Annotated in this window: 449 protein-coding genes, 2 tRNA genes, 1 other RNA gene, 1 pseudogene and 1 riboswitch (2 of these 454 running past the window's edge); of the genes and pseudogenes, 214 read left to right on the top strand and 239 right to left on the bottom strand. The window is 59.9% G+C overall.

Features of this window, described 5'->3' with window-relative positions:
* Positions 1-948: the 3' portion of a nitronate monooxygenase gene (locus AC13QY_RS12725; RefSeq protein ID WP_113330395.1), read on the top strand. 93 nt of this gene lie to the left of the window's left edge; 948 of the gene's 1,041 nt are visible here — the last part of the coding sequence; its start codon lies beyond the left edge, outside the window; it ends in the stop codon at positions 946-948.
* Between the two features lie 65 nt (positions 949-1,013).
* Here the strand turns inward: AC13QY_RS12725 and AC13QY_RS12720 are convergent, their stop codons facing one another.
* The 3 genes from AC13QY_RS12720 to AC13QY_RS12710 all read right to left on the bottom strand — a co-directional run bounded on the left by AC13QY_RS12720 (position 1,014) and on the right by AC13QY_RS12710 (position 2,565).
* Complete coding sequence (locus AC13QY_RS12720; protein ID WP_069613239.1) at positions 1,014-1,265, bottom strand: DUF2312 domain-containing protein; 252 nt, start codon at positions 1,263-1,265, stop codon at positions 1,014-1,016.
* Positions 1,266-1,437: 172 nt separating this feature from the next.
* Positions 1,438-1,743, bottom strand: coding sequence for a DUF1244 domain-containing protein (locus AC13QY_RS12715; protein WP_069613238.1), 306 nt, complete (start codon positions 1,741-1,743; stop codon positions 1,438-1,440).
* A 27-nt stretch (positions 1,744-1,770) separates the two neighbouring features.
* A complete protein-coding gene (locus AC13QY_RS12710; RefSeq protein WP_269245039.1) occupies positions 1,771-2,565 on the bottom strand; it encodes an N-formylglutamate amidohydrolase in 795 nt (264 codons plus the stop codon).
* A 204-nt stretch (positions 2,566-2,769) separates the two neighbouring features.
* Here AC13QY_RS12710 and AC13QY_RS12705 point away from each other — a divergent pair, with 204 nt between their 5' ends.
* From AC13QY_RS12705 to AC13QY_RS12690, 4 genes are all read left to right on the top strand, one after another.
* A complete protein-coding gene (locus AC13QY_RS12705) occupies positions 2,770-3,258 on the top strand; it encodes a DUF1036 domain-containing protein (RefSeq protein ID WP_069613236.1) in 489 nt (162 codons plus the stop codon).
* Positions 3,258-4,697: a pyruvate kinase gene (gene pyk, locus AC13QY_RS12700; protein ID WP_015341054.1), complete on the top strand. Its 1,440-nt coding sequence runs from the start codon at positions 3,258-3,260 to the stop codon at positions 4,695-4,697. The genes AC13QY_RS12705 and pyk overlap by 1 nt, the downstream gene beginning before the upstream one ends.
* Before the next feature lie 126 nt (positions 4,698-4,823).
* The gene (locus AC13QY_RS12695) at positions 4,824-5,705 is read left to right on the top strand and encodes an NAD(P)-dependent oxidoreductase (protein WP_269245040.1); all 882 of its coding nucleotides are present in this window, start codon (positions 4,824-4,826) and stop codon (positions 5,703-5,705) included.
* A gap of 336 nt (positions 5,706-6,041) precedes the next feature.
* Positions 6,042-6,677: a LysE family translocator gene (locus AC13QY_RS12690; protein ID WP_113389170.1), complete on the top strand. Its 636-nt coding sequence runs from the start codon at positions 6,042-6,044 to the stop codon at positions 6,675-6,677.
* Between the two features lie 4 nt (positions 6,678-6,681).
* On the opposite strand, the gene AC13QY_RS12685 is transcribed toward AC13QY_RS12690, so the two are convergent.
* The 4 genes from AC13QY_RS12685 to AC13QY_RS12670 form a co-directional block, all read right to left on the bottom strand.
* Entirely contained in the window at positions 6,682-7,653 is a 972-nt protein-coding gene (locus AC13QY_RS12685; RefSeq protein ID WP_145631954.1) for a threonine ammonia-lyase, read from the bottom strand.
* An 89-nt stretch (positions 7,654-7,742) separates the two neighbouring features.
* Positions 7,743-8,315, bottom strand: a complete 573-nt coding sequence (locus AC13QY_RS12680; RefSeq protein WP_145631956.1) for a DUF4865 family protein — start codon at positions 8,313-8,315, stop codon at positions 7,743-7,745.
* A 3-nt stretch (positions 8,316-8,318) separates the two neighbouring features.
* Positions 8,319-8,714: a cupin domain-containing protein gene (locus tag AC13QY_RS12675; RefSeq protein ID WP_113355218.1), complete on the bottom strand. Its 396-nt coding sequence runs from the start codon at positions 8,712-8,714 to the stop codon at positions 8,319-8,321.
* 5 nt (positions 8,715-8,719) lie between these two features.
* Positions 8,720-9,112, bottom strand: a complete 393-nt coding sequence (locus AC13QY_RS12670; protein ID WP_113355216.1) for a tautomerase family protein — start codon at positions 9,110-9,112, stop codon at positions 8,720-8,722.
* 112 nt (positions 9,113-9,224) lie between these two features.
* Between AC13QY_RS12670 and AC13QY_RS12665 the strand changes: the two genes are divergently transcribed.
* The gene (locus AC13QY_RS12665) at positions 9,225-10,166 is read left to right on the top strand and encodes a LysR substrate-binding domain-containing protein (RefSeq protein WP_113355214.1); all 942 of its coding nucleotides are present in this window, start codon (positions 9,225-9,227) and stop codon (positions 10,164-10,166) included.
* Here the strand turns inward: AC13QY_RS12665 and AC13QY_RS12660 are convergent.
* The 6 genes from AC13QY_RS12660 to AC13QY_RS12635 form a co-directional block, all read right to left on the bottom strand.
* Positions 10,145-11,194, bottom strand: a complete 1,050-nt coding sequence (locus AC13QY_RS12660) for an alpha/beta fold hydrolase (RefSeq protein WP_113330448.1) — start codon at positions 11,192-11,194, stop codon at positions 10,145-10,147. The two genes, AC13QY_RS12665 and AC13QY_RS12660, sit on opposite strands and share 22 nt — an antisense overlap.
* A gap of 99 nt (positions 11,195-11,293) precedes the next feature.
* On the bottom strand, positions 11,294-11,923 hold the full coding sequence (locus AC13QY_RS12655) for a tetratricopeptide repeat protein (protein ID WP_113389167.1): 630 nt from the start codon (positions 11,921-11,923) through the stop codon (positions 11,294-11,296).
* Between the two features lie 90 nt (positions 11,924-12,013).
* A complete protein-coding gene (gene ykgO, locus AC13QY_RS12650) occupies positions 12,014-12,139 on the bottom strand; it encodes a type B 50S ribosomal protein L36 (protein WP_003582204.1) in 126 nt (41 codons plus the stop codon).
* Positions 12,140-12,291: 152 nt separating this feature from the next.
* Positions 12,292-13,350 (bottom strand): 5-(carboxyamino)imidazole ribonucleotide synthase, encoded by a 1,059-nt coding sequence (locus AC13QY_RS12645; protein ID WP_113355212.1) that lies wholly within the window; start codon positions 13,348-13,350, stop codon positions 12,292-12,294.
* On the bottom strand, positions 13,347-13,844 hold the full coding sequence (gene purE / locus AC13QY_RS12640; RefSeq protein WP_173002428.1) for a 5-(carboxyamino)imidazole ribonucleotide mutase: 498 nt from the start codon (positions 13,842-13,844) through the stop codon (positions 13,347-13,349). The genes AC13QY_RS12645 and purE overlap by 4 nt, the downstream gene beginning before the upstream one ends.
* A gap of 16 nt (positions 13,845-13,860) precedes the next feature.
* Positions 13,861-14,064, bottom strand: coding sequence for a YdcH family protein (locus AC13QY_RS12635; protein ID WP_015341042.1), 204 nt, complete (start codon positions 14,062-14,064; stop codon positions 13,861-13,863).
* A 230-nt stretch (positions 14,065-14,294) separates the two neighbouring features.
* Between AC13QY_RS12635 and AC13QY_RS12630 the strand changes: the two genes are divergently transcribed.
* Positions 14,295-14,468 carry a YdcH family protein gene (locus tag AC13QY_RS12630; RefSeq protein WP_069613224.1) on the top strand — a complete coding sequence of 58 codons (174 nt, stop codon included), beginning with the start codon at positions 14,295-14,297 and terminating at the stop codon, positions 14,466-14,468.
* 905 nt (positions 14,469-15,373) lie between these two features.
* Here AC13QY_RS12630 and AC13QY_RS12625 read toward each other — a convergent pair.
* Positions 15,374-15,634, bottom strand: a complete 261-nt coding sequence (locus AC13QY_RS12625; RefSeq protein WP_015341040.1) for an ArsR/SmtB family transcription factor — start codon at positions 15,632-15,634, stop codon at positions 15,374-15,376.
* Between the two features lie 223 nt (positions 15,635-15,857).
* On the opposite strand from AC13QY_RS12625, the gene AC13QY_RS12620 reads away from it, so the two are divergent.
* From AC13QY_RS12620 to AC13QY_RS12600, 5 genes are all read left to right on the top strand, one after another.
* The gene (locus tag AC13QY_RS12620) at positions 15,858-16,511 is read left to right on the top strand and encodes a thiamine phosphate synthase (protein ID WP_113355247.1); all 654 of its coding nucleotides are present in this window, start codon (positions 15,858-15,860) and stop codon (positions 16,509-16,511) included.
* Between the two features lie 9 nt (positions 16,512-16,520).
* Positions 16,521-17,741, top strand: a complete 1,221-nt coding sequence (locus AC13QY_RS12615; protein ID WP_152092554.1) for a tetratricopeptide repeat protein — start codon at positions 16,521-16,523, stop codon at positions 17,739-17,741.
* A 190-nt stretch (positions 17,742-17,931) separates the two neighbouring features.
* Positions 17,932-18,732, top strand: a complete 801-nt coding sequence (locus tag AC13QY_RS12610; RefSeq protein WP_112503102.1) for an inositol monophosphatase family protein — start codon at positions 17,932-17,934, stop codon at positions 18,730-18,732.
* Between the two features lie 135 nt (positions 18,733-18,867).
* Complete coding sequence (locus AC13QY_RS12605) at positions 18,868-19,911, top strand: MotA/TolQ/ExbB proton channel family protein (protein WP_113355205.1); 1,044 nt, start codon at positions 18,868-18,870, stop codon at positions 19,909-19,911.
* A gap of 3 nt (positions 19,912-19,914) precedes the next feature.
* A complete protein-coding gene (locus AC13QY_RS12600) occupies positions 19,915-20,946 on the top strand; it encodes a peptidoglycan -binding protein (RefSeq protein ID WP_113389163.1) in 1,032 nt (343 codons plus the stop codon).
* 4 nt (positions 20,947-20,950) lie between these two features.
* On the opposite strand, the gene AC13QY_RS12595 is transcribed toward AC13QY_RS12600, so the two are convergent.
* The 4 genes from AC13QY_RS12595 to AC13QY_RS12580 form a co-directional block, all read right to left on the bottom strand.
* Entirely contained in the window at positions 20,951-22,198 is a 1,248-nt protein-coding gene (locus AC13QY_RS12595; protein WP_488493549.1) for an RNA polymerase sigma factor, read from the bottom strand.
* A gap of 7 nt (positions 22,199-22,205) precedes the next feature.
* Positions 22,206-22,544, bottom strand: coding sequence for a YciI family protein (locus tag AC13QY_RS12590; protein ID WP_113355243.1), 339 nt, complete (start codon positions 22,542-22,544; stop codon positions 22,206-22,208).
* Between the two features lie 248 nt (positions 22,545-22,792).
* Positions 22,793-22,981, bottom strand: coding sequence for a YegP family protein (locus AC13QY_RS12585; protein WP_015341032.1), 189 nt, complete (start codon positions 22,979-22,981; stop codon positions 22,793-22,795).
* A gap of 108 nt (positions 22,982-23,089) precedes the next feature.
* The gene (locus AC13QY_RS12580) at positions 23,090-24,910 is read right to left on the bottom strand and encodes an ABC transporter transmembrane domain-containing protein (protein ID WP_488493583.1); all 1,821 of its coding nucleotides are present in this window, start codon (positions 24,908-24,910) and stop codon (positions 23,090-23,092) included.
* Positions 24,911-25,085: 175 nt separating this feature from the next.
* On the opposite strand from AC13QY_RS12580, the gene rpmE reads away from it, so the two are divergent.
* Positions 25,086-25,307: a 50S ribosomal protein L31 gene (gene rpmE, locus AC13QY_RS12575; RefSeq protein WP_034503571.1), complete on the top strand. Its 222-nt coding sequence runs from the start codon at positions 25,086-25,088 to the stop codon at positions 25,305-25,307.
* A 75-nt stretch (positions 25,308-25,382) separates the two neighbouring features.
* Here rpmE and AC13QY_RS12570 read toward each other — a convergent pair whose 3' ends face one another.
* The 4 genes from AC13QY_RS12570 to AC13QY_RS12555 all read right to left on the bottom strand — a co-directional run bounded on the left by AC13QY_RS12570 (position 25,383) and on the right by AC13QY_RS12555 (position 29,991).
* Positions 25,383-27,320, bottom strand: a complete 1,938-nt coding sequence (locus AC13QY_RS12570) for an elongation factor G (RefSeq protein WP_113395244.1) — start codon at positions 27,318-27,320, stop codon at positions 25,383-25,385.
* A 275-nt stretch (positions 27,321-27,595) separates the two neighbouring features.
* The gene (rcdA, locus tag AC13QY_RS12565; protein WP_113330375.1) at positions 27,596-28,111 is read right to left on the bottom strand and encodes a protease adaptor protein RcdA; all 516 of its coding nucleotides are present in this window, start codon (positions 28,109-28,111) and stop codon (positions 27,596-27,598) included.
* A gap of 384 nt (positions 28,112-28,495) precedes the next feature.
* Positions 28,496-28,687, bottom strand: coding sequence for a DUF1192 domain-containing protein (locus AC13QY_RS12560; RefSeq protein WP_069611864.1), 192 nt, complete (start codon positions 28,685-28,687; stop codon positions 28,496-28,498).
* A 29-nt stretch (positions 28,688-28,716) separates the two neighbouring features.
* Positions 28,717-29,991 carry an MFS transporter gene (locus AC13QY_RS12555; RefSeq protein WP_113330374.1) on the bottom strand — a complete coding sequence of 425 codons (1,275 nt, stop codon included), beginning with the start codon at positions 29,989-29,991 and terminating at the stop codon, positions 28,717-28,719.
* A 225-nt stretch (positions 29,992-30,216) separates the two neighbouring features.
* Between AC13QY_RS12555 and AC13QY_RS12550 the strand changes: the two genes are divergently transcribed.
* Positions 30,217-30,378, top strand: coding sequence for a hypothetical protein (locus AC13QY_RS12550; protein WP_269245044.1), 162 nt, complete (start codon positions 30,217-30,219; stop codon positions 30,376-30,378).
* Positions 30,379-30,426: 48 nt separating this feature from the next.
* On the opposite strand, the gene AC13QY_RS12545 is transcribed toward AC13QY_RS12550, so the two are convergent.
* From AC13QY_RS12545 to tkt, 8 genes are all read right to left on the bottom strand, one after another.
* Positions 30,427-31,344, bottom strand: a complete 918-nt coding sequence (locus tag AC13QY_RS12545; RefSeq protein WP_113389159.1) for a PhzF family phenazine biosynthesis protein — start codon at positions 31,342-31,344, stop codon at positions 30,427-30,429.
* Positions 31,345-31,523: 179 nt separating this feature from the next.
* Positions 31,524-32,708, bottom strand: coding sequence for a serine hydrolase domain-containing protein (locus tag AC13QY_RS12540; protein ID WP_269245045.1), 1,185 nt, complete (start codon positions 32,706-32,708; stop codon positions 31,524-31,526).
* A gap of 410 nt (positions 32,709-33,118) precedes the next feature.
* Entirely contained in the window at positions 33,119-34,144 is a 1,026-nt protein-coding gene (locus tag AC13QY_RS12535; RefSeq protein ID WP_113355191.1) for a class I fructose-bisphosphate aldolase, read from the bottom strand.
* A gap of 213 nt (positions 34,145-34,357) precedes the next feature.
* On the bottom strand, positions 34,358-35,560 hold the full coding sequence (locus AC13QY_RS12530) for a phosphoglycerate kinase (protein WP_269245046.1): 1,203 nt from the start codon (positions 35,558-35,560) through the stop codon (positions 34,358-34,360).
* Between the two features lie 71 nt (positions 35,561-35,631).
* Positions 35,632-37,482, bottom strand: coding sequence for a potassium/proton antiporter (locus AC13QY_RS12525; protein ID WP_269245047.1), 1,851 nt, complete (start codon positions 37,480-37,482; stop codon positions 35,632-35,634).
* Between the two features lie 515 nt (positions 37,483-37,997).
* Positions 37,998-38,582, bottom strand: coding sequence for a putative glycolipid-binding domain-containing protein (locus AC13QY_RS12520; protein WP_113408242.1), 585 nt, complete (start codon positions 38,580-38,582; stop codon positions 37,998-38,000).
* A 2-nt stretch (positions 38,583-38,584) separates the two neighbouring features.
* Positions 38,585-39,595 (bottom strand): type I glyceraldehyde-3-phosphate dehydrogenase, encoded by a 1,011-nt coding sequence (gene gap / locus AC13QY_RS12515; RefSeq protein ID WP_113355183.1) that lies wholly within the window; start codon positions 39,593-39,595, stop codon positions 38,585-38,587.
* Between the two features lie 64 nt (positions 39,596-39,659).
* Positions 39,660-41,642: a transketolase gene (gene tkt, locus AC13QY_RS12510; RefSeq protein WP_113408241.1), complete on the bottom strand. Its 1,983-nt coding sequence runs from the start codon at positions 41,640-41,642 to the stop codon at positions 39,660-39,662.
* A 404-nt stretch (positions 41,643-42,046) separates the two neighbouring features.
* On the opposite strand from tkt, the gene AC13QY_RS12505 reads away from it, so the two are divergent.
* The 3 genes from AC13QY_RS12505 (at position 42,047) to ssrS (ending at position 42,971) form a co-directional block, all read left to right on the top strand.
* Complete coding sequence (locus AC13QY_RS12505; protein WP_015341018.1) at positions 42,047-42,322, top strand: DUF4164 domain-containing protein; 276 nt, start codon at positions 42,047-42,049, stop codon at positions 42,320-42,322.
* Between the two features lie 47 nt (positions 42,323-42,369).
* Positions 42,370-42,747, top strand: coding sequence for a cell division protein ZapA (locus AC13QY_RS12500; RefSeq protein WP_269245048.1), 378 nt, complete (start codon positions 42,370-42,372; stop codon positions 42,745-42,747).
* Positions 42,748-42,812: 65 nt separating this feature from the next.
* Positions 42,813-42,971, top strand: a non-coding RNA gene (gene ssrS, locus AC13QY_RS12495) — 6S RNA.
* Positions 42,972-43,065: 94 nt separating this feature from the next.
* Here the strand turns inward: ssrS and AC13QY_RS12490 are convergent.
* Entirely contained in the window at positions 43,066-44,865 is a 1,800-nt protein-coding gene (locus AC13QY_RS12490; RefSeq protein ID WP_269245049.1) for a chloride channel protein, read from the bottom strand.
* A 327-nt stretch (positions 44,866-45,192) separates the two neighbouring features.
* Here AC13QY_RS12490 and AC13QY_RS12485 point away from each other — a divergent pair, with 327 nt between their 5' ends.
* Positions 45,193-45,630: a MarR family winged helix-turn-helix transcriptional regulator gene (locus AC13QY_RS12485; RefSeq protein WP_488486943.1), complete on the top strand. Its 438-nt coding sequence runs from the start codon at positions 45,193-45,195 to the stop codon at positions 45,628-45,630.
* A gap of 41 nt (positions 45,631-45,671) precedes the next feature.
* On the opposite strand, the gene AC13QY_RS12480 is transcribed toward AC13QY_RS12485, so the two are convergent.
* Both AC13QY_RS12480 and AC13QY_RS12475 read right to left on the bottom strand, forming a co-directional pair.
* Positions 45,672-46,385 carry an SDR family oxidoreductase gene (locus AC13QY_RS12480; protein WP_488486944.1) on the bottom strand — a complete coding sequence of 238 codons (714 nt, stop codon included), beginning with the start codon at positions 46,383-46,385 and terminating at the stop codon, positions 45,672-45,674.
* 43 nt (positions 46,386-46,428) lie between these two features.
* Positions 46,429-47,247: an SDR family NAD(P)-dependent oxidoreductase gene (locus tag AC13QY_RS12475; protein ID WP_488486945.1), complete on the bottom strand. Its 819-nt coding sequence runs from the start codon at positions 47,245-47,247 to the stop codon at positions 46,429-46,431.
* A 101-nt stretch (positions 47,248-47,348) separates the two neighbouring features.
* Here AC13QY_RS12475 and AC13QY_RS12470 point away from each other — a divergent pair, with 101 nt between their 5' ends.
* Positions 47,349-48,212, top strand: a complete 864-nt coding sequence (locus AC13QY_RS12470) for a helix-turn-helix transcriptional regulator (protein ID WP_488486946.1) — start codon at positions 47,349-47,351, stop codon at positions 48,210-48,212.
* Positions 48,213-48,243: 31 nt separating this feature from the next.
* Here AC13QY_RS12470 and AC13QY_RS12465 read toward each other — a convergent pair whose 3' ends face one another.
* Positions 48,244-48,567, bottom strand: a complete 324-nt coding sequence (locus tag AC13QY_RS12465; RefSeq protein WP_113330363.1) for an ArsR/SmtB family transcription factor — start codon at positions 48,565-48,567, stop codon at positions 48,244-48,246.
* A 73-nt stretch (positions 48,568-48,640) separates the two neighbouring features.
* On the opposite strand from AC13QY_RS12465, the gene AC13QY_RS12460 reads away from it, so the two are divergent.
* The 8 genes from AC13QY_RS12460 (at position 48,641) to AC13QY_RS12425 (ending at position 57,949) form a co-directional block, all read left to right on the top strand.
* Positions 48,641-49,123, top strand: coding sequence for an SRPBCC domain-containing protein (locus AC13QY_RS12460; protein ID WP_069611848.1), 483 nt, complete (start codon positions 48,641-48,643; stop codon positions 49,121-49,123).
* 470 nt (positions 49,124-49,593) lie between these two features.
* Positions 49,594-52,203: a bifunctional lysylphosphatidylglycerol flippase/synthetase MprF gene (gene mprF / locus AC13QY_RS12455; RefSeq protein ID WP_113330362.1), complete on the top strand. Its 2,610-nt coding sequence runs from the start codon at positions 49,594-49,596 to the stop codon at positions 52,201-52,203.
* Positions 52,200-53,597 (top strand): virulence factor, encoded by a 1,398-nt coding sequence (locus AC13QY_RS12450; protein ID WP_113330361.1) that lies wholly within the window; start codon positions 52,200-52,202, stop codon positions 53,595-53,597. Before mprF ends, AC13QY_RS12450 begins: the two co-directional genes overlap by 4 nt.
* Before the next feature lie 141 nt (positions 53,598-53,738).
* On the top strand, positions 53,739-54,467 hold the full coding sequence (locus AC13QY_RS12445; protein WP_233788673.1) for an HAD family hydrolase: 729 nt from the start codon (positions 53,739-53,741) through the stop codon (positions 54,465-54,467).
* A 105-nt stretch (positions 54,468-54,572) separates the two neighbouring features.
* Entirely contained in the window at positions 54,573-55,160 is a 588-nt protein-coding gene (locus AC13QY_RS12440; protein WP_113355153.1) for a 5-formyltetrahydrofolate cyclo-ligase, read from the top strand.
* A 3-nt stretch (positions 55,161-55,163) separates the two neighbouring features.
* The gene (locus AC13QY_RS12435) at positions 55,164-55,988 is read left to right on the top strand and encodes a TIGR00282 family metallophosphoesterase (protein WP_069611843.1); all 825 of its coding nucleotides are present in this window, start codon (positions 55,164-55,166) and stop codon (positions 55,986-55,988) included.
* Positions 55,989-56,225: 237 nt separating this feature from the next.
* Positions 56,226-57,068 (top strand): MBL fold metallo-hydrolase, encoded by an 843-nt coding sequence (locus tag AC13QY_RS12430; RefSeq protein ID WP_488493548.1) that lies wholly within the window; start codon positions 56,226-56,228, stop codon positions 57,066-57,068.
* A gap of 134 nt (positions 57,069-57,202) precedes the next feature.
* Positions 57,203-57,949, top strand: coding sequence for a YebC/PmpR family DNA-binding transcriptional regulator (locus tag AC13QY_RS12425; protein WP_069611841.1), 747 nt, complete (start codon positions 57,203-57,205; stop codon positions 57,947-57,949).
* A gap of 54 nt (positions 57,950-58,003) precedes the next feature.
* On the opposite strand, the gene AC13QY_RS12420 is transcribed toward AC13QY_RS12425, so the two are convergent.
* Positions 58,004-58,807 (bottom strand): anti-sigma factor family protein, encoded by an 804-nt coding sequence (locus AC13QY_RS12420; RefSeq protein WP_113355148.1) that lies wholly within the window; start codon positions 58,805-58,807, stop codon positions 58,004-58,006.
* Positions 58,804-59,577 (bottom strand): sigma-70 family RNA polymerase sigma factor, encoded by a 774-nt coding sequence (locus tag AC13QY_RS12415; protein ID WP_488493547.1) that lies wholly within the window; start codon positions 59,575-59,577, stop codon positions 58,804-58,806. Before AC13QY_RS12415 ends, AC13QY_RS12420 begins: the two co-directional genes overlap by 4 nt.
* 326 nt (positions 59,578-59,903) lie before the next feature.
* Here AC13QY_RS12415 and AC13QY_RS12410 point away from each other — a divergent pair, with 326 nt between their 5' ends.
* The 3 genes from AC13QY_RS12410 to AC13QY_RS12400 all read left to right on the top strand — a co-directional run bounded on the left by AC13QY_RS12410 (position 59,904) and on the right by AC13QY_RS12400 (position 61,910).
* Complete coding sequence (locus AC13QY_RS12410) at positions 59,904-60,878, top strand: MBL fold metallo-hydrolase (RefSeq protein ID WP_113389147.1); 975 nt, start codon at positions 59,904-59,906, stop codon at positions 60,876-60,878.
* 25 nt (positions 60,879-60,903) lie between these two features.
* The gene (locus tag AC13QY_RS12405) at positions 60,904-61,365 is read left to right on the top strand and encodes a tetratricopeptide repeat protein (RefSeq protein WP_488493546.1); all 462 of its coding nucleotides are present in this window, start codon (positions 60,904-60,906) and stop codon (positions 61,363-61,365) included.
* 107 nt (positions 61,366-61,472) lie between these two features.
* Positions 61,473-61,910 carry a DoxX family protein gene (locus AC13QY_RS12400; protein ID WP_113421503.1) on the top strand — a complete coding sequence of 146 codons (438 nt, stop codon included), beginning with the start codon at positions 61,473-61,475 and terminating at the stop codon, positions 61,908-61,910.
* 69 nt (positions 61,911-61,979) lie between these two features.
* Here the strand turns inward: AC13QY_RS12400 and AC13QY_RS12395 are convergent, their stop codons facing one another.
* Positions 61,980-62,978, bottom strand: a complete 999-nt coding sequence (locus AC13QY_RS12395; protein ID WP_113330354.1) for an LLM class flavin-dependent oxidoreductase — start codon at positions 62,976-62,978, stop codon at positions 61,980-61,982.
* Positions 62,979-63,168: 190 nt separating this feature from the next.
* Here AC13QY_RS12395 and ruvC point away from each other — a divergent pair, with 190 nt between their 5' ends.
* The 8 genes from ruvC to AC13QY_RS12355 all read left to right on the top strand — a co-directional run bounded on the left by ruvC (position 63,169) and on the right by AC13QY_RS12355 (position 68,224).
* Positions 63,169-63,681, top strand: coding sequence for a crossover junction endodeoxyribonuclease RuvC (gene ruvC, locus AC13QY_RS12390; protein ID WP_015340996.1), 513 nt, complete (start codon positions 63,169-63,171; stop codon positions 63,679-63,681).
* A 60-nt stretch (positions 63,682-63,741) separates the two neighbouring features.
* Positions 63,742-63,993: an AbrB/MazE/SpoVT family DNA-binding domain-containing protein gene (locus AC13QY_RS12385; protein ID WP_069611835.1), complete on the top strand. Its 252-nt coding sequence runs from the start codon at positions 63,742-63,744 to the stop codon at positions 63,991-63,993.
* A gap of 2 nt (positions 63,994-63,995) precedes the next feature.
* A complete protein-coding gene (locus tag AC13QY_RS12380; protein WP_113330351.1) occupies positions 63,996-64,409 on the top strand; it encodes a type II toxin-antitoxin system VapC family toxin in 414 nt (137 codons plus the stop codon).
* Positions 64,410-64,421: 12 nt separating this feature from the next.
* The gene (gene ruvA, locus AC13QY_RS12375) at positions 64,422-65,036 is read left to right on the top strand and encodes a Holliday junction branch migration protein RuvA (RefSeq protein ID WP_488493545.1); all 615 of its coding nucleotides are present in this window, start codon (positions 64,422-64,424) and stop codon (positions 65,034-65,036) included.
* 153 nt (positions 65,037-65,189) lie between these two features.
* A complete protein-coding gene (gene ruvB, locus AC13QY_RS12370; protein WP_113250509.1) occupies positions 65,190-66,230 on the top strand; it encodes a Holliday junction branch migration DNA helicase RuvB in 1,041 nt (346 codons plus the stop codon).
* Positions 66,231-67,133 carry a metallophosphoesterase gene (locus AC13QY_RS12365; protein ID WP_488493544.1) on the top strand — a complete coding sequence of 301 codons (903 nt, stop codon included), beginning with the start codon at positions 66,231-66,233 and terminating at the stop codon, positions 67,131-67,133.
* Positions 67,134-67,138: 5 nt separating this feature from the next.
* Positions 67,139-67,648 carry an NUDIX hydrolase gene (locus AC13QY_RS12360; RefSeq protein ID WP_183813112.1) on the top strand — a complete coding sequence of 170 codons (510 nt, stop codon included), beginning with the start codon at positions 67,139-67,141 and terminating at the stop codon, positions 67,646-67,648.
* Between the two features lie 12 nt (positions 67,649-67,660).
* Positions 67,661-68,224, top strand: a complete 564-nt coding sequence (locus tag AC13QY_RS12355; RefSeq protein ID WP_488493543.1) for a DinB family protein — start codon at positions 67,661-67,663, stop codon at positions 68,222-68,224.
* Here AC13QY_RS12355 and AC13QY_RS12350 read toward each other — a convergent pair.
* Genes AC13QY_RS12350 through AC13QY_RS12340 form a run of 3 tightly spaced genes read right to left on the bottom strand, consistent with a single transcriptional unit; the run spans position 68,169 to position 71,202 of the window.
* Entirely contained in the window at positions 68,169-69,122 is a 954-nt protein-coding gene (locus tag AC13QY_RS12350) for an NAD-dependent epimerase/dehydratase family protein (RefSeq protein WP_488493542.1), read from the bottom strand. The two genes, AC13QY_RS12355 and AC13QY_RS12350, sit on opposite strands and share 56 nt — an antisense overlap.
* Positions 69,119-69,982, bottom strand: coding sequence for a glycosyltransferase (locus tag AC13QY_RS12345; RefSeq protein WP_233788681.1), 864 nt, complete (start codon positions 69,980-69,982; stop codon positions 69,119-69,121). Before AC13QY_RS12345 ends, AC13QY_RS12350 begins: the two co-directional genes overlap by 4 nt.
* On the bottom strand, positions 69,982-71,202 hold the full coding sequence (locus AC13QY_RS12340; protein ID WP_145632017.1) for an NAD-dependent epimerase/dehydratase family protein: 1,221 nt from the start codon (positions 71,200-71,202) through the stop codon (positions 69,982-69,984). The genes AC13QY_RS12345 and AC13QY_RS12340 overlap by 1 nt, the downstream gene beginning before the upstream one ends.
* Before the next feature lie 135 nt (positions 71,203-71,337).
* Between AC13QY_RS12340 and ybgC the strand changes: the two genes are divergently transcribed.
* The 11 genes from ybgC to glmM all read left to right on the top strand — a co-directional run bounded on the left by ybgC (position 71,338) and on the right by glmM (position 83,374).
* On the top strand, positions 71,338-71,793 hold the full coding sequence (gene ybgC, locus AC13QY_RS12335; RefSeq protein ID WP_069611881.1) for a tol-pal system-associated acyl-CoA thioesterase: 456 nt from the start codon (positions 71,338-71,340) through the stop codon (positions 71,791-71,793).
* A gap of 416 nt (positions 71,794-72,209) precedes the next feature.
* Positions 72,210-72,932 carry a protein TolQ gene (gene tolQ / locus AC13QY_RS12330; RefSeq protein ID WP_047629119.1) on the top strand — a complete coding sequence of 241 codons (723 nt, stop codon included), beginning with the start codon at positions 72,210-72,212 and terminating at the stop codon, positions 72,930-72,932.
* A gap of 27 nt (positions 72,933-72,959) precedes the next feature.
* Positions 72,960-73,418, top strand: coding sequence for a protein TolR (gene tolR, locus AC13QY_RS12325; protein ID WP_113395228.1), 459 nt, complete (start codon positions 72,960-72,962; stop codon positions 73,416-73,418).
* Between the two features lie 9 nt (positions 73,419-73,427).
* Positions 73,428-74,651, top strand: a complete 1,224-nt coding sequence (locus AC13QY_RS12320; RefSeq protein WP_488493541.1) for a hypothetical protein — start codon at positions 73,428-73,430, stop codon at positions 74,649-74,651.
* A gap of 44 nt (positions 74,652-74,695) precedes the next feature.
* On the top strand, positions 74,696-75,076 hold the full coding sequence (locus tag AC13QY_RS12315) for a hypothetical protein (protein ID WP_488493540.1): 381 nt from the start codon (positions 74,696-74,698) through the stop codon (positions 75,074-75,076).
* A 20-nt stretch (positions 75,077-75,096) separates the two neighbouring features.
* Positions 75,097-76,401 carry a Tol-Pal system beta propeller repeat protein TolB gene (gene tolB / locus AC13QY_RS12310; RefSeq protein ID WP_069611824.1) on the top strand — a complete coding sequence of 435 codons (1,305 nt, stop codon included), beginning with the start codon at positions 75,097-75,099 and terminating at the stop codon, positions 76,399-76,401.
* Positions 76,402-76,554: 153 nt separating this feature from the next.
* On the top strand, positions 76,555-77,088 hold the full coding sequence (pal, locus tag AC13QY_RS12305) for a peptidoglycan-associated lipoprotein Pal (RefSeq protein WP_069611823.1): 534 nt from the start codon (positions 76,555-76,557) through the stop codon (positions 77,086-77,088).
* A 161-nt stretch (positions 77,089-77,249) separates the two neighbouring features.
* On the top strand, positions 77,250-78,257 hold the full coding sequence (gene ybgF / locus AC13QY_RS12300; protein ID WP_069611822.1) for a tol-pal system protein YbgF: 1,008 nt from the start codon (positions 77,250-77,252) through the stop codon (positions 78,255-78,257).
* A 5-nt stretch (positions 78,258-78,262) separates the two neighbouring features.
* Positions 78,263-79,588, top strand: coding sequence for a tRNA lysidine(34) synthetase TilS (gene tilS / locus AC13QY_RS12295; RefSeq protein ID WP_269245059.1), 1,326 nt, complete (start codon positions 78,263-78,265; stop codon positions 79,586-79,588).
* Positions 79,589-79,704: 116 nt separating this feature from the next.
* Positions 79,705-81,648, top strand: a complete 1,944-nt coding sequence (ftsH, locus tag AC13QY_RS12290) for an ATP-dependent zinc metalloprotease FtsH (RefSeq protein ID WP_113330342.1) — start codon at positions 79,705-79,707, stop codon at positions 81,646-81,648.
* Between the two features lie 373 nt (positions 81,649-82,021).
* The gene (glmM, locus tag AC13QY_RS12285; RefSeq protein WP_113330341.1) at positions 82,022-83,374 is read left to right on the top strand and encodes a phosphoglucosamine mutase; all 1,353 of its coding nucleotides are present in this window, start codon (positions 82,022-82,024) and stop codon (positions 83,372-83,374) included.
* Positions 83,375-83,461: 87 nt separating this feature from the next.
* On the opposite strand, the gene AC13QY_RS12280 is transcribed toward glmM, so the two are convergent.
* Positions 83,462-83,944 (bottom strand): SH3 domain-containing protein, encoded by a 483-nt coding sequence (locus AC13QY_RS12280; RefSeq protein WP_488493539.1) that lies wholly within the window; start codon positions 83,942-83,944, stop codon positions 83,462-83,464.
* 398 nt (positions 83,945-84,342) lie between these two features.
* On the opposite strand from AC13QY_RS12280, the gene AC13QY_RS12275 reads away from it, so the two are divergent.
* Complete coding sequence (locus tag AC13QY_RS12275; protein ID WP_069611818.1) at positions 84,343-85,194, top strand: outer membrane protein; 852 nt, start codon at positions 84,343-84,345, stop codon at positions 85,192-85,194.
* A 244-nt stretch (positions 85,195-85,438) separates the two neighbouring features.
* Complete coding sequence (locus tag AC13QY_RS12270) at positions 85,439-86,254, top strand: outer membrane protein (protein ID WP_488493538.1); 816 nt, start codon at positions 85,439-85,441, stop codon at positions 86,252-86,254.
* Positions 86,255-86,264: 10 nt separating this feature from the next.
* On the opposite strand, the gene AC13QY_RS12265 is transcribed toward AC13QY_RS12270, so the two are convergent.
* Positions 86,265-87,050, bottom strand: coding sequence for a glycosyltransferase family 25 protein (locus AC13QY_RS12265; RefSeq protein ID WP_488493537.1), 786 nt, complete (start codon positions 87,048-87,050; stop codon positions 86,265-86,267).
* Between the two features lie 267 nt (positions 87,051-87,317).
* Here AC13QY_RS12265 and AC13QY_RS12260 point away from each other — a divergent pair, with 267 nt between their 5' ends.
* The 8 genes from AC13QY_RS12260 (at position 87,318) to AC13QY_RS12225 (ending at position 94,801) form a co-directional block, all read left to right on the top strand.
* Positions 87,318-88,496: a phosphoserine transaminase gene (locus AC13QY_RS12260; RefSeq protein WP_015340971.1), complete on the top strand. Its 1,179-nt coding sequence runs from the start codon at positions 87,318-87,320 to the stop codon at positions 88,494-88,496.
* A 139-nt stretch (positions 88,497-88,635) separates the two neighbouring features.
* On the top strand, positions 88,636-90,231 hold the full coding sequence (serA, locus tag AC13QY_RS12255; RefSeq protein WP_113395222.1) for a phosphoglycerate dehydrogenase: 1,596 nt from the start codon (positions 88,636-88,638) through the stop codon (positions 90,229-90,231).
* A 208-nt stretch (positions 90,232-90,439) separates the two neighbouring features.
* The gene (locus AC13QY_RS12250; RefSeq protein ID WP_488493536.1) at positions 90,440-91,087 is read left to right on the top strand and encodes a lysophospholipid acyltransferase family protein; all 648 of its coding nucleotides are present in this window, start codon (positions 90,440-90,442) and stop codon (positions 91,085-91,087) included.
* A 2-nt stretch (positions 91,088-91,089) separates the two neighbouring features.
* Positions 91,090-92,040 (top strand): phosphatidate cytidylyltransferase, encoded by a 951-nt coding sequence (locus AC13QY_RS12245; RefSeq protein ID WP_488493535.1) that lies wholly within the window; start codon positions 91,090-91,092, stop codon positions 92,038-92,040.
* Positions 92,037-92,429, top strand: a complete 393-nt coding sequence (locus tag AC13QY_RS12240; protein ID WP_488493534.1) for a hypothetical protein — start codon at positions 92,037-92,039, stop codon at positions 92,427-92,429. Before AC13QY_RS12245 ends, AC13QY_RS12240 begins: the two co-directional genes overlap by 4 nt.
* 13 nt (positions 92,430-92,442) lie before the next feature.
* On the top strand, positions 92,443-93,096 hold the full coding sequence (locus AC13QY_RS12235; protein WP_488493533.1) for a CDP-alcohol phosphatidyltransferase family protein: 654 nt from the start codon (positions 92,443-92,445) through the stop codon (positions 93,094-93,096).
* 266 nt (positions 93,097-93,362) lie between these two features.
* Positions 93,363-94,562 carry a tRNA 2-thiouridine(34) synthase MnmA gene (mnmA, locus tag AC13QY_RS12230; RefSeq protein ID WP_488493582.1) on the top strand — a complete coding sequence of 400 codons (1,200 nt, stop codon included), beginning with the start codon at positions 93,363-93,365 and terminating at the stop codon, positions 94,560-94,562.
* A gap of 162 nt (positions 94,563-94,724) precedes the next feature.
* Positions 94,725-94,801, top strand: a tRNA-Met gene (locus AC13QY_RS12225).
* A 214-nt stretch (positions 94,802-95,015) separates the two neighbouring features.
* Here AC13QY_RS12225 and AC13QY_RS12220 read toward each other — a convergent pair.
* Positions 95,016-96,257, bottom strand: a complete 1,242-nt coding sequence (locus AC13QY_RS12220; protein ID WP_488493532.1) for a hypothetical protein — start codon at positions 96,255-96,257, stop codon at positions 95,016-95,018.
* Positions 96,258-96,448: 191 nt separating this feature from the next.
* Between AC13QY_RS12220 and AC13QY_RS12215 the strand changes: the two genes are divergently transcribed.
* On the top strand, positions 96,449-96,664 hold the full coding sequence (locus tag AC13QY_RS12215) for a hypothetical protein (RefSeq protein WP_488493531.1): 216 nt from the start codon (positions 96,449-96,451) through the stop codon (positions 96,662-96,664).
* 5 nt (positions 96,665-96,669) lie between these two features.
* Here AC13QY_RS12215 and AC13QY_RS12210 read toward each other — a convergent pair whose 3' ends face one another.
* From AC13QY_RS12210 to AC13QY_RS11985, 46 genes are all read right to left on the bottom strand, one after another.
* Positions 96,670-97,386, bottom strand: a complete 717-nt coding sequence (locus AC13QY_RS12210; RefSeq protein WP_488493530.1) for a hypothetical protein — start codon at positions 97,384-97,386, stop codon at positions 96,670-96,672.
* Positions 97,387-97,393: 7 nt separating this feature from the next.
* On the bottom strand, positions 97,394-99,043 hold the full coding sequence (locus AC13QY_RS12205; RefSeq protein ID WP_488493529.1) for an SGNH/GDSL hydrolase family protein: 1,650 nt from the start codon (positions 99,041-99,043) through the stop codon (positions 97,394-97,396).
* Positions 99,044-99,051: 8 nt separating this feature from the next.
* Positions 99,052-102,387: a TipJ family phage tail tip protein gene (gene gpJ / locus AC13QY_RS12200; protein WP_488493528.1), complete on the bottom strand. Its 3,336-nt coding sequence runs from the start codon at positions 102,385-102,387 to the stop codon at positions 99,052-99,054.
* On the bottom strand, positions 102,384-102,806 hold the full coding sequence (locus AC13QY_RS12195; protein ID WP_488493527.1) for a C40 family peptidase: 423 nt from the start codon (positions 102,804-102,806) through the stop codon (positions 102,384-102,386). Before AC13QY_RS12195 ends, gpJ begins: the two co-directional genes overlap by 4 nt.
* Entirely contained in the window at positions 102,803-103,327 is a 525-nt protein-coding gene (locus AC13QY_RS12190) for a hypothetical protein (RefSeq protein ID WP_488493526.1), read from the bottom strand. Before AC13QY_RS12190 ends, AC13QY_RS12195 begins: the two co-directional genes overlap by 4 nt.
* Positions 103,324-103,746: a hypothetical protein gene (locus tag AC13QY_RS12185; RefSeq protein ID WP_488493525.1), complete on the bottom strand. Its 423-nt coding sequence runs from the start codon at positions 103,744-103,746 to the stop codon at positions 103,324-103,326. Before AC13QY_RS12185 ends, AC13QY_RS12190 begins: the two co-directional genes overlap by 4 nt.
* Before the next feature lie 233 nt (positions 103,747-103,979).
* Positions 103,980-107,750, bottom strand: coding sequence for a phage tail length tape measure family protein (locus tag AC13QY_RS12180; RefSeq protein WP_488493524.1), 3,771 nt, complete (start codon positions 107,748-107,750; stop codon positions 103,980-103,982).
* Positions 107,750-108,052: a DUF1799 domain-containing protein gene (locus AC13QY_RS12175; RefSeq protein WP_488493523.1), complete on the bottom strand. Its 303-nt coding sequence runs from the start codon at positions 108,050-108,052 to the stop codon at positions 107,750-107,752. The genes AC13QY_RS12180 and AC13QY_RS12175 overlap by 1 nt, the downstream gene beginning before the upstream one ends.
* 56 nt (positions 108,053-108,108) lie before the next feature.
* Positions 108,109-108,555 (bottom strand): hypothetical protein, encoded by a 447-nt coding sequence (locus AC13QY_RS12170; RefSeq protein ID WP_488493522.1) that lies wholly within the window; start codon positions 108,553-108,555, stop codon positions 108,109-108,111.
* 20 nt (positions 108,556-108,575) lie between these two features.
* Positions 108,576-109,502 (bottom strand): phage tail tube protein, encoded by a 927-nt coding sequence (locus AC13QY_RS12165; RefSeq protein ID WP_488493521.1) that lies wholly within the window; start codon positions 109,500-109,502, stop codon positions 108,576-108,578.
* A 3-nt stretch (positions 109,503-109,505) separates the two neighbouring features.
* Positions 109,506-109,700, bottom strand: a complete 195-nt coding sequence (locus tag AC13QY_RS12160; RefSeq protein WP_488493520.1) for a hypothetical protein — start codon at positions 109,698-109,700, stop codon at positions 109,506-109,508.
* Entirely contained in the window at positions 109,697-110,113 is a 417-nt protein-coding gene (locus AC13QY_RS12155; protein WP_488493519.1) for a phage tail terminator protein, read from the bottom strand. Before AC13QY_RS12155 ends, AC13QY_RS12160 begins: the two co-directional genes overlap by 4 nt.
* Positions 110,110-110,685 (bottom strand): phage virion morphogenesis protein, encoded by a 576-nt coding sequence (locus tag AC13QY_RS12150; RefSeq protein WP_488493518.1) that lies wholly within the window; start codon positions 110,683-110,685, stop codon positions 110,110-110,112. The genes AC13QY_RS12155 and AC13QY_RS12150 overlap by 4 nt, the downstream gene beginning before the upstream one ends.
* 1 nt (position 110,686) lies before the next feature.
* Positions 110,687-111,124, bottom strand: a complete 438-nt coding sequence (locus tag AC13QY_RS12145; protein WP_488493517.1) for a gp436 family protein — start codon at positions 111,122-111,124, stop codon at positions 110,687-110,689.
* 115 nt (positions 111,125-111,239) lie between these two features.
* A complete protein-coding gene (locus AC13QY_RS12140; protein WP_488493516.1) occupies positions 111,240-111,581 on the bottom strand; it encodes an HI1506-related protein in 342 nt (113 codons plus the stop codon).
* A 101-nt stretch (positions 111,582-111,682) separates the two neighbouring features.
* A complete protein-coding gene (locus AC13QY_RS12135; RefSeq protein ID WP_488493515.1) occupies positions 111,683-112,579 on the bottom strand; it encodes a Mu-like prophage major head subunit gpT family protein in 897 nt (298 codons plus the stop codon).
* A gap of 12 nt (positions 112,580-112,591) precedes the next feature.
* Positions 112,592-112,999 (bottom strand): hypothetical protein, encoded by a 408-nt coding sequence (locus tag AC13QY_RS12130; protein ID WP_488493514.1) that lies wholly within the window; start codon positions 112,997-112,999, stop codon positions 112,592-112,594.
* Positions 112,996-114,063, bottom strand: a complete 1,068-nt coding sequence (locus tag AC13QY_RS12125; RefSeq protein WP_488493513.1) for a phage protease — start codon at positions 114,061-114,063, stop codon at positions 112,996-112,998. The genes AC13QY_RS12130 and AC13QY_RS12125 overlap by 4 nt, the downstream gene beginning before the upstream one ends.
* Before the next feature lie 228 nt (positions 114,064-114,291).
* Complete coding sequence (locus AC13QY_RS12120) at positions 114,292-115,566, bottom strand: phage head morphogenesis protein (RefSeq protein WP_488493512.1); 1,275 nt, start codon at positions 115,564-115,566, stop codon at positions 114,292-114,294.
* The gene (locus tag AC13QY_RS12115; protein ID WP_488493511.1) at positions 115,563-117,104 is read right to left on the bottom strand and encodes a DUF935 domain-containing protein; all 1,542 of its coding nucleotides are present in this window, start codon (positions 117,102-117,104) and stop codon (positions 115,563-115,565) included. The genes AC13QY_RS12120 and AC13QY_RS12115 overlap by 4 nt, the downstream gene beginning before the upstream one ends.
* On the bottom strand, positions 117,104-118,540 hold the full coding sequence (locus AC13QY_RS12110) for a phage terminase large subunit family protein (protein WP_488493510.1): 1,437 nt from the start codon (positions 118,538-118,540) through the stop codon (positions 117,104-117,106). The genes AC13QY_RS12115 and AC13QY_RS12110 overlap by 1 nt, the downstream gene beginning before the upstream one ends.
* Positions 118,540-119,094, bottom strand: a complete 555-nt coding sequence (locus AC13QY_RS12105) for a phage protein Gp27 family protein (protein ID WP_488493509.1) — start codon at positions 119,092-119,094, stop codon at positions 118,540-118,542. Before AC13QY_RS12105 ends, AC13QY_RS12110 begins: the two co-directional genes overlap by 1 nt.
* Positions 119,095-119,099: 5 nt before the next feature.
* Positions 119,100-119,423 (bottom strand): VpaChn25_0724 family phage protein, encoded by a 324-nt coding sequence (locus AC13QY_RS12100; protein WP_488493508.1) that lies wholly within the window; start codon positions 119,421-119,423, stop codon positions 119,100-119,102.
* The gene (locus tag AC13QY_RS12095; RefSeq protein WP_488493507.1) at positions 119,420-119,803 is read right to left on the bottom strand and encodes a DUF2730 family protein; all 384 of its coding nucleotides are present in this window, start codon (positions 119,801-119,803) and stop codon (positions 119,420-119,422) included. The genes AC13QY_RS12100 and AC13QY_RS12095 overlap by 4 nt, the downstream gene beginning before the upstream one ends.
* Positions 119,800-120,015, bottom strand: coding sequence for a TraR/DksA C4-type zinc finger protein (locus tag AC13QY_RS12090; RefSeq protein ID WP_488493506.1), 216 nt, complete (start codon positions 120,013-120,015; stop codon positions 119,800-119,802). The genes AC13QY_RS12095 and AC13QY_RS12090 overlap by 4 nt, the downstream gene beginning before the upstream one ends.
* Before the next feature lie 2 nt (positions 120,016-120,017).
* A complete protein-coding gene (locus tag AC13QY_RS12085; RefSeq protein WP_488493505.1) occupies positions 120,018-120,563 on the bottom strand; it encodes a hypothetical protein in 546 nt (181 codons plus the stop codon).
* Positions 120,564-120,585: 22 nt separating this feature from the next.
* Entirely contained in the window at positions 120,586-120,930 is a 345-nt protein-coding gene (locus tag AC13QY_RS12080; protein ID WP_488493504.1) for a hypothetical protein, read from the bottom strand.
* A gap of 9 nt (positions 120,931-120,939) precedes the next feature.
* A complete protein-coding gene (locus tag AC13QY_RS12075) occupies positions 120,940-121,659 on the bottom strand; it encodes an NlpC/P60 family protein (RefSeq protein ID WP_488493503.1) in 720 nt (239 codons plus the stop codon).
* A gap of 102 nt (positions 121,660-121,761) precedes the next feature.
* Positions 121,762-122,121 carry a hypothetical protein gene (locus AC13QY_RS12070; protein WP_488493502.1) on the bottom strand — a complete coding sequence of 120 codons (360 nt, stop codon included), beginning with the start codon at positions 122,119-122,121 and terminating at the stop codon, positions 121,762-121,764.
* Complete coding sequence (locus AC13QY_RS12065) at positions 122,114-122,305, bottom strand: hypothetical protein (RefSeq protein WP_488493501.1); 192 nt, start codon at positions 122,303-122,305, stop codon at positions 122,114-122,116. Before AC13QY_RS12065 ends, AC13QY_RS12070 begins: the two co-directional genes overlap by 8 nt.
* A 2-nt stretch (positions 122,306-122,307) precedes the next feature.
* Complete coding sequence (locus tag AC13QY_RS12060; protein WP_488493500.1) at positions 122,308-122,748, bottom strand: ASCH domain-containing protein; 441 nt, start codon at positions 122,746-122,748, stop codon at positions 122,308-122,310.
* Positions 122,745-123,395, bottom strand: a complete 651-nt coding sequence (locus AC13QY_RS12055; protein ID WP_488493499.1) for a regulatory protein GemA — start codon at positions 123,393-123,395, stop codon at positions 122,745-122,747. Before AC13QY_RS12055 ends, AC13QY_RS12060 begins: the two co-directional genes overlap by 4 nt.
* Positions 123,392-123,664: a hypothetical protein gene (locus AC13QY_RS12050; protein ID WP_488493498.1), complete on the bottom strand. Its 273-nt coding sequence runs from the start codon at positions 123,662-123,664 to the stop codon at positions 123,392-123,394. The genes AC13QY_RS12055 and AC13QY_RS12050 overlap by 4 nt, the downstream gene beginning before the upstream one ends.
* Positions 123,661-124,347, bottom strand: a complete 687-nt coding sequence (locus AC13QY_RS12045) for a DUF7168 domain-containing protein (protein WP_488493497.1) — start codon at positions 124,345-124,347, stop codon at positions 123,661-123,663. Before AC13QY_RS12045 ends, AC13QY_RS12050 begins: the two co-directional genes overlap by 4 nt.
* Before the next feature lie 8 nt (positions 124,348-124,355).
* Positions 124,356-125,015: a DUF3164 family protein gene (locus AC13QY_RS12040; protein ID WP_488493496.1), complete on the bottom strand. Its 660-nt coding sequence runs from the start codon at positions 125,013-125,015 to the stop codon at positions 124,356-124,358.
* Positions 125,016-125,019: 4 nt separating this feature from the next.
* Positions 125,020-125,310, bottom strand: coding sequence for a hypothetical protein (locus tag AC13QY_RS12035; protein WP_488493495.1), 291 nt, complete (start codon positions 125,308-125,310; stop codon positions 125,020-125,022).
* Positions 125,307-125,561 carry a hypothetical protein gene (locus AC13QY_RS12030; protein ID WP_488493494.1) on the bottom strand — a complete coding sequence of 85 codons (255 nt, stop codon included), beginning with the start codon at positions 125,559-125,561 and terminating at the stop codon, positions 125,307-125,309. The genes AC13QY_RS12035 and AC13QY_RS12030 overlap by 4 nt, the downstream gene beginning before the upstream one ends.
* The gene (locus tag AC13QY_RS12025) at positions 125,561-125,845 is read right to left on the bottom strand and encodes a hypothetical protein (RefSeq protein ID WP_488493493.1); all 285 of its coding nucleotides are present in this window, start codon (positions 125,843-125,845) and stop codon (positions 125,561-125,563) included. Before AC13QY_RS12025 ends, AC13QY_RS12030 begins: the two co-directional genes overlap by 1 nt.
* Complete coding sequence (locus AC13QY_RS12020; protein WP_488493492.1) at positions 125,842-126,867, bottom strand: AAA family ATPase; 1,026 nt, start codon at positions 126,865-126,867, stop codon at positions 125,842-125,844. The genes AC13QY_RS12025 and AC13QY_RS12020 overlap by 4 nt, the downstream gene beginning before the upstream one ends.
* 24 nt (positions 126,868-126,891) lie before the next feature.
* Positions 126,892-128,976, bottom strand: coding sequence for a transposase domain-containing protein (locus AC13QY_RS12015; RefSeq protein ID WP_488493491.1), 2,085 nt, complete (start codon positions 128,974-128,976; stop codon positions 126,892-126,894).
* Positions 128,973-129,200 (bottom strand): hypothetical protein, encoded by a 228-nt coding sequence (locus tag AC13QY_RS12010; protein WP_488493490.1) that lies wholly within the window; start codon positions 129,198-129,200, stop codon positions 128,973-128,975. Before AC13QY_RS12010 ends, AC13QY_RS12015 begins: the two co-directional genes overlap by 4 nt.
* Positions 129,200-129,658: a hypothetical protein gene (locus AC13QY_RS12005; protein ID WP_488493489.1), complete on the bottom strand. Its 459-nt coding sequence runs from the start codon at positions 129,656-129,658 to the stop codon at positions 129,200-129,202. Before AC13QY_RS12005 ends, AC13QY_RS12010 begins: the two co-directional genes overlap by 1 nt.
* The gene (locus tag AC13QY_RS12000) at positions 129,655-130,512 is read right to left on the bottom strand and encodes a ParB N-terminal domain-containing protein (protein WP_488493488.1); all 858 of its coding nucleotides are present in this window, start codon (positions 130,510-130,512) and stop codon (positions 129,655-129,657) included. The genes AC13QY_RS12005 and AC13QY_RS12000 overlap by 4 nt, the downstream gene beginning before the upstream one ends.
* Entirely contained in the window at positions 130,512-130,868 is a 357-nt protein-coding gene (locus tag AC13QY_RS11995; protein WP_488493487.1) for a hypothetical protein, read from the bottom strand. Before AC13QY_RS11995 ends, AC13QY_RS12000 begins: the two co-directional genes overlap by 1 nt.
* On the bottom strand, positions 130,865-131,026 hold the full coding sequence (locus tag AC13QY_RS11990) for a hypothetical protein (RefSeq protein WP_488493486.1): 162 nt from the start codon (positions 131,024-131,026) through the stop codon (positions 130,865-130,867). Before AC13QY_RS11990 ends, AC13QY_RS11995 begins: the two co-directional genes overlap by 4 nt.
* 152 nt (positions 131,027-131,178) lie before the next feature.
* On the bottom strand, positions 131,179-131,457 hold the full coding sequence (locus AC13QY_RS11985) for a helix-turn-helix domain-containing protein (RefSeq protein ID WP_488493485.1): 279 nt from the start codon (positions 131,455-131,457) through the stop codon (positions 131,179-131,181).
* Between the two features lie 90 nt (positions 131,458-131,547).
* On the opposite strand from AC13QY_RS11985, the gene AC13QY_RS11980 reads away from it, so the two are divergent.
* A complete protein-coding gene (locus AC13QY_RS11980; RefSeq protein ID WP_488493484.1) occupies positions 131,548-132,231 on the top strand; it encodes a helix-turn-helix domain-containing protein in 684 nt (227 codons plus the stop codon).
* A 263-nt stretch (positions 132,232-132,494) separates the two neighbouring features.
* Here the strand turns inward: AC13QY_RS11980 and AC13QY_RS11975 are convergent, their stop codons facing one another.
* The 12 genes from AC13QY_RS11975 to AC13QY_RS11920 all read right to left on the bottom strand — a co-directional run bounded on the left by AC13QY_RS11975 (position 132,495) and on the right by AC13QY_RS11920 (position 138,001).
* Complete coding sequence (locus AC13QY_RS11975) at positions 132,495-132,716, bottom strand: ribbon-helix-helix domain-containing protein (RefSeq protein WP_488493483.1); 222 nt, start codon at positions 132,714-132,716, stop codon at positions 132,495-132,497.
* A 112-nt stretch (positions 132,717-132,828) separates the two neighbouring features.
* Positions 132,829-133,113 (bottom strand): hypothetical protein, encoded by a 285-nt coding sequence (locus tag AC13QY_RS11970; RefSeq protein WP_488493482.1) that lies wholly within the window; start codon positions 133,111-133,113, stop codon positions 132,829-132,831.
* Between the two features lie 2 nt (positions 133,114-133,115).
* A complete protein-coding gene (locus AC13QY_RS11965) occupies positions 133,116-133,487 on the bottom strand; it encodes a hypothetical protein (RefSeq protein ID WP_488493481.1) in 372 nt (123 codons plus the stop codon).
* A gap of 20 nt (positions 133,488-133,507) precedes the next feature.
* Positions 133,508-133,906: a hypothetical protein gene (locus AC13QY_RS11960; RefSeq protein WP_488493480.1), complete on the bottom strand. Its 399-nt coding sequence runs from the start codon at positions 133,904-133,906 to the stop codon at positions 133,508-133,510.
* A 180-nt stretch (positions 133,907-134,086) separates the two neighbouring features.
* On the bottom strand, positions 134,087-134,341 hold the full coding sequence (locus tag AC13QY_RS11955) for a DUF982 domain-containing protein (protein ID WP_488493479.1): 255 nt from the start codon (positions 134,339-134,341) through the stop codon (positions 134,087-134,089).
* A 513-nt stretch (positions 134,342-134,854) separates the two neighbouring features.
* Positions 134,855-135,064, bottom strand: a complete 210-nt coding sequence (locus tag AC13QY_RS11950) for a hypothetical protein (protein WP_069611809.1) — start codon at positions 135,062-135,064, stop codon at positions 134,855-134,857.
* Positions 135,065-135,289: 225 nt separating this feature from the next.
* On the bottom strand, positions 135,290-135,544 hold the full coding sequence (locus AC13QY_RS11945; RefSeq protein WP_113355115.1) for a PilZ domain-containing protein: 255 nt from the start codon (positions 135,542-135,544) through the stop codon (positions 135,290-135,292).
* Between the two features lie 286 nt (positions 135,545-135,830).
* On the bottom strand, positions 135,831-136,250 hold the full coding sequence (locus AC13QY_RS11940) for a hypothetical protein (RefSeq protein WP_156090738.1): 420 nt from the start codon (positions 136,248-136,250) through the stop codon (positions 135,831-135,833).
* A 100-nt stretch (positions 136,251-136,350) separates the two neighbouring features.
* Entirely contained in the window at positions 136,351-136,602 is a 252-nt protein-coding gene (locus AC13QY_RS11935) for a DUF6074 family protein (protein WP_069611806.1), read from the bottom strand.
* A gap of 121 nt (positions 136,603-136,723) precedes the next feature.
* Complete coding sequence (locus tag AC13QY_RS11930; RefSeq protein WP_173002450.1) at positions 136,724-136,933, bottom strand: DUF982 domain-containing protein; 210 nt, start codon at positions 136,931-136,933, stop codon at positions 136,724-136,726.
* Between the two features lie 359 nt (positions 136,934-137,292).
* Positions 137,293-137,550, bottom strand: a complete 258-nt coding sequence (locus AC13QY_RS11925) for a DUF982 domain-containing protein (RefSeq protein WP_113355111.1) — start codon at positions 137,548-137,550, stop codon at positions 137,293-137,295.
* Between the two features lie 190 nt (positions 137,551-137,740).
* Positions 137,741-138,001: a DUF982 domain-containing protein gene (locus AC13QY_RS11920; protein ID WP_092712227.1), complete on the bottom strand. Its 261-nt coding sequence runs from the start codon at positions 137,999-138,001 to the stop codon at positions 137,741-137,743.
* Between the two features lie 259 nt (positions 138,002-138,260).
* On the opposite strand from AC13QY_RS11920, the gene AC13QY_RS11915 reads away from it, so the two are divergent.
* Positions 138,261-138,956 carry a DNA-3-methyladenine glycosylase I gene (locus AC13QY_RS11915; protein WP_113395217.1) on the top strand — a complete coding sequence of 232 codons (696 nt, stop codon included), beginning with the start codon at positions 138,261-138,263 and terminating at the stop codon, positions 138,954-138,956.
* Positions 138,957-139,010: 54 nt separating this feature from the next.
* Positions 139,011-140,042, top strand: coding sequence for a hydroxyacid dehydrogenase (locus AC13QY_RS11910; protein WP_488493478.1), 1,032 nt, complete (start codon positions 139,011-139,013; stop codon positions 140,040-140,042).
* Between the two features lie 63 nt (positions 140,043-140,105).
* Here AC13QY_RS11910 and AC13QY_RS11905 read toward each other — a convergent pair whose 3' ends face one another.
* From AC13QY_RS11905 to AC13QY_RS11890, 4 genes are all read right to left on the bottom strand, one after another.
* Entirely contained in the window at positions 140,106-140,762 is a 657-nt protein-coding gene (locus AC13QY_RS11905) for a methionine ABC transporter permease (protein ID WP_488493477.1), read from the bottom strand.
* A complete protein-coding gene (locus tag AC13QY_RS11900; protein ID WP_488493476.1) occupies positions 140,752-141,837 on the bottom strand; it encodes a methionine ABC transporter ATP-binding protein in 1,086 nt (361 codons plus the stop codon). The genes AC13QY_RS11905 and AC13QY_RS11900 overlap by 11 nt, the downstream gene beginning before the upstream one ends.
* A gap of 366 nt (positions 141,838-142,203) precedes the next feature.
* Positions 142,204-143,052: a MetQ/NlpA family lipoprotein gene (locus AC13QY_RS11895; protein WP_488493475.1), complete on the bottom strand. Its 849-nt coding sequence runs from the start codon at positions 143,050-143,052 to the stop codon at positions 142,204-142,206.
* A gap of 209 nt (positions 143,053-143,261) precedes the next feature.
* Positions 143,262-143,765 (bottom strand): cupin domain-containing protein, encoded by a 504-nt coding sequence (locus AC13QY_RS11890; RefSeq protein ID WP_092712216.1) that lies wholly within the window; start codon positions 143,763-143,765, stop codon positions 143,262-143,264.
* Positions 143,766-144,106: 341 nt separating this feature from the next.
* Between AC13QY_RS11890 and AC13QY_RS11885 the strand changes: the two genes are divergently transcribed.
* Positions 144,107-144,496: a BRA0787 family protein gene (locus tag AC13QY_RS11885; protein WP_488493474.1), complete on the top strand. Its 390-nt coding sequence runs from the start codon at positions 144,107-144,109 to the stop codon at positions 144,494-144,496.
* 56 nt (positions 144,497-144,552) lie between these two features.
* Here the strand turns inward: AC13QY_RS11885 and AC13QY_RS11880 are convergent, their stop codons facing one another.
* Complete coding sequence (locus AC13QY_RS11880) at positions 144,553-144,966, bottom strand: carboxymuconolactone decarboxylase family protein (protein ID WP_113330323.1); 414 nt, start codon at positions 144,964-144,966, stop codon at positions 144,553-144,555.
* Positions 144,967-145,202: 236 nt separating this feature from the next.
* Between AC13QY_RS11880 and AC13QY_RS11875 the strand changes: the two genes are divergently transcribed.
* Positions 145,203-146,363: a CaiB/BaiF CoA transferase family protein gene (locus AC13QY_RS11875; protein WP_488486949.1), complete on the top strand. Its 1,161-nt coding sequence runs from the start codon at positions 145,203-145,205 to the stop codon at positions 146,361-146,363.
* 41 nt (positions 146,364-146,404) lie between these two features.
* Entirely contained in the window at positions 146,405-147,682 is a 1,278-nt protein-coding gene (locus AC13QY_RS11870) for an L-fuconate dehydratase (protein WP_152092570.1), read from the top strand.
* A gap of 72 nt (positions 147,683-147,754) precedes the next feature.
* On the opposite strand, the gene AC13QY_RS11865 is transcribed toward AC13QY_RS11870, so the two are convergent.
* The 3 genes from AC13QY_RS11865 to ggt form a co-directional block, all read right to left on the bottom strand.
* Positions 147,755-149,308: a VOC family protein gene (locus tag AC13QY_RS11865; RefSeq protein ID WP_488493473.1), complete on the bottom strand. Its 1,554-nt coding sequence runs from the start codon at positions 149,306-149,308 to the stop codon at positions 147,755-147,757.
* Between the two features lie 127 nt (positions 149,309-149,435).
* Positions 149,436-150,890, bottom strand: a complete 1,455-nt coding sequence (locus tag AC13QY_RS11860; RefSeq protein WP_113330319.1) for an MFS transporter — start codon at positions 150,888-150,890, stop codon at positions 149,436-149,438.
* A gap of 355 nt (positions 150,891-151,245) precedes the next feature.
* On the bottom strand, positions 151,246-152,988 hold the full coding sequence (gene ggt, locus AC13QY_RS11855; RefSeq protein ID WP_113330435.1) for a gamma-glutamyltransferase: 1,743 nt from the start codon (positions 152,986-152,988) through the stop codon (positions 151,246-151,248).
* A gap of 276 nt (positions 152,989-153,264) precedes the next feature.
* Between ggt and AC13QY_RS11850 the strand changes: the two genes are divergently transcribed.
* A complete protein-coding gene (locus AC13QY_RS11850) occupies positions 153,265-153,447 on the top strand; it encodes a hypothetical protein (RefSeq protein ID WP_113330318.1) in 183 nt (60 codons plus the stop codon).
* A 17-nt stretch (positions 153,448-153,464) separates the two neighbouring features.
* On the opposite strand, the gene AC13QY_RS11845 is transcribed toward AC13QY_RS11850, so the two are convergent.
* Positions 153,465-154,730, bottom strand: coding sequence for a glycerate kinase type-2 family protein (locus tag AC13QY_RS11845; RefSeq protein ID WP_488493472.1), 1,266 nt, complete (start codon positions 154,728-154,730; stop codon positions 153,465-153,467).
* A gap of 150 nt (positions 154,731-154,880) precedes the next feature.
* Here AC13QY_RS11845 and AC13QY_RS11840 point away from each other — a divergent pair, with 150 nt between their 5' ends.
* Positions 154,881-155,309, top strand: a complete 429-nt coding sequence (locus AC13QY_RS11840; RefSeq protein WP_488493471.1) for an OsmC family protein — start codon at positions 154,881-154,883, stop codon at positions 155,307-155,309.
* Between the two features lie 280 nt (positions 155,310-155,589).
* On the opposite strand, the gene AC13QY_RS11835 is transcribed toward AC13QY_RS11840, so the two are convergent.
* The 3 genes from AC13QY_RS11835 to AC13QY_RS11825 all read right to left on the bottom strand — a co-directional run bounded on the left by AC13QY_RS11835 (position 155,590) and on the right by AC13QY_RS11825 (position 158,553).
* Positions 155,590-156,132, bottom strand: a complete 543-nt coding sequence (locus AC13QY_RS11835) for a carboxymuconolactone decarboxylase family protein (protein ID WP_488493470.1) — start codon at positions 156,130-156,132, stop codon at positions 155,590-155,592.
* Positions 156,133-156,157: 25 nt separating this feature from the next.
* Positions 156,158-157,504 carry an LLM class flavin-dependent oxidoreductase gene (locus AC13QY_RS11830; RefSeq protein WP_488493469.1) on the bottom strand — a complete coding sequence of 449 codons (1,347 nt, stop codon included), beginning with the start codon at positions 157,502-157,504 and terminating at the stop codon, positions 156,158-156,160.
* 137 nt (positions 157,505-157,641) lie between these two features.
* A complete protein-coding gene (locus AC13QY_RS11825) occupies positions 157,642-158,553 on the bottom strand; it encodes a LysR family transcriptional regulator (protein WP_488493468.1) in 912 nt (303 codons plus the stop codon).
* Positions 158,554-158,675: 122 nt separating this feature from the next.
* On the opposite strand from AC13QY_RS11825, the gene AC13QY_RS11820 reads away from it, so the two are divergent.
* The 3 genes from AC13QY_RS11820 (at position 158,676) to AC13QY_RS11810 (ending at position 161,774) form a co-directional block, all read left to right on the top strand.
* On the top strand, positions 158,676-159,416 hold the full coding sequence (locus AC13QY_RS11820) for an SDR family oxidoreductase (protein WP_269245071.1): 741 nt from the start codon (positions 158,676-158,678) through the stop codon (positions 159,414-159,416).
* 88 nt (positions 159,417-159,504) lie between these two features.
* The gene (locus AC13QY_RS11815; RefSeq protein WP_269245072.1) at positions 159,505-160,407 is read left to right on the top strand and encodes an SDR family oxidoreductase; all 903 of its coding nucleotides are present in this window, start codon (positions 159,505-159,507) and stop codon (positions 160,405-160,407) included.
* A 155-nt stretch (positions 160,408-160,562) separates the two neighbouring features.
* The gene (locus tag AC13QY_RS11810; RefSeq protein ID WP_113330311.1) at positions 160,563-161,774 is read left to right on the top strand and encodes an adenylate/guanylate cyclase domain-containing protein; all 1,212 of its coding nucleotides are present in this window, start codon (positions 160,563-160,565) and stop codon (positions 161,772-161,774) included.
* Positions 161,775-161,794: 20 nt separating this feature from the next.
* On the opposite strand, the gene AC13QY_RS11805 is transcribed toward AC13QY_RS11810, so the two are convergent.
* Genes AC13QY_RS11805 through AC13QY_RS11770 form a run of 8 tightly spaced genes read right to left on the bottom strand, consistent with a single transcriptional unit; the run spans position 161,795 to position 170,935 of the window.
* The gene (locus tag AC13QY_RS11805) at positions 161,795-163,762 is read right to left on the bottom strand and encodes a 3-hydroxyacyl-CoA dehydrogenase NAD-binding domain-containing protein (RefSeq protein ID WP_269245073.1); all 1,968 of its coding nucleotides are present in this window, start codon (positions 163,760-163,762) and stop codon (positions 161,795-161,797) included.
* A gap of 17 nt (positions 163,763-163,779) precedes the next feature.
* Positions 163,780-164,175: a RidA family protein gene (locus AC13QY_RS11800; RefSeq protein WP_069611780.1), complete on the bottom strand. Its 396-nt coding sequence runs from the start codon at positions 164,173-164,175 to the stop codon at positions 163,780-163,782.
* The gene (locus tag AC13QY_RS11795) at positions 164,153-164,584 is read right to left on the bottom strand and encodes an acyl-CoA thioesterase (protein ID WP_269245074.1); all 432 of its coding nucleotides are present in this window, start codon (positions 164,582-164,584) and stop codon (positions 164,153-164,155) included. Before AC13QY_RS11795 ends, AC13QY_RS11800 begins: the two co-directional genes overlap by 23 nt.
* A gap of 8 nt (positions 164,585-164,592) precedes the next feature.
* Positions 164,593-165,774, bottom strand: a complete 1,182-nt coding sequence (locus AC13QY_RS11790; protein ID WP_113395554.1) for an acyl-CoA dehydrogenase — start codon at positions 165,772-165,774, stop codon at positions 164,593-164,595.
* A 14-nt stretch (positions 165,775-165,788) separates the two neighbouring features.
* Positions 165,789-166,970, bottom strand: a complete 1,182-nt coding sequence (locus tag AC13QY_RS11785) for an acyl-CoA dehydrogenase family protein (RefSeq protein WP_488493467.1) — start codon at positions 166,968-166,970, stop codon at positions 165,789-165,791.
* Between the two features lie 4 nt (positions 166,971-166,974).
* Positions 166,975-167,826: an enoyl-CoA hydratase family protein gene (locus AC13QY_RS11780; RefSeq protein WP_488493466.1), complete on the bottom strand. Its 852-nt coding sequence runs from the start codon at positions 167,824-167,826 to the stop codon at positions 166,975-166,977.
* Between the two features lie 3 nt (positions 167,827-167,829).
* Positions 167,830-168,609 carry an SDR family NAD(P)-dependent oxidoreductase gene (locus tag AC13QY_RS11775; protein ID WP_488493465.1) on the bottom strand — a complete coding sequence of 260 codons (780 nt, stop codon included), beginning with the start codon at positions 168,607-168,609 and terminating at the stop codon, positions 167,830-167,832.
* Positions 168,610-168,616: 7 nt separating this feature from the next.
* Positions 168,617-170,935: a bifunctional salicylyl-CoA 5-hydroxylase/oxidoreductase gene (locus AC13QY_RS11770; protein WP_488493464.1), complete on the bottom strand. Its 2,319-nt coding sequence runs from the start codon at positions 170,933-170,935 to the stop codon at positions 168,617-168,619.
* Between the two features lie 296 nt (positions 170,936-171,231).
* Here AC13QY_RS11770 and AC13QY_RS11765 point away from each other — a divergent pair, with 296 nt between their 5' ends.
* Positions 171,232-172,845 carry an AMP-binding protein gene (locus AC13QY_RS11765; RefSeq protein ID WP_113330304.1) on the top strand — a complete coding sequence of 538 codons (1,614 nt, stop codon included), beginning with the start codon at positions 171,232-171,234 and terminating at the stop codon, positions 172,843-172,845.
* Positions 172,846-172,860: 15 nt separating this feature from the next.
* Here the strand turns inward: AC13QY_RS11765 and AC13QY_RS11760 are convergent, their stop codons facing one another.
* The 5 genes from AC13QY_RS11760 to AC13QY_RS11740 form a co-directional block, all read right to left on the bottom strand.
* Positions 172,861-173,709, bottom strand: a complete 849-nt coding sequence (locus AC13QY_RS11760) for an ATP-binding cassette domain-containing protein (protein WP_488493463.1) — start codon at positions 173,707-173,709, stop codon at positions 172,861-172,863.
* On the bottom strand, positions 173,706-174,578 hold the full coding sequence (locus AC13QY_RS11755) for an ABC transporter ATP-binding protein (protein ID WP_488493462.1): 873 nt from the start codon (positions 174,576-174,578) through the stop codon (positions 173,706-173,708). The genes AC13QY_RS11760 and AC13QY_RS11755 overlap by 4 nt, the downstream gene beginning before the upstream one ends.
* Complete coding sequence (locus AC13QY_RS11750; protein ID WP_488493461.1) at positions 174,575-175,468, bottom strand: ABC transporter permease; 894 nt, start codon at positions 175,466-175,468, stop codon at positions 174,575-174,577. The genes AC13QY_RS11755 and AC13QY_RS11750 overlap by 4 nt, the downstream gene beginning before the upstream one ends.
* On the bottom strand, positions 175,461-176,468 hold the full coding sequence (locus tag AC13QY_RS11745) for an ABC transporter permease (RefSeq protein WP_113330300.1): 1,008 nt from the start codon (positions 176,466-176,468) through the stop codon (positions 175,461-175,463). Before AC13QY_RS11745 ends, AC13QY_RS11750 begins: the two co-directional genes overlap by 8 nt.
* Before the next feature lie 258 nt (positions 176,469-176,726).
* Positions 176,727-178,262 (bottom strand): ABC transporter substrate-binding protein, encoded by a 1,536-nt coding sequence (locus AC13QY_RS11740; protein WP_113330299.1) that lies wholly within the window; start codon positions 178,260-178,262, stop codon positions 176,727-176,729.
* Between the two features lie 378 nt (positions 178,263-178,640).
* On the opposite strand from AC13QY_RS11740, the gene AC13QY_RS11735 reads away from it, so the two are divergent.
* The 3 genes from AC13QY_RS11735 to AC13QY_RS11725 all read left to right on the top strand — a co-directional run bounded on the left by AC13QY_RS11735 (position 178,641) and on the right by AC13QY_RS11725 (position 183,737).
* Complete coding sequence (locus AC13QY_RS11735) at positions 178,641-180,794, top strand: ferredoxin family protein (RefSeq protein ID WP_113395509.1); 2,154 nt, start codon at positions 178,641-178,643, stop codon at positions 180,792-180,794.
* 9 nt (positions 180,795-180,803) lie between these two features.
* Positions 180,804-182,363, top strand: coding sequence for an indolepyruvate oxidoreductase subunit beta family protein (locus tag AC13QY_RS11730; protein WP_113395508.1), 1,560 nt, complete (start codon positions 180,804-180,806; stop codon positions 182,361-182,363).
* 63 nt (positions 182,364-182,426) lie between these two features.
* Positions 182,427-183,737: an MFS transporter gene (locus AC13QY_RS11725; protein WP_113395507.1), complete on the top strand. Its 1,311-nt coding sequence runs from the start codon at positions 182,427-182,429 to the stop codon at positions 183,735-183,737.
* Between the two features lie 30 nt (positions 183,738-183,767).
* Here AC13QY_RS11725 and AC13QY_RS11720 read toward each other — a convergent pair whose 3' ends face one another.
* From AC13QY_RS11720 to AC13QY_RS11710, 3 genes are all read right to left on the bottom strand, one after another.
* The gene (locus AC13QY_RS11720) at positions 183,768-184,274 is read right to left on the bottom strand and encodes a MarR family transcriptional regulator (RefSeq protein ID WP_113395506.1); all 507 of its coding nucleotides are present in this window, start codon (positions 184,272-184,274) and stop codon (positions 183,768-183,770) included.
* A gap of 27 nt (positions 184,275-184,301) precedes the next feature.
* Positions 184,302-185,891 carry a phytoene desaturase family protein gene (locus AC13QY_RS11715; RefSeq protein WP_488486953.1) on the bottom strand — a complete coding sequence of 530 codons (1,590 nt, stop codon included), beginning with the start codon at positions 185,889-185,891 and terminating at the stop codon, positions 184,302-184,304.
* 71 nt (positions 185,892-185,962) lie between these two features.
* On the bottom strand, positions 185,963-186,745 hold the full coding sequence (locus AC13QY_RS11710) for a cyclase family protein (RefSeq protein WP_113330294.1): 783 nt from the start codon (positions 186,743-186,745) through the stop codon (positions 185,963-185,965).
* 393 nt (positions 186,746-187,138) lie between these two features.
* On the opposite strand from AC13QY_RS11710, the gene AC13QY_RS11705 reads away from it, so the two are divergent.
* Together AC13QY_RS11705 and AC13QY_RS11700 are read left to right on the top strand one after the other, a co-directional pair.
* A complete protein-coding gene (locus tag AC13QY_RS11705; protein WP_488486954.1) occupies positions 187,139-188,710 on the top strand; it encodes a phytoene desaturase family protein in 1,572 nt (523 codons plus the stop codon).
* Between the two features lie 97 nt (positions 188,711-188,807).
* Positions 188,808-189,323, top strand: coding sequence for a MarR family winged helix-turn-helix transcriptional regulator (locus tag AC13QY_RS11700; protein ID WP_113330432.1), 516 nt, complete (start codon positions 188,808-188,810; stop codon positions 189,321-189,323).
* Between the two features lie 9 nt (positions 189,324-189,332).
* Here the strand turns inward: AC13QY_RS11700 and AC13QY_RS11695 are convergent, their stop codons facing one another.
* From AC13QY_RS11695 to AC13QY_RS11665, 7 genes are all read right to left on the bottom strand, one after another.
* Positions 189,333-190,007 carry an amino acid ABC transporter permease gene (locus tag AC13QY_RS11695; protein WP_488486955.1) on the bottom strand — a complete coding sequence of 225 codons (675 nt, stop codon included), beginning with the start codon at positions 190,005-190,007 and terminating at the stop codon, positions 189,333-189,335.
* Positions 190,008-190,100: 93 nt separating this feature from the next.
* Positions 190,101-190,898, bottom strand: coding sequence for an ABC transporter substrate-binding protein (locus AC13QY_RS11690; RefSeq protein ID WP_113330291.1), 798 nt, complete (start codon positions 190,896-190,898; stop codon positions 190,101-190,103).
* A gap of 80 nt (positions 190,899-190,978) precedes the next feature.
* Complete coding sequence (locus AC13QY_RS11685; RefSeq protein WP_269245085.1) at positions 190,979-192,184, bottom strand: pyridoxal phosphate-dependent aminotransferase; 1,206 nt, start codon at positions 192,182-192,184, stop codon at positions 190,979-190,981.
* A 188-nt stretch (positions 192,185-192,372) separates the two neighbouring features.
* Entirely contained in the window at positions 192,373-193,155 is a 783-nt protein-coding gene (locus AC13QY_RS11680) for an HpcH/HpaI aldolase family protein (RefSeq protein ID WP_269245133.1), read from the bottom strand.
* Between the two features lie 168 nt (positions 193,156-193,323).
* Positions 193,324-194,604, bottom strand: a complete 1,281-nt coding sequence (locus AC13QY_RS11675) for a cysteine desulfurase-like protein (protein ID WP_269245086.1) — start codon at positions 194,602-194,604, stop codon at positions 193,324-193,326.
* Between the two features lie 101 nt (positions 194,605-194,705).
* Positions 194,706-195,422 carry a GntR family transcriptional regulator gene (locus tag AC13QY_RS11670; protein ID WP_145632100.1) on the bottom strand — a complete coding sequence of 239 codons (717 nt, stop codon included), beginning with the start codon at positions 195,420-195,422 and terminating at the stop codon, positions 194,706-194,708.
* An 81-nt stretch (positions 195,423-195,503) separates the two neighbouring features.
* Positions 195,504-196,451, bottom strand: a complete 948-nt coding sequence (locus AC13QY_RS11665) for a DMT family transporter (protein WP_145632102.1) — start codon at positions 196,449-196,451, stop codon at positions 195,504-195,506.
* A 137-nt stretch (positions 196,452-196,588) separates the two neighbouring features.
* Between AC13QY_RS11665 and AC13QY_RS11660 the strand changes: the two genes are divergently transcribed.
* Positions 196,589-197,350 (top strand): AraC family transcriptional regulator, encoded by a 762-nt coding sequence (locus AC13QY_RS11660; RefSeq protein ID WP_145632104.1) that lies wholly within the window; start codon positions 196,589-196,591, stop codon positions 197,348-197,350.
* Between the two features lie 2 nt (positions 197,351-197,352).
* Here AC13QY_RS11660 and AC13QY_RS11655 read toward each other — a convergent pair whose 3' ends face one another.
* On the bottom strand, positions 197,353-198,237 hold the full coding sequence (locus AC13QY_RS11655) for a sigma-70 family RNA polymerase sigma factor (RefSeq protein ID WP_269245087.1): 885 nt from the start codon (positions 198,235-198,237) through the stop codon (positions 197,353-197,355).
* A gap of 134 nt (positions 198,238-198,371) precedes the next feature.
* Between AC13QY_RS11655 and AC13QY_RS11650 the strand changes: the two genes are divergently transcribed.
* Positions 198,372-198,830 carry a carboxymuconolactone decarboxylase family protein gene (locus AC13QY_RS11650; RefSeq protein WP_113330284.1) on the top strand — a complete coding sequence of 153 codons (459 nt, stop codon included), beginning with the start codon at positions 198,372-198,374 and terminating at the stop codon, positions 198,828-198,830.
* A gap of 55 nt (positions 198,831-198,885) precedes the next feature.
* Here the strand turns inward: AC13QY_RS11650 and AC13QY_RS11645 are convergent, their stop codons facing one another.
* A complete protein-coding gene (locus AC13QY_RS11645; RefSeq protein ID WP_095435644.1) occupies positions 198,886-199,797 on the bottom strand; it encodes a LysR family transcriptional regulator in 912 nt (303 codons plus the stop codon).
* 234 nt (positions 199,798-200,031) lie between these two features.
* On the opposite strand from AC13QY_RS11645, the gene AC13QY_RS11640 reads away from it, so the two are divergent.
* From AC13QY_RS11640 to AC13QY_RS11615, 6 genes are all read left to right on the top strand, one after another.
* Positions 200,032-200,844: an alpha/beta hydrolase fold domain-containing protein gene (locus AC13QY_RS11640; RefSeq protein ID WP_069611753.1), complete on the top strand. Its 813-nt coding sequence runs from the start codon at positions 200,032-200,034 to the stop codon at positions 200,842-200,844.
* A 171-nt stretch (positions 200,845-201,015) separates the two neighbouring features.
* Positions 201,016-202,206 carry an efflux RND transporter periplasmic adaptor subunit gene (locus AC13QY_RS11635; RefSeq protein ID WP_069611752.1) on the top strand — a complete coding sequence of 397 codons (1,191 nt, stop codon included), beginning with the start codon at positions 201,016-201,018 and terminating at the stop codon, positions 202,204-202,206.
* Between the two features lie 120 nt (positions 202,207-202,326).
* Positions 202,327-205,524, top strand: a complete 3,198-nt coding sequence (locus AC13QY_RS11630; RefSeq protein WP_145316251.1) for an efflux RND transporter permease subunit — start codon at positions 202,327-202,329, stop codon at positions 205,522-205,524.
* Between the two features lie 275 nt (positions 205,525-205,799).
* Entirely contained in the window at positions 205,800-206,684 is an 885-nt protein-coding gene (locus AC13QY_RS11625; protein ID WP_183813199.1) for an NAD(P)-dependent oxidoreductase, read from the top strand.
* 7 nt (positions 206,685-206,691) lie between these two features.
* On the top strand, positions 206,692-208,476 hold the full coding sequence (locus AC13QY_RS11620; protein ID WP_269245134.1) for an IlvD/Edd family dehydratase: 1,785 nt from the start codon (positions 206,692-206,694) through the stop codon (positions 208,474-208,476).
* Positions 208,477-208,621: 145 nt separating this feature from the next.
* Positions 208,622-210,454 (top strand): bifunctional diguanylate cyclase/phosphodiesterase, encoded by a 1,833-nt coding sequence (locus AC13QY_RS11615; protein WP_269245088.1) that lies wholly within the window; start codon positions 208,622-208,624, stop codon positions 210,452-210,454.
* Here the strand turns inward: AC13QY_RS11615 and AC13QY_RS11610 are convergent.
* Positions 210,417-211,439 carry a YeiH family protein gene (locus tag AC13QY_RS11610; RefSeq protein WP_269245089.1) on the bottom strand — a complete coding sequence of 341 codons (1,023 nt, stop codon included), beginning with the start codon at positions 211,437-211,439 and terminating at the stop codon, positions 210,417-210,419. The two genes, AC13QY_RS11615 and AC13QY_RS11610, sit on opposite strands and share 38 nt — an antisense overlap.
* Positions 211,440-211,554: 115 nt before the next feature.
* On the opposite strand from AC13QY_RS11610, the gene AC13QY_RS11605 reads away from it, so the two are divergent.
* Positions 211,555-212,436, top strand: coding sequence for a LysR family transcriptional regulator (locus tag AC13QY_RS11605; protein WP_269245090.1), 882 nt, complete (start codon positions 211,555-211,557; stop codon positions 212,434-212,436).
* 119 nt (positions 212,437-212,555) lie between these two features.
* On the top strand, positions 212,556-214,187 hold the full coding sequence (locus tag AC13QY_RS11600) for a Hint domain-containing protein (RefSeq protein ID WP_269245091.1): 1,632 nt from the start codon (positions 212,556-212,558) through the stop codon (positions 214,185-214,187).
* A gap of 103 nt (positions 214,188-214,290) precedes the next feature.
* Here AC13QY_RS11600 and AC13QY_RS11595 read toward each other — a convergent pair whose 3' ends face one another.
* Positions 214,291-215,100 carry a DeoR/GlpR family DNA-binding transcription regulator gene (locus AC13QY_RS11595; protein WP_145316257.1) on the bottom strand — a complete coding sequence of 270 codons (810 nt, stop codon included), beginning with the start codon at positions 215,098-215,100 and terminating at the stop codon, positions 214,291-214,293.
* A gap of 311 nt (positions 215,101-215,411) precedes the next feature.
* On the opposite strand from AC13QY_RS11595, the gene AC13QY_RS11590 reads away from it, so the two are divergent.
* Together AC13QY_RS11590 and AC13QY_RS11585 are read left to right on the top strand one after the other, a co-directional pair.
* Positions 215,412-216,290: a choline/ethanolamine kinase family protein gene (locus AC13QY_RS11590; RefSeq protein ID WP_113330277.1), complete on the top strand. Its 879-nt coding sequence runs from the start codon at positions 215,412-215,414 to the stop codon at positions 216,288-216,290.
* 6 nt (positions 216,291-216,296) lie between these two features.
* On the top strand, positions 216,297-218,747 hold the full coding sequence (locus AC13QY_RS11585) for a GcvT family protein (protein WP_488493460.1): 2,451 nt from the start codon (positions 216,297-216,299) through the stop codon (positions 218,745-218,747).
* 12 nt (positions 218,748-218,759) lie between these two features.
* Here AC13QY_RS11585 and AC13QY_RS11580 read toward each other — a convergent pair whose 3' ends face one another.
* Positions 218,760-219,299 carry a P-loop NTPase family protein gene (locus AC13QY_RS11580; protein WP_269245093.1) on the bottom strand — a complete coding sequence of 180 codons (540 nt, stop codon included), beginning with the start codon at positions 219,297-219,299 and terminating at the stop codon, positions 218,760-218,762.
* 228 nt (positions 219,300-219,527) lie between these two features.
* Here AC13QY_RS11580 and ung point away from each other — a divergent pair, with 228 nt between their 5' ends.
* The 3 genes from ung to AC13QY_RS11565 all read left to right on the top strand — a co-directional run bounded on the left by ung (position 219,528) and on the right by AC13QY_RS11565 (position 221,951).
* Positions 219,528-220,229 (top strand): uracil-DNA glycosylase, encoded by a 702-nt coding sequence (ung, locus tag AC13QY_RS11575; protein ID WP_269245094.1) that lies wholly within the window; start codon positions 219,528-219,530, stop codon positions 220,227-220,229.
* 162 nt (positions 220,230-220,391) lie between these two features.
* On the top strand, positions 220,392-221,324 hold the full coding sequence (locus AC13QY_RS11570) for a VOC family protein (RefSeq protein WP_269245095.1): 933 nt from the start codon (positions 220,392-220,394) through the stop codon (positions 221,322-221,324).
* A gap of 15 nt (positions 221,325-221,339) precedes the next feature.
* A complete protein-coding gene (locus AC13QY_RS11565) occupies positions 221,340-221,951 on the top strand; it encodes an alpha/beta hydrolase (protein ID WP_145632126.1) in 612 nt (203 codons plus the stop codon).
* A 50-nt stretch (positions 221,952-222,001) separates the two neighbouring features.
* Here AC13QY_RS11565 and AC13QY_RS11560 read toward each other — a convergent pair whose 3' ends face one another.
* Complete coding sequence (locus AC13QY_RS11560) at positions 222,002-222,565, bottom strand: hypothetical protein (RefSeq protein ID WP_233788678.1); 564 nt, start codon at positions 222,563-222,565, stop codon at positions 222,002-222,004.
* Between the two features lie 106 nt (positions 222,566-222,671).
* On the opposite strand from AC13QY_RS11560, the gene AC13QY_RS11555 reads away from it, so the two are divergent.
* The 5 genes from AC13QY_RS11555 (at position 222,672) to rutF (ending at position 226,095) form a co-directional block, all read left to right on the top strand.
* The gene (locus tag AC13QY_RS11555; RefSeq protein ID WP_113330429.1) at positions 222,672-223,568 is read left to right on the top strand and encodes a DMT family transporter; all 897 of its coding nucleotides are present in this window, start codon (positions 222,672-222,674) and stop codon (positions 223,566-223,568) included.
* A 61-nt stretch (positions 223,569-223,629) separates the two neighbouring features.
* Complete coding sequence (locus AC13QY_RS11550) at positions 223,630-224,019, top strand: RidA family protein (protein WP_113330270.1); 390 nt, start codon at positions 223,630-223,632, stop codon at positions 224,017-224,019.
* Positions 224,019-224,525, top strand: coding sequence for a VOC family protein (locus tag AC13QY_RS11545; RefSeq protein ID WP_113330269.1), 507 nt, complete (start codon positions 224,019-224,021; stop codon positions 224,523-224,525). The genes AC13QY_RS11550 and AC13QY_RS11545 overlap by 1 nt, the downstream gene beginning before the upstream one ends.
* A 120-nt stretch (positions 224,526-224,645) precedes the next feature.
* Positions 224,646-225,374 carry a class I SAM-dependent methyltransferase gene (locus AC13QY_RS11540; RefSeq protein WP_113351619.1) on the top strand — a complete coding sequence of 243 codons (729 nt, stop codon included), beginning with the start codon at positions 224,646-224,648 and terminating at the stop codon, positions 225,372-225,374.
* A gap of 181 nt (positions 225,375-225,555) precedes the next feature.
* Positions 225,556-226,095, top strand: a complete 540-nt coding sequence (rutF, locus tag AC13QY_RS11535) for an NADH-dependent FMN reductase RutF (protein WP_113330267.1) — start codon at positions 225,556-225,558, stop codon at positions 226,093-226,095.
* Between the two features lie 74 nt (positions 226,096-226,169).
* On the opposite strand, the gene AC13QY_RS11530 is transcribed toward rutF, so the two are convergent.
* Genes AC13QY_RS11530 through AC13QY_RS11520 form a run of 3 tightly spaced genes read right to left on the bottom strand, consistent with a single transcriptional unit; the run spans position 226,170 to position 229,289 of the window.
* Positions 226,170-226,943: an alpha/beta fold hydrolase gene (locus AC13QY_RS11530; RefSeq protein WP_269245096.1), complete on the bottom strand. Its 774-nt coding sequence runs from the start codon at positions 226,941-226,943 to the stop codon at positions 226,170-226,172.
* Positions 226,944-226,947: 4 nt separating this feature from the next.
* Positions 226,948-227,952 carry an NAD-dependent epimerase gene (locus tag AC13QY_RS11525; protein ID WP_269245097.1) on the bottom strand — a complete coding sequence of 335 codons (1,005 nt, stop codon included), beginning with the start codon at positions 227,950-227,952 and terminating at the stop codon, positions 226,948-226,950.
* Between the two features lie 14 nt (positions 227,953-227,966).
* On the bottom strand, positions 227,967-229,289 hold the full coding sequence (locus AC13QY_RS11520; RefSeq protein WP_113395477.1) for a UDP-glucose dehydrogenase family protein: 1,323 nt from the start codon (positions 229,287-229,289) through the stop codon (positions 227,967-227,969).
* Positions 229,290-229,616: 327 nt separating this feature from the next.
* Between AC13QY_RS11520 and AC13QY_RS11515 the strand changes: the two genes are divergently transcribed.
* The 4 genes from AC13QY_RS11515 (at position 229,617) to AC13QY_RS11500 (ending at position 235,399) form a co-directional block, all read left to right on the top strand.
* Complete coding sequence (locus AC13QY_RS11515) at positions 229,617-230,474, top strand: GNAT family N-acetyltransferase (RefSeq protein WP_113351616.1); 858 nt, start codon at positions 229,617-229,619, stop codon at positions 230,472-230,474.
* Positions 230,475-230,664: 190 nt separating this feature from the next.
* Positions 230,665-231,462, top strand: a complete 798-nt coding sequence (locus tag AC13QY_RS11510; protein ID WP_269245098.1) for a class I SAM-dependent DNA methyltransferase — start codon at positions 230,665-230,667, stop codon at positions 231,460-231,462.
* A gap of 204 nt (positions 231,463-231,666) precedes the next feature.
* The gene (locus tag AC13QY_RS11505) at positions 231,667-232,962 is read left to right on the top strand and encodes an adenylosuccinate synthase (RefSeq protein WP_269245099.1); all 1,296 of its coding nucleotides are present in this window, start codon (positions 231,667-231,669) and stop codon (positions 232,960-232,962) included.
* Positions 232,963-233,023: 61 nt separating this feature from the next.
* The gene (locus AC13QY_RS11500; protein ID WP_488493459.1) at positions 233,024-235,399 is read left to right on the top strand and encodes a hypothetical protein; all 2,376 of its coding nucleotides are present in this window, start codon (positions 233,024-233,026) and stop codon (positions 235,397-235,399) included.
* A gap of 81 nt (positions 235,400-235,480) precedes the next feature.
* On the opposite strand, the gene rpoH is transcribed toward AC13QY_RS11500, so the two are convergent.
* Positions 235,481-236,389, bottom strand: coding sequence for an RNA polymerase sigma factor RpoH (gene rpoH / locus AC13QY_RS11495; RefSeq protein ID WP_069611726.1), 909 nt, complete (start codon positions 236,387-236,389; stop codon positions 235,481-235,483).
* Positions 236,390-236,752: 363 nt separating this feature from the next.
* Positions 236,753-237,778 (bottom strand): RluA family pseudouridine synthase, encoded by a 1,026-nt coding sequence (locus AC13QY_RS11490; protein ID WP_113351614.1) that lies wholly within the window; start codon positions 237,776-237,778, stop codon positions 236,753-236,755.
* Positions 237,779-237,827: 49 nt separating this feature from the next.
* Between AC13QY_RS11490 and AC13QY_RS11485 the strand changes: the two genes are divergently transcribed.
* A complete protein-coding gene (locus AC13QY_RS11485) occupies positions 237,828-238,205 on the top strand; it encodes a hypothetical protein (protein ID WP_092712079.1) in 378 nt (125 codons plus the stop codon).
* Between the two features lie 10 nt (positions 238,206-238,215).
* Positions 238,216-239,046, top strand: coding sequence for a TrmH family RNA methyltransferase (locus AC13QY_RS11480; RefSeq protein WP_113351655.1), 831 nt, complete (start codon positions 238,216-238,218; stop codon positions 239,044-239,046).
* A gap of 19 nt (positions 239,047-239,065) precedes the next feature.
* On the opposite strand, the gene AC13QY_RS11475 is transcribed toward AC13QY_RS11480, so the two are convergent.
* Both AC13QY_RS11475 and AC13QY_RS11470 read right to left on the bottom strand, forming a co-directional pair.
* Entirely contained in the window at positions 239,066-240,277 is a 1,212-nt protein-coding gene (locus AC13QY_RS11475; RefSeq protein ID WP_113351613.1) for a coiled-coil domain-containing protein, read from the bottom strand.
* A 187-nt stretch (positions 240,278-240,464) separates the two neighbouring features.
* Entirely contained in the window at positions 240,465-241,076 is a 612-nt protein-coding gene (locus AC13QY_RS11470; protein WP_113330258.1) for a DUF1134 domain-containing protein, read from the bottom strand.
* Between the two features lie 303 nt (positions 241,077-241,379).
* Here AC13QY_RS11470 and chpT point away from each other — a divergent pair, with 303 nt between their 5' ends.
* Positions 241,380-242,036 carry a histidine phosphotransferase ChpT gene (gene chpT / locus AC13QY_RS11465; RefSeq protein ID WP_113351612.1) on the top strand — a complete coding sequence of 219 codons (657 nt, stop codon included), beginning with the start codon at positions 241,380-241,382 and terminating at the stop codon, positions 242,034-242,036.
* Between the two features lie 201 nt (positions 242,037-242,237).
* A complete protein-coding gene (locus AC13QY_RS11460) occupies positions 242,238-242,600 on the top strand; it encodes a response regulator (RefSeq protein WP_112334930.1) in 363 nt (120 codons plus the stop codon).
* Positions 242,601-242,737: 137 nt separating this feature from the next.
* Here AC13QY_RS11460 and ctrA read toward each other — a convergent pair whose 3' ends face one another.
* On the bottom strand, positions 242,738-243,439 hold the full coding sequence (gene ctrA, locus AC13QY_RS11455; RefSeq protein ID WP_069611718.1) for a response regulator transcription factor CtrA: 702 nt from the start codon (positions 243,437-243,439) through the stop codon (positions 242,738-242,740).
* Positions 243,440-243,880: 441 nt separating this feature from the next.
* Here ctrA and AC13QY_RS11450 point away from each other — a divergent pair, with 441 nt between their 5' ends.
* A complete protein-coding gene (locus AC13QY_RS11450; RefSeq protein ID WP_075851407.1) occupies positions 243,881-244,237 on the top strand; it encodes a flagellar export protein FliJ in 357 nt (118 codons plus the stop codon).
* 233 nt (positions 244,238-244,470) lie between these two features.
* Here the strand turns inward: AC13QY_RS11450 and AC13QY_RS11445 are convergent, their stop codons facing one another.
* From AC13QY_RS11445 to cysQ, 3 genes are all read right to left on the bottom strand, one after another.
* The gene (locus AC13QY_RS11445) at positions 244,471-244,752 is read right to left on the bottom strand and encodes a GNAT family N-acetyltransferase (protein ID WP_113330256.1); all 282 of its coding nucleotides are present in this window, start codon (positions 244,750-244,752) and stop codon (positions 244,471-244,473) included.
* 243 nt (positions 244,753-244,995) lie between these two features.
* A complete protein-coding gene (gene sciP, locus AC13QY_RS11440) occupies positions 244,996-245,271 on the bottom strand; it encodes a CtrA inhibitor SciP (protein ID WP_004107124.1) in 276 nt (91 codons plus the stop codon).
* A gap of 301 nt (positions 245,272-245,572) precedes the next feature.
* Positions 245,573-246,367, bottom strand: coding sequence for a 3'(2'),5'-bisphosphate nucleotidase CysQ (gene cysQ, locus AC13QY_RS11435; protein WP_113330255.1), 795 nt, complete (start codon positions 246,365-246,367; stop codon positions 245,573-245,575).
* 328 nt (positions 246,368-246,695) lie between these two features.
* Between cysQ and AC13QY_RS11430 the strand changes: the two genes are divergently transcribed.
* The 24 genes from AC13QY_RS11430 to ureG all read left to right on the top strand — a co-directional run bounded on the left by AC13QY_RS11430 (position 246,696) and on the right by ureG (position 270,168).
* On the top strand, positions 246,696-247,949 hold the full coding sequence (locus tag AC13QY_RS11430) for a sarcosine oxidase subunit beta family protein (protein WP_113351654.1): 1,254 nt from the start codon (positions 246,696-246,698) through the stop codon (positions 247,947-247,949).
* A gap of 13 nt (positions 247,950-247,962) precedes the next feature.
* Positions 247,963-248,241, top strand: coding sequence for a sarcosine oxidase subunit delta (locus AC13QY_RS11425; protein WP_069611715.1), 279 nt, complete (start codon positions 247,963-247,965; stop codon positions 248,239-248,241).
* On the top strand, positions 248,238-251,195 hold the full coding sequence (locus AC13QY_RS11420; RefSeq protein ID WP_113351610.1) for a sarcosine oxidase subunit alpha family protein: 2,958 nt from the start codon (positions 248,238-248,240) through the stop codon (positions 251,193-251,195). The genes AC13QY_RS11425 and AC13QY_RS11420 overlap by 4 nt, the downstream gene beginning before the upstream one ends.
* A 7-nt stretch (positions 251,196-251,202) precedes the next feature.
* Positions 251,203-251,757 (top strand): sarcosine oxidase subunit gamma family protein, encoded by a 555-nt coding sequence (locus AC13QY_RS11415; RefSeq protein ID WP_113351609.1) that lies wholly within the window; start codon positions 251,203-251,205, stop codon positions 251,755-251,757.
* A gap of 218 nt (positions 251,758-251,975) precedes the next feature.
* Positions 251,976-254,402, top strand: coding sequence for an FAD-dependent oxidoreductase (locus AC13QY_RS11410; RefSeq protein WP_113351608.1), 2,427 nt, complete (start codon positions 251,976-251,978; stop codon positions 254,400-254,402).
* Positions 254,403-254,709: 307 nt separating this feature from the next.
* The gene (locus AC13QY_RS11405) at positions 254,710-255,612 is read left to right on the top strand and encodes a branched-chain amino acid ABC transporter permease (protein WP_069611711.1); all 903 of its coding nucleotides are present in this window, start codon (positions 254,710-254,712) and stop codon (positions 255,610-255,612) included.
* 4 nt (positions 255,613-255,616) lie between these two features.
* Positions 255,617-257,041: a high-affinity branched-chain amino acid ABC transporter permease LivM gene (gene livM, locus AC13QY_RS11400; protein WP_113330250.1), complete on the top strand. Its 1,425-nt coding sequence runs from the start codon at positions 255,617-255,619 to the stop codon at positions 257,039-257,041.
* Complete coding sequence (locus AC13QY_RS11395; RefSeq protein WP_069611709.1) at positions 257,041-257,913, top strand: ABC transporter ATP-binding protein; 873 nt, start codon at positions 257,041-257,043, stop codon at positions 257,911-257,913. Before livM ends, AC13QY_RS11395 begins: the two co-directional genes overlap by 1 nt.
* Positions 257,913-258,641 (top strand): ABC transporter ATP-binding protein, encoded by a 729-nt coding sequence (locus AC13QY_RS11390; protein ID WP_069611708.1) that lies wholly within the window; start codon positions 257,913-257,915, stop codon positions 258,639-258,641. The genes AC13QY_RS11395 and AC13QY_RS11390 overlap by 1 nt, the downstream gene beginning before the upstream one ends.
* Before the next feature lie 24 nt (positions 258,642-258,665).
* Positions 258,666-259,019: a DUF6867 family protein gene (locus tag AC13QY_RS11385; protein ID WP_095435603.1), complete on the top strand. Its 354-nt coding sequence runs from the start codon at positions 258,666-258,668 to the stop codon at positions 259,017-259,019.
* Positions 259,020-259,205: 186 nt separating this feature from the next.
* Complete coding sequence (locus AC13QY_RS11380) at positions 259,206-260,327, top strand: branched-chain amino acid ABC transporter substrate-binding protein (protein WP_095435602.1); 1,122 nt, start codon at positions 259,206-259,208, stop codon at positions 260,325-260,327.
* Between the two features lie 146 nt (positions 260,328-260,473).
* On the top strand, positions 260,474-261,442 hold the full coding sequence (locus AC13QY_RS11375) for a 2-hydroxyacid dehydrogenase (RefSeq protein ID WP_269245105.1): 969 nt from the start codon (positions 260,474-260,476) through the stop codon (positions 261,440-261,442).
* 121 nt (positions 261,443-261,563) lie between these two features.
* The gene (locus AC13QY_RS11370) at positions 261,564-262,259 is read left to right on the top strand and encodes a class I SAM-dependent methyltransferase (RefSeq protein WP_269245106.1); all 696 of its coding nucleotides are present in this window, start codon (positions 261,564-261,566) and stop codon (positions 262,257-262,259) included.
* Between the two features lie 225 nt (positions 262,260-262,484).
* Positions 262,485-263,306, top strand: a complete 822-nt coding sequence (locus AC13QY_RS11365; protein WP_269245107.1) for an urease accessory protein UreD — start codon at positions 262,485-262,487, stop codon at positions 263,304-263,306.
* A gap of 31 nt (positions 263,307-263,337) precedes the next feature.
* A complete protein-coding gene (locus AC13QY_RS11360; RefSeq protein ID WP_015340839.1) occupies positions 263,338-263,640 on the top strand; it encodes an urease subunit gamma in 303 nt (100 codons plus the stop codon).
* A gap of 7 nt (positions 263,641-263,647) precedes the next feature.
* Positions 263,648-263,902 carry a DUF1272 domain-containing protein gene (locus tag AC13QY_RS11355; protein ID WP_269245108.1) on the top strand — a complete coding sequence of 85 codons (255 nt, stop codon included), beginning with the start codon at positions 263,648-263,650 and terminating at the stop codon, positions 263,900-263,902.
* Between the two features lie 10 nt (positions 263,903-263,912).
* The gene (locus AC13QY_RS11350; RefSeq protein ID WP_269245109.1) at positions 263,913-264,218 is read left to right on the top strand and encodes an urease subunit beta; all 306 of its coding nucleotides are present in this window, start codon (positions 263,913-263,915) and stop codon (positions 264,216-264,218) included.
* Positions 264,219-264,236: 18 nt separating this feature from the next.
* The gene (locus tag AC13QY_RS11345; protein WP_183813741.1) at positions 264,237-264,674 is read left to right on the top strand and encodes a lysozyme inhibitor LprI family protein; all 438 of its coding nucleotides are present in this window, start codon (positions 264,237-264,239) and stop codon (positions 264,672-264,674) included.
* Between the two features lie 17 nt (positions 264,675-264,691).
* The gene (locus tag AC13QY_RS11340; RefSeq protein ID WP_269245135.1) at positions 264,692-265,315 is read left to right on the top strand and encodes a Urease operon accessory protein; all 624 of its coding nucleotides are present in this window, start codon (positions 264,692-264,694) and stop codon (positions 265,313-265,315) included.
* Positions 265,316-265,318: 3 nt separating this feature from the next.
* Positions 265,319-267,031 (top strand): urease subunit alpha, encoded by a 1,713-nt coding sequence (gene ureC / locus AC13QY_RS11335; protein ID WP_113330244.1) that lies wholly within the window; start codon positions 265,319-265,321, stop codon positions 267,029-267,031.
* 272 nt (positions 267,032-267,303) lie between these two features.
* A complete protein-coding gene (locus AC13QY_RS11330; RefSeq protein WP_113395461.1) occupies positions 267,304-268,164 on the top strand; it encodes a GGDEF domain-containing protein in 861 nt (286 codons plus the stop codon).
* Positions 268,165-268,242: 78 nt separating this feature from the next.
* A complete protein-coding gene (gene ureE, locus AC13QY_RS11325) occupies positions 268,243-268,758 on the top strand; it encodes an urease accessory protein UreE (protein WP_145316308.1) in 516 nt (171 codons plus the stop codon).
* A 6-nt stretch (positions 268,759-268,764) separates the two neighbouring features.
* A complete protein-coding gene (locus AC13QY_RS11320) occupies positions 268,765-269,451 on the top strand; it encodes an urease accessory protein UreF (RefSeq protein ID WP_269245110.1) in 687 nt (228 codons plus the stop codon).
* A gap of 105 nt (positions 269,452-269,556) precedes the next feature.
* Entirely contained in the window at positions 269,557-270,168 is a 612-nt protein-coding gene (gene ureG, locus AC13QY_RS11315; protein ID WP_113351601.1) for an urease accessory protein UreG, read from the top strand.
* A 37-nt stretch (positions 270,169-270,205) separates the two neighbouring features.
* On the opposite strand, the gene AC13QY_RS11310 is transcribed toward ureG, so the two are convergent.
* From AC13QY_RS11310 to AC13QY_RS11280, 7 genes are all read right to left on the bottom strand, one after another.
* Entirely contained in the window at positions 270,206-273,550 is a 3,345-nt protein-coding gene (locus AC13QY_RS11310) for an efflux RND transporter permease subunit (RefSeq protein WP_113351600.1), read from the bottom strand.
* 14 nt (positions 273,551-273,564) lie between these two features.
* Positions 273,565-274,755 carry an efflux RND transporter periplasmic adaptor subunit gene (locus AC13QY_RS11305; RefSeq protein ID WP_488493458.1) on the bottom strand — a complete coding sequence of 397 codons (1,191 nt, stop codon included), beginning with the start codon at positions 274,753-274,755 and terminating at the stop codon, positions 273,565-273,567.
* Between the two features lie 392 nt (positions 274,756-275,147).
* Positions 275,148-276,116, bottom strand: coding sequence for an ABC transporter substrate-binding protein (locus AC13QY_RS11300; RefSeq protein WP_113330237.1), 969 nt, complete (start codon positions 276,114-276,116; stop codon positions 275,148-275,150).
* Positions 276,117-276,171: 55 nt separating this feature from the next.
* The gene (locus tag AC13QY_RS11295; RefSeq protein ID WP_113389051.1) at positions 276,172-277,305 is read right to left on the bottom strand and encodes an ABC transporter permease; all 1,134 of its coding nucleotides are present in this window, start codon (positions 277,303-277,305) and stop codon (positions 276,172-276,174) included.
* The gene (locus AC13QY_RS11290; RefSeq protein WP_488493581.1) at positions 277,302-278,189 is read right to left on the bottom strand and encodes an ABC transporter permease; all 888 of its coding nucleotides are present in this window, start codon (positions 278,187-278,189) and stop codon (positions 277,302-277,304) included. Before AC13QY_RS11290 ends, AC13QY_RS11295 begins: the two co-directional genes overlap by 4 nt.
* A gap of 2 nt (positions 278,190-278,191) precedes the next feature.
* A complete protein-coding gene (locus tag AC13QY_RS11285; protein ID WP_113351598.1) occupies positions 278,192-278,527 on the bottom strand; it encodes a hypothetical protein in 336 nt (111 codons plus the stop codon).
* Between the two features lie 306 nt (positions 278,528-278,833).
* Positions 278,834-279,625 carry an ABC transporter ATP-binding protein gene (locus tag AC13QY_RS11280; RefSeq protein ID WP_488493457.1) on the bottom strand — a complete coding sequence of 264 codons (792 nt, stop codon included), beginning with the start codon at positions 279,623-279,625 and terminating at the stop codon, positions 278,834-278,836.
* Between the two features lie 124 nt (positions 279,626-279,749).
* Between AC13QY_RS11280 and AC13QY_RS11275 the strand changes: the two genes are divergently transcribed.
* Positions 279,750-280,163: a cupin domain-containing protein gene (locus tag AC13QY_RS11275; protein ID WP_488493456.1), complete on the top strand. Its 414-nt coding sequence runs from the start codon at positions 279,750-279,752 to the stop codon at positions 280,161-280,163.
* A 135-nt stretch (positions 280,164-280,298) separates the two neighbouring features.
* Here AC13QY_RS11275 and hydA read toward each other — a convergent pair whose 3' ends face one another.
* Both hydA and AC13QY_RS11265 read right to left on the bottom strand, forming a co-directional pair.
* Positions 280,299-281,753: a dihydropyrimidinase gene (gene hydA / locus AC13QY_RS11270; protein WP_488493455.1), complete on the bottom strand. Its 1,455-nt coding sequence runs from the start codon at positions 281,751-281,753 to the stop codon at positions 280,299-280,301.
* A gap of 48 nt (positions 281,754-281,801) precedes the next feature.
* Positions 281,802-283,055, bottom strand: a complete 1,254-nt coding sequence (locus tag AC13QY_RS11265) for a Zn-dependent hydrolase (protein ID WP_113330230.1) — start codon at positions 283,053-283,055, stop codon at positions 281,802-281,804.
* A 307-nt stretch (positions 283,056-283,362) separates the two neighbouring features.
* On the opposite strand from AC13QY_RS11265, the gene AC13QY_RS11260 reads away from it, so the two are divergent.
* Positions 283,363-284,007: a TetR family transcriptional regulator C-terminal domain-containing protein gene (locus tag AC13QY_RS11260; protein WP_113330229.1), complete on the top strand. Its 645-nt coding sequence runs from the start codon at positions 283,363-283,365 to the stop codon at positions 284,005-284,007.
* 92 nt (positions 284,008-284,099) lie between these two features.
* On the opposite strand, the gene preA is transcribed toward AC13QY_RS11260, so the two are convergent.
* From preA to AC13QY_RS11240, 4 genes are all read right to left on the bottom strand, one after another.
* Positions 284,100-285,413, bottom strand: coding sequence for an NAD-dependent dihydropyrimidine dehydrogenase subunit PreA (gene preA / locus AC13QY_RS11255; protein ID WP_488493454.1), 1,314 nt, complete (start codon positions 285,411-285,413; stop codon positions 284,100-284,102).
* Positions 285,414-285,426: 13 nt separating this feature from the next.
* Complete coding sequence (locus AC13QY_RS11250) at positions 285,427-286,785, bottom strand: NAD(P)-dependent oxidoreductase (RefSeq protein ID WP_113351715.1); 1,359 nt, start codon at positions 286,783-286,785, stop codon at positions 285,427-285,429.
* Between the two features lie 478 nt (positions 286,786-287,263).
* Entirely contained in the window at positions 287,264-288,295 is a 1,032-nt protein-coding gene (locus tag AC13QY_RS11245; RefSeq protein ID WP_113330226.1) for a sensor histidine kinase, read from the bottom strand.
* 147 nt (positions 288,296-288,442) lie between these two features.
* The gene (locus AC13QY_RS11240; RefSeq protein ID WP_069611680.1) at positions 288,443-289,237 is read right to left on the bottom strand and encodes a response regulator; all 795 of its coding nucleotides are present in this window, start codon (positions 289,235-289,237) and stop codon (positions 288,443-288,445) included.
* 261 nt (positions 289,238-289,498) lie between these two features.
* Between AC13QY_RS11240 and AC13QY_RS11235 the strand changes: the two genes are divergently transcribed.
* Positions 289,499-289,705 (top strand): NepR family anti-sigma factor, encoded by a 207-nt coding sequence (locus AC13QY_RS11235; protein WP_069611679.1) that lies wholly within the window; start codon positions 289,499-289,501, stop codon positions 289,703-289,705.
* Positions 289,706-289,716: 11 nt separating this feature from the next.
* Positions 289,717-290,268, top strand: coding sequence for an RNA polymerase sigma factor (locus tag AC13QY_RS11230; protein WP_004107036.1), 552 nt, complete (start codon positions 289,717-289,719; stop codon positions 290,266-290,268).
* Between the two features lie 146 nt (positions 290,269-290,414).
* Here the strand turns inward: AC13QY_RS11230 and AC13QY_RS11225 are convergent, their stop codons facing one another.
* From AC13QY_RS11225 to hemP, 7 genes are all read right to left on the bottom strand, one after another.
* Positions 290,415-290,819 (bottom strand): hypothetical protein, encoded by a 405-nt coding sequence (locus AC13QY_RS11225; protein ID WP_113330224.1) that lies wholly within the window; start codon positions 290,817-290,819, stop codon positions 290,415-290,417.
* A 9-nt stretch (positions 290,820-290,828) separates the two neighbouring features.
* The gene (locus AC13QY_RS11220; RefSeq protein WP_113330223.1) at positions 290,829-291,179 is read right to left on the bottom strand and encodes a glycine zipper domain-containing protein; all 351 of its coding nucleotides are present in this window, start codon (positions 291,177-291,179) and stop codon (positions 290,829-290,831) included.
* A gap of 156 nt (positions 291,180-291,335) precedes the next feature.
* Complete coding sequence (locus AC13QY_RS11215; protein WP_145316321.1) at positions 291,336-292,127, bottom strand: heme ABC transporter ATP-binding protein; 792 nt, start codon at positions 292,125-292,127, stop codon at positions 291,336-291,338.
* Between the two features lie 7 nt (positions 292,128-292,134).
* Entirely contained in the window at positions 292,135-293,208 is a 1,074-nt protein-coding gene (locus tag AC13QY_RS11210) for a FecCD family ABC transporter permease (protein ID WP_269245136.1), read from the bottom strand.
* A 37-nt stretch (positions 293,209-293,245) separates the two neighbouring features.
* Positions 293,246-294,181: an ABC transporter substrate-binding protein gene (locus tag AC13QY_RS11205; RefSeq protein ID WP_113352020.1), complete on the bottom strand. Its 936-nt coding sequence runs from the start codon at positions 294,179-294,181 to the stop codon at positions 293,246-293,248.
* A gap of 8 nt (positions 294,182-294,189) precedes the next feature.
* Positions 294,190-295,245 (bottom strand): hemin-degrading factor, encoded by a 1,056-nt coding sequence (locus AC13QY_RS11200; protein WP_488493453.1) that lies wholly within the window; start codon positions 295,243-295,245, stop codon positions 294,190-294,192.
* Between the two features lie 9 nt (positions 295,246-295,254).
* Positions 295,255-295,428, bottom strand: coding sequence for a hemin uptake protein HemP (gene hemP, locus AC13QY_RS11195; RefSeq protein ID WP_047629363.1), 174 nt, complete (start codon positions 295,426-295,428; stop codon positions 295,255-295,257).
* A 191-nt stretch (positions 295,429-295,619) separates the two neighbouring features.
* On the opposite strand from hemP, the gene AC13QY_RS11190 reads away from it, so the two are divergent.
* The 5 genes from AC13QY_RS11190 to hmuQ all read left to right on the top strand — a co-directional run bounded on the left by AC13QY_RS11190 (position 295,620) and on the right by hmuQ (position 298,538).
* Positions 295,620-296,078: a hypothetical protein gene (locus AC13QY_RS11190; RefSeq protein WP_488493452.1), complete on the top strand. Its 459-nt coding sequence runs from the start codon at positions 295,620-295,622 to the stop codon at positions 296,076-296,078.
* Between the two features lie 55 nt (positions 296,079-296,133).
* Positions 296,134-297,333 (top strand): cell envelope integrity TolA family protein, encoded by a 1,200-nt coding sequence (locus AC13QY_RS11185; RefSeq protein WP_488493451.1) that lies wholly within the window; start codon positions 296,134-296,136, stop codon positions 297,331-297,333.
* A 198-nt stretch (positions 297,334-297,531) separates the two neighbouring features.
* A complete protein-coding gene (locus AC13QY_RS11180; RefSeq protein WP_113330217.1) occupies positions 297,532-297,930 on the top strand; it encodes a DUF2325 domain-containing protein in 399 nt (132 codons plus the stop codon).
* Positions 297,927-298,205 carry a hypothetical protein gene (locus AC13QY_RS11175; protein WP_113330216.1) on the top strand — a complete coding sequence of 93 codons (279 nt, stop codon included), beginning with the start codon at positions 297,927-297,929 and terminating at the stop codon, positions 298,203-298,205. Before AC13QY_RS11180 ends, AC13QY_RS11175 begins: the two co-directional genes overlap by 4 nt.
* An 18-nt stretch (positions 298,206-298,223) precedes the next feature.
* Complete coding sequence (gene hmuQ / locus AC13QY_RS11170; protein ID WP_488493450.1) at positions 298,224-298,538, top strand: heme-degrading protein HmuQ; 315 nt, start codon at positions 298,224-298,226, stop codon at positions 298,536-298,538.
* Between the two features lie 34 nt (positions 298,539-298,572).
* On the opposite strand, the gene AC13QY_RS11165 is transcribed toward hmuQ, so the two are convergent.
* From AC13QY_RS11165 to AC13QY_RS11155, 3 genes are all read right to left on the bottom strand, one after another.
* Positions 298,573-298,950, bottom strand: coding sequence for a DUF423 domain-containing protein (locus tag AC13QY_RS11165; protein WP_488493449.1), 378 nt, complete (start codon positions 298,948-298,950; stop codon positions 298,573-298,575).
* Between the two features lie 7 nt (positions 298,951-298,957).
* Positions 298,958-299,347, bottom strand: coding sequence for a group II truncated hemoglobin (locus tag AC13QY_RS11160; protein ID WP_488493448.1), 390 nt, complete (start codon positions 299,345-299,347; stop codon positions 298,958-298,960).
* A gap of 89 nt (positions 299,348-299,436) precedes the next feature.
* Positions 299,437-300,480, bottom strand: a complete 1,044-nt coding sequence (locus AC13QY_RS11155) for a substrate-binding domain-containing protein (protein ID WP_113351722.1) — start codon at positions 300,478-300,480, stop codon at positions 299,437-299,439.
* Between the two features lie 135 nt (positions 300,481-300,615).
* On the opposite strand from AC13QY_RS11155, the gene AC13QY_RS11150 reads away from it, so the two are divergent.
* From AC13QY_RS11150 to olsC, 13 genes are all read left to right on the top strand, one after another.
* Entirely contained in the window at positions 300,616-301,659 is a 1,044-nt protein-coding gene (locus tag AC13QY_RS11150; RefSeq protein WP_488493447.1) for a Gfo/Idh/MocA family protein, read from the top strand.
* A 4-nt stretch (positions 301,660-301,663) separates the two neighbouring features.
* Positions 301,664-302,557 (top strand): sugar phosphate isomerase/epimerase family protein, encoded by an 894-nt coding sequence (locus tag AC13QY_RS11145; RefSeq protein ID WP_113351723.1) that lies wholly within the window; start codon positions 301,664-301,666, stop codon positions 302,555-302,557.
* A gap of 236 nt (positions 302,558-302,793) precedes the next feature.
* A complete protein-coding gene (locus AC13QY_RS11140; RefSeq protein WP_113330210.1) occupies positions 302,794-304,062 on the top strand; it encodes an extracellular solute-binding protein in 1,269 nt (422 codons plus the stop codon).
* A 71-nt stretch (positions 304,063-304,133) separates the two neighbouring features.
* Positions 304,134-305,039 carry a carbohydrate ABC transporter permease gene (locus AC13QY_RS11135; protein ID WP_113330209.1) on the top strand — a complete coding sequence of 302 codons (906 nt, stop codon included), beginning with the start codon at positions 304,134-304,136 and terminating at the stop codon, positions 305,037-305,039.
* A gap of 1 nt (position 305,040) precedes the next feature.
* Complete coding sequence (locus AC13QY_RS11130) at positions 305,041-305,916, top strand: carbohydrate ABC transporter permease (protein WP_113351724.1); 876 nt, start codon at positions 305,041-305,043, stop codon at positions 305,914-305,916.
* 90 nt (positions 305,917-306,006) lie between these two features.
* Positions 306,007-307,095, top strand: coding sequence for a sn-glycerol-3-phosphate ABC transporter ATP-binding protein UgpC (locus AC13QY_RS11125; protein WP_113351725.1), 1,089 nt, complete (start codon positions 306,007-306,009; stop codon positions 307,093-307,095).
* 95 nt (positions 307,096-307,190) lie between these two features.
* On the top strand, positions 307,191-307,754 hold the full coding sequence (locus AC13QY_RS11120; RefSeq protein WP_113351726.1) for a TetR/AcrR family transcriptional regulator: 564 nt from the start codon (positions 307,191-307,193) through the stop codon (positions 307,752-307,754).
* 19 nt (positions 307,755-307,773) lie between these two features.
* Complete coding sequence (locus tag AC13QY_RS11115; RefSeq protein WP_113330205.1) at positions 307,774-308,115, top strand: DMT family transporter; 342 nt, start codon at positions 307,774-307,776, stop codon at positions 308,113-308,115.
* Between the two features lie 164 nt (positions 308,116-308,279).
* A complete protein-coding gene (locus AC13QY_RS11110; RefSeq protein ID WP_113351727.1) occupies positions 308,280-309,065 on the top strand; it encodes a ThuA domain-containing protein in 786 nt (261 codons plus the stop codon).
* 8 nt (positions 309,066-309,073) lie between these two features.
* Positions 309,074-310,117, top strand: a complete 1,044-nt coding sequence (locus AC13QY_RS11105; protein ID WP_113351728.1) for a Gfo/Idh/MocA family protein — start codon at positions 309,074-309,076, stop codon at positions 310,115-310,117.
* A 41-nt stretch (positions 310,118-310,158) separates the two neighbouring features.
* Positions 310,159-310,986: a class I SAM-dependent methyltransferase gene (locus tag AC13QY_RS11100; protein ID WP_113351729.1), complete on the top strand. Its 828-nt coding sequence runs from the start codon at positions 310,159-310,161 to the stop codon at positions 310,984-310,986.
* A 58-nt stretch (positions 310,987-311,044) separates the two neighbouring features.
* Positions 311,045-311,133, top strand: a riboswitch (Fluoride riboswitch).
* A 217-nt stretch (positions 311,134-311,350) separates the two neighbouring features.
* Complete coding sequence (gene crcB, locus AC13QY_RS11095) at positions 311,351-311,740, top strand: fluoride efflux transporter CrcB (RefSeq protein ID WP_113351730.1); 390 nt, start codon at positions 311,351-311,353, stop codon at positions 311,738-311,740.
* Between the two features lie 307 nt (positions 311,741-312,047).
* Positions 312,048-312,893: an ornithine lipid ester-linked acyl 2-hydroxylase OlsC gene (olsC, locus tag AC13QY_RS11090; protein ID WP_113351731.1), complete on the top strand. Its 846-nt coding sequence runs from the start codon at positions 312,048-312,050 to the stop codon at positions 312,891-312,893.
* A 186-nt stretch (positions 312,894-313,079) separates the two neighbouring features.
* On the opposite strand, the gene AC13QY_RS11085 is transcribed toward olsC, so the two are convergent.
* Together AC13QY_RS11085 and olsE are read right to left on the bottom strand one after the other, a co-directional pair.
* Positions 313,080-316,403 carry a thiamine pyrophosphate-dependent enzyme gene (locus AC13QY_RS11085; protein WP_113351732.1) on the bottom strand — a complete coding sequence of 1,108 codons (3,324 nt, stop codon included), beginning with the start codon at positions 316,401-316,403 and terminating at the stop codon, positions 313,080-313,082.
* 221 nt (positions 316,404-316,624) lie between these two features.
* Complete coding sequence (olsE, locus tag AC13QY_RS11080) at positions 316,625-317,620, bottom strand: ornithine lipid hydroxylase OlsE (RefSeq protein WP_113351733.1); 996 nt, start codon at positions 317,618-317,620, stop codon at positions 316,625-316,627.
* Between the two features lie 133 nt (positions 317,621-317,753).
* On the opposite strand from olsE, the gene aac(6') reads away from it, so the two are divergent.
* On the top strand, positions 317,754-318,194 hold the full coding sequence (aac(6'), locus tag AC13QY_RS11075; protein WP_113351734.1) for an aminoglycoside 6'-N-acetyltransferase: 441 nt from the start codon (positions 317,754-317,756) through the stop codon (positions 318,192-318,194).
* 21 nt (positions 318,195-318,215) lie between these two features.
* On the opposite strand, the gene AC13QY_RS11070 is transcribed toward aac(6'), so the two are convergent.
* A complete protein-coding gene (locus tag AC13QY_RS11070) occupies positions 318,216-318,878 on the bottom strand; it encodes a GNAT family N-acetyltransferase (RefSeq protein ID WP_113351735.1) in 663 nt (220 codons plus the stop codon).
* Between the two features lie 29 nt (positions 318,879-318,907).
* The gene (locus AC13QY_RS11065) at positions 318,908-319,591 is read right to left on the bottom strand and encodes a pyridoxamine 5'-phosphate oxidase family protein (protein WP_113351736.1); all 684 of its coding nucleotides are present in this window, start codon (positions 319,589-319,591) and stop codon (positions 318,908-318,910) included.
* A gap of 94 nt (positions 319,592-319,685) precedes the next feature.
* Here AC13QY_RS11065 and pdxR point away from each other — a divergent pair, with 94 nt between their 5' ends.
* A complete protein-coding gene (pdxR, locus tag AC13QY_RS11060; RefSeq protein ID WP_488493446.1) occupies positions 319,686-321,110 on the top strand; it encodes a MocR-like pyridoxine biosynthesis transcription factor PdxR in 1,425 nt (474 codons plus the stop codon).
* Here pdxR and AC13QY_RS11055 read toward each other — a convergent pair.
* The gene (locus AC13QY_RS11055; protein ID WP_488493445.1) at positions 321,100-321,963 is read right to left on the bottom strand and encodes a helix-turn-helix domain-containing protein; all 864 of its coding nucleotides are present in this window, start codon (positions 321,961-321,963) and stop codon (positions 321,100-321,102) included. The two genes, pdxR and AC13QY_RS11055, sit on opposite strands and share 11 nt — an antisense overlap.
* Positions 321,964-322,097: 134 nt before the next feature.
* On the opposite strand from AC13QY_RS11055, the gene AC13QY_RS11050 reads away from it, so the two are divergent.
* Positions 322,098-323,033, top strand: a complete 936-nt coding sequence (locus AC13QY_RS11050) for a phytanoyl-CoA dioxygenase family protein (RefSeq protein WP_488493444.1) — start codon at positions 322,098-322,100, stop codon at positions 323,031-323,033.
* 87 nt (positions 323,034-323,120) lie between these two features.
* Here AC13QY_RS11050 and AC13QY_RS11045 read toward each other — a convergent pair whose 3' ends face one another.
* From AC13QY_RS11045 to AC13QY_RS11025, 5 genes are all read right to left on the bottom strand, one after another.
* Positions 323,121-323,702 carry a histidine phosphatase family protein gene (locus AC13QY_RS11045; RefSeq protein ID WP_488493443.1) on the bottom strand — a complete coding sequence of 194 codons (582 nt, stop codon included), beginning with the start codon at positions 323,700-323,702 and terminating at the stop codon, positions 323,121-323,123.
* Positions 323,703-323,833: 131 nt separating this feature from the next.
* Complete coding sequence (locus AC13QY_RS11040; protein WP_113395429.1) at positions 323,834-324,040, bottom strand: hypothetical protein; 207 nt, start codon at positions 324,038-324,040, stop codon at positions 323,834-323,836.
* Positions 324,037-324,783 carry a COG4280 domain-containing protein gene (locus tag AC13QY_RS11035; protein WP_113389021.1) on the bottom strand — a complete coding sequence of 249 codons (747 nt, stop codon included), beginning with the start codon at positions 324,781-324,783 and terminating at the stop codon, positions 324,037-324,039. Before AC13QY_RS11035 ends, AC13QY_RS11040 begins: the two co-directional genes overlap by 4 nt.
* Before the next feature lie 121 nt (positions 324,784-324,904).
* On the bottom strand, positions 324,905-325,804 hold the full coding sequence (locus AC13QY_RS11030; RefSeq protein ID WP_113389020.1) for a MurR/RpiR family transcriptional regulator: 900 nt from the start codon (positions 325,802-325,804) through the stop codon (positions 324,905-324,907).
* A 149-nt stretch (positions 325,805-325,953) separates the two neighbouring features.
* Positions 325,954-326,991, bottom strand: a complete 1,038-nt coding sequence (locus AC13QY_RS11025) for an LLM class flavin-dependent oxidoreductase (RefSeq protein ID WP_488493442.1) — start codon at positions 326,989-326,991, stop codon at positions 325,954-325,956.
* Between the two features lie 214 nt (positions 326,992-327,205).
* Between AC13QY_RS11025 and AC13QY_RS11020 the strand changes: the two genes are divergently transcribed.
* Complete coding sequence (locus AC13QY_RS11020; protein ID WP_113330184.1) at positions 327,206-327,583, top strand: cupin domain-containing protein; 378 nt, start codon at positions 327,206-327,208, stop codon at positions 327,581-327,583.
* A 57-nt stretch (positions 327,584-327,640) separates the two neighbouring features.
* Here AC13QY_RS11020 and AC13QY_RS11015 read toward each other — a convergent pair whose 3' ends face one another.
* Positions 327,641-329,194 carry a phosphoethanolamine transferase gene (locus AC13QY_RS11015; RefSeq protein WP_488493441.1) on the bottom strand — a complete coding sequence of 518 codons (1,554 nt, stop codon included), beginning with the start codon at positions 329,192-329,194 and terminating at the stop codon, positions 327,641-327,643.
* 357 nt (positions 329,195-329,551) lie between these two features.
* Here AC13QY_RS11015 and AC13QY_RS11010 point away from each other — a divergent pair, with 357 nt between their 5' ends.
* Positions 329,552-329,938, top strand: a complete 387-nt coding sequence (locus AC13QY_RS11010) for a response regulator (RefSeq protein ID WP_113330421.1) — start codon at positions 329,552-329,554, stop codon at positions 329,936-329,938.
* Positions 329,939-329,949: 11 nt separating this feature from the next.
* Here the strand turns inward: AC13QY_RS11010 and AC13QY_RS11005 are convergent, their stop codons facing one another.
* A complete protein-coding gene (locus AC13QY_RS11005; RefSeq protein ID WP_488493440.1) occupies positions 329,950-330,657 on the bottom strand; it encodes a phosphatase PAP2 family protein in 708 nt (235 codons plus the stop codon).
* Positions 330,658-330,926: 269 nt separating this feature from the next.
* Positions 330,927-331,304: a VOC family protein gene (locus tag AC13QY_RS11000; protein ID WP_113330181.1), complete on the bottom strand. Its 378-nt coding sequence runs from the start codon at positions 331,302-331,304 to the stop codon at positions 330,927-330,929.
* Between the two features lie 359 nt (positions 331,305-331,663).
* On the opposite strand from AC13QY_RS11000, the gene AC13QY_RS10995 reads away from it, so the two are divergent.
* Together AC13QY_RS10995 and AC13QY_RS10990 are read left to right on the top strand one after the other, a co-directional pair.
* Positions 331,664-332,056: a YciI family protein gene (locus AC13QY_RS10995; protein ID WP_113330420.1), complete on the top strand. Its 393-nt coding sequence runs from the start codon at positions 331,664-331,666 to the stop codon at positions 332,054-332,056.
* Positions 332,057-332,087: 31 nt separating this feature from the next.
* Entirely contained in the window at positions 332,088-333,368 is a 1,281-nt protein-coding gene (locus tag AC13QY_RS10990) for an RNA polymerase sigma factor (protein WP_113420527.1), read from the top strand.
* Positions 333,369-333,400: 32 nt separating this feature from the next.
* On the opposite strand, the gene AC13QY_RS10985 is transcribed toward AC13QY_RS10990, so the two are convergent.
* Positions 333,401-334,801: an MFS transporter gene (locus AC13QY_RS10985; protein ID WP_113330179.1), complete on the bottom strand. Its 1,401-nt coding sequence runs from the start codon at positions 334,799-334,801 to the stop codon at positions 333,401-333,403.
* A gap of 121 nt (positions 334,802-334,922) precedes the next feature.
* On the opposite strand from AC13QY_RS10985, the gene AC13QY_RS10980 reads away from it, so the two are divergent.
* Positions 334,923-335,918, top strand: coding sequence for a LysR family transcriptional regulator (locus AC13QY_RS10980; protein WP_113351745.1), 996 nt, complete (start codon positions 334,923-334,925; stop codon positions 335,916-335,918).
* Between the two features lie 19 nt (positions 335,919-335,937).
* Positions 335,938-336,449: pseudogene (locus AC13QY_RS10975) on the top strand (GNAT family N-acetyltransferase).
* Here AC13QY_RS10975 and AC13QY_RS10970 read toward each other — a convergent pair.
* Positions 336,446-336,907 carry a cupin domain-containing protein gene (locus AC13QY_RS10970; RefSeq protein WP_113351746.1) on the bottom strand — a complete coding sequence of 154 codons (462 nt, stop codon included), beginning with the start codon at positions 336,905-336,907 and terminating at the stop codon, positions 336,446-336,448. The pseudogene AC13QY_RS10975 and the gene AC13QY_RS10970 overlap by 4 nt on opposite strands.
* Before the next feature lie 375 nt (positions 336,908-337,282).
* Here AC13QY_RS10970 and AC13QY_RS10965 point away from each other — a divergent pair, with 375 nt between their 5' ends.
* The 3 genes from AC13QY_RS10965 to AC13QY_RS10955 all read left to right on the top strand — a co-directional run bounded on the left by AC13QY_RS10965 (position 337,283) and on the right by AC13QY_RS10955 (position 340,291).
* On the top strand, positions 337,283-338,383 hold the full coding sequence (locus tag AC13QY_RS10965) for a porin (protein WP_075851272.1): 1,101 nt from the start codon (positions 337,283-337,285) through the stop codon (positions 338,381-338,383).
* A gap of 299 nt (positions 338,384-338,682) precedes the next feature.
* The gene (locus tag AC13QY_RS10960; protein ID WP_113330174.1) at positions 338,683-338,994 is read left to right on the top strand and encodes a hypothetical protein; all 312 of its coding nucleotides are present in this window, start codon (positions 338,683-338,685) and stop codon (positions 338,992-338,994) included.
* A gap of 394 nt (positions 338,995-339,388) precedes the next feature.
* A complete protein-coding gene (locus AC13QY_RS10955; protein WP_113351747.1) occupies positions 339,389-340,291 on the top strand; it encodes a GNAT family N-acetyltransferase in 903 nt (300 codons plus the stop codon).
* A gap of 157 nt (positions 340,292-340,448) precedes the next feature.
* Here AC13QY_RS10955 and AC13QY_RS10950 read toward each other — a convergent pair whose 3' ends face one another.
* The 5 genes from AC13QY_RS10950 to xylF form a co-directional block, all read right to left on the bottom strand.
* Positions 340,449-341,399 (bottom strand): class I SAM-dependent methyltransferase, encoded by a 951-nt coding sequence (locus tag AC13QY_RS10950; RefSeq protein WP_162748784.1) that lies wholly within the window; start codon positions 341,397-341,399, stop codon positions 340,449-340,451.
* Positions 341,400-341,742: 343 nt separating this feature from the next.
* Positions 341,743-341,819, bottom strand: a tRNA-Arg gene (locus tag AC13QY_RS10945).
* Between the two features lie 162 nt (positions 341,820-341,981).
* Positions 341,982-342,764, bottom strand: a complete 783-nt coding sequence (locus tag AC13QY_RS10940; RefSeq protein ID WP_069612788.1) for an ATP-binding cassette domain-containing protein — start codon at positions 342,762-342,764, stop codon at positions 341,982-341,984.
* 15 nt (positions 342,765-342,779) lie between these two features.
* Positions 342,780-344,093, bottom strand: coding sequence for a sugar ABC transporter permease (locus tag AC13QY_RS10935; protein ID WP_113332139.1), 1,314 nt, complete (start codon positions 344,091-344,093; stop codon positions 342,780-342,782).
* Between the two features lie 290 nt (positions 344,094-344,383).
* Positions 344,384-345,424, bottom strand: a complete 1,041-nt coding sequence (gene xylF / locus AC13QY_RS10930) for a D-xylose ABC transporter substrate-binding protein (RefSeq protein WP_113332140.1) — start codon at positions 345,422-345,424, stop codon at positions 344,384-344,386.
* A 223-nt stretch (positions 345,425-345,647) separates the two neighbouring features.
* Here xylF and AC13QY_RS10925 point away from each other — a divergent pair, with 223 nt between their 5' ends.
* A complete protein-coding gene (locus tag AC13QY_RS10925; RefSeq protein WP_113351774.1) occupies positions 345,648-346,889 on the top strand; it encodes an ROK family transcriptional regulator in 1,242 nt (413 codons plus the stop codon).
* Between the two features lie 57 nt (positions 346,890-346,946).
* Here AC13QY_RS10925 and AC13QY_RS10920 read toward each other — a convergent pair whose 3' ends face one another.
* The 4 genes from AC13QY_RS10920 to iolG all read right to left on the bottom strand — a co-directional run bounded on the left by AC13QY_RS10920 (position 346,947) and on the right by iolG (position 349,429).
* Positions 346,947-347,570: an ATP-dependent Clp protease proteolytic subunit gene (locus AC13QY_RS10920; RefSeq protein ID WP_113351775.1), complete on the bottom strand. Its 624-nt coding sequence runs from the start codon at positions 347,568-347,570 to the stop codon at positions 346,947-346,949.
* Positions 347,571-347,614: 44 nt separating this feature from the next.
* Entirely contained in the window at positions 347,615-347,974 is a 360-nt protein-coding gene (locus AC13QY_RS10915) for an SRPBCC family protein (protein ID WP_113351776.1), read from the bottom strand.
* Positions 347,971-348,285 (bottom strand): ArsR/SmtB family transcription factor, encoded by a 315-nt coding sequence (locus AC13QY_RS10910; protein ID WP_113332144.1) that lies wholly within the window; start codon positions 348,283-348,285, stop codon positions 347,971-347,973. Before AC13QY_RS10910 ends, AC13QY_RS10915 begins: the two co-directional genes overlap by 4 nt.
* A 151-nt stretch (positions 348,286-348,436) precedes the next feature.
* A complete protein-coding gene (gene iolG / locus AC13QY_RS10905; protein ID WP_113352025.1) occupies positions 348,437-349,429 on the bottom strand; it encodes an inositol 2-dehydrogenase in 993 nt (330 codons plus the stop codon).
* 231 nt (positions 349,430-349,660) lie between these two features.
* Between iolG and AC13QY_RS10900 the strand changes: the two genes are divergently transcribed.
* On the top strand, positions 349,661-349,921 hold the full coding sequence (locus AC13QY_RS10900; protein WP_113332145.1) for a hypothetical protein: 261 nt from the start codon (positions 349,661-349,663) through the stop codon (positions 349,919-349,921).
* Here AC13QY_RS10900 and AC13QY_RS10895 read toward each other — a convergent pair whose 3' ends face one another.
* Together AC13QY_RS10895 and AC13QY_RS10890 are read right to left on the bottom strand one after the other, a co-directional pair.
* A complete protein-coding gene (locus AC13QY_RS10895; RefSeq protein ID WP_113351777.1) occupies positions 349,922-350,395 on the bottom strand; it encodes a hypothetical protein in 474 nt (157 codons plus the stop codon). It lies immediately after the preceding gene.
* A 61-nt stretch (positions 350,396-350,456) separates the two neighbouring features.
* Positions 350,457-351,464, bottom strand: coding sequence for a LysR family transcriptional regulator (locus AC13QY_RS10890; protein WP_113332147.1), 1,008 nt, complete (start codon positions 351,462-351,464; stop codon positions 350,457-350,459).
* Positions 351,465-351,738: 274 nt separating this feature from the next.
* Here AC13QY_RS10890 and chvE point away from each other — a divergent pair, with 274 nt between their 5' ends.
* From chvE to AC13QY_RS10850, 8 genes are all read left to right on the top strand, one after another.
* The gene (gene chvE / locus AC13QY_RS10885; RefSeq protein WP_069612777.1) at positions 351,739-352,803 is read left to right on the top strand and encodes a multiple monosaccharide ABC transporter substrate-binding protein; all 1,065 of its coding nucleotides are present in this window, start codon (positions 351,739-351,741) and stop codon (positions 352,801-352,803) included.
* 105 nt (positions 352,804-352,908) lie between these two features.
* Positions 352,909-354,447 (top strand): multiple monosaccharide ABC transporter ATP-binding protein, encoded by a 1,539-nt coding sequence (gene mmsA / locus AC13QY_RS10880; RefSeq protein ID WP_113332148.1) that lies wholly within the window; start codon positions 352,909-352,911, stop codon positions 354,445-354,447.
* Positions 354,444-355,652 carry a multiple monosaccharide ABC transporter permease gene (gene mmsB / locus AC13QY_RS10875; protein WP_113332149.1) on the top strand — a complete coding sequence of 403 codons (1,209 nt, stop codon included), beginning with the start codon at positions 354,444-354,446 and terminating at the stop codon, positions 355,650-355,652. The genes mmsA and mmsB overlap by 4 nt, the downstream gene beginning before the upstream one ends.
* A 118-nt stretch (positions 355,653-355,770) precedes the next feature.
* A complete protein-coding gene (gene araD1, locus AC13QY_RS10870) occupies positions 355,771-356,769 on the top strand; it encodes an AraD1 family protein (RefSeq protein ID WP_488493439.1) in 999 nt (332 codons plus the stop codon).
* 66 nt (positions 356,770-356,835) lie between these two features.
* On the top strand, positions 356,836-358,269 hold the full coding sequence (locus AC13QY_RS10865; protein ID WP_113395410.1) for an aldehyde dehydrogenase family protein: 1,434 nt from the start codon (positions 356,836-356,838) through the stop codon (positions 358,267-358,269).
* A 62-nt stretch (positions 358,270-358,331) separates the two neighbouring features.
* Entirely contained in the window at positions 358,332-360,077 is a 1,746-nt protein-coding gene (gene araD, locus AC13QY_RS10860) for an L-arabinonate dehydratase (RefSeq protein WP_112340591.1), read from the top strand.
* 137 nt (positions 360,078-360,214) lie between these two features.
* The gene (locus AC13QY_RS10855) at positions 360,215-360,460 is read left to right on the top strand and encodes a type II toxin-antitoxin system Phd/YefM family antitoxin (RefSeq protein ID WP_488493438.1); all 246 of its coding nucleotides are present in this window, start codon (positions 360,215-360,217) and stop codon (positions 360,458-360,460) included.
* Positions 360,457-360,867, top strand: a complete 411-nt coding sequence (locus AC13QY_RS10850; protein ID WP_145632264.1) for a type II toxin-antitoxin system VapC family toxin — start codon at positions 360,457-360,459, stop codon at positions 360,865-360,867. The genes AC13QY_RS10855 and AC13QY_RS10850 overlap by 4 nt, the downstream gene beginning before the upstream one ends.
* 9 nt (positions 360,868-360,876) lie before the next feature.
* Here AC13QY_RS10850 and AC13QY_RS10845 read toward each other — a convergent pair whose 3' ends face one another.
* Genes AC13QY_RS10845 through AC13QY_RS10835 form a run of 3 tightly spaced genes read right to left on the bottom strand, consistent with a single transcriptional unit; the run spans position 360,877 to position 364,071 of the window.
* Positions 360,877-361,701, bottom strand: a complete 825-nt coding sequence (locus AC13QY_RS10845; RefSeq protein ID WP_269244979.1) for a transglutaminase family protein — start codon at positions 361,699-361,701, stop codon at positions 360,877-360,879.
* Positions 361,702-361,713: 12 nt separating this feature from the next.
* Positions 361,714-362,655, bottom strand: coding sequence for an alpha-E domain-containing protein (locus tag AC13QY_RS10840; protein ID WP_113389007.1), 942 nt, complete (start codon positions 362,653-362,655; stop codon positions 361,714-361,716).
* Positions 362,656-362,661: 6 nt separating this feature from the next.
* Positions 362,662-364,071 (bottom strand): circularly permuted type 2 ATP-grasp protein, encoded by a 1,410-nt coding sequence (locus AC13QY_RS10835; RefSeq protein ID WP_113351783.1) that lies wholly within the window; start codon positions 364,069-364,071, stop codon positions 362,662-362,664.
* 397 nt (positions 364,072-364,468) lie between these two features.
* Here AC13QY_RS10835 and AC13QY_RS10830 point away from each other — a divergent pair, with 397 nt between their 5' ends.
* Entirely contained in the window at positions 364,469-365,362 is an 894-nt protein-coding gene (locus AC13QY_RS10830; RefSeq protein WP_113351784.1) for a DMT family transporter, read from the top strand.
* Between the two features lie 3 nt (positions 365,363-365,365).
* Here AC13QY_RS10830 and AC13QY_RS10825 read toward each other — a convergent pair whose 3' ends face one another.
* Positions 365,366-366,274 carry a DMT family transporter gene (locus tag AC13QY_RS10825; protein ID WP_113351785.1) on the bottom strand — a complete coding sequence of 303 codons (909 nt, stop codon included), beginning with the start codon at positions 366,272-366,274 and terminating at the stop codon, positions 365,366-365,368.
* Between the two features lie 209 nt (positions 366,275-366,483).
* On the opposite strand from AC13QY_RS10825, the gene AC13QY_RS10820 reads away from it, so the two are divergent.
* The gene (locus AC13QY_RS10820) at positions 366,484-367,026 is read left to right on the top strand and encodes a GNAT family N-acetyltransferase (protein ID WP_113351786.1); all 543 of its coding nucleotides are present in this window, start codon (positions 366,484-366,486) and stop codon (positions 367,024-367,026) included.
* A 37-nt stretch (positions 367,027-367,063) separates the two neighbouring features.
* Here AC13QY_RS10820 and AC13QY_RS10815 read toward each other — a convergent pair whose 3' ends face one another.
* The 3 genes from AC13QY_RS10815 to AC13QY_RS10805 all read right to left on the bottom strand — a co-directional run bounded on the left by AC13QY_RS10815 (position 367,064) and on the right by AC13QY_RS10805 (position 371,150).
* On the bottom strand, positions 367,064-368,728 hold the full coding sequence (locus AC13QY_RS10815) for a DEAD/DEAH box helicase (RefSeq protein WP_113351787.1): 1,665 nt from the start codon (positions 368,726-368,728) through the stop codon (positions 367,064-367,066).
* Between the two features lie 375 nt (positions 368,729-369,103).
* Positions 369,104-369,418 carry a hypothetical protein gene (locus tag AC13QY_RS10810; protein ID WP_113351788.1) on the bottom strand — a complete coding sequence of 105 codons (315 nt, stop codon included), beginning with the start codon at positions 369,416-369,418 and terminating at the stop codon, positions 369,104-369,106.
* Between the two features lie 145 nt (positions 369,419-369,563).
* Positions 369,564-371,150 (bottom strand): trimethylamine methyltransferase family protein, encoded by a 1,587-nt coding sequence (locus tag AC13QY_RS10805; protein ID WP_113351789.1) that lies wholly within the window; start codon positions 371,148-371,150, stop codon positions 369,564-369,566.
* A 216-nt stretch (positions 371,151-371,366) separates the two neighbouring features.
* Between AC13QY_RS10805 and AC13QY_RS10800 the strand changes: the two genes are divergently transcribed.
* The gene (locus tag AC13QY_RS10800) at positions 371,367-374,180 is read left to right on the top strand and encodes a response regulator (RefSeq protein ID WP_113351790.1); all 2,814 of its coding nucleotides are present in this window, start codon (positions 371,367-371,369) and stop codon (positions 374,178-374,180) included.
* 66 nt (positions 374,181-374,246) lie between these two features.
* Here AC13QY_RS10800 and AC13QY_RS10795 read toward each other — a convergent pair whose 3' ends face one another.
* Positions 374,247-375,074: an oxidoreductase gene (locus tag AC13QY_RS10795; RefSeq protein ID WP_113351791.1), complete on the bottom strand. Its 828-nt coding sequence runs from the start codon at positions 375,072-375,074 to the stop codon at positions 374,247-374,249.
* Between the two features lie 83 nt (positions 375,075-375,157).
* Here AC13QY_RS10795 and AC13QY_RS10790 point away from each other — a divergent pair, with 83 nt between their 5' ends.
* Positions 375,158-376,087, top strand: a complete 930-nt coding sequence (locus AC13QY_RS10790) for an AraC family transcriptional regulator (protein ID WP_113352028.1) — start codon at positions 375,158-375,160, stop codon at positions 376,085-376,087.
* 43 nt (positions 376,088-376,130) lie between these two features.
* On the opposite strand, the gene mnmC2 is transcribed toward AC13QY_RS10790, so the two are convergent.
* A complete protein-coding gene (gene mnmC2 / locus AC13QY_RS10785) occupies positions 376,131-376,865 on the bottom strand; it encodes a tRNA (5-methylaminomethyl-2-thiouridine)(34)-methyltransferase MnmC2 (protein ID WP_113351792.1) in 735 nt (244 codons plus the stop codon).
* Here mnmC2 and AC13QY_RS10780 point away from each other — a divergent pair.
* From AC13QY_RS10780 to AC13QY_RS10745, 8 genes are all read left to right on the top strand, one after another.
* On the top strand, positions 376,864-378,048 hold the full coding sequence (locus tag AC13QY_RS10780; protein WP_113351793.1) for an NAD(P)/FAD-dependent oxidoreductase: 1,185 nt from the start codon (positions 376,864-376,866) through the stop codon (positions 378,046-378,048). The genes mnmC2 and AC13QY_RS10780 overlap by 2 nt on opposite strands.
* A 103-nt stretch (positions 378,049-378,151) precedes the next feature.
* Positions 378,152-378,859, top strand: coding sequence for a DUF1045 domain-containing protein (locus AC13QY_RS10775; RefSeq protein WP_113351794.1), 708 nt, complete (start codon positions 378,152-378,154; stop codon positions 378,857-378,859).
* Between the two features lie 115 nt (positions 378,860-378,974).
* Positions 378,975-379,898 (top strand): allantoinase PuuE, encoded by a 924-nt coding sequence (gene puuE / locus AC13QY_RS10770; protein ID WP_113351795.1) that lies wholly within the window; start codon positions 378,975-378,977, stop codon positions 379,896-379,898.
* A 1-nt stretch (position 379,899) separates the two neighbouring features.
* The gene (gene uraD / locus AC13QY_RS10765; RefSeq protein WP_113351796.1) at positions 379,900-380,397 is read left to right on the top strand and encodes a 2-oxo-4-hydroxy-4-carboxy-5-ureidoimidazoline decarboxylase; all 498 of its coding nucleotides are present in this window, start codon (positions 379,900-379,902) and stop codon (positions 380,395-380,397) included.
* Between the two features lie 228 nt (positions 380,398-380,625).
* Positions 380,626-380,988, top strand: a complete 363-nt coding sequence (locus AC13QY_RS10760; RefSeq protein WP_113351797.1) for a HepT-like ribonuclease domain-containing protein — start codon at positions 380,626-380,628, stop codon at positions 380,986-380,988.
* Positions 380,989-380,995: 7 nt separating this feature from the next.
* Positions 380,996-381,496: an ureidoglycolate lyase gene (locus tag AC13QY_RS10755; RefSeq protein WP_113332168.1), complete on the top strand. Its 501-nt coding sequence runs from the start codon at positions 380,996-380,998 to the stop codon at positions 381,494-381,496.
* Positions 381,493-381,849 carry a hydroxyisourate hydrolase gene (gene uraH, locus AC13QY_RS10750; RefSeq protein WP_113351798.1) on the top strand — a complete coding sequence of 119 codons (357 nt, stop codon included), beginning with the start codon at positions 381,493-381,495 and terminating at the stop codon, positions 381,847-381,849. The genes AC13QY_RS10755 and uraH overlap by 4 nt, the downstream gene beginning before the upstream one ends.
* Before the next feature lie 2 nt (positions 381,850-381,851).
* Positions 381,852-382,592: a metallophosphoesterase family protein gene (locus AC13QY_RS10745; RefSeq protein ID WP_113351799.1), complete on the top strand. Its 741-nt coding sequence runs from the start codon at positions 381,852-381,854 to the stop codon at positions 382,590-382,592.
* Positions 382,593-382,642: 50 nt separating this feature from the next.
* Here the strand turns inward: AC13QY_RS10745 and AC13QY_RS10740 are convergent, their stop codons facing one another.
* Genes AC13QY_RS10740 through AC13QY_RS10730 form a run of 3 tightly spaced genes read right to left on the bottom strand, consistent with a single transcriptional unit; the run spans position 382,643 to position 386,372 of the window.
* Positions 382,643-383,782 (bottom strand): alpha-hydroxy acid oxidase, encoded by a 1,140-nt coding sequence (locus AC13QY_RS10740; RefSeq protein WP_152092600.1) that lies wholly within the window; start codon positions 383,780-383,782, stop codon positions 382,643-382,645.
* A gap of 47 nt (positions 383,783-383,829) precedes the next feature.
* On the bottom strand, positions 383,830-385,137 hold the full coding sequence (guaD, locus tag AC13QY_RS10735; protein ID WP_113351801.1) for a guanine deaminase: 1,308 nt from the start codon (positions 385,135-385,137) through the stop codon (positions 383,830-383,832).
* A complete protein-coding gene (locus AC13QY_RS10730; protein ID WP_113332173.1) occupies positions 385,134-386,372 on the bottom strand; it encodes a urate hydroxylase PuuD in 1,239 nt (412 codons plus the stop codon). Before AC13QY_RS10730 ends, guaD begins: the two co-directional genes overlap by 4 nt.
* A gap of 216 nt (positions 386,373-386,588) precedes the next feature.
* Between AC13QY_RS10730 and AC13QY_RS10725 the strand changes: the two genes are divergently transcribed.
* Positions 386,589-386,924 (top strand): hypothetical protein, encoded by a 336-nt coding sequence (locus AC13QY_RS10725; RefSeq protein ID WP_113352029.1) that lies wholly within the window; start codon positions 386,589-386,591, stop codon positions 386,922-386,924.
* A gap of 3 nt (positions 386,925-386,927) precedes the next feature.
* Here the strand turns inward: AC13QY_RS10725 and AC13QY_RS10720 are convergent, their stop codons facing one another.
* Positions 386,928-387,824, bottom strand: a complete 897-nt coding sequence (locus AC13QY_RS10720) for a LysR substrate-binding domain-containing protein (protein WP_113332174.1) — start codon at positions 387,822-387,824, stop codon at positions 386,928-386,930.
* 102 nt (positions 387,825-387,926) lie between these two features.
* Between AC13QY_RS10720 and AC13QY_RS10715 the strand changes: the two genes are divergently transcribed.
* Positions 387,927-388,130, top strand: a complete 204-nt coding sequence (locus AC13QY_RS10715; RefSeq protein WP_069612746.1) for a hypothetical protein — start codon at positions 387,927-387,929, stop codon at positions 388,128-388,130.
* A 286-nt stretch (positions 388,131-388,416) separates the two neighbouring features.
* Here the strand turns inward: AC13QY_RS10715 and xdhB are convergent, their stop codons facing one another.
* The 3 genes from xdhB to AC13QY_RS10700 all read right to left on the bottom strand — a co-directional run bounded on the left by xdhB (position 388,417) and on the right by AC13QY_RS10700 (position 393,075).
* Positions 388,417-390,756, bottom strand: a complete 2,340-nt coding sequence (xdhB, locus tag AC13QY_RS10710) for a xanthine dehydrogenase molybdopterin binding subunit (RefSeq protein ID WP_152092601.1) — start codon at positions 390,754-390,756, stop codon at positions 388,417-388,419.
* Between the two features lie 3 nt (positions 390,757-390,759).
* Positions 390,760-392,229 carry a xanthine dehydrogenase small subunit gene (gene xdhA, locus AC13QY_RS10705; protein WP_113351803.1) on the bottom strand — a complete coding sequence of 490 codons (1,470 nt, stop codon included), beginning with the start codon at positions 392,227-392,229 and terminating at the stop codon, positions 390,760-390,762.
* Between the two features lie 69 nt (positions 392,230-392,298).
* Positions 392,299-393,075: a 3-hydroxybutyrate dehydrogenase gene (locus AC13QY_RS10700; RefSeq protein WP_113351804.1), complete on the bottom strand. Its 777-nt coding sequence runs from the start codon at positions 393,073-393,075 to the stop codon at positions 392,299-392,301.
* A gap of 222 nt (positions 393,076-393,297) precedes the next feature.
* Between AC13QY_RS10700 and glpK the strand changes: the two genes are divergently transcribed.
* The 10 genes from glpK to map all read left to right on the top strand — a co-directional run bounded on the left by glpK (position 393,298) and on the right by map (position 400,987).
* Positions 393,298-394,800: a glycerol kinase GlpK gene (glpK, locus tag AC13QY_RS10695; protein WP_113395406.1), complete on the top strand. Its 1,503-nt coding sequence runs from the start codon at positions 393,298-393,300 to the stop codon at positions 394,798-394,800.
* Positions 394,801-394,978: 178 nt separating this feature from the next.
* Positions 394,979-395,782 (top strand): membrane-anchored protein, encoded by an 804-nt coding sequence (locus AC13QY_RS10690; RefSeq protein WP_113395405.1) that lies wholly within the window; start codon positions 394,979-394,981, stop codon positions 395,780-395,782.
* Positions 395,783-395,848: 66 nt separating this feature from the next.
* A complete protein-coding gene (locus AC13QY_RS10685) occupies positions 395,849-396,796 on the top strand; it encodes a S66 peptidase family protein (protein ID WP_233789747.1) in 948 nt (315 codons plus the stop codon).
* A gap of 79 nt (positions 396,797-396,875) precedes the next feature.
* A complete protein-coding gene (locus AC13QY_RS10680) occupies positions 396,876-397,250 on the top strand; it encodes a YciI family protein (protein ID WP_015340707.1) in 375 nt (124 codons plus the stop codon).
* Entirely contained in the window at positions 397,247-398,503 is a 1,257-nt protein-coding gene (locus AC13QY_RS10675; protein WP_113395404.1) for an RNA polymerase sigma factor, read from the top strand. Before AC13QY_RS10680 ends, AC13QY_RS10675 begins: the two co-directional genes overlap by 4 nt.
* 99 nt (positions 398,504-398,602) lie before the next feature.
* Complete coding sequence (locus tag AC13QY_RS10670; RefSeq protein WP_113352031.1) at positions 398,603-399,073, top strand: SRPBCC family protein; 471 nt, start codon at positions 398,603-398,605, stop codon at positions 399,071-399,073.
* A 30-nt stretch (positions 399,074-399,103) separates the two neighbouring features.
* Positions 399,104-399,532, top strand: a complete 429-nt coding sequence (locus tag AC13QY_RS10665; protein WP_488493437.1) for a DoxX family protein — start codon at positions 399,104-399,106, stop codon at positions 399,530-399,532.
* 51 nt (positions 399,533-399,583) lie between these two features.
* Entirely contained in the window at positions 399,584-399,880 is a 297-nt protein-coding gene (locus AC13QY_RS10660; RefSeq protein ID WP_233789748.1) for a hypothetical protein, read from the top strand.
* The gene (locus AC13QY_RS10655; protein ID WP_233789749.1) at positions 399,877-400,095 is read left to right on the top strand and encodes a GNAT family N-acetyltransferase; all 219 of its coding nucleotides are present in this window, start codon (positions 399,877-399,879) and stop codon (positions 400,093-400,095) included. Before AC13QY_RS10660 ends, AC13QY_RS10655 begins: the two co-directional genes overlap by 4 nt.
* 139 nt (positions 400,096-400,234) lie before the next feature.
* Positions 400,235-400,987, top strand: coding sequence for a type I methionyl aminopeptidase (gene map / locus AC13QY_RS10650; RefSeq protein ID WP_112720880.1), 753 nt, complete (start codon positions 400,235-400,237; stop codon positions 400,985-400,987).
* Between the two features lie 52 nt (positions 400,988-401,039).
* Here map and AC13QY_RS10645 read toward each other — a convergent pair whose 3' ends face one another.
* Positions 401,040-401,624: a PadR family transcriptional regulator gene (locus AC13QY_RS10645; protein WP_113388982.1), complete on the bottom strand. Its 585-nt coding sequence runs from the start codon at positions 401,622-401,624 to the stop codon at positions 401,040-401,042.
* A 432-nt stretch (positions 401,625-402,056) separates the two neighbouring features.
* Here AC13QY_RS10645 and sbmA point away from each other — a divergent pair, with 432 nt between their 5' ends.
* Positions 402,057-403,322: a peptide antibiotic transporter SbmA gene (gene sbmA, locus AC13QY_RS10640; protein WP_488493436.1), complete on the top strand. Its 1,266-nt coding sequence runs from the start codon at positions 402,057-402,059 to the stop codon at positions 403,320-403,322.
* A 190-nt stretch (positions 403,323-403,512) separates the two neighbouring features.
* On the opposite strand, the gene AC13QY_RS10635 is transcribed toward sbmA, so the two are convergent.
* Entirely contained in the window at positions 403,513-404,493 is a 981-nt protein-coding gene (locus tag AC13QY_RS10635; protein ID WP_488493435.1) for a polysaccharide deacetylase family protein, read from the bottom strand.
* Positions 404,494-404,672: 179 nt separating this feature from the next.
* Between AC13QY_RS10635 and AC13QY_RS10630 the strand changes: the two genes are divergently transcribed.
* The 3 genes from AC13QY_RS10630 to der all read left to right on the top strand — a co-directional run bounded on the left by AC13QY_RS10630 (position 404,673) and on the right by der (position 407,474).
* Complete coding sequence (locus AC13QY_RS10630; protein ID WP_152092603.1) at positions 404,673-405,254, top strand: NnrU family protein; 582 nt, start codon at positions 404,673-404,675, stop codon at positions 405,252-405,254.
* A 97-nt stretch (positions 405,255-405,351) separates the two neighbouring features.
* Positions 405,352-406,035: a tetratricopeptide repeat protein gene (locus AC13QY_RS10625; RefSeq protein WP_095435471.1), complete on the top strand. Its 684-nt coding sequence runs from the start codon at positions 405,352-405,354 to the stop codon at positions 406,033-406,035.
* An 11-nt stretch (positions 406,036-406,046) separates the two neighbouring features.
* A complete protein-coding gene (gene der / locus AC13QY_RS10620; protein WP_113332185.1) occupies positions 406,047-407,474 on the top strand; it encodes a ribosome biogenesis GTPase Der in 1,428 nt (475 codons plus the stop codon).
* Positions 407,475-407,513: 39 nt separating this feature from the next.
* Here der and AC13QY_RS10615 read toward each other — a convergent pair whose 3' ends face one another.
* The 8 genes from AC13QY_RS10615 to AC13QY_RS10580 all read right to left on the bottom strand — a co-directional run bounded on the left by AC13QY_RS10615 (position 407,514) and on the right by AC13QY_RS10580 (position 416,013).
* Complete coding sequence (locus AC13QY_RS10615; protein ID WP_152092604.1) at positions 407,514-407,954, bottom strand: MarR family winged helix-turn-helix transcriptional regulator; 441 nt, start codon at positions 407,952-407,954, stop codon at positions 407,514-407,516.
* Between the two features lie 363 nt (positions 407,955-408,317).
* Positions 408,318-409,427, bottom strand: coding sequence for a glycosyltransferase family 4 protein (locus AC13QY_RS10610; RefSeq protein ID WP_152092605.1), 1,110 nt, complete (start codon positions 409,425-409,427; stop codon positions 408,318-408,320).
* Between the two features lie 123 nt (positions 409,428-409,550).
* Positions 409,551-410,468, bottom strand: coding sequence for a sugar kinase (locus AC13QY_RS10605; protein WP_152092606.1), 918 nt, complete (start codon positions 410,466-410,468; stop codon positions 409,551-409,553).
* Positions 410,469-410,567: 99 nt separating this feature from the next.
* A complete protein-coding gene (locus tag AC13QY_RS10600) occupies positions 410,568-411,554 on the bottom strand; it encodes an ABC transporter ATP-binding protein (protein ID WP_113332187.1) in 987 nt (328 codons plus the stop codon).
* Entirely contained in the window at positions 411,547-412,542 is a 996-nt protein-coding gene (locus AC13QY_RS10595; protein ID WP_113351813.1) for an ABC transporter ATP-binding protein, read from the bottom strand. The genes AC13QY_RS10600 and AC13QY_RS10595 overlap by 8 nt, the downstream gene beginning before the upstream one ends.
* Before the next feature lies 1 nt (position 412,543).
* The gene (locus tag AC13QY_RS10590) at positions 412,544-413,461 is read right to left on the bottom strand and encodes an ABC transporter permease subunit (RefSeq protein ID WP_069612725.1); all 918 of its coding nucleotides are present in this window, start codon (positions 413,459-413,461) and stop codon (positions 412,544-412,546) included.
* Positions 413,458-414,381: an ABC transporter permease subunit gene (locus tag AC13QY_RS10585; protein WP_113332189.1), complete on the bottom strand. Its 924-nt coding sequence runs from the start codon at positions 414,379-414,381 to the stop codon at positions 413,458-413,460. Before AC13QY_RS10585 ends, AC13QY_RS10590 begins: the two co-directional genes overlap by 4 nt.
* Positions 414,382-414,432: 51 nt before the next feature.
* A complete protein-coding gene (locus AC13QY_RS10580; protein ID WP_152096196.1) occupies positions 414,433-416,013 on the bottom strand; it encodes a peptide ABC transporter substrate-binding protein in 1,581 nt (526 codons plus the stop codon).
* Between the two features lie 291 nt (positions 416,014-416,304).
* On the opposite strand from AC13QY_RS10580, the gene bglA reads away from it, so the two are divergent.
* Entirely contained in the window at positions 416,305-417,951 is a 1,647-nt protein-coding gene (bglA, locus tag AC13QY_RS10575) for a beta-galactosidase BglA (RefSeq protein ID WP_152096197.1), read from the top strand.
* Here the strand turns inward: bglA and ade are convergent, their stop codons facing one another.
* The 7 genes from ade to AC13QY_RS10540 all read right to left on the bottom strand — a co-directional run bounded on the left by ade (position 417,952) and on the right by AC13QY_RS10540 (position 425,667).
* Complete coding sequence (gene ade, locus AC13QY_RS10570; protein WP_488493434.1) at positions 417,952-419,649, bottom strand: adenine deaminase; 1,698 nt, start codon at positions 419,647-419,649, stop codon at positions 417,952-417,954.
* Positions 419,650-419,740: 91 nt separating this feature from the next.
* Positions 419,741-421,069 carry an omega-aminotransferase AptA gene (gene aptA, locus AC13QY_RS10565; protein WP_488493433.1) on the bottom strand — a complete coding sequence of 443 codons (1,329 nt, stop codon included), beginning with the start codon at positions 421,067-421,069 and terminating at the stop codon, positions 419,741-419,743.
* A gap of 354 nt (positions 421,070-421,423) precedes the next feature.
* Positions 421,424-421,741 carry an ArsR/SmtB family transcription factor gene (locus AC13QY_RS10560; protein WP_015340680.1) on the bottom strand — a complete coding sequence of 106 codons (318 nt, stop codon included), beginning with the start codon at positions 421,739-421,741 and terminating at the stop codon, positions 421,424-421,426.
* Positions 421,742-422,108: 367 nt separating this feature from the next.
* Positions 422,109-422,600: a HugZ family pyridoxamine 5'-phosphate oxidase gene (locus AC13QY_RS10555; protein ID WP_145316470.1), complete on the bottom strand. Its 492-nt coding sequence runs from the start codon at positions 422,598-422,600 to the stop codon at positions 422,109-422,111.
* 36 nt (positions 422,601-422,636) lie between these two features.
* Positions 422,637-423,686, bottom strand: a complete 1,050-nt coding sequence (choV, locus tag AC13QY_RS10550) for a choline ABC transporter ATP-binding protein (RefSeq protein WP_488493432.1) — start codon at positions 423,684-423,686, stop codon at positions 422,637-422,639.
* A complete protein-coding gene (gene choW / locus AC13QY_RS10545) occupies positions 423,683-424,540 on the bottom strand; it encodes a choline ABC transporter permease subunit (protein ID WP_069612714.1) in 858 nt (285 codons plus the stop codon). The genes choV and choW overlap by 4 nt, the downstream gene beginning before the upstream one ends.
* A 170-nt stretch (positions 424,541-424,710) precedes the next feature.
* The gene (locus AC13QY_RS10540) at positions 424,711-425,667 is read right to left on the bottom strand and encodes a choline ABC transporter substrate-binding protein (RefSeq protein ID WP_145316474.1); all 957 of its coding nucleotides are present in this window, start codon (positions 425,665-425,667) and stop codon (positions 424,711-424,713) included.
* Positions 425,668-425,901: 234 nt separating this feature from the next.
* On the opposite strand from AC13QY_RS10540, the gene AC13QY_RS10535 reads away from it, so the two are divergent.
* The 4 genes from AC13QY_RS10535 to AC13QY_RS10520 all read left to right on the top strand — a co-directional run bounded on the left by AC13QY_RS10535 (position 425,902) and on the right by AC13QY_RS10520 (position 429,385).
* The gene (locus tag AC13QY_RS10535; RefSeq protein ID WP_075851140.1) at positions 425,902-426,483 is read left to right on the top strand and encodes a thymidine kinase; all 582 of its coding nucleotides are present in this window, start codon (positions 425,902-425,904) and stop codon (positions 426,481-426,483) included.
* A gap of 85 nt (positions 426,484-426,568) precedes the next feature.
* Positions 426,569-426,955: a c-type cytochrome gene (locus AC13QY_RS10530; RefSeq protein ID WP_113332196.1), complete on the top strand. Its 387-nt coding sequence runs from the start codon at positions 426,569-426,571 to the stop codon at positions 426,953-426,955.
* 69 nt (positions 426,956-427,024) lie between these two features.
* Positions 427,025-428,047 (top strand): hypothetical protein, encoded by a 1,023-nt coding sequence (locus tag AC13QY_RS10525; RefSeq protein WP_113351819.1) that lies wholly within the window; start codon positions 427,025-427,027, stop codon positions 428,045-428,047.
* A gap of 198 nt (positions 428,048-428,245) precedes the next feature.
* Positions 428,246-429,385 carry a DUF2333 family protein gene (locus AC13QY_RS10520; protein WP_113332198.1) on the top strand — a complete coding sequence of 380 codons (1,140 nt, stop codon included), beginning with the start codon at positions 428,246-428,248 and terminating at the stop codon, positions 429,383-429,385.
* A 97-nt stretch (positions 429,386-429,482) separates the two neighbouring features.
* Here AC13QY_RS10520 and AC13QY_RS10515 read toward each other — a convergent pair whose 3' ends face one another.
* On the bottom strand, positions 429,483-430,214 hold the full coding sequence (locus AC13QY_RS10515) for a helix-turn-helix transcriptional regulator (RefSeq protein WP_113332199.1): 732 nt from the start codon (positions 430,212-430,214) through the stop codon (positions 429,483-429,485).
* A gap of 566 nt (positions 430,215-430,780) precedes the next feature.
* Between AC13QY_RS10515 and AC13QY_RS10510 the strand changes: the two genes are divergently transcribed.
* Positions 430,781-431,746 carry a COG3904 family protein gene (locus tag AC13QY_RS10510; protein ID WP_152092610.1) on the top strand — a complete coding sequence of 322 codons (966 nt, stop codon included), beginning with the start codon at positions 430,781-430,783 and terminating at the stop codon, positions 431,744-431,746.
* A gap of 12 nt (positions 431,747-431,758) precedes the next feature.
* On the opposite strand, the gene AC13QY_RS10505 is transcribed toward AC13QY_RS10510, so the two are convergent.
* Positions 431,759-432,268, bottom strand: a complete 510-nt coding sequence (locus AC13QY_RS10505; protein WP_113332201.1) for a TIGR00645 family protein — start codon at positions 432,266-432,268, stop codon at positions 431,759-431,761.
* Positions 432,269-432,434: 166 nt separating this feature from the next.
* Between AC13QY_RS10505 and AC13QY_RS10500 the strand changes: the two genes are divergently transcribed.
* On the top strand, positions 432,435-434,117 hold the full coding sequence (locus AC13QY_RS10500; RefSeq protein WP_488493431.1) for a formate--tetrahydrofolate ligase: 1,683 nt from the start codon (positions 432,435-432,437) through the stop codon (positions 434,115-434,117).
* A 177-nt stretch (positions 434,118-434,294) separates the two neighbouring features.
* Positions 434,295-435,140, top strand: coding sequence for a protein-L-isoaspartate O-methyltransferase family protein (locus AC13QY_RS10495; protein ID WP_113395540.1), 846 nt, complete (start codon positions 434,295-434,297; stop codon positions 435,138-435,140).
* 43 nt (positions 435,141-435,183) lie between these two features.
* On the opposite strand, the gene AC13QY_RS10490 is transcribed toward AC13QY_RS10495, so the two are convergent.
* Positions 435,184-435,984, bottom strand: coding sequence for an extensin-like domain-containing protein (locus AC13QY_RS10490; protein ID WP_152092611.1), 801 nt, complete (start codon positions 435,982-435,984; stop codon positions 435,184-435,186).
* A gap of 319 nt (positions 435,985-436,303) precedes the next feature.
* On the opposite strand from AC13QY_RS10490, the gene AC13QY_RS10485 reads away from it, so the two are divergent.
* Together AC13QY_RS10485 and AC13QY_RS10480 are read left to right on the top strand one after the other, a co-directional pair.
* Positions 436,304-438,535: a TonB-dependent hemoglobin/transferrin/lactoferrin family receptor gene (locus AC13QY_RS10485; RefSeq protein ID WP_152092612.1), complete on the top strand. Its 2,232-nt coding sequence runs from the start codon at positions 436,304-436,306 to the stop codon at positions 438,533-438,535.
* A gap of 421 nt (positions 438,536-438,956) precedes the next feature.
* Positions 438,957-440,480 (top strand): ABC-F family ATP-binding cassette domain-containing protein, encoded by a 1,524-nt coding sequence (locus tag AC13QY_RS10480; RefSeq protein WP_152092613.1) that lies wholly within the window; start codon positions 438,957-438,959, stop codon positions 440,478-440,480.
* Positions 440,481-440,494: 14 nt separating this feature from the next.
* On the opposite strand, the gene AC13QY_RS10475 is transcribed toward AC13QY_RS10480, so the two are convergent.
* Positions 440,495-441,394 (bottom strand): LysR family transcriptional regulator, encoded by a 900-nt coding sequence (locus AC13QY_RS10475; RefSeq protein WP_152092614.1) that lies wholly within the window; start codon positions 441,392-441,394, stop codon positions 440,495-440,497.
* A 125-nt stretch (positions 441,395-441,519) separates the two neighbouring features.
* Between AC13QY_RS10475 and AC13QY_RS10470 the strand changes: the two genes are divergently transcribed.
* Positions 441,520-441,885, top strand: coding sequence for an antibiotic biosynthesis monooxygenase (locus AC13QY_RS10470; RefSeq protein ID WP_113351826.1), 366 nt, complete (start codon positions 441,520-441,522; stop codon positions 441,883-441,885).
* A gap of 267 nt (positions 441,886-442,152) precedes the next feature.
* Positions 442,153-444,326 carry the 5' portion of an anthranilate synthase gene (locus AC13QY_RS10465; RefSeq protein WP_152092615.1) on the top strand. 16 nt of this gene lie beyond the right edge of the window, so the window shows 2,174 of its 2,190 coding nt (coding positions 1-2,174); its start codon is at positions 442,153-442,155; its stop codon lies off the right edge, out of view.

Below are 444,326 nucleotides of genomic sequence, written 5' to 3'. Positions count from 1 at the left end.
GCGGCTTCCGCTGCCGGTGCCCTCGGCGCCATGGGTGGCGCCTATTTAAATGCCGCGACGATCGAAACCTTTGCAGCTCAGGTTCGCCAGCGAACCGACAAGCCGTTTTCGATCAATCTCTTCATTCCGCATTCGATCCCGGAGGTTGGCACCGATCGGCTTGAGCGCGCCGTGGCTGCAACCACAGGATATCGCCAGGAGTTGGAACTGCCGTCGCCGCAGCTTTCTCCTCCCTACGAAGAGGATTTCGATGCGCAGTTCGAAGCTGTCTTGCGCATCAAGCCAGCCTGCTTAAGCTTCGTCTTCGGACTGTTACCGACCGACCATGTACGAGAAGCGAAAAAGGCTGGTATCCCGCTGATCGGCACGGCAACGACACTCGACGAGGCGAAGGCGCTGGAAGAGAGCGGCGTGGATGCGATCGTGCTGCAAGGCTTCGAAGCGGGCGGTCATCGCGGCATTTTCGATGCGAGGGCAGAAGATCCGGAAATCGGCATGCGAGATCTCCTGGCGCAATGCGTCGGCACCATTCGCGTGCCGCTGATCGCAGCCGGCGGCATCATGACTTCAAGCGATATCCGGGCGGCACTGCAGGCGGGTGCACAGGCCGCGCAGATGGGCACGGCTTTCCTTGCCTGCGCTGAAGCTGGGACATCGGCACCCTATCGCAAAAAACTGCTCGAAACACCGGAGCGAAAGACGCGGACGACGCGCGCTTTCTCAGGTCGCTTTGCGCGCGGGATCGAGAACCGCTTCATGGACGAGATGGATGGGAAGCCGGAGGCCGTCCTTCCCTTTCCGGCGCAGAACAAGTTCACGCGGGACATACGCGCTGCGTCGACAGCGAAGGGATCTCCGGATCTCCTGTCTCTCTGGTCGGGAACCGGCAAGGGCGAGCTGTGGCAGGGGAGTGCCGCCGAATTGATCGGTCGTCTTTTTGCAGAGTGACGCTCAAAAAGAAAGGAGCCGGCAAGCCGGCTCCCGATCATCTTTCAAGACTGATAAAGTCTCGATCATTCCATGCCGAGTGCGGCCATGTAGGTCTGCAGGATGGATTCTTCTTCCAGGCGCTCGTTTGCGTCCTTCTTGCGAAGGCGAATGATGGTGCGGATCGCCTTGGTGTCGTAGCCGCGGCCTTTGGCTTCGCCCATGACATCCTTGATGTCGGACTGGATGGCGGCCTTTTCTTCCTCGAGGCGCTCGATGCGCTCGATGAATTGACGCAGTTCCGCCGCGGCCACGTTCTCGACGCTGTTCTCTTCCATGCACTTCTCCTAAAGGGTCTCAAAGGGGTCGCTTGCAGCCCGTCGCAGATGAGATCGGTCGGTCACCGATACGGCACATCGCTTCATGGCTTGCGCGGGATTTCGAATTCGATCGGGCAGTTGACGTGCCGCGAATGGCGCGCAAGGTCAAGCCGAATTGGTGAAGGGAGCGTTAATCTTTCGGCTTGTTCTGCTCGAAAGCGGCTTTTTGCACAGGCGAGGCTTCCTTCTGGTGCAGGTTCTTCCAATCTTCGTAGGGCATGCCGTAGATCACCTCGCGCGACTCATCCTTGCTGACCGGCAGCCCGGCCTCTTCGGCCGCTTCGCGATACCAGTTGGAAAGGCAGTTGCGGCAGAAGCCGGCAAGATTCATCAGGTCAATATTCTGAACGTCACTACGTTCGCGCAAATGCGCAACGAGACGGCGGAAGGCGGCAGCCTCGAGCTCGATCTCTTGTTCCTTGGTGAGCGTCGTCATCTCTTTCTCCTCAATTCGCTTGTCGCTTCACGCCTCATAAGGGCCAGTGCGCGAAGGATAGCGCTTATATTCATGGAGCGCGGGATCGGCATTGATCTCGGCGAAGATCGGTGCCAGGCGATCGGCCCATTCGGCAATGCCGGCCTCGTCGCCGATCAGATCCTGCCGGACCTCCAGCAGCGCATGCGCAATGCCTTTCATCATGCAATGGCGGAACATGGTGTCATTGCGCAGGGCACCGTCATAAGGCTCGTTGTCTCCTATCACGAGATCGGTATTGGCGCCGAGCTTTGCAAGGAGCGGCACGACGGCACGGTCGTCGCTATCCCAGAGCACGCTGGCATGCCAGGGGCGCGGCACGCCTTTCCAAGCCGGTGTAAAGGAATGCATCGAGAAAACCAGGGGCGCTTTGCCCGTCGCCTCGGCTACGGCGGAAATCGTCTCGTCGACCGCTTTATGATAGGGCCGGTGGAAGGCTTCTATGCGGTAATTCCATTCCTCATCCGTGATCGGATGATTGCCCGGGATGATGGCTCCGTCCGAGATCTTCATGATGAGCGTCGGGTCATCCTCGCCACGGTTCGGATCGATCAGCAGACGGGAAAAGCCGCCCAGCACGCCGGGCGCGCCCAGCCGCGCGCAGAGATGGCGGCACAGGCCTTCGATGCCGATGTCATAGGCGATGTGGCGGGAAAAGGCGGTCTCCGGCAGGCCAAGGCTGCCGTAACGCTCGGGCAGGCGCCGCATGGCGTGATCGCCAAGAATGACCATGCCTTTGTCACGATTGCCGGGTATGAATTCAAACGGTCTGAAATCGGTCATGCGGATTGTCGATTATTGAAATTTTCAACTCTTTGTTTGATTGCATGTGCCGATGGAAGGTGCAAGGTTTGCAGCTTCGATCGGATGGAGAGCGGCGCATGGTGCCGTCACCATCCCGTGAAGAAAATATAATCGATTAGAGTTGCGTTGACATTCATGGGATGGCGGCGCAAGAAGACGCAACAACGAATAACCGGGAGCCAATTGGAAGCCGTGTCCAGCCAAGTCGCGCCACGTTTCGTTAAGCGGTCAGGCCCGCTCGCCCGAATCGCCTTCCTCATCCTTGCTGCGGCCGCGCCGTTCTTCTTCATGCCGAATGCCGCCCATGCCGATTTCCGAACGTGCAATGGTACGCAGAACCTTGTCGGCGTTGCGATCGGCTATCGCGCGAAGGATGGCTGGGTGACGGAGGGCTGGTGGCAGATTCCGGCCAATACCTGCGCGACTTTGATCGAGGGGCCGCTTCAATCCCGCTATTATTACCTCTACGCAGAAGACGCGGCCCGCGGCGGCCGCTGGACGGGCGACGTCGAAATGTGCGTGGCGGAAAACGAATTCAAAATCCCAGGCGTCAAGGATTGCTACGCGCGTGGCTACCAGAAGATGGGATTCAAGGAATACGACACCGGGCGCCAGGCGAGCTGGATGGTTCAGCTTTCCGAGCCCTCGGGCAGCCAAGAAAGCCAGAATTGATGAGACGAAACCGAAAAGTCAAAATCCTCGCAACGCTCGGTCCGGCCTCCTCTTCGGAGGAAATGATCCAGAAGCTTCACGAGGCCGGGGCGGATCTGTTCCGCATCAACATGAGCCATGCCAGCCATGATGTGATGCGCACGCTGATCCAGCGCATCCGCGCCGTCGAAGCTCGTTGCGGTCGTCCGATCGGCATTCTCGCTGACTTGCAGGGTCCCAAGCTGCGCGTCGGCAAGTTTGCTGACACCAAGGTCGACCTCAAGCCCGGCCAGACCTTTACGCTCGACAATCAGGATATCCCCGGCGACAACACGCGTGTCTACCTGCCGCATCCGGAAATCCTGGAATCGGTTCAGCCCGGCCACCGCCTGCTGATCGATGACGGCAAGCTGGCGTTGCGTGCCGAAAAGTGCGACGGCAAGAGCATCGTGACAACGGTCATTTCGGGCACCAAGATTTCCGACCGCAAGGGCGTCAGCCTGCCCGATACGCTGCTCGGCGTCGGCGCGCTGACCGACAAGGATCGCGCCGACCTCGACGCCGTTCTCGCGACCAATGAAGTCGACTGGGTTGCGCTCTCCTTCATCCAGCGCCCGGAAGATCTGACGGAAGTTCGCAAGATCTCGCATGGCCGTGTCGGCCTGATGTCGAAGATCGAGAAGCCGCAGGCTGTCGAGCGCATCGAGGAAATCATTGAGCTTTCCGACGCACTGATGGTGGCCCGCGGTGACCTTGGCGTGGAAATGCCGCTGGAAGCCGTTCCCGGCATTCAGAAGCAGCTGATCCGCGCCTGCCGCCGCTCCGGCAAGCCGGTAGTCGTTGCTACGCAGATGCTGGAATCGATGATCTCCGCGCCGGTCCCGACCCGCGCTGAAGTCTCAGACGTCGCGACTGCCGTCTTCGAAGGCGCCGATGCCGTTATGCTTTCTGCAGAATCTGCATCCGGCGACTATCCGGTCGAAGCCGTTTCCATGATGGCCTCGATTGCCGGCACCATCGAGCGCGAGCCGCATTATCCGGGCATCATCTATGCCCAGCGCGCGCTGCCTGAGGCAACCGGCGCCGATGCGATCTCGCTCGCCGCCCGCCAGATCGCCGAGACGCTGAAGCTTGCCGCCATCGTCTGCTACACATCATCCGGCACCACCGGTCTGCGCGCCTCGCGCGAGCGTCCGCAAGTTCCGATCCTGGCGCTGTCGCCGATCATCCAGACCGCGCGGCGCCTGTCCGTCGTGTGGGGCATGCACTGTGTGGTCACTCATGATGCCACCGACCTCGACGACATGGTCAACAATGCCTGCCGCATCGTTGCCGAGGAAGGCTTCGGCAAGCCGGGCGACCGCATCATCATTTCGGCGGGCGTTCCGCTCGGCACGCCGGGCGCCACCAACATGCTGCGTATTGCCTATATCGGTTCGGACGGCCAGTCCGGCGTGTGATTGCCGACATCTGATTGCGGCAGCACCTTAAACACCCGAAACCCGCTGTCGAAAGACGGCGGGTTTTTTCTTGAAACCGAAGCGTCTGCGATCCCCAAGCAGGCGGATTGAGAAGGAGATATTCCAATGAAAGTCGGATTTATCGGATTGGGCCAGATGGGCAGCGCCATGGCCGTCAATCTCATCAAGGCCGGGCATGAGGTGACTGTCTATAATCGGTCGCGCGACAAGGCCGGGGCTCTGGCCGGCGAGGGCGCCAAGGTTGCGGCGACCGTAGCGGATGCGTGCGGCGGCAAGGCTGTCTTCACCATGCTCGCACATGACGATGCGCTATCGGCCGTCGTCCATGGCGATGGCGGCGTTCTGGCAAGCCTTGGCAAGGGTGCAGTCCATATTTCCGCCAGCACGATCAGCGTGGCGATGTCCGAGCGGCTCACTAAAGAGCACACCGCGGCGGGCCAGCGCTTCGTTGCCGCGCCCGTCTTCGGTCGTCCGGAAGCTGCTGCTGCGGCGAAGCTTTTCGTTGCCGCCGCGGGTGCGCCAGACGCCATCCAGTCGGTTACGCCGCTCTTCGACGCCATCGGTCAGCGGACTTTCGTCCTCGGCGAGGAGCCGAAGTCTGCCAATCTAGTCAAGCTCAGCGGCAATTTCCTCATCGCTTCGGTCATCGAGTCGCTCGGCGAGGCCATGGCGCTGGTCGAGAAGGGCGGTGTCGACCGGCATGCCTACCTCGATCTCTTGACCTCGACGCTGTTCAACGCACCTGTCTACAAGACCTATGGCGGGCTGATCGCGGATCGCAAGTTCCAACCAGCCGGTTTCACCGCACCCCTCGGCCAGAAGGATATCCGGCTGGCATTGGCTGCCGGCGAGGCGCTGAACGTGCCGCTGCCGTTGGCGAGCCTGCTGCGCGATCGGTTCCTCAACCTGCTGGCGCATGGCGGCGAGGAGCTGGACTGGTCGGCGATTGGCGCGTTGGCGGCAAAGGATGCGGGGTTGCTGGGGTAATTGGCTGACCTTGGGGGTGTCATCGCCGACGATTGAGTTCGTGGAGGGTGTGCACCCCCCTTTGTCACTTCGCGACATCTCCCCCACAAGGAGGGAGATCGTTGGGAGCTTGCTGCTCTTCCTTTCGAACCGACGAATTGCAGTTTCTGCAGATACGATGTGCCTTGGGGCTCATGGGTGCCGCCCCAATCTCCCCCCTTGTGGGGGAGATGTCCCGACAGGGACAGAGGGGGGTATCACAGGTGCGGCAAACTGGTGAAAGCCAGGCGAACGAAGCGACCCCTTGCTAACCACCTTCCCACATGCAACCTTCCTCTCTTCAAGAGGAGGGACACCATGCATCTCACCACGCTGCTCGCCTTCGCCGCCGTTTCCTTCATCGGTATTGCAACGCCGGGGCCGACTGTGCTTCTGGCGCTGACCAATGGTTCGCGCTTCGGCGTCAGGCGGGCCCTGCCGGGCATGATCGGTGCCGTTCTTTCTGACGCCGTACTGATCAGCGCCGTTGCCATCGGGCTTGGCGCCCTGCTGGCGGCTTCTGAATTCTGGTTTTCGGCCCTGAAATGGGTAGGTGCAGCCTATCTCGCTTTTCTCGGCATCATGATGCTGCGCTCCAAGGGAAGCATCGACGGCGCGTTGCAGGCGAGCGCGGGCCAGACGAAAGGAACCGCGTTCTCGATTGGGCTGAAGAGCTTCATGGTCGCCGTCACCAATCCGAAGGGCTATCTCTTCTTCTCGGCCTTCCTGCCGCAGTTCATCGATCCCTCGGCGCCGCAGATGCAGCAATATATCGTGCTCGGTGCGATCTTCGCCGCGCTCGATTTCGTAATCATGTTCGGCTACGCGGTCTTCGGTTCGCAGGCCGTGCGTGTGCTGAAGTCGGAAGGTGCAAAATGGCTCGAGCGCGCCTGCGGCGGCGCGCTGCTGGCTCTTGCCGGATCGCTGGCGCTCTATCGGCGTGCCGTGAATTAAAGGCCTAGTGGCGGCTTAATGCCGCCTCGAAGACTTCCCTGTCGACATTGCCGCCCGACGTGACCGCGATCACCGTATCCCCGTCGATGTGCTTGCCGTGGAAGAGTGCTGCAGCAAGCGCGACGGCGCCGCCCGGCTCCACCACGATCTTTAAACGGGTGAAGGCGAGTGCCATGGCCTTCTGTGCTTCTTCATCCGTCACGACGAGGCCGAGGCCGCAGAGACGCTTGAGGATCGGAAAAGTGATGTTGCCCGGTTGTGGCGTGATGATGGCGTCGCAGATCGAGCCCTGCAGTGCGGCATTGCGCTCGATCTTACCCGAGGCCAGCGAGCGCGTGGTGTCATCAAAATTTTCCGGCTCGCATGGATGCACCTTCAGGCCCGGAGCGCGGGATTCGAGCGCCAGTGCAATCCCCGAAGTCAGGCCTCCTCCGCCGCAGGGAACAAGGACGCTGGCCGTCTCGATGCCTTCCTCGGCGGCCTGTTCGGCAATTTCCAGCCCGGTCGTTCCCTGGCCGGCGATCACCTGCGGCTCGTCGAAAGGCTTGATGAGCGTCAGACCGCGCTCGCTGGAAATACGTGCGCCGATCTCATCGCGATCTTCCTTTACGCGATCGTAGAGCACAACCTCGGCACCGAAGGCACGGGTATTGGCGATCTTCAGCTTCGGCGCGTCGGTCGGCATGATGATGACAGAGGGGATGCCGTGCAGCTTTGCGGCCAGCGCCACACCCTGGGCATGGTTGCCGGAGGAGAAGGCGATCACGCCTCTGGCCCGCACGTTTGGCTCCAGCGCTGAAACAGCCGACCAGCCGCCGCGAAACTTGAAGGAGCCGGAATGCTGCAGGCATTCGGCTTTCACGAACAGGCGGCGCCCGGCGATTTCATCGAGAAAGGGCGAGGAGAGGAGCGGCGTGCGGCGCGCCCGGCCGCCGAGGCGAGTGCGGGCGGCTTCGATCATTGCGATATCGACCATGGAGGGATCACTCTTCTGATTTAGAAAGGCTTTCCATCCATAAAGCGCCGGACCTTCCTTTAAAATAGGGAGATTGTCTCCATGACACTTCAGGCGATACCAGGCAGCGAAAGATGTCCGACATTGTAGGTTTGGACACCCAGCCGGGCCGGATCTTTCGGCGGTTCGGCCAGGAGGCGGAAGCGCACCAGCGTCCAGTGTGTCGGCTCGAATGCGGCGACGGAGGCGAGCGCTTCGCCGTTCGAGATCACTTGCGCTGCTGCTTCGATCTCCTTCGCGCGGAGTTCACCGAGCGATGTCTCGGCATCGATTGTGACCACCTCGCGTGTCGCGAATTTGGTGCGGCGAATATCCCTGGACGTATCGGCGTGCCAGACGATCCAGGTATTGACCTGGGGGCGACCGAAATTCTCCGTCAAGGCTTGGAAGCCTGGGCCGCAGACGAAGTCGCTGAGACCTTCTTCCTCCTGCCAGACGTAGAAGGGCGAGTAGAAATTCTGCCGGCTTTCGGTGACGGCATCGCCCTTTCTCGCCGTCAGGTAGGCCTTGAATTTCAGGCCTGGAAGATTATCGAGCAGCGGACCTTTTTCGCGGATACGGCGATCGATGATCGCCATGTCATAATCCGCTGGGAGGGGAAAGTTATATTGCATGGCGATCATTGGTCATTCCTCCAGCCAGGTCACGGCGCTTCCATTCTGCGCCGCCTGGATACTGATATAGGAGAAGGCGTTCTCCGGCCCCGCGCCGTGCCGGTGGCGCTCGTTCGGGGCGAAGCTGATGCAATCGCCGGCGCGCAGCTCCTCAGCCGGGCCGCCGAAGCGTTCGGCAAGTCCGACGCCGGATAGAACGTAGAGGATCTGTCCGTGCGGATGCGTATGCCAGCGTGTCATGACGCCGGGTTCGAGTTCGCAGCGCATGGCTGTGAGGCCGCCGTTTTCGGCGTTCTCCACCAGCGACTCCACCAGGAAGGAGGCCGTGGCGATGCCCTCGGGCGACGGCCGCATATTCGTGCCGGCGCGGTGGATGGCGGGCGATTGCGAAGATGTCGTCTGAGGCATCGCTCTTAGACCTGCTCGATCATCTGCGCGCGGCCGTCAGAGAAGGACCAATCCTCGCGTGTCGCGGTGGTGATGGTAATCATGATGTCTTCGGGGCGGACGCCAGGCGCATCGCCAAGGAGTTCAGCGACGCGTCGATAGAAGGCTTTCTTGACCTCCGTGCTGCGCGGCTTGCCGATCGTGACATCGAAAAAGACGTAATCATCCGAGCGCGGCTTGCTGGCGAAATAGGTCCGATCGAAGACGAGTTCATGCGGCTCCAGCTGATGAATGGACTGGAAGCGGTCGGTCGGCGGTACCTCGAAGGCTTCGACCAGAGCGCGGTGGAAGTTATCCGAAAGTGCCTTGAGATATTCCGGCGACTTGCCGCGCAGAAGGGTGATGCGGGTGAATGGCATGGGGATCGCTCCTGTTTCCGTGTCACTTGACGATCATAGAATGCCAGCGGATAATCATCCTGAAAATCAGATAATTCCGAATAAATAGTCCCGAAAATATGGATGGTTATTCATGCGAAAGGTCATCTTCGATCTCGATGTGCTGCGCAGCTTCGTCACTGGCATGGATCTCGGCAGTTATGCCAAGGCGGCCGACAGGCTGGGGCGTTCGACCTCGGCGATCAGTGCCCAGCTGAAGAAGCTGGAAGAGCAGGCAGGCATGCCGATTTTCCGCAAGGCGGGTAGAGGGTTGGCGTTGACGGAAGCCGGGGAGACGATGCTTGGCTATGCCCGGCGGCTGCTTGATCTCAACGACGAGGCGGCCACGGCGCTGCATGGGACGGAGCTTGAGGGCTGGGTGCGGCTCGGCTTGCAGGAGGATTTCGGCGAGACACTGCTGCCGGACGTATTGGGTCGCTTCGCCCGTGCCCATCCGAAAGTGCGCATCGAGGCGCGTGTCGTGCGCAATGCGGAACTTGTGGAGCGGGTGACATCAGGCAAGCTCGACCTGGCGCTTGCCTGGAGCGACGGCTTTCGCACGGCCTACACAGACCGTATTGCCGAAGTGCCACTGTGCTGGGTCGGTCCGGCAAATGGCGCTGTGCATTGGCATGCCGACAGCGGTGAGGTCATGCCGTTGGCTTCGCTTGAGGCGCCATGCTTGCTGCGCAACATCGCCACGAAGACGCTCGATCGCGCCGGTATCGGCTGGCGGATATCCTTCGTCAGCCCCAGCCTCGGCGGCCTTTGGGCTGCGACGGCGGCGGGTCTCGGCCTGACACTGCGGACGCCGCTCGGCTTGCCGCCAAAGGTGCGGCAATTGACGCCTGGCGAGGCGGGCCTGCCGGCGTTGCCGACGCTCGATCTCGTCCTGCATCGTGCCGAGGCGGAGGGAAGCCCGGCGACGGAGCGGCTGGCATCCATCATGTTGCAGGCAGTGCGGCAGACCATCGAGACCGTGCCGCAGAGCCGCATATTCGATGATGCGCCTAGTCACGATGTCGTCATGGCCTGAGATACGGCAGCGGATTCCGAAGATTCCTCCGTCAGGCTGGCGATGCGGATTTCAGCCTGTGCGGCAAGCACTTGCAGATCGCGCGGCTGGCCCGCCAGCCTTTCCATGGCGGCGATCGCGACATCCGTCGTTACATAATCCGGCTTGTGGCCGAGATTGCGGATGGTGATGAGTTCGGCGCCTGCGATATCGCGGGCGAGCCCGCGCGAATGCAATTCCTCCAGCACGACATCATCACTGTCGCCGGTGATGATGATGGTGGGCGCCTTGATCTCGCTGTAGCGCGGCGCGTGAGCGGAGACATAGGCAAAGAGATTGACCACGTCGATTGCGTTGTTGCGGAAGGTCTGGGGCCGCAACACCAGTTCCGGTGCCGTCTTCATGATATAGTCCGCTGGTCGTGCATTTGGGCGGAAGATGCTGAGCGTGCCGGTCTCGACCCGGCGCAAGCCGAGCGGGATGACGAAAAGCTGAGTGAAGAGCCAGCCGAAGACGGGGGTGGCGGCAAGCGTATAATACCAGTCGACGCCGCCCGACCAGGGGTGCGTCGCCGGGGAGAGGAAGAGCAGCCCCTCGGTCTTCTCCGGATGTCGCATGCCGAAAGCGGCCGCGATCGCACCGCCGAAGGAGTGGCCGATGATGATGGCGCTTCTGATGCCGCGCTTCTCCATGAGCTTTGCAATGGCATCGGCCTGACCGGAGGGAAGGGCGTTTTCGGCAGGCCCGCGTTCGGAATAGCCGTGACCGGGGCGGTCGACGAACAGCATTTCAGCGCGGCCGGCCAAAGGTGCGGCAAAGGCTTCGAACTGGTCGCGCAGATTGCCGCTCGCCCCATGGATAAAGACCAAGGCCGGCAGATCAGCTGTTGCCGGGCGTGGCAAATGCACGGCATTGAGGCGATAGCCGCCGATATCGGTAAGCTCGCCAATATTGGGATAGGCCTGCTCGATGGCACGGGTTTTGTAGGCGGAAAAGCCTGCGGCGAAAACGATAAGGATAACGATGACGGCGAACAAAGAATCGATCATTGCGGCACGGATCAAATATCTTAAGACGCTAATCTAGCGCGATATTGCGGCTTTTCATCCCTCCAAATGCGATTTCCGCCGGGAGACCGCCGCATGCAATCAGGTGCGGCTGCCGGCAAGTTTTTCCGAGAGCTTGCCTGCTTCTTCCTGGGCCGATCGATTCGCCGGGTAGACCTCCAGAAAGCGGTCCCAGATCTTCAGGGCCTGTGCGTCGTTGCCGCGCTCGGTCAGCATCGCCGCCATGCCGGCCAGCGCGCCGAAATGGCGCGGCTCGATGCGCAGGACCTGATTTATGTCTTCCATCGACTTGCGATAGTCGCCGATCGCAAAATTGAGCGTGGCGCGTCGGTTCCAGCCTTCGACATAGTCGGGCTTCAGCGAGATCACCTGATCGAGATAATCCATCGCGGCGGCATTACGCTTTTCCTGAATGGCCTTGTCGGCCCATTGCATCAGGAGATTGATGGTGGCGCTGCCGGAATCGCTGAGCTCGGCACTGATCTGGTCCGCAATCAGGCTTGCCTGGTCGGGATCGCGCTGCCGCTTGAGCGCTGTGAACAGATTGTCGAGCTGCTGCTTGGGCGACAGGGTGCCGGAGGAGGAGCCGGAATTCTGCTTTTCCACAGGGTTTGGCTCATCAGCCAGCGCCGCATGGGGTGCAGAGGCAGCCAGGGCAAGGAGAATCGGCAGGGCTAGATATGACAAAGCAAAAACGCGCATGGCGGGCATAGTAGCCCGCCAATGTCGAAGATCAAAACAAATTTGATGCGATCAACTAAAACTGAGGCCCGATCCATGGGATCTGAGCCGCGCGCTATATCAGCCCTGACGAGCCTTGTAGCGCGGGTTCAGCTTGTTGATGATGTAGATGCGGCCCTTGCGGCGGACGAGACGGTTGTCACGGTGGCGCGCCTTGAGCGACTTGAGCGAATTCTTGATCTTCATTTTTCTGATCCGCGATCTCTGAGGGGGAATGTCACATTCGCCCGGGTCTTTTAACAATCAAAAGCGCGCTCAGGGCGCGCTCTTTAGGGTGGGGAGCAAATACCCTGTCATACCGGGCCTGTCAACCATGTCAGGGCTTTTTCCCGCTGCTCTTAGCGGAGAAGCTGTGTGACATGGCCCATCTTGCGGCCTGGCCGGGCCTCCGTCTTGCCGTAGAGATGCACGAGCGTGTCGTCAAGGCGCAGCCATTGCGGCAATGCCAGGATGTCGTCGCCGATCAGATTTGTCATGACACAATCCGAATGGCGCTGAGGATTTCCGAGCGGCAGGCCGGCGACGGCGCGGATATGCTGCTCGAATTGCGAGATGACGCAGGCGGCTTCCGTCCAATGGCCGGAATTATGGACGCGCGGCGCCATTTCATTGGCGATCAGGCTGCCATCGGCAAGCACGAAGAACTCGATACCGATGACGCCGACATAACCAAGCGCCGTCAATATCTTCTCCGCAGCGTCGCGCGCAGCCGCGGCCGTCTCCTGCGAAATGCTCGCCGGCAGCGTCGAGGTGTGGAGAATGCCGTTGCGATGGACGTTCTCCGCCGGATCGTAGCAGGCGACTTTCCCGTCGCTTCCGCGAGCAGCGATGATCGAGATTTCGCGCTCGAAGGATACGAAGCTTTCCAGAATCAACGGCACGCTGCCCAAGGCTGCATAACCGCCTTCGGCGCTGTCGGCGGCGGAGCGATAGACGCGCTGCCCTTTGCCGTCATAGCCGAGACGACGGGTCTTCAGCACGCCTTGGCCGCCGAAATCAGCGAGCGCCTTTTCGAGATCGGCCTGGCTGTCGACGGCATGAAAACGGGCCGTCGGAATGCCGCAACCATTGATGAAGCTCTTTTCGGTCAGCCGGTCCTGCGCCATTTCAAGCGCCTTGGGCGGCGGATAGACCGTTACCTGCAAGGCAAGATCCTCAGCGGCGGTCACGGGCACATTCTCGAATTCATAAGTCACGACATCGCAGCGCTTCGCCAGCTCTGCAAGCGCGGCCGCATCGTCATAGGCGGCCGCTATCTGTGCGTTGGCGACATGGGCGGCCGGGCAATCCGCCTGGGGCTCGAGGATGACGGTGCGAAAATTCAGGCGTGCGGCCGCCATGGCCAGCATGCGGCCGAGCTGGCCACCGCCGATAATGCCGATCGTCTTCGCGTTCATAGGTCGTCCATCGGATATTCGGCGACCGCCGCGCTCTGGCGTGCCCGCCATTCGTCGAGCCGGTCGGCGATCTCTTCATCGCCAAGCGCCAGCACGGCGGCGGCAAGAAGGGCGGCATTGACCGCGCCGGCCTTGCCGATCGCAAGCGTGCCGACGGGAATGCCGGCCGGCATCTGCACGATCGAGAGAAGACTGTCCTGCCCGGAGAGCGCGCGGGATTGCACCGGCACGCCGAAGACCGGCAGCGGGGTCATGGAAGCCGCCATGCCCGGCAGGTGTGCTGCGCCGCCGGCGCCAGCGATGATGACCTTGAAGCCCTCGTCCTTTGCGCCCTTGGCGAAGTTCACCAGCCTGTCCGGCGTACGATGAGCGGAAATGATGCGCGCATCATAGGTGATTTCAAGCGCTTCCAAGGTGTCCGCAGCATTCTTCATGGTTTCCCAGTCGGACTGGCTTCCCATGATGATGGCGACAGGCGGTCTTTCGGTCAGCATCGTTGCGTTGTGCTCCTCAGGCGATGATATCGGGTATAATCTGGTCTTCCAGCTTGGTTAGCTTGTCCTTGATGACGAGCTTCTTTTTCTTCATGCGCTGGATACGAAGGGCGTCGCAGCCCGTTTCAATCATGGCATTGATTGCGGCATCATAATCCTCGTGTTCCTGGCGCAAACGCGCCACGATCAGCCTGATTTCCGCCTGTTCCTGATCGGCCATGTTCATTTCCCCAGCATATCGCGGAATCGCATTCGTTCCGCCTCCTGAATTCCGCAAGCTCCTATCACCAAATGACGATAACGGGAAGTTATCCTTCATCACGAATTTGCCGCCTATGGGCCACGTTTTCGCCTTCGACAAAGGCTCGATCTTATGGCACAGTGGGAGGGTTGACACCTAGAGCCTTGGCGAATGGATGGTCAGGGCTCTTAAGAGGAAGGAAGGGTCATATGACTGTTCAAGCTCATCTTGAATCGCTCGAAAAGAAACATGTCGCGCTTGAGGAGGCGCTCCATGCGGCAATGTCATCTCCCTCTAGCAATGATACGGAAATAGCCGACATCAAACGCAGGAAACTGCGCGTCAAGGACGAAATCCAACGTCTGCGTTCCTCAGTCCACTGAGGCAACGTTCCAAAGTTTAAAAGCCATCGATCTTGAGGGCAAGAGAGGCGGATCGAAAGGTCTTAAGGCAAATTCCCGGTCAGGATCGATGAGCATTTCCGTTTAACGGATGCGCCAACTTCATAGCGTCGGAGGTAGGGGTTGGCGCAATTTTCCTGTTTTACGCAGCAACGCTGCCAACGATTATTTTAACTGGAGTAGATTTTGGGTGGTGCCATTGCAACACCTATGTAGACTGCCAGCGCCATATTTCCTTGTCGTGCCAATAGCTCGCAACTGCGTAAATATTGAAGCCTTTGACGGTGCAAATAATTACCCCCGCGAGCGTGTACGCTATTGGCCCCAGGGAATAAAGCTGAATGTATGCCGTCAGAATTTCCCAGAAAATCACGGCTACATAAATGGAGTAGGCAGCCACAAATAACTTCCAAAAGTGTCTTGAGCCAAATGGCAGTCTTAATGAAAACAATAATACAACGATGCACTCCGGAAACGAAATCAACCATGGATATATGTCGAGGAATTCCAGAGTAACACCGTCAGTATAGGCGTAATATATGTATGCTGCTTGCAGAAGCAGCGTAAATACTGTTACCATAATCCACTTGAGCTGGATTGTGGGCTTTTGGGAGTTCTTAAGCTCAGATCGCCTCACCGCGGGCGGGTGGGTGGCGGTCTGCGAAAAACGCGGCGATCCCATTTATGACTCCGAGTTTCATCATGCTGCCCCACGGCGAGTCCCGCAGGGATATTCGCGTATTACGCGTGAATCTTTACTTTCGCGTGAAATTGTTGAAGTGTTTTTTAAAAGTCACCGGAGGCTTTGCCGCAATGTCCGCCATTGGTGCATGATGACGCTATTGGTTCCCTTAATTTTCCAGAAGCGGCTAAGCAAAGGTCTCTCTTCAGGACCAGAACTGATCCAGCCACAAATTCAGCTTGTCGAAGCCGCGGCTGTTGACCGCATAGATGCGTTTCGTGCCTTCGTTGGTGACGGAAACGAGGTTGCTGTCGAGCAGCGCCTTGAGATGCTGTGAGACGGCCGGGCGGCTGATCGGCAGGCCCTGCGCCAGTTCGTTGACCGTCTTGGGTGCGCGGCGCAATTCCTCCAGCAGATGACGCCGGTTCGGATCCGCGATGGCTGCGAAAGGGTCCATGGTCGACATGGGCGAAAGCTACGTCAAACACCAAAGGGCGGCAAGTTAATTGTGCGCTGCATGATATATTGTGAGAATGGTCGCTTGCGAAGGTTCGCGTCGTAAGTGTCCTCTGCTGCGAATTGCCGGTTTCGGCCGCTGCCCCTTGTCAGAGAGAGCTAACGGATTTACTCACGATTATCGAACCGGTGCGCCGTCGCTGACGATGGAAGCCGAAACCATGGAAGCTCGCATGACCGTGCCCGAAGATCGTTGCCGCCTCGTTCTCATCGTTCCCGACATTGCCGATATCGAGCAGCGGGCGAAGGCGGTGGCCGATGCCTTGAGGGGTGGAGACGTCGCCTCGGTGATCATTCCCCAGTACGGTCTCGATGACAGCACCTTCCAGAAACATGCGGAAAAGCTGGTGCCGGTCATTCAGGCCGCAGGTGCAGCAGCGCTCATCGCCGGGGACAGCCGCGTCGCGGGCCGTGCCAAGGCTGATGGGTTGCATATTGCCGGCAATATCACCGAGCTTACGGAAGCCGTCGAAAAATTCGTGCCGAAGCTGATCGTCGGCGGTGGCAGCGCGGCCGATAGGCATAGCGCGCTGGAGGTCGGCGAGCTCAGGCCGGACTATATCTTCTTCGGCAAGCTTGACGGCGACATCAAGCCGGAGGCACATCCGAAGAACCTGGCACTCGGCGAATGGTGGGCCTCGATGATCGAAATTCCCTGCATCGTCATGGGTGGCACCGATCCGAAGTCGGCGCTGGACGTAGCCCTGACGGGTGCCGAGTTCGTCGCGCTGCATCAGGCGGTTTTTGCCGACCCTGCGGCAGCCCCCTCCATCGTCGCGGAAGTGAATGCGCTTCTGGACGAAAAAGCGCCACGGTTTGAGGATTGATAGCGATTCATGTCGTCAGCGCCTCGATTCCGCCATCGATCCTTCCTTGCCGTGCTTGCAGCCGGGCTCGCGGCATTTCCGTTGCTGGCCGCAGCGCAATCAGGCAACAGTGATACGTCGCTGCCCGGTGTTTCGCAGCCGGCGGAGAAGGGCGCGCGTCCCGATGACAACGCACAAACCGACGACGACACAACTGTGCCGGCTGCACCGCAGCATAACGACAATGTCATGACGCGGCCTTTGGGCGCCGATGCCGGCACCTTCAAGACCGAAAAGATTCAGCCGGGCGCGGAGCCGAAAGCTGACAGCGACATCAAGCCATCTCAGGGTGTCGGGGTTTTCGAGCGCATGGGGGCAAACTTGCCCGACCTGCCGCCGGAACGGCCCTTCACCGGCAAGGTGGACGATGCTTATGGCGCCTTCCAGCGCGGCTATTACCTGACCGCCTTCCAAAAAGCATTGCCGCGGGCGCAGCTTGGCGATCCGGCCGCACAGACCTTGATCGCAGAGCTGATGGCACAGGGCCTGGGCGTTAAACGCGACACGAAGGACGCCGCCTTCTGGTACGGCAAGGCGGCCGAGGGCGGCGATCCCACGGCGATGTTCAAATACGCGCTGATCCTGATGGAAGGGCGCGATGTGCCCCGCGATCAGAAGAAGGCCGACGACTGGATGAAGAAGGCGGCCGATGCGGGTCAGCCTTCGGCGGAATTCAACGTAGCCCAGATGCTGACGGCCGAAAATCCTGGCCCCAAGGGCCTGCAGATGGCGCTTCCCTATTATGAGAAATCTGCCGAGCAGGGCATCGCCGACGCGCAATATGCCGTGTCGCAGCTCTATCTCAACCTTCCCGACCTGCCGCCGGAAAAGAAAGCGCGTGCGCGGGAATGGCTGTCGCGTGCCGCCAATGCCGGCTTCGATACCGCACAGCTCGACATGGGCATCTGGCTGATCAACGGCACCGGCGGCGCACAGGATCTCGAAAACGGCTTCAACTGGATGAGGGTTGCAGCCTATCGCGGCAACGTCGTTGCACAAAACAAGCTGGCACATCTTTATATCAATGCCATCGGCACGAAGCAGGATCCGGTGGCGGCCGCTACCTGGTATGTCATTTCCCGCCGTGCCGGCCTGAAAGACCCCGAGCTCGAGGATTTCTATCAAGGGATCGAGGACTATCAGCAGAAGGCAGCTATCGACGCAGCCAACAAGTATCGGCGCGCGCGATAATAAAGTGTCGGATTGAGCCTTGGCGGAGCTGATCTGAGGTCAGTTTGCGTCTGCCATGGTCTCGCCACTTGAAATTCCCCCGATTTTATGGTCTTGAGGCCGCCAATCTTTATTTCCGCTGACGCTCCCGCTCCGTCGGGGCCTGCTTTCAGGCCCGATCAGCGCTTTCTGCATTACCCAAGGAAACCCGATGGCCCGTTCTGCTCTTCTCAATGTCATGGTTCAGGCTGCCCTCAAGGCAGGTAAGTCGCTCAGCCGCGATTTCGGCGAAGTGCAGAACCTGCAGGTTTCGGTGAAGGGACCGGGCGATTTCGTCAGCCAGGCGGATCTGAAGGCGCAGAAGATCATCCGCGACGAGCTGTTGAAGGCACGCCCGACCTACGGTTTCCTCGGCGAGGAAGGTGAAGAGGTCAAGGGCACGGATGGCGCTCATCGCTGGATCGTCGATCCACTCGACGGTACCACCAATTTCCTGCACGGCATTCCGATGTTTGCCGTTTCGATCGCGCTAGAGCGCAACGACGAGATCGTCGCCGGCGTCATCTTCAATCCGGCGACCGACGAACTCTATACGACCGAACGCGGCGGCGGCGCATTCCTCAACGATCGTCGTCTGCGCGTCGCCTCGCGCCGTGTGCTGTCGGACAGCGTCATCGGCTGCGGCGTTCCGCATCTCGGCCGCGGCAATCACGGCAAGTTCCTGGTCGAGCTGCGCCATGTGATGGGCGAAGTCGCGGGCGTGCGCCGTCTCGGCTCTGCATCGCTCGATCTTGCCTATGTTGCTGCCGGCCGCTTCGACGGCTTCTGGGAAACCGGCCTGTCTCCCTGGGATATTGCAGCCGGCATTCTGCTGATCCGCGAAGCCGGCGGTTTCGTCTCGGATTTCCATGGCGGCACGGACATGCTCGGCACCAATTCGATCATCTGCGGCAACGAACATATCCAGAAAGCACTCGCCGAAGTGGTTAAGCGACCGATCCCGACGAAGTAAGCCATTCCTCTGTTCGCTTTTTCAGATGACAAAACAGTCTGTTGCCAACGGACTGTTTTGTGCTTTCCGTCTCTTCAATTCGGCACAATGTTGCTCTAGTCTCCGCCTGCGGAAGATGCGGTGTCGGAGCGTGTGATGGAAAATGTGAATCTGTCGGATCTCGGATCGACCGACAACGTATCGGGAAATTACGCCTACAAGCTTTCCAGCCCGATGGCTTTCTTCTGGACGATGGTTCTTTTCCTGGTCATCGTCGGCTTCATCGTGGCAATCCTTTTCCGCCAGGCGCAGGTCGCCTTTCTGCACAATCCCGGCCTCAATGGCCTGATCGTCGGCGTTCTGGTCGTCGGCATTCTCCTGGTCTTCAACCATGTGCTGATGCTGAGGCCGGAGGTTCGCTGGTTCAATCATTTCCGTGCCGTCGGCAATGCGGACAAGGTCGGCCGCAATCCGCGGCTGCTGGCGCCGATGCGGGCGCTGCTCGGCAACCGCCGGGCGATGCAGCTATCCACCGCGACGCTGCGCTCGATCCTCGATTCGATCGCCACGCGTCTTGACGAATCGCGCGATACCTCGCGCTATCTCATCGGTCTGCTCGTCTTTCTCGGCCTTCTCGGCACTTTCTGGGGTCTGATCGGCACGATCGGCTCTATCAACGACGTCATCCAGGGCCTCGATGCCGGCACCGGCGACACCGGCGATATTCTGAGCGCCTTGAAGACCGGGCTTTCCGGCCCGCTGGTGGGCATGGGTACGGCCTTCTCGTCGTCCCTGCTCGGCCTTTCCGGCTCGCTGATCCTCGGCTTCCTCGACCTGCAGGCCGGCCGTGCGCAGAACCGCTTCTATACCGAACTTGAAAACTGGCTTTCCTCCGTTACCGATGTCGGTTCCGACCTCACGCCTGTCATCGAAAGCGCGGCCGGTGCTTCCTCGGAAGATGTGCGGGCGCTGTCGGACTATCTGCGCAAGATCGCGGAGGAGGGCGGCGGCCAGCGTTCGGTGACCGCCATGGCAAACCTTGCCGAAGGCATTCAGGGCCTGGTCAAGAACATGCGCAACGAGCAGCAAATGTTGCGCGACTGGATCGAGGCGCAGCAGGAAGAGGCGAAATCGATGCGCCGCACGCTCGATCGCCTCGCAGACCGGATCAGCCATACCGAGAAGACCGGGAGCAAGTAGGCCATGGCGCTCGCCCGCAACCGACGCCATCAGAGAAGCGTCGACTACTGGCCCGGCTTCGTCGACGCGCTGTCCACGCTGCTGATGGCGATCATGTTCCTGCTGACGGTATTCGTCGTTGGCCAGTTCATCCTCAGCCGTGAGATTTCGGGGCGCGACGAGGTGCTCAATCGTCTCAACAGCCGCATCAACGATCTGGTACAGCAGCTGGCGCTGGAAAAAGGCGGCAAACAGGATCTGGAGGATGCCGTTGCCAATCTGCAGGCGTCGCTCTCCTCGGCGGAGACTGAGCGGTCGCGGCTGCAGGCCCTGCTCGCAGCAGGCTCCGGCAGCAGCCAGGCTGCAGAGCAGCGGGCCGGATCGCTTTCGCAGGAGCTTGACGAGCAGAAGCAGGTGAGCGCGCGGGCAATGAGCCAGGTCGATCTGCTCAACCAGCAGATTGCCGCCCTGCGCAGCCAGATCGCCGCTATCGAAGCTGCCCTTCAGGCATCGGAAGCCAAGGATCAGTCATCGCAGGTGAAGATTGCCGATCTCGGCCGGCGGCTGAATGTGGCACTGGCACAGCGTGTGCAGGAGCTGAACCGCTATCGTTCCGACTTCTTTGGACGCCTGCGCGAAATCCTTTCCGACCGCGATAACATCCGCATCGTCGGCGACCGCTTCGTGTTCCAATCCGAAGTGCTGTTCCCATCGGGTTCTGCCGATCTCAATCCGGCCGGCCAAACGGAGATGACCAAACTTGCAGCGGCTCTCATCGATCTTTCCAAGGAAATTCCGCCCGAGATCAATTGGGTACTGCGCGTCGATGGCCATACCGACAATGTGCCGCTTTCGGGCAATGGGCGTTATCCGGACAATTGGGCTTTGTCATCCGCGCGCGCCATCGCAGTCGTCAAGTTCCTGATCTCGCAGGGCGTTCCCGCCGACAGGCTGGTCGCGGCGGGCTTCGGCGAGTTCCAGCCGATCGCACCGGGCGATACGCCGGATGCCCGTGCCACCAACCGCCGCATCGAGCTGAAGCTGACGGAGAAATAATCGGTCATCGCTCCGGCGATGCGACACTATCGAGGCGTGCCTGCAGGAATTGCCGCACGGCTTCGCTGTCACTGAGGCCGATTGCGGTGCGATATGCGTGGGAAGCGTTTTCCATATCGCCAGTCTCGGTCAGCAGATGAGCGCGCACGGCCCAATAGGGCTGATAGTTGACGATGTCGCGCCCGGCCATCCGGTTAAGAAGAGCCAAGCCCGCAGCAGGGCCTTCCACTCTGCCCGTCACAGCGGCGTGGCTGACGCGCGCGCCGGTCGTCGGCTTCATGATCACAAGCGCTTCATAGAGCCTGGCAAGAGCGGCCCAGTCGGTCATGCCCGAGCGTCGCCGGTCGGCATGCACGGACTGGATCGCAGCTTGGCACTGGAATGGACCGAAACGCCCGAATGCACCCGCCTGTCGCAACAGCTGGTCGGCCTCAGCGATCATTTCGACATCCCACAGGGCCATGTCCTGCTCGTCGAGAGGGACATACCGCCCATTCGCGTCGCGCCGCGCTTCACGACGGGATTGGCTGTAGAGCATCAGCGACAACAAGCCCGCCGCCTCCGGTTCCTCGGGTAGGGTCGCAAGCAGAGTGCGGCCGAGCCAGATGGCCTCATCCGCTAGGGATCCTTGCTTGCCGCTCTCTCCGTCGACCCCATCCCAGCCGAGGCCATAGGCGGCATAGATTGCCGAGAGCACACTCTCCAATCGGTCTGGCAAGGCGGGTCGGTCCGGAACGATGAAAGGGATGTGTGCATCGCGGATCTTGATTTTTGCCCGCACCAGCCGCTGGCTCATGGCTTGCGGCGAAACGAGGAAGGCCTTGGCTATGGTCGCGGCGTCGACGGCCAGCACGGATTGCAGCATCAGCGGGGTGTGGGCCGAGCGATCCAAAGCCGGATGGGCGCAGACGAAGAGGAGTTTCAGACGCTCATCCGGAAAGGCGGAATTGTCGGCATTCATGCGTTCCTCCGCTTCTTCGAAGGCCATCATGATCCTGTCGCGCGCTCCGGCCCTGACGCTTTCGTGCCTGACCCGGCGAAGGAGGTTACGCTTGGCTGCAACCAGCAGCCAGGCTTCCGGATTGTCGGGGATGCCGCGTTCCGGCCAGGTACTCAGCGCTGCAGCGATCGCATCGGACAAAGCATCCTCGGCCGCCGGCACATCGCGGAAGCGTGCGGCGAGAAAGGCAATCAGCTTGCCATAGGATTGACGCGCCGTTTGCTCGGCGGCGCGTCCGGCATCTAACGCCATGTGATGGCTACATCTGCAGTCGCGGCCGTATCTCGACCGAACCCTGCTGGGAGATCGGGACGCGCAGAGCCCATTCCAGCGCGGCATCGAGATCCGGCACATCGATCAGGTAGAAGCCGCCAAGCTGCTCCTTACCGTCAGGGAAGGGACCGTCCTTTACCTCATGGTCCTCGCCCTGGCGACGGACGACCGTTGCCGTTTCCGGCGCCGTCAATCCCGCGCCCCCCGTCATGATGCCGGCCTGGATAAGGGCCTGCGTATAGGCGACCCAGCCGTTCTTATAGGTCGGATCGGCACGACGCCCAAAATCCTCGGCTGATTCACGAATAATCAAAGCATATTGCATGAGAAAAGTCTCCCATTTGCAGTTTTGACGATGGCCGAACGGCGTAACCTGCAAAGCTGAATGCCGGAATATACAACACCGCTGGCAAAACGGCTTCCTGCCGCTTCGATATGATGAGCCGTGAGCCTGCGTGAATTCGACACTCGCGGAAAGATTTTTTGAAATTTGTGGCCGAAAAATCAAACGGCCGGCATGCCCGAAGGGCAGCCAGCCGTTGATGGCTTTGCAGCGAGTGCGTGACGCGAGAATTATGCGGTGGCGGTGGTCTGGTCGTCGATGACGGCGCCGCCGACGTGGGCCTTGATCGATTCGATGGCATGCAGGGCCGAGGCCTTCGCCTTATAGCCTTCCGAACCGAACATGGTTTCGCCGTTCGAGGCCTTGAAGCGGAAGCGAAACTCGCCAGCCTTGTCCTTGTAGACTTCAAATTTATACATGGTTCTCGTCTCCTAGAATCGCGTCAGCGCGGGATAACGCCGAAAATCTAGCTCAACTTTGAAACTATTTCTACAAGGTTGTATTTGGCACGACTTGCCCGATTATCGCTATTTCGCAATGAGCATATGCTCCTCGATGCCGGCATCGAATTGCAGGCGGGCGAGCTTCGCATAGATCCCGCCGTGGCGAATCAGGCTCTGGTGCGTGCCTTCCTCGACGATACGGCCCTGATCCAGCACCAGAATGCGGTCGGCCTTGAGGACGGTCGCCAGGCGGTGAGCGATGACGAGGGTCGTGCGCGCCTCCATCAAGCCCTCCAGCGCCTTCTGAACGAGCGTCTCGCTTTCGGCATCGAGAGCGGAGGTTGCTTCATCGAGCAGCAGGATCGGCGCATTCTTCAGGATGGCGCGGGCAATGGCGACGCGCTGGCGCTGGCCGCCTGAAAGAGTGACACCGCGCTCGCCGACCTGCGTATCATAGCCTTGTTCAAGGCGTGAAATGAACTCGTCCGCCTGCGCGGCGATCGCGGCGGCGCGCACCTCGTCGCGCGAGGCGCCAGGGCGGCCGAAGGCGACGTTGTCATGAATGGAGGCTGCGAAGATGGTGGTGTCCTGAGGGACAATTGCGATGCGCTCACGCAGGGCATCCGGCAGCACATCGCGCGCATCGACACCATCCAGGGCGACGTGGCCCTTCTGCGGATCGTAAAAGCGCAGCAGCAGCGAAAAGATGGTGCTCTTGCCGGCGCCCGACGCGCCGACGATCGCGACCGTCTCCCCCGGCTTCACGGAGAAGGAGAGCCCATGCAGCGCCGATCTGTTCGGTCGTGACGGGTAGGAGAAGTGGACGTCGGAAAATTCCACGCGACCCTGCGGCGGTTGCGGCAAGGGCAGGGGATTGGCGGGGGCGGCAATGGGAGACACTTCGGCAAGCAACTCGCCCAGGCGATCGGCAGCACCTGCGGCCTGAGAGAGCTCGCCCCAGACTTCCGATAGTGAGCCCAGCGAAGAGCCAGCGATGACGGAATAGAGGAGAAACTGGCCAAGCGTGCCGGCAGACATGGTGCCGGCAAGCACATTCTGCGCCCCGACCCAGAGAACAGCGACGATGCTGCCGAAGACCATGGCAATGGCGAAGCCCGTCAGCAGCGAGCGGGATCTGATCGCCGCGCGCGCCGCCTGATAGGCATCCTCGACGGCGCTGCCATAGCGCCGCGCCGCGGCATCCTCGCCATTATAGGCCTGAATGGTGCGGTTGGCCGCGATGGTCTCGTTGGCATAGGCGGATGCCTGCGCCAGTGTCTCCTGCGCGGCACGCGAGCGCTTGCGCACGGAACGGCCGAAACTGACAAGCGGCAGGACAATGATCGGGATCGCGATCAGCACGATGCTCGAGAGCTTCGGACTGGTGACGATCATCATGATGACGGCCCCGAGACAGAGGATCAGGTTGCGCAGCGCGACGGAAGCTGTTGCACCGACCGCAGACTTGATCTGCGTCGTATCCGCCGTCAGCCGCGAGACGATCTCGCCGGATTGATTGACATCGAAGAAGGAGGGCGACAGCCGCGTCACGTGGTCGAAGACCTCGCGGCGCATATCGGAGACGATGCGCTCGCCGATGGATATGACGAAGTAATAGCGCAGCGCGCTTGCAGCCGCGAGCAACAGGGCCATGATCATGATCGCTACGAAGTAGCTGTCGATCAGACCGCGGTCGGCCTGATCGAAGCCGTGATCGATCATGCGGCGGACGGCGACCGGCAAGGCGAGCGAGGTAACGGCGGCGATGACGAGCGATATGATTGCGCCTGCCACCATGCCCCGATATCGCCTGAGGTATGGCGCCAGTCGTCCGAGAGGACGGATCGAACGGTTTTTCTTTTCCTCAGCCTGGCCAGTCTCTGACAAGTCGTCTCCAATCCCCATATCAGCAAGGGACTCGACGTTTTCGCCCCTTGTTATCGCCGCTGCCTTCATGTATAGGCACGCCATCTTAATTGGAAGCCGTGGCCTTTAACGGACTGCGGCTTCATTTATTCAATCGGTTCGGTTGCCGCAATGCCTTGCGACAAATGGACCCTGGCATGACAGGAAGATTGTTATGAAGGCCAACATCCATCCCGACTACCACACCATCAAGGTGGTCATGACCGACGGCACCGAATATGAAACCCGCTCGACCTGGGGTTCTGAAGGCGCTGTCATGAACCTCGAAATCGACTCCAAGTCCCATCCAGCTTGGACCGGCGGCAACCAGCAGATGATGGACCGTGCCGGCCGCGTTTCGAAGTTCAACAAGCGCTTCGGCGGTCTCGGCATCTAATCGCATTGCGATTTGCCGCTTGAAAAGAGCCCGGCTTGGCCGGGCTTTTTTGCGTTGATACAGAGCCGCGCACCCTCATCGCACACGTCGCAGGTAATCCGCGCGATCGAACGGATTTGCCGCTGCGCGCTCCCGTACACGGTGCGGACCCGATAAGGGCATATGGTGATCGAAGGCGTGCTCCAGGACGCCGGCTCCGCCCGACAATCCCGGCAATTGCCTTTGGATCGTGTGGATCATCGATGATGCCACCGTGCCCTCCAGTCGTGCGATACCATCGTCGATCAGCGATCTTCTCATCGATGCGCCGGATTTCGTGAGCAGGCTGTGCACGCCAGCCAACGCCGTTGCCGGTATCTCGACGTGAAAATGCTCGATGGGCTCGCAGAGGATCGTCTGTGCGGAGGAAAGCGCGGATGCGAGCACCAGCGGCGTCAGCTTGCGGAAATCGACCGCCGTGCTCGCCGGCGAACTTTGCCGTGCCGCCGTCATGGCGACGTGGCAGTCGATGATCTGCCAGCCGAAAAGACCTTCCTTGAGCGTTTCGAACGTAGCTTCCTCGACCGCCCGATAGAAGCTTGCCGGCATCTGGCCGACATCCACCTCGAGGGCAAAGCTGTTTCCGCTGCCTTCCGGCCGTGGCTCGACGCGCAAGCCGATGGTTGCGAGAAACGGATTGGGCTCCTTGAATATGTGCTCGACCGCGCTTCCCGTTCCAGCTAGCCTTTCGACATAGATGACGGTGCTTTCCTCAAAAGTTATATCCAGACCGAATTCGGTCGAGAGGGTTGCCTGGATGACCTCCTTCTGCACTTCGCCATAGAGCGAGACATATATGTCGCCTGTTTCCTCATTGGCGCGCAGGTTGATGAGCGGATCCTGCTCTGCAAGTTGCCCCAGAGCCAGCCAGAGTGCTGCGTTTTCAGACGGGCGCAGGGCGCGAATGCGGGTTTCCAAGGTCGGCGGCGCGAAGTGGCGAAGCGTGCCGGGCGGCCCTTCGATGCCGATCCAATCTCCGATACGGGCATTTGCGAGCCCGCCGACCTTGGCGATCTGCCCCGCGTGAACCTGCGAAACCTTGTCCGCTTTGCCATCGCGGAAAAGCTGAAGACTGCCGATCTTCGCCGAGCCGCGAGGAGTTTCGATGTCATCTCGAAGGTTGATCGTGCCCGATGCCAGATAGAGGTAGGCGAGCTTCTCGCCGCCCCACCCGCGTTCAATCTTGAAGATCGTCCCGGAAACCGGGTCGTCATGGTTCGGCTGCCGGCTCGGCAGCAGGGTTTCGATTGCCGAGATCAAGGCAGAGATCCCGAGACCCCGCGTCGCCGCACCGGCAAATGCCGGATGGATAGAGGACTTCGCTACCTGATCGGCCAAGGCTTGTTCCAGCCTCTGTCGTGTCAGGCGCTCGGGAGCCAGAACATAATCTTCCAGCAAAGCCTCGTCGTTGATTGAAAGTGCTTCACACAGGCGCGAGAAATGCGGATCGCCGCCGAGATCGGCAGCTTCCACGGTGGCGAGCCTGCTGCCGGCAGCATGGACGATCGACATTGCAATGGGGCGGACCGCCAGCTGGGTCGCCATATCCTCAAGCACCTCATCATAGCGTGCGCCGAGGCGGTCGACCTTGTTGACGAAGAATATGAAGGGTATCCCGAGGCGTCGCAATGCTTTGACGAGCACGCGCGTCTGTGGCTGCACGCCCTCGACTGCCGACACGACGACCACGGCCGCATCGAGCAGCTGCAGCACCCGTTCGATCTCGGCAATGAAGTCGGGATGGCCCGGCGTGTCGATGAGGTTCACCATCACATCACCGATGGTAAAGGAAACCACCGCCGCAGCGATGGTGATGCCGCGTTGTCTTTCGAGTTCGAGACTATCGGTCTGCGTGCTGCCGGCGTCGACGCTGCCGAGTTTGTCGATTATGCCGGTGTCAAAAAGGAGCCGTTCCGTAAGGCTAGTCTTGCCCGCGTCTACATGGGCGAGGATGCCCAGATTCAATGTGCGCATGGTTCATCATCTTCTCAGAATTTCGGATTTGATTTTCGTGAGAAGTGAGTCGGCGCATTGGGTCCTCCACGCACATTCGATATTGGCCTGCTCCTCCCTTGATAGAAGCACGCACTCTTTTTTACAGAGGTTTCACGGAATCCGTCAAGTTAGGCCCGGCTTCAACTTCAGGCCTAACTCTGCGCACGGCTTTTCGGAGCGCTGGATGATTGCTCAAAACAAAACCGGCCACGTCAGGCGCGGCCGGTTTGAAATCATTGCGGATTGTCTGAAGCTCAGTTGCCGCCAAATGCGGTCTGCAGCAGGGTTAGCTGTGCCTTGACGCTGTTCTGGTTGTCCGGAACGATAGCAGCTTCCGTCGGGCGGTAGATTTCGCGATCGAGAATGGCAACGCGGTTCTGCAGGCGCAGCGAACGCTCCACGAGATCACGGAAGGATTCCGGCAGGTCATTCCAGCCCGGCGCGTTGCGGTCGACGTTGAAGCCGTCGAGGCGAACCTTGTTCTTTTCGGCCAATACCTGATCGCGCGACATTTCGCCATTGTTGACGGCGCGCTGCAGCAGCAGCCAGGAGGCCATCTGCATCAGACGGGTGGTCAGCCGCATGGATTCGGCGGCATAAAGCACGGAAGCCATGCGCGGCAGAACCTTCGAAGCGGCGCGGCCCTGGCCGTCGAGATAACCGGCGGTTTCTTCGACCAGCGACATGCCTTCAGAATAAAGCGCCCTGAACTGCGCCGACGATGCGGCGTGGCCAGCAAAGCTGATCGTGTTCAACCCAAGTTCCGACATCGAATAAATCCCTGCTTCACGCAACACTTTTGTTCAGGAAAAGCCGGTCAAGTCCCTAAGAGCTTTCGGCATCCGCTTTTATGACTTTAAGATGGTTGTTTTAACTGAAATTCGCAAGGCGATTCTTAAGAAAGGGTTAATCTCCACAGTTTCGGCGAGGTCCGCGATACAGGACAAAAAAGAAGAGCCGCAAAAGCGGCTCTCAAGGTAAAACAGGGAGAAAAATCAGACCAATTCGCCAAGTGGAGGAACTGTCTGAGTCCAGAGCGAATCTGGATGGTCATAGTAATATGTCGTAAAGCTTAATATTGAGTTGACCATGCCTTGATCCTGGACTCCCCCGCACGGATTTCGTGCTATGGCAAGCCACCTTGGAACGGTGCGTCAGAAGCGGAAAAGACTATCCGCCGCCTTTCGGCCGGAGGTCTTGGTGGCGATTTCCTCTTCCAGCCGGGCTATCTCGCCCTGAAGCAATGCGACGCGACTTTTCAGCTCGTCCACCGACAGTAACGACAGGTCACTACCGATCTCGTGGGCGGACGGCTGCTTGGGACGATCATCATCGAATAGGCTCATTTCGGCTCCTCCTTTCCCTTGTCAGGGGATCAGGTGCCGTAATTTACAGTTATATCGTCCTTTTTTGAAGTCTCGCTGCGTGCGAGCGCCATGCTCTCCGGCGTGATCATCTGCGCGTTGGCCGACGGCATGGTCGTGTAGGCGTCACGATCGCCCGCCGGCTTTGCGGCACGCATGCGGCTGCGGAAGATCGAATAGGAGGTAATCAGCACATGGGCGATGGCGGTGACGAAGAACAGCGAGTAGGGGCCGATGGAGGACATGACCGGGCCGCTCAGAGTCGGGCCGATGATCGTGCCGATGCCATAGAGCAGTAGCAGGCCGCCCGACACTTTGACGAAATCCTCCGGCGCGGCGAAGTCGTTGGCATGGGCGACGGCAATCGGATAGAGGGTGTTGGCGACGGCGCCATAGATGACGACCATGCTGATGAGGAAAGCCGGGCTGCCCGGCTTCAACAGGAAGAGCAGCAGGCCGTCGAGGGCTGCGATTGCAGCCATGCCCGCAAGCACGTAGCGGCGGTCGATGCGATCGGACAGGCGGCCGGCCGGCAGCTGCATCACGGCGCCGGCAAAGATGGTCGAGCTCATCATCAGCGCGATATCGCCTTCTGAAAGGCCGGCCTTGGCGCCGAAGACGGCGCCGAGCGTGCCGTATGCGCCATTGGCGATGCCGACGAGCAGGATGCCGATCGAGGCGACGGGCGAGTTGCGGTAGAGCGCCCTCAGGTCGAGGCTGACGGCCTTCAGCGGCTGCGGCGAGGCGGCGGTCGACAGCGTGGTCGGCAGCATGGCGATACAATAGCAGATGCCGCACACCATGAAGAGGATGGGCGTATGGACATCGGCGAAGGGCACCATCATCTGGCCGGCGACGGCGCCGATGAGGGTGATGCCGATATAGAGCGAGAAGATCGCACCACGGCTTTCATTGGTGGCGCGTTCGTTGAGCCAGCTTTCGATGATCATCGAAGTGCCGGCCGTGCAGAAGCCGGTCACGGCACGCAACGCCACCCACCAGATGGGGTCGACGATAATGCCGGTCAAAAGCGCGATAATGGCGATGACGGAGATGAAGCCCGAAAAGGCACGCACATGGCCTATGCGCCGGACCAGTTTCGGCGCCGTCAGGCAGCCGAGGACGAAACCCGTCGCCCAGGTGGTGCCGAGCAGGCCGAGCGTCGTCGTCGCATAGCCTTCGGCCGTGCCGCGCACAGGCAGCAGCAGGCTGTGCAGGCCATTGCCCGTAAACAGGAACAGCGTGCCGAACAGCAGAGCGAGTACCGGCAATATGTTTCTTTTCATGCTCCCCACCTTCATGCCGCTCCATTTAAGGAGCCGAAAGACAGGATCGTGCCCTGCCTGCATTCGCTATTGATTGTGTCCCGGATTGCCGCTATCGGCCTGTAGAAACAGTCTGTTGGCGCGGAAAAATGTCCGTCCTATGACGATTAGAGCATGATCGCGAAAGGCGTGCAGCGGTTTTTGGTCGCGGCTGCACTCACTCTTGCATAAACGGGGAAAAATAGCGTGACAAAAGCCATAGCGATGCTGCTTCTGCTCGCCATGGCGGTGCACATCATCAAGCCTTTGGGGCTACCGGGCTTGAGGCACAGGGCCGATTTCTGGAAGATCGCTATCTTCGCCTTTGCCGTCTGGACGGTGGCGCTCGTTATCAACGAGGTGTTTTAGCGCATTTTAGGCTAAATTCAGGGCTTCAGCGCCGCCACGCGCGGCTGCCTAAAGTTGGATCTCTCCGCGCATGAGGGAGACGCAGCTGCCCGACAGCAAGACTTCGTTTACCGTGCCGGCAGATTTCCTGACATCAACGCCGATAAGGCTGCGTCTTCCCATCTCCACGCCCTGTTCGATGGTGATTTTTATCTCCGCATCCTGTGCCGGCAGCAGGGAAGTCAGATAGGCGCCGATCGCGGCAGAGGCGCTGCCGGTCGCCGGGTCTTCCGTAACGTTGTCGAGCGGGGCAAACATGCGGGCGCGAATAGTCCACGGATTTTCCGCCGAGCGCACATAGAGAAAGAGCGAAAAGCCGGTCTTGTCTTCCTTGTGGCGTGCGGCCGCTTCAGCAAAAACGGCGGCGTTCGGCCATGCCTTGGCGAGCGTTTCGAGGCTATCCAGCTCTGCGAAGGCGAAAGGCAGGCCGACGGACGCGAAAGTCGGCGCATGGGTTGTGTGGCGGATCGATTGCGGATCGATCTGCACGCAAGCGGCAATCAGTTCGTCGGCAATGGTTTCGCCGATCGTAAGCCTGCCCGGTGCGCGGATGCTTGCGCCGGAGACGCCGCCACCGTTGCGCAACAACGTTACCTCGACAAGCCCGGCATCCTCTTCGAAGATCAGCCTGTCGCTTATGGATTTTCCGAAGATCGCTTGCTGCTGGCCGAGGACGAAGGCGGTGCCGACATTGGGATGGCCGGCAAAAGGGATTTCGGCCGTGGGCGTGAAGATGCGGACGTGGGCCGTATGCTCCGGGTTTTCCGCCGGCAGCACGAAGGTCGTTTCCGAATAGCAGAATTCGGCTGCGATCTTCTGCATGGCGCCGCTGTCGAGACCGCGGGCATCGGGAATGACGGCCAGGGGATTGCCGACGAAGCGTTCGGATGTGAAGACGTCGACGGTGACGTAGGCAACGGTGTTCATGACGGCTCCCGGCAGCTTTGGTGGAACTGCCAGGATTTAGCCGCTGCTCGGGCAAGCTTGAAAGCTGGAACTTGTGTCCGTGACAAGTTGGCTAACGGTTCTGGCGAAGGCAGCCTCTTATTCCAACCCCTTCTCCTCAACGGGAGAACGGGTTTTCTGCAGCACGCGTGAAGATCGCTTCAATTGCTCTGGAACTGTTTGAGCACGCTGGACCAGAGCTCGACGAGCTCGGCACTGCCGACATCGCCGGGCTTCGCACGGACCGCAGTGTGTACGAGAACCAGATGTGTCGTCGGGTCGACCAGGATGCGCTGGCCGGCTTTGCCGTCCAGGAAAAACGTTCGGCGCGGACCGGGCATCAGCCAGGTCTGATAGCCGTAGCCCCAGGGGTTCGTTTCGTGATTGACCGCCAGGAACGAACCTTGCTTGACCGGCTCCGTGGCATCCAACAGCCATTGGCGGGGTATGATCTGCCGGCCGTTCAAGGCGCCGTCATGCGCGAGCAGCAGGCCAAAGCGGGCATAATCGCGAAGTGTCGCGCTGAAGCAGCAGTAGCCGACCTCTTGGCCGGTGCTGTCGACCTGCCAGTTCGCGCTGGCTTCCGCACCCATCGGCTGCCAGATGCGGGTCTGGAGATAATCCGCCATGCTCATATGGGTGGCGTGGGTCAGGACCAAGCTCAGCCCTTCGGTGTCAAGATTGCTATAGTGCCACACCGTATCGGGAGGAGCGACCCGCTTGTTGAACCGCGATACGGCCGTAATGGGGTCGAGTTTTTCCGGGCCGAGCAATGAATTGCTGAGATGAACGTTGTCGTCGGGGTTGCCGAAGTTTTCGGTGAAGGCAATGCCGGAAGCCATATGCAGCAATGCGCGGATCGGCGTAACGCCCATCTCTGTGCCTTTCAGTTCCGGCACATAGGTCTCAACCGTATCGTCGATCGAATGGATGGCGCCCTCGGAAATCGCAATTCCGATCATCATGGCGGTCAAGGTTTTCGCCATGGATTGCGAGACAAGCCGGTCGCGGTCGGTGCGGCCATATTGGTAATGTTCGAACAGGATCGTGTCGTTGTGGGCAATCAGCAGGCCAGTGGTGGGATTGGTGGCGAGATATTTCGACAAGGAGCCGGTTTCCGTGCCGAACGTGAACTTGACCGAAATCTCGGACGGCGCGCGTAAGAGGAGTAGCGGATGCTCGGCGGCGGCGATCATATGCGTTGGCGCAAGCTTATCGGCGTGACTGAAATTGCCGATCATGTTCCGTTGTTCGCTCAGCGGCAGGCCGACGGGATAGCCGAGTTTCTCACCGTAAGCCTCTGCATCCGGTCCTGTCGCGGAAAAGATGGGAACGGCCGTCTGCAATTGTTGGGCGCGAGAAGTGTCTATTTGTGCAACTAAGAATACAGAAAGAACAGCAACAAAACTGCGCCAGGCAAGCATATGGCAACCCCTCTATTTGGCCCCTTTATTATAAATGGGACAATCCAGTGCCGTGTTTTCGTAACATCCATTTGACACGGATTGTTTTCCGATATCACGGCAAGCCTATTCTTGTCATTGTGACAGATGTGACTTGCTCTGTTCTGAACGCCGAGCTGGCTATTCCCCGAAAGCAAAAAAGCCTCGGTCGCATCGCGACCGAGGCTTTTCGTTCATTCGAATACTCAAGTGGTTCAGCTTTTCACAGCGTCATCGAACCACTCTATCCCTTTGTTTCCAAGCAATTCCGAGAAAATTGCAGTACCCTTTTCCTGGACTTGCTCCAGCTGACATCAGGCCGCCTGTTCGCGATCCTTCGTCCAGCTACCCTTGGCGGCGAGATAGTTCATCTCGGCGCGATGGGTGAAAGCACGTTGGCCGGCGGCAACGTTTTCCGGCTTGCCGCCCCATGCCTTCAGCGCGCTGTCCTGCAGGGCGCGACCATAGGAGAAGGTCACTTTCCAGGGCAGTTCATAACCGGAGTTGATGGCGGAGAGATGGGCCGTCGCCTCTTCGGTGGACTGGCCGCCGGAGAGGAAGGCGATGCCGGGAACGGCCGACGGAACGGTTTCCTTCAAAACCTTGACGGTGCGCTCGGCGACCTGCTCGACCGAGGCCTTGCGGACCTTCTTGCCGTCGATGACCATGCTCGGCTTGAGGATCATGCCTTCGAGCTTGATGCGGGCTTCTGCGAGTTCCTGGAAGACGATCTGCAGCGTCCAGCGGGTGACTTCCTCGCTGCGATCGAGGCTCTGCGTGCCGGGTTCGCCATCCATCAGCACTTCCGGTTCAACGATCGGGACGATCTTGGCCTGCTGGCAGAGGGCGGCATAACGGGCAAGCGCGTGGGCGTTGGCCTTGATGGCGCCATAGGTCGGCAGCGTATCGGAAACGGCGATCACGCCACGCCACTTGGCGAAGCGGGCGCCGGCGTCATAATATTTCGCCAGACGATCCGCGAGGCCGTCCAGGCCTTCGGTAACGGTTTCGCCGGGGAAGGCGGCGAGCGGCTTGGCGCCGACATCGACCTTGATGCCGGGAATGCTGTCGGCAGCCTTGATGATATCGACGAAGGGGGTGCCGTCGGCGGCCTTCTGGAAGAGGGTTTCCTCATAGAGGATGACGCCGGAGATGTACTTCTTCATTGCGTCGTCGGAGCGGAAGAGCATTTCGCGATAGTCGCGGCGGCTCTCTTCCGTTGATACGAGAGAGATGGCGTCGAAGCGCTTCTTGATCGTGGCGGTGGATTCGTCCGCCGCCAGGAGGCCCTTGCCACCAGCAACCATCTTTACGGCAATGTCTTCAATTCGTTCGCTCATTTTGTTTCTCCAAGGCGATTTCATTCGGCGACAAGAACAATATAGATCGGCGATAACAGAAGTGTAGAAGGAGGGAAATGGGAGGCTAACTAATTGAAACGATTGAAATGATTTCAACCGTTTGAAAGTCTTTCATGTAATCCTAGCACTCATGGAAAAGCCGCGAAAGCTTTAGCTTTCGCGGCCCGCATCGTTCACCGTGATAAGGCTTGTTTATTTGCTGGCCCGCAGAACTGCGACACCCGGCAGAACCTTGCCTTCCATCCATTCGAGGAACGCGCCGCCCGCCGTCGAGACATAGGTGAAGTCGTCGGCAACGCCGGCATGGTTGAGCGCCGAAACCGTGTCGCCGCCGCCGGCGACCGAGGTCAACTTGCCGGACTTGGTGCATTCGGCGGCATATTTGGCAACTGCGACGGTTGCGGCATCGAAAGGCGTGATTTCGAAGGCGCCGAGCGGGCCGTTCCAGACCAGCGTCGTGGCACGGCCGATCCAGTTCTTGACGGCTTCGACGGACTTCGGACCGACATCGAGGACCATGGCATCGGCGGGGATCGCTTCGATCGCGACGATTTCGTTGTCGGCACCGGCCTTGAATTCGCGAGCGACGACGCCGTCCTCAGGCAGCACGATCGCGCAGCCGGCTGTGGCGGCCTCGATCATGATCTGCTTGGCTGTGTCTGCAAGGTCATGTTCGCAGAGCGATTTGCCGACATTGGTGCCTCGGGCGGCGAGGAAGGTGTTGGCCATGCCGCCGCCGATGACGAGCGCATCGACCTTCTTCACCAGGTTCGTCAGAAGGTCGATCTTGGTGGAAACCTTGGCGCCGCCGACGATGGCGACGACCGGGCGGACCGGATTGCCGAGGCCCTTTTCCAGGGCTTCAAGCTCTGCCTGCATCGTGCGGCCCGCATAGGCCGGCAGCAGGTGGGCGAGACCCTCGGTCGAGGAATGGGCGCGATGGGCAGCGGAGAAGGCATCGTTGACGTAGATATCGCCATTGGCGGCAAGTGCCCTGGTGAAGGCCGCGTCGTTCTTTTCCTCTTCCTTGTGGAAGCGGGTGTTTTCCAGCAGCAGGATGTCGCCGTTGTTCATCTTGGCAACGGCGTCGGCAGCCGGAGCATCGATGCAGTCGGAGGCGAAGAGAACGGCGTGATCCAGAACTTCTTCGACGGCCGGTATGATGAGGCCGAGGGAGAGGTCCGGGGAGGGGCCATCCTTCGGCCGGCCGAAATGGGCAAGCAGGATGACCTTGGCACCCTTTTCGGACAATTCGAGAATCGTCGGGGCGACACGTTCGATGCGGGTCGCATCGGTGACCTTGCCATCCTTGACCGGCACGTTGAGGTCGACGCGTACCAGTACGCGCTTGCCGGAGATGTCGGTGAGATCGTCGAGAGTTTTGAAGGCTGCCATGGGAGGATCCAATATTGTTGGTGGCGAAAAGCGCGCCGACCATACTACGGATGATCGCAGACGCAAGGCGTTCAGACGTCGTTTTTGCCCGTCGACGAATCGCTTGAAACAGCTTCATGCGCACGCTCGCGGCGCTTCTGCAGATAGGCGCGGGCGCTCTTCAAAATATCATGGAGATTGATGAAGATCGGCATGATGACGGGCGGTTCCACCGCCTCGAGCGACATGCCGACGGATTGGATATGATCGTTCTCGTCGAGATCCCTGACGATAAGGATGATCTCGCCGAGACGAACGCGATCCGCATAGTCGGCCTTGCCACCGAGACGATGGCGCATGAGCTCCGCTATGGTGAGCCCTTTCTCCTGTTCGCTCAGCAATCCCGGTCCATAGGCAGCGTCGAGATCGGCGGCGGGGCGCAGCGGCGAGATCGAGAAGGCACCGAAGAATTCGGCATCCTCGGGATCGACCGGCGCGCGGCTGGCGAAGATGCGGTCGAGAAGGCGCGAATAATTGGGGGAGACGAAAAGATAGACGATATCGTTTTCGCGCAGGCGGCCGGCATATTGATAGCGCATGGACTTGCCGTCGCGGACGATGAGCGATGGTGTTGCCCAGCGCGGAATGCGTTCGCCGCGCAGGACCGGGCTGTCCTTCACGACACGATAGGAGAGGAGTTCGTGGTTGACCGTGCCCGGCAGGTCGACCTCGACCTTGTCGATCGCCCCCATGCGCGGGGGAATGATGAGACCAAGCCGGCGCGCCATCGGCTTGATGGTCCAGCCCTGGACGAGCAGCGACACCAGCACGACGATGAAGGCAACGTTGAAATAGGTTTGCCCCGCCTGCAGGCCGCCGAGGATCGGCATGATCGCCAGAAGAATGGAGACGGCGCCGCGCAGACCGACCCAGGCGACGAAACCGGTTTCCCGCTGCGTATAGTCGAAGGGCAGCACGCAGAGCCAGACGGCGATCGGCCGAGCAACGAAGATCAGGAACAGTGCCAGCGCGATGGCGGGGATGGCGATCGCCGGAAATTCCGATGGCGTGGCGAGCAGACCGAGTACGAGAAACATGATGATCTGCGCCAGCCAGGTCATGCCGTCCTGGAAACGCTTGATCGAGGCGGATGCGGGCAGCTTGCGATTGCCGGCATAGATGCCTGCGACATAGACGGCCAGGAAGCCGCTGCCGCCGACGGCGCCGGTAAACGAGAAGACGAGGAGTGCCAGCGCCAGCACGAAGATAGGGGTCAGGCCGCGGTCGGTTTCCAAGCGGCCGACGATGAGGACGATCATCATGCCGCCGAGCAGGCCGAGTATGACGCCTAGCCCCATCTGCTGGACGAAGGTGGCGAGCATGGCGAGGTTGATGCCGGCATAGCCTTCGCCGCTTGCGAGCAGCTCGACCAAGGCGAGTGTTAGAAAGATTGCCATCGGATCGTTGGTGCCGGATTCGACTTCCAGCGTCGAGCGTACCTTGTCACGGATATTGATGCCGCCGATGCGCAGCAGGAAGAAGACGGCGGCTGCGTCCGTTGAGGCGACGATGGAGCCGAGCAGCAGCCCCTGAAGCCAGGTGAAGCCAAGCAGCCAGGTGGCGGCAAGGCCGAACAATGCGGCCGTTACGATAACGCCGACGGAGGCGATGGTCAGCGCGGGCGCCGCAGCAAGCTTGAAGGCCTGGATCGGCGTGCCATAGCCGGAATCGAAGAGAATGATGGCTAGCGCCAGAGAGCCGAGAATATAGGCGAGATAATTGTTGGAGAATTCAATGCCGAGCCCGTCCGTGCCGGCGGCAAGGCCGATCATCAGGAAGAGCAGCAGCAGGGGGGCGCCGAAGCGGAAAGCAAGAAGGCTGGAGAAGGCTGCAATGAGTATGAGAACCGTGCTGATCAGCACGATGACGTAAAATGCCTCCACCTTTTCTTCCCCTTTTCCGTGCGCCGCTGGGCCAAAAGCCCGGAATGCGGAAGTCCCTTCGTCATCCCATCATGCAGTCTTGCCGGTCATATTGGCAAATATGGCCTTATTCAGAGGAGAGCTTTTCGACTGAAGCCCACTCTGACGGTTGCGACGGCATGGTGTGATGCGCTTTTGCCAGAACGGCGAAGCGGCTTGGAATGCCCTGGGAGATGTCCTGTCCAAAATTTATTGGTAAATCTGGACCATAGCAGGGCAGGGAGAACAAAGATTGAGGCGTTTTGAAGGGCAATTGCGATTGGGCCAAAAGGCTTGTGCGTGGATCCTCGGGTCAAGCCCGAGGATGACGGTGCTTGAGAATAGGCCAAAGACACATAGCAACTTGGGAGATGCATCTCAAAAAACTATCGTTTGTCCGCGGTGCACCCCGAAAACACGTCATCCTCGGGCTTGACCCGAGGATCCAAGCACAAGCTCATTGCTTGCCGAATGAGCAAGGGTAACGATACCGCAGCTCAAACATCTACACGCCTGAAATAGATCGGATAGTCGACCACCAGCCCATCCTCGTCGACCGGAAGATCGACGGTGAAATCACGGTCTTCGGCCGCATAGCGGTAGAGCTTCTCCGGCACGATGCAGGTATAATGCTGGCCGTCCCGCACCGGTTCGAAGGTGTCGAACGGGATATAGAGCATGGAGAGCTTGGCGGTTCCATCTTGCGGCATCATTTCCAGTCGGCGGATCGGCAGGCTGTTGGTGAAGGGCGAGCCATAGAGATCGATATCGACGCAGCCATCGAATTGCGGCAGGGACTCGCCCTCCTCGGTACGCCAATGTCCCTTGCCGTCCGACAGCAGCGCGAGACGGCGTCCGTCGGTGGTTTCGACCGAGAAGGAAAGAACGGCCCAGCCGGCGGAGCAATCGATTCGATAAGAGACACCATAGGGCGTGCCGCCGCGGGCACCAATGATAATGCCGGCAGCGCGGATGGCCGCGCTGCCGGCATGATCGAGAGGGGTGACCGTCAGGTGCTCCAGCCCATCTCCTTCCAAGGGACGCCAGCGGACTGTCGTCGGAAGGAGCGGGCGGAAGGCCATGATCAGATCGTCTTGGCGAAGGCGACGGCCGTGTCGGACATGCGGCTCGAGAAGCCCCATTCGTTGTCGTACCAGGACAGGACGCGCACGAAGTTGCCTTCCATGACCTTGGTCTGGTCGGTCGCGAAGATCGACGAGTGGCTGTCATGGTTGAAGTCGCGGGAAACCAGCGGCTCGTCGGTGTAGCCGAGGATGCCCTTCAGCTTGCCGTTCGATGCAGCCTTGATGGCTTCGTTGATTTCGCCGACCGACGTTGCCTTCTTGGCCACGAACTTGAAGTCGACGACCGAGACGTTCGGCGTGGGAACGCGGATCGACGTGCCGTCGAGCTTGCCCTTGAGGTGCGGCAGAACGAGACCGACAGCCTTTGCGGCACCCGTCGACGTCGGGATCATGGACAGGGCTGCGGCGCGGGCGCGGTACAGGTCCTTGTGCATGGTGTCCAGCGTCGGCTGGTCGCCGGTGTAGGAGTGGATGGTCGTCATGAAGCCGTGGTCGATGCCGACGGCGTCGTCGAGAACCTTCACGACCGGCACCAGGCAGTTCGTGGTGCAGGATGCGTTGGAGATGACCAGGTGCTCTTTGGTGAGCTGGTCATGGTTGACGCCGAAAACGACGGTCAGGTCAGCACCATCGGCAGGAGCCGAAACGATGACGCGCTTGGCGCCGGCCGTCAGGTGAGCGGCGGCCTTGTCCCGGGCGGTGAAGATGCCCGTGCATTCCATGGCGATATCGACGCCGAGATCACGGTGCGGCAGAGTTGCCGGGTCTTTGATCGCCGTGACCTTGATCGGCTTGCCGCCGCCAACGATGATCGTGTCGCCTTCGACCTTAACTTCGGCGGGGAATTTGCCGTGGATGGAATCGTAACGCAGCAGGTGGGCGTTGGTCTCGACCGGCCCAAGGTCGTTGATGGCAACGATCTCGATATCGGTGCGGCCGGATTCGACGATTGCGCGCAGAACGTTACGGCCGATACGGCCAAAGCCGTTGATAGCAACTTTTACAGTCATTGAATGTCACTCCCGTTCACTCAGGGTGTTTATCTATTGGATTTGAGAGCGCTTGTCAGCGCCCTCAGGAAAGCTTTGCCTCAGCGGCGGCGACAACGGCCTCCGTCGTGATGCCGAAGTGCTTGTAGACGTCCTTGTAAGGAGCGGAAGCGCCGAAGCCCTTCATGCCGATAAATGCGCCTTCCGGTCCGATGAAGGCATCCCAGCCTTCGCGAACGCCGGCTTCGACGGCAACCTTGACCGGCGAGTTGCCGATGACTTCCTTGCGGTAAGCATCCGGCTGCTCGAAGAAGAGTTCGGTGCAGGGAACGGAAACGACGCGCGTGGAGACGCCCTTGCCTTCCAGGACCGCGCGGGCAGCAACGGCGAGTTCAACTTCGGAGCCCGAAGCGAAGATCGTGACCTTGGCGTCGGCATTGCCGGCCAGCGTGTAAGCGCCGAGTTCGCAGAGGTTCTTCTCGCTATATTCCGTACGGGCGGCCTGCAGGTTCTGGCGCGTCAGGGCAAGGCCGGACGGGCGGTTCGTCGTCTTGATGGCGATCTGCCAGCATTCGGCCGTTTCCGTTGCGTCGGCCGGGCGGAAGAGCTGGAAGTTCGGGATGGCGCGCAGGCTGGCGACCTGCTCGACCGGCTGGTGGGTCGGGCCGTCTTCGCCGACGCCGATGGAATCATGCGTCAGGACGTGGATGGCGCGGATGCCCATCAGGGCGGCCAGGCGCAGCGGCGGGCGGCAATAATCCGAGAAGATCAGGAAGCCGCCGCTATAGGGGATCAGGCCGCCGTGCAACGCGATGCCGTTCATGGCAGCAGCCATGCCGTGTTCGCGGATACCCCAGTGCATATAACGGCCGGAGAAATCGGTCGGGGTGATCGACTTCATCTGGCTGGTCTTGGTGTTGTTCGACGGCGTCAGGTCGGCCGAGCCGCCGAGCGTTTCCGGAATGAAGCCGTTGATGACTTCGAGCGCATCTTCCGATGCCTTGCGGGTTGCGACCGTCGGCTTGGTTTCCGCGAGCTTCTTCTTGTAGTCGCTGATGGCGGCGTCGAATCCGGCCGGCAGCTTGTGATCGAAGCGGCGGGTGAACTCGGCCTTCTTGGCAGCGTCGGCTGCGGCAAGGCGGCCTTCCCACGCTTCACGGGTGCCGATGGAGCGCTCGCCGGCAGCGCGCCATTCACCGAGGACGTCGTTCGGGATGACGAAGGGCTCGTAGGGCCAGTTGAGCGCGACGCGGGTCGCGGCAATTTCCTCGGCGCCGAGCGGCGAGCCATGGACCTTGTGCGTACCCTGCTTGTTCGGAGCGCCGAAGCCGATGATCGTCTTGCAGGCGATCAGCGTCGGGCGGTCGGACTTGTGTGCGGCTTCGATGGCCGCGGCGATGGCGGCCTGGTCGTGACCGTCGATTTCGATCGTGTTCCAGTGAACGGCCTTGAAGCGCATGATCTGGTCGGTCGAATCCGACAACGAGACGGCGCCGTCGATGGTGATGGAGTTGTTGTCCCAGAACAGGATCAGCTTGTTGAGCTTGAGGTGGCCGGCCAGCGCGATCGCCTCATGGCTGATGCCTTCCATCAGGCAGCCGTCGCCGCACATGGCGTAGGTGTAGTGATCCTGAAGTTCCGAGCCGAACTCCTCGCGCAGCTTGCGCTCGGCGATCGCCATGCCGACGGCATTGGCAATGCCCTGGCCGAGCGGGCCGGTAGTGGTTTCGATGCCGGTGGCGTGACCGTATTCCGGATGGCCGGCGGTCTTGGAGCCGAGCTGGCGGAAGCGTGTGAGCTCTTCGACCGTCATGTCGGGATAGCCGGTCAGATAGAGGACCGAATAAAGCAGCATCGAGCCGTGGCCAGCCGACAGGACGAAGCGGTCGCGGTCCGGCCAAAGCGGGTTCTTCGGATCAAAGCGCAGATATTTGCTAAAGAGAACGGTGGCAACATCAGCCATCCCCATCGGCAAACCGGGGTGACCGGAATTGGCCTTCTCGACAGCATCCATGGCAAGGAAACGGATCGCATTCGCCATCCGGTCGTGTTGTTCGCGAGAGTTCATGGGGTTTTTCCGCAGTGTTCCGGGTTCGGGGGGATGGCCACACGCTTGGGAGGGAGGGCCATCGGTTGAAAGGCGGGTGAAGGGGAGACGCTCTTCCGAACGCCATTTTCAACGTCGCCTCAGACGGTCGAGACATAGCAGTTAGGGCGAGCAAGTCAATAAATCGAGGGCCCAATACGGGCCTCTCGGGGCAATTTTTTGACATTTGCCCGTTCACTTTTACAAAAGACGACAATCATGCGACAAGGCCTGTGCAGGCGGCAAAGGCGGCATTCATCCACAGAATAGGGGGGCTGCCACATGACAGCCTTTATTGACGTGCTGTTGCCGAGTTGAATATTGTTGCGAAATCAGACAAGTGGCCGGATGTTTTGATTCGGGCCTTGCGCGGAGATGCGAAGGGTATGACACCTTCAGGCAAAACGGTGGACGCGGCGCTCGCCCAATTGCGCCAGGCGCTTTCGACTTTGGAGAGCGCGGTTGACGGACGGTTCGAGCGGGAACGGGCGCAGAGCGATATAGAAGGCGAGGTCCGTAGGGTTCACGCCGATCGATCCCGCCTTGCCCAGGAACTGGACCAGGCCGAGTTCCGCGCGAACCGGCTGGAAGAGGTCAATCGGGAAGTGTCGCGCCGGCTCGTGACGGCGATGGAAACCATAAGAGCCGTGCTGGACCGCTGATCCCTCGGGAGGCAGCCGTCGCAGTGCGGCAGTGATCGGAAAGTCGAATGGCACAAGTAACGGTAACGATCGACGGCAAAGCCTACCGGATGGCCTGCGAAGAGGGGCAGGAAGACCATCTGACGGATCTTGCCAATCGCTTCGATCGTTATGTCCTGCATTTGAAAAGCCAGTTCGGCGAAATCGGCGATCTCAGGCTGACTGTCATGGCCGGGATCATGATCATGGATGAGGTGAGCGAATTGACCCGGCGCGTGTCTGCGCTGGAGGCCGAGCTGGAAACCCTGACCAGCACCCGTGATACGACAGTGGCAGCCAATGCGAGGGCCGAGGAGACGCTGGCGAGCGTCATCGACGAGGTGACGACGCGCATTCACGGCATCACCGAGAAGCTTTTAGAGCGTCCAGGCGTCGAGCAGGCTTGAGTTATTTCTGGGGCTGCCCGTCGCAGCCCTCTGGTAGAATGCTTCAAAGCTCTTTATATAGTTCAGGCGGTCTGCGCTTCCCGACAGGAACCACAATCCCTGGGGCCATACTCGATCCAAAGGGAGCTGTCCCTGACCAGGCCCGTGGGCCTGGACACACGGTGCCCACCTACGTTTGTAGGCACCCAGGATCGTAAACATCCATCGGTCGTTGTGGATCGCTCTTAAATCTTCCTAGCTGGGTGCCAACTCTCTGGCAGATGGCCAAGGAAGGCGCCACGCAGTTCTTCCGCCGCGTTGACGCCAATCCTCCTCCCCTTAACCTTTGGATCGCAGGTAAGCGCCGCGCTCGAGTTCGGCGCGATTGGTCGCACTGCGCAGCCGCAGCAGGTCTTTGCGGGCGATGAGGCCGACGAGGCGGCCGGTCTGTGGCTCCACGACCGGAACACGTCCCGTATCCGCCTGGATCATGATATCGGCGACGCGTCCCACCGTATCTTCGGCATGGGCAACCGGAAGAGACGTATCCGAGATCACGTCATAGAGCGATTGATCCATGAGTTCCGGTTCGCTCTGCCAGCGCAAGGCATCAGCGCGCGAGATCATGCCGACGAGGCGGCTATTCTCCCCGACGACGGGATAGAAGCGATGCGCATCCGGCCGATCCGTCATCTGCGCCAGCGCTTCCGACAGGCGCATGGAGGCTGGCAGTGTGTCTACCTCGGCGATCATGATGTCGCGGGCACGGGTCAGCTCGAACGGGTCGATGCCGTATTCGCGGGTAATGTGCTGGCCACGCCTTGCGATCTTTTCCGTCAGAATCGATCGCTTCAGCAGAAGGACAGTGACGGCATAGGACGCGACCGTTGCCGCAAGCAGCGGCACCAGCGAATTCGTGTCACCCGTCAGCTCGACGGCGAAGAAGGTGCCCGTCAGCGGAGCACGCATCGTGCCGCCCATCATCGCCGCCATGCCGAGCATCGCCCAGAAGCCGGTATCGCCTGGCAGGGCAAGGCCGACGAGCCAGCCGAGCGCGCCGCCGAGGATGAGCAGCGGCGCCAGGACGCCGCCCGAGGTGCCGGAGGACAGCGCCACGAGCCAGATGCCCGCCTTGACCAGTAGGATTGCCAGAACGGCCCCGACGGCGATGCGGCTATGCAGGAGATCGGCGATGATGTCGTAGCCGACGCCCAGCGCGCGTGGCTCGATCAGCCCACCGAGCCCGACGACGAGGCCGCCGAGTGCGGGCCACCACATCCAGTGGATCGGCAGCTTCTCGAAGGCATCCTCGATCTTATAGAGCAAAGTCGTCAGCAGGCCGGATTGCAGGCCGGAGACGATGCCGAGGCCGGCGGCGAGCAGAATGCCCCACCAGGAGAGCGACATCTCGAAATGCGCGGGGAAGAGTGCGCCTCCGCCGATCAGCAGCGGCCGCCAGGCGACCGAAACGCAGGCCGCGACCGCGACCGGAATGAAGCTGCGCGGCTTCCATTCGAAGAGCAGCAGTTCGACGGCAAGCATGACGGCCGCGATCGGTGTGCCGAAGACCGCGGTCATGCCCGCCGCGGCGCCGGCGACAAGCAGGGTCTTTCTCTCGGCGGCGCTCAGATGGAAGAGCTGCGCGAAGAGCGAGCCGATGGCGCCGCCGGTCATGATGATCGGACCTTCCGCGCCGAACGGCCCGCCGGAACCGATCGAGATCGCCGATGACAGGGGCTTCAGCACTGCCACCTTCGGCGACATGCGGCTGCCGCCGATCAGGATCGCCTCGATGGCTTCTGGAATGCCGTGGCCGCGAATCTTTTCCGAGCCGAAGCGTGCCATCAGGCCGATGACGATGCCGCCAAGAATGGGAGCGGCAACCATCCATGGCGAGCGTGCCACAGTGGCGAAGGAGAGCGGCTCGGTGCTGATCTTGAACAGCCAGACGGCGTTGCTGACGAGCGCGATGAGATTGATGAGTACCCAGGCGGCGAAGGCGCCGCCGGTGCCGACGACGAGCGCCATGGCGATCAGAACCAGGACGCGCTTGTCCGTGGTGAAATCGCCATTGTCCTTGCGGGAGGCCCCGCCGGAGAAATCGTGATTGTGACTTGGTTGGATTGACGTGTCCTGCATGGGAGGCCTTCTGCGCCAGAGCATTTCCGCTTTTCTTCGAAAAGCGAAAGCACTCCATCTTCCTGTTCTTACGCATCCCGAACGGAAAACCGCTGCGCACTTTTCCTGGAATGCTCCAAGCGTGCGGGCTGTCCTTCAGCCGCTCCCCGCTTCGAGATGGCAAATATATCGTAATGCGATATAAATCAACTCAAGCGCATTGCGATCTGCAAGATTCGTTTTCGGCGCTTTTGGTCCTTGATCCGGAGCATGCGGTTGCCGCAAAACCGCTGAAGATTTTGCGCGACATGCTTTAGGACCGCGAACAGCGGCAATGAGGACGATTTGATGGTGCGACGTGTGGATGAAGCTCTTTCGCAGGCTGACTATGAGGCGCTGGCGACGCTGCGCTACACCCTGCGCAAGTTCATGGATTTTAGCACGTCGGCCGCGCAGGAGGCAGGCCTCCCGCCGCAACAGCATCAGGCGCTGCTGGCGATCAAAGGCAATGGAACGGCCGAGGCGATGACGATCGGCATGCTCGCGGAAAAGCTGCTGATCGCACCGCATACGGCGACGGAACTTGTGGGGCGCCTGATCGACGGCGGCTATGTCACCCGCCATCCAGATCCAACGGACAAGCGCCGGCAGACGCTGCAGTTGGCGGAAAAGTCCGAAGAGGTTCTGCAGACATTGAGCTCGATCCATCTGGTCGAAATCCGTGAGATGGCGCCTCGGCTGATCGAGATCCTTACGCAGCTTCAGGCCGGCGTTCGCAGCGACTGAGGGCGCCATTGCCCGGTGATACCGGCATTGGCGCAGGGCGATTATTGGCCGAAACGGATGCCACCGTCGCAGATCAGCGTGTGACCGCTGGTGAAGCCGTTACCGATCAGGAAGGCGATGGCTTCGGCGATCTCCTCAGGGCGGCCGACACGGCCAACGGGCGTGCGGGCTGCAAATCCGGCGAAGGTCTGCTCCCTCTGCTCCGCGGTGAAATCCCACCAGGGAGTATCGACGACGCCGGGCGACACACAATTTACCCGGATCGGCTTGAGCTCGACCGCGAGGATCGGCGCGAGGGCGGCTATGGCGGCATTGATGGCTCCGAGTCCTGCGGTTCCGGGCATCGCCGCCTGTGCCGAGACGGCAGAGACGAAGGTGATGCTGCCTTGCTTCGAAAGATGCGGAAGGCAAGCCTGGACACAGGCGAAATGCGCCATGGTCTTCTGTTCGAAGCCTTTCCTGAGATCGGCGAGGTCGACCGTGGCGAAAGGGCCGGCGCCATTGCCGCCACCCAATGCCAGGACGAGATGATCGACCGGTCCGATTGCCTGGAAGGCCTCGGCGAGGCCGGCAAAGTCAGCAGCATCCATGGTCACGGTGGCAATATCGCCGGTGAGGCTTTGCCCGGCTGCCTGAAGTTTGGCGGCATCGCGACCCGTGATGGTGACATGATAGCCTTTTTCGAGAAGATGGGCGGCGGTCGCAAGACCGATGCCGGAGGAGCCGCCGATAATAGCGACGTGTTGAGACGACATGCGTGTCTCCTTTCGAGGACAGAGAGTGGTGGGAGTGTGTGGTTCAGGCGAGGCCGGAAAGGCTTTGGCTGAGTGTTCGCAGGCGCTGTCGCGCCGTTGCGTCATAGGCTTGAGCAGAGGCGCGGGATGGGCGCAGTCCGTCGTAATAGAGGCCGGAGTGTCCCTCCAGGGCGCCGCCGGCGGCCAGATTGAGGATGGCATCCGCCCCTTGCTCGACGGAGCTTATCGGTGAAACGCCTGCCTGGCGCACCATGGTCGTGTCCATATAGGTCGCGGGGTGCAGGCAGTTGGCGGTGATGCCGGAGCCGGCAAGCTCCTCGGCGAGATCGAAGGTGAACATGATCTGCGCCAGCTTGCTCTGGCAATAGGCGCGCACTCCGCTATAGCCGCGCGTCAGCATGACATCGGAGAAGTCGATCGCCTGCTGGCCAACAGAGGATACATTGACGATGCGGGCGGGAGCACTTGCCTTCAACAGAGGCAGGAGCCGGTGCGTCAGCAGGAAGCCCGCGAGATAATTCACCGCGAAGCGCAGCTCGTATCCGTCTTGGCTTACCTGGCGTCCGCCGCCGCCGCCGCTGGTACCGATGCCCGCATTGTTGATCAGAACATCGAGGCGATCGATGTCGCGCTCGATGGCGTCGGCGAGGATGCGAACCTCTTCCAGCGAGGAAAGGTCGGCGAGATAATAGGCCGCTTTGCCGCCCTTATCCTGGATGCGGGAGACCAATTCTTCCGCGCGGGTCCCGTCGCGGCCGTGAACGATCACCGTCGCGCCTGCCGCTGCCAGTCGTTCCGCAACTCGGCGCCCGACACCATCCGTCGAGCCTGTAATCAGGACCGTCTTGCCGCTCATATCCATAGCAACCGCCTTCTCATTGTCTGCATGATGATATGTGGCAGCTTGCGGACGCGGCAAACAGTTCTGACTTTATCCTAGTATTGATCCTGCTATGATAGGGCATGACCATCAATCAGAGCCAGACCATCCTCGAAGCCAGGCGTCGCGAGTTCGGCGCCTTTTTGCGCTCGCGTCGGGAAAAGCTGACGCCCGCCGGCGTTGGACTTCCGGAAGGGTTCCGGCGGCGCACGCCGGGACTCAGGCGCGAAGAAGTGGCGCTTCTGGCCGGTGTCGGCACCACCTGGTACACATGGCTGGAACAGGGCCGGGACGTCCGCCCTTCTGCAGAGGTTCTATCGGCGCTGGCCGATGCGCTGCGGCTCGATCCGGTCGAGCGGCGGCATCTCTTCACCCTCAGCGATCGGCCGTCTATTGATATTCCGTCGCGCGGGCCTGAGGAGGTACCGGCCGCGCTGGTTCGCATGCTTGCGAGCCTTACCGGCCAACCGGCCTATGTTCTTGGCAGGCGTTGGGACGTGCTCGCCTGGAATGCGGCCGCCGTCGCGCTTTTCGGCGATTATGCCTTATTGCAGGGGGATGCGCGCAACAGCGTCCATCGGGTGTTCACCGATCCTGCGCATCGGCAGCTTCTTGTCGATTGGGAGATCGTTGCGGCGAATTCGCTGGCGATGTTTCGCGCCGACAGTGCCCGTTATGCCGGCGATCCCGATTTCGAACGGCTGATCGCCACCTTGACGCAGGCAAGCCCCGAATTTCGTGCGTGGTGGCCGAGACAGGATGTGTTGCGGCCGCTGACAGGTCACAAGCGGCTGCGCCATCCGGAGGGCGGCTTGATGACATTCGAATATACTGCGCTTGCCGTCATGGACCGTGCCGACATGAAGCTGGTGGTTTATACACCGCTCGAAGAGGACGGGACGAGCGACAAGCTGAAACGACTGTTGGGCCGCGCCGGCGCAGCCTAAATCCAGCTTCCTCCGAACCCAACCATTTCTCTTAGCCTTCCAGATCGTTCTTCAGCTGATGGAGAATGGAGAGGGCATGGCCGGCATAAGCGCTGATCCAGCGATCATGGATTTGCTTGATCGGCAAGCTGTTCAGATGGTTCCAGCGCTCGCGTCCTTCTTTCCTGGCAATCACGAGGTCTGCATCCTCAAGCACTTTCAGGTGCTGCATCACGGTGCAGCGGTCCATATCCGTGAAAGCCTCACAGAGCATGCCTGTCGTGCGTGGCGCATCCTTGAGCATGTCCAGGATTTCGCGCCGGCGACGATGCGCAAGGGCCTTGAAAATGAGGTCGCTATCCGATTCGTTTGACATGTTATATTTTTATAACATAATAGGGTCATTCGCAATGGAGCGATAACGACAGACAAACAGTGGAGGAGATGCCATGACATTGAATGTTCGGATTTCAGGACGGATCGGCCGCAAGGTGGATGAAGTCTTCGATGCTGTCGTCAACCCGAAGAAGCTTTCGAGCTATTTCACTACCGTCGGCGGGGCCAGCGCGCCCCTGGTGGCGGGAACGACCGTCATCTGGTGGAAGAACGCCCCCGTCGAGGTCAATGAAGTGGAGGCCAACAAGCGCATCGTCCTGCACTGGGAAGGCGGCACCGGCGAGGACGGCGTCCGTTACAGAACCAAGGTGGAGATGACCTTCGACGCGCTTGACGATGGCGGCACGCTTGTCATCATCGAGGAATCGGGTTGGCGGGAGGATGAGGCCGGCCGCCGCGGCACCTATCTGAACTGCGAGGGCTGGACGCAGATGCTCTGCTGCATGAAGGCCTTCGTCGAATACGGTATCAATCTGCGCGAAGGGTTCTTCCTCAGCGAGATGCGCGGCGAACCGGCGGAAGCGCCCGATCGCTGAATTCCGGCAAATCCTTATCGACGGTCACCGCCGTCCCGATCCCTTTCCCGGCTATCAGTCAGTGGCCCGGTGCCGATTTTGGTGCCGGGCCTATCTGTTTCCGGATTCAGCCACTCGGAAGTACGGTTGATGGCATGCGATGGATATCCATCTCACGTTGTAGTAGGCTTTGGATAATCGGAAGAAGGGCAGCGGCGGCGGCGAGGGCGCTCAGGACGGGATGGGAAGATCACTTTTGTGTGTGGATAAGCTCAAAAGCCGAGTGAATGACAAAATCCTTTAAATAATAACAGATTCATTGCAGCAGGGACGGGGCCTGCGCCAAAATTGCCTAAATTCAGAAGGATGGGAGCGCGCGTCACAACGGGCTTGTCGAAAGAAGTGTATACGGCAATTCGAAGACGCGTCGTCGATATTACTGAATATCCGAACAGTCGGAACCGGCGAAGATCATTAAAAACAGGTAGAGCATGTCGAGCCCAATCGATCTGGAAAATGCCGATGAGGAATTGGAAGAACGTGGCGGTATCGTCGGTCTGTTGAACCGCTACCGGGCGCTGATCGTCGCTCTCCTCACTGTGGCCGTCTTCTGCATCGCCGCCTATGCGATCTACGACCTGACGACCGAGGTGCGCTATGACGACGTCGTCCATGCCCTGACGACAACGAAGATCTCCTCGGTGCTGCTGGCGCTGCTGTTTACCGGTCTGAGCTTCGCCTCCCTGATCTTCTACGACCAGAATGCGCTCGAGTATATCGGCAAGCGGCTGCCGTTTCCGCATGTGGCGCTGACCTCCTTCAGCGCCTACGCGGTCGGCAACACGGCTGGTTTCGGCGCGCTCAGCGCCGGTGCGATCCGTTACCGTGCCTATACCCGGCTCGGGCTGTCGCCCGACGACATTACCCGCGTCATTGCTTTCGTCACGCTCGCCTTCGGTCTTGGCCTGGCTGCCGTCGGTGCTATCGCGCTTCTGGTCATCGCCGACGAGATCGGTCCGCTGATCAGCGTCGATGGCTTGTGGCTGCGGCTGATCGCCATCGCCATTCTCGCGGCGCTCGCCTTCGTGATCTATGCCGGCCGCAACGGCCGCGAGGTGCGCATCGGGCCGGTCGAAGTTCGGCTGCCGGATTCGCGCACTTGGTCGCGGCAGTTTCTAGTCACCGCATTCGATATCGCGGCCTCGGCCTCCGTGCTCTATGTGCTGCTGCCGGAAACCTCTATCGGATGGCCCGGCTTCTTCGCCATCTATGCCATCGCTGTCGGCCTCGGCGTGCTCAGCCACGTTCCGGCCGGCTTCGGTGTGTTCGAGACGATCATCATCGCCTGGCTCGGCAGTTCCGTGAATGAGGACGCCGTTCTGAGCTCGCTGGTTCTTTATCGCGTCATTTACAACGTCATCCCGCTCGTTATCGCGATCGCCGCGATCTCGGTGGCGGAGCTGCGTCGTTTCGTCGATCATCCGGTGGCTTCCAGCATGCGCCGCATCGGCGCGCGCGTCATGCCGCAGCTCTTGTCGGCCTTCGCGCTGTTGCTCGGCATGATGCTAGTCTTCTCGAGCGTCACGCCGACGCCGGATCAGAACCTGATCGTGCTGTCCGACTATCTGCCGCTATCGCTGGTCGAGAGCGCGCATTTCCTCTCGAGTCTTCTCGGGCTGACGATCATCGTGGCCGCGCGCGGTCTCAGCCAGCGCCTGGACGGCGCCTGGTGGGTGTCGAGCTTTTCGGCGCTGCTTGCTCTGTTCCTGTCGCTGCTGAAGGCCATCGCCATCGTCGAAGCGGGATTGCTGGCCTTCTTTGTCTTCAGCCTCGTCGTCAGCCGCCGCCTGTTCAAGCGGCCGGCCTCGCTGCTCAACCAGACGCTGACGGCCGGATGGCTGACGGCCATTGCCGTCATCTGCATCGGCGCGATCGTGGTGCTGTTCTTTGTCTATCGCGATGTCGGATACAGCAATCAGCTCTGGTGGCAATTCGAATTCGCGGACGAGGCGCCGCGCGGACTTCGCGCAGCCCTTGGTATTTCCATTCTGTCCTCGGCGATCGCGATCTTCAGCCTTCTGCGCCCGGCGACGAAGCGCCTGGAGCCCGTTACGGACGATGCGGTAACGCGTGCCGTCGAAATCGTCCGTAAGCAAGGCGTGGCCGATGCCAATCTGGTGCGCATGGGCGACAAGAACATCATGTTCTCGGAAAAGGGCGATGCCTTCATCATGTACGGCAAGCAGGGCCGTTCGTGGATCGCGTTGTTCGATCCGGTCGGCCCACGTCAGGCGTTGCCCGATCTGATCTGGCGTTTCGTGGAGGCCGCACGCGCGGCAGGTTGCCGCTCGGTGTTCTACCAGATCTCGCCCGCACTTCTGTCCTATTGCGCCGATGCGGGCCTGCGTGCCTACAAGCTCGGTGAATTGGCCGTGGTCAATCTTGCCAATTTCGAGCTCAAGGGCGGCAAATGGGCGAACCTCAGACAGACGGCGAGTCGCGCGGTTCGCGACGGACTAGAATTTGCCGTTATCGAACCTCAAGATATACCTGAAGTCATGGATCAGCTTGCCCATGTGTCCGACACATGGCTTGCCGATCACAATGCCAAGGAAAAGAGCTTCTCGCTTGGCGCGTTCGATCCGGACTACGTGTGCTCGCAGCCGATCGGCGTGTTGAAAAAGGATGGTAATATCGTCGCTTTTGCGAATATCCTGATGACGGAGACCAAGGAGGAGGGCTCCGTCGACCTGATGCGTTTTTCGCCCGATGCCCCGAAGGGTTCGATGGATTTTCTGTTCGTGCAGATCCTCGAATACCTCAAGGGCCAGGGCTTTCAGCGTTTCAACCTCGGCATGGCACCGCTATCGGGCATGTCGAGACGGGAATCGGCGCCGGTTTGGGATAGGGTCGGGGGGACTGTCTTCGAACATGGCGAGCGGTTTTATAATTTCAAAGGGCTTCGTGCCTTCAAATCCAAGTTCCATCCCGAATGGCAGCCGCGTTACCTGGCTGTTTCGGGAGGTGTAAGTCCAATAATCGCGTTGATGGATGCCACATTCCTCATCGGGGGCGGACTTAAGGGGGTCGTGAGGAAATGATCTTGAAATACGCAATGTCATTGGCTTTCGCATGCATGGTGTCGATGGGCCTGCTGGTGTCGGGTCCGGCACGCGCGGAAGCCGACGATGCCAAATACGATCTGGGCATGATCCCGGCTCCGCACATCATGCGCCCGCAGGGCAAGGTTTCGAACGAAGTCGTACTGATTTCCGATCTCGCCGGCTGGGGCGACAAGGAAAAAGCGGTTGCCGACAAGCTGGTCGCCAACGGTTCGCTTGTGATCGGTATCGACTATCCGTCCTTCCTGGCTTCGCTCAACAAATACGATGTCAGCCAGAATGACGGCTGTATCTATATCGTCTCGGATTTGGAGTCGCTCAGCCAGCAGGTGCAGCGGTCCTTTGCCGACAGCACCTACCAGCTGCCTATCATCGCCGGTGTCGGCGCCGGTGGTGCCATGGCGCTGACGATTGCCGCGCAGACCCCCGATGCGACAGTTGCCGGTACGCTGGCCGTCGATCCGACCGCGGGCATCGCGCTGAAGCAGGAGCTTTGCACGCCGGCCGAGAAGAAAACCGATGGCGACATGGTGTCCTTCGGCCTGCAGGAAGGCGCCTTGCCGAACCCGATCCTCGTGACGTTCACGGCCAATGCGCCGAAGGACGGACGCGACCACGTCGAGGAGATCCAGAAGGACCATCCCGAAGTCCAAACCACGAATTCGGACAATGCAGACACCTATGCGACGCTTGAGGCATCGCTCGCCGACCTGATGAAGACGATCGACAGCTCCAAGTCGCCGCTTGGGCTGCCCGTCGACATCATGGAAACGACGCCGACCGAAGATACGCTTGCAATCGTCTATTCGGGCGATGGCGGCTGGCGCGACATCGACAAGGAAGTGGGCAGCTATCTGCAGGACCAGGGCATTCCGGTCGTAGGCGTCGATACCCTCCACTATTTCTGGACCGAGAAGGACCCGCAGCAGACTGCGAACGACCTCGGCCGGATCATCGATTTCTACACCAAGCGCTTCAAGGTCAAGCATGTGGTGCTGGTCGGCTATTCCTTTGGCGCCGATGTGCTGCCGGCGAGCTACAATCGCCTGCCACAGTCTGAAAAAGACAAGATCGTACAGATGTCGCTGCTGTCCCTGTCGCAGAAGGTCGACTACGTGATCTCGGTCATGGGCTGGCTTGGTGCTTCGAGCGAGGGTAAGGGCGGCAATCCCGTCAACGACCTCAAGTCGATCAATCCGAAAATGGTGCAATGCGTCTATGGTAAGGATGACGACGAAGATGTTGCCTGCCCGCTGCTGAAGGGCACTGGCGCGGAAGTCATCGCCATGGATGGCGGTCACCATTTCGACGACGACTATGAGGCGCTGGCGAACCACATCATCAATGGACTGAAGAGCCGCCTCGGCGAATAATTGCAAGCGGCGCGCGGCATGTATCATTGCCGCGCGCCCTTTCTCATCTTTCCCCACCGTCTCCAGCCGACTTTCTCGAGCGTCCTGTGCAGCATTTATTTGCTTCTTTCCACGGCTGCCGTTAGTCGAGAAGGGCATATCATGAGCGCCGCGTTTGCCGCAGGTGCTCACCGTCTCATCCAGAAAGGTCCGCCCTTGTCCGCCGCAACGAATTCTGCCTTCACCAAGACCTTTTCCGGCTTCCTGTTCGACATGGACGGCACGATCATCAATTCGATTGCTGCCGCCGAGCGCGTCTGGGGCAACTGGGCTCGCGCTCAGGGTCTTGATGTCGAGAAGTTCATGCCGACAATGCATGGCAAGCGCGGTGTCGATACGATCGGCCAGTTGAACCTGCCTGGTGTCGATCCGGTCGCAGAAGCGCTGAAGATCACCGAAGCCGAGATTGCCGATGTCGAGGGCGTGATCGCGCTGCCAGGCGCCGTCGATTTTCTTGCATCGCTGCCGCCGGAGCGCTGGGCAATCGTTACCTCGTCGCCCTATCGGCTGGCGCTGGCGCGGCTGGACGCGGCCGGGATCCCGGTTCCGCGCTTCATGGTCACCGCCGAAGACGTGAAGGTCGGCAAGCCTGATCCGCAGGGCTATATTCTCGGCGCCCAGCGCCTTGGCCTCAGCCCTTCGGAATGCCTGGTGTTTGAAGATGTCTTGGCCGGTGTCAAGGCTGGCGAAGCGGCCGGTGCCGACGTGGTGGTCATCACGGCGACGCATTCGCATCCGATCGAAACCGATCACACGATGCTGCGAAATTACGAAAATGTCCGCGTGCATGTGGATGGCGACGGAAAATTGTCGATCATCCGCAAGGATTGAAAGAGCGGACTTCCTTCTGCGACGGCTGGATGTCGCTTTCGCGCTTTGCAACGGGCGGCCGGCTCATTATGTTTTCGTGATATCATAGATATTTGCGAAGATCCGATGAGCCTCAAAGAGCTGAAAGCCCAATATCGCAGCGAGCGCCTGGCGGCGCGAGACGCTATTCCAGCGGAAGATCGTATCGAAAAAGCCCTCGCGATGGCGACGCATGGTGGCCAGGCAATCGATGTCGGGCCGGGGGAGATCATCTCCGGTTTCCTGCCGATACGTTCCGAAGTGGATATAAGGCCGTTGATGGCGCGGTTGCGGGAGCGCGGCGCGCGGCTTTGCGTACCTGTCATTCTTGATCGCAACACCATCGTCTTTCGCGAGCTTGTTGCAGGCGCGCCCTTGGTTCCGGTCGGATTCGGAACTTTTGGACCGGGGCCTGAAGCGGCTGAGCTGGACCCCGATGTCATGCTGGTGCCGCTTTCCGCTTTCGACAGGACCGGTCATCGTATCGGCTACGGAGCGGGTCACTACGACCGCGCAATCGAGCGTTTGCATCAAAAAGGCCTGAATCCGCGGCTGATCGGCATTGCATTCGATTGCCAAGAAGTGCCATCAGTGCCGGCTGAGCCGCATGACGTCCGTCTTGACGCGATTTTGACCGAGAGCGGGCTCAATTTCGTTTCGGAAGTGATTGGATAGCGAATGCGGCTGCTTTTTCTGGGAGATATGGTCGGCAAGACGGGACGGACCGCGGTGTGGGAACGCCTGCCGGGCCTCGTATCCGACCTGAAGCTCGATTTCGTCATCGTCAATGGCGAAAACGCCGCCGGCGGCTTCGGTATCACCGAGGATATCTTCCTGGAAACGATCAATGCCGGCGCCGATGTCGTGACGACCGGCAACCATGTCTGGGACCAGAAGGAAGCTGTCGTTTTCTGCGAGCGCCACGACCAGTTCCTGCGCCCCGCCAACTATCCGGCCGGCACGCCCGGCCGCGGCTCCGGCCTCTATTATGCGCGCAACGGCGCTCGCGTTCTTGTCGCGAACATCATGGGTCGCGTCTTCATGCATCCGGAGTTGGACGATCCCTTCAAGTCGGCCGAGGCCATTCTCGATGCCTGTCCGCTGAAGGAACAGGCCGATGCCATCGTCTTCGATTTCCATGCGGAGGCGACGAGCGAAAAGCAGTGTTTCGGCCACTTCGTCGATGGCCGTGCGAGCTTCGTCGTCGGCACACATACGCATGTGCCGACTGCGGACGCGCAGATCCTGAACGGCGGCACCGCCTATATGTCGGATGCCGGCATGTGCGGCGATTACGATTCATCGCTCGGCATGGAGAAGGAAGAGCCGCTCAACCGCTTCATCTCGAAGATGCCGAAGGGACGTTTCGAGGCGGCTTCGGGGCCTGCCACCATCTGCGGCGTCGGCGTCGAGATCTCCGACGCAACTGGACTGGCGGAAAAGATCGCACCGCTCCGGCTTGGCCCAAGGCTTGCGGAGACCATTCCGGACTTCTGGCGCTGATCGCTGCACTAGAGCCGGATGATTTTAGGTCAGGTCGACCTAAATCTGAATCCGCTCTAGAATCAAACAAGTAGAGCGTGATGTCGTCCGAAAACCGCATACACTTTTCGGCATCACGCTCTATAATTCATCATCACCATATGATGACGCGATTGTGAGCAATCTTGTCTGATTGCCGCTGGACCCATTTCCGGTCATGCCGCATCCTTCGGTCACTATCTGGCTTGAGGGGATGGCATGTTACAGCGATTTCCTGTCTTTGCCGCGTTTTTCCTGGCGCTGATTTTTTACTGGAGCGCGGCTGACGCCCAGCAAAAGCCTTCTCGTCCGCAACCCAGCCAATGCCAGGCGATCGCGCAATCTCTTCCGAGAGCAACTTTCGCCAGCTTTTCTTCTCCCGGTCCGACGCTCGCCGATGATCCCGTTAATGGCGACGTGAAGATCACCTTCCTTGGCCATGCCACGCTCTTCATCGAAACGCCAGGCGGCGTTTCTATCGCCACGGATTATAGCGGCACCTATCCGCCGCCTTATACGCCTGAGGTCGTGACGATGAACAAGGCGCATCCGAGCCACTACACGCTGACGCCGGACCCGGCGATCAAATATGTGCTGCACGGCTGGAGCGACACGCCGGGGGAGCCGGCAAAGATCCGCATGACCGTTGGCGATACATTGATCCGCAATGTCGTCACCGACATTCGCTCCTGGGGCGGCGGCATCGAAGCCAATGGCAATTCGATCTTCATCTTCGAGGTGGCTGGTCTCTGTATCGGCCATCTCGGGCATCTGCATTTCGAACTCACCGACCAGCAATATGCGGAGATCGGCCGGCTCGACGTGGTGATGGTGCCGGTCGATGGCGGCCTGACCATGGGGGCCGACAGCATGAGCCGCGTGGTGAAAAGGCTGCGTTCCTCGTTGATCCTGCCCATGCATCGCTGGGGTCCACCGGTCGATCAGTTTCTCGCCCTGTTCGGTCCCGACTTCGACGTCGCCTATGCTCCGACCCCGAGCGTCACGGTCTCGGTGAAGAGCTTGCCGCACAAGCCGCTGATCTATGTGCTCAAGGGGCTTTGACCATCGCGATCACTTTTGAGATCTTCTCGATCGCGACCGCTCTCCATCCCCATTATCCGGCTTTTCACTTGAATGAAGGCCGCTTCGCTCTTATAAGGCGGCCATTCCCAACAAAAGACGTGAACAGGGGTGCCATGGCTGGCCATTCACAGTTTAAAAACATCATGCACCGCAAGGGCCGTCAGGACGCGGTGCGCTCGAAAATGTTCTCGAAGCTGGCGCGCGAAATCACGGTCGCTGCCAAGACGGGTCTGCCCGATCCGGCCATGAACGCGAGCCTGCGTCTGGCGATCCAGAACGCCAAGGCGCAGTCGATGCCGAAGGACAACATCGATCGTGCCATCAAGAAGGCTTCCGGTGCCGACACCGAGAATTACGATGCGATCCGTTACGAGGGCTATGGTCCGGGCGGCACGGCGATCATCGTCGAAGCGCTGACTGACAACCGCAACCGCACGGCGTCCAACGTCCGCTCGATCTTCACCAAGGCCGGCGGTGCGCTGGGCGAAACCGGTTCGGTGTCTTTCTCCTTCGATCACGTCGGCGAAATCACCTACAAGCCTTCCGCCGGCGATGCCGACAAGGTCATGGAAGCGGCGATCGAGGCCGGTGCCGATGACGTCGAAAGCGACGAAGAAGGCCATGTGATCATCTGCGCCTTCGAATCCCTCGGCGAAGTTGCCAAGGCGCTCGAAGCGACACTCGGCGAAGCCGAAACCGTCAAGGCGATCTGGCGCGCGCAGAACAACGTGCCGGTCGACGAAGAAAAGGCCCAGTCGCTGATGAAGCTCATCGAAAACCTGGAAGACGATGATGACGTCCAGAACGTCTATTCGAATTTCGAAGTTTCGGACGAAGTTCTGGCCAAGCTCTCCGCCTGATCCTTTGTAGTTATTCAAAAAAGCCGGCTGCAGCGATGCGGCCGGCTTTCTGCGTTATGGGGCTGTCGCGCGGATAAAATCGTCGCGGAAGGTGGAGAGATCCGATGCGGCGACATCGGAGACCGCCCAGAAGACCAGCCCATCTGCATGCCATTCGGCGAAATTATAACCATCCTTCTCGGCATTGGTTTTGGCTCCCGCAGCACCGGGCCAGATGAAGAGATTGATGACATGGCCATGCCGGCGATAGATCAGTGCCGCCACCACCCGGCCGTCGAGATAATCCACCCTGCCGCCGACGAGAGGGAAGCCCTGTGTGGCGAGATCGACCACGGGCGGGGAGAAATCGATTTTGCCGTTGAACCATGGTTTGACCGTGTGCTGGTCCGAGGTCAGCACGTCGGTCAGGTGATCTGCGAGCATCGAGCGCACATGGCTTGCGAGAAGCTGATCTTCGATCGTCTGGCTCTGCTGCGGAAGGTTCAGTACCAGCATGAGGCTGACGGCGAGAACGGCAAGCGAGGGCACGAAGCTCCATTCGCGAACCAATCGCCAAACGCGCTGCCATGGGCTCTCCGTTTGGCTCGGGGCTCCGGTTGCACGCCTCATCATGGATTGCTCCAGCGTGAGTGCCGCCTGCACGCGGGCATGGACGGTATCAGGCGCTTGCCATTTCACACCCTCGCGCGCGGAAAGACGCTTGACCATCATGGCATTCTCCAACTCGCCGGCGCAGTCCCGGCAGGTCGCCAGATGCGCCTCGAAACGGGCAGTATTGGCCGCGTCCAGTTCGCCGTCGATGAAGCCGTGCAGCAGCTCGTTCCACTCGCCGTGATCATTATGGTCTCCGCCGCTCATCGTGCCGCCTCCGGTCCTTCGAGGCTATGCCAGACTTCACCGAAATCGCGGCGGGCGCGGGCAAGGCGCGACATGACGGTGCCGATCGGTGCGTCGATGATCTCGGCGATTTCCTTGTAGGAGAGATCTTCGAGTTCGCGCAGAACCAGAACCTCGCGCATGGCATCAGGCAACCGGTTGATGACCTCGCGCACCCGCTGCGTTTCCGACTTGCGGATGAAGGCGGCCTCGGGCGTGTCCTCTTCGGAGGCAGGATCAGGAGAGGACAAGCCCTCATCCGAATCCCGTTCGTCCGTCATCGGCTGCTCATAGCGGCTCTTGCGCCGCCCCTCCTGCAGCCAGGCGTGATAGCAGTTGCGGACGATGGTGAAGGTCCAGGCGCGGGCATCGCCATCGCGAAAGCCGCCAAAGCCGCGATAGGCGCGCAGATATGCCTCCTGCACGATATCCTGCGCGGCATCGGCGTCGCGGCTCAGGAAACGCGCAAAATTATAGGCGGCGTCGAGATGCGGGATGATCGTTTGTTGGAAGCGGCGCATGCTCTCGTCAGGCGAGACGATCACACGTTTCAATGGCGCCGCGCCGGCAGTGGATTGAGCGACCGCCATCTGGACGGCGTGATTGCCGGGCTTCGCCTCGGCAATGAAACGACGCAGGCGAGCCAGAAATCGCGCAAACCTGCTGATCGCGGTGTTTTGCGGCGAGTGCCATGTCCATGGGTGGAGCTGGCCGCCGAGCGTTATCGAACTCACAAGTCGGGCGTCTGTCATCATGATCCCCGCAAAACGCCGATACCGACTGTAAGCTTCGGATAAGGCGCTTGCAATGTTGCCTGAGAGGCTAGATCGCGCTCGCGCGGGTTTTATTCCCGGTCGGATGAAAAAATTCAACGCGAGGGAATGCGGAATGTCCGTCATCCCATCCGTCCAATCTCCCGCCGCTAAAATAATCGAATGAATTTCAATGGCTTGCAAGAAATCTTCGGTCGAGGGGGAATAAGCGCTCATCACCATCGATCTTCTTCCTCAGCGGACGGCCGCAGTCGCTTGCGACCTCCGCCTGGCCCGAAAAGCCATAACCCTGAGGAGATATTGCGATGTTTGATATGACCCGCCGCGCCGTGCTCGGCACGGCTGCAGCTGCGGCAGCCTTCGGGCTGTCGTCGAAGCTCGAATTCATCCCGCAAGCCTTTGCCGCCACGCCGCTGGAGCCGACGGTCGGCTTCTACAAATACAAGGTCGGTTCGATCGAGGTCACAGCCATCTATGACGGCATCTGGCGCAAGCCGCACGATCCGGCCTTCATCAAGAATGCTTCCGTCGAAGACACCAAGGAAGCGCTTTCCAAGGCCGGTCTCACCACAGACTTCATGCCCATTCCGCTGACCGTCGTCGTTCTCGATATCGGTGGACGCAAGATCATGATGGATGCCGGCTCCGGTGTCGGACAGTGGCAAACCAATGCCACGCATCTACCGGCCAACATGGCTGCCGCCGGCATCGACTACAAGAAGATCGATACGATCATGATCTCGCATTTCCATCCCGACCACGTCTGGGGCCTGATGGAAAAGGGAACGAATGCGGCCGTCTTCCCGAATGCCGAGCTGATCGTCAACGCGGCCGAATACAACTGGTGGACCGATCCCGGCCGTGTCGACAAGCTGGCGGAGGGCCGCAAGGAGGCCGGCCGGCGCATCGCCTCCGTCTTTCCGACATGGAAGAACTGGAAGCTGGTCGACGACAATGCCGAAGTAGTGCCGGGCGTGCATATGCTGGCCGCTTACGGTCACACGCCCGGCCATTCGGTCTTCCTCATCGACGGCGGCAGCGAACAGCTGATGGTCTCAGCCGACATCATGTATGTGCCGGCGCTGCTTGCACCTCATCCAGAATGGGAAGGCGCCTACGACCAGGACGGCCCGATGGCCGTCGCCACCCGCCGCAGGCTGATCGATCGCGTCATTGCCGACAAGATCAGGATTTGCGGCTCGCACTTCCCATTCCCTGGCTCCGGCACCTTCGTCAAGGACGGCAATGCGTACGGCTTCATCCCCACCATCCAGGCCTGAGCGGCCAGAAAGAGGAGCAACTACCATGTTCAGACATGCCATTTTCGGGATCGCCGCCTTGAGCGTCGTCGCCATCCTGCCTGCCGCAACGGCAGGCGTCGCCTTTGCCGTCGATAATATGGAATCGACCGATGCACCGGACCTGACCTCCGTGCGTGCCAAGATCGACGCGAAGGACTATGCCGGCGCACTCGCCGAGCTTCGCGATATCGCCGAGGAGCATCAGCAGGCTGATGTCTACAATCTGATGGGCTTCGCCCTGCGCAAGACCGGCGATTTCAAGACGTCGCTCACCTACTACACCAAGGCTCTCGAGTTGCAGCCTGATCACAAGGGCGCGCACGAATATCTCGGGGAGCTCTATGTCGAGACCGGCGACATGCCCAAGGCCCGCGAGCAGCTGGCAACGCTGACCAAGCTTTGCCCTAGTGGATGCGAGGAGCTTGAGGATCTGACCAAGGCGATATCAGCCAAGGCCAGCAACTGAGGCCCGATCTCCATCGTTCCGGCGGCATTTCCCTTTGACCATGTCTTGGAGGTGCTGCCGGGGATGATCGGAGCTTCGGTGAACTTATCACGGGAAGGAGAAAGGTCATGGAATTCGAAGAGGAGAATGCCATTCTGGTCAACTTCGCCGATATGGCGCTGCTGTTCGGCCGCATCCTCTTATCGCTGCTCTTTCTGGAAGAGGGTATCGAACTTGCCAGCAATTTTGACGTTGCGTTGGAGGCCATGGCCAAGCTTGGCGTCACGGCTCCCATCGCGATTGCCACCATCGTGCTGCAACTTGGCGCCGGCTTTGCCATTGCGTTCGGGTTGATGACCCGCCTGGCGGCATTCGGTTTGGGCCTGTTCTGCTTGTTGACGGCGCTGCTCTTTCACACGAACTTCGCCAGCCACAACGAATTGCTGCATTTCGAAAAGGATCTGGCGATCGCGGGCGGTATGTTTGCTCTGATCGTCGCCGGCGCCGGCAAGCTGTCGCTCGACATGCTCATCCGGCGTCATTGGAAGACGAGGCTCGTGGCTTGAGCCCGTCGATTATCCGGTGAGCCGCGTACAGGGGATCGGCTTACCGGACAGACTGCGCGCCTTCGAAAGTCAGGAGACCTTCTTGAAGCTCGGAAGCGTTGCGAAGAGTTCCACGGATTTCAGCCGTGCTTCGATGTCATGGATCGGCATCGAAATGATCACTTCATCGGCTTCGGTGTCCTTAATGAACTGCGAAATCTTCTTTTCGGCCGTCTCAGGCGAACCGATGACGGCATAGCGCAGCGTATTTTCCACATTCAGTTTTTCCATCGGCGTCCAGAAATCATCCATGTCACGGCGTGGGCGCGGGAAGGGGCCACGCACGTTGCGGCGGAGATTGACGAATTGCTGCTGTGCGGAGGTGAAGTGATATTGCGCCTCGTCATCCGTATCCGCCACAGCACCCATCGCGCCGACCATGACATAGGGCTTGTCCAATGTGGCCGAAGGCGTGAAGCGCTCGCGATAGATGGCGATGGCGTCCATCAGGGCTTCCGGTGCAAAATGCGAGGCGAAGGCGTAGGGGAGACCGAGCATGGCGGCGAGATGGGCGCTGTAGAGGCTGGACCCGAGCAGCCAGATAGGGATGTTGGCGCCATGGCCGGGAACGGCGAGGATGATCTGGTTGTCGTCGGCTGGGCTGAAGAGATGCTGTAGTTCGACGATGTCCTGCGGGAAGCTCTGCGCGCCGGCCTCGATATTCCGCCGCAGCGCTTGCGCGGTGCGCATGTCGGTGCCCGGTGCGCGCCCAAGGCCAAGATCGACGCGGCCGGGAAACAGTGCTTCCAGCGTGCCGAACTGTTCGGCAATGACGAGCGGCGAATGGTTCGGCAGCATGACGCCGCCCGAACCGATGCGGATGCGCGAGGTTGCCGCGCCGACATGGCCGATGACGACCGATGTCGCGGCGCTGGCGACACCCGGCATGCCGTGATGCTCGGCGAGCCAGAATCGGTTGTAACCAAGTTCTTCCGCCTTCTGCGCCATGCGCTTCGAACTCTCGAAGGACTGGCTGATGGTGCTGCCTTCGGCAACGGGCGAAAGATCGAGGATGGAAAAGGGGACCATGGCAAGAAACCTGCGTGGTGGAAGGGAGGGTCGCTAACACATGTAGGAGCGCGAGTTCCTCATTCCAAACCCTGACGCCGCAATTTCGTCACGATGTTTGCAGCGCGGCTCCGGCAACCCAATCCAGGCCTTGTTTTTGTTTTGTTCACATTTTGCTGGCACATGTGAGGCCTGAAAGATAGGGTGACCCATGCAGAATACGATTCGCATCATCGGCATCGATCCGGGCTTGCGCCGCACCGGCTGGGGTATCATCGATACGCTTGGCAATTCCCTGCGCTTCGTGGCGTCGGGGACCGTGACCTCGGATGGCGATATGGATCTCGCATCCCGCCTTTGCCAGCTTCATGACGGGCTCGCTGATGTCGTTCACAGCTACAAGCCGGATGAGGCTGCCGTCGAACAGACTTTCGTCAACAAGGATGCGGTGGCGACGCTGAAGCTCGGCCAGGCGCGTGGCGTCGTCATGCTGGTGCCGGCACGCGCCGGCCTGCCGGTGTCGGAATATGCGCCAAATGCGGTCAAGAAGGCCGTCATTGGCGTCGGCCATGGCGAAAAGCAGCAGATCCACATGATGCTGAAGATCCTGATGCCCAAGGTCGAGTTCAAGGGTAATGACGCCGCGGATGCGCTCGCCATTGCTGTCTGTCATGCCCACAACCGCGGTGCCAGCCGGCTGCGGCAGGCGGCGTTGGCAGGATAGTTTGTTCTTGACTTGTTCTTATGGTAATGATAATTCTTACTCTGTAATTGGAGAGTAAGAATGCGTGTGACATCCAAGGGACAGGTGACCATCCCCCGCGACTTGCGTCAGTTGGCTGGCATAGAGCTCAATAGCGAGGTCATATTCTCCATCGAGGATGGAAAGCTGGTTGTCTCGCCCAAGAACGGCAAGCGAGAGATCGAGGATCGGCAGCGGCTCGATCGGTTCATGGCTACCCTCAAGCGCCTGGAAGGCACCGGTGATCAGGATATCGACGCCGAAGCGCTGATGTCGATGACGCGTGACCGGTAGGCATGGTCACCATCGTCGACACAAATGTGTTGGTTGACCTGGCGATATCTGGTTCAGCCTGGCACGGCTGGTCCAGTGGGCAGGTTCTTTCCGCTTTCAAGCGAGGACCGGTGGTTATCAATCCCATCATCTATGCGGAATTCTCGGTGCGTTATAGCAGCATGGATCAAGTGGATGAGCTGCTGCCGCAAAGTGAATTTCGCCGTGAAAGCCTTCCCTGGCCAGCAGCATTCGCCGCAGCGGCGGCTTTTAGGGTCTATCGCCAGGCTGGCGGTGGGAAAGAGCACATTCTTCCAGACTTTCTGATCGGAGCACACGCTGCAGTGCGGGGCTACTCTATATTGACGCGAGATCCCAAGGGCTACCGCTCCTACTTCCCCTCCCTCGACCTCATCACCCCAGAAACCCATCCCTGACGGACATTATCCATGATCGGCAAGCTGAAAGGCACAATCGAAGAGATCGGCGAGGACTATGTGCTCGTGGACGTGCACGGTGTCTGCTACGTCGCCTATTGCTCGGCCCGGACGCTGTCGAAGCTCGGTTCCATCGGCGAGGCCTGCATTCTCTTCATCGAGACCTATGTGCGCGAAGACCAGATCCGCCTTTTCGGCTTCATGACGGCGCTGGAACGCGAATGGTTCAACATCGTGCAGACGGTTCAAGGCGTCGGCGCGAAGGTGGCGCTGGCGCTGCTGTCGACGCTGACGCCGGCCGAGCTTGCCAATGCGATCGCCTTGCAGGATCGCGCCGCCGTTTCGCGGGCGCCGGGTGTCGGTCCGAAGGTTGCCATGCGCATCGTGACGGAACTGAAAAATAAGGCACCCGCCTTTGCCGGTGATGCCGCTAATATCGGGCTCAAGCAGGAGCTTGGGGAGGGTGTTGCCGCAGTACCTGTTGCCGACGCCGTTTCGGCGCTCACCAATCTCGGCTATTCCCGTGATCAGGCTGCCAATGCCATCGCCGCGGCGATGAAGGCAGCCGGCGAGGGCGCCGACAGCGCCAAGCTGATCCGCCTCGGCTTGAAGGAACTGTCGCGGTGAGGCTTTGCACCTTCCGCAATCCTGACTATTGTCGCAAAGTCGGGAGATCGACATGTGGTGCTTTGTTGTCGAAGACTATTTTGAGTGCGGCAGAACGAATGCTGCCTTCGGCGCGGGACCTGCGAAACGCATACCGGGAATGGAACCTCTGACATGAGTGAAGCCGCACGTCTGATATCGCCGGAAAAGCGGGGCGAAGACATCGATGCGACGCTCAGGCCGCAATCGCTGGACGAGTTTACCGGCCAGGCGGAAGCGCGCGCCAATCTGAAGGTCTTCATCGAAGCGGCCAAGGGCCGCGGTGAGGCGCTGGATCATGTCCTGTTCGTCGGCCCGCCCGGCCTTGGCAAGACGACGCTGGCGCAGATCATGGCAAAGGAACTCGGCGTCAATTTCCGCTCGACATCCGGCCCGGTCATCGCCAAAGCGGGCGATCTGGCGGCGCTGCTGACCAATCTCGAAGAGCGCGACGTGCTCTTCATCGACGAAATCCATCGTCTCAATCCGGCTGTCGAGGAAATCCTCTATCCGGCCATGGAGGATTTCCAGCTCGATCTGATCATCGGCGAGGGGCCGGCGGCGCGTTCTGTGAAGATCGATCTCGCCAAGTTCACGCTGGTCGCCGCGACTACCCGCCTCGGCCTGCTGACAACGCCGCTGCGTGACCGTTTCGGCATTCCGGTGCGGTTGAGCTTCTATACGGTGGAGGAGCTGGAGCTGATCGTTCGGCGCGGTGCCAGGCTGATGGGCCTCGGTATGACCGACGAGGGCGCGCGCGAGATTGCAAGACGCGCTCGCGGCACGCCGCGCATTGCCGGCCGTTTGCTGCGTCGCGTGCGCGATTTCGCCGAAGTCGCCAAGGTCGAAGCGGTGACGCGCGAGATTGCCGATGAGGCGCTGACACGGCTTCTCGTCGACAATGTCGGCTTCGACCAGCTCGACAAGCGCTACCTCAATATGATCGCGGTCAATTTTGGCGGCGGGCCTGTCGGTATCGAAACTATTGCAGCCGGGCTTTCCGAGCCGCGGGATGCGATCGAGGATATTATCGAGCCCTATATGATCCAGCAGGGCTTTATTCAGCGTACGCCGCGCGGCCGTGTTTTGACCGCGATTGCCTGGAAACATCTCGGCATGCAGCCGCCCAAGGATCTGGAGGCCGCGCAGTTCGGGTTGTTCCGGGAGGAAGATTGAATGCTCGGCCGTCGTGCCTTCCTGAAGCTTTTCGGCGGCAGCATATTCGGATTGATGGCACTCGGGGGATATGCCCTCGGATACGAGCCGGTCGTTCGTCTCAACGTCACCCGCTATGCGCTGACCCCACCGGGATGGACCTCCGGATTGAAACTCAGAATCGTTGCACTCGCCGATTTCCATGCGTGCGAGCCGTGGATGAATGCCGAGCGCATCGCATCGATCTGTGCCCGCGCCAATGAGCTTGGTGGCGACATCATCTTGCTGCTCGGCGATTACACGTCAGGAACAGATCTCATTACCAGCCGTGTCGATCATCGCGTCTGGGCGGCAGAGCTTGCGAAGCTGAAGGCGCCGCTCGGTGTCCATGCTATCATCGGCAATCACGACTGGTGGCATGATTCGACTGCGCAAAGAACCGGTCATGGCCCGACATTCAGCCATCGGGCATTGGAAGCTGTCGGTATTGAAGTCTATTCCAATCGCGCGGCGCGCCTGGAGAAGAATGGACAAGGCTTCTGGCTTGCCGGCGTCGAGGACCAGTTGGCCTTGCGTCGCAGCATGCGCTGGAAGAGGCCGCTTACCAAGGGTCTGGACGATCTCGGCGGCACGATGGCGCAGATCGGCGACGACGCGCCGGTGATCCTTATGGCCCATGAGCCCGATATCTTTCCTGCTGTTCCCCAGCGTGTCTCGCTCACTTTGTCAGGACACACCCATGGCGGGCAGGTAAGAATTTTCGGCTGGTCGCCTTATTCGCCCTCGCGTTACGGTGACCGGTATGTTTATGGCCATATCGTCGAGGAGGAGCGCCATATTATCGTGTCCGGCGGCCTTGGCTGCTCCATCGCGCCGGTACGCTTTGGCGTGCCGCCTGAAATCGTCGTGATCGACGTGGGATAGGGATCATGTCGAAACGCAAGCTCATCAGATTGAATGCCGGTTCCCAGCGCTTCCAGATGCGCATCGCGGGGCTTGGATTTCGCGACGGCCATGTCCTGGTGCATCGCGCCGTGCATGAGACGTTTTGGACCTTTCCGGGCGGTCGGGCGGAGATCGGCGAGACCTCGGAGGAGACGTTGCGGCGGGAAATGGTTGAGGAGCTTGGCGTCGAGGTTACGGTCAGGCGTCTGCTCTGGTCGGTCGAGAATTTCTTCCATTACGAAGAGATGGATTGGCATGAGCTCGGCCTCTACTATCTGATGGAGATTCCGGCGGATTTTCCCTTCGATCCTGCGAAGATCGTGCATCGGATCCAGGATGGCGATGATGAGCTGGAGTTCAAATGGGTGCGAGCGACACGGGAAGCGCTGGTGGCGCTTGATATCCCACCCTACTTCATCGCCGAAGAAATCGAAAACCTGCCGCTGATGTCTCGTCATCTTGTCTGGCGGGATGGTGATCTCGACAAGGCTTGAGGAGGAGGCTTTATGTCCGCTTTCGATCCGGTTCGCAGCTTTCGCAAGCTTGCCTATAACAGCGCATTGGCGAATGTCCGACTGCATCGTGCCTGTGCGGCCCTGCGGCCCGGCGAATTTGAGGCCAAGCGCGTGAGCTTCTTTCCGTCGATCAAGGCAACCCTCAATCATATTCTGACGGTGGACTGGTTCTATGTCGATGCGCTGGAAGGCGGGACTCTGGGCCTCAAAGCTTTTGACATCGAGGAGCCCTATGATCGGCTGGACGAGCTGAGCCAGGAACAAGCCGATGTCGATCGCAGGCTGGTCGCGTTCTGCGAGGCGCTGACGCCGGAGACTGCGATGCGGATCATCGATATCCAACGCGACGGTCGCATCCAGCAGGAGAGGGCGGACGATGTGCTGAACCATCTGTTCCAGCATCAGACGCATCATCGCGGTCAGGTGCATGCCATGCTGGCCGGAACCAGCGTCGCGCCGCCGCAGCTCGACGAGTTCATCGTTTCAGACGATGCGCGGTTCAGGGGCGAAGAATTGGCAGCGCTTGGTTGGGACGAAACGAAGCTGATGCGTTGATACCGGCCTTTTGGTGCGCCGATTTAGCCAGTGTCTCTATTGTTTGCTTGAGCAGGGCCTTTCCGCCGCCTTGCCAGCCAAGGGCTTGGATTTTTGACGTATCCATGACATTGACTGCGCCGCGCTCCGCTGGCGCCGGCGGCGCGTGCGGACAGCCGGTTGCTGTCTGGAGATGGCTAAGGATCTCGCGCGTGTCGGTTAGAATATCCGACAAGTTGAAGGCCTCACCGTCCATGCGGCCGGCTTCTGTTTCCAGCAGAAGACGAACCGCACGACCGAGGTCGCGGCCGTGAACCTCGGTTCCTGACCGGAAAGGAACCGGCTTGCCATCCAGATAATCGTCGAACAGGTCATCCCATTTATTGGGCCGCAGGTCACCATAGACGCCCGTCGCCCTCAAGCTCGCGGTTATGAAACCGGGTGCGGACAGAGAAAAAAGTGCGTGTTCGGCGTCGCGCTTCACCTCGCCGTAGAGCGTGTTTGGCATCGGCTTGATCGCCTCGGTCAGCTCCTCTCCGGAAATCCCGTCTCCATAGACGGCGCGGGAGGAGAGAAAAATGCAGCGACGAATGCCGGCCTTCCGCGCCGTCTCGAACAACTTAACCGTCCCATTGAGATTGAGCCGGCGAAAGCCTTCCGGATCTTCCCCTTCGCCACCGCGATATTTACCGGCGACATGGCTAAAGGCGGCGTGCACAAAAAAATAGGCATCGTCGAAAGCGCCGCTCTGATTTCCCGTCGGATCAAGGCTTAAGGGGACAAAAGAGACAAGCTGCGAAAAGAGGCCCGAGGGAGGCGGATTGCGCCCGCCGATCGCAACCTTGTATCCGGCTGATAGCAGCTCTTCGGCGATGTATCGGCCGACGAGGCCTGTTCCGCCCGAGATGAGGACCTTCATGCCGCGGCCTGCGGATTTGTAAGTGTAGCGATATCGGGCAGGTTCCGGCCGGTATGGAAGCTATGCCACAGCTCGATCAGCGGTCTCAGCTGCTCGGCCTTGGGATGGTTTTCCTCCCAGGGCTTTTCATATTGATAGTGCAGGATCGAGACGCTGTTCCAGTTCCAGAGCTCAGGCATGCTGAACCAGACATATTGCAGCATGTTCATGAAGATGGGCAGTCCGTGCCAATCCGGGAAGAAGGCCTCGAGAAAGGTCTGGTCCGTGCGCCGCCAGAAGACGTCGGGGCGATCGAGCAGTTCCAGCATGTGCCGAAAGGTCGCAAGCGACGGCTTGGCGACGAAGACGCCGGAATTCAACCGATGGAAATCCGCAAGGCTTTCGTAGACGTTCGGTGCTGCCGAAAATTCCGGATAGTCGAAGAGCCTATCGACATTGCGCAGCACCAGAGCATCTGCATCGATGAAGACACAAGTGTCATATTCGATCAGCTGCCAGAGCCGCAGTTTGCAGAAATTGTCGAGCGGCGTGTGGAAGGAAGGCTTGCGACCCTTGGTAAAGGGGGCGGCGGTGTGCAGGTTGCCGCGGGCATGCCGCTCGTTGAAGGCATCCGACAAGGGAAGATGCTCGACTTCCACCAGCCGGCAGTCGAGTGCTGCCAATGGGGCGAGGTCGTTTTCGCTAACCCCTTCCGTATGCAGCACGACGATATCGGCCTTGGTGCCGCTGTGGACGATCGAGCGCGCCAGCGCAACGGCACCCATCGCGTAGTCGGCGTTCGTGACCAGTGTCACAAACGCCTGGCCGGCGCGGGGCCGGGTTTGCGGGCGCAATCCCTGCAGCATTTCGCTACCCGGCATCATGACACGGATTTCAACCTCTTGCCTTCGGGATCATGGTTGACCGTCGCGGCGAGATCCTTGGTCCAGGCGGAGATGGCCGGCACGCGCGAGCGGTCGACGCGATAGGCATATTTCTTGGCGACATCGACGATTTCGCCGAGGAGACCCGCCTCGAGTGTAATCGGCGCCAGGCCGAGATCGAGGAATTTGTCGTTCTTGACGATCAGCTCGTTCTCCGGAGCTTCCTTGCGCGGATTGGGCAGGCGCACGACTTCCGCGCCGCTCATCTTGGCGATCATCTCGGCGAGATCGCGCACGCGATGCGTTTCCGTCATCTGGTTGAAGATTTCGACGCGGGCGCCGCGGGCCGGCGGGTTCTTTAGCGCCAGTTCGATGCAGCGCACCGAGTCCTGGATATGGATGAAGGCGCGGGTCTGGCCGCCGGTGCCGTGTACGGTCAAGGGATAGCCGATCGCCGCCTGGATGAGGAAGCGGTTGAGCACCGTTCCATAGTCGCCGTCATAGTCGAAACGGTTGATCAATTGTTCGTGACGGCGCGTCTGCTCCGTATGGGTCCCCCAGACGATGCCCTGATGCAGATCGGTAATCCTCAGCCCGTCATTCTTGGCATAAAACTGAAAGAGCAGCTGATCGAGGCACTTCGTCATATGGTAGATGGAGCCAGGATTGGCCGGATAGAGGATCTCCTGGCTGACGGTGCGGCCATCGGTCGTCTCGATGCCGACCGGTAGATAGCCTTCGGGGATAGCGGCGCCGATCGTCGAATAGCCATAGACGCCCATCGTGCCGAGATGCACGAGATGCGAGTCGAGGTTGAGCTCGACGAGCGCGTTCAGGAGATTATGCGTGGCGTTGACGTTGTTGTTGACCGTGTAGTTCTTGTGCCGGTCGCTCTTCATCGAATAGGGGGCGGCGCGCTGCTCGGCGAAATGCACGATGGCATCGGGGCGATGCTCGGCCAGCCACTTCTTCAGGAGCTCATAGTCCTTGGCCAAATCGATCAGGTGGAAATGGATCCGGCGGCCAGTTTCGGCGTGCCATATGCGGGTGCGTTCCTGAATCGAATCCATCGGCGTCAGCGACTGGACACCCAGCTCGGTATCGATCCATCGGCGAGAGAGATTATCGAGGATGTGGATCTCATGACCGGCGTCGGAGAGGTGAAGAGAGGTTGGCCAACCGATGAATCCGTCACCGCCCATAACCGCAATTTTCATAGGATCTTCCTTCCATGCCGATCCGCTAGCCGGTGCGATTCCGGATAGTCGGAGTTTATGACAATTGTTCAAAGCTTGCTTGATGGCAGAACTTCGGCCAAAGAGGTGCCGGACATTCAAGGAGATGCGGCAACGATGAACAGCCCCTTTCTGATTGCTGGGGAACTGGAAGCCGGAAGCCACCGGCTGGTGCAGCGAGTCTACTATGAGGATACGGATTTTTCCGGGCTCGTCTATCACGCGCGCTACCTTCATTTCCTCGAGCGGGGACGCACGGACTATCTGCGTTGTCTCGGCGTGGAACAGCGTGAACTCCTGAATGCCGACGAGGAGGGGCTGGTTTTCGTTGTCCATCGCATGGAGATCGATTTCAAGGGGCCGGCGCGCATGGATGACGTGCTGACGATCCGGACCGTCACCGAAAAGGCTGGCGGCGCCAAGATGGTACTGTCCCAGGAGATCCGGCGCGACGATATGCTGCTGATAGCAGCCAAGGTCATCATCGCTGTCATCAACGCCAAGGGGCGCCCGCGCCGGCTGCCGGAAAAGCTGGCGGCACAGATGCTGACCGCATCGGAAAGTGCCGGTTGAACTCAAGTTCTCCTCGATCGGTGACGACGGTCTCGTCGAGGGCCGACGGTGATTGGCAACTGGCAGCTTGCAATAACTTGAGTTTTATGTGAAGGAATTCGCCGCGCAAGATTTGTCTGCGTTTGCCGCCGGTTTCGTCCGGTCAGTTCTTCCCTGGAGCTAGAATAACCTTCGCCGCCGTTAAATCCTTCATGTTTCGACGCTAACATTCTTTTAACCATAATAGTGTCTTACTGGTTATGTCGGAGTTTGTGCGGTGCACGCCTTCCTTTGACCAAATTTGACGGCAAGAAGGCAGTTGTAAGCTTGGAAGGCTTGACCAGGGCGTTCAGCGGCGGCTGCCAAACAATTCTTGTGAGATCACTTTTAGCCGCCCGGTCTAGCGCCGGGCGTTTGGATTCGGGGATTTTGGATCAATGGAACAAGTAGCACTGGCAGCGGCCACCACACCGGACATCACCCTCTGGTCGCTCTTCATGCAGGCGGGCCTGGTGGTCAAGCTCGTTATGATCGGCCTGCTGGCAGCATCCGTATGGACCTGGGCGATCGTCATCGACAAATATCTGAGCTACGCGCGGGCACGCAGGCAGTTCGATCATTTCGAGCAGGTCTTCTGGTCTGGCCAGTCGCTCGAAGAGCTCTACCGCACGCTTTCGGAGCGCAACAATACGGGCCTCAGCGCCATCTTCGTCGCGGCCATGCGCGAATGGAAGAAATCCTTCGAGCGCGGCGCCCGTTCGCCGATCGGCCTGCAGATGCGTATCGATCGCGCCATGGACGTGACGCTTGCGCGTGAATCGGAACATCTGGTCGCCCGCTTGGGTTCACTTGCCACCATCGGTTCGGCCGGCCCGTTCATCGGTCTCTTCGGCACCGTCGTCGGTATCATGACCTCGTTCCAGGCGATCGCCGGTTCGAAGTCGACCAACCTTGCGGTTGTTGCGCCGGGTATCGCCGAAGCGCTGCTCGCGACCGCCATCGGTCTGGTCGCGGCTATTCCCGCGGTTATCGCCTACAACAAGTTCTCGGCCGATGCCGGCAAGCTCTCGGGGCGCATGGAAGGTTTTGCGGATGAATTCTCCGCCATTCTTTCGCGTCAGATCGATGAGAAGCTGCAGCCGCGTCAGGCAGCACAGTAAGTAGCGGACAGAACCGGAGTAATTCACATGGCAATGTCTGTTGGAGGCAAGGGTGGCGGCGGTGGCCGTCGAGGCGGTCGTCGCGGCAGCGGCCGGGGCGGCCCGATCGCCGATATCAACGTGACGCCGCTGGTCGACGTCATGCTCGTGCTGCTGATCATCTTCATGGTGGCGGCGCCGATGATGACGTCGGGCGTGCCGATCGACCTGCCGCAAACGCAGGCGGGCGCGCTGAACGCCCAGACCCAGCCCATCACCATCTCGATCAAGGCAGATGGCCAGGTGTTCCTGCAGGAAACGCAGATCGACGTCGCCGAAATCGCCGCCAAGCTGCAGGCGATCGCGACCACGGGCTACAACGAACGCATTTTCGTGCGTGGCGACGGCAAGGCGCCTTACGGCGTAATCGCCGACGTCATGTCGCGTATCCAGGAAGCCGGTTACAAGAATATCGGCCTGGTTACGCAGCAGATAACGGACCACTGACGAGCCGACATGAAGCGCAGTCTTGCTACCTCTGCTGTCATTCACATCCTGGTGCTGATCGGCGCCATGGTGACGCTGAGTGCGCCGGCGCCGCTTGAGACGCCGGAAAGCACGGCGATGGATGTCGATATCGTGACGGCGGATCAGCTGCAGCAGGGCGAAAAGAAGGCGCCGGTGACGGATCACGCCGCACGCAAGCCGACGACCAAGCAGGATCAGGTCGCCAACGCCCAGAATACCGGCGAGAACAAAGTCGACATCAAGAACCCGGTCGTGCCGACGCAAAGGCCGGAGAGCGAGACTGCGGCCCTGGCGCCGAAAAAGGTGGATGCGCCCGTTCCGCAGGACGATCCGAAGCCGAACGACGTCAAGACGATCGAACAGAAGGAAACGGAGGCTGCGCCCAAGGAAGTGGCCGCCATTCCGCAGCAGAAGCCGGATGTAGTGCCGACGCCGAAGCCCGATCCCACGCCGCCGACCCCGAAGGCCGATGTAACGCCGACCCCGCCGACGCCGCAGCCGACGGAACAAGCTGAAATTCAGCTGCCAAACAACGTCCCTGTGCCGGATGTGAAGCCGCAGCCGACGCCGCCGAAGGCTGCCGAGCCGAAGCCGGAAATAAAGCCGACACCGAAGCCGGACGTGAAGGTCGCCGACGCCAAGCCGACGGACAAGACAACGACGCAGAGTACAAGCAAGACCACCTCGGCAGACGACGGCAAGAAGGACGCCGACAAGAAGCGCCAGACTCCAAAGGCCTCCAGCAACGGCCTTGACGATGGTCTCGCCGATCAGATCAACGATCTTCTCAACAACACCTCGTCGAAAGGCGGCGCGAAGCGCTCATCGCAGCAGGCTTCCGCAGGCGCCGATACCCAGGTCGCTTCGCTTGGCGGCAAGAAGTCGCTTGGCGCCGGAAAGCTCAGCCAGAGCCAACAGGACGGATTGCGCGATCTGATCCAGAAATACTGGAACCTCCCACCCGGCCTTGAAGGCGCTGGCGACGTGCGAATCAAGGTGCACTTCAAGCTCGACAAATCCGGACAGATCGTCGGTCAGCCGGAAGCCACGACGAACGGCGGACCGGCTTCGACACAAGGTGCCATGCAATCTGCCGCTGTACGCGCGGTTCTTCGCGCGCAGTCGGAGTTCATGACGATTCTTCCGGCGGACAAATATGAGGATTGGCAGGAAGTCGTCGTCAACTTCAGCGCAGCGGATCTGGGGATGTGATGCGGGGAGTGCGGCTTTTGACAAATCACTGTCCCCGTCTCGGCATGAGCTTGGTTGCGGCCTTGGGGATGACGTTAGCTGGTTCCATGTCGGCGCAGGCTGCGAACCCTACACAGCCGCATGGAAATTCGACTGGGGCCAGCATCCGCGATGAGGTCGCGAAAAATTGGAATCTTGCTCCCGGCATGGAGGGAGCGAAGCATGTCCACGTTCGGGTGCACCTCAAGCTCAATCGAAGCGGAGAGATCGTGGGCGAGCCAAAGCTTATCGTGACCGGTGGCCACAAGGCAACACAGCAAGCCATGGCCGCAGCCGCGATGCGAGCCGTGCTTCAGGCTGCCCCGTTCAAGAACTTGCCAAGAGATCAATATGAGGACTGGAAAGAAGTCGTAGTCAACTTCGATGCCAGCGATCCGGCGAATTAATGCTGAAAGGCTTGATACATATGATCAGAAACTCCCTCGTTCGTCTCCTGCTGGTGCTAGCAGGCTTGATGGCTGTGGCATCCACTCCGGCCTATGCCGTGGTCGAGCTCAACATCAACAAGGGCAACGTCCAGCCCATGCCGATCGCTATCACAGACCTTCTGTCGAATGATACGCTCGGCCCGCAGATCTCGAGCGTGATCGCCGCCGACCTGCAGCGCTCCGGACTGTTCGCTCCGATCAACAAGCAGGCCTTCATCGAGAAGATCACCAATCCGGATTCGACCCCGCGCTTCCAGGACTGGACCTCGATCAACGCGCAGGCTCTGGTGACCGGCCGCGTCACGCAGGAAGGCGGCCGCCTTCGCGCCGAGTTCCGCCTCTGGGATACGTTCGGCAACAGCCAGATGATCGGCCAGCAGTTCTTCGCCCAGCCGGATAACTGGCGCCGTGTCGCGCATATCATCGCCGATGCAATCTATCAGAAGATCACCGGCGAAAAGGGCTATTTCGATACCCGCGTCGTTTTCGTCGCCGAAAGCGGCCCGAAGACGGCCCGCAAGACGCAGCTCGGCATCATGGATCAGGACGGCGCCAATGTGCGCATGCTGACCGACGGCAGTGACCTCGTGCTGACGCCGCGTTTCTCGCCGAACCGGCAGGAAGTGACCTACATGTCTTTCGCCAACCAGCAGCCGCGCGTCTATCTGCTGCAGCTGCAGACGGGCCAGCGCGAACTGGTCGGCAACTTCCCCGGCATGACCTTCTCGCCGCGCTTCTCGCCGGACGGGCAGCGTGTGATCATGAGTCTGCAGCAGGAAGGCAATGCCAATATCTATACGATGGACCTGCGCTCGCGCACCACGACACGCCTGACCTCGACGGCCGCGATCGATACCTCGCCGTCCTATTCGCCCGATGGCACGCAGGTTGCCTTTGAAAGCGACCGCGGTGGACAGCCGCAAATCTATGTCATGAATGCCGATGGCTCCAACCAGCGCCGCATCTCGTTCGGTAACGGCTCCTACTCCACGCCGGTTTGGTCGCCGCGCGGCGATCTCATCGCCTTCACCAAGCGTGCCGGCGGCAATTTTTCCATCGGCGTCATGAAACCAGACGGTTCCGGCGAGCGAATCCTGACCTCCGGCTCCTACAGTGAGGGACCGACCTGGGCGCCGAACGGCCGCGTCATCATGTTCTTCCGCGCGCCGTCCGGCGCAAGCGGGCCGCAAATTTATTCGATCGACCTGACCGGTTATAACGAACAGAAGATCCCGACGCCGGGCTTCGCTTCTGACCCGGCATGGTCGCCGCTTCTCGAGTAATGAAGGGCTCGCCACTTTATCGCCGCAAAGTCCTGTGACTGGACCGTTTGGCGACAATTTTAGGACATCATTAACCATACTTGTTGGAATCGGATTAACCGAACCCGGTTACAGTCTGGCAACCCTGATAGAGACTTATAGGAGAGACCGGCCATGAGCCGTACCGCAACCCAGGCCGTTGGCCACATGCAAAACCTCGCACGCAACCCGATCATGATCGCGCTTTTCGTCGGCCTTTCTCTGGCTGGCTGCGCTTCCAAGAAGGGTTTGCCGAACGATGCCAACGGTCTTGGCCTGAACGGTGCCGGCAATGCTACTCCGGGCTCGCCGCAGGACTTCACGGTCAATGTCGGCGACCGCGTTTTCTTCGTTGTTGATAGCTCCTCCATCAGCTCCGAAGCTGCCCAGACGCTCGATCGTCAGGCCCAGTGGCTCGCCCGTTATCCGAACTACTCCATCACGGTCGAAGGTCATGCCGACGAGACCGGCACGCGCGAGTACAACCTTGCTCTTGGCGCACGTCGCGCAGCAGCTGCGAAAAACTACCTCGCTTCGCGCGGTGTTCCCGCGAACCGCATGAAGACGATTTCCTACGGCAAGGAGCGCCCGGTCGCTACTTGCGACAACGAATCCTGCTGGTCGCAGAACCGCCGCGCTGTCACCGTGCTCAACGGCGCCGGCTCCTGATAGGCGAAGAAAGACTGATCGAAATGCAAAAGGCGGCCTCCTGGCCGCCTTTACTTTTTTGACCACACTTTGGCCGAACTCCGTTGCTTTTTGAGAGCAATTGTAAAAATCTCCTGTTCGAGCCCTCCGGCCCGAAGAATCAATAGGACAGGACGATCCATATGAAAAAACTTGTCGTGGCGAGCATGCTTTGTCTCGCTGCCGTCGTGGGTAGCGAACGCGATGCTTCTGCCTTGTCGTTGTTCGGAATCCATCTCGGGGGCCGCGAGGCTTCCGCGCAATCGGCTTCCGGCAATTCCCAAAGACAAGCACAATACGGCCAGGCGCCGGTCATCAACGTTCAAAACAGCGATGCCGAAGTTCGCCTGCAGCAGCTTGAGGACCAGATGCGCCAGCTGAATGGCCGTGTCGAGGAAATGAGCTATCAGCTGTTGCAGATGCAGGAGACGATCCGCAAGGCGCAGGAAGACAATGAATTCCGCTTCCAGCAGCTTGAAAAGCGCGGCGGCGGTGCTGCGCCGGCTGCCGGTGGGACGATGAAGAAGAGCGAGGCCGACGTGCCTGCCCAGAGCGGCGGCCAGCAGGACGATATTGCCGGCGTCATCACCGATTCGCAGAACGGCAGCGCCGCGCCGCGCGGCGCCGGCGGTGGCAAGCCGCCGAGCCAGCTTGGCTCTATCCAGTTCGACCAGAGCGGCGATCAGATCGGTTCCTCGATGACGGGGGCCAACAATGGTTCGGGCGCGCCGCCAAGCGCGGGCTCCGGCTCGCAGACGGCTTCGCTCGGCAGCGAGAACGACCAATACAAGGCTGCCTACGGTCATGTCCTGTCCGGCGACTATAGCGTCGCCGAACAGGAGTTCCGTCAGTATCTCGACAGCTACCCGAGCAGCTCCCGGGCTGCGGATGCGAATTTCTGGCTCGGCGAAGCGCTTTATTCGCAAGGCAAGTATAACGAGGCCGCCAAGACTTTTCTGAATGCGCATCAGAAATATAGCACCTCCGAAAAGGCGCCCGAAATGCTGCTGAAGCTCGGCATGTCGCTTGCGGCGCTCGACAACAAGGACACGGCCTGCGCCACGCTTCGCGAAGTGACCAAGCGTTATCCCAAGGCCTCCAAGGCTGTGACCGGCAAGGTTGCCAGCGAAGAGAAGCGGCTTGCCTGCTGATTGCCATGCCCATTGACGCTGTGACCAGCGGTGCCACAGTCCTGATGCCCGAAGCCGCCGCGACGGAATTTCTTCATTCTCTTTCGAAGCCTGCTCATGTTCTGGTCGCCGTTTCCGGCGGCAGTGATTCCACCGGGCTTCTGATTGCCCTTGCCGAGCGGCTGAAATCTCATCCTCACAAAGATATTACTCTGAGCGCTGCGACCATCGATCATGGTCTGCGCGCCGCAGCAGCAGATGAGGCGCGCGAGGTCGCGGCATTCTGTGCTTCGCGCGGCATTCCGCATTTCGTCCGCCGCTGGGAGGGGGAAAAGCCCGAGACCGGCATCATGGCGGCTGCGCGTGAAGCGCGCTACGGATTGCTCGCAGACCTGGCCTCCGATATTTCGGCCGATGTGATCGTAACAGCCCATACGCTTGATGATCAGCGCGAGACGATGGCGATGCGCAGCGCGCGCCGCGGGCAGGGCGGTCATGGCACAGGCATTGCTGATGCGGTCTTGTTCGATCGGCGCATCTGGATCGTCAGGCCGTTTCTCGCCTGTCGGCGGGCGGATATCAGGACCTTTCTCGGGAGGCATGGCCTATCCTGGTTCGACGACCCGAGCAATGAGGATATAAAATACGAGCGTGTGCGTACGCGCAGAGATCTCCAAGCGGAGCCGATGGCCGGTGTGCCTGTGGATATCGGCGCCGATCGCGCAGCTCTTTCCGAGAGAGCGGCTGCATGGCTCGATGATTGGGTCACAATTCACGCACAGGCGTCTTGTGTCATCGATCGAGCCGGACTTTCGGCGGATCGGGCAGCTGTCGCTTATGCGCTTTCCTATCTTGCTGCCGTCTTCGGCGGCAAGGCGTATGCGCCTGGACATGTGCAAATGGAGCGCGTTCTCGAATTTGTGAACGGTGCCAGCCCCGGTCGACGTACGGCCGGCGGCGTGGTCTTCGACCTCAGGCGCGATGGACTCTATCTTATGCGGGAAAGCCGCAATATCGCGCCGCTGAGGCTGTTGCCGGGCGAGAAAGGCATTTGGGACGGTCGTTTCGAGATCAGTAATTCGAGCAACGCCCCGGTTCGGATTGTCGCAGCAGGCACGGAAAATATGATGATTTTTCCGGCGACTATGCCGAAGGGCGTGGTGCTGCGCGCCCGGGCGGCGATGCCGCTCGCGGCGACGGAAGGGGAGGCAAAGGCGGCAGCGGTGACGGTTGTGCCCTATCTTGCGCCCTTCGACCGCTTTTTGACACGATTTGACCTCACATTCGCCAATCGCCTTTCTGCGGCTTTTGGCCGCGAAGCCTATATGCGGCTGCCGCTTTCGGTCCTATAGACGGAAAAAACATGCGGCGATGCGGTTTGCCTTGGCAAGGGCTTGGCGCAACCCTATGTTAGGGATCAAGTAATGCCGTCGCTCAAGCGGCGGAAGTTTCAGTGCTGGGGAGTTCGATGAACCCTAATTTTCGTAATTTCGCTCTGTGGGCAATCATAGCTCTGCTGTTGATTGCCCTGTTCAGCATGTTTCAGAACGCGCCGGCACAAACAGGCTCCAGGGAAATACCGTATTCGCAGTTCCTCCGGGAAGTTGATTCCGGTCGTGTTCGTGACGTGACCGTCACGGGCAACCGCGTTGTCGGCAGCTATGTCGAAAACGGCACTCCTTTCCAGACCTATGCTCCGGTCGTGGATGACAGCCTGCTTGAACGCCTGCAAAGCAAGAACGTCAACATCGTCGGCCGTCCGGAATCGGATGGCTCCTCGAGCTTCCTGAGCTATCTCGGCACGCTGCTGCCGATGCTCCTGATCCTCGGCGTCTGGCTGTTCTTCATGCGGCAGATGCAGGGCGGCTCGCGCGGCGCCATGGGCTTTGGCAAGTCGAAGGCAAAGCTTCTGACGGAGGCACATGGCCGCGTCACCTTCGATGACGTCGCCGGCGTCGACGAAGCCAAGCAGGATCTGGAAGAAATCGTCGAATTCCTGCGCGATCCGCAGAAGTTCCAGCGCCTCGGCGGTCGTATTCCGCGCGGCGTGCTGCTTGTCGGACCTCCCGGTACCGGTAAGACGCTTCTGGCGCGCGCCATCGCCGGCGAAGCCAACGTGCCGTTCTTCACCATTTCCGGTTCCGACTTCGTCGAAATGTTCGTCGGCGTCGGTGCAAGCCGTGTCCGTGACATGTTTGAGCAGGCCAAGAAGAATGCGCCTTGCATCATCTTCATTGACGAAATCGATGCCGTCGGCCGTCATCGTGGTGCCGGTCTCGGCGGTGGCAACGACGAACGCGAACAGACGCTCAACCAGCTGCTGGTCGAGATGGACGGCTTCGAAGCCAATGAAGGCATCATCCTGATCGCCGCGACCAACCGTCCCGACGTTCTCGACCCCGCGCTGCTGCGTCCGGGCCGTTTCGACCGTCAGGTTGTGGTGCCGAACCCGGATATCGTCGGCCGCGAGCGCATCCTCAAGGTTCACGCCCGCAACGTGCCGCTGGCTCCGAATGTCGATCTCAAGACGCTCGCCCGCGGTACGCCCGGTTTCTCCGGTGCGGATCTGATGAACCTCGTCAACGAAGCCGCTCTTATGGCCGCCCGCCGCAACAAGCGACTGGTGACGATGCAGGAATTCGAAGACGCCAAGGACAAGATTATGATGGGCGCCGAGCGTCGCTCTTCGGCCATGACCGAGGCGGAAAAGAAGCTCACCGCCTATCACGAAGCCGGTCACGCGATTACGGCGCTCAATGTCGCTGTCGCAGATCCGCTGCACAAGGCGACGATCATTCCGCGCGGCCGTGCGCTTGGCATGGTCATGCAGCTCCCCGAGGGCGACCGCTACTCGATGAGCTACAAGTGGATGGTGTCGCGCCTCTGCATCATGATGGGCGGCCGCGTTGCCGAGGAGCTGACCTTCGGCAAGGAGAACATCACCTCCGGCGCATCCTCCGATATCGAGCAGGCGACCAAGCTTGCCCGTGCGATGGTCACGCAGTGGGGTTTCTCCGACGAGCTCGGCCAGGTCGCCTATGGCGAGAACCAGCAGGAAGTCTTCCTCGGCCACTCCGTTTCGCAATCCAAGAACGTTTCGGAAGCAACGGCTCAGAAGATCGATAACGAGGTTCGCCGTCTGATCGACCAAGCCTATCAGCAGGCCAAGGATATCCTCACCTCCAAGCACGATGAGTTCGTCGCACTGGCGGAAGGCCTGCTCGAATATGAGACCTTGACGGGCGAGGAAATCAAGGCGCTGATCCGCGGCGAAAAGCCGGCGCGCGACCTCGGTGACGATACGCCGCCGAGCCGTGGTTCGGCCGTGCCGAAGACCGGCGCCAAGAAGGACGGTTCAGTCGGTGCCAAGGGCGATGAACCCGAAGGCGGTTTCGAACCACAGCCGCGCTAAAGGCGCGAGGCGTTCAATCTCGGTTGAGAGGCCAGCCACCTGTTTCAGGTGACTGGCCTTTTGTTTAGGAGAGGGCAGAAGGACGTAACGCTTCCGATGTTGATCAGCCCTTGTGGCAACTGGCGGGTGGGGCAAAGTAATGCGGAGGCAGTAGGCTGTGAATTGGACTATTGTCGGTCTCGACCTGGTACGGTTTTTTAGTGCTTATTAATGGTAACGCGTTGTAATAGGCGTTCTCGGTAATTTAAGTGCCGAGTTTTACAATCTGTGGCATGAGCCACAAGCATCGATGTTTGCAGTGTCGCTTGCTTTGGGGCGGCGATATCGATGCCGCTGCAGTCCCGATGAGGACGCGGCAACGACAGGAGTGCATATGAAACGTCGTTATTTCGGAACTGACGGAATTCGCGGTCAATCCAATATCTATCCGATGACGCCGGATCTTGCCATGCGCGTAGGTATCGCTGCCGGCACGATCTTCCATCGAGGCAGCCATCGCCATCGCGTCGTTATCGGCAAGGACACGCGCCTTTCCGGCTATATGCTGGAAAACGCCATGGTGGCGGGATTTACCGCGGCCGGTGTCGATGCCTTCGTTCTCGGCCCTATCCCGACACCCGCTGTCGCCATGCTGACGCGCTCGCTGCGCGCCGATATCGGCGTGATGATCTCTGCCTCGCACAATCCCTACGAGGATAACGGCATCAAGCTTTTCGGGCCGGATGGCTACAAGCTCTCCGATGATCTGGAAATGAGAATCGAGGAGATGCTCGACAAGGACATGTCGGAGCATCTTGCCAAGTCGGAGAATATCGGTCGCGCCAAGCGTATCGATGGCGTGCATGACCGTTATATCGAACATGCCAAGCGCACGCTGCCGCGCGATGTGACGCTGCAGGGTCTGCGGATCGCCATCGACTGTGCCAACGGCGCCGCCTACAAGGTCGCTCCGGCCGCTCTTTGGGAGCTTGGCGCCGACGTCGTCACCATCGGCAATGAGCCGAACGGCACGAATATCAATCTGAACTGCGGCTCCACCAGCCCCGTTGCCCTGCAGAAAAAGGTAGACGAAGTCCGCGCCGATATCGGTATCGCGCTCGATGGGGATGCCGACCGTGTCATCATCGTGGACGAGACTGGCACGATCATCGATGGCGACCAGCTGATGGCCGTCATTGCCGAAAGCTGGGCCGAGAGCCAGACGCTGCGCGGCAATGGTATTGTCGCAACCGTGATGTCCAATCTCGGCCTCGAGCGCTTCCTGGACGATCGTGGCATGTCGCTTGCGCGCACGGCCGTCGGCGACCGCTATGTCGTCGAGCATATGCGCCAGCACAATTACAATGTCGGCGGCGAGCAGTCCGGCCACATCGTATTGTCCGACTATGGCACGACGGGCGACGGCCTCGTGGCTGCGCTGCAGATCCTTGCTGCGGTGAAGCGCACGGGCAAGCCGGTCAGTGAAGTCTGTCGCCGTTTCGAACCGGTACCACAGCTGCTGCGCAATGTCCGCATTTCCGGCGGCAAGCCACTGGAGGACATTCAGGTGCGCCAGGCAATTGCCGATGCGGAAAGCGAGCTTTCCCGCAACGGCCGTCTGGTGATCCGCCCTTCCGGCACCGAGCCCCTGATCCGCGTCATGGCGGAAGGCGACGATCGCGGCCAGATCGAACGTATCGTCGGCGGACTGATCGACGTGATCTCGAGTGTGCGTTCGGCCGCTTGAGCAAACGAAAGAAGTAATTCCGGAATAATACTATGGCCGCTTCGTCGAGGCGGCCATAGTATTTTCAGTTTCGGCATGATGGTCGGCCTACTGGAACATTTCTCCGGGATAGGCGCCCCAAAGCTTGTTCTGCCTGACATAGCCTCTGGCGGAATGCTCCCGGACCGAAACACGACACCAGGTTCCGGTGCAGGATTGCAGCGAGACCAGTACGCGCGGCTGCAGCTCCGCGATTGCCTTGGCGGCGGGATTCGGATCGGTGCGCAGCATGGCATTCTTCGTCAGCCAGGGGGCGACTACGGCCGTCCGTGTTCCGGAGAGCAGGGCGCTGTGCATCCAGCCGGTCACTCCGGTATCATCGCGCACCTGTCGCCAATGGCCGTATTCATCGATGATTTCCAAGGGAAGACCCGGCTTCATATAGATCCATTTCGTGGCATAGATCGTTGAAGGCCCGACGCGCATGCGTGCCTTATGAGCTCGGAGCGAAACGTAGCGCGGGATCGGCAAGCCCGTCTCGCGCCCTTTGTTCCAAGCAGTGGCCGTGGCTGCCGCCGGCTTGACCGGCATCGTGCCTGCCAGTGTGACGGAGCTCAAGAAGATAAGAGCAAGGCCCAGGCTGGCCCATATTGTTCGACGGTAAGTCAGCGACTTCCTCCTGAATTATCTCCCGGCCGAAGCACTGTAATGGTTCGTTTCTTGCCAATTGGTTTAGAGCGTCGGGCCTGGCTTTGTGCCCGGACGCTGTGTTCCTGTGAGGAAATAGAGGAAGCGGGTAATCGTATCCCATTCTCTTTATTTAAAAATCAATGTTCTCTAATATATAAAATAAAGTATAATTTCTGAATAAACAGGGTAAATATTCGTAGTTAATCAGGTTTTAACTCCTTTTCATCATTATCCCTGTCATGTCTTTTCAATTGGCAAGCATTTGCTGTGCCAAGGGCAAGAAATTTGGAGCCAAAGCCATGATGAAAACCCTGATAGGGGCACTTGCCACTTTGCTTGTTGGCACGTCGGCCTTTTCTGCTGATCTCTATACACCGGAACCGGTTCAGCCGGCGCCGGAAGTGACCGTCGCCCAATCCAGCGGCTGGTATCTGCGCGGCGATGTCGGCTATGCCTTCACGAACCTGCGCGGTGCCAACTACTTCCAGGGCTCCAATTCCAGCCTGGTCGATTTCGATCGTGCGAAGCTGGACGGCAATGTCACGCTCGGCGGCGGTGTCGGTTACCAGATCAACAACTACCTGCGCACGGACTTGACGCTCGATTATCTCTTCAAGTCCGACTTTAAGGGCTCCACGAAGGGCGATTGCGGCGCCTGTGGCCCGGGCTTTACTCCGACCGCGGCGACCTCGCGCGATCTCGCTTCGCTGACGGCCTATAGCTTGCTTGCCAACGCTTATGTCGATCTCGGCACTTACGGCATCTTCACCCCCTATGTCGGTGGCGGTCTCGGCGGCACCTATGTCAAGTGGAGCAATCTGAAGAACACGTCGTGCTCGGACGCCAACCCGGATTCCTGCGACGGCTCGGTCACGCATAATGGCCGCGGCAGCTGGCGCTTCACCTATGCGCTGATGGCCGGTACATCCATCGACCTGAGCTGCAATCTCAAGGCCGATGTTGGCTATCGCTACCGTCACGTTCAAGGCGGCGACATGTTCGGCTATAACGAGAATGGCGGTCCTGGCTACGACAAGGGTCTGAACCTGCACGAAGCCCGCATCGGTGCCCGCTACACCTTCGGCGGCTGCCAGACCGCAAGCTACATGCCGCCGGCTGATATCCCGGTTCAGCCGTCGGTCTACAAGTAAGCAATATCCAATCCACGTTATTAAAAAGCCGTCCGGTTTCTTCCGGGCGGCTTTTTCTTTTTCCCATTCCGTTAAGTAATTCCGCGCTGTTTTAAAGCTTCATTAACCATGAATTCCCTATGGTTAATGAAATGAGAATGGCCGCCTTCCTGCATCGGATCCTCTTTTTGAGGATATTGCGAGGAAGCACAGGCCAGCCGATTCGACGCGCGGGCGTCGGCCCGAGGATGGAAGGCGAGGGGTAATGATCCGTTTTGACGCTTTGGCGCTGGCCGCAGCGATGGCAGGCGCATCGGCGGGTATTGCCTTTGCGGCCGATGCAGCACCACCGGAAATCAAGATGCCGGAGGTCAGCGTCAAGGATGCCAGGGGATGGTATGTGCGCGGCGATGTGGGCTATGCAGTCAACGCCAGCCGCACGGATACGAGACTTCGTGCCTATGATCCTGCGGGTGGCGATTACAGTTCGAGCAGCTTTGATTCCACCCGGTTCGGCGGGGATTTCTCCGGCGGCCTTGGTATCGGCTATCAATTCAACGATCTGTTTCGCGCTGACGTGTCAGGCGATTTCTTCAGCGGTGATTTCAATGGCCGCATTTCGAGCGATTCGCCGTGTTCCGGCGGGTCCGGCGGCACGGGATGCTCCACGAAGGCCCGTTCCTCCTTCAGGGCCGGCAGCCTCATGGTCAACGGCTATGTCGATCTCGGGACGCTTGCGGGTTTCACGCCCTATGTCGGCGCCGGTCTTGGTGCCACGCGGGTTTCCTGGAACAGCGTCAATGTCACCGGCTCCTGTCTTGATGGCGCATCGGGTTGTGGCGGTGCTGCGTCGGTCAGTGCTCGATATCCTGGCGAAAGTGACTGGCGCATGACCTATGCCTTGATGGCGGGTGTCGCCTATGAAGTCGCGCCGAACGTCAAGGTCGATCTCGGCTATCGCTTCTCCCATATCGCCGGCGGTGACATGTTTGGCGATTCTGCGGCCAGCGCCACCACAGGCTGCGACGGGGCATTGTCGCGTCACGAAATTCGTGTCGGCCTGCGGATCACCACTTGGTAAAGCTCATCGCCTATGGCGTCGTCAGCACATAGGCGATGCGGCGAAAGAAATCCAAGGTTCGAAAAATGTGCGCCGGAAAACGCCGCAGGGCAGAAGATTTGGCTGCTCGATAATCGCGGCGCCAGCCGATCATGGTCGTTCTCTGCAGCCGGCTGAAACCGGCAATATTCGCGCGCGTGCTGACGATGGATATATGCATGTCCCAGCCGCGCTCGACGGCCACATCCCAGGGCAGCGACATCACGGAGAGCGATTTCACGATCTTCTCGGCGCCGTGGCGCGTGACGAGATAGCAGGCGGTGGAACCCTGTGGACCGAACAGGCAACGCCCGACGATATCTCCCTTGAGGCTGCGCGCCATGGCGCGAAAGCCGTTCCAACGGTGATTGACAAGCTTGATGAGATCGGCGGCTGGCGCGGCTTCCCTGGCTGCCGCGGCACGTGCCAGAAACTCGGCATCCAAGGCGACATCGTCTTCGATGATGATGGCTATTTCGCCGCCATTTGCCAGAAACTGGCGCAGAGCCGTCAAGTGACTGCGGTAGCAGCCGTATTCGCCGGGCAGAATGGTCCGGCCATGTCGGCGCTGGAAACGGACATGGTCGACATCGATCCATTGGTCGCGCGGGACGAGCGCGCCATCGATGCCATCGATGCGTTCGAATCGGAAGCCGAATTCCTCGCTTTGCCGCTGGATCTCGGCCAGCCGCTCTGCCGCGCGATCGATATTGATCAAATAGACCGGCATGGCCTGTACGGGCATCAAAGGGTTTTCGGCGAGTGCAGTTAGGGACATCGGGCACACTTGTTATTTCTATCGGCGCAAAATTGGCGCGCTCACCGTCTTATATGATTGCGCGTCTGCACGGAATCCAGCTTTTATGGAGCCAAATTTGGCTTATTTCCATTGCGCGTAACTTGCATGTCATCACACTTTCTGCACGACTTCGTGAGGGAGTGCCATCCATAATTTTTACTATTGCGCTTGCGGGCGGCTTCCAATATATCCGGCGGCGGGACACCCTTCCCCAACGAAGGGCTTTCTATCTGAGAGGATAGCATCATGACTAAGCTCGCCAAGCCGGACATCCGTCCGAATAATACCCATTTCTCTTCTGGTCCATGCTCGAAGCGCCCCGGTTGGACGCTTAACGCTCTTTCCGACGCGGCTCTTGGCCGTTCGCACCGTGCGAAAGTCGGCAAGGCAAAGCTGAAGCAGGCCATTGATCTCACTCGCGAAATTCTGGAAGTGCCTGCGGATTACCGCATCGGCATCGTTCCCGCTTCCGACACCGGTGCCGTCGAGATGGCGCTCTGGTCGCTGCTCGGCGAACGCGGCGTCGACATGCTCGCCTGGGAAAGCTTCGGTGCCGGCTGGGTCACCGATGTCGTCAAGCAGCTGAAGCTCAAGGACGTCCGCAAGCTCGAAGCCGGCTATGGCGAGCTGCCCGATCTTTCCGCTGTCGATTTCGACCGCGACGTGGTCTTCACCTGGAACGGCACCACCTCGGGTGTTCGTGTTCCGAATGGCGATTTCATCCCCGCCGATCGCAAGGGCCTGACGATCTGCGACGCCACCTCGGCAGCCTTCGCTCAGAACCTCGATTTTGCCAAGCTCGATGTCGTCACCTTCTCCTGGCAGAAGGTACTTGGCGGCGAGGGCGCCCATGGCGTCATCATCCTGTCGCCGCGCGCCGTCGAGCGCCTGACGACCTATCAGCCGGCCTGGCCGCTGCCGAAGATCTTCCGCATGACCAGCGGTGGCAAGCTGATCGAAGGCATCTTCACCGGTGAGACGATCAATACGCCCTCGATGCTCTGCGTCGAAGACTATATCGATGCTCTCCTCTGGGCGAAGGATCTCGGCGGACTCAAGGCGCTGATCGGCCGCGCCGATGCCAACGCCAAGGTCATCCACGATTTCGTTGCCGCCAACGACTGGATCGCCAATCTCGCCGTCAAGGCCGAGACAGCATCCAACACCTCCGTCTGCCTGAAGATCGTCGACAAGGATGTCGTCGCTCTCGATGCCGATGGCCAGGCGAATTTCGCCAAGGGCCTGGTTGCGCTCCTCGAAAAGGAAGGCGTCGCCTATGACGTCGGCCATTACCGCGACGCGCCGTCAGGCCTGCGCATCTGGGCCGGTGCCACGATCGAAGCTTCCGACATGCAGAAGCTGATGCCCTGGCTCGCCTGGGCTTTCGAAACGCAGAAGGCGACGCTCTCCCAGGCTGCTGCCTGAGGTTTGACGCGTTTATGGCTCCGCCGGTGAGGCGGAGCCCAGCATTCCGAATTCTCATTATTTTCATGCAATTCCGACCGGAAAGCCGTTTCGCATTTCGTGGGATTGCTCGTCTTAGCTGACTTTTCAGGAGGCCTCCATGGCACCTCGCGTTCTCGTATCCGACGAACTGTCGGAAACCGCCGTCCAGATCTTCCGCGATCGCGGCGTCGAAGTCGATTTCCAGCCGCAGCTTGGCAAGGACAAGGACAGGCTGTTCGAAATCATCGGCAACTACGATGGTCTTGCCATCCGTTCCGCCACCAAGGTGACGGAGAAGATCATCGAAGCGGCCAAGAACCTGAAGGTCGTCGGCCGCGCCGGTATCGGCGTTGACAATGTCGATATCCCGGCCGCCTCGCGCCGCGGTATCATCGTCATGAACACGCCGTTCGGCAATTCGATCACGACCGCCGAACACGCTATCGCACTGATGTTTGCCGTTGCCCGCCAGCTTCCGGCTGCCGATGCCTCGACACAGGCCGGCAAGTGGGAAAAGTCGAAGTTCATGGGTGTCGAAATCACCGGCAAGACGCTCGGCATCATCGGCGCCGGCAATATCGGCTCCATCGTGATTGCCCGCGCTCTCGGCCTGAAGATGCACGTCCTTGCCTATGACCCCTTCCTGTCGAAGGAGCGCGCCGAGGAAATGGGCGTTACCAAGGTCGAGCTTGATGAGCTCTTCGCCGGCGCCGACTTCATCACGCTGCATGTGCCGCTGACCGACAAGACCCGCAACATTATTGACGCCTCTGCCATCGCCAAGATGAAGGAAGGTGTGCGCATCATCAACTGCGCTCGCGGCGGTCTCGTCGATGAGGCAGCCCTTGCCGCCGCCATCAAATCAGGCCATGTCGCCGGTGCCGCTTTCGACGTCTTCGAGGTCGAGCCTGCCAAGGAAAGCCCGCTCTTCGGCCTGCCGAATGTCGTCTGCACGCCGCATCTCGGCGCTTCCACGACCGAAGCCCAGGAAAACGTCGCGCTTCAGGTCGCCGAGCAGATGTCGGACTACCTGATGAAGGGCGCTGTCTCCAATGCCATCAACATGCCCTCGATCACGGCGGAGGAAGCGCCCATCCTGAAGCCGTTCATCAAGCTTGCCGATGTTCTCGGCGCTTTCGTCGGCCAGGTCACGGACGATCCGATCAAGGAAATCGAGATCCTCTATGACGGCGTCACCGCCAACATGAACACCAAGGCTCTGACGAGCGCGCTGCTCGCCGGCCTGATCCGCAATCAGGTTGCCGATGTGAACATGGTTTCGGCCCCGATCATGATCAAGGAAAAGGGAATCGTGCTTGCCGAAGTCAAGCGCGACAAGACCGGTGTCTATGACGGCTATATCAAGCTGACCGTCACCACCGACAGCATGACGCGTTCCGTTGCCGGTACCGTCTTCTCGGACGGCAAGCCGCGCTTCATCCAGATCAAGGGTATCAACCTCGATGCCGATGTCGGCAATCACATGGTCTATATCGCCAATACCGACGTTCCCGGCATGATCGGCTTCATCGGCACGACGCTCGGCTCTGCCGGCGTCAACATCGCCAACTTCCAGCTCGGACGCGACAAGCAGGGTGGCGATGCCATCGCGCTTCTCTATGTCGACGGCCCGATCAGCGATGACGTTCTTGCCAAGCTGACGGCACATCAGGCGATCCGCCAGGCAAAGCCGCTGGTCTTCAACGTCGACTGAGCCTGCCTGCCCTGAAGAAGGGTGGCAGCCACAGAGTTCGCTCCTCCCAAGAGCCAGTCCGAAAGCCCGGTGCGACGCGAGTTGCGCCGGGCTTTCTTTATGGTTGTGAGGGTTGTGGATAAGCCCGGTGCGCAGACTATCGGGGGCAAGGAAACGCGCCTATCTCTATATTATGGAGGCTTTGCGGAAGGATTTTTTGGGAAAAGGGATGGGCACGCCGATCGAATGGCTGGCCAGGCCTGTCTCCGTGGCGATCGTGCTGTTTGCACGCGCCATCACCGCCGTCCGGGCGATCTGGCCCGAGAGCGGTATGCAAACCCGTCGCTGCATCTATTTCGCCAATCATTCCAGCCATGGCGATTTCATCCTGATCTGGACCGTCCTGCCGCCACGATTGCGCCGACGCGTGCGCCCGGTAGCGGGTGCGGATTATTGGCTGAAATCGCCGTTGAATAGTTTCATCGGCCGCGACGTTTTCAACGCCGTGCTGATCGAGCGCGATCGCGAAGCACGCAAGGAAGATCCGGTTACGCAGATGGCGCAGGCGCTCGACGCCGGTTCCTCGCTGATCCTGTTTCCAGAGGGCACCCGCAATCTGACCGATCAGCCGTTGCAGCCTTTCAAGAGCGGGCTTTTCCATCTTGCCCGGGCTCGCCCCGATATCGATCTCGTGCCCGTCTGGATCGACAATCTTAATCGCGTTATGCCCAAGGGCGAGTTCGTGCCTATTCCGCTCATCTGCACCGTCACCTTCGGTGAGGCGCTGCATATCGGCGCGACCGAGGAGAAGGCGGACTTCCTGGCGAGGGCGCAATCGGCTCTCTTGGCGCTGGCACCCAAGCGAGCGGGAGACTGAGCATGAGTGCGGCAAGCGCCGATCTGATCCATCTCGTTCTCGGCATTTTCGGTGTTCTGATCGTCGCCTCGGTCATTGGCTACGTGCTGGAACAGCGCCTGTCGCCCGACGGATCGAATGCGGCGATCGAAAACCTCAATGCGCGCATCAAGGCCTGGTGGGTGATGGTGGTGCTGATCGGCATTGCCTTCATTGCCGGGCGTGCCGGCGTCATCCTGCTGTTCGCCTTCTGCTCCTTTGCGGCACTGCGCGAATTCGTGACGCTGATCAATACGAAGCGGGCGGATCATTGGGCGCTTGCCGCCGCCTTCTTCGTCGCCTTGCCGGTGCAATATTACCTGCTCTGGGCCGAGCAATATGGCATCTATTCGATCTTCATTCCCGTCTACGCCTTTCTCTTCATGCCGATTATCGCGGTGCTGCGCGGCGATACAGAACGGTTTCTCGTGCGCATCGCCGAGGTGCAATGGGCGCTGATGATCTGCGTCTTCTGCGCTTCGCATGTGCCGGCGCTGCTGGCGCTGCATATTCCGGGATATGAAGGCCGCAACGTGCTGCTGATCGCCTTCCTGGTGATCGTCGTGCAGCTCAGCGACGTCCTGCAATATGTCTGGGGCAAGCTCTTCGGAAAAACCAAGATCGCGCCGCGTCTGTCGCCATCGAAGACGGTTGAGGGTTTTGTCGGCGGCGTCATCAGCGCCTCGTTGATCGGGGCGGCGCTCTGGTGGGTGACGCCATTTACGCCGCTGCAGGCCGGGCTTCTCGCCTTCATCATCACCATCATGGGCTTCTTCGGCGGGCTTGTTATGTCGGCGATTAAACGGGATCGCGGTGTCAAGGATTGGGGGCATCTCATCGAAGGGCATGGTGGGCTGATCGACCGGCTGGACTCGGTCGTCTTTTCCGCGCCGATCTTCTTCCATCTCGTGCGCTTCTGGTGGTCACTGTCATGAGCGGAAGGGTGAAAGCGCTTGCCGGCAACAGCATCGTGCACGTGCTTTTCGCCTTCCTTGCCATGGGCGGCTGGGCCGTCTTCGCCAATCGCTTGCATCCGATGCCGCGGCCTCTGGTATCAGGCCTCGTGCAGGGCGTGCTTTCTGGCTGCCTGACGCTGTTCCTGAAATCCGTGGTCGAGGCTTTGTCGCGGCGATTCAGCGGCCTTGTGCGCCTTTGGGCGCCGCCACTGATCGCCTGCCTGGGCTCGGCGACCATCCTGGTTGTCATCCATGCGCTGAGCGGCACGCCGGAGATCCTGAAGACCATCGCCGTGCCACTGCTGGTCTCCTCCAGCTATGCGGCGATCTATAATTATTCAATTTCAGGCAATGCCGCGAAGTCATGAAAGGTGAGGGGCGATGACAGGCGAGGGGATGGGCGGCAGACGACCGCTGGCGAGCCGCAACACGCGATGGGCTCAGACGCTGGCGCGGCGCATGACCGCGCTCTCGGTAACGCCGAACCAGATCTCACAGGCGAGCATGCTCATGGCAGCGCTGGCAGGGGCTTCGTTCTGGTTCTCTGGCGTCGCGGAAAGCGTCGGGATGCGAGTGGTTCTGCTGATCCTTGCCGCCTTCTTCTGTCAGTTGCGTCTGCTCTGCAATCTGCTCGATGGCATGGTGGCAGTCGAAGGCGGAAAGGCTGAAGCCGATGGGCCGTTCTGGAACGAATTTCCGGATCGGATCGCCGATATCCTCATCTTTGCCGGTATTGGCTATGGCATCACAATGCCAGGCCTCGGCTGGGCGGCGGCTGCCTTTGCTGTGCTGACGGCCTATGTGCGCGAGCTTGGCCGCGCCACCGGCAATCCCAGTGATTTCGTCGGCCCGATGGCCAAGCAGCACCGCATGGCGGTTGCGACGACGGCGGCTTTGCTCTCGCTCGTCGAAGCGCTATTGAGCGGCGGCAGCTGGGTTTTGACCGTTGCGCTCTGGATCATTGCCATCGGCTCGGCGGTCACGGTGTTGAGGCGCAGCCGCAATCTGATCCGGCATTTGAAGGCAAAGGGATGATTCGCGATTTCGCTCACCCCTTGCATGGGTTGGCAATCCTTTCTATATCCGTCCACAATTGAGGCTGGCTGCAAAGAGCGGCCCTTGTGATGAAAATTCGCCGCTTTTGCATGGCATCCGGCGGCAGGAAGCATGATCCCGAAAAGTGTGCAGCGGTTTTTGGATCAGATCATGCGAAATGAAATCGTGAGAGCGTGACGACGTTTCGAAGAAAGGTCATCCTGCTCGGCAGCATCGAAGATCGTTCAAGACTGGCGGCAACGACCGTGAATACACTGGATTTTGACAAGAGGCCGGAAGATACCCGCGTCGTCGTCGCCATGTCGGGCGGTGTCGACAGCTCCGTCGTTGCCGGCATTTTGAAGCGGCAGGGCTATGATGTGCTCGGCATCACGCTACAGCTCTATGACCATGGCGCCGCCGTGCATCGCGCCGGCTCCTGTTGCGCCGGCCAGGATATCGACGACGCGCGCCGCGTCTGCGAAACGCTCGGCATCCCGCATTACGTACTCGACTATGAAAAGCGCTTCCGCGAGACGGTGATCAATCCTTTCGCCGAGAGCTATGTCGCCGGCGAAACGCCGATCCCTTGCGTTGCCTGCAACCAGACCGTCAAGTTCGCCGATCTGCTGGCGACCGCCAAGGAACTCGGCGCCGATGCGCTGGCAACAGGGCATTATATCCGCTCGCGCCCGAATCCCTCCGCTGAACATCCGCATCGTCGCGCGCTTTATCGCCCGGCCGATGCCGATCGCGATCAGAGCTATTTCCTCTTTGCGACAACGCAGGAGCAGATCGATTATCTGCGTTTTCCACTCGGCGGCATGCCAAAGGCCGAGACCCGCGCGCTTGCCGAGGAGATGGGTCTCGTCGTTGCCAAGAAGGCTGACAGCCAGGATATCTGTTTCGTGCCGCAGGGCAAATATTCCGATGTCATCGCCAAGCTGAAGCCGAATGCGGCGCTTGCCGGCGAGATCGTCCACCTCGACGGCCGCGTGCTCGGTCATCACGAAGGCATCCTGCATTACACGATCGGCCAGCGCCGCGGCATCGGTGTGGCTACAGGCGAGCCGCTCTACGTCGTCTATCTCGACGCCCGCTCGCGCCGCGTCATCGTCGGCCCGAAGGAGGCGCTGGAAACGCATCGCGTCTACCTGCGGGATGTGAACTGGCTGGGCGATGAGCCGCTGATCGAGGCCGCTTCCGGCGAAGGCTTTGCCTGCTTCGCCAAGGTCCGCTCCACCCGTGCACCGTCGCCGGCCATGCTGCACGCCGATGCCAGCGGCGTCTATGTCGATCTTACGGTTGGCGAGGCCGGCGTCGCTCCTGGCCAGGCCTGCGCGCTCTATTCGGCACCCGGCGACGACGCCCGCGTCTATGGCGGCGGCTTCATCGAACGCTCGGAGCGCGAGCCGATGGCGGAAGCTTCCTTAAAGGCGCTGCTCGCAAGCCCGGTCGCAGCTTGAACGATGATAGAGTCGGTTTGGAGAAACCACTGATTTTTCCAAATCATCCGCTTGACACCAAGCCGAGCCGCACCTTATAAGCCGCTCAACCGACGGGCCGGCGCTTTTTGAGTGGCGGTTCGTTTGACCTTTGTGTTTGGTGTTCGACATCAAGCGCAGCGTGGCGGAGTAGCTCAGTAGGTCAGAGCAGAGGAATCATAATCCTTGTGTCGGGGGTTCAAATCCCTCCTCCGCTACCATACGTCCCTCCAACAATTCTGCACGGCTGGCTAAGAAAGCGCTCGTTTGTTATGGGCGCGAATGTAGCCGGACGCGACTTTCCGGAATTTTGACACGCACTTCCGGAATTTTGTAAAGTTCTGAAGCGTCTTTAAAGCTGCCTAAAAGTCCTTCTCACAGCGATACCGAAATTCGGAAGAACGCCCCATCGTTCGTGAGATCACGGAAAAAAGGCTATAAGCCCAGCCATTCCCTAATGGCATCGTATACTATGCGCATCCATGACATCGCAGGCGTTTGGGCGATAAGATAGAAGACCGATGCGCTGAAGCTCGACAATATCGCCCTCGCCACGCTCTTCCGACCCTCGTCAACAACAGCCTTGGTGAGCCAAATTGCGATCGCAGACAGCAGGTTTCCCCATGTCCGAAGTCGCGCCTGCAGCCGACTGCCGCGATGTGCATTATGCAGCACCGGCCATCGTGCAGCGATATCGAGCGATTCAACAACGTCAGCGCCAACGCTGGCCGGAATAGAACTGAGCTTATCCGAGGCTTCGGCCGTCGCCGCCGAGATTAAGTTTTCGTCGGCTTCACTAATAGCAACCGCAGCGCTGCTTTCCTCGAATTCTCTCCATTCTTCAAAGCGACCCAAATAGCGGCCTAAGCCGGCCAAAAGGTCGGCCATGTCGGCGGTAAGGGCATCCATGAGATCAGCCTTCTCTGCCGCGAAAACTGCTTCCGCCGTCCAAAGAGACTGCCCCAACAAAAGAACCTTTGAGCGATCCGGCAGCTTCTCCGAAATCGATTGGAACGCCCGCCGAATTGAGGGGCTGACGTTTCTCTGTGCGAGGTCAACACTCAGCGCGGTGGCACGCTCGACAAGATAGGATCGTTCGCCGTCCGCATGAGCAGGATTTCCGCCAGCATGGCTTTCGACCTGCAATATCTCCAACCGGTCGCCAAAGAAATGATACTGAAATGGCGCAAGCTGTTGGCAAGGGGTAACCTCTTCGAGATACTGTTGCATGTCTCGCCATTCTCGATGGCGGTCCGAAATGTACGGCTCAATGGGTTGCCATGAAGAGACCTCATTGGCCACGAATTCCAGCACTCGCCTAATAGTGCAGAGATCGTCCGGTCCATCGGGGAGAGGGGTCGTGGCCGCTGAGATGATATCGCTAAAGTGGGGCGATAACGGAAACAAAATATCGGCAAAACCGCCAAACGCCGGTTTCCGTTGCACTTCTCTGACCCTCCAAAGAATATCATCGATCGTTCGATCATATGGGGCGAGCATAACATCTGACGACAGCATTGAGATTGCATGAAGAGTGGAATCTAAATCTGCTTGTACACGCCCGGATACCCGGTTCAGGATATCGCGCGCAATCACCTGTCCTACCTCTTGTAACAAGGAGCCAAGGAACTCTTGTTCCGTTTGGTTAACGATTCTGCTGCGACCTTGGTCGGCCATACAGGCGTCTTTCTGAGGCAAGGGTTCCGTGGATGGGACGGACACTACCCGAGTCTTTGTCATTTGCCGACAGGCGATCAGGGCGGAATGCGAGAATGGACGCGAATATCGCCGCCGTACAACACCAATTTCTGGTTGACTAGCCGAACCAGACTGGCTGATATTGTCTGATGCGACACCGGGGATAGGTCATGAATCCAGAAAAAATGCGCGACGAAGCGGGTCAATTAGAATTCGCAGCTAGTGAACTTGCTGCGATAGTTTCTGATCTCGACGCAGCGATCGAAAAAGGAGCCACCAAGGGTGATGCCGTCTTTGATGTGCTGCGCTCACATATGCTACGAAAAGCTGAAGCCTCTCGCGCGCAGGCGGCGTCGTTCCGGGAGACTGCAGAGCTTATGGAGTGATAGTTTCAAATTAGAATGCCGAACGCCTGTGCGTGTGCTTTGACCATAGCGTAGGTGTCGGCGATTTCATCGTCGGATATCGCCTGGGATGAAATCCCCGCAAAATGGGTCTGACTTTTACCCAGGAACGACGACGAATATCCACTGCCGACACGCAGCAAGTTCGCTGATACCTCAACCGGATTGTCGAGATTTACAGACGCCACAATGCCTGTTGTCGGATTTCGATAGATGATCTGTGTGCCGGTGACCTTGATAACGCGGAACGCCCATGCGCCGGGATCCTCAGAAGCCATGGCGCTCTTTACAACTGCAACGCCTGAATTGTTAACAATGACAGTCCCGCCCGTCTGACCGGTATTGAATGGGTAGAGGGATACCGAGCCGTACAGAAGCGTTGACGACCCATATCCTCCGACGAAAATTGGGCGTGTTGTGCCATCGGCAGTGATACCAATCGCGCGGCTGACAGACATTAGCGTCAGCTGAGCTGTCTGTTGTATTAACGTATCAACGAACGCGCTCTGCGAAATGAACTCAGCATATCCAGTTCCGAACCCAGGCGTTCCGGTGACCGCTGGCTTCCTGTTATGCGGCGCGAGGTTTCGCGGCAAGGTGGGAGCGCCACCATCGAAGAAGTTGAAATATTCGCAATCAGAAAACGGAGGATCTATTTCTCCGGATGCGGACGCGTCGAGCGCAGACAGAATGATAGCGGTCATAAAGGCCTCACAGGTGCAAAAGATTGTTGATGACGTGCGCGGCGTCGAAGTAGCCGTAGCGGTTTAGATGCAATGCGCTGGCAGCAAAGCCATCGGACGTACTTTGTGTATACGGCCCGAAGCGCGCCCCAAGATCTATGACCGGAGCGCCGACCTCATCAGCGACAGATATCATTTCATCGACATAACGGCGCCAAGGATAAAGTTTGATCCCGTCTGGTGAAAGGGAAACGATGATGACAGGATCCCCCCCAGCAGCCGTTACAGCTCCAGCAATCGACAATAATGCAGCCCGGAACAAAGCCGGGTCGCGCCCTTGATTGAAATCGTTCAATCCTAATTGGATTAGCCCAAGGTCAGGGGCGACGGCAGAAATTGCGTTTCGAGGAGAATAGTAGCTTGTTGCATCATCGTACTGGTCGGATCTCCATCCACTACGCCCCGCATTGTAGATATTCACGCCGAGGACATAAGACCGCGACACGCTCCAACCGATGATCTGCGCCGTTCCATCCACTCGGGCAATCTGTAGCGCCTGTACAGCTACAGACGGCGCTTGATAAGTGAGCTTGACAATGCCGCCTGTCGCAGGGGTAAAATTATGCAAATCGCCTGGAATACCAATCGTCAATGTCGAGGCCACATCGAGGGCGACCCAAATTTCGGCAACATCCCATGCCTCCGCTGGGTTGAATTCTATGGCACTTGTGTCCGTCGAATTAGTCCACATCTCCCCGCCAAGCGAGCTCGGGCCTATAGCCGACCAACCGGCACCGATGGTGGCTCGGGGATCGTAGGCAGAATACCCTGTGGTCCCGGTAAGCGCGCGGCCGAAGCCATCGTTGCACGAAGCTGAGAGATCAGACATCACCGCAGCCAGACCGACAGGATAACTCATTAGGCGACGATGAACGCCAGCGCCGTTCGCATCCCATCCCATTGTGTTGCTGTCACCGATGCAAAGGATGCGAGCTTGTCCCTCGCCAAGCCGCACCCGTGAACGCGCCTTGCGCCACTTTGGCAAGAGGTCCGCTGCGGACCATTGGTAGCCAATCGCATCTCGCCGCACCTCTTGATCGAATTGTGGCAAGCTCTCTCTCGTTGGGACGTCCTGGCCAAGTACCCGCAAGCCATTTTGATCGGCGCGAAACAGCAAAAATCCATTGCCGTCCTTAACTTTGAAGCTGCCTTCATTGATCTCCGAGAATGATGATCGACCGGGGAACGCCAAGCCATCTGTGTTGATCCGAGCGAGAACGTAACCATTCCCATCGACGACAACCAGAGATTTCCCATCAGCAGAAGCTTGGATAATGGCCTCTCTTGCTTCTTTTTCCTCGGCAATAGCAGCGGGATCGATCATATCCCCGGTTCGCACCCATGTCGCACCGTTCCAAGTGTATTCGCCCTTTCCCGGATCCTGCGTTACCTGTCCGGGCTGATTGACGCGTGTGCCCGCGCCAAGACCCGCGACCGATGTTGCGCGGACCAGCCCTTCGGATGCACCTATGAGCGCTGTGGCGAAAGCCCCCTGATTGAGCAGCTGCTGTGCCAATTGATCAAATGGCTGAACGGCAGTTGATCCAGCCCGGTTCACCAGAATCTCGTCCGCGAGTGCGACCGTATCTATATTTGTTGTCGTAACGCCGTCTGTCATTTCTTCCCCTATCGAATGGACGTGGTGAAGGGGCCGGCCAAGGGGCCGGCAACACCGTCAGAGTTTTGAGGTTCAAGCCAGAAGTAATGAACGCCGGCGGCCAGGCAAGTTGTCGTCTCTTCGAAGATCACGACGTTGTCGATCGAACCGACGAAGGTCGACGAAGCCGCGAAGGCCAAGTTGTTGTTTCCAGTGACGGCCTGGATGCGATCAGAGAACGTGTCGTTCGCCGATCGAGCCGCGCCGGATTGTGTAGTGCCGCCTGTAAGTTGTGGCGTCAGTGTGCCGGCCGTCACGCCGGAAAGCGTGAAGGCAAGGCGGTAGTAGGTGTTGACGGTCGTTGCCCGCGCTTGCGAAATGCTGGCGGCCGTCCCGGTCGCATGGCTCGCTACGCCGGCAGCAATCGTCCAGCCAGTTCCTTTCGTCCAGCCGCTATCGCTGTCAAAACCGCCGTTCGTTGCCAGATTGGAACGGGTCATGTCGCCGACAGGGACACTGAAGCTCCGCGATGGCGAGACACCAACCGGAGCGCCGACCGCATCCGTTGCACGGTCGAGCGTCGACGATTGCGACCGATAGATCTGCACCTGCGTTGTGGCCGCGTCGGTGCCGGTCGAGAACATGACCGTCGCGCCGCCGAGGAGTGCGCCGACGCTCACCATGGAACTGTCCAGCGCCTGGGGCAGCGCGGCGTCCTGCGCGCCGATCGTCACATTGACGACCACCGTGAAGGGACCAACCTGACCGGCCGCATTGAGAGCCGCCGCGCGGATCTGCACCGGCTGGCCGTTGCTGTAGCCGTCGATCGAGCAACCGCCGTTCGAAGCAGGAAAGTCGACAGTCTGCCAGTCTGTCGCACCGTTCAGCCGGTGCTGGACACGGAAGGTGACGCTCGGAACCGCTCCGCTGCCCGGCTTCAGGTTAACCTGGAGGCCGCCTTCGATCTCGGTACCCGAATATCCGGTCAGGATTGAATCGAAGACCGGAGCCGGCGGCAGGCCTGTATTGTTGCCGATATCGTCGCCGACGCGGCCGGACCATGGCGGCGGTACTTCAGCGTCTGTCAGCTCGTCGATGATCGGGCTGGCATCGATCATGGTGAAATTCGTCGCCATGTCCTGTGCGGCTTCGACGCGGGTGACGATCAGCGGCATGCTTTCGGTCAGCGCGCCGCCGAAATGGATCACAGCGCCGGCGACCGGCTCGTCGCCGTCATCCAGGAGCACAAGCACGGTATGTTCGCCGGCGTTGGTCTGGACGCGCCGAACGACGCTGACACCGATCGTGTCGTCTTCATCGGCAAAGACGCGGAAGCGGATCGCATAGTCCTGTCCCGACGACATGGTGACGGCATCTTGCAGTTCGACCAGCCGGCCTTCTGCCCATTTGACGCGCGTGGCGATCTGGGTGCGGTCGAGAACGTCGAAGCTGCCCATAACCAGGTCACCGCGTGTGGCGACGCGGATCGGGCCGTCGACCGTCGCCGTGTGCACGTCCGGACGATAGATCGCCTCGTACATCTTGCGGCGCGCTTCTCTCCAGATCTCGGCCGGATCGGTCTTGCCCGGCAGCTCCAACTGCTCGGTGAGCAGGATGTCGCCTGAATAGCCCGGCCACGGCACCAGGCGCTCCGCCTGCTTGTAATCGTTGGTCTGGTCGAGGAACTGGATGCGGAACCCGTGCGGCGCTTCGAAATAGGTTCGGGTGGACTGGAAATTCCAGCTGACGCGCGGATTGATGTGGTCGACCACGAGTTCCTGTGGCCGGTCGATGACGACGCCGTGGCGAATGCCGTCGTGCCAGGGCGTGGCACGGCCGGCCGCTGCGATCTCCTTCAGGCGATCGCCCAGCGTGCCCTCATCATCGATCGCCTTGTCATACTTGAGACCCTTTGAAGCGCAGAACTCATGCCAGCTCTGGAGAAGCGGCAGGTTGATTTCCGAATCGGGAACAGGTTTCGGATTGGCGGGAGACTGCAGGATGTACCGATAGAGCGATGCCGGATTGCGGGTCTCCCGTTCGATCCATGTCTGCGAGGCGCTATCCCAATCCAGGCAGATTCTGCTGGCAAGCGCATTGAAATTATCGAGCGCGCCGTTGAGCTGATAGGTTGCTTTGACGCGGAGTGAGACCAGTGCCAGCGGATACGGGAAGTTCAGCGGATATTCCGGCCGCAGCGTCTGCAGCGCCACCCATGTCGTGCGCCCTTGCGTCGATTGGCTGGTGAATTCGTCGGTCATCCGCGTGACCTCGATGTCGTATCGGCCGCGCGCAGCAAAGCCCCAGGTGTACTGCCGATAGAAGCCCTCGAACTTCTTGGCCGTGAAATCGAGCGTCGCGACATCGGTCCAGGCATCGGTGCCACTCGGCCGCTGGCGGATGCGCATGGTGACGGTGACGTTCTTCTGCTTACCTTTGTCGTCAACTTTGCCGAGGCCGGCCGGAAACCCGAATATGACGGAAGCGCCGGACGCATCGAAACCCGTGGTTCGGATGATCGGCGTCTCGATGCCAGGGCCGTCGATCTCGTTGCCCGCGTCATCGCGGTGCTCCGGCCGCGCAAGTTCGGCGCCGACGCTCTCTTCGTAGATCTGCGTGGGATAGAGCGTAATCGGTGCGTCGGTCGGCAAGCCCTCGCGGACTTCCTGCGTGATCTCGTCATAGTCGGAAAAGGCTGTGTCGCCGATCCGGAAATCCGACAGCGCGAGCCGCCCGTAGCCGAAACAGAAGTTGGCGCGGATGTACTGCAGGTCGCCGACGATCTCCGTATAGGACGTCGCGGCGAAGGGCGGCGCATAGCGAACCTTGCCGAGGATCAACGGTATGACGCCGTCCGGATCAAGTTTGTTGCGCCAGCCGGTGATCTGGTAACTCGTATTCTTGTCGTTGTCGCTAGAGACGGGCGGGATCAGGGCATTGATGAGCAGGTTACCAAGAACCGTTGCTCCCAGGCTGATGATCCCTGCCGCAAATTGGGTGCTGATGCCGAGCGTGCCGGCAAGCGCCGGAGCCCAAACCTGACCAAGAGCAACGGCAGCGATCGTGACCACCACGGACAGGATCGATCTCAGCGCATCCTTTCCCGGAACGATCCGGATGACAACGCGGACGCCGGCATGCGGGTAGACGCGCGCCCAATGGCTGCGCTCGATGACGGCGCTGCCGCGATCGGAGATCAGCACCACGCGAGCGTGGGCGAGATCGTATTCAGTCAGCCGAGGCAAGGCGGCAGCGACGATCTCAGCGACCGACAGGCCTGGTTGCAGTTCAAGGTTCACACGACCAACGCCCGGATCGAAGAACGGCGCTGCGAGGACAGGAATGACGGTCTTTTTATCGGTCATTCAAGCCCCCTTGAAGCGGCTTTTACATGCCGATAAATGCCCGCCAGCCGGTTGCCCCAGCGGCCGGTGCCATAATGCTCGAGACGTGAGTGATCGTCGGCCGAGGTGTGCAGCATCAGCCCCGGAGAGACGACGATGCCGACGTGCGTCTCCTCCCTCCCGCGCCGGAAGACGGCGATGTCCAAAGCGCGCGGATAGGCAACCGGCTTCCATGGGCCGGCGCTGGCAACATCATTGATCAGCGCCGCCAATTCGGCATGCTCTTCAGGCGACGTGAGCGCGTCCGCATAATGCGGAAGCGCAATGTCCAGCTGTTCGGCATAGACGAGAACGGCAAGCCCCCAGCAGTCAGCACCGCGCCGATCGCGGCCGAGCAATAAATACGGCAGGCCCACATAGGGTGTGGTCCAGTGGTTCATCGGTGCACCCCCGGGAACCTGTTCTTCGTCATGCGGCCGGATGGAACCTTCTCATCCTCGATCGGCTGGCGGCCGGCGCTAAGCGTGACCTCGCCGGGATTGATCTGGGAGCTCATGAGCTTGAGGCCCTGCCATTCGGCTTCGATCAGGTTTGGGGACTCTGCGAGCACGACGGCGACGCTCACGGTCGCAAAATCAGTGAACGACCGCAGGAGCTTCGCGATGTCGTTGTCGACGTTCTCCAGGACGAAGCTCATCTCGGTCGCCGCGTCATCGATGTCAGACGGCACGTTGGCGGAGGCCAGCACGAATAGATATGGATCCGTGATCGGGTTGACGCCCATCCAGGTAGAGCGCGTCCCATACATCAGCGGATCGTCTTGAAGGCGTTCGGTATTGTCCGTCGATAGAAGCACCGGCTTATCGAGCGATGAGTGCTCGATGTGGAATAGCGCCACGTAGATTTCGCTGGTGCTCTGGGCGTCCTGGGCCATCCGGGCGTTGAGAGACATCCGCCTCATGGCATCACCCACACGGAAAAGGTCATTCGGAATTCGATGCCAACGATCGTCTCGGCCGGGACGTCATCGCCAAACAGGCAGAGCCAGCGCTTCGAAAGTAGGATCTGCCGGCCGTCGCCAGTCTTCAGAGGACGGCCGTCGGCGGCGTAGAGCTTCCATCCGTCCGTCGTCGGGTCCGACATATAGAACGGCAGAGAGCCAGCCTTTGTGGTCTCGTCGTAGAACTGGTCGAACTTGGCCTTTTGGTTTCGATCGAGAAGTACAGAAAGGCTGACGTGAGACGCGGTCGAAGAAAACCGCCTGCGATAGCCCGGCGATCCCGTTTCCGAATTTCGCTTGAGACGGCTCTCCTGGCGGGATCTCTGCCAGCTGCTACGTTCCGGACGCGGAAGCTCGCTCGGCCATGTCGGAACGGTCATGCCATCCCCCGGCACGGATCGAGCGAGAGCAAGCCACAAGAGCTTGCGTATGTTTCCAGAAGCAGCATCGCCATCCATGAAAAAAGGCCGGCGACATCGCCGGCAGGATGGCTTGATTTCTCCCCATATAGGCGCAGCAAAACAGCCGAAAGGGCTTTCGGGTGTTCATGATTTCAATGTTTGGGATGCGCTAGGCCTACACCTTTCAAGGCGAATCCGCCAGCCCTATCACGTCATCGCGAGATGCCTTTGCGCTTCACGCCGTAGGTTCTGTTCAGGGTCTTTGCCGCGCCGCCGCCCTTCGTGCCCATGGCATCGCCGACCGTGTCAGAAATGACAAACTTGGTCTGCCGTGCGCCCCGCTCATCGGTTGTCTGCTCGGCTTGGACGTTGGCACCGGTGTAGTTGTGGATTTCGATCTTGCTATCGCCGCTGGAGGGATTGATGACCGTCTGCCCGCCACCGACGACGCTTCCGCGATCGTAGCCGCGATAGCCAAGCCGCATGGCTTCCACTGTGGCGACACCACCCGCACGTCGAACGTCATCCTGGCTCCAGACAACTTCACCCTTATGGACGACGCCTGCAGGTTCAAGGCGACCGCCAGGGCCTGTGAAGCCACCAACATCGTAGCCTCTCAGGAAGGAAGAATAAGTCGTGTTCGGCTTCCAAAAGATGCTGGACGGATCGGAGACGCTACCCCCGAAAAGCGAGGTGAAGAAGTTCGAGGTGCCGCTGATCAGCGAGCCGAAGATGCCACCGCCACTCGCAGTCATGCCGCCACCATTGAAGGCGGAGCCGAGGTTCTGACCAAACTGCCCGAGGCCGTTGCCGAAGACGCCCAGGTTCTGTGTTGCACCGGCCGATCCGGCAGCAAGTTTCGTGAGGGCTTGTGCGGCCTGATTTCCCGACGACTGGATGCCCGGCCAGAGGGATGCCTGTGCCGAGGTCAGGCCGTTCGCCCAGGAGCCGCCGCCCATGCCGACCTTGTTGCCGCCCAGATCGAAATGCATCAGATCCATCGCGCCGTACTTGCCTGGACCGCCGCTGAAGTATCCGCCCCAGCGGAATTGGTCCGCCAGCTCGGGATATTTCTCCATCTGCACCTGGCGAGCGACCTGGGCGAAGCGTTCGTAAGAGCCGAAGGTCGACGGATCCTGATAGTTGTTGAGGATCTTGCCGGTCGCAAGATCGGTCAACTGGATGTCGTCCGCCATTCCCTTCCCATGGAAGCGGGGATCGCCGGCACGATAGCCCGAGATCGCCTGTACGCCGTAACCGGGCATACGCAGCGCGGCAAGGTTCATGATGTCCGTCAGGCGCGGATCGACGTTGGCACCCTTGTAATTGCCACCGAAGGTGAGCGCATTGCCGACACCAGCCAATGGGTTGCTGGCAACGACGCCAAGAGCGTTGTTGTTCGCCGCCTGCGGAATGAGCGAGCCGGCGCCGGCCGTTATGCCGCCGTTGATCATGACGGAGCCTGCAGTAACCGCCATTGAGGCGACGGACTGACCGCCACCGAACATCTGTTTGAAGACGCCGGTCATGCCGCCCGTATCGGCAAGGGTGCCGTAGTTTGAGCCGGTCAGCGCGTTCTTCAGCGGATTGGTCACACCCAACTGAAGAAGGGTCTTTTTCGCATCCTCGGCTATACTGTCGAGAGCACCTTTGAAATCGCCGGAGCTGAGTTTATCGACAGCGCTGTCTATCGCGTCTTCTTCGGCACGACGGATCGTGTTCCAGGCATCTGTGGTGCGGGCAAGCTGCTGGTTCCATTCGGCCTGGGCGGTAGCGGCCGCGCGAATTCCTTTGGCTCGATCGCCGCTGGGATCGGTGCCCAACTCGCGAATTTTCGCCTCTGCATCATATTGCGCGAGCGCGAGCGCCTGGTCATTGGTACCACGGCCGGCAATGGAGGTCTGGAACCGCAGGCGATCAACATTGCGCTGCTGATCGCTCAAATAGCTCGCGGCATTCGCGTCACGCTGCGCCTGCGCCATGCCGTCATAGGCGGAACGAAGCTTGGTGATCGTATCCAGCAGTGCCGCGCGCTCTGCTCCCTCGGCCTTGGCGGCGGCGAGAATGAGCGGGCGCAATGCGAGTTCAGTCTGCAGCTGCGTGTTCGCCTGATCCGCCGTGATAGTGCCGGCGGCAACCTGGGCACTCAGCTTTGTGCGGATGTCGATCTCCGCCTGCATGTCGCCGGACTGCGTCTGCGCGGTCGAGATGGTCTCCTGAATGACCTTATTGCGTGCTCGCCCGACCGCAGCCTCCAGTTCACTCGTCTTGATCTCCTGGTCGGACAGCTGAAGGCGCGTGCGGCGCGCTTCTAACTCCGCCCTGATCAGGGGGTTGCGCTCATTCTGGATCTGAATGTCGAGGCGATCCAACTGTGCAGCGTTGGCCTGCTTGTTGATCAATGCGTCGAGGGCGCGTTCCTGGGCCGCGATCGCAGTTGTGATCCGCTGGCGCTGCGTGTCATCGATGCCCGACACATTCAAACCGGAGCGCATCGCAGCAATGCTGTTCCGATAGGCTTCAATCCGCAAAGAATCATTGTTGGAAGCGGAGGCATCGGCATTGCTGGTCGCGGCCTGGCTCAACCTGATATCGTTCGCTGCCTTTTGGCGAGCGGCAGCTTCCTCATCGCGCTTTTTTATTTGGGCTTGTATGTCGTCAATAGCGCTCTGAGCGGAACTTCCCACACCAAAGAACCGCGCTAGGGGATCATTCTTTGTGCCCTGAAGGCGCGCCTGTTGCAAAGCAAGCTGATCTTCTAACGATGGACCCGAAACGGCTCTGTCGACGGTTCGTCCGATCCAGTCCCATGCATTGCTGGAGTTCTTCGCCACAAAGTCCCAAGCACGTCCGAATGCAGTCGTGGCTTCGGCGGCGCTAGCAAGTTTCCCTGGCAGGGCGTCGAGCAAGACCGTTTGCGCCTCCGACTGCCGGTTTGAGCGGGCAAGATTGGTGGCCTGCCGAGCCGTAGCCGCGTCGATAAGGCCGTATTGCTGGTAGAGCTGCTGTGCGGCTTTCTCAGGGTCGGCAAACATCTGAGCGAGAGCCTGGCCGGCAGCGTCTGCATCGGTGCCGATCGTCGCCCCGAAATCCTTGCTGATCGAAATCAGTTTCTGGAAATTGTCGTTCCCGATCTTGCCGGTGCGAAGGAAGGCCGCTTCCATCGACTTGGCGGAGCTGACCGAGATCCCGGCAGCTGACGCGCCGGCGCGAGCAGCGGCATCCATGCTCGCTTGCGTGCCGGCGACGGCACGACCAAGGCCGGCTGCAGCCGTTTCGACTTCCTTCTCCGAAGCGAGATAGTCACCCCAGGCCTTGGCACCGAGCCCGAGGACGGCAGTCAGCCCCGCAACGCCGGCTGTTAGCGGAGTGATAAAACGTGCCGCTCCGGAGGCGAGCGAGCTGAAGTCCTTCAGCGCCGTGTTGACGCCGCCCTGTCCTGCATAGATCTGGGCAATCTGCGGAAGCTGCTGGGCCGCGATCATGCCGAGCGGCTGACCACCGATTGCGCCCTGACCAATGTCGAAGAGCTGATACGTCAGGTTCGTGCGACGGAAGTTTGCTGCAGGGCCGCTCTCTGCGGATCTGCCTTTGACCGCGTCGATCGCGCCCAGGGCGGCTTGGCGCTGGCGTGTGAGAGCCTGCGTCATCTCATCGGCCGAGATCGCCCCCAGCCTGTTGGCTTCGCGAATATCGGCGACCGCAGATTTATAGTTCGAGATGACCGCAAAGAGCGGATTGTATTTTGCTCGAAGCTGATCGAGCTGCTGACCATAAGCAGCGATATCGTCGGCGCGGGAATTGAGGTTTGCGGCCGGCTGCCCGATGCGCAGCTGCTGATCGATCAGGCGCTGGATCTGGCTGGCGCTGGCATCGGCGGCTGTACCGATGCCAGAAATCGCCTTCTGGCTCGTCTGGGCGCTCGGGCCGACTTGGCTGGTGTCAAGCGTGACAACGGCGGCAAGTCTGAGGGGCGAAGCCATCAAGTATCTCCACTATTGAGTATGGGGAGTGCGGCTTCCTCCATCACACGAATATCATCCCAGAGATCGTCCGAGAAACCGCGCCTGCGAAAGACAACGTCGCAGGCCGTATAATCGAGACCGACCCAAACCATTCCCGCCAGCCCAACCCCGCAGATGCGCCACTGCGTATCGCAAGCAAGGAAGGCCATCAGGCTTTCCCAATTGCCCCTGGCAACCGCGTCGAAATCATCGTCTTTCGACTGTTGCGGAGGAACGTTGACGCCAAACTCCGCGAACTCTTTTCGAACCTCGTCTGTCATTCGCGCGGGCCGGCGTCGATCGACCCGGCCCGTCCTGTTCATCGCCCAGCTCTTGGCTAGGCTTTCAAGTTTCCCAGGCGAGCCTTATCGTTCGAAATCGCCTGTTCGTAAGCCCCGTTCAGGCCGGCTCGGACGCGATCGAGGTTGAGCGCCATATTCAGTGCATCGGCGGTAAACGGAATCGGGTTTTCGGCCTCATCAAAGACGCCACGCCAGTTCCGGATCATGAGATGGAACATCTTCTGATCATGGGCTTCGATTTTCTTGCCGATCTTTTCAGCCTTCGCTTGAGCAGCGGCGCGGTCTTCCAGGAAGTCGGCCGCACTGGGCAACTGCTTCAACAGAGCATCACGCTCGTCCTGGTAGGGCTTCATTTCCTCCCGGCCGCGAATGACGAATTCCGCCTCGAAGGTGAATTCCTTCAGCTTGCCGGGATTGTCGTTATCGGGTTCGAGGACGGATACCGGCCACCATGCGGTCAGGGTCGGGACCAATTTGAACATATTTTAAAGTCCTTTGAAACTTACTTGACGGTGATGACGAATTCATCGTTGCCGGCGACCGGCTTGATGATCATCGGCAGCGAGTTGGTGATGATCTTCTGGCTTTCGTCGTAGCCATAGCGGCCGATCTGCACGGACGGAGCATCGAACTGGACGATGTTGCCAGCGACCGTGCCGTGCTTGGCGACCATCGCGCCCAGTGTCTTCTTTTTGGCTCTATCATCCCAGTTGATGACCGACAGAGCCTCGGCGTCCATGGTTGCACTCCCGGTCATCCGCCGATCCGTGAACTGGATCGACTCATGATTGATGAGCATTCGCGGCTGAACATCACCGCCATAATCGAACTGGAAGCTCTCGCAGGCGCCCGCATAGCCATGGAGGGTGAATGTCGTATTCGCCTTGGAAACCTCGACAGGATCGATGAATTTGGTGAGATCGACTGTCGGTGCCGGCGTATCGCTGACCGTTAGCAGAAGGCCTTGGAAGGTGAAGACGAAACGGGCGATCCCCGCAGGCTGGAATGCAAGCGTGAAGGTGCCACGCATGCCGACCATGGCGTGCTTGATGCCGTCCATAAAGTAGTAGATCGCGGCCGACTCGAAAGCCGATGAAATCGGATTGTACTTCACGTCCGTCGTGGCGGTGACCGTCTCCGCCATCGCACAGGCGCGCAGAAGCGGACCATAAGCCGGGGCATCGCCGGGCGTGCCTGCACCCGCCACTTCCACCTCGAAGCTTACTCGGCCGTAGTTGGCGGTAAAGATAGTGCCGAAGTGGCCCATATATGGCAGGAGAATGTCTCGTTCGACGTCCTGACCAACGAACGGCTCCGGCCTGAAGTTCGTCACCTGCATCGCATTCAGCAACCCGGTCGGCGTCGGGTCGGTGCCATAGACCGTTTCCATCTTCACAAGGATGGCCTTGTTTCTCGCGAACTTCGTCATCGCTTAGTTCTTTCCCTTCTTGCTGCCGGTATCGTCCTCGGCCGGGATCTCGGTCACGGCGGGCGCATCGGTTTGAGGTTCGGTGGCTGGCGCGGCTTCCGTCTGGGCAGCAGGATCGCCGGTTTGGGTAAAGGTGACGCGAGTGAGGCTCTCGTCTTTTTCGCGGCGATAGGAGCCGCCTTCCTTGGGATGCGTCATAGTTGTTCCTTCTGGTAAACGGCGGTGCCAAAGACGTCCTCGAACCAGACCATGTTGTCCCTGGCTTGCTGGATCTTTCCGACAATGTGTTCGAGCGGTTCAGCGCCGGTCGGTTTGAAGCCAAGCAGATGCTCGCGGCTCCACTTCTTCAGTGCCTCGATGTCACGCGCGGTGTCTTCATGTGTGCCGGCGTTTTCGGTGATGTAGACGATTGAGACATCAACCGCGGTGCGTTGAAGAATGGGACCAGTGGCGCGCTGGTTCTTTTCCGAAGCCTCGCCCGATACGAATACATACGCGGCCGGTATGGCAGGCGGGCGATCTGTGACCTGAGCAAGCTCGTTTGCACCCTCGACCAGCGCGAATGGCGTTCCGGCCGCGTTGAGCTGTGCTTTGATGTCGGCGATGATCACTGTGCGTCCCTCCCAAAGCCGTCCATGATGATTTCACCGATCTCTTGCCGATCGGCGTCGTTGATCCCGAAAAACGGCCTTGCCGGAATTCTGACGACGTGCGCGCCGATCGTGACGTCGCGCTCGGTCGCGCCCTTGGTCCCTGCCTTGACGAAGCGGACGCCGTTCTTGCTCCTGATGCGCTTCAGGCTGAGTTTCTGGCTCCGCTCGGGTTGCTGGATCTCCGCGCCAAATTGATGGGCTCCGGCGCGGATATCATTCGTGCCGGCAGCGGCGCTGGTCGCATCCGAGCGGGTGGTCAGCGAGCCATAGAGCCGCGCTGTATCCCGGAGAATGTGTTCGTAGCCGCGAACGGCCCGACCACGGCCGGCGCGTCGATTGGCGGTGCGCGGTGATAGACCCTGCCATTTCTGGCCATCGGGTCCGGTCTCACGCTCAAATCGTTGCTGGGTCGACGTAAGCAGGTAGCCAGCGACACCGCTCATGATCTCGGCCGGATTTTCGGCGGTTTCGAGCATCCGTGTCAGTGCTGGCGTCAGCTCGTCTTTGATCTCAATCGAGGCTCCGGACATCTCAATAGCCCCTCAAGGTATGGCGCGAGAACACACGCTCCGGAGCGATGATCTGAACCTGACCGCCGCCTGCAGAGGGCGGTATGTCGCCGGTCACCGGATCATTGAGCTGGACGAGCCCCTTCGAAATATCCTTCAGCCAAGAGAGCGCCTGGTCGTAGGCGCGCTGGACAGGGCTGTCCTTTTCGACGCCACGCGCATGGAGATAGTAGCGGGCGATATCGGCCGTCGCCTTGGTGAGCGTTGGCGGCACTTCGGCAAGCGGCAGACTGTAGACCTTGCCGATATAGCCGTCCGCCAATGCGGTGGCATCGGTGAGCGCGCGATCGACAACGACATCGTCGATCGTCGAGGCAGGCGTGTTTGTACGGTCGGTGAGCTGCGTCAGCTCCTTCTCGCCAAATCGGTCTATCAAATCCTGCTTCGTGCAATAGGTCATTGGTCCTGTCTCGAAATATTGCCGCTGTTTGCTCGTGGTCCGCACTCACAAGGTCAGGCTTCGGGGTTTGTCCGGGTGTCTGCCGTCGCGCCCCTCGCGGCTCTCCTCCCTGAAATCAGGCGTCGGTCGACTTCTTGTCCGAGCCGTCGTCTTCGGGCGCCGGCACGAAATCCGACGTCAGCGTCGGGTCGGCAAGGATCTGCTCGATCTGCTCTGGCCGGGTGAAGCTCTCCAGGTCGTGGATGACCGCGCCCTTGACGTGGGCGATGCCACCACGACGAAAGCCATCGACGGCCGAGACCACACGAAGGAACGGACGCTCGACGCCGTCCCATGCCTTCATGAGCGCATAGGTCAGCGGATACTTGGCCTTGAATTCTTCCTCGCGGCTCTTCAGCAGCTCGGTCAAGGCTCCATCATTTTCGGTTACGGCAGATGCACTGTTTTTCGGTGGCATGTTCAGTCCTCTTCGGTTCCTGGTGAAAAAGCCGCCATCCGGCTCTTGCATCAGGAACCGCCAGCTCTCGCTGACGGCTCCCGGCCTTGGGAGGCCGATGATCAGTCAAGCCAGGGAACGACCAGGACTTCAGCCGTGCCGAACCATTCGTTGGTACCGCCGCCGTCTTTGAGGGAATTACCCACAATCCTACGCGCCGCGCCTTCGTTGGAGGAACCGACGACCAGGAGTCGTGGTTTGATAGCAAGCTTGCGGCCGTAATCGGTTTCCATGCTGGTCAGTGCAACGCGGGCCGTCTCATAGTGAGCAGCGTCAAGCGTCTGCTTTGAACCCCATGCCTGTTGCCAGAAGCCAAAACCTACGTTGCAGCGGCCATCGACGCCGTAGATGTACTCTTTTCTGAAGAAAACATTGTCGTCTTCTTCCTTGTCCTTCTTCACCAGATTGGTGAACGCTCGTCGGTCCTGATAGATCAGCGGCTTGAGCGCGCGCGTATCGTCCACCAGGAACCATGCAGCGCCGGAGCCGCCGTCTGTGTTGGCGACAGAGGTGACATTGCCGTTCGCGTCGATAACAGGGTGATCAGTATCGAAGAAGAACTGACCATCGTAGCACTTCGTCGCAAAGCCAGCACCCAACAGGCCCCAGACGAGCGTGTCCGGGAACTCCTGAGCATTCTGGCCCAACTGTTGGAACATCGGCGCGTAGATGCCAAGGTTGTCGTCATCGAAGTCGTCACGGTCGACGCCGATCGTCGTTTCGAACGACTTGTTCTTGATCGAGTAGCCATGGCTCGCGAGGCCGTTGACGACACGATCGCCGATCCATTCGCGCATCTGCGGGAACTGACCGAGCCAGCCATATTCGTTCGTTTTTGTGGTGGAGGTAACGCGAGTTGCGATGCGTTGCCACATCGGAGTGGCGAGTGCGAGGCCGGCCTGGAACGCTGCATTGAAGCCAACGTTCGCCGACTGAAGAGCTTCGCGGGTGATCTGCATGAATGGTCCCCTTTAAGAGATCTTGACCCACACGCCCTGGGCGTCGACATCGTAGATCTTGCCGGCGACGGGACGAGCGGAGGAGTTGGAGGTTTTGGCGACCGTCTGATCGTCGACCGCGTAGCAGTCGGCGGTGATATCGGTGATCGCGATGGCGTCGGTCGACGTCGAGTTGTTGAACCGGAAGATGCCCGGCTTCACGTCGCCACGGACGGAGCCGTCAGCGCCGGTATTGATGATCTGCCGTTCGTTGCGACCGACAACCTTGAGAGCAGCAACGGACGCGGCCGGCACCAGCATGCCAGTTGCGTCGATAGCGACCATCGCACCGGCATAGAGAGTTACTCCTGCCTTCACCGGAAAATTCCGGTTGTCGCCAGAACGCTGCGGCGTGTTGCGATCTGCCGAGAGAGCCGTCATGCATCACCGCCTTTCTTGGCCTTCAGGAAGGCTTCTTTGGAGATACCCATCTGCCTCATGACCGCCAGATCCTCGGGCGTCAGATCGTCGTCGGCAGCCTTGCCGGCAACCGTGGTCGTTGTGCGCTGGGTTGCGGTCAGAACAGGGGAGCCCTCAACGAACGCCTTGAAACCGGCGGCATCCTTCTTGTGGTACTCCAAGCCCCAATTTTTGAGTGCGGGAGCGAGCTTGCCATCCTTGATGGCGGAGTTGACGGCGGTCTCCGCATCGTCGCCCGCCACCTTCTGCTGCAGCGCGTTTACGGCAGTCTGCAGAGCCTGGACCTGTTCGATCGGCACGAACTTCGCGGGGTCGACAGTGGTGCGGGCCGAATTGATCGCAGTTACGATTTCTTCCGGCTTCGCCGTGGCAGCGAGACCGGCCGCAACAGCGATGCTGGACGTGCTGGTCAGGGACTTGTTGATTGCGGTGAGAATAGCATTCTCATCCGCGTCCTCGGGGAGCCCCAAGGCAGCGGCAATGTTTTTCATGTCCGGTTCCTGTTGGTTGGGTTGGCTACTCGCGGCAACTGCCGCAAGATCGAGATTGGGCGTGTTGGTGAGCCCGGCCGAGATCAGGCGCAGCACCTTGCCGGACTTGTCGTGCTGATAGACCGGGGAGATGTAGCGGTACTCTTCGGCGCGGATCGACTGCGCAGCGCGGTCGGTCCACTTAATGCGGCCATAGAGACCGTCAGGGCGAGCCTGATATTCCTTGATCCAGCCAGCGGCCGGAGCCTTACCACCGACGCCGGGAATAGCGGAAAATTGCGACTGGTGATCATAGTCGACGACCAGATCCGTATTGCCGGCGCGCTGGGTCGTGGCGTCGATGACGCGGCGCATGCCATCCACGTTGTCAGTGGTATAGGGACCGCGACCGTCGCGGCCGGAAAACGACCCGGCCGGCAGCAGCATGATCCACTTGCCCTCAGAGGCGTCGGCCTCAGCGGCAGCATCCGGCCCAAGCATCACTGCATGGGCCGCAACCAGATTGGAAAAGAGGTTTGCGGTGCGTTTCGTCATGGGGCGAACATGCCCCGGCGCACCTGGTCAAAACAGCCGATAGGGTTTTCGGGTGAGGCCGGCGAATGTCGCTTACGGCTGACGGATACATATCACAGGCCCACGTAAGGGCAAGGCATCGATTTCGAACTACTTTCAAAGCCCACTGGCGCGTTTTCTTGAGTTTTTCGGCGCATCGTCCGTCCTAGATCAACAAGCGCGTGTGTGGCCGTTTATTTTGACCGCTGATCAATCCAGAGATCCAGCCAGGAGAAGATAGGAATCCCGGTCGCGTAGTTGGCGCTCATCGACGACCGAAATGCTTTTAACAGCATTGGTCACCGGAGGCGTCCGCTGCTGTGCGGAAGTGGCCAGCTTGAGAGGGAAGTCCAGTTGCAAGACAATGCGACGAGCAATCATTTCCGGGCCGCCGTAGACATAGAGCAAGGCACTCGTCCGTTTGTCGAGTAGCACCGCGTCCGGGCGGGATAGATGGAACGGCAGGCTGCGCAACAGGGAGGAACCGATGTTGCTAGACGCCATCCGCTGCAACACCGGCTGGGCAACCGTGATCGCGGCGCTCGCTGGTGGAAGGCCGCTCGACGTTAGCTTGGCGACCGTGTCCGGCTGGAGCGCGCCAACGGCAGCAACTGACCGATCCGTCTTCGCGCCGTTCATGGTGGCTTCGTACCAGGAGCGATATTCATCATCGACCGGGTTCACGAGCCATTGCGGATCCGCATTCATTTGCGCCGCCATCGCCGGGGGCGCGCTGATCAGTTTCTCGGCCGCATCCAGGGCAAGGAACCCCTGCTTGCCTGGATTGTGATCCCAGCCAGGATCGATACCGCGAGGTATTAACCGGATCTCGCCAGTGCGTCGGTTGGTGAATGGAATAAGATCGTCAGGCGGAGGCGTGAAATTCAACTGGTCGCGCATCCGATCGACATCACGATCGGAGAGGCTCTGCAGGCTGCAACGGCAGTTCCAGCCGCATGGCGGTGCCCAGGTGTCCCAATAGGGGTGATCGACGGGCAGGCATAGATTGTGGCGCTTGCGGTGTTCCGGCCGGGTGCGATCGTCGAGGATGCAGACATAGCGCAGCCAGGGGCGAAGTCTCCTGTTTCGTTCGAACGCGGTCCAATGGCCAGCCGCATAGGAGACACGCATATTCGCGTTGAAGATCAGCTGCAGGCGGCTCGTCGATCCCAGCTGCGCCGGCCGCTCTTTGCCGGTCAGCGGATCCGTGACCTTCTGGACACCCCACCAACCTTTGGCCTGCAAGAGCGGTTTCACCTGGGCGGCGAAATCCCGAAACGTCTTGCCCTCTTCAAGGCTGGTTTGAAGCCCGTCGAAAAGATCATTCAGAATATCGAAGCCGGCCGACTTGGCGACGGTGAACTGCCGAGCATGCTCCTCCGCATACACATCCTGCCAGGAGAACGAAGGCGACAAATTTTGGCCGCGTGCCTTCAGCGCCTTGATCGCATCTACCGGCTTCAGCGGCGCGAGGACGGCCGTCATGACAATGGCTCGTCCGTTTCGCCAGAGATGCGCGCCGCAAATGCGGCCCTTGCCAGCAACTGGACGAAGCTGTTTACGCCCATCGTGGCAACGCGCTTTGCCAGGATGGCCTGCGCTTCCTCGATCGAGGTGGCGGCTCCCAGCTCTTCATCCAGGCCGTCGACGATCGGAGAAGCGATTTCCTCCCAGTCTGAGCCGACGATATCGGCCGCAGCGCGGTCAATGGCGTCTGTGTCAGCCTTGCCGGAAACGCTCTGGGTCGCGATGGCGGCTGGGTTCTCCGTCGACGGCGGCGGACTGCTCGTATTGGGGCGAAGCAGCTCTTCATCTGCGCCAGGATCTGGCAGGCCAATCTTATCGCGGATGGTCGACATGCCAACCTTAAGGCCGAGCGGTACGAGCTTCGCGACATTGTCGACGAGAGCCTGTGTGTCGACTTCGTCCGGACGGCCGATCTTGATCCTGGGATACTTCTTGCGCGGGCCATTGTTGAGCGACACCAGCGGAATGACGGCATCTCGGTTGAGGCTCGCGGCAAGCTGACGGGCGTCGGCACGCTCGATATCTTCGCGCACACCATCATGGACCTTGCCAACGGCATAGCCGCCCGCCTGGGCATCAGTGGTGGCCGTCTGCCCTAGGACGAGCTTTGAGATCTGGCGATCGAGCCAATCCGCTCGACGCTCATAGAGATCCATGCTGCCGGACAGCTCCGCCTTAATAAAATCGATCTCCATGGAGGCTGGGATCATGCCGGCGAAGTCGGAGGCGATGTTCGCCAAGGCCCTCAGAAGCTTGTCTTTATCCTCGGGCGTGGCGTCGGGACCATACTTGCCGACCCTGAGTGGCTGACCGTATGCCTCGCAGAAGATCGCCCAATCGGAGACATTGAAGGCCTTGAACATGAACGCCCACGCCGCCGATCGCGCAAGACCGCCACGGACTGTCAGGCCTGACTTGATCTTTGCCCGGTGCACGATCCATTTGGCCGGCCACAGATCTTCATCGCCCGCTTCGCCGCGCAGCTTCAGTGTTTCGCCGTCGGTGCGATCAAATCGGAACCAGCGCGGATCGTTCCATTTCAGTTCGGCAATTCGCCACTGACTCTCGGACGTGTCCCAGATGATCTCGGTTGCCGAGAAGCCCTTGCCTACCGCGTCGAGAATATCGAACAGCTCATCTTCAAACGTCTCACGAGCGATGAAATCCCGAACAAGATCGGCATCCTTCTGGCTTTCAGCATCATCACCGGCTGCTTCAACAGTGATATCAAGGCCGGCGACCTGGCGCTTTCGGACACCGAGAACGCCGGCATAGTGCTCGTTGCGCTCTTCCATGTCCTCGGCAAGTTCAAGATATCGCTCCGGATCACCGTCGATCGCCTGACGCAAAATGCGGGCGAGCTTGGGCGGCGTCAGGCCGGGTGCCTGGTGATTACCATTAGGGCGGCGCACGCCAACGACGGTTGCGCCGCCTTGCTGCTGGGCCATGGCGGCTTTCTGGATAGGGCGGCCATATTGGTCGAGGATCTGGGCCATCAATAGCCTCCACGTCGGTTGCGCAGCGACGACATGCGGAATTGGCTCTCGTCATCGCCCTGCTGCTCTGAAAGTTTGTTCTTTGGAGGCGGCGCACCTTGATAGTCGTATTCACGCTTCATGCCGCGCGCGGCCTCAAGCGCCAACGCCAGCGCCCAAAAGCGGTCGGCGTGACCATCGGGAGTTCGCTCTGCTGTGAAACGGATGTTGCCGGTAACGCTGACCTGTTTGGTCACAGACCGAAGATCCGAGCGTATCCATTTGTCATAGGGGATACGCACACGACGATCCTCCATATGGGATCGAACCGGATAGGCGAGTGCTTCCTTGACACGCGGGGTGAAGGTCACCGCTTCGACAGCATGTTCGCCAAACTTAGCCTGGGCGTCGTCGGCCCAACCGATGCCAAGGCCCGTGGCGTCGAAGCAGCTGCGTCTGCAGCGTCCGATCCATGGCCAAAGTACCTTTTCCTGCTCCGGCTTGGACATGTTCTTCAACGTTTCGACGTGCCTGGTATAAAGTACGTCGCCCAGCCTCTCGACGATCCAGAGTACCGTCAGGTCATGTTTGCGCCCGATGTCGATGCCGGCATAAAGTTCCCGCCCTTCGATTTCCTGCCAGTTCGCATTGGCCGGATATTCGCAAGCGGCAATCAGGTCGTATTCCAGGAATGCCGCATTGTCGTCGGCGGGCTGGCACATGTATTCCTGGAGGAAGCTCTCCTCGTCGGCCGCGCCAGATCGAACCCAGTTGAAATACTCCCCTTCGTCCATCTCCTGACGTTCGTCGTCGGCAGGAAGGGATTGCTGGAGCTTGTAAAGGAAGCCATCGTTAAGCGCGTCTTCGAGCGTGACGCGATGCAGGCTGATCTTCTTCGGGTTCCCGCCCTCGCGGGCCTCGCGCACCAGGGTGTTGAAGAAGTTCTGCGAGCCACGATGCGTGGATATGACCTCCATCGCTCCGCCCCATGTGATACCGGGATAGGCGATCGACCAGAGCAGACGCGGATCAGGATGAAGAGCGAACTCGTCGAGAACACGGCCGCCGCGCTTGCCAGCCTGTGCGTCCGGATTGGAACTCATCGAATGGATGCGACGATCGTTGGCGAAGCGAAGCACATGCGCGGTGTGCTTCTTCTCCGGATCGATGATTTCCTCGCCAAGGTCGCGGGCAGCCAGTTCCAGGTTACCCGACCATAGCTTGCAGTCCTCCAGAAAGAGCCGGGCCTGCGCATCGTCTCGTGACGATACCCACTGATCATGACGTGCGTCTGCCAGCGCTGTGCGTGACACCGTCGCATAGGCGGTGGACCACGAGAGACCGATCTGGCGACCTTTCTCCATAAGCTTGAGGCGTGACTTGTCCGTAATCCACCGCCCTTGGTAGGGTAGGAAGATCGTAGACGGATTGGCCGGGATAATAGTTGCTCGGCCCATCAGATGATACCCAGTCGCCTATTGATCTCGTCCAATGTTTCTTGCGAGACACCGGCCTTACGAACAACTTGCCCGACCTCCTCAACGGCTTGCTGCAGCTTGGCTTTTGCTTCGTCTTCGGCTTTTCGCCGATGCTCGGCCGAATGCCGCTGGGCGATAACGGTTTCCTTGTAGGCCCTGGCCAGCTCCATGGCATTCTTGCTATCGAGCCCGTCGTGATCCAGGATCTCGTCGATGAGCGTCTTGAGGAACTCGCCCAGCACCATGTCGGACTTTCCGACTTCTTCCGGGGTCAAGCGTTCGGCAATGCCGGCGTAGATGAACTTACGCTCTTCAAGCTGCGCCGATCGGCGCGCCAGGCGCATAGAGCGACGGTTAAAAGCAGAGCGCGAAATCGGCTCAACACCCTTCACCTCGAGTCGGTCGTTCAGCTCGAACAGAATATCGGCCTGGGTGCGTTTGCGCTGGTTGAGTTCGGAGATTGCCCAGACCAGATCGTCCTGGGCCTCTTCCGGCAGTTCATCCAGGCTGGAAAGTCGGCCGCGTCCTGCCATGGCGGTTAGGCCCCTTCAGCCAGCGAAGGCCTGGTAACACCTTCCAGTGCGATTTCGCGGTCGATATGCCGCTTGCCGGTGGTGGTGAGCGTGGCAATTTTCACGGTGCCGGCCTCAACGATGCTGATGGCGCCGAGGTTCGCCAGATAGTCCATCTGTTGGTGCACCCAAGCGCGATCCTGCCGGATGGCAAAAACCGGCAGCACCGTGTCCTGAAGGACGTTGCTGGCCAGACTATCGTTGATCTGCTCTGCCAACGCCCTCAAAATAATCAGGCGGGCGTCTTCGCGAAACTTGCGGGCATAATCGATACCGAGGTTGTTGCTCATCTCTTTGCCTGTTCCATCAACAATTCATGCAGCCGCTCGCTCGTTGCGGCGATCGGCTTGAGTTTCTCTTCAAGAGTCGAGAATTTCCCGTTCATCTCAGATAGCGCCAGCTCCATGCGGTGAGTTGCATTCCGGTCTGGCAGATGCTTGATCTCGCTTTCGATCGCCTGGATCCGGCGGTCATGTTCGAGAAGACGCTTTTCGTTGATGTCCATTTCCCGGTTGAGGTCCGAGACAAGCGCCTTCATCTTTTCGGCGAAGTCCTTCAGGTCTTTGGCGAGCTGCTTTTCTCCGGACGAAAAATAGCCTTTGGCATGCCCCAACAGACTTAGGGTCGCCAGTGCCAGATTGAGGTAGAGGAGCGTCGATTCTGGCATCATCGGCAGTAGACTTCCCGTTCAAAATCGGTCTGGCATTCCAGGCAGCGGGTGGCGGAGGGATAGACGCGGAGGCGAGCGGGTGAGATGCTGCAATCGCAATCTTTGCAGCGAACACGGCCCGTCAGTGTCAGGGCGCGAGAGGCCGCAGCAATCTGCGCCTCTCGCTCCTCTTCAGTGCGCCGATCGGCGAGCTCGAAATCGCGCTCCGACATCATCAGCCCGGAGAGCTTGCCGCGACAGGTGGTGCGATATTCAGCGCGACGGCGGCCGGCACCAATGATGGCAGCTTCGATAGGATGATGTGCTCCAGCGCCTGGTCATCGACACCCAAGGCTGCGACGGTGTCCGGGTTCTTGGCCTTCACATATGCGATCGCATCCGCGATCACGCTTGCCGAGGCGGCAAGTGAGGGCGGCGCGCCTAGCTTCGCAAAGGCATATTTCAGCCCGTTCTCAGCAGCGAAATGGAGCGCGTCACGTAACTGGCCCTCGACTTTGAGGCGCGTGGCCTGATCGGTGATGCCGAGCAACTGAATGATCCGGGTAATGGCCCATGTCACCAGAACGCTGAGCAGCGCCTCGACGAATGGGACGCCGTAGGACATGATGACAGCAATAAGCGACTGATTGTCGGAGGGCACCGCAGCGTCGGCGGCAAAAACGAACCGCATACCGATGCCTAGGAAAGCGATCGCTGCAGTGGCGAAGAGGAAGAAGCGAAGCGGGAAATGCCGCTCGACCTCAAAGAAGAACTTGCTCATCTGAGTTCCTGAAGTTGGGAGTTTAGTGGGAACCGCCCGCCTTGGCGCGGGCGGCGTTGATCGCATTCAGCGCATCGAGGACCTTCTGCGGCGCGCTCTGCAGCGTGACGGACGAAGGGTCTGCGCAGAATTTCTCGGCTGCTGCGAAGGCTTCCTCTTCCGCATCAACGACGGATTGCGGGATCTTGAAAACGATCTTGAGGAAACTGAAGGCAAGGTCAGCGGCCTCGACCTTCGGGCAGTATTCGGCAAGGCCGGTCTGGATCTTGCCATTGACCTGATCGACCTTTTCCGTAGTGACGCAGCTCGTCACGCTGGCGGCCGCAAGAGACAGGGCGGCGATCGCCGCAATGGATGCGATGCGCAATGGAGCCTCCTAGGCTTCGTTGTTGGAGAGTTCACCGTTGACGGTCAGGTAGACGCGACCACCGACTGGAGCTTCACCGGTGGCAGGCCACCGAACATCTTCCAGCCGGCCTTTCTCGATACGAGTTATCGAGACGCTATTGCTCTGATTGCCACCGAGGACATGATAGGCGGTACCGTCTTCGCCGACGTACATTCCGACGTGGCCGCCGCCCGTACGGTGGAAGGTGAGGATCGCGCCCAGGACAGGCGTCTTGAGCTGCTTGCCGAACGTAGACCAGTTGAGAGCGCCAAGGGGATTGGCCGGAAGGTGCTCGGTTGGTAGGGTCTCGCCAACGCAGTGCGCAATGAAAAGGCCGCACCACGGAATATCGTCGTTGTTGTAGAAGCTCTTGATCCAACCACCGAGCTTCTGCGCCCAGGAGATGATGGTCGAATTGGATTTCGCCCCCGCAATCTCCTTCAACCCCATAAAGCGACGAGCTTCGCGCATCCACACCGGCTCCATGGGAGCGTCCGGAACAATCTGGTAGGTCGTAGAACTGGAGGGCGGGTCCTGGCGCAGCTGGCTGACGGTTTCCGCCGTCGCCGTGCCCGTCACCTTCAGATGATTCTTTTGCTGGAAGGCTGAAAGGCCGATGCTGATCGCACGGGCCGTTGAGGTGCCGGCCGCAGCCGAGTAGAAGCCGCGCGCTCTAAGCCGTGCGACCAGCCATTCATCGAAAGTCATGCGATGCCCCTAGCGTTAAAAGAAAAAGCCGGACAAAGCCGGCTTTGCTGAGGGGAATTTGCTCGTTATGGCCGCATCAAAACAGCCGGAAGGGTTTTCGGGTCAGTTGCCAAAAAGATCGAGCTGAGTGCTTTCGCCGACTTTGAGCCATTTGCGGACGGTGACGTGGGTCGTGTGCAGTTGGCGGGCGATGTCGTTCGTCGTGAGCCCCTTATTATACTTTAAATGCGCAGCGATAAAGGGCTTTCCTGTCGGGCACATAAAGCCCCCTGCGCCGACTTCTTTCGCGAGCGCGATTGTCGCATCGCGGCCTACCGCCTCGACGACTGGTGATCGCGACTGCGGATTTTCCGAGAGGTAAATGTAAGAACCGCCGAAGGCTAGAAGGAAGGTAACGGCCTTCTCAATGCCGATCGCAGTCACATACGGCTGGAGGTGTGCGGGAACGCGGATCTCAGCCACGGCACACCTCCAGCTTCTGTTCGATGACCAGGATCTGCGAAGTCACGGCTTTCAGTTCTCCGATGGTTTCGTACTTGCGGCGCTCATGTGGCCGCATGGTTTGAAGGCGTTTCAAAAGGGCTTCACGGCGGTTTCGAAGCCCCATCAATTCGTCATTGAGAAAGAGAGGCAGGACCGCTGTCATGATCAGTTCTCCGGGTTCCAGCGGATGATCACGCCCTCGAACCGACTGCCTTCGTGGTTCTCGCGCCAGAAACGCCCCATGGTTTCGCGGGCGGTCGATCCGATCAACCGCGCCGGAGCCATTCCGGCAAGCCGTGCCGGGCTGAAGCCGTCCGAGATGGCGAAGGGCTCGATCTCGTCGCGGTGCAGCGGCCGACCATCGATCTCGATGTAGGCAATGCCAGCGTCGATCAGGTCGCTCGACATGATGACGATCGGAAGGACGGCGATGCACTTAGGGTCGGGAATGATCTTGCGGCAATGGGAGGTCCGCATGCCGACGAAGAGCTGCACCAGCTCGTCGACGTGAGCGTGGCGGCGGCGATTGCCACGGATCGTGTGGGTTTTCGTCCGATCCTCGATCTGTGGGGCGAAGTAGGGTTTGAAGCCGTAGGCAACCATCATGCGCCTGCCTTTCCGGCGCGGATGCGTTCGCCAAGAGCGTTCATCACAATCTGCCAGTGCGACGGCTTCAGGTCCGCCAACCAGATGAGGCTTAGGCCCGCGAGCCCAGCTGCCTCCTCGTCGAAGCCTTTGCGAGCCATAAGGCCGACGCCCGGATGGAGGATTTTCCACTGCGCCCAGGCGATCTTCGCCCCGTCACTGGTAAGCCACTCGTAACCGCTCGTGTTGCCGAAACCAACGCCGGCTTCGCGCTTCAGCCAGCCTTTCAGGCCGTCGATCGCCTTGGCGGCATCGTCGGCGTAGACCAGGAAGCGGGTATGGTCGATACCGGTCTGGCGTTTCACGAAAGCCAGCATGGCCTTGTCGTCGCGGTCACGGACGATACCGAGGTTCCAGGCGGCGATCCAAAGCGCCTGGAGCTTCTTCGCATATTTGCCGGTGAGCTTCTGGCGACCATTGGCGCGGCGCTCGGCCGGTTTGAAGCCGAGGCGGCGAAGTTCCGTCACCACCGCTTCCTGCTCATCCGGCTTCATAAGCGTGAGGCCGGATTTGCCGGTGACGCGGGCATAGAGCGCGCGTCGATCGGCGTCGTCAGAAATGCCCAACTGTTTGAAGCCGGCGTGGATTGCGGCGATGGCGGAACTCATTGTTCGCCTCCCGAATTTGGCACCGGCCACGCTGCGTTTGCGATCACCTCCTCGTTCAGCCCACGGCCGAAAGCGACGGCCTTGGCGGCATCGATGTCGCTCGCGATAATCACGCCGGAGAGCCAGCGGTCGCCGGCTTCGTCTCGGAACTTTGTGGTAAAGAGCACCTTGCGTGCGTTCAGTAACTGGACTTGCTTGCGGCCAAACCCGAGGGTGTCATCAAAGACTATTCCATCAGCGATCGGCAGCGTGTCAGATACGACCATCATGCCGCACCTCCGATGAGAGCCTGCGGCTTGTTGGTATTCATCCCATGGGCGAGTGGCACTGCCTCCCCGGCAACCAAGCCAGAAATCGTCGCGACTGTAACCTTCCCGCGTTCAACTGAGCGCGGCGCGACTGACACCGTGTCAGGAAACCGCAATGCCAGTGCTGCTTTGGCCTCTTCCTGGGCGGCTTCAGAAGCCGATCCTGCGAAGAGTTCGTAGAGACGCTCTCGAAGGCGCAAGACCATCGCGTCAGTGAACTCCGCAACCGCCTGTCGCTTGGTCTTCAACAAGCGGCGGCGACGGTAGTATGTGCTGGCTTTGAAGTTCGCGACCGCGTTGTCGATCGCGCGATCAAGCACCGCATAGAGATAGCTCGCGATTTCTGGGCCGGGATACCTTCCAACGAAGGTGCGAACCGGTGTTCCGCCCTCGTCGTTTAATATGCTGGCTGTATTCGTGCACCACGCCACTCTGCGCCAAAGACTGTCCCGAGGACTGTGGCCTGCCGTTTTCCGTCTAACGGATTTCTGTTCGATGATGATGTCGGCTTCCGTCAGGCCATAATCTCGCATCAGCTCCGCTGCCTTTGCTGCAGCTGCCAACGCCTCAGCTTCCGTGCAGCCCCTGGCAGTGGTCATTGCCCGAAGCGCGGCGATACGTTTTTTTAGTGCTTCCGACTTCATGTCGCACCTCACGCGTCGGCAATATTGAGGGAGATGCGAACCCATTCAGCTTCGTGGCTATCGCGGAAGCTGAAATGCAGGTACTCCTTGGAACCAATCACCCGCACGGCGGCGTTGATGGCCTCCATGGCACTGACCCAGCGTGAATCGTCGCTCTCGATTTTGAACAGTTCGAATACCGCGTCCTTGCTGATCTTGCCGGCCTGATCGACATTGAAGGCACGCGTGACTAGGCCGCGTATTTCCGCGCGGCCGTCTTCCGTCCACTCGTTGAGGCATTCGTCGATCAGCCCCTTGGCAACCTGCAACTGAGGCCCGAACTCGATCAGCTTGTTAACGCGGGTTTCGACGGTCATTAGGCCGTCGATCGTGCGATACTTCTGATTTCCTGCTCCAGCTCGTCCGCGTTTGACGAGGCCGTACTTGGCTTCGAGAAGTCGATCGAACTCGGAAATGTCTGCGCGGGTGTGCCTTTTAAAGCGGGCGAGTTCGGCGGATAGAGACTTGGCGAAACCGATGATCTTGCGGACCATCTGATCTTCCAGAAAGTCCTCTGGCTTCACGAGGGCGAGAGGTGTGAGACCGCCTTCGGCGTTGGTGACGTAATCCTTGCCGTTTACGACGGTGATACCCGTCGCCTGCTTTGCTTCCAGAATAACTGCGTCCATGGTTTCAGCCTCTGATTTTCGGGAGTTGTTGAGGGGAGTTCGTTGCGAGCCGAAGGCGGCGCGCAGCCTTTTCGAGAGCGGTGCGGGCCGCGCGCTCGTCTCGGGAGTGATGTGCCTTTTCGAGGCGATCGTATGCCTTAATCACTTCGGAGATCGCCTGCGTGACCGATGGCTTTGCCAGAGCCGGGGTCGAGCTGGCGCGAGGCTTAGGGGCCTTCACGAGATAGAACTGCTCGGCCTCGGCTGCTTCGCCGTCGGCAGCAATATTCAGGGTCAACAAGCCGGAATGCCTCATGGCGCATCTCCGGGCTGACGATCGCGCGGGGTGAGGGCGCGGGTCACAAACGAGATGATGTTGCTGCCTTCGAAGTTGGTGTTGACCGGCAGATCGCCGGTCAAACGCTTTTCCATCTGCTCGCAGTCAGCTGCGATATGGTCCAGGAGCGCGCAGATATCGGCGGCGACGACCGCCGATATCTCACCGCCGACAAGGGCGTGATTGAGCATGGCATCGCGCAATGCTGCGAGTTTCTGAGAGGAACGCATTACTTCTTCCTCCCAAAATCCGGGCGAATGATCTTCGCTTCGTCGAGCATCATGTTGCCCATTGCCTGGGTCGCAAGATCGTTGACGACGGCGCGACCGATCTGGCTGACTTCCCCAAGGCGGAAGACGGACAGCTCCTGTTCCTGATTGTGCGCAAGACGAGCAAGCGACGTCAGGAAGGTGGAGAGATCATCGAGCTGGTCCGGGCTGAGGCTGGCTCCGGACTTCGAAGTCTCGCGAAGATCATCCGCGATGGCGAAAAGCTCTCTGGCCAGGGACATCATGCCATGTCCTCCACATCGCGCATTTTCCAAGCGGACTGGATATGACGCAGCTCGACGTTGGAGCCTTCGCCGATCGCCGCCATGATCGCCATGCGCATGGTCTTGTCGATCTGGCGAAACGCACCGCCCTTCATGCCGACGCCGGTCAGAAACTTGACGCAGGCCGGATCGGTGACGTTCCAGGCGGCAATGCAGGTTGCCAGATCTTCGTCATAGGGCTGGACGCGGTGAAGGCGCTTACCAATGCGGCTCTTCAGCTGAGCATAGGAGCGATCGGTCCGATGCTTGGTAAAGCGGCTGTAGACCTCTGAGTTGCCGACCACCGCGACGCCGCATTCGTAAACATCGACGAAATAGCGGAGCTGGTTGAGAGCCGCGTCGTCAAGGTGCTGACCTTCATCGACGATGAGAAGAGTGCCGCCGCCCGTCCGGCGCAATCGAGTGCCGATGGCGCGTGCCAAACGGGCCGGATTGTGCTCCCGAACTTCCAACTGCTCCGCCAGCTCGACGAGCATGCCGTGCACCGTCTTGGTGCTTTCCGTCACCGTGGTGTGATAGACGTGCGGTCGGGTGCGTGCGAACTGACGGCAGGTTGCCGTTTTGCCCATCCCGGCACCGAGGGTGATCATTACGAGGTCGGGAGCAAGCTGCGCCCAGGTCAACGTCTCGATGATTTCTAACGACCCGCGCAAGGGCATATATGGCGGCGATTGCGGGATGGTTGCAGCGATGCCAGCGGTTTCCTGAAGAGCGTCGAGCCACTGCGCGACCTTCTCGTTCAATGTGTCCAGGCGACCTTCATACTTGCCCGAATAATACTGGCTGAATGTGCCGTCCGGCATGCCGATGCGTCTTGCGACTTCGGCCTTGGTCCATCCGTAGGTCTTGCCCACGGATATGATCCGATCGACTAGTTCGCGCCACAGGTCCACATCAACCTGAGACTTGTTCCCGCCGACTTCGGGAGCGCGCAACGGGCGCTCCCATGTCTTGAGCTGGCTTGTGCTGATATGCGTATTCATCTATAAAGGCTCCGTGTGATGCCCTTAGGGGCTGATTATCGGGCGGGTTTTCCCGCCCTTCTTTTTTCCGGAACCGTACTCACTACTTTTCGGCTCTGCTGGAACGCCGGACGCAGTACTCGCTGGCGTATTTCCCGAAGGAAATTCAATGATCCCGTTCGCCTGGACGATGCCCAGGGCGCGGGAGAATAGGCTTTCAAAACGCTCTTCACTGATCGCGTCAGCTGGCGCTGGCGTGGGTGCCAGGGCGAGGTTGCCGCTGGTGACCAGCCGCGTGACCGTGGGACGGATTTTCTCGGGCTCGGCCGGCTTGGGCTTGTCGCCGCGATAGTAGATTTCGCCGAGCTGCTGCGCCGTGAGCGTGGCGTGAGCATCGGCAACCTGCTGGACGGCCTTGATATGATTTTTCACAAGGCGGGCCTGCATACGGGCGTCGTCGACGTTGTCGAAGCCCGTGTTCTCGATGCACTTCGCCTCGCAGATCAGGCGGCTTTTCAGGTCGTAGACCTTGACCGGCTGGTGCAGCGCATCGGGATCGAAGCGGATTACGACCTTCTCACCGGCATACTGATTGAGCGCGACGTTCCAATAACGGTTGCCCTGGAAGTGGATTTCGCCACTGCCCTTCTTCGTCTTGATGGCCTCAGATGCGAGCAGCCACAGCGACGATTGAGCAGCAGTCGGAACGCGGACGATCGTCGAAGGCGCATTCATGCTCGCCTCGAAGGTCTGCATGAAGCTCCGGCCTCGGCAGTTTTCAGCGCGACGGCCTTCCTGGTTGTTGTGTTCCTCGATCTGCTCTGCGACGTGGCGGCGGAAATCCTCATAGGGGATTGCCCGCGTCATGTAGTTTTCCGGCTTCGCGTCCGGTTTGTTGCCAGTGTACGCGCCGCTGCAAAACGGATGCTTCGAGATCAGCTCTGCGAGATCGCGCCATGCACGTTCGATAGGCTTCGACTGACCAGCATAGGGGCGGGTGAAGTGGACATCGATGCCGAGCGTGGTGAGTAGGCCGCGTGGGTCTTCGGGCTTGACCTTGAAGCGGAAGCGCTGGACGGCATCGCCGCTGATCCATTTCGAAGCGAAGGCCTTGCCGTTGTCGATGTACATCGTCTCGGGAATGCCGTGACGCTCGACCATGCCGCCGATGACCAGGCGCACCGCTTCCCATGTTTCGGCTTCAGCCAGACGGTGCGAGAGAATGAGGCCCGAATAGAGATCCTGAATGCCGATGAGATAGAAGCGAACCGGCTTCTTCGACCAGGGCACGTCAACGAACACGTCGATCTTGTGACCGTCCATGTTGACGGCCTGCATTGCATGGAAATGAGCGCGGCTACGGCGTTGGGCTGGTACCAGCGTTCGTGCCTTGTCTTTGCCGTCACGCTTGAGAAGAAGAGCGGCCTTGCCGACTTGAGCTTCCATGCGGCGACGCAACGTGCGCTCTGAGGGGATAGGTGACCATCCCTTTTTCTTCGCGGCACTCACGACGCGCCGGTAGCAGACGGAAAATGCGGGCTTTTCAGGCCGAAGGTAGTCCGACATGAGGGCTTGCCAAGCGTCTGGATGGCACTCCAGCAGATCAGGCGCGGTACCGTCGTTGCCAGCGAAGTCTGGCGCGAGCGCAGCCAGATGATCCTCGGGATCGAGACCTTCCGTCATCTTCCGCCACTCGTAATATGCCGACTTCTGGACGCCGGCATCAAACGTCGCCATGGCGACGGCAGCTTCGCGCCGGATCGAGCGATCGCGGACCAGTTCTTCGACGCGGCGAAGCACCTTCAACCGCGCTTCGCAGATGGCCTTGTGCTCCTTCGAAAGCTTGTTGAAGCGTGCCCAAAGGGCGTTTTTGCGCGCCTTCATGGCTTTCGTTTCTTCGGCCGTCGTCTCAGTCATGATGAAATTGAGGCGGTCCCTTGCTTCCTTCGGGAGCACAGAGACGTGATATTTGAAACCACCGCCGCCTTCGCGGCCATCCGCCTTACAGAATAGAGCGGGGTTTGACCGCCAGCCTTCGGCCTTCGCCTTCTTGGCGAAGCCGCTGAGCGAAGCGGGAAGGCCGGGGAGGGAGAGTGCCAGGAGTTCGTTGAAGGAAAGGAACTCGTTCATGCCACCGCACCCTTCTTTGCGGCCATGTAGGCGCGGATATCGGCTTCGTGTTCCCGGCAGAAATGCAGCGTTGCCAGCACCGCACGGATGCGGGCCATCAACATGTCGGCTTCCTCTTGTCTCATTCGCCCCTCGCGAACCATTTTGGCGTAGGACTGCTGACGCAGCCCAATTTCCCGTTCGATTTCCGAAATTTGCCCAATGATGGAGATCTTCGTGGCCATCAGCGCCCTCGCTTGGCCAGCGCAACAGGCCGAGCGGTCTGTCTGCGGATTTCCGCCTCGATGCGCTTTCGCTCCTGTCGGAGGCGCTCGATTTCGGCGAAGCGAGCCTCGTCACCGATCAGCACCGTGACGCCCTGGACGGACGCGACCTCATCCCAAAGCCAGAGTGCGCCGGTGGCGTGCACAAAGGCAGCGAAGCGGATTAGAGTTACGTCGTGGCCGGTCTTGCTTTCGGCAGTGTAGGCGTCCAGTGCGGCTTTGCTGATGGCAGAGAGGCCGAGATATTGCGCCATCCGCGCTGCGATCGTGGGGCGATCGTGGGGGCATTCACGGATGGCGCGTGCCATCGCGCGCTTGATTTTGGCGCGATAGCGGTCGATGTCGATGGATTGAACCGGCATGCGAACCGGGAAAATCTCCTGGCTCCAAAAGTCGAGCTGTGAAGGGTCGGCTTTCATTGAGCCTTCTCCATTGCTGACTTCACCTGTTTGCGAAGCTCCTCGGGGATTTGCGCTTCGACGAGCATGTCGAACACGAAGAGTACTCGCGTCATGCGATCGGCCCGCTTCCAGGCGAGATCGAGATCAGCGCGGATGGCACGCTGTTTATCGACCTCGGAAACCTCCTTCGGGGGCTCCTTTGCCGCTTGCAGGACTTTCGAAATATCCGGCTCTTTTTTTAGTGCGGCCGCAATTTGCTGCTGGCGCTTTGGCCCCTCTTTGGCGAGCTTTAGCAGAAGCGATTGGTTGTCGGCGGCGGGCGTTCCACGAAGTTGCGCACGCAGAGCAGGCTGGAGGTTTTGAGCGATCGCGTTGAGCCTGAAATAGGCTCGCTTGGAGAGGCCCATCCGATCGGCAACATGCTGCGAAAAGCCGCCGCTCTCTGCTTCCGCTTCGAATAATAGTGCCAAGTTGGCACTATTTCCGGGGCGGCCTGGCTCGACCTTGCCGTGTTTGTTCTCCCAAACGTCACGATAAGTTTGAACAAAGATCGCGCGATCCATAACGGACAGATCGTTACGGAAGAGATTTTCCGTTATCTCGATGAGCTGGGCCTCATCTTTGTCGCCATCGACGACAATGGCTTCGATCTCGGGCTCACCATTCAACACAAAGCCGCGCAACCGGTGCGCACCGGCAACCAACGTCCAGTTGCCACCCTTCGCGGCGGGTGTGGAGCGGACTGTGATTGGGTTGATAAGGCCGTGCTCGACGATGCTCTGAGCGATCGCGAGGGCATGCTCTTCCTCGACTGCGCGAAGGCGTTCAGGAATAACGATCTGATCAACTGGGATAAGTTTGAACTCGGCCATCACGCGGCCTCCGCTGCTTTGGCCAGCTCGGCCATAAAGATGTCGCCGGCCCGCGATGCGAGACGATGGTAGACCCGGTCAAAGACACCGTCGGTGCGACGTGCTTCGATGACGCGGATGGCCATCAACATCGTCGAGCGAGCGATGCCGAGCATCTTGACGATACGGCGACGTGGGACGTTGAACTCGGCGTGAAGAATGTAGAGGGCGACCTGTCGCGCCAGTGCCGCGTCCAACATGTGCTTTGGCGGGCTCACGAGATAGCGCATCGGCAAATGTGAGAAATGCGACTGCGAGGCCTTGTAGCAGCAGGCCAGCATGGTGGTGAGGCGTTCAGGCTCGGAATAGGGGTTCATGAAAATACTCCCATCTGACGAGCGACGGCGATTATGGCAGCTGCAATCCCGGCTATCGTGATGCTGCCGACGAGCAGCCGTTCTGCCAGCTGGCAAGCCGGCGAATAGGAGGGAATGAAGGGATTTCGCGCGCCAATTTTCCTGTGCGTTTTGGTCATTGTGGCATCCAGCGGAAAAAAGGATTGTCGGGGTGTGGCGCGGGCGGTGATGGCGCTGGACAGCCGGGGTTGAGCGATAGACGCCCTGCCGACCAACTGTATGAGTTGGCACCGGACAAAAAAGGCTAGAACAGGCATCCGCCCGCGCCGCGTCATGCAACGGCCCTCCGGCCGTCTGTGGACTCCGCACGGTACTCGTGCGAAAGAATTGTCGTGGTTTTTTTGGGATATCGGTCTGGAAATAGTTCGGCCACGGGGACACCGAGGAACGCGGAAATAATTGCCTCGTTGCCCTCGTTTGGTCGGGTCCAGATCGTGCGAAAGCCGCCAGGCGCTTTGTTATTCATCTCTGCTAGGCGCGTAAGGGTCATGCCCTTACGGCGCAGCTCAGCGAGGATGAGATGACGATCCCAGCGGATTGGCTTCGCCATTAGAACCTCCTGCATAAGGCGGGTGTTGGTCGCACTCGCCTTTTGTTGACACTTGAGTGAGCAATCGCAGCCAGCCGAAGCAGGCTGCTAATGATAGGTGTAGCCAGAAGTGGCCATATCGTCAAGAGCGATATGGCCAATAGTGGCTATATGACGTGTGGGCGCATGAGTGACTTAGGGAAGCGCATCAAAGAAGCGGCCGAGGAGGTAGGTGGATTGAACAATCTCGCAGGTGAGATTGGGCAGCCGAGGCGTTCCCTTGGCAATTGGGTCGCGGGGACAAGACCTAAGCCAGAAGTAGTTGAAAAAATAGCCGACGTGACAGGCGTAACGCTTAGCTGGTTGTTGAGGGGCGATCTCCCGAAGTACAGCCGCGAGGCCGGATCCCTTCGGCCGGCCCAGCCGACTGATACGGCCGCGTCTCTGATCTCAGCGGCTATTGAGCGGGCTGAGTCCCAGCTGGCCGATGAGATTCAGCGGGCATCGCCAAAAGTGGCTATAGAGAATCCATCCTCGGGCGAGGCGATGGAGCGCCTTATGGATCAGGTCGTTGACCTGATAATGCAGGTTCATCAGGAGCATAAAATTCGGCTGGGAAATGCGGCGGCGGCTAAAGAGGCATTGCGCCGCTTCGCGCAAGTGCAACGACAAGCTCATGATCCCTCGGATCCGAATGAGCTTCAGGCGCTATTACCATGGTTGCGCCACTTGATTGATAAAGATTTGTCGGATGCACGAACCAACCCCGGTTCTGGCAAACGCTCGGCCTCGTGATCGTCCAGCCAAGCCAGGATCATCAGACAACGCGGCAGCATTCGACCGGTCCCGGCAGGGTGAGCCAGGTGGCGAGCATCTGCGATTTGAGGTTGAGGGTCATGCAGTTCGTGGAAAGCATGACCAGTTGACCGCTTCCGGCGATCAGAGACCTAGAAACACTGCATGATAACTACCCGCCCCCCGGCGTTACTCATTACTATTTTGAAGCTAGTGATTGCGATCCGTGGTCGCAAGAGGCGATTGCCAACTCGCGCCCCGGTTCAGGCGTCGTTGCTTTCAGGAGGTTGTTTGCCGGCCGCGCGCTCCAGGCGCTGCAGCTCTTTCGAGACTGCCTCGCGGATAAATTTTGCGCGCTGGTTCTTTCCGACTAGGGCGTCAATGCGCTCATTCATGCCTTCCGGCAAGCGCACAACAGTTGGTTTCACTTTGAGTGGTGGTCGCCCCATGCGACGGGAACTATCCGATATCGGAAAGTCAGTCAATCTCGCCTCCAGACAGCATACATAAGCGATATCGCTTATAATTGTATAACCGATATCGCTTATATCTTCAACGGAAAACCGGCCGGGGCGACTTACTGGTATAGAGGTATGCTTACTCGCTTTGGTGTATCCACTGACGGGTCTTCTCGTCGTAGATCGGGTGCGGGACGCAATAATAGCCTGGCATGAGCTTTGCTGCCTTTTCGCCACAAGCACATTTCAAACGCGCCTCTATGTCCTTGAATTTTGCATGCGCTCCGGCCTTTTCTTCCAGAAACTGGCGGCTTACTTCGCGCATGTCGCCGCACGCTGTGCATCGCACCATGAATACAGAGCCGGGCGGGACGATGTTGAGGCTTCCGAAATCGCCATTGGTTTCAACGAATTTTCTCGGCATGGTCAGTCTCTCGGTATCTTGCGTGCGGCAAACTCGTTGCGCTCGCGGTTATTACATTTCGTGCAGCGCAGAAATCGACGCCATTGGACGAGCGGCGTTCGGGTTCCTCGACGACTGAGGATGCGGCGGCTAAGCGGCGCATTGTGACGGCAGCGGCTGCAGAGGCCGCGCAGCTCCCACCATTCCGGCAGGTCGGCGAGGCATATGTCAGTCAGCAGCGCAACGTCGCCAGCGGCGACGATGATCATTCCTTTAGCGAAGGTGAGGGGATACGGGTTTGCCCTGGCCTTCACCAACGGCAGCAGGGAGCCGAGCGATTGGCGACGTGGCGTCGGCTCGATGCTATCGATATAGGCAGTCCAGTTTCCGCGCATGGTCGATCAAAAAGCAGGTGCTATTGGTTGAGCTGATCGCCATAAGTGACGGTCCAAGGGACCACATATTCTTCGCACCACTGATCGATAGCTTCATCCGGCGTTGCACCATCACACCATTTCACCCGCGCGGGGATGCCTTCTCCTCGATAGAGAATGGCAGCCACACCCGCCGCTTCGCACCAGGCGAGTTCAAGCCAGTTGCCTGACGGGCCGGTATTGACCACTCCGTTGAACGCCTCTTCTCCCTTGTAAAAATATTCGAACTTGTTCCCCGATTGGAGCAGGAAGATTTCCCGTCGCAGAACGGGGTGCACTTCCTCGGGTGTTTGCGGGCATAGGATCGTAAAATACCCGTCGCGAAGATCGATGGTCGGCCACGTTCCGATTTCACTGAAATATTTCTCTCGCAGATACACGTTCTCATCCTCCAAATGCTGCACGCATGGCGGTTCGCGGATTGTCAATTCGGGTTAGATCGAGGCGGCCAACATTAGCCGCCGAAGCCAGCGGCATCATCGCCATCGCCTAGATGTTCTTATTATGTTCTCATGTGAGAAAGAGTCAAGCGCATCGAGCGGCGCTCGTCCGTCATCTCGCTATTCCGGGAAAATATAGATATTGCCTTCCTGCAGGGCGGCGATGAACGCATCCCGTGCCACTTCGGCATCGACCTCGCCATCATAAGCTCGGATCAATGTCTTTTTGCACGCATTGAATGCAGGTCCGTCTTCGACGGTGGGCCACTCGTGCAGTAGATACTCCGAGGCTCGTTCAATGCTCGAAATGGCCACTCGCTGACCGACTTTGCGCGTCTCCACGACTACAGGCTTACGCCACCAAATTCTCGCCATCTTCCATTTCCTCCCGCCGCCCGAACTATCGTACCACGACCTTGGTTCCGCCGGATCTGGGCAAACCTCGGACGAAGGGTTGAAAAGGTGAAAGCATCGACGTTGTGGGCTTTTGGGAAGGTTTGCCGGTGGTTTTCCCTGCAGGGCAAACCTGAAATTGGGTTTTGTGCGCCTTCGATGTTCGAAATCGGATCATCGCCCGCTCGGGCGTCCCGAAGCCAATCTTAGTAGTTTCAATGATTTGAAGGTCCGCAAGGCCGTTTTAAAGCGGATTTGAGGGCCATGTTCAAATTCCGCGCTGCCGCCGCGATTGCCGCGCTATTATCCGGCTTTTGCCGCCGTGCGCTGTCAAATCTTACTTCCCGCGATTTTCCCGCACATGCGGCGAAAGCCCTTATTTTTCCGGGCTTTGTCACTCAATCCCGCATATTCCCGGTTAATCCCGGATATTCCGGTTACTGGTGGCGGACAACAGCGAAAGCTAAACCCTTTCGACATTTGAAAGGGCTGAATTCAAGAACCGGCCGCGCCAATCCCCTTGGGGCCGTCGAGACGAGCGACGTCGTCATCCAAGGTTCTTACTGCCGCCGCCAAGGTTGCTAGTGCCGACATCATGAGGGCATGGTCTTGGCCTTCCTGGGATTGCGACTGGGCCAGAGCAAGAGCTCGATCATGAAGCTGCTGGCTGATGGTATCGAGCCGATCGATAGTGTCTTGGTTCATAGCCGTCTCCTTCACAAACCAATTCGGCAAAGCGCCATATGTTTGGACCATATGTTTGTGAATGCACGGTGCGGCTTATTTGTTCCGGGCGAACCTGATCGGTAGGGCGGCAACTGCGATTTGGGATATCGTTGGCAACTCCATATCGATCAGATTTGGCTGATAGCTCTTCCGGTATCTATGTTTTGCAAGGCGGCCAGAGGCATTAGCCGCCGAGGGACGGCCTCATACAAATTCGACGCCCATGCTGTTGATTTTTCGCCAGCGCACTGCGCAAGCCAATAATCTTTCGTCCGAAAGTTGCAGTTTGAAGGCGTTGGGTGCGGCGAGTGGGTTTTCGATTTGGATCATGGCGCCGGTATCGGACAGATTTCGGACGAGGCAATCGAAGACCGAGTGGCCGTCGTTAAATATGATTTTCGCGCCGAGAAGCGTTCGCTTTCGGGTGGCTACCCGGCCTTCGGGTGAGAATGCCGTCATCGCGCTGGCTCCTTCAGTCCTGTTTTTCACTAATATGGCATGTTCTAATATCGAAGATATTAATGGGAAGTCGCAAATTGAGCGCTTCCCGCCGTCAGATGCAGCGAAGGGGAGTGGCGGGTATCGGCAAGATACCAGCTGGACGGAGGCAGGCACAGCCCGGTGCATCGGCACCGCCATATCTTCGAGAGCCAATCTCTCTGGTTTGATCGCAAGCGGAATATCTCAGCGGTGTCTGATGAAGGCAGCCACCGGCGAACAAGTTGCCGTCAATTGCGTTGTATTTTCAAACGGCCAATGGAAATCCATGCAACATCTCTTGCAAGACGAAACATGCTCTGGCACCGTGCCGCCATAGGGGATCGGGATTTTCAATGAGATTGTTTTTGGCAGCGGCCACCATGCTGGTGATCGCCAATTCCGCGATGGCTGCAGACGATGCCGTGAGCAATGCGTTCCGGGTCTGCAAGATGATCGACAATACCGGCTTGTTTACAGCACCTTGCCAGGTTTCCAGCCGGAGGTACGCCGTCATGGCGACCATAGATCTGCCGAACGCCGATGCCAGGAAGGCCTGCGCGCAGATCACCGGCGTGGTTTCGTCAAAGGGGCTCCATTTTCCCGGGGGAGAATGGACCGTGCAGATCAAGTCACCGACCAGCGGCGACAAATCCATCGCATTTTGCAGATTGCCGAAATAGAGCAACTCCAGGAAAACTGCGTAGCGGTTTTCCGTCCGGAACTGCGAAAAAACAAAGAGATAGAGCGTTCTCGCAATTCAAGGAAGCGGAGAAGCTCTAACGCCGTCAGGCCGAGGCGTTCAGTTCCTCTTCGGCATAGGCAAGCTGCAGTTCCATCTGGACCGCATGCATGAAGAGGCCGGCTTGCCGCGAGATTTCGCCGTCTTCCACTCCCTGTTCGCGCAAGGCGTTGGCAAAAAGTGCCATTTCCGAGCGCCAGAAGCGGTTTGCCGCCTCACCATGTAGCTGCTGAAGGGCTGTGGCACACCGCCTGACATCACTGGTACGCCTGTCGGCCGGGAATGGTAGAAGCGACATATTCTCTCCGTCATCGGCAGGGGCGAATCGCCTGCCTCTGTTGGCAAAGATCGCCGGCACTCGTTCATAAAAAGTGAATAATGTCAGAGAGATCCCGCGTGGTGCGGGAAGGATGGGTGATTCACTGCATTACGGATATGCCTGCTTCCCGAGCAGCCTTGATCAAGGCCTCTCTTACGGCTTCGGCAGGGACGGCGCCAAGCATAGCTTCGAGGCAGACCCGTACCGCTGCGACATAGTCTTCGCCATTTGCCACCGGCCAATGTTCCAGCAGCAGCTCTGCGACCTGATGCACCGAATTGACGCGGCGGGTTCCGCCATTCTCACCCATGACAAGCGTGACAGCTGGAAATGGTCGTAAAGTGTTTCGTTTCAAAACGCATTACCTCCGAAACGTTCATGCTTCGGTAACACAGCAAGAAGCGTTCCGATTCGGACGCTTTCCGGCCGAGGTCAGTGAAACAGGTTCCGCTCCTTGGTACGTGGCGAGCAAATTCACCTTGTAAATTCTCGCAATGATTGTAGAAGTGCGACGAATTATCGTATCTCTCCCGCAGAATTGGATAGATCTTGGGAGAGCTTGTGGTCACGCACGCGCGGTGGCCGACGGCCCTATGCCGAGATACCGCATGCAGAGCACGGAAGCTTGCGTACTCAAACACGGATCGGCAACAGGTTCAGTATCGCTATCTAGTCGAGCACGCCGGCTTCGATGCAGGCCTCGATGAACACCTTCCTGGCGTACTCGCAAAGAAAGGGGTCGGTCACGGCTTCAAGGCAGAGGCTTCTGGCCGAATCGTATTTTTCGCCTCTGACGGTCGGCCAGCGGAAAAGGAGGTGATTGTGGGCTTCCTTCGGGCTTCGAATTGCTTCCGGCATGCCGTGGCCGATACGCAGATATACGGGCTCTGGCCAGCGGCTTGCGCCGGCCCTAAAGGTCATTTTCATTTCGATGATGCTCCGACATTGCGAGTGAAACTCCCGCCACGGCAAAAAGTTTCGCAATTTCCGGAAAATCGGTCCGCACCATTTCTGTAAGAGCGGTGCGGCGCCCAACAGTGTGGCAGCCTACCGGACATACCCCAATCAAGCCTTGTGAAAACGGTGCGCAGCAGGTCTCGAAACAGGGCAGCAATTCCTACTGAATCACCGGCATCTCAAGGGGGACGCCAGCCTCCGATGCTGCAGCGACAAAGCTATTGCGGGCTTCCAGCGGTTGTCCCTGGCCTCTTTCGACGTCGGCACAGACCTGCAGAGCCATCATGAAAGCCTTGCCCTCTGCGACAGGCCATGCGTTCAGCAGCATGTCCAGCGCTTCCTTGGTGTTCGCGACCGTATAGACTTTTCCGGTGCGCTTGCAGATGACCATGATGGGATAATTCCAGTCTTTATTGTTCATTGCAGGAGGCTCCGATCCGACGCCGCCGAAATTAACGCTACGGTGTGCGGAATCTCAAGTTAATTTCAAGACGATATCTGGAGCACTTCGGAACTGTTTCAATCGTCGGGAAATCAATTCGAATGCCGGTGTGATCAACTTTCGAGTCATAACTTTCGACGTCGTGTTTTTCACAGGAAATCATTGCGCGGAGATTACTTGCACTGGGCGATGAGATCATAAAAGACTTGGCCCACAGCGTGGCCGACAGGAGAGGGTGATGGGAAGCTTTGCCGAGATCAGGGAGCGGGCCGAGAAGCGCAAGGGAGGCGCCGACGGGTTAAAGGCGCTGATGCCCAAGGTGCCGAACCATGAAGTGCTGCGTGCTCTGCCCGATGATCGGATCTTGTCGGAGATGACGCGCTACATCTTCTATGCGGGTTTTGTGCGCAACGTCATCGATTCGAAATGGGCTGGTTTCGAAACGGCATTCTCCGGCTTCGACCCCGCTTTTCTCAATCTGGCGCCGGATGATTACTGGCATGATCTGACCTCGGACGCACGGGTCATCCGCAACGGCGCCAAGATCATGTCGGTGCGGGCCAATGCACAGTTCATCCGCGCGATTGCAGATGAGCACGGCAGCGCCGGCCGTTTCTTCGCCGATTGGCCGCTGGAGGATCAGATCGGCCTGCTTGCTCTCCTGGACAAGCAGGCAAACCGGCTCGGCGGCATGACCGGGCAGTATCTCCTGCGGGCAATCGGCCGCGACAGCTTCGTCATGAGCCATGACGTTCTCGTCTGCCTGCGGCTTTCCGGCCTCCCTATCTCGGAGAATAAGCCCACCAAGAAGGATCTTCGACTGATCCAGGATCAGTTCAGCGCCTGGCACGTCGAGACGGGCCTACCGATGACTTATCTCTCGCGCATCTGCGCCTTCTCCGTCGGAATGCCGGGAGAAGAGGACGAGGCCTGATTGATCTCATCCATCGAATGATGTTGGATCGCGCCGCGAGATTGGAGGAGCAGAATGACGAACGATAGCAGACCCTTGGCCATCAGCGCGCCGGAGCCGCGCTCGCTCGAGCTTATCTTCACCAAGGATGCACTGTCGCTCCTTCATTCGAAATATCGCCTCGTCGAGGCGGATTCGGACGATATCGCCGGACTGGGCGACGAGGTGCTCGCTGAGGCGCGCTACATCATCGGCCAGCCGCCACTATTGAGGGAAACGCTGGACCGCATGCCGCAACTGCGCTGTATCCTGAATGTCGAGAGCAATCTCATCAACAACATGCCCTATGAAGTGCTTTTCGAGCGCGGCATCCACGTCGTGACCACTGGCCTCGTTTTTGCCGAGCCGGTCGCCGAGATCGGCCTGGGATTTGCGCTGAGCCTGGCCCGCGGCATCGTCGATGCCGACCTTGATTTCCGTGAGGGCAGGGAGCTTTGGGGCGGTGATGGCAATGCGAAGGCGCGCCTCGTTGCCGGCAGCGATATAGGCATCGTTGGCTTCGGCGATCTCGGCAAGGCGCTGAACCGCGTGCTTTCCAGCTTCCGCGCCAATATCAGGGTCTTCGATCCCTGGATGCCGCCTTCGATCCTCAGGGAGCATGGCGTTCAGCCGGCCGGATTGGACGAAGTCCTGTCCAACAGCGATTTCGTCTTCGTGGTCGCTTCGGTCACCAGCGAGAACAGGGGCTTTCTCGGTGCCGACGCCTTCGCGAAAATGCGCGAAGGGGCCGCCTTCATCCTGCTCAGCCGGGCCGATGTCGTCGATTTCGATGCGCTGATGGCGGCGGTGGCTTCAGGCCACATCGTGGCGGCAAGCGATGTCTACCCCGAGGAGCCGCTCGGCCTTGATCATCCCGTGCGCAAGCTCAAGGGCTTCCTCCGCTCGGCCCATCGTGCCGGCGCGCTCGACAGCGCCTTCAAGAAGATGGGCGACATGGTGCTGGAGGATATGGATCTGATGGATCGCGGCCTGCCGCCGATGCGCTGCAAGCGCGCCGAGCGGGAAACGGTATCGCGCATGCGCTCGAAGCCGGTGACGCGCAACTGATCTTTAGTCTTCACTCCCGGCGCAATATCTCTCTGCACCGGGAGTGGATTTGTATCGACGGAGCTAGCGGCGATCGAGTCGATTGGCGACGCGATCGCCCAGCCATTGCATACCCCAGACCAGAATGATCAGGATGATGACGACGGCGATCATGACGCTCGTCTCATAGCGTTGATATCCGTAGCGGATGGCAAGGTCGCCGAGGCCGCCGCCGCCGATCGTGCCGGCCATGGCCGAAGCACCGATCAGCGTTACCATGGTTACGGTGAAGCCGGCGACGATGCCCGGCATCGCTTCCGGTATCAGCACTTCGCGAATGATGGTCCAGCGATTGCCGCCCATGGCGCGCACCGCATCGATCAGGCCGCGATCGACATCACGTAGCGAGACTTCTGCGACACGCGCGTAATAGGGGATTGCGGCGATTGTCAGCGGCACGATCGCGGCCGTCGTGCCGAGCGCCGTGCCGACGATCAGGCGCGTCAGCGGAATCAAGGCGATCAGCAGGATGATGAAAGGCACGGCGCGGAAGCCGTCGACCAGGATGCCGAGGACGCGGTTGATCGCACCCTGTTCGGCGATGCCTCCGCGGCTGGTAACGACGAGGGCGAGGCCGAGCGGCAGGCCGATGATGAGGGAAAGAAAGCCGGATGCGCCCGTCATCCAGATGGTTTGCCAGAAGGAGCGCCAAAGCAGACCGAGGATTACATCAGTTGTCATAGCCTAGAACCTCCACCCGGGCGGAGCGGGCTTTCAAGAAATCACTGACCTGGGTCGGCAAACTCGCGTCGCGCGTCGGCACCGCGACGAAGAAGCGGGCGACGGGCTGGTTCTGGATATGGTCGATGCCGCCATGGACCAGCCGGAAGGAGCGGGGAAGAGCGGCCGAAAGTTCGGCAAAGAGCGCGCCTTGTGCGGCAGGGCCGGCGAGATCGACGCTGAGGATGGCTTCGGCACCCGATGTCGGGGAAAGGCGGGCGGCAATATGGTCTGGGAGTTGCGGACGCGCGCCGCTGAGCAGGCTGGCGGTGATGTCCTGCTGGGGATTGGCGAAGACCGTCCACACCGAACCTTCTTCGACGATGCGGCCGGCGTCGATCACCGCGACGCGATCGGCGATCGAGCGGATCACTTCCATCTCATGGGTGATGAGCAGGATCGTCAGGCCGAGCTTGCGGTTGATGTCCTTCAAGAGCGCCAGAATGGAGCGGGTGGTTTCCGGGTCGAGTGCCGATGTTGCTTCGTCCGACAGGAGAATGGCTGGCCGAGCGGCAAGAGCGCGGGCAATGCCGACGCGCTGCTTCTGGCCGCCGGACAGGGCAGAAGGATAGGCCTTGGCCTTGTCGGCGAGGCCAACGAGTTCGAGCAGCTCGCGGGCGCGCTGCAATCGTTCCGTCTTGCCAACGCCTTCGATCTTCAGCGGCAGGGCGATATTTTCCTCAACGGTTCTGGAGGATAGCAGGTTGAAATGCTGGAAGACCATGCCGATGCGGCGGCGCAGAGGCTGCAGTTCCTTTTCCGACAGACGCGCGATGTCCCGACCTTCGATATGGATTTCGCCGCTATCGGCACGCTCCAACCCATTCAGGCAACGGATCAGCGTCGATTTGCCAGCGCCGCTGCGGCCGATGATGCCGACGATTTCGCCGCGGCGCGCGCTGAGCGAAATGCCGTCCAGCGCCGGCGTGGTGCCGAACCGGCGGCGGACATCGACCAGACGGACGATCTCGTCGCCGCTCGAACGTTCAGGCGGCGCCTGTCCGTCGATGGCAGTGGCTGGGGTGAAAGAATTCATAATTCGTCTCTTCGTATAAAAGCGGCCTTCGAGTTTGTGGAGGCCATTGTACCCCCCTCTGTCACTTCGTGACATCTCCCCCACAAGGGTGGAGATTGTTGGGAGTTTGTTGGGCGCTTAGCAGAACAATCGGCAATGTGTCAGCAGATGCGATGCTTATTTCTTGGTTATGGCTTGCCGCGTATTTTCAATCTCCCCCCTTGTGGGGGAGATGTCACGAAAGTGACAGAGGGGGGTGCACACTCTCTGCGAATTCCATAACCACTATAAACGTCATCGCATCCCGAAGGAAAAACACTAAAGGCGGCCCGGGCAAGATGCCCCGGCCGCCTGCCGTTCAGCGCTGTCCCCCGCGCGGCCCTGATATCAGTAGGCGCTCTGGCCCGTGCCCTTGTAGACCTTGTCGAACTCGGCCTTGACGACGTCGTTCTGGTAGGAGGCGACCAGCGTCTTCACCCAGGCTTCATTCTCGCTGCCCTGCTTGACGGCGATGAAGTTGCGGTATGGGTTGCCTTCGGTCTGCTCCTGCGCGATGCGATCCTTCGCTGAGAGCCCTGCTTTCAGCGCCCAGTCGGTGTTGACGACGGCTGCGTCAAGATCGTCGATCGAACGGCCGACGATACCGGCATCCAGTTCCTTGATGTCGACGTTCTTCGGATTTTCGGCAATGTCCGCGACCGTAGCGAGGATGCCGGTGCCGTCCTTGAGCTTGATGATGCCCTCATGCTGCAGCACGAGAAGCGCGCGGCCCTCGTTGGACGGGTCGTTCGGTACGCCGATGGCAGCGCCCTTCGGAAGCTCGGCCACGGTCTTGTATTTCTTCGTGTAGAGACCGATCGGCCAGATGCCCGTATAGCCGGCAACGACGATGTGATAGCCGTGCTGCTTGATCTGATTGTCGAGGTAAGGCTTGTGCTGGAAGGCATTGGCGTCGATTTCGCCGCGTTCCAGAGCCTCGTTCGGCTGGGTGTAGTCGTTGAAGACGACCGGCTCGACCGTCAGGCCCTTCTTGGCGGCTTCAGCGACCACGACGCGCCAGACGTCCTCATCCTCACCGCTCATGATGCCGACCTTGACCGTCTTGTCTGCGGCGAAAGACGGCGTAGCGGTTGCCGTCAAGCCGAAAACGGCGACAGCGGACACAAGCATGGCGGCAAGGCCGGCGCGACGGGAAAGGCGCAGCGCGTCGAAACCTCTAGAAAGCTTTTCAGTCATGGGAAATCCTGTTCAGATGATCGAGATCGTCTCTCTTTTGACGATCGGATCATCTCAGACGTGCGTTCAATGCGCGAAGCAGGATCATGCGTTGTGCACCGCAGTTCTGAAAAACTCTTTTCAGTGCAGCGCAAAAGCGCAACTAATTTTCTATAAATGTAGTGGATTATTTATGCGGCAAATAGGCATTTGCTCAAATTTTAGGCGAATTAGCGGTGAATGGGGTCTTTCCAAAGCACCTCTTCGGGCTTTTCGACCGGTTCGATGTCGAGATTGACGACGACCGGCTCCTGGCCGGAGCGGACAAGCACGCATTCCAGCGTCTCGTCGCGGCTGGCATTGATTTCCTGGTGCGGCACATAGGGTGGCACGAAAATGAAATCGCCGGGACCGGCTTCGGCCACGAATTCCAGATTTTCGCCCCAGCGCATCCGCGCCCTGCCTTTGACGACATAAATGATGCTTTCAAGATCGCCGTGATGGTGGGCGCCAGTCTTGGCATTGGCGTGGATGGTCACGGTTCCCGCCCAGATCTTTTCAGCGCCGGCGCGGGCATGATTGATTGCGGTCGCTCGGTTCATGCCCGGTGTCTGCGCCGTATTCGGGTCGAGGGCATTGCCGGGGATGATTTTGATCCCATGTTCACGCCAGTCGATCGGTTGATGGCCGTGATCGTGCCCGTGTTGATGCTCATGTTCATGATCGCCGCACATGATCGTCCTTCCGGCTTCTGCTAGGAGATTCGCATGCCTTCCACAGATGCGCTGTTATTTCACTCTACGTGAAGTCATTCAAAAATAAAGAGAATTGCAGAAAGTTATCATTGAGGCTTTTCAAGTCGAGATTAATCTATAGACTTGATCAAGTTACATGACCGGTGGGAACATTTCGTGTGCGTCCCGCGTTGCGCCGGTCACAAGATGGTTTGCCGCGCCACTTGCCCCCATTGAATGCGTTTTGGGGCGCGCCAAACTGAAGAAGCAGCGCTTGGGTCTCGGGACGGGACCAATCATTTACATATATGCGCCGGACTTCCAATTGAAAGGAGACAGACATGTCGAATGCCTTGCCGCCCCTTCATGAGGGTCATGCCCCCATTACCCTGCAGCAGCTCTTCCGCGAGGCGCTCTACGCCTTCGAGGAATGGGACAGCGAAGTAACCGAGCCGATCGTGACATTCGAGGGGCGTATTCACCCCATCAGCGTCGTGTTCGAAACCATGCGCGAATGCACAGACATCGTGCCCAACAACATCGTCTCGGCGGTAACCGAGCGGCTGACCAAGCCCTGGGAGGGCGAGGGTCCGCTTGACACCATGACCTTTTCGACTGCCGCCCGCGTGATGGGCGTTCTGGTTCGCAAAAGATTGCTGGTCGTGAACAACGGCGTCAACGTCGCTGCTATTGCGGCAGATACCCAGGCGGCGGAAACGTCGGATCGCTAACAGCGAAGATTGTTTATGGAAGGCCCGCTGGCATGTGCCCGCGGGCCTTTTGCGTGTCATCGGCCGCCGACATCGAATTCCGGATCGACGGGGATCTGCATCGCCGTCACGAGATGATTGGTCTGTCCGGCAAGTCCGATAACCGCCAGCAGTTCCCCATGCTGGGCGTCAGTCATGCCCTTTGCTCTGGCGGCTGCGGTATGCGAATGGACGCAATAGGTGCAGCCGTTGGCCGTGGAGACGGCTATGTAGATCATCTCGCGCACGAGCGGATCAAGTGCGCCGTCCGCCACCATGACCGCTTTCAGGCCCTCCCAGGTGCGCTTAAGCAATGCAGGATCATTGGCGAGGCCGCGCCAGAAATTATTGACGAAATCGGATTTTCTTACCGCGCGAATGTCGTCGAACACAGCCTTGACCGCCGGGATTGCCTCGGCTTCCGCATCATCGAGTAACTTGACCGTCGCCATTCCTTATCTCCCTTCATTTCATCAGCTCTCATTATGTGGAACCATAATCTATTTCCTGACGACATGGGCGCGGGAGCTTCCATTATCCTTCCTCTTTTCGTTTGCAAAAGTCATCCATATGTGAAAATACTATTCACATAAGAAGATTGAGGCTGACGCGGGAACCGGTGACGAGGATAGTCCTCAAGGCGGAGAGGCGCTTTGGGCCGGGGTGATGTCGGGGAGCGGGAATATCAATGACACTGAAGAGGGACTTGCCGCTGGCCGGACTTGTCGTCGTCGACATGAGCCAGTTTCTGTCGGGTCCCTATTGCTCGCTGCGGCTGATGGATCTCGGCGCCAGGGTGATCAAGATCGAGCGTCCCGGTGGCGGCGATCTTTCGCGCGGGCTTTATCTCAGCGACGATGAAAGCGGTGATTCGACGATCTTCCACGCGATTAACCGCTCCAAGGAAAGCCTGGCGGTCGATCTGAAAAACGAGCGCGATATGAGCGCGCTGCGCAAGCTGATCTCCAAGGCCGATGTGCTTATTCAGAACTTTCGCCCCGGCGTGATCGAGCGTCTGGGGCTGGATTACGAGGCCGCAAGCAAGCTCAATCCGCGTCTCGTCTATTGCTCGATCAGCGGCTACGGCGAAGAGGGACCATGGGTCGGGCGGCCGGGGCAGGATCTTCTGGCGCAATCGCGTTCCGGCGTCATGTGGCTGAATGGCGACGAGGGACAAGGGCCGGTGCCTTTTGGTCTCGCGATCGGCGATATGCTGGCGGGTGCGGCTGCCGCCCAGGGTATTTTGGCGGCGCTGGTGCGGCGTGGCGTTACGGGCGAGGGTGGACTGGTGGAGACCAGCCTGCTGGAAGCTCTGGTCGATCTGCAGGTCGAGGTGCTGAGCGTTCACATGAATAATGGCTATAAGCTGCCCAAGCGCTCCCATGTTCGCAGCGCCCATGCCTATCTTTCCGCCCCCTATGGCGTCTATCCCGCCGCCGACGGCTATCTCGCCATCGCTATGACGCCGATTTCCAAACTTGCCGATCTGCTCGGGATAGACGAGCTTGCGGCCTATCGCGATCATGAGAAAAGCTGGTTCACGGCGCGCGATGAAATCAAAGCGCTGATCGCTGCGCGCATCGCCAGCCGCAATGTTGACGACTGGCTAGCGATCCTCGAACCTGCCGACATCTGGTGCGCAAAAGTGCTGAACTGGCCGGAGCTTCTGGGCAGTGAAGGTTTTCGCGTTCTCGACATGCTGCAGACGATCAGGCGCGATGATGGCGTCAGCCTGCGTACCACCCGCTCGCCTATCCGTATCGATGGGCAGCGACCGAAATTCGAGCGTGCGGCCCCGCACGTTGGCGAGCATAATGCGGCACTCTGGGAGGAGTTCGACCTTGGCTGAAGGGGTCGAGAGGTCGCGATGGATTTAGAAGGAGTTTTCCAATGACGCGCATCACCAATCTTCGCGTTTTCGATTTGCGCTTCCCGACATCGCAGAGCCTCGACGGTTCGGATGCGATGAATCCAGATCCGGATTATTCGGCAGCCTATGTCATTCTCGAGACCGACAGACCAGGTCTTGCCGGTCACGGCCTGACCTTCACCATTGGCCGTGGCAACGACATCTGCTGCATGGCGATCGAGGCGATGCGGCATCTTGTCGTCGGCACGGAGCTTGCGACGGTTCTGGAAAACCCCGGCAAATACTGGCGGCATCTGACCAGCGACAGCCAGCTGCGCTGGATCGGCCCGGAGAAGGGCGCGATGCATCTGGCGACGGGCGCGGTCGTCAATGCTGTCTGGGATCTGCTTGCCAAGGAGGCCGGCAAGCCGGTCTGGCGGCTAGTTTCGGAGATGGATGCCGAGCAGATCGCCGATATCGTCGATTATCGTTACCTGACCGATGTGCTGACCCGCGACGAGGCCGTCGCTATCCTGAAGAAGGCGGAAGCCGGCAAGGCGGACCGCATCGCCACGCTCGAGCGCGAGGGCTATGCCTGCTACACGACATCTGCCGGCTGGCTCGGCTATGACGATGCCAAGCTGCGCCGCCTGTGCCAGGAGGCGATCGACGCCGGTTTCAACCATGTGAAGATGAAGGTCGGCCGCGATCTCGAAGACGATATCCGCCGCCTGACCATTGCCCGCGAAGTGATCGGCCCCGACCGTTATCTCATGATTGACGCCAACCAGGTCTGGGAAGTCAATCAGGCGATCGACTGGGTGAAGAAGCTCGCCTTCGCCAAACCCTTCTTCATCGAAGAACCCACAAGCCCGGATGATGTTGCGGGACACCGCAAGATCCGCCAGGCCATCGGGCCGGTGAAGGTCGCGACCGGCGAGATGTGCCAGAACCGCATCATGTTCAAGCAGTTCATCGCCGAGGGCGCGATCGATATCGTGCAGATCGATTCCTGCCGCATGGGCGGTCTCAACGAAGTGCTGGCGGTGCTGCTGATCGCCGCCAAGTATGGATTGCCGGTCTGGCCGCATGCCGGCGGCGTTGGCCTGTGTGAATATGTGCAGCACCTGTCGATGATCGATTATATCGCCGTCTCGGGCACCAAGGACGGCCGCGTGATCGAGTATGTCGATCATCTGCACGAGCATTTCATCGACCCCTGCATCATCCGCGACGCAGCCTATATGCCGCCGAGCCTGCCGGGTTTCTCGATCGAGATGAAGCCGGAATCGATCGCGGAATATACGTTCAAGGGTTGAAACTGCTGGCTTGCTCGAAGCAGAAGCCCGCCATCTGGCGGGCTTTTGTCGTTTACATTCGGAAGATCCGCCTCAGGCGGATTTGTTCAACCAAGCCTGAATAACGGGCACGTCCGCATCGTCAAACTCGTGACCGCCTGGAACTGTTGCAAGCTCAACCACGGCGCCGCCATTCCGCAGACGTTTGGCTAGCGGTTGAGTATAGGGACCATACAGATCCTTCTCTCCGGCAACCAACAGCACCTGGGCATCCGACATGTCCGCTGCAGGCGGATTTTCGAGGGCCGCCATGGAGCGCAGCAGCACCGTGCGGCGGATAAGGTGCGGGTGCAGCGACAGCATGGCGTTCAGCAGGTTGGCGCCGTTCGAATAGCCGATATAAACGATGCGGTCCGGATCAAGCCCGTAGGCATGGACCGCGCCATCAATGAAGGCGGCAAAGGCTTCGGCCTCGCTGGCGATATCGGCCTGATCGAAGGACATCGGCCCATTGCGGCGGAACCAGCGCGGGGCGCCTTCCTCGAGTGCACGGCCACGTACGCTGAGCAAGGTCGCGTCGGCATCGATCTTGTGACCGAGCGGCAGCATGGTTGTTTCGTTGGCACCCGAGCCGTGCAGCAGGACGAAGATGTTGCCGTTGGGCTCATCGGGCGTGAAGAAGCGATGGATGAAGGGCAGATCGCGATAGATGACGCGGGGCTCGCCGGGCATGGAGAACTGCGGCAGAATCACGTTCAGCTCGGCCAAAAGCTTCGGACTGTCGCCGGGAGCGAAGAGGCGCGTGCCAAGCGTTGCCTCGTCCTCGTCAATCAACATGCCCGGCGCGTCCGTCGCGAGTTCGAACAGGATACGGCCGGGCTCGCGAACGTAAAGCGAGCGAAAATATTTGCGGTCATGCATCGTCGTCGGCCCGGAATCGATCGCCTGGAGTGCGGTGTGGACCGACTGCAATTCGGCATTGTCCGCGGCGCGAAAGGCGACGTGATCTACCGTGCCCGTGCCCGGGGCGCTTGCCCAGAAACCGCGGGCATCGCGGATATCGAGGATATCGCCGGGCTCCGAGACGAGCCGGCTGATCGCTCCGCTGGTGGCAAGCGGACGGTAGTCGAAGTAATCGACCAGCATGGCTCGCGTCTCCTCTGGCGTTTCGGTGAACAGCGTTGCGCCGCGGATGCGGGCAATCGCGTGCTCCTGCGGAATGGTGTCGCTCGTCCAAGGAGCTACGGCCTGCAGCGTGTTCGTTCCCACCAGTTTGACGATGACGCCGTCCGGATCCTTCAGCCGAAGCACAGGCTCGCCGAATTCCTCTGAGGGACCCTCCGGCTTCAGACCGGCGCTCAGGGCGCGTGTCAGCCAGAAGCCGATGCTGGCCGGATCGATGGCGAGCGAGATTTCGCCGACCTGACCGACGCCGGCCCGGCCGGGAGAACCATCTTCCCAAACCAGAAAGGTGATCAGCGAGCCCGGGGAGCCCACGGCATCGCCATAGAGGAGATGAAGCTGCGTGGCATCCTCAAAACCGCCGGTGCGCTTGACGAGGCGCAGGCCGAGGAAGCCGACGTAGAAATCGACATTCGCCTGGACCTTACGTGTGATCAGCGTGATGTGGTGGATGCCGGCGACCATGGGATGCTCCAGACCGTTATTTCGTTCTGGTGGTATTTAGGCTGGCGTCATTGTTCAATGCAATGCGCCGTCCGTGGAGGCACTGTTCACAAAACAGGTTATTGCCTGGCTTGGCAGGCGGCGAGCATCAGTGCTCGCCGAGGCTGTCTTCGGGCGATCTGCGGCGGTGGCCGCTGATTTCCGAACCGGCTGTGCGCGAAAAGCTGGCGTTCCAGATGACTGCGAGAAGCGCAATGGCCGTGACGACAATGAAGGCGACGGAGAAGTCGATCATCTCGGGCTTGGCGTGGCCAAGGAACTGCGTCGAGCCATGCAGGGCAAGGGCGGCGACGCAAATGCCGAGGGACAGCATCAATTGCTGGAAGGTGGAGTAGAAACTCGTGGCAATGCTCATGCGGTCGCGCTCGATCTCGTCATAAGCGATCGTGTTGTAGGCCGTGAACTGGAACGACATGAAGAAGCCGCAGAAGAACAGGATCACGAAAATGACCGGTAGCGGCCAATCCGGCTTGAAGATGGCGCACATGCCGTAACCGAGCGTGCCGATCAGGCCGAAGATGATAAGGGCGGTGCGGAAGCCGAGCGTGCGAAGGATGCGGACCTGCAGCGGCTTCATCGCCATCGAGCCGAGCGCGGTCGCAATGGCGATCTGACCGGCTGCGGCTGCCGAAAGGCCGAAGCCGAGCTGCAGCATCAGCGGAATGAGGAAGGGATGAGCCCCCTGGCTGATACGCGTCAGCGAACCGGCGATGACGGAGGTGCGGAATGTCGGCACCTTCATCAAGGAGAAATCCATGATCGGTGAGGGGTGCTTGCGGGCATGGCGCAAATAGGCGATGCCGAAGAGCAGGCCGATGGAGATCAGGAAGACCGCGAGATAGCCTTCGCCCTCGCGGCTCGACATCTCGAAGCCGAAGAGCAGAGAGCCGAGCGAGATGCCCGAGAGGATGAAGCCCGAGAGATCGAAGCGGCCGGTGCGCGGGCCTTTCACCTCCTCGATGAACATCGTCACCAGGATGAAGCCGATAATGCCGATCGGCACGTTGATGTAGAAGATCCAGCGCCAGTCGAGATAGGTGACGAACATGCCGCCGATCGGCGGGCCGAGAATGGGGCCGACCAGCGCCGGGATCAGCAGCCAGGACATGGCGTTGACCATATCCTTGCGGGCGACGCTGCGCATCAGCACGAGGCGACCCACGGGCAGCATCATCGCGCCGCCGAGACCCTGAAGGAGGCGCGCAATCACGAGGAAGAACAGGTTCGGCGCCTGCGCGCAGAGAAGCGAGCCGACGACGAAGACGGCGATGGCGGATCGGAAGACGGTGCGCGACCCGAAGCGGTCTGCAATCGCGCCGCTGGCGGGAATGAAGATCGCGAGGCTGAGAAGGTATGAAGTCAGCGAGATGCTCATGGCCGGCGCGCTGACGCCGAAGTCTCTCGCCATGGTCGGAAGGGCTGTTGCGAGCACGGTCGCGTCAAGCTGTTCCATGAACATTGCGCTTGCTACGATAAGCGCTACTACACGAAAATTCGGTGCGGCCCGCCTGACGGGGGCGGCCTGGAATATCTGATCCGACATTGTCGGGGATCGCTCTCGATGGTGCGGTGGGGTCCTAAGACAGAACCGCAAGTCTGGTCATGGCGCGAAGGCCTATTTGAACGGCGGCTTGTATACTCCTGCTTGCACGCGATTGCTATATCAGAAATCGCAAATCCCATTCATGGGATGAAAAAAATGACGCACATGCAGGGGCAAACGGCATCAAATGAACGTGAGGTGAATGAATAGGCGCGATATCGCGCCGAAATGCTCACGCTTGGTTTGTTCGCGTAAGATAATGTGCTCGTTTGGCCGGATGCCATAGGCAAAAAGACCGGTGCCAGTTGGTGATGGCACCGATCCGAATCATCGTTTTCAGCAGGCACCGAGGCGATCAGTAGCCTTCGGCCAGCCCCGAGCCGGCGCGGCTGTCCATGGCGCCGTTGTAGCGGGCGCCACCGCCCTTGGCGATGTCGCTGAGGCTCTTGCCGCCCACGAGAATGCCCGCGGCCTGGCCCCAGATCGGCCAGCTATTGTCGACCTGAACCGTATAGCCCATGCCGGTCAAAAGCTTGATCGTATCGGGCGAAAGTGCACGCGGCTCCATGTAGACTTTATCCGGCAGCCATTGGTGATGGATGCGCGGAGCGTCAATGGCTTCCTGAATGTTCATGCCGAAATCGATGACGTTGATGATCGCTTCCAGCGTGATGGTGATGATGCGCGAGCCGCCGGGGCTGCCGATCACCATGAAGGGCTTGCCGTCCTTGGTGACGATCGTCGGGCTCATGGACGATAGCGGCGTCTTCTTCGGCTGGATGGCATTGGCCTCGCCCTGCACCAGGCCGTAAAGATTGGGCACGCCGGGCTTGGAGGTGAAGTCGTCCATCTCGTTGTTCAGGAGGATGCCCGTGCCGGGCGCAACGACGCCGGCGCCGAAGGAGCCGTTCAGCGTATAGGTGACGGCGACGGCATTGCCGTCATTGTCGATGATCGAATAATGCGTCGTCTCGTGGCTTTCACCGAGGCCTTTCGGCATCAGATCCTTGGAGACGCCGGCCTTATAGGGGGAGATGCCATCGTGGATCTTCTGGGCATAGGCCTTGTCCAGCAGCTTGTTGACGGGATTGTCGACGAAATCGGGATCGCCGAGCGCCGAGTTGCGATCGACATAGGCGTAGCGCATGGCTTCGACCATGTAATGGACCGTGTCGGCTGAGGCATAACCGGTATAGGAGAGCGGGTAGCCTTCCAGCACGTTGAGGATTTCGCAGATGATGACGCCGCCGGAGGAGGGCGGCGGCGAGGAGATGATCTCGTAGCCGCGATAATTGCACTTCACGGGCTCGAGTTCGCGGACCTTGTATTGTTCGAAATCCTGGTTTGCGAGAATGCCGCCCTTGTCCTGGCTTGCCTTGACGATGGCGTTGGCGACCGGCCCTTTATAGAAGCCATCCGGCCCCTGATCGGAAATGCCTGATAGGGCATTGGCGAGATCCGGCTGCACCAACTTGTCGCCCGTGACAAAGGGTTTGCCGTCCGACTTGGTAAAGATCGCGGCGGTGGCCGGATCGCGCGACAGCCACTTCTTGCCCTCATTCAGTTCGGCGGCGTCGGCCTGGTTCAGCGTGAAGCCTTCCTTGGCATAGCGAATGGCCGGCGCGATCAGATCCTGGCGGGACTTTGTGCCGTATTTCTCGCGGGCGGTCTCGAAGCCCATGACCGAGCCGGGGACACCCACGGCGAGATAGCCATCCGTGCTGGCGCCTTTGACGATATTGCCCTTGTCGTCGAGATACATGCCTTTGGTCGCCGCCAGGGGTGCGCGTTCGCGAAAATCGAGAAAGGTCGTCTTGCCGTCGCGCATGCGGATGGTCATGAAGCCACCGCCGCCGATATTGCCGGCGGTCGGGTAGACCACCGCCAGCGCATAGCCGACTGCAACGGCGGCATCGACGGCGTTGCCGCCGTTCTTCAGCACCTCGACGCCGACATCGGTGGCGAGATGTTGAGCGGTGACCACCATGCCATGCTCCGCCTCGACCGGTGGCGGCGCGGCAGCTCTGGCGGTGACGGAAAAGAGAGCAAATGTGACCAGGGTTACCGACGAAATCGCCCGCTGGCGGAAGTGGCGCATGATGAGTATGCCTCCCATTATTATCTTGATGGAAAATCGCCAACGAATGACATGGCGTCGTGCATGAAAATGGCGATATCCGCTGTCACAATTTTTTAATGGAGCGGATCCCGCCATGGGCCGGAATCCGATCAGCTATGTCTTCCATGCACTACTACGGATAATTTTGGTCCTCCTGCCACGCAGAAAAACGCTTCGCACTTGCAATATTCTTTTATTAGTTGAATCTATTTTAGATTGTCGCTTGTCGAGGCGAGTGTTGCGTGGAGGGTAATCATGGCCGTGACGAAGCTCGAGCAATGGAAGAGCGAGCGCAGGATCAAGAGCAGGCCATTCATCGTTGGCGAAAGGACGCATGTCGTGGAAATCGAATGCGACCATTGCAGCCGACATTTCCTTCGATGGGCATCGACGGCAGCCGCCTATTGGCGCTGTGACGATTGCGCCGCAATTATTTAAGCTACCCGTTCCGGGAGCTACAGGATCAGGATGGCGCGGAAGTCGTTGACGTTCGTTCCCGTGGGGCCGGGGACGAAGAGATCACCGATCGCATTGAACGCCGTCCAGGCATCATTGTTCGCCAGCATTTCGGCCGGCACCATTCCGGCTTCACGCAAACGCGCCACCGTACCCGCATCGGCAAAGGCGCCGGCATTGTCCTCGCTGCCGTCGATGCCGTCCGTATCCGCGGCCATGGCATGAATGCCGGCGTGACCGTCGATATCGATGGCGAGCGACAACAGGAACTCCGAGTTTCTTCCGCCCTTGCCGTTGCCCTTCAAGGTCACCGTCGTTTCGCCGCCTGACAGTAGCACGATCGGCTTGGCGAAGGGGCGGTTGCGATGGAGCACCTCGCGGGCGATGGCGGCGTGGACATGCGCGGCTTCGCGGGCTTCGCCCTCGATGGCGTCGGAGAGAATGGCGGTTTCGATGCCGGCTGCGCGTGCCGCTTCCGCAGCCGCCTCGAGGGAAACGCTGGCCGACGCGATGATATGGACTTCATTGCCGTCAAAGCGCGGATCGTCCGGACGCGGCGCATCGGCGTCTCCCTTCTCGATATGGGCGAGAACGGCCGGTGGTAGGTCGATGCGGTAGAGACGGATGAGGTCGAGCGCGTCAGCGCGCGTGCCCGCGCCCGGTACGGTCGGGCCGGAGGCCACCAGGGCAGGGTCGTCGCCTGGAATGTCCGAGACGACGAGCGAGACGACTTTGGCGGGATGGGCCGCGGCAGCCAGCCGGCCGCCCTTGATGGTCGACAGATGCTTGCGAATGACATTCATCGCGGAGATCGGTGCGCCGGAGGCAAGCAGGGCCTTGTTGACGGCGATCTCATCGGCAAGGTTCAAGCCGCCAGCGGGCGAGGGTAGCAACGCCGAGCCGCCTCCTGATATTAGTGCGATTACCAGATCGTCCTCTGTGAGGCCATCAACGAGTTTCAGTAGCCGGCGGGAGGCGGTTAGGCCCGCCTCATCCGGCACGGGGTGGGCTGCTTCGACGATCTCGATCTGCCGGCACGGGGCAGAAAATCCGTATCGCGTCACGACAAGGCCTTCCAGCGGGCCTTCCCAGCATTGCTCCAGCGCGGCGGCCATTTGGGCAGATCCCTTGCCGGCGCCGATAACGATCGTCCGGCCCTTCGGTCTGGCAGGCAAATGCGCGCGGATGCCCGTCAGCGGATCGGCGGCGCGCACGGCTGCATCGAACAGCGAGGTCAGGAAGGCGCGGGGATCGGAAACGGTCATGTCGAACTGCCTGTCTGCGATGTACTTGTAACCATTTGGTGGCTTAACTGGAGGAAAGACGCAAGAGGCAGGAACCGCAATTGTGTCTTGCGCGACGAATCCCTATTTAGAAGGAAAGGGTTTCACGCTTTTATTTCAAGGATTTTCGATATGGCCGAATTGAAAGTGAAGACGAGGCAGACGGGCGCAACCGCTACGGTCGGCCGCACCGGCTTTCCGCATGTGACCTCGGTGACGGGCGGCGAAATCGACATCGTCACCTCGCCGTCGCAGCCCGGTTTCAATCCGCTCGATCTGCTCTACTCGTCGCTCTCGGCCTGCCTGGTCTTGAGCGCCCGCATGGCGGCAAGCAGCCTCGGCGTACTCGACAAGCTCACCGAAGTCACTGCCGTCGTCACGGGTGAGAAGGCGACCGAAGGCCTCTCTCGCGTGGAGAAGTTCAATATCGCCTTCACCATCAAGGGTGATTTCAGCGATGAAGTCCGCAACGCGATCGCGCATGCCGCCGAAGATGAGATTTGTACGGTGAGCAACACGATCCGCGGCAATCCGCAGTTTTCGACAACGATTTCGGTGTGAGTTTTAGCTCTATCCCGCCCCTGGCGGGCGGGAAAGCAAAATCAGCATTTAGCCGCAAGGCTAAGTGCTAGATTTTGCAAGGGAGGGGGTAGGCAGGTGCGTACCGGCTTTCCTAGTGCAATAGCAACAAGTAACGGACCCCCGCTCTTGCGATTTCAATGGCTTAGAAATTGCGCTGTCATTCTGAATATGTGTGACCTTCCGTGTCGCAATTCCTAAACCAATGACATTGCTTTCTCGCCCGCCAAGGGCGAGATGGTTCGGTGTCCGCCGTTGCCCCTCATTCCGCCGGAAACTCAAACCCTTCAAGATAAGGCCCAAGCTCCGGATCGATATCTACCTTTACCGCATTATTGTAGATCGCCGTCGCGATCATGATGCCGGCGAAGGCGACGAGGTTGGCGAGCGTCGGCTCGTCATAGCGCGCTTTCAACCGCGCCCAAATCTCTTCGGGAATGGCGTTGGAATCCTTGACGATCGCCTTGCCGAATTCGATCAGCAGCGCCTCGTCTTCGCTCGGTACGATCGTTTCCGGCGTCAGGCCGGCATTGATCAATGCGCGCCGGAAGAAGCCGACCGGAATGATCGAGCGGCATTCGAGCGCTATGGCATGGCAGAGCAGCCAGACGGCACGATCGTCCAGCGCCGGGCGGAATTCCTCGCGCAAAGGAAACCATTCCGCATAGATGCGATGCGCCACCGGCGAGTGCAGCAATGTCCGCTTCATATTCGTCATGCGGCCGCGCAATTGCATTTCGCGATCGTGTTCGGCTCGCACGGCTTCGGAAGCGGTCTCGTAGTCGATCGGGGTGATATGGCTCATGTCACTCTCTTTTACCGGGGCTCTGTTACTGTGCTGCCGCTGCCGATTTCGTGAAGAAGCGGTTTTCCGGGTGCGGCAGGCCGAGGTGTTCGCGCAATGTCGTGCCTTCGTAGTCGCGGCGGAAGATGCCGCGGCGCTGCAGCTCTGGAACGACGCGCGTGGTCACGTCAAGCAGGCCTTGCGGCAGGAAGGGGAAGACGACGTTGAAACCGTCCGAGCCTTCCTCGTACAGCCATTGCTCCATCTCATCGGCGATGCTCTCAGGCGTGCCGACGAAGGCGAGGCCGGCATAGCCGCCGAGGCGCTGGGCAAGCTGGCGCACGGTAAGCTTTTCGGCTTCGGCAAGGGCGATGACGCGCTCGCGGCCGCTCTTGCTGGCATTGGTCTCCGGAATTTCCGGCAGCGGGCCATCCGGATCGAACTTGGAAGCATCGTGTCCCAACGCGATCGATAGGGATGCGATGGCGCTATCGTAATGGACGAGGCTGTCGAGCTTTGCCCGCTTGGCCTTTGCTTCCTCGGTTGTGTCGCCGACGACGATGAAGGCGGCGGGCAGGATCTTCAGATGATCCGGATTGCGGCCGATCGCCTTCATGCGTCCCTTGATATCGGCAAAGATCGACTTGCCGTCGGCAAGGTTTCGGGGTGCTGCGAAGACGGCTTCAGCCGTTTCGGCGGCAAGCTGGCGGCCGGCATCCGATTGCCCGGCCTGAACAATGACGGGCCAGCCCTGCGGCGGGCGGGCGATGTTGAGTGGGCCGCGAACGCTCAGTTCCTCGCCCTTGTGCCCGAGGACATGCATCCGCTCGGGATCGAAGAAGATGCCGCTTTCGGGATCGCGGATGAAAGCATCGTCGGCAAAGCTGTCCCAGAGGCCGGTGACGACGTCGTAGAATTCGCGGGCGCGATGGTAGCGCTCGCCATGTTCCATATGCTCTTCGAGGCCGAAATTAAGGGCGGCATCGGGATTAGACGTCGTGACGATATTCCAGCCGGCGCGGCCGCCGCTGATGTGATCGAGCGAGGCGAAGCGGCGGGCGATGTGATAGGGCAGGTCGAAGGTGGTTGACGCAGTTGCAACGAGGCCGATCCTGTCGGTGACGGCGGCCAGCGCCGAAAGCAGGGTGAAGGGCTCGAACGAGGTAACCGTCTGGCTGCGCTTCAAAGCCTCGATCGGCATGTTGAGGACCGCGAGGTGATCAGCCATGAAGAAGGCGTCGAATTTCGCTTTCTCCAGTTCCTGCGCGAAGCTCTTGATGTGCTGGAAGTTGAAGTTGGCGTCCGGATAGGCGCCGGGATAACGCCAGGCACCGGTATGCAGGCTGACGGGGCGCATGAATGCCCCGAGCTTCAATTGCTTCTGTTCGGTCATCGGCTCTCTCTCGAAAATCGCCAGGCCGTCATGAAGTGGCGACGGCATTGCCCGTAGGGTAATGCACTACGACGTAGGCGTGCTGGCCGCGCATTCAAAGAGCCGATTTCATTTATTTGATCGCTTTCGCGGAATATTCATCCGGCCGCGACTTCGGGGTTGTTCTGTCCGGCAAAAACCTTGACCAGCCAGTCTATGAAGACGCGAACTCGCGGCGAAAGCTGGCGGCTGCGCGGATAGAGCATCGAGACGGGCGTCCTTGTCGGTGGATAATCCTTCAGCACATGCAGCAGTTGACCTGATCGTAGGGCTTCTTCTGCGTGATAGCGCGGGACCTGGATCAGGCCGAGGCCGAGCTTGGCCGCGGCGAAATAGCTCTCGGCAGCGTTGACGGAGATGGTGGCCGGTAGGGTGATTTCGCGCACGGCGCCGTCGATCTGGAATTCCAGCGGCAGCAATCCGCCCGTTGCGGAGGAGCGGAAGCCGACCATGCGGTGGCCGTCGAGCGTCTCCGGATGGGCGGGCATGCCGAAGCGCTCAACATACGCGGGCGCCGCAAGCGTCACTTCTTCCAGCATGGCGACGCGGCGGCCGACCATGTCGCTATCCTGCAGCGTGCCGACGCGCAGCACGCAATCGATCCCCTCGCGGATGAGATCGACGAACCGGTCGCCCTCGGTGATCTGCAATTCGATATCGGGATAGGTTTCGAGGAAGGAGGGCAGGTTCGGCAGGACGAAGTGCCGCGCAAGCGTTCCATGTACGTCGACGCGCAGGACGCCCTTCGGCTTCGCCCCGGCAAAGGCGCCCTCGGCATCCTCGATATCGGAAAGGATGCGCAGGCAGCGCTGGTAATAGGCCTCGCCATCGAGTGTCGGGCTGACATGCCTTGTCGTGCGCTGCAGCAGGCGCACGCCGAGACGCGCCTCGACCTGTTTGATCGCATCCGTCACCGTCGAGCGGGGCAGACCTGTGTCTTCGGCGGCCAGCGTGAAGCTGCGCCGTTCCACGACCCGGCAAAACACCCGCATGGCATCGAATTTGTCCATATTATTTGTTCGCTAAATTCGGATAGTGATGCCGATTATTGGCTGATTATCCGCACCATGAAAAGGGGCATCTTCTCCTCATCGAAACGCGCTGCGGCGCAAAGCAACGAAGGATGAGGAAAATGAGCAGCAATTCTAATAAGGTAGCGATCGTGACAGGCGCATCGCGCGGTATCGGCGCCGCGATCGCCGAGCGTCTGGCCGAGGATGGCTTCACCGTCGTCATCAACTATTCCGGCAGCGAGGTGGCAGCCGAGGAACTGGCCCGCAAGATCGAGGAAAAGGGTGGCAAGGCGCTGACCGCGAAAGCCGATGTCTCCGATGCCGAAGCTGTGCGCCGCATGTTCGACGCAGCCGAAGCTGCCTTCGGTGGTGTCGATGTCCTCGTCAACAATGCCGGCATCATGCAGCTTGCGAAGATCGCCGATGCGGACGACGCCCATTTCGACCGTCATATCGCTATCAACCTCAAGGGCACATTCAATACGTTGCGCGAAGCCGGCAAGCGCCTGCGTGACGGCGGCCGCATCGTCAATTTCTCGACCAGCATCGTCGGCCTAAAGCTCGAAACCTACGGCGTCTATGCCGCAAGCAAGGCCGGCGTCGAGCTTTTGACCGGCATTATGGCGAAGGAACTGCGCGGGCGCTCGATCACGGTCAATGCGGTCGCGCCCGGCCCGACGGCGACGGATCTCTTTTTGAACGGCAAGAGCGACGAGCTGATCGACCGCATGGCCAAGATGAACCCGCTGGAGCGCCTCGGCACGCCGCAGGATATCGCCGCCGCTGTTTCCTTCCTCGTCGGCCCGGATGGCGGCTGGATCAACGGTCAGACGCTGCGCGCCAATGGCGGCATGATCTGAGCCAATCAGGCGGCAGGCAATGCCTGCCGCCTGCCTCCCTCTCTCAATCAATCGTCAGCTAAAGCCAATTCAGCAAAGGAACAGGACCATGAGCAAGCAAGTCATCGTAATCACTGGCGCATCGAGCGGCTTCGGGGCTCTGACAGCACGCGCTCTCGCCAAGGCAGGCCATACTGTCTATGCCGGCATCCGCGAAACCAAGGGGCGCAATGCGCCGCAGGTCGAAGCAGCTGCGGCATTCGCTTCGGAGAACGGCGTCGATCTCAGGACCGTTGAACTGGATGTCGCCTCCGATGCTTCAGTGGAAGCCGGCATTGCCGCTGTTATCGCCGAGCAGGGCCGCATCGACACCATCATACACAATGCCGGCCATATGTCCTTCGGCCCGGCGGAAGCCTTCACGCCCGAGCAGTTTGCCGAGCTCTATGACATCAACGTGCTCAGCACCCAGCGGGTCAATCGAGCCGTGCTGCCTCATATGCGCAGGCAAGGAAAAGGACTGGTCGTTTGGGTCTCCTCGTCCAGCACGCGCGGCGGCACGCCGCCCTATCTCTCGCCCTACTTCGCAGCCAAGGCGGCGATGGATTCGCTTGCGGTTTCCTACGCGTCGGAGCTGACACGCTGGGGCATCGAGACCGCCATCATCGTGCCAGGCGCTTTTACGAAGGGCACCAACCATTTTGCCCATTCCGGTTCGCCGGCAGACAAGGCTCGCGCTGCGGAATATGACAATGGTCCTTATGCCGGCGTTCCCGATCAGGCGCTGAAGGGTCTAGCCTCGCTGGAACCGGCGGATGCCGATGCGGCTTCGGTGGCGACGGCAATCGTTGATATTGTCGACATGCCGTTTGGAACGCGGCCGTTCCGTACCCATATAGATCCTTCAGAGGATGGTGCTGAGATCGTCAATGGTGTTGCCGATCGGGTTCGCGCGGAGCTTTTCCGGCGCATCGGTCTGGAAGACCTGCTGAAGCCGCATGCAAAGGCCTAAGGCCCGCAATCATCCTTGGAACGTGTCAAATCGCCGCTTCTGTGCCACAGAAGCGGCGATCTGTTGCGTGCATCGGGGCTATTTTGCGTTGTACAGCATTCCAAGCCTTAGAGTTTCGTACTAAAGCGAATCCTTCAGAGGGTCGGGAGATATCCATGGACGCGAAGGACATTGGCGAAATTGCCAGCTGGCTCATGCAAGCCGGTCTCAAGGGAATGACGGAAGTCGATATCCTCTCGGGTTTCTGCGAGCAGTGCCGTCAGCATGGTCTCAACATCGATCGGGCCATGGCGCTGATGGATACGCTGCATCCGGTCTATGAGGGCCGCGCCTTCCGCTGGGATGGCAATCAGATCATCGAGCGCGAGTTCGAATATGGCCCGACGCAACAGGGGATCGCCTCCGAGAATTGGCAGCGTTCCGCCTTCTATCATATGCTGACGACAGGCGGAGACGAGGTGCGCCGACGTATCGGCTTCGGTGATCCGACCGATTTCTACGGGCTCGACACGCTGCTGGCCGATGGTCACACCGATTACATCGCCATGATCCACCGCTTCGAAGAGGGCGGCACGATCGGCGAAATGGATTGCTTCTATTCCAACTTCGCCACCGCCGCCGAAATGGGATTTCCGGAAGAGGATTTGCGCGTGCTGCGCAAGCTGACGCCGGCGCTTGCTCTCGCCATCAAATGCACCGGCATGAGCCGCATCGCCCGTACCATTGCCGAGGTCTATCTCGGCGAAGACGCCGCCCGGCATGTGCTTGAAGGCAAGATCACCCGAGGCAAGACGGAGCGGATTTCGGCGGCACTGTGGTTTTCCGATCTCGCCAACTACACGCGCATCTCCGATACGGCCGAGCCGGATGAAATCATCCCGATGCTGAATGCCTATGCCGATGCGGTCATCTCCTCGATCCATGAGGCGGGCGGCAACGTGCTGAAGCTGATCGGCGACGGCACGCTGGCGATCTTCAAGGCTCGCAATTCCGCTGACGCCTGCACCGCCGCGCTGATGGCGGAATCGCTGCTGCGCCAGCGGCTGCGTGACCTCAATTCGCAGCGGCAGATCGAAGGCCGGCCGGTCACGGACGTTTATCTCGGCTTGCATATCGGGGACGTGTTCTATGGCAATATAGGCAGCATGGACCGGCTGGACTTCACGGTCATCGGGCCGGCCGTCAACGAAGTCAGCCGTATCGCTTCGATGTGCCGATCGGCTGACCGTAACATCCTCATGTCGTCGAATTTCGTCGAGGCGCTGGCAGGCCAGCAAAGCAACGATCTCGTTTCCGTCGGCCGTTATGCACTGCGTGGCGTCAAGCGGCCGCAGGAATTGTTCACGCTGCTCTCTTCGGCGGCCTGACCCCTCCGCGGTGACGGCTTTCAGCGGCGGCCGGCCGCAAACATCGGGCCGCCCTTGCTTGCAGGGAAGCCATAGCCGTTGATCATCACGAGATCGATATCGCTGGCGCGGGCAGCGATGCCTTCCGCAAGCAACGCCTCGCCTTCGGTGGCCATGGCTTTCAGCAGGCGCCCGACGATCTCTTCCGCGGTGAAGCTCCTAGGTACAATGCCTTTTTCGGCGCGAGCGGCTTCGATCATGACCGCTACCTCAGGATCAACAGTCCGTTTGCCGTCGGGATAGGCATACCAGCCGCGGCCCGTCTTCTGGCCGAAGCGGCCGGCTTCGCAGAGCCGGTCGGCGATGACGACGTAGCGTTCCGAGGGATCGCGTGTTGCGGCCTGCCGCTTGCGGCGCGCCCAGGCGATTTCCAAACCTGCCATATCGAACACAGCAAAGGGCCCCATCGGAAAGCCGTAGGCTTCCAGTGCTGCGTCGATCTCCTGCGGCGACGCGCCATCCTCGACCATGTATTCCGCTTCGCGGCGATAGGCGGAAAAGATGCGGTTGCCGATGAAGCCTTCGGTGACGCCCGATACGACAGGCAGTTTGCCGAGCCGCTTTGCCAGGGCAAGGGCTGTCGCCAGCACGTCAGGCGCCGTCTGCTTGCAGTGCACGACTTCGAGGAGCCGCATGATATGGGCGGGCGAGAAGAAGTGCAGTCCCACGACGCGCTTGGGCAGCTTAGTGGCCGAAGCGATCACATCGGGATCGAGATAGCTGGTATTGGTCGCAAGGATTGCATCGGCGCGGACGATGCCATCAAGGCGTTGGAAGAGCTCGGTCTTGACGGCGAGATCATCGAAAATAGCTTCGATGACCATATCGGCTTTTGCGAGCTCTTGAATCTCCGCCGTCACGGTCAGCCGGCTGAGGCGATCTTCGCGGCCAGCTGTATCGAGGCGACCGGATTGCACGGCCTTGTCGAGTAGGCCGGCGATGCGCTCGCGCCCTTTGTCAGCCGCTTCGGCATTTTGCTCGACGCCGATGACGCGGTAGCCGCCGTTGAGAGCGGAGACCGCGATGCCCGAACCCATCAGGCCTGTGCCGACGATGCCGATGGTTTCGATCTTGCGAGCAGCGACGCCCTCCAGTCCCTCGACCTTGCCGGCGGCGCGTTCCGCGAAGAAGACATGCCGCAACGCCGTGGCCTCTTCGCTATCGCGAAGCGCAATAAAAGTGCGGCGTTCCTCGGCCAGCCCTTTGGATAAAGACACGGTCGCCGCTAGGCGCACGACGCGAATGGCTTCGACCGGTGCGCGCTGACCGCGCGCCTTCCGCAATGCGTCCGATGCCGCCTTATCGATCACATCTGTAGCTTCCGGAGGAACGGTCAGCGATCCCGTGCGGCGTAACGATGCGGCGTCGGCCGTCTTGGCGTCGGTGATAGCTTCGGCGATCAATTCACCTTTGGCCATGCCGTCCACGATACCGAGCTTGAGCGCTTCGGCGGCGGAGACGATGCGTGCATTGGCGATCATATCGATGGCGGCGGCGATGCCGGTGAGCCGCGGCAGGCGCTGCGTGCCGCCGGCGCCGGGTATAATGCCGAGCTTGACTTCCGGCAGGCCGAGCTTCGCGGTCGGCGCGGCAAGGCGGTGATGGCAGGCGAGCGCCACTTCCAGCCCGCCGCCGAGGGCCACGCCATTGATCGCGGCGACAACGGGTTTGGCAACGGTTTCGATGCGGGCGATGACATCAGGTAGGTGCGGCTCGACCGGCGGCTTGCCGAATTCCTTGATATCGGCGCCGCCGATGAAGCTGTTGCCCGCACCGGTGAGCACGATGCCGGCAATATTGCCATCCTTCTCCGCATGGTCGAATGCAGCCATCAGGCCGACCCGGACATCGGCAGAGAGCGCGTTGACGGGCGCATTGTCTATGGTGACGACGAGAATCCCGTCGGTCAGCGCCGCCGAGATGGTGTCCGAAAAGCGCAATGCCGACATGATCTTGACCGCCTATATTATTCCGGAATGACTGCCGTTGCCTGGATCTCGATCTTGGCACGATCTTCGACAAGGGCGACGACTTGCACGGCCGCCATGGCTGGAAAATGGCGCCCGATGATCTCGCGATAGGCCTGACCGATCCCCTTCAGGTTGCCGAGATATTCCTGCTTGTCGGTGAAATACCAGGTCATCGAGGTGATGTGCTTCGGCTCGGCGCCGCCTTCTGCAAGAATTGCAACGACATTCTTCAGCGTCTGGCGCACCTGCTCGACGAAATCGTCGCTTTCGAATTCGCAGGCGGCATTCCAGCCGACCTGGCCGCCGACGAACACCATGCGGCCCGTCGCCGCCATGCCATTGGCATAGCCGATCGGCTTGGCCCAGCCTTCAGGTTGCAGGATGGTGTGCATCGGTCGTCTCCAGATGAGAGGTCAGCGCGGCGCGGAGATCATCCGGCCATTCAATGGATTTATGCGTATCGAGCGAGGTGGCGACGACGCGGTGCTTGGCCGTCCACAGCACATGGCCGTTTGCCGAAACCTGGTGTTCGAGATCGAGCGAGGAACGGCCGACACCACGGACTGCAAGGACGAATTCGAGATCGTCACCCTGCAGGCCCGGCTTGATGAAGGTCAGATCGAGCCGCACGGTGGGGACACCGATGCGGCGGTCGTCGATCAACTTTCGCCAGGAGAAGCTGATCGAGGCGAAATAGTCTTCCAGCACCCCGACAAGGATGTTCAGATAGGATGGGAAATAGGCGATCCCGGAGGGATCGCAATCTCCGAAGCGCAGAGGTCTGGTGATCTTGAATGCCAAGGCGGGCCTCAGTTCGAAAAGGCGGCGATGCCGGTGATGGCGCGGCCGAGAATGAGGGCGTGGATGTCGTGCGTGCCCTCATAGGTGTTGACCACTTCGAGGTTGACGAGATGGCGCGCAATGCCGAACTCATCCGAAATGCCGTTACCCCCCAGCATGTCGCGGGCAGCGCGGGCGATATCCAGCGCCTTGCCGCAGCTGTTGCGCTTGAGGATGGAGGTCAGCTCGACCGGCGGATGGCCTTCTTCCTTCATGCGGCCGAGACGCAGGCAGCCCTGCAGGCCGAGCGTGATCTCAGTCACCATGTCGGCAAGCTTCTTCTGGATCAGCTGGTTGGCAGCAAGGGGGCGGCCGAACTGTTTGCGGTCGAGTACATATTGGCGTGCCCTAGCATAGCAATCCTCGGCGGCGCCGAGCGCACCCCAGGCGATGCCGAAGCGTGCTGAATTGAGGCAGGTGAAGGGACCCTTGAGGCCGGATACATTCGGCATCAGGTTTTCCTCGGGCACGAAGACATTATCCATGACGACTTCGCCCGTTATGGAGGCGCGCAGGCCCACCTTGCCGTGGATCGCGGGGGCTGACAGGCCCTTCCAGCCCTTTTCGAGGATGAAGCCGCGGATAAGACCGTCCTCGGTCTTCGCCCAGACGACGAAGACATCGGCGATCGGCGCGTTGGAAATCCAGGTCTTGGCGCCGGTCAGGCTATAGCCGCCATCGACCTTCTTTGCGCGTGTGACCATCGAGCCCGGATCGGAGCCATGGTTCGGCTCGGTGAGGCCGAAGCAGCCGATCCATTCGCCGGCCGCCAGCTTCGGCAGGTATTTCTGCTTCTGCGCTTCCGAACCAAAGGTCTCGATCGGCACCATGACGAGCGAGGACTGCACGCTCATCATCGAGCGGTAGCCGCTGTCGACGCGCTCGACCTCGCGAGCAATCAGGCCGTAGGCGACATAGCTGAGGCCGGCGCCGCCATATTCGGGAGAAATCGTCGGGCCAAGCAGGCCGAGCTCGCCCATTTCGCGGAAGATCGCCGGATCGGTCTTTTCATGGCGGAAGGCTTCGAGGACGCGGGGCGCGAGCTTTTCCTGCGCGTAGGAATGCGCGGTATCCAGCACCATCCTTTCGTCATCGCTCAGCTGTTCCGTCAGCCGGAACGGGTCGGCCCAGTCGAAAATCTCGCGGCTCATGCTGGTATCTCCCATTAATTGGTCTTCAAAAGTTCGCGCGCGACGATGAGTTTCTGAACTTCTGTTGCACCTTCATAGATGCGAAGCGCGCGGATCTCCCGATAGAGTTTTTCCGTTATCTCGCCCGATTTCACGCCGCGCCCGCCAAAAAGCTGGACGGCGCGGTCGATGACATTTTGCGCGGTTTCCGTCGCAGTCATCTTGGCCATGGCGGCTTCGCGCGTCGTCGGCAAGCGCTGTACGTCGCGGCGCCAGGCCGCCCGGTAGGTGAGCAGTGCCGCCGCGTCGATGCCGGTCGCCATATCGCCGAGGGCGGCCTGCGTCAACTGAAGGTCGGCCAACGCCGCGCCGAACATCGGACGTGACCGCGCATGGGCAAGCGATTCATCGAGCGCGCGACGGGCAAAGCCGAGGCCGGCAGCGGCGACCGAGGCGCGGAAGATATCGAGCGTGCGCATGGCGATCTTGAAGCCTTCGCCTGACGCGCCGAGGCGGCGCGATGCGGGAATGCGGCAATTGTCGAAGCGGATCGTCGCCAGTGGATGCGGCGCGATCACTTCGATGCGCTCGGCAATCGAGAAGCCGGGATCGTCGGCAAAGACGACGAAGGCCGAGATGCCTCGGGTTCCCGGCGCTTCGCCGGTGCGCGCGAAGACGGTGTAAACGTCGGCAATGCCGCCATTGGAAATCCAGGTCTTCTCGCCGTCGAGGACATAGTGATCGCCATCGGGGCGGGCAGCGCAGCTCATCGCGGCTACATCGGAGCCGGCGTCCTTTTCCGACAGCGCGAAGGCGGCGAGCCATTCGCCGGAGCGCACCTTGGGCAGGACGGTCGAGCGCAATTCGTGCGAGCCGGAAAGGCCGATGGCGCCGGTGCCGAGCCCCTGCATGGCAAAGGCGAAATCGGCAAGGCCATCATGCCAGGCGAGCGTTTCGCGGGCGAGGCAGACCATGCGGGAATCGATCAGCGGTTCGCTATCGGACGCGCCTGTCGCGGCAGCTAGAAGCCCGGCTTCGCCCAGCGCCTTGACCAGCGTGCGGCATGCGTCGTCGACATCGGCGTGATCGATGGAAGCCATGATGCCCGACCTCGCGAAGGCGTCGACCTCGGCGGCAAAACGGTGATGGCGCTCCTCGAAGAAGGGCCAATCCAGATGATCGCGGGTCGGGCCGGGGAGGCTGCTTGCCGTGGACATCAGCTCAATCCCCCTGGAATTCAGGCCGGCGCTTGGCCGCGAAGGCTTCGAAAGCGCGGCGGAAATCTTGCGTCGCCATACAGATCGCCTGCGCCTGCGCTTCGGATTCGATCATTTCGTCAATGCCCATCGCCCATTCCTGGTTCAGCATGGTCTTGGTCATGCCGTGCGCGAACCATGGGCCGTCGGCCAGCGAGCGGGCGAGTTTGAGCGCTTCGTTTTCGAGCTCGGCGCTGGCGTGCAGGCTGTTATAGAAGCCCCAGGCCTGTCCTTCCGCAGATGTCATCGAGCGGCCGGTAAAGAGAAGCTCGGCGGCGCGGCCCTGGCCGATGATGCGGGGCAGGATGCCGCAGGCGCCCATGTCCGCGCCGGCAAGGCCGACGCGGGTGAAGAGGAAGGCAGTCTTGGCTTCGGGCGTTGCCAGCCTCAGGTCAGAGGCCATGGCAAGGATGGCGCCGGCGCCGGCGCAAATGCCGTCCACCGCCGAGATGATCGGTTGCGGGCATTTGCGCATCGCCTTGACGAGATCGCCGGTCATGCGTGTGAAGGCCAGAAGCTCGGGCATCGCCATGCGCGTCAGCGGCTCGATGATCTCGAAGACATCGCCGCCGGAGGAGAAATTGCCACCCGCGCCCGTCAGCACGATGGCGCGGATATCCGATGCGTAAACGAGATCGCGGAACAGATCGCGCAGTTCGGCATAGCTGTCAAAGGTCAGCGGGTTCTTACGTTCCGGACGGTTCAGGCGGATGGTGGCGACACGGCCGTCTTCGCTGACATCCCAGAGGAAATGATCAGGCTTATAATCCTTGAAGGGCTTCAGGTGTCCCTTCATCGTCATATCTAGATCGCTCATCCCTCAAATCTCCCCACCGGCAACCGCGATTGCCTGTCCATTGATCGATGCGGCAGCCGGCGAGGCCAGCCACAGCACGGTATCTGCGATCTCTTCCGGTTTGATCAGCCGGCCCTGCGGATTGGATTTCGTGAATTCGCCAAGCGCCTGTTCTGCTGTACGCCCGGTCCTGGCGACAATCGTCTCGATCGAGCGCTGGATGATCGGTGTATCGGTAAAGCCGGGGCAGACGGCATTGACCGTGATGCCGGTCCTTGCCAGCTCCAGCGCCAGCGAGCGGGTCAGGCCGACGACTCCATGTTTGGCGGCAACGTAAGCCGAGACGTACCCATATCCCTTCAAGCCAGCCGTCGAGGCGATGTTGATGATACGCGCGCCGGGACCGTAAGCCTTCAGATCGGGAAGGGCAGCCTGCGTCACCACGAAAACGCCTGTGAGATCGACCGAGAGAACGTGATTCCAGGCCTCAAGGCTCGTCTTCTCGAAGGCTGCGCTCGGTGCCTCACCGGCATTGTTGACGAGGATATCGACGGAGCCGAACTTCTCACGCGCCTTGGCAAGGCCCTGGGAGACGGCTTCAGGGCTGGTGACATCGAAGCCATCGACCACGAGAGTCTGGGCACCGATTTCGGCGGCAACCGCTTGCAGCGGCTCGCGGCGGCGACCCGCGAGGCTGACGTGCGCGCCCTCGGCGGCAAGCGCCTTGGCGATCGCTGCACCGATGCCACTGCCGGCCCCGGTGACAAGTGCGTGACGGCCGGCGAGTTTGCCCGAAGTCGTCATTTCATCCTCATTTCGCCGGTGCTGCCGTGGCCGCACGGGCAAGGTTGGTTTCATACTGCGTCTTGCCGGAAAGATATTGCTTCGGCCAGGGAATGGAAGTCAGGCCGATCTTGGCAGCTTCATGCAGTGCCCAGGCCGGATCGGCCAGATGCGGGCGGGCGATGGCGCAGAGATCGGCGCGGCCGGCGGCGATGATCGAATTGGCGTGGTCAGCTTCCGAGATCGCGCCGACGGCGATCGTCGGGATGCCGATCTCGTTGCGGATCTTGTCGGAGAAGGGTGTCTGGAACAGGCGGCCATAGACGGGCTTTTCCTGCTTCGACACCTGGCCCGAAGAGCAGTCAATGAGGTCAGCGCCGGCCTCCTTGAACATGCGGGCAAAGATAGCCGCATCTTCCGGCGTGTTGCCTCCGTCAGTCCAGTCGTGGCAGGAGAGACGAACGGAGATCGGCTTGTCCGCCGGCCAGATGGCGCGCATTGCCCTAAAGACCTCCAGGGGATAGCGAGCGCGATTCTCATGGCTGCCGCCATATTCGTCGTCGCGCAGATTGGTGAGCGGCGACAGGAAGCTCGAGAGCAGATAGCCATGCGCGCAATGCAGTTCCAGCCAGTCCGCGCCTGTCTCAATGGCGAGCTCGGTCGAGCGGATGAAGTCGGCCTTGACGCGCTCCATATCGGCGCGATCCATGGCCTTCGGCACTTGGCTGTTCTTGAGGTAGGGGATTGCTGATGCCGAGATCAGCGGCCAGTCGCCTTCGGGGAGCGGCTGGTCGATGCCTTCCCAGGCAAGCTTCGTCGCGCCCTTGCGGCCGGCGTGGCCGAGCTGGATGCCGACTTTGGCGGCGCTGTTCGTGTGCACGAAATCGACGAGGCGCTTCCACTGCGCCACCTGCTCGTTATTCCAGAGACCGAGGCAGCCGGGGGTGATGCGGGCGTCCGGTGTCACGCAGGTCATTTCCGCGAAGATCAGCCCCGCGCCTCCAAGCGCGCGAGAGCCGAGATGGACGATGTGGAAATCGTTCATCACGCCGTCTTCAGCCGAATACATGGCCATCGGCGACATGACGATGCGGTTGACGAGCTGGACATCGCGCAGCCGGTAGGGCGTGAACATCGGCGGCAGGCAGCGATCGTTGCCGACGTCGAGGCCGGATTTTTCAGCGAACCAGCGCTCATAGCCTTCGAGCCAGGTCTTGTCGCGCAGCCGGAGATTTTCGTGGCTGATGCGCTGCGAGCGAGTCAGCATCGAATACATGAACTGCGGCGGCTCGAGCGTATCGGCATAGCGGCGGCCGACGACTTCGAACCATTCCATCGCATTGCGCGCGGCGTTCTGAATGCGGGCGACATCGACGCGGCGGATTTCCTCGTAGGTTTCGAGGACGGCCGGCATCTTGTCTTTGCCGTGCCCATGAATCTGGAACTGCCGGGTTAGCTCGATGGCATCGTCGATGGCGAGCTTCGTGCCGGAGCCGATGGCGAAATGCGCGGTGTGGGCGGCATCGCCCATCAACACGACATGAGAATTGCCGTTGAAATGGCTCCACTTGCCGCAGATCAGGCGGTTGAAATTCAGCCAGGCCGAGCCGCGGATATGGCGGGCATTGGTCATCAGCGAAGCGCCTTCGAGCACTTCGGAGAATAGGTTTTCGCAGAAGGCGATGGAGCCGTCCTGGTCCATCTTGTCGAGGCCGTGGGCGAGGTAGGCCTCTTCCGTCGTCTCAACGATGAAGGTCGAGGTCTTGTCGTCAAACTTGTAGATATGCGCCTGGAACCAGCCGTGATCGGTGCGGCGGAAATCGAAGGTGAAGGCGTCGAAAAGCTTGTTGGTGCCGAGCCAGATATAGCGGTTCGGCCGGGTGATCATGTCAGGCTGGAAGACTTCCGGATAATGATTGCGGATCTTGGAATTGAGGCCGTCCGAGCCGATGATCAGATCGGCATCGGGATAGTCGAGATCGGAGTTGACCTCCGTTTCGAAGATCAGCTCGACTCCGAGCGCTTCGCAGCGGCGCTGCAGAATATTGAGCAGCTTCTTTCGCCCGATGCCGACAAAGCCGTGGCCGGAGGTGCGCTGGCGGGTGTCCTTGAACAGGACTTCGATATCGTCCCAATGGTTGAAGGCATCCTCGATCTCGGCAGCACTTTCCGGATCCCATTCCCGCATCGAAACCATGGTTGCGTCGGAGAAGACGACGCCCCAGCCGAAGGTGTCATAGGGACGGTTGCGCTCGACGACGCGGATGGAGTGTTCAGGATGGAGCTTCTTCATTAGAAGCGCGAAGTAGAGCCCTGCGGGGCCGCCGCCGATACAGACGATGCGCATCGCTTTTCCTCCTTATTCGGCTGGAGCCGACCTCAAAATAATTTAAGTTTAAAATATCTTGTTGGAGCCATTCGTCAAGGCTTTTCCTGCTCCAATATGCAGCCTGTAGGCGCTCATAATAGCAGGAAAATCGAAAATAGCCTTTTTGAATCAATCAGGAGCCAAAAATATTTTAGGCTTAAAATTTCTTGCTTGAACATTGCAGCCTTCGGTGCGATCTTTTTTAGCAATGCCACATGGGCCGCGGGGAAACGGCTGTCGTGGCGATCGATCGATAAGAATGTGGGAGCAAGGCAATGCTGGGACCGACCGGTCATACCGATACATTCACGCGAGACAATCTGCCCCCTTTCGACCAATGGCCGGAACTGCGGATGGAGGGTTTCGATTATCCGGAATGGCTGAATGCCGGCTTCGAACTCAGTGACCGGATGGTCGAAAAGGGTTTCGCCGATCACGTGGCCCTGATCGGTAATGGCCGTCGTCGCACCTACAAGGAACTGGCGGACTGGACCAATCGCATCGCCCACGCGCTTGTCGAGGATTTCGGCGTCAAGCCGGGCAATCGCGTTCTCATCCGCTCCGGCAACAACCCAGCCATGATTGCCTGCTGGCTGGCGGTGACGAAGGTCGGTGCCGTCGCCGTCAATACCATGCCGATGCTGCGGGCCGGAGAGCTTTCGAAGATCATCGACAAGGCGGAGATCTCCTTTGCGCTTTGCGATACGAGGCTACTGGAGGAACTCGTCACAGCCGCCAAAGACAGTCGGTTCCTGAAGCAGGTCGTCGGTTTCGACGGCACCGCCAACCATGATGCCGAACTCGACCGGATCGCGCTCAACAAGCCCGTTCGCTTCGAGCCGGTCAAAACCGGGCGTGATGATGTGGCGCTGCTCGGCTTCACCTCGGGCTCGACGGGTGTGCCGAAGGCCACCATGCACTTTCATCGGGATATCCTGATCATTGCCGACGCCTATGCCAAGGAAGTCCTGCAGGTGACGCCGGATGACGTCTTCATCGGCTCGCCGCCGATCGCCTTTACCTTCGGGCTCGGCGGTCTCGTCATCTTCCCCTTGAGGTTCGGGGCGTCGACGGCGCTGCTCGAAAACGCCTCGCCGAAGAACATGGTCGAGATCATTCAGGAGTACGGCGCGACCATCAGCTTCACGGCGCCGACGGCCTATCGCGCCATGCTGGCAGCGATGGAAGAGGGGGCGGATCTGTCTTCACTTCGTATCGCCGTTTCGGCCGGCGAGACGCTGCCGGGCCCGATTTTCGAGGAATGGACGCGCAAGACCGGCAAGCCCATCCTCGACGGCATCGGCTCGACCGAGATGCTGCATATCTTCATTTCCAACCGCCTGTCCGACGTCAAGCCGAACTGCACGGGCAAGCCGCTGACGGGCTATGAGGCCCGCGTTGTCGATGACGATATGAACGAGGTTCCGCGTGGGGTCATCGGCAAGCTCGTCGTTCGCGGGCCGATCGGCTGCCGTTATCTCGCCGACCACAGACAGGCCGACTACGTGCGAGATGGCTGGAATCTGACGGGCGACAGCTTCATTCAGGATGAGGACGGCTATTTCCATTTTGCCGCCCGTTCCGACGACATCATTCTTTCGGCCGGTTACAATATTGCCGGACCGGAAGTAGAAGCAGCCCTTCTTTCGCATGCCGATGTGCTGGAATGTGCCGTCGTCGGTAAGCCCGACGAAGAAAGGGGCCATATCGTGCAGGCGCATGTGGTGCTGGCACCCGGCATCGTTGCCTCGGATCTGCAGGTTCGCAAGCTGCAGGATCATGTGAAGGCGGTCATCGCGCCCTACAAATATCCGCGTTCCATTATCTTCGTCGAAGCTCTGCCGAAGACGGAATCGGGCAAGATACAGCGTTTCCGCCTGCGCAACTGAACGTCCGAGTGCTTATCAGGCAGCGTTTTCCTGGCCCGTCTCGCGACCGAGCCAATGCGGATCGATTTCCGGCAGGGGAATGGCGTCGAGCAGCATTCGCGTATAGGCGGAAGCCGGCGCCGTGAAGACGCGCTCGCAATCGCCTTCCTCCTCGACACGGCCATGGCGCAGGACATAGACGCGGTCGCAGACGGCGCGGATGACGGAGAGATCGTGGCTGATGAACGCCATCGAGAGGCCGAGATCGCGCGAAAGCTCCTTCAGTAGATTCAGAACCTGGGCCTGGGTCGACACGTCGAGGCCGGAGACGATCTCGTCGGCGAGTACGAAATCCGGCTTCAGCAGAGCGGCACGCGCGATGCCGATGCGCTGGCGCTGGCCGCCCGAGAGTTCATGCGGATTGTGATCGAGGCATGCCTGAGGCAGCGTCACGCGTTCGAGAATTGCGGCAACCTGCCGCTCAGCTTCTTTCCGGTCCGAAGCCAGCCGATGTAGCAGTAACGGCTCGACGAGGATGCGGCGGATCGTGTGGCGCGGATTGAGCGAGGCCATCGGATCTTGAAAGATCATCTGCATGCGGCGGCGTAGCGGCCGCATCTCTGAATCGGGCAGATGCGCGATGTCTCGGCCATCGAAATGAATGCTGCCTGCCGTCACATCGACCAGCTGCAGCAGAGCGCGGCCGAGTGTCGTCTTGCCTGAGCCGCTTTCGCCAACGATGCCGATAGTTTCGCCACGACGGATGTCGATATCGACACCATGCAGCACCTTGATACCCAAGCCCGGCGGCCCGAAAAGGTGCCGCTTGGCGCCATAGGTGACCTCGATGCCTCTGGCCGAAAGGAGAGTATCGGAAACGCTCATCGGCTTCCCTCCGGAATGCCGATCTCGCGGCGCAATTGTTCGAAAACGGCTTGCGGCACCGGCGTCAGTCCGGCATCCGGCCGGTCGTAGCGCGGCCCGGCCGATATCAGGGATTTTGTATAGATATGCTTGGGATGCGTCAGCACGTCGCTCGTGCGTCCGTCTTCGATCACCTTGCCAGCGTAGAGCAGGGTCACACTGTCGCAGATCTGGGCGACAACGCCGAGATCGTGGGTGACGAAGATGACGGCGGTGCCGTGCGCTTCCTGCAGGCCGCGGATCAGCCGCAGGATCTGCTTCTGCACGGTAACGTCGAGCGCGGTGGTCGGCTCGTCGGCGACGACCAGTTTCGGCTCCAGCGCGAAGGCGGCTGCGATCAGGATGCGCTGGCGCATGCCGCCGGACAATTCATGCGGATAGGCGCGCAGCACGCGCTCGGGATCGCGGATATGCACCTCCTCCAGCAGCTTCAGCGCGCGCCGGCGGGCATTGTCCGATGACATGCCCCGCTTCAACCGCAGGCCGTCGGTCAGTTGCGCCTCGATGCGCCGGCCGGGATTGAGTGCCGTTTGCGGGTCCTGCGGGATCAGCGAGATTTCGCTGCCCATGATGTCTCGCAATTCCCTGGCGGAGAGTGTGAGCAGGTCGCGGTTCTCGAACAATATCGAGCCGTTTGTGATGCGGACGCTGCGCGGCAGTATGCCGAGCAGGGCTTTGGCGATGGTGGATTTTCCGGCGCCGCTTTCGCCGACAAGACCGCGCACTTCGCCGCGCGTGAGCGTCAGGGAAACATCGCGCAGGATCGGTGCGCCGCCGTCGCGGTCGGATATGGCACTGAGGCCCGTCATGGAGAGAAGTGGAGATGTCATCGGCGCATCACCGGATCGAGGGCGCGGCGCAGACCGTCACCGAGTTGATTGAAGGCAAGCACCGTCGCGAAGAGCGCGATCAGCGGTACGACCAGTACCCACCAGCCCTGATAGATCATCTGCCGCCCCTCGGCGATCATGCCGCCCCAGGTCGGCGTATCGGAGGCGACCGACAGGCCGACGAAGGACAGGATAGCTTCGACGATGACGGCAATGCCCATTTCCAGGCTGACGAGGGCGATCAGCACCGGCGTCACATTGGGCAGGATTTCGCTGAAGAGGATTCTGGCCCGCGAAAAGCCGATCGTGTGGGCGGCGGTCACATAATCCATCCGCGCCTGCGCCTGCGTTTCCGAGCGCACGACGCGAGAGAAGCGCGTCCAGTCGATGATGACGATGGCCGCGATGACCGAGTGCACGCCGGAGCCGAAGACGGCGACGAGCAGGATCGACAGCAGTACCGGTGGGAAGGCCATCCAGATATCGACAAGGCGGGAGATCGCCTTGTCGATCCAGCCGCCATACCAGCCGGCGAGAAGGCCGAGCAGCGTGCCGATCAGGGCCGCAAGCCCGGCCGCGACGAAGGCGACCGTGAGAGCGATGCGTGTGCCGAAGATGGCGCGCGACAGCACGTCGCGGCCGAGATCGTCGGTGCCGAATAGGAAGCCCGGATCGGAACCCTCGATCCATGCCGGCGGTAAGGTGCCGGACATCAGATCCTGCTCCAACGGGTCCTTCGGTGCGATATAGGGAGCAAAAATCGCGAGGATGAGGAGGATGAGGATGAAGCCGCCGCCAAAGATCACCTTTGGCTCGGCGAGCAGCGCGCGCAAACGTTTCGCCATTCTGAAGGGTGATTGCGGCATCGCGGGCGAGGTAACGTCAGCCATGAGCGAGCCTCGGATTGAAGGCCGCGACCAGCAGATCGACCGCCAGATTGACGAGAATGAAGAGGGCGCCGAAGACCAGCACCAGCCCCTGGATCAGCGGCAGGTCGCGGTTGATGACGGCATCGATCGCCATGTTGCCGATGCCGGGATAGGCGAAGATGCGCTCGACGATGACGGTGCCGCCGATCAGGAAGGTGAATTGCACGCCGGTCAGCGCGATCGTCGGGCCGACGGCATTGCGCAGCGCCTCCTGCAGCACCAGCCGCAGCTCAGACATGCCTTTCAGCTTGGCGAGCAGAATATAGTCCTGCACCATGGCCTCGGAGAGCGCTGCCTTCAGCACGCGGGCGATGATGGCGGCGAGCGGCAGGCCGAGCGCCAGGACCGGCATGACCATATGGGCGCAGATGTCGGCGAAGATCGCAAAGCGAAACGTTACGAGGCTTTCGATGAGATAGAAGGGCGTTGCGAATTGCGCGTCGATGCCCGGATCGATGCGTCCGGAGAGCGGGAAAAGCGGAAAAAGAACGCCGAGGACAAGGACCAGCGCCAGCGCCCAGACAAAATCCGGAACAGCCAGCAAAAGGCCGTTCAGGCTGTCGATCACGGGTTCGAAAATCGTGCGGCGGGCGAGCGTGCCGACAATGGCAACCGCGCCGCCGAGAAGAACCGCCAGGACCAGCGCGGCAAAGGCAAGCTCCAGCGTTGCGGGAAGGCGCTCGCGGAGCAGGGAGAGCACATCGCGTTTCAGGGAGATCGATGTCCCGAAATCGCCCGTCAGAACCGCTTTCAGCCAAAGCCAGAATTGCGTGGTCAGGCTCGCATCGAGCCCGTAATGGGCGCGCAGCGCGGCGATGTCGGCAGGGCTTGCGCCCGGCGAGATCATCATCGCGATCGGATCGCCCGGCACGACGCGCAGGAGGACGAAGACGATCACCGCCACTCCGAAGAGGGTGATCGCGGCCATGATCAGCCGGTTCAATATGGAGACTGCTATCATGCGTTATGAGTTCCGATGGCACGGCTATGGCGCTGAAGAGTCCTAAGCCCCTCATCCGACCTCCTGAGCCTGTCGAAGGGCGGGCACCTTCTCCCCGTTTTGACGGGGAGAAGGGGAAAGAGGCACCTGCAGCCTACCCCTAACAACGTGCTCCGGCGAGGATACAAAGGTCGTCCCCTCTCCCCGCCTCTTCGACAAGCTCAGGACGGGGAGAGGGCTAGGGTGTGGGGCAAGGCTGCACGATCAAAGCTCGACGCATCAAGCCTTCGACACCAGCGTCGGCTGCAGGGCGCCGGAAACGTTCGGCGTAACCTTCAGGCTCGATTTATAAACGATCGGCTGGGCATATTGCAGCAACGGGATCACGTAGCCCTGCTCGGCGATATATTTGATCGCCGCTTTCCAGCCGGCGATGCGCTTGGACTCGTCCTTTTCCACCCAGAGCGGCCCCAGCATGTCGTCGACATCCTTGGTTTTCCAGGCTGAGTGCGGCGAGGGGCCGAACATGGCGAAGCCGGTCGAGGTCGTCGGATCGCCGATGGCGTTGCCCCAGTTGTAGAAGGCGGCTGGGCCGAGTTGATGGGCGGCGCGCAGCTCATAATGCTTGGCGATTTCGTAAACTTCGATCTCAGCCTCGATACCGACCTTGCGCCACATGCCGACGATCGCCTGGATCATCTCGTAATCCTTCGGCTTGAAGCCGCGGGTCGTCTTGATGGTGAATTTCACCGGCTTGTCCGGCGAATAGCCGCTGGCGGCCAGGAGCTTTTTGGCCTGTTCCGGATCGTAAGGGATTTTGACTGACGCGTCGTAGGCTTCGTACTCCGGCGCCTCCAGTGTCGATAGCGGCTTGCCGTAGCCGCGCAGCAGCCGCTTGATGATCGCTTCCTTGTCGATCGCCATATTCGCGGCGAGGCGGACATTCTTGTCGAGCATCGGATCGACATTGCTGATGAAGATCATGCCGATATCGGAGATTGGGGTGGCGACGCCCGCAAGACCGGATTTCTTCTTCAGCCGGTCGAAATCCTCATAGGGGATTTCCAGCGTCACGTCGGACGAACCGGACTCGATTTCGGCGACACGGCTCGTCGTGTCCGGCACGAACTTGAAGATGACGGTATCGAAGGCGGGCTTGCCGCCGAAATAGTTCGGGTTTGCCTTCAGGCGCAGATAGGAATTGCCCTCATAGGCATCGACCATATAGGGGCCCGTGCCGATCGGCTTCTTTTCGAAGCCCTGCGCGCCCGCCTTGGTGTAATAGTCCTTGGGCAGGACATAGCCGGTGAGAAAGGCCATCCATTTGAAATAGGTCGGCTCGAAACGGACGACATCGCCGGTGATGCGGTTGCCTTCCACCTTGTAATTGTTGGCGGTCGACCAGATGAACTGGATCGGGTTGCCGGTGTCCTGCTTGGCGGCGCGCTCCAGCGACCAGACGACGTCATCCGGTGTAAACTTGGAGCCGTCGTGCCAGGTCACACCTTCGCGAACGTCCATCCAGACTTTTGTCTTGTCATCGTTCCAGCCCCAGGCCGTCAAAAGGCCCGGCTGGAACTTCAGGTCCGGTCCCTGGCCGATATACTGGTCGAAGATCGAGCGATAGATCGCCTGGATCGTCGGATTAACGGCCGACGGGCCTGTCGTCGGATCGAAAGAGGGCAAATTGACGTTGAAAGCGATGGTCAGTGTGCCGGCTTCCGCTGCTTCCACAGGCGTTCTGCCGGCTAAAATCCCAGTCATGAATGCGGCTGCGCCGAGGCTCAGGGCCTCGCGCCGAGTAAGCGTTGTCATGGTCACTCCGTTCCCCTGTTAAGCGACAGAAAAGCATGACGCCCAACTGCCGCTGGCGATTTATTGTCGGAATGTTTTAATCTTAAAATACATATTTTGGAGCGGCAAGCGCTTTCTCTGGTGCTTCCGTAAAATCCCGGTCCGCAATTCTTACTCGGCTTCACATGTTCGCATAAATTTTATGCATACGCATACATTTGAGTGCAACGGAGATATCCGAGTCAACAATAACGGCTGGCGTCAGCATATTGCTGCCCAGCCGATGTCGCAAAATGATGCGGCGATATCGCATAATTGTTCGTTGACAGTTCAAGGAAGTTCAAAATATGATTTTGCAAATGATTTAAAACAAGCCCGCAAGGGCAAAGGGGTAACGTCATGGCCGAGCGATCGTTTGCGCGCGAGGTCGAGGATCTGAAGCTCGGGGAAGGCGATATCTTCCGCGGCGAGGGTATTCTCGCGATCACCAAGGCACTTCTGCAATCCGGTGTCTCCTATGTCGGCGGCTATCAGGGCTCGCCGATTTCCCATCTTATGGACGTGCTGGCCGACGCCAAGGACGTGATGCAGGATCTGGGCGTCCATTTCGAGACATCGGCTTCGGAAGCGGCCGCAGCCGCCATGCTGTCCGCCTCCGTCATGTATCCGGTGCGCGGCGCCGTCACTTGGAAATCGACGGCGGGCACCAATGTCGCGTCGGACGCGCTTTCCAACCTGTCTTCGGGCGGCGTGACCGGTGGTGCGCTTATCATCATCGGCGAGGATTACGGCGAGGGTTCCTCGATCATGCAGGAGCGCAGCCATGCCTATGCGATGAAATCGCAAATGTGGCTGCTTAATCCGCGCCCGAACCTGCCGTCGATCGTGCAGGCGGTGGAAGAGGGCTTCGAGCTTTCGGAAGTGTCGAACACGCCCGTCATGCTGCAGGTCGGCATCCGCAGCTGTCATGTCCACGGTCAGTTCGTCGCCAAGGACAACAAGCGGCCGGCCTATACGCTGAAGCAGGCGCTGGAAAATCCGGTTCGCGACGTCAACCGCATCGTGCTGCCGCCGGCCTCCTTCCTGCATGAGAAGGAGAAGCTGGAGAAGCGCTGGCCTGCAGCGGTCAATTTCATCAAGGAGCGGCAGCTCAACGAGTATTTCGGCCCGTCCGAAGGCGAAGTCGGCATCATCCTGCTCGGTGGCGCCTACAATGGCGTGCTGCGCGCGCTGCAGCAGCTCGGGCTTGCCGATGTCTACGGCAACTCCGCCGTGCCGCTTTACGTCCTCAATGTCGCCTATCCGCTTGTGGATGACCAGATCGCCGAATTCTGCGCCAACAAGAAGGCGGTGCTGATGGTCGAAGAGGGGGCGCCGGAATATATCGAGCAATCCCTGAATACGATCCTGCGCCGCCGCGATATCCAGACCAAGGTCGCGGGCAAGGATGTGCTGCCAATGGGCGGCGAATATACCGCGCCCGTATTGATGAAGGGCATCAAGAATTTTCTGGAGATCCATCAGCGCGTGCTGCTCGGCAACCAGCCGCCGCTGCCGGATCCAACGCCTATTCTCAACGATCCGAAGATCAAGGCGCTAGCCGAAGTCGTGCCGCCACGTCCGCCCGGCTTCTGCATCGGCTGTCCCGAGCGGCCGATTTTCGCCGCCATGAAGATGGTGGAGAGCGAACTCGGCCAGCATCACATATCAGGCGATATAGGCTGCCACCTCTTCTCGATCCTGCCGCCCTTCAATATCGGCAGCACGACCATGGGCTACGGGCTCGGGCCGGCCGCCGCGTCTGCCTTCAATGTCGCGGCCGACAAGCGCGTGATTTCGGTCATGGGTGATGGGGGCTTCTGGCACAATGGCCTCGCGACGTCGGTCGGCAATGCCGTCTTCAACAAACAGGATGGCGTCATCCTCGTCGTCGACAACTATTACTCGGCGGCGACCGGCGGGCAGGACATACCGTCCTCGCGTGCGCTCAATCCGCGTCGCAAGACCAACAATTCCATCGTCAACGCCGTCAAAGGCATCGGCGCGACCTGGGTGCGTCAGGTCGACCGGACCTACGATGTCGCCAAGATGCGCGATACGCTCCGCGAGGCTTTGACCTCGAAGGAGCCGGGGCCGAAGATCATCGTTGCCTCCTCGGAATGCATGCTCAACAAGCAGCGCCGCGTGAAGCCGCAATTCGCCAAGGCCATCAAGGACGGCAAGCGCATGGTCAAGGAGCGCTTCGGCGTGGACGAGGATGTCTGCACCGGCGATCACGCCTGCATCCGCCTTTCCGGCTGTCCTTCGTTGTCGGTCAAGCATACCGACGATCCGCTGAAGGACGATCCGGTGGCGGCGATCGACAACAATTGCGTGGGATGCGGCAATTGCGGCGAAGTCTCGGAGGCGGCGGTGCTTTGTCCCTCCTTCTATCGGGCCGATATCATCCATAATCCGACGGGCTGGGATCGTTTTGTTGCCCGCATGCGTTCCGTCATCATCGGCTGGCTGCAGGCGCGTCGCCGCGCCGGCCGCATCGTCTTTTCAGATTGAGAGGGCGAGATGAACGAACATGTGAGCATGAGTGATCTCGGCGCTGCCAGGCTTTCTACGGATAAGCCGCTGTCGCTTGCCATTCTCGCCATGGGTGGGCAGGGCGGCGGTGTCCTCGCCGACTGGATCGTCGGCCTTGCCGAGGCCGAAGGCTGGATGGCGCAGACGACCTCCGTGCCGGGCGTGGCCCAGCGGACGGGCGCGACGATCTATTATATTGAAATGCTGCCGGCGAAAGATGGTCATGCGCCGATCTTCTCGCTGATGCCGACGCCCGGTGATGTCGATGTCGTCATGGCGGCTGAGCTGATGGAGGCTGGCCGCTCGGTGCTGCGCGGTCTGGTCACACCGGACAAGACCCTGCTGATCGCCTCGACGCACCGCTCCTTTGCGGTTGCGGAAAAGGAAAAGCCGGGCGATGGCATCGGCAATGCCGAGGTGGTGGTGGATGCCACGGATTTCGCCGCCAAGCGCACTATCGCTTTCGACATGGAAACGATGGCCGTCAAGAACGGCAGCGTGATTTCGGCCTCGATGTTCGGCGCTTTGGCGGGTTCGGGGGCGCTGCCGTTCGGCAAGCAGGCTTTCGAGGCGATGATCCGCGCCGGCGGCAAGGGCATCGAGCCGAGCCTGAAGGCGTTCAATGCCGCTTTCGATCGCGTCAAGGAGAAGCCGCGTGATGCGGTTTCCGCAACGCCGCCGAAGCACTTCGATGCTCTGCCCGAGACGGCCGGTCATCCGGCCTTGGACCGTCTGGTCAATCGCATCCGTTCGGAATTTCCGGAAGTTGCCTGGCCGCTGTTGTTTGCCGGCGTCAAGAAGCTGACCGATTATCAGGACCCGGCCTATGCAGACGAATATCTGAGCCGTGTCGCGGTGCTTCATGCGCTGGATCGCAAGGCCGGCGGCGCGAACAAGGATTTCGCCTTTACCGTGCAAGCGGCGAAGTATGTCGCAGTCGCCATGGCCTATGACGATGTCATTCGCGTTGCCGATCTGAAGGTGCGCGGTTCGCGCTTCGAGCGCGTTCGTAAGGAAGTCGGCGCCAAGGACGACCAGATCGTCTACATGACCGAATACATGCACCCGCGCATGGACGAGGTCTGTGGCACGATGCCGAAAGGCATGGGTCTCTGGATCGAAAACCAGCCGCGCCTGTTTGCCCGGCTCGACCGCTTCGTCAACAAGGGGCGTCGCGTTCAGACGGGCACGCTGTTCTGGTTCCTCGGCCTCTATATGCTCTCGGCGCTACGCCGCATCCGTCGCGGCACATTGCGGCATGCCCGCGAGGTGGAGCATCGCGAGGCCTGGCTTGGTGCGGCCTCCAATCTGGTGGCCACGAACTACGATCTTGCCGTCGAGGTGCTCGGCAACCGCCGGCTTGTCAAAGGTTACTCCGATACGCATGCACGCGGGCTTTCCAAGTTCGATCGCGTCATGTCGGCGCTGCCGCTCCTGCGCGAGCGCGAGGATGGAGCCGCGTGGATGCGACGGCTGCGGCAGGCTGCACTTCTGGACGAAAAGGGTACGGCGCTCGACGGAGCGCTCAAAACGGTCGGGACACTCTGACACGACCACGCCGGACGCAAATAATATCGGCCAAGACCGACAATTCCAAAAGGGAACAGTCGCATGGACACTCTTCGAAATGGCGCTGCGAAGGACCTTTCAAGTCCTCGCGGCGGTGAGATCTCGCATGCCAGAAGCCTCGTCGTCGTGCTCATTTGCTGGCTGGCGATCTTTGCGGAGGGCTACGATGTCGGCGTTCTCGGCGCCATTCTGCCGGCGCTGTCAACCGACAATGTCTGGCACCTCACGCCGCTCCAGCTCGGGGCCATGGGCAGCTATACCGTCTTCGGCATGCTTGTCGGTGGCATTGTCGTCGGTACGCTGAGCGATCTCTACGGCCGCAAGCCGATGTTTCTCGCCTGCCTTTCGCTATTCGCCGTCTGCACGGCTGTCACCGCATGGTCACCGACGCCGACATGGTTCGGTGTCAGCCGTTTTGCCGCCGGTCTTGGCCTCGGCGGCATCATTCCGTTGGCGGCGGCGCTGACCATCGAATATTCGCCGACCGCGAAGAAGAATCTCAATTACGGCATCATGTATTCCGGCTATTCGCTGGGCCTGTTTGCCGCTGCGCTCGTCGGTAGATGGTTGTTGCCGGATTATGGATGGCGGCCGGTCGTTCTTGTTGGCGCGCTGCCGGTATTGTTCGTGCCTATTATGGCATGGTTGCTGCCCGAGTCGCTTGATTTCCTCGTTGCGAAGGGGCGAGGCGAGAATGCGAGGCGGCTTGCTGCCCGGCTTGGCGTTCCCGTCCCTGCGGGAAGCGCGCCCAGGGAAACCGGCCTCGGCTGGCGCGCAGTGTTGGGCGAGATCTTTTCGCCGAGAAATGCCTTCGCCACCGCCTGCTTCTGGATCGCACTGTTCATGGGGTTGCTCCTCGTCTACGGGCTGGCCCAGTGGCTGCCGCAGATCATGCGCAAGAGTGGTTATGATCTCGGCGACAGCCTGCTCTTCCTCGCCGTCTTCAGCTTCACCTCCGCGATCGGCGGCATCGTGCTTGGCCAATGGGCGGATCGTTTTGGCGTGCGGTTGACCGTGACGCTATCCTATCTGCTTGGTGCCGTCGGTATAGCGCTTCTCGCTTTCAAGGGATCCATCTGGCTGAACTACACGGTCGTCGCCATTGCCGGTTTCGGCACGGTTTCGGCATCGCTGATCCTCACCGGCTATCTTGCCGCTTATCTGCAGCCTTTCGTGCGGGCAGCCGGCACCGGCTGGGCGCTGAGCTTTTCGCGCATTGGCGCGCTTTCCGGCCCCTTGATGGGTGGATACATCGCCAGCCTGAATGTCGGCCCGGAATGGAATTTCTATATTTTCGCCATTGTTGCCGCCATCGCGGCATTGGCAACGGCGCTGATACCGAACAGGCGGTGATCCGAACTGGAGCGGAATCTATCAGGCCGCTCAGATCTCGTGCTTCCTGATATTGTGCAGCACCTTGTGCAGCGTCGAGATGAAGGTGCGGTATTCGGCTTCGTCGACACCGTCGAACATCTGCAGGAAGAGGTCGTACATGGTCGGCCACACCTTCTCGAAGGCGGTGCGGCCCTCCTCGGTGATGGAGACATCGCGGATGCGCATGTCTTCGGCGCGCGGCTGGCGGCGGATGTAGCCCTGCTGCTCGAGGGAATCCAAAGTGCGGCTCATCGTCGATTGTTCGGTCACCGCAAAGACGGAGAGCTCGTTGATGGTGACGCTGGACGAGACGCTGAGGACGGCAAGCGCGCGCATCTTGGCGGTCGTCATATCGTATTCACGCAGCTCTTCCGAAAGATTGGCGTTCCAGCGCGCCATCAGCCGGTTCATGAGATAAGGCGCGAAGTGATTGAGGCCGATTTCGCCCATGGTCGGGCGCTTCGCGTTCTCATCCCGCTTGCGCCTCAAAATGGTGCCTGAAAACCGTTCCTCCATCGACGAAACTCCTCCTCCGGAAACGTGTTACTTCAGCGATGATGCGAGCAGGAAGCCGGAGCCCCCACCAAGGCCCGCACCGGGATGCGCCGAAGCGCCGATGTGGTAGAGGCCCGATATGTGGGTGCGGTGGTTAACAGATGACTTGAAAGGACGCCAGATGAAAAGCTGGTCGATGCCGCAATAGCCGCCGTAGGGATCGCCGCCGACAAGGTTCATGTTCATCGCCTCCAGATCGCCAGGAGAATAGGCGCGGCGCGCGAGTTTTATGCCGGAGAAGTTCTCGATATGGCTGGATAGAAGCGCCTCAATCCGGTCGGCATAGCGCTCGCGCACCTCTTCCGTCCAGCGGCCGTCCCTTGGCGTTTCGATCTCGCCGGCGGCATCTCCCTTGATGTGGCGAGGCGCTTCGGGAAGCTGCAGCCAGAGGATCGACTTTCCTTCCGGTGCGCGGCTGGGATCAAGCGCGACAGGCTGCCCGACGCAGACCGTCGGTTCGGCCGGCAGAAGCCCGCGCTCACATTCGTTGGCGGCGCGCGAGACGCCGTCGAGGCCGGGGGTGAGGTGCAGCAGCGCCACCTGGCCGAGTTCGGCATTGGCCTTCCAGCGCGGCGGCTCGGAAAGCGCATAGTGGATCTGCATATCGCCCTTGCCGTAGCGGTAGCTGGCAACGCCTGATTTGATCTCCGGCGGCAGCGGATCTGGCCAATCCTTCATCAGCCGCTCGTAAAGCTGATTGGGTGTGACCGAGCAGATTACGCCGGCCTTTGCTCTCAAGGTTTCGCCGTTCGCAAGACGTATGCCATCGGCACTGCGATTGGCGTCCGGAATGATGGCCTCGACATCGGCACTCACGCGAATCTCGCCGCCATTGTCGGTGATCAACCGTTCGAAGGCCGTCAGCAGTTTTTCGGCGCCACCCTTGACGATCGGCGCGCCGCCCAATTCCAATGCGAAGCCGATCACCTTCAGCATTTCGGCGGAATAGGAGCTTTCGGGCCCAAGGCCGCAATGAAGCACCCACGGCGCCCAGAGCGCATGGATATCCTCGGACCTGTAGCTGGTTTCGAGATAGCCGCGTGCCGGCGTCAAAGCATCGCCAAACCAGGCAACGAGCTTGCGCAGGCCACGGTTCCAGCCCTGCTTGCCGATGGTCTTGAGCATCGATCCCGACCACAATGCACCGCCGAGCAGCGAAAACAGGAATGGCGCATCTGCGGCCAGCGCATCCATTTCGCGCGCGAAGGTTTGCCCATCGCCGAGCGACAGTTCATCGAAGGTGGCGATATTGCGCCGCCGGTCCTTGGAAAAGATCACATGCGAACCGCCAGGTCTCAGCACGCCCGTGGGGAGGTCGGCATGGGCGAATTCCAGGCCTCGTGCCTCGAGATCCTTGCCGATGGCGCCATAGGCCGGCGAAGTGAGGAAAAGCACCATGGTCGTTGCCATGACGTCGTGGATGAAGCCGGGCTCGGTGATCTCCTCGGTGCGCAGGCAACCGCCGATGCGGTCGTTGCGCTCAAGGACAAGAACCTTGTGGCCCTTTTTGCCAAGCATGGCGGCTGCGACGAGCGCATTTATGCCGCTGCCGACGATGATGTAGTCATGATCGCCCATTGCTGCCGCCCCTCACTGGCAAGATGAACAGAAAGGAGGAGCCTGCCCCAGGCTCCTGCCTCTCCAGCCTATCATGCAATCAATGCCAGTGCGCGAACCGGCGAGCCGGTGCCCTTAACGAACTTCAACGGCGCAGCGATGAGAACAGCGCCCTTAGCCGGAAGCTGGTCGAGGTTCGAGAGGCTGGCGAGGCCATAGCGATTGGCCTTGTGCATGAGGTTGTGCGCCGGGAAAGGCGGGTTCATGCCGCCGGCGGAACCGGCATCGGTGCCGATGGTCTCCTGGCCCCAACCGATAATGCCCTTGGTGAGCAGATATTCGATCGCTTCGGCCGTCGGGCCGGGGGAATGCGGGCCGTTTTCATCGGCATTCAGGAAGGTCTCGGTCGAGCCGTTACGCTTGTACCAGTCGGTACGCAGCAGTACCCAGCTGCCGGCTTCGATCGCGCCGTTCTGGGCTTCCCATTCCTTGATGCTGTCGACCGTCAGCAAATAATCGGGGTTGGCGGCGGCTTCCTTGGAGCGGTCGATGACGTTGACCGGCGCCACAAAATTCTGCGGCGGAATGGTGTCCGTCGTGTTGTTCGGATGGTCCTTGCCGGTGATCCAGTGACAGGGCGCGTCGAAATGCGTGCCGGTATGCTCGCCGAGCTCCAGCCAGTTCCAGGCCCAGAAGGGGCCGTCCTGATTGTATTCCGAGATCGTATGGACCTTGACGTTCGGCGTGTTCTTGCCGAACTGTGGCGGCAGGTAGAGCACCGGAGTATCCGGACCGAGCGGCGCGGTGAGATCGACGACCTTGACGGAGCCCGAAAGAAGGGCCGAGGCGAGGCTGGCGAGTGTGGTGGCTGTCATATTTTGCGTTCCCCTTGTTGTTGCATGATCCATGCAAAGAGCCTTTTTGTGGGTCTTTTGTTCAGGATCAGGCATGAAGTTGGTATCGCCAGGCGTGGGGTGCCTTTCCTCCTGGCACCGGCTCCGCGCGGCGGCGGAATAAGGGGAGCCTATGTCACAATATATGATATTGCAAGCATTCCGCTGGGGTTCGCGGAGCCAATTTTGGCCTGAGATCAGCGGCCGTCATGAGTTTGTAAACTGCTGAAGTAAAACGGAATTCTTCTAGGTAATTCGGCAAAACACCATCATTGGTTGCTTTTGCCTCTTGTGACTCGCGCCAACAGATACTTGAAGCTTAAAACTCAAAATGTATGCATGTGATAATAATAATCACAAACCAAAAAGGGGCAGATGATGAGCTACGATGCGATCATAGTCGGGGCCGGCCACAATGGCCTGGCGGCGGCGGTGCATTTGGCCGCCAAGGGCTGGAAGGTTGCCGTCATCGAGGGAAATGCAGAGCCTGGCGGTGCCGTCAAGACTCGTGAGGTGACGCTGCCCGGCTTCCGGCATGATCTTTGTGCCATGAATCTCTCCATGTTTGCCGGCTCGGCCTTCTTTGCGCAATATAAGAACGAGCTTTCGGCCGAAGGGCTGGACTTCATACCTGCAGCGGATTGTTTCGCTAGCGTGTTTCGCGACAACACCTATCTCGGCGTCAGCACCGATCTGGAAAAGACCGCTGGCGCCATCGCCGATATCTCACCGCAGGATGCTGCAGCCTGGCGCAATATGCTCTCTACGTTCGGTGCGGATGCCCCGCATGTTTTCGGCCTGCTCGGCTCGCCCATGCCATCCCTGGCCGCCGCCAGGGTTGTCTGGAAGGCTTGGCGCGAAAAGGGAATGGGCTGGATTTATGACACCGCGCGTATGCTCTTTGCCTCGCCGCGCGATTTTCTCGATGCCCGTTTCCAGAATACCAAGCTCAAGACGATGATGGCCGCCTGGGGTCTGCATCTCGACTTTGCGCCCGATGTCGCCGGCGGTGCGCTGTTTCCCTATCTCGAATCCATGGCCAATCAGGCCTTGGGCATGGTGATCGGCAAGGGTGGAGCCGATACCATCATCAAGGCGATGGCGGCCGTGCTGACGAGCAAGGGCGGTGAGCTGATGCTGGGTACGCGCGTCGACAAGATCGTCACGTCGGGCGGCAGGGCAACCGGTGTTGTTCTCGCCGACGGGCGCCGCTACGAGGCGCGGCGGGCCGTTATCGCCAATGTCCATCCGCAGATCTTGTTCGGTAAACTTCTAGACCAGGACCCGTCACGCCGGGAGTTCGACGGCAAGGTGTCCCGCTTCCGGGCCGGACCCGGCACGATGATGATCCATCTGGCGCTGTCTGGCCTTCCGGATTGGACGGCAGGCCAGGCGCTGCAGAATTTCGCCTATGTGCATATCGCGCCGGATCTCGAAATGATGTCGCGCGTCTATGCCGAGGCAATGGGCGGGCTTCTGCCGGCGGAGCCTGCGCTCGTGGTCGGCCAGCCGACGGCCATCGACCCGTCGCGCGCGCCGGCCGGACAGCATGTGCTCTGGATACAGGTGCGTGTCCTGCCGGCGGAATTCCGCGGTGATGCCGCCGGCGAGATCACCGGCACAAGCTGGGACGAGATCAAGGATGCCTATGCCGAGCGTGTCCTCGATATCATCGAGCGCTATGCCCCAGGCTTGCGTGGCAAGATACTGGGCCGTTCGGTCTTTTCGCCCGTCGATCTCGAACGCGAGAACCCGAACCTCGTCGGCGGCGACAATCTCTCGGGCAGCCATCATCTCGACCAGAATTTCCTGTTCCGCCCCGTTGCCGGCTATTCGCGATACAGGACGCCCGTGGCATCGCTTTACATGTGCGGGGCTTCGACATGGCCGGGCGCCGGAACCGGCGCCGGCTCCGGCTTCATGCTGGGGAAAATGCTGGCAAAGTGACAGTTATGCGACTTGACGGCCAAACCTTTGACATTTCAAATATCGTCCCCTAGATCGCTTAGATTGATGATGCGGAATGATAGGCCGAGGCGACGTCATGACAGAGTCCGAGAGTGCAACCGTTGACCTGGAGATCATTGTTCAGGGAGCGCAGGAAGGCAAAAAACTGGAGCTGCGGCTCTGGCTGCGCATGCTTTCGACGACGAAGCTGATCTCGCAGGAAATTCGTCGCCGGCTGCGCAACGAGTTCGGCGCGACCTTGCCGCAATTCGACCTGATGGCGCAGCTTTATCGCGAGCGGGAGGGTCTGCGGCTCGGGGAGCTTTCGAAGCGCACCATGGTCACCAACGGCAATGTCACCGGACTGGTCGAACGGCTGGAAGCGGATGGCCTCGTGCAGCGCGTGACGCCCGATGGCGACCGGCGCGTGACGGTCGCCAAGCTCACGGCGAAGGGCGAGACCCAATTCAGCGCCATGGCCGCCGCTCATGAAGGCTGGCTGCGCGACATGATGGCAGATGTGGAGCCCGCAATCGTTAGCGAGCTGTGGCGGGATATCGGTGCGGTGAAATCATCCGTCAGCAATCATCTTTCAGGTGTCGATTTCGATTGATGCTGGCCCTTATCTGGCACGTTCGCTCTTGAACTTCTTTTCAAGCACGCTGACGAGGCGGACCATCGGCCAGAGCAGGATGATGTAGATCAGCGCGGCCATGATCAGCGGCGATGGGTTGGCGTAGAAGCCTTGGGCGTTCTGCCCTTCTTTCAGCAGTTCCGGCAAAGCCACGCTCGAAGCAAGCGACGTATCCTTGAACATCGACACGCAATTGCTCGTCGTCGGTGGGATGACGATGCGGACCGCTTGCGGCAGCACGACCTTGTAGAGCGTGATCAGGAAGGGAATGCCGAGAGCGGCGGCCGCCTCGAACTGGCCGCGCGGCACGCTTTCGATTCCTGAGCGGAAGACTTCGGCCGAGTAGGCGGCCAGCACGATCGAGAAGCCGAGGATCGCCGACCACCATGCGGAAAAGCTGATGCCGACGAAGGGTAGCGCGTAATAGATCAGGATCAGCACGACCAGCATCGGCATGGCGCGCATGATGTCGATATAGGCGATCATCAGGAGCTGCAGCGGCTTGGGGGCATAGAGGCGCACCAGGCTGACGACGAGGCCGCCGGTGACGCCGATCAGGATGCTGACCACGCCGAGGGCGATGGTCATCCAAAGCCCGCGTAGCAGCTGCGGGAAGGCCGAGATCATGACGTCGGAATTGAAGAAGGTATCGACGAAAGACATTGGCACTCCCGCGTGCGAAACGAAGACGAGGTTTCCTGCATCCACGCCGGTCGTCGCGACCGGCGCAGTCTCATTTCAATAATGATCTTTTGATCACGCTTTGGGGATCGGCAGTTCGGTCACGGTGGAGGAGCCCGCAGGCGCCTTGCTGCCGAACCACTTCTCGTGGATCTTATCCAGCGTGCCATCCTTCTTCATCGCGGTGATCGCATCGTTGATCTTGGCGACGAGTGGCGAATCCTTGGTCATCATCAGGCCGTATTGTTCGCCGGTCTTGATGCGATCCTTGATGGCGAAGCCCTTGGTCTTGACGAAGAGATACTGCATGCCCGGGATGTCGCTGACGACGGCGTCGATGCGGCCTGCGCCGAGATCAAGGAACATGTCCTGCTGCGAGTTGTAGCCCTTAACGTCGGCAAAACCCTGCGCGGCCTTGTTGTCGTTGGCCCATTTTTCACCCGTGGAACCCGAAAGTACGCCGATAGTTTTGCCCTTGAGATCGGCAAGCGCCTTGATCGCGCTGCCATCCTTGGCGGCGACGCCCATATCGGAGTCGTAATAGGGCTGGGTGAAGGACTGCGACTTCAGGCGTTCCGGCGTAATCGTGATGGACGAGATCGCCACGTCGATGCGCTTGGAACTGGTTGCCGCAAACAGGGCCTGAAAGCCGTAGTCGGCGATATTAGTGGTCATGCCGGCGCGCTTGGCCGCTTCGTTGACGATGTCGACCTCGAAGCCTTCGAAGCCGCCATTCGCGGTCTTGTATTCGAAGGGCGGGTTGTTGGGATAGGAGCCGACGTTCAGCACATCGGCGGCATAGGCGAAGTGGCTTCCGCCGGCCAGGCCGACGGCGGTCGCAAGGACCAGCAGACTGCGACGAGTCATGGACATTCTTTAGTCTCCCTCTGGTTATGGCCGCCGGCTTTTCCTCTCACCCGCGGTATTCCCCGTCCGCCCGATTGGCGGCCGTCTTATGTCATCGCGTTGACCATGCGGTCGAGCGCGATACGCATCTGTTCGGTTTCGCGGAATGTGCACATGCGCAGGAATGCGCGTGATGCCTCGCCGAAGTGATATCCAGGCGCCAGGCCGACGCGGGCGGTTTCAAGAATGCGCTCGCAAAGTGCCGTTGCGTCGGGCTCGCCCTGCAGCGCGAAGAAGGCATACATGCCGCCGCGCGGCTTTTCCGGCAGGATGATGCCGGGTATTTTCGGCAGCTTCTCATAGGCGAGGTCGAGCCCTGCCTTGATCCGGCCCCGGATTTCTGAAACCAGCGGCTCGCCTTCACGAAGGGCGGCGGCGGCACCGGCCTGAACCATGGCCGAGGTGCCGCTGTTGATATACTGCGTCATGGCGCCAAGCTGGTCGGCAACGGCAGATGGGTGTGTCAGCCAGCCGACGCGCCAGCCGGTCATCGCCCAGGCTTTCGAGAAGCTGTTGATCGCGATGACGCGATCGCCATCCTCGGCCACTTGCAGGATCGAAGGGGCAATGTCGCCATCGAAATAGAGGCGGGCATAGACCTCATCGGAAATGATCCAGATGCCGGTGCGGCGGCTGAAATCCAGCAGTGCCTGCATTTCCTCGCGCGACGCTGTCCAGCCCGTGGGGTTGGAGGGCGTCGACAGGAAGATGGCGCGGGTGCGGGCATCGCAGCGGGCAAAAAGCTTGTCGAGATCGAGGCGCCAATCGGTATCGAAATCGAGTGACACAGCGCGGGGCTCGCCGCCGATCAGATGGATGGCGTTGTGGATGTTCGGCCATTGCGGCGCGACATAGACGACATTGGTGCCGACATCGACGAGCAGTTCAAGCGCCATGTAGAGCGCCTGCATGCCGCCGGGGGCGACCGTCGTGCGTTCGATCGGGATGGGGCGGCCGTGCCAATGCGTCTGATAGTCGGATAAGGCTTCGTTCAGCGTCGCCAACCCGCGCATATTCGGAACGTAGAAAGTTGCGCCGTCGTCGAGCGCTTTCTTCGCAGCATCGCGGATGAACTCCGGCGTCACGATATCGCCTTCGCCGAACCAGAGCGGAATGACGCCACCGAGTTCGCGGGCGCGCTTGGCGAGCACGGCGATATTGTCGGTGCGCATGTCGCGGATCTGGGCGCGAATGCCTTCAAGAGCATCGCGGCCCGTCATCGCGTTCGGCAGGTTATGCTGCGGTAGAGACAAGAAATTTCCCCTGGGAATTCTGTATTGGAGGGTTCAAACGGCTGCGGCAGCTTTCACTTGAGCAACCCCTCAATTTCGAATGGTTATCCAAAAGCCGTCGTATTTCAAGGACAAATTTTAAGCTTAAAAAGTCTGGCCTCTTGCTCGATTTTCTATTGCCCCTCGAAGTGGTAACACTCTGAAAGAGATCATCTTTCTTTCGTCTCCTTCACATGCTTGACTTGCTTCGCGGCATCGACACCGGCGGCCAGACTGGCGCCGAGAAACATCGCGTCGCTCGCGAGAATGAAGAAGCTGATACCGGCCTCGGACCATGCGCCGATATCATCGGGCGAGGGGCGGAAGATGCCGACTGAGCGGCCGGCGGCCAAAGCGGTTTCGGTGATGGTTCTGATTGCCGCATCGAGCCTGTCCTTGCCGGTTGGTCCCATGGCATCGATCGAAACGGAGAGATCGCCAGGGCCGATGAAGAGGAGATCGACGCCATCGACGGCGGCGATCTCGGCGATGTTGGTAAGCCCCTCGGCCGTCTCGACTTGGATGGCGAGCAGCAATTCATCATTCGCCTTGGCGAGGTAATCCGGGATACGGTAGCCATAGGCTGCGGCGCGGCCGGGGCCGACGCCACGGGCACCGAGCGGGGGATAGCGGGTGGCCTTGACGGCGGCGCGCGCCTGTTCCGCCGTCGAAACGCGCGGCACGAGAACGCCTGCGGCACCGGCATCCAGCACAGCCGCGATATCCTCCGCCGCATGGCCGGGCACGCGCACCATGGCGGGAACGTGATGGACATCGGCGGCGCGGATCAGATCCTCGATGCGTTCGCGGCTGATCTGCGAATGCTCCCAGTCGATGCAGAGGAAATCGACGCCGGAGGCTGCCGTGACTTCGATGGCGACGGGGTGTGGAATCGCCGCGAATGTACCGATAAGCAGCTTCTGCTCGATACAGTTTTGGCGGAAATCGCTCATCATCATCCTCATTTTAGCGGTCTCCCGACGAGGGATAGACCGAAAGATACAACTGCGAAACGGCAATCTGTTCTACGTTCAGAACAGCTTTTCGTGCCATCAAGCAGCGGCACGGAAGCATTGCGGTGGCGGAGTTGTTCGGGCGCCGCCACCGCTCTGAGGCACGGCTTACTTGCGCCGCGCCATGATCTCGGTCAGCACAGCGTCGAACCGCGCGATCTCCTCGACTTTGTTATAATGCACCAGCGACACGCGGATGGCACCCGTTTCCATGGACAAGCCAAGGCGCTTCATCAGGCGTGGTGCGAACATGTGGCCGTCACGCAGGCCGATGCGCTGCTTGCCCATCTCGTCTGCGAATTCTTGTGGCGTGATGCCTGGCATGTTGAAGCAGATCGTGGGAACGCGTTGCTCCAGGCGGTTCTCGTCGGAGATGCCGTAGATGGTGGCACCGTGGCGCTTCAACACGGTAATCATCTCGCGCGACAGCATCTGTTCGTATTGGCGGATTGCGCCCATGGCGGCGGCGAGCGCCTCGCGGCGGCTATGGTCACCGGTCAGCAGGAAGCGGCGGCCAAGGCCTTCCAGATATTTAACCGCGGCATTCATGCCGGCGACGTTCTCATAGGTAAAGGTGCCGACTTCGATCTTGTAGGGCGGGACGTCTGGAATGAAGTCTTCCTTGAATGTGGGAAGCTTGACCAGCGCGTCGTAGCGGCCCCAGAGGAAGCCCATATGCGGCGAGAAATTCTTGTAGCCGGAGCAGACGAGATAGTCGCAACCCCAAGCCTGCACGTCGATCAGGCCATGCGGGCCGTAATGGACGCAATCGAGAAAGGTTTCGGCGCCGGCAGCTTGTGTCAGTTTGCAGACGGCTGCGACATCGACGATCGTGCCGATGGAATGCGCGGTGACGGTGCAGGCAACGAGGCGGGTCTTGTCGTTCAGCAGCGGCTTCAGATCTTCCACATGCAGCGTGCCGTCCTCGCGCATGCGCCACCAGACGATCTTGGCGCCATCGGCTTCCAGGGCCATCCAAGTGGCGATGTTGGCATCGTGATCCATGTCGGTGACGACGATCTCGTTGCGTTCGCCGAGCAGCTTGGCAATGCCGAGGCTGACAAGCCGGATGAAGGAGGTGGCGTTCTGGCCGAAGGAGATTTCTTCCGGGCGATAGGCGTTGACCAGCATGGCGACGCTTTCGCGGGCTTCTTCCAGATTGCGGTCGACGCCCTGGCTGTGCTGGTATTTCGCCATGCGCTGCACGTTGAAATCGATGAGATGATTGGCAACAGCATCGACGACCGTCTGCGGCACCTGCGCGCCGCCCGCATTATCGAGAAAGACGAAATCGCCCGCCTTCCGGATGGCGGGGAACATGGCACGAACCTCGTCGACCGGGAAGCTGTTGTGAGCGGCGAATTGCGATGCGGAAGCGGCGGAGCTCATGGGATCTCGCTCTGGATGTTGGGATTGGAACCTCAATTTTGATCATTTGATCACAAAATACTTTAAGGTTCAACCAAATTTCTGATTCTCTTCTAGCAAGCTTAGCGGCGGCCGGAGCCTTTGCGCGGCTCGTCCTGCGTGGTCGGGCAATAATCCTGCAGGATTTCGTGGGTGCGTCTAATATCGGCGACGACGCCGTCGCGAGCTGCGGCGAAGTCTCCCGCCTTCAACGCCTTGACGATGGCAACATGCTCGCCGGCAGGGTCAAGCTCGCCGCTGCGCATCAAAGGTTCGACGGAGGCTGAGAGCATGCGCATATAGGGGCCGAAACGCAGCCATAAGGTCTCGATCAGCTGCAGCAGTACCTCGGAGCCAGAGGCGCGGTAGATGGTGAAGTGGAACTGCTGGTTCTTGGCCATCAGGTCGTAGATGTTGGCGCCGAGGCCGATCACATGCTGCTCGCCGGCGATGCGTTCCAGTGCGGCGATATCTGTAGGGGTCAGGTTCGGGATGCCGAGCTCGGCGGCGAGCCCTTCCACGGCGATGCGGGCGCGGCAGAGATCGTCCAGGCGGGCAAGCGTGACGATAGGGATGCGGGCCGAGCCATTGGCGGCAATCTCAAGCGCATTTTCGGCCGCCAGCCGGCGCAGGGCTTCGCGCACCGGCATATTGCTGGTGCCGAAGGTTTCGGCGAGCGAGGCGATGGTCAGCGTCTGGCCGGGATCGAAATTGCCTGCCATCAGCGCGTTTCGCAGCTGCTGATAGACGCTCTCCTGGATCGTCGTTCTGGAGGACACCGGTTCCAGGGCTATGCGCACGCTTGTTTCCTCTCCGTCTTTCGGGACTCGTTCATGGTAGAACGAAGGGTGGGCGGAAGGAAAGGGTTCTCTGAGCGGCGGTCAGGCTTCCTCGGTCTCCCAGCCTTCGTCATCGGCCGGGCCATTCTTCGTCCGAGGCTTGTGTAAGCCGAGCCCAACGCCGATGAGGGCGAGTGCCCCGCCGATAGCGTGATAGGAATACAGTTGTTCTCCAAGCAGCGCCCAGGCCAGCACTGCAACGACGATTGGCAGGAGATTGATCAGCAGCGACGTCCGGCCTGCTCCGAGCCTCTGAATGCCGATCATCCAGCAGAGGGGCGCGAGGAGAGAGGTCGGGATCGCGGCATAGAGGATCAGCGGCAGGTTGGCCGTGGTGATCGGCGAGATATCGCCCATCAGGAAGATCGGGATCAGCAACAGGGTTGAAAAGCCGATCTGCCAGAAAAGCTGCTGCCACATCGGAAACGGCATCGCCCACCGTCTCAGCATCACGCCATAAAGCGCATTCGAAAGGACGGCAACGATCATCAGGCCATCGCCGATATGGAATCCGCCATTCGCAAGACGCATCGGATCGCCCTGCGATGTCAAATAGACGAGTCCGATCAATGAAATGCTGCCGCCCATAAGGCTTGTCGCAGTCAGTTTTTCAGCGGCCAGCAGGCTTGCGAAAAACGTCGACAGCAACGGCATCAGAGCAACAATGACGCCCATGTTGACGGCGGAAGTCGTCTTAGCTGCCTCATAGGCAAGGCTCTGGTAGATCACCATGCCGAGTGCGCCGAGAACGGCAAGCTTTAGCCAGTACTCGCGTATCAGCGCGCGGTTGCGCCATGCCGCCCGGCCGACGAAGGGCAGGAGGACGATGAATGCGAGCAGCCAGCGGTAGAAAGAGATGGAACCTGGAGATATCACGCCGGCGGATGCCTTGGTGACAACGGTATTGCCGGACCAGATGAGCACCGTCAGCAGGGGCGCGAGCCCGGCGGTGCTTATTATGGATGCGGAAGCATTCTGCTCGGTGCTCATATGAATAGTCTCTGCGTCTTCTGGCTTCTGGCGAAACAAAGGAAGGCGGATAGGGCTCGCCGTCCCGAAGGTCTTGTACCGCTTGTCCGAATTCCGGTATATAACGAGATTAAGACAAGTGGTAGTGAAATGAGGACATGTCCAGCAGGCCTCCACGCATCGAGGGCGATCCGCCGAACCCGGTTTCCTTCCGAACCGAGAACTATCGGGCGGGTACGGTCTTTCCAAAAAAGAGCCAGCCCTGGGGCGAGCTCAATTATGCGCTTATCGGCGTCTGCGACTTCGATATTCAAGGCAGACGCTATTTGTCGCCGCCACATTATGCCATCTGGCTGCCGCCGGATACGATGCACGGTGCTTATAACCAGCACGATCTGCGCTATGTGACCGTCTATATCGAACGCGCCCTTTGCGCCGACCTGCCGGACAAACCTTCCACGCTCAGCATCAGCTCGCTGTTGAAGGCGATTCTGGCGGATTTCGCGGCCCGCGAGGTCACCATACCGGAAACGGCCGAAGATCTCAGGCTTGCACAGGTTCTGGTCGATCAGATTCGCCTGGCGCCGCGCTGCGAGAGCTATCTGCCGCTTTCCGACGATCCGCTGCTCGGTCCAGTCCTGAGCGCATTGCAGGCCGATCCCGGCGACCGGCATTCCCTGACGGAATGGGCGCGCCGGATGGGGACGACCGAGCGTACGCTGTCGCGCCGGTGCCAGGTGGATCTAGGCCTTTCCTTCAACGAGTGGCGGCAGCGATTGAAGCTCGTTGCCGCGCTGTCGATGATCGAGGCCGGTGAGCCCGTGTATCGGATTGCAGCGCAGTTGGGTTACGGCAATGCGTCGGCCTTCATCGCCATGTTTCGCAGACTGACTGGCACAAGCCCGACACAGATGCGCTAATTTCAGGTTTCAATCAAAACGATCTCCAGCTTGCGCAGTTCTTCCGGATCGGCCATCGCGTCGATGACGGTAATCATGCCATCTGCATTGAAGGTGCAACGAAGAGCGATGCGCAGCTGTCCGTCGATGACAACGATGGCACCCACCGCGCCGTTGATGACCGCCAGCCGCGCTCCCCGCGCACGGCCCTGGAAGGTCTTGGCGACATCCACGCGCCCGCGGATTTCGCCGGCCGCCCCCATGCGGGCGGCAACCACATCCGGCCTGAAGATGGCTTGGTGATCGAGGACGGCGAGCAGCGCCTGCAGGTCGCCGTCACGCGAGGCTGTGAAGAAGGCATCGACGACGTGGCGCTGGCGGGTAAGGTCAGCCTCCGTTGTTGATGGCGTATTCTGCACACGGCGGCGGGCGCGGCTCGCAAGCTGGCGTGTCGCGACCGTCGTGCGCCCCAGAATCGGGGCAATGTCATCGAAAGGGACGTCGAACATATCGTGCAGGACGAAGGCGAGCCGCTCGGCCGGGTTCAGTTTTTCCAAGACGACCAGAAGAGCGAGGCCGACGGAGTCTGCCAGCAAGGCATCCTGTTCCGGGTCGATGCCGTTTCCTGCCTCAGGCGCCACCATCGGCTCGGGAGCATGGATCGTCAGCTGCTCCTCGCGGCGGGATTTGCGAGCTCGCAGCAGATCGAGGCAGATACGCGCCGTGACTGTTGTCAGCCAGCCGCTCAGATTTTCGACGTCAGACCTATCGCTCCTCATCAGGCGCAGCCATGCTTCCTGCACTGCATCTTCGGCCTCCGTGCGCGAGCCGAGCATGCGGTAAGCGACGGCGCGCAGATGCGGCCGGTTCGCTTCGAATTTTTCGGCCTGCCACTTTTTTTCGTCCATCGGTCACATCTCCTCATTCTGCTCCGTCAAACCCATGACGAACGAAATCCCGCCGGTGTGACATCGTATCGGCGGGAAAATGCATCGTCGGAAGATGAGCCGCAACAGGGCTCTCACAATCAGAGGAAAGAATTATGCAAGCTCGTATGAAGAACCCAGTCCTCGTTCTGCCCGAAACCTTGCAGGCGCTCTTGGCCGTCAGCAATTCGATTAAAGATCGCGGCTTGTCGGAAAACATCATGGATCTCGTGCATCTGCGGGTCAGCCAGATCAATGGCTGCAGCGTCTGCACCGACATGGGCTTTCGCAAGCTGCAGAAAGATGGCGAGACCATGGAGCGCATCGTCGGTGTCTCCGCGTGGCGCGAAATGCCTTATTTTTCCGATGCCGAACGCGCGGCTCTGGCGCTCGGAGAAGCGGTCACCCGGCTTGCCGACCGGCCGGATGCCGTCACCGATGAAATCTGGAACGAGGCCGCAAGACACTACGACGAAAAGGCGCTCTCTGCCCTCATCGTCGCGATTGCGATCGACAACGTCTGGAATCGCTTGAACTCAACGGTCCGCCAGCAGGCTGGTGCTTCCTGGAACTGATTGTTCGCAATCGGCGCCACCTTCTTCCGACAGAGAGAAGAAGGTGGTCTGCCTCTCAAGCTTCGCCGACCCGCGAGGTTGCCAGCAGCTTCGCCAGCCAGTCGACGAAAACGCGCACCTTGTTGCTCAGATGCCGGTTGGGCGGATAAACGATGTGCATGGGCAATGTCGGCCGGGTCCAGCCGGAGAGGACCGGCACGAGGTCGCCCTTGGCAAGGGCGTCCCGCGCCATGAAGCTTGGAACCTGCGCAATGCCGAGACCGGTCATGGCTGCTTGCAAATAGCTGCGGCTGTCATTGACCGAGAGGATGTAGCGCGGAGTGATTTCCAACGACTCATTGCCGCGCTCAAAGAGGAAAGGAATCGTGCGGCCGGTTTGCGCACGGAAATAGCTGACCGCGTAGTGACTGGTTTCCAACTCCTCCGGCCGTTCCGGGATGCCGTGCTTCTCGATGTAAAGCGGAGCGGCGCAGGTGACGAGATGGATCTCGCCGACACGACGGGCGATCAGCGACTGGTCGCTCGGCATGCCGGCTCGCAATGCGCAATCGACATTCTCGGCCAGATAGTCGACCAATCGGTCGCCGACTCCGAGGTCTATATGAATATCCGGATATCGCTGGTGGAAATCGCAAAGCGCCGGCATGACGATCTTTTCGGCGAAGGCGCCGGCCATTTCCACGCGCAGGCGGCCGCTTGGCAGGCTCTGCGAATTGCTGATGCTGCCGTCCAGCTCCTCAATCTCGGAGAGGATCTGGATGGCGCGCTCGTAATAGAGTGCGCCATCCGTCGTCACCATGACGCGTCGGGTCGTACGGTTGAGGAGTTTCGCGTGCAAATGCGCCTCCAGCGACTGGATGAGCGTCGTCACCGTCGCTTTCGGCATGGAGAGGGCGGCTGCGGCGCGGGTAAAATTGCCCGTCTCCACCACACGCGCGAATGCCCGCATTGCTGATAACTGGTCCATTCCATGATGTCCCTCGACCCGATGAAAAAGAGGTCGATTGTTTGTAATGGTGAATAGTCTGATCGAATATAGGCTACTTATTCTCGAAGCGGAATAACAATATGTTGTTTCGTAAGTTGTTGCAATGCGGCATGGGGGCGCCAAAGACCGCATTTCGAGAATATGGTCGCAAAGCGTGGTAAACCGCTTTTTGGATTGGAACATATTCGCTCGAGCAGACAGGGATTTGGGTCGATGAGTGCGCCGTGGAAAGATGTTGTGCTGGAAAACGTGCCAACGGGGCCGGTGGAAGCGCGGATCTACAACGGTGAAGGTTTGAAGAAGGCGGCACCCCTTGTGCTCTATCTGCACGGCGGCGCTTTTCTTGATACCTGTCACGCGACCAACAGGCCGGTGGCGGCAAGCCTCGCTGAGGCTGGGGCCATCGTGGTTGCGGCGGATTATACCAGCTGCAATCAGAATGCTTTTCCGAAGGTGCTGGAATGCGCCTACGGGCTTCTCGCCTATCTCAGCAACAAGCGGAACATGCTTGCGCTGGGCGGGGCGAAAAAATCGCTGCTGTTTGTCGCCGGAGAGGAATCGGGTGGCAATGTTGCAGCGGGCGTCGCTTTAAAGGCGCGCGATCAAATACCCGGTTCGTTGGACGGACAGGTTTTGATATCGCCTTTGCTTGATCCCTTCATGGGGTCGAAATCTTTCCTCCAGGCGGAGGAAAGCGGCATGCGCGAGCGCTGGACGGAGGGTTGGAACCGTTACCTGGGTTTCCTGGGCGGTGTCTGTCACCCCTATGCAGCGCCTCGATACTGTTCGCGGCTTTCGGGCCTCGCGCCGGCATTGGTGCTCACGGCCGAGGACGACCCGCTCCGCGACGAGAGCATGGAATACGGCAGTCGGCTGAAAGCGGCTGGCGTCCGTGTTCGCCAGCAAGTCCTTCCCGCCGGGACAGGCTGGCCCACTCTCTATGGCGGGCAGTCGAAGGACAAGCCTTCATGGCAGCAGGATATCTGCTGTTGTTTCAAGGGTTTTGTCGAAGACGTGCAGGCTTGATCGACTAGGGTATGCGGTCCGCGAGGGATGAGCGCGGATTGGACTGATGTCGAAGGCATGAGACCGGAGCGATGGTCACGCGGATGCGCGGTGCTTCGGCCCCCTGATTTTATTGAGACGATAGGAATTTGTGGTCCCGTGTCCCAAGCCGGGGCCAAAGGAGAGACTAACATGAAGTCCAACGGTAAGAGCTGGGCCCTGTGGGGCGCCGGCATGGGTGTCGCTGCGGCTGTTGCAGGCGCAGCCTTCTATCTGGAGCTGCCGCGCGGCGCTCAGGCAACCGAGGCGGCGAGCCAGGCGGCACCGCCGGCTATCCCCGTTACGGTTGCTGTTGTCGAGCCGCGCGACGTTACATCCTGGCAGGAATTCTCCGGCCGGCTCGAAGCCATTGACCGCGTCGAGATCCGGCCGCGCGTGGCTGGCGCGATCCAGTCCGTGCATTTCCGCGAGGGCGCCTTGGTCAAGCAGGGTGACCTGCTTGTCACGATCGATCCCGCACCTTATGAGGCGGCCGTCGCCCAGGCTCAGGCGCAGGTCGGCGCGGCGAAAGCCACTCTCAACCTGACGAAAGTCGAGGTCGACCGTGGCCAGAAGCTCTTCGACAACAAGACGATCTCGCAGAGCGATATGGACACGCGCGCCAGCAACTATGCTGCGGCGGAAGCCAATCTGAAGGCCGCGCAAGCAACCTTGCAGACAGCGCAGCTCAATCTCGACTACACGCAGGTCCGCGCCCCGATCGCTGGCCGCGTCGGCAAGATCGCCGTCACCGTCGGCAACCTCGTTGCAGCCGGCGCGTCCTCTTCAGTACTGACGACGCTCGTTTCCGTCGACCCGATCTATGCGAGCTTTAGTGCCAACGAACAGACCGTGACCCAGGCGCTGTCCGAACTGCCGGCTGCCGGCGGCATCGTTCCGCCAGTCGAGCAGATCCCGGTTCAGATTGGCACGGCAAGCGACAATGGCACGCCGATCAAGGGCAAGTTGCAGTTGATCGACAACGAGGTCGATGCGGCGAGCGGCACCGTCAGCGTTCGAGCCGTCTTCGACAATCCGGGCGGCCGTCTCATCCCCGGCCAGTTCGTGCGGGTTCGCATGGGCCAACCGAAGGCCGAGAATAAGATCGTCATCGACGACCGTGCAGTCGGCACCGACCAGGATAAGAAGTTCGTCTTCGTCGTGGATGGCGAGAACAAGGTCAATTACCGGCAGGTCCAGCTCGGATCGGTTGTCGACGGTCAGCGAGTGATCGAGAACGGCCTGAAAGCCGGCGAAAAGATCGTCGTCAACGGGCTGCAGCGCATCCGTCCCGGTGCGGTCGTCGCGCCGCAGTTGGCAGAGAAGGTCGCGACCGCTCAGTAAGACTTCGCCTTCTGCCCGTGGGCAGAAGGCCGACATTCCAAAATCACATGATCCACCGGCGGCTCTCAAATCGTCGGACGGGAATTTTGCATCCGTTCTTACCCCAGAGGGGGCTTTGATATGAACATCTCCAGATTCTTTGTCGACCGTCCGGTCTTTGCCGGTGTTCTTTCGGTCCTCATCGTGGTCGCCGGCCTGATCGGCCTCAGGGCGCTGCCGATCTCCGAATATCCAGAGGTCGTGCCCCCGTCGATTGTCGTGCGCGCCACCTATCCCGGTGCTAACCCGACCGTCATCGCCGAAACGGTGGCGACGCCGCTTGAAGAGCAGATCAACGGCGTCGAGGGCATGCTCTACATGTCCAGCCAGGCGACATCGGACGGCGTTCTTAACGTGACTGTCACCTTCAAGCTCGGCACCGATCCGGACAAGGCGCAGCAGCTCGTGCAGAATCGCGTTTCGCAGGCCGAGCCGCGCCTACCCACGGAAGTCCGTGCCCTCGGCATCACGACCGTCAAGAGCTCGCCCGACTTCATCATGGTCGTCAACCTCGTCTCGGACGGGGCCGATCACGACATCACCTATCTGCGAAATTATGCGACCCTGAACATCAAGGATCGGCTCGCCCGGATCGAGGGCGTCGGGCAGGTGCAGGTCTTCGGCGCCGGCGATTATTCCATGCGCGTGTGGATCGATCCGCAGAAGGCGGCCGAGCATAATCTTGCCGCCGGCGACATCAGCAATGCGATCAGCTCCCAGAACGTCCAGGCTGCGGCCGGCATCATCGGTGCCTCACCCAGCCGGCCGGGCGTGGATCTGCAGCTCAACGTCAATGCCCAGGGCCGCCTGCGCACGCCCGAGGAGTTCGGCAACATCATCGTCAAGACGGGCACCAATGGCGAGATCACCCGCCTTCGCGACGTCGCTCGCGTCGAGCTGGGTGCGGAAGACTATACGCTACGCTCGCTGCTCGACGGCAAGCCGGCGGTCGCCGTAGCGGTTCTCCAGGCGCCCGGTTCGAACGCGATCGAGATCGCGAACAACGTGCGCTCGACCATGGACGTGCTGCAGCAGGCCATGCCGGCGGGCGTCAAGTATGAGATCGTCTACGACACGACGAAATTCGTCCGCGCCTCGATCGAGAAGGTTATCGACACGCTGCTCGAAGCTATCGCGCTCGTTGTCCTGGTCGTCATTCTGTTCCTGCAGACATGGCGCGCCTCGATCATCCCGCTGATCGCCGTTCCGGTGTCGATCATCGGCACCTTTGCCGTGATGTATGTCTTCGGTTTCTCGATCAACGCGCTCAGCCTCTTCGGCCTGGTGCTGGCGATCGGTATCGTCGTGGACGACGCGATCGTGGTGGTGGAGAACGTCGAACGCAATATCGAGGCCGGGCTCAATCCGCGAGACGCCACCTACAAGGCCATGAAGGAAGTCTCCGGTCCGATCATCGCGATCGCGCTGGTCCTCGTCGCGGTTTTCGTGCCGCTCGCCTTCATCTCCGGCCTGTCCGGCCAGTTCTATCGCCAGTTCGCGCTGACGATCGCCATCTCGACCGTCATCTCGGCCTTCAATTCGCTCACCCTGTCTCCTGCGCTGGCATCCCTGCTCCTGAAGGGCCACCATGCGCCGAAGGATCGGTTGACGCGGATCATGGACGCGGTCTTCGGCTGGTTCTTCCGCGGCTTCAACCGGGCGTTCGGAGCCGGTTCGAAATATTACGGCAAGGGCGTCGGCCGCCTGGTGTCGCGCAAGAGCATCGTCATGGTGGTCTATCTCGCGCTGGTGGGCGCGACCTATAGCCTGTTCACAACGGTTCCAGGCGGTTTCGTGCCGTCGCAGGATAAGCAGTATCTGATCGGCTTTGCACAGTTGCCGGATGCTGCAAGCCTTGACCGTACGGAAAGCGTGATTAAGCGCATGACGGATATCGCGTTGAAGCAGCCTGGCGTTGCCAATGCGATCGCCTTCCCGGGTCTGTCGATCAACGGCTTCACCAATTCCTCGAATGCGGGCATCGTTTTCGTAACGCTGAAGGACTTCGACGAGCGCAAGACGCCGGACCTTTCGGGCGGAGCGATCGCCATGGCACTGAACCACAAGTTCGGCGCCATCCAGGATGCCTTCATCGCCATGTTCCCGCCTCCGCCGGTGAACGGCCTCGGTACGACAGGCGGCTTCAAGCTGCAGATCGAAGATCGCGCCGGCCTCGGCAACCAGGTGCTCGATCAGGCGGCCAAGGCAGTGATCGCCAAAGCCTACCAGACACCGGAACTGACAGGTATCTTCTCGAGCTTCCAGATCAACGTGCCGCAGCTCTTTGCTGATCTCGACCGCGCCAAGGCCGAGCAGCTCGGGGTCTCCGTCACCGACGTCTTCCAGGCACTGCAGATTTATCTCGGCTCGCTCTATGTGAACGACTTCAACGCCTTCGGCCGCACCTACAGCGTCCGTGTGCAGGCCGATGCCAAGTTCCGCGCACAGCCGGAAGATATCGGCCAGTTGAAGGTTCGTTCGGCATCGGGTCAGATGATCCCGCTTTCAGCCCTGCTGAAGGTGGATGCCACGACCGGTCCGGAACGCACGAACCGCTATAACGGCTTCCTGGCGGCTGACATCAATGGCGGCCCGGCGCCCGGTTTCTCGTCGGGCCAGGCACAGGCGGCGATCGAGAAGATCCTGCACGAGACGCTGCCGCCCGGCATCGACTTCGAATGGACTGATTTGACCTACCAGCAGATCCTGGCGGGCAATTCCAGCGTCGTCGTCTTCCCGCTGGCGCTGCTCCTGGTCTTCCTCGTATTGGCTGCCCAATATGAGAGCCTGACCTTGCCGCTCGCCATCATCATGATCGTGCCGATGGGCGTCTTGGCGGCGCTGACCGGCGTCTGGCTCACGGGTGGAGACAACAATATCTTCACCCAGATCGGCCTGGTGGTGCTGGTCGGCCTGTCGGCAAAGAACGCCATCCTGATCGTGGAATTCGCCCGCGAGCTGGAATTCGAGGGCCGCACGCCGGTCCAGGCCGCAATCGAAGCCAGCCGCCTGCGCCTTCGCCCGATCCTGATGACCTCCATGGCCTTCATCATGGGTGTCGTGCCGCTGGTCACCTCGACCGGTGCCGGTGCCGAAATGCGCGCTGCCATGGGTGTCGCGGTGTTTGCCGGCATGATCGGCGTGACCTTCTTCGGCATCTTCATGACGCCCGTGTTCTACGTGCTGACCCGCCGGCTGACGGGCAACCGTCCGCTGAAGCAGCATCCGCACAATGACAACGAGCATTCGGCGGAGGTACTCCCGATCGCCGCCGAATAGGGGCCGTGCCGAACCGACCTCCAGTCCTCGACAGGCCAGGGGCGGGACCATAAGGTCCCGCCTTTTCTTATCTGCCGGCCTATTACGAATTCAGCGTCGAAGAATTTTCGGCCAGGCCACCGATTTTCTTTGCATGCTGGCACCATAGGTTTATCAAGCTCTTGGATGATTTGATTGACGTACATCGGGCATGAGGAGTGGCCCGTTGGCGCAAGGACCCAAAGGGCGATAGCATATAGTCTCGGGGCTGGTGCGCCGCATTCGGAGGATAGTTTATGGGCGGCAGGAAGATCGCTTTTCTCGGCACGGGATTGATGGGTGCGCCGATGGCGCGGCGTCTGCTGGCGGCCGGGTTTGCCGTGACCGTCTGGAATCGCGATCGCAGCAAGGCGGAACCTCTGGCTGCCGACGGTGCAACCGTCGCAGATACGGCGGTGGAGGCGGCGCGAGGCGCCGCGGTGCTTTTCACAATGCTGACGAATGGCGGAGCTGTCGGCGAAGTCCTGTTCGGCAGCGGCGTGGCCGATGTGCTGGAGGCTGGCGCGATCGTTATCGACAACAGCTCGATATCGCCGGCCGTTGCCCGCGAACATGCCTTCAAACTCGCCGAGCGCGGTATCCGACACATCGATGCGCCGGTCTCCGGTGGCGTGGTCGGGGCGGCCGCCGGAACGCTCGCGATCATGGCTGGTGGCGATGCCGGCGTCATCGACAGCGTGCGCGATATCATGGCGCCTCTCGGGCGCGTAACCCGTGTCGGTCCGAGCGGGACAGGCCAGCTCGCAAAACTCGGCAATCAGCAGATCGTTGCCGTGACCATCGGGGCCGTCGCGGAAGCGATGCTACTGGTCGAGGCCGGCGGCGGTTCGCGCGAGGCGTTTCGTGACGCTATTCGCGGCGGGTTCGCCGAAAGCCGGATTCTGGAGCTGCATGGCCAGCGCATGATCGAGCGCAACTTCGAGCCCGGCGGCACCGCCCGCAACCAGCTGAAGGACCTCGATACGGTGCTGGCGGCGGCGCAGAACCTGTCGCTTCATCTGCCGCTGACCGAAGCCGTTCGAGCGGAGTTTGCCGAATTCGTCGAAAACGGCGGTGGCGAGCAGGATCACAGCGGCCTGCTGCAGCATCTGGAAGACAAGAATGCCCGAGGAAAGGCTTGAGGAAGAGATGAGCGATAAGGGTGCATCCAAGCGTCGTCTGCGTTCGCAGGACTGGTTCGACAATCCGGATCATATCGATATGACGGCGCTCTATCTCGAGCGCTTCATGAATTACGGCATCACGCCGGAGGAATTGCGGTCCGGCAAGCCGATCATCGGCATTGCTCAGAGCGGCAGCGATCTCACGCCCTGCAACCGCCATCATCTCGATCTCGCCAAGCGCGTGCGCGACGGCATTCGTGACGCCGGTGGCATCCCAATCGAATTTCCGACCCATCCGATCTTCGAGAACTGCAAGCGGCCGACGGCTGCGCTCGACCGCAATCTCGCCTATCTCGGCCTTGTCGAAGTGCTCTATGGCTATCCGCTCGATGGCGTCGTGCTGACGACCGGCTGCGACAAGACCACGCCATCGGCATTGATGGCGGCCTCGACAGTCAATATTCCGGCGATCGTTCTCTCCGGCGGTCCGATGCTCGATGGCTGGCATGAGGGTGAACTTACCGGCTCCGGCACGGTGATCTGGCGTTCGCGCCGCAAACTGGCGGCAGGCGAGATCAACGAGGAGGAATTCATGGAAGCCTCGCTCGCCTCGGCGCCCTCGATCGGCCATTGCAACACCATGGGGACTGCCTCGACCATGAACGCCATGGCGGAAGCGCTTGGCATGTCGCTGACCGGCTGTGCCGCCATTCCCGGCGCCTATCGCGAGCGCGGCCAGATGGCCTATCGCACAGGCCGGCGGGCGGTCGAGCTGGTGCTGGAGGATATCAAGCCTTCGGACGTGCTGACGCGTGAGGCTTTCCTCAATGCCATAAGGGTCAATTCAGCCATCGGCGGCTCGACCAATGCGCAGCCGCATCTCGCCGCTATGGCCAAGCATGCCGGCGTCGAGCTTTACCCCGACGACTGGCAGGTGCACGGCTTCGACATTCCGCTGCTCGCCAATGTCCAGCCGGCGGGCGCCTATCTCGGCGAGCGCTTCCATCGCGCCGGCGGTGTTCCGGCCATCATGTGGGAGCTGCTGCAGGCCGGCAAGCTGGATGGAAGCTGTCCGACAGTGACAGGCCGGACGATGGCGGAGAATTTGAAGGGCCGGGAGGCGACGGATCGCGAGGTCATCCGTCCCTTCGGCGAGCCGCTGAAGGAGCGCGCCGGCTTCCTGGTGCTCAAAGGCAATCTGTTCGATTTCGCCATCATGAAGATGAGCGTCGTCTCAGAGGAGTTCCGCAGCCGCTATTTGCAGGAGCCTGGCCACGAAGGCGTGTTCGAGGGCAGGGCAGTCGTTTTCGACGGCTCCGAGGATTATCACAAGCGCATCAACGATCCCGCTCTCGGCATCGACGAAAAGACCATTCTCGTCATTCGCGGCGCCGGGCCGATCGGCTGGCCGGGATCGGCCGAAGTTGTCAACATGCAGCCACCGGATCATCTTCTTAAAAGGGGCATCAAGAGCTTGCCGACGATCGGCGACGGGCGTCAATCTGGCACGGCCGACAGCCCCTCCATTTTGAATGCCTCGCCGGAAAGTGCGGCCGGTGGCGGGCTTGCCTGGCTCAGGACCGGCGATATCATCCGCATCGATTTCAATCAGGGGCGCTGCGACATGCAGGTGGACGAGGCGGAGATTGCGCGTCGTAAAGGCGATGGCATTCCAGTGGTGCCGCCGGATGCGACGCCGTGGCAGCGCATCTATCGTCGTTCGGTCACGCAGCTTTCCGACGGAGCCGTGCTGGATGGCGCCGCCGATTTTCGCGACATCGCTGCCAATCCGCCGCGGCATAACCATTGACAGGCGCCGGCCGCTGGCAAGGATTGCAGTGCTGCTGTTAATTTGGGTAGCTTGCGCAGCCATTAAAGTTCGCGAAAGGGAGTAGTGCAACTATAATTGGCTGCGGTTAGTTAGTCTCTTCAGTTTCCGAACGGGGTGGTGCTCTTTGGCAGAGACGACATCAGGACGAAGCGAAGAAGAGTTCCAGGACCTTTTAAGGAGGCTGGAGCTGGCGCTCGAGGCGTCTCAAATCGGTGTCTGGCAGCATAATGTCAACGAGCAGGAACTGCTCTGGGATTCGCAGATGCACAAGCTCTACGGGACCGGACTTCACGAGCATAGGGTTTCCTCCGACGTCTGGATGAACGCGCTGCATCCGGAGGATATCGAAGGGGCCGTCCACGACTTCGATGTCGCGCTGGCCAGGAAGGGTTTCTATAATTCTCAGTTCCGCATCATCCTGCCCGGAGGCGAGGTGCGTCATCTGCGCTCGCGCGCGCATTATTATGAGGATGCCGAAGGGGCGCCTTCTTTCATCGGCGCGGAATGGGACGTCACCGCCGACGTCCTGCTCAATCGCGAGCTGAGCGGTCAAAAAGCTATCGCCGAAGCGCGTGCCGTTGCATTGGAGCACAGCCGGGCGCGAATAGAACATGCCGCCGATCACGATTATCTCACGGGCCTTCCGAACCGCCGGTATTTCGACCGGCGTCTGGCCGAATTGCGCAGCGATGCGTCTATCGGCACTCTTGCAATCCTCCATATCGATCTCGATGGATTCAAGGAGATCAACGACAAATGGGGCCATGCGGCCGGTGATGCCACATTGCAAAGCGCCGCCGCCCGCATTTCCGGAGCGATAACTGCCAACGACATTGTTGCCCGCATCGGCGGTGACGAGTTCGTGGCCGTGCTGGTCAATATCGCCAGTGTCGAAAGGCTTCAGGCGATCGCCGGCGATATTCTATCGCGATTGCGCCGCGAAGTGCGTTTCGGCAACGAGATGCTGAAGATCGGCGCGTCCATCGGCGTGGCGATGGGCCAGACGAGTGGCGCAGGCAATCTTCTGGCAGAATCCGATGTCGCCCTTTTTCAAGCCAAGAAACTCGGCCGCAACCGGGTGGAGTTCTTCACGCCACAGCTCCAGTCCGATCTGCATGCAGAACGCCGCCTGGCCGATGAGTTGCGATTGGCGCCGGTGCTGCGGCAGATCGAGCCCTTCTATCAGATTCAAGTGGATGCGCAGAGCCGCCGCATCGTCGGATTGGAGGCGCTGGCACGCTGGCGGCATCCGGGAAGGGGATTGCTAAGCCCAGTAGCCTTCCTCAAGGTCGCCGATGAATATGGATTTACCGCGGAGATCGATGCGGCCGTGCTGAAGCGCGCACTGGCGGATCGGGCAGCCTGGGTTTCGCAGGGTCTTTCACCGCCGCGCATCGCTGTCAATATCTCCGGTCGCCGGCTTGCCGATCCCGACCTGATCGACGGATTGAGGGCGCTCAGAATACCGCGCCACGCCATCGCCTTCGAGCTGGTGGAGACCATTTTCCTGGATGAACCCGACGAGGCGGTGCTTGCCAATATCGCCGGCATCAAGGAGATGGGAATCGATATCGAGATCGACGATTTCGGTTCCGGTCATGCCTCGCTGATTGGCCTCGTCAAACTCAAACCGAAGCGGCTCAAGATAGATCGGCAATTGGTGACTGCGGTTACGGTGTCCGAGGAGCAGCGTCGTCTTGTCGGCTCTATCATCGAAATCGCACGCACATTGAATGTCGAGGTGGTCGCCGAAGGGGTCGAGACCGAGGATCACGCGCTCGTTCTGGCCGAGGTCGGCTGCGATGAACTTCAGGGCTATGCTATCGGCTATCCTTCTTCCGAAAGCGAGACTGCAGCATTGCTGAAATCGGCCGAGGCGTCGAGCTCGGGGCGGTCTTCAGTCAGCGTTGCCGCACATGCTACTGAAGCTGCAGGGCGAGGATCAGACCATAGCTGATGGCGCCCAGCGTCAACAGCGATAGTGTCGCTGCCGCGATCACCCGGCCGCCGGCATGGGCGACGGAGCGGATGCTAACCGACAGGCCGAGCGCTGTCATGGCGATGACGGTCAGAATACCGGAAACAGTTTCCATCGGTGTCACCAGCATATCCGGGATCAGCCCGAAGGAGCGTAGCGTCATCAATCCCAGGAAGCCGCAGATGAACCAGGGGACCAGAGAATGGTGATGGCCGCTGCTTTCATCGCTGCCTGAGGCTTCAGCCTTGGTGAGGATGCCGAGCAGGAAGATAACCGGGCCGAGCATCAGGACACGGACGAGCTTGACGAGCGTGCCGGTCTGGACAGCGAGCAGGCCGACGGGCGCGGTCGCCGCCAATACCTGCGGCACGGCATAAACCGTCAGTCCAGCAAGTGTCCCGTATTGCGGTACGCTCATGCCGAAGTGGAAATAGAAAAGCGGCAGCAGGAACACGGCGACAATGCCGAGGACGGCGGTGAAGGCAAGTGCTGCGGCAATCTCCTGCGAGTCGGCCTCGATCACGGGCGCAACGGCCACGATCGCCGAATTGCCGCAGATCGAGTTGCCGCAGGCGATCAAGGTTGCGAGCTTCGGCGGCAGGCCGAGCGCCCGACCGATGAGATAGGTGGCGGCGATCGACAGCACGACGACGATGGCGATGCCGGCGATCAGCCAGACGCCGGCGCCGCGGATCGCCGAAAGGCTGATGGATGCGCCGAGAAGGACGATGGCGATTTCCAGAAGGAACTTGGCGCTGAAATCGACACCCGGCTTCATGGCCGGCTTCAGCGGCTTGATCGTGCAGACGGCGATGCCGAAGGCGATAGCAAGCACCAGGCTTTCGATCCACCGTCCGCCGAGGAGGCCCACTTCAACATGTTCCGCAGCATAGGCCGCAAGGGCTACGGCCGAGGTGAGGGCCAGGCCGGGAAGGATCTCGTTTGCGCGTTGAGCGATGGACATGGGTGCTGTCATTCGTTTCTTGTGATTTGGTGACGGCTGGAAAGTCTCATCTGTCGATGTCGACATCCATCGAATATTATCCTATGTTTTATTCGATAAATTAGAATGATTTCCCATGACCTTCGAACAGCTCGCCATTTTCGTCGCCGTCGCGGAGCGAGAGCATCTGACCAATGCCGCCGAAGCGATCCATTTGACGCCATCCGCCGTCAGCTCCGCGATCAAGAATCTTGAAGCCTATTACGGCGTCGAACTTTTTCATCGCGTCGGGCGGCGGATCGAGCTGACGGAAACCGGCCGTTCCTTCCTGGGAGAAGCAAGAGCGACACTCGCACGCGTGCGCTCGGCCGAACTCATGCTGTCCGAACTTGGGGGGTTGCAGCGCGGGCGGCTCAGCCTCTGCGCAAGCCAGACCATCGCCAGCTACTGGTTGCCGCCGCTGCTGATGCACTTTCACCGCGATTATCCCGGCATCGAGCTGGATCTGACGATAGGCAATACCCGGACCGTCACCGAGGCGGTTATCGATGGTGCGGCCGAGCTCGGTTTCATCGAGGGGGAAGTGGATGCGCCGGCATTGTCGATGAAGATCGTTGCGCAGGATGCGCTTGTTATCGTCGTGCCGCCACACCATCCCTGGGGGGACGGGCGACAGCTCACCGCCGCCGACCTAGTAAGCGGCACGTCCTGGGTGATGCGGGAGGAGGGGTCGGGCACGCGTTCCGAGTTCGAGAATGCGATCGTCAAGCTTGGTGCTTCGCCGCGTGAGCTCGATGTCGCGCTCGTCCTCCCTTCGAATGAGGCCGTGCTATCGGCAGTCTGCGCGGGGCAAAGTGCTGCTGCCATTTCCAGTGCCGCAGCGAGAGCCTATCTCGGGCAAGGGCTGCTGGTTCAGGCAAAGTTCGATCTGCCGGCCCGCAGTTTCCGGCTGCTGCGTCACAAGGAGCGCCACGCGAGCAAAGCCGCGCAGACGCTGGAGGCGATGTGTAAGGGCTGAACGGCGAAATCTATATATTCGATTCGACTAATAAGTGGGTTGGGTGCTATCGTGATAGTCGGTAACTGATAGGCGCCTTTGCGGCTTATGCAGGTGGCGTCATGATCCGAGGGATATCAATGGCAACCTTCACCTGGACCGGCAGCGCCTCCAACAACGCTTGGGGCGATCCCGACAACTGGTCGCCGAATGCCGTTCCCGGCAACGGGGATTCCATCATCATCAACAATGGCGACAATGTCCTTTGTTACCAGGGAGCGGGTGTTTCGACGGTTCTTGGCAGCGTCTTTGTTTCGTCGACAAGCACGCTGTCCGCTTATGGCGGCATCCACGCAACCTTCTTGACGATAGATGGGACGATATCCGGAGGTGGCACGCTCTATATCGGCCCTCTATCCACACTTGAAGCCGGCAGTGGGGTAAGCTCCGCTGATGGTGCGGTTGTTGTCTTCGGAACCTATCAATGGGGAGGAGCCGGTTCTTCTCAATCGGTCACGCTGAATGCTGGCGCACATTTCAATTTTTCCACGCAATTCGACGGGACAATTGATGAGCGTGGCACCGATGCGACAACCATCGCATATAATGGCGCGGGAGTGGTCTCGAATATCACGATCGACGGTCAGACGGCGACATTCGTAACGTCCGCGGGCAACTATGCGCTCAACTTCGCCGCCGATCTCGACCCTTCGGCATTTGTACTGGACGCCGCCACAGGAACGATCGTCGTTTGTCTTGTTACAGGGACGCTCGTCCGCACGACACGAGGAGATATCCCGGTCGAGGATCTGCGGATCGGCGATGTTGCGGTTACGGCATCATCGCAGCTTCGCCCCATCCGATGGATCGGAAGCACCGAGCTTGAGTGCGGCAAAGCGGCCAATCCTCGGAAGTGCTGGCCGATCCGTATTGCCGCCGGGGCTATGGGGCCGGATAAACCCTCGCATGACCTCATCGTCTCTCCGGCTCATGGAATTTGCGTCACTGTCGTAACCGATGTTCTGATGCCTGCTTCAGTGCTCGTGAATGGAGCAACGATCGACCATGTCGAATGCGCAAAAGTCACATACTGGCATGTCGAGCTGGACGAGCACGACATCCTCGTGACGAACGGATTGCCGACTGAAAGCTACGTCGATCATGGCAATCGAAGCTTCTTTTCTCAAACGATGGGCGCTTCGATCCAGCTGGTGAACGATCACGAACAAAGATGCCTGACCTATGTCTCAGATGGACCGCTGATCGAGGCTGTGCGAATGCAAATCCATGCACGCGCTCTGGATATGGGCTGGACCTTGAGTGACGATCCTTTCGCCGACATACATCTCATTGCCGACGGGCAACGCATTGATCCCATGATCGACGAGGGCAGGGCAGAGTTCCGCGTCCGGTCGTCAGTATCGGAACTATGGCTTGCCTCGGAATGGGGGGCGCCAAATCTCGTCAGTTCTTCAGGCGATGGCCGCCGGCTCGGCGTCTGCTTTTCGAGATTGGTCATTGAGGATGGCGTAGCGGAGCCCAGGCATATTTTCGCTGACGACAATAGGCTGAATGATGGTTTCCATTATGTCGAGGATGGCCGTCGGCGCTGGACTGCCGGCCGCGCGCACCTGCCTTCTTCGTTATGGGAAGGTTACGGTGGGATTCTTCGGCTAACTTTCGAATTTGCAGGTCCGGCGGTGCCGCGTTGGATCCCACCACAGTCTTCCGAAGAACCTGCAATCGAGCGAGACCAAGAGCAAGCTGCCTGATCGTTCATGCTAGGATCGATTAGGAGGCTCCTCCTCTTGCCTGACTGAAGCCTTATCGATGCAGTCGCGTCAGGATTACCTCAGAAAACTGATGCATCTCAGTTCAACGTCGTTCATCCCGTTGCCGGTTGGCGATGACGAGTTCGATCTCGTTGCGCTCCAGCATGGCGCGAATGTCTGCCGGCGGCTGTTCGTCCGTAACCAGAACGTTGAAGTTTTCCGGTTCACTCAGAACGATCGGCGCGCTGCGGCCGAACTTGGCACTGTCGGCAACGACGATGCGGTTTTCGGCGCGGCTAGCTGCCTCCCGCGAATATTCCGCTTCTTCCAGATCGTGCAGCATGAAGCCCGAGGCCGCGTTGATGGCGCCTACCGAAAGGATGGCGTGGCGTACATTGAAGCGCCGCAGGAAATTGGCCGCTTCCATGCCGAAGGCGCCGCCATCATGGCCGCGCAGTTCGCCGCCGGCGAAGAAGACGCGATTGCCGTTGCGGGTCGCGAGTGCATGGGCGACAGCGACCGCATTGGTGACGACGAAGAGGTTCTGATGCTTCTGCAGCGCGACGGCGATGAAGGCGGTGGTCGAGCCGACATCGAGGAAGAGCGCATCGCCATCCTCAATCATCGCGGCGACCGAGGCGGCTATCATCCGCTTGGCTTCGGCATTCTCGTTCATGCGCAGATGCAGCGGCGGCTCGATCATCGAGTCCTTGATATGGACCCCGCCATGCACCTTGGTCACAAGGCCGTTGGCCTCCAGGCTGCGGATGTTGCGGCGGATGGTTTCCTCTGAAACGCCGAGCCGTTCGGCCAAAAACTGGATGCGGCTTGCGCCGCCTGCCAGACGCAGCTCTTCCAGTATTTCGCGCTCGCGATGATTGGAGTGAAGCGGTGGCTGGGATATGCCCGACATGGTTCCTGATCCTGTTATGGGTATTGATCCCAAACTTGCGTGGCTTTCGACTGGCCGGTTCCGTTGCCGCCGGGGGCGTTAATGCACGCAACCTCAATCTGGTTGCTTCGCGCCTGAGTTTTTAAGACAAATCTCACCTACGGTGAAGCGCAGTCTTTGGGATATCCATAGCTCATCCGATTGGAGATGGCGCCTCAATTCCACAAAAAGCCAAATATTCGTTTCATTTTGTGGGAAAGTTCTTGACAGCTTTACGTTTGTGAGGAACTTTTCAGATCGGAAAGATGCTCAGCAGCAGGACCGGAGGGGGAATGACTGCGACGGCGGAAGACAGGATACATTCTCTCAGCATCTGGCGCGGGCCGATCGACATCGAACCGCTGGTGGGCGGCATTACCAATCGCAACTATCTGGTTGGCGATAATGGTCGCCGCTTCGTCGTGCGGCTTGGATCGGACATTCCGGTTCATCACATCAGCCGCACCAACGAGGTGGCCGCAAGCAGGGCGGCCCATGCAGCCGGTCTTTCGCCGGCTGTGGTCCATCACGAGCCCGGCATATTGGTGCTGGACTATATCGATGCAAAACCGCTGTCAGCCGATGATGTAAGAAATCCAGCCATGATAAGCCGGGTCGTGCCGCTCGTCCGGTCCTGTCATCGGGACGTCGCTAGGCATTTTCGCGGACCGGCGGCGATCTTCTGGGTCTTCCATGTGGTTAGAGACTATGCAGCCGTTCTGGAGACGGGCGGTAGTCGTCACAAACCGTTGCTGCATTCCTTTCTTGAGATTGCGGAGCGGCTCGAGCGTGAAGCAGGTCCTTTCGAGATTGCCTTCGGTCACAATGATCTGCTGGCGGCGAATTTCCTCGACGACGGCAAGCGGCTCTGGCTGATCGATTGGGATTATGCCGGCTTCAACACACCGCTTTTCGATCTTGGCGGGCTTGCCTCCAACAATGAATTTTCCGAGGCGCAGGAAGAGGCGATGCTGGAGGCCTATTTCGAGGCTTCTGTCAGCGATGATCTGCGCCAGCGCTATCAGGCGATGAAATGCGCCTCACTGCTGCGCGAGACGATGTGGAGCATGGTTTCGGAAATCCATTCCGACATCGAATTCGATTATTCTTCCTATACAGCTGAAAACCTGCGGCGGTTCGAGAGCGCCTGGCAGGATTTTCGCAACTCCTGAGGTGACATGATGAAGGAACTGCCGGCTACAGCAAAGACCATCGTCATCGGCGGCGGCATCATCGGCTGCTCGACCGCCTACCATCTCGGCAAGCTCGGCTTCACCGATACCGTACTGCTGGAGCGCAAGAAGCTGACCTCGGGCACGACCTTCCACGCCGCCGGCCTCGTCGGCCAGCTGCGCACCAGCGCCAATATCACGCAGATGCTCGGCTATTCCGTCGATCTCTACAAGAAGCTCGAGGCGGAGACGGGGCTTGCCACCGGCTGGAAGATGAATGGCGGGTTGCGGCTTGCCTGCAATGAGGAGCGCTGGACGGAGGTGAAGCGGCAGGCGACGACGGCGCAATCCTTCGGCCTGCAGATGCACCTGCTGACGCCGCAGGAGGCGCGCGATCTCTGGCCGCTGATGGATGTCGACGACCTCGTCGGCGCCGCCTTCCTGCCGACGGACGGACAGGCCAATCCCTCCGATATCACCCAGGCGCTGGCGAAGGGCGCCCGCATGAGCGGTGTGTCGATCTTCGAGGATACCGAAGTTCTCGATCTGGAGATGGACAAGGGCCGGATCCGGGCCGTCATCACCGAGAAAGGCCGCATCGAATGCGAGCGCGTCGTTGTCTGCGCCGGGCAGTGGACGCGGAGCTTTGCCGCCCGCTTCGGTGTCAATGTGCCGCTGGTCTCCGTCGAACATCAATATCTCATCACCGAATCCTTCGGCGTGCCCTCCAACCTGCCGACGCTGCGCGATCCGGACCGGCTGACCTACTATAAGGAGGAGGTCGGTGGGCTTGTCATGGGCGGCTATGAGCCCAATCCCATCCCCTGGGCGCTCGACGGTATTCCGAAAGATTTCCACTACACGCTGCTCGACAGCAATTTCGACCATTTCGAGCAGATCATGGAGCAGGCGCTGGTGCGCGTGCCGGCGCTGCAGACGGCCGGCGTCAAGCAGCTGCTTTGTGGGCCGGAGAGCTTTACGCCCGATGGCAATTTCATTCTCGGCGAGGCGCCGGAACTGAAGAATTTCTTCGTCGGTGCCGGCTTCAACGCCTTCGGTATCGCCTCTGCCGGCGGTGCCGGCATGGCGCTCGCCGAATGGGTCGCCAAGGGCGAGCCGCCTTACGATCTCTGGCCGGTTGATATCAGGCGCTTCGGCCGCCCGCATTTCGACACTGATTGGGTGCGCACCCGAACGCTGGAGGCCTATGGCAAGCATTACACCATGGCCTGGCCCTTCGAGGAGCATTCCAGCGGCCGCCCCTGCCGCAAGTCGCCGCTCTACGATCGGTTGAAGGCGCAGGGCGCTTGCTTCGGGGAGAAACTCGGCTGGGAACGGCCGAATTGGTTTGCCGATCTCTTTGCCGGCGAGGAGCCGAAGGACGAATACACGTATGGACGGCAGAACTGGTTCGATGCCGTCGGTCGGGAGCATAAGGCGGTGCGCGAAGCGGCCGTCATTTTCGACCAGACCTCCTTCGCCAAATTCGTGCTGAAGGGCAGGGATGCCGAGGCGGCGATCTCATGGATCGCTTCCAACGACGTCGCCAAGCCTGTCGGCGCCCTAACTTATACTCAGATGCTCAACGACCGCGGCGGCATCGAATGCGACGTCACCGTTGCCCGCATTGCCGAGAACGAATTCTACATCACCACCGGCACCGGCTTCGCCACGCATGATTTTGACTGGATCGCCCGCAATATCCCATCCGAGATGCATGCGGAGCTGGTGGACGTTACTTCCGCCTATTCCGTGCTGTCGCTGATGGGGCCAAGGTCGCGCGAGATATTGCAGGCCGTGACCTCGGCTGACGTTTCGAACGCCGCATTCCCCTTCGGCAAGGTGAAGACCGTCGGTATCGCCGGATGCCCGGTGAGGGCGCTGCGCATCACCTATGTCGGCGAACTCGGCTATGAGCTGCATGTGCCGGTGGAATATGCCACCACCGTTTATGACGTGCTGATGGCCGCCGGCCGCGAATACAGCCTTATCAATGCCGGCTATCGCGCTATCGAGAGCTGCCGCCTGGAGAAGGGCTATCGCGCCTGGGGTTCGGATATCGGGCCGGATCATACGCCGATCGAAGCCGGGCTTACCTGGGCGGTGAAGACGAAGAAGGACATCGCATTCCGTGGGCGCGAGGCGATCGAGCGGCAGTTAGCCTCTGGCGTCAAGAAGATGCTTGCCTGCTTCGTACCCGACGATCCCGAAATCGTGCTTCTCGGCCGCGAGACGATCTATCGCGACGGCCAGCGCGTCGGCTGGCTATCGAGTGGCGGCTATGGCTACACGATCGGCAAGGCGATCGGCTACGGCTATGTCCGCGATCCCGCAGGGGTGACCGAGGATTTCGTGCTTTCGGGGCGCTATGAGCTGGATGTCGCGCAGAGCCGCGTGCCGTGCCAAGTGTCGCTGAAGCCGCTTTATGATCCGCAGATGGTACGGATCAAGGGGTGATTGATATGAGGTCTATCGCCTGCTCGGCAGATCCCACGCCTGATAAAGGTTATTCAGAGCCTCCGCCGTATGGCATTCTACCGTTGGCAACCCGGATTCCTGGAGGATTTTTGCGTATTTGGCGCCGCTGTTGCGGGTCTTCACGAGTATCCAATGAATCATCTCCCATTTAACGCTGTCCTTGGCGCCTTCGAGATGCCCTGCTCGATCTGAGCGGTTGATCAGGGTCCGCTTGAGATAGCGGGAAAAGCGCAGCCAATGATTGGAGGTGATGAGGATGGCGCCGGTAGCGCGGGCCAAACGTTGCGGCATCAGACGCGTATAATTGCCTTCCATGATCCATTGTTCGCCCAGAATGGCCGCGTCGTGAAGCGCGGCAAATTCCGCTTCAGGGCGCTGTTGCCAATCGGTATGGGGCAGGTGATGAAGCTGATCGAGATGTACAGCCGGAAACCCCAACTTTTTGGAAAGGGCGACCGCCAGGGTTGATTTGCCGGCATTGGAGGGGCCGAGCACGACGATGCGCTCGCCAAGGGAATGCAAGGGAAGCATGAGACACCGGTCGGAAAATTGGGATGGCTTCCATTGGCGGAAGTGAGCGGCCTTGTCAACGCTTGCGTGTCCTGCTGCTATTATACGTCATTTACGAGATAAGCCCGGAAGCAGGCTGCGCTATCTCCAAAACCTGTGATCTCTCCACCGCGGCGTCCGCCATTTTCTTGACACGCCTGCTCTTTCATCCTCAATCGACATGCTGACAACAGACGGAGGCCGGAAACGATGGCTGAGGCGAACATCAAGCTTGAGGAGAGCTGGAAAGAGGCGCTGTCTTCGGAGTTTGAAAGCCCTTACATGCAGCAGCTCAAGGCTTTTCTTGTCGAGGAAAAGCAGCGCGGCAAGGTGATCTTTCCCCGCGGCAGCGAGTATTTCCGGGCGCTGGATCTGACTCCGCTTGACGAGGTGCAGGTGGTCATTCTCGGGCAGGATCCCTATCATGGTTTCGGCCAGGCGCATGGGCTCTGCTTCAGTGTGCGCCCCGGCGTGCGCATTCCGCCGTCGCTGGTCAACATCTACAAGGAACTGGAAACCGATCTCGGCATTCCGCCGGCCCGCCATGGCTTTCTGGAAAGCTGGGCGAAGCAGGGCGTGCTGCTGCTGAACAGCGTACTGACGGTGGAGGAATCGCAGGCCGCCTCACATCAAGGCAAGGGGTGGGAGCGCTTCACCGATGCGGTCATCCGCAGAGTCAACGACGAATGCGATGGCGTCGTCTTCATGCTTTGGGGTTCCTACGCGCAGAAGAAGGCTGCTTTTGTCGATACCGAGCGCCATCTGGTGCTGAAGGCGGCACATCCGTCGCCGCTCTCGGCTCATAACGGCTTCCTCGGCTGCCGGCATTTCTCCAAGGCCAATGCCTATCTGGTCGCGCATGGCCGGGATCCGATCGATTGGGCGCTGCCAACCAAACCGGATGCTCAGTAAGGCGCTGCTTTCTGGACCGCTACATCAGTGAACGATCGGAATTTATCGTTCACTCATTGAGGACAATCCGTTTGGCTATTGAGGGCTATCGAAACGCGGCCGACAAGATCATCTTCTGCCCATGAGAACGCCTGCTAGTGCAGGCGAGACAAGGGGTTTAAGATGCTTAACCAGATCAAAGGTCTTCACCACGTTACCTCGATGGCGGAAGACGCCCGGACTAACAACAAGTTCTTCACCGATACGCTCGGCCTTCGCCGCGTTAAGAAGACCGTGAATTTCGACGCTCCCGATGTCTATCACCTCTACTATGGTGACGAGATTGGCACGCCCGGCACGATCATGACCTACTTCCCGTTCCCGAAGATGGCGCGCGGTCGCCCGGGTACCGGCGAAGTCGGGAATACGGTCTATTCCATTCCCGAAGGTTCCATCGGCTACTGGACCGAACGGCTTAGCCAGCGCGGTGTCGAGGGCCTGAAGACCGACGAATCCTTCGGCCAGAAGCGCCTGCATTTTGCCGGTCCAGATGGCGATGGCTTCGCGCTTGTCGAGGTCAAGGACGATAAGCGTCAGCCCTGGACGCATGGTGGCGTCGATGCCGAGCATGCCATCAGAGGCTTCCACTCCGTGGCCATGCGGCTCAGGGACGAAGGCGCGACGGCCGAGTTGTTGAAGTACATGGGTTACGAGGTGGTCGATACGCATGACGGCATCAAGCGGCTTGCCATTCCCGGCGGCAACGGTGCCGATTATGTCGACCTCGAAACTATGCCGAACATCAACCGGGCGCTGCCGGGCGCCGGCTCCGTCCACCATGTCGCCTTCGCGGTCGAAAACCGCGCAAAGCAGCTCGAAGTACGCAAGGCGCTGATGGATACGGGTTATCAGGTGACGCCGGTCATCGACCGTGACTACTTCTGGGCGATCTATTTCCGCACACCGGGCGGCGTGCTGTTCGAAGTCGCCACCAATGAACCTGGCTTCGATCGTGACGAGGATACGGCCCATCTCGGCGAAGCGCTGAAGCTGCCGGAACAGCATGCGCATCTGCGTGGGCTGATCGAACAGCATCTCGAACCGCTGGAAGGCTAAGCCAGGAGAGATATCATGACCGATACGACTTATGTGCACCGGCTGAAGGCCGGTGCACCCGGAAAGCCTATCTTCTTTACCTTCCATGGTACCGGCGGCGACGAGAACCAGTTCTTCGATTTCGCCACCCGCCTATTGCCGGACGCTACCATCGTCTCGCCACGCGGCGATGTCTCGGAATATGGCGCAGCGCGCTTCTTTCGCCGAACGGGCGAGGGCGTCTATGACATGGCCGATCTTGCCCGCGCCACGGAAAAAATGGTCGCCTATGTCTCGGAGCTGGCGGCGGAATACGGAGCATCGCAGGTACTTGGTCTGGGCTTTTCCAACGGTGCGAACATCCTTGCCAATGTGCTGATCGAGCATGGCGATCTCTTCGATGCGGCCGTGCTGATGCATCCGCTGATCCCGTTCCAGCCGCAGGACAATGCAAGGCTGGAGGGCAAGCGCGTGCTGATTACGGCAGGCGAGCGCGATCCGATCGCACCCGCTCCAGTCACCAAGGCACTCGCCGATTACTTTACGCGGCAGAATGCCGAGGTCACTCTGGATTGGCATCCAGGCGGCCACGATATCAGGCCCAACGAAATCGAGGCAATCCGCAGTTTCCTAGCGCCCTACGCTTAGGGCCTGCGCAAAACACCGGTTGCGCGGCAGAGATTTTGCTGCGCAGCCTGCTATTTGCCGATCAGGCGCATCATCGCCTTCGCTTGAGAGGCTGCCGCGAGTTTTCCCTTCTGGTCAATATAGTCCGTTCCGCAGAAGCGGTTGAGATTGGCAAAATCCATACTGTCCGGTAGCGCATGCCTTGTCTCGACAATGACCATGCGCCAGGCGCAGCCGAGCATCCTGTCGGGTTGGATTGCCTGATCGCAGCCTGTGCTCAGGCATAAAGCGACATGTTTCTGCGCTCGATACCCGCCCGCTATGGCTTCCTCGTAATCGGCCTTCCAGCTATCGCGTGTATGTTCGCAGCGGGAGGGATTGCTGCTCTGGCTGCATTGCACCGTCTTGTCGACATAGGTTTGCGCCGGCGGCCATAGCGGACCGTCGACCAGGCTGACGCAGCCGCACGCAAACAAGGTGGCCGACAGCAGGCGCAATTGATTCTCCTTCGACGCGGACCGCCAGAACCGTAGAGCGATCACAAATATGTTCAAGATCAATATGATCCAGCCAATACCAATGGGTAGGTAGGCGTCTCCTGGTTGCCAGCGGGAAGGGGCGTGGCCTTCCTGCAACCCTTGCCATCTTCCGGCGTCCGCGACACGCAGCGACGCAAGCTTTGCTTGTGGGGATCCTTGCCGCCCGCTAATGCTCTGCCGCTATAGGGCGGAGGATTTCATCGTGACGCTGGCGGAACAGCAGCAATACAGGCTGGGCGTGGCCTATGTGGCGCTTTCGGCGCTCGCCTGGTCGACCTCCGGCCTGTTCGTGCGGGCGATCCATGCCGATCTGATGACCATTCTGTTCTGCCGTGGCATCGTCTCTGGCCTCGGCGTCTTCGCGCTGTTTTTCTATATCGAGCGCCGCAACGCTTTTCGCATCCTGCGTTCCATGGGTGGTCCTTCGCTGGCGGCGACGATCTTTTCCACCGCATCCATGATCAGCGGCATCGGCTCGATCTATTACACGTCGGTCGCCGATGCCATGGTCATCTATGCAACCGTGCCCTTTGTAACCGCGGGCGTCGCCTTCCTCTTCATCCGCGAGCGTCCAAATTTGCGGACGCTGATTGCGAGTGGCATTGCTTTTATCGGCGTGCTCGTCATGCTTTCCGGCCATGCGAGCGATGGCGGCAGCTGGCTCGGCAAGGGGCTTGCTGCCATCATGACGCTGACCGTCGCCTGCCTTGCCGTCGTCATGCGCCAGCATCGCGATGTGCCGATGCTACCGGCCATGGCGCTTTCCGCCTGGCTGTGTTCCTCCATTACCTTCTGGTTCGCCTCGCCGCTTTCGATCTCCGGCCAGGATCTTGGCCTGATCATCGCCTTCGGCATCATCCAGAACGCCATGGGTCTCAGCCTCTACACCTTCGGCTCGCGGCTGGTGCCGGCCTCGGATGCGGCGCTGCTGACGGCGCTCGAAGTGCCGCTGACGCCACTTTGGGTCTGGATGGTGTTCGCCGAGCGTCCTTCGACGGCGACACTCATCGGCGGGCCGATCGTGCTTGCCGCATTGTTCGGACATATCCTGTTGGAAATACGGCGAAATCGGGTGGTGACATCAACACGGACGCACTGACCGTCTTGCCCCTTTCGTCTCAAAATGCTGAAATCGGTTCAGTCATCAGGAGTCGGAATCGATGAAAAAGGTCTTCAACCCCGCATCCGTCCGCCGCCCTTTCGGCAATTACAATCACGGCCTGCTGGTGCCGCCAGGCGCCAGCCTGCTGGTCACATCCGGCCAGCTCGGCATCGGTGCCGACGATCGCATTCCGCCTGACGTCACCGGTCAGGCCGAGCTGTGTTTCAAGGCGATTGGCGCTATCCTCGAGGAGGCGGGCATGGGGTTTGCCGACGTCATCCGCGTCGGTGGTTTCGTGACCACGCGCGAGGATTTTCCCGCCTACATGGCCGTGCGTGATCGCTATGTCCAAAATCCCGCGCCGGTCTCTACGCTGCTGATCGTCGGCGGATTTACGCGGTCCGAGTTCCTGGTCGAGGTCGAGGTCACGGCAGCCAAGGTGATGTGATGACGATCGGTCATCTCGAGCATTCGGCCGATCCATCAATCCCCCGCATTCTGGGACTTTACGAGACGCATCTAACGGTTGCCGATCTCCAGCGCTCCATCGCCTTCTATCGCGACGTTCTGAAGCTGGAGGTCGGGACCGTCATCGAGAGCAGGAATGTCGCCTTCCTTTGGATCGACGATAAACGCATGGGCATGTTGGGCCTTTGGGAAACGGGCTGCTCCCCGCTCAAGATGCGCCTTCATATTGCCTTCAGAACCTCTCTCGCCGATGTACTCGGCTCCGCAGCCGCATTGAAGGCTCGTGGCATTCAGCCGAAGGGGTTCAATGGCGAGCCGCTCGATGAACCCGTTGTTCTAGGTTGGATGCCGGCCGTCTCGCAATATTTTTCGGATCCCGACGGGCATTCGATCGAATTCATCCATGTGCTTGAGGAGGCCGCCGAACCAGATTTCGGTGTAAAGCCCTATTCGGAATGGTTGTCGCGACCGAAACCGTTAGCATGACAGGCGCTGAACGAGGCTTCCTCATCATCGGCTTCTGCCGGCTCCCTTGTTGTCTATGTGAAGAAATGCCATCGATATTGCCGATCCAATGCATGTTGCGGAGAGGCATGGAAGACAAATATGACACAAAATATCTACGACGATCCGGGCTTCTTCGAGGGCTATAGCCGCCTTCAGCGTTCCATCAACGGGTTGGCGGGTGCGGCCGAATGGCCGGCGATCCGTGCCTTGATGCCGGACATGAAGGGCCTCGACGTCGTGGATCTCGGCTGTGGTTTCGGATGGTTCTGCCGTTGGACGGCCGAGCAGGGAGCGGCCAGCGTATTGGGGCTCGACGTCTCGGAAAAAATGCTGGAACGCGCGCGAACGGAAACGGCGGATGCGCGGGTTCGCTACGATCGGGCCGATCTTGAAAGGCTAGAGCTTCCCAAGGCGAGCTTCGATCTGGTCTACAGCTCGCTCGCCTTCCACTATATCGAGGATTTCGCCGGCCTTTTGGCGACCATCCGCCAAGCACTCAAACCGGACGGGCGTCTGATCTTTTCGATCGAGCATCCAATCTATATGGCGCCGCGACGGCCGGAATGGCTCGATGATGCCGAGGGTGGCAAGATCTGGCCGCTCAATGCCTATCAGATCGAGGGACCGCGGGTGACGAACTGGCTCGCCGAGGGCGTCATCAAGCAGCATCGCACGATGGGCACGACGCTTAACCTCCTGATCAAGTCCGGTTTCATCATCGCCCATGTCGAAGAGTGGTCGCCGAGTGATGACGACCTCGCCGCGCATCCCGATTGGGCAATCGAGCGCGAGCGGCCGATGTTTCTCCTGATCTCCACCCGGACCTGAGGCATGCTTCAGCATGCCGTGACGGCCTAGAAGGCTGAGCCGATCTATTTTTCTTTTTGTTGATAGATTTTATAGAAAATTAATTGCTCGCAGAGGACTGCTTCCGCAAAATGTCGTTTCTTGAGGCGCATCCTCCCCATCGATAATGTGAGGCTGTCGGCGCGATTTAGGGAAGAGTGCGATGAACATGAAAACGTCCGTGGCAATCGAGAAGGCGGTGCCTGTCGCCGATCCCGACATTGCGCGCACCGAGTTTCGCAATGCCATGGCGCGGATGGCGGCGGCAGTGAACATCGTCACGACCAATGGTCCGGCCGGGCTTGCCGGCTTTGCGGCGACCGCCGTCTGCAGCGTCACGGACAGCCCGCCGACCTTGCTCGTCTGCCTCAATCGCGGCGCTTCCGTTCATCCCGCTGTCACGCAAAACGGCGTGCTCTGTGTCAATGTCCTGTCGGAAGCACATCAGGATCTGTCGCGGCTTTTCGGCGGCAAGACCCCGGTTGCCGAGCGCTTTGCTGCGGCCGCATGGTCGGAACTCTCGACCGGCGCTCCGGTGCTGGAAGATGCTCTTGTCTCGTTCGATTGTCGCATCGTCCGTCAGGCCGATGGCGGCACGCATGACATCCTGCTCTGCGAAGTCGATGCTATTCGTCAACGTGACGAGGGACAGGGGCTTATCTATTTCGACCGGGCCTATCATCCTGCGGGTCAGGCTGAATAGGCTAGTTGTTCAAGCCTCTTCCGAAATTATCCATGCTGCCAAGGTCTTCGTCGTCTTGCGGCGAACAGGTCCGTTCACGCCAGAAAGTCTTCGATCGCCTTTAACACCAGAGCAGGATGCTCTCGGTGCGGCACATGCCCAGTATCCGGCATGATATAGACCGGACCACGCCCGGCGGCGATCCGGCGCGGATGGGCTTCGGAGCCATATTCGTCGCGGTCTCCATGAATGGCGAGCACCGGACAATGAAGCTTTTCAAGTGCCGGATCGAGCGACCAGCCGGCGCGTTCGGGAGCGAGCCAGGTGTCGATCCAGGCGTGCAGCACCCACTCGGCCTTGCTGCCGTGATATTTGGCAAGCCGGGCGAAGGTTTCGGCCGATTTGAATTCCTGCTGCGCGGTCCGGATGCCCTGAAGGGTCTTTTCCTCCACGAAAGCCTGGGCGGCAATGGTGATCACGGCGTGGCAGCTTTCGCCAAATCTTGCCCCCGTCTCCACCGCCATGCCGCCCCCGACGCTGTGCCCACAGGCGACGAAGTCCCGAATGGACAACTGCTCGCAAAGAAGCGGTACGAAACGCTCGGCTTCCGATGCAATAAAATCCTGCGTCAGAAGATCGTCGCGAGCATCGGACCGGCCAAAGCCTAGCCGATCATAAGCGATGACCCGGCGACCAAGGGAATGGGCGAGTTGTTCCGGGAAATCCCGCCAGAGCGTGATGCATCCGAGTGAATCGTGAAACAGGATGATCGGTTGCTGCGATCTCAGGACGGTTGGCGTCCATGATTTGGCGTAGAGGCGCCCGCCGGAACTCTCGATCCAATGGCCCGTTTCAGCGATCTCTGCCATTTGGTCAGTAATTTTCCTGATACCACTCGACGAAGCGCTTTACGCCTTCATCGACTTCGATCTGCGGCTTGAATCCCGTCAGCGCCACCAGGAGATCCGGCACGGCATAGGTGTTGTGGACGTCTCCGGGCTGCATGGGCAGCATCTTGCGGATCGCCTTCTTGCTGAGCATCGTCTCGATCGTCTCGACGAATGTCATCAGCCCGACGGGCTGGCCGCCGCCGATATTGACGATCCGGAAAGGGGCATTCTTCGACAGGGTGTCGATGACCGTTTCCGACACGATCCGGTTTTCCTCTGACGGCACGACACCGATGAGACGCACGATGCCTTCGACGAGATCGTCGATATAGGTGAAATCGCGACTCATCTTGCCTTCGCCGTAGATCTCGATCGGCCTGTCGTTCCTGATGGCATCGACGAACTTGAACAGCGCCATGTCCGGGCGACCCCAGGGGCCGTAGACAGTGAAGAAGCGGAACGCTGTCGTCGGTATGTTGAAGAGATGGGCGTAGCTGTGCGCCATCAGCTCCATGCTCTTCTTGGTCGCCGCATAGATCGTCATCTGCTCGTCGGCCTTGTCGCTTTCGGCAAAGGGGATCTTCTCGTTGGCGCCGTAGACGGAAGAGGTCGATGCCAACAGCAGGTGCTTCGGCTGCAGGTTTCTTGCCAGTTCCAGAATGTTGAACGAACCGACAAGGTTGGAATCGACGTAGGAACGCGGATTTTCGAGGCTGTAGCGGACACCTGCCTGGGCGGCGAGGTGGACGATCACGTCGGGCTCGGCGAGTTCGGCGGCATGATCCAGCGCTGCCTTGTCCTCCAGCATGCCTGTCACGGCCTTGAAACCATTGGAACGCGCGAGGATGGCGGTGCGCTTCTCCTTGAGCCGAACATCGTAATAGGGCGTCATCCCGTCGAAGCCGACGACAAAATGGCCCTCGTCGAGCAGGCGCTTGGCAAGGTGGAATCCGATGAAGCCGGCAGTGCCGGTGATGAGATAACGCATAATCCCGCCCTTACTTACAATGTTGCGTCACTGGAGGGTCTGCCGACGCTCGTATAGGCAAAGCCGTGCTTTGTGACCTCGTCATGGCGGTAGATGTTTCTGAGGTCGACGAGAACAGGCGCCTTCATGACGGATTTGAGCCGGGCAAAATCCAGCGCGCGGAACTGGTTCCATTCCGTCACGATGACGAGCGCGTCGGCATCGCGCGCGGCGCTGTAGGCATCCTCGGCATAGGCAATGTTGTCGATGACCAGGCGTGCATTGTCCATGCCTTCGGGATCGTAGCCCGTCACGGTGGCGCCGGCATCCTGCAGTGTCTGGATGATCGAGATCGCCGGGCTGTCGCGCATATCGTCGGTGTTCGGCTTGAAGGTCAGGCCGAGGACCGCGATCGCTTTGCCTCTGATATCGCCGCCCATGGCCGCGATTACCTTGCGGCCCATGGCGCGCTTGCGGTTGTCGTTGATCGACACGGTGGTTTCGATCAGGCGCACGGGGCTATCGTAATCCTGGGCCGTCTTGGCAAGCGCCAGCGTATCCTTCGGGAAGCACGAGCCGCCGTAACCCGGTCCGGCGTGCAGGAACTTCGAGCCGATGCGGCCGTCGAGGCCGATGCCGCGCGAGACTTCCTGTACATTGGCGCCGACCTTTTCGCAGAGATCGGCCATCTCGTTGATGAAGGTGATCTTCATGGCGAGGAAGGCGTTGGCCGCGTATTTGATCAGCTCGGACGTGCGGCGGGAGGTGAAGAGCAGCGGCGCCTGGTTGAGGTAGAGCGGCCGGTAGACTTCGGTCATGACGCCGCGGGCGCGCTCGTCATTGAGGCCGATGACAATGCGGTCGGGACGCTTGAAGTCCTCGATGGCGGCACCTTCGCGCAGAAATTCCGGATTGGAGACAATGGCGACATCTGCTTGCGGATTGGTTTCGCGCACGATGCGCTCCACTTCGTCGCCGGTGCCGACCGGTACGGTCGATTTGGTGACGATGACCGTGAAGCCCTTCACGTGCTCGGCGATCTCGCGGGCGGCAGCGTAGACGTAGGAGAGGTCGGCATGGCCGTCGCCGCGCCGCGAAGGGGTGCCAACCGCGATGAAGACGACGTCGCTTGCAGCAACGCTCGCCTCCACTTCCGTCGTGAAGGAGAGGCGTCCGGCGCGGACATTGTCTGCCACCAGCTGCTCCAGGCCCGGCTCGAAGATCGGTATTTCGCCGCGCCGCAGTGCCTCGATCTTGCTCGTGTCCTTGTCGACGCAAATGACATCATGGCCGAAATCGGCAAAGCAAACACCTGACACAAGCCCCACATAACCCGAGCCGATCATCGTGATGCGCATGAAATTTCAATCCTTTTACTGGCGCCGGGCTTCGCATGAAAACGCAAAGGTGGCATGGGCGATTGTCTGCGCTTATACACAGGATCGCAGGTGACGCCTATATGCGATGCTGGGTTTAGGAGGATTGCGACAGAAGTATCACAAAAGCTTGGTTGATTTCCCGCCGTCTTATTCGCGTAATCGCCTTGTTTTCCAAATGAAACGAAGCCTTTGCACTTTAAGCTTATCCTCCCATTGCTTGTGATTGGCAGCATGTTGTCACATGATGAATTTGGGCGCGGTCGTTCCACAGGGGCGGCGGTGTAGTGGGCGGTTCGGGACTATTGCATGAAATCGACTTTTGCCGTGCGGACAATGCGGGCTGGCGAGCTGGAGCTTGCTCTGGAATGGGCACGGCAAGAAGGCTGGAATCCCGGTATTGACGATGCGCTCGCTTTCTGGGAGGCAGACCCTGCCGGTTTTCTGATCGGCGCCATCGGCGAGGTGCCTGTCGGTTGTATATCGGTCGTTCGTTATGGTGAGGCCTTCGCTTTTCTTGGTCTTTACATACTGCATCCGGAGTTGCGTGGGCGGGGATACGGCAAGCAGCTCTGGAACAAGGGCATGATGCTTGCCGGCAATCGCATTGTCGGGCTGGATGGGGTCGTCGCGCAGCAGGAAAACTACCGGCGGCACGGTTTCGAGACGGCCTATCGGACACTGAGGTATGGCGGCATCCCCAAAGTGCCTGAGGTGGACGAACAGCAGGCAAGGCAGGTGATGCCGGTCGTGGACGGCAAGCTTGAAGCGCTGGTGCACTATGATGCGGAAATCTTCCCCGGCCTGCGTCATTCTTTCATCCGGGCCTGGTGCGGTGCTCCCGAAAGGCGTGCATCCTTCATCGTCGGTGGTGGCAGCAGGGTTCGGGGCTACGGCACGATCCGCCGCTGTTTCGAGGGTTACAAGATCGGTCCGCTTTTCGCCAATAAGCCGGAGGTTGCGCTTGCGTTGATGAGCAAGCTGCTTGCCAAGACCAATGGGCAGCCTGTGTATCTTGATGTGCCGGTCGATAATGCCCAGGCGATCATGCTTGCGGAAGATTGCGGTCTTTCTCCGGTGTTCGAGACGGCGCGCATGTATCGCGGCAAGGCACCGGAAATCCCGCTCGATCGCGTGTTCGGTGTCACCACGCTCGAGCTCGGCTAGAGCTGGCTCGTCCGACTGCTGGGAGCAGGCGGCAACATTAACGTTAACAAACGAATAACGGTCCCGCCGGAGGTTTAATCAACCTTAACGGCTGCTTCTTCGACCCAGCCGCTATATAAGTCCTGCGGGGGCGCCAAGGGGAAGTTGAACAATGATTGTTCATTTTCTGTTGGAGTCGGCTATGCATGTCATGGAAAGTATTAACCGGCAGACCTGGCGTAATCCCTGGGCCTTGCGCGACTATCGCCGCAGCAGCGGCTATCTCAACGAAGGCGAGCGTGCCGCCTTTGCTATAGCTGCCCCGCAGACGGGCAGGGGACGCATTCTTGATATCGGTGTCGGCGGGGGCCGCACCGCGCAGCTCTTGCGAGATGTCGCCAGCGACTACATAGGCATCGATTACACGCCGGAGATGGTCGCGCTCTGCCGAAAGAACCATCCAGACCTTCGGTTCGAGCATAGGGATGCACGCGATCTCTCGGCATTCCGAGATGCCAGTTTCGATATGGTCGTCTTCAGCTATAACGGCATCGATTCCGTCGATGCGGCAGGGAGGCTAGCCATCCTGAACGAGGTGGCGCGCGTTCTTGTTTCCGGCGGTGCTTTCGTCTTTTCGACGTTCCATCGCGGCTGGGGTGGCTTCGATCATCGCATCGACTATCGCCGGCTGGAATGGACATCCAATCCGGTGCGGCTCGGTTTGCGAACCCTGCGCTATGTCGAGGGCCGCATTTCCGGCACGCTGCGCCAGCGTCGGCTCAGACCGCTCGAAGAGCGAGATGGCGAACATGCGATCCTGCTGCATGGCGCCCATGATTTCGGTGTCATGGTCTATGCGACGACGCCGGCGCAGGTCCAGTCGCAATTGGCAGAGGCCGGTTTTGCCATACCGGTGCTGCTCCTCGATCTCGATGGCAAACCGATCGGTGCGGTGGCGTCGTCAGAGCATGAATATTTCCATGTCGTCGCTCACAAGCCGGGCCTTTGACAGGCAAGGCAATCGGCCAGATAAGGGTAATCTGGAGGCCCTGTCTGGCCGATGGCCGGGAAAATTCCTGTTGGAGGCGCTGATTCGTCATGCAAAAAGCCGAATCTCCTGAGACAACAGGGTCGCTTTCCCAAAAACAAAGCTTTATAGATGCGCGGGTTTGAGCAAGGCGCGCCGCCGCGCGCAGGAAGCGGGAATGGATAAATGACGAATGTTGTAGTGATCGGCTCGCAATGGGGTGACGAAGGCAAGGGCAAGATTGTCGACTGGCTTTCGGAACGCGCCGATGTGATTGTACGCTTTCAGGGCGGCCATAATGCCGGTCATACGCTTGTCGTCGATGGCGTCAGCTACAAGCTCGCGCTTTTGCCTTCCGGCCTCGTGCGCGGCAAGCTCAGCGTCATCGGCAACGGCGTCGTGGTCGATCCCCATCACTTCGTCGCCGAAGTGGAAAAGCTGCGCGCCCAGGGCGTTGCCGTTACGCCTGACGTGCTTCGCATCGCCGAGAATGCGCCCTTGATCCTGTCGCTGCATCGCGATCTGGATGCCATGCGCGAAGATGCCGCTTCCAATAGCGGCACGAAGATCGGCACCACGCGCCGCGGCATCGGTCCGGCCTATGAGGACAAGGTCGGTCGCCGCGCCATTCGCGTCATCGACCTTGCCGAGCCGGAAACGCTGCCGGCCAAGATCGACCGGCTGCTGACGCATCACAATGCGCTGCGCCGCGGCATGGGCGTCGATGAAATCTCCTTCGATGCCTTGCACAACGAGCTGAGCTCTGTTGCTGAGCATATACTTCCCTATATCGACCAAGTTTGGCGCCTGCTCGACGAGCAGCGCAAGGCCGGCGCCCGCATCCTCTTCGAAGGTGCGCAGGGTGCATTGCTGGACAACGACCACGGCACTTATCCGTTCGTGACCTCGTCCAACACGGTTGCCGGCCAGGCGGCCGCCGGTTCGGGCCTCGGTCCGACAGCGCTCGGCTATGTGCTTGGCATCACCAAGGCCTATACGACCCGCGTCGGCGAGGGGCCGTTCCCCTGCGAACTGCATGACGAGATCGGCAAGCACCTGTCGACGGTCGGCCGCGAAGTGGGCGTCAATACCGGCCGTCCGCGCCGTTGCGGCTGGTTCGACGCCATGCTGGTGCGCCAGACCGTGAAGACTTCTGGTATCACCGGTATTGCGCTTACCAAGCTCGATGTGCTCGATGGCCTCGACGAACTGAAGATCTGCGTCGGTTACAAGCTTGACGGCAAGGAAATCGATTATCTGCCGGCAAGCCAGGCAGCGCAGGCCCGCGTCGAGCCGGTCTACATCACGCTCGAGGGCTGGAAGGAATCGACCGTCGGCGCTCGTAAGTGGGCCGATCTGCCGGCGCAGGCGATCAAATATGTGCGTCAGGTGGAAGAGCTGATCGGTGCGCCCGTGGCGCTGCTTTCGACCAGCCCGGAGCGCGAGGACACCATACTTGTGACTGACCCCTTTGAGGGCTAAAGTTGCGTATCTATGACGAATCCCGGCCCGGCTGCACACCGGGCATCATGAGAAAGTACTGATGGCGGATTTTGTAGCAGTTATTCGACGGGCCGTTGACGGCCTGACGGACAATACTCCCGAGATGCGGGTCAAGGTTTACGATCGAGCTCGTGGTGCCGTGCAACGGCAGCTCGAGAGCATGAAGCCGCGCCCGCCCGAGGAAATGCTGCGCCGCCAGCTCGACAAGCTTGAAGCGGCGATCGTCGAGGTCGAGGCCGAACATGCCGAGGCCCTGCCGGGCGGCGAGGAGCCGCCGGTTGCCGAAGCGCCCGTGCCGCACGAAGAGACCGCTGCCGAGTCCGTTCAGGACCATCATGTGACCGAGGAAGTACATGCGGAGCCGCATGCAGAAGAGCCTGCACAGGCTCCTGCCCAGGTGCATGCCCCTGAAGAACCCAGCGTCGCGCAAGCCGAGCACGGGCAGCATGCCTATGAGGAACCGGCCGCACCTGCCGAGCCGGATCATGCGCATGAGCACCAGCCGGCAGAGGAATGGCGGGAACCGCATCACGAAGAGGAGCCCTATGCTCCGGCCGCTGAACATGGCGGCGTCGAACACCATGCCGAAGTTCACGAGGAGCCGGCTCCTGAGCCGGTTTATCATGAAGAGCCGAAGGGGCATGGCAACGAGCCCCAGCCAGAAGAGGCACCGGCAGTCACTGCCGAGCCTGCCCCCGCGCCGCGCGTGCCGCTGCCGGCTGACGATGTCATAAGCCAGGTTGAGCAGATCTGGGCGGAGGTGGATGCTCCGGCTTCCCATGCTGCGTCCCAGTCGTCCGCCTCCCGCTACAACGAGCCGGTCATGCCGGCCGCAGCCTTTGCGGAAGCACCCTTCGGTCAGCCCGTCGAGGGACCTGTCAATGCGAAGGCGGCAGCCACCAATACCGGCTTTGCCTGGGACGCGGATGTCTTCGAGGAAATGCAGCCCGCACCGGCTGCTCCCAAGCCGGCGCAGCAGTCGGCTCGGCAGATGCCGGAAAATGCCTTCGACGATGTCGATCTCTTTGCGGATGTGCATCCGTCCAGGAAGCCGGCGTCCGAGGCCGATGCCGCCAATGACGGCTGGCGCGAGCTCAAGGAGCTTGCGGGTTTCGACAAGCGTGCTGAAGACGAACGAGGCGGCGGCGCTGCTGTTCCGCCCGATCTCGATCAGGCGATGGCAGCGAAGCTACAGGGCCGCAGCTTCCGCATGGAGCCGAAGCGCCGTCGTATCAATGTCACCGGCATCATCGTCACGCTCGTCGGCCTCGCAGTCGTCGGAGGTGGCGGTTATGCAGCCTGGCTGAATCGCGATGCGCTCAACAACATGGTGACGAAGCTCGTCAGTTCCGCTCCGAAGAATGCGACACCTGCGACTTCGGATACGGCAAGCAGCAATGCACCGAGCAACGGCAAAGCTGCAGCTCCCGCCCAGCAGGCGGCTGCGCCGCAGCAGACCAACACGGCCGCTCAGCAGCCGGCAGGCGCCGGCAATACGGATGTTGCGGCTTTGGGCAGCGACCCGAATACGGTCAATACGAAGTTCACGCAGCGTCTTCTGGCCAATGGCACGGAAGAGGACGAAGGGCCGGCTCCGAACGGGCAGCCCGGCGTCGTGGAAGGCAAGTCTGTAGCCGAGCAGAATGTTGCCTCTGCAGCACCTGCCGCCGCGGCAACGCAGCCGGCCGCCAACAATGCCGGCACCGCTGCTCCGCAGACCCAGGCGCCCGCAACTGCCGCGCCGAATACGCCATCCGCCTCGACGGATCAGCAGGCACCCGCTGCCAGCCAGCAGCAACAGGCGACCGCCAACCAGCCGCCGCCCGTGACGCAGCAGACCGCTCCTGCAACCGATGGGCAGAAGGTTTTCCTTTATGAAGAGCGCCTCGGCCAGACGTCGCCCACGGCTTTCCAGGGCACGGTCACCTGGTCGCTGCAGGAAGGCAAGGGGTCTGACGGCCGGCCTGAGCCTTCGGTGCAGGGCCTCATCACAGTCCCGGATCGCGGCCTGACCGCGACGATCACGGTATCGCGGAATTCGGACTCCTCGCTTCCGGCGAGCCATCTGATCGAGCTTGCCTTCCAGGTGCCGCCGAATTTCGAAGGCGGGGCGATCGATAACGTCCAGCGCGTCGCATTGAAGGCGACCGAGCAGGATCGCGGCGATGCGTTGATCGCGGTACCGGCCAAAGTGACCGACGATGTCTACATGGTCGCGCTCAATGATTTCCCGGATGCACGCAAGACCAATCTCGATCTTTTGAAGAGCCGCAACTGGATCGATATTCCGGTGGTCTATCGCAATGGCCGTCGCGCGCTTCTGACCATGGAAAAGGGGCCGACCGGTACGGATGCCTTCAACAAGGCGATTGCGGAGTGGCAGGCTCTCGGCGGCGTTGCCTCAAGCGGCCAGTAAACCAACCGGACATCGATGACATGCAAAAGGCGGGCTCTAGGCCCGCCTTTTTTATCCGTCAAATCTTCTGAGCGGCAGCTGTTACGCGGTCGCCTCGACGACACGCAACGCCTTGGCGCGTTCCAGCGCATCCTTCTGAACGGCTTCCTGCACCTTTTCGAAGGCGCGAACCTCGATCTGTCGCACGCGTTCGCGGCTGATGTCGAATTCGGACGACAGGTCCTCCAGCGTCACCGGCTCGTCGGCGAGGCGGCGTGCCTCGAAGATGCGGCGTTCGCGGTCGTTCAGGACGCCCATGGCGCGCGCCAGCATGCGGCGGCGCGTGTCGAGCTCATCCTGTTCGATCAGCACGTCTTCCTGGCTGTCGTGGTCATCGACGAGCCAATCCTGCCACTGGCCGGAATCGCCTTCGGAAGCCTTGATCGGCGCGTTCAGCGAAGCGTCGCCGGAGAGGCGGCGGTTCATCGAAACGACCTCTTCTTCCGAGACGTTCAGCTTGGTGGCGATCTCGGTGACATGCTCGGGCTTCAGGTCGCCGTCGTCGATGGCCTGAATGCGGCCCTTCAGGCGGCGCAGGTTGAAGAACAAGCGCTTCTGGTTGGCAGTCGTCCCCATCTTTACGAGCGACCACGAGCGCAGGATATATTCCTGGATCGAGGCCTTGATCCACCACATGGCGTATGTTGCTAAACGGAAACCGCGTTCCGGGTCGAACTTCTTCACAGCCTGCATCAGGCCGACATTGCCTTCCGATACGACTTCGCCGATCGGCAGACCATAGCCGCGGTAACCCATGGCGATCTTCGCCACGAGGCGCAGATGGCTGGTGACGAGCTTATGCGCAGCCTGACGGTCGGCATGTTCCGCATAGCGCTTGGCGAGCATGTATTCTTCCTGCGGTTCCAGCATGGGGAACTTGCGGATCTCGTCGAGATAACGATTGAGGCCGGCTTCTCCGGCAGCGATGGACGGTAAGGTATTACGGGCCATGATTGTGCACCCTCCTATTCGAGATTTGGTTCCTTCTGGGGGCGTATTTTGCGCGCCTTCTGCGAAGCGGACCAAGGCGTACGGGTCCGAGGACCCCGCACTCAACCAATGTAAAGATAAGTACGGCGAAACGGTGATTCAAGGATGCGGTCACGCAAGTGTTATAGCGGCGTGACCGCAGGTCTCGCCGGAACATTGCCCTTGGGATTACCCTCCCGAATTGTCCGGTGCCATGTGGCGCGGCCATATCGACCTCCCAAACGCGGTCGCGTTTTCGGCCAGCACAGGCGCTCGGACTTCGGTCCTTCATACACGATATTATAGGGCGGGAGGGGGCTGGCGTCCAGTCATTGTGATGTTCGGCTATTCCCTGAGCGCCGCCACCAATTCTTCCATATCCTCAGGCAACGGCGCCTCGAAATGCATGACCTCACCCGTGCGTGGATGCTCGAATTGCAGCATATAGGCATGCAGTGCCTGGCGCGTGAAACGATGGACGGCCTGTTTTGCGGCTTCCGGCAGGAGATTGGCCTTGGTCTTGAAGCCGCCGCCGTAAACGGCGTCGCCGAGCAGCGGGTGGCCGATATGCGCCATGTGCACGCGGATCTGATGCGTTCGGCCGGTTTCCAGATGGCACTCGATCAATGAGGCGAGGGCGGTTGCGTCCGGTGTCTCATGGAAACGCTCCAGCACCTCGTAATGCGTGATCGCCTCGTCGGCATCCTGCGAATCCGGACGCTTGACGGCGCGGCGCGTGCGGTCGCTGCTCGACCGGCCGAGAGGGGCATCGATGGTGCCGACGAGCTGGCGGGGACGTCCCCAGACGATCGCCTGATAGGCGCGCTCGAGGGAAGTTGTCCGGCCGTGGTCGGCAAATTGCAGGGAGAGGTGCCGGTGGGCAACATCATTCTTGGCGACAACCATCACACCAGTCGTATCCTTGTCCAGCCGGTGCACAATGCCTGGGCGGCGGACGCCGCCAATACCGGAAAGGCTGTCGCCGCAATGGTGGATCAGCGCATTGACCAGCGTGCCCGTCCAGTTGCCGGCTGCGGGATGAACGACCAGCCCGGCCGGCTTGGAGATGACGATGACATCGTCGTCCTCATAGAGCACGTCGAGCGGGATATCCTCGCCCTGCGGCGTCGGGTCCTCCGGTTCGGGCAACGTGATCTCGTAGACGTCGCCAGGGCGCACCTTGCGCTTGGCGTCTGTTACCGCTGCGCCCTTCAGCGTAACGGCGCCATCCTTGATGAGTCCTTGCACGCGGCTGCGGGAAAATTCCTCGCCGATCTCGGCCGTCAGCCATGAATCCAACCGTCCTTCGGCATTTTCATCGGCGGTTAGGACTTTTCTATTGTCCGCGGCTTCTTTAAAGGGGTCGCTCAAACATATTCTCCGGCGCACAAAGCGCTCTACTGGAAGCAAGGACGCATCGATGACGAATCTCGAGCCAGACGATCAAGAGGAAAAGCCCCTCGATCCGGCCCTGGAGAAAGTCCGACGCAAGATGATCCGCCTGCAGATCGTCTCCGCGGCCGTCATGGTGGTGAGCCTTATGGCCGTGTTCGGCGCCGTTGTCTACAAGACGATGAAGCCAGCGGCGAAGCCCGCGGGGCAGGCGGCGTCCGGCATCCCGTCCGATGCCCCGGTTGCGGTGACGGCGTTACTGCCGGCGGGCTTCACGGTGCAGTCCACGGCGCTCTCGGGCAATCAGGTGCTGTTCTACGGTACGCTTGCCAGCGGCCAGCGTCAGGCTATCGTCTTCGACTATGGTATCGGCCGCATCGTGGCGACCATATCGCTGTCCAACTGATGGCATGACGATGACGAGCGCGCGGCTCATCGAGATTACGCATCCTGACGATCCGCGTATCGCCGAATTCCGCAATATCCGCGAACGCGATCTGACAGGTCGGGAGAACCAGTTCATAGCGGAAGGGACCGTCGTGCTGCGGCTTCTCGCCGGTGCGCATGCGGCAGCCGGGGATTTCCTCGCTGAGAAAGTGCTGCTGCTCAAAAACCGCGTGGCCGGGTTGAGCGATATCATCGACACCTTCCCAGCGGATGTCCCGATCTACGTCGCCGAAGCCGAGGTGCTCGATGGTATTGTCGGCTTCCATCTCCATCGTGGTGTTCTGGCCCTGGGGCGAAGAACAGCTGAAGACGAGACGAGCGGCCTATTCGACCGCCTCCCAAAGCAGTCGCTGGTGCTCGTCGGCTGCGGCATTTCCAATCATGACAATATGGGCTCGATGTTCCGCAATGCCGCGGCCTTCGGCGCGGCTGCGGTGCTGCTCGACGAAAGCTGTTGCGATCCGCTTTATCGCAAAGCGCTGCGGGTTTCGGTCGGATCGATCCTGACCGTGCCCTATCGCCGGCAATCAAGCGGCGTTCAGCTGCTTGCGGGGCTTGTCGAGCGCGGCTTTGCGATCTGGAGCCTGTCGCCGCGAGGGGCGGTCGATATTCGCGATGTCCCGGCTTCGGAGCGTATGGCGCTCGTGGTCGGCACGGAAGGGGAAGGCTTGCCGGAAAGCATTCTCTCCGCCTTCGGCAGTGTGCGGATTCCGCAGGCGCCGGGGTTGGATAGCCTCAATGTCGCGACGGCGAGCGGCATCGCCCTTTTCGAGATGGCCGCGAAGAACGGGCGCATCTGAGCGGGTTGCTCCCTGGAGCTTATGGATGCTTCGGCAGTATGGCGGCGACGCGGTCGGCTAGGCTGATGCGCGCGCCGGGTTCGGCGGGCTCCTGATCTTTCGGCAGGAGATCGAAGATCGGCGAGCCGTCGCCTTCCTTGAGTGCCGTCAGCGCCACCATGCTGGCGGCGATCTTGGCAATCTCCTCGCGCATGGCATCGTCATGCGCTGGCGTGCGGGCCTTCAGCAGGCGGTCCGATAGGGCCGCCGCACGATTGCGAACCTCTTCCGTCATCTGGGCGATTTCGTCTTCCACTTTTCGTTCCGGTTCCGCCATCTGCGGCGGCTCGCTTATGGTTCCTTGCTCACCGGCGCTGCCCGCAATTATCGATGCGGCAGCGAGTTTCGGCGTTCTTGTGGCCCTCTTCGGCGGTGTGAGGCCAGCGGCGCGCAGCGCCTTGCCGGCTTCCTTCGATTCCTTGATGGCAGCCTCCAGCCGCTCCCTCAGGCGAACGACATCCTGGGCGTGGCGTTCGATCGCGGTTTCCTTGTCGGCGCTGCCGGCAATCTCGCGGTTGAGGCGTTCCTCAAGCCGCTTGTTCTTGTCGCTTTCCTGGCGCAGCGATTGTTCGGCATCTGCGGCGCGCAGGCTTGCCGCATTCAGCTCCTGGCGCAGCGTATTGCGCTCGTCGCGTAATGTGTTGATGCGCAGCTTGAGACTCTCGATCTCGGTTTCGCGGGCTGCCAGATCGATCCTGAGATTGTCGGCATCAGCACCCATTTTCGTCATCCGTTTGCGCAGGCTGTCAATATCCGCCTCTTTCTCGGCGCTGGCCTGCTCGGCCGCGTGGATGCTCGATTTCAGCTGGCTGATATAGCTCTCTTCCTGGCGCAGACGCGAGCGCAGTTCGCCTGCCTCCACCTCCAGATCGTCGATGCGCGTCTGCAGCTCCCCGCTTGCGGCGGAGAGCCGGCTCGCTTCCTGCTGAAGTTTGCTATTCTGAATCTGCAGCGCAACGGTCTTGTCACGCTCCTGCGTCAGGGCATGTTCGGTCCGCGCGTTTTCGGCTGCGAAGAGCGCGCGCGCCATGTCTTTCTGCGCGCGCACTTCCTGCGGGCTCAAGGGCATGGTCGCCTTCAAGCGTTTCTCGGTGAACCAGACGATGCGACGATGGATTGCCGGCGCGATGAGAAAGACCAGTAGAGCGGCCGTCAGAAAGCCCAATCCGAACAAGAGAGCAAATTGAATCACGACGCAGCCAGTATCCTGGAGTTATGTTCGATATCGATAAAATGATTAATCATGGGTTAGCCATGCGGGCAAGCTTTTAACGCGGATATGGTTTATCGGCGCGGAGCCGGTTTTGCGGAAAGAAAAGGCCCGCAACTGAAGCGGGCCAAGGCGTGCGCTGCTTGGGAGATCGTATCAGAGGATCGGTTCAGAAAGGATTCCAGGTCGGGTTCGGCGTGACTTTGAGATAGCCCATGTTGATGCCGAGGCGTGCGCCAAGGCCGGTGCGGATCGGAACGAGCACGATGTTGTTGTTCTTCAGGACAGTCATGCCGAAGCCGGCAACCACGAATGCCTGGCCGCTGACGCCGCCGAAGCGGGTGTAGACGCTGTTGATGCTCGGCAGATCATAGACCAGCATCATGACGCGGGTGCCCTGGCCGCCGTAGTCGAAGCCGAGCGATGGTCCCTGCCAGTAGAGCGGATGCTCGCCGGCATTCTTGGTGTTGAGCTGGCCTTCGCCGTAGGTCAGGCCTGCGAGGAACGCGCCGGAACCTTCCTGACCGAGGATGTAGCCATTCGGCAGGCCATACTGCTGGAAGGCGCGCTCGACCACCTTGGCAAGGCCGCCGCTGGTGGAGCCGAAGAAGGAGTGGCCGGCATCGACGATTTCCTGAGCCGAATATTGATTGGTGGGCGCGGCAGCGGCCTGACGGGCCGGCAACGCGAAACTCACAAATGCGACAATGGCCAGAATCAGGCCGAGGCCGAGCGTTCTGGTGCCGGGGCTTGGCATTCTCTTCAGGAATTCATAGCGCATGGAAGTCTTCCGTTCATCATGGTCGGTGCAACAGGGACGAATAGGCGACGCATTCGCCTGAATGCGCCATGCATGGCACGCCCCCATTTTTTCAGACCATTTCGCCCATCTCTCGCAGGACGAATCGCGTGCGAAAAAGTCTGATGGTGATGAATGCATTTTGCGTCGATGGTCTTAACAATCGGTTTACCAAATATGGTGTCATTATGGCGCGCGGTACACTGGCTGCGAAACCCTCGAGCAACCTTACCGTGGCAAGGTGGAACTACTCGCTTTGCCCTGTCAGCATTCAGGAGACAATGAATGTCGAAAAATCCCAATCTCACTTTGACCGGACCGGATCTGGCCGCGCTGCTGTGCAGCCGCGTCTGCCATGACGTGATCTCGCCGGTCGGGGCGATCAACAATGGCCTGGAGCTGCTCGACGAGGGTGGTGCCGACGCCGATGCGATGGATCTGATCCGCACCAGTGCGCTCAACGCTTCCGTCCGCCTCAAATTCGCGCGTCTTGCCTTTGGCGCGTCCGGTTCGGTCGGCGCGTCGATCGACACCGGCGAGGCGGAGCGGGCCGCCAAGGATTTCGCCGCCGCCGAGAAGAAGACCGAGGTTAGCTGGGTCGGTCCGCGCGCGATCATCGCCAAGAACCGCGTGAAGCTGCTGCTCAATCTCTTCCTCGTTGCCTATGGCGCCATTCCGCGCGGCGGCAATATCGAGGTGACACTCGAAAATCCCGAATTCGAGGCAAAGTTCACGATCACCGCCAAGGGTCGGCTGATGCGAATACCACCGAAGTTCGCCGAGATTTGCTCCGGCACGCTGGAGGAAGCCATCGATGCTCACTCGATCCAGCCCTATTACACGGTGCTGCTGGCCGAGGAGAGCGGCATGGAGCTCTCCTACAATGCGACTCCGGAGGAATTAACCTTCGTAGCGACCATGGCTGCCCAAGCCGCGGAGTAAGCGGCTCGATTCATTGATGTGTTAGCCCGCAGTCGGTCATCGGCTGCGGGCTTATCTTTTCGTGTATCGAAAATTCTGTGCAATCTTTGAGTTGTCCGCTCAATTGATAATGTAGCGGTAACGAATCCTTAGCTTGCTGCTCCTATCGTTTCAATTTGAAGCCGGCATCGATGATGGCGGCTGATGCCAGGGAGCTCACACATGCAGCGGTTCATGATAACGGATACATCGGATGTCGTACGCAAGGTCGGCAAACGAATCCTGTCCGAGCTGGATTTTCTCGTGAGCGAAGCCGGAGATGCGCGCGAAGCGCTGATGCGCTGCCAGGCCGAAATGCCAGATTATCTGATCGTCGATGCCGGCATGGAAGGGGCACTCGAGCTCATCGCCAGCATCCGCGCCATGCCCGATGGCAAGGACGTAAAGATCTATTACTGCGTTATCGAGGCCGACCTTCGCAAGCTGATGGCCGGAAAGCGCGCGGGCGCAACGGATTTTCTGCTGAAGCCATTCGATCGCAAAATTCTTACGGCCATCTTCGGCAATCGCGCCGCGGCCGCCTGATTTCAACGAGACACATAGAAACAAGGATTAGCCGCCCTTCGAGGCGGCTATTATTTTGCGCTGCGCTGACGCCAACAAAAAATCCCGCCTCGAAAGGCGGGATTTCTGTGTGACGGCGGTAAAGGCGGGGAGGCGGCTCAGGCGCTTTCGGCGAAATCGCTGCTGTCGGGCTCGCGCAGCACATAGCCGCGGCCCCAGACCGTTTCGATGTAGTTGGCGCCGCCGGCGGCATTTGCCAGCTTCTTGCGGAGCTTGCAGATGAAGACGTCGATGATCTTCAGTTCCGGTTCGTCCATACCGCCATAGAGGTGGTTGAGGAACATTTCCTTGGTGAGCGTCGTGCCCTTGCGCAGCGAGAGCAGCTCCAGCATCTGATATTCCTTGCCGGTCAGATGCACGCGCTGACCGCCGACTTCGACGGTCTTGGCGTCGAGGTTGACGATGAGCTCGCCGGTCATGATGACAGACTGGGCATGGCCCTTGGAACGGCGGACGATGGCGTGGATGCGGGCGACCAGCTCATCCTTGTGGAAAGGCTTGGTCATATAGTCGTCGGCGCCGAAGCCGAGGCCGCGAACCTTGTCCTCGATGCCGGCCATGCCGGAGAGGATGAGGATCGGCGTCTTGACCTTCGAGAGGCGCAGCGTGCGCAGCACTTCGTAGCCGGACATGTCGGGAAGGTTGAGATCGAGAAGGATGATGTCGTAGTCGTAGAGCTTTCCGAGATCGACGCCTTCTTCACCGAGATCGGTGGTATAGACGTTGAAACTTTCGGATTTGAGCATCAGCTCGATGCTCTGCGCTGTCGCGCTATCGTCTTCAATGAGTAGAACCCGCATAATTGTCCCCTTTACCGCCGCCGAAAGGTCGTCAGCCCCTTAACGCGATACCGATCAAATCACTGCTTGATTTGGAAGCTGCCATGCAATGGTTAACAAATTCTGATTCACTCTGGCAAGTCGTATCGAATTTATTAAATAATTTTTCCATTGCACTGTTTTCCAACGACAATCAGTAAAATCGACTCCTAAAGTATTGCATTAACAACCAACGCCAAGTGATTCATCTGACTCACCAATGCCGACATGTCGAATTCCGACCACAACATTTACCGAGCCTTAAATCATTGCGCCTATCATTAACGATGCCCGTAAACGAAAGGTTACCAGCGGTAGGCTTTTATTAAGACCGCTGGAAATTTTTTTAACCAAGCCGTCTCAAAGCGGTTCGGCGAACGGGAATATCGAGAGCCGGGGTCTCGCATCACGGGAGTAATGCGTATGAAGTCACGTGAGAGCCTTGTTCGCCTGAAAGAGTTTCAGGTGAACGAAAAACGCCGTCAGCTGCAGCAGCTGCAGATGATGATGGCGGAATTTGACCGCATGACGAAGGAACTGGAAAGCCAGATCGTCGTCGAGGAGAAGAAGTCCGGCATTTCCGATCCGAGCCATTTTGCCTACCCGACCTTTGCCAAGGCTGCCCGCCAGCGTGCGGACAATCTGCAGGTGTCGATCCGGGAGCTGCAGGTTCAGGAAGAGGCGCTGGAAAATTCGCTTGAGGAAATGCAGGCCGAATATGCCAAGGCCGCAGCGCTTGAAGAGCGTGATGGTTCGGGTCCGGCGCGGGCACGCGCCTGAGATCGCAATTCCGTCTTCTCCTTCGGATCAAGCATGATTGCGTTCCGGTACGGAGCTTATCTTCGGAATGCGAAGAGTATGATGGAAGCGCATGAAGGCTGCGCATGACTGGCCGTGACGGGGCCGGCCATGCGCGGCTTTTGCGTTTTCGAAGATAATCCGACCGATTGGACGGATTTTGTTCCGCTTGGTCATGCGATGCGCGCGTGCTGCCGTGCTTAAAGCACCGCGTTTTAGAGATTGACGACGTCGCGCCAGTCATCATGACGTTGCGCCTGAGCCTTGAAGAAGGGGCAGAGCGGGATGATTTTCCAGCCGCCACGCCGCGCCTCTTCGACGGCGTGAAGCGCCAGCGCCTGGCCGACTCCCTTGCCACGCAGGGCATCCGGCACGCCGGTATGATCGACGATGATCAGCCTGGGAGACGTGCGGGAAAAGGTCATCTCCGCCTCGTGGCCTTCGACCGTTGCAACATAACGGCCGCCGGATGCATTGTTTTCGTTGCGGATATCCATGATTTTCTCCCTTGTCGCATCTGATGCAACGAGGATTGCATGTGCTCCGGCGTCTGCCAACCATCGAGATTATTAACGGACCGTCTCCGTTTAGGTTGATGTCGAAAATACGGACCGGCCAAGCCCTTTAGCGTAGGCGAGGCGAGCAATGCGCGGGCGCCTTTCAATAAAATAATTCGGGCCTCTTTCGCAAGAAAAGAGGCCCGAACACAAAATAGAATAAAGGTGGTGCTGTCGCTGCTGTCAGTGGCGATACTGCTGTATGCGGGTCGTCCGGAGGCCGGCAAGGCCATGGGTATTGATGGACGACTGCCAGGAGAGGAACTCTTCGACGGTCAACGTATAACGTTCGCAGGCTTCTTCCAAGCTGAGCAGACCACCACGCACGGCGGCGACAACCTCAGCTTTACGACGAATGACCCAGCGGCGCGTATTCGGCGGCGGAAGGTCTGCTATCGTCAGCGGGCTGCCATCGGGGCCGATGACATACTTCACTCGGGGACGTATCATTTCGGTCATTGGACTCTCTACACACACTCAAGACCACGTGTGGCACTCTAGCTTGCCACATTTAAAAATTGCCTAAGCACATGGTAAGACTTTGCTAATAATTTTAATCAATGTGGCGAAGTGCTGATTTGCGTATGTTTCGCCTGAGAAAAATGCGCAAAAGCCCCTGTTATTTCAGGGAAGATCGCATTCATTCTATGATTTTTTGTCAGTGAAAACTTACGCTTTCGGGCCGAAATTAGCCGGTCCGCTCCGCTACTGGCGCGCTCAAGAAAAGCTGCAGGAATTGTTTTTACTTGCAAAAATAAACTTACGCCGAGACGCCGTGCTTCTGTCCGCCCCAGCAGATGAAGTGCGGATTGGCGAAGTCGGCGTCCGCGTACTGGTCGGTCTTGCCGTAGGTCAGAAGGCCACCCTCGACTGTGACGGTCTTGCCGCCCGCCGCCCGCAACACGGCATCGCCGGCTGCCGTATCCCATTCCATGGTCCGGCCAAAACGCGGATAGACATCTGCCTTGCCCTCAGCGAGCAGGCAGAATTTCAGCGACGAACCGATCGATGTACAGCCAGAAACCGCATTGTCGGTGAGAAAGCCTTCGGTTTTCGCATTGCTATTGCAGCGGCTGGCAAGCGCCGTCAGCTTGGCCGGCGGTTCACGCACCGCAATATTGACGCGGCTAGTAATGGCAAAATACTTGTCCACCATCAGCTTGCGCGCCCTGCCGGGCTCGCCAGTAAAGGCGACGCCGAGCGCCGGTGCGTAGACGATGCCGATGAGGGGAATACCGTCTTCGATATAGGCGATGTTGACGGTGAATTCATCGCGATGCTCGATGAACTCTCGGGTGCCATCGAGCGGGTCGACGAGAAAGAAGGCGCGGCCGCGCACATCCGGAATCTTGCCGGCTGAAACCTGCTCTTCGGCAATGGCCGGGATATGCGGAAAATCGCGCTCGAGGTGTCTGAGAATGATGTGTTCGGCCCGCTCGTCGGCCAGTGTGACGGGGCTCATGTCCTGCTTTAACGCAACGGAATAGCCGGCACGATAGACCTCCAGGATGGCCTTTCCTGCCTCGAGTGCCGCCTTTTCAAATGTTGCAAGCATGTGCTTCTTCGTCTTCCGCGCGCAGTCCGCGCCTAAACTCTCCGGACATTATATATAAGAATATATAAGAAGTTGCGATTGCGAAGTTTAGACTTCCGATGCCCCCGGCTTTCCTGGCCATAGCGCTTGCGCGAGGGTTTAGCAACAGCGGCCCGGAAGGCAGGTCTTTTGGCAGGCCGGCCATGTATCCCTTCCGCAGCAGATACCGTCCATCACTGCGCATTCGGAAAAGATCATGTTCTGTTTGCGAAGCTTTTTCGCTCTTTCGGGACTTGTCGTTTTTATTGCATATGCGAATGTGCGGCCGGGTAGTGATCAGGATGAATGCATGCGTTATTCGGCTTATCAGCTTCTAAAACAGGCGTTTTCAGGCAATCGCCATTGGCAGTCGGTGTGGCGGACGCCGGAGCCGAAACCACATTATGACGTGATCATCGTCGGCGGCGGCGGACATGGCCTGGCAACTGCCTATTACCTCGCCAAGGAATTCGGCATTACCAATGTCGCAGTGCTGGAAAAGAGCTATATCGGCTCCGGCAATGTCGGCCGCAACACGACGATCATCCGTTCCAATTATTTGCTGCCCGGCAACGAACCCTTCTACGAATTCTCGATGAAGCTGTGGGAAGGGCTTGAGCAGGATTTCAATTATAATGCCATGGTGTCCCAGCGCGGCATCGTCAATCTGTTCCATTCCGATGGCCAGCGCGATGCCTATGCCCGGCGCGGCAATGCCATGCGCATGCACGGCGTCGATGCGGAACTGCTCAATCGCGAGCAGGTCCGCCGGATGATGCCCTATCTGAATTTCGATCATGCCCGCTTTCCGATCCTCGGCGGCCTTTTGCAGCGCCGCGGCGGCACGGCGCGGCACGATGCGGTTGCCTGGGGCTATGCGCGCGGCGCCGACAGCCGCGGGGTCGATCTCATCCAGCAATGCGAGGTGATCGGCATTCGCCGCGACGAGGGCGGTGCTGTGACGGGGGTCGAAACCAACCGCGGCTTCATCGGCTGCAACAAGCTGGCGCTTGCGGCCGCAGGTCATACGTCGATTCTCGGCAATATGGCTGACCTGGAGCTGCCGATCGAAACGCATGTGCTGCAGGCTTTCGTTTCCGAAGGGCTGAAGCCTGTTATCGACAATGTCATCACCTATGGCGCGGGACACTTCTATATATCCCAATCCGACAAGGGCGGCTTGGTCTTCGGCGCCGATATCGATTACTACAGCTCCTATGCGCAGCGCGGCAATCTTGCGACCGTCGAGCATACGATGGAGGAGGGGGTGGCGCTTATCCCCGGTCTGTCGCGCGTCCGTGTGCTGCGCACCTGGGGCGGCGTGATGGATATGAGCATGGACGGCTCGCCGATCATCGATCGCACGCCCATCGAAAATCTCTATCTGAACTGCGGCTGGAACTATGGCGGCTTCAAAGCGACGCCGGCCTCGGGCTTCTGCTTCGCGCATCTGATCGCCAGGGGCGAGAGCCATGAGGTCAGCCGCCTTCTGCGGCTTGACCGTTTCGAGCGTGGCTTTGCGATCGACGAAGGCGGCAAGGGTCCGCAGCCGAACCTGCATTGAGGGCACAATACCAATGGCAAGCTTGATCAACTGCCCGCATTGCGGCGTGCGACCCAAGGAAGAATTCTCCATTCGCGGCTCGGCCTCCGTCGTCCGGCCGGTGCCGACCGCGCCGGATGAGGACTGGAACCGCTACGTCTTCATCCGAGACAACGAGCGCGGCCGGATTGAGGAATATTGGCATCATAGCGCCGGATGCCGCCGCTGGCTGGTCGTCGAGCGCAGCAATGTCACGCACGAGGTCTTTTCCGTTACCGATGCCGAGGACAAGGCAAAGGAGGCGGCGCGATGACCTCTTATCGTCTGTCGAGCGGCGGTCTCGTCAATCGCAGCCGCCCACTGTCCTTCCAGTTCGACGGCAAGGAAATGAAGGGTCTGGAAGGCGACACACTCGCCGCCGCCCTGCTCGCCAATGACCAGATACTGGTTGGCCGCAGCTTCAAATATCATCGGCCGCGCGGCATCCTGACGGCCGGTTCGGCGGAGCCCAACGCGCTCGTCACCATCGGCAAGGATGGCCGGACCGAGCCGAATACGCGTGCTACCGTCGCCGAGCTCTATCAGGGCATGAGTGCGGTGAGCCAGAACCGCTGGCCGTCGCTGAAGTATGATTTTGGCGCGATCAATGGGTTGTTCTCGCCCTTCCTCGGCGCTGGCTTCTACTACAAGACCTTCATGTGGCCGGCTGCCTTCTGGGAAAAGGTCTATGAGCCGCTGATCCGACGTGCTGCCGGCCTCGGCAAGGCGGTCATGCAGGCCGATCCGGACCGTTACGAGAAGGCCTGGGCGCATTGCGACCTGCTCGTGATCGGCTCCGGTCCGGCGGGGCTAATGGCGGCTCTGACCGCCGCCCGCGCCGGCTTGCGTGTCGTATTGGCCGACGAAGGCTTTAGACTTGGCGGCTCGCTATTGTCGGAAAAGCTGACGATCGGCGGCGCTTCCGCTGACGTTTTCGTGCAGGCGACGCTTGAGGAATTGCAGAGCTTCGAGAACGTCACCTTGATGCCGCGTACCACCGTATTCGGTTGGTATGATGGCAATGTTTTCGGTGCCGTCGAGAAGGTGCAGAAGCATGTGGCGATGCCATCGGCCGACCTGCCGGTGGAGCGGCTCTGGCGCATCGCCGCCAAGCGCGCCATCCTTGCCTCGGGCGCCGAAGAGCGACCGCTGGTGTTCGGCGGCAATGATCGCCCGGGCGTGATGATGGCCAGTGCCATGCGCAGTTATCTCAATCGCTATGGCGTCGTTGCCGGGCAGAAGGTTACCGTCTTCACCAATGGCGGCTCCGGATACCGAACTGCCGCCGATCTCGCCGCTGCAGGCGTGGAGATTTCGGCAATCCTCGACACGCGAGCCGCGTCGGCCGATGTTGCTCCTCAAGGCGTGCGCGTGGTTCATGCGGCAAGCGTCCACGCGACCAAAGGCAAATATCGCATCAGTGGCGTCATTGCAGACCGCGGCGGGCTGGATGAGCTGATCGCCTGCGATGCGCTGGCCATGTCGGGTGGCTGGTCACCGATCATCCATCTTGCCTGCCAGCGGGGTGCCAAGCCGGTCTGGTCCGACGAGAAGCAGGCCTTCATCGCACCGATCATCTCTGGCGAGCTGGAGATTGCCGGTTCGGCTGCGGGTATCGAGAGCGTTTCCGGCTGCCTCGCCGATGGCGCGCAGAAGGCGCGAGGGGTCATCGAAAGCCTGGGCCGCACGGCTCATGCGGAAGATTTGCTTGAAGTTGATGGCGAGTACGATCCATCCTTCGCGGCGATCTGGCATGTGCCGGGCGCGAAAGACAAGGCATTCGTCGACTTCCAGAACGACGTCCATACCAAGGATCTTGGCCTCGCGCTGCGCGAAGGCTTCGGCCATGTGGAGCATGCCAAGCGCTATACGACAAGCGGCATGGCGACGGATCAGGGCAAGCTTGGCAATGTCAACGCCGCCGGCATCATCGCCGGCATGCGCGGCGTCAGCCCGGCCGCCGTCGGCACTACGACATTCAGGCCCTTCTACACGCCAGTGTCCTTCGGTGCGCTGGCGGGAACCGCACGCGACAAGCATGCGCAGCCGGTTCGGGAATCGCCGCTGCATGGATGGGCGAAGAAGAATGGCGCGAGCTTCGTCGAGGCCGGCCTCTGGTATCGTTCGTCCTGGTTTGCCCGACCGGGCGAGAAGGGCTGGCGCGACAGTGTGGACCGCGAAGTCCTAAACGTCCGCAACAATGTTGGGATCTGCGACGTGTCGACTCTCGGCAAGATCGAGATTTTCGGCAAGGATGCGGCTGAGTTCCTCAATCGCCTCTATTCCAACGCCTTCCTGAAACTACCGATCGGCAAGGCGCGCTATGGCTTGATGCTGCGCGAAGACGGCATGGTTTTCGATGACGGCACGACGAGCCGGCTGACGCCTGACCATTTCTTCATGACGACCACGACGGCGATGGCCGGCGAGGTGATGACGCATATGGAATTCTGCGCCCAGACGCTTTGGCCGCAGCTCGACGTTCGCTTCGTGTCCTCGTCCGATCAATGGGCGCAGATGGCGATTGCCGGCCCGAAGGCGCGGCTGGTGCTGGAGCAGATCGTGGAAGACGATATCTCCGACGCGTTCTTCCCCTTCCTTGCTGCAGCCGAAATCATGCTGAAGGGGGGGCTCAGGGCACGCCTGTTCCGCATTTCTTTCTCGGGCGAGCTCGCCTATGAACTCGCGGTGCCGGCCGGCTATGGCGAGACGGTGGCTGATGCCATCATGGAGGCCGGCAAGGCGCATGGCATCTGCCCCTATGGCGTCGAAGCGCTCAACGTGCTGCGTATCGAGAAGGGGCATGTCACTCATAACGAACTCGATGGTCGCACCACGCCCGACGATGTCGGGCTTGGCCGCATGATGTCGACGCAGAAGCCGGATTTCATTGGCAAGCGGCTATCTACCCGCTTCGGCCTGACTGCCGCCGACCGCGGCCAGCTTGTGGGCTTGAAGCCGATTGATACGGCCAAGGAAATTCACGCTGGCGCGCATATTTTGAAGGAAGGCGCGAGACCTTCGACGGTGAACGATCAGGGGCATGTTTCCTCAGCGTGCTTCTCGCCGACGCTCGGCCATTCCATCGCGCTGGCTTTCCTGAAGTCGGGCCGGGAACGCATCGGCGAACGCGTGGTCGTCTGGGACGGATTGCGGGGTGAGGAAGTGGCAGCAGAGGTTTGCAGCCCAATTTTCGTTGATCCCGACAACAAGAAGCTTTTGGGGTGATGGATTGATGAGCGTCGCGTTTCAGAACAGGCATGTGCTGGAAGATCATATTTCCGGCTTCGAAGCTGCCGCCAATCCGAATCATCTCGCCGTCGTGCGTCATCCGGCCATCTTCTCTGTGCTCGCCAGGGCCGGCGATCAAGACGGTATTCTGGCAAGCCTGAAGGCATTGAAGGATGTATCGGTTCGCGATGTCGGGCCGAGGGAATGGTTCGTGGTGTCGGAGACGCTCGGTGCCGATAGCGTGGCACGAGATCTTTTCACGCTCGATCCCGCCCGGACCTCCTTCTTCGAGCAGAGCGACGGTCGCGTGCTGCTTCGCATCTCCGGCCCGAGCGTTCGCCGTATCCTTGCCAAATGCGTGGCTGTCGATCTGCATCCGCAGGTCTTTGCCGAGGGGCAGTCGGCCAACATGCTGTGCTGCCATGTCAGCGTCAATGTTGCCCGGACCGGTCCGGATCATTTCGAAATCATCGTGCCGCGCTCCTATGCCGGCAGTGTCTTCGAAGAGATCATGGAGATGGGGCGGGAGTTCGCGCTCACGGCCGGTTTCGCCGACTGAAAAGCCTCGTGGCGGCGGAGGTCGAGCGCCTTACCGACCGGCCGTTGCCGTCGATAGCCGATGGCGCGATCCGAACAATTGCGATGGCGCAAACAGACATATTGGTTTCGCAGTTCGGGCTATTTGGTCTCTCGGATAGTCTCTAGGTTTCCTCTCAAATACGGTCGGTCGCGCGGGAAGACACCCGGCGGCTTCGTGCCGAAAACAGGGGATTCCCAATGAAAAGCCATGCCAAGGTCGTCGTCATCGGTGGCGGTGTCGTCGGATGTTCGGTGCTCTATCACCTGACGAAATTCGGCTGGACCGATGTCGTGCTGCTCGAGCGCTCCGAGCTGACATCCGGCTCGACCTGGCATGCTGCCGGCGGCATGCATACGATCAACGGCGATCCGAACGTTGCCAAGCTGCAGAAATATACGGTCGAGCTCTATAAGGAGATCGAGGAATATTCCGGCCAGGACATCGGCCTGCACCTCACTTCCGGCCTGATGTTGGCGGCCACCCCGCAGCGCTTCGACTGGCTGAAATCCATTCTCGCCAAGGGCCGCTACAATGGCCTGGAAGCGACGCTGCTGACGCCGAAGGAAGCGCATGAAATGATGCCGCTTCTCGATCCCGATCAGTTTGTCGGCGCGCTTTACGACCCCGTCGAAGGCCATCTCGACCCCTATGGCACCACGCATGCCTATGCTCGCTCGGCCAAGAAGAACGGTGCGGAAATCTACCTGCATACCAAGGTGGAAGAGCTCGTACAGCGCGAGGATGGCTCCTGGCGGGTCATCACCAACCAGGGCGAGATCATCGCCGAGCATGTCGTCAACGCCGCCGGTCTCTGGGCGCGCGAAGTCGGCCGTATGGTCGGGCTGGAGCTGCCGGTGCTCGCGATGGAGCATATGTATCTGATCACCGAGGACATGCCCGAGGTCATCGACTTCAACAAGACGACGGGCAAGGAGCTGATGCACTGCGTCGACTTCGATGGCGAGATCTATCTGCGCCAGGAGCGGCAGGGCATGCTGATGGGCACCTATGAAAAGGCCTGCCGTCCATGGTCGCCGGTGACGACGCCCTGGGATTTCGGTCACGAGCTGCTGGCCGAGGATATCGAGCGGATCACGCCGGAACTGGAAGTCGGCTTCCGCCATTTCCCGGCCTTCAACAATGCCGGCATCAAGAAGATCATCAACGGCCCCTTCACCTTTTCGCCTGATGGCAATCCGCTCGTCGGCCCCGTGCGTGGCTTGAGGAACTATTGGTCGGCCTGCGCTGTCATGGCCGGCTTCAGCCAGGGCGGCGGTGTGGGGCTCGCACTCGCCAACTGGATGATTTACGGCGATCCGGGCTTCGACGTTTTCGCCATGGACGTTTCGCGCTATGGCGACTACGCGACGCTCGCCTATACGAATGCCAAGGTACGCGAGAACTATGCCCGTCGCTTCTCGATCCGCTATCCTAACGAGGAGCTGCCGGCCGCTCGTCCGCTGCTGACGACGCCGATCTACGATAAGCTGAAACAAGCCGGCGGCGTATTCGGCGCTTATTATGGTCTCGAGCAGGCCCTGTGGTTCGCGCCGCAGGGTGAGCTCGACCAATTCTCCTGGCGCCGCTCCAACGACTTCGATGTCGTCGGCGCCGAAGCCAGGGCGGTGCGCGAGAGCGTCGGCCTGATGGAGACCTCCGGCTTTGCCAAATATTCGATTAAGGGACCAGGAGCGGAAGCTTTCCTCGATCGGCTGTTGAGCTGCCGCATTCCGGCCGTAGGTCGGATGACGCTGGCTCCGATGCTGAAGCACGACGGCAAGCTGATTGGCGATTTCACGCTGGCGAAGCTGGGCGAGGGGGATTTCCTTCTCATCGGCTCCGGCATTGCCGAAGCCTATCACATGCGCTGGTTCGAAGGACTGCTGCCGAAGGACGGCTCGGTCCGGCTCGAAGCACTCGGTCTTTCGCTTCTCGGCCTGTCGATCGCCGGTCCGAACGCCCGCAAGCTGCTGCAGAAGCTGACCCACCAGGACCTCTCGACCGCCGCCTTCCCGTTCATGTCCATTTGCCGCATGGATATCGGCATGGCGCCTGCGATCGTCGGCCGCGTTTCCTATACGGGCGACCTTGGCTATGAAATCTGGATGAAACCGGAGCATCAGCGCTATATCTTTGACCTTCTGATGCAGGAAGGTGCCGAGTTCGGCATCCGGCTCTTTGGGCTGAGAGCGCTGAATGCGCTGCGCCTCGACAAATCCTATGGCAGCTGGGCGCGCGAATACCGACCACTCTACGGGCCGTTCGAGGCCGGCCTCAACCGATTCGTGGCGCTGTCCAAGGAGGCCGATTTCATCGGCAAGGCGGCCGCCGCCAAGGAAAGGGCGGAGGGCGGCACGTTGCGCCTGCGGACCTTCATCCTCTCGGCCAGGGATGCCGATGTCATCGGCGATGAGCCGATCTATCACAACGGGGCGGTCTGTGGCTGGGTGACGTCAGGCGGCTATGCTCATGCTTCCGGTCTTTCCGTCGCTGTGGGTTACGTGCCGAAGGAAATCGCCGACGAGGTGCAAGGCTGGTCGATCGAACTGCTCGGCGAGCTCTTGCCGGCAAGGCTGCAGGCCGAGCCGCTGTTCGATGCGGATGGTGCCAGGATGCGGGCGTAAAGTCGCGGTTCAGGCGATCACTATGGCGGGCCTGACGAGGCCTGCCTCTGACAAGAGCTCTTCAGAGTGCAGGCGCCGCTTCACGGTTTTGGCTAATTTTGAGCCATGGCCTGCCGCTTTCGTGTCATTTTTGGTCGGATTCGCATCAGCGCACGGCGATTTGAAAAGAATTTGTCAATTTCTCGCCTTTTTGGCTTCACATTTCCTTCGAAACCAGTATGGAATCGCGCCCATAGGCCTCTAGAAGGAACCTAAAAAAGCAATAAGAGATGCGGTCGTATGACGCCGCATCCAGGGGAAATGATATATGGATTATTTTATCCAGCAGCTCTTAAACGGGCTGACTCTCGGGTCGATCTACGGCCTGATCGCCATTGGTTACACCATGGTTTATGGCATCATCGGCATGATCAACTTTGCTCACGGTGATGTGTTCATGCTCGGCGGTTTCGCCGCTCTTATCACCTATCTCGTTCTCATTTCGCTCTTCGCCGGCCTGCCGGTCGCGATCATGCTGCTTGTCATGCTGATCGTCGCCATGCTGATGACGAGCCTGTGGAACTGGGTGATCGAGCGGGTGGCTTATCGGCCGCTGCGCGGATCGTTCCGCCTCGCGCCGCTCATCACGGCAATCGGCATGTCGATCGTTCTGTCGAACTTCATCCAGGTTGCACAGGGCCCGCGCAACAAGCCGATCCCGACGCTGGTGGGCGATGTCTACAATTTCGGCGGCGTCTCGCTGTCTCTGAAGCAGATCATCATCTTCATCATCACCGTCGTGCTGCTCGCCGCCTTCTGGTACATCGTCAACAAGACGGCGCTTGGGCGTGCCCAGCGGGCGACCGAGCAGGATCGCAAGATGGCGGCGCTGCTCGGCATCAATGTCGACCGCACCATCTCCATCACTTTCATCATGGGTGCGGCACTCGCTGCTGTCGCCGGCACGATGTATCTGATGTATTATGGTGTGGCCAACTTCACGGACGGTTTCGTGCCGGGCGTCAAGGCTTTCACGGCGGCGGTTCTGGGCGGCATCGGCTCGCTTCCGGGCGCTGTTCTCGGCGGCCTGATGATCGGCTTCATCGAGTCCTTCTGGTCTGGCAATTTTCCCATCGCGTATAAGGATGTCGCCACGTACGGCATCCTTGCCTACGTGCTGATCTTCAAGCCGACGGGCATTCTCGGTCGGCCGGAAGTCGAAAAGGTATAACGCCATGGCAAATTCAAACTTCGTTGCAGGCAAGACCGCGCCCGGTCTTGTCCAGAAGGGGATTACGGACGCCCTCTGGACCGCTGTCATATCCTTCGGCATGTTCGTCCTCTATATCGGTCTCAAGACCGATCAGAATATGGACAACAAGCTGATTATCGTGCAGCGCTGGGGTCTTCTGGCGATCATCGTCGCGATCGCTACCGTCGGCCGCTTCATCATGACGGTCTTCGTCCAGCCTTATCTGGCAGCGCGAAAGGCAGCCAAGGCCAAGGTCGTGCAGGTAGAGGGCGAACAAAGCTTCGTCTCCAAGCATTTCAACAAGATCGCCCTTGTGTTTCTGCTGATCTATCCGATAGCGGCGGTGGCAATCCTCGGCCCGCAAGGGGCGCTGACCTATGTCGACAATTTCGGCATCCAGATCCTCATCTACGTGATGCTTGCCTGGGGTCTGAACATCGTCGTCGGCCTCGCCGGTCTGCTCGACCTGGGATATGTCGCCTTCTATGCGGTCGGCGCCTATTCCTATGCTCTGCTATCGATGCATTTCGGCCTATCCTTCTGGCTGCTTCTGCCGATTTCGGGCATTCTGGCAGCGCTTTGGGGGATGGTCCTGGGCTTTCCGGTGCTGCGCCTCAGGGGTGATTACCTGGCGATCGTGACGCTTGCCTTCGGTGAAATCATCCGCATCGTGCTGACCAACTGGACCGATGTGACGCAGGGAAGCTTCGGCATCTCCAACATCACCAAGGCATCGCTTTTTGGCCTGTATACTTTCGATATGAAGGATCCGCACAACTTCGTCCGCAGTTTCGGTCTGCCGATCTCGTCGGCCTGGTACAAGGTTTTCCTGTTCTACGTGATCCTGCTGCTCTGCATGCTGACCGCCTATGTCACCATCAGGCTGCGCCGCATGCCGATCGGACGTGCGTGGGAAGCGTTGCGTGAGGATGAAATCGCCTGCCGTTCGCTCGGCATCAATACGGTGACGACGAAGCTGACGGCTTTTGCCACCGGCGCCATGTTCGGCGGTTTTGCCGGCTCCTTCTTCGCGGCGCGTCAGGGCTTCGTCTCGCCGGAATCCTTCGTGTTCCTCGAATCCGCCGTGATCCTCGCCATCGTCGTTCTCGGCGGCATGGGGTCGCTGAAGGGCATCGCGATTGCCGCGATCGCCATGGTTGGCGGCACCGAATTGCTGCGCAACATGAGCTTCCTCAAGACCGGGCTGGTCTTCGGCGATACCACGATCATTCCCGGTTTCGGCCCGGACTTCACACCGGAACTCTACCGCATGCTGATCTTCGGCCTCGCTATGGTGGTCGTTATGATCTTCAAGCCGCGCGGCTTTGTCGGCACGCGCGAGCCGACCGCTTTCCTCAAGGAGCGAAAAGCGGTTTCAGGCAGCTTTACCAAGGAGGGCCACGGCTGATGAACGCTGTGACCGCAAACCCCAGCGACGTCCTCTTGAAGGTCGACCACCTGTCAATGAAGTTCGGCGGCCTGATGGCGATCAACGACTTCTCGTTCGAGGCCAAGCGTGGCGATATCACCGCGCTGATCGGGCCGAACGGCGCCGGCAAGACGACCGTGTTCAACTGCATCACCGGCTTCTACAAACCGACGATGGGCATGCTTACGCTGCAGCAGAAGAGCGGCAAGGAATATCTCCTGGAACGGCTGCCGGATTTCCGGATCACGCGCGAAGCCAAGGTGGCGCGTACCTTCCAGAATATCCGTCTGTTTTCGGGCCTCACGGTGCTCGAAAACCTGCTGGTGGCGCAGCACAACAAGCTGATGCGTGCCTCCGGCTACACGATCCTCGGCCTGCTCGGCATCGGTCCCTATCGAGCCGAAGCGAAGAATGCGATCGAATTGGCGCGCTTCTGGCTCGAAAAGGCCGATCTCATCGATCGCGCCGACGATCCTGCAGGCGACCTTCCTTACGGCGCGCAACGCCGCCTGGAAATCGCTCGTGCCATGTGTACGGGGCCGGAACTGCTTTGCCTGGACGAGCCGGCTGCCGGTCTCAATCCTCGCGAATCTCTGGTTCTCAACGAATTCCTTCGCAGCATCCGCAAGGACACCGGCACATCGATCCTGCTGATCGAACACGACATGTCCGTGGTCATGGAAATTTCCGACCATGTCATCGTGCTCGAATATGGGCAGAAGATCGCCGATGGCACGCCGGATGAGGTCAAGAACGATCCTCGCGTGATTGCCGCCTATCTGGGCGTCGAGGATGAGGAAGTGGAAGAGGTGATTGCCGAAGTCGAGCACCTCCAAGAGGGTGAACATTGATGGCGGGGCAACCACTTCTCAAAGTTGCGGGTGTCGAAACCTATTACGGCAATATCCGCGCCCTTGCCGGCGTCGATATCGAAGTCAATAGCGGCGAGATCGTCAGCCTGATCGGCGCCAACGGCGCCGGCAAATCGACGCTGATGATGACGATCTGCGGCAGCCCGCAGGCGCGCACCGGCTCGGTCACCTTCGACGGCCGCGATATCACGCGCATGCCGACGCATGAGATCGCGCGGCTTCGCATCGCGCAGTCGCCCGAGGGTCGGCGCATCTTTCCGCGCATGACCGTCTATGAAAACCTGCAGATGGGCGCGAGTCTCGACAAGCTCAAATATTTCAACGAGGACGTCGAGAAGATCTTCACGCTCTTCCCGCGGCTGAAGGAGCGCCAGTCGCAGCGCGGCGGAACGCTTTCGGGCGGCGAGCAGCAGATGCTGTCGATCGGCCGCGCACTGATGGCGCGTCCCAAGCTGCTGCTGCTGGACGAACCCTCGCTTGGCCTGGCGCCGCTGATCGTCAAGGGCATCTTCGAGGCGATCAAGGTTCTGAACCAGACCCAGGGGCTGACTGTGTTCCTCGTCGAGCAGAACGCCTTTGCGGCGCTCAAGCTTTCCGACCGCGCCTATGTGATGGTCAACGGCCGGGTGACGATGAGCGGTTCCGGCAAGGAACTGCTCGCCAATCCGGAGGTGCGTGCCGCCTATCTCGAAGGCGGTCACCATTGAGTTTCGTTTCGCGGAGAATTTAAGATGCAGGGACTTCTCTTCGACACCGATACCGGCGGGCGCATGGTCATCCGCGCTGTTATCGTCATTCTCGGTTTCTGGACCGCATGGCGCGCTGGCCGCGCCGTTGCATCCAGCTGGGAAACCTATCCGCTTGTCGTCATCTACAGCTTTCTGATCGGCCTTGGCCTGCAGTTTCTGCACCATGCGCTGTTCAATGGCCCGGTTTTCGACGTCACCATCTACATCATCGATGTCGTGCTTCTGCTTGTTTTTGCGACGGCGGGATACCGGTATCGACGTACCGATCAGATGGTGAATAATTATTACTGGCTCTATGAAAAGACCTCGGCCTTTTCGTGGAAGAAGAAGAATTGACAGTGCGCCTAAACTAGGCACAGTCTGCGTACAACCAAGAGCGTCACCCAGCCCCATAAAAACAGACGGGAACGGGCAGGGGTCATGCTTCCAGAGTTCGGAATGCAAGCGTTACCGGCGTGATGATTGGTGGGTATCGCGCAGGGCAGATCAAACGGAACCCGCTTAAAAATTGGGAGTAATAATATGAAGAAGTATCTTCTGTCGGCGGTGGCCTTGTCGGCGATGATCGCTTTCGGCGGCGTTGCGAAGGCCGACATTATTGTTGGCGTCGGTGGTCCGTTGACGGGCCCGAATGCTGCGTTTGGCGCGCAGCTTCAGAAGGGTGCAGAGCAGGCAGCTGCGGACATCAATGCGGCCGGCGGTATCAATGGCGAAAAGATCAAGATCGAACTCGGCGACGACGTCTCCGATGCCAAGCAGGGCGTTTCGGTCGCAAACAAGTTCGTCGCTGACGGCGTGAAGTTCGTTGTAGGTCACTTCAACTCGGGCGTTTCCATCCCGGCTTCGGAAGTCTACGCTGAAAACGGCATCCTGCAGATCACGCCCGCTTCGACGAACCCGAAGTTCACCGAGCGCGGCCTGTGGAACACGTTCCGTACTTGCGGTCGTGACGACCAGCAGGGCGAAGTTGCCGGCAAGTATATCGCCGACAATTTCAAGGGCGCCAAGGTTGCCGTCGTTCACGACAAGACCCCGTATGGTCAGGGCCTAGCTGACGAGACCAAGAAGAACCTCAACGCCGCCGGCGTGACGGAAGTTCTTTATGAAGGCATCACCCCCGGCGACAAGGACTACTCGGCCCTGATCGCGAAGATGAAGCAGGCTGGCGTCGACTTCGTCTACTACGGCGGTCTGCACACGGAAGCTGGCCTCATCATGCGTCAGATGGCCGACCAGGGCGTGAAGGCTCACTTCATGTCCGGTGACGGTATCGTCTCGAACGAGCTGGCATCGATCGCCGGCGACGCCGTCGACGGCACGCTGATGACCTTCGCGCCGGATCCGCGCAAGAACCCGGCTTCCGCCGATCTCGTCGCCAAGTTCCGCGCTGCCGGCTACGAGCCGGAAGGCTACACGCTGTACTCCTACTCGGCTCTGCAGGTTATCGCTGCCGCCGCCAAGGCTGCCGGTTCCAACGATCCGATGGCCGTTGCCGACGCGCTGAAGGCAAAGGGTCCGTTCAAGACCGCAATCGGCGACCTCGGCTTCAACGCCAAGGGCGACATCACCCGTCCGGACTACGTCATGTACAAGTGGTCCAAGGGCTCCGACGGCAAGTACAACTACGCCGAAATTTCGAAGTAAACTTTGCGACGCCGGTTTCCGGCATCAGCAAGATTTGGGAAGCCCGGCCACTGGTCGGGCTTTTTCATATCTGCGATATCGGTTCGCCATTTCCTTCATGCCGAAGCTGCTTTAAGTCTCCCTTGTATCGGCAGGAGGATCACAGCATGAGCAAACCCCGTATTCTCGTGACCCGGCGCTGGCCATCGGCGGTCGAGGCGGTGCTTTCGGAGCGTTTCGACACCACTTTGAACAGGGATGACGCAGCACTCGATGCGGGGCAGCTGCGCGAGGCGCTGCTCACTTATGATGCGGTCCTGCCGACGGTTTCCGACAAGCTTCCGGCCGCGCTTTTCGAGGGGGCGATCCGCTCAAAGGTCCTTGGCAATTTCGGTGTCGGCTTCAACCACATCGATATCGCTGCTGCCAAGGAAAAAGGCATAGCCGTCACCAACACGCCGGGCGTGCTGACGGATTGCACGGCTGATATCGCCATGTTGCTGCTCCTCTCCGTTGCCCGACGCGGCGGCGAAGGCGAGCGCGAGGTTAGGGCTGGCACCTGGGCCGGCTGGCGGCCGACGCATCTCGTCGGCACGAAGGTGACGGGCAAGACTGTCGGCATCATCGGCTTCGGCCGTATCGGTCGTGCCTTCGCGCAGCGCTGTCACTTCGGCTTCGGCATGGATGTTGTTTTCTATAATCGCTCGGCAATAGATCCGATGGAAGCTTCGCGCTATGGCGCCATGCAATTGCAAACCGTCGAAGATGTTCTGGAAGTCTCCGACTTCGTCTCGCTGCACTGTCCGGGCGGCGCCGAGAACCGCCATCTGATGAATGCGGCTCGCCTCGCAGCCATGAAGCCCGGCTCTTTCCTGATCAACACGGCAAGGGGCGATGTGGTCGACGAGGCGGCGCTGATATCGGCATTGGAGCAGGGAACGATCCGCGGTGCCGGTCTTGATGTCTATGAAGCGGAGCCGCATGTTCCCGAACGGCTGCGGGAGTTGGAGAATGTCGTGCTTCTGCCACATCTCGGCAGTGCCACGGAAGAGACGCGCACGGCCATGGGTATGAAGGTGGTGGACAATATCACTGCCTTCTTTGCCGGGCGCGAGCCACCGGATCGTGTGATCTAGGCAGAAACACAGAAACCCAGACTGCGATACGACGTTGCCGGACAGGCCGCGCGTCCACGAGGTGGCGGCATCAATCACTTGAAGTGCTGTCATATGTGCCGTTTTCCGGCAAGGAGGAACAGTGTCTGAGAATGACTATGATGCGTTCGCAGCCGCCTATCAGGCCGACAATGAGAACAATGCCTGGAATGCTTATTATGAGCGACCTGCAATTCTCTCCCTCGCCGGCGACGTTGCCGGACTTCGCGTTCTCGATGCGGGTTGCGGAGGCGGGGCTCACGCTACCGCCCTCGTCGATCGGGGAGCGGTTCTGACCGGCGTCGATGCGAGCGCGGGCTTGCTCGAAATCGCACGGCGCCGCCTGGAAGGGCGGGCGCGATTATTGCTGGCCGATTTGAACGAGCGATTGCCTTTCGAAGACGGCGCCTTCGATTTGGTCATGGCCTCCTTGGTCATGCATTATCTGCACGATTGGTCGCGGCCTCTTTCGGAATTCAGGCGTGTCTTGTCCGATGGCGGCCGCCTGATTTTTTCGACGCATCATCCGTTCATGGATCATGATCCGGTCAGCGGAGAAAGCTATTTCGAGACCTATAATTTCAGCGAGACGTGGCACCGTGGCGGCAAGGACATCACCATGCGATTTTGGCATCGGCCGCTGCATGCCATGTTCGATGCGCTAAGATCGGCCGGATTTCGGATCGATATCGTGAGCGAGCCGCAGCCAGATCCCAGGGTCAGCACTCTTTTTCCCGGCGCATACAAGAGCCTGACGACCAAGCCGCGCTTCCTCTTCTTCTCGGCAGTGAAGGGCTAGATGCGCTTTGCAGGGAGAGCTTTGTGTCGACCTGCTGCCGATACCTGTTCAGCCCACTGAAGCTCATTGCCTTTCTTTTCGGCGTTTGACGAAAAATTCAGCTGATTTGGCCGGTTTCAGATCGACATTGCGGGAGATCGCATAAGGCACAGGAATTGCTTGCATTTATTCCTTGCCGGGCTTCAATGGCCGGGCTTTGGCATGACGTGATGTGTGGAGAGGCTGATGGCAATGATGGCGGCAGGCACGAGACCGCAGCGGGCGCGGGGTCGCGGCCATCTTGCGGCGAAGTCGCTTGGCGGCCGTACGCGTCTTGCCGAGCTTTTCCAGGAAGGGGCTGCCAAGATCAGGCTGCCGGAAACCTTCGATCATTCGATGGAGGCGGTCATCATCAACACCGCCGGCGGTCTCACCGGCGGCGACCGGATGGATTGGAGTGTCGTTGCCGGGCCGGGCACGCGCATCGACGTGACGACACAGGCTTGCGAGAAGATCTACAAGGCTTCGAGGGGCACGGCTGAAGTTGAAACCTCGATCAAGGTCGGCAGTGGCGCTCGGGTCGATTGGCTGCCGCAGGAGACCATCCTGTTCGATCGCGCCTCGCTTTCACGTGCATTGAATGTCGAGCTTGACGAAACGGCCGAATTCCTTGCCGTCGAGGCGATCCTGCTCGGGCGGAAAGCCATGGGCGAGGCGATGGAGCAGGGGCTGTTTCGCGATCGCTGGCGCATCCGCCGCGGTGGTCGTCTGGTTCACGCCGAGGAGTTGCGGCTGGATGGCGATGTGGCTGCATTGACCGCCAAGATGGCCGTGTTGAACCGTCAGGTTGCCTTTGCGACCTTGCTTTACGTCGGGCCGCTGGCTGAGACCTATCTCGGCCGCGTCCGGCCGCTTCTTGAAACGCATATGGGCGGCGCCAGCCACTGGGGCGAGAAGCTCGTCGTGCGGCTCGCTGCCGCCGATGGCTTCGCGCTCAGAAAAATCCTTATTCCGATCATTTCTGCCTTGCGCGACGGAGCGCCCGTGCCGAAAGTCTGGAATCTGTAAATTGAGCAAACAGCAATCACATAGGTAGGCGATGAACCTCACTCCGAGAGAAAAAGACAAGCTGCTGATTTCGATGGCGGCGATGGTAGCGCGGCGGCGGCTGGAGCGCGGCGTCAAGCTCAATCATCCCGAAGCCATTGCGCTGATTACCGATTTCGTGGTCGAAGGCGCACGCGACGGCCGCCCGGTCGCCGAGCTGATGGAGACCGGCGCCCATGTCATCACGCGCGATCAGGTGATGGAAGGCGTTGCCGAGATGATCCATGACGTTCAGGTCGAGGCGACGTTCCCCGACGGCACCAAGCTCGTGACCGTCCACGAACCCATCCGATGAGGTTGCCATGCTGGAGCTGAGGCCCAATTGCGAATGCTGCGACAGGGATCTGCCGCCGGAAAGCGAGGAGGCGATGATCTGCACGTTCGAGTGCACTTTCTGCGCCGATTGTGCCAATACGGTGCTGGACGGCGTCTGCCCGAACTGCGGCGGCGACTTCGCGCGGCGTCCTGTCCGTCCGGCAGCCTTGCTCGCCAAATATCCCGCTTCGACCAAGCGTGTTCTGAAAGCTGAGGGATGCGCGCCCGTCCGGGCCGCATGAGGAGAGAACCATGATCCCAGGTGAAATCATCGCCGCAGGCGGCGACATCGAACTCAATGCCGGAGCGCCGACTGTGACGCTTGAGGTTTCCAATACCGGCGATCGGCCGGTTCAGGTCGGGAGCCACTATCATTTTGCCGAGACCAATGCCGGGCTTTCTTTCGATCGCGACAAGGCAAGGGGCATGCGGCTCGACATTCCCGCCGGAACAGCCGTGCGCTTCGAGCCGGGGCAGACGCGCGCGGTAACGCTGATCCCGCTGTCGGGCAAGCGCGAAGTCTACGGCTTCCGTCAGCAGGTCATGGGCAAGCTGTAGAGTCTCCGGGGAAGCGCAATGTCGATGAAATTGCTTGCATCCGCTGCCGCTCTTGTCGCCGTTCTGGTTTGCGGCCCGGTCTTTGCGCAGAAAACCGCGAAGAAATCTGGGGCCGATTGCGCCAATGCACAGACGCAGACGGACATGAATATCTGTGCTGTGCTCGAATTCGGTGAGGCCGACAAGGCGTTGAATGCGCAATACAAGAAGACGCGCGCGGCGATGGTCGCCATCGACGCGGATCTCGACAACAACATGAAGGGCGCGGAAAAGGCGCTTATCAAGGCGCAGCGAGCCTGGGTGGATTATCGCGACGGCGAATGCGAGGCCCAAGGGTTCCAGGCGCGTGGTGGCTCCATGGAGCCCATGCTCGTCTCCGGCTGCAAGGCGGACCTGACGAAGAAGCGGACCAAGGAATTGAAGGACCTCGCCGATGGACCGGAGGGCAACCAGTGAGTTCCAGGCGTAGCGTAATGATTGTCGGTAATGGTGAGGTTGCGGCAGGTGCCGCAGCCGTCATCGATGCCGCCGATCTTGTGATCCGTTTCAACGATTGCCGCTCGATGGGGGCCGGCGGCAGCCGAACCGACGTCGTTGCGGTGTGCAATACCGGCCGGCCGGCGCGCGCCATGCTCGGCTCGGCCGAATGGCGCAAGAGCCCTGCCGTTGCTTCCGCATCCGAGATCTGGAGCGTGCGCGATCCGGTCAAATTCGCGGCGCTGCGCACGCCGCTGGCGATCTCGCATCCGGAACTCGACGATTTCTGCGACGACTATACCGACCAGTTCACCGCCTTCTGTCAGGCAACCGGCAAGCGGCATGTCGTGATCGGTCAATCCATTCACGAAGGCGTCGATGCGGCACTCGCAGAGCATGATCCCGGCTCCTACGTTGTGCCGAGCAGCGGCATGATCGTGATTGCCGATGTGATGGCGCGTTATTCCGACGACGATATCGCCATTACCGGTTTCAGCCACACGGGCTGGGAAGAACATCCCTTCGCCGCCGAGAAACGGCTGGTGGACGCCTACATATCCCTCGGCCGCCTGAGGCGACTTGCCGACACGAACCTCCTCTCTGCCTCCCAAGGAGATTGATTGATGCCCTACAGGATTTCCCGCGCCGCCTATGCCAACATGTTCGGACCGACCGTCGGCGACAAAGTGCGTCTGGCCGACACCGAATTGTTCATCGAAGTGGAGAAGGATTTCACCACCTATGGCGAGGAGGTGAAGTTCGGCGGCGGCAAGGTCATTCGCGACGGCATGGGGCAAAGCCAGGTGACGCGAGCAAATGGCGCGGTCGATACCGTCATCACCAATGCGCTGATCCTCGACCATTGGGGGATCGTCAAGGCGGATATCGGTTTGAAGGACGGCCGCATTGTCGCGATCGGCAAGGCCGGCAATCCGGACATGCAGCCCGGTGTCAACATCATCGTCGGACCCGGCACGGAAACAATCGCCGGCGAGGGCAAGATCGTCACCGCCGGCGGCATGGACAGCCATATCCATTTCATCTGCCCGCAGCAGATCGAGGAAGCGCTGATGTCGGGTATCACCACCATGCTTGGCGGCGGCACCGGGCCGGCGCATGGAACGCTGGCAACAACTTGCACGCCCGGCCCCTGGCATCTGGCGCGCATGATCGAATCCTTCGACGCTTTTCCGATGAATATCGGCCTCTCGGGCAAAGGCAATGCGTCTTTGCCCGCTGCCTTGGAAGAGATGGTGCTCGGCGGTGCCTGCTCACTCAAGCTGCATGAGGACTGGGGCACGACGCCGGCGGCGATCGACTGCTGCCTCAGCGTTGCCGACGAATACGATGTGCAGGTGATGATCCACACGGATACGTTGAATGAAAGCGGCTTTGTGGAAGATACGATCGGTGCCATCAAGGGTCGCACCATTCACGCCTTCCACACGGAAGGCGCGGGCGGTGGCCATGCGCCCGATATCATCAAGATCTGCGGCCAGTCGAACGTCATTCCGTCTTCGACCAATCCGACGCGGCCCTATACGGTTAATACGATCGCAGAGCATCTGGACATGCTGATGGTCTGCCATCACCTATCGCCGTCGATTCCTGAGGACATTGCCTTTGCCGAAAGCCGTATCCGTAAGGAGACGATCGCCGCGGAGGATATTCTCCACGATATCGGCGCCTTCTCGATCATTTCATCCGACAGCCAGGCCATGGGCCGCGTCGGCGAAGTGGCGATCCGCACCTGGCAGACCGCCGACAAGATGAAGCGCCAGCGCGGCCGCCTGGCGCAGGAGACCGGCGACAACGACAATTTCCGTGCGAAGCGCTACATCGCCAAATATACGATCAATCCGGCGATCGCGCATGGCGTCAGCCACGAGGTCGGTTCGATCGAGGTCGGAAAGCGTGCCGATCTGGTACTCTGGAATCCAGCCTTCTTCGGCGTGAAGCCGGAGATGGTATTGATCGGCGGCTCCATCGCGGCTGCTCCCATGGGCGATCCGAATGCCTCGATCCCGACGCCGCAGCCGATGCATTATCGGCCGATGTTCGGCGCTTATGGCAAGAACCGGACGAATTCCTCTGTGACCTTCGTTTCGCAGGCGGCGTTCGATGCCGGGCTTGCCGGCAAGCTCGGCGTTGCCAAGGCGCTGCTGCCCGTCAAGAACACGCGCGGCGGCATTTCCAAGGCATCGATGATCCACAACAGCCTGACGCCGCATATCGAGGTGGACCCGGAAACCTATGAAGTGCGGGCCGATGGCGAGCTTCTGACCTGCGAGCCGGCAACCGTGCTGCCGATGGCGCAGCGCTATTTCCTTTTCTGAGGATATTTTGGACGCCGATTATCGGCAGATATGAAAACCCCGGTTTTCCGGGGTTTTCATATGTTGCGCACTGGACGCAGCAATATCAATGACATGGCATGGTGGCTTGCCATTGCGCATTTCTGCCGGCAAACCGGATTTGGTGGATGTACCTTCCCGTCTGTTCACAACTTGGGAAATGCGCAGCATTTTAATCATTCCATTAAAGACCTGGAAGCGTCTTCACCCCTATCTCACATGATTGAAATAGTGGGCTGAGGAAGGTGAATCGCATGAAGCAATGGATTTCGCTGCAGGCCGAACTCGGTAATTTTCAGCAGCGACGTGCGATTTTTATTTTCGCGCTTAAGATGAGTTTCGTCGCCGTCATCATGTCGCTTGCCATCATCCTGGTGCTGCTTTTTGTGATGCAATGGCTTGATCTTCTGCCATTGCCGATCTTCGAGGCGATGCGTTTTGGCGTTTTGCTGGCATGGATCATCGGGGGCACCGTGTCCGGCGCGCTTGCGGTGCTGGCAGGCTTTTCCATCCACAGGCTCGCGGTCTCCCGTGCTGAGTTCGAGCGGTTGAGCCGCACCGATATGCTGTCCGGCCTGCTCAACCGCCGTGCTTTCACCGAGGCGTTGAGTATGGCCGGAGATGGCGCTTCCCTGGCGATTTTCGATCTGGATCGGTTCAAGGCGATCAACGATCGTTTCGGGCATGCATCCGGTGATGCCGTGATCGTTGCGGTCTCGCGGCTATTTTCCGATGCCTTCACCGGAGAAGACGTGATTGCACGGCTTGGCGGTGAAGAATTCGGCGTCATCATTCATGGCGGCGATACGGCCGAGCGTATCGCGCGCGTTGAGGAGATCAAGGAGCAGATCGCCGAACATTCGATCGCCATTGAAGGCGGGTCGGTGAAGATCACCATTTCCGCCGGGATTGCCGATATTGGCGCGGATCGCAAGACGGAGACCGTCTACGCCGCCGCCGACAAGGCGCTTTATCTTGCCAAGACGCTCGGCCGCAACCGTGTCATGCACGAGCGCGAGCGTCTGTCGCAGGTCTGGCATCGCTGCGCCACGGAGCAGGAACAGGAGGCAACGACGGATGTCAGGGAACTGCAACGCTATGTGCAGCGGATGTGAGGCTTCCATGCGCCATTGATGCTTGCGCGGGAGGCGACTATTTTGCATGGTCTGACAAAGTATTAAACTGGAACAGTCATGCTACGCGTCACTTCCTATCTGCCGGCCGGCACTCCTTCCTCCAATCCGATCGATCGTGTCGTCCTGCCGCATGATCTCAGGCATCTGCGCCGCAAACTGCTGCATCTCGAAAATGGCGAGATGGTCATGCTCGACCTCAAGGAACCGGTTCTGTTTGCCAGCGGCGATCTGCTGGTGCGCGAGGATGGCGAGCTGATTGAGATCGTTGCAGCTGATGAAAAGCTTTTCGAGATCCGCCCGCGCGATCGCAGGCATCTGATCGAGCTTGCCTGGCATCTCGGCAACCGCCATCTCCCCGCGCAGATCGAGGAGGAGCGTATCCTGATCCTGCGTGACCATGTGATCCGGTCCATGCTTGAGGGGCTGGGGGCTGTCGTGACCGAAGTCAGCGAGCCTTTCCAGCCCGCGCGAGGCGCCTACCACGCCCATGGAGGCCATTCGCACGGCCACGACCATCATCATGGTCAGGGGCATGACCACGGACACGATTATCACAACCATTCGCATGATTGAACCGTGATGACTAACGCGGTGGTTTCAGATGATGGCGACCTGCAGGCGCTGTTGCGGCTGATGGCATGGCTGTCGCCAGCGTTTCCTGTGGGATCGTTTGCCTATTCCGGCGGTTTGGAGCGTGCGGTGCATGACGGCCTGGTGCGCGACAGCACCGGCCTCAGCAATTGGATTGCCGCGCTCATTGAGCATGGCTCCGCGTGGAATGATGCAGTGCTGCTTGTGGAGGCGCACGGGGCGGGCACAGATGTGCAGCGGCTTGCGACCGTTGCGGAACTTGCCGAGGCGCTGGCTGGCTCGAAGGAGCGGCATAACGAGACCATGCTGCTTGGAGATGCCTTTCTCTCGGCCGCTGCCGCCTGGCCACATGCGATCTTTTCCATGCTCCCGGCAAGGACGGCCTATCCGGTTGCGGTTGGCGCCGTCGCAGGTGCGCATGGCATTGCCGTCGAGAAGGCGGCTGCCGCCTTCCTGCATGCGCTGGCCTCGCAGATGGTATCTTCCGGCATTCGGCTTGGTGTCAGCGGCCAGAAAGATGGTGTCGCCGTTCTGGCGCGGCTGGAAGGTCTGTTTGCAGATGTCGCGCGCCGCGCTGCTCAATCCAGCCTAGACGATCTTGGCGCTGCGACCATACAGGCCGATATTGCGAGCCTGCGGCATGAGACCCAGGGCACGAGGCTCTTCAGGTCATGATGGCGTTACAAAGAAGATATTGAAATTGAGGCATCGCCTACGTCATTCGCCTCTGTGCGGCCGCCCGACGCTTAGCTATGCTATCACTTTATCGGAGTTGCGAGCATGAAATCGAGACATGGACCCTTGCGCGTTGGGATCGGCGGCCCGGTCGGTTCCGGCAAGACGGCGTTGACGGAGAAGCTGTGCAAGGCGATGCGCGAGGACTATTCCGTCGCCGTCGTCACCAACGACATCTACACGACCGAGGATGCGGAAGCGCTGGTGCGCATGCAGGCGCTGCCTTCGGATCGCATTGTCGGCGTCGAAACGGGCGGCTGCCCGCATACCGCGATCCGCGAGGATGCGACGATCAATCTGCAGGCCATTGCCGGCCTGAACGAGCGGCTTCCTGACCTCGATGTCGTTTTCATCGAATCCGGCGGCGACAATCTGGCGGCAACCTTTTCGCCCGATCTCGCCGATATCACCATCTACGTGATCTCGGTATGCCAGGGCGAGGAAATCCCGCGCAAGGGCGGCCCCGGCATTATCAAATCCGACCTTCTCGTCATCAACAAGAAGGATCTGGCGCCTTTCGTCGAGGTCGATCTCGAGGTGATGGATCGCGATGCCACCCGCATGCGCCAGGCACGCCCCTTCGTCTTTTCCGACATGAAGCGCGGCGAGGGCGTCAGCAGGATCGTCGACTTTCTAAAGGAACAGGGCGGCCTTTGAGCCGCCCGTCCTTGTTCCCATATCCGCTGAGACTGTTTTATTCTGCCGCAAAGGGCGGCAGCTTTAGCACATTGGTGCCCACCGACCTGTTTCTTCCATCCTTGTTTTCGATGGCCTCCAGGCGCTCTTCCAGATTGGTGAGCGACTGGCGGTTTTCGTTGACGGCGACGGCCAGGCCTTCCTTGGTCACGACCTCGTCGTCCGCATCTTTCTTGCCGACAAGCCTGCCGAAGAGGTAGCCGAGCAGGCGCGACAGGTCGTCCATGATCAGGAAGAAGGACGGCACGACCACAAGGCTGAGTACCGTCGAGACAATGATGCCGCCGATCACGGCGATCGCCATCGGTGCGCGGAAGGAGCCGCCTTCGCCGACGCCGAGAGCGGACGGTAGCATGCCGGCCGACATGGCAATCGAGGTCATGATGATCGGGCGGGCACGCTTGCGGCCGGCTTCGACGACCGCTTCCAGCCGCGGCATGCCCTGATGCATCATCTCGATGGCGAAATCGACCAGCAGGATGGCGTTCTTCGTCACGATACCCATCAGCATCAGAATGCCGATCATGACGGGCATGGACAGCGCATTGCCGGTCATGATCAAGGCCAGCGCCACACCGCCGATCGCCAGTGGCAGCGACAGCAGAATGGTGAAGGGCTGGATCACATCCTTGAACAGCAGGATGAGCACGGTCAGAACGAGCAGAAGGCCGAGCAGCATGGCATTGCCGAAGCTTTGCTGCATTTCCTTCTGAACCTTGGTATCGCCGCTTTCGGCCAGATGCACGGTTGCCGGGATCTTGGCGTTGTTGACGATATTGAGGAAATGTTCCGATGCCGTATCCAGCGCCACGCCCTGCGGCAGGTCGGCGCCGATCGCAACGACGCGGAAACGGTTGTTGCGCTTGATGGAGGAGAGGCCCTCCGAATAGTCGATGTCGGCCACGCTCGATAGCGGTACAGTGGTGCCGGTGGACGCCTGTCCGGTGGTGCCCATGGATGTCTTGATACGCAACGCACGGATCGCGGCCAGATCTCGGCGCATGCCGAGTGAGGCCTGAACGCGGATTGGGATCTGGCGATCATCGAGCGAGATCTTCGCAAGTGAAGCGTCGATATCGCCGATGGTCGCCACGCGAATCGTATCCGAAATCATCTGCGGCGTGATGCCAAGGCGTGCCGCCTCGTCCTTGCGCGGGAAGATCTGCAACTCGGGCCGCGGCAGGGCGCCGTCGGCGCTGACATTGGCAAGCGCCGGATCGGCGCGCAGCTTGGCTTCCAGAATACCGACGGCCTGATTGAGGTCCTTTTCGTTGCGCGAGAGGAAGTTATAGGTCAGGTCGCGGTCGCCGCGATCGTTCAGCTTGGTGATGCGGACGTCGGGTATCGAGCGCAGCTTGGCAAAGACTTCCTTTTCGATCTCCCATTGCGGGCGCACGCGGCCATGGACGGTAACCTTCGGCAGGTGGGGGCCGATAACGGGGATAGAGCCGAGCACATCGTTCACGAGCTTCTTTGTCAGCGACTGATCGAGCTTGCCGAGCGTCAGCGTCACGGTGGCGCGGCGCAGTTCCAGATCGCCCTTCGGTGAGGCGCCGCCGAGCACGAACACACTTTCGACGCCGTCGATACCCTTCACGCGCCGATAAATCTCGTTGGTCGCCTGCTCGGTATCATCGAGCCGGGCGTTCGGCGGTAGTTCCGCCGACAGAACGATGCGCGAGGAGTCTTCCGGCGGGATGAAGCTGCCGGGGACGAAGACGATGAGAGCGAAGACCGAAACGACCGAGAAGGCGAAGGCGGCCAGCAGCGTCGGATAACGCGTGTACCACTTCTTCGTCGTTAGCCGCACCAGCCAGCTATAGCCACGCATGAAGCGGCCGTCATTGTCGTGATGATCGTCAACGCCGTCTTCGGCGCGCATCAGATAGGCGGCCATCATCGGCGTGATCAGACGCGCCACCAGCAGCGAGAAGAACACCGAGAAGGCGACGGTCAGGCCGAACTGGATGAAGTATTGCCCCGGAATGCCCGGCATGAAGGAGACGGGCACGAAGACCGCGATGATGGTGAAGGTCGTTGCAATGACGGCCAGACCGATTTCGTCTGCAGCGTCGATGGCAGCGCGATAGGGCGTCTTGCCCATCTTGATGTGGCGCGCGATGTTCTCGATTTCGACGATGGCATCATCGACGAGAATACCGGTTGCCAGCGTCAGCGCCAGGAAGCTGACGAGGTTCAGCGAGAAGCCGATCTGGTTCATGATCCAGAATGTCGGGATCGCGGAGAGCGGCAAGGCAACCGCCGATATCAGCGTCGCGCGCCAGTTCCGCAGGAACAGGAAGACGACGATGACGGCCAGTATGGCGCCTTCGATCAGCGTATGCATCGCGGATTCGTAGTTGCCATAGGTGTAGTAGACGGAGTCGTCGATCATCTCGATCGAGACGTTCGGGTTCTCCGCGCGCACCTTGTCGAGCGTGTCGGCAACCGTCTTGGCGACGGTCACCTCGCTGGCGCCCTTGGCGCGGAATACGCCGAAGGTGACGACGGGGGCACTGTTGAACCGCGAAAAGGACTTCGGTTCCTGATAGGTGTCCTTGATGGCGCCAAGATCGGAGAGTTTTACGAAGCGCCCGTTGGTGAGCGCGATCGTCGTGTCGGCGAGCTGGGCGACATTGCGGGCGTCGCCGAGCACGCGGATCGCCTGCTCGCTGCCGGCCACCTGGCCGCGGCCGGAACCAAGATCGATATTGGTGCTGCGGAGCTGCTGGCTCACCGAAAGCGCTGTTATGCCATAGGCGTTCAGCTTGTTGGGATCGAGCTCGATGCGCACTTCGCGATCAGCGCCGCCATAGCGGTCCACTCGGCCGATGCCCGCCTTGCCCTGCAGCGCGCGCTTGACCGTATCGTCCACGTACCAGGACAGCTCTTCGAGCGTCATGTTCGGCGAGGACACGGCGAAGCTCTGGATCGCCTGGCCGACGACATCGACCTTGGAGACGATCGGCTCATCGATGGTCGATGGCAGGTTGCCGCGGATGCGGTCGATGGCGTCCTTGGTGTCCTGAACGGCCTGCTCGGTCGGCACCTCCAATCGGAAGACGACGACGGTCTGCGATTGGCCGTCGGTGATCGTCGATTGTATCTCGTCGATGCCGTTGATGCTGGCAACGGCGTCTTCGATCTCCTTCGTCACCTGCATTTCGAGCTCGGCCGGCGAGGCGCCGCTTTGCGTCACGGTGACATTGACAATAGGGACGTCAATGTTCGGGAAGCGGGTGATGGGCAGATTGAAGAAGGCATGCGCGCCCACGACCATCAGCAGGAAGAAGCCGAGGAGCGGGGCGACCGGATTTCGGATGGACCAGGCGGAGAAGTTCATCTTGTCGTTCTCGCTCAGTTGGAGGCTTGCGACGTATCGCGAACCGGCGTGATGTGGTCGCCGTCGCGAACATAGGCACCGGCCTTGGCGACGACATCATCACCGGCTTTCAGGCCCTTGACGATCTCGACATAGCCTGAATCCTGGATGCCGGTTTCGACGCTCACGAACTTGACCACGCCGTTTTCGACCTTGCGGGCGGAAGAACCGTTTTCCTCGCTGTTGACTGCCGTCAGCGGCAGCGCAACGCCATCTTCCTGGCGAATGATGATCTCGGCGCTACCATACATGCCGGCGCGGGCCTTCTCGCCTTCGTCGATCGTGATATGCACCGCGCCGAGGCGGGTGACGGGATCGACGATTGGAGCAACGAGACGGACCGTTCCGGCAAGCTTTTCGCGACGGCCTGAAAGCGCGATCAAGGCCTTCTGTCCGCTCGTGATCTTGGTGATATCGCTCTCGGACACATCGACCACCAATTCGAGCTGGCTGTCGCGGATGATGGTGAAAAGCGGATCGCCATTGCCGTTGGCGATGGCGCCGACGCGGGCATTGCGCGACGCGACGGTGCCGGCGACGGGGGTCTTAATGCCTGTTCTGGCAAGCTTGAGATCGGTATCGGCGATCTGGCTGTCGGTAACTTTCAGATCGGCCTCTGCAACGGCGATCGCCTGCTCGGCGGAAACGACGCGCGCCTTGTTGGCGGCGGCGGCGGCATTCGCCTGTTCCACCGAGGAGGTTGACATCGTGCCCTTGGCGCCCATTGTGACGGCGCGAACACGCTGCAATTCTGCCTCTTCGGCATTGGCGCGGGCTTCGGTGAGCTGGGCGTGCAATTGCGCAAGGCTTGCTTCGCCCTTGGCCCGCGTCGCCTGCATCTGGCTCTTCTGCAGAATAAGAGCATCATCGTTCAGCGTGGCAAGCGTGCTGTTCGCGCTGACCTTGTCGCCGACATCTGCGTTGAGAGAGCGGATGGAGAGGCCATCCACCTGCGGCTGGATGTAAACTTCCTCGACGGCCTTCACCGTGCCGGTCGCGACGACCTTATCGGTCAGGTGGCGCATCGTGGCTGTGGTGATGACGATTGCGGGCAGGTTCTGTTTCGGCGCGGTAACCGGGGGTTCTTCCGCCAGGGCGGCAGACACGCCCGGCAGGGAAAGCAGGATTGCGGTCGTGCTCAGAAGTCTAAACGGCGTAAGGGCCATGCGTCCGGTTCCAGTTCGGCGTTTGATAAAATGAGATTTCGCTGTTTTCCGTCGCGAACACGGGGATGCGATGCATGCGGGCCGGCTTCTCCGGCGGATCAATATCCGTCTGTCATGCCTTGCAGTTCCCTCATCCTAAAATCGCCCTGTAGATGGGATCGGTTTTCAATTATCGCAAGATCACGAGAAAATGATTTCGCGGGCATTTCTATCGTCTACAACCTTGCGAAGCAATCACGGCATTGTGATGTCAGCATTCGAATAGTTGATGGCTGAGGGCTTTTCAGCCAGACGGAGCGACAAAGCCAGCGTTTTGTTGCTGCTGTTACAAAATGAAAAAAACGCACGAGGCGGAAACCTCGCGCGTTTTAGTCTCTGTGAGTGCTCCGAGCTTATTTCAGAGCAGCGTCCGTGATCTCATGCGTATAGGCGCCATCCGGCTTCTTGTTGATGATCTTCTGATCGAGCAGGGCTTCGACCGTGCGGTTATAGGTCTTCATGTCGAGCTTGCCGCTGCCGATCAGCTTGGCGACTTCGCCCGCCATGCGCTTCTGGTGGTTTTCATCCTGGCCGCCATTGTCCATGACGATTTCGGCGGCTTCATCCGGATGCTCGACGGCATATTTCCAGCCCTTCATCGACGCGCGGACGAATTTCACCATGTCGGCCTTGAACTTCGCATCCTTCAGCTTGTCTTCTTTGACGTAGAGGCCGTCTTCCAGAAGGTCGTTGCCGAGCTTCGTATAGTTGAAGACGGTCAGGTCTTCGGCCTTGAAGCCGGCATCGATCGCCTGCCAATATTCGTTATAGGTCATGACGGAGATGCAGTCGGCCTGCTTCTGGACGAGGGGCTGCACGTCGAAGCTCTGCTTCAGAACGTTGACGCCATCCTTGCCGCCGTCGGTCTTGAGGCCGAGCTTATGCATCCAGGCGAAGAAGGGATATTCGTTGCCGTAGAACCAGACGCCGAGGGTGTGTCCCTTGAAATCCTTCTCCGTCTTGACCGGGCCATCCTTAGGGCAGATCAGCTCCAGACCGGATTTTTCGAAGGGCTGGGCGATATTGATGAGCGGCACGCCCTTTTCGCGGGCAACCAGTGCGCCGCCCATCCAGTCGACGATCACATCGGCACCGCCGCCGGCGATGACCTGCTCCGGAGCGATATCAGGCCCGCCCGCCTTGATATCGACATCGAGGCCCTCTTCCTTGTAGAAGCCCTTGTCCTTGGCGACGAAGTAGCCGCCGAACTGAGCCTGGGCCACCCATTTCAGCTGCAGGGTCAACTTATCCGCCGCCATTGCACCCTGGGTGGCGGCAAGCGTCATGGCACTTGCCATCAATGCAAACATTATTTTTTTCATGTCTTCACCCTTTCCCTCTGAAGTTATGCCTTGATCCCTTGGAGGGGATCCTGGATTACGTCTGCCCACCACGGATAGACGGATGCCAGAACGTCACCATTCGTTCGATGATGGCGACGATACCGTAGAAGACCGAGCCGGCAATCGCGGCAACCGCGATCTCAGCCCAGACCATATCGAGGTTCAACCGGCCATTTTCGGTTGAGATGCGGAAACCCATGCCCGACATGGGCGTGCCGAAGAACTCCGCCACGATGGCACCAATCATCGCCAGGGTCGAGTTGATCTTCAGCGCATTGAAAATAAAGGGGGCGGCGGCGGGCAGGCGCAGCTTGAAGAGCGTCTGCCAGTAGCTCGATGCGTAGGTGCGCATCAGGTCGCGTTCCATATTGCCGGCGGCGGCAAGGCCTGTCACCGTGTTCACCAGCATTGGGAAGAAGGTCATGATGACGACGACGGCGGCTTTCGACTGCCAATCGAAACCGAACCACATGACCATGATCGGTGCGACGCCGATGATCGGCAGGGCCGAGACGAAATTGCCGATCGGCAGCAGGCCGCGCCGCAGGAAGGCAAAGCGGTCCGCAAGAATGGCGACGATGAAGCCGCTGGCGCAGCCGATGATATAGCCGATCAGGACGGCGGTGAGGATCGTCTGGCGGACATCGATCCACAATGTCGGAATCGAATTGGCGATCCTGGCACCGATGGCGCTCGGCGGCGGCAGAAGGACCAGGGAGACGCCTGCGCCGCGAGTGACGGCTTCCCAGATGATCAGTATCCATATGCCAAAGATCGCCGGGATCAGCAGCCGCAGCGTATAGTTGCCGGCGGTCGAGTGCGAACGCATCGACGACAGGACGGAAACGCAGCGCCAGGCCAGCAGCCATGAAGCGGCAATCAGAATGAAGAAGGATAGCTGTGCCTTGCCTTCATTGCCGGAAATTCCCGCAAGCAGCAGCCATGCCGCCGCATGCGCGCCGAAGAAGAGGACCGCCGCGCTCAAGTCTGCAGATAGGCGCATGAAGGAAAGGGCGGCCGCCGCAGCAATCAGAATGAAGATGACGAAGGTCGTTCCGCTGCTGACGGGTGCAGCGGCATCCGCTGCGAGCAACGGCAATGCGGGGATTGCTGCAAGACAGAGAAGAAGTGCAAGAATGCCCTGCCAGGAGAAAAGAAAGGATCTCATGCCGTTCTGCCTCCCATCGAACGGTCGACGATGCGCGCCGCGATGCTGACGATACCGACGAGAACGGCGGCGAGGACGGAACCGGCGACCAAGGCGGCCCATATGTCGATGGTCTGGCTGTAATAGGAGCCTGCCAGCAGCTTCGCGCCGATGCCGGCGACTGCGCCCGTCGGCAGCTCGCCGACAATCGTTCCGACCAGGCTTGCGGCGATCGCGACCTTCATGGAGGTGAAGAGGAAGGGGACCGAAGCCGGCACGCGCAGCTTCCAGAAGGTCTGCCAGCTGCTGGCATTATAGGTGCGCATCAGATCGAGATGCATGATTTCCGGAGAGCGCAGGCCCTTCGTCATGCCGACTGTGACCGGGAAGAACGACAGATAGGTGGAAATCAACGCCTTCGGGATCAGCCCGTCTATGCCAAGGGCACTGAAGACGACGATGATCGTCGGCGCGATGGCGAGGATCGGGATCGTCTGCGACGCGATGATCCAGGGCATGAGACTGCGGTCGAGCGCGACGAGATGGACGATACCGACTGCAAAGAGGACGCCGAGAATCGTGCCAAAGGCAAAGCCGACTGCTGTTGGCGCCAGCGTTATCCAAGCGTTGTAGACGAGGCTGCGATTGCTTGTCGGCACTCGCAGGAAAGTGTTTTCAAAGACATTCTGCGCTACCTGGTGCGGCGCGGGCAGGGTCGGTTTCGGCTGCGACAGCGTCTTGCCGATGAATTCTACCATCGTCGGTGTTACGTTGCCGCGCCGGTCGAGATCGCGTTGGAATGGCGCATTGAGAATGACGGCGAAGACATACCAGAGCAGGACAATCGCCAGGATGATCGTCGTGACCGGCAGGAACTTGTGCTTGAAGAACTCTTCCTTTTCCATGCTCATGCCCTTCCTTGCGCGGGAAGCAGCATGAGGATCATGGCGATGATGCCAAGACCCACGCCGGCAAGTTGCTGCAGGCTCAGCCGTTCGCCGAAGACGATGAAGGCGATGACATTGACGACGACGAGCTGCGCGATGGAGGAAGCGGAGATCGCCAGGCCAAGTCCGCCCTCGCGCATCAACCGCACCATCATCAGATTGCCGATACAATAGAGCGCGAGCGACAGGATCAAGACCAACATGTTGTTGTTGGCGATATAGGCGCGCGAAGCTGTGGCACCGCCGATAAAGATCGCCATCGCGCCGACAAGCCAGAGGAGGAATTGCGGGTTCATGATATTCCTCCGATTGCGGAGCGGCGTTGTTTTCCCGGCTCCGACAGTACGGCAATTGCATGAGAATGAGGCTGCTTCAGCGCACCTCCTTCTCCCCTCGGGGAGAAGGTGCCGCCAGGCGGATGAGGGGGCTTGCCAAGAAAGCGGAAGCCGATGGCTTTGAAGCGGTTAACCCCCTCATCCGACCCTTCGGGCCACCTTCTCCCCGAGGGGAGAAGGTAAAGACCGCACCGACCTGCTCCTATATGCGATTGCCTTGGGCTCGGTACGGTGAGGGGCCGTCGCGCGACGGAGCCGTCCATCATCCTATTCCTCATAGCTATGCCCTGCTCTCAGCCCTTCCCGGACGCGGTGGGCGATTTCCAGGAATTCCGCCGTTTCGCGAATGTCAAGCGGCCGCTCCGTCGGTAGCGTCGATTCGATGACGTCGGTGACGCGGCCCGGCCGCGGCGACATGACGACGATCTTCGTCGAAAGATAGACAGCTTCCGGGATGGAGTGGGTGACGAAGCAGATGGTCTTGTTCGTCTGTTTCCAGAGTTTCAGCAGCTGTTCGTTGAGGTGGTCGCGAACGATTTCGTCCAGTGCGCCGAAGGGCTCGTCCATCAGGAGAAGATCGGCATCGAAAGCCAAGGCGCGGGCAATGGAGGCGCGTTGCTGCATGCCGCCGGACAGCTGCCAGGGAAACTTGTGTTCGAAGCCGTTGAGATTGACGAGTTCCAGCGTCCGGGCGATGCGCTTGGCCTGCTCTTGCTTGTCATAGCCCATGATTTCGAGCGGCAGGGCGATATTCTTCTCGATCGTCCGCCAGGGATAAAGGGCTGCGGCCTGGAAGACATAGCCATAGGCGCGATTTTTTCGGGCATCTTCCGGCGACATGCCGTTGACGCTGATATCGCCCGATGTCTTACGCTCGAGGTCGGCGATGACACGCAGGAAGGTGGTCTTGCCGCAGCCCGAAGGGCCGATGAAGGAGACGAAATCGCCCTTGCGAACATCGAGATCGACATTGCTCAGCGCATGCACCGGCCCGTCATTCGTATTGTAGGTGAGACAGAGATTCCGCGCGGAGACGACGGAGGAAGCGGATGACGTCATTAACACCTACCAGTCCTGTTTTCGCCGCATGTTTGAGGCGGATTGCGTGTTATCCTGTTTGGCATTGCCGCAGTCCGGAGAGGCGCGAAGGCCTTGGGGCTGCTGAACAGAGGGGAGCAATGCCGTGAGTGTCTCATCGAAGCCCACCTGCCATATCGTGCGGCCCGGCGGTACCTATGCCGGAAAACAGGGTCTCAATTATTTTGAAGGGATTGCCGCCGAGACAGTGGGCTCGACGGGGATTTGCATGCATCTTCTGACCATCCCGCCGGGTGCCCGCGCCAAGGCGCATCTTCACGCCTCGCATGAGACGGCGATCTACGCGATTTCCGGCGAAACGCATTGCTGGTTCGGCGACCAGCTGGAAGAGCATGTCATCGTGCGCGAGGGCGAGATGTTCTATATTCCTGCCGGCGTCCCGCATCTTCCTGCGAACTTGAGCGACCAACCGGCGACAGCGGTCATCGCCCGCACCGATCCGAACGAGCAGGAAAGCGTCGTCCTGCTGCCGGATCTGGAGCGACATGTGCCGCGCTAGAGCCGTCTCGCTTTTCTTCGAATCGCGAAAATGATCTATCTCCTTGTTTCTACGCAATTCCGGACGTAAAACTGCTGCGCACTTTTCCTGGAATTGCTTTAGACGGCCGATGAGCCGAAGCGCCGTGCCCAAGCGTCATACCCCGCTTGCGGGGATGCCGCTGCGCTGTACCTTGCGCGGCGCGGTGATTTCTTTCCAGGTGGACAGCGCACGGTTGACGGCGGTGAAGGGTTCGCGCTTGACGAACTCGCCGTGGCCTTCCCTGGTCTTGACCGTGCCTTCCTCGATGGCGACGACGCCGCGCGTCAGCGTGTAGCGCGGGAGGCCGGTCACTTCCTTGCCTTCGAAGACGTTGTAGTCGATCGCCGACTGCTGGGTCTTGGCGGCGATAGTTTTCGAGCGCTTCGGGTCCCATACGACGATATCGGCATCGGCGCCCACAAGGATCGCGCCCTTCTTCGGATAGACGTTGAGAATCTTGGCGATGTTGGTCGACGTGACCGCGACGAACTCGTTCATCGTCAGCCGGCCGGTGTTGACGCCGTAGGTCCAGAGCATGGGCATACGATCCTCAAGGCCGCCGGTTCCGTTCGGGATCTTGGTGAAGTCGTTGAGGCCGAAACGCTTCTGCTCGGTCGTAAAGGCGCAGTGGTCGGTCGCGACCACCTGCAGAGAGCCGGAGGCGAGACCGGCCCAGAGGCTGTCCTGATGCTGCTTGTTGCGGAAGGGGGGTGACATGACACGGCGGGCGGCATGGTCCCAATCTGCATTGGCATATTCGCTTTCGTCGAGTGTCAGGTGCTGGATCAGCGGTTCGCCATAGACGCGCATGCCCTTCTGGCGGGCGCGGCGGATGGCTTCATGCGCCTGTTCGCAGGAGGTATGGACGATATAGACGGGCGAGCCCGCCATATCGGCGATCATGATGGCGCGGTTCGTTGCCTCGCCTTCGACTTCCGCCGGGCGGGAATAGGCATGCGCTTCCGGGCCGTTATTGCCTTCGGCCAGCAGCTTTGCCTGCATCTGCGCGACCACATCGCCGTTTTCGGCGTGGACGAGCGGCAAAGCGCCAAGCTCGGCGCAGCGCTGGAAGGAAGAGAACATCTCGTCGTCATCCACCATAAGCGCGCCCTTATAGGCCATGAAATGCTTGAATGTGTTGATGCCCTTCTCGCGGACGACGGTTTCCATCTCGTTGAAGACCTGTTCGCCCCACCAGGTGATCGCCATGTGGAAGGAATAGTCGCAGGTCGCGCGGGTGGACTTGTTGTCCCACATGGTCAGCGCTTCGAGCAGCGACTGGCCGGGCGAGGGGAGCGCAAAATCCACCACCATCGTCGTGCCGCCGGCAAGGGCCGCGCGGGTGCCGCTCTCGAAATCGTCAGAGGAATAGGTGCCCATAAACGGCATTTCGAGATGAGTGTGCGGATCGATGCCGCCAGGCATGACATAACAGCCGGACGCATCCAGCACTTCATTACCCGAGAGATTCGGCCCGATTTCGACGATCTTACCGCCTTCGATCTTCACATCCGCCTTATAGGTCAGATCGGCCGTGACGATGGTTCCACCCTTGATGACTGTGCTCATGGTGCATGCTCCAGATGTGTTAGGTTCCGATGCTGGGAGACGCGGCAGTCAAGCCACGATCTCCGCCGTCTCAACGACTGCTTGGAACAGCACATCCGCGCCGGCGGTCGCCCATTCCTTGGAGATTTCTTCGGCCTCGTTGTGGGAGAGGCCGCCGACGCAGGGGCACATGACCATGGTGGCGGGGGCAACCTTGGCGGCCCAGCAGGCATCGTGACCGGCGCCGGAGATGATGTTCATATGGCTGTAGCCGAGTTTCTCAGCCGCGTTACGCACGGAAGTCACGAGCTTGGGATCGAAGGTGACCGGCTCGAAATGGCCGATGGCTTCGACAGAGCAGCCGACGCCGAGGGCATCGGCGATCTTCTTGCCTTCGGTTTCGATCTTGGTGCGCATGCGATCGAGCTTTTCCTTGTCCGGCGTGCGGATGTCGACGGTGAAGACCACCTTGCCGGGCAGGACATTGCGCGAATTCGGCGAGAAGAAAACCTGGCCGACGCCGCCGACGGCCCCTGGCTGGTTTTCCATGGCGACGCTCTGCACCATCTCGATGATCCGCGACATGGCAAGGCCGGCATTGACGCGCATGGCCATCGGCGTCGAGCCTGTATGCGCTTCCTTGCCGGTCAGCGTGAATTCCAGCCACCAAAGGCCCTGACAGTGCGTGACGACGCCGATGGTCTTGTTTTCGGCCTCGAGGATCGGACCTTGCTCGATGTGATATTCGAAATAGGCATGCATCCTGCGAGCACCGACTTCTTCATCGCCGAGCCAGCCGATGCGCTTCAGCTCCTCGCCATAGGTCTTGCCGTCCGGATCCTTGCGGCCGTAGGCATAATCAAGTGTGTGCACGCCGGCAAAGACGCCGGAGGCGAGCATGGCGGGTGCGAAGCGCGCGCCTTCCTCGTTCGCCCAATTGGTGACCACGATCGGATGCTTGGTTTGGATGCCGAGGTCATTCATCGTGCGCACAACCTCCAGCGCGGCAAGCACGCCGAGCACGCCGTCATACTTGCCGCCGGTCGGCTGGGTATCGAGATGCGAGCCGACATAGACGGGCAGCGCATCTGGATCGGTGCCGGCGCGGGTCGCGAACATCGTACCCATCTTGTCGACGCCGACGGTCAGGCCGGCCTTGTCGCACCAGGTCTTGAAAAGGCTGCGTCCTTCGGCATCGGCATCGGTCAGCGTTTGGCGATTGTTGCCGCCGGCAATGCCGGGGCCGATTTTCGCCATGTCCATCAGCGTATCCCAAAGGCGATCGCCATTGATACGCATGTTTTCTCCTGGCGCTGCCACCATGATGCAATCCTCACCTGTTTGTCCTGGGGCACGCAAGGCGCATGCCCGAAATTGTTCCCGTTGGTCTTATTTCAAATTCCGGAGCGCCGTCTTGTTTTTCTTGCCCGGAAATCGCCAGTTGCCTTTAGGAGACATCTGACAGATAATTTGACCGATTGGTAAACATTACAACTTCCGTGGCGCGGCTCAAGACGAAAAGCACGAAAAATTCCGATAAAATTTCAGGCGATTGCCAGATTCGATGCATCGACAGGGTGAATGAGGGAACGGCCGAAAGGCTTGGATTTCAAGGAGAAACAGAGCAGATATGGCCATCCCCAGAGCCGCCAGGACGCAGCGCCGCACCCGTATCCAGGAAGAGAAAGAGGAAATCATATTGGAGGCCGCGCTGGACGTATTTTCCGTCAGCGGTTTCCGGGGCTCGACCATCGACCAGATCGCCGAAGTAGCGGGCATGTCGAAGCCCAATCTGCTTTACTATTTCCGCACCAAGGAGGCGATGCATCGGGCCTTGATCGACCGGGTGCTGTTTACTTGGCTGGAGCCGCTGCGCGCTTTCGATGCCAATGGCAACCCCGAAAGCGAGATCCGCTCCTATATCCGTCGCAAGCTCGAAATGGCGCGCGATTTCCCGCGCGAAAGCCGGCTTTTTGCCAATGAAATGCTGCAGGGCGCGCCGCATGTTGAGGACGAGCTGCGTGGGCCGCTGAAGGCGCTCGTGGACGAGAAGGCCGAGGTCATTCGCGCATGGGCAAAAGCCGGCAAGATCGCCAAATGCGATCCCTATCACCTGATCTTTTCGATCTGGTCGACCACACAGCATTATGCGGATTTCGACGTACAAGTGCGCGCGGTGCTTGGCGACGAGCATTCTGGCGAGGGACGTTTCGAGGATGCTGCCCGCTATCTGGAACAGCTTTTCGTCGACGGGCTTCGGATTCGTCAGGGCTGAGCCGCGGCTCGATCCTTCGGAGGATTGCGCCTAAAATAATAGGCGACCGCAGCAAGCTGTGGTCGCCTTTTGAATGATTGCGGACTTTACCGTTATTCCGCCGCCTGGCGTGCCATCGGATTGTTCGGATGCGTCGTCCAGTTGGCATAGTTCGGATCGACGATCTTGCCGGTGCGCTTGTCGAGGGCGCCGGCCGGCAGTTCTTCCATGGTGATGCAGTTCTCGACCGGGCAGACGTTGACGCACAGATTGCAGCCGACGCATTCCTCTTCCATCACCTCGAAGCGCCTGACGCCATCGACCATGTTGGTGATCGCCTGATGCGAGGTGTCCTCGCAGGCGATGTGACAGCGGCCGCACTTGATGCAGGCATCCTGGTCGATCTTCGCTTTGGCGATGTAGTTGAGGTTCAGATACTGCCAGTCGGAGACATTCGGCACGGCGCGGGCGATAACATCGTCCAGAGTACGATGTCCCTTCTCGTCCATCCAGTCGGAAAGGCCGGTAATCATCTCCTCGACGATCTTGAAGCCATAGGTCATGGCTGCCGTGCAGACCTGCACGTTGCCGGCGCCGAGCGCGAGGAATTCCGCTGCATCGCGCCAGGTGGTGATGCCGCCGATGCCCGATATCGGCAGGCCATAGGTTTCAGGATCGCGGGCTATCTCGGCCACCATGTTGAGCGCGATCGGCTTCACCGCGGGGCCGCAATAGCCGCCATGGCTGCCCTTGCCGCCGACAGTCGGGTTCGGAGCGAAATTGTTGAGATCGACCGAGACGATCGAGTTGATCGTATTGATCAGCGACACGGCATCGGTACCGCCGGCCTTGGCGGCGCGGGCAGGTTTGCGAATGTCGGTGATATTGGGCGTCAGCTTGGTGATGACGGGCATGCGCGTATATTGCTTGCACCAGCGCACGACCATTTCGATATATTCCGGCACCTGTCCGACTGCGGAACCCATGCCGCGTTCGGACATGCCGTGGGGACAGCCGAAATTGAGTTCGATGCCGTCGGCTTCCGTTTCCTCGACCAGCGGCAGGATCGCCTTCCAGGCATCCTCGACGCAGGGGACCATGATCGAGGCGATCAACGCGCGATCCGGCCAGTTCTTCTTCACCTGCTTCATTTCGCGCAGGTTGGTATAGAGGTCGCGGTCGGTGATCAGTTCGATGTTGTTGAGACCGAGCAGACGTCGGTCGGCGCCCCAGATCGCGCCGTAGCGCGGGCCGTTGACGTTGACGACTGGTGGACCTTCTTCACCGAGCGTCTTCCAGACGACGCCGCCCCAGCCCGCCTTGAAGGCGCGCTCGACGTTATAGGCCTTGTCGGTCGGCGGCGCGGAGGCCAGCCAGAACGGGTTCGGAGACTTGATGCCAACGAAATTATTGCGGAGATCAGCCATATCGGTTCTCCTTTCAGGCGACTGCAGCGGCCGGCGTGGCGGCAGCGAGCGCACGGTTGATGGATTCGGCCGCGTCGCGACCCTGTGCCACGGCCGAAACCGTCAGGTCGTCGCCGCCAAGCACGCAGTCGCCGCCGGCCCATACGCCTTCGATCGAGGTGCGGCCTTCGCCATCAATGGCGATGCGGCCGGATTCCATGCGCAGCGCGCCGAGGCCTGAGGCTTCGAACGTCTGGCCGATCGCCTTGAAGATCTGGTCGGCAGCAATGACGCCGACATCGCCGGTGCCAACGAGCTTGCCGTCACGCAGCTCGGTATATTCGACCTCGATGCCAGCGACCTTGCCGTCCTTGTCAAGGATGCGCTTCGGCGCGAGCCAATGGCGGATGATGACGCCCTTGGAGGCGGCCAGATCCTGCTCGAATTCCGAGGCGTTCATGTGTTCCTTGCCGCGGCGATAGCAGATCGTCACCTCTTCGGCGCCGAGCAATTTTGCCTGCACGGCTGCGTCGATCGCGGTCATGCCGCCGCCGAGAACGACGACGCGGCGGCCGATGGCGATATCGGCCTTGTTACCAGCCTGGCGCAGTTCGGCGATGTAAGCAACGGCATCAGCGACGCCCTCGAGATCCTCGCCTTCGGCGCGCAGTGCGTTGACGCCGGCAAGGCCGAGGCCGAGGAAGACGGCGTCATATTGCTGAGAGAGGTCGGAAAGGCTGAAATCGCGGCCGAGTGCCTGGCCGTTTTTCACCTCGATACCGCCGATGGCGAGCACATAGTCGACTTCCTTTTGCGCGAAGTCGTCGACGGCCTTATAGGTTGCGATGCCATATTCATTCAGGCCGCCGGCCTTCTCGCGGGCATCGAAGATGGTAACGTCATGACCCTTGACCGCAAGACGGTGTGCGCAGGCAAGACCGGCCGGACCGGCGCCGATGACGGCGATCTTCTTGCCGGTGGATTCGGCGCGCGTATAGAACTGCTTGTTCTCAGCCATCGCCGTATCGGTTGCATAGCGCTGCAGACGGCCAATCTCGACCGGGCGCTCCTCGGCAGTATTGCGCACGCAAGCCTGCTCACAGAGCTGTTCGGTGGGACAGACGCGGGCGCACATGCCGCCGAGGATGTTCTGATCGAAGATCGTTTTCGCCGAGCCGATGGGATTGCCCGTGGAGATCTGGCGGATGAACATCGGAATGTCGATGGAGGTGGGACAGGCCGTCATGCACGGCGCGTCGTAGCAGAAATAGCAGCGGTCGGATGCGACCAGCGCCTCATGCTTGGTGAGGCGCGGGTGAAGATCGGAAAAGTTTGCATCATATTCGGCGGGCGTGAGCCTGCCTTTATGAATCCCAGTTTCCAGTCGTCCCATTGAAGTTCCCTCTTATAGTAAACGGCTAGTACTGGAACGGTAACTCAGCTTAAAAAATTTATCAAACGGTAAAATTTTGATCGCAAAGCGTGCCTCGATACGCCTTCCTGTGGGAGAACGAGAACGTTTTCGATCACTGGAGCTTTTATCTTAAAGATATGATTTAAATAGTTTTTCTTCTTTTCCGCACGCGGTTCGGAAAGATTTGAGGCACGACAATGACTGCGAGCGCCTGTCTGCAATTGGAGGGACGCCATGTCAGAGGCTGTGCTGAAATGTAAAAAGTTGATGAATTTTTTTGGATCTGGGTGGAACCAAGGCTTTGCAGCATCGTTATGTCGATGTCCTGATGATGATCGCATCTCCTGATGCACGCCCAATACGTCTCAGGACTCTACTCACGGTCCCCTCCCGATGAGTGCAAAGCAGCCAGTGCGCCGCCCTCGCACTGGCTGTTTTATTGTGCTCCCGCCGGCCGCTAGCGGCGTCTTAGGATTTCATATTCAGTTTCGGGAATGGTGAGCCGATAGCCGATGCTGCCGTCGTCAATGGCGAAGTCTGCGCGGCCATTCATGGACGTCGGCACGACGCGTTCAAGCACCGTGCGGCTGAAGCTATTGTCCTCGAATTCATGGTCAGCGGGCGCGTAGAAACGCTCAGACCAGGCGACCTCAATCGCCTTCTTGCCGTCGAGCTCGGCTTCCTTGCAATTCAACGTGATGCTGGTGGCGCCGGTCGAGATGGCGCCATGCGAGGCGGAATTGACGATGAGCTCGTGCAGAGCAAGCCCCAGATGCACGGCGGCATTGGGCGTCAGATGTGCGTTGATGCCGTAGATCGGCATGGGCACGCCTGCATCGGGCCAATAGGGGGCGAACTGCTTTTCCGCCAGTTCGAACAAATATGCACCGCGCCAGCTGGAATCCGTGATGAGATCCTGCGAATTCGACAGGGATTGCAGACGGCCGCGGAATTTGATGAGGAAATTGTCGACGGAAAGCGTGTGGCGGGCGGTCTGCGTGGCGATACCCTGAATGATGGCGAGCAGGTTCTTGGAGCGATGCGACAGTTCGCGCAGCAGCGACTTCAGCACTTTTTCGCGGTGGCGGCTCTCGGTGATTTCGGAAATGACAGACAGCACGCCTTGCGGCTTGCGCCCGCCGATGCGTTCCATTTTCAGCTCGTAGATCCGTGCGCCGTCGCCGCTGGCGATCTCAACCTCGGCGGTTGCTGGCTTGCCGCTTTCGAGCACGCCCCGTTTCAAACGCAAGAGGTGCTCGCCATCCTTTTCTCCAAAGAGATGCGAGTCATTGCCGCCCATGACGACAGACGACTGCAGATGGTCCGGCAGATTGTCGGCATAACGGATCGAAAGATTTACATCCTGGAACAGGATGGACACACTGGCGCTCGTAAGCGCCCGCTCCATCAGAGCGGCTTTGCCTTCCAAGCTCAAAGGCGCGCCGGGTAATGGTTCAGACGTATTCACCGGCTTGCCTTTCACACGCATTTCGAGAACCCCGCCGATAGGGCATTCTCACTCGTAACAACTTGAACCGACCTATAGAATCGCCGCGGATAACAGTCGGTAAACCGGCCGTTTCGAACCCAAACGCCCGGTTATGGTCTTTGTTCCGCCATGGGGTTTTCACTTGGATCAGGCGGCCACCTTTGTGGTTTCGTTAAAGAAGAGTGCCTGGCTGATGAGGGCCTTCACCATGTCTGGATTGAAAGGCTTAGTCACGAGGAAAGTCGGCTCCGGCCGCTCGCCGGTCAGCAGCCGCTCGGGGAAGGCGGTGATGAAGATGACCGGGATGCTGGCGGTCTTGAGGATATCGTTGACTGCATCGATGCCCGAACTGCCGTCGGCGAGCTGGATGTCGGCAAGCACCATGCTCGGCTTCGTCGCATTATAAAGAGCGACGGCTTCGGCGTGGGTGCGGGCAATGCCGGTGACGCGGTGTCCGAGGCTCTCCACCATCTGCTCGATGTCCATTGCGATCAGCGGCTCATCCTCGATGATCATGATATCCGTTGCCACCTGGCGCGAGATTTCCTGGGAGGCGGTATCGAGCAGGTGCATGGCATCGCTTTCAGAGACATCGAGAATATCGGCGATCTCGCCGAGGCGGAAACTTTCGACAGATGCGAGCAGGAAAGCCTGACGCGCAAGTGGCGAGACCTTGGAAAGGTTTACGGATGCGCGCTGTTCCCAGGCGAAAGGTGAGGCCGGTTCAGGAATCTGAAGTGTCACGGAACCGAACAGCTTCGTGAACAGTTTATAGAGTGCGACGCGGTCGCTGTCGGTGTCCGGAAAGATGGATATGTCGGCGATGATGGCTTCCAAAACCGCAGCAACATAGGCGTCCCCCGACGTCTGTGTTCCGGTCAAAGCACGTGAATAACGCCGCAAATACGGAAGATGCGGCGCAATGCGTGTGGAAAGTGTCATCAATGGCTCCCGCCTTTATCAAATTCTAATTAAATACAGCCCAGAGGCCGCAATGACTAACAAACGTCAGTTGAGTAAAAAAGTTCCTCTTTGTCGGAACTTTTTTTAGGCAGTCGCATTACAATGCTTACAATCGGACGACCTCAACCTTTACGATTCGTTAGGCAACTGTTTTGAATGAGGTCAACCGCTCTCCCAAACGGGGAGGCAAGGGCGCGCCTTATCCATGAACGCGAGACAATTGAGAAGCGAGCAGGCCAAATGACCATCCAGAATCATGAGGACGCAGACAAGAAGGCATCGGACCTGCGTGCGATGGATATCCTCGACCCCAACAATCAGATCGGCAACCGGCTCCGTTCGTTCTATGCCGCCATGCAGGACGAAGCCATTCCTGATCGCTTCCTGGATCTTTTGGAGAAGCTCGATCAAGCCGAACGCTTGGCCTCCGCAAAGGTCTCCGAATAGGAGGTGGCGCCATGGAAACGCAAACGAGCTTCAAGCGCGAACTTCTCGCCGCCCTCCCGAGTCTCCGAGCCTTTGCCATTTCTCTGACCGGCCGCCACGATCGAGCCGACGATCTCGTTCAAGACACGATCATGAAGGCCTGGGCGAAGCAGGACCATTTCGAGATGGGCACCAATATGAAGGCCTGGCTCTTCACCATCCTGCGCAACGAACTTTACAGCCAGATGCGCAAGAGCGGCCGTGAAGTGCAGGACAGCGACGGCGTATTCACCGAATCGATGGCGACACATCCCTCGCAATATGGCGCCGTCGACCTGCAGGACTTCCGCAAGGCATTGGACCAGCTGCCGCCCGATCAGCGCGAAGCCATCATCCTGGTGGGCGCATCCGGATTTTCCTATGAGGAGGCGGCCGAGATTTGCGGCTGCGCAGTCGGCACCATCAAGAGCCGCGTCAACCGCGCGCGCCAGCGGCTGCAGGAATTGTTGGATATTTCCGGTGAGGCCGATTTCGGCCCGGACGCCACATCGGCGCCGCTGACTTCCAAGGCATTCGCCTTCTGACAAAAGCCCGGTCCTCTGAACTGACCCCTGAAGGTTGTGTCCAACTTTCGGGGGTCAGTTCACTCCGACCGGGCTTTTCATTTAACAATCCGTGCAGCTTCTCTCTTTTCAGTCGCGGCGCTTCCGTGCGTCACGCGCCCGGCGGCTCAATCGTCTTCGTCGCTCGATGAAAACAGGTTGCCGAGGAGGAGGGCAGCAGCAACGGCGGCGGTCATCAGCGGCTGCTTGCGTACGAGGCCGACGACAGCGGCTGCCATCGATTCCATTGCCAGTCGGCGTTCGCGGACTCTGCGCTGTTCCTGCTTGTCGATGATTGCCATGATGACGAGCACGATCAGGCCAAGCAAGAGCGCGCCTGCCGCTATCAGCAGCGCCGAAACCGCAGCACCGTAGATCGTCGCAAGCCAGATGGCAGCCGCGATCAGGGCGAAGGCATAGGCCGTCAGCAGCAGGAGGACGGCAATGGCAATGAAAATACCGTTGCGCTTGGTCCGCGCAACGGTACGGTTGAACGTGCCTGACAGAAGTAGGCCGAGGATCGGAGCGATCATCCCGCCACCCTAGCGGCGAGACAAAAGCAGGGCGACGGCAAGGCCGAAGGCGGCAGCCGCGCCGATGGTGGCGACGGGATGCTGGCGTACGGTTCTGCGAACTTCACGCGAGCCCCTTGCATAGCCGCGCTGCAAATCGTGCAGCAATTCTTCACCGCGGACCGCGAGATCATCAAGTCCCGACTCGGCATTTGCGCGCCATTTCTTGCTTTGCTTTGCGCCATTCTCGCCGATCAGCTTGGCAAAGGCCGCAACTTCTTCGCGCAGCGAGTCGATCTGTTCTTCGATGGTTGCTTCGACATCATGCAGGCTGCTGCCATTGCGCTTGCCGCGCGTCGAATGGAGGAAGGATGTGGCCATGTTCAGCTCCCTTTCAATTAGGGCGCCCCTGGAGGCACCTGTTTTCGTGATGATCGGAATTTTCCGACACACCAGAACATTCCACGCTCGGAACATCGATTCCGACCGCGTCATCTCAACGCGCGGATGCAACAAAAAGTTCCGGATGTGCGGGCGTCAGTCGGCCAGTGCGCTGTGGGCGAGAACGAAGGGAGCACCGTCGGAGGGAACGCGGTTGACGCGCAGGTTGCAGCCGAAGACTTGCTGCAGGTGCTGGTCCGTCAACACGTTCTTGATCGATCCCGTGGCCTGCAGCCGACCGTTCTTGAGCAGGACCATCCGGTCGGCAAAAAGCGCGGTCAGGTTGAGATCGTGCATGACGGCGATGACGCCGCCGCCACGCCGGCAGAATTGCCGTGCAAGCGTCATGATGGTGAGCTGATGGCTGATGTCGAGGCTGGAAACAGGTTCGTCGAGCAGCAGCCAGCAAGGCTTGCCATCAATGACGGGCTCGGAAATCTGGCAGAGCACGCGCGCGAGCTGGACACGCTGCTGTTCGCCGCCGGAAAGCTCCTGATAGAAGCGGCCTTCGAAGCCGTCGAGATCGACGGCGGCAAGCGCCTCCGTCGCGATACGATCGGCTTGCTCAGGATGGCTATTGCGGCCGCTGGTCAGGCCCATGCGCACGATCTCGCGGACGGTGAAGGGGAAGGATATCGAGCTTGCTTGGGGCAGGACGCCGCGCATTTCAGCAAGCTGCCATGGCTCCAGGGCCTTGATTTCAACACCGTTCATATGGATGTCGCCGCTATAGGCGAGCTCGCCTGAGATGGCTTTCATCGTCGTGGTTTTGCCGGAGCCGTTCGGCCCGCAAATGGCGGTCAGCGTGCCGGCCTCGGCCGTGAAGGATATATCCTGCACGATCGGTTTGCCGGCAAGCCGGACGCTCAGATTGGAGACATCGATCATCGCGAACTCACAGATTGAGGCGCGAGCGCTGCCTGAGCAGCATCCACAGGAAGAAGGGACCGCCAACACCAGCCGTCAGAATGCCGATCGGCAGCTCGGCCGGAGAAACGATGGTGCGGGCGACCACATCGGCAGCGACCAGCAACGAGCCGCCCAGCAGTGCCGAGGCCGGCAGCAGGAAACGATGGTCAGGGCCGATGACCATGCGCAGGATATGCGGGACGACGATGCCGACAAAGCCGATGCCGCCACTGACAGCGACGGAGGCGCCGACCGCCGCAGCGACGCTGACGATGGCGATACTCTTCAGCCGCTGCACCGATATCCCCATGTGGAAAGCGGCCGCCTCGCCGAGCGTCAGCGCATTCAGCCCGCGCGCCATGAAGGGAAGGGGTAGAAGCGAAAGGACGATGATCGGGCCGGCACCTGCGACCTTGCTCCAGGTCGAGCCCGCCAGCGATCCCATGCTCCAGAAGGTCAGGTCGCGCAACTGCCGGTCGTCGGCCATGTAGATGAGGATTCCCGTTGCCGCCAGCGCCAGCGAACCGAGCGCGATGCCGGCCAGCAGCATGGTCGCGATGGAGGTCTGCCCGTACCGGGTTGCGACTTTATAAAGCAATATCGTCGTTGCCAGACCGCTGATGAAGGCGGCGATGGGAAGAGCGAAGACGCCGAGGATATGCGCAACCGGGGCAAGCACGCCGCCGCCGAGGACGATCATGGCAACCGCACCGAGGCTGGAACCGGCAGATACGCCGATCAGGCCGGGATCGGCCAGCGGATTGCGGAAAAGGCCCTGCATGACAGCACCCGAAACCGCCAGCCCGCCGCCGATCAGGAAGCCGAGGACCGCGCGGGGCAGGCGGATCTCGAAAATGACGATGCGGTCGCGGATGCTAAGCGTGCTTTCCGTGCTGCCGGTCAGTATGCCCTTTACGACATCGATGACCGAAGCATTCGATGCGCCTGTCGTGATCGAAAACAGAAAGGCCGCTGCCGAAACCACTAAGAGGCTGGCGATAACGAAGATCGCAAGCGTGCTGCGATCGCCCTCGCGTCGGCGTGCCGTGGTTTGCGACATCTGCTTCAGCCCGGCCATGGCATCGTTGAATGCCACGTCAGCCTCCGTAGATCGCCGCGTTCAGCTCGCGAATGGCGCTGGCCGTGCGTGGTCCGAAGCCGAGCAGATGCAGGCCGTCCATGCGCACGATCGCCTTGTGGCTCGCGGCCGGCGTCAGCGAAATGGCCGGCTGCTTCAGGAGGTCCTCGTTCGACATCGACAGCGGCCCCTCGCGATCCATGATCAGGATCACGTCCGGCTTGGCTTCGATGATGGCTTCATCCGTCACCGATTTGTAGCCGGAGAAGCCGCTGATCGCGTTGGTGGCGCCGGTAAGCTTGATGATGCCGTCGGCGGCCGTATTGGTGCCTGAGGCCATGATCTTGCCGTTCTGGTTGCTGAGCACGAAAAGGACGCGCTTACGCTCGGCCTCCGGGCGCTTGGCTGATTCATTGATGGCCGCATCGAGATCGGCGGCGACCTTGGCTTCCAGGGCCTTGGCTTTGTCTGGCACGTCAAGCAGCGCGCCGACGACTTCGATCTTCTTCAGGATGCCATCGCGATCGTAGTGTTGCGGTACGGTCTCGAAAGGCAGGCTGGCATTGCGCAACACGGCCAGCGCTTCCGGCGGGCCGGAGCCTTCGACGGCAATGATGGCGGTCGGATTGACGGCCAGAATGCCTTCCGGCGACAGCGCGCGCATATAGCCGACATCGGGAAGCTTGGTCGCTTCCTTCGGATAAAGGCTGGTGGAATCGCGGGCGATGAGCCGCTTTTCCTCGCCGAGCGCATAGACGATCTCTGTCACATCGCCGCCGATGGAGACGAGGCGCGAGGTATCCGGCGTCTTGGCCGTTTCGGTGGCGTGCGCGTGGCGCACGAAACTGCCAAGGCCCGCGATCGGGTTGGCCGGCGCGAGCGGCAGGGCCATTACCATCACGGTCAGGGCGACTTCCCACGGCCTGATGCGCTTGAAGTTCTTGAACATCGTCATGACCATCCTCATGCGGCAACGTTGGTACCGGCCCTTGTCAGGCTTTCGATGATGGCGCGCCAATCGGGGCGCTCATCGAAGCCTTCTTTTCGCTTGCCGAAGAACTGGATAATCATCTCACCTTGGGCGTTGTAGGCTTCGAGCGAGGTGACATGGCCGTCCTTGGTCGGCTTGCGCACGACCCATGCCTCCGCGATGTGATCCAGCCGCAGGTGCAGATGGAAGGTCGGGTCCATGACATTGATCCAGGGACCCATGGTCTGCACGTTGTAGATCGGGCCGGAGTGGATCTGCACCGTTCCTTCATTGGCGACGAAGCACATGATCGGCAGGCCCTCGCGCACGCAGGCATGCATCATTTCCGCGACGGCACCCGCATCCAGCTTCCACGCATAATCGTCGCCGACGGTGCGGATCGCATCCTGGCGGCCGATTTTCAGCTTCTTCAGCATGCCGAAGAATTCGTGCGTATCGGTCATGCGGCTCCAATGGTCGCGCAGCTCGTCGCGGCTGACGTCGCCATCGGTTGCGCCATTGTCATAGCCGGAACGGTCTTCGATAAATTCCTGTGACTGGCCTTCGATGCGCAGCTCGGCGACCATGGCGTGATAGGCCTCGACATTCGATTCTGGGCGCAGATGCACCTTGTGGACGGCATCGCCGGCCTTGTCGAAGAACTGCAGGCTGAGCCTCTTCTGATCGCCATCGGTCTTGGTGACGGCAAAGCCATGAACCCAGCGCTTCGGAAAGATGCGCAGGTCGATATTCTCGCCAAGCACGATCGCCGCCTGCGCGCCGAATTTCATGTTCTCATAGACGCCGATTTTCTCATGCACGGCGCTTTCGTTGCGCGACAGCGCCATGATTTCGCCGAGCGAGGCGATCCGCTCCAGGAAGCGATCAACGCTGGCATCGATGCGGATGGCCGAAATGCCGACCTCGGCGGCCACGAGCGCCGCTTCGGAAATCTCGAGGCGGGCAGCGATGTCGCGCTCGCGCATCTTCGGGTTCTCGGCGCGAAAAGCGCGAATTTCGGCAGGGGTCGGGCGAGTCGTCTTATTCATCTGTCATGCCTATTTGTTGAGTATCAGCTTGCCTTGGCGCGTAATCTTCATGCGGTAGATGACGCCCTCGTGCTTGATCATGATTTCGGTCTGGCCCCGGAAAATATCCGTGCTCTCGACAATTCTTACCTGCGGTGCGGCCGTGCACTGCACCGGCGGCGTAGGGGTCTTCTCAGCAATCATCCTGTTTAGTTTTGCCTGAAAATTCATCGGGGGCCGAACCGTCGTGCGGCCAAATTTATCTTGACTCTCATACTCATGGTTTCATAAAGACGCAATAGGAGACTGCTAAAATCAAGTTTAAAAATTTCGACGCTACACGCTAGGGCCGTTGGCCGAGCGGACACGCGTCAACATATTCAGGAGAGATGTCGATGCTGACGAAAACCATCTTGGCGCTCGCTGCTGCGAGTGTGTTCGCCGCGGCATCTTCCGCTCCTGCTTTCGCCCAGGATGCGGCGGCGGCGGCGGCGCCTGCTCCAACGGCGTCCCATAAGCTTAATGTCGAGTTGAATGCGCTGGCTCCCTCGCAGAAGGGATGCATGATGACCTTTGTTGCCGAAAACGACATGGCAACCCCGATCAACAAGATCTCCTTCGAACTCGCTTTCTTCAACGACAAAAATGCCGTCGACCGGGTTACCGTGCTTGATTTCCGCGACCTGCCGCTCGGCAAGAAGCGGGTGCGGCAATTCGACATGCCGGGCGTCAAGTGCGAAACTGTCTCCCGCATCATCATCAATGACACGCCGGTCTGTGATGGTCCGGCGGCCGGCGAATGCAAGGCCGCTCTAATCACGCGCTCGCAGACATCTGTTCCTTTCGAAGGCTGAAGCCATGGCGATGCGCTCGGCGAAAGTTTCCATAGCACGCCGCGCGGATGGCGGCATGAATGACAACTATCCGAGCGTGCTGCCCGGCCATGAATTGGCGGGCCTCGAAGGCGTGCCGCGACCGCCGGCTGCCGAAGCCGTGGCGCATTACAGCCGTTTCACGCAGATCAGTTCCTATCCGGAGCATCCGAGCGAGGTTGCCCCGGTTGAGATGGCGGAGCATCTGCCGATCGACGCGCTGCCTGAGAGGACGCGAGAAACAGTTGCCGGGCGCAAGACGTCGCTGGTCTTCTCCGGCGTGGGATCCTGCCTGTTTCATGCCGTTATCATTGTCGTGCTGCTTTTTACCTTCGTCGCCACGCCCGAGGACGCGCAGGAAGAGGCGGGCGATACCGTCAGCGTCATCATGATCGGCAATTCTGATGCCGATCAGATGGCTACTGGCGAGGAAAACCCGCAGACGGAGCCGGAGCAAGTGACCGCCGAGGCCGTGCAGCCGCAGACGGTACAACCGACTGAAATGGCGCCGGAACAGACGCAGCCGCCGCAGCCTGACGTTGTTCAGCCGCAGACAGAGGAAACGCAACAGGCGCAAGCAGCCGAGCCCGTTGAGCCCGTGGAGCAGGCCCAGCCTATGGCAGTCGCACCCGAGCAGCCGCAGATTTTGGCGACGCAGGTACCGGCCGAGACGACGGTCATCCAGCCCGTCGAACCGGTGCAGCCTGTTGATAGCCAGGTTGCCGAAGTTCAGCCGACAGAGCCTCCGCCGGAGGTTGTGACGCCGGTGGAGAAGCCGAAGCCAGTTGAACGACCAAAGGAAGTGAAGAAGCCTGCCGCAAAGGTCGCGAAGGTGAAGTCGGGATCGCGCGGCGAGAGCGAGCAGGATTCCAAGCGCGGGTCTGTCGATGGTACCGAGGCAGCGCAGTCCGATACCAATTCACAGGTAAATGCTCGTCGGACCGGTGCGGGTAGTGCAGCTGTTGCCAATTATCCTGGTAAGGTGCAATCGCGCATCCGGCGAGCTGTGCGCCTCTCATCCAAGTACGAGCCCGGCATTACTGTGCGTATCCGCCTCACGATTGGTTCGAGCGGTGATCTGACCTCCCTGTCAATCGCGCGGAGCTCGGGCTTCCCGGAGTTGGACGAAGCAGTTACCAGCGGTATCCGCCGGGCGGCACCGTTCCCGCCGTTGCCTTCGGAATGGGGCAAGCCGAGTTGGTCTTTCACGCAAGAAGTGCAAGTGACGGGACGATAGGTCCTGGGCCTGTCGGTTAGGTGTAACCAGATGCCGTTTACCGGTTCTGGAAGGGTCAAATCCCGAACATCCGCCAAGTGCCTTAAAATATGATAAAAATCATCAACTTTATACTTTACTCCAAAACTCATGTTTACTAAGGTCGCCTCACGCTTGGTGGAATCGAGCGTGGAAGAGCAACCAGCAAACGGGTGATGTATGGCGCGTAAGGGGAAGAGGGATTCTGGCCGTGAGAGCCGTGAGACGCAGACAACGGCGCAGGTTTCCGGGAAATCCACTCTCGATGGGCGCAGCTTCCTCTATGTGGGCGGCCGTGATTGCCAGGTGGCGCATCTTCGCCAGATCGCCAGCAATTTCGGTGCCGAACTGATCCACCATGATGGCGGCCTGCGCGAGGCGGTCTCGCGTATCGATACCGTGCTGCCGTCGGTCGACTGTGTGTTCTGCCCGATCGATTGCATCAGCCATGATGCCTGCCTGCGGGTGAAGACGGGCTGTAAGAAGTTTGGCAAGGCCTTCATTCCCTTGCGCAACGGCAGCAAATCCAGCCTCGAGCGGGCGTTGCAGACCATGAAAGAACGAGACGCATCAAGATGATCGATAATGGCCCTGACGGGTTTATGCTGATCGGCCTGCATAAGCTGGCCGCACAGAACGGCGATGGGTTGGTGCCCGAACTCTATGAATTGCTGATGCGCCGCGCCGAGGAACAACGGCGGGCCGCCAATGTCGCGACATTTCCAGCCTGGAGGACGCGGCAGCCGGGAGAGGCGCCGGAGCAGCCGCTCCATGAAGCAAGCCGCGATGGCGCAAATGTCGTTGCCTTTGCGCCTGCCGTAGATAAGACTGTTGCCCATCGCAAGAAGGTCTGATCGTCGAACGAGGTTGCCATGTACATCGCCATGAACCGCTTCAAGGTCGTCATCGGTTTGGAGGGCGAATTCGAAGAGGCCTGGAGAGGCCGCGATTCTCGCCTATCGGAAGTGCCTGGTTTTCTCGAGTTCCGTCTCCTGCGCGGAAAATCGAGCGTGGAGGAGGGCTATACGCTATTTTCCTCGCACACGACCTGGCACAGCGAGGAAGCTTTCATCAACTGGACGAAATCCGAGCATTTTCGGATGGCGCACCGCAATGCGGCCGATAACAAGCGCCTCTATTGGGGGCCGCCGCAATTCGAAGGCTTCGCTGTCGTTCAGGGGATTTGAGACAGCGTCACCTGCCTCGGTAAAATAGCTTCTTTCAGGCCTTGGTCGCACCGGTTCTGAAGAAAGCGCTGAGCGCTATCGCCGCCCAGCCGGCGATCATGCCCATTCCGCCCGTCGGAGCGGCCATCGGAAACAGCGAGCCGCCGCCGAAATGCCTGTTGATGAGATCACCGGCGAAGATCAGCGTTCCCAATCCCAGCAGGACAGCGGCAATCGGTGCGGTGCGGATACGGTCATAGCCGGCATAAAGCGCCAGAAGGGCAGGGGCGTGGGCAAGGCTCATGGTGGAGGCCGCGCCGAGGAAATGCGTGTCGCCGCCATGAGTCGCTGCTGCGGCCAGCGCCACGCCGCCGCCACCGAGGATGCCGGCGATAAACAGGGTGGCCGGACGGATTATGGCGCTGATGCTCATGGTTTCCTCATTCCCTGTTCTGCATGTGAAAAGCCAGGCGCTCGATCGGCTCCCAGATGATCGGCCGCAGCTTTTCATTCTCGATGGTTTCATCCATGGCTCGGCGGAAGCATAGCAACCATTCATCGCGCTCCTTCGGGCCGATGGCGGCAACGAAGTGGCGACTGCGCAGGCGAGGATGCCCGCGCTTCTCGATATAGAGCTGCGGCCCGCCGAGATAGCCGGTTAGATATTCGTAGAATTTCTCTTGCGAGCCTTCGAGGCTCGGCGGATGCACGGCACGGCAATTGGCGGCCTCCGGCAGCATATCCATCAGTTCGTAAAAGCGCGCCGCCAGCGCCCGCACGGTTCGGTCGCCGCCGATCGCTTCGTAAAGTGTGATGGTTTCTTCGCTCAAGCCCAGGCCCCTGTTTGCGATGTCCTAGATGGCAACTCAGAGACGCTGCCGCAACTGTGGAAGCGGTCGGTGCGGCGTTTCGGCGCTGGTTATTTTACTGTTGTCAGCTGGAACGCGTCGCTTTCGCCGGGAATGAGTTCGAGCGGCCACACCGTCTGGCGTGCCTTCCCGGGGTATTCCTGACTATAGGCGGGCATGCTGGAAAGCAGGATTTCCGCCAACTCGACGCCAAGATCGTGCACCGAGGTGCGAAAGCAGGTCAGCGCCGGCTGCAGGAATTTGGCGCGGGGCGCCTCGCGGAAGCTGACGACGGCAATGTCGCGGCCCGGAACGATGCCGGCTTCCATGAGGCGACGATAGAGGCCGATCGCCATCAATTCGTAGATCAGGATCACTGCGGTCGGCCTGTCTTGCAGCTTCAGCAGTTCGTCGCCAACCTGGTAACCACCCTGTTCGCTCGATTTGGCGCGAAGGACCAGCGCAGGGTCATAAGCGATGCCGTGCCGCTCCAGCGCCCGGCGATAGCCTTCCGCGAAGATGAAGCCAAGATTGATCTCGCTTGCCGGCGCGCTGATAGCGATGCGACGATGCCCGTGCGCCACCAGCCGGTCGACGGCGGCATTGGCGACGCCGGCAAAATCGAGGTCGGCCCAGGCATGCTGCGCGCCGGAAAGACTGCGGCCAAGCGCTGCAAACGGGATCTTTGCCTTGGCGAGCAGATCGAAGCGCTTGTCGACACGCTGCGTCTCCGAAATGATCATCGCATCGGCAATACGCCGCGCAACCATACGTTTCAGATATTCATAAGGGTCTTCGTCATGCGGACAGGGGAGCATGATCAAATCGAGATTGTGTCGCGAGAAGACGCTCTGCAGCCCGCCCGTCACGGTCAGAAAGAAATTGTCGCTGTTCTCGACCGTTTCCCTGCTGGACTGGATCATCAGGCCGATGACATTTGTTGTGCCCTGTCGCAGGCTGCGCCCCGATTGATTGGCGACATAACCCAGTTGCTCGGCGGCGGCGAGAACGCGCTTGCGGGTTTCCTCGTTGACATCGGGCTTGCCGTTCAATGCGCGTGATACTGTGCCGATCGAAATATCGAGATGCTCGGCAAGCTGACGAATTCCCTTCATCGGCCGCAGTTTTCCTCCATGCGCCATTTTCCAGAGTCCTCCTCTATTGACACAGGAAAATCTTTTCGCATAGTATCGTAAACGTTTACGGAGCGCGTGTCATGAGGGGTAATGCACGGCCCGCAGGAGGACATCGTGAAATTTAATGCCATTTTGTGCGGGTGCGGAGCTATGTCCAAGGGCTGGCTCAGGGCTATCACCTCGACGCCGGCGCTTGCCGAATCCATTCAGATTGTCGGTCTGGTCGATCTCAATCGGGTAACCGCCGAAAGCCTTGCGAAAGAATTCTCTCTCGACGGTGCCGTCATCGGCTCCGATCTCGCCGAGGTCATTGCTGCGACCAAGGCGGATCTGGTCTTTGATATCGTTATTCCGGCTGCGCGTTTCGGCGTGGTTTCGACAGCGTTGAAGGCCGGCTGCCATGTGTTGAGCGAAAAGCCGATGGCGACGTCGCTCGCCGAGGGTGCAGCGCTGATCGATCTCGCCGCCAAAGCTGGCAAGGTCCATGCCATCATCCAGAACCGCCGCTTCATCTCCGGCATCCGTCGCATGCGACGCTTTGTGGAGGAGGGGGCGATCGGCGCGCTGACTGGCGTTCATTGCGATTTCTTCCTGGGTCCGCATTTCGGCGGTTTCCGCGAGGAAATGGACAACGTACTGCTGCTCGATATGGCGATCCATACCTTCGATGCCGCCCGCTTCGTCTCAGGTAAGGTGCCACTCTCAGTCTATTGCATCGAAAAGAATCCGGTGGGCTCCTGGTACAAACATGGCGCCTCGGCGCATGCGCTCTTCGATTTTTCCGATGATGTCGTCTTCAGCTATCGCGGTTCCTGGTGCGCCGAGGGCCGGCGTACGAGCTGGGAGAGCCAATGGCGGCTCACCGGCAGCAAGGGCATGCTGACCTGGGACGGCGAAGAGAATTTCGAGGCCGCTGTCGCCGGCAACGAGCCTGGTTTGCTGCATGGCTTTACGCCGGTCGAGGTTCCCGGACCGAAGCATGAGGAGGAGACGCATGGCCATGCCAGCGTTATCGCCTCCTTCATCGAAGCGATCAAAACGGGCAAGCCGCCGGAAACGGCGAGCTCTGACAACATTCGCAGCCTCGCCATGGTCTTAGGCGCGATCGAGAGCGCCAAGACTGGCCGCCGCGTCGACATTTCAGCACAAGGACAATGACATCATGACAAATCCGGCAAAGGCCATCCGCATCGGCACGATGATCAGGGCGACGAACGAGGATGCCGCCCAGAACATCGCCAAGATCGCTGATCTCGGCTTCGAGAGCTTCGAGCCCTTCTTCTGGCAGACGACCAACGGCCAGAACCTTGCGGATCTCGGCAAGCGCTGCCGCGAGGCCATCGGCGACCGCGACATCACGATCTCGACTCTCGGCATGTTCGGCAATCCGCTCGAAGAGCGCGAGATGGACCTGCAGACTCTCCAGGGCTGGAAGGATTGCATCGACAATGCCCATCATTTTGGCGCGACCTGCGTTGCCGGCTTCACCGGCCGCATCCGCAATCAGCCGCTCACCGACAGCCTGCCGCGCTATAAGCAGGTCTGGAGCGAGCTTGCCAAGCGTGCCGCCGACAAGGGCATCAAGATCGCTTTCGAGAATTGCGCCATGGACGGCAACTGGGCGACCGGCGATTGGAACATCGCGCATAATCCGGATGCTTGGGAACTGATGTTCAACGAGACTCCGGACGACAATCTCGGCCTGGAATGGGAGCCTTGCCATCAGATGGTCTATCTGATCGAGCCGCTGCCGCAGATCCGCAAATGGGCGAAAAAGATTTTCCACGTCCATGGCAAGGACGCGACGATCCGTTGGGATGTCATCAAGGAACACGGCATCTTCGGCAAGGAGAAGTTCGTCTTCATGCGCACGCCGGGCTTTGGTGACAGCAACTGGACCGACATTATTTCCGAGCTTCGCTTGGCCGGCTGGTCCGGCTCCATCGATATCGAGGGCTGGCATGACCCGGTTTATCGCGATGCGCTCGAAATGACTGGCCAGGTTCACGGCCTGAACTATCTCAAGAGAAGCCGGGGTGGTGATTTCGTCGAGTAAAGCGCGCATTTGCGAATCTGCATCGATTTAGGAGGCGAGTTGTGCGTTAATGAAGTGCCCGGAGCGTCTGATGTTTCGGGCAGGACGGGTACCCAAACGGAGGAACTGCCGAGCGTCCGCTCCTTGTCCCATGTGACAGGCGGGCGCTTGGTGCAGATAAGAGGAAAACGCCGATGGCAGCGCGGGCCATGTCATCGGACAGATACCGTCACGGTTCGCATGGTGGAGGAGAATATATGAATATTTTTTCGAAGCTGGCGATCACAGCCGGCATGTCGCTTCTGTTGGCTGCCGGTGTAGCGCAAGCCCAGAGCAAGACATTTAACGTCTGGTGGTTCGAACTGCCGGACACTTCGCAGGCCAAGGCCTGGACCAAGGCGCTCGAAGAGCTGAAAGCCAAGCATCCCGACGTCACGATTAATTTCGAACAGAAGACATTCGAGCAATTGCAAAAGGCTGGCAGCCTCATCCTCAATTCGGATCAGGCGCCGGATGTGCTTGAATACAACAAAGGTAATGCCACTGCAGGTCTCGTTGCCTCGCAGGGGCTGCTGACGCCGCTCGACGATCAATTCAAATCGCGCGGCTGGGACAAGATCCTCAATGAAACCAATAGCCAGCTCAGCAAATACGATGGCAACGGCATCTACGGTTCCGGCCCGATTATCGGCATCCCCGTCTATGGCGAATTCGTTTCGGTTTTCTACAATATCGACATGTTCCAGGCCAACGGCGTGAAAGTGCCGACCACGCTGGACGAGTTCGAAGCCGCGCTGGACACTTTCAAGAAGAAGGGCATTACGCCGCTTGCCTATGGTACGGTGGATTCCAACGCACAGCACCTCGTCTATACGCTTGCTCTGACGCAGGCTGACGACACCTGGGTCAAGAACTATCAGGGGCTCAAGGCACCGCTCGATACCAAACCCTTCCTGTTTGCCGCTCAGAAGATCGCCGACTGGGTGAGCAAGGGTTACATTTCGAAGGATTCGACCGGCCTCAAGGGTACCGGCGGCGCCGACAATCTCTTCTCGTCCGGCACAGCTCCAATGTTTGTCAGCGGCACCTGGAACAACGGCAATTTCGCGAGCTCGATCAAGACCTTCAAGTGGAGCCAGTTCATCTTCCCGACTCCGAAGTACAGCGTGGGTTCGACTGGTAACCTGTTCATGGTGCCGAAGAGCGCCAAGAACAAAGACCTTTCCTACGAGTTCATCGATCTCGTCCTGAGCAAGGAAAACCAGAACATGCAGGCCAATCTCGGTGGCGTTGCCATCGCTGCCGATCCGGCCTCGGTTACCGATGAGGTCGGCAAGCGCAACGTCGAGCTCTTCAACCAGATCTCCAGCAAGGGCGGCCTCGGCTTCTACCCGGACTGGCCGGTGCCCGGCTATTACGAACTGCTCATCCAGGCCACGACCGGCCTGGTCAACGGTTCGACCACGCCTGATCAGTTCGTGGCGCGCCTGAAGAAGGCCTATGACGACGTGCAGGCAGCGCAGTAACACCATCGGCGACAATCACAACGGCAAGACGGCTTTCCTGCCGCCTTGCCGTATCGGACTGGAGGATTTCGATGGATAAGTCGAAGAGCGCCGGCAGGGCGGGGTACTATCTCTATATGATCCCCGGCGTGCTAGGGTTTGTTCTTATCGTGCTTGTACCGCTGATTGCCAATTTCGCGATCAGCTTCACCACGTGGAAGGGCGGCGTCATCCCGCCGCGTTATGTCGGTCTGGAAAACTATGCCAGGCTGCTTCAGGATACCGCTTTCTGGGGCTCCATCCAGCATACGCTTCTGTTCATCATCTCGATGACGATCGTGCCCATCCTTTTGGGGCTGTTGCTGGCGGCAGTGCTGTTTGATTATATCAGTGCGCAATTCGGCGAGACATGGTCGAGCTTCTTTCGGGCAGGCTTCTACCTGCCGCAGATCCTGCCGCTCACCGCTGCCGGCGTGCTGTGGGCCTGGATTCTCAACCCCATCGGCATCATCAATGCCGTGCTGAAGGCGATGGGCCTCGATTTCATGGCGAAGAACTGGCTGGGGGATGCAAGCTATGCGCTCTGGGCGGTTTCGGCCGTCATCGTCTGGGTCCAGGTCGGCTATTGCCTGGTCGTTTTCATGTCCGGATTGGCGCGTGTCGATCCTTCTCTTTACGAGGCCGCCGAGCTCGACAATGCGAGCTGGTTCGCGCGTTTCCGCGCCATCACCATCCCGATGCTGATGCCTGAAATTTTCGTCGTCGCGCTGACGACCCTGATTGCAGCCCTCAAGGTCTTCGCACCGATCTATGTTCTGACGTCAGGCGGACCGGACAATGCGACGACGGTTCCATCCTATCTGTCATATTACCATTTCTTCACGACGAACCGCGTCGGATACGCGGCAGCCATCGCGACGTTGCAGACGGTCATGACCATCATACTCGGCATCGTTTTCCTGCGTATGCAGTCGAAGCAGGCCGAAGGAGGGCATTGAGATGGCAACGGCATCCTCGATTTCCACGCATGTCGCTTCGGCGGAACATCGCGTAAGAAGGGGCTTCGGCCGGTGGGTCGTTCTGGGTATCCTGCTGGTTTTCCTGGCGGGCACCCTCTTTCCGTTCTTTCTTGCGGCAGTCAACGCCATCAAGACGCCCTCCGACTATGCCGCCAATGGTCCGCTTGCACTTCCGCACAGCTTCGATCTGACGGCGCTCAAGAACTTCTGGGCGACCGTCGATTTCCCCCGGAAGCTCTTCAACAGCGTTCTCATCAGCGGATGCACCGCCATTCTGGCCGTCGTCCTCAGTCTGCTGAATGCCTATGCCATCGGCATAGGGCGCGTACGAGGCGGGCAAGGGGTTCTCGTCCTGCTGCTGATTTCAATCATGGCGCCGCAGGAGGCATTGGTCTATCCGCTCTACTATATGTCAAAGCAGGTCGGACTGTTCGACTCGATGCTCTCGGTTATCCTGATCATCGGCGTGCTACATACCGCATTCGGAACCTATCTTCTGTCTTCGGTGCTGACGACCTTCCCGCGAGAGATCATCGAGGCGGCGCAGATCGACAATGCCAGCCGCTGGCAGATCCTCTGGATGGTGATCGTGCCGGTGCTCAGGCCGACGCTTGCAGTGCTTGCGACCTTCTTCTTCATCTGGACTTGGAACGAGTTTCTGATCCCGCTGGTATTCCTCGTTTCCAATAACAACCAGACGGTCTCCGTCGCCATGGGCGTGCTGTCGGGCGCCAATACGCAGGACCCGACGGCAATTGCCGCGGCTTCACTGCTCGGCATAACTCCTACGATCATCTTCTTCCTGATTTTCCAGCGGACCCTGACGCGCGGTGTCGCGGTAGGTGCCGTCAAATAACCAATGCGGAAGCCCCGTTCGGCGACAGCGGCCGGGCGGCGCGATGAATGGCAAGTTCGATGAATTCGATTTTTCCGCAGGAGGCGTAAAGTGGCAGGTATCAATATCAAATCCCTCACCAAGCATTTTGGTGCCGTGCAGGTTCTTAACGACATCGATCTGACGATCGAGCGCGGCGAGTTCGTTGTCTTCCTCGGCGGTTCGGGCTGCGGCAAGTCGACCTTGCTGCGCATGATCGCTGGCCTGGAGACGATCACCAGCGGCGAAATCTGGATCGGCGGAAAGCGGGTCGACCAACTGCCGCCCGGCGAGCGCGGCGTATCGATGGTCTTTCAGTCCTACGCGCTCTATCCGCACATGACGGTTCGCGAGAACATGTCCTTCGGCCTGAAAAATATCAAAACGCCCAAGCACGAGATCGCAAGGCGCATTGAAGAGGCCGCGAAGATCCTGGAAATGCCGCATCTGCTGGATCGCAAGCCTTCGGCGCTCTCCGGCGGTCAGCGCCAGCGCGTCGCGATCGGTCGCGCCATCGTGCGCGAGCCGGATGTGTTCCTTTTCGATGAGCCGCTTTCCAACCTCGATGCCGGCCTGCGTACACGTACGCGCGTGGAACTGGCGCAGCTGCATGAGCGGCTTGGTGCGACGATGGTGTTCGTGACGCACGACCAGGTGGAAGCGATGACACTCGCCGACCGTATCGTGCTGCTCAACAACAAGAAGATCGAGCAGGTGGCAACCCCGGTCGAGATCTACACGCGCCCGGCGACGCGCTATGTCGCCCAGTTCGTCGGCTCGCCCGGCATGAACTTTATCAACATAACCGGCCTCGATGAAGCGGGCGGGCTGGCAACGGCGACCTTGCCGGATGGCTCTGTCATCAAAACGGCTGTCGCGCTTAACGGCCTTGCGAATTCCGGGCTGACGCTTGGTATCCGCCCGGAGCATCTGGTCGTGACGACGGCGGAGAAGGGTGATATCGGCGGCCAGGTCGAGACTGTGGAGCGCCTGGGCGACCGTTCGCTCGTTCATGTCCGGCTCAAGGATGGATCGAAGATCATCGGCACGGATCCCGGCATGACGACGATTACGACCGGCTCGCCGATCGCCTTCGCTGTGGAGGCAACCAAGGTCAGCATCTTCGACGAGAAGGATGCGGCACATCATTCCGTAAACTGAGGAGGAAACAACACGAGATCATCCACAAGCAATTAGGCCTAGACACTGCCGATTAGAGCGTTGACGAAACCGTCCAACTGGTATGTTATGTCGCCATGTCCACCGCCCACCATAGAAAGAAGCAGCCCTTGTTCGTCCGCCAGCAGTTGCTGGAGGTGGCGGCGCGGCTTGCTTCCGAAAAGGGGATGACGGCGGTGACGCTGGATGCCGTTTCCGGCGCTTCCGGTGTCAGCAAGGGCGGCTTGCTGCATCACTTCCCCAGCAAGAACATGCTTCTGGAAGCACTGTTCGACAGCCTGCTGGAACGGCTGGACGCTGCGATTGAGGAGGCGATGCGCGCCGATCCGCTGCCGCACGGCCGCTTTACCCGCGGTTACCTGCATGCCTGTCTGGCGCTGCGCGATCAGCCGCAGGGCACCAAGGATTGGGCACAGGTGACGATGGTGCTGCTCACCGAGCCGCAATTGCGGCAGCGGTGGCATCAGTGGGTGCGCGAGCGCAGCGAGGAATATGTCGGCACGGACTCCTCGGTGGACGCGGCAATCGTCAGATTGGCGGCCGACGGGATCTGGCTTGCCGACCTGCTCGGCAGCCACGACATGGACGAGAGTGCCCGTCAAAGGCTAATCGACCGGCTGATCGAGCTCACTCAGCTCTAGCCCTATCGGAGATAATGGAATGGCGAACGCATCGGTCTATGCAATGCTGCTGGTCGCGATCGTGCTTGAAGTGATCGGCACGACGGCATTGCAGATGTCGCAGCAGTTTACGCGCCTCGGCCCGACGGTCGTTCTCGTGGTCTGCTACGCGGCAGCGTTCTATTGCCTTTCGGTAACGTTGCGGGTCATCCCGGTGGGCATCGCCTACGCCATCTGGAGCGCGCTTGGCATCGTGCTGATTTCGATGGTGGGCGTGGTGCTTTTCCGGCAGAAACTCGATCTCGCCGCGATCATCGGTCTCGCATTGATCATCGTCGGCGTGCTCGTCGTGAACCTCTTTTCAAAATCCGTGTCGCACTGAAAACAGAGGTGTTGTTCATGGTTGTTTTTGGCTTTGTCAAATCGCTTTGAACGCATTATGTCTTGCGCTGGATAGGCTGATGGAGGCTTGAAATACGGCGCTTTTCCAAAGCGCTTTGGATCGCATAACCTATTCAATCCTAATGGTATTAGAGGAGTACCGTAATGACTATTCGTGCCGTCGTTTGGGGCGAGAACATTCATGAGCAAACAAGCAAGGTCGTCGCCGAGATCTATCCGGAAGGCATGCATAACACCATCGCCAAGGCGCTGAATGCCGATGCAGGCATCGAGGCTACCACTGCAACGTTGCAGGAGCCGGAGCATGGTCTCAGCGAAGCCCGCCTGAAAGACACCGACGTCCTTCTGTGGTGGGGGCACAAGGACCACGGCGCCGTCAAGGACGAAATCGTCGAGCGCGTGGCAAAGCGTGTGTGGGAAGGCATGGGCCTCATCGTGCTGCATTCGGGCCATTTCTCCAAGGTCTTCAAGCGCCTGATGGGTACGCCCTGCGCGCTGAAGTGGCGCGAAGCCGGTGAGCGTGAGCGCCTCTGGGTCATCAATCCCCGCCACCCGATCGCAGCTGGCCTCGGTGAGCATTTCGAGCTGGAGAATGAGGAAATGTACGGCGAGCAGTTCTCCGTTCCGGAGCCCCTGGAAACTGTGTTCATCTCCTGGTTCCAGGGCGGCGAAGTCTTCCGCTCGGGCATGACCTGGCGCCGCGGCGCCGGCAACATCTTCTATTTCCGTCCCGGTCACGAGACCTATCCGACCTATCATAACGGTACGGTTCAGAAGGTTCTGATCAATTCCGTGAAATGGGCCTATAACCCGCTCGGCACCCAGGCCAGCATCCATGATGCGCCAAATGTGCCGGTCGAAAAGGCACTGGAGCCGATCGTCGAACGCGGCCCGAAACTGCACCAGGCCGGCGAAGCCGGTTATCGCTGAGGTATCAGATGCGTCTCATAGTAGTTGGCACGGGCGGCATGGCGAAGAACCATGTGGAGCATTTCGCCCGCATTCCTGGCGTCGAAATCGTCGGCGCCGTCGATACGGATGCGACGAGGCTCACCGCCTTCTGCGATACGTTCGATATCAAGAAGCGCTTTTTGTCTTTGGACGAGGCGCTGGCCTGGGGTGAGTTTGATTCGGTGACCAACGTCACGCCGGACAAGGCTCATAATCCGACGACGCTTCCGCTGCTTGCCGCGGGCAAGCACGTTCTCTGCGAGAAGCCGCTCGCGGAGAATTATGAAAAAGCGCTCGAGATGACGGAAGCCGCCGAAAGGGCTGGGGTCGTCAACATGGTCAACCTGACCTATCGCAATGTCGCGCAGCTGCAGAAGGCGCGCGAGATGGTGATCTCGGGCGAGATCGGCACGGTCAAGCATGTGGAGGCGTCCTACCTGCAGAGCTGGCTCGTCTCCAAGGCCTGGGGCGACTGGCGCAGCGAGTCCAAGTGGCTATGGCGTCTGTCGACCGGGCATGGTTCGAACGGCGTTCTCGGCGATATCGGCATCCATATCCTCGACTTCGCCGCCTATGGCGCCGCGACCGATATCGATCACGTCTTCGCGCGCCTGAAGACCTTTGCCAAGGCACCTGGCGAACGTATCGGCGAATATACGCTCGACGCGAACGACAGTTTCTCGATGTCGGTCGATTTCGCCAACGGTGCTCTCGGCGTCGTGCACGCGAGCCGCTGGGCAACGGGCCATCTGAACGAGCTGAAGCTGCGCATCTATGGCGAGCGCGGCGGCCTCGAAGTATCCCACAGCCCGAACGGCTCGGAATTGCGCGGCTGCCTTGGCGATGATACGGAAACGGCGACGTGGCGTGTCCTCGAAGTACCGCCGGTGCCGACCAACTATCAGCGCTTTGCCGAGGCTGTCATGACCGGCAGTAGCCAGGACCCAAGCTTCCGCCACGCGGCCAACTTGCAGCGCGTGCTGGATCTTGCCATGGTGACTGAAGTCGAACGGCGCGAACTGAAGGTCTAATCCTTGAGACCATCTTCAGGCAAAGCCTTGGGAGTGCATGCATGTCTACCGAGGAAAAAGTTGCCAGCCACTATACGCATGGATCGCTGGAAACGGCGATCCTGCAAACGCTTGCCGCCGATGGCGCGGATATCGAAAACCTGCGCATCCGCGACCTGGCTGGTGTCGATGAATTCCATTTGGGGCGACATGCCGCAACGGTGGATTTCGCACGGGATCTCGATCTTTCCGCCGGCTTACGGGTTGCCGATATCGGATCGGGGCTCGGCGGGCCGGCCCGCCATTTTGCCGACTCCTACGGATGCCTCGTATCGGGCGTCGATCTTACCGAGGAATTCGTTCAAGTCGCCAATTCGCTCACGGCTCGCTGCGGCCTGACGGAGCAAGTCTCCTTTCAGCAGGGGAGCGCTTTGGCGTTGCCCCTCGAGAGCGGCGGCTTCGATCGGGCGACGCTCATTCATGTCGGCATGAACATCGAGGACAAGGCGAGACTGTTTTCCGAAATTCGGCGCATTCTCAAGCCGGGCGGCAGTTTCGGTCTCTATGAAATCATGCAGATGCGGGAGGGAGCGCTGCCCTATCCGATGCCCTGGGCGATGGAGCCGGAGACGAGTTTCGTCTGTTCTCCCGACACCTATCGAAATCTGCTCGACGAAGCCGGCTTCGTGGTGGAGCTGGAACAGGATCGCAGCGCTCTCGCGATCCGGCTGGCTCACGAAGCGCGCGCCAGGGCCGCTGCGGGCGAGCTGCGAGACCAGGGGGTCCGGACGCTGATGGGACCGCGGGCAGGGGAGCGAATCGGCAACGTCAACATGTCGGTTGAAGGCGGCCTGCTCGCGCCGATCGAGATGATCGCCAGAGCGATATGATGGACGCGACCGCTTTTGCTGCAGCGCATTGACAGCGACGGGCCTGTTTCTGTATTGGAAATTCAACGGTAATGGATTTCTGCCGGGCCATCGTGGCCGAACCGCTGCTCTGATTTTCCCAGGGAAGCTGATGACTCCTACTCAACGCGCCTGAAGGGCGAAGGGGTAGAGTCGTGTCCTGTTTTCTTGCCGTTATTCCATGCAGTTTTTGCAGTCACCACCTTAACTGGCCTAGGGGCGGCCGGGTTGGCGAGCGGATCTTGGCGTCGGCATTTGCGATAGCCGATATCGCGGCGGCGCCAATTCGGGTCTTTCGATCGGGCATGTTGCGAATGATGATCATTAAACACAGCGGGAGATTGCCGTGATCTATCTTATTGTTTTTCTCGGTGCCGGACTCGGCGGTGCATTCCGTCTCGGCGTGAATGAACTCGCCGCGCGTGCGGTCGGTGTCGAGTTTCCGTTCGGCACCCTCATCATCAATATCCTCGGGGCCTTCGTCATGGGGCTGTTGACGGAATATTTCGCTTTTCGCGGCGGTATGTCGCAGGAGGTGCGACTGTTTCTCACAACCGGCGTTCTGGGCGGTTTCACGACGTTTTCGACCTTTGCGCTGGAGAGTGTCTTGCTTTGGGAGCGCGGCCAGTGGATGCCGTCCATCGCCTATGTCGCCCTATCCGTTTTCCTGTCGATCGGCGCTCTGATGGCGGGACTTGCAATTGTCCGGCTAATAATTCAGGCTCAAACTGCCTAGTGATTGGAGGCCGGCGGATTTCGCCGCATTTTTGCCGGTTCTGGGGTGAATCCCTCTCGAGAATCGCCGGAGATTCCTTCTCGGATAAACCACCGCTCGTTGCGAAGGGACTCTCTTGCGAAATTCGACCAATCAACTCATATAATCGCCTATTAAGATCACCGCATAACACAAGGAGTCGGGCGTCGATCAGGAAAGAGCAGGCAGGCATTCCCAATGACAAGCCTGTTCTCGCGTCGGGATTCGCAATGCAGAATCCCCGGGCAAAGATTTCTCCTCCTGGACTGCACCGCCCCAAAAGACAGACATGACGGAGAGTCCCTTGAGCGCACCTGCTCCCACTTCCAACCAATCTCCCGCTCCCGAACAGACCTTTGGCACCGCTGGCATTGCGCCGATGGACCGCGCCAGCGCCATGACGCGCTTTTTCATGGGCATCGTCGCCTGGGCAGAACGCCTCAATCTGAAATATGCCAAGCTCGGCAATCCGCCCGTCTATGACACCGCGACTTTCCCCTGGGCGGCCGAGATCGAGAAGGATTATCCGGCGATCCGCGCCGAGCTCGAAAAGGTGCTGCTGCGCCAGAGCGAGCTACCGACCTTCCAGGACATCTCCACCGACGTGAAGACCATTTCCACCGATACGCGTTGGAAGACCTTCTTCCTCCTCGGCTTCGGGGTGAAATCGGAGCAGAACATCAAGGCGTGCCCGAATACCTGGGCGGCCGTGCAGAAGATCCCAGGCCTGACGACGGCGATGTTCTCGATCTTCGAGCCGGGCAAGCATCTTCCCGCCCATCGCGGCCCCTATAACGGCGTGCTGCGCCTGCATCTCGGCCTCATCGTGCCGGAGCCAAACGAGAAGCTCGCCATCCGCGTCGACAGGCAGGTATGCCATTGGCAGGAAGGCAAAGCGCTGATCTTCGACGATGCCTATGAGCATGAAGCCTGGAACCATACCGATAAGACCCGCGTGGTGCTCTTCGTCGATTTCGTCAAGCCGCTGAAGTTCCCGGCCCGCATCGTCAATTGGGCCCTGATGAACCTCGCGATCTTCACACCTTTCATCAAGGAAGGCCTCGACAATCACAAGGAATGGGAAAAGAAATTCTACGCCGAAGCCGAGGCGTTCAGAAACCGCCCGAAGCCCTGACCGGGCCGGTTGGTGGATGCGGAGCGGTTCGGCTTTTCACGGAAACCTTGGACCGCGCTACCTCTTTGTTTCCCAGCAAATTCCGGATGGAAACCGCTGTGCGCTTTTCCTGGAGTTGCCCAACAGAAAACCCCGGAATCCTCAAGGATTTCGGGGTCTTCTTTTGGTCCTGCAACCGTTTGACGATTACTTCACGGTTCTGACGATTGCCGCGCCCGCCGTCATGCCGCCGCCGAAGGCCACGAGGCCGAGATTGAGCGGCTCGGAATATTCGTTGGCGACATGCAGCATGGCGAGTGGAATGCTTGATGAGCTGGTGTTGCCATAGGTTTCGATGACGCTGAGGGCCGGGCGGCCGCTGCGCTTGGCGATGGTGTCGATGATACGCTGGTTGGCCTGGTGCGGCACCAGCAGATCGAGATTGGCAAGTTCGATGCCGGCATCGACACAGGCGTTTTCGATCGAGCGGGTCATCGAATGCACGGCCTCGGTGAAGACCGAGCGGCCGTTCATGGCAATGACGCCATCATCCGGCAGCGGAACATAGAGTAGATCGCCCGGTTCCGGCCGGCCGCTGACGATCGGGCGGCTTGCGGTGAAGAGCGGGTTGCGCGCCATGTCGCGGCTGGTCACGAGGCTGGCGGTTGCGGCATCGCCGAACAGGATCGCGGTGGAGAAATCGTTCATGTCGAGCAGCGGCGACAGAACTTCCGAGGTGATGATGAGCACCTTGGCGTCGTTCTGCTGGGCGATGAAATCATAGGCCTGCTGCAGGGCGTAGAGATAGCCGGAGCAAGCGGCACCCATGTCATAGGCGGCCAGCGACGGCCGCACACCGTCTTCGGCGACGGCAACCGCGACGCGGCTTGCGAGCGACGGCGTGGCGATGTCAGGCGTGCCCGTGGCGGCGATCACCAGGTCGACATCGTGGATCGACATCTGGTTCTGCTTGAGAAGATCGCGCGTCGCCTTGGCGGCAAGGCTCAGCGTGCCCTCTTCAGGGCCGACCCAGAAGCGGCTCTTGATGCCCGTCAGCGCCAGAATCTCGTCAGCGCGGCGGTTCGGCCAATTATGGATGATCTCTTCGTTGGTGACGCGGCGGGCGCCGGTCGCGATGCCAATGCCGTTGATGACGACTTCCGAGAAGCTGCCGGTATGGCGGCGCAGCGTCGGGATGACATGCGACTTCAGCCGCCGCAGCACGAATTTGTTCTGGATCTCGGAGGCCAGCGCAAAATTCTGTTCGCTGAGATCACGGTTGGCGTCGACGGTCAGAAGCGGGCTGTCCGTGGCGATCTGATCGCCGATCTTGGCGAAGACTTCCTGCACGACACCGCCGATATTGGCGCAGATTTCGACCGAGGCTTTCGTCGCCTCGACGACGGCAACGAGCTGGCCGACTTCGATCTTGTCGCCGGGCTTGACGAGCATATCGGTCACGAGGACGTTCTCGTCGGCGGGGCCGGAGCCGATTGCCTTGATCGCCGCCGTCGGGCCGCTGTCGTCCTCTTCGTGCCAGGTCACTTCGCATTCGAGGACTTCGGCCATCAGATCGACCAGCTTGCGATAGGAGGGCAGTGTCTCGAGCTGATTGCGGAAGTTAAAGGGAATGTGAGCGTCCGAGCGGGCCAGCCTGCGCACGACGACCGGCACATCGGTCTTTTCGGTGACGGTCGCGATGATTTCCGCGCCCATGCCAACGGTGCGATTGTCCTCATGGACGACGATCAGGCGGCGGGTGCGCCGTGCGCTCGCCAGCACTTCCTTCTCGTCCCAGGGTGAGATCGAGCGCAGATCGATCACCTCGACGGAGAAGCCCTGTGCCTCGAAGGCGCTTGCAGCATTGGCGCAGAGCGAAACCGTGTTGCCGTAGCTGACGAGCGTGATGTCGCGGCCACGGGCGACATGGCGCGACAGGCCGGGATGGACGAAATGCTTGTCGATATCCTCGGAGGTGCGGCCGTCGGAATTATTGAGCACGGCCTTCGGATAAAGGAAAACCGTGGGGCGCCGCGACTCGAAGGCAGCATTCAGCAGACCGGCCGCATCGCCGGCGCTGGAGGGCATGACGACGTCGATGCCCGGTGTGTGCGCCAGCATCCCCTCGAAGCTCTGGGCGTGGAACGGGCCAAGGCCGGGCTTATAGCCGCCGCAGCTCACCATCAGGATGACGGGTGCTTCCCAGGCGCCATTGCTGCGCCAGAACATGCTGCCCATTTCCGAGACGATCTGATTATAGGCCAGCGGCAGGAAATCGGCGAATTGCAGGAAGGCGACGGGGCGCTGGCCGGCCAGCGAGCGGCCAACGGCGGTGCCGACGATTGTCGATTCGGTGAGGGCGGCGTTGCGAACGCGGTCGGGATATTTCGTGCTGAGGCCGCGGGTGACGCCGAAAACGTCGCCTTTCGGATCTTCAATATCCTGCCCGAATAGGACGACTTCGGGGTTGGCGGCCAGCTGCTTGTCGAGAACGACATTCAGCGCCTCGCGCATCGTCAGCGTCGAAGCATTCTCGTTGCCGCGATATTCTGCCTTCTTATCGAAGGAAGCGGGGTAGGGAGCTTTGGCTTCCGGCTCAACCTTCGGGGCGTCTTCCTTGCGGGCAAGGGCGGCTTCCGCCTGCACTTCCGCAATCAATTCCCGTTCGATCTTTTGTAGAGCATCGGCATCGATGCCGGCCTTCTGCAGCATCGCCCGCAGATTTGGCAGCGGGTCGCGCGAGGAGCCCGCCTCGATTTCGAGCAGGGTGCGATAGGTCTTCTGATCGTCGGCATTGGTGTGGTCGGAAAGGCGCTCGACATTCAAAAGCACGATGCTTGGCGTGCGGTTGTTGCGGCTGTGACGGACGGCCTTGCGGAAAGCGTCGCGCGATGCGGTGAGATCGTCGCCATCCGTGCGGATGATATCGATGCCGTAGAAAGAGGAGGAGGGGCCGGCGGGCAGATCGAAGAAAGTCTGTTTGCTTGTGCGGGTCGAGATGGAGAAGCTGTTGTCCTCGATGACGAAGACGACGGGATATTGGCTGCGCACGGCCTCGGCGACCGCTTCGAGGAATTCGCCCTGCTGCGTGGTGCCATCGCCGACACAACAGATGGCGATCGGCATGCCGGGCCTGTGCTTCAGGGATGCCGCGACGCCGACGGCGTGCAGGGCATTGTTGCCGACGGGGCCGACGATCGACGTGATGTTGAGCGCGCGGGAAGACAGATGCGCACTCATCTGCCGGCCGGCGGAATGAGAATTGGCTGTCGCAAGCAGACTGGAAAAGAACTCACGAATGGGCATGCCGCGCGCCAGCATCAGGGCCTTGTCGCGATAATGGAGATGCAGCCAGTCGTCGTCCTGAAGGAATTCGTTGAGAAGCGCTGTGGACTCGTGGCCGGCGCCGGAAACGTGAAAATGTGCTATGCCCTGCTTGATGAATTCTCGCTCGAGCCGGTCTATTTCTCTGGAAATGAAAAATATTCTGTGAAGTTGCTTAAGGTATTCTGTTGCAAACCTCCCTTCCATCTCAATGATTTTCCTGATCTTTCGTCTCAAATAAATGCTGGGAGTTAGGTAAACCCCCAGCCTGCCTTTTTCAATACACGTTAAATGACAAGATCTTCTCGGTTTGAAACCGAAATACGTATATTGCGGGGCTGCAATTTTTCACGATGTTTCTGTTCACAAGGCATGCGCGACAATGCACCCGCCCAAACGCGAAACGGGTGCGCCTTTCGTGCATCTCGTCAGCCTGATTTGCGCATCGAGGCGGCGGCACGTTGTCTTTCGGCGGCGGCCTTTGCGGCCTGTTCTTCCTTGAGAATCAGCTCTTTGGGCTTCTTGCCGATAATTTCCCTGCGGCCTTTTCGGGAGAAGGGTTGGATGAGCTGAGCGAGGAAACCCTTGGCCACCTTGCCGGTGATGCCGATATCGGTCGAGGACGGACGTGGCGGGTTGTAGAAAGTGCCGAGAAGCTGATCCCAGATCACGAGGTTTTCCCCATAATTCGTATTTCCCTCGGCAAGAATCTTGGAATGATGCCAGCGATGGAGGCGTGGAGTCGAAAATATGAGGTCGAGCGGGCCGGTGCGCATGTCGACGTTACAATGCGTGAGCAGACCGATGAAAGCCGTAACCGCTCCGATCCAGAGGAAGACAGGCAACGGCGCGCCGAGCAGATAGAGCGGAATTTGACCGAGCGCGATCTTGAACAGCGTATCGATGACGTGAAAACGGCCTGTGTTGATGACCCATAGCCGTTCGACGCTGTGATGTAGCGCATGAAAGCGCCAGAGCGACAGATGCTCATGCGCCAGGCGATGCGCCATATAGAGGCCGAACTCCGCAATGACGAGGCCGAGTACTACCTGGAACGCCATGGGCCATTGATCCGGCCAGAAATGCGAATGGTAGCTCAACGCCGGCTGCGCGACCGTCGCGACCGCCATCGGGAAGGAGGTGCCGATCGCAGCGGCGATCTGTACGCCCCCCTTGTTCAGCAGCGTGTGGGCAATATCGTTGAACGTCTCACCATCGCGCTTCTGCCAGGTCTTCTCGTAAGGCATCAGTCGCTCGAAGAGGGCAATCACCGCCACTGTCGACAGATAGACGACGTTGAACCAGAGCAGATGCATATTCGATTCGAAGGCGAAATATGCACCGGTCAATCCGGCACAGAAGATGGCGGGCCACAGCAGGGAGGAAACAGCAGCGTAAAGACGCGAACTGCTTTGAAATGTCATTCCATCATCCTCAGATTCTGATCAGCGAAAAATTTACGCGTGAGTATGCGGGATATGTAGCGCGATGATTGTGGAGTCGAAAGCGAAATTTTTCCGTTCGCCAGCAACAGGTAGTTGGACAGGAGATCGAAACATGCGGATAGAGCAGGCAGCAGACGAATATCTGGAGGAGTGGACGCGATTGCGCGCCAAGCTTTGGCCAGATAGTTCGTACGAACATCATCGCGCGGAGCTGGCACAATTTCGCGCCAATGAAAATGCTGTTGCGTATCTTGCGATCGATTCTGCCGGTCATGTCGCCGGTTTTGCTGAAGCGACATTGCGGCACGATTACGTCAATGGCTGCAAGACGTCACCGGTTCTCTTCCTCGAAGGCATCTATGTGCGCCCTGAACATCGGCGCGGAGGGGTGGCGCGGGCGCTCTGCGATGCAGTTGGTACGTGGGATCGGGCCGCCGGCTGCACGGAGTTCGCCTCGGATGCGCTGATCGACAATCTTGCGAGCCATGCCTTCCATGCGGCGCTCGGCTTTATCGAAACCAGGCGCGTGGTTTATTTTCGCAAGCTGCTTTAGGCCGGAGCTACAGGACTGTGCCTAGGCGAATGTCAATTTCGTTTTCTGCTGCCCAGCCTCATCGAAGTTCTCCAAGGCCAGCCAGCATTCGTAGCCGGCCTTCAGCCGCGGCCAGTCGGCGTCGATCATGGCAAACCAGGCGGTGTCACGGTTCTTGCCCTTCGCGACCATGTGCTGGCGGAAGATGCCTTCGAAAGCGAAACCAAAGCGTTCCGCTGCTCGCTTCGACGGCTCATTGAGATTATTGCACTTCCATTCGAAGCGACGATAGCCAAGGGTATCGAAAACGTATGATGCAAACAGATAGAGCGTTTCGGTCGTCACGCGGCTGCGCGCGATGGCGGGTCCCCAGAGGATACTGCCGATCTCGATAACGCCATGCGTGTTGTCGATGCGCATCAGAGCCTGCCGGCCCTCGGCGCGTCCCGTGCGCTTGTCGATCGTCGCGAAGAAGAGCGGATCGGTGCCGGAAGCGGCTTTCTCGAGCCAGGGAGAGAAGGCGGCGTGATTGGCCGGCGCGTCTTCGAAAAGGTAGCGGAAACGATCTTCGGCGCCGGGGGCTCGAGCTGAAGCGTAAAGGTCCTCGCCGTGTCTGGCCGGCTCGAGCGGCTCGATCCGGGTGTAGCGGCCTTCAAGGGTAATGCGCTCGGGGCGGGCGACGCCCTTCCAGTTCGTGAGATCCATATCAAAGTCCTTTGGTCATCAAATGCGGTTCAGCGAAGCCGGCCCGATTGTATCAGGTCTGCGAGGGATTGTGGCAGCTCTATTCCGTCTGGCATGCCCGGCGCCGGTTGCGGCGGCACAAGGTGGCTTTCGATGGGCAGGATGCCGGCCCAGACGGGATGATCTGCCTCGTCCATGTCGCCGGGCGGGCCGTTGCGGACCTTCGTCGAGGCTTCTTCGATTTTCATCCGCATGACCGAAGTCGCCTTGACCTCCTGCTTTGTCATCGGCCTGAGGCTGTCCCAGCGGCCGGGGAACAGGTCTTCGACGAAGCGACGCAGTGCATCCGTCTTTTCCTCGATGTCGTCGACCAGCCGAGCCGTGCCGAAGATCATGGCTGAGCGATAGTTGACGGAATGGTTGAAGGCCGAGCGGGCGAGCACATAGCCATCGATGATGCTGCAGGTCAGGCAGACCGGCATGTCCTCCGCAGCGCGCAGGAAGCGGCTGGCAGAGGAGCCGTGCCAATAGACGTAGTCGTCCTCGCGCCAATGCAGGGTCGGCGTCACATAGGGCGCGCCGTTGATGACATAGCCGACGTGACAGAGCGGCGCGGCATCCAGAATGGCGTGGACATCGGCATGAGCGTGACTGCCACGCTTTGGGCTGCGCCGCACTCGAGTACGCTCGGTGGTCGGGTAGGTGGCGCTATTAGATGGATAGTGATCGGCCATGTCTTCCTCACAGATCGAGCGTTGATCTCTGCCAGCAAAGAGGTAGGCTATAAACGGCCAGTTTTTTGATTTTTAGCAGACCAGTTGAGGTTTCATGACAGCGGTGGCGCAGTGGCCGGCACTCGATCGAAGTTCGGGTGACCTGGAGGGGCAAGTCTATCGCCTGATGCGCGATCGCATCCTGCACGGGCAGTTGTCGGCGGGGCAGCGCGTGCCGTCAACGCGGGTGATGGCGCTCTCGCTCGGCGTTGCGCGGTCGACTGTGGTCAATGCCTATGATCGGCTCAAGGCTGAAGGCTACCTGCGCTCGGCATCGGGTGCGGCGACACGCGTTGCAGCGTTCCCGACGACGCCATTGCCGGGTCAGGTCGCACCGCCGCCGCCAAATCTGCCACGGGTTACGGAATTCAAAAGGGGAGGCTTGTTCGAGCCGGGAGTGCCCGATGTCTCGAGTTTTCCCCATGCCGCCTGGGCGCGTTGTCTCGGCGCCCGCGGTCGTTCATTGCGGGTACATGATCTCGGCTATAGCGATCATGGTGGCGTTCGCGAATTGCGCGAGGCAATCCTTGAGCATATCTCGGCGACGCGCGGCGTGGTTGCCCGTCCCGAGCAGATCGTGATCGTGCCATCGACGGGGGCGGCGATCGGGCTGCTTGCGAGTGTGTTGCTTCAGCCGGATCATTCGGGTGATGTCGTCTGGATGGAGGACCCCGGCTATGCCAGCGCGCAAGCAATTCTGCGCATGGCCGGGGCGAGCCTCGTGCCGGTGCCCTGCGATGCCGAGGGCATCGATATCGCGCAAGGGGCCGGGCCATCGCCGCGGCTGATCTATGTCACGCCCTCGCATCAATATCCGACCGGCGCCACCATGAGCCTGCCGCGCCGTCTCGCTTTGCTGGAGTTTGCCCGCGCCAATGGCGCGATCGTGCTGGAAGACGATTATGACAGCGAATTTCAATATGCGTCGCGCCCGATTGCCGCCCTGCAAGGCATCGATCACGGCGAGGTGGTCGCTTATATCGGCACCTTCTCGAAGACGCTCGCGCCTGGTCTGCGCGTCGCTTATGCCGTCATTCCCTCACGGCTTCTGGCGGCGATCGAAGCGGCTCAACGGCTGAGAGGCGCCATCGTGCCCGTCCACATCCAGGCCGCCCTTGCCGATTTCATTCGCGAAGGGCGGTTTCGTGCGCATCTGAGGCAGATGAACGGTATTTATGCGGAGCGCATGGCAGCAACCGTCGAGGCGCTTCGTCGCCATTGCCGCGCTGAACTCCAAGTCGGAGCTGGTGGCGGCGGGTTGCAGCTGGCCAGCTGGTTCCGCGATGCAGAGACCGATGATATCGCCGTCGCCCGGATCATCAATGCCAATGGCTTTGCTGTGCGGCCGATATCGGCGCTGTATCTCGGCTCCGCGCGACCCGGGCTGCTGCTCGGCATTGCCCGCATGGAGGCGTCCGCGGCGGATGCGGCGGCGGCAAAAATTGCGAGGCTGCTCGAAGTGACGCTTCTCAGCGCCTGAGGAACATCGCCCGATATTCGCGCGGTGTCATGCCTTTCAGCGCCCTGAACTGCCTGTTGAAATTGGCAAGCGAGGCATAGCCGACGGCATCGCTGATGTGGTGCACGGCCTGATCCGTGGAAGAGAGGCGGGCACAGGCATCGCCGATGCGCATGCGCATGAGATAATCCGATATCGTTCCGCCGGTATGGCGGCGAAACATGCGGTGTAGGCCGGAGACGCTGAGCGCCGCGATATCGGCTAGCTCATCGAGGCTGATCGCGCGGGCATAATGAAGATGCATATGCGTCAGTACGCGGTCGATGCGCTCGCGGCTTTCCTTCAGGTCCGGTGCCTGCGCCGGCGCGCTTGCAAGCGGCGTCGCGTGCCGGTCTTCCGCGACCCTCACCAGAATGCCCAGCAGAGCCAGAAGGCGCTCGACGGGCGGCTTTTCGAAAATAGTTTCGAAGGAGGAGCGGACAGCGGCGGAGGTTGTCTGCGAAAAGCGGAGGCCATTATCTCCACGCTGCAGCATCGTTTCGATCGACCGGAATTCGATAGCGCCGCCCGTCATCTGCAAGAGCCATTCGCGATTGAACCAGAGCACCAAGGCAATATGCGGCTTTTCTTCCTCGATCTTGGCGCGCGAAACCCAGCTATGCGGCAGATTGGGGCCGACGAGAACGAGATCGCCGTCACCATAGTCGCCGCTATGGTCGCCGATGAAGCGCTGGCCGATGGAATTCAGCGTCAGCGTCAGTTCGAATTCCGGATGGTGATGCCATTGGAACGGAATGCAGTCGTCAAGCCTGCGGTTCAGCATGCTCCAGGATGCTTCCGGCGAACGGGGTAAAACTTCGAGATAGGGCCTCATTGGGCGTCCGTAGTGAGATATAAGCCAGAATAGTATCAGATTTGGCCAGAGCCGGGCAACATTGCCTCGCCGATTGAAGCTACATCTTCCCTGTCACCCGAAACCTAAAGGGGCCAGCGATATGGAGGAAACCGATGCAGCCTGCCTTGAAACGAGACGCGCACCCGACCGCATCAGCGGTCACCACGCAATTGAAGGATATTCAGAAGACATTGCCGCTCAGAGTGCTGTCGAAGGACGATTGGCAGCACTGGATCACGAAAGGCTATGTGATCGTGCGGCAGGCTGTGCCGGCTGCGAATGTCGAGCGGCTTGTCGAGCTTTTGTGGCGTTTTGACGAGAAGGATCCGAACGACCCCTCCACCTGGTATGCGCCACAGCGGCGCGAGCACAAGATGAAGGAGCTCAACAATACCGGCATGCTGGAGATCTATAATCACCAGTATCTCTGGGATAACCGAATGGAAAAGCGGATCTACGATGTCTTCGTCGACATCTGGGATCGCGAGGACCTTTGGGTCACCATCGATCGCGCCAATCTCAACCCGCCGAAGAAGGTGAAAGGCAACCCGAACGGCTTCATCCATTGGGATGTCGATACTTCGATCCGGCCGCTGCCGATCGGCGTTCAGGGTGTCCTGAGTCTGAAGAAACAGGATGGCGATGTCGGCGGATTCCAGTGCGTGCCGGAACTCTTCGAGCATTTCGAGGAATGGGAAAAGACGCAGCCGGCGGATCGCGATCCTATGCATCCTGACATGACGGGTCTCTCGGTCGTCAATATCGACATGGAGCCCGGCGACCTGATGATCTTCAACTCGCTGCTCGCGCACGGCGTTCGTCCGAATCATTCGGAGAACCGCGTTCGCATGGCGCAATATATCTCCATGCATCCGGCGGAATACGACAATATCGCCGAGCGCGAGGAACGGATCCGCCTGTGGAGGGAACTGGATTCCCCGAAGCGCGACGCCTTTCCGGGCGATCCTCGCGAATGGGAAAAGCACAATGCGACGACGGCCAAATTGACGCCGCTCGGTGAAAAGCTGTTGGGCCTCAAGCCTTGGTAAGCAGCGGAAGGCTGATTTTCTGAAAGACATCGAGCGGCCTTGGGCCGCTCGAAGCGTTTGTGGAGATTGGCGGGCAGGCGCAGGCCGTCAGATTTCGTTCCAGCGGCGGATGACCGGCTCGGTCAGATCATGCTCGTAGCCAAGCACGCTGATGCTCGTGGTGTCGAGCATGAAATGCTCACCGCCTTCCGGCTGCAGGCCAACCCAGCGGGCGGCGAAGACCCGCAGGAAATGGGCGCTGGAAAAGATCAGGATAGAGCCTTCAATACCCCGAAGTTCGCCGATGATCCGATCGGCACGCGCGCCGACATCGGCGGCTGTTTCTCCATTCGGGCAGCCGTCGCGGAAGACTTGCCAGCCGGGACGTTCGGCAAGGATCGCCTTGGTGGTGATACCCTCATAGGCGCCGTAATCCCACTCCGCCAGATCCTCCTTGACGACGCGGCGGTCACCGAAGCCGGCCAGCGCGCAGGTGTTTTGCGCGCGCTGCGACGGGCTGGACCAGACGGCGGCGAAATCGATCTGGGGTAGGCGAGCGGCGAGCTTGCGGGCAGCTTCCTCTCCGGCAGCGGTCAGGGGAATATCGGTGCGGCCGGTGTGCCTGCCGGAGAGGCTCCACTCCGTCTGTCCGTGGCGTACCAAATAGACTTCGGGATAGGCGCTGCTCATGCCGTTTCTCCTTTGCATTTGCCGTGCGAAATTCTTCGCATCTGCGAAAGCGTCTGTCGAGAGCTAAAGCGGATTGGCAGCTGACCCGACAACCCTCTGCAAATCCAAGCTCTTGCAGAGGGTTGTGAATCTCATCGTTTCACGGCGCGGCGAACGCTATAGAGCAGAATGGCGAGGCAGCCGACCAATAGGAGAAACCCACCCGCGAGCGGTGGCAAGGCGAGAAACTCCACCGCTCCGGCAATCACGAGAATGAGGATGAGGCAGAGCGTGGCGAGGCTACCGTCATCGATGAACATGCCGATAAGCTCGGATAGGGCGATACGCAGGACATTCATTGGGCTGCCTTTGCTGTTGGATTGCCGCGCAGGCCGCGGATGATGGCGTAGGAGGCAAGCGAGACGATCGCGAAGATGGCGATCAGGGCGAGATCCTCGCCCGGCCAATGCGCGCCAATGCCTTCACCGGTCCAGAAGATGCCGAAGCTTGTCAGCATGAGGCCGACGACGAATTTGAGGGTGTTTTCCGGCACGGTGGCGAGCGGGCGATGCACCATCAGCCCGATCAGCATGACGAGCACGAAGGCGGCGAGCGCACCGAGGCCGGCATAGAGTGTCAGGCCATGCGCGCCGCCGACGGCGATGACGATGAAGACCACTTCGATGCCTTCCAGCAGCACCGCCTTGAAGGCGGCAAGGCCGGCGAGATAATCGGCACGGCGATCGGTGGACTGCGCCTGCAATGCCGCCGTCTCCTTGGAGAAGGCTGCCTCCTCGTCGTGCAGGGCGATGACGCCAAGCGAGCGGAGAATGGCTTTGCGCAGCCAGCGCATGCCGAACAGGATGAGGAGAACGCCGACGACGAATTGCAAGATTTCAATCGGGATCAGCGCCAGCAGCGGTCCGAAGATGAGAACGAGAGCTGCCAGCACCGCAAGGGCAAGCATGGCACCCGTGAGCGCCGCGCGCCAGCTTCGTGTGACGCCGACAGCAAGGACGATGGTGAAGGCTTCGACGACTTCGACGAAGGAGCCGAGGAACGACGCCGTCACCGTAGATAGAATGGGTGTGAGGCTGTTCATGAGATGATTCCCAAAATTCGGTTAGGGCTTTGAGTGCACACGGTATTTTCCGGACTGCTGTTCCTCATGTGTCGAATGAACTCGCACGTGAGACACTCCGGCTTGGCGATCTGGTTACCATTCACTTGCGTTTCCTCGTGCCGCGTTTGCTCCATGATTTATCAAGCGCGCCACGCAGCTGGCTGAGCTGATCGAGGCTATCGATGGCGGCGTCCTTCCTCTTGGCGGCTAGCGCGACGATCAGGGATTCAATCAGCACCATAGTACCACCATGCATGGCGAGGTGGCCGGCATTGCCGCGCGGCACGGGTAGGATTTCAGTCACCTTGTCGGCAATCTGTAAGCCGAGATCATCGCTGATGAGGATGACCGGCACCTCATGTTTGCCGGCGTATTCCAGCAGCACTTCGACCTCACGATAGAGCGGGGCATAAGCCATCATCAGCACGACGTCGCCTTTGCTTATCCCAAGCAGACGGTCCGCCAGGGCAATGCCCGCTGCCGAAAGCGCATTGGTCGGCAGACCGATGCGGTTGAACTGCAGGCTGGCATAATCTGCCATGGCGCCCGACGGGCCGATGCCGAAGACATGACGTCGGGCTGCCTTGGCAAGACTATCGACGCAACGTTCGAAGCTTGCGGCAAATTCCTCGCGTCGCAGAACATCCAAAGCCTGCTCGTGCATACCGATGACATGGTGAAGCACATCGCCGGCCTGGCTGCCGGTTTCAGCCAGCGTGCGTTGCATCCGCATTCCGGGTGACGGCGTTCCCGTCAGCGCTTCAAGCAGGGCGGCCCGCAACATCGACAGGCTTTCGAAGCCGAGGGCGCGAGCGGTGCGGACGACCGTCGCGTCACTGCTGCCGGCGAGCTGCGCGATCTGGGCGGCCGAATTCAACAGTGCGGCCTGCTTCTGATCGACGAAGAAACGGGCGATGCGTTGCTCGGCCGGTGTCAGCGTTTCCATCACATCGAGAACGCGGTTTTCGAAAGTGCGAGGTTTCCGTGTCGCTTCTGCCATCGGATATCTTTGTAGTGAATGTTACTAATTATATTATTTGTAGCATTTACTGCAAAAGAATGACAGCAGAAAGCAAAAGGCGCTTTGCTGCGTCGCAAAGCGCCCTTTTTTGATCGCGTTGAAAAGCAAGCGCATCAAGCTTGCTGCGACTATTCCGCCAAGGCCGCGCGCACCGCCGGGATCACCTTTTGGCCGTAAAGTTCGATACAACGCAGCATCTTGTCATGGCTGAGCGCACCGGCGCTGTATTTCAGCTGGAAGCGGCTGATGCCGAGCGTCTTGACGACCGGGGCGAGCTTGGCGGCGACGGTTTCCGGCGAGCCGACATAGAGCGAACCCTTTTCGATCTCGTTGTCGAATTCCGCACGCGTCATGGGCGGCCAGCCGCGCTCGCGGCCGATGCGGTCGCGCATCGCCTTGAAGCAGGGCCACAGCTCCTCGCGCGCCTGCTCGTCCGTCTCGGCGACATAGCCGGGCGAATGGATGCCGATCGGCTTGACGGGTTTGCCGAGCTGCTCGTAGGCGCGGTGGTAGAGATCGACATAGGGCTGGAAGCGATAGGGGCTGCCGCCAATGATCGCCAGCATCAGCGGCAGATCATAGTGAGCCGCACGCACCACCGATTCCGGGCTGCCGCCGACGCCGATCCAGGTCTTCAGCTGGCCGCTCTCGATGGTCGGGAAGACCTTCTGGTTGCGCAACGGCGGGCGGATGCTGCCCTGCCAGTTCACCGGCTCATTTTTAAGAAGAGCCGCGAACAGATCGAGCTTTTCCTCGAAGAGCTGCTCGTATTGCGACAGCTCGAAACCGAACAGCGGGAAGGACTCCGTAAACGAGCCACGGCCGAGGATGACCTCGGCGCGGCCGTCCGAAACCGCGTTCAGGCTGGAGAAGCGCTGGAACACGCGGATCGGATCGTCCGAGCTCAGCACCGTCACGGCGGATCCCAGATGGATTTTCGATGTGCGGCTGGCGATCGCCGCCAGGATCGTTTCGGGCGAGGAGACCGCAAAATCCTCGCGGTGATGCTCGCCGATGCCGAAGAAGTCGATGCCGAGCTGATCGGCAAGAACGCCTTCCTCGACGACATTGCGCAGCACCTGGGCATGCGGTAGCGGTACGCCCTTGTCGTCGAAGGTCACGTCGCCGAAAGTGTCCAGGCCGAATTCGACATTGTTTGTCGTCATGATTTTTCCTGTCATCTATCGAAATGATAATGTTGAGACAGCATGTAGTGCCGCTCCCGACCATCCACTACCCGGAAAGTTTCGGCTGAAATCTTCGAAGAATTCGATATGCCGATGGCAATAGGCGATATTCGGCAATGCCGGCGTTGCGATCGGTGGCAGTCACGCCAATATTAGCTTCGACTTGAGCGCAGTTGGATTAAGGAGGAAACATATGGTCGCACTGAAAAAGGTGAACCTTACCAAAGCCTTTGCAGCCTTCGATGAGACTTGGAGTCCGCGCATCGGCGGTGATATCAACGATTTCCAGGTCAAGCTCACCAAGCTGGAAGGTGCATTCCATTGGCACCATCATGAGGAAGAGGATGAGCTCTTTCTGGTCGTCAAAGGCACGCTGCGCATGAAGCTGCGCGAGGAAAACGGCGGCGATATCGTCCTTGGCCCTGGCGAATACATCATCGTTCCGCATGGGGTGGAGCATTGTCCGGTCGCCGAGCCGACCTGCGAAGTCGTGCTGTTCGAGCGCAATACGACGCTCAATACCGGCAATGTCGAAAACGAGCGGACGATCCGCGCGCCCAAGCATCTTTAAACGATCCCGATGGTCCGGCCGCCCGTCAAAAAGGGCTGCCGGACATTGCCCAGTCCATCAGTTCAGCGCCAGCTTGTTCGACGGCGTGCGACAGGCCGCGAAAACATCCAGCTTCGGATCATAGACCTTCGTCGAGACGTCCGTCATGCCGAGAACGCTGTGGAAGATGTTGTCGTGAGAGTAGGTGCCCTCGGCGGCCTGCTTGGCTAGGCAGGCCATGTCGAAACCGGCGGTCTTGGCGAGATCGTCGGCCATCCATACCAGCATCGGCACATGCGTCTGCTGTGAAGGAGCGATGAAATAGGGCGTGCCGTGCAGATAGATGCCATTTTCACCGAGCGACTCGCCGTGATCGGAGAAATAGAGCACGGAGCCGGATATCGAGTCGGAGCGCTGCTTCAGCTTGTCGATCACCATGGCGACGATGTGATCCGTATAGAGGATCGTATTGTCATAGGCGTTGGTGATTTCCTCCTGTGAGCAGGAGCTGAAGTCGTTGGAGCGGCAATCCGGCCGGAACCGGCGGAATTCTTCCGTGTAGCGCTGATAGTAGGCGGGGCCGTGACTGCCGAGCTGGTGCAGCACCAGCACGCTGTCGCCCTTCACCTTGTCCAGCCAGCCGTCGACCTTGTCGACGAGGATCTCGTCCTTGCATTCGCCGTCCTGGCAGAAGCGCGGATCCGCAGAGTGCGGCAGAAAGGTGTAGGAAACGCGATCGGTGACGTTGTAGCTGCCCGTGTCATTGTCGAGCCAGGTTACGTCGACCTTGGCATGGGTCAGGACATCGAGCAGGTTTTCCGTCTCTAGCCCCTTGCGATGGCTGTATTGTTGGCGCGTGTAGACCGAGAAGAGGCAGGGTATGGAGGTTGCTGTCGCCGTACCGCAGCTGGTGGTATTGGGGAAGTAGACGACATTGCGCTTTGCCAGTTCCGGATTGGTCATCTTGGCATAGCCGCCGAGCGAGAAGTTCTGCGCACGCGCCGTTTCCCCGGCCACGATGATCGTGACGCGCGGCTTGCCCTTGTCGACGACGCCGACCCTATGGGCGTCCGTGCCCAATGGCTGTGCGACGACGTTTGCGTTTCTTTGCGTATCTATGACGTAACGCACCGCGCTTGTGATCGGCATCACCGGATTGAGGGTATCCATCAGGTCGCGATGAGCGCGGCCGACGCCAGCATAAGTCTTATAGAAGGTCGTCCCGGCGATGACGAAGATCGCCGAGCAGGCGAGGATGACGGCGGTATTGTAGGCGAGTTTCTTGAAGATCGGGCGATGGACGATCCGGACCCATGCGACAACAAGCGACGGCAAGATGCCTGTCAGCAAAACATAGGTGATGAAGCGCGTCGTAATCAGATGGCCGCTTTCCGCGCCTGTCGAAACAGCCGCATTGCGGATCATCTCCTTGTCGATGATGACGCCGAACTGGTCGTTGAACCAGGACGATACCGATGCCACCAGAATGAAGAAGATCAGGACCGGCTTCGTGACGTATTTGGCGGAGAAGAGCGTGAAGAGCGCCATGATGGCTGCGGAAATACCGATGACGAAGGCGGCAAAAGCGGCCGGGTCAGCGATAAAATAGCCATAGGACTTCGTCCAGAACATCTTGTTTGTCACAAGAAGTACATAAAGCGTGGCTATAAGGCACAGTGTGACACTGCCGATTGCTGGCCGGAATATCTGTCGGCCAGATGATGCGTTTTCGCTGGTCAATGGTTGTCTCCGAGGCGTGGGCTATCGGCGGGGTGCCTGTAAACCCATCACTGCAGGATGGCGCTTTGGCTGTTGAAGCCGGCCACCATGGTTACCAATCCTGACATTTACCTGAATGACAAGCTTTTGTGCAGGGCTATTTCGGGCCTGATTCCGATTGTCGTCTTTTTTGCCGGCTTCATATCCGGAGTTCAGGTCGCCGTCAGAAATAGGCATCATAGCTGCTTGATTGCAACTGGGGATGCAATCGTGCGGCTTCTATTGGTCGAAGACAATATACTCATAGGCAATGCCGTACAGGATCATCTGCGTGCGGAGGGGTGGTCGGTCGATTGGTCCATGGATTTGGAATCCGCCAGGGGGGCCGTCGCGGCCGAAGCCCACGACGTGATGCTGCTTGATCTTCGCTTGCCCGATGGCAGCGGCCTCGATCTGCTCAAGCTCATGGAAGCGCGCGGCGAAACGACCCCAGTCATTGTCATGTCGGCCTATGATCAGCTGTCGGACCAGATGACGGCCATGAATATCGGTGCCGTCGACTATCTCGTGAAACCTTTTGCGCTAAGCGAGATGGCGGTTCGCGTACGCAAGGCGGCAAGACGCCGCCGCTTGATCCGCATGCGCAACGCTGGTTGACCCAGCGGCTTTCAGGCCCGGGCCGTCGTTCCCGACCGCAGGAGATCGATCACAGCGATGGTTGCGGCAAAGACCACCAGGGACAAGAGCCAGCCCAGGACCGCGTCGGACAGATAGTGGGCTCCGGTCATCACGCGCATGACCGGCATCATGATCGAGATGGCAGCCAGGGGAATGCCGAGCGGAAAACGCAGGCGCGGCGGCAGCAGCAAGACGAGGCAAAGCAGCCAGCCGCCGGACGACGCCTCGCCGGAGACGAAAGAACAGTTTCCGAGACAGCGGCCGGCAAACGAGCCTGCCTGGACGAAATCCAGCGAGCCGCCGAAGAGATCCGTGCTGCGCGGTCTCGGCCTGCCGCTGTAGCTCTTGAGCAGCGTGTTGACGATGAGGCCGCAGCCGATGACAAGCGATATCAGTGCAGCAATGTACCGATCCGTTTTCAGCGTCCGCCAGCCTGCACCGGATTTGCGCCAGGACGAAATCAGGTTGGCAATCAGGACGACGACGGCGATATAGGGCAGGGCGAGCGTCACATCTCGCACGATCTCGAAGATACGGTTCTTGGCCAGGGCAAAGGCGCCGCAGACTTCACCCGGAATGACGGCGGATGCGCAGGGCGTAGCAGTGAAGACACTCTTCGCGACGACGAGATCGATATCGGGAAATCGATAGAAGACGAACAGCAGCACCCACCAGAGCACGAAGAGCGCGAGAAACACAAAAAAGGATCTGCTGACAGGAGCGGTCCGTTTTGTGTAAGCAATGGAGTTGTCGTACATCGTAGACGCTGGCCACTGTCTGAACAGGTTCAAAACAAGTGCCCGTTCGCGTTGTGCAAACGCCCAAAGGCCACTATCGGGCGTCTTTTATGACAGAAGCCTGACGGTAACCTGAAAGATCAAACGGTTAAGAAAGTCCCTTGAGGCTCGGTAGCCCGCTAAAGCGACTGCGGCGGTTGACGGTGCCTTTCTCTATTGTGTGCGGTGAGTTATTCGCCGGTCTTGAAATAGGCTTCCAGCCGGTAACCATCGGGATCGATAACGAAGGCGGCATAGTAGAACTGGCTGTAGTCGGGCCGGATGCCTGGCTTGCCATTGTCTTCGCCGCCATTGGCGATGCCGGCGGCATGAAAGGCGTCGACGGCTGCCTGGCTTGGCGCTACGAAACAGAAATGCAGGCCGGAACCGCGATCGGCGGGAACGGGACGTTCCACCTCACTGACCCAGAACTGGGCACGCTCCGCCCCATATCCAACCGTGCCATCGAAGTTGGTGACGCGCTCGTAGCCAAGCGGAGAAAGGGCTGCGTCATAAAATTTCTGCGCCCGCGTCAGGTCTTTGACGCCGATCGAAATATGGTCGAACATGAAAACGAGCTCCTGCCGTGTTGTCTGCAGAGCTTTGCGGAAGGTACGCCCTGGAGAAGCGCCGGCTTTCGAAAGTCCGCAGGTCGAATTCGTCTCACCATCTTGCAACGGTCATGGGAAGTCAACAAAACGAAGCGATGGGCCGTCCGGTCGCTTGCCCCGGGTGTTTCGTCTATAAATGGTCGAAGGATGCCGCTCCCGGTGAGATCAGCGGATTGGGAGCGGGATTTTTCGATGCTCGGCCGCGATACGAATTTTTCAAAACGACTGTCGATTTCCGGAGAGCAGCTTCGTCGTCAATATGAGCGAGTTTATTGAGCGGCAATGGTGCCGGCGCCTCGCTTCCGGAGGACATTTCCATGCGTTTCATGTCTATCGTCACATCCACCGATTTCATGCATCCGACGCCGGAGCTTGCCGAGGCCATGCACAAGCTCGCCGATCGGGAAATCAAGGCCGGCCGCATGATCGATACGGCGGGACTGATGCCTCTTGCGACGGGCGCCCGCGTCACGATCAAGGATTGCAAGCTGAGTGTCGTCGACGGTCCCTTCGTGGAGGCCAAGGAGGTCGTCGGCGGTTATGCCATCTTCGAACTGCAGAGCAAGGAGGAGGCCGTGGCACTGGCAGTCGAGTTCATGCAATTGCACAAGGATTTTATGCCCGGTTGGGAAGGCACATGTGAGGTGCGCGCCTACTTCGAGCCAAATGCCGAAGGTGTATGTGACCCGCTCGCCGAAGCAAGGGCATGATGCTTTCGGTTCGTGACCGGGGCGGGCGGCCTTGACAGCCGCCGGCACCCACCGAGCGATCCTTGCCGTCTGGCGGATCGAACAACCGCGGCTCATCACCAGCTTGGCGCGATTGTTGCGCGACGTGCCGCTGGCTGAGGATCTGACACAGGAAGCGCTTGTTGTCGCCTTGGAGCGGTGGCCGGAAACGGGCATCCCCGAGCGGCCCGGCGCTTGGCTTATGACCACTGCCAGGCGTCGGGCGCTGGACCATTTGCGTCGCCGGCGCATGCTCGATCAGAAGCACGAGATGATCGTTCGAGAGATGGAGGAGGAAGAGCAGATCATGCCCGACCTAGACACCCCTCTCGATGACGACATCGGCGATGAAATGCTGCGCTTGATCTTCACGGCATGCCATCCGCTGATCTCGCGCGAGGCGCGGGTGGCGCTTGCCTTGCGGATGATCTGCGGTCTGACGACCGAGGAAATCGCCAGGGCGTTTCTGGTGTCGGAGGCAACGATCGCGCAGCGCATCGTCCGCGCCAAGAAGACATTGTCGGAATCGGGACTTTCCTATGAAACGCCACACGGCGGGGAGCTGTCGCAGCGCCTCGCCTCGGTGCTGGAGGTGGTTTATCTGATCTTCAACGAGGGATATACGGCCGCGCGCGGCGAGAATTGGATGCGGCTGCAATTGTGCAGCGAAGCGCTGCGGCTCGGGCGAATATTGACGTCCGTCGCGCCGCAGGAGCCGGAGGCACATGCATTGCTGGCCCTGATGGAGCTGAATGCGTCCCGTTCGGCGGCCAGGACGGATGCCAACGGCAATCCGATTTTGCTGCTCGATCAAAATCGCGACCGCTGGGATCGACTGCAGATCCAGCGAGGTCTGCAGGCCTTGCGACGGGTACAGGAACTTGGCGGCGCCGGCGGGGTTTATGCCTTGCAAGCCGCGATCGTCGCCTGTCACGCGAGAGCGAGGACAGCTGATGAAACCGACTGGAGGCGGATTGCCGATCTCTATGCGGAACTTGCCGAGCTTGTTCCTTCCCCGATCGTCGAACTCAATCGCGCTGTCGCCGTGGGCATGGCCGAGGGTCCCGAGGTGGCGTTAGACATCATCGACGGTCTCCGCGATGAACCTGCGCTGAAGGACTATCATCTTCTGCCGAGCGTTCGCGGTGATCTTCTCCGCAAGCTTGGCCGATGCGATGAAGCGCGGCAAGCCTTTGAGACAGCGGCCGCACTTGCTGAAAATCGGAGAGAGCGTGATTTTCTGATGCGCCGTGCTGCCGAAGCCGCCGACGCCGCCGACACAGGGAAGGATTGACCCGCCGGAGAGGCGGGTCATCTTGCTTTGAACTATTCTGCAGCCTGATAATTCGTGGCCCTTGCCGCGGATGAGCGCGGGCCGACGGCGGCGAGCAACGTGATGGCTGCAGCGAGGATCGTCACGAAACCGATGCCGGCAATATAGGGATTCCAGCCGAAGCTCGGAGCCGCACTGAAGACGGCTGACGCCGCTGCCAGGATGATGCCGCCGCCAATCTGGAAGGAGGCAAACAGCATGCCCGAAGCCAGGCCGGATTCATCGTCGCCGACGTCTGAGAGGGCGGCAACCTGGATCGACGGATAGGTCATGGCGTAGCCGACGCCGAGCAGGAGCTGCGAAATGGCGACGAGTACCATCGTATCGATATGCCCGGCCGACAGCACCCAGAAGAGATAGCTGATGGCCTGCAATCCCACGCCGAAGGTCATCAGCAAGGTCGTACCGCGGTTCTGGCCGATAGTCGCAAAGCGCGGTGCCAGGAACATCACGCAAGTGCCGCCTATGGCGAAGGCGAAGCCGGTGGCAAAGGCCGACCAGCCGACGACGGTCTGGTAATAGAGCGTCGCGATGAACTGGAAGCCGACATAGGCTCCCTGGTACAGCGCGGCGACGGCATTGGCATGGCTGAGCTTGGTGCGGCGGAACATGGCAAGCGGCACCATCGGATCATGATGGCGCGACTCCACGACCAGGAACAGCAGGATCAGGATCAATGCGGCAAGGAGCGAGCCCCAGGTCGCGAAGGCCTGCCAGCCATCGGCGGCGGCATTGGTGACGCCGAAGACGAAGAGCAGCAGGCCGGGGGTGATCGTCAGCGCGCCGGCCCAGTCGAAGCGGGCGCGCGGGCCGCTGCGTTTGTGATCGGCTGGCAGGACGAGCGGAGCAATGATTAGCGCCAGGATGGCGATGGGAGCACCCATGACGAGGGTCGCGCGCCAGCTGATGAGGGTTGCCGCTCCACCCAGTACCATGCCGAGCACGAAGCCGGCAGCACCGGTGGAGGAGAAGACGCCGAGCGCCTTGGCACGGGCATTGCCGTCTCCGAAGACGGAGAGAAGAAGGGCCAGTGCTGCCGGTGCGGTGAAAGCGGCCGCAATGCCCTTGATCAGGCGAGCGGCAATGAGCGTTGGCGCGCTGTCGACGAAGCCGCCGGCAATGCTGGCGGCGGCGAAGATGCCGAGCGACCATAGGAAGACGCGGCGGTGGCCGAAAAGGTCGGCTACGCGGCCGCCGAGCAGCAGAAAGCCGCCATAGCCGAGCACATAGGCACTGACAGCCCATTGCAGCGAGGTCGCCTGCATGCCGAGCTCTTTCTGGATTGCGGGCAGGGCCACCCCAATGGTGGAGACGTCCATGGCGTCGAGGAAATTGGCGGCGCATAGCAGCAGCAACGCCAATCCCGCCCCGCTTCGGGTTTGGGAAGAAGTCATCGGGATCGTTCCTTTCTGTGCTGCCGCCTTTTTGGGAGGTTGAAAACGGCAGGGAACGAGAAAATGTACATCTTCAAACCCTATTGCAAATTGATAGTAACCATGTCAGGTATTACTGGCGATGATGAATGATGCGACGCTTCGAAAGATCGATCTCAATTTGCTGCTCGCCTTCTCCGTGCTGATGCAGGAGCGGAACGTGAGCCGCGCGGCCGAGCGGCTGCTGCTCGGCCAGCCTGGTCTTTCCGCAGCCCTTCGCCGGCTGCGCGAGACGCTGGACGATGAATTGTTCGTGCGCGTCGGGCGCGGTTTGCAGCCGACGCCGCGGGCGCTGTCCATCGCGCCGGCAATCGAAGATGCGCTTTCCGGCATCGAGCGTGCCATTCGTCCACCGGCAGCCTTCGATCCGGGAAGCTGGCAGGGGGAATTCCGCGTCGGACTCTGCGACAATCTCGAATCATCCTTCTTCGGGCCGCTGGCGGCGCGGCTGCGCCGGCTCGCGCCGAGTGCCCGGCTGACCAGCGTTGCCTTCGACCGGCGTGATGCCGTGCGGCTGCTGGACGAAGGCGCCTTCGAATTCAGCATCTCCGTGCATGATGAGCCGGCCTCCTGGCATGTACGCGCGCCGCTGTTCGAACAGGCTTCGCTTTGCATCTATGATGGCCGGCATCTCAAATGCGCGACGCCGCTGAGCCTGAAGCATTTCGCCAGCGCGCCGCACGTGACCGTTTCGCTTGAAGGCTCCATATCCACCAGTGTCGATGCCGCGCTCGCTCGTCTCGGTCATCGCCGGCAGGTGGTGGCGACCGTTCCCCGCTTTTCTGCCCTTCCGTCGACGCTGCAAGCCATTCCCGCCATTGCTACGGTTCCAGAAGCCATTGCCCGCTGCATGGCACAATTGCACGACCTGACGATTTCAGAGCCGCCGTTCGAGCTGCCGGCCGATCCGGTGACGATGCTCTATCGCCGCGTCGATCAGGCTGACGGCCGTTCGGTATGGTTCCGCCGCCTTTTCGTTGATGTCGTCAAGGAAGCTCTCGAGGCCAGCGGGTGCCGCATGGGCGTCTCCACGGATGCCTGCTGCTACGATCCGCCTGAACTTGCCGAGGCGATATGATGCTTCGAGGAGAGGGACGATGATCCGGCATACGCCGCGCCTGTCCCTGCGCGTGCCGGAGGAGCGGGATCTCGACTTCGTCACGGCTTTGTTTGCGCGGCCGGAGCTGGTCGCCCATCGGCCCGATCCAACGCCGGATTCGCCTGCGGAAAGTGCCCGGCGGCTCGCTCGGGATCAGGCGCACTGGCGCGTGAACGGCTTCGGGCGCTGGGCGATCGAAACGGAAGGGCGGCTGATCGGCTTTGGCGGCGTTACCGTCTCTTCGAGGGGCTAAATCTCTCCTATCACCTGCACCCCGATTATTGGGGAAGCGGCTACGCAACGGAACTGGTGACGGAGGCATTGGCCTTCGCCCGGCATGATCTGCGGGCGAAACGCGTTATAGGGCTGGTGCGGCCCGTCAATGTTGCCTCTCGGCGCGTTCTGGAAAAATGCGGCTTCGGTTTCGAGCGGGAGGTCATGCTGCATGGAGCGCCGACTCATCTCCTGTCCTTCAAGCTGCCGGTGGCGAGCGCCGGCGAACAGGACTAGCCGTCCGGATAGGGCATGCCATCCTTATGCACGAAACGACCGTCCGTGCTGGAGCTCATCATGTCGACGTCCGAGCAGGTGATGAGATCGGTCGGTGAGCGCGTACCGGCCTCGAGATAGATGGCCGTGCTATTCGATTTGTTGATCATATGATGGCCGTTGCCGGAGCCCTTCGGGAAGGCCGCGCAATCGCCGGCGCACAGCACCGTCTCGCCATCATCCTCGATCAGCGTCAGCTCGCCTTCCAGCACATAGACGAATTCATCCTCCTCCGAATGCCAATGCCGCTGGCTCGACCAGTTGCCTGGCGGCAGCCGCATCAGGTTGACGCCGAAATCCCTGAGGCCGCCGGCATCGCCCAGTCGCTGCCTGACGCGCTCGGTGGAGTGATCATTGAAAGGGGCGGGATAGCGCGTGCCCTTGATTTCCGGCACGGCTGCAACATCGATCTTCGGCATGATGATCCTGCCTGCGATTTGCCAAGGGTGGATATGCTGTTTGTGCGGTTTCAAGTCTAACAAGACTCATCGCTGCCAGTCCAGCAATGCATCTCGGTAGAGCATGGCAAATCAGGCTTGGCTGCCTGTATTTGTCATCTGGTTGTTACCTGGTTGTCATCGTTCATACACATGTGCGTCGTTTGAGCAACACGCCGTATGTAGGTGCTGTCACATATGTGGGGAGCCTTCTTAAATCCTTGTAAAAGCAAAATAGTAAATGCAGCTTACTATGTGGAAGCGAGGCCTTGTGCTTCGAGTTAGCCACTGAAACTTGATGTCGGACGGCCCCCAGGTTCGTATCTCGCGCAAGTTCGTTTGAAGAATGGAGTTACAATGAACATCAAGAGCTTGCTTATCGGCTCGGCTGCGGCCCTCTGCGTCGTATCCGGCGCTCATGCGGCTGACGCTATCGTCGCCGCCGAACCGGAGCCGCTGGAATATGTGCGCATCTGCGACGCGTTCGGCGCCGGCTATTTCTTCATACCCGGCACGGAAACCTGCTTGCGCGTTGGCGGCAAGGTCCGCACCGAAGGCCAGTGGAAAGATCCTTACAATCGCGACAGCAACTTCGGCACCAAGTGGCATACCCGCGCCGAACTCAACCTCAATACCGCGACGGACACCGAATATGGTCCGCTGAAGACCGAAACCATCGTTCGCTGGGACTGGAACGACGGCGGCTCGACCTCCACCAACCTGCTGTGGGCCTACATCACCCTCGGCGGCTTCACCGTCGGTAAGACTGACTCGCAGTACAACCAGTTCGTCGGCTATGCCGGCGACGTGATCCAGGACGACGTCATCTATGACGGTCCGTATGAATTGAACCAGCTGACCTATAATTACGACAGCGGCACGGGCTTCACGGGCGTCATCTCGCTCGAAGACAGCAATTCCGGCACGACCACAAGCGCCTATGGCGGCAGCTGGCAGCTTTCGAAGGCTGATCACTACGCTCCGAACGTTGTCGCCGGTCTCGGCTACAAGGCCGGCATGTTCGGCTTCAAGGTCGTCGGCGGCTACGATTCGATCGTCGAGGAAGGCGCCATCAAGGCTCGTGTCGACGCGGACTTCGGTTTCCTCACGGCCTTCCTGATGGGCGGCTGGAACACTGATGGCGACAAGCTCAACCAGTATGCCGGCTCGAACCAGAACGTCTCGGCCTGCACGACCTCCGACGGCGTCGTTCACGGTGCAAAGTGCGGCTGGGGTGACTGGGCAGTCTGGGGCGGTGTCGGCGTTCCGATCAATGACAAGCTGAAGTGGAACGTTCAGCTCGCCTATACCGACTCCAAGATCTTCGAGGCAACGACCAACGTCAAGTTCAACCCGGTCAAGAACCTGCTGGTCGAGCCGGAGTTCACCTACGTTCACTATGATCTGCCGAGCGATGATACCTTCTCGGGTATCCTGCGCTTCGAGCGGACATTCTGAGGTCGGTCGACTTGGCTTGACCTTCTCCGAAATGGGGCCTGGTATTCGCATCAGGCCCTGCCTGCCTCATTCGAGGTGATTGGAAAACCTAGTTCGCCGGCATGATGCCAATCGGCATGATGCAAGGCGAGACGGCTTTCGGCTCGAGCGTATCCGAACCACGAGCTTGCCGAGCGATCGTTCACGATCGCGACCCATACAGCTGACAAAGGGAAGTCGGCTCACTGTCATAAATGTAAAGCTAATGAAGGGATATCTCATCCTTTCTAGCGCTATTTGGTGCCACCAAAGGAAGCCCCATGAAGACGATTATCATACTTGCGGCAATCGGACTGATGTCCACCAACGCAATGGCCATGTCGGCCTATAATTCCAAATCGATGACCTGTGCAGCCGTGCATGAGAAGATGGCACAGGAAGGCTCGATCGTACTGAGGTACCCGTCTCATCATCCGGGCCTGATGATGTACAACCGCACTGTCTCGAACTCGATGGCATGCCTCGGCCAGGGCGCGATGAGCAGCGCCAGCGTTCCGACGAGCGACGATCCCAGCTGCAAGATCAAGACCTGCAGCTTCACCACCGGCAAGGGGCCGAATAAGAATCATTGAGGTGGTGGGCTGATTGCCATTGCAAGATCGGCTGTCATGCCCTCCCATAGTAATACCGATACGGCAGGAAAGCTGCCGTCTCACACTCTTGTTGCGTTTTCAGATGGAAGCCGGTTGCCGGAGAGCATCCCGCTGCTACAAGCAGTTCGAGTTCGGCATTCGCACCGAAACAGTTTAGGAAAATGGCGCATCCCGCAGGATGAAACTGAGAACGCGTATGTTATTATCGCGGTCTCGGGATCGAAGAAAGTGTCCAGAGGGAGAAGCATCAAGCCTCCGGTTTCTCTTATCGGGACCAAGGGTGCCGGAAGCGAAGCGGCGGCGGTCGTGCGTGATCGATATGACCGGCGTTGCGGCTTGTGCTTTGTCGCGGAAGCATTTGCGGGGTTGCCCAATGCCGCTTGTTTACAGACCTGCTTGCGCGGACGATTTAGCCGCGACCGATGCTCTGGTGGTTGCCAGCATCAACGATCTTACCGTCCGGCATGGCTTCGGCTCCATGGCGACGGCAAGCCCTCCCAACTTTCAGCTGTTTTCACTCAAGGACGACCCCGATGGATTATGGATCGCAGAAGATGGCGGGGAAATTCATGGCTTCGCCTGGAGTTGGGTTTGCGGCAACGTTTGGTTCCTCGCCCAGCTGTTCGTCGATCCCGCCCATCAGGGACAGGGTATCGGCAATGGACTATTGCAACGAACCATGGAGCATGCCCGAAAATCGGGAGCGGCTCACAAAGCGCTGATCACTTTCACCTTCAATCGTGTCTCGCAGGGCCTATACATGCGGCACGGCCTCTTTCCCAAGATGCCGATTTATCTTTTCAGCATGGCGCGCGAGCAGATGAGGCAGACCTTGCCGGAACTGCCATTGCGCACCATCGCGATCGATAACGGCGCCGCTGTGATGCAAAATCTGGTCGAAATCGATTCCCGAGCGCTAGGCATCTCGCGGGAGAAACATCACCGCTATCTGCTCGACGATCCTGCAGCCAAGGGGGTTCTGCTCTACGCTGGCAATGATATTGTCGGCTATGGTTACATCGGCTCCAATGGGCATATCGGTCCCCTCGCGGTCACGCGACCTGATTTTCTTCGCGATGGCTTTGCGACCATGCTGAAGCTGGCGGCCAATGGCGGTGCCGAGAAGATATCGGCGTTCCTGCCGGGCACATGCGACGGTGCCTTGAGCCTTGCGATCGATCAAGGCATGCGGATCACCTTTCCGATGCTGCTGATGGCATCGCCCGGCTATGGCGACTGGACGCAGTATCTGCCACGAAATCCGGGCTTTATGTGAACGGTCGTCTGTGGATATGCCGCGACGCGGAATGGCTATCTCGGTTGCTAGCAACGAGTGCTGGGTGGGCTAGCGAGTGGTTCATGCCTGACCTCGGTATTGGTGTCCAACCTATCTGCCATCGGAGGGGAGATGCATATCCGAGGATCGTGTCACCCTACCTTGACTTCAGCAGCCTCCGTCCGAACCGCTTCAAGCCACTTAAGGCCCTCCACAGCAGTAGGTGCCTCAAGCCAGCGGCCTGAGGGATTGGTTCGGCGTTGGCGGGAGCACCAGGGAGCATGGCATAGCCGATGGGTCCGTTTCGAAGGCCGATACGAGGATAAATGACGACATCCAGTCCGGCGCGACGGAAGCAGCTTCGTATAAAGCCCTCAGACCAGCCACTTTCAAACCAGCCGAACTTTCGAATGCAATAAACCGACAGGTGATCCAATCTCAAGCCCCAGTGCGGCCACCAGAGATCGTTTATGGGTTCTCCTGCAAAGGCAATCTTACCAGTCTTCGACAAGAATGGCTTTACGCGTTCAATCAGTTCCCAGGGCTTGGACGCATGGTGAAGGCACTCATAAAATAGGATGAGATCATAAGTGCCTTGAGCTTGAAGATTATCGAATTCTCCCTGGCGGGCTTTGATATCATAGTTGCGTGGTGCCGCGCGCAAATTGACCAATTGAACAAATGGCGGATTGATGTCTACCGCATCAATCGTAGCCCCACAGAAGGCCATGATTTCACTCGACAGCCCCCAACCGCAGCCCAAATCCAGGATGCGAGCGCCGGCTGGCAGATTGGCGACCGTCATGACAGTGGCGATCGTCCGCACATGACTTGCCATGGCGGAAACGTCGGTAGAGAGAAATGGATTTGCACCCTGAGAATGCTTTACCGCATCGATCGGCGTTAGTTCACCTTTCGCCGGTTCGAATGAGCGGCCCGATATCTCGCTATAAAGGGCGAGTTGCTGTTCAAAATACGCATCCGAGAACGGATCGAGACGTATGTCAATCTCGGTGTCGAATGTGAGCGAAAAGTTGCCCATGGCGCGCACGGCATCGGGGTGCTCTGGCCCCCCTAAGCGATCGCACTCGATGGCGAATTGATCCAAGTCTGAGACACGCCATTTATTCGATATGAAAGACATCGTACTACTGTCCGTCCACCCGCCGGAATATGTTCATGTGCGTGTTTCAATGTCATCCTGCAGCCAAAGGCTGCGCGGCCTTCCCCTACTATCGAATAGTTGAATTCGTCAAGCCGCTCTTAGATTCGGTCCCTTCGTGGGAAACGGCGGCGTTTGAAATAAATCTATTTATGCGCTTACGGAGGTGGCGCTTCGATGACGAGACATGCAGGCTCGAACCGCTGCCGAACCCTTTCGGTCCAAAAGTGTTACCTATGTCTCAGGAATAAATCGTAACCTATGTGTCCAGAACGGACCTAGTGGAGTGTGGCGCACCCGACAGGATTCGAACCTGTGACCTTTGGAATCGGAATCCAACACTCTATCCAGCTGAGCTACGGGTGCATGCCGTGGCGGTTTTGAATCGCCTGTCCGATGGCTGGTTCTTAGCCTAGGAAGCGCTTGGCTTCAATCGGGAAAATTCAGGAAAGCGTGAGATCGGACGTTTTGGTGAGATGAGGCCGCGGGCTTTGGGCGCGCGGCCTTGCTGTCATGGGTGGTATAGGCTCATTCCTTCATCGCGCCGGGGCCGGGGGTGGCCTTTGGCGGCACCTTGCCGAGGATGATCATGCCCAGCACTTCGTCCTTGGTGACGTCTTCGGTGCGGGCGTGGCCGACGACCTGGCCGTTCTTCATGACCGAGACGCGGTCGGCGAGGTCGAAGACGTCGTGGATGTCGTGGCTGATCAGGAAGATGCCGATGCCTTCCTTTTTCAGCTGCTTGATGAGCTCGCCGACCTGCGCCGTCTCCTGCGGGCCGAGCGCCGCGGTCGGCTCGTCCATGATCAGGATACGGGCATCGAAGAGGATGGCACGGGCGATCGCGACCGACTGGCGCTGGCCGCCGGACAGCGCCTTCACCGGCTCCTTGAAGCGCTTGAAGTTGGGGTTGAGGCGCCCCATGACTTCGCGGGCCTTGGCTTCCATCGCGACGTCGTCGAGCGTGCCCCAGCGTGTCTGCAGCTCGCGGCCGAGATAGAGATTGGCGGCGGCGTCGACATTGTCGGCGACGGCGAGCGTCTGGTAGATCGTCTCGATGCCGTATTTCTTGGCGTCGCGCGGGCTGCGGATATCGGCAGGCTCGCCGTTGATCAGGATATCGCCGCTGTCGCGCTTGTAGGCGCCCGAGAGGATCTTGATCAGCGTCGACTTGCCGGCGCCGTTATGGCCGAGGAGCGCTACGACTTCGCCGGGGTAGAGATCGACCGAGGCGTTGTCGACCGCGTGGATGCCGCCGAAGGAGATGGAAATGTTCTTCATTTCCACAAGCGGAGTGGTTTGATCCGTCATGGTTCAGAATTCCTTTTACTTGGCGCGCGAGCGATAGACGATGTCGAGCCAGACGGCGATGACGAGCACGACGCCGACGACGACGTTCTGGATCGGCGTATCGACATTGGCGAGCCCCATGCCCGATTGCAGCGACTGCATGACGAGGGCGCCGAGCATGGCGCCGGCGATGGTGCCGCTGCCGCCGGCAAGCGACGTGCCGCCGATGACGGCTGCGGCGATGGTGAAGAGTTCGTAGGTCGTCCCTTGCGAATTGGCGGCGGCATTCAGACGGGCGGTGGAGATAGCCGCGGCGACCGCCGCAAGCAAGCCCATCAGCGCGAAGATGCGCACCGTTACCCAGCGCGTCTTGATGCCGGCGAGTTCCGCTGCTTCCGGGTTGCCGCCGATCGCGAAGACGTAGCGGCCGAAGCGCAGGCGGGTGGCGATGAAGGTCATGATGATACCGATGCCGACGGCGATCAGCACGGGCACGGCGATGCCGTAGGGGATATCGAGCCCCGTTTCCGGCCAGGGGATGTTATGCTCGGTCGCGTATTTCTTCGCGATGCCGGTTGGCCAGTAATAGATGTTGAAGACGTAGATCGTGACGAGGACGAGAGCGGAGCCGAGGATGGCGAGGAAATATTCCGCCCAGAGCGGCCGGCGCGGGAAGTTGAAGCGCTTGCGCTGATGGCGCCCGCCGATAATGCCGAGAACGATGAACACGCAGGCGAGTACGCCGAGGATCCAGCTCCATGTCGCACCGATCGAACCTTCGGCGCCGCCTCCCATGATGCGGAAGGTGGCGTCGAGCGGGGCAACCGTCTGGCCGCTGGTGACGTACCAGGCAAGGCCGCGCCAGGCGAGAAGGCCGCCAAGGGTGACGATGAAGGAGGGGACATTCAGAAAAGCGATGATGACGCCTTGGAAGGTGCCGAGCAGCGTACCGATGACAAGGCCGCAGATCAGCGTGATGACCCAGGTCCAGGAACTGTCGAAGCCGAGATAGGCGGGCAGGTATTTTGCCTGGATGACGCCCATGATCATGGCGATGAAGCCGAGCATGGAACCGACGGAAAGGTCGATATTGCGGGTGACGATGACGAGTACCATGCCCGTCGCCAGCACGGCGATCTCGCAGGTCTGAACGGAAAGGTTCCAGAGGTTTCTGGGGGTCAGGAAAAGGCCGCCGGTATAGACGTCGAAGCCGATCCAGATGATCAACAGAGCGCCGATCATGCCGAGCAGGCGGGTATCGATTTCCGTTGCACGCAGGAAGCGCGTGATGGCGCCTTCTTCCGCATTGCGCGGACCACTCGATGTTGTGGAATGTGTCATGTCGGCCATCGCTTTGCCGTTCTCCCACTTGTTGGGCGCAGGCCCGCGAATGCTCTTTCTTGATCGCTGGGCAGTATCCGCGCTGGTCACAATAGACGTCATCGCTCGCCCATCCGGTTGTCCCGGGTCCACGACCGCCATCCGGCAAGCCGATCGGATATGCGATGACGCAACACATGCGGGAGGCCTTCATTCCCATTCTGGGTTTGGTTGCGGGCCTCTCATCCGCATTCGACGCCGCAATGGAAAGCCCCTTGCGGCGTCGGCATTATCTTCGGGTCAGCTCGTCAAGCCGGTGCTTATTTGCAGGCAGCGACGCTGCCGGCCTTCACGCCCTGGCAGGCTTCAGCCTTGGAGATCCAGCCTGCGTCGATGACGACGTTCAGGTTGTCCTTGGTGATCGGGATCGGGGTCAGGAAGACCGACTTCATGGCGACGTGCTTCGGGCCGCCGTTGAAGGTCTGGACGCCTTCGATCTGGTCCTGGGTCTTGCCGCCGGCAAGAGCGAGGGCGATTTCAGCGGCGCGCTTGCCGAGTTCGCGAGAGTCCTTCCAGACCGAAACGGTCTGCGTGCCGAGCGCGATACGGTTCAGAGCGGCCTTGTCGGCATCCTGGCCGGAAACCGGAACGGAACCGGCGAGGCCCTGGGCGTCGAGTGCTGCGACAGCGCCACCGGCGGTGCCGTCGTTGGAGGCGACGACCGCATCAACCTTGTTGTTGTTAGCGGTCAGGAACTGCTCCATGTTGCGCTGCGCGTTCTGCGGCAGCCAGCCGTCCGTGTAGGCTTCACCGACATTCTTGATCTTGCCGGCGTCGATGGCGGATTTCAGCACTTCGATCTGACCGGAGAACAGGAAGTCGGCGTTCGGGTCGGACGACGAACCCTTGATGAAGACGTAGTTGCCTTCCGGCTTTGCCTTCAGGACTTCGCGAGCCTGCATGCGGCCCACTTCCTTGTTGTCGAAGGTGATGTAGAAGGCTGCCGGATTTTCGATCAGGCGGTCATAACCGACGACCGGAATGCCTTCGTCAGCGGCCTTTTCGACGGCCGGGCCGATGGCATCGGAATCCTGAGCGAGAATGATGAGGGCATTAGCACCCTGCGAAATCAGCGACTCGACATCGGTCAGCTGCTTGGAAGCGGACGACTGGGCGTCGGCGGAAATGTACTTGGCGCCAGCGGCTGCCAGAGCCTTCTTGATGGCTGCTTCATCGGTCTTCCAACGCTCTTCCTGGAAATTCGACCAGGAAACGCCGACGACGAGATCCTTGGCGAAGGCGGCCGTCTGCATGGTCAAAACGATGGCCGCGCCCGCAGCCAGCTTGATGAAAGCTTTCATGTGATCCTCCCGAGTGAATGCGACCGCACGTATCCTGAACTCCCGTCGGCCGCGGCGAAAATGCTGACAAGAAAAGCTTTGGACTTTTTTCTCGACAGTCGAGAAATTTAGTGTCAGAGATTTTTTCAGCTGTCAACACCCGCGCCGCCAGGTTTCATCGGTCGTCCGAAAAAGCTATCAGGGGCTGCGGAGGAGGAGGGTTGAATGAGCAGGGAGTTTGCCGATGCTGGCCAAATCGAGCACCGAATTGGTCCGTCAAAAGAACAGCGCCTTGGTCTTGTCGGCGCTGCGCCGGCACGGCCCGCTCGCCCATACCGAGCTCTCTGATTTCACCAGGCTCTCTTCTGCGACCGTATCGGTCATCACGGCCGATCTCGAGCGGGCGCAGATCATTGAAAAGGCCGAGCAGCAGGCGGCCAGCGGCCGCGGGCGTCCGCGCGTTTTGTTTTCGCAGCAGCGTGACTGCGGCTATCTGATCGTCGTCGTCATCTCGTCGGATGCCGTGCAATATTCGCTCGTCGATTATACCGGTCGACTGATCGACCGCTTTACCGAGGACAGGCAGCAGAACGCTACGGGTGTCGAGCGCTTCGTGGCCGGATTGCGTGATGCCCTGAACCGGATTGTCACCCGCTCGCAATTGCCGCGCGACAAGGTGCTGATGATCTCGATCAGCAGCAAGGGGCTTGTCGATACTTCGGCGCCGGTGCTGCGCTGGTCGCCGATCTTCGGGCGCGAAGAAATCGATTTCGCCGCCGTGCTTCGCGACGAATGGTCGGCGCAAATCATTCTCGGCAACGAAACCCTGCTTGTGGCTGCGGCCCTTGGGCGGCAGGAGGAAATCAGCACGCGCGGCGATTTCCGCTCGCTGGCGGCGCTATCGCTTGGCCATAGTATCGGGCTCGGCATCGTGCGCCGGGAACATGAAGGCGACCATCATATATCGGCGCCGAATTTCGGGCATATGATGCATGTGCCGGGCGGCGCTCTTTGCCGCTGTGGCGCGCGTGGATGCATCGAGGCCTATGCCGGTTTCTACGCCATGCTGCGGACGGCCTTTGACGTGCCGCTCGACACGATCCCGGCGAAGTTCGTGCCGATCGCCGAGCTCGACAAGATCGCCGCGAGCGCGCGTCACGGCGGGCGCCGCAATGTGCTGGCCTTTCGCCAGGCCGGCCTGGCGCTCGGCAACGGCCTTTCGCGCGTCCTGAGCCTGCACGAGCGGATGCCGATTGTCATCACCGGGCCTGGCGTACGCTACTATGATTTGCTGATCGAGGGCATAACTGAGGGCTTGGCGGAATCGCACGTCGTGCGCATGGAGGGCATGCCGGAGCTGCGTGTTATCGCCGACGAGCCGACGCTCGTCTTCGAAGGGCATCTGAACCGCGCATTTTCGATCATCGACAATGATATCGTGAAGAGGGGAGCCTCGGTCGTCGAGCTGCGCGATCAGGCGGGTTGAGAGGTGAGGGCGGCGCAAGGCTTGGCAATGCGCTTGGCCGCAGGGTCGTCATCCCGATCAATCTGTCAGGCCCAAAGGCTGTTCATCTTCGCGGACCTGAAGAATACGGTCGATCAGCCCCCATTCCAGAGCCTCTTCCGCTGTCATGAAGTGGTCGCGGTCCATGGCGCGTTCGAATTCTTCGTAGGAGCGGCCGCAATGCTCGGCGTAAAGCCGCGTCATGCGATGCTTCGTTCGCCTCATTTCTTCCGCGTGGATAAAGATGTCCGATGCCTGTCCCTGGAAACCGCCCAATGGCTGGTGAATATGGATGCTGGCATTTGGAAGCGCGGAGCGCTCACCCGGCTGGCCCGACATCAAGAGGAAGGAGCCCATCGAACGAGCGGTTCCCATGCATAGCGTATGCACCGGCGCGCGGATGTAACGCATGGTGTCGTACATTGCCAGACCGCTGGTCACGACACCGCCGGGCGAATTGATATAGAGATGGATCGGTCTCTTGGGATTTTCGGCCTCGAGAAACAGCAGTTGCGCGCAGACGAGGGCCGAGACATCGTCGTTTACCTCACCATTCAGGAAGATAATTCTCTCGCGCAGCAGGCGGGAATAGATGTCGAAAGACCGCTCCCCTCTGCTGGACTGCTCGACGACCATAGGAACGAGTTGCATCGCTTCGCGCATCGGCGAACTCCAATGTTATTGAAATTGTTGATCTATTCAGAACGTCAGGCGGCGCGCATGACGGTCAGGCTGTTATTGTTTGCCGCAGCCTTTTCAGTCTCACGAAGCCGAACGTCATCGAGCTCGTGGATGATCCGCAGGCAGGTGCCGCCGTTTGCGTTCGAAGATATCTTGAAAGTCACGATGCTTTCGAGGAAGGGCGGTGTGTCGTCCCGCAGCCTATAGCTGACTTCTTTGCCCGGCGTGACTGATATCGACTCGGGACTGGCCAAGGCCTCCTGCGGCAGCCAGTTTTGGCGAAGCTCAGGGGTGCTGATTGCACGCCAGACTTTTTGCGGCGGTTCGCTGAGCTGGTATTCCAGCGCGATGCCGTTCTTTCGCTCAGGGATCTTGAGATTGTTCATTGATCCATATCCTTCAGCAACAGCTTGAGAGCTTCGATGCGGGTGGGCCAGTATGCGCGGTATTTCGCCAGCCACTGGGCGATGAGGGCAAGTCCCTCCGGATCGACCTCGTAATTCACGAAACGCCCCTGTCGTTCTTCCCTGACCAGCCCGGCACTCCGCAGAACCGCTAAGTGCTGCGACATTGCCGGCTGGCTGATGTCGATACCTTCGCGCAGGGCACTGGCATTCATGCCGCCCGTCGCCAGCTTCTCGAAGATGGCGCGGCGGGTCGGATCGGCCAAAGCCCGGAATATCTCATTCTCTATCATGGCAACAGATAAGCATAGACTTATGTGATTCGCAAGAGATTTCCATCGAACCTCTTCGAGAGTTCCAGATCGCGCCAAAGAAAAAGTCCGCCGCGAAGCGATTCGCAGCGGACTTTTGGGAGGATCACATTCCTTGAGGAATGGAGACGGCTTAGTCGATCTTTACCAGACGGCCTTCCTTGACGGACTGCAGGGCGGCATCCGCCAGCTTCAGTGCGGCAAGACCATCGGCGCCCGATGGTGTGATGGCCGCGCCCTTTTCGACAGCGGCAATGAAGCTCGCGATCTCGTTGGCATAGGCTTCGGTGTAGCGTGTCATGAAGAAATCATGCAGCGGCGGGCGGGTGTAGCCATCGCCGTTGGCGACTTCGATGGAGAAGGGGCGCTGGTTTTCAGCGGAAACCAAGCCCTTCGAGCCATGGATCTCGATCCGCTGGTCGTAGCCGTAGGTGGCCCGGCGCGAGTTGGAGATAACAGCCTGCTTGCCCGACGCCGTCTGAAGAATGACGGAAACGCTGTCGTAATCGCCGGCTTCGCCGATTGCCTTGTCAACCAGAACGGCGGCAGTTGCAGTGACGGCAACCGGTTCTTCGCCGAGCAGGAAGCGGGCCATGTCGAAATCGTGGATGGTCATGTCGCGGAAAATGCCGCCGGAGCGCTTGATGTAATCGACAGGCGGGGCGCCCGGATCGCGCGAGGTGATCGTCACCATCTCCACGGTGCCGATGCGGCCTTCGTCGATCGCTTTCTTCACAGCCATGAAATGCGGGTCGAAGCGGCGGTTGAAGCCGACCATCAGCTTGCCCTTGGTTTCCTCGACAACCTTGATGCAAGCCTTGACGCGTGCGACGTCGAGATCGATCGGCTTTTCGCAGAAGACGGCCTTGCCGGCACGTGAAAAGCGCTCGATCAGGTCGGCGTGGGTATCGGTCGGCGTGCAGATGACGACGGCATCGATATCCTTGGCGGCCTCGATCGCCTCGATGGTGCGGACTTCGCAGCCATAGGCGGCGGATATGGCATCCGCAGCCGCGGGAAACGCATCCGCAACAGCGACGAGCTTGGCATTGGCATCGCCGCTGACGGCCTTCGCATGCACTTTGCCAATGCGTCCTGCGCCGAGCAGACCAAATCTGACAGTCATTTCTACCTCCCTGAATTCGGAATAAATGGACCGAATATAAATCTCTATGGAATTTTCATTCCATTTTCCGATGGCGGCGTCAAGCCGCTTGAACTTCACAATTCTCAAAATCACCGTTCGATGCCGGCTTAGCCGAAATCCGCTCAAGGAGTCTTATTTTATCCGGACGGCTTCACAATTTTCCCGATGATGCGCTAAAGACATGTCTTCTTGAATAGGCAAAAGAGACCCATGCAACTGATCGATCCCAGCCATCCGCTCTACAAGCCGCTTTGGGTGCGCATCCTCATCGTGGCCGTCTGCTTTGGCTGGGCAGCCGTCGAAACGCTCGGCTCGCAGCCGTTTTGGGCGATGCTGTCGGGTGCGCTCGGCGCCTATTCGGCCTGGATGTTGCTTCTGAATTTCAAACCACAACCACCCGAAGCGACCAGTGCTGCGCCCACGCAAGACGAGCCCGCCGAGGATGACGAACCGGCAGACGACAAGAAATAATCACCGCCTGAGGCGGCGTATGGCTTCGTCGATCAGCTGATTGGCGAGTGTCATGCGGGTCGTCGCCTGTTCGCGGAAGAGGGTGGCGACGCTGTCTGGATGATTGGCCTTGGCGAAGTTACGGCGCTTTTCCTGCAGAGTTTCGCGTGTGAGGTCGGAGGTGATTGCGAGTTCGGCTGCAACCTCTTCCCGTGACGTTCGGCTGAGATGCTCGGGCATGACCGGCGGCTCCGGTTCTTGCGGCGCGGGTTCGGGCTTTGGTTCCAATTCAGGCAGGATGACGGGATCGCCAAGATTGTCGCGATAGGCTTCATCGGGCCGTTGCGCCCCGGGGGTCTCGCCGCCCAGAACCGTTGCTGCAAAGCTGACGTTCAGGCCGCGGACGCGATGCGCGGCCTCTTCCTTTTCTGAGCCGTCCTCTTCGCTGTCGAGACGGTCGAGCACGGATTGAAACAATGATTGCTTGAACAGCATGTGTGATCTCCACGCCAAGCTTCATAGGAGTGGAAGTTGGCGCGGAGCTTATGGCTTGCACTTATGTCAGCGAGAGATGCCGGCTCTCTTCCAGGATCATGTCATGCAGCAGACGTGCGCTCGGTGGCATGGCGCGTTCGCGCGCGGTGATAAGGCTATAGGGCCTGACGTCGATATCGAAATCGATCGGCAGGATAGAGGATTCGCCGGCCTGAGATGTCTGCCCGCAGATGAATTGCGCCATGTCGAGCGCGATCGGCGCAATCGCATCCGTCTTGCAGACGACCGCAAGCGTCAGAAGCAGAGACGAAGTGTTGACGACGTTTTCCGGCAAGGGCACGCCTGCGGCAAGGAAGATGTCCTCCACCTTGCGGCGAAGCAACGTGCCCGGAGGCTGGAATACCCAATCGTAACCGGCCAGATCATGCAGGCCGGCAACGCCCTTCTCAAGCAGCGGATGCCCATTGCGGACCACCAGGCAGGCTTTCTCGACGCCGATCTCATGGGCGGTGAACAGACGCGGATCGAGATCATCCGGGATGCGGCTGATAATGAAGTCGTGGCGGGCGGCGAGCAGCTCGCGCGCGAGCACATTACTGTTCTCGACCTCGATATTGATCTCTATGCCGGGATAGGTGCGTGTCACGCGCTGGATCGCCGGGACGACAAGGCTGATCGCCGGCGCGGTCACAGCCCCCAGAAAGACCGAGCCGCCCTTGCCGGTCCGTAAGGCACCAAGCTCCCGGCCTGCCTCGCGCAGCTCCAGCAGGATCTTGCGCGCCCGCTTAGCGAGAGCGAGGCCGAAAGGGGTCAACACGACGCCTCTGGCGACACGCTCGTAAAGCGGGCTTTTGACAATCGACTCCATTTCTGAGAGCATGCGTGAAGCTGCAGGTTGTGACATATTCATGGACTCAGCGGCCGCAGAAATTTGCCCGTGATCCTCGATCGTGACGATCATGCGCAGGTGATTGAGCTTCAAACCGGCTTTCAACAACGCATCGTCGCGAAAATTGTCGGAATGAATCTCAATGCCATCGCTCACATAATCGTTATATATTTTCTCCATAACGGCCAATTTTCCCCTTCATCGGCAAAAAAGTACTATTTTTTAACATTATACCAAACTTGGTATATGTTTAGCCAGTTATTCTATTTGACAGTTATACGAAATCGTACGAGTTTGCCGATTGTGCGCTGGGTACAGCTCATAAACCGTGAGAGCGTGGAGGAGACCTACTTCGTTTCTCACAATTAGAAGTAAATCATTCCTTCTACGGAACCTGCCGCAGTTTCGGGCGGGCATTTTTTGTCCGCCGCATTTATCAACAAGGGAGAGAGTAATGAAATCCATTATCTCATTGATGGCCGGCGCTGCGTTCGGCGTCGCTACGCTGGTGGTACCTGCCTTCGCGGCGGACAAGGGCACGGTAGGCATCGCCATGCCGACCAAGGCTTCGGCTCGCTGGATCGATGACGGCAACAACATCGTCAAGCAGCTCCAGGCTGCCGGTTACGGCACCGACCTGCAGTATGGCGACGACGACATTCCGAACCAGCTCTCGCAGATCGAGAACATGGTCACCAAGGGCGACAAGGTCCTCGTCATCGCTTCGATCGACGGCACCACGCTGTCCGACGTTCTGCAGAAGGCTCACGATGCCGGCATCAAGGTCATCGCCTATGACCGTCTGATCCGCAACAGCCCGAATGTCGACTATTATGCGACCTTCGACAACTTCAAGGTCGGCGTCCTGCAGGCAAACTCGATCGTCGACGCTCTCGGCCTCAAGGATGGCAAGGGCCCGTTCAACATCGAGCTGTTTGGCGGTTCTCCGGACGACAACAACGCCTTCTTCTTCTATGACGGCGCTATGTCGGTCCTGAAGCCGTACATCGACAGCGGCAAGCTGGTCGTAAAGTCCGGCCAGATGGGCATGGACAAGGTCGGTACGCTGCGTTGGGACCCGGCAACGGCCCAGGCCCGTATGGACAACCTGCTGTCGGCTTACTACACCGACGCTCATGTCGATGCCGTCCTGTCTCCGTATGACGGTCTGTCGATCGGTATCCTCTCCGCGCTCAAGGGCGTCGGCTACGGTTCCGGCGGCGTGAAGCTTCCGATCGTCACCGGTCAGGACTCCGAAATTCCGTCGGTCAAGTCGATCATTGCCGGCGAACAGCATTCGACGATCTTCAAGGACACCCGTGACCTCGCCAAGGTTACCGTCAACATGGTCAACGCCCTGATGGAAGGCAAGACGCCTGAAGTCAACGACACGAAGACCTACGACAATGGTGTCAAGGTTGTTCCGTCCTACCTGCTGACCCCGGTCGCAGTCGACAAGACCAACTACGAGAAGGTCCTCGTTGAGGGCGGCTACTACAAGGCTGACCAGCTGAAGTAATTTTTCAATAGACCGGTCAGGGCTCGCTGAAAGGCGGGCCCTGGCTTTCATATTTAAGACGATCGCGCGGTCTGCTATGTTCAGTCGCGGCGTTGGATTTGGACAATGGACAATACCATTCTCGAAATGCGGAACATCACCAAGTCGTTCCCCGGTGTGAACGCCTTGGAAAATGTCAATCTGAAAGTCCGTCAGGGCGAGATCCATGCCTTAGTTGGCGAAAACGGAGCCGGCAAATCCACCCTGATGAAGGTGCTTTCAGGCGTTTATCCGGCCGGCACCTATGAAGGCGACATCTACTACGATGGCGGGGTCCGCCAATTCAAGACGATCAGGGATTCCGAAGACATCGGCATCATCATCATCCATCAGGAGCTGGCGCTCGTTCCGCTTCTGTCGATCGCCGAGAACATTTTCCTGGGCAATGAGGTCGTCGCCAATGGCATGATCAATTGGCAGGAGACTTTCAGCCGGACCAAACAGCTTCTTTCCAAAGTGGGCCTCAAGGAATCTCCGAACACGCTCGTGACCGACATCGGCGTCGGCAAGCAGCAGCTCGTCGAGATCGCCAAGGCCCTGTCGAAGAGCGTCAAGCTGCTCATTCTCGACGAGCCGACGGCATCGCTGAACGAAAACGATTCCGATGCGCTCCTCAATCTCCTCATGGAGTTCCGCAAGCAAGGCATCACCTCGATCATCATCACGCACAAGCTCAACGAAGTGCGCAAGGTGGCCGACCAGATCACTGTGTTGCGCGACGGCATGACGGTGAAGGCGCTGGACTGTCACGAAGAAGAGATCAGCGAAGACATCATCATTCGCAACATGGTCGGGCGCGAACTTGCCGACCGCTATCCGCCGCGTTCGGTGCCGATCGGCGAAACGATCTTCGAAGTGAAGAACTGGAATGCCTTCCACCAGCAGCATCGCGATCGCCAGGTCCTGCACAATATCAACATCAATGTGCGCAAGGGCGAAGTGGTCGGCATTGCCGGCCTGATGGGCGCGGGCCGTACCGAATTCGCCATGAGCGTCTTCGGCAAGTCCTATGGCCACAAGATCAGCGGCGAAGTCTTCCTGGACGGCAAGCTGGTCGACACCAGCACGGTGCGCAAGGCGATCGATGCCGGTCTTGCCTATGTGACCGAAGACCGCAAGCAGCTCGGCTTGGTTCTGACCAACAGCATCCTGCACAACACGACGCTTGCCAATCTGCTTGGCGTTTCCAAGGCGACCGTCATTGACGACGTGCGCGAGCTGCAGGTGGCGACGAACTATCGCTCCAAGCTGCGTATCCGTTCGGCCGGCGTCTTCCAGGAAGCGGGCAACCTCTCCGGCGGCAACCAGCAGAAAGTGGTGCTGTCGAAATGGCTGTTCTCGGACCCGGACGTCCTGATCCTCGATGAGCCCACACGCGGCATCGACGTCGGCGCCAAATACGAAATCTATTCCATCATCAACCAGCTTGCCGCCGACGGAAAGGGTGTTCTGATGATTTCATCGGAAATGCCCGAGCTTCTCGGTACCTGCGACCGCATCTACGTCATGAACGAGGGTCGAATTGTTGCCGAACTGCCGAAGGCAGAGGCAAGCCAGGAGAGTATCATGCGCGCTATTATGCGCTCAGGGGAGAAGCATCAATGAGTTCGGCCAACCCAGCCACGGAAAGCAGCCACGTCGTTTCAATCGGCGACCATATCCGCAACAACATCCGCGAATACGGCATGTTGATCGCGCTCGTCGTCATCATGCTGCTGTTTCAGTACTTGACGAACGGCGTTCTCTTCAGGCCGCAGAACCTGACCAACATCGTTCTGCAGAATTCGTTCATCGTCATCATGGCGCTCGGCATGCTGTTGGTTATCGTGGCCGGCCATATCGACCTTTCGGTCGGTTCCGTCGTCGGCTTCGTCGGGGCGGTTGCGGGCGTTCTGGTCGTGCAGATGCATATGAATCTTGCGCTCGCGACGGTCATTTGTCTGCTGATGGGGGCCGCGGTCGGCGCCTGGCATGGGTATTTCATTGCCTACCACCGCATTCCATCATTCATCGTGACGCTGTCAGGCATGCTGGTTTTCCGTGGCCTGACCTACACGATCATCAACACAACCGGTAACGGCAGCAGCATCGGTCCGTTCCCGCCGGCATTCCAGATCGTTGCGACGGGCTTCATTCCGGATTTCGCCGATATGGGCGGTATCCACTCGACGTCGATCTTACTGACCGTCGCCATCCCGATCGTCATGTTCCTGCTGTCATGGCGGCGCCGTACCGTTAACGAGAAGCACGGTATCGATGTCGAGCCGTTCAGCTTCTTCCTTGCCCAGAATCTGGTGGTTGCCGCTGCGACCATCTTCATCGGCTATCAGATCTCTTCCTACAGAGGCCTGCCGAACGTTCTGGTTCTCATGCTGCTTTTGATCGCGCTCTACAGCTTTGCCACGCAGCGCACGACGATCGGTCGCCGCATCTATGCGATGGGCGGCAATGAAAAGGCGACGAAGCTCTCGGGTATCGATACCCGCCGCCTAACCTTCTACACCTTCATCAACATGGGCATCCTGGCGAGCATCGCCGGCATCATCATCGCGACACGCCTGAATTCGGCAACCGCAAAGGGCGGCGACGGCCTCGAACTTGACGTCATCGCGGCCTGCTTCATCGGCGGTGCTTCGGCCTCCGGCGGCGTCGGCAAGGTGACGGGTGCCGTTATCGGTGCTTTGATCATGGGCGTACTGAACCAGGGCATGTCGATCCTCGGATACCAGACGGACTCCCAGAAGATGATCAAGGGTGCGGTCCTGCTCGCTGCCGTGTTCATCGACGTCTACAACAAGAACAAGGGCTGATCGCTTAAGCGGCCAGCCGAGACTTTAAAAACCAAATCCATGACAGAGTCCGGCTCTCGCTGAGAGCCGGAATGGGAGACTGCATCCAATCTCTGTCTGTTAGGAAAGGATGAAAGACATGCTCATCTCGCAGATCAAGGGTTCGAACGGCGAGATCGTCGTTGCGGTCCGCAACGGATCCGGCGAAGCTGCCAAGGTCGTCGTCAATGGCGGTAGCGTCTACAAGCTTGCGATGGAGGCCGCCGATAGCGGCAAGTCGCTGGCATCGGTGATCGAGGCACATGGTCTCGGCGAGGCGATCGATCTCGAAAAAGCCTATGCAGAGGGCCGTTTCCTGCCGCCGATCACGCATCCGGACGCTGCGCACCTGCACCTGACCGGCACCGGTCTGACGCATCTCGGCTCTGCCGCGACGCGTGATTCCATGCACAAGAAGACGACGGAAGCCGCTGAGGAGACGCTGACCGACTCCATGAAGATGTTCAAGATGGGCATCGAGGGTGGCAAGCCGAAGGCGGGCGAGAAGGGCGTTCAGCCCGAGTGGTTCTACAAGGGCAATGGCTATGGCGCTGCGGCCCCGGGTGCGGCACTTGTATCTCCATCCTTCGCGCTCGATGGCGGCGAAGAGCCGGAAATGGCCGGCATCTATGTCATTGCTAAGGATGGCACGCCGTTCCGTATCGGATTTGCGCTGTCGAACGAATTTTCCGATCACGTCACCGAGCGGATCAACTATCTCTATCTCGCCCATTCCAAGCTGCGTCCGGCCAGTTTCGGCCCGGAAATCCGCATCGGAGTGGCGCCGGAAGATATTCGCGGCACGTCCCGCATCAAGCGCGGCGACAAGGTGATCTTCGAGAAGCCTTTCCTCTCCGGCGAAGCGAACATGTCGCATACCTTCGCGAACCTTGAATATCACCACTTCAAATACGGCATCTTCCGCGTTCCAGGCGATGTGCATGTGCATATGTTCGGCACTGCGACGCTTTCGTTTGCGGAAGGCATCAAACCGGAAGTCGGCGATGTCTTCGAAATCGAAGTTGGTGAATTCGGCCTGCCGCTGCGCAATCCGCTGGCGGTCAACGCAGAAGAAGAAGTGGCTGTTCGCCAGCTGTAATGTATCGAGCCCGGCCGCAAGGGATCGGCCGGGCATCTTCAATACGATCCAGGAAGGCATGACGCCATGACCATTCATCAGAACTTGATCGCCGGGGAGTGGACGGGGACGAACGGTACCGAGAACATCAACCCGTCGGATACGAACGAGGTCGTCGGCCTCTATGCGAGCGCAAGCGCGCAGGATGTCACGGATGCGATCGCTGCTGCTAAGGCCGCTTTTCCGGCCTGGTCGCGCTCCGGCATTCTGGAGCGCCACACGATCCTGAAGAAGGCCGGCGAGGAGATCCTGGCGCGCAAGGACGAACTCGGCGCGCTGCTTGCCCGCGAAGAAGGCAAGACGTTGCCCGAGGCGATCGGCGAAACGATCCGCGCCGCCCAGATCTTCGAATTCTTTGCCGGCGAGGCGCTGCGCCTGGCAGGCGAGGTGCTTCCTTCCGTGCGTCCGAACATCGGCGTCGAGATCACGCGCGAGCCGCTCGGCGTCATCGGCGTCATCACGCCCTGGAACTTCCCGATCGCTATTCCCGCCTGGAAGATCGCGCCGGCGCTCTGCTACGGCAACACCATCGTCTTCAAGCCGGCCGATCTGGTGCCCGGCTGCTCATGGGCGATCGTTGATATCCTGAACCGCGCCGGTCTGCCGAAGGGTGTGCTGAACCTCGTTATGGGCAAGGGTTCGGTCGTCGGTCAGGCGATGCTCGACAGCCCGCTTCTCTCGGGCATCACCTTCACCGGCTCGGTCGGCACCGGCAAGCGCGTGGCGCTGTCTTCGGTCGAGCATGGCCGCAAGTATCAGCTTGAGATGGGCGGCAAGAACCCGATGGTGGTGCTTGACGATGCCGATCTGACGGTTGCCGTCGAGGCGGCCGCCAATTCTGCCTTCTTCTCGACCGGCCAGCGCTGCACGGCTTCGTCGCGTCTCATCGTCACCGAAGGCATTCACGACAGGTTCGTGGCGGCGCTGACGGAGAAGCTGAAGACACTCAACGTCGACAACGCCATGAAGTCTGGCACGCATATCGGCCCGGTCGTCGATGCCAAGCAGCTGAAGACGGATACGGACTATATTGAGATCGGTAAACAGGAAGGCGCCAAGCTTGCCTTCGGCGGCGAGCTCGTCAGCCGCGACACGCCCGGCTTCTATCTGCAGCCGACGCTCTTCACGGAAGCGACGAACCAGATGCGCATCAGCCGCGAAGAGATCTTCGGGCCGGTCGCTTCCGTCATCCGGGTGAAGGATTACGAGGAGGCGCTGGCCACGGCCAACGATACGCCGTTTGGCCTTTCTTCCGGCATTGCCACGACCAGCCTCAAGCATGCGACGCATTTCAAGCGCAATGCGGAAGCGGGCATGGTGATGGTCAACCTGCCGACGGCGGGCGTCGATTTCCACGTACCGTTCGGCGGCCGCAAGGGCTCGTCCTTCGGTCCGCGCGAGCAGGGCAAATATGCCGCCGAATTCTTCACCACCGTCAAGACGGCTTACACGCTCGCCTGATCATCGATTTTAAAGCCCAGGCGCGAACGAGGCGGCCTGGGCGACGCAAAGGGTACTGAGACATGAAAAAGAAAGCTGAATGGCCGCGCAAGCTGCGCTCTTACGACTGGTTTGGCGGCACCGGCAAGAATGCGATCATGCATCGCTCCTGGATGAAGAACCAGGGCCTGCCGGCCGATACATTCGACGGTCGTCCGATCATCGGCATCTGTAACACCTGGTCGGAGCTGACGCCTTGCAACGCGCATCTGCGCGATCTCGCAGAGCGCGTGAAGCGTGGCGTCTACGAAGCGGGCGGCTTCCCCGTCGAATTCCCGGTCTTCTCCGTTGGCGAAAGCACGCTGCGCCCGACGGCGATGATGTTCCGCAACCTCGCTGCCATGGACGTCGAAGAGGCTATTCGCGGCAATCCGGTCGATGGCGTCGTGCTGCTCGGCGGCTGCGACAAGACCACGCCGAGCCTCTTGATGGGCGCTGCCTCCGTCGACATCCCAGTGATCCTCGTTTCCGGTGGCCCGATGCTGAACGGCAAGTGGCGCGGCAAGGATGTCGGCTCCGGCACCGCGATCTGGCAATTCTCGGAAATGGTGAAATCCGGCGAGATGTCGCTGGATGAATTCATGGATGCGGAGCAGGGCATGGCCCGCTCGGCCGGCAGCTGCATGACCATGGGTACGGCCTCGACCATGGCGTCGATGGCCGAAGCGCTCGGCATGACGCTGCCCGGCAATGCCGCCATCCCTGCGGTCGATGCTCGTCGCCGCGTCATCTCGCAGCTGTCAGGCCGCCGCATCGTCGACATGGTCAAGGAAGACCTGAAGCCTTCTGACATCCTGACCAAGGAAGCATTTGAAAACGCCATCCGCGTCAATGGCGCTGTCGGCGGTTCGACCAATGCCGTTCTGCACCTTTTGGCGCTTGCCGGTCGCGTCGGCGTCGACCTGTCGCTGGACGATTGGGATCGTCTCGGCCGCGAGGTCCCGACGATCGTCAACCTGCAGCCGTCGGGCAAGCACCTGATGGAAGAGTTCTACTATGCCGGCGGTCTGCCCGTCGTCATCAAGGCGGTTGGCGAGATGGGCCTGCTTCACAAGGATGCCATCACGGTCACGGGCGATACGATCTGGGCAGGCGTCAAGGATGTCGTCAACTACAATGACGACGTCATCGTCCCGAAGGAAAAGGCGCTGACGCAGTCGGGCGGTATCGCCGTTCTGCGCGGCAATCTCGCGCCGAAGGGTGCTGTCCTGAAGCCGTCCGCCGCTTCGCCCCATCTGATGCAGCACAAGGGCCGCGCTGTCGTCTTCGAAAGCATCGAGGACTATCACGCCCGTATCAACCGTGACGATCTCGACATCGACGAGAACTGCATCATGGTGCTGAAGTATTGCGGCCCGAAGGGTTATCCGGGCATGGCCGAAGTCGGTAACATGGGCCTGCCGCCGAAAGTGCTAAAGAAGGGCATCACCGACATGATCCGCATTTCCGATGCGCGCATGTCCGGTACGGCCTACGGCACCGTCATCCTGCACACCGCGCCGGAAGCAGCCGACGGCGGCCCGCTGGCGCTGGTGCAGAACGGCGACATCATCGCCGTCGATGTTCCCGCCCGCACCATCCAGCTCGAAGTGTCGGATGAGGAACTGGCCAAGCGCCGCGCTGCATGGGTTTCTCCGGTCAAGCCGCTCACCGGCGGTTACGGCGGTCTCTATGTCAAGTCGGTCATGCAGGCAGACACCGGCGCCGACCTCGACTTCCTCGTTGGCCCGCGCGGCTCGGAAATCCCGAACAATCGCGATAGCCATTAAAGGCTTATCTTCTGGAATTGGAAAAAGGGGCGGGACGAGGGTTCGGCCCCTTTTTCGTTACTGGAACTTCGAGGCGGCATTGACTATTTTGCACGAAATGACCATGTTTTATGTACATCTGTACAGGAATAGTGTCCATGTCTGTCAAATCTGTCGGTGCAGCCGAATTCAAGGCAAAATGTCTTCATCTGATCGATCAAATGGGCGATGATGGGGAGCCTATTATCATTACGAAGCGTGGAAAGCCGGTCGCTCTGCTGACTCCTGCGTCGGAGAAAACAGATCGCCCCAGCATTATCGGCGCGATGAATGGTACTGTTCTCCACTATGACGATCCGTTCCTGCCCGCTATCGATACTGAAGAATGGGACGCGACGCGTTGATCGTCATCGATACGCATATTCTGATCTGGGCTATGCACGACGATTCTAGGCTGAGTGCTCGGGCTCGTAAGCTTATCGATGAAACGACGGCGCGCAGTCGCATTTTGGTCTCCGCGATCACTCCTTGGGAAGTCGCTATGCTTGCAGAGAAAGGGCGCATCGCACTTGGTGATGACGTTGGCCGTTGGCTCGCCACGGCACTGGCTTTGCCTGGTTTGGAGCTAGCTCCCATAGAGCCACAGATCGCGGTGGACAGCGTTCGGCTGCCGGGTGAATTCCATGCCGATCCGGCAGACCGAATTATCGTGGCGACAGCACGCTTTCACCGTATTCCGCTGCTGACAGCCGATGATGCAATCCTTCGCTATGGCGGCAAAGGCCATGTCGAGGTTTTTTCGGCAGGATGAATTTGCCTATCAACTCTGGCTTTGGCTCTGACTTTGCCCCTGGCTCGCGACCGTCACCTTGACCATAAGGGTTTCGCCCGGCGTGCCGATGCGCATGCCCGAGACAGGTGCCGCATCCCGATAGCATAGGCCGGTCGCGATGCGGACATAACGGGCATCGGGGCAGACGTTGTTGGCCGGGTCGAAGCCGACCCAGCCGAGGCCGGGAACGTGTGCTTCGGCCCAGGCGTGGGTCGCGGCCTGCTCGTTCTTGCCTTCCATCATCAGATAGCCGGAGACGTAACGGGCAGGGATCTGCAACGCACGGGCGCCGGCGAGGAAGATATGGGCGTGGTCCTGGCAGACGCCGCTCTTTGCCTCCAGTGCCTGCTCCGCCGTTGTCTCCGTATTGCTGGTGCCCGGCTTGTATTCCACGGTCTCGTGGATCGCTTTCATCAGCGCATGCATCCTGCTGAGCTCGTTGTCGCCTGAAACGCCGCGCAACAGCTCCTTGGTCAGCCTGCCTGCCTTGGTGCGCGGCGATTCCCGCAGGAAAAGCCAGAGCGGGCTGAAGCCCTGATGCAGCCCGACGACGCCATTGAGATCCTGCGTCTCGACTTCGCCTGAGGCAATGATCTTCGTTGCGTCCTGCTGTCCATCGAGAGACACCAGCGTGGCGCGATTGCCGAACTGGTCGTCGTATTCCACCTCGGGCTTGGCGCCTTCAACCGAGAGCTTCCAGTCGATGACCGTCTGTCCCACGCCGGTCAGCGGCGTCAGGTGCAGTCGCTGCAGCGAGAATTGCGCCGGCTCGTCGTAGCGATATTCTGTGATGTGGCTGATCGTCAGTCTCATGATATCGCCCGCCTATTCGTAGAACCGGTAGCCGTCGGAAATTTCGGCGCCCAACTGGTTGTTGCGTGCGACGAAATCCTCAAGGAACTCATGCAGGCCCTGATCCATGATGCGCTTGATCGTCAGCTTTTGCAGCGACTTGCGGATGGCTTCCGCGGTATCGTGCGCCGGCAGCTTTTTTTCATATTCGGCGCTGAGATAGCCGATATTGCTGACGATCTTCTCATAGCAATAGGCGAGCGAACGCGGCATCTGCCCATTGAGGATCAGGAAGTCGGCAATGTTCGCCGGCTTGTATTCCGGATCATAGGCCCATTTATAGGCCCGGTGCGCGGAGACTGATCTCAGGATCGATTCCCATTGCGCGTTGTCGAGCGAGGAGCCGACATGCGAGACCGACGGCAGCAGGACGTAATATTTAACGTCGAGAATACGAGCCGTATTGTCCGCCCGCTCGATGAAAGTGCCAATGCGGGCGAAGTTATAAAGCTCGTTGCGCAGCATCGAGCCGTGGAAGGCGCCGCGGATGAGGCCCGCCCGCTGCTTGATGACGTCGATCGTCTCAGGCAGCTCGGCCGTCTTCAGCTTCTTGCCGAGCAGCGACTTCAGCTCGATCCAGCATTCGTTGGTCGCCTCCCACGTGTCGCGGGTCAGCGCCGTGCGCACCATGCGGGCATTGTTGCGGCCATATTCGATGCAGGACATGACGCTCGACGGATTGGAGCGGTCGCGCATCAGATAATCGATCGCGTCGGCGCCGGTCAGTTTGTTATGCACCTCATCGTAGGCTTCGCGCACGCCGGCGCTTTGCAGGACTCCATCCCAGTCGTCATCGACGGCATCGCTGCGGGTCAGCGACATGCGCTGGCCGGCGTCGACAAGGCGGGCTATGTTTTCGGCGCGCTCGATGTAACGGAACATCCAGTAGAGGCCATTCGCGGTTCTTCCCAGCATGTCCGATCAGTCCTCCAGAACCCAGGTATCTTTGGTGCCGCCGCCCTGGCTGGAATTGACCACCAGCGAGCCTTCCTTCAGCGCCACGCGGGTCAGCCCGCCGGGGATGATCCGCACCTTGTCGGAGACCAGGACATAGGGCCGCAGATCGACGTGCCGCGGCGCAATACCCTTGTTGACCAGGATAGGCACCGTAGAGAGGGAAAGTGTTGGCTGCGCGATGTAGTTGTTCGGCTTGCTCTTGAGCTTTTCGGCAAAGGCCGCCCGCTCCTTTTTCGTGGCCGTCGGCCCCACAAGCATGCCGTAGCCGCCGGAACCGTGGACTTCCTTGACGACGAGATCGGCGAGATTGTCGAGCACATATTGCAGGCTGTCTGGCTCCGAACAGCGCCAGGTCGGCACGTTTTCGAGGATCGGCTTGCGGCCGGTATAGAATTCGACGATCTCAGGCATGTAGGAATAGATCGCCTTGTCGTCGGATATGCCGGTGCCGGGTGCGTTGGCGATGGTGATATTGCCGGCGCGATAGACATCCATGATGCCGGGAATGCCGAGTGCGGAATCCGGGCGGAAGGTGAGGGGATCGAGGAAATCGTCGTCAACGCGGCGGTAGAGCACGTCGATCGCCTCGTAGCCCCGCGTCGTGCGCATCTTCACCTTGCCGTCGATGACGCGCAGATCCGAGCCTTCCACCAGTTCCACACCCATCATGTCGGCCAGGAAAGAATGTTCGTAATAGGCGGAGTTGTAGATGCCGGGCGTGAGCACTGCGACGCGCGGCTTGCCGGTGCAGCCCGGAGGGGCGAGCGACGCCAGGCTCTGGCGCAGCAGCAGTGGATAGTCCTCGACGCGCTGCACCTTGTTCTGGTGAAACAGCTCGGGGAACATCTGCATCATCGTTTCACGGTTTTCCAGCATGTAGCTGACGCCGGAAGGGGTGCGGGCATTATCCTCGAGCACATAGAACTGGTCTTCGCCGGTGCGCACGATATCGGTGCCGACGATATGGGTGTAGACGCCGCCCGGCGGGCGGAAGCCGATCATTTCAGGCAGGAAGGCGTCGTTCTTCTCGATCAGTTCGCGCGGGATGCGGCCGGCGCGGATGATTTCCTGCTTGTGGTAGATGTCGTCGAGGAAGGCGTTGAGGGCGACGACCCGTTGTTCGATGCCCTGGGCGAGCTTGCGCCATTCGCGGCCTGATATGATGCGGGGGATGATGTCGAACGGGATGAGCTTTTCGGAGGAGTCTGCGTGTCCGTAGACCGCGAAGGTAATGCCCGTCTTTCGGAAGATGGTTTCCGCATCGCGGGATTTGGCAATGAGGTGGCCTCTGTCCTGGCCTGAGTACCACTCGAAGTATTTCTCGTAAGGCGCGCGCGGACTTTCATCCGCAGTAATCATTTCATCAAATGCCAAAGGTGCGGTCCCCGTGTTTTTACCCATTTGAATACAACGGTTTTTACAATGCAAGAACTATGCGCAGTTGCCATCGCGAATTTCTGAATGTCGGAAAATGCCGGATTTACAGGCATTTAAGAGTAACAGGGTTGTTACCTGCCAGCTCTTGTCGCAATCTGCGGATCAAAATTTGAGCATCTGCTTCTTTTGCGGACTGAGTGCCTGGGTGATGGCTGAGATTTCTGAAACCATGGCGGTGGTTGGCCGGACGTGAAGAAAAATTGATCGCTGTTTTCAGCAGATCGATTTTGACCGCACAGCCGCTATCGGCTATCAGCCTTCAACCCCTCCGCGCGACACCCCGAGTCGACCAGGATTCCGGATCCCAAGCGCCACATATATCGGTCCGATTCCCATGTCCCTCGATAGGCTTGCGCCCGCGATTTTTGTCCTTCTCTGGTCCACCGGCTGGATCGTCGCCAAATATGCTTCGCTGCATGCGGGTCCCTTTACCTTCCTGATGATTCGCTACAGCCTTTCGGCGCTTGCTTTCGTGCTGCTCTGTTCGATCGTCCGCGCCCGATGGCCACGCGACTGGACGAGCGTGTTTCGGGCTGTCTATTCAGGGATTTTCCTGCACGGCATCTATCTCGCGGGCCTTTGGTGGGCGATTGCCGAGGGCGTGCCGGCCGGCATTTCCGGCATCATTGCGGCACTGCAGCCGCTGATGACCGCCATGGCCGCACCGCTTCTTGTCGGCGAGCGGCTGCGGCCGATCCAGAAGGTCGGTCTGCTTCTCGGTTTCCTCGGCATTGCAATCGCGATCTCGCCCAAACTCCTGGCGACGGATACGGCCAACCTCTGGCAATCGGCGGTGCCGCTTGTTGTCAATCTGCTGGCTATGGTCTCGGTGACTTATGGCACGCTCTATCAGAAGCGGCACCTTCAGACAGGCGACCTCAGAACCATTGCGACCTTGCAATATGTCGGCGCGCTGATCGTGACCGTTCCCTTGACCTTCATCTTCGAAGATTTGCACTTTGACGGCACGCAGACAGCGATTTTATCGCTGCTCTGGTCGGTCTTCGGCCTGTCCATGGGCGCCGTCGGCCTGCTGCTCTATCTCATCCGCCGCGGGCAGGTGTCGCGCGCCGCATCGCTGATCTACCTGATGCCGCCGGCCGTCGCCATCGAGGCCGCTATCGCATTCGGCGAGCCGCTGACGCTGCCGATTATCGTCGGCACGGTGATTGTGGTGATCGGTGTCTACCTCACCAATCGGCGTCAGGCGGAAGTCGTGCCGGAATAGGCTCTACGACTTCTTCAGGGCATCGCTCCGTTGCCGCCATCGTAAGAGCCTGCCATCGACAACTACCAGGCTGGAGACGATCAGAGCCAATCCGAGGAATTCGTAAGGTTCCAGACGTTCTCCAAGGAATGCGGCGCTCAAGATGATCGCGCTCGCCGGCACGAGCAGCGTCACCAGCGACGCATTTGTCGCCCCGGCGGAGGCGATGAGATTGAAATAGAGAATGAAGGCGAAGGCAGTCGTTACGATTGCAAGAGTCCCAATGGCCAGCCAGATCGAGATATTCGTACTTATGATTTCGCCCGGATCGTAGAGAAGAAGGACGATCGGTATCATAACGATGGTGGAGGCGGTCAACTGGCCGGCGGCAACAACGACCGGCTTGATATCCCGAAATCGCTTCGCGAAAACGGCCGCGAATGCATAGGAAATTGCCGCTCCGATGACCGCAAGCTTTGCCCATGTCGGTCCGCCCAAATTGGCGAAGAGCCCTGGACCGATCATAATGGCAGCGCCGCCAATCCCCAGAGCCACGCCGGCGAGCTTGCTGGCGGAGAGCTTTTCGTCAGCCGTCAGCAGATTTGCGACCAGGACTGTCCAGAGGGGCGTTGTCGCGTAGAGCACCGAGGCAAGGCCTGCTCCGATCTCCGTTTGGCCGCTGAATATCAGAGAAAACGGGATGACGTTGTTGAGCAGTGCGAGACCCAGGAACGAAGCTGATCTGGCAATAGCGGGAGCAAAGGAAATGTTACGCAGGCGCAACCAGACATGCAGAACAAGCGCGGCAATCGAAACCCGATAGAGCACCAGCGCCAGCGGCGGGATTTCTGCCACCGCTATACGGGCAAAGAAAAATGATCCGCCCCACAACGCGCCGAGAAGCAGGAGCTGCCCCCAGTCGTTTGCCGACATCGGCCGCGTTGCCGTCTTTCGCAATGCACCGCCTCCCAATCCTCCAAACATGCTCTAGACTATGCCGGGAAGCGTCTGCAGGCAGGAAACAGTCATCCAAACATTGTTCGCCAAGAGAAATGAGAAAGCCGGGTTGCTTCGAAGTTTCGAATTTACTCTCATGACTGCGTCCGAAGTCTTCATGCAGGCCGTCAACGGAGGAACTATTGATGGCGATTGAGATTCGGCCTGCTGTCGACGGCGATTTGTCGGGCATTGCCCGTGTCGTGGTCGATGTCTGGAGGGCGACTTTTGCCGGGCTGTTGCCGGAGGATTTCCTAAAGGGCATGTCCTATAGACATCAGGAGCAGCGCCATCGCCGCTATCTTGGTCATGCCGGCATTGCTTATTACGTGGCGGAAGACGAGAAAGGCGAGGTTGTCGGATTTGCGAGCGGAGGGTCAAGCCGGCATTCGGGCTTCCCGCAGGAAGCTGAAGTTTACGCGCTTTATCTTCTGCCTCGCTATCAGCGCCGCAAGATCGGTTCGGCTCTCTTTACTAAAGTGGCGCGAGCTCTCAAAGATATGGAACATAAAGGATTGCTGGCGTTGGCATTGGAGAACAATCCAAACAGGGGTTTCTACGAGCGCCTGCGCGGTCGATCAGTGGCGACGGGGTCGCTTACATTCGGCGAAACTGCAATCGGTCAGATCGCATATGTTTGGGATGATCTCCCGGCTTTAATCGAAAGCCTGCAAAGCCAGGCGGAATAACCAAAGAAAAAGGGGCCAATCGGCCCCCTTAACTCCATCAGGCACGCTCGCGGCGCTGGCCGCTATTGCCGCGGCGGCGCATGCGGCCGTTGCCGCCATTGCGTTGTTCGCCCTGGGCGCCACGCTCTTCGTTGTGGCGACCTGCGGGGCGGCCGTGGGAATGGCGCTGGCCGCGATGGGCGCCGCCCTCATGCGCGGCACCGTTGCCATTGGACTGGCCATTGTGCTGCTGCTTGCGAGCGGGACGGAAATCCGAGGTGGAGGCGAGGTCGTTGTCGGGTTCCGGGCGTGGCGTCGGTTCGTTGCGGCGCTGGCCACGGAAATCGGCGTTGCGATTGTTTTCGCGATGCGGGCGATCGTCGCGCGGGCGGCGTTCCTGGCGCTCGCCAGCCTCACCACGAGCCTCGCCGTTTTCCTTGTCGAAGAACGGACGGCGGGCCGGACGTTGCGGGCGGCCTTCGCCGCGCTCGCGTCCCTGGCCATTCTGGCCTCTGCCCTGGCCGCCATTGCCGTGATTACCATTACCCTGGCCGCCACGGCCCTTGCCGCGAACGGGACGGCCGCGATCGGCCGGAGCTTCGCCGCTCGCAACGGCGATCTCGATACCCATCAGGCGCTCGATGTCACGCAACAGGCGGATTTCGTCGGGCGAGCAGAAGGCGATAGCGATGCCATCGCGGCCGGCGCGCGCGGTGCGGCCGATGCGGTGGACGTAAGCATCCGGCACTTCCGGCAGGTCGTAATTATAGACATGCGAAACGCCGGGAATGTCGATACCGCGTGCGGCGACGTCAGTTGCGACGAGAACGCGGACGTCGCCATCACGGAAGCCCTTCAGAGCGCGCTCGCGCTGGCCCTGGCTCTTGTTGCCATGAATGGAGGCGGCGGCATAGCCGACATGGTCGAGATGCTTCGTCAGTTTCTCGGCACCGTGCTTGGTACGCAGGAAGACGATCGAACGGCCATCCGGGTTGGCGTTCAGCGTTTCCTTGAGGATTTCGGTCTTGTGGTTCTGGCCGGCGACGAAATGCACATACTGTTCCACCTTGTCGGCAGCCTTACCGGGCGGGGTGACTTCCACCTTGACCGGATTGGTCAGGTAATCGGAAGCGAGGTCGGCAATCGCCTTCGGCATGGTCGCCGAGAAGAGCAGGGTCTGGCGCTTGGCCGGGACGAGCTTGGCGATCTTGCGGAGATCGTGGATGAAGCCGAGATCGAGCATCTGGTCGGCTTCGTCGAGGACGAGGTGCGTGACGTGGCCGAGCGAGATGGCACGGCGGTTGATGAGGTCGAGCAGGCGGCCTGGCGTCGCGACGAGAATGTCGGTGCCGCGCTCCAGCTGAAGCTGCTGCTTGTTGATCGAAACACCGCCGACGACGATGTTGATGCGCAGCGGCGTCTTGCGCACGAAGAGCTTCAGATTGTCGGCGATCTGGTTCACCAGCTCGCGGGTGGGGGCAAGGATCAGGGTGCGCGTCGTGCGGTTATCCGGGCGCTTGCCTTCCTTGGTCAGCATTTCGATGATCGGCAGGCCGAATGCGGCCGTCTTGCCGGTGCCGGTCTGGGCGAGGCCGATAAGATCGCGGCCCTGGAGAACGAGTGGGATCGCCTGTGCCTGGATCGGCGTCGGCGTAGCGAAGTTGTTCTGCGACAGCGTATCTACGATCTGCTTGGAGAGACCAAGCGAGTGAAAATCGGTCAATTCAATACCTTTCGGGGCGCCACAGAAAATAGGCCGGGTCGCACCATGCGGTCCGGTCTGTCTCTGGCGTCAAGAACCCCGCGTGAAGTGGGAACTTGTAAGTTGGAAATAGCTTTCCCAGCGCATTGGCCGCAGCGCTTGGCGCGGCCTCATTCATAAAAGCGCTTTTATCCTTCTCTTGCGTACAGATTGTCCCGCAGGGCACGCTCACGCGGCGGCCGGAAGGTGAAAGCTGAGGCGCATTTGGTCTTAAACGCGCGGAATGTCAAGAGGTGTAGGCGAAAGCTTTTCATCGCGCATACAAAAATGCCGCCGAAATCCGGCGGCATCCCAAATTTGACAAGGGCGCATGCGCTCAATCAGCGATTGCTGATCCTAGCGGCAGACCTCGACACGATAGGGCCGACCCCACCCGTCGTGGCGCCACGCCCAATAGCAGCTGGGATAGGGGCGCACATAGACGCGCTCGTAGACCGGGCCGTCATAGTAGGCCGGATAGGCCGGATAATAAGTCGGATAGGCGGGTCGCGCAGCCCCGGCTACCAAGGCGCCGCCGACGACACCCGCGGCAAGACCGCCGAAGAAGGCGCCGCGGTCGGAGGCGCTGGCTGTGGTGGTGGTTACGGCGGCGGCGCTACCAAGCGTCAGCGCGATCAAACCGGCCGTCGTTAATGTGCGAAGCACAGACATTGACATCCCTTTCCAAAAACAAAGGCCTCCCAGCCGAAGCCGAGCTTGAAGTTGCTTGGAAAAGGGGGCGAAGTCGCGGCCAAAAAGGGGGTCGCGGCATTAAATTTCGTTCATGATTTGAGGCGTAAAAGCCCTTTGTTTTCAGCTAGAAATCGGTGGGAACACCACCTTCTTGCTTGCGTCTCGCAACAAAGGCGTCGAGCTCTTCCTCGATTGCCGGATCGAGTGGCGGCCGTTCGTAGCGTGCGAGGGTTTCCTTATAGATACGGTTGGCGTGATCGTAAGTCGTGGGCCTCCCGGCTTCCGTCCAGGTTTCATTGTTTCGCCAGTCGGACAGGATCGGCGAATAGAAGGCGGTTTCGTAGCGGGCGAGCGTGTGCGCCGTGCCGAAATAATGGCCGCCAGGGCCAACGTCGCGTACGGCATCCAGCGCCAGGGCATCGGCGCTGACATCAAGCGGCTTGAGGAATTCCGCGACCATCTGCAGCATGTCGACATCCAGGATGAATTTCTCGAAGGAGGCGGTTAGCCCGCCTTCGCTCCAGCCGGCTGCATGCAGGACGAAATTGCCGCCGCCCTGGGTCAGCGCCCAGAGCGACAGCGCTGATTCGTAGGCTGCCTGCGCATCGAGCGTATTGGAAGCGTTCGTGTTGGAGGTGCGGTAGGGGATGCCGTATCGGCGAGCGAGTTGGCCGCCCGCGATGACCGCCTTCATATATTCCGGCGTGCCGAAGGCGGGGGCACCCGTCTTCATGTCGACATTCGAGGTGAAACCGCCATACATGACCGGCGCGCCCTTGCGCACCATCTGGGTAAAGGCGAGGCCGCAGAGCGCTTCCGCATTTTGCTGCACCAGCGCGCCGGCGATCGTCACCGGCGCCATGGCACCTGCCAGCGTGAACGGTGTGACCACGACTACCTGGCCGCGCGAGGACATTTCGATGATCCCCTGCAGCATCGGTCCGTCGAGGCGCAGCGGCGAGGAGGAGTTGATGATGGTGAAGAGTGAGGGCTCGCGCTCCATCTGCTCCATGCTGATGCCGCGGCCGATACGGGCGATTTCGATCGCGTCGAGATTGCGCTGCTTGCCGAGCGAATAGCAATGGAAGGCTTTGTCGGTGAGCTTCACGATGTCGGAAAGGCAATCGAGATGGCGCACCGAGGCATGGATGTCGATGGGTTCGACCGGATAGCCGCCGGTCATATGGATGACGTCGAATGACTGCGCAAGCTTGATAAGCTTGCGGAAGTCCTCCTGGTTGCCGGCTCTCCTGCCGCCATCGCGGTCGGCGACGAAGGGGGCGGAGGCAACCTGTGCGAAGACAAGATTGCGGCCGCCGATCTCGACGTTTCTAAGGGGATTGCGGGCATGCAGCGTGAAGTTCGAGGGGATCGAAGCGATCAGCTCCATGATCATGTTGCGATCGAAGCGGACGCGTTCCTTGCCCGGCGTGACGTCCGCGCCGGCAGCCTTCATGCGCTCGCGCGCTTCCGGCAGGATGATATCCATGCCGATCTCTTCGAGGATGGTCAGCGATGCCTCATGAATATCGTCAAGCGCTTCAGGCGACAGGAGTTCCGTGTGCGCGAGATTGTTGACGAGGTTGAGATATTTCGTGCCGCTCGGCTTGCGGCTGCGTTCGGCGCCACGCCCTCCGGCCCGCCGCCGCCGTTCGCCCGTCGCCGTTGCGATCTGCGCTTCGTTCAAGGTCAGGCTTTCTTCATCGCTCATGGCGCTCGCTCCCAATGATCCGTTGACGGATTCTTGGCAGAGTTTCCCTCGATGTGCCGCCGTCGTTTGCGACCAAGGCATGACCGTTATAGAACAGTGCATGGTCTGAACGCGACGTCGGCGCGATGGTTAAACATGGTTAACGCCTTGTTAAAGGCATTCATGTTAGAGCGTCGTTTCATGAACTATCATGCGCGGTGAAAAGAGAGGCTCCGTTTGACCTTGGACGGTGAACTGCTCGACATAGCGTGCCGTCGGATCGCCAGTCTGGACCGGCCCGCCTACATCAAGAACAGCGAGCTTCGTTACGTCGCCGTCAATGATGCCTATGCGCGGTTTTTCGGGCGCGATATTTCCGATTTCATAAGCAATCGCAGTCACGATCTTCTCGATGCGAGCGAGAGCGCCGACAGAGAAGACAGGGAGCGCCGTGCGCTGGTCTTCGGCTCCGAAGAAGTGGCGCTGTGCTTCGATGGATCGGGTCGTGAGCGCTCGCGCATCCAGATCGAAAGTTTTTCCCCTGCGGAAGACCGCCTCTATATTTTCGGTGTATTTCTGGAAGCGCCTGCCAGGGGACTGCATCAGGATCTCGACAATATTCTTCGCTCGATGCCGATCGGTGTCTTGATCCACGACAGCGACTACGTCGTCGAATACGTGAATGATGCCTTCTACGACATTTTCGAATTCTCGAAGGATGAGCGCTTCGAAGGCCGCCCCTATCGGGATCTCATCGCCAAACATTACGAACTCGCGCGCTTCGACACCGACGGCCGCAGTATCGACGACATTTATCAGGCGCGCCTGGCAGCACTGCGCAAGGCAGGCGAGCATCTGCAGACGGAAGTGAATTTTGCCGACGGCAAATCCGTTATCATCGATGCGCGCCGCATTGCCAACGGGCGGACGCTGATGTCCTACACGGATATTTCCGCCGTCAAGCAGCAATTCCGCGAGATCACCGAGGCCCGGCTGGCGCTGGAACGCCTCGGCGAGCTGATGGCCGATGCTATGCAAGCCATGTCCCAAGGCCTGCTGATCGTTCAAGACGGTACGATCATGCTGGCCAACGACCGGCTGAAGGATATGCTGAAGCTGCCGCCCGAACTCCTCGAGGTCGGTAAAAACTGGTCTGCGGCGTTCGATTATTGTGCGCAACGCGGAGACTTCGGCGAGGACGCCGAGGCTATGCGGGCATCTTGGGGAGAAAACGTCGCTGCCGGCAAGCCGATCTCTTGTGTGTTCCAGATTGAAGGCGATCGCTGGATGCAGCTCGAAGCCGCGCTCGGCGAGCATCGCCGCTGGACGGTGGTGCTGACCGACGTTACCGAGATGAAGGAGCGCGAGGCGGATTTGCAGCTGCTCCTGGCGCGCAGCAATGCCGCGGATCGGGCGAAATCCGAATTTCTCACTCATATGAGCCATGAAATCCGCACGCCGATGAATGGCGTTCTAGGTATGGCGGAACTGCTTGGCAAGACCGATCTCGATGCGCGCCAGAAGACCTTCGTCGACATCATCGTCAAATCGGGCAACGCGCTGCTGACCATCATCAACGACATCCTCGATTTTTCCCGCATCGATACCGGCGAGATGCATCTGCGCAAGATGGCATTCGATCCCGCCGAGGCCGTCGAGGATATCGCGACCCTGTTGGCTGCCGCCGCATCGGAAAAGAATATCGAGCTGATGGTGCGTATCGCTCCCGGCGTGCCGGCGGCGATCCTCGGCGATGCCGGTCGTTTTCGGCAGATCGTGACCAATCTCGTCGGCAATGCGATCAAGTTCACCGAGCGTGGTCATGTGCTGGTCGAACTGGATAGCCAGCCGGCACCGGGCGACGCCATATTGCTTGTCCTCCGTATCGAAGATACAGGCATCGGCATTCCCGAAGAAAAGCTCGATACGATCTTCGACAAATTCTCGCTGGCGGATTCGTCCTTTGCGCGGCGGCTCGAGGGATCGGGCCTTGGTCTTACGATTACTGCCGGTCTTGTCGATCTTTTCGGCGGTTCGCTGTCGGTGGAGAGCGAATGGGGCAAGGGATCGGTCTTCACGGTCCATCTGCCGATGCCGCTGGTTGCCGCTCGGGGCAAAATCGCGGAGCTGCCGGCCAATGTCAGGGATGCCCGCGTCCTGATCGTGGAAGACGACGCGATCCATCGGCGCATCTTGACCGAACAGCTGGCGCAATGGGGTTTTGACGGGCATGTCGCCGAGGATGGCAGGACCGCGCTCACTATTCTGGATGCTGCCTTCGATATGGGCGTATCGGTCGATGCTGTTATCGTCGATTACAGCATGCCCGGCATGAATGGCTATCAGGTTGCGACCGCCGTGCGCGCCGATCCGCGTTTCGACACGCTGCCGATCGTGTTCCTGACGTCGATGGGTGTCGCCGGTTGCGACAGGGAATTCGCCGCCGTCAACGGCCAGGCGCATCTGATGAAGCCTGTGCGCGCCAATGTGCTGCGCAGTACGATCATCGATGTCGTGCGTGCATCGCGGCGGAAAAAGCTGGGTGAGCGATTGGCCTCCGTTGAACGTCGGCTGCCGATAGAGATGGAAGCCGCAGCCGCGATCGAGGCCACGGACGGGATGACGTCGGCCAAATCAGGCAATGCCATCGACGTCCTCGTGGCGGAGGACAACGAGGTGAACCAGATCGTCTTCACGCAGATCCTGCAGGCGACCGGCCTGCGGTTTCTCGTCGTGGAGAACGGCCAGGCTGCCGTGGACGCATGGCGCCAGCTGCGGCCGTCGTTGATTCTCATGGATGTGTCCATGCCGGTCATGAATGGTCATCAGGCGACCCGCATGATCCGGCAGTTCGAGACACAGGCCGGGCATGGATGGCATGTGCCCATCGTCGGGGTGACGGCGCAGGCACTGGATGTCGATCGCATCATGTGCATGCAGTCTGGCATGGATGATTGCATGTCCAAGCCGATCAGCCCCGAACTTCTCGAGACGAAGATCCGGCGCTATCTTGGCGATACCGCTCTCATGGCCGATCGCTCGAACAACTAGGGTTCGGATCCAGACTTGCTCGCAGGGCTGGATGGCGGCTTCCCGCCATCGCAACCGTCGCGGCCATCAGCCATCGGTGGAAACGGTAACGGCTTTCCAGGCTTCGATCTCCTGTTTGAGGCGCTCAATCCTATCCGACACAAGTGCAAGGGCATCGCTGCCGAGCAGGAGCTGCGGCGGAGGGGCGTCGGATTCGATCAGGTCCAGGACGGCTGTGGCGAGCTTGTCGGGATCGCCGAGCTGCTTGCCGCTTTTGGATTGCCGCGCCTGCCGGATCGGATCGAACAGCGTGTCATAATCCGCGATTGATCGTTCGGTCCGGACCATCGAGCGTCCGGCCCAGTCTGTCCGGAAGGAGCCGGGGCAGAGGGCAGTGACCCGAACGCCGAAAGGCGCCATCTCTGCTCGCATAACTTCCGAGATGCCCTGAAGCGCAAATTTGCTTCCGCAATAATAGGCGATGCCGGGCATGGTGATCATGCCGCCCATGGAGGTGACGTTGACGATGAAGCCGCGGCGCCTTTCGCGGAAGCGCGGCAGGAAGGCCTTGGCGACCGCAACTGCGCCGAAGACATTCACGTCGAACTGGCGGCGCATTTCTTCAAGAGGCGACTCTTCAAGAATTCCCTCGTGACCGTAGCCGGCATTGTTGATCAGCACGTCGATTGGTCCATGGTCTTCTTCCGCCTGTCGAACAACGTCGCCTATGCGGTCAAATTCCGTCACGTCGCATAGGATGGGCTGCACTGCCGGCAAGCGTTCTGTCAGGGCCGTCCGCGATTGTTCCGAGCGGATGGTGCCGATAACCTTGTGGCCGTTCCGGATCGCGGCGGCTGCGATTGCGAAACCGAAGCCGGAATTCGCTCCGGTGATAAAGAAGGTCTTCTGTGACATGATGGATGTTCTCTTCTTGATTGGTCGATGCTCATGACTGATAATCTTCCAAACTGTTGTCTGCGATCGCGAAAACTATGAACATCTTGCCAAATCCTATGAATACGAAGAGCCAATGGTCGAAGCGTCGGGAATTGGTGGAGCTGGCAGGTCTTCTTGCTCCCAGCCCGGGATACAATCCAACCGCACTTGCCGGTGTTCGGATTCTCAGGACTGAGGCGGTCCTTCACGATGTCCCGGTGCTCTACAAGCCGGGTGCGGTATTCGTCCTGCAAGGCCGAAAGCAGGGTGTGCTGGAAGGCGAGGTCTACCTCTACGATGAGGAGCATTATCTGGCTGTGTCGGTGCCCGTTCCGTTTCGGATGGAGTCGTCAGCCAGCGCAGAACGCCCCTTGCTTGCTGTCTATGTCGAGTTCGACATGCTTCTGGCTGCTGAGATCGCCTCGGACCTAGGGACGAGGCGATCCGTAACAACGATGGGCAAAGTGAGAAGCCTGATATCGAGCAGGATGGAGCCGATGATCGAGGATGTCGTGCTGCGCCTGCTGCGGGCATTGCGTGATCCCATCGAGCTTGCGGTTCTGGGAGCAGGCATACTGCGCGAGCTGCACTACCGAGTTCTCGTCGGCCCGCAGGGCGGAGCGATGATCTCGGCGCTTCAGCAGCAGGGTATTTCCGGTAAGATCGTGCGAAGCCTGGCCCGATTGCGTGAAACCTACAATTCCGAGATTTCGGTTGCCGCGCTGGCGCGTGAGGTGGGGATGAGCGTTCCCTCCTATCACGTCCATTTCAAAGCCCTGACGGGAAGCAGTCCGATACAATATGTGAAGGCAATGCGGCTCCACGAGGCGCGGTTGATGATCGCGCGTCAAAGTGGGACGATTGCGGAGGTGGCGGCATCGGTCGGCTATGCCAGTGCTGCGCAGTTCAGCCGGGATTTCAAACGGCACTTCCGGCGGACGGCCTCCGAAGAGGCCAAGTGGGTTCGCCAGCATCTTGGCGAACTCATCTGAGCCCTCGATATGGTTGCTGCCTGACTCGGCATCGGCCCCGGCCTCAGGCGGGCTTGATGCCGCAGAGCATTTCGCGCTTGCCGGCGAAGCCCTTGCGCCGTTCCACGATAAATCCGGCCGCCTGTAGGTTTCGCCTCACGAAGCCGGCAGCCGCATAGGTGGCGAAGGTGCCGTTCGGAACCGTCTTGTCATGAAGCGCCTGCATCAATTCCGGCGACCACATGTCGGCATTGCGCGAGGGTGCGAAACCGTCGAGATACCAGGCATCAAAACCCGGTTCGGCACGGCTGACGCCTTCGAGAGCTGGGGCGCAGACGACGCTGAGGCGCGTATTTGCATCTAGCCGCAGCGACACGACCTCCTGTGGGTGGTCCGGCCACGCTGCGGCAAGCGCCTGGCGCTCCCCATCGATTTCCGGCCAGTGCGAAAGCGCGCGGTCGATCTCCTCCGCTCTCATGGGATAGAGTTCGAAGGATATGAAGTGCAGGTTCGAACCGGGGATGGCCTGCTGCCGCCATTGGCGCCAGGTCTCACAGAAGTTCAAGCCAGTGCCGAAGCCGAGTTCGCCGACGCGGAAGTCCTGTCGTCCCTGCCAGCGGTCGGGAAGGCCATTGCCGGCCAGGAAGACATGGCCACATTCCAATCTGCCGTCGGTCTGGCAATAAAAATGGTCGCCAAATGCGGTCGAATAGGGCATATCGCCGTCGCGCCATTCGAGCTCCGGGCTTGCCGCATTGGTTTCGGACGCCTTGGTCCGATCGGAAACGGGATCTGTCATGGAAAAAGCCGATAATCCTCCAAGACCTGCCGGTCAATCGTCCGTCGATCTGCTGATCGTCGGTGGCGGGATCATGGGGTTATGGGCCGCCGTTCATGCCGAGCGTCTTGGTATCCGGACATTGCTTGTCGAAGCTGGCCGTTTAGGGCAGGGGGCAAGCGGCGGTCTGCTTGGCGCGCTGATGCCGCACATGCCGGACAAATGGTCCGAGAAGAAACAGTTTCAGTTCGATGCGCTTGTCGTGCTGGAAGAGGAAATTGCAACCCTGGAAGCGGAGACCGGCCTTTCAGCCGGTTATCGCCGCGCCGGTCGCTTGATCCCGCTGCCGAAGCCGCATTTGAGGCAGATCGCGCTGGGTCATTCCCAGGATGCGGAGGTGCATTGGCACCATGGGGAGCGCCGGTTTCACTGGAATGTGCTGGATGACGCACCCGTCGAAGACTGGATCGAACCTTCAGCCGGCGAAAGCGGCTTTGTCCACGATACACTGGCGGCCCGCGTCGCGCCGCGCGCGTTTCTGGAGGTCCTGCGGAGGTTCCTTACAGCTGCACGACATGTTCGGCTTTGCGAGGGCGTTACCGTCGAGAGTATCGATCCAGGGCGGGGCCTTGCGCGTTCAAGCGATGGCGACATTCGCTTCGGTCGCTGTATCCTTTCTGCCGGTTACTGCTCGTTTCCGATCCTTGATGAATTGACGGAAGGACGCAAAGCCTCACTCGGTCAACCGGTCAAGGGACAGGCGGCCATGCTGAAAGCCGATGTTGACGGCGGCTTGCCCGTCATCTTCCGCGACGGGCTCTATATCGTTCCGCATGAGAATGGATTGGTCGCGGTCGGCAGCACGAGCGAGAACCGATTTGACGATCCTTTATCGACGGATGGGCAGCTCGACGATCTGCTTGCAGCGGCGCGTGCCATGGCGCCGGTGCTCGCCGCCGCGCAAGTCGTCGAGCGTTGGGCGGGCTTGCGCCCGAAGGCCGTGGATCGTGATCCGATGGTGGGTGCCCATCCAGATCACCCTGCGTTGATTGCGCTCACAGGCGGCTTTAAGGTGAGCTTCGGGCTGGCGCATAGGCTGGCGGAGGCGGCGGTACGTGAGGCGGTGGGCGCGCCCGGTCGCTTCAACTTGCCGCAGAGTTTCACTTTAGCGAGTCATATTTCAGTCATATCACATAAAACGTGAATTCACGCCTCTTTCGGGTCGTCAATCTGTCACGCAAATCACCTATCTCCTTGGCCATCGGTGCCGGTTCGGTCTGCCTGACGTTACGCCCTGGAGGAATTTTATGCGGTATGCCATTTGCTTCACACCGTCTGCGAGCGATCCGCTGACGCTTGTGGCGGCGAATTGGCTCGGCCGCAATGTCTACTCCGGCGAGATGGTTGATCCGCCCGCAGTCCGTGGCCTGGGCATTCATGAGATCGCTTTCTACACCGCAGTCCCGCGCCGCTATGGTTTCATGGGAATTTTGAAGGCGCCGTTCCGGTTGGCCGAAGACATGTCCGAAGCCGGGCTGCTGCGTGATCTGATGCGGTTCTCCGGCACCGTGGCACCCTTCGAAATCCCGAGGCTCGAGGTCGCGCGGCTCGGCGGCGCGCTGGGCCTCGTTCCCTCCGCACCAAGCCAGCAGATGCATTTCCTCGCAGCATCGCTGGTGCAGACCTTCGATCAATATCGGGCTCCTTTGAGCGAAGCCGAGATCGAGCGGATCGATCCGGATGGGCTTTCTGCGACCCAGTTTGCCAACCTGCATCGCTGGGGGCATCCGCACGTCATGGACGAGTTTCGCTTCCAGATGATGCTGACGGGCACCGTGAGCCCTGCCGATATGGCGCGCATCGAGCGTGCGCTGCGCGATTTCTTTGAGCCTGCCTTGGCTGCGCCTATCCCCGTTTCCAATGTTGCGCTCATGATGGAAGAAGGCGCTGGCGGCCCCTTCCGGGTGCACTCGTTGCATCCGATGGGAAAGGTCAGCGCCCGCAAGATCGCCTAGATTAGCGACTGGCGCGCGCCAATACCTCGCTTTGAAGCGAAAGTGATTTTCCCACTTTCCGTCTCGACTTTCCCGGCGTGGATGCTACCGTTCCGCGATCAGAGAAGGTGCTTCAATGTCGGAAATCTATCCCCGTAATCTCATCGGCTACGGCCGCAACACACCGGATCCGAAATGGCCCGGCGATGCCCGCATCGCGGTGCAGTTCGTGATCAACTACGAAGAGGGCGGAGAAAGCTGCATTCTCGACGGTGATCCGGGGTCGGAAAACCTGCTTTCGGAGATCGTTGGCGCAGCTTCCTGGCCGAATCAGCGCAACCTCAACATGGAATCGATCTACGAATATGGTTCACGCGCCGGCTTCTGGCGGCTGTGGCGCATGTTCACCGAACTCAAGGTTCAAGCGACGGTCTATGGGGTGACGCTTGCCATGGCGCGCAACCCGGAAGCGGTTGCCGCCATGAAGGAAGCGGGCTGGGAAATCGCCAGCCACGGCTACCGCTGGCTGGAATACAAGGATTTCTCCGAGGATCTGGAGCGCAAGCACATTCTCGAAGCCGTTCGGCTGCATACCGAACTCACCGGCGAGCGGCCCTACGGCATGTATCAGGGCAAGCCGTCGGACAATACGCTGCGGCTCGTCATGGAGGAGGGCGGTTTCCTCTATTCCTCCGACTCCTATGCCGACGATCTGCCCTTCTGGGTCGATGGTCTGAACGGCAAGCCGTTCCTGATCATTCCCTACACGCTCGAAACCAACGACATGCGCTTTGCGACACCACAGGGCTTCAATTCCGGCGACCAGTTCTTCACCTACCTCAAGGATGCTTTCGACACGCTCTATGAAGAGGGCAAGGACGGCAGTCCGAAGATGATGTCTGTCGGTCTGCATTGCCGCCTCGTCGGCCGCCCGGGCCGCGCCGCCGCGCTGCGGCGGTTCATCGAATATGTGCAGAAGCACGACAAGGTCTGGATCCCAAAGCGCATCGAGATTGCCAACCACTGGTATGAAAATCACCTTCCCGGGGGCGCGCGCTGATATGATCTCGCGGGATGATTTTGTCGGCCGCTTCGGCGGTGTTTTCGAACATTCGCCCTTCGTTGCCGAGCGCGCCTACGATCAGGGCGCCATTGCCGAGCCATTGACCTCCGGCGGCGTGCATGCCGCGCTGGTGCGGGTCTTCCGCGCTGCCAGCGAGGCGGAGCGACTTGGCGTGCTGCGGGCACACCCCGATCTCGCCGGCCGGCTGGCGATTGCCGGCCAGCTGACCGAGGATAGCCGTAAGGAGCAGGCCGGTGCAGGGCTCGATCGGTTAAGCCCCGAGGAGCATGCTCGGTTTACCGAGCTCAATGCCGCCTATGTGACGAAATTTGGCTTTCCTTTTATTATCGCGGTGAAGGGGCTCGGCAAGGACGATATCCTTGCCGCCTTCGAAACCCGGATTGGCAACGGCCGGGACACGGAATTTGCGACGGCTGCCGCTCAGGTCGAGAAGATCGCGCTACTGCGTCTGCAATCCATGCTGCCTGAAGCCTGAGGTTTGGCCTCAGGGCCGCGATCCTCCAACCCATGTCCCTGGGCGGATTTCTCGTTGAGGTACGCGCTATTTTTCGGTCTACTCATGACTTAGTATCCGCTTGGCAGGATACTGAGTCATGGGACCACGGAAAGCATTGGGCAGAGATAGAAGCGGACGGATGATTGGTGACGCCAAGAGGCGCGTCATCGCACCGGAATCGGGCGTTGCCGGCGGAGGAAAGCCGGCATGAGCCTGGATCGACTGATTACCTACCTCGAACGCATGCAGCAGGCTGCATCCGAAATCGGTCAATTCCTCCGGGACGTCGATCAAGCCGCCTTTTTCAAGAGTGTCGAGAAACAGCGCGCCGTCGGCATGAACCTTCTGCTGATCGGCGAGGCTACCATACGCATTGCCGAGGAATATCCGGAGTTTGTCGTTGACCATCCGGAGCTGCCTTGGCATGTGATGCAGGACTTTCGGAATCGTATTGCGCAAGGATATGTCAACATCGAGTTGGCGGCCCTGTGGGACATCGCGCGCAAATCTCTTCCGGAGTTGCTCCTGCAACTGGACTCCATTCGCCATTGGCGAGCGGAAGGCGAATAATCAGTCAATGACACAGCATCTAGACATCAATCCTTTGACAAAGGCCGCGTTTGAGCCATTCGGCGATGTGATCGAGGCCGATCCTGCGACTATGCGGTACATCAACGGTGGCACAACCGAACGTTTCCACGCGTTGTCGAATGCCGAAGCTCTCGGTGACGGGGCGCGGGTTATCCTGAACCTCTTTCGCGGCCAGCCGCGTGCCTTTCCCTTCTCGATCGACATGATGGAGCGCCACCCCTTCGGCAGCCAGTGTTTCGTGCCGCTGAATGGTCGGCCGTTCCTCGTCGTCGTTGCAGAAGATGAGGGCGGCAAGCCGGGCCGGCCGCAAGTCTTCCTTGCGCGCGGCGACCAGGGCGTGAACTATCGGATCAATGTCTGGCATTATCCCCTGATGGCCCTCGACGAACAGAGTGATTTCCTTATCGTGGATCGTGACGGGTCGGAGAACAACCTCGAGGAATATTTCTTCGACACGCCCTTCATCATCGGAGCACCGACGCTATGACCGGATTGACGACCCATGTGCTCGATACCGCCCTCGGCAAGCCAGCCGAAGGGCTGGTGATCGATCTCTTCAGAATCGAGGGCGATGCCCGCAGGCATGTGAAGACGGTAACGACCAATGCCGACGGACGCGTGGATGGCGGTCCCATCCTGATCGGCGACAGCTTCGTTGCCGGCACCTATGAATTGCTGTTTCGCGCCGGAGACTATCTGCGTGCCAGCGGTATCAAGCTGCCGGAGCCGGCTTTCCTCGATCTGGTGCCGATCCGTTTCGGCATTGCCGATAGCACGGCGCATTATCATGTGCCGCTGCTGATCTCACCCTACGGCTATTCCACCTATCGCGGGAGCTGAGATTGCGTTTTGCAGCCATAGCGGACATCCACGGCAATCATCTGGCGCTTGAAGCCGTGCTTGCGGATATCCGCAGGCAGGGCATTAGCGACATCATCAATCTCGGCGATTGCTTCAGCGGGCCACTGACGGCGGGAAAGACAGCCGACCTGCTGCTGGAACTGAATGCGCCGACGGTGCGCGGTAATCACGACCGCTATCTGATCGAACAGGCGCCCGAGACGATGCATGTTTCAGATCGGGCCGCGCATTCTGAACTGACGGAACGCCATCTCGAATGGCTGCACACCTTGCCGGTCAGTGCGGTCCATCTGGATGAGGCCTATCTCTGCCACGCGACGCCAGCCGATGATAATGTCTATTGGCTCGAATCCGTCTCGCCCGAGGGTCATGTCTATCTAAAGCCGCTGGAAGAGATCGAGGCGCTGGCTGCCGGCATCGATTTTCCGCTGATCCTGTGCGGGCATAGCCATATTCCGCGCGCCGTTCGCCTTTCCGACGGGCGCCTGATCGTCAATCCCGGGAGCGTCGGCTGCCCCGCCTACGACGATGACCTGCCCTACTATCACAAGGTGGAGGCGGGCCATCCCTTTGCTTCTTACGCCATTCTGGAAAAGATCGGCGATACCTGGCTGCCAGTCTTCCGGCAGGTGGCCTATGACCACATGGCGATGGCGACGCTCGCGGCGCAGAACGGCCGCGAGGAGTGGGCGAGCGGTCTGGCGACAGGCTGGCTGCGCTAGAGCATGCCGCGCAAATGTGTGCAGCGGTTTTGCGGTAACGACATGCGCTATTAAAGGTCAGCGAGTATCGACCGATCCACCGCCTTGATATCGCGCTTGCCGCAGAGTGCCATGGAAATATCCAGCTCCTTGCGGATGATTTCGAGTGCCAGCGTGACGCCTTCCTTACCCATGGCGCCGAGACCATAGAGGAAGGGGCGGCCGATGAAGGTGCCCTTGGCGCCGAGGGCTATGGCTTTCAGTACGTCCTGGCCGGAGCGGATGCCTCCGTCCATATGCACCTCGATCCTGTCGCCGACGGCATCGACGATTCTCGGTAGCATGCTGATGGAAGAATGGGCGCCGTCGAGCTGCCGGCCGCCGTGATTGGAGACGATGATGGCGTCGGCGCCGACATCGACGGCCGCTTTTGCATCCTCGACGTCGAGAATGCCTTTGATGATCAACGGGCCGCCCCATTGCTCCTTGATCCAGGCGACATCGCGCCAGGAGAGTTTGGGGTCGAACTGTGAATGCGTCCAGTGTGACAGCGTCGTCATGTCGGAAATATCCTTGGCATGACCGATGATATTGCCGAAGGAGCGGCGCTTGGTCTTCAGCATACCCATGCACCAGCCTGGCCGCGTCGCCATCTGCCAGAGATTTTTCGCCGTCATTTTCGGCGGTGCCGACAATCCGTTGCGGATATCGTTGTGGCGCTGCCCGAGGATCTGCAGGTCAGCTGTCAGCACCAGCGCCGAGCATTTTGCTGCCTTGGCGCGCTGGATCAGATTCAGGACGAAATCGCGGTCCTTCATCACATAGAGCTGAAACCAGAAGGGCTGCTTCGTCACCGAGGCGATGTCCTCGATCGAGCAGATGCTCATGGTCGAGAGTGTGAAGGGGATACCGAATTCTTCCGCCGCCCGCGCCGCCAGCATCTCGCCATCGGCGTGCTGCATGCCGGTGAGGCCCGTGGGTGCCAGCGCCACCGGCATCGAGGCTTTCTGACCGACCATGGTGGTTGCCAGCGACCGGTCGGACATGTCGACGAGCACGCGCTGACGCAGCTTGATCTTGGCGAAATCAGCCTCGTTTGCGCGGTAGGTCGACTCCGTCCACGATCCGGAATCGGCATATTGGAAGAACATTTTCGGCACGCGCCGCTGCGCAAGCGTTTTCAGTTCGGCGATGGTCAGCGGCGCGGTCATGGCTCTTTGCCTTCTGGATGGTTACATGGAGGTGGGCTGGGATTGCCTCATTGCAGGATCGATTTCATCGGCTTTCCAGCAACATAGGTTTCGACGACCGCCCGGTCGTCGCCCATGGTCTGAAGCAGGAACAGCTCTTCGGTAAGGCTCTTCGTCACTTCCATCTTCAGTGCCATGGCTGGCGTTGCCGCTGCATTCAGCACGATGAGGTCGGCTTCCGTGCCAGCATCGAGCGTGCCGATCTTATCGACGAGGGAGAGCGCCTCGGCATTGCCGCGTGTCATGTAGTAATAGCTTTCCAGCGGGTTCAGGCGTTCGCCGAGCAGCTGCTGGATCTTGTAAGCCTCGTCCATCGTGCGCAGCATGGAATAGCTGGAGCCGCCGCCGATATCGGTGGCGACACCGATGCGAACGGGTTTCTCGCGGCGGGCCAGCGCCTTCAGCGGGAAGAGGCCGGAGCCGAGGAACAGGTTGGAAGTCGGGCAATGCACCGCAACCGCGCCGGCCTCGCTCATGGCGTCGGCTTCGCGGTCGGAAAGATGGATCGCATGGCCGAACAGGCTCTTGGGGCCGAGCAGTCCGTAGTGAGCATAGATATCGGTATAATCGATCGCTTCCGGATAAAGTGCGCAGGTGAACTTGATCTCGTCGTGGTTCTCGGACAGATGCGTCTGAATATGCAGATCCGGGAATTCGCGGGCAAGCGCGGCCGTTGCCTCCATCTGCGCCGGTGTGGAGGTGATGGCGAAGCGTGGGGTGATCGCGACATGGTTGCGGCCCTTGCCGTGCCAGTCTGCGATCACCTGGCGCGTCTCGTCATAGCCCATTTCGGGCGTATCGAGCAGACCCTGTGGGGCGTGGCGATCCATCATCACCTTGCCGCCGACCATGCGCATGTTGCGACGCATGGCTTCGGCAAAATAGGCGTCGGCGGAGGTCTTGTGCACAGAACAGTAGGCGACGGCCGTCGTTGTGCCGTGGCGGATCATCTCGTCGTAGAAATGCGTGGCGATGCGCTCGGCATGCGTGCTTTCGACGAAGCGGCATTCCTCGGGAAAGGTATAGGTGTTCAGCCATTCCAAGAGGTTGGCGGCATAGGAGGCGATCACCTGCATCTGCGGAAAATGCAGGTGCATGTCGATGAAACCCGGCAGGATCAGATGCGGGCGGTGGTCGACTTCGGCGACACCTTCCGGCGCCTGCGCCTTGATATCGGCATAAGGCCCGGTCGCGACGATCATGCCGTTCTCGACCAGCAGGCCGCCGTCGCTTTCGTAAGCGTAGCTGCCCGTATCATCGAGGCTTTGCGGCAGGTGCTTGAAGGAAAGCAGTCGGCCGCGCAGAAGGGTGGTCATTGGCTTTTTTCTCCGATGGAGCTTTCGAACCAGGCGACCAGCAATTTGCGTTCCTCTGGCGTCACTTCGGTAACATTGCCCGGAGGCATGGCATGGCTGCGGCCGGCCTGAATATAGATCTCCCGGGCATGCATAGCGATTTGCTCGTCATTTTCCAGCATTACGCCCTTTGGCGGTCGAACAATCCCCTCATAGACGGGTTCGGCCGAATGGCACATGGTGCAGCGCGTCGAAACTATCTCTTTGACGGACGAGAAATGTATATCCGAGGCATATTGCTGGAAGGCGGGAGGAATCGCATTGGCCTCCTTCTCCTCGGTCAGCACCTTCGGAACGGTCGAAAGCCACATGATGATAATGAAGAGGACGACGGTAACGATCCAGGTCCAGGTTGGATGACCTTTGCGGGCATGTGTCGTGTTGAACCAGTGACGGATGGTGACCCCCATGAGGAAAACCAGCGCCGCGATCACCCAATTATAGGCCGTGCCGAAAGCCAGCGGATAGTGGTTGGACAGCATGAAGAAGATGACAGGCAGCGTCAGGTAGTTGTTGTGCAGCGAGCGCTGCTTGGCGATACGGCCATATTTAGGGTCGGGCGTGCGGCCGGCAATGAGGTCTGCGACAACGATCTTTTGATTGGGAATGATGATCATGAAGACGTTCGCCGACATGATCGTCGCGGTGAAGGCGCCGAGATGCAGGAAGGCGGCGCGGCCGGTGAAGAGATGCGTGTAGCCCCAGGCCATGAAAACCAGGACGGCATAAAGCACGATCATCAGGCCCCAGGTGTTGTTGCCGAGCGGGGACTTGCAAAGCAGGTCGTAGACGATCCAGCCGCCGGCAAGCGAAGCGAGTGAAATCAGGATCGCGACCGGGACGCTGACATCGAGCACATGCCGGTCGATGAGGAAGAGGTTGGCGCCGCCGTAATAGACGATGCACAGCATCAGGAAGCCGGAAATCCAGGTGAAATAGCTTTCGTATTTGAACCAGGTCAGATGCTCCGGCATCTGCGCGGGAGCCACGAGATATTTCTGGATATGATAAAAGCCGCCACCATGGACTTGCCATTCTTCGCCATAGGCGCCGGGCGGAAGATGCGGGCGCTTCACCAGCCCGAGATCGAGCGCGATGAAGTAGAAAGACGAACCGATCCAGGCAATGGCGGTTATGACGTGGAACCAGCGGGCGGCAAAGGCCAGCCATTCCCACGCTATGGCGTATTCATACATTCAGTTCCCCTTTTTCTTCCTCCGACTCCGCACCTTGCAAAATGTTGGCGACGGAGGGAAGGGGAGAGTTTGCCGCGTCAGCAAAAAGCCACGCTCTTGTCTGGCGCCCAGGGCGCATTAGATCAGATTATGGCAGTTTTTTAATAAAATGCCCTTGGCTGCTTGGAGCGGGCCGTGTCCGCGGCAGCCGTCTATTTTTTCGACGGAGAATTGCCCATGCGAGGTATTCTGGCGTTCGTATTTTTTCTTCTCTCCACAGCCTTCGCCTTGGGGCATGAGGCGCCCTCCGGTTGGTCCTACGACCCCTATTGCTGCAATGGTGACAGCAAGACGGGCGATTGCGAGATGATCCCCTCGCGTACCGTCACCATTGTACCCGGTGGCTATCGGGTGACGCTCAATCCGGGCGATCATCGCTATATAACCCACGCGCATATCTTCAATCTGCCGCAGCAGAAAACGATGCGTTCTCCCGACGGAGCCTATCATCTCTGTCTGTTTCCGGACGAGAATACGCCGCGCTGTTTTTATGCGCCCGACATGGATTATTGAAGGCTATTCCAGCGGCATGCCGAATTCGCGGAGGAGCCAATCCCTGAAGGCGCGGATGCGCGGCGTATGACGTCTGTTTTCGGGATAAGCGATCCAGTAGTCCGTATTGTCGGACGAAAGAATATCAAAGGGCTGGATCAGCCGGCCGGAAGCCAGATCGTCCGCATAGAACTCCGGGGTCAGGATGGCGACGCCCTGGCCGGCCAATGCTGCGCTCGCCTCGAAGGACTGGGCACCGAGCCTGCTTCGCGGCCGGCCCTGAAGGCCGGGATCGGGAACGCCGGCCTCTTTGAACCATTGCGCCCACCACGGGTCGCCTGCGTCGATGATACGGAGCTTCAGGAGATCGGCCGGTTCATGTATGCCGCCGATAGATTCGGCAAGCGCCGGGCTCAGCATCGGCGTGAAATAGACCTTCATCAAAAGATGGGCGCGCAGTCCCGGCCATTGGCCACGCCCGGCGCGGATGGCGATATCGGAGGGCTCCCGGGCGAAGTCGATGATCGAGCCGGAGGTATCCAGCCGGACCGCGATATTGGGATGCTTGAGCTGAAACGACCCGACATGACGAGCCAGCCATTGCGAGGCGAAGGTGGGCGTCGAATGAATGCGCAGCGTCGTTTCGGCATCGCCACTGATCGAGGCCATGGCCTCCTGCAGCAGGGCAAAGGCTTCAGCCACTTTCGGCGCGAGCTGTTCTCCGGCTTCCGTCAATAGGATCTGCCGCGGACGACGCAGGAATAGCGGCTCCCCCACCGTCTCCTCCAGTAGCTTGATCTGATAGCTGACCGCCGTCTGCGTCATGCCAAGCTCTTCGCCGGCGCGGGTGAAACTGCCGAGCCGGGCGGCGGCTTCGAAAACGCGCAAGGCATTCAGCGGGAAGCGCTTGGACTGCTTCATGGATAAGTTCTCTTTATGTATGCAGACGATAGTTCGATTGGAATTCCAGCATTTTTCGCGCCAGACTGCAATTCATATCGTTGATTGAATTGAGGTGTTGTCATGGACTGTTATGTGATCGAGCCGGTGGAGGCAGCCAAGCCCGCGCTTGTGGCGCGTCTTCTGGAGCCGCTGATGCAGGTCTTCCTGAAGCACGGCGAACCGTCACCGCATCTAGACCTCGATGAGATGCCGGACCGGCTGAAGCGCGACCTTGGATTTCTGGATGGGCGTGAGCCGCGTTATGACGATAGGTCGCTGCTGTAGGTGGTGAGGACCGTCGAGGGGTTGGGTCATGAATTGAGACCCTTCATGTATGTGGAGCGTGAGTGCCCCCTCTGTCCTTGTCGGGACATCTCCCTCACAAGGGAGAGATGGGTAACCCGCAGCTTTCTTCGGATATCAAACGAAGATCGTATCTGTGGAAACGACAGTGGCATGTTCTGTTAGGTGGAGCGACACCCCCAACAATCTCCCCCCTTGTGGGAGAGATGTCAGCGAAGCTGACAGGGGGCTGCGTCAAATGCAGTCCTCTCGTTTGGCAGGACGACAATCACATCCCCTTCAGCCGCTCCACCGCCATCAGCACGCGCTCCGGTGTCGCCGGGGCGTCGAGGCGGGGGCAGACGCGGTAATCCGCGACGCTGGCGACCGCCATCGATAGGGCCTCGAGCACGGATATGCTCAGCATGAAGGGCGGCTCGCCCACGGCCTTCGAGCGGCCGATGGTCGCCTCCGTGTTTTCCGACCATTCCGCAAGGCGGACGTTGAAGATTTTCGGGCGGTCGGAGGCGAGGGGGATCTTGTAGGTGGAGGGCGCATGGGTGCGCAGTCGGCCCTTGGCATCCCACCAGAGCTCCTCGGTCGTCAGCCAGCCCATGCCCTGCACGAAGGCACCTTCGACCTGGCCGATGTCGATCGCCGGATTAAGCGAGCGACCGACGTCGTGAAGGATGTCGGTGCGGTCGATCAGATATTCGCCCGTCAGCGTATCGATCGACACTTCCGAGCAGGCGGCGCCATAGGAAAAGTAGTAGAATGGCGTGCCGCGGCCGGCCTTGCGGTCCCAATGGATCTTTGGCGTCTTGTAGAAGCCGGCGGCCGAGAGCTGGACGCGGGCGAAATAGGCCTGCTTGACGAAATCGGGGAAGGGGATTTCCACCTCGCCGACGCGTACGCGGTTGGGAAGGAACTGCACTTCTTCCGCGCCCACGCTCCATTTCTCGGCTGCGAAGGTGATGAGCCTTTCCTTGATTTGGCGAGCAGCGTCATAGGCTGCCATGCCGTTCAGGTCGGAGCCGGATGAGGCCGCCGTCGCCGATGTATTCGGCACCTTGCCTGTTGTTGTCGCTGTGATCTTCACCCGATCGATATCGACCTGGAAGCTATCGGCCAGAACCTGCGCCACCTTCGTATAGAGGCCCTGGCCCATCTCGGTACCGCCATGGTTCAGGTGAATGGAGCCATCCTGATAGATGTGCACCAGCGCGCCGGCCTGATTGAAGGCGGTCATGGTAAAGGAGATGCCGAATTTCACCGGCGTCAGCGCGATGCCCTTGCGGATGAACCGGCTGGAGCGGTTGAATTCGATGATGGCCTTGCGCCGCGCCTGGTAGTCGGAACTCTGTTCGAGCTCGTCGACGACGCGGTTGATGATGTTGTCTGTGACCTCCTGATGATAAGGGGTCAGTGTCCGGCCGGAGCCCGGCTGGCCGTAGAAATTGGCACGGCGGATTTCGAGTGGATCCTTGCCGAGCGCATAGGCGATCTCTTCGATCATGCGCTCGCCACCAACCATGCCCTGCGGGCCTCCAAAGCCACGGAAGGCGGTGTTGGAGACTGTATGCGTCTTCAGCGGCTTCGAGACCAGATGCACATGCGCGTAGAAATAGCTGGAATCCGCATGGAACAACGCGCGGTCGGTCACCGGGCCGGAAAGATCGGAGGAGAAGCCGCAGCGTGCGGCATAGGTGGCGTCGACGGCGTGGATGCGGCCTTCGTCGTCGAAGCCGACCTCGTAATCCACGAGGAAGTCGTGCCGCTTGCCCGTGGCGCTCATGTCTTCGTCGCGGTCGGGACGGAATTTAACGGCGCGGCCGAGCTTCTTGGCGGCGACGGCGGCAAGCGCCGCAAACTGGTTGCCCTGCGTTTCCTTGCCGCCGAAGCCGCCGCCCATGCGGCGTACGTTGACCGTCACGGCGTTGGATGGAATGCCGAGGACGTGGCCGACGATATGCTGGATTTCGCTCGGATGCTGCGTCGAAGACCAGACAGCGACTTCGTCGTCCTCGCCGGGGATCGCCATAGCGATGTGGCTTTCGAGATAGAAGTGCTCCTGTCCGCCGATGCCCATCTGCGCCTTGATGCGGTGCTTGGCGTTGGCCATTTCGGTTTCCGGCTCGCCGCGCTTCAGCGTCATCGGTTCGTAGACGAGCGGTGCGCCATTGGCGAGCGCGCCGTCGATATCGCTCCAATGCGGCAGGTCGCGATAGTCGATCTTGGCAAGGCGGGCAGCACGGCGGGCGGCATCGCGGGTTTCGGCGATGACGGCGAAGATCGGCTGCCCGTGGAATTCGACTTTCGTCTCGGCAAGCAGCGGTTCGTCATGCATGCCGTTGGAGCTGGTGTCGTTGACGCCGGGGATATCCGAGCCAGTGAAGACCCAGACGACACCTGGATATGCTTTGACGGCCGAGAGATCGATGCCGGTGATCTCGGCATGCGCGCGATCGGAAAGGCCCAGCGCGCCATGCAGCAGCCCGGCCGGTTCGGGAATGTCATCAATATAATCGGCGGCTCCGGTGACGTGCTTATGTGCGGAATCATGGCGTAACGAGCCGTGCATCGAGCCGTTGATGAGGACCTTGGCTTCTTCGAACGTAGACTTGTCCATAGCTCAGACCTCCGCCGTCGCGAAACGCTTCAATTCCTGCGGTGCGCCTGATGTCTCAAGATAGAAGCGGATGAGAAGATTCTTGGCGGTCAGCTGGCGGTATTCGGCGGAGGCACGCCAATCGGTGAGCGGCGTGTAGTCGCTGTCGAAGGCATCGCGTGCGGCCATGACGGTTGCCTCCGTCCACGGCTTGCCGATCAATTCTGCCTCGACAGTGCGGGCGCGCTTTGGTGTGCCGGCCATGCCGCCGAAGGCGATGCGGATATCTTCGACATTGCCGGTGGCGTCCAGTGACAGATGGAAGGCGCCGCACGCGGCGGAAATATCCTCGTCGCGGCGCTTGGAGATCTTGTAGACGGCGAAATGCGTACCCTTGGCGGGATAGGGTACGAAGATGCTCTCGACGAACTCACCGGGATGCCGGTCCTGCTTGCCGTAGTCTATGAAGAAATCTTCGAGCGGCAAGCTGCGCGTGCCCGCCGTCGAGCGGAGTTTCAGCGTTGCGCCGAGCGCGATCAGCGGCGGCGGCGTGTCGCCGATCGGCGAGCCGTTGGCGATATTGCCGCCGATGGTGCCCATGTTGCGCACCTGCTCGCCGCCGATGCGGTTGATGAGGTTGGCAAAGGCCGGGATCTTTTCGCCGATCACAGCAAAAGCGCGGCTGTAGGTGACGCCGGCGCCGATACCAAGCCCATCGTCTTCGACGACGATTTTCTGCAGATCGGTCAGATGATTGATAAAAACGACCGGGTTCAGCCGGCGCATCTGCTTGGTGACCCAGAGGCCGACATCGGTCGAGCCGGCAACGACGGTCGCCGTCGGCTCGTCGGCAAGCACCTGTGCCAGCGCCGAGACAGAGCCGGGCACGATGAGGCGATCCTCACCCTCGGCAATCTCGATGGTATCGCCACCCTGCATCGCCCAGAGGCGGGCGATGATATCGGCCCTGGTCTTTTCGAGTGGATCGAAGAGAGCGCTCGGCCGCTTCTGGCTGACCTGTTCGGCCGCCTTGACGATCGGCTCGTAGCCCGTGCACCGACAGAGGTTGCCCTGCAGCGATTTTTCGATCTGCTCCCGGCTCGGTTTTTCCGTCGTCAGCCAGAGACCATAGAGCGACATGACGAAACCCGGCGTGCAGAAGCCGCATTGCGAGCCGTGGCAATCGACCATGGCCTGCTGGACCGGGTGAAGCGTGCCGTTCTGGGCGGCGAGATGTTCGACGGTGACGACGTGGGTCGCATGCAGCGAGCCGACGAAGCGGATGCAGGCGTTGACGGATTCATAGTGCAGCCCACCATCGATCAAACGTCCCACAAGCACCGTGCAGGCGCCGCAGTCGCCTTCCGCACATCCTTCCTTCGTGCCCGTCAGTCTCCGGTTGAGACGCAGGAAGTCGAGCAGCGTCTCGGTAGGGCGCAGGCTGGATAGAATGATATCCTCGCCGTTGAGGATAAAGCGGATGCTGTCGCTCATGTCGTTCCCGTTTATGATGTCTTGGCCGGGGCCGGATGCGCGAACGAATCCGGCCCTAACCGCAAATGGTTATTCCGCGGTCCAGCCACCGTCAATCGAGACGTGTGTGCCGGTGACCTGACGTGCCTCGTCGCTGGCAAGGTAGAGCGACAGGGCGCCGATCTCCTCGGCCTTGACGAATTCGTGCGTCGGCTGGGCCTTGAGGATGACTTCGTTCTTGACCTGCTCCTCGGTCATGCCGCGGGCCTTGGCGGTGTCCGGGATCTGCTTCTCGACAAGCGGGGTCAGGACGTAGCCGGGGCAAATGGCGTTCACCGTCACGCCGAACTCGGCAAGCTCGAGCGCTGCCGTCTTGGTCAAGCCCAATATACCATGTTTTGCCGCGACATAGGCGGATTTGAAGGGTGAGGCGACAAGGCCGTGCGCCGAGGCGATGTTGATGATGCGCCCGTATTTCCTAGCCTTCATCAGCGGAATGGCGGCGCGGATGGTGTGGAAAGAGCTGGAGAGATTGATCGCGATGATCTGATCCCATTTCTCGATCGGGAAATCCTCGATCTTCTCGACATGCTGGATGCCGGCATTATTGACGAGAACATCGACGCTGCCGAAGGTGGAGTTGGCAGTCGCGATCAAATCGGCGATCTCGGCAGGCTTCGTCATATCGGCCGGATGATAGATCACCTTGCCGCCGCCGGAGGCTTCGAGCTTCGTCTTGATCGCATCGATTTCCTCGGGCTTTCCGAAGCCGTTGATGACGACGTTATCGCCCTTGGCGGCGAAGGCGGCCGCGATGGCGAGGCCGATACCGCTTGTGGAACCGGTGACGACAACTGTTCTTGCCATGATCATCTCCTTGGACAGCGCAGCTTCCTGCTGCAGTGCAAAACGATCTCAGCCTAGTCCCAAACCTCCGGATATGGCAATCGCAATGCTGGTGGCCCTTCGGCCATGATGCTGTGAATCGAAAAGTATATCCTTTAGCGAAAAAATTTCGTTTTGCTTTCTTTTCACATTCGTTTTGCTCGCGTATCTGTTGTTTCGGGACGCAACAGGCGGGAGGAGTGCATGAGCGGTTATGTCTTGGCGATCGATCAGGGAACGACGTCGACACGGGCTATCGTTTTCGACGGCAAGATGAAGGTTGCCGGTGTCGGGCAGAAGGAATTCACTCAGCATTATCCGAAGCCGGGCTGGGTAGAGCACGATCCGGAGGAAATCTGGTCCTCTGTCCTCGTCACCGTCCGCAAGGCGATCGAGGCTGCCGGCATCACCGCCAAGGATATTGCAGCCCTCGGCATCACAAATCAGCGCGAGACGGTCGTCGTGTGGGATCGCGAGACCGGCAAGCCGATCCACAATGCCATCGTTTGGCAGGACCGCCGCACGGCGAGCTATTGCGAGAAACTGAAGCGTCAGGACCTGGAAAAGCTCTTCACGCGCCGCACCGGCCTGCTGCTCGATCCCTATTTTTCAGGCACCAAACTGTCCTGGCTGCTCGCCAACGTAAAAGGTGCGCGCGCTCGCGCAGCCAAGGGCAAGCTGTGCTTCGGCACCATCGATACCTTCCTGATCTGGCGTCTGACAGGGGGCAAGAGCTTCGTCACCGATGCCACCAATGCCTCGCGGACGCTGATGTACAATATCGGTGCGAATAAATGGGATGAGGAACTGCTGGAAATCCTGCGCGTTCCCGCTGCCATGCTGCCCGAGGTGAAGGATTGTGCGGCGGATTTCGGCGTCACCGATCCCACGCATTTCGGCGCGGAGATCCCGATCCTCGGCGTTGCCGGCGACCAGCAGGCGGCGACGATCGGCCAGGCCTGCTTCGAACGCGGCATGATGAAATCCACCTATGGCACCGGCTGCTTCGCACTGCTCAACACCGGCGCTGATATGGTGCGGTCGAAAAACCGCCTGCTGACCACCATCGCCTATCGGCTGAATGGCGAGACGACCTATGCGCTCGAAGGCTCGATCTTCATCGCGGGCGCTGCGGTACAATGGCTGCGCGATGGTCTGAAGGCCATCCAGCGCGCTTCGGATTCCGGCGAGCTGGCGGCCAAGGCCGATCCCCTGCAGGAGGTTTATCTGGTGCCGGCCTTCACCGGCCTCGGGGCACCGCATTGGGATCCGGATGCACGTGGCGCGATTTTCGGGCTGACGCGCAATACCGGACCTGAGGAGATCGTCCGGGCGGCACTGGAGGCGGTCTGCTACCAGTCTCGCGATCTCCTGGATGCCATGCATAGAGATTGGCGCAACGGCAACGGGCAGGGGACAGTGCTGCGCGTCGACGGCGGCATGGTCGCTTCCGACTGGACGATGCAGCGGCTTGCCGATCTCCTGAATGCACCGGTCGACCGCCCGACGATCCTTGAAACGACCGCGCTGGGTGCCGCCTGGCTTGCTGGCAGCCGCGCCGGCGTCTGGCCGGATCGCGCCGGTTTTGCCAAAGCCTGGGCGCGAGACAAGCGGTTCGAGCCCGGCATGGATGACAAGACCCGAAACGCGAAGCTCAAAGGCTGGAAGAACGCGGTCTCGCGCACCTTGAGTACACGGCAGGGGTGATCGGCCGTCATCGGCTGCTCACCCCAGGTTATGTCGTGTAAGATTTCTTTATTTTGCTTATATAAGTGCGCGCAGCGATACTCGCCTTGTTCGTGGCGCGGGGAGGATTCCGGGCCGCATTTCGCCGGACCGCGCCTTTTGAGGGCGGACGCCTTCTCAAGAGACGATAAAGCGAATAATGGCTGCTCAATTTTCTGAACTGAAAAAACATTACTACCGGCAGATCAAATATCATCTGACCCGGCCGAAGCCACCGATGCTGGCCGAGCGGTTCGATGGGCCTGTTCTCGTCGTCGGCTCGGCGCCGATTTCGAACAGGCCGGTGGATTTCGATGAGAGCTTCAAGGTCATCACCATCAACGGTTCGCAGACTGTGACGAAGGGCTGGGGGATCGAGGCGCCCGATGTGACGCTCGTCCAGTTCAACCAGATCGAAGGCACCAACACCAATGCCGTCGAGGTGCGACGGGTTCTGAACGGCGAACGGACCAAGATGCTCTACGTTCTGCTCTGGCGGAAAGAGCGCGAGCGGCTGGAAGAGGGTCTGCGGAGGTTCAACTATAGCTACGACAAGCTGGAGATCGTCGATCGCTACAAGCGCATGGCACTGCTCGACCGGGTCGGCGGGGTGAAGTGCAGCGAACTCGGCGCCGACGACAAATGCTCGAACGGCATCAATGCCGTGCTCTTCGCGATCTATAACGGCGCCACCGAAGTGATCATCACCGGCATCAATCCCGATTCCGGCGGGCACGTCTACAATCAGGAAAATCTCGCCCGGCTGCATGTGCGCAAGGATCGCGAGGTTCTCGAACGGCTTTTGGAACGCGGCTATCCGGTGTTCACAAGCGATCCGGCCGTGTCGCAATCCATCGGCCTGCCGTTATGGGCAGGCAAGGCGAAGGCCGGCTGGACAGTTGAAGCCGATGCCAAGGGCAAGCGACCGGCACCGATAACGGCTGAGGCCGTCATCAATTCTTGAGCTAAGGATCCGCCAACGGTCAATCTGCGGCTGACGCTGGTCGTGATTCCGTGCCAAGATCGCTCCATGGAATCACGCAGCCATTCAGACGCCGATCTGATATCGATGCCGCCGCCCTTGCGGCCGGGCGACAAGGTGCGCTTTGTATCCCCAGCAAGCCCGCCCGACAGGGATATGGTTCTGAGGCATGCTGAAATATTGAAAAACTGGGGATTGAACGTCGATTTCGGTGAACACGCTTTTTGCAAACGAGACTATCTTGCCGGGACTGACGAGGAGCGGCTGGCCGATCTCAATACTGCTCTTCGCGATCCAGAGGTACGGGCGATCTTTACGACCCGCGGCGGCAAGGGATCATATCGGATTGCCGACAAACTGGATTTTGCCGCTGTGCGGCGCGACCCGAAATTCGTCATCGGCTTCAGCGACATCACCGCATTGCATCTCAGCCTCCTGAGGAATGGCCATCAGATCGGCATTCATGGAGCCTTCTTTCGCGGGCCGAATGACGATGATGTCAGTCCTTACACGCGCGCAGCATTATGTCGCGCGATGATGACGACCGAAGATATCGTCATCGAAGCTCGTCCCGATGAACCGACCTTCCGTCTGACGACAGGCGGGACGGCCAGAGGGCCGCTGATCGGTGGCAATCTGGATATGGTTGCGACCTCGGCTGGTTGGGCGCTGCCGGATCTGAATGGCGCGGTTCTTTTGCTCGAAGCCGTTAATATGTATCGCGGTCAGGTGGACCGCCAGATGACCATGCTGCGCAAGGCCGGGCATTTGGATGGTTTGGCAGGGGTCGCTGTTGGCCAGTTTACTGACTTCGAGTTCGACCGCCCTTATTCGGTGATCGACATCCTGCGTGAACATCTGACCGAACTGAAAGTGCCGATCCTCGGCGGCCTGCCGCTCGGGCATGGCGATAGCCCGGCAAGCGTTTTTATCGGCGCTATGGCGGAGCTTGATGCGAAGGCCGGTATGCTGGCGATCCGGCGTGGTAACATCTGAGATCCTCTTCGATATTTTTTGACGCAGCCTGTCGGTACGGGTGATATTCCTTCGTCTTTAAAGGGTGAAGGGAATCTCAATGCTTTACGCGATCCTATGCTACAACGACGAAGACACCGTGTTTGCCTGGTCCAAGGAGCAGGAAGACGCGACGATGGCACGGTTGATTGCCGTGCAGGAGCCGCTGGCAAAGGCTGGCAAGCTAGGGCCCGTGGCACGGCTGATGCCGACGACGGCGGCAACGACCCTGCGCAAGGGCAAAAACGAACCGATCGTGATCGACGGTCCCTTCGCGGAAACGAAGGAGCAGTTGCTCGGTTTCTACGTCGTCGATTTCGAAACTTTAGACGAAGCCATCGGTTTTTCGAAGGAGCTTGCCGCGGCCAATCCCGGCGTCGGCTCCTATGAAATCCGGCCGCTTTATGTCTTCCGGCCAGGAGCCGTTGCAACATGACCGACATTGCCTGGATCGACATTGCGCTTACCAACGCCCGACCCCAGGTGATGGGCGCGCTTTTGCGCTATTTCCGCAATCTCGACACCGCCGAGGAGGCCTTTCAGGAGGCCTGCCTCAGGGCCTTGAAGACCTGGCCCGACAAAGGGCCACCGCGCGACCCTGTCGCCTGGCTGATCTTCGTCGGCCGCAACAGCGGCATCGATACGGTGCGCAAGCAGGCCAAATTGCAGAGCCTGCCGGATGAAGAGGCGATCTCCGATACGAGTGATGTGGAGAGTGATCTGGCCGAACGGCTTGATGGCTCCGGATATCGCGACGATATTCTCCGGCTGCTGTTCATCTGCTGCCATCCGGATCTGCCGGCGACGCAGCAGATTGCACTCGCATTGCGCATCGTTTCCGGCCTCTCGGTGCAGCAGATCGCTCGTGCCTTCCTCGTCAGCGAAAGCGCGATGGAGCAGCGCATTACAAGAGCCAAGGCGCGTGTCGCTGCGGCTGGCGTTCCCTTCGAAACACCGGGTGCGGTCGAGCGGAGCGAAAGGCTGGCGCTTGTCAGCGCCATGATCTACCTGATCTACAACGAAGGCTATTCGGCCGGCGGAACCCATCGTGAGGCGGCCGCTTTCGCCGACGAGGCGATCCGGCTTGGCCGGTTGCTGTTGCGAATCTTTCCCTCCGAGCCGGAAACCATGGCGCTGCTGGCACTGATGCTTCTGCAGCAATCGCGCAAAGACGCCAGGTTCGATGCCAATCGACAGATCATCCTTCTGGAAGATCAGGATCGTTCGCTCTGGGATCGGACATTGATCGACGAGGCACTGGCGCTGCTCGACAAGGCGATCCGTCACCGCAAGCCTGGTCCCTATCAGGTGCAGGCGGCGATTGCGGCGCTGCATTCAAGGGCGAAGCGCGCCGCCGATACGGATTGGGAAGAGATCGATCTTCTCTACCAGATGCTGGAGCGGCTGACGCCGTCACCGGTCGTCACACTCAACCGCTCGGTCGCGCTCTCGAAGCTCAAGGGGCCGGAGGCGGCTCTGGCGTTGATTGCGCCGCTGGAAGCGCAGCTCGACAGCTATTTCTATTTTCATGGGGTGAGGGGCGGCCTGCTTGCACAGCTCGGCCGCGCTCAGGAAGCGCGCGTCGCCTTCGACAGAGCGATCGCGCTCGCCCGTTCGCCTGCCGAGGCAGCCCATATCCGTTATCAGCTCGATCGTCTGAGCGCGGATGCTGTTGCCGCGGCAAAATAATCGAAAAATCTGCGTCTTCGCTGTCGGGAAATGACCGTCTCGAACGTCATTCGTGTATGGACCGAGCAGGCCGCGTCAAACAATAAAGAGGAGCAAGATATGACTGAACAGAGCCAACGCCACGAGCTTTCCCTGACCCGCGTCATCGACGCACCACGAGACAAGATCTTCCGTTGCTGGACCGAAGTGGAGCTCTTGAAACAATGGTTCGCACCGCTGCCATGGACGATATCGGCAGCCAGCGTCGACGCTCGATCCGGAGGCTCAAGCTCGATCACCATGCGCAGCCCAGAAGGCGAGGATTATCCGGGCAACGGCGTCTATCTGGAAGTAGTGCCGAATGAGCGGATCGTCTTCACCGATGCCTTCACCAGCGCCTGGGTGCCGTCGGCCAAGCCCTTCATGGTGGTGACGATCCAGCTCGACGAGCTCGACGGTGGCAAGACCCGTTATACCGCCACGGTGCTGCATTGGTCCGCGGAGGATCGCGAGGCGCATGAGAAGATGGGCTTTCATCAGGGATGGGGTCAGTGCGCCGAGCAGCTCGCAGCACTGGCAGCCAAGATCTGAATTTCTGATTCAATTCCGGGGGATGTGACAATGTCTTATGCTGCTGATTCATCTTTGCCTTCGGTCACGCGCGCGCAGCGCGTGACCGGTATGATCCTGAGCGGACTGGTCATCGCCTTCCTGCTGTTCGATGGCGCGATCAAGCTTGTTCCACTTTCGGTCGTCACCGAGACGATGGCGGGGCTTGGTTATTCTGCCGATCCGGCACTTGCGCGGCTGCTCGGCATCATCACGCTCGGCTGCGCCATTCTCTATGCGATCCCGAGAACGTCGGTTCTCGGCGCCATCCTGCTGACGGGCCTGCTCGGTGGGGCGATTGCGACACACTTACGGGTCGGCAGCCCGATCTTCTCGCATCTGCTGTTCGGCGTTTATCTCGGGGTGATCGCCTGGGGCGGACTTTATCTTCGTTATGAAGCGGTTCGGAAAATGATTCCGTTCTTTCAGCGAAGGTTTTGATTTTGGATTCGATTTGGTAAGGCTCGCTCCTTAATAAGGACGGAGCGAGCCATGCCGCAAGTGATCATCGCGCCGGTCAGGCAATCGGATGCGGACGAGCTGATCGCCGCCAATATTGCCAGTCGCGCCTATCATGTGCCCTGGGCCTATCCTTTTCTCGATCGTGACGGTTTCGACGCGTGGTTCGGTCAGACGGTGACGGGGCCGAACATCGGGCTGGTGGCGCGCGACCCCGGTTCGGGCGGCATTGTCGGCGTCGTCAATATCAGTCAGATGGTCTGGGGAGGCTTTCGCAGCGCCTTTCTCGGCTATCACGGCATGGTGGGTTTCGCCGGTCAGGGTTCATGACTGAAGCGGTTCGTCTGGCCGTCGCGCACGCCTTCGATGCGGTGGGCCTGCATCGCGTGGAGGCCAATATCCAGCCGGGCAACCATGCGTCCATTGCGCTGGTCAAACGGCTCGGCTTCCGCAAGGAAGGGTTCTCGCCCAAATATTTGAAAATCGGCGGCGTCTGGTGCGATCATGAACGCTGGGCATTGCTCGCGGACGATCCTCGTTCCTGACCCCTTTCGGATTTCGAAAGCTGCGCTATCTGGCGGAAAACCTCACAAAGACATTGACTGTGCGGAGGGAAGGGGCGAAAGCGACCTTGAGCCTCTCGCCGCACGTTGCCGAGAGTGCGAGGGGTGCCGGAAGCCGTAGATGATCGTTTCGACCGAAGAAGAACTGACCAAACTAAAAGATATCGGCCGCATCTGCGCCAACGCGCTGCAGGCCATGGCCGCGGCACTGGAGCCGGGTATTACGACGCTGGAACTCGACGCGATCGGCCGCAAGGTGCTGGAAGATGCCGGCGCGCAATCGGCGCCGGAACTGGTCTACAAGTTCCCCGGCGCGACCTGCATCAGCGTCAACGAGGAAGTGGCTCATGGCATTCCAGGCCCACGTGTTATCAAGGCGGGCGATCTGGTCAATCTCGATGTATCGGCCGAGAAGGATGGCTTCTTCTCCGATACCGGCGCGTCCTTTACCGTGCCGCCGGTCAAGCCGAAGATCGAGCGCCTTTGCCGCGACGGTAAGAGGGCGCTCTGGGTCGGCCTCAATCAGGTGAAGAGCGGTGCGCCGCTTGCGAAGATCGGGCAGGCGGTCGGCGCCTTCGCGCAGAAGAACCGCTATACTTTGATTGCCAATCTCGCCAGTCATGGCATCGGTCGCTCGCTGCACGAAGAGCCCGCCGAGGTTTCCACCTGGGCGGACCCTTCCGAGACCCGGATCATGGAGGATGGCCTGGTTTTTACGGTCGAGCCATTTCTGTCGCTCGGTGCAACCTGGGCAGAGGGCGGCGACGACGCCTGGACGCTCTATGCCGATCCCCAGGCTCCCACCGTCCAGTACGAACACACGATCATCGCTACCCGCAACGGGCCGGTCATCCTGACATTGCCGGACGCATGAAGCATGTCGTTATCGCAAAACCGCTACGCAGTTTTGCGCGACATGCCGTAGCTCAATCGCCAGCCTTTGGGCTGTCCTCGTCCTTCGTTTCGCCGCGGATGATATCGGCGGCGGCGCGCTCGAGGATTGCCGCGATGCGTGCGCCTTCGGCCTTGCTCCATGGGAACTTCGAGCGAAGCGCGGAACGCAGTAGGTGGCGGGCGCGATGCACATCGCCGCTGCCATGGCGGTCGAACGGATTGTCACGGCCATCCTCGTCTTCACCGCCGAAAACCTCGCGGACGCGGGCCATTTTCTCGCCGATGGACGTGAGCTTGGCGAGCGTCACTTCGACCAGATCACGGTTGTCGTCGACGCGCTTCTGGCCGCTTTCGGTGATGCGGTAGAGCTTTTTCGTGCCGCTCACCTCGACTTCGGCCTGGCCGGTCTCTTCGAGATAAGTCAGCGCCGGGTAGATGACGCCCGGGCTCGGTACATAAAAGCCTCCGGAGCGCTCCTCGAAGGTCTTGATCAGCTCATAGCCGTGACGCGGCTGCTCGGAGAGCAAAGCGAGGATGATGAGCTGCAGGTCGGCCGCATCGAACTTGCGGCCGGTGCGAAACCCGCCGCCGAACATGCCGCCCTTGAAGCCTCTCATGAAGTCTCTCCTGTGCTCGCCGCGCGATTCACGGCCTCGACCGTGTCGTAGGATATATGCCTCGACGATGTCAAAGCCATCTCCGAACATGTGACGATCTCTAAAACCTCTCATATCGTTTCTCCTTGAAGGGTGAGAGTTTATATCGTTAGTCATGTCGTAAGATATATATCGTAAGATAGTTTTCTGCAAGAGGCGAGCTGCGAGATGGGACGATCGCTTGCTGGTTATCATTCAAAAGCGGGAGAGAGTTCATCCAATGGGTGAAAATCCGTTGCTGAACAACTGCATCACGATCGTGGGATAAGCGATTACATCTATGTAAGAATATGTCTTGGCCGGTTGCCGCTCTTGGCGAACTGTCCTAGGCTCGCCACAAATTAACGTCATTTGCGGTTCCAGTCTGAACCCGATCAAGGAAGCCTATCCACCGTGTTCCACTCCTTCTTTCCGCAGCCGAAACCTTTCTTCACGTCAATGGTGGTCTGGACGCTTGCCTGCATTGCGGCCTGGTATCTGTTCTTTTCGGACCTGGGGACACGGCTAGGTTTCGTGTTGCCTGGTGAAGGAAAGGAGCCATACGATCTCAGCTATTTTCTGCTGTGGGGAAATCTCTGGTTTTACGGTTTCTTTCTTGCCTGCATCGTTATCTTCTGTGGTGCTTGGCACATTCGCGCCTGGAGCCACCCCTGGAAGATTTGGTCGCTTTGGGGTTCTGCGCTCATCATCCTGGTTACCTATTTCGGTGTTCAGGTCACCGTAGTTATCAACAATTTTCGCCGCCCCTTCGGCGATCTGCTACAGGCTGCACTCACGAAGCAGCCGGGTGTGACGACTGACAGTTTCTATTCGTTGATGATCATCTTTGCGCAGATCGCGTTCCTCAGCATGTTCGTCTCGATTCTGACGGATTTCTTTACGAGCCACTACATCTTCCGCTGGCGGACGGCGATGAACGACTTCTACATGTCGAAGTGGGAGAAGCTTCGCCATATCGAGGGTGCCTCGCAGCGTGTGCAGGAAGACACAATGCGCTTTTCCAGTGTGCTGGAAGGCCTCGGCATCAGTCTCATCAATTCCGTTATGACGCTGATTGTGTTCCTGCCAATTCTGCTTGCGCTTTCGACCTACGTAACGGAGCTGCCGATTATTGGCAAAATTCCGCATTCACTTTTCTGGCTGGCGCTTTTCTGGTCGATCTTTGGCACCGTTCTACTGGCGGTCGCTGGCATCAAGCTTCCTGGGCTGAATTTCAAGAACCAGCGCGTAGAGGCGGCTTATCGCAAGGAGCTTGTCTATGGTGAGGATCACGAAGAGCGGGCACAGCCCACGACGGTGAAGGAGCTTTTCGCCAACGTTCGGCGCAATTATTTCCGCATCTACTTCCACTACGTTGATTTCAACGTCGCGCGCTATTTCTATCTGCAGGCCGATACGATGTTCGTATTGTTCATGCTGGTGCCGACCTTCGTTGCCGGTGCGATCACATACGGTATATATCAGCAGATCGCGACTGCCTTCGGTCAGGTCAGCAATTCCTTCCAATACCTCGTCAATTCTTGGACGACGATCATCGAGCTTCTGTCGATTCACAAGCGTCTGAAGGCTTTCGAGGCAGCGATCGACGATGAGCCGTTACCGAAGATCGATCAAACCTATCTGGAACGCGAAGCGGGCGTCATCCACGCCGACGGCTGATGAGAAGGCTCCGTAGACTTTTCGTTGGTTAGAATATTCGGGCCATCCTCGCCTTCGACAAGCTCAGGGTGAGGATGGAGCGCGTTATTGCGTGAAGCCAATTCAATATTCAGCCTTCTGCAGGAGGCGTCCTCATGGTGAGGCCGCCTGAAAGGCCGTCTCGAACCACGAGGGCTTCGTCCGATTGCCCTCACCCCTGCTGCGGCTTGCCTCTTGCCGCAATCAATGGAATCGCTTCAGAATAGCTGACGCAGGCGACATCCTGCTTGTGGCAGACATCGCTGACGAAGCGGTCGAGGGCGCGCCAATAGGCGCCGTCATTCATTTCGACGAAATGGAAACCGAGCTGCAGCGGAATGCGCTCGCCGTCATACTGCTTGTTGAAGGCGGCTTCGAAGGCATCGAAGGTGCGGCCTTCATAGGTCTTGGCATTGGCCTTGTCTTCTACGCCCCTGGAGTGGCGGACATAGAGATTGTAGTCCATGCCGATGACCTGGCGATGTTCGGGACCTTCGGGGATCAGTGGCAGACCGAAGCGATAGATGCCGTCGACGACCTGCGGCAGTGCAGGGCCTTTGGTGACCAGGCTTGCATCATACTGGAAACCCATCTCCTTTTCCGCTGGCACGAGGCCATCGCTGGTGGAGAGATAGGGCGCGCGAAATCCCTTGACGTCGTTCGTCGCGAAATCTTCCCAACCCTGGGGCTCCTTGTCGGCAAGGCCAACATTCTTCCAGGCGTCGCGAAGCGCGATCCGCGCATTCATGAATTCCTGTTTCCAGTCAGCAGCACTCCAGCCCTTGCCGTCAAAATGGCCGCAGGCATGGCTTGAGATGTCGTGGCCTTCCTGATGCGCGCCCCAGATATTGGCGATGCGCGTGCGCACATCATCCTCGCTCTTGGCGAAGCCGACATTCGATTTGCCCGGCCGCTGCTTCGGCCCCTGGTAGGCCTTGGCCTGCGTCTTGTTCATCAGGAAAGTGCAGGACAGAAAGTAAGTGAAATGCGCGCCATTGCGCGAAGCGATCTCGCGGCTCTTGGTCCAGAGCGCATTGTCATGAGCACCATCGAAGGAGATCATGACGAGTTGCTTGGGCTTGTCATCGGCCTGGGCGGCGACGGGAAGCCCTAAGGAAATGGCGACGGAGAGACAGGTAGCAAAGCGAAACATGGGTACCGAATATTGATTGCGTCGAGCAAGGCTTGCCAGGAATCGTCCAGCGATATCGGATAGCGCGCTCAGGATCGCTTCCTTCCTTTCGCGCAATTGCGGCGAAGCTGCGGTGATGCTGGCATTTTTTTGCGGCAGCCGATAAGGATGTGACTACAAGACCATAAAGGATTTCATCCATGGCATTGCTCGTTCTCGGCATTGTTCTCTTTCTCGGCCTCCATCTGGTCCGTGTTGTTGCCCCCGGCCTCAGACGCTCGATGATCGCGCGTTTGGGTGAGGGCGGTTGGAAGGGTGCCTATTCGATTGCCAGCATCGTGGCGCTGGTCATTCTGATCTACGGTTTCGGTCAGGCGCGCGACATGACCCCGATCTGGACGCCGCCGTTCTGGATGAGCCACATCACCATCCTGCTGATGCTCTTCGCCCTGATCTGTCTTGTCGCCTCGCTGCTGCCGGCGGGGCATATCGCGGTCAGGACCAAGCATCCGATGGTGCTGTCGGTGAAGATCTGGGCGTTGGCGCATCTCCTGTCGAATGGTGATGGAGCGGCGATATTGCTCTTTGCCGCCTTCCTCTGCTGGGGCGTAATTCTGCGCATTTCGCTGAAACGGCGCGAGCGGGCCGGCGAAATTACCCCGCGTCCGTTCGTTTCGGCGAAATATGATCTTTATGCGATCGTCATCGGCGTTATTGTCTGGGCCTTGATCATTTGGAAGCTTCATGCGTGGATTATCGGGGTTTCGCCGCTCGTTATGTGACGATTTCTGCCATTCCCCCTTACATCAGCCGCAAAATGGAGTAGAAGGCCCCACTAAACCTAAGCTTTGAACTATTTGGCCTGGGCCGGAGACAAGAATGGCATTCAATGACGATAGCTTCATCCGCGAGGTGAACGAGGAACTGCGCTCGGACCAGCTGCGGTTCATATGGCGTCGTTTCGGCAAGCTCATCATCGGTGCTGCCGTGCTCGTCGTCCTTGGCACCGCAGCCTATAGCGGCTATCGCTATTGGGCCGGCAATCAGGCCGGCAGCGGTGGCGATCAGTTCATTGCCGCGCTGACGCTGGCCGATCAGAACAAGACGGATGAAGCGCTGGCCGCATTCGCCGCCATCGAAAAGAGCGGCCCCGGCTCCTATCCGGTGCTGGCCCGCCTGCGCGCCGCGACGCTGCAGGCACAGAAGGGGGACAAGGCCGCTGCCATCGCCACCTTCTCGGCGGTCGGCAAGCAGACGGACCTTCCGGTCGTTATCCGTAATGCGGCCCGCCTGCGTGCTGCCTACCTTCTCGTCGATACCGGCACCTACGATCAGGTCGCCGCCGAAGCCCAGGAACTGGCCGTCCCCGCCGACGCCTTCCGCCATTCGGCGCGCGACGTTCTCGGCCTTGCCGCTTACAAGGCCGGCGATTTCGCCAAGGCCCGGCAGTGGTTCCAGGCGATCGTCGACGATCCGCAGAGCCCGCGCAATGTTGCCAACCGTGCCCAGATGCTGCTCGATCTCATCACTGCATCCGGCAAGGCTCCGGTCGCAAAAGGCTGAAGGATCGCTCAATGAGTTTTACGGTCGCGATCGTCGGTCGCCCGAATGTCGGCAAGTCCACGCTGTTCAACCGGCTGGTTGGCAAGAAGCTGGCGCTCGTCGACGATACGCCGGGCGTCACGCGTGACCGTCGTCCCGGCGATGCCAAGCTGATCGATCTCCGTTTTCGCATCGTCGACACCGCCGGTCTTGAAGAGGCTCAGGATGAATCGCTTCAGGGCCGTATGCGCGCCCAGACGGAGGCGGCGATCGACGAAGCCGACCTGACGCTGTTCGTCGTCGATGCCAAGATGGGCCTGACGCATGTCGACAAGACGCTTGCCGAAATGCTGCGCAAGCGCGGCCGGCCCGTGGTGCTGGTTGCCAACAAATCCGAAGCGCGTGGTTCCGACAGCGGATTCTACGATGCCTATACGCTCGGTCTCGGCGAACCTTGCCCGATCTCGGCCGAACACGGCCAGGGCATGATGGATCTGCGCGACGCGATCGTCGAGGCGATCGGGCCTGAGCGCGCCTTCGGGGAAGAGGAAGATGAGGCGGAGACGAATGTCAGCATTCCACGTCCTGCCGTCGGCGAAGATGGCGAAGAGATCGACGAAGAGCCCGCCTATGACGAGACGCGCCCGTTGCGCGTGGCGATTGTTGGCCGTCCGAATGCCGGTAAGTCGACGCTCATCAACCGCTTCCTTGGCGAAGACAGGCTGCTGACCGGCCCGGAAGCTGGCATCACCCGCGATTCCATCTCCGTCGACTGGAGCTGGCGGGGCCGTACCGTCAAAATGTTCGATACCGCCGGAATGCGCCGCAAGGCGAAGGTCACGGAGAAGCTGGAGAAGCTCTCGGTTGCCGACACGCTGCGCGCCATCCGTTTCGCCGAAACCGTCGTTATCGTCTTTGATGCGACCATTCCCTTCGAGAAGCAGGATCTGCAGATCGTCGATCTCGTGATCCGCGAGGGGCGTGCCGCCGTGCTTGCCTTCAACAAGTGGGACATGATCGAGGATCGCCAAGCCGTGCTCGCCGATCTGCGCGAAAAGACCGACCGGTTATTGCCGCAGGCGCGGGGCATTCGCGCCATACCGATTGCCGGCCAGACGGGCGAGGGGCTTGATCGCCTGATGCAGGCGATCGTCGATACGGACAAGGTCTGGAACAAGCGCGTCTCGACCGCGCGCCTCAACCGCTGGCTCGAGACGCAGCAGGTTCAGCATCCGCCACCGGCCGTTTCCGGCCGCCGCATCAAGCTGAAATACATGACGCAGGTAAAGGCGCGGCCGCCGGCCTTCATGATTTCCTGCACCCGTTCGGATGCGCTGCCGGAATCCTATGTGCGCTATCTGATCAATGGCCTTCGTCAGGACTTCTCCATGCCGGGCGTGCCCATCCGCATTCATTTCCGCTCGTCGGAAAATCCCTACGAAAACAAAAAGAAGCGGTAACTCGCCGAAGCGCCCCATCGAGAGATGGGCGCGCTTCAATCAGGCGGCATTCCTGCTGAGCGCCTCGCGCAACGTCGTGATTTCCGCCTTCAGCCGTGCGAGTTCGTCCACTGTTTGCTCGGTGGCGTCGAGAATGCAAGGGGGAACGGTTGCGGCCTTCTTCTTCAGGGCCTTGCCTTCACTGGTCAGTTGAATCAGCACTTGGCGCTCATCTTCCTTGCTGCGGATGCGCTTGATGAAGCCGGCTGCTTCCAGGCGCTTCAAGAGCGGTGTCAGCGTGCTTGATTCCAGAAACAGCTTTTCACCGATGCCGCCAACGGTCTGGCTGTCTTCCTCCCATAGTGTCACCATGACGAGATATTGCGGATAGGTAAGATTGAGCGCGTCCAGCATCGGCTTATAGAGACGATTCATCGCATGGTTCGCCGAATAGAGCGCGAAGCAGATGAAGTTATCCAGCTTTAACGGGTCGTCGGTCATCTCAAGTACTCCCTGAGAGGTCTAATGTAGATCGTGCGATAAATAATTGTACACCCAAATTTATGCCTGAGCTACGGGTTTCTTCCGTTTTTGGAAAGGCAGCTGCTGAGGCTCTGGCGAGGCACGGTCTTTTCGGGTCGATCAATGCCGTGGTGATCGAGTGCCATAAATGGTGGTCCAAAGATAAGAATCAAATGACATTCTTCGCGCCATTGCTCGATGTGGGCTTCATCGTGCTGGATAAGACGCAGCTATCCGATTCTCATGCAGGGCTATGCTATGCCGTCAGGGCAGCGCGGTGATCGTTGACGGCATGTAAGGCCGGAGCTGCAACTTCACTGATGGTGCCGATCGTTTGGGGACTCAATGCCTGTTGTGGACGTGCAGCCGGCCTCGGTGATTGGCAATTCTGACATTGCCGATAAATTGCGCCGTCGCCGCCTCCCAGGAATAGTTGAGTGCCAGCGTGTGTGCGGCATCGCGGGAGCAAGAGAGTGCGGCGAGGCAGGCCGTTGCTAGATCGGCATCTACAACGCCGGCAGCCCTGTTTCCTCCCAGAATATCCGCGGGGCCGGTGACGGGGTAGGCGGCGACCGGAACGCCGCTTGCGAGCGCTTCCAGAATGGCGTTGCCAAAGGTGTCGGTCTTGGACGGGAAGACGAAGACGTCGGCCTGCGAATAGGCATGCGCCAGTTCCTCGCCGAATTTCGCGCCAAGAAAATGGACATCAGGGTAGAGCTTCTGCAGTTCGGCCCGGGCGGGGCCATCGCCCACCACCACTTTCGATCCGGGCAGGTCGAGATCGAGGAAGGCGGGCAGGTTCTTCTCCAGCGCGACGCGGCCGACAGTCATGAAGATGGGACGGGGCAGGCCGAAGGGGGCGTCGTCCTGAGGCTGCGGTCGAAACAGCGAGGAGTCGATGCCGCGGCTCCAGGGCAGCAGGTTGCGGATGCCACGCTGCTTGAGTTCGGTTGCCAGACTTGGCGTTGCTACCATGCAGCCATAGCCCGCATTGTGAAACCATTTGACGAAGGCATAGAGCCAACTCTCCGGTATCGGCAAGCGAGCAGCGACATATTCAGGAAAGCGGGTGTGGTAGCTGGTCGAAAACGGCATGCCGTTTCTCAGGCACCAGCGCCTGGCCGTAAGCCCGAGGGGACCCTCCGTAGCGATGTGGACATAAGTTGGCCGGAGTGCTTCTATTCTTGCGGCGATCTTGCGGTAGCTGGCGATCGAAAGCCGGATTTCCGGGTAGGTCGGGCAGGGGATATTACGAAAGCCGTCCGGCGTGATCATCGAGACCTCGACGCCCATGCGCGTCAGTTCCCGATTGGTGTTCTCGATGGAGCGGACGACGCCGTTGACCTGTGGATGCCAGGCATCGCTGACGATGAGCAGCCGTTCGGGTACTGCGACAGGTGTCGCCGCCTGCGTCCAGGTGGTTTGATCGATGTCTGACAAGCGTTGCAACATGCCCAAAACAGTCCATCCGCACCGCATCCTCATGATGACGGTGCCAGCGATTGCGGTGTTTCAAACATGATTCCCGCGCCCACTCTATTGTGGGGGGTGTCCATGATGGAAATATTACAGCGTTTAGCGGATGGACTTCAGCTTCTCGGGCGAGACGAGCGCACCGTATTCCTGAATGACCTTTGCCGCGATCTTGGCTGCGAAGCCGGCGGCAGCGACCGCATCCTGATGCTGCAGATAGTGAGCCAGAAATGCGCCATTGAAGCTGTCGCCGGCGCTGGTGGTGTCGACGACCTTGGCGACCTTGACCGCCGGGACGAGGGTCTCATCGGTACCATCGCCGATGGTCGCGCCCTCGGCGCCGTTCTTGACGACGATCATCTGGGCTCCGTACTGCCGGTAACGGCGGATGGTGGCGGGAATCGAATCGTCGCCGAAATGCACGGCTTCATCATCGAAGCTCGGCATGACGAGCGTTGCGGCGCGCGCGCCTTCCGAAATCATGGTGTGCATGGCGTCGAGGCTGGACCACAGGCGAGGGCGCAGGTTCGGATCGAAGGCAACCAGCTTGCCGGCAGCCTTGGCGCGACGCAGTTCTGCGAGCAGCGTGAAGGCATCTTCGCGCGGCAGGATCGCCAGCGTGATGCCTGAGAAATAAAGGACGTCGGAGGCTTCGATTGCAGCGCGCAGGGCATCGCCATCGGCCGCAAGCTGGCGGGCGGCTGAGCTATCGCGCCAGTAACTGAAGGAGCGTTCGCCATCCTTCAAATTGATCATGTAGAGGCCGGGAGTCTTGCCGCGCAGGCGGCGGATGCTCGCCGTGCCGATGCCGGCGCCGCCCATGAAGGCGATCATTTCGTCGGACATGGCATCGTCGCCGAGGGCGGTGAAATAATCGATCGACCAGTCGGCCGGCAAGCAGGCGCGGGCATACCAGGCGGTGTTGAAGGTGTCGCCGGCAAAGCCCTTGCGCAGGTGCCCGTCATCGGCTTGCGACAATTCCACCATGCATTCGCCGATCGATAGAAAACGCCCGCCCAAGACTGCCTCCTGCATTTTGTCTTGGTGCTGCATACGCGCAAGCGGCGGCTGGGGCAAGGTGGACGGCGGCTGCCGCCGTCCACTTTCGCTGGATCTGCTTTACGGCCGATCCATGTGATAGCAGGCCGCCGTCTGACCCGGACGGACGTGCTCGGTTGGCGGCATTTTCGTGCGGCAGATATCTGTCGCCTTCCAGCAGCGGGGCGAGAAGACGCAGCCCGGCGGCGGATTAAGCGGCGAGGGCGGATCGCCCTGCAGGCGGATACGCTCGCGGCCACGAGCGAGCTTCGGATCGGGGATTGGCGCGGCGGAGAACAGCGCCTGCGTGTACGGATGAGCCGGATGATCGAAGACTGTCGCGGCTTCGCCTGCTTCCACCACCTTGCCGAGGTAGAGCACCAGCACGTCGTCCGAGATCAGGCGCACGACAGAAAGATCGTGGCTGATGAAGATCAAGGTGAGGCCGAACTCCTTGCGCAGGCGACGCAGAAGCGTGATGACCTGTCCCTGGATCGAAACGTCGAGCGCCGAGACCGGCTCGTCGCAGATGATGAGCTTCGGCCGGGTGATAACGGCGCGGGCGATGCCGATGCGCTGCGCTTGGCCGCCCGAGAATTCGTGCGGGTAACGGTTGATCATCTCCGGAACGAGGCCGACGGCAGCCATGATCTCGCGAACGCGATCTTGCCGCTGCGCCCGAGTCAGTTTCGGTTCGAAGACCGTGAGCGGCTCGGCGATGATGTCGCCGACGGTCATGCGCGGATCGAGCGAGGCGATCGGATCCTGGAAGATGATCTGCATGTCGCGGCGGGCGGCACGCATTTCCTCTTCGGTGAGATCGAGCAGATTGCCGCCTTGCCAGAGAATGCGGCCTTTCTGCGCCTTGATCAGCCGCAGGATGGAGCGGCCAAGCGTGGACTTGCCGCAGCCGGATTCGCCGACGATGCCCAGGGTGCGGCCGGTTTTCAGTTCGAAGCTGACATCGTTAACAGCCGTGAGGATCATCGGCGGCTTGAAAAAGGATTTCGACGGCAGTTCAAATTCGGTCGTCAGATGCTCGACCTTCAGAAGCGTTTGCTCAGCCATGGACGAGGCTCCGTTCCTGATTAGCCGAAAGGGGATGGAAGCAGGCCGCACAGCGTCGCGATGAAAGCTGGTCGAGCGGAGGCGCGGCGTCGAGGCAGTCGTCCTGCACATGGGCGCAGCGCGGCGAGAAGGCACAGCCGCGCGGCAGGTGCATCAGGTTCGGCGGCCGTCCAGGGATGACGGTGAGGTCGTCGACATCCTGGTCCGGCCTCGGGATCGCCGAGTGAAGCGCCGCCGTATAGGGATGGGCCGGGCTTTCGAACAGCTCCTCGACCGGCGCTTCCTCGACGATGCGGCCGGCATACATGACGGCAACGCGGTCGGCGAGACCGGCAACGACGCCGAGGTCATGGGTGATCATGATGAGCGCCGTTTGCATTTCCGCGGTCAACTCATTGAAAAGATCAAGAATCTGCGCCTGGATCGTTACGTCGAGCGCCGTCGTCGGCTCGTCGGCGATCAAGAGCTTCGGCTTGGTCAGCAGCGCCATGGCGATGACGATGCGCTGGCGCATGCCGCCCGAAAGCTCGTGCGGGTAGAGGTTGAAGCGGCGGGTCGGGTCAGGGATGCCGACACGCTTCAGCATATCGAGCGCCGCTGCCGAGGCGGCACGCGCCGAAAGCCCGCCATGAACTTCGAGCTGTTCCGTCAACTGCCGCGAGATGCGAAGCGACGGATTGAGGGCGGTCATCGGGTCCTGGAAGACCATGGCCATGTCCTTGCCGCGCACATGGTCGAGTTCGCGCGGTTTCAGCGTCAGTAGATCCTTGCCGTCGAGCAGCGCCTGGCCGCTGGTGCGGCCGTTCTTGGCGAGCAGGCCCATCAAGCCGAGAAAAGTCTGGCTCTTGCCGGAGCCGGACTCACCGACGATAGCGATGCGTTCGCCGCGGCCGATTTTGAGGTTCATCTTGGAGACTGCCGCCACTTCGCCCTCGGGCGTGCGGAAGGTGATCGAGTAGTCTTTGAGTTCGAGAAGTGTGTCTGTCATGTCAGCGATCCTTCGGATCGAATGCGTCGCGCAGACCGTCGCCGATGAAGAGCAGGCTCATCAGCAGCGCGACCAGGAAACCGGCAGGGAAGAACAGCAGCCAGGGCGTCGTCTCCATGCCCGCCGAGCCTTCGGCTATCAGCGTGCCGAGAGACGTCAGCGGCTCCTGGACACCGAAGCCCAGATAGGAGAGGAAGCTCTCCGTCGCGATGATTTCCGGGATGGTCAGCGTCGCGTAGATGACGACCGGGCCGACGAGGTTCGGCACGATATGTTTCAGGATGATCTTGAACGATCGCTGCCCCGAGGCGCGGGCGGCCTCGATGAATTCCCGCTGCTTGATCGACAAGGTCTGGCCACGCACGATACGCGCCATGGTGAGCCATTCCAGCGCACCGATCGCCGCAAACAGCAGGTAGACGTTACGGCCGAAGATCACCATCAGCAGGATGACGAAGAGGACGTAGGGCAGGGCGTACATGATATCGACGAAGCGCATCATGATCGCATCGACGCGACCGCCGAAATAACCGGCAACGGCGCCATAGAGCACGCCGATGACGACCGAGACGAGGGTCGCAACAAGTGCGACCGTCAGCGAGACGCGGGTGCCGTAGAGCGTGCGCGCCAGCAGGTCGCGGCCATTGCCGTCGGTACCGAAATAGTGGCCGGCGGCGAAGTCTGGAGCGCCGCGGAACGACGTCCAGTCCGGATCCTCATAGTTGAAGGGCAGGAAATACGGGCCGAATATGGCGACCAGAACCAGCACGGCCAGTATGACCAGCGAAAGTGCCGCCGCCTTGTTGCGCAGGAGACGACGCATCGCGTCGCCTGTGAGGGAACGCCCCTTGGGTGCGAGCCCTTCTGCCGAAAGCAATTCCGCTTCCAGCAATTCTCTTTTGGCGGAATTGAGGATCATCGCATTCTCACTTTCGGGTCGAGCCAGGCATAGGCGATGTCGACCAGCAGGTTGAGGACCACGATCAGGACCATGTAGAAAATGACCGTGCCGAGGACCATGCCGTAATCGCGGTTCAGCGCCGCGCCGACGAAGTAGCGGCCGACGCCGGGGAGGCCGAAAATGCTTTCGACGACCAGCGAGCCGGTGAGCAGATAGCTTGCCGCCGGTCCAAGATAGGAAACGACAGGCATCATGGCCGGCTTCAGCGCGTGGCGCATGATCGTCAGTCGCGGACCGATGCCTTTGGCCTTGGCGGTCCGGATGAAGTTCTGGCCCATCACCTCGATCATCGAGCCGCGCATCAGGCGTGAGATGCGTGCCGCGTGCGGCAGCGTCAGGACGATGATGGGCAGGATGAGGAATTTGACGGAGCCGTCACCCCAGCCACCGACCGGCAGCCAGCCGAGCGTGTTGCCGAAGATGAGCTGCAGGATCGGCGCGATGAGGAAGCTCGGCATGACCAGGCCGATGAGGAGACCGCCGCCCAGCCAGTAATCGGCCGCGCGGTTTTGATAAAGCGCCCCGAGACAGCCTATGAAGATGCCGACGACAGTTGCAAGCACGAAAGCGGCGCCACCAATGGTCAGCGTGTAGGGGAAGCCGGACATGATCTGCTGGGTGACGGTGAAGTCCTGATTGGCGAAGGAGGGGCCTAGGTCGCCCTTCATGACGTCGCCGACATAGATCAGGTATTGCTCAACCAGGGGCTTGTCGAGGTTGTAGTGAGCCGCGAGGTTGGCTTTGACTTCCGGCGGCAATGGCCTTTCGCCATCGAAGGGGCCGCCGGGAGCGAGGCGCAGAATGAAAAAACACACTGTCACGGCAATCCACAGAACCGGGATTGTCGACAGCAAACGACGGAGAGCGTAGCCAAACATGGTCTTAGACGGCTCCCTCCCGATCGTGTCCGGGAGGGAGCCTGTTCCCAATTATTCTTTGATCGACAGCCAGCGCGTGCGGTGGATGTCCTGGATGTTGTCAACGTAACCCTGCACCTTCGGGGCGACGATGCTTCTGGAAACGTAGTAGTAGATCGGGATCGCGGCGCTGTCGTCGAGGGCGAGCTGCTCGGCCTTCTTGTAGATCTCGGCGCGCTTCTTGAGATCGGTTTCTTCATTGCCCTGCTTGATCAGAGCATCGTAGTCCTTGTTGCTCCAGCGGCCGTAGTTCATGTCGACGCCGGTGGAGAGCAGGTTCAGGAAGTTGATCGGGTCGTTATAGTCGGCGAGCCAGCCGGCGCGGCCGATCTGCACCTCACCGCGCTGCATTTCATCGTAATGCACCTTGGTTTCGGTGTTGTAGAGCTCGATATCGACGCCAAGCGGCTTCCACATGGCCGCGATCGCAACGGCAATGCGCTTGTGGTTGTCGTTGGTGTTGTAGCGCAGCTGTGCCTTCAGCGGGTGGTCAGGGCCGAAGCCGGCGTCCTTCAGCAGCTTCTTGGCCTCTTCGACCTTCTGCTTGTAAGGCTCGTCCTTCCAGCTGACATAGGCCGGCTCGCCGTAATTGGCCGTGCCCGGCGGCACCCAGGAATACATCGGCAATTCGCCGGTGCCTAGGATCTTCGGGCCGATGACTTCGCGATTCACGGCCATGGAGAGGGCCTGGCGAACGCGCTTGTCGTTAAATGGCGGCTTGGTGGCGTTCAGGACGTAGTAGTAGGTGCCAAGGAAGGGCACCACATGTGCCTGGCCGGGCAGGTTCTTCTGGATCCAGTCATATTGATCGGCCGGGAATTCCGTTAGAATATCAAATTCGCCGGCGCGATAGCGCTTCAGAGCAGCGGCCTGATCTTCCAGCGTGTAGAAGTTGACCTTGTCAATTTTGATATCGTTGGCGCCATAATATTGATCGTTCTTGACCGCGGTGACGTGCGAGCCAGGCACCCACTCCACTGGCTTGTAGGGACCGTTGGTGACGATGTTGCCGATCTTGACCCACTGGTCGCCCTTGGCTTCAACGACATGCTTCGGCAGCGGATAGGCCGTGTAGTGCATCAGAGCGTTGAGGAAGTAAGGTGTCGGGTTTTCAAGCGTGATTTCGAGAGTCTTGTCATCGATCGCCTTGACGCCGAGCTGGGTCAGATCCTTGATCTCGCCCTTGTTGATCTTTTCCGCGTTCAGGATCGTGTACTGCAGATAGGCGTATTGCGCGGCGGTCTTCGGGTCCATCAGGCGCTGGAAAGCAAAGACGAAGTCCTGAGCCGTCACCGGTTGGCCATCGGACCACTTGATGCCGTCGCGAAGCTTGAAGGTATAGACCTTCTGGTCGGGCGAAATGGTCCAGCTTGCAGCCTGGCCGGGTATCGGGTTGTCCTTGGGATCTTCGGTCACCAGCCCTTCGAAGATATCGCCGTCGATACGGTTTTCCCAATCGCCGGAAATTTTTTGCGGATCGAGCGAAGTCGGGTCGCCGCCGTTGTGGATATTGAGGGTCGCGGCATGCGCGGAAACGCTCAATATCGTGCTGACGAAAGCCGCAGCGATAAATTTTCTGGTGATGTGCGCCATATGTTTTCCCACCTTTCTGGAGTTCTTGTCCTTGTTTTACAAGGGTGTTTTTGATCCGCAGGTGACCTGTACGTGCAGGTCAATGCGCGAAGTTATCGAAAGCGACGTCGCTTTCAAGTTAAAAAAAGTCGGGCATGCTTAGCGTGTGAACTTTCATATTGGTAATTCGCTAAAATTGATACTGCGAATTTATCCGCCGGTGGTTGAGCTTTTCGGATGACCGATTTGCGGCTTGCCGCCTGCGCCCGAGTGTGCAAACTGGCAGGCCTTGTGCGATATCGAGGCGGTTTGATGAAATCGACGAATAAAGCGGCGGGAGCCGACTGGTGGCGCGGGGCTGTGATCTATCAGGTCTATCCGCGGTCGTTTCAGGACACGGATGCCAACGGGCTCGGCGACATCAAGGGGATCACCCGGCGCCTGCCTCACATTGCCGCACTCGGGGTCGACGCGATCTGGCTGGCGCCGTTCTTCACCTCGCCGATGGCCGATATGGGCTATGACGTCGCCGATTACTGCGATGTCGATCCGATCTTCGGCACGCTTGCCGATTTCGATGAGATGATGGGGGCAGCACATGAACTCGGCCTCAAGGTCATCATCGACCAGGTCATCTCGCACACTTCCGACCGGCATCCCTGGTTTGTCGAAAGCCGTACAAGCCGCGACAATCCCAAGGCGGATTGGTATGCCTGGGCCGATCCGAAGCCGGATGGGACGGCGCCGAACAACTGGCTGTCGATCTTCGGCGGCCCTGGCTGGGAATGGGATGGCGTGCGCCGGCAATATTACCAGCACAACTTCTTGACATCGCAGCCGGATCTGAACTTCCACAATCCGGACGTTCAGGATGCGGTATTGGCGGCCGTCAAATTCTGGCTCGATCGCGGCGTCGATGGTTTCCGCCTGGACACGGTCAACTACTATTTCTGCGACAAGAAGCTTCGCGACAATCCGCCGGCGCTCGTCGCGACCGGCGGGCTCGACGCGCCCGAAACCAACCCCTACGGGATGCAGAACCATCTCTACGACAAGACGCAGCCGGAGAATATCGGCTTCCTGAAGCGGTTGCGGGCATTGCTCGATCAATACGAAAACCGCACGACCGTCGGCGAAGTGGGTGACGGCGTGCGCTCGCTGGAGACGGTTGCGGCCTATACCAGCGGCGGCGACAAGCTGCACATGTGCTACACGTTCGATCTTTTGGGTCCCGATTTCACGCCGGCGCATTTCCGGCGCTGCGTCAGCGATTTCCAGGACAATGTCGTTGATGGCTGGGTCTGCTGGGCCTTTTCCAACCATGACGTTCAGCGCCATGTCAGCCGCTTTGCCGAGACGGAGGAGGAACAGCCGCGCGTGGCGAAGCTCGCGATTTCGCTGTTATCAACCCTGCGTGGCTCGATCTGCCTCTACCAGGGCGAAGAACTCGGTCTGCCGGAGGCAGAGCTTGCCTTCGAGGATCTGCGCGATCCCTACGGCATTCGCTTCTGGCCGGCCTTCAAGGGCCGCGACGGCTGCCGCACGCCGATGCCCTGGGAAGCGAGCCGTGCCCATGCCGGCTTTACCACGGCCGACAAGTCCTGGCTGCCGGTTCCCTACCAGCATGCGGCGCTCGCCGTCGACAAGCAAGAGGCGGATGCGGATTCCGTGCTGCATCACTACCAGCGGACAATGGCTTTCCGTGCGGAACATGCCGCTTTGCGCGATGGCGACATGACCTTCCTCGATACAAAAGAGGACGTTCTCGCCTTCACCCGCTCCAAGGGTGACGAGACGCTGCTCTTTGTCTTCAATCTCTCCCGCAAGCCTGTGAAGGTTGCCTTGCCGGAGGACATCAAACTTGGCAAGACGATCGCCATGCCGGGGTTTGACACGGCAGATGCCGGAGCAGCGCTAACGCTTGCTGCTCTGGATGTTTATTGCGGCAAGCTCGCCTGATCACCCGATCAGCATGAACTTGTCGACATCGACAAGGCCCCGATCCGATATCTTCAGATGAGGGATCACGGGCAGGGGCAGGAAGGCGAGCTGCAGGAAGGGCTCTTGCAGCGTCGCGCCAAGGGCATAGGCCGCCTGGCGCAGATGGTGCAGCGTATCGCGCACGCTTTCATAAGGCTTGAGGCTCATCAGGCCGGCGACCGGCAGGGCGATTTCACCGGTCACGACGCCGTCCTCGACGACGACAAAGCCGCCGTTGATGTCGCTCAAGCGATTGGCGGCGAGCGCCATGTCATCCTCGTTGACGCCGACGACGCAGATATTGTGGCTGTCATGGCCGACGGTCGAGGCGATCGCGCCTTTCTTCAAGCCAAAACCTTGGACGAAGCCGTTGGCGTGGTTGCCGTTCTTGCCGTGCCGCTCGATGACGGCGACCTTGATGATATCGTTGCCGAGGTCGATATCGGTCTGGTTGCCCTTGGTCGGCAGGCGATAGCGGCGATGTTGGGTGATGATCTTGCCAGGCGTCACGCCAATGACGGAGCTTTCGCCCTCCGTCACCGGCACGCCAAAATCGGCTGCGTTGATCGGGCGGGCCTTGACGCTGTCGAGGCCGACCGGCTCTACCGAACCGCGGGTCGCGAAGAGTTCAGCGGTGACACGGCGGCCTGCGGAGAAGACGATCTCGGCCTTGCAGCTTTCCAGGCTGTCGACGACGACGAGATCGGCGCGCCATCCGGGTGCCACGAGACCGCGATCACGCAGACCGAAGGCACGGGCTGCCGAGATTGAGGCGGCGCGGTAGATCGCCAGTGGCTCGACGCCATGGGCGATCGCCGTGCGGATCATGTAATCGAGATGGCCCTGTTCGGCGATGTCGAGCGGGTTGCGGTCATCGGTGCAGAGCGCCAGATGAGGCGACAGGCGCTCGGTAATAATAGGCATCAGCGCGTGCAGATCCTTGGAGACGGAGCCCTCACGCACCAGCACATGCATGCCCTTGCGGATCTTCTCCAGCGCCTCTTCGGCGGTTGTCGATTCATGCTCCGTGCGAATACCAGCCGCGAGATACCCGTTGAGGTCATTGCCGCGCAAAAGCGGCGCATGGCCATCGATATGGCCGCCCTGGAAGGCTTCGAGTTTCGCCATGCAGACGGGGTCCTTGTGGACCACGCCGGGGAAATTCATGAATTCGGCAAGGCCAATCACCTGCGGGTGATTGCGGAAGGGCAAGAGTTTTTCGATCGGCAGATCGGCGCCCGAGGTTTCCAGATGCGTTGCTGGCACGCAGGACGAGAGCTGGACGCGGATATCCATGATGGTTTCCAGCGAACAGTCGAGGAAGTAACGTATGCCTTCGGTGCCGAGCACGTTGGCGATTTCATGCGGATCGCAGATGGCGGTGGTCACGCCATAGGGCAGCACGCAGCGATCGAATTCGAGCGGGGTTACCAGCGAGGATTCGATGTGAAGATGCGTGTCGATGAAGCCCGGTACAACGACGCGGCCGGCGATATCGATCTCTTCGCGCCCCTGATACTCGCCGCAGGTGCCGACGATGCGATCGCCGCAGATGGCGATATCCGAAGCGACCAGCTCGCCCGTCACCAGATCGAAGAACCGGCCGTTCTTCAACACGATATCGGCGGGTTCCCGGCCGACGCCCTGGTCGATATAGCGTTCGAGTTTGGTGGTCATTTCGTCCCTCGCATATGGATCGCCCCTCATGCCGGCTCTCTTGCTCATACAAGAGGAGGCGTGAGGGGCGGAGATTGTTTGAGATTATGCCTTAGATATTATTCTGCAAGATCTCGCGGAGCTTGCCGAACAGCTCGTCGATGTGATGCTTTTCGATGATCAGCGGCGGCGATAGCGCGATGATGTCGCCGGTGGTGCGGATGAGGAGGCCCTTTTCATAGGCCTTGAGGAAAGCGGTGAAGGCGCGCTTGGTGGGCTCGCCGGCGATCGGATCGAGCTCGATGGCGCCGATCAGGCCGGTGTTTCTGATATCGATGACGTTCGGGCAGTCCTTCAGGGAATGCACGGCATCGGCCCAGTAGTCTGAAAGTTCTGCTGCGCGCGTGAGGAGGCCTTCTTCCTTATAGGTGTCGAGCGTTGCCAACGCCGCGGCAGAGGCGATCGGATTGCCGGAATAGGTATAGCCGTGGAAGAACTCGATCATATGCTCGGGTCCCTGCATGAAGGCGTCATGGATCTCCGAGGTGACGAAGACTGCACCCATTGGAATGACGCCGTTGGTCAGGCCTTTGGCGGTCGTGATGATATCCGGCTTCACATCGTAATATTGGGCGGCAAAGGGCGCACCAAGGCGGCCGAAGCCGGTGATGACCTCGTCGAAGATCAGCAGGATGCCGTGCTTGGTGCAGATGTCGCGCAGCTTCTGCAGATAGCCCTTCGGCGGGATGAGCACGCCGGTGGAGCCGGCAATCGGCTCGACAATGACAGCAGCGATTGTCGAGGCGTCGTGCAGCGTGACGATGCGCTCAAGCTCGGTGGCGATATCGCCGCCATGCTCTGGCTCGCCGCGCGTGAAGGCGTTCTTACCGGGAATATGCGTGTGCGGCATATGATCGACGCCGGTCAGCAGCGTGCCGAACATCTTGCGGTTGGTGACGATGCCGCCGACGGAGATGCCGCCGAAATTGACGCCGTGATAGCCACGCTCGCGGCCGATGAGACGGAAGCGCGAGCCATTGCCCTTCACGCGATGATAGGCAAGCGCGACCTTGAGCGCGGTTTCGACCGATTCCGAACCGGAATTGGTATAAAGAACGTGGTCCATACCCTCGGGTGCAATATCGACCAGCCTGTTCGCCAGCTCGAAAGCCTTGGGGTGGCCGAGCTGGAAGGCCGGGGCATAGTCGAGCTCGCCTGCCTGCTGGCGGATCGCCTCGGTGATCTTGGGGCGGCAGTGTCCCGCGTTCACGCACCACAGACCCGCAGTTCCGTCCAGTACCTGCCGACCGTCATGGGTGGTGTAGTACATATCCTTGGCGCTGACGAAGAGGCGCGGTTCCTTCTTGAATTGGCGGTTGGCCGTAAACGGCATCCAGAAGGCGCGCAAATCGTTGGGGGTGGCATTCAAACGGTCCGACATGCTGTTCTCCAATGGCCATTCGGGGGCCTGTTACCCGACCGCGGCGCCGCGCCGCGCGATTATATTTACTGCTTGGTCAAATTATCAGCCGGCCTATTTGCGTCAAGGCAAAGATGGGGTCGGGAAAGGAGGCTGGTGTACGGCAGGAATTGGATCGCGGCAGGTCGGCGGTGCCGGGCGCGGAGTTGTCTGCAGGCGTGATGCGAGCTCGTCCAGACATGAAAAAACTGGCAAATCTGAAGATTTGCCAGTTAAAGCAGTAAAACACCTGGTGATGAAAGCAAGTCGATCTTTCAGGGTCTAAAGTGTTCCCCGGAGATCGTCTGTCGACAGGCCTTGAGCTATTGCAAGCTCTTAAGCAGCCGATCTACTTTTTTCCGGCTCGCAATAAATGTCTTCCAGCGTTTCAAGAACACGGATCACGGATTCTGATGTGCTGGAGTAGTAAATCGTTTGAGCATCGCGACGCGTCTTGACCAGCTTCTGAGCGCGAAGCTTCGAAAGATGCTGAGAAAGTGCTGATTGGCTCAGTCCAACCTGATTGGCAAGAACGCCAACAGGAACTTCACCCTTAACGAGACTGCAAAGGATCAAAAGACGCTTTGGGTTCGCCATTGCTGATAATAATGCTGCCGCAACATTAGAATGTTCGGCCAAATCTCTTGTCTTCATCTGTTAATCTTCCCAATGCGGAGCGTACATCAGAAACTGTGCTATTTCCAAGCCGGTCCTAACCGATATCTAACAATACCAAGAGGGGTCGAAGATTGTATATACCTAAATTTAAGGTATCGAGTATGCTGTTTTAGGTATGTACGTATGATGCCTCGGCGATAATGCTGAGGTCTCCAGCGTCCCATCCAGGGGCTAAATTAGACCAAAATAGGTCGATTCTTATCGTTTCGGAGCCGCAAACATGCCAATTTTGGTCACTGCGGATTTGCAACCTGAGAATATTGGCTGCTTCTACGTCAGGCTGTCCACCTACTAATTCTCGCACTATTGTATGATTTTATTGCCGCCGGATTTTGTTTTCGGTTTAAAGCATCATCAGGTCTTTTGAGGACAAGATGTAAGCCCTTCCAAAGCCGCCGTTCAGGCTGGCATCGAGCGGAACGAGGCGGAAGAAGCAGAAATCCGGAAAGTCGATATAGAGCTTGGATTTCGGGTGGCGATCGAGAAAAAGCGCTCGGATGCGATCGTGCGCTTGGCTTTGCCGATCGATGCGCTCCGCGCTGCAGCGCAAGGTCAAGCGGGGATGAGCGAGAGGGTCGCCCTTGCCGGGCTCGCCAAAGAGCGCCGAAGCGCGGCTGTCCCTCATCAGAGCCTTGGTATGTGAGGAAAGGCCGGAAACCAGGATGACCGGAGCGCCATCGGCATCCATGGCGATCAGGACGCGGCTGACGAAGGGAAAGCCGGTTTCGGGGTCGATGACGGCCAAGGCTGCATGTGCGGCTTTGTGCATGAGGTCGCGCGCCTGACTGCGCGCATCCTCATCCGTTTCCCTGATCACCGATGGTTTGTCATTCATTAACGGCTCCATGAATTGAGGAGCAGTCGCGAACGACTACTCCTTTCGCCGGTGGCTGGTGAGACCCGACACAACGTCTTGCGCCGAGATCGTTCCAATAATCGTGCCATTGTCAACAACGCCAATATTGCCTGGCTGGCGCGTCAGGGCGTCAAGGATATCGATGAGCGGTGTCGCGGCGGTTGCCGTGGCGGTGACGGAACCGGCATTGGCCGAATGTCCGACGCCCTGTTGCATGACGTCCCGTGCCGTCAGCATGCTGATCGGATTCATGTGCTGCACGAAGTCGGCCACATATTGATCGGCTGGGTTCTTGACGATCTCCTGTGGCGTTCCGCACTGGATGATATGGCCGCTTTCCATGATGGCGATGCGGTTGCCGATGCGGAATGCCTCGTCCAGATCGTGGCTGACGAAGAGGATCGTCCGCTTCAGGCGGCGCTGGAACTCCAGAAGCTCGTCCTGCAGGCGGGTGCGGATCAGCGGGTCCAGCGCCGAGAACGGCTCGTCCATCAGCAGGATCGGCGCGCCGGTTGCAAAGGCACGGGCGAGACCGACGCGCTGCTGCATGCCGCCGGACAGTTCGTTGACCTTGCGATTGGCCCATTGCGTCAGGTTGACGAGCTGGAGCTGTTCGTCGACGCGCTTCTTGCGTTCGGTGTCCGGAACGCCGGCAAGCTCAAGCCCGAAGCCGACATTGTCGGCCACCGTTCGCCAGGGCAGAAGCGCGAACTGCTGGAAGACCATGGAGACGGTGTGCATGCGCAGGTCGCGCAGGGCTTTTGGGCTGCAGGAGTAGGGGCTGACGGCGCCGTTCTTGGTGTTGACGGAGACCTCGCCGCGCACTACCGGCGCCAGGCCGTTGACGGCGCGCAGCAGCGTCGATTTGCCGGAGCCGGACAGGCCCATCAGCACGAGGATTTCACCCTCTTCGATTTGCAGCGAGGCATTGGCGACTCCGAGCACCATGCCCGTCGACTTGCCGATGTCGTCGCGCGACTTGCCTTCATCGACAAGTTTCAGCGCGGCATCGGGACGATCGCCGAAGATGATGCTGACATTTTTGAAATCAACGGCGACGGTCATGAGCGGTCTCCTTCGCCGGGCGCGCGGAACATACGGTCGAGAATGATCGCCAGGATGACGATGCAGGCGCCGGAATCGAAGCTCTTGGCGACGTTGACGCTATTCAGCGCGCGCAGAACCGGCACGCCGAGACCGGGGGCGCCGACAAGGGCAGCGATCGAGACCATCGAGAGCGACAGCATGATGGTCTGTGTCAGGCCGGCCATGATCTGCGGCGTGGCAAAGGGAAGCTCGACCTTGCGCAGAACCTGGCGTGGCGTCGCGCCGAAGGATTCGGCCGCTTCCACCAGCGAAGGGGGAGTGGAAATGATGCCAAGGCGCGTCATGCGGATCGGTGCGGGAAGAGCAAAGACGACGGTGGCGACCAGACCGGGGACCATGCCGAGGCCGAGCAGGATCATTGCCGGCACCAGATACACGAAGGTCGGGATGGTCTGCATCAGATCGAGGATCGGCCGCATGATGGCGTAGAGCCAGGGACGTCGGGCAGCCGCGATACCGAGGGGGACGCCGACCAGCATACAGACGAAGGTGGAAGCCAGCACCAGCGCCAGCGTCTCGGTCGTCTCTTTCCAGTAACCCTGGTTGATGGTGATCAGCAGGCCAATCAGGGTGAGGACCGTGATCGTGACGCTCCGGCGCATCCAGTAGGCGATTGCCGTGAAGACAACGACGACGATCAGCGGATGCGGTGCCTGCAAGACGAACAGCAGTCCGTTGATTCCATGCGCGACAACGAAGGAAAGGCCGTCGAAGAACCATGTGACATTGCTCGTCAGCCAGTCGACGACGGCTTTGGCCCATGGCCCGATGGGGATGCGGTAATCGGTTAACCAGTTCACGTCTTTGCCCATGATTGGGGGCGGCGTTTCCGATTGTTACGTATGAAGCCGGAGGTGCCGCCGAAGAATACGGTCTGTCACGCCAAGTGGACCATTGTCCGGGAATGGCGGGACGCGAAAGCAAGCAGTCCGTTCAAGGAAGAGAAAGGGGCGGTTTGGCCGCCCCTCCATCCATCCTCGTATTACAGGCCGAGCTTGGCCTTGACCGCCGCTAGGCCGTCACCGCCGTCCTTGGTGGTGACGCCGGCGAGCCACGGCGTGATTGCTGCGGGGTTGGCCTTCAGCCATTCCGTCGCTGCGACTTCCGGATCCTTGCCGTCATTCAGGATCTTGCCCATGATTTCGTTTTCCATCGGCAGCGAGAAGACGAGATTTTTAACGAAGGTGCCGACATTCGGGCATTCCTGCAAGTAGCCTGCCCGGACGTTGGTATAGACGGTCGCACCACCGAAGTTCGGTCCGAACACGTCGTCACCGCCGGTGAGATAGGTCATCTTGTAGGTGGTGTTCATCGGATGCGGGGCCCAGCCGAGGAAGATGATCGGCTTGCCTTCCTTATCGGCGCGGGAGACCTGAGCGAGCATGCCCTGTTCGGAGGATTCGACCACTTCGAAGCCCTTGAGGCCGAAGGTGTTCTTGTCGACCATGTCGATCACCAGCCGGTTGCCGTCATTGCCCGGCTCGATGCCGTAGATCTTGCCGTCAAGCTCATCCTTGTGGGCGGCGATGTCCTTGAAGTCCTTGATGCCTAGATCCGCGCCCTTTTGATTGGTCGCCAGCGTGTACTTGGCGCCTTCCAGATTGGCGCGCACGGTTTCGACCGATTTGTCCGCAGCGAAGGGTTTGATGTTCTCGGCCATGGAGGGCATCCAGTTGCCGAGGAAGACATCGATGTCCTTGTTCTTCAGCGACTGGTAGGTCACCGGCACGGCGAGCACCTTGACGTCGGTGTCGTAGCCAAGAGCCTTCAGGAGGATGGAGGCGGTGGCCGTCGTGGAAGTGATGTCGGTCCAGCCTACATCGGCGAAATGTACGGTGCTACAGCTTGCCGGCTCGGCTGCGGAGGCCGCGGTGGCGCCCAATGTCAGTGCGGAGAGAGTTGAGGCGAAAGCGAATGCAGTAAGGGTCATTTTTATCATTGCGTGACTCCCAGTCTAACGTTCCCAAGCAACCATCAATAACTGACATTTTCAAGCGACCACAGTGTATTTGCGGCGGTTTGAGGGGGCTGAATGCGACGCCCGTCTTTTTCTGCCCGCCTGTGGCCAAGGCTTTTGCGCTCTAAGCGAAGCACGCCTGAATCCTGTGGTTTTCGCCGCGACCATCTTTCCTTATCGTCCTGCAGCACCCATGAAGCATTCAAGGAGAATGTCATGGCCAAGCTCTACTTCCACTATTCGACTATGAATGCCGGCAAATCGACGATGCTGCTGCAGGCTGCCTATAATTATCAGGAGCGCGGCATGCGCACCGCAGCCTTCATCGCAGCCCTCGACGATCGCGCCGGCCGCGGCACGATCGCCTCGCGCATCGGACTGACGATGGATGCTTTGCCGTTCGAAACGAGCGACGATCTCTATGCGATGGTCGATGAAATGCATGCAAGTGAGCCGCTTGCCTGCGTTTTCGTCGATGAGGCGCAATTTCTGACGCGCGAGCAGGTTTGGCAGCTTGCCCATATCGTCGACCGCCTCGGCCTTCCGGTCATGACTTACGGGCTGCGCACGGATTTCCACGGACGCTTATTTCCGGGATCGCAGGAACTGCTGACCATTGCCGACGAATTGCGCGAGGTGCGCACCATTTGCCATTGTGGGCGCAAGGCGACGATGGTCGTGCGCCTGGATGCCGCCGGCAAGGTCGTTCACGAAGGGGCGCAGATCGAGATCGGCGGCAGCGACAAATATGTCTCGCTCTGCCGTCGTCATTGGGAAGAGGCGATCACCTGCGAGTGAAGCGCCGCCCGCGGGCTTTCAGTAGCGTTGCCGACTTTCCTCGGCATATGATCGTTGGTCGGGATTGAGCTGATCGGGAGGGATGATGAAACTGCTTTGTCTGCTGTCGGCCGCCATCGTGCTTGCCTCGACCTCTTGCGCGCTTGCAGACGGCGATGCGGTCGCTGGCGCCGTCGTTTTCAAGAAATGCGGTGCCTGTCACACGGCGACCGGGCCTGACAATCGGGTTGGCCCCTCGTTGATGGGGGTCGTCGGACGAGCCGTCGCAAGCAAGCCCGATTATGTCTACTCACCGGCGATGCGGGCATTCGGCGCCGACGGCAAGGTCTGGGATGAAGCGTTGCTGCGGAAATATCTGCCGGCGCCGCAATTCCTCGTCAAAGGCACCCGGATGACGTTCCCGGGTCTGAAAAGCGACAAGGACCTCGACAACCTGATTGCCTATCTGAAGAATCCTGCCGCTGCCCAATAGTTTTCGAGCATTTCCTTCGCCTCAGGAAGCGGCTAGTCTCGCGCTAGAGGTAGGGGAGGGAATGCTTTCATGGTCAGGTCTCATTCCTTCGATGGCATGCTCGATAAGGCACAAGCGACGCTCGATGACGCCATGAACGACGCGAATTCGGCCGTGGCGACGCTCGCCGGCCACGCCAGGGAGGGCGAGCGCGTCGAGGTCGTCAATTTTCCTGTCGAAGAAGCGTCTGTCCGCGAAGCCGTCGAACTGCTCGATCGGTGGAAATCAACCGCCCTGTCGCTGGTCAAAGAGCTGGATCATGCGACCGAGGAGGCGGACTTGCAGCATCGCAGATTGTTCAACGAGAAGGTTGGTCTTGAAAATGCAAGCCTGCTCAGCCGGACGCTGGCGCGTGGACCGATGAAGCCGGAGGCTATCATCGCCGATCTCGATACGATCCTTAACGTATCGGCCGAACTCGACCTTCTTTTCAAGCAGGCAAGACCTGTATTCTCCCGATGCTTTCATGACTGCGAACTACAGCTGGAAGGCGTGATCGAACGCCGGCGGAAGCTCGATTTCGATATAGAGGAGATGCAACGCAGGGCCAATGCCTTGGCGGAAAAGCTCATGTATCAGCGACGCAACCGCCCATCCTCGCGCCATGCCGATCTGCAGTCCGAACTCGAAGGGGACTATCGTGCTCTCTTGCTGGAGCAGGATGATATTCGGCGGCAAGAACAGGAGCTTCAATCCCGCCGGACCGTGCGACAGCGTCTTATAGACATTTATGAAGGGCTGGCGGCTGCTCTGAATAGGCAGATCGCCGCCATCGGCGCTATGGCCGCTAAGCTGACCATCGATATCGAGCAACGGATTGCCTTGCTCAAGGCATTGGCGGCAGAAGCGGCGCCGGCATCGACCACGGTTTCGCGAACGGCAGCGGTTGAGAGCCTGATCCAGGCATTCGAGGCGAATGTGCTGGCGGGGCATGACCTCGCCGTGCGCAAGGCTCATGTCGATGCCGTCTTCAAAAGACGGCTGGAGCCGCATCTGCTCCCCGCATCCACTGACCCGAGCGGAGCGGCGGAAGAGGTGCAACCGGAGGGTTGATTGTCGTCCGTCATGGAAAATTCCAAGCGGACGGTTGTTGTTTTTCCCAAGAACACATATTTGCTGGAACGTGAATGGCGATAAGGACTTAATGATCCGAGGGCCGCGGGGATTTTCGCGACGTCCATTGCGCAGGTTTGGTGTGGTGCGTCCTTTGCGTGTCGGCGGGATGCGCGGTACGGTTTAGGAGGCGTGTCCATGCTTGACTCGATCACGGCGTTCTTCAAGCGGATCTGGGCCGCTATCGCACGCTGGCTAGGATTGGTTTTTGTCGGGCTTAGCTGGCCATTTCTTGCAGCGCATGGCTGGTATCGGCAGCGCAACTGGCTGATCAAGCTGCCGGTCGCCGCCTTCGTGACGCTGATGGCGCTGCTCTATATCTATTTCGTTTGGCAGACGCAGGTCTGGACAGGGTTCAATCCGGCCTATCCGGATGTCTATAAATTTTCCGAGCGCAAATATTCGGCCGGGCAAGAACTGCCTGCAACAGACGGCCAGCAGGCCGCGGCAACGGCGGCCAAGGCCTGCCAAACCTCGGCTGTCGTCGACGTTGCCACCGATCTGATCGATTTCAACGTCAACCAGAATGCCTGGATTTCCTCGATGCTGCTCTACAAGCTCGGCTTCTTCGGCATTTCATGGGATGACACGCCATTCCTGGACAACAAGGCTTCCTTCCAGCGGGGCATCAATTCTGTCGTTCGCCGTACCTCGGCGGAGCTGGTCGACACACTCGGCCGCGTGCGCGGAACCTCCGGCATCAACAGCGATCTGCAGAAGGCGCGCGGCAACCTGCAATTCGATGAGTCCAGCTGGTATTTCGGCCTGCATCCCTTCGGGCCGAAGACGCCGAGCCCAAGCTATTATCGCGCCGCAATGAGCAATCTGCGCAGCTTTAATAGTGACCTGGGCAACTGCAAGGCGATTTTCGACGGACGCGCCGACAATCTCCTGCAGTTCGTCGACCACATTGCCAACGATCTCGGTAGTACGGCGGATATATTGGCCAAGAGAGCAGGGGATCACAGCTACGGCTGGCTGGATACGCGGGCTGACGATCGTTTTTGGTTTGCTTACGGGCAGCTCTACGCAAGCTACGGTATCCTGATGGCGGCTCGTTCGGATTTCCAGCAGGTGATCGCCGAGCGTAATGTCAGCGCGCTTTGGGCCGACGTCACGACGCAGTTGCAGACGGCTTTGCGCATTCAGCCCTTCATCATTTCCAATGGACCCGAAGATAGCTCCTTCATGCCGAGCCATCTCGCGACCATGGGCTTCCATATTCTGCGGGTGCGTTCGAGTCTCGTTGAAATCCGTACGGTTCTGGGCGGTCGCTAAAGAAGAAGTGGATTGCCGTCCGTTCCGGCGCGGCAGGCGCGCATACGCTTGGCCCGGTCGTCGGGCTCCGTACGGAGGTGCTTGAGTGAGGACTCGCCTAGCTGATCAGCTTCAGGCGGATGGCTTTTGCGACAAGCTGTGTGCGGTTGACGCAATCGAGCTTCTTGATCGCATTCATCATATAGGCGTTGACCGTATGGTCGGAGAGGGTGAGGATCTGGCCGATCTCCACCGAGGTCTTCCCCTGAGCCGTCCAGCGAACCACTTCCAGCTCACGTGCCGAAAGCGAGTGCGGCGCGGCACTGTCGTTGCGCTTGAGGCAATTATAAGCATCGAGCGCCTGCAGCATGATCAGGGTGAGTTCGTTGATCTCGCTCTGGCCGAGACTGTTGCGATTGCCCATGAACCAGAAGACAAGGCGTTGACCATCCGGGGCGTTGACCGGAATGATGACGCTCATCGGGCAATTGTAGTTGATCAGGAGCGCGCGAAGTTCGCGCGGCAAATCCGCGTCGGGTTCGGCGTCCTTTTCCAGCAGATGCCAGGAGCGCGGCATGACCGAATCGCGCGTGCGCAACAGCATTGGACAACGGCGAACGAGCTGATGGCGATCGAATTCACGTACGAATTGAGCCGGCATCGTGCCTTCGATGAGCAACGGCGTCATCATCGTGTCGTCGGGAACCGGGGCGTTCATGAGAGCCATATGGCTGAAGCCAAAAGCTGACCCGGTCCGTTCCAAGGCCAGTGCAAAGGCCGCTTGTGTCCGAGCAGCAGCCAACTCGGCAGAAAGCAGCAATTGTCTCTCGGCAGTAATGATATAGGACATATGAGTTGAAGCGCCCACAGCGTGTTATCGTTATCAAATACCGGATTTAGGAGTGAATGCTAGACGCAAAAATACCACAGGACCAGAAATAATTTCATTTTCATATATTTTAATATTCAGTCATGCAAAACTACGCAAATCTTCGCCCAAAATGGTCATTAAGCGTAAAAATAGCGTTTCCGTTAGCCTAATTTCGACGAAGCCATACAATTTGCGTCGACCTCGACAGCTAGGGAGCAACCCGACGAAGCGCATTTGCCCGGTCAAAATGAGGCCCGAATGTGCGTTTGGACAGGGGAGATCCCGAGCTGGCAAAGAGCCGCGGCTTGATCCAAAACTGTCCCATGCTTCATGTTAGGATTAACCGTTTGTCACAGCATCAGTTCGGTTCCATCTCTCGTTCCTGAGGTCCGCCGGTGCTCAATTTTCTCGTCGCCAGCTCTTGCATGGGTGCAAGCGGCCGGGAGTTTCATCAAATGATGCGTTGCCGCATCGGCGCGCCTTGCGAAGGCCCAAAGCGGTTGCTATCGGTCTTGCCAAGGTAATCGCTTGCAGGCGTATGACTCATGGATTTTCGCTTCTTCCCGCAGCTTGCGGCGCGCTGCTGTCAAACGCTGTTGTGGTTCGTCACCGGCGTTTCGCTTCTGCTTGTTTCGCCTGTGCTTGCCGAAGCGGCTGGCGTTGCCGGCGGCACGCCGATGCGGTTCTTGCTCGTTCACGGCGAGATGGGCCAGTGCCGTGCCGATAATACATGTCCGGACTGGATCTCCGCCGAAGGGCAGATCATGGCAGATACGCCGCGGAAGCTGCAGAAAATCCTGAAACAGGTCGGCGATCGCAAGTTGCCCATAATCGTCAGTTCGCCAGGCGGCGATGTCAAAGCAGCCATGGAGATGGCTCGTATCATTCGGAAGCAGAAGCTTTCGATCGCAGTCGGGCGTACTCGCTCGCGGGCATGCCCCTATGCCGAGCCGATCTGCTCGGCAGCTTTTGCCAAGGACGGCTCGATAACAGGACAGCCATTCTCGGATGGCGCAATCTGCTTTTCGGCCTGCCCGCTGTTTTTTGCAGGCGGTGTCCAGCGCGTTTCCAGCCCCTTCGCGCTGCTGGGCGTTCATCAGATCACAACGACCTACAGCGAGGTGCGTGTCCAGTACCGCACCGAATATGAGATGGTGGATGGCAAGCGCAAGGTCATCTCCAAGAGAGAGATCGGCCGTAAATTCGTCGGCAAGTACGATACGACCAAGCTCGACAAGGCGCAGAGGGCGAGGCTGGTCAGCTTCCTCGACAAGATGGGCGTGGACCGGGGACTTGTCGATCTGATGCTTGGAACCGACCCGAACGGCATTCATCTGATTTCGCAGATGGACGCGTTGAGGCTGAGGCTGACGACGGAGCTCGCCGATGCCGATGCGCTGGTCTCGGCGCGCAACTGTAGGGACAATCAATCGATTTCCGATTGTGCCGCGCCGGCACCGTCGGCAGCTCCTGCGCCGATGACCAGCGCATCGGCAATGGCCGGCAAGTAGTCACTCCCGGCCTTAGCTATCCTTGGCTTTGGCTTTCGCCATGATTTTTTCCAGGAAGCCCAGCAATAGCGCGGACACGACGAAGGCCAGATGGATGATGGTGAACCACATCAGCTTGGCGTTGTCGTATTGAGTGGCGTTCAGGAAGATCTGCAGCAGGTGGATCGAGGAAATGGCGACGATCGAGGATGCGACCTTGATCTTGAGGCTGCCTGAATCGAGCTTGCCGAGGAAGGAAACCTCACCCTCGGCCTCGTCGAAGCGGCTGACGAAATTCTCGTAGCCGGAAATCATCACCATGACGATCAGGCTCGCCACCAGGGCGGCATCGATTAGGCCGAGGATCGCAAGGATCATATCGGCCTCTTCATAGACCAGCACGTTGATCGCGACCTTGTAGAACTTGTAAGCGAACGAAACGGCGTAGACGGCGAGTGAGGCGGCAAGACCGAGATAGAAGATCACCAGAAGCCAGCGACTGGAGAGAATGATGCGCTCGACCAGCAATTCCAGGGACTTCATATCTTTTCCTTCTTCCGCGGTTTGATTGGACGCCGAAAATAGGCATGCCGGCATCGTGAGACAAGGCGGCGCGTTTCGATAGGGAGGGGCTTCGCCAACTATTCACACCCGAAACATATTGGTTTATCCCGACAGGGAAATGACCGTATGTTTGGGGGCGAGACTTATGGCGACGACAGTGGCATCCGATATCGAGATTGCGCGCGCGGCGAAGAAGCTGCCGATTATGGAGATCGGTGCCAAGCTCGGTATTCCGGCGGAAGATCTCGCACCTTACGGTTACGACAAGGCAAAGATCGGTGCAGCGTTCATTGCAGCACAGGCTGGCAAGAAGGACGGCAAACTGATCCTCGTCACGGCGATCAACCCGACGCCTGCGGGTGAGGGCAAGACCACCACGACGGTTGGCCTTGGCGACGGCCTGAACCGCATCGGTAAGAAGGCCGTGGTCTGCGTACGCGAGGCGTCGCTCGGCCCATGCTTCGGCGTGAAGGGCGGGGCGGCCGGCGGCGGCTATGCGCAGGTTATCCCGATGGAAGATATCAACCTCCATTTCACCGGCGATTTCCATGCGATCACCTCTGCCCATAATCTGCTTGCCGCGCTGATCGACAACCATATCTATTGGGGCAACGAGCAGAATATCGATATCAGGCGCATCACCTGGCGCCGCGCAATGGATATGAACGACCGCGCATTGCGCGATATCGTCTCCTCGCTCGGCGGCGTTGCGAACGGCTTTCCGCGCGAAGGTGGCTTCGATATCACCGTCGCCTCCGAGGTGATGGCCATCCTTTGTCTGGCATCCGATCTCAAGGATCTGGAAAAGCGGCTCGGCAACATCATCATCGGCTATCGCCGCGACCGTACGCCCGTTTATGCCCGCGACCTGAAGGCCGACGGCGCCATGGCCGTGCTCCTGAAGGACGCCATGCAGCCGAACCTTGTGCAGACGTTGGAGAACAATCCGGCACTGGTGCATGGCGGTCCCTTCGCCAATATCGCCCATGGCTGCAACTCGGTGATTGCGACGCGCACGGCACTGAAGCTTGCCGATTACGTCGTGACGGAAGCCGGCTTCGGCGCCGATCTGGGTGCGGAGAAATTCTTCGATATCAAATGCCGCAAGTCCGGGCTCTCGCCGGATGCCGCCATCATCGTCGCGACCGTGCGGGCCTTGAAGATGAATGGCGGCGTCAAGAAGGACGATCTCGGCAGGGAGAATGTCGAGGCTTTGGTGAAGGGCTGCGCCAATCTCGGCCGGCATGTCGCCAATGTCCGCAAGTTCGGCGTGCCTGTCGTCGTCGCAATCAATCATTTCGTTTCGGACACGGAAGCCGAAATCGAGGCGCTGAAGAATTATGTCGCCCGTCTCGGCGCCGAGGCCATCCTTTGCCGGCACTGGGCCGAGGGCTCGGCGGGCATAACCGATCTCGCGCACAAAGTGGTCGAGCTTGCCGAATCCGGCCAGGCGAAATTCCAGCCGCTCTATCCCGATAATCTTCCCTTGCTGGAGAAGATCGAGATCGTGGCCTCCAAGATCTACCATGCCGGCGAGGTGACGGCTGACAAGGCCGTGCGAGATCAGCTCAGGTCCTGGGAGGATCAGGGTTACGGGCATCTGCCGGTCTGCATGGCGAAGACGCAATATTCCTTCTCGACCGATCCAAATGTTCGGGGAGCACCCGAAGGCCATATCGTACCCGTTCGCGAGGTACGCCTTTCAGCCGGGGCCGGCTTCGTCGTCGTCATCACCGGCGAGATCATGACCATGCCCGGCCTGCCGAAATCGCCGGCAGCCGAGAGGATTTTCCTTAATGATCAGGGCTACATCGAAGGACTATTTTAAGTTCAGAATCCGATTCAACCGAGGCCGTTTGAACTCAGAACCTCTGCCGATTCGGCTCCACCTGCAGCAGAGTGCGATGCGGTTCAAGGGAGAAAAACCGCCCGTTCGCTTGACGCCATCGGCAACAGGATCGACAACGGACACCGACATCATCGGATGGAAGAGTGGAGGCAGATCGTGACTGCAGACAGCCGTGCCAGCTTGGACGATATACGCGCCTTCCATGCGAAAATGATGGCTGCCGCCAGCAACTCGGTGGATGAAAGGCTAGAGCGGGCCTTCCGCCAGGTGCCGCGCGAAGCCTTCATGGGACCGGGGCCTTGGCAGATCGTGGTCAAGGGACGCTATCTCGAAACGCCGAGCAGCGATCCTGCCTTTCTCTATCAGAATGTTCTGGTCTCCCTGGACAGATCGAAGGGCATCAACAATGGCGAGCCGTTTCTCCATGCCGCTTTCCTGGGTGCCGTCGCGCCCAAGCCCGGCGAAACCGTCGTTCAGATCGGCACGGGGACGGGATACTACACCGCCATTCTCTCAACGCTGGTGACACCGGGTGGGCATGTCCATGCCATCGAGATCGATGAGGTATTGGCCGGCCGCACGCGAGACAACCTCGCCTCCTATAAAGACGTTTCCGTCATCTGTGCCGATGCGACTTCGTTCGAGCTTCCGGATGCCGATCTGATCTATGTGAGTGCCGGCGTGGTGGCGCCGCCGAAGTCATGGCTGCAGGCGTTGCGACCCGGAGGCCGGCTCATCGTGCCCTGGCAGGCGAATGAGAGGGTCGGGCTTGCCGTCATAATTACCCGCGAGGATACCGGATTCAGCGCTCGTGCTTTGATGCCCGCCTATTTCATCCCCTGCATCGGGGCATCCGATCCCATGCAATCCGCGAAAATTCCGAATGGCGGCGAGGCTCGCTCCATTCGGTCGGTTTGGCTCACTCAGGAGCGAGCGCCGGACGAAACGGCGGTGGCGATCTATAGAGACCTATGGTTCTCGAATGTAGGCCTCGGGATATGAAGAGATTCAAAGATCATCGTGGGACCAAGCCCACGACGCGTTTCTAGTGGCAGTAACGAAAGCCGCCATTCCTTTCGATGACGTCGAGATGAAAATGGGTCTCGTGGGCAGCGTCGCTTTCCGGGTCTAGAACCGTCGTGAAATAGAGGCAGGCAGACGCACTGGCCGCACGCTGGAATGCGCCTGTCAGCGTCGGATCTTCGCGGCGTGGCTCGATTGCGATGGTCTTGCCGTTTTCGAAGGTAAAACTCGCGACATCTATGGCGTTGCCGCGGGCATGCTCGGAGATCTTGCCGGTGGAAGCATTGTTGCGCAGCCGGCAGACATAGGTCGATGCCTGATTGATCGTGACGATCTTGCCATTGTCCAATGCCGTCGCTGATGGAATGACGCTTTCCTTCATCCATTGAGCCAAAGCGAGAGCGGCTTCGCAGCGCATTTTCCCTTCGGGCTTGAATTCTATGCCCGGCAGCGGAGAGCTAAGCGCGATCGGCTTGTCGATGCCGCAGCCATTGCCATCGTCGATGCGGGCGATCTCTTTGAAAGTCGCTCCGATGGCGGTCAGCGCCTTTAGGCAGGCCTGGTGCTGATCATCCGGTTCGGAAGCGATGGTCAGGGGCGGACGGGGAGGGCCTTGCATCTGTTGGCCGTTTGTCTGTTCCTCCGGCCGTGGCGCCGGCTTTTCTTCCGGTTGAGCCGTCGGCTTTTCCGCCGGAACGACAGGGCCGTCCGGTGATGCCGAGGGTTTTTCTGCCGGGATCGGCGCTTTGCCATCCGGCTGAACTTGTTCCTGATCCGGTTTTTGCTCGGGTATCGGGCCGGTCTGCGGGAGAGAGGCGGCCATGAAAAGGACGGCGGCGGAGACTAATGAAACAATTCTAAACAGCATCAAGTAATTCAGCCAATTCTAATGATGATGCCGATAGAACGCATGAGGCTGTCATTTCGTTGCAATTCAGCAACGTTCGCCTCTTGTCTTAAAAGGTGACAATTTTATTCATGATTAAGTGCGCCGAATATATTGACAATAATACTCATGTTTTTTATGCGGCAGAAAGAAGGCGGAATATTTCCGCCCGTTAACAAGATAACCTAGCCAGCCCCTTGCCTGCTTTCGACGCAGCAACCAGCCAGCCCGGTGAAGCAATTCGAAAGGAATGGTTATGGTTGTCCGGCGCTCACGCTCGGCCCTCTTGGCATGCACCGCGTTTCTCGCTCTCGGGCTGGCGACGACGTCTTTTGCGCAAACAGCCGCTCAAAATGAAGAGGCGACGGGCGAGGCCGCCAAGGGCGATCGAGTCACCAATCTGAAACCGATCGTCGTGAAGGGCAAAGGCAAGGCGAACAAGGATGTGCTTGCCGACTCTCCGACCACGAGCGAGACGACGGCCAAGGACATCGACGACCAGCAAATCACACGTATCGAGGATCTCGGCCGCAGCACCGAAGTCGGCGTCGGCTTCAACCGTACGACCGGCGGCGTCAATATTCGCGGCCTTGGCGACGACCGCGTTTTGACCACCGTCGACGGTATCCAAATTCCTTTCCTTCTTGATGCTTCACGCGAATCGGACGGTGGCATCAACAGCTTCGATTTCAACGCGCTTTCCAGTGTCGATGTCGTGCGCGGCGCTGATTCCAGCCGTGCCGGTTCGGGTGCTCTCGGCGGAGCTTTCGTGCTGCGCACGCTGGAGCCGGAAGATCTGATTGCGCCAGGCTCCACCTGGGGTGGCATCTTTAAGTTCGGTTATAATGGTGACGACCGGAGCATTGGCGGTTCGGCCGCTGTTGCCAAGCGCATCGACAATACCGCCGTTCTCTTCCAGGGCGGCTACACCCACGGTCACGAGCTTGAGAACAACGGCGATGTCGGCGGCTATTCGACCAAGCGTACAGAAGCGAATCCGGCTGACTACAATCAGAAAAGCGGCCTGTTCAAGATCCGCCAATATACCGACGTCGGCTCCCTCGGTATTACCGCCGAGCACTACAACAAGGATAAAGACACGGATTTGATGACCTTGCAGAGCCCGACCGGAAACTTCCGGCCCGGCAATTACAATGGTACAGACAATGTCGAGCGCAATCGCGTGTCGCTCGATTACAAATATGAAGCCGAGAATGCCGATTCACTGCTTGATACAGCCAATGCCGTTTTCTACTGGCAGAATCTCGTGCGTGAAACCGGTACCGCGGGTTACAGATACACGTCGGTTATTGGCGACTATTCTCGTCTTAACGAAATGGAAGACCGCAGTATCGGCTTCAGCGGCAACGCGTCGAAGTCTTTCGACACCGGCAACCTGCATCACCAGCTCACCTTCGGTCTCGACGTCGCCTTTGACAAGGTTCACCAGTACTCAGCCGGCAAGGATAGCTGCAGCAACCCACGCTGGCGCGCTACTTGTGCATTCCTCCATACCAACCAGTCCGACATGCCCGATGTCGATGGCAAGCGCGTCGGCGCCTTCATCGACGACAAGATCGAGTTGGGCTCCAGCAATTTCTATCTGACGCCGGGTCTGCGCTTCGACTGGTATGATTACTCGCCGAAGAACACGGCTGCCTATCGTGATAGCGCGAACTATGATGGCCTGCCCCCCGGACAATCCGACAGCCGCTTCTCGCCGAAGCTGCGCGCATCCTATCAGCCGCAGGACAATGTCGAACTTTATGCGCAGTGGGCGATGGCCTTCCGTGCACCTAACGTCAGCGAACTCTATGTGAACTACGGCGTACCTGGCGGCTACGTCAACATCGGCAATCCGAACCTGAAGCCCGAGACCAGCAACGGCATCGAAATCGGCACCAACCTCGGCGATGACGATTTCGGCGGCCATATCGGCGCCTTCTATAACAAGTACAAGAACTTCATCGACACGCTGAATTATCGCGATCCTACGGGCACCTATCCGCTCGGGATCACTGAATACTTCAACCGCGCCAATGTCCGCATGTTCGGTATCGAGGTCAACGCGCACAAGACGTTCGACAATGGCATCCACGTCAAGGGCTCGCTTGCCTATGTCAACGGCAAGGATTCCGATACTGGCCAGTGGATCGGCTCCGTCGCTCCGGCCAAGGCGGCCTTCACTGTCGGCTATGCGGCTGATGTCTGGGGAACGGACCTGACTTTCATCACCGCGGCGCGCGAGGCGAAGAAGACAGGCGATACGCTGCAAACCCCTGCCTACGGTATCTTCGATCTCACAGCCTGGTGGGAACCGGAGCAGGTGAAGGGCCTTAGCATTCGCGGCGGCGTCTACAACATCTTCAACAAGACCTATTACGACGCTCTCAACGCACCGTCCTATAGCGGCACGCTGACCCAGCCTGCTTCCTATTATTCCGAACCCGGTCGGACCTTCAAGCTGACGCTGACGCAACGGTTCTAAGCCGTTACATCGATGCAGCAAACTTGGGCGATGCTTCGGCATCGCCTCTTTTTTGCTCTCCCGCGTGGCATCGGGCGATCTGCGCAATTGTAAATGGCAGCGTTCGATGCTATTCGAACAACGCAGTCTTTAACCGTCGAGAAAAGAAGAGAGGAGGACCGTATGACCAAGATAGTCTGGCATATTCGCCAGTTCGGTCCGACTCGTGCCCTGCAGATGCGTTTGCAGGGCTGATCAGAGGCTGTTTTCTCACTCAATCCTTCTGGTCTGCCCTTTGGGCGACGCGAGCTCGCGCACCTACGTGGCCGCGTCATGACATGTTTTCGAGCATTGGCCTGCTTTGGCCATCGGCATAGGCGTAGCGCGGCAAAAGGAGCCGCCGGCGATGTCTTGAGATGCTCGATCGAGACCGGAAAAGACCATGACTCTGATCAATCTCCGCAATCTGGGCGTCACCATGGGTGCGCCGCTGTTTTCCAATCTCAATTTCACGGTGGATGCCGGTGACCGCGTCGGCATCGTCGCCGCGAATGGACGCGGGAAGACCACGCTGCTCAACTGCATCACGGGCAGGCAGGAGCCGACCACAGGTGAGATCACCCGCGCCCGGGGCTTGCGCGTCGGCTATGTCGAACAGAACGTGCCGGCGAACCTGCTGGACGTCTCCTTCTATGATGCCGTTATGCGCGCTTTGCCTCAGGAGCAAGTCGCGAGCGAGAGCTGGCGTGTCGACGTCACTCTCGATTCGCTTGATGTACCTGATGCGATGCGGGAGAGGACGTTGGCGCAGCTCAGCGGCGGCTGGCAGCGGCTTGCCGTGCTTGCCCGGGTCTGGGTGACGGAACCCGACGTGCTGCTGCTCGACGAGCCGACCAACCATCTCGATCTCGCCAAGATCGCACTGCTGGAGGATTGGCTGAATGCCTTGCCGCGCGATGTGCCCGTCATCATCGCCAGCCACGACCGCGCCTTCCTCGATGCCGTCTGCAATCGAACCCTGTTCCTGCGCCAGGATCAGTCGCAAACCTATGCGCTGCCGTATAGCAGGGCGCGTGCGGCGCTGGACGAGGTCGATGCCTCGGACGAGCGGCGATATCAGAAAGAGATGAAGACGGCGCAGCAGCTGCGCAAGCAGGCGGCCAAACTCCACAATATCGGCGTCAATTCCGGCAGCGATCTCCTGACGGTGAAGACGAAGCAATTGAAGGCGCGGGCCGAGAAGCTGGAGGACAGCGCGAGACCGGGCTACCGTGAGCGTTCCTCCGGCTCGATCAAGCTCGCCAATCGTGGCATCCACGCCAAGGTCCTGCTGACGCTGGAGGATGCCTCGGTGACGACGCCTGATGGTACGTTGTTATTCAAGACCGGCCAGCAGTGGATTTGTCAGGGCGACCGCATCGTGTTGCTCGGGCAGAATGGTGCCGGCAAGACGCGGTTTGTCGAGATGATCCGTAGGGCGATCGCCGATCCGTCTGCCGGCGGCCCAATCAAGCCGACGCCGTCTCTAGTGTTGGGTTACAGTGATCAGGCGCTCTCCCATCTCGGTGAAAAGGATACGCCGCTCGGCATGATCACGCGCTTGTTCGAGCTCGGCGAACAACGCGCCCGCACGCTGCTGGTCGGTGTTGGCATCGGTATCGACATGCAGGGGAAGGAGATCGGCCGTCTGTCTGGCGGGCAGAAGGCGCGGCTCGCCATGCTGGCGCTGCGGCTGACCAATCCAAACTTCTACCTGCTGGACGAGCCGACAAACCATCTGGATATCGACGGCCAGGAGGCGCTGGAGGGCGAACTGACGGCAAATGAGGCGAGCTGCCTTCTCGTCTCGCACGATCGCAGTTTCGTGCGATCGATCGGCAATCGCTTCTGGCTGATCGACCGGAAGCGATTGGTCGAAGTGGATGGGCCGGAGGAGTTCTTCGAGGCGGCGAGAGGGCAGGCGTGAGGAGGGCGGAATCCTCAGGCGGCCGACGGGTGCGAAAACAGATTGGCCGCCATAAAATCCACAAAGGCACGTATCTTCGGGGACAGGTAGCGGCTCGTGGGCCACAATACGCGAAAGATGCCTGTCTTCGCGATATGGTCTTCGAGCAGCGGCACAAGCTGGCCGTCCGCGATTTGCGTGCTGACGGCAAAGGGCGGCAGGCACGTGATGCCGAAGCCGTTTTCGGCTAGGTGGATGAGCGGTTCGATGGTGCTGGCGATCGTCGTCGTCGGCAAAGCGAGCCGCAACTCCTCCCCATTGCGCGCCAGAGGCCACGGCTCCAGCTTGCCCGTGCTGGGATAGCGATGATGCAAGCATTTGTGCTGAAGCAGGTCTTCAGGTGCAAGCGGGATTCCTTCCGCTTTCAGATAGTTGGGTGCGGCGACGATTTGAAAGCGGAATGTACCGAGCTTGCGGCTCATCAGCCTCGTATCCCTGACATCGCCGGTTCGGATGACCGCATCGAATCCCTCCTCGATCACATCGACCAGCCGATCGGTAAAATCCAGATCCAGCGTGATATCGGGATAGGTGCGCATGAAGGCCGATATCGCCGGCATCAACAGCATTCCGGCCAGGGGGAGGCTGACGCGAAGGTGGCCGCGAGGAGCCGCATGCGATTTCGAAAGCTCCGCCTGAGCCGTATCCAGCTCTGAGATGATGCGCCGGCAGGTGTCGAGGAAGAAGCTGCCTTCTTCGGTCAGCGTCATGCTGCGGGTCGAGCGGTGAAAGAGGCGAACGCCCATCTCCCGCTCCAGGCGGGCGATTGCCTTGCCGACGGCGGAGCTCGAAAGACCGAGCCGGCGCGCGCCCGCAACGAAGCTGCCGCCTTCCGCCGTCTGTACGAAGATCCCAAGCGTTCCAAGCCTATCCATCACGGCTCCCGATTGCGGAATATAATTCCGATCTTATGTGAATACCGGATCATTTATCCGCTATCTCACTCTCGATATCCAGTGCCGGTGCGGCACATGAAGCCGCTTTTTCGAAAGGAACCGCAATGGATACGATTTCCGCCCATTTCACCGCCCAGCCGCAGCCGACCACCTTCATCGTCAATGTCATCCACGTTCATCCCGGCAAGCAGGAAGAAGCCTTCCGCGTGATCCAGGATGTTGTTCACTATGTCGCCGAACGGAAAGAAGGATTCCTCTGGAGCAATCTTGCCAAGAGCACGGACGGCCTGACGGTTGTGAATATCGAAGCCATCAAGGGCGCCGGCAATGTCGACGAATTCTTCTCCGATCCAGTTTTTGTCGAGAAATTCCGCAGGCTCGATGACGTTTCGACAAGTGAATTCCACACCTACACTGTTGGCGATCTGGTTTTGCCGAAGCTCGGCGGCGGTGAAGGCGCCAGTGTCTAAGGCGTTGTAATCGATAGCAAGCAGATGCCGCCTCTTCGTTGCCGGAAACTTTCCTTCCATCTTCCGCTTGCGCATCGCGGCATCTCACGCTAACAATTCCCGCCATGAACACGTCCTTGAACAACATTGCAGTTTGGTGGTGGGCACGCTGAGGCGGCCTCGACCAATCGTGTTCAAAGACGACGAGTGAGCCGCCCGAGATTTCGAGGCGGCTTTTTTGTTATATTGGCCGCCTGTCATCCGGGCCCGACAACGGAGTGAGGAACAATGGTAACGATCCTTCGGGATGATGGTGCGGAAATCTACGAGACGAAGGGCGGTATCACTGTCACTCGGCAGCGCCGGCCGACGCCCTATGCGGATGCGGTTTCATCCTATATCGACAAGCTCGATGAGCGCCGCGGCGCCGTCTTCTCCTCCAACTACGAATATCCGGGCCGCTATACGCGTTGGGATACCGCCATCGTCGATCCGCCGCTCGGCCTGTCCTGCAACGGGCGCGATGTCTGGATCGAAGCCTATAACGAGCGCGGCGAAGTCATTCTCGGCTTCATCGCGGAGAAGCTGAAGACCGTTTCCGAGGTGGTGCTTGGCGCCTCGGCGCCGCGCCGGCTCGATCTCACGGTCAAGACGCCGGATCGTGTTTTCACCGAGGAAGAGCGCTCGAAGATGCCGACGGTCTTCACCGTGCTGCGCGCCGTGACCGATCTATTCTATTCCCAGGCCGATGCCAGCATCGGCTTCTACGGCGCCTTCGGCTACGATCTGGCGTTCCAGTTCGACGCAATCGATCTGAAGCTCAAGCGCCCGGACGACCAGCGCGACATGGTGCTCTACCTGCCGGACGAAATCCTTGTGGTGGACAACTATTCCGCCAAGGCCTGGATCGATCGCTACGATTTCGCCAAGGGCGAGGTATCGACGGAAGGCAAGTCCGGCGAGATCGCGCCCGAGCCGTTCCGGCACACCGATGCGATCCCGCCGAAGAGCGATCATCGCCCTGGCGAATATGCCGAACTGGTGGTCAAAGCGAAGGAGAGCTTCCGCAAGGGCGACCTCTTCGAAGTCGTGCCCGGCCAGAAGTTCATGGAGCGCTGCGAGAGCAAACCATCAGATATTTCCAAGCGCCTGAAGGCGATCAATCCGTCGCCCTATTCCTTCTTCATCAATCTCGGCAATCAGGAATATCTCGTCGGCGCTTCGCCTGAAATGTTCGTGCGCGTATCGGGCCGCCGCATTGAGACCTGCCCGATTTCGGGCACGATCAAGCGCGGGGACGATCCGATCGCCGACAGCGAGCAGATCCTGAAGCTCTTGAATTCCAAGAAGGACGAGTCGGAACTCACCATGTGCTCCGACGTCGACCGAAACGACAAGAGCCGCGTCTGCGAGCCGGGTTCGGTCAAGGTCATCGGCCGCCGGCAGATCGAGATGTATTCGCGCCTCATCCACACGGTCGACCATATCGAGGGCCGCCTGCGCGACGATATGGACGCCTTCGACGGCTTCCTGAGCCACGCCTGGGCCGTCACCGTCACCGGCGCGCCGAAGCTCTGGGCCATGCGCTTCATCGAGAGCCATGAAAAGAGCCCGCGGGCCTGGTATGGCGGCGCGATCGGCATGGTCGGCTTCAATGGCGACATGAACACCGGCCTGACGCTGCGCACCGTTCGCATCAAGGATGGCATTGCCGAGGTGCGGGCAGGCGCGACGCTGCTCAACGACTCGATCCCCGAGGAAGAAGAAGCCGAAACCGAACTGAAGGCCTCCGCCATGCTTTCCGCCATCCGTGACGCCAAAACCGGCAATTCCGGCAAACAGCAACGCGACGTTGCTTCCGTCGGCAAGGGCGTGAAGATCCTGCTCGTCGACCATGAGGACAGCTTCGTCCATACGCTTGCCAACTACTTCCGCCAGACGGGTGCAACGGTTTCGACCGTGCGCACGCCGGTGCCGGAAGAGGTCTTCGACCGGCTCGACCCGGATCTCGTCGTACTGTCGCCGGGTCCTGGCAATCCAAAGGATTTCGATTGCAAGGCGACGATCAAGAAGGCGAGGGCGCGCAACCTGCCGATCTTCGGCGTCTGCCTGGGCCTGCAGGCGCTGGCCGAAGCCTATGGCGGCGAGCTGCGCCATCTGGCGATCCCGATGCATGGCAAGCCCTCGCGCATCCGCGTGCTGGAGCCCGGTCTGGTCTTTTCCGGTCTTGGCCGTGAAGTGACCGTTGGCCGCTACCACTCGATCTTCGCCGATCCGTCGAGCCTGCCGCGCGACTTCATGATCACGGCCGAGAGCGAAGACGGCACGATCATGGGCATCGAGCATGTGAAGGAGCCGATCGCGGCCGTGCAGTTCCATCCGGAATCGATCATGACGCTCGGCGGCGATGCCGGCATGCGGATGATCGAGAATGTCGTGGCGCATCTGGCGCGGCGGGCGAA

It is taken from the genome of Martinezella sp. CNPSo 3795, from assembly GCF_057784475.1.
This window is presented reverse-complemented; position numbering and strand designations above follow the sequence as displayed.

Excerpts from the sequence above, each read along its gene's own strand:
- AC13QY_RS12720 (WP_069613239.1), bottom strand. The coding sequence starts at position 1,265 with ATGGAAGAGAACAGCGTCGAGAACGTGGCCGCGGCGGAACTGCGTCAA.
- AC13QY_RS12715 (WP_069613238.1), bottom strand. The coding sequence starts at position 1,743 with ATGACGACGCTCACCAAGGAACAAGAGATCGAGCTCGAGGCTGCCGCC.
- AC13QY_RS12710 (WP_269245039.1), bottom strand. The coding sequence starts at position 2,565 with ATGACCGATTTCAGACCGTTTGAATTCATACCCGGCAATCGTGACAAA.
- pyk (WP_015341054.1), top strand. The coding sequence starts at position 3,258 with ATGAGACGAAACCGAAAAGTCAAAATCCTCGCAACGCTCGGTCCGGCC.
- AC13QY_RS12695 (WP_269245040.1), top strand. The coding sequence starts at position 4,824 with ATGAAAGTCGGATTTATCGGATTGGGCCAGATGGGCAGCGCCATGGCC.
- AC13QY_RS12690 (WP_113389170.1), top strand. The coding sequence starts at position 6,042 with ATGCATCTCACCACGCTGCTCGCCTTCGCCGCCGTTTCCTTCATCGGT.
- AC13QY_RS12685 (WP_145631954.1), bottom strand. The coding sequence starts at position 7,653 with ATGGTCGATATCGCAATGATCGAAGCCGCCCGCACTCGCCTCGGCGGC.
- AC13QY_RS12680 (WP_145631956.1), bottom strand. The coding sequence starts at position 8,315 with ATGATCGCCATGCAATATAACTTTCCCCTCCCAGCGGATTATGACATG.
- AC13QY_RS12675 (WP_113355218.1), bottom strand. The coding sequence starts at position 8,714 with ATGCCTCAGACGACATCTTCGCAATCGCCCGCCATCCACCGCGCCGGC.
- AC13QY_RS12670 (WP_113355216.1), bottom strand. The coding sequence starts at position 9,112 with ATGCCATTCACCCGCATCACCCTTCTGCGCGGCAAGTCGCCGGAATAT.
- AC13QY_RS12665 (WP_113355214.1), top strand. The coding sequence starts at position 9,225 with ATGCGAAAGGTCATCTTCGATCTCGATGTGCTGCGCAGCTTCGTCACT.
- AC13QY_RS12660 (WP_113330448.1), bottom strand. The coding sequence starts at position 11,194 with ATGATCGATTCTTTGTTCGCCGTCATCGTTATCCTTATCGTTTTCGCC.
- AC13QY_RS12655 (WP_113389167.1), bottom strand. The coding sequence starts at position 11,923 with ATGCCCGCCATGCGCGTTTTTGCTTTGTCATATCTAGCCCTGCCGATT.
- ykgO (WP_003582204.1), bottom strand. The coding sequence starts at position 12,139 with ATGAAGATCAAGAATTCGCTCAAGTCGCTCAAGGCGCGCCACCGTGAC.
- AC13QY_RS12645 (WP_113355212.1), bottom strand. The coding sequence starts at position 13,350 with ATGAACGCGAAGACGATCGGCATTATCGGCGGTGGCCAGCTCGGCCGC.
- purE (WP_173002428.1), bottom strand. The coding sequence starts at position 13,844 with ATGCTGACCGAAAGACCGCCTGTCGCCATCATCATGGGAAGCCAGTCC.
- AC13QY_RS12635 (WP_015341042.1), bottom strand. The coding sequence starts at position 14,064 with ATGGCCGATCAGGAACAGGCGGAAATCAGGCTGATCGTGGCGCGTTTG.
- AC13QY_RS12630 (WP_069613224.1), top strand. The coding sequence starts at position 14,295 with ATGACTGTTCAAGCTCATCTTGAATCGCTCGAAAAGAAACATGTCGCG.
- AC13QY_RS12625 (WP_015341040.1), bottom strand. The coding sequence starts at position 15,634 with ATGTCGACCATGGACCCTTTCGCAGCCATCGCGGATCCGAACCGGCGT.
- AC13QY_RS12620 (WP_113355247.1), top strand. The coding sequence starts at position 15,858 with ATGACCGTGCCCGAAGATCGTTGCCGCCTCGTTCTCATCGTTCCCGAC.
- AC13QY_RS12615 (WP_152092554.1), top strand. The coding sequence starts at position 16,521 with ATGTCGTCAGCGCCTCGATTCCGCCATCGATCCTTCCTTGCCGTGCTT.
- AC13QY_RS12610 (WP_112503102.1), top strand. The coding sequence starts at position 17,932 with ATGGCCCGTTCTGCTCTTCTCAATGTCATGGTTCAGGCTGCCCTCAAG.
- AC13QY_RS12605 (WP_113355205.1), top strand. The coding sequence starts at position 18,868 with ATGGAAAATGTGAATCTGTCGGATCTCGGATCGACCGACAACGTATCG.
- AC13QY_RS12600 (WP_113389163.1), top strand. The coding sequence starts at position 19,915 with ATGGCGCTCGCCCGCAACCGACGCCATCAGAGAAGCGTCGACTACTGG.
- AC13QY_RS12595 (WP_488493549.1), bottom strand. The coding sequence starts at position 22,198 with ATGGCGTTAGATGCCGGACGCGCCGCCGAGCAAACGGCGCGTCAATCC.
- AC13QY_RS12590 (WP_113355243.1), bottom strand. The coding sequence starts at position 22,544 with ATGCAATATGCTTTGATTATTCGTGAATCAGCCGAGGATTTTGGGCGT.
- AC13QY_RS12585 (WP_015341032.1), bottom strand. The coding sequence starts at position 22,981 with ATGTATAAATTTGAAGTCTACAAGGACAAGGCTGGCGAGTTTCGCTTC.
- AC13QY_RS12580 (WP_488493583.1), bottom strand. The coding sequence starts at position 24,910 with ATGGGGATTGGAGACGACTTGTCAGAGACTGGCCAGGCTGAGGAAAAG.
- rpmE (WP_034503571.1), top strand. The coding sequence starts at position 25,086 with ATGAAGGCCAACATCCATCCCGACTACCACACCATCAAGGTGGTCATG.
- AC13QY_RS12570 (WP_113395244.1), bottom strand. The coding sequence starts at position 27,320 with ATGCGCACATTGAATCTGGGCATCCTCGCCCATGTAGACGCGGGCAAG.
- rcdA (WP_113330375.1), bottom strand. The coding sequence starts at position 28,111 with ATGTCGGAACTTGGGTTGAACACGATCAGCTTTGCTGGCCACGCCGCA.
- AC13QY_RS12560 (WP_069611864.1), bottom strand. The coding sequence starts at position 28,687 with ATGAGCCTATTCGATGATGATCGTCCCAAGCAGCCGTCCGCCCACGAG.
- AC13QY_RS12555 (WP_113330374.1), bottom strand. The coding sequence starts at position 29,991 with ATGAAAAGAAACATATTGCCGGTACTCGCTCTGCTGTTCGGCACGCTG.
- AC13QY_RS12545 (WP_113389159.1), bottom strand. The coding sequence starts at position 31,344 with ATGAACACCGTTGCCTACGTCACCGTCGACGTCTTCACATCCGAACGC.
- AC13QY_RS12535 (WP_113355191.1), bottom strand. The coding sequence starts at position 34,144 with ATGAGCGAACGAATTGAAGACATTGCCGTAAAGATGGTTGCTGGTGGC.
- AC13QY_RS12530 (WP_269245046.1), bottom strand. The coding sequence starts at position 35,560 with ATGGCAGCCTTCAAAACTCTCGACGATCTCACCGACATCTCCGGCAAG.
- AC13QY_RS12520 (WP_113408242.1), bottom strand. The coding sequence starts at position 38,582 with ATGGCCTTCCGCCCGCTCCTTCCGACGACAGTCCGCTGGCGTCCCTTG.
- gap (WP_113355183.1), bottom strand. The coding sequence starts at position 39,595 with ATGACTGTAAAAGTTGCTATCAACGGCTTTGGCCGTATCGGCCGTAAC.
- tkt (WP_113408241.1), bottom strand. The coding sequence starts at position 41,642 with ATGAACTCTCGCGAACAACACGACCGGATGGCGAATGCGATCCGTTTC.
- AC13QY_RS12505 (WP_015341018.1), top strand. The coding sequence starts at position 42,047 with ATGACACCTTCAGGCAAAACGGTGGACGCGGCGCTCGCCCAATTGCGC.
- AC13QY_RS12500 (WP_269245048.1), top strand. The coding sequence starts at position 42,370 with ATGGCACAAGTAACGGTAACGATCGACGGCAAAGCCTACCGGATGGCC.
- AC13QY_RS12490 (WP_269245049.1), bottom strand. The coding sequence starts at position 44,865 with ATGCAGGACACGTCAATCCAACCAAGTCACAATCACGATTTCTCCGGC.
- AC13QY_RS12485 (WP_488486943.1), top strand. The coding sequence starts at position 45,193 with ATGGTGCGACGTGTGGATGAAGCTCTTTCGCAGGCTGACTATGAGGCG.
- AC13QY_RS12480 (WP_488486944.1), bottom strand. The coding sequence starts at position 46,385 with ATGTCGTCTCAACACGTCGCTATTATCGGCGGCTCCTCCGGCATCGGT.
- AC13QY_RS12475 (WP_488486945.1), bottom strand. The coding sequence starts at position 47,247 with ATGGATATGAGCGGCAAGACGGTCCTGATTACAGGCTCGACGGATGGT.
- AC13QY_RS12470 (WP_488486946.1), top strand. The coding sequence starts at position 47,349 with ATGACCATCAATCAGAGCCAGACCATCCTCGAAGCCAGGCGTCGCGAG.
- AC13QY_RS12465 (WP_113330363.1), bottom strand. The coding sequence starts at position 48,567 with ATGTCAAACGAATCGGATAGCGACCTCATTTTCAAGGCCCTTGCGCAT.
- AC13QY_RS12460 (WP_069611848.1), top strand. The coding sequence starts at position 48,641 with ATGACATTGAATGTTCGGATTTCAGGACGGATCGGCCGCAAGGTGGAT.
- mprF (WP_113330362.1), top strand. The coding sequence starts at position 49,594 with ATGTCGAGCCCAATCGATCTGGAAAATGCCGATGAGGAATTGGAAGAA.
- AC13QY_RS12450 (WP_113330361.1), top strand. The coding sequence starts at position 52,200 with ATGATCTTGAAATACGCAATGTCATTGGCTTTCGCATGCATGGTGTCG.
- AC13QY_RS12445 (WP_233788673.1), top strand. The coding sequence starts at position 53,739 with ATGAGCGCCGCGTTTGCCGCAGGTGCTCACCGTCTCATCCAGAAAGGT.
- AC13QY_RS12440 (WP_113355153.1), top strand. The coding sequence starts at position 54,573 with ATGAGCCTCAAAGAGCTGAAAGCCCAATATCGCAGCGAGCGCCTGGCG.
- AC13QY_RS12435 (WP_069611843.1), top strand. The coding sequence starts at position 55,164 with ATGCGGCTGCTTTTTCTGGGAGATATGGTCGGCAAGACGGGACGGACC.
- AC13QY_RS12430 (WP_488493548.1), top strand. The coding sequence starts at position 56,226 with ATGTTACAGCGATTTCCTGTCTTTGCCGCGTTTTTCCTGGCGCTGATT.
- AC13QY_RS12425 (WP_069611841.1), top strand. The coding sequence starts at position 57,203 with ATGGCTGGCCATTCACAGTTTAAAAACATCATGCACCGCAAGGGCCGT.
- AC13QY_RS12420 (WP_113355148.1), bottom strand. The coding sequence starts at position 58,807 with ATGAGCGGCGGAGACCATAATGATCACGGCGAGTGGAACGAGCTGCTG.
- AC13QY_RS12415 (WP_488493547.1), bottom strand. The coding sequence starts at position 59,577 with ATGACAGACGCCCGACTTGTGAGTTCGATAACGCTCGGCGGCCAGCTC.
- AC13QY_RS12410 (WP_113389147.1), top strand. The coding sequence starts at position 59,904 with ATGTTTGATATGACCCGCCGCGCCGTGCTCGGCACGGCTGCAGCTGCG.
- AC13QY_RS12405 (WP_488493546.1), top strand. The coding sequence starts at position 60,904 with ATGTTCAGACATGCCATTTTCGGGATCGCCGCCTTGAGCGTCGTCGCC.
- AC13QY_RS12400 (WP_113421503.1), top strand. The coding sequence starts at position 61,473 with ATGGAATTCGAAGAGGAGAATGCCATTCTGGTCAACTTCGCCGATATG.
- AC13QY_RS12395 (WP_113330354.1), bottom strand. The coding sequence starts at position 62,978 with ATGGTCCCCTTTTCCATCCTCGATCTTTCGCCCGTTGCCGAAGGCAGC.
- ruvC (WP_015340996.1), top strand. The coding sequence starts at position 63,169 with ATGCAGAATACGATTCGCATCATCGGCATCGATCCGGGCTTGCGCCGC.
- AC13QY_RS12385 (WP_069611835.1), top strand. The coding sequence starts at position 63,742 with ATGCGTGTGACATCCAAGGGACAGGTGACCATCCCCCGCGACTTGCGT.
- AC13QY_RS12380 (WP_113330351.1), top strand. The coding sequence starts at position 63,996 with ATGGTCACCATCGTCGACACAAATGTGTTGGTTGACCTGGCGATATCT.
- ruvA (WP_488493545.1), top strand. The coding sequence starts at position 64,422 with ATGATCGGCAAGCTGAAAGGCACAATCGAAGAGATCGGCGAGGACTAT.
- ruvB (WP_113250509.1), top strand. The coding sequence starts at position 65,190 with ATGAGTGAAGCCGCACGTCTGATATCGCCGGAAAAGCGGGGCGAAGAC.
- AC13QY_RS12365 (WP_488493544.1), top strand. The coding sequence starts at position 66,231 with ATGCTCGGCCGTCGTGCCTTCCTGAAGCTTTTCGGCGGCAGCATATTC.
- AC13QY_RS12360 (WP_183813112.1), top strand. The coding sequence starts at position 67,139 with ATGTCGAAACGCAAGCTCATCAGATTGAATGCCGGTTCCCAGCGCTTC.
- AC13QY_RS12355 (WP_488493543.1), top strand. The coding sequence starts at position 67,661 with ATGTCCGCTTTCGATCCGGTTCGCAGCTTTCGCAAGCTTGCCTATAAC.
- AC13QY_RS12350 (WP_488493542.1), bottom strand. The coding sequence starts at position 69,122 with ATGAAGGTCCTCATCTCGGGCGGAACAGGCCTCGTCGGCCGATACATC.
- AC13QY_RS12345 (WP_233788681.1), bottom strand. The coding sequence starts at position 69,982 with ATGCCGGGTAGCGAAATGCTGCAGGGATTGCGCCCGCAAACCCGGCCC.
- AC13QY_RS12340 (WP_145632017.1), bottom strand. The coding sequence starts at position 71,202 with ATGAAAATTGCGGTTATGGGCGGTGACGGATTCATCGGTTGGCCAACC.
- ybgC (WP_069611881.1), top strand. The coding sequence starts at position 71,338 with ATGAACAGCCCCTTTCTGATTGCTGGGGAACTGGAAGCCGGAAGCCAC.
- tolQ (WP_047629119.1), top strand. The coding sequence starts at position 72,210 with ATGGAACAAGTAGCACTGGCAGCGGCCACCACACCGGACATCACCCTC.
- tolR (WP_113395228.1), top strand. The coding sequence starts at position 72,960 with ATGGCAATGTCTGTTGGAGGCAAGGGTGGCGGCGGTGGCCGTCGAGGC.
- AC13QY_RS12320 (WP_488493541.1), top strand. The coding sequence starts at position 73,428 with ATGAAGCGCAGTCTTGCTACCTCTGCTGTCATTCACATCCTGGTGCTG.
- AC13QY_RS12315 (WP_488493540.1), top strand. The coding sequence starts at position 74,696 with ATGAGCTTGGTTGCGGCCTTGGGGATGACGTTAGCTGGTTCCATGTCG.
- tolB (WP_069611824.1), top strand. The coding sequence starts at position 75,097 with ATGATCAGAAACTCCCTCGTTCGTCTCCTGCTGGTGCTAGCAGGCTTG.
- pal (WP_069611823.1), top strand. The coding sequence starts at position 76,555 with ATGAGCCGTACCGCAACCCAGGCCGTTGGCCACATGCAAAACCTCGCA.
- ybgF (WP_069611822.1), top strand. The coding sequence starts at position 77,250 with ATGAAAAAACTTGTCGTGGCGAGCATGCTTTGTCTCGCTGCCGTCGTG.
- tilS (WP_269245059.1), top strand. The coding sequence starts at position 78,263 with ATGCCCATTGACGCTGTGACCAGCGGTGCCACAGTCCTGATGCCCGAA.
- ftsH (WP_113330342.1), top strand. The coding sequence starts at position 79,705 with ATGAACCCTAATTTTCGTAATTTCGCTCTGTGGGCAATCATAGCTCTG.
- glmM (WP_113330341.1), top strand. The coding sequence starts at position 82,022 with ATGAAACGTCGTTATTTCGGAACTGACGGAATTCGCGGTCAATCCAAT.
- AC13QY_RS12280 (WP_488493539.1), bottom strand. The coding sequence starts at position 83,944 with ATGCCGGTCAAGCCGGCGGCAGCCACGGCCACTGCTTGGAACAAAGGG.
- AC13QY_RS12275 (WP_069611818.1), top strand. The coding sequence starts at position 84,343 with ATGATGAAAACCCTGATAGGGGCACTTGCCACTTTGCTTGTTGGCACG.
- AC13QY_RS12270 (WP_488493538.1), top strand. The coding sequence starts at position 85,439 with ATGATCCGTTTTGACGCTTTGGCGCTGGCCGCAGCGATGGCAGGCGCA.
- AC13QY_RS12265 (WP_488493537.1), bottom strand. The coding sequence starts at position 87,050 with ATGTCCCTAACTGCACTCGCCGAAAACCCTTTGATGCCCGTACAGGCC.
- AC13QY_RS12260 (WP_015340971.1), top strand. The coding sequence starts at position 87,318 with ATGACTAAGCTCGCCAAGCCGGACATCCGTCCGAATAATACCCATTTC.
- serA (WP_113395222.1), top strand. The coding sequence starts at position 88,636 with ATGGCACCTCGCGTTCTCGTATCCGACGAACTGTCGGAAACCGCCGTC.
- AC13QY_RS12250 (WP_488493536.1), top strand. The coding sequence starts at position 90,440 with ATGGGCACGCCGATCGAATGGCTGGCCAGGCCTGTCTCCGTGGCGATC.
- AC13QY_RS12245 (WP_488493535.1), top strand. The coding sequence starts at position 91,090 with ATGAGTGCGGCAAGCGCCGATCTGATCCATCTCGTTCTCGGCATTTTC.
- AC13QY_RS12240 (WP_488493534.1), top strand. The coding sequence starts at position 92,037 with ATGAGCGGAAGGGTGAAAGCGCTTGCCGGCAACAGCATCGTGCACGTG.
- AC13QY_RS12235 (WP_488493533.1), top strand. The coding sequence starts at position 92,443 with ATGACAGGCGAGGGGATGGGCGGCAGACGACCGCTGGCGAGCCGCAAC.
- AC13QY_RS12220 (WP_488493532.1), bottom strand. The coding sequence starts at position 96,257 with ATGGCCGACCAAGGTCGCAGCAGAATCGTTAACCAAACGGAACAAGAG.
- AC13QY_RS12215 (WP_488493531.1), top strand. The coding sequence starts at position 96,449 with ATGAATCCAGAAAAAATGCGCGACGAAGCGGGTCAATTAGAATTCGCA.
- AC13QY_RS12210 (WP_488493530.1), bottom strand. The coding sequence starts at position 97,386 with ATGACCGCTATCATTCTGTCTGCGCTCGACGCGTCCGCATCCGGAGAA.
- AC13QY_RS12205 (WP_488493529.1), bottom strand. The coding sequence starts at position 99,043 with ATGACAGACGGCGTTACGACAACAAATATAGATACGGTCGCACTCGCG.
- gpJ (WP_488493528.1), bottom strand. The coding sequence starts at position 102,387 with ATGACCGATAAAAAGACCGTCATTCCTGTCCTCGCAGCGCCGTTCTTC.
- AC13QY_RS12195 (WP_488493527.1), bottom strand. The coding sequence starts at position 102,806 with ATGAACCACTGGACCACACCCTATGTGGGCCTGCCGTATTTATTGCTC.
- AC13QY_RS12190 (WP_488493526.1), bottom strand. The coding sequence starts at position 103,327 with ATGAGGCGGATGTCTCTCAACGCCCGGATGGCCCAGGACGCCCAGAGC.
- AC13QY_RS12185 (WP_488493525.1), bottom strand. The coding sequence starts at position 103,746 with ATGACCGTTCCGACATGGCCGAGCGAGCTTCCGCGTCCGGAACGTAGC.
- AC13QY_RS12180 (WP_488493524.1), bottom strand. The coding sequence starts at position 107,750 with ATGGCTTCGCCCCTCAGACTTGCCGCCGTTGTCACGCTTGACACCAGC.
- AC13QY_RS12175 (WP_488493523.1), bottom strand. The coding sequence starts at position 108,052 with ATGACAGACGAGGTTCGAAAAGAGTTCGCGGAGTTTGGCGTCAACGTT.
- AC13QY_RS12170 (WP_488493522.1), bottom strand. The coding sequence starts at position 108,555 with ATGTTCAAATTGGTCCCGACCCTGACCGCATGGTGGCCGGTATCCGTC.
- AC13QY_RS12165 (WP_488493521.1), bottom strand. The coding sequence starts at position 109,502 with ATGACGAAGTTCGCGAGAAACAAGGCCATCCTTGTGAAGATGGAAACG.
- AC13QY_RS12160 (WP_488493520.1), bottom strand. The coding sequence starts at position 109,700 with ATGACGCATCCCAAGGAAGGCGGCTCCTATCGCCGCGAAAAAGACGAG.
- AC13QY_RS12150 (WP_488493518.1), bottom strand. The coding sequence starts at position 110,685 with ATGTCCGGAGCCTCGATTGAGATCAAAGACGAGCTGACGCCAGCACTG.
- AC13QY_RS12145 (WP_488493517.1), bottom strand. The coding sequence starts at position 111,124 with ATGACCTATTGCACGAAGCAGGATTTGATAGACCGATTTGGCGAGAAG.
- AC13QY_RS12140 (WP_488493516.1), bottom strand. The coding sequence starts at position 111,581 with ATGCCACCGAAAAACAGTGCATCTGCCGTAACCGAAAATGATGGAGCC.
- AC13QY_RS12135 (WP_488493515.1), bottom strand. The coding sequence starts at position 112,579 with ATGCAGATCACCCGCGAAGCTCTTCAGTCGGCGAACGTTGGCTTCAAT.
- AC13QY_RS12130 (WP_488493514.1), bottom strand. The coding sequence starts at position 112,999 with ATGACGGCTCTCTCGGCAGATCGCAACACGCCGCAGCGTTCTGGCGAC.
- AC13QY_RS12125 (WP_488493513.1), bottom strand. The coding sequence starts at position 114,063 with ATGACGAAACGCACCGCAAACCTCTTTTCCAATCTGGTTGCGGCCCAT.
- AC13QY_RS12120 (WP_488493512.1), bottom strand. The coding sequence starts at position 115,566 with ATGACGGCCGTCCTCGCGCCGCTGAAGCCGGTAGATGCGATCAAGGCG.
- AC13QY_RS12115 (WP_488493511.1), bottom strand. The coding sequence starts at position 117,104 with ATGGCCCAGATCCTCGACCAATATGGCCGCCCTATCCAGAAAGCCGCC.
- AC13QY_RS12110 (WP_488493510.1), bottom strand. The coding sequence starts at position 118,540 with ATGGGCCGAGCAACTATTATCCCGGCCAATCCGTCTACGATCTTCCTA.
- AC13QY_RS12105 (WP_488493509.1), bottom strand. The coding sequence starts at position 119,094 with ATGGCAGGACGCGGCCGACTTTCCAGCCTGGATGAACTGCCGGAAGAG.
- AC13QY_RS12100 (WP_488493508.1), bottom strand. The coding sequence starts at position 119,423 with ATGAGCAACAACCTCGGTATCGATTATGCCCGCAAGTTTCGCGAAGAC.
- AC13QY_RS12095 (WP_488493507.1), bottom strand. The coding sequence starts at position 119,803 with ATGATGCCAGAATCGACGCTCCTCTACCTCAATCTGGCACTGGCGACC.
- AC13QY_RS12090 (WP_488493506.1), bottom strand. The coding sequence starts at position 120,015 with ATGTCGGAGCGCGATTTCGAGCTCGCCGATCGGCGCACTGAAGAGGAG.
- AC13QY_RS12085 (WP_488493505.1), bottom strand. The coding sequence starts at position 120,563 with ATGAGCAAGTTCTTCTTTGAGGTCGAGCGGCATTTCCCGCTTCGCTTC.
- AC13QY_RS12075 (WP_488493503.1), bottom strand. The coding sequence starts at position 121,659 with ATGACTTTCGATGAATGGCTGGTCGCACGGCTTAGAGCGCGCGGCTTC.
- AC13QY_RS12065 (WP_488493501.1), bottom strand. The coding sequence starts at position 122,305 with ATGACAGCGGTCCTGCCTCTCTTTCTCAATGACGAATTGATGGGGCTT.
- AC13QY_RS12060 (WP_488493500.1), bottom strand. The coding sequence starts at position 122,748 with ATGATGGTTGCCTACGGCTTCAAACCCTACTTCGCCCCACAGATCGAG.
- AC13QY_RS12055 (WP_488493499.1), bottom strand. The coding sequence starts at position 123,395 with ATGAGTTCCGCCATCGCCGCAATCCACGCCGGCTTCAAACAGTTGGGC.
- AC13QY_RS12050 (WP_488493498.1), bottom strand. The coding sequence starts at position 123,664 with ATGATGGTCGTATCTGACACGCTGCCGATCGCTGATGGAATAGTCTTT.
- AC13QY_RS12045 (WP_488493497.1), bottom strand. The coding sequence starts at position 124,347 with ATGAAGTCGGAAGCACTAAAAAAACGTATCGCCGCGCTTCGGGCAATG.
- AC13QY_RS12040 (WP_488493496.1), bottom strand. The coding sequence starts at position 125,015 with ATGGACGCAGTTATTCTGGAAGCAAAGCAGGCGACGGGTATCACCGTC.
- AC13QY_RS12035 (WP_488493495.1), bottom strand. The coding sequence starts at position 125,310 with ATGAGGCATTCCGGCTTGTTGACCCTGAATATTGCTGCCGACGGCGAA.
- AC13QY_RS12030 (WP_488493494.1), bottom strand. The coding sequence starts at position 125,561 with ATGCGTTCCTCTCAGAAACTCGCAGCATTGCGCGATGCCATGCTCAAT.
- AC13QY_RS12025 (WP_488493493.1), bottom strand. The coding sequence starts at position 125,845 with ATGATGTCCCTGGCCAGAGAGCTTTTCGCCATCGCGGATGATCTTCGC.
- AC13QY_RS12020 (WP_488493492.1), bottom strand. The coding sequence starts at position 126,867 with ATGAATACGCATATCAGCACAAGCCAGCTCAAGACATGGGAGCGCCCG.
- AC13QY_RS12015 (WP_488493491.1), bottom strand. The coding sequence starts at position 128,976 with ATGAACGAGTTCCTTTCCTTCAACGAACTCCTGGCACTCTCCCTCCCC.
- AC13QY_RS12010 (WP_488493490.1), bottom strand. The coding sequence starts at position 129,200 with ATGGCCACGAAGATCTCCATCATTGGGCAAATTTCGGAAATCGAACGG.
- AC13QY_RS12005 (WP_488493489.1), bottom strand. The coding sequence starts at position 129,658 with ATGAAAGCCGACCCTTCACAGCTCGACTTTTGGAGCCAGGAGATTTTC.
- AC13QY_RS12000 (WP_488493488.1), bottom strand. The coding sequence starts at position 130,512 with ATGGCCGAGTTCAAACTTATCCCAGTTGATCAGATCGTTATTCCTGAA.
- AC13QY_RS11995 (WP_488493487.1), bottom strand. The coding sequence starts at position 130,868 with ATGAACCCCTATTCCGAGCCTGAACGCCTCACCACCATGCTGGCCTGC.
- AC13QY_RS11990 (WP_488493486.1), bottom strand. The coding sequence starts at position 131,026 with ATGACCAAAACGCACAGGAAAATTGGCGCGCGAAATCCCTTCATTCCC.
- AC13QY_RS11985 (WP_488493485.1), bottom strand. The coding sequence starts at position 131,457 with ATGGCGAAGCCAATCCGCTGGGATCGTCATCTCATCCTCGCTGAGCTG.
- AC13QY_RS11980 (WP_488493484.1), top strand. The coding sequence starts at position 131,548 with ATGATAGGTGTAGCCAGAAGTGGCCATATCGTCAAGAGCGATATGGCC.
- AC13QY_RS11970 (WP_488493482.1), bottom strand. The coding sequence starts at position 133,113 with ATGCCGAGAAAATTCGTTGAAACCAATGGCGATTTCGGAAGCCTCAAC.
- AC13QY_RS11965 (WP_488493481.1), bottom strand. The coding sequence starts at position 133,487 with ATGCGCGGAAACTGGACTGCCTATATCGATAGCATCGAGCCGACGCCA.
- AC13QY_RS11955 (WP_488493479.1), bottom strand. The coding sequence starts at position 134,341 with ATGGCGAGAATTTGGTGGCGTAAGCCTGTAGTCGTGGAGACGCGCAAA.
- AC13QY_RS11950 (WP_069611809.1), bottom strand. The coding sequence starts at position 135,064 with ATGAACCAAGACACTATCGATCGGCTCGATACCATCAGCCAGCAGCTT.
- AC13QY_RS11945 (WP_113355115.1), bottom strand. The coding sequence starts at position 135,544 with ATGACGGCATTCTCACCCGAAGGCCGGGTAGCCACCCGAAAGCGAACG.
- AC13QY_RS11935 (WP_069611806.1), bottom strand. The coding sequence starts at position 136,602 with ATGTCGCTTCTACCATTCCCGGCCGACAGGCGTACCAGTGATGTCAGG.
- AC13QY_RS11930 (WP_173002450.1), bottom strand. The coding sequence starts at position 136,933 with ATGGGTGAGAATGGCGGAACCCGCCGCGTCAATTCGGTGCATCAGGTC.
- AC13QY_RS11925 (WP_113355111.1), bottom strand. The coding sequence starts at position 137,550 with ATGAAAATGACCTTTAGGGCCGGCGCAAGCCGCTGGCCAGAGCCCGTA.
- AC13QY_RS11920 (WP_092712227.1), bottom strand. The coding sequence starts at position 138,001 with ATGAACAATAAAGACTGGAATTATCCCATCATGGTCATCTGCAAGCGC.
- AC13QY_RS11915 (WP_113395217.1), top strand. The coding sequence starts at position 138,261 with ATGGGAAGCTTTGCCGAGATCAGGGAGCGGGCCGAGAAGCGCAAGGGA.
- AC13QY_RS11910 (WP_488493478.1), top strand. The coding sequence starts at position 139,011 with ATGACGAACGATAGCAGACCCTTGGCCATCAGCGCGCCGGAGCCGCGC.
- AC13QY_RS11905 (WP_488493477.1), bottom strand. The coding sequence starts at position 140,762 with ATGACAACTGATGTAATCCTCGGTCTGCTTTGGCGCTCCTTCTGGCAA.
- AC13QY_RS11900 (WP_488493476.1), bottom strand. The coding sequence starts at position 141,837 with ATGAATTCTTTCACCCCAGCCACTGCCATCGACGGACAGGCGCCGCCT.
- AC13QY_RS11895 (WP_488493475.1), bottom strand. The coding sequence starts at position 143,052 with ATGACTGAAAAGCTTTCTAGAGGTTTCGACGCGCTGCGCCTTTCCCGT.
- AC13QY_RS11890 (WP_092712216.1), bottom strand. The coding sequence starts at position 143,765 with ATGTGCGGCGATCATGAACATGAGCATCAACACGGGCACGATCACGGC.
- AC13QY_RS11885 (WP_488493474.1), top strand. The coding sequence starts at position 144,107 with ATGTCGAATGCCTTGCCGCCCCTTCATGAGGGTCATGCCCCCATTACC.
- AC13QY_RS11880 (WP_113330323.1), bottom strand. The coding sequence starts at position 144,966 with ATGGCGACGGTCAAGTTACTCGATGATGCGGAAGCCGAGGCAATCCCG.
- AC13QY_RS11875 (WP_488486949.1), top strand. The coding sequence starts at position 145,203 with ATGACACTGAAGAGGGACTTGCCGCTGGCCGGACTTGTCGTCGTCGAC.
- AC13QY_RS11870 (WP_152092570.1), top strand. The coding sequence starts at position 146,405 with ATGACGCGCATCACCAATCTTCGCGTTTTCGATTTGCGCTTCCCGACA.
- AC13QY_RS11865 (WP_488493473.1), bottom strand. The coding sequence starts at position 149,308 with ATGGTCGCCGGCATCCACCACATCACGCTGATCACACGTAAGGTCCAG.
- AC13QY_RS11860 (WP_113330319.1), bottom strand. The coding sequence starts at position 150,890 with ATGTCGGATCAGATATTCCAGGCCGCCCCCGTCAGGCGGGCCGCACCG.
- ggt (WP_113330435.1), bottom strand. The coding sequence starts at position 152,988 with ATGCGCCACTTCCGCCAGCGGGCGATTTCGTCGGTAACCCTGGTCACA.
- AC13QY_RS11850 (WP_113330318.1), top strand. The coding sequence starts at position 153,265 with ATGGCCGTGACGAAGCTCGAGCAATGGAAGAGCGAGCGCAGGATCAAG.
- AC13QY_RS11845 (WP_488493472.1), bottom strand. The coding sequence starts at position 154,730 with ATGACCGTTTCCGATCCCCGCGCCTTCCTGACCTCGCTGTTCGATGCA.
- AC13QY_RS11840 (WP_488493471.1), top strand. The coding sequence starts at position 154,881 with ATGGCCGAATTGAAAGTGAAGACGAGGCAGACGGGCGCAACCGCTACG.
- AC13QY_RS11835 (WP_488493470.1), bottom strand. The coding sequence starts at position 156,132 with ATGAGCCATATCACCCCGATCGACTACGAGACCGCTTCCGAAGCCGTG.
- AC13QY_RS11830 (WP_488493469.1), bottom strand. The coding sequence starts at position 157,504 with ATGACCGAACAGAAGCAATTGAAGCTCGGGGCATTCATGCGCCCCGTC.
- AC13QY_RS11825 (WP_488493468.1), bottom strand. The coding sequence starts at position 158,553 with ATGGACAAATTCGATGCCATGCGGGTGTTTTGCCGGGTCGTGGAACGG.
- AC13QY_RS11820 (WP_269245071.1), top strand. The coding sequence starts at position 158,676 with ATGAGCAGCAATTCTAATAAGGTAGCGATCGTGACAGGCGCATCGCGC.
- AC13QY_RS11815 (WP_269245072.1), top strand. The coding sequence starts at position 159,505 with ATGAGCAAGCAAGTCATCGTAATCACTGGCGCATCGAGCGGCTTCGGG.
- AC13QY_RS11810 (WP_113330311.1), top strand. The coding sequence starts at position 160,563 with ATGGACGCGAAGGACATTGGCGAAATTGCCAGCTGGCTCATGCAAGCC.
- AC13QY_RS11805 (WP_269245073.1), bottom strand. The coding sequence starts at position 163,762 with ATGTCGGCATTGCGCTTTTCGGACACCATCTCGGCGGCGCTGACCGAC.
- AC13QY_RS11800 (WP_069611780.1), bottom strand. The coding sequence starts at position 164,175 with ATGCACACCATCCTGCAACCTGAAGGCTGGGCCAAGCCGATCGGCTAT.
- AC13QY_RS11790 (WP_113395554.1), bottom strand. The coding sequence starts at position 165,774 with ATGAGCCGCGAGATTTTCGACTGGGCCGACCCGTTCCGGCTGACGGAA.
- AC13QY_RS11785 (WP_488493467.1), bottom strand. The coding sequence starts at position 166,970 with ATGTCCACGGCAAGCAGCCTCCCCGGCCCGACCCGCGATCATCTGGAT.
- AC13QY_RS11780 (WP_488493466.1), bottom strand. The coding sequence starts at position 167,826 with ATGAGCGATCTAGATATGACGATGAAGGGACACCTGAAGCCCTTCAAG.
- AC13QY_RS11775 (WP_488493465.1), bottom strand. The coding sequence starts at position 168,609 with ATGACGACTTCGGGCAAACTCGCCGGCCGTCACGCACTTGTCACCGGG.
- AC13QY_RS11770 (WP_488493464.1), bottom strand. The coding sequence starts at position 170,935 with ATGCGCATCGTCTGTATCGGCGGCGGCCCCGCAGGGCTCTACTTCGCG.
- AC13QY_RS11765 (WP_113330304.1), top strand. The coding sequence starts at position 171,232 with ATGCTGGGACCGACCGGTCATACCGATACATTCACGCGAGACAATCTG.
- AC13QY_RS11760 (WP_488493463.1), bottom strand. The coding sequence starts at position 173,709 with ATGAGCGTTTCCGATACTCTCCTTTCGGCCAGAGGCATCGAGGTCACC.
- AC13QY_RS11755 (WP_488493462.1), bottom strand. The coding sequence starts at position 174,578 with ATGACATCTCCACTTCTCTCCATGACGGGCCTCAGTGCCATATCCGAC.
- AC13QY_RS11750 (WP_488493461.1), bottom strand. The coding sequence starts at position 175,468 with ATGGCTGACGTTACCTCGCCCGCGATGCCGCAATCACCCTTCAGAATG.
- AC13QY_RS11745 (WP_113330300.1), bottom strand. The coding sequence starts at position 176,468 with ATGATAGCAGTCTCCATATTGAACCGGCTGATCATGGCCGCGATCACC.
- AC13QY_RS11740 (WP_113330299.1), bottom strand. The coding sequence starts at position 178,262 with ATGACAACGCTTACTCGGCGCGAGGCCCTGAGCCTCGGCGCAGCCGCA.
- AC13QY_RS11735 (WP_113395509.1), top strand. The coding sequence starts at position 178,641 with ATGGCCGAGCGATCGTTTGCGCGCGAGGTCGAGGATCTGAAGCTCGGG.
- AC13QY_RS11730 (WP_113395508.1), top strand. The coding sequence starts at position 180,804 with ATGAACGAACATGTGAGCATGAGTGATCTCGGCGCTGCCAGGCTTTCT.
- AC13QY_RS11725 (WP_113395507.1), top strand. The coding sequence starts at position 182,427 with ATGGACACTCTTCGAAATGGCGCTGCGAAGGACCTTTCAAGTCCTCGC.
- AC13QY_RS11720 (WP_113395506.1), bottom strand. The coding sequence starts at position 184,274 with ATGGAGGAACGGTTTTCAGGCACCATTTTGAGGCGCAAGCGGGATGAG.
- AC13QY_RS11715 (WP_488486953.1), bottom strand. The coding sequence starts at position 185,891 with ATGGGCGATCATGACTACATCATCGTCGGCAGCGGCATAAATGCGCTC.
- AC13QY_RS11710 (WP_113330294.1), bottom strand. The coding sequence starts at position 186,745 with ATGACAGCCACCACACTCGCCAGCCTCGCCTCGGCCCTTCTTTCGGGC.
- AC13QY_RS11705 (WP_488486954.1), top strand. The coding sequence starts at position 187,139 with ATGATGAGCTACGATGCGATCATAGTCGGGGCCGGCCACAATGGCCTG.
- AC13QY_RS11700 (WP_113330432.1), top strand. The coding sequence starts at position 188,808 with ATGACAGAGTCCGAGAGTGCAACCGTTGACCTGGAGATCATTGTTCAG.
- AC13QY_RS11695 (WP_488486955.1), bottom strand. The coding sequence starts at position 190,007 with ATGTCTTTCGTCGATACCTTCTTCAATTCCGACGTCATGATCTCGGCC.
- AC13QY_RS11690 (WP_113330291.1), bottom strand. The coding sequence starts at position 190,898 with ATGTCCATGACTCGTCGCAGTCTGCTGGTCCTTGCGACCGCCGTCGGC.
- AC13QY_RS11680 (WP_269245133.1), bottom strand. The coding sequence starts at position 193,155 with ATGAGCGATTTCCGCCAAAACTGTATCGAGCAGAAGCTGCTTATCGGT.
- AC13QY_RS11675 (WP_269245086.1), bottom strand. The coding sequence starts at position 194,604 with ATGAGCTCCGCCGCTTCCGCATCGCAATTCGCCGCTCACAACAGCTTC.
- AC13QY_RS11665 (WP_145632102.1), bottom strand. The coding sequence starts at position 196,451 with ATGAGCACCGAGCAGAATGCTTCCGCATCCATAATAAGCACCGCCGGG.
- AC13QY_RS11660 (WP_145632104.1), top strand. The coding sequence starts at position 196,589 with ATGTCCAGCAGGCCTCCACGCATCGAGGGCGATCCGCCGAACCCGGTT.
- AC13QY_RS11655 (WP_269245087.1), bottom strand. The coding sequence starts at position 198,237 with ATGGACGAAAAAAAGTGGCAGGCCGAAAAATTCGAAGCGAACCGGCCG.
- AC13QY_RS11650 (WP_113330284.1), top strand. The coding sequence starts at position 198,372 with ATGCAAGCTCGTATGAAGAACCCAGTCCTCGTTCTGCCCGAAACCTTG.
- AC13QY_RS11645 (WP_095435644.1), bottom strand. The coding sequence starts at position 199,797 with ATGGACCAGTTATCAGCAATGCGGGCATTCGCGCGTGTGGTGGAGACG.
- AC13QY_RS11640 (WP_069611753.1), top strand. The coding sequence starts at position 200,032 with ATGAGTGCGCCGTGGAAAGATGTTGTGCTGGAAAACGTGCCAACGGGG.
- AC13QY_RS11635 (WP_069611752.1), top strand. The coding sequence starts at position 201,016 with ATGAAGTCCAACGGTAAGAGCTGGGCCCTGTGGGGCGCCGGCATGGGT.
- AC13QY_RS11630 (WP_145316251.1), top strand. The coding sequence starts at position 202,327 with ATGAACATCTCCAGATTCTTTGTCGACCGTCCGGTCTTTGCCGGTGTT.
- AC13QY_RS11625 (WP_183813199.1), top strand. The coding sequence starts at position 205,800 with ATGGGCGGCAGGAAGATCGCTTTTCTCGGCACGGGATTGATGGGTGCG.
- AC13QY_RS11620 (WP_269245134.1), top strand. The coding sequence starts at position 206,692 with ATGAGCGATAAGGGTGCATCCAAGCGTCGTCTGCGTTCGCAGGACTGG.
- AC13QY_RS11610 (WP_269245089.1), bottom strand. The coding sequence starts at position 211,439 with ATGTCCATCGCTCAACGCGCAAACGAGATCCTTCCCGGCCTGGCCCTC.
- AC13QY_RS11605 (WP_269245090.1), top strand. The coding sequence starts at position 211,555 with ATGACCTTCGAACAGCTCGCCATTTTCGTCGCCGTCGCGGAGCGAGAG.
- AC13QY_RS11600 (WP_269245091.1), top strand. The coding sequence starts at position 212,556 with ATGGCAACCTTCACCTGGACCGGCAGCGCCTCCAACAACGCTTGGGGC.
- AC13QY_RS11595 (WP_145316257.1), bottom strand. The coding sequence starts at position 215,100 with ATGTCGGGCATATCCCAGCCACCGCTTCACTCCAATCATCGCGAGCGC.
- AC13QY_RS11590 (WP_113330277.1), top strand. The coding sequence starts at position 215,412 with ATGACTGCGACGGCGGAAGACAGGATACATTCTCTCAGCATCTGGCGC.
- AC13QY_RS11585 (WP_488493460.1), top strand. The coding sequence starts at position 216,297 with ATGATGAAGGAACTGCCGGCTACAGCAAAGACCATCGTCATCGGCGGC.
- AC13QY_RS11580 (WP_269245093.1), bottom strand. The coding sequence starts at position 219,299 with ATGCTTCCCTTGCATTCCCTTGGCGAGCGCATCGTCGTGCTCGGCCCC.
- ung (WP_269245094.1), top strand. The coding sequence starts at position 219,528 with ATGGCTGAGGCGAACATCAAGCTTGAGGAGAGCTGGAAAGAGGCGCTG.
- AC13QY_RS11570 (WP_269245095.1), top strand. The coding sequence starts at position 220,392 with ATGCTTAACCAGATCAAAGGTCTTCACCACGTTACCTCGATGGCGGAA.
- AC13QY_RS11565 (WP_145632126.1), top strand. The coding sequence starts at position 221,340 with ATGACCGATACGACTTATGTGCACCGGCTGAAGGCCGGTGCACCCGGA.
- AC13QY_RS11550 (WP_113330270.1), top strand. The coding sequence starts at position 223,630 with ATGAAAAAGGTCTTCAACCCCGCATCCGTCCGCCGCCCTTTCGGCAAT.
- AC13QY_RS11545 (WP_113330269.1), top strand. The coding sequence starts at position 224,019 with ATGACGATCGGTCATCTCGAGCATTCGGCCGATCCATCAATCCCCCGC.
- AC13QY_RS11540 (WP_113351619.1), top strand. The coding sequence starts at position 224,646 with ATGACACAAAATATCTACGACGATCCGGGCTTCTTCGAGGGCTATAGC.
- rutF (WP_113330267.1), top strand. The coding sequence starts at position 225,556 with ATGAACATGAAAACGTCCGTGGCAATCGAGAAGGCGGTGCCTGTCGCC.
- AC13QY_RS11530 (WP_269245096.1), bottom strand. The coding sequence starts at position 226,943 with ATGGCAGAGATCGCTGAAACGGGCCATTGGATCGAGAGTTCCGGCGGG.
- AC13QY_RS11525 (WP_269245097.1), bottom strand. The coding sequence starts at position 227,952 with ATGCGTTATCTCATCACCGGCACTGCCGGCTTCATCGGATTCCACCTT.
- AC13QY_RS11520 (WP_113395477.1), bottom strand. The coding sequence starts at position 229,289 with ATGCGCATCACGATGATCGGCTCGGGTTATGTGGGGCTTGTGTCAGGT.
- AC13QY_RS11515 (WP_113351616.1), top strand. The coding sequence starts at position 229,617 with ATGAAATCGACTTTTGCCGTGCGGACAATGCGGGCTGGCGAGCTGGAG.
- AC13QY_RS11510 (WP_269245098.1), top strand. The coding sequence starts at position 230,665 with ATGGAAAGTATTAACCGGCAGACCTGGCGTAATCCCTGGGCCTTGCGC.
- AC13QY_RS11505 (WP_269245099.1), top strand. The coding sequence starts at position 231,667 with ATGACGAATGTTGTAGTGATCGGCTCGCAATGGGGTGACGAAGGCAAG.
- AC13QY_RS11500 (WP_488493459.1), top strand. The coding sequence starts at position 233,024 with ATGGCGGATTTTGTAGCAGTTATTCGACGGGCCGTTGACGGCCTGACG.
- rpoH (WP_069611726.1), bottom strand. The coding sequence starts at position 236,389 with ATGGCCCGTAATACCTTACCGTCCATCGCTGCCGGAGAAGCCGGCCTC.
- AC13QY_RS11485 (WP_092712079.1), top strand. The coding sequence starts at position 237,828 with ATGACGAATCTCGAGCCAGACGATCAAGAGGAAAAGCCCCTCGATCCG.
- AC13QY_RS11480 (WP_113351655.1), top strand. The coding sequence starts at position 238,216 with ATGACGAGCGCGCGGCTCATCGAGATTACGCATCCTGACGATCCGCGT.
- AC13QY_RS11470 (WP_113330258.1), bottom strand. The coding sequence starts at position 241,076 with ATGCGCTATGAATTCCTGAAGAGAATGCCAAGCCCCGGCACCAGAACG.
- chpT (WP_113351612.1), top strand. The coding sequence starts at position 241,380 with ATGTCGAAAAATCCCAATCTCACTTTGACCGGACCGGATCTGGCCGCG.
- AC13QY_RS11460 (WP_112334930.1), top strand. The coding sequence starts at position 242,238 with ATGCAGCGGTTCATGATAACGGATACATCGGATGTCGTACGCAAGGTC.
- ctrA (WP_069611718.1), bottom strand. The coding sequence starts at position 243,439 with ATGCGGGTTCTACTCATTGAAGACGATAGCGCGACAGCGCAGAGCATC.
- AC13QY_RS11450 (WP_075851407.1), top strand. The coding sequence starts at position 243,881 with ATGAAGTCACGTGAGAGCCTTGTTCGCCTGAAAGAGTTTCAGGTGAAC.
- AC13QY_RS11445 (WP_113330256.1), bottom strand. The coding sequence starts at position 244,752 with ATGGATATCCGCAACGAAAACAATGCATCCGGCGGCCGTTATGTTGCA.
- sciP (WP_004107124.1), bottom strand. The coding sequence starts at position 245,271 with ATGACCGAAATGATACGTCCCCGAGTGAAGTATGTCATCGGCCCCGAT.
- cysQ (WP_113330255.1), bottom strand. The coding sequence starts at position 246,367 with ATGCTTGCAACATTTGAAAAGGCGGCACTCGAGGCAGGAAAGGCCATC.
- AC13QY_RS11430 (WP_113351654.1), top strand. The coding sequence starts at position 246,696 with ATGCGTTATTCGGCTTATCAGCTTCTAAAACAGGCGTTTTCAGGCAAT.
- AC13QY_RS11425 (WP_069611715.1), top strand. The coding sequence starts at position 247,963 with ATGGCAAGCTTGATCAACTGCCCGCATTGCGGCGTGCGACCCAAGGAA.
- AC13QY_RS11420 (WP_113351610.1), top strand. The coding sequence starts at position 248,238 with ATGACCTCTTATCGTCTGTCGAGCGGCGGTCTCGTCAATCGCAGCCGC.
- AC13QY_RS11415 (WP_113351609.1), top strand. The coding sequence starts at position 251,203 with ATGAGCGTCGCGTTTCAGAACAGGCATGTGCTGGAAGATCATATTTCC.
- AC13QY_RS11410 (WP_113351608.1), top strand. The coding sequence starts at position 251,976 with ATGAAAAGCCATGCCAAGGTCGTCGTCATCGGTGGCGGTGTCGTCGGA.
- AC13QY_RS11405 (WP_069611711.1), top strand. The coding sequence starts at position 254,710 with ATGGATTATTTTATCCAGCAGCTCTTAAACGGGCTGACTCTCGGGTCG.
- livM (WP_113330250.1), top strand. The coding sequence starts at position 255,617 with ATGGCAAATTCAAACTTCGTTGCAGGCAAGACCGCGCCCGGTCTTGTC.
- AC13QY_RS11395 (WP_069611709.1), top strand. The coding sequence starts at position 257,041 with ATGAACGCTGTGACCGCAAACCCCAGCGACGTCCTCTTGAAGGTCGAC.
- AC13QY_RS11390 (WP_069611708.1), top strand. The coding sequence starts at position 257,913 with ATGGCGGGGCAACCACTTCTCAAAGTTGCGGGTGTCGAAACCTATTAC.
- AC13QY_RS11385 (WP_095435603.1), top strand. The coding sequence starts at position 258,666 with ATGCAGGGACTTCTCTTCGACACCGATACCGGCGGGCGCATGGTCATC.
- AC13QY_RS11380 (WP_095435602.1), top strand. The coding sequence starts at position 259,206 with ATGAAGAAGTATCTTCTGTCGGCGGTGGCCTTGTCGGCGATGATCGCT.
- AC13QY_RS11375 (WP_269245105.1), top strand. The coding sequence starts at position 260,474 with ATGAGCAAACCCCGTATTCTCGTGACCCGGCGCTGGCCATCGGCGGTC.
- AC13QY_RS11365 (WP_269245107.1), top strand. The coding sequence starts at position 262,485 with ATGGCAATGATGGCGGCAGGCACGAGACCGCAGCGGGCGCGGGGTCGC.
- AC13QY_RS11360 (WP_015340839.1), top strand. The coding sequence starts at position 263,338 with ATGAACCTCACTCCGAGAGAAAAAGACAAGCTGCTGATTTCGATGGCG.
- AC13QY_RS11355 (WP_269245108.1), top strand. The coding sequence starts at position 263,648 with ATGCTGGAGCTGAGGCCCAATTGCGAATGCTGCGACAGGGATCTGCCG.
- AC13QY_RS11350 (WP_269245109.1), top strand. The coding sequence starts at position 263,913 with ATGATCCCAGGTGAAATCATCGCCGCAGGCGGCGACATCGAACTCAAT.
- AC13QY_RS11345 (WP_183813741.1), top strand. The coding sequence starts at position 264,237 with ATGTCGATGAAATTGCTTGCATCCGCTGCCGCTCTTGTCGCCGTTCTG.
- AC13QY_RS11340 (WP_269245135.1), top strand. The coding sequence starts at position 264,692 with ATGATTGTCGGTAATGGTGAGGTTGCGGCAGGTGCCGCAGCCGTCATC.
- ureC (WP_113330244.1), top strand. The coding sequence starts at position 265,319 with ATGCCCTACAGGATTTCCCGCGCCGCCTATGCCAACATGTTCGGACCG.
- AC13QY_RS11330 (WP_113395461.1), top strand. The coding sequence starts at position 267,304 with ATGAAGCAATGGATTTCGCTGCAGGCCGAACTCGGTAATTTTCAGCAG.
- ureE (WP_145316308.1), top strand. The coding sequence starts at position 268,243 with ATGCTACGCGTCACTTCCTATCTGCCGGCCGGCACTCCTTCCTCCAAT.
- AC13QY_RS11320 (WP_269245110.1), top strand. The coding sequence starts at position 268,765 with ATGACTAACGCGGTGGTTTCAGATGATGGCGACCTGCAGGCGCTGTTG.
- ureG (WP_113351601.1), top strand. The coding sequence starts at position 269,557 with ATGAAATCGAGACATGGACCCTTGCGCGTTGGGATCGGCGGCCCGGTC.
- AC13QY_RS11310 (WP_113351600.1), bottom strand. The coding sequence starts at position 273,550 with ATGAACTTCTCCGCCTGGTCCATCCGAAATCCGGTCGCCCCGCTCCTC.
- AC13QY_RS11305 (WP_488493458.1), bottom strand. The coding sequence starts at position 274,755 with ATGGCCCTTACGCCGTTTAGACTTCTGAGCACGACCGCAATCCTGCTT.
- AC13QY_RS11300 (WP_113330237.1), bottom strand. The coding sequence starts at position 276,116 with ATGAAAAAAATAATGTTTGCATTGATGGCAAGTGCCATGACGCTTGCC.
- AC13QY_RS11295 (WP_113389051.1), bottom strand. The coding sequence starts at position 277,305 with ATGAGATCCTTTCTTTTCTCCTGGCAGGGCATTCTTGCACTTCTTCTC.
- AC13QY_RS11290 (WP_488493581.1), bottom strand. The coding sequence starts at position 278,189 with ATGGAAAAGGAAGAGTTCTTCAAGCACAAGTTCCTGCCGGTCACGACG.
- AC13QY_RS11285 (WP_113351598.1), bottom strand. The coding sequence starts at position 278,527 with ATGAACCCGCAATTCCTCCTCTGGCTTGTCGGCGCGATGGCGATCTTT.
- AC13QY_RS11280 (WP_488493457.1), bottom strand. The coding sequence starts at position 279,625 with ATGACGTCATCCGCTTCCTCCGTCGTCTCCGCGCGGAATCTCTGTCTC.
- hydA (WP_488493455.1), bottom strand. The coding sequence starts at position 281,753 with ATGAGCACAGTCATCAAGGGTGGAACCATCGTCACGGCCGATCTGACC.
- AC13QY_RS11265 (WP_113330230.1), bottom strand. The coding sequence starts at position 283,055 with ATGGTGGCAGCGCCAGGAGAAAACATGCGTATCAATGGCGATCGCCTT.
- AC13QY_RS11260 (WP_113330229.1), top strand. The coding sequence starts at position 283,363 with ATGGCCATCCCCAGAGCCGCCAGGACGCAGCGCCGCACCCGTATCCAG.
- preA (WP_488493454.1), bottom strand. The coding sequence starts at position 285,413 with ATGGCTGATCTCCGCAATAATTTCGTTGGCATCAAGTCTCCGAACCCG.
- AC13QY_RS11250 (WP_113351715.1), bottom strand. The coding sequence starts at position 286,785 with ATGGGACGACTGGAAACTGGGATTCATAAAGGCAGGCTCACGCCCGCC.
- AC13QY_RS11245 (WP_113330226.1), bottom strand. The coding sequence starts at position 288,295 with ATGCGTGTGAAAGGCAAGCCGGTGAATACGTCTGAACCATTACCCGGC.
- AC13QY_RS11240 (WP_069611680.1), bottom strand. The coding sequence starts at position 289,237 with ATGACACTTTCCACACGCATTGCGCCGCATCTTCCGTATTTGCGGCGT.
- AC13QY_RS11235 (WP_069611679.1), top strand. The coding sequence starts at position 289,499 with ATGACCATCCAGAATCATGAGGACGCAGACAAGAAGGCATCGGACCTG.
- AC13QY_RS11230 (WP_004107036.1), top strand. The coding sequence starts at position 289,717 with ATGGAAACGCAAACGAGCTTCAAGCGCGAACTTCTCGCCGCCCTCCCG.
- AC13QY_RS11225 (WP_113330224.1), bottom strand. The coding sequence starts at position 290,819 with ATGATCGCTCCGATCCTCGGCCTACTTCTGTCAGGCACGTTCAACCGT.
- AC13QY_RS11220 (WP_113330223.1), bottom strand. The coding sequence starts at position 291,179 with ATGGCCACATCCTTCCTCCATTCGACGCGCGGCAAGCGCAATGGCAGC.
- AC13QY_RS11215 (WP_145316321.1), bottom strand. The coding sequence starts at position 292,127 with ATGATCGATGTCTCCAATCTGAGCGTCCGGCTTGCCGGCAAACCGATC.
- AC13QY_RS11210 (WP_269245136.1), bottom strand. The coding sequence starts at position 293,208 with ATGTCGCAAACCACGGCACGCCGACGCGAGGGCGATCGCAGCACGCTT.
- AC13QY_RS11205 (WP_113352020.1), bottom strand. The coding sequence starts at position 294,181 with ATGACGATGTTCAAGAACTTCAAGCGCATCAGGCCGTGGGAAGTCGCC.
- AC13QY_RS11200 (WP_488493453.1), bottom strand. The coding sequence starts at position 295,245 with ATGAATAAGACGACTCGCCCGACCCCTGCCGAAATTCGCGCTTTTCGC.
- hemP (WP_047629363.1), bottom strand. The coding sequence starts at position 295,428 with ATGATTGCTGAGAAGACCCCTACGCCGCCGGTGCAGTGCACGGCCGCA.
- AC13QY_RS11190 (WP_488493452.1), top strand. The coding sequence starts at position 295,620 with ATGCTGACGAAAACCATCTTGGCGCTCGCTGCTGCGAGTGTGTTCGCC.
- AC13QY_RS11185 (WP_488493451.1), top strand. The coding sequence starts at position 296,134 with ATGAATGACAACTATCCGAGCGTGCTGCCCGGCCATGAATTGGCGGGC.
- AC13QY_RS11180 (WP_113330217.1), top strand. The coding sequence starts at position 297,532 with ATGGCGCGTAAGGGGAAGAGGGATTCTGGCCGTGAGAGCCGTGAGACG.
- AC13QY_RS11175 (WP_113330216.1), top strand. The coding sequence starts at position 297,927 with ATGATCGATAATGGCCCTGACGGGTTTATGCTGATCGGCCTGCATAAG.
- hmuQ (WP_488493450.1), top strand. The coding sequence starts at position 298,224 with ATGTACATCGCCATGAACCGCTTCAAGGTCGTCATCGGTTTGGAGGGC.
- AC13QY_RS11165 (WP_488493449.1), bottom strand. The coding sequence starts at position 298,950 with ATGAGCATCAGCGCCATAATCCGTCCGGCCACCCTGTTTATCGCCGGC.
- AC13QY_RS11155 (WP_113351722.1), bottom strand. The coding sequence starts at position 300,480 with ATGAAGGGAATTCGTCAGCTTGCCGAGCATCTCGATATTTCGATCGGC.
- AC13QY_RS11145 (WP_113351723.1), top strand. The coding sequence starts at position 301,664 with ATGACAAATCCGGCAAAGGCCATCCGCATCGGCACGATGATCAGGGCG.
- AC13QY_RS11140 (WP_113330210.1), top strand. The coding sequence starts at position 302,794 with ATGAATATTTTTTCGAAGCTGGCGATCACAGCCGGCATGTCGCTTCTG.
- AC13QY_RS11135 (WP_113330209.1), top strand. The coding sequence starts at position 304,134 with ATGGATAAGTCGAAGAGCGCCGGCAGGGCGGGGTACTATCTCTATATG.
- AC13QY_RS11130 (WP_113351724.1), top strand. The coding sequence starts at position 305,041 with ATGGCAACGGCATCCTCGATTTCCACGCATGTCGCTTCGGCGGAACAT.
- AC13QY_RS11120 (WP_113351726.1), top strand. The coding sequence starts at position 307,191 with ATGTCCACCGCCCACCATAGAAAGAAGCAGCCCTTGTTCGTCCGCCAG.
- AC13QY_RS11115 (WP_113330205.1), top strand. The coding sequence starts at position 307,774 with ATGGCGAACGCATCGGTCTATGCAATGCTGCTGGTCGCGATCGTGCTT.
- AC13QY_RS11110 (WP_113351727.1), top strand. The coding sequence starts at position 308,280 with ATGACTATTCGTGCCGTCGTTTGGGGCGAGAACATTCATGAGCAAACA.
- AC13QY_RS11105 (WP_113351728.1), top strand. The coding sequence starts at position 309,074 with ATGCGTCTCATAGTAGTTGGCACGGGCGGCATGGCGAAGAACCATGTG.
- AC13QY_RS11100 (WP_113351729.1), top strand. The coding sequence starts at position 310,159 with ATGTCTACCGAGGAAAAAGTTGCCAGCCACTATACGCATGGATCGCTG.
- olsC (WP_113351731.1), top strand. The coding sequence starts at position 312,048 with ATGACGGAGAGTCCCTTGAGCGCACCTGCTCCCACTTCCAACCAATCT.
- AC13QY_RS11085 (WP_113351732.1), bottom strand. The coding sequence starts at position 316,403 with ATGGAAGGGAGGTTTGCAACAGAATACCTTAAGCAACTTCACAGAATA.
- olsE (WP_113351733.1), bottom strand. The coding sequence starts at position 317,620 with ATGACATTTCAAAGCAGTTCGCGTCTTTACGCTGCTGTTTCCTCCCTG.
- AC13QY_RS11070 (WP_113351735.1), bottom strand. The coding sequence starts at position 318,878 with ATGGATCTCACGAACTGGAAGGGCGTCGCCCGCCCCGAGCGCATTACC.
- AC13QY_RS11065 (WP_113351736.1), bottom strand. The coding sequence starts at position 319,591 with ATGGCCGATCACTATCCATCTAATAGCGCCACCTACCCGACCACCGAG.
- pdxR (WP_488493446.1), top strand. The coding sequence starts at position 319,686 with ATGACAGCGGTGGCGCAGTGGCCGGCACTCGATCGAAGTTCGGGTGAC.
- AC13QY_RS11055 (WP_488493445.1), bottom strand. The coding sequence starts at position 321,963 with ATGAGGCCCTATCTCGAAGTTTTACCCCGTTCGCCGGAAGCATCCTGG.
- AC13QY_RS11050 (WP_488493444.1), top strand. The coding sequence starts at position 322,098 with ATGCAGCCTGCCTTGAAACGAGACGCGCACCCGACCGCATCAGCGGTC.
- AC13QY_RS11045 (WP_488493443.1), bottom strand. The coding sequence starts at position 323,702 with ATGAGCAGCGCCTATCCCGAAGTCTATTTGGTACGCCACGGACAGACG.
- AC13QY_RS11040 (WP_113395429.1), bottom strand. The coding sequence starts at position 324,040 with ATGAATGTCCTGCGTATCGCCCTATCCGAGCTTATCGGCATGTTCATC.
- AC13QY_RS11035 (WP_113389021.1), bottom strand. The coding sequence starts at position 324,783 with ATGAACAGCCTCACACCCATTCTATCTACGGTGACGGCGTCGTTCCTC.
- AC13QY_RS11030 (WP_113389020.1), bottom strand. The coding sequence starts at position 325,804 with ATGGCAGAAGCGACACGGAAACCTCGCACTTTCGAAAACCGCGTTCTC.
- AC13QY_RS11025 (WP_488493442.1), bottom strand. The coding sequence starts at position 326,991 with ATGACGACAAACAATGTCGAATTCGGCCTGGACACTTTCGGCGACGTG.
- AC13QY_RS11020 (WP_113330184.1), top strand. The coding sequence starts at position 327,206 with ATGGTCGCACTGAAAAAGGTGAACCTTACCAAAGCCTTTGCAGCCTTC.
- AC13QY_RS11015 (WP_488493441.1), bottom strand. The coding sequence starts at position 329,194 with ATGTTCTGGACGAAGTCCTATGGCTATTTTATCGCTGACCCGGCCGCT.
- AC13QY_RS11000 (WP_113330181.1), bottom strand. The coding sequence starts at position 331,304 with ATGTTCGACCATATTTCGATCGGCGTCAAAGACCTGACGCGGGCGCAG.
- AC13QY_RS10995 (WP_113330420.1), top strand. The coding sequence starts at position 331,664 with ATGCGTTTCATGTCTATCGTCACATCCACCGATTTCATGCATCCGACG.
- AC13QY_RS10985 (WP_113330179.1), bottom strand. The coding sequence starts at position 334,801 with ATGACTTCTTCCCAAACCCGAAGCGGGGCGGGATTGGCGTTGCTGCTG.
- AC13QY_RS10980 (WP_113351745.1), top strand. The coding sequence starts at position 334,923 with ATGATGAATGATGCGACGCTTCGAAAGATCGATCTCAATTTGCTGCTC.
- AC13QY_RS10970 (WP_113351746.1), bottom strand. The coding sequence starts at position 336,907 with ATGCCGAAGATCGATGTTGCAGCCGTGCCGGAAATCAAGGGCACGCGC.
- AC13QY_RS10965 (WP_075851272.1), top strand. The coding sequence starts at position 337,283 with ATGAACATCAAGAGCTTGCTTATCGGCTCGGCTGCGGCCCTCTGCGTC.
- AC13QY_RS10960 (WP_113330174.1), top strand. The coding sequence starts at position 338,683 with ATGAAGACGATTATCATACTTGCGGCAATCGGACTGATGTCCACCAAC.
- AC13QY_RS10955 (WP_113351747.1), top strand. The coding sequence starts at position 339,389 with ATGCCGCTTGTTTACAGACCTGCTTGCGCGGACGATTTAGCCGCGACC.
- AC13QY_RS10940 (WP_069612788.1), bottom strand. The coding sequence starts at position 342,764 with ATGACGGATCAAACCACTCCGCTTGTGGAAATGAAGAACATTTCCATC.
- AC13QY_RS10935 (WP_113332139.1), bottom strand. The coding sequence starts at position 344,093 with ATGGCCGACATGACACATTCCACAACATCGAGTGGTCCGCGCAATGCG.
- xylF (WP_113332140.1), bottom strand. The coding sequence starts at position 345,424 with ATGAAAGCTTTCATCAAGCTGGCTGCGGGCGCGGCCATCGTTTTGACC.
- AC13QY_RS10925 (WP_113351774.1), top strand. The coding sequence starts at position 345,648 with ATGCTGGCCAAATCGAGCACCGAATTGGTCCGTCAAAAGAACAGCGCC.
- AC13QY_RS10920 (WP_113351775.1), bottom strand. The coding sequence starts at position 347,570 with ATGCGCGAAGCGATGCAACTCGTTCCTATGGTCGTCGAGCAGTCCAGC.
- AC13QY_RS10915 (WP_113351776.1), bottom strand. The coding sequence starts at position 347,974 with ATGAACAATCTCAAGATCCCTGAGCGAAAGAACGGCATCGCGCTGGAA.
- AC13QY_RS10910 (WP_113332144.1), bottom strand. The coding sequence starts at position 348,285 with ATGATAGAGAATGAGATATTCCGGGCTTTGGCCGATCCGACCCGCCGC.
- iolG (WP_113352025.1), bottom strand. The coding sequence starts at position 349,429 with ATGACTGTCAGATTTGGTCTGCTCGGCGCAGGACGCATTGGCAAAGTG.
- AC13QY_RS10900 (WP_113332145.1), top strand. The coding sequence starts at position 349,661 with ATGCAACTGATCGATCCCAGCCATCCGCTCTACAAGCCGCTTTGGGTG.
- AC13QY_RS10895 (WP_113351777.1), bottom strand. The coding sequence starts at position 350,395 with ATGCTGTTCAAGCAATCATTGTTTCAATCCGTGCTCGACCGTCTCGAC.
- AC13QY_RS10890 (WP_113332147.1), bottom strand. The coding sequence starts at position 351,464 with ATGGAGAAAATATATAACGATTATGTGAGCGATGGCATTGAGATTCAT.
- chvE (WP_069612777.1), top strand. The coding sequence starts at position 351,739 with ATGAAATCCATTATCTCATTGATGGCCGGCGCTGCGTTCGGCGTCGCT.
- mmsA (WP_113332148.1), top strand. The coding sequence starts at position 352,909 with ATGGACAATACCATTCTCGAAATGCGGAACATCACCAAGTCGTTCCCC.
- mmsB (WP_113332149.1), top strand. The coding sequence starts at position 354,444 with ATGAGTTCGGCCAACCCAGCCACGGAAAGCAGCCACGTCGTTTCAATC.
- araD1 (WP_488493439.1), top strand. The coding sequence starts at position 355,771 with ATGCTCATCTCGCAGATCAAGGGTTCGAACGGCGAGATCGTCGTTGCG.
- AC13QY_RS10865 (WP_113395410.1), top strand. The coding sequence starts at position 356,836 with ATGACCATTCATCAGAACTTGATCGCCGGGGAGTGGACGGGGACGAAC.
- araD (WP_112340591.1), top strand. The coding sequence starts at position 358,332 with ATGAAAAAGAAAGCTGAATGGCCGCGCAAGCTGCGCTCTTACGACTGG.
- AC13QY_RS10855 (WP_488493438.1), top strand. The coding sequence starts at position 360,215 with ATGTCTGTCAAATCTGTCGGTGCAGCCGAATTCAAGGCAAAATGTCTT.
- AC13QY_RS10845 (WP_269244979.1), bottom strand. The coding sequence starts at position 361,701 with ATGAGACTGACGATCAGCCACATCACAGAATATCGCTACGACGAGCCG.
- AC13QY_RS10840 (WP_113389007.1), bottom strand. The coding sequence starts at position 362,655 with ATGCTGGGAAGAACCGCGAATGGCCTCTACTGGATGTTCCGTTACATC.
- AC13QY_RS10830 (WP_113351784.1), top strand. The coding sequence starts at position 364,469 with ATGTCCCTCGATAGGCTTGCGCCCGCGATTTTTGTCCTTCTCTGGTCC.
- AC13QY_RS10825 (WP_113351785.1), bottom strand. The coding sequence starts at position 366,274 with ATGTCGGCAAACGACTGGGGGCAGCTCCTGCTTCTCGGCGCGTTGTGG.
- AC13QY_RS10820 (WP_113351786.1), top strand. The coding sequence starts at position 366,484 with ATGGCGATTGAGATTCGGCCTGCTGTCGACGGCGATTTGTCGGGCATT.
- AC13QY_RS10810 (WP_113351788.1), bottom strand. The coding sequence starts at position 369,418 with ATGTCTGTGCTTCGCACATTAACGACGGCCGGTTTGATCGCGCTGACG.
- AC13QY_RS10805 (WP_113351789.1), bottom strand. The coding sequence starts at position 371,150 with ATGAGCGATGAAGAAAGCCTGACCTTGAACGAAGCGCAGATCGCAACG.
- AC13QY_RS10795 (WP_113351791.1), bottom strand. The coding sequence starts at position 375,074 with ATGTCACAGAAGACCTTCTTTATCACCGGAGCGAATTCCGGCTTCGGT.
- AC13QY_RS10780 (WP_113351793.1), top strand. The coding sequence starts at position 376,864 with ATGGAAAAAGCCGATAATCCTCCAAGACCTGCCGGTCAATCGTCCGTC.
- mnmC2 (WP_113351792.1), bottom strand. The coding sequence starts at position 376,865 with ATGACAGATCCCGTTTCCGATCGGACCAAGGCGTCCGAAACCAATGCG.
- AC13QY_RS10775 (WP_113351794.1), top strand. The coding sequence starts at position 378,152 with ATGCGGTATGCCATTTGCTTCACACCGTCTGCGAGCGATCCGCTGACG.
- puuE (WP_113351795.1), top strand. The coding sequence starts at position 378,975 with ATGTCGGAAATCTATCCCCGTAATCTCATCGGCTACGGCCGCAACACA.
- uraD (WP_113351796.1), top strand. The coding sequence starts at position 379,900 with ATGATCTCGCGGGATGATTTTGTCGGCCGCTTCGGCGGTGTTTTCGAA.
- AC13QY_RS10760 (WP_113351797.1), top strand. The coding sequence starts at position 380,626 with ATGAGCCTGGATCGACTGATTACCTACCTCGAACGCATGCAGCAGGCT.
- AC13QY_RS10755 (WP_113332168.1), top strand. The coding sequence starts at position 380,996 with ATGACACAGCATCTAGACATCAATCCTTTGACAAAGGCCGCGTTTGAG.
- uraH (WP_113351798.1), top strand. The coding sequence starts at position 381,493 with ATGACCGGATTGACGACCCATGTGCTCGATACCGCCCTCGGCAAGCCA.
- AC13QY_RS10740 (WP_152092600.1), bottom strand. The coding sequence starts at position 383,782 with ATGACCGCGCCGCTGACCATCGCCGAACTGAAAACGCTTGCGCAGCGG.
- guaD (WP_113351801.1), bottom strand. The coding sequence starts at position 385,137 with ATGACCACCCTTCTGCGCGGCCGACTGCTTTCCTTCAAGCACCTGCCG.
- AC13QY_RS10730 (WP_113332173.1), bottom strand. The coding sequence starts at position 386,372 with ATGTATGAATACGCCATAGCGTGGGAATGGCTGGCCTTTGCCGCCCGC.
- AC13QY_RS10725 (WP_113352029.1), top strand. The coding sequence starts at position 386,589 with ATGCGAGGTATTCTGGCGTTCGTATTTTTTCTTCTCTCCACAGCCTTC.
- AC13QY_RS10720 (WP_113332174.1), bottom strand. The coding sequence starts at position 387,824 with ATGAAGCAGTCCAAGCGCTTCCCGCTGAATGCCTTGCGCGTTTTCGAA.
- AC13QY_RS10715 (WP_069612746.1), top strand. The coding sequence starts at position 387,927 with ATGGACTGTTATGTGATCGAGCCGGTGGAGGCAGCCAAGCCCGCGCTT.
- xdhB (WP_152092601.1), bottom strand. The coding sequence starts at position 390,756 with ATGGACAAGTCTACGTTCGAAGAAGCCAAGGTCCTCATCAACGGCTCG.
- xdhA (WP_113351803.1), bottom strand. The coding sequence starts at position 392,229 with ATGAGCGACAGCATCCGCTTTATCCTCAACGGCGAGGATATCATTCTA.
- AC13QY_RS10700 (WP_113351804.1), bottom strand. The coding sequence starts at position 393,075 with ATGGCAAGAACAGTTGTCGTCACCGGTTCCACAAGCGGTATCGGCCTC.
- glpK (WP_113395406.1), top strand. The coding sequence starts at position 393,298 with ATGAGCGGTTATGTCTTGGCGATCGATCAGGGAACGACGTCGACACGG.
- AC13QY_RS10690 (WP_113395405.1), top strand. The coding sequence starts at position 394,979 with ATGGCTGCTCAATTTTCTGAACTGAAAAAACATTACTACCGGCAGATC.
- AC13QY_RS10685 (WP_233789747.1), top strand. The coding sequence starts at position 395,849 with ATGGAATCACGCAGCCATTCAGACGCCGATCTGATATCGATGCCGCCG.
- AC13QY_RS10680 (WP_015340707.1), top strand. The coding sequence starts at position 396,876 with ATGCTTTACGCGATCCTATGCTACAACGACGAAGACACCGTGTTTGCC.
- AC13QY_RS10675 (WP_113395404.1), top strand. The coding sequence starts at position 397,247 with ATGACCGACATTGCCTGGATCGACATTGCGCTTACCAACGCCCGACCC.
- AC13QY_RS10670 (WP_113352031.1), top strand. The coding sequence starts at position 398,603 with ATGACTGAACAGAGCCAACGCCACGAGCTTTCCCTGACCCGCGTCATC.
- AC13QY_RS10665 (WP_488493437.1), top strand. The coding sequence starts at position 399,104 with ATGTCTTATGCTGCTGATTCATCTTTGCCTTCGGTCACGCGCGCGCAG.
- AC13QY_RS10660 (WP_233789748.1), top strand. The coding sequence starts at position 399,584 with ATGCCGCAAGTGATCATCGCGCCGGTCAGGCAATCGGATGCGGACGAG.
- AC13QY_RS10655 (WP_233789749.1), top strand. The coding sequence starts at position 399,877 with ATGACTGAAGCGGTTCGTCTGGCCGTCGCGCACGCCTTCGATGCGGTG.
- map (WP_112720880.1), top strand. The coding sequence starts at position 400,235 with ATGATCGTTTCGACCGAAGAAGAACTGACCAAACTAAAAGATATCGGC.
- AC13QY_RS10645 (WP_113388982.1), bottom strand. The coding sequence starts at position 401,624 with ATGAGAGGCTTCAAGGGCGGCATGTTCGGCGGCGGGTTTCGCACCGGC.
- AC13QY_RS10635 (WP_488493435.1), bottom strand. The coding sequence starts at position 404,493 with ATGTTTCGCTTTGCTACCTGTCTCTCCGTCGCCATTTCCTTAGGGCTT.
- AC13QY_RS10630 (WP_152092603.1), top strand. The coding sequence starts at position 404,673 with ATGGCATTGCTCGTTCTCGGCATTGTTCTCTTTCTCGGCCTCCATCTG.
- AC13QY_RS10625 (WP_095435471.1), top strand. The coding sequence starts at position 405,352 with ATGGCATTCAATGACGATAGCTTCATCCGCGAGGTGAACGAGGAACTG.
- der (WP_113332185.1), top strand. The coding sequence starts at position 406,047 with ATGAGTTTTACGGTCGCGATCGTCGGTCGCCCGAATGTCGGCAAGTCC.
- AC13QY_RS10615 (WP_152092604.1), bottom strand. The coding sequence starts at position 407,954 with ATGACCGACGACCCGTTAAAGCTGGATAACTTCATCTGCTTCGCGCTC.
- AC13QY_RS10610 (WP_152092605.1), bottom strand. The coding sequence starts at position 409,427 with ATGTTGCAACGCTTGTCAGACATCGATCAAACCACCTGGACGCAGGCG.
- AC13QY_RS10600 (WP_113332187.1), bottom strand. The coding sequence starts at position 411,554 with ATGGCTGAGCAAACGCTTCTGAAGGTCGAGCATCTGACGACCGAATTT.
- AC13QY_RS10595 (WP_113351813.1), bottom strand. The coding sequence starts at position 412,542 with ATGACAGACACACTTCTCGAACTCAAAGACTACTCGATCACCTTCCGC.
- AC13QY_RS10590 (WP_069612725.1), bottom strand. The coding sequence starts at position 413,461 with ATGATCCTCAATTCCGCCAAAAGAGAATTGCTGGAAGCGGAATTGCTT.
- AC13QY_RS10585 (WP_113332189.1), bottom strand. The coding sequence starts at position 414,381 with ATGTTTGGCTACGCTCTCCGTCGTTTGCTGTCGACAATCCCGGTTCTG.
- AC13QY_RS10580 (WP_152096196.1), bottom strand. The coding sequence starts at position 416,013 with ATGGCGCACATCACCAGAAAATTTATCGCTGCGGCTTTCGTCAGCACG.
- bglA (WP_152096197.1), top strand. The coding sequence starts at position 416,305 with ATGAAATCGACGAATAAAGCGGCGGGAGCCGACTGGTGGCGCGGGGCT.
- ade (WP_488493434.1), bottom strand. The coding sequence starts at position 419,649 with ATGACCACCAAACTCGAACGCTATATCGACCAGGGCGTCGGCCGGGAA.
- aptA (WP_488493433.1), bottom strand. The coding sequence starts at position 421,069 with ATGTCGGACCGTTTGAATGCCACCCCCAACGATTTGCGCGCCTTCTGG.
- AC13QY_RS10560 (WP_015340680.1), bottom strand. The coding sequence starts at position 421,741 with ATGAAGACAAGAGATTTGGCCGAACATTCTAATGTTGCGGCAGCATTA.
- AC13QY_RS10555 (WP_145316470.1), bottom strand. The coding sequence starts at position 422,600 with ATGAATGACAAACCATCGGTGATCAGGGAAACGGATGAGGATGCGCGC.
- choV (WP_488493432.1), bottom strand. The coding sequence starts at position 423,686 with ATGACCGTCGCCGTTGATTTCAAAAATGTCAGCATCATCTTCGGCGAT.
- choW (WP_069612714.1), bottom strand. The coding sequence starts at position 424,540 with ATGGGCAAAGACGTGAACTGGTTAACCGATTACCGCATCCCCATCGGG.
- AC13QY_RS10540 (WP_145316474.1), bottom strand. The coding sequence starts at position 425,667 with ATGATAAAAATGACCCTTACTGCATTCGCTTTCGCCTCAACTCTCTCC.
- AC13QY_RS10535 (WP_075851140.1), top strand. The coding sequence starts at position 425,902 with ATGGCCAAGCTCTACTTCCACTATTCGACTATGAATGCCGGCAAATCG.
- AC13QY_RS10530 (WP_113332196.1), top strand. The coding sequence starts at position 426,569 with ATGAAACTGCTTTGTCTGCTGTCGGCCGCCATCGTGCTTGCCTCGACC.
- AC13QY_RS10525 (WP_113351819.1), top strand. The coding sequence starts at position 427,025 with ATGGTCAGGTCTCATTCCTTCGATGGCATGCTCGATAAGGCACAAGCG.
- AC13QY_RS10520 (WP_113332198.1), top strand. The coding sequence starts at position 428,246 with ATGCTTGACTCGATCACGGCGTTCTTCAAGCGGATCTGGGCCGCTATC.
- AC13QY_RS10515 (WP_113332199.1), bottom strand. The coding sequence starts at position 430,214 with ATGTCCTATATCATTACTGCCGAGAGACAATTGCTGCTTTCTGCCGAG.
- AC13QY_RS10510 (WP_152092610.1), top strand. The coding sequence starts at position 430,781 with ATGGATTTTCGCTTCTTCCCGCAGCTTGCGGCGCGCTGCTGTCAAACG.
- AC13QY_RS10505 (WP_113332201.1), bottom strand. The coding sequence starts at position 432,268 with ATGAAGTCCCTGGAATTGCTGGTCGAGCGCATCATTCTCTCCAGTCGC.
- AC13QY_RS10500 (WP_488493431.1), top strand. The coding sequence starts at position 432,435 with ATGGCGACGACAGTGGCATCCGATATCGAGATTGCGCGCGCGGCGAAG.
- AC13QY_RS10490 (WP_152092611.1), bottom strand. The coding sequence starts at position 435,984 with ATGGCCGCCTCTCTCCCGCAGACCGGCCCGATACCCGAGCAAAAACCG.
- AC13QY_RS10485 (WP_152092612.1), top strand. The coding sequence starts at position 436,304 with ATGGTTGTCCGGCGCTCACGCTCGGCCCTCTTGGCATGCACCGCGTTT.
- AC13QY_RS10480 (WP_152092613.1), top strand. The coding sequence starts at position 438,957 with ATGACTCTGATCAATCTCCGCAATCTGGGCGTCACCATGGGTGCGCCG.
- AC13QY_RS10475 (WP_152092614.1), bottom strand. The coding sequence starts at position 441,394 with ATGGATAGGCTTGGAACGCTTGGGATCTTCGTACAGACGGCGGAAGGC.
- AC13QY_RS10470 (WP_113351826.1), top strand. The coding sequence starts at position 441,520 with ATGGATACGATTTCCGCCCATTTCACCGCCCAGCCGCAGCCGACCACC.